The 372,675-nt window shown below is 63.7% G+C and carries 353 protein-coding genes, 2 tRNA genes, 5 pseudogenes and 1 riboswitch (1 of these 361 only partly in view); of the genes and pseudogenes, 166 read left to right on the top strand and 194 right to left on the bottom strand.

Features of this window, described 5'->3' with window-relative positions:
* The 5 genes in view from WN73_RS39010 to WN73_RS39030 are tightly spaced (at most 18 nt apart) and all read right to left on the bottom strand, a layout consistent with a single transcriptional unit that may run on beyond the window.
* On the bottom strand, positions 1 to 1,205 hold the 5' portion of the coding sequence (locus WN73_RS39010) for a b(o/a)3-type cytochrome-c oxidase subunit 1 (RefSeq protein ID WP_271557544.1). The gene continues 418 nt to the left of window position 1, outside the view; 1,205 of the gene's 1,623 nt are visible here — the first part of the coding sequence; its start codon is at positions 1,203 to 1,205; its stop codon lies off the left edge, out of view.
* On the bottom strand, positions 1,192 to 1,755 hold the full coding sequence (locus WN73_RS39015) for a cytochrome C oxidase subunit II (RefSeq protein WP_271557546.1): 564 nt from the start codon (positions 1,753 to 1,755) through the stop codon (positions 1,192 to 1,194). The genes WN73_RS39010 and WN73_RS39015 overlap by 14 nt, the downstream gene beginning before the upstream one ends.
* Positions 1,752 to 1,928 carry a hypothetical protein gene (locus WN73_RS39020; protein ID WP_271557548.1) on the bottom strand — a complete coding sequence of 59 codons (177 nt, stop codon included), beginning with the start codon at positions 1,926 to 1,928 and terminating at the stop codon, positions 1,752 to 1,754. Before WN73_RS39020 ends, WN73_RS39015 begins: the two co-directional genes overlap by 4 nt.
* Before the next feature lie 18 nt (positions 1,929 to 1,946).
* The gene (locus WN73_RS39025; protein ID WP_161534963.1) at positions 1,947 to 3,191 is read right to left on the bottom strand and encodes a cytochrome c; all 1,245 of its coding nucleotides are present in this window, start codon (positions 3,189 to 3,191) and stop codon (positions 1,947 to 1,949) included.
* A gap of 11 nt (positions 3,192 to 3,202) precedes the next feature.
* Positions 3,203 to 3,814: a c-type cytochrome gene (locus WN73_RS39030; protein ID WP_271557928.1), complete on the bottom strand. Its 612-nt coding sequence runs from the start codon at positions 3,812 to 3,814 to the stop codon at positions 3,203 to 3,205.
* Between the two features lie 189 nt (positions 3,815 to 4,003).
* Here WN73_RS39030 and WN73_RS39035 point away from each other — a divergent pair, with 189 nt between their 5' ends.
* A complete protein-coding gene (locus tag WN73_RS39035) occupies positions 4,004 to 4,204 on the top strand; it encodes a hypothetical protein (RefSeq protein WP_129557617.1) in 201 nt (66 codons plus the stop codon).
* A 134-nt stretch (positions 4,205 to 4,338) separates the two neighbouring features.
* Here WN73_RS39035 and WN73_RS39040 read toward each other — a convergent pair whose 3' ends face one another.
* Together WN73_RS39040 and WN73_RS39045 are read right to left on the bottom strand one after the other, a co-directional pair.
* Entirely contained in the window at positions 4,339 to 4,947 is a 609-nt protein-coding gene (locus WN73_RS39040) for a CinA family protein (protein WP_271557551.1), read from the bottom strand.
* Positions 4,948 to 4,950: 3 nt separating this feature from the next.
* The gene (locus tag WN73_RS39045) at positions 4,951 to 6,147 is read right to left on the bottom strand and encodes a bifunctional 2-C-methyl-D-erythritol 4-phosphate cytidylyltransferase/2-C-methyl-D-erythritol 2,4-cyclodiphosphate synthase (protein ID WP_271557552.1); all 1,197 of its coding nucleotides are present in this window, start codon (positions 6,145 to 6,147) and stop codon (positions 4,951 to 4,953) included.
* Positions 6,148 to 6,426: 279 nt separating this feature from the next.
* Between WN73_RS39045 and dusB the strand changes: the two genes are divergently transcribed.
* The 7 genes from dusB (at position 6,427) to hflX (ending at position 16,290) form a co-directional block, all read left to right on the top strand.
* Positions 6,427 to 7,428, top strand: coding sequence for a tRNA dihydrouridine synthase DusB (dusB, locus tag WN73_RS39050; protein WP_271557929.1), 1,002 nt, complete (start codon positions 6,427 to 6,429; stop codon positions 7,426 to 7,428).
* On the top strand, positions 7,425 to 8,600 hold the full coding sequence (locus WN73_RS39055) for a two-component system sensor histidine kinase NtrB (RefSeq protein WP_011087259.1): 1,176 nt from the start codon (positions 7,425 to 7,427) through the stop codon (positions 8,598 to 8,600). Before dusB ends, WN73_RS39055 begins: the two co-directional genes overlap by 4 nt.
* A 9-nt stretch (positions 8,601 to 8,609) precedes the next feature.
* On the top strand, positions 8,610 to 10,052 hold the full coding sequence (ntrC, locus tag WN73_RS39060; protein ID WP_028174062.1) for a nitrogen regulation protein NR(I): 1,443 nt from the start codon (positions 8,610 to 8,612) through the stop codon (positions 10,050 to 10,052).
* A gap of 491 nt (positions 10,053 to 10,543) precedes the next feature.
* Positions 10,544 to 12,970, top strand: coding sequence for a sensor histidine kinase NtrY-like (locus WN73_RS39065; RefSeq protein ID WP_271557554.1), 2,427 nt, complete (start codon positions 10,544 to 10,546; stop codon positions 12,968 to 12,970).
* A 17-nt stretch (positions 12,971 to 12,987) separates the two neighbouring features.
* The gene (ntrX, locus tag WN73_RS39070; RefSeq protein ID WP_011087262.1) at positions 12,988 to 14,358 is read left to right on the top strand and encodes a nitrogen assimilation response regulator NtrX; all 1,371 of its coding nucleotides are present in this window, start codon (positions 12,988 to 12,990) and stop codon (positions 14,356 to 14,358) included.
* A 289-nt stretch (positions 14,359 to 14,647) separates the two neighbouring features.
* The gene (hfq, locus tag WN73_RS39075) at positions 14,648 to 14,896 is read left to right on the top strand and encodes an RNA chaperone Hfq (RefSeq protein WP_007591126.1); all 249 of its coding nucleotides are present in this window, start codon (positions 14,648 to 14,650) and stop codon (positions 14,894 to 14,896) included.
* Positions 14,897 to 14,907: 11 nt separating this feature from the next.
* Positions 14,908 to 16,290, top strand: a complete 1,383-nt coding sequence (hflX, locus tag WN73_RS39080; RefSeq protein WP_271557556.1) for a GTPase HflX — start codon at positions 14,908 to 14,910, stop codon at positions 16,288 to 16,290.
* A 57-nt stretch (positions 16,291 to 16,347) separates the two neighbouring features.
* Here hflX and WN73_RS39085 read toward each other — a convergent pair whose 3' ends face one another.
* The gene (locus WN73_RS39085) at positions 16,348 to 16,806 is read right to left on the bottom strand and encodes a GNAT family N-acetyltransferase (protein WP_011087264.1); all 459 of its coding nucleotides are present in this window, start codon (positions 16,804 to 16,806) and stop codon (positions 16,348 to 16,350) included.
* A gap of 15 nt (positions 16,807 to 16,821) precedes the next feature.
* Positions 16,822 to 17,640, bottom strand: coding sequence for a nucleoside triphosphate pyrophosphohydrolase (mazG, locus tag WN73_RS39090; protein ID WP_271557559.1), 819 nt, complete (start codon positions 17,638 to 17,640; stop codon positions 16,822 to 16,824).
* Between the two features lie 128 nt (positions 17,641 to 17,768).
* Here mazG and queC point away from each other — a divergent pair, with 128 nt between their 5' ends.
* On the top strand, positions 17,769 to 18,482 hold the full coding sequence (gene queC / locus WN73_RS39095; protein WP_271557561.1) for a 7-cyano-7-deazaguanine synthase QueC: 714 nt from the start codon (positions 17,769 to 17,771) through the stop codon (positions 18,480 to 18,482).
* Between the two features lie 115 nt (positions 18,483 to 18,597).
* Here queC and WN73_RS39100 read toward each other — a convergent pair whose 3' ends face one another.
* Genes WN73_RS39100 through nthA form a run of 3 tightly spaced genes read right to left on the bottom strand, consistent with a single transcriptional unit; the run spans position 18,598 to position 20,257 of the window.
* On the bottom strand, positions 18,598 to 18,975 hold the full coding sequence (locus WN73_RS39100; RefSeq protein WP_161534959.1) for a nitrile hydratase accessory protein: 378 nt from the start codon (positions 18,973 to 18,975) through the stop codon (positions 18,598 to 18,600).
* Positions 18,975 to 19,634: a nitrile hydratase subunit beta gene (gene nthB, locus WN73_RS39105; protein WP_271557564.1), complete on the bottom strand. Its 660-nt coding sequence runs from the start codon at positions 19,632 to 19,634 to the stop codon at positions 18,975 to 18,977. Before nthB ends, WN73_RS39100 begins: the two co-directional genes overlap by 1 nt.
* A complete protein-coding gene (nthA, locus tag WN73_RS39110) occupies positions 19,631 to 20,257 on the bottom strand; it encodes a nitrile hydratase subunit alpha (protein ID WP_271557566.1) in 627 nt (208 codons plus the stop codon). The genes nthB and nthA overlap by 4 nt, the downstream gene beginning before the upstream one ends.
* A gap of 62 nt (positions 20,258 to 20,319) precedes the next feature.
* Here nthA and WN73_RS39115 point away from each other — a divergent pair, with 62 nt between their 5' ends.
* The 4 genes from WN73_RS39115 (at position 20,320) to WN73_RS39130 (ending at position 24,743) form a co-directional block, all read left to right on the top strand.
* Positions 20,320 to 21,078 carry a hypothetical protein gene (locus tag WN73_RS39115; RefSeq protein WP_271557568.1) on the top strand — a complete coding sequence of 253 codons (759 nt, stop codon included), beginning with the start codon at positions 20,320 to 20,322 and terminating at the stop codon, positions 21,076 to 21,078.
* A gap of 144 nt (positions 21,079 to 21,222) precedes the next feature.
* A complete protein-coding gene (locus WN73_RS39120; RefSeq protein ID WP_271557570.1) occupies positions 21,223 to 22,695 on the top strand; it encodes a DASS family sodium-coupled anion symporter in 1,473 nt (490 codons plus the stop codon).
* Positions 22,696 to 22,951: 256 nt separating this feature from the next.
* Entirely contained in the window at positions 22,952 to 24,088 is a 1,137-nt protein-coding gene (locus tag WN73_RS39125; RefSeq protein WP_211433385.1) for a methionine ABC transporter ATP-binding protein, read from the top strand.
* Positions 24,078 to 24,743: a methionine ABC transporter permease gene (locus WN73_RS39130; protein WP_011087273.1), complete on the top strand. Its 666-nt coding sequence runs from the start codon at positions 24,078 to 24,080 to the stop codon at positions 24,741 to 24,743. Before WN73_RS39125 ends, WN73_RS39130 begins: the two co-directional genes overlap by 11 nt.
* Before the next feature lie 92 nt (positions 24,744 to 24,835).
* Here WN73_RS39130 and WN73_RS39135 read toward each other — a convergent pair whose 3' ends face one another.
* Complete coding sequence (locus WN73_RS39135) at positions 24,836 to 25,393, bottom strand: helix-turn-helix domain-containing protein (protein ID WP_271557573.1); 558 nt, start codon at positions 25,391 to 25,393, stop codon at positions 24,836 to 24,838.
* A 694-nt stretch (positions 25,394 to 26,087) separates the two neighbouring features.
* Between WN73_RS39135 and WN73_RS39140 the strand changes: the two genes are divergently transcribed.
* From WN73_RS39140 to WN73_RS39165, 6 genes are all read left to right on the top strand, one after another.
* Positions 26,088 to 28,076 carry a TonB-dependent siderophore receptor gene (locus tag WN73_RS39140; RefSeq protein ID WP_271557930.1) on the top strand — a complete coding sequence of 663 codons (1,989 nt, stop codon included), beginning with the start codon at positions 26,088 to 26,090 and terminating at the stop codon, positions 28,074 to 28,076.
* Positions 28,077 to 28,132: 56 nt separating this feature from the next.
* Positions 28,133 to 29,422 (top strand): siderophore utilization protein FsrB, encoded by a 1,290-nt coding sequence (gene fsrB / locus WN73_RS39145; protein WP_011087276.1) that lies wholly within the window; start codon positions 28,133 to 28,135, stop codon positions 29,420 to 29,422.
* A gap of 200 nt (positions 29,423 to 29,622) precedes the next feature.
* Positions 29,623 to 29,841, top strand: coding sequence for a DUF6894 family protein (locus WN73_RS39150; protein WP_038967569.1), 219 nt, complete (start codon positions 29,623 to 29,625; stop codon positions 29,839 to 29,841).
* Positions 29,842 to 29,965: 124 nt separating this feature from the next.
* Positions 29,966 to 30,793: a hypothetical protein gene (locus WN73_RS39155; protein WP_271557576.1), complete on the top strand. Its 828-nt coding sequence runs from the start codon at positions 29,966 to 29,968 to the stop codon at positions 30,791 to 30,793.
* A gap of 179 nt (positions 30,794 to 30,972) precedes the next feature.
* A complete protein-coding gene (locus WN73_RS39160; RefSeq protein WP_271557577.1) occupies positions 30,973 to 31,437 on the top strand; it encodes a hypothetical protein in 465 nt (154 codons plus the stop codon).
* Between the two features lie 84 nt (positions 31,438 to 31,521).
* Positions 31,522 to 32,913 (top strand): Dyp-type peroxidase, encoded by a 1,392-nt coding sequence (locus WN73_RS39165; RefSeq protein WP_271557579.1) that lies wholly within the window; start codon positions 31,522 to 31,524, stop codon positions 32,911 to 32,913.
* A gap of 185 nt (positions 32,914 to 33,098) precedes the next feature.
* Here the strand turns inward: WN73_RS39165 and WN73_RS39170 are convergent, their stop codons facing one another.
* The 8 genes from WN73_RS39170 to WN73_RS39205 all read right to left on the bottom strand — a co-directional run bounded on the left by WN73_RS39170 (position 33,099) and on the right by WN73_RS39205 (position 41,502).
* On the bottom strand, positions 33,099 to 33,461 hold the full coding sequence (locus tag WN73_RS39170; RefSeq protein ID WP_231166479.1) for a hypothetical protein: 363 nt from the start codon (positions 33,459 to 33,461) through the stop codon (positions 33,099 to 33,101).
* A 206-nt stretch (positions 33,462 to 33,667) separates the two neighbouring features.
* Entirely contained in the window at positions 33,668 to 33,790 is a 123-nt protein-coding gene (locus tag WN73_RS39175) for a hypothetical protein (protein WP_256380385.1), read from the bottom strand.
* Positions 33,791 to 34,102: 312 nt separating this feature from the next.
* Positions 34,103 to 35,299 (bottom strand): M24 family metallopeptidase, encoded by a 1,197-nt coding sequence (locus WN73_RS39180; RefSeq protein WP_271557582.1) that lies wholly within the window; start codon positions 35,297 to 35,299, stop codon positions 34,103 to 34,105.
* 351 nt (positions 35,300 to 35,650) lie between these two features.
* Positions 35,651 to 36,541 (bottom strand): hypothetical protein, encoded by an 891-nt coding sequence (locus WN73_RS39185; protein WP_271557584.1) that lies wholly within the window; start codon positions 36,539 to 36,541, stop codon positions 35,651 to 35,653.
* Positions 36,538 to 37,431, bottom strand: a complete 894-nt coding sequence (locus WN73_RS39190) for a TniQ family protein (protein WP_271557587.1) — start codon at positions 37,429 to 37,431, stop codon at positions 36,538 to 36,540. The genes WN73_RS39185 and WN73_RS39190 overlap by 4 nt, the downstream gene beginning before the upstream one ends.
* On the bottom strand, positions 37,428 to 38,357 hold the full coding sequence (locus WN73_RS39195) for a TniB family NTP-binding protein (protein WP_271557589.1): 930 nt from the start codon (positions 38,355 to 38,357) through the stop codon (positions 37,428 to 37,430). The genes WN73_RS39190 and WN73_RS39195 overlap by 4 nt, the downstream gene beginning before the upstream one ends.
* Before the next feature lie 62 nt (positions 38,358 to 38,419).
* Complete coding sequence (locus WN73_RS39200) at positions 38,420 to 40,660, bottom strand: Mu transposase C-terminal domain-containing protein (RefSeq protein WP_271557591.1); 2,241 nt, start codon at positions 40,658 to 40,660, stop codon at positions 38,420 to 38,422.
* Positions 40,657 to 41,502 carry a hypothetical protein gene (locus WN73_RS39205; RefSeq protein ID WP_271557592.1) on the bottom strand — a complete coding sequence of 282 codons (846 nt, stop codon included), beginning with the start codon at positions 41,500 to 41,502 and terminating at the stop codon, positions 40,657 to 40,659. Before WN73_RS39205 ends, WN73_RS39200 begins: the two co-directional genes overlap by 4 nt.
* Positions 41,503 to 41,934: 432 nt before the next feature.
* Between WN73_RS39205 and WN73_RS39210 the strand changes: the two genes are divergently transcribed.
* On the top strand, positions 41,935 to 42,438 hold the full coding sequence (locus WN73_RS39210) for a tyrosine-type recombinase/integrase (protein WP_271557594.1): 504 nt from the start codon (positions 41,935 to 41,937) through the stop codon (positions 42,436 to 42,438).
* Here the strand turns inward: WN73_RS39210 and WN73_RS39215 are convergent.
* From WN73_RS39215 to WN73_RS39230, 4 genes are all read right to left on the bottom strand, one after another.
* Positions 42,435 to 43,292 carry a tyrosine-type recombinase/integrase gene (locus WN73_RS39215; RefSeq protein ID WP_271557596.1) on the bottom strand — a complete coding sequence of 286 codons (858 nt, stop codon included), beginning with the start codon at positions 43,290 to 43,292 and terminating at the stop codon, positions 42,435 to 42,437. The two genes, WN73_RS39210 and WN73_RS39215, sit on opposite strands and share 4 nt — an antisense overlap.
* A 166-nt stretch (positions 43,293 to 43,458) precedes the next feature.
* Positions 43,459 to 45,405: an AAA family ATPase gene (locus tag WN73_RS39220; RefSeq protein ID WP_271557598.1), complete on the bottom strand. Its 1,947-nt coding sequence runs from the start codon at positions 45,403 to 45,405 to the stop codon at positions 43,459 to 43,461.
* The gene (locus WN73_RS39225) at positions 45,402 to 45,998 is read right to left on the bottom strand and encodes a hypothetical protein (protein WP_271557600.1); all 597 of its coding nucleotides are present in this window, start codon (positions 45,996 to 45,998) and stop codon (positions 45,402 to 45,404) included. Before WN73_RS39225 ends, WN73_RS39220 begins: the two co-directional genes overlap by 4 nt.
* Before the next feature lie 569 nt (positions 45,999 to 46,567).
* Positions 46,568 to 47,233: a hypothetical protein gene (locus tag WN73_RS39230; RefSeq protein WP_271557602.1), complete on the bottom strand. Its 666-nt coding sequence runs from the start codon at positions 47,231 to 47,233 to the stop codon at positions 46,568 to 46,570.
* Positions 47,234 to 47,447: 214 nt separating this feature from the next.
* Here WN73_RS39230 and WN73_RS39235 point away from each other — a divergent pair, with 214 nt between their 5' ends.
* The 3 genes from WN73_RS39235 (at position 47,448) to WN73_RS39245 (ending at position 48,583) form a co-directional block, all read left to right on the top strand.
* The gene (locus WN73_RS39235; RefSeq protein ID WP_271557604.1) at positions 47,448 to 47,705 is read left to right on the top strand and encodes a hypothetical protein; all 258 of its coding nucleotides are present in this window, start codon (positions 47,448 to 47,450) and stop codon (positions 47,703 to 47,705) included.
* Between the two features lie 56 nt (positions 47,706 to 47,761).
* A complete protein-coding gene (locus WN73_RS39240) occupies positions 47,762 to 47,899 on the top strand; it encodes a hypothetical protein (RefSeq protein WP_271557605.1) in 138 nt (45 codons plus the stop codon).
* A gap of 66 nt (positions 47,900 to 47,965) precedes the next feature.
* The gene (locus WN73_RS39245; protein ID WP_271557606.1) at positions 47,966 to 48,583 is read left to right on the top strand and encodes a hypothetical protein; all 618 of its coding nucleotides are present in this window, start codon (positions 47,966 to 47,968) and stop codon (positions 48,581 to 48,583) included.
* Here WN73_RS39245 and WN73_RS39250 read toward each other — a convergent pair.
* From WN73_RS39250 to WN73_RS39260, 3 genes are all read right to left on the bottom strand, one after another.
* On the bottom strand, positions 48,490 to 48,702 hold the full coding sequence (locus WN73_RS39250; protein ID WP_271557607.1) for a hypothetical protein: 213 nt from the start codon (positions 48,700 to 48,702) through the stop codon (positions 48,490 to 48,492). The genes WN73_RS39245 and WN73_RS39250 overlap by 94 nt on opposite strands.
* 289 nt (positions 48,703 to 48,991) lie before the next feature.
* Positions 48,992 to 49,240: a hypothetical protein gene (locus WN73_RS39255; protein ID WP_271557609.1), complete on the bottom strand. Its 249-nt coding sequence runs from the start codon at positions 49,238 to 49,240 to the stop codon at positions 48,992 to 48,994.
* A gap of 3 nt (positions 49,241 to 49,243) precedes the next feature.
* Positions 49,244 to 49,462 carry a hypothetical protein gene (locus tag WN73_RS39260; RefSeq protein WP_271557611.1) on the bottom strand — a complete coding sequence of 73 codons (219 nt, stop codon included), beginning with the start codon at positions 49,460 to 49,462 and terminating at the stop codon, positions 49,244 to 49,246.
* Between the two features lie 164 nt (positions 49,463 to 49,626).
* On the opposite strand from WN73_RS39260, the pseudogene WN73_RS39265 reads away from it, so the two are divergent.
* Positions 49,627 to 49,884: pseudogene (locus WN73_RS39265) on the top strand (Ku protein); the annotation flags it as partial.
* 121 nt (positions 49,885 to 50,005) lie between these two features.
* Here the strand turns inward: WN73_RS39265 and WN73_RS39270 are convergent.
* Positions 50,006 to 50,282 (bottom strand): annotated as a pseudogene (locus WN73_RS39270) (hypothetical protein).
* A 182-nt stretch (positions 50,283 to 50,464) separates the two neighbouring features.
* Here WN73_RS39270 and WN73_RS39275 point away from each other — a divergent pair.
* The 3 genes from WN73_RS39275 to WN73_RS39285 all read left to right on the top strand — a co-directional run bounded on the left by WN73_RS39275 (position 50,465) and on the right by WN73_RS39285 (position 55,596).
* On the top strand, positions 50,465 to 50,968 hold the full coding sequence (locus WN73_RS39275; protein WP_271557612.1) for a hypothetical protein: 504 nt from the start codon (positions 50,465 to 50,467) through the stop codon (positions 50,966 to 50,968).
* Between the two features lie 330 nt (positions 50,969 to 51,298).
* On the top strand, positions 51,299 to 51,712 hold the full coding sequence (locus WN73_RS39280; RefSeq protein WP_271557614.1) for a hypothetical protein: 414 nt from the start codon (positions 51,299 to 51,301) through the stop codon (positions 51,710 to 51,712).
* 11 nt (positions 51,713 to 51,723) lie between these two features.
* Complete coding sequence (locus WN73_RS39285) at positions 51,724 to 55,596, top strand: NACHT and WD repeat domain-containing protein (protein ID WP_271557616.1); 3,873 nt, start codon at positions 51,724 to 51,726, stop codon at positions 55,594 to 55,596.
* A gap of 157 nt (positions 55,597 to 55,753) precedes the next feature.
* Here the strand turns inward: WN73_RS39285 and WN73_RS39290 are convergent, their stop codons facing one another.
* Positions 55,754 to 56,476 (bottom strand): SOS response-associated peptidase, encoded by a 723-nt coding sequence (locus WN73_RS39290; RefSeq protein ID WP_271557618.1) that lies wholly within the window; start codon positions 56,474 to 56,476, stop codon positions 55,754 to 55,756.
* 113 nt (positions 56,477 to 56,589) lie between these two features.
* Here WN73_RS39290 and WN73_RS39295 point away from each other — a divergent pair, with 113 nt between their 5' ends.
* Positions 56,590 to 56,772, top strand: coding sequence for a hypothetical protein (locus tag WN73_RS39295; RefSeq protein WP_271557620.1), 183 nt, complete (start codon positions 56,590 to 56,592; stop codon positions 56,770 to 56,772).
* A 29-nt stretch (positions 56,773 to 56,801) separates the two neighbouring features.
* Here WN73_RS39295 and WN73_RS39300 read toward each other — a convergent pair whose 3' ends face one another.
* Together WN73_RS39300 and WN73_RS39305 are read right to left on the bottom strand one after the other, a co-directional pair.
* Positions 56,802 to 57,491: a hypothetical protein gene (locus WN73_RS39300; protein ID WP_271557622.1), complete on the bottom strand. Its 690-nt coding sequence runs from the start codon at positions 57,489 to 57,491 to the stop codon at positions 56,802 to 56,804.
* Between the two features lie 146 nt (positions 57,492 to 57,637).
* Positions 57,638 to 58,061, bottom strand: a pseudogene (locus WN73_RS39305) (HAD-IC family P-type ATPase); the annotation flags it as partial.
* Positions 58,062 to 59,928: 1,867 nt separating this feature from the next.
* Between WN73_RS39305 and WN73_RS39310 the strand changes: the two are divergent.
* The 18 genes from WN73_RS39310 to brxL all read left to right on the top strand — a co-directional run bounded on the left by WN73_RS39310 (position 59,929) and on the right by brxL (position 87,932).
* Entirely contained in the window at positions 59,929 to 60,432 is a 504-nt protein-coding gene (locus WN73_RS39310; protein ID WP_271557623.1) for an RNA polymerase sigma factor, read from the top strand.
* Entirely contained in the window at positions 60,404 to 61,036 is a 633-nt protein-coding gene (locus WN73_RS39315; RefSeq protein WP_271557626.1) for a hypothetical protein, read from the top strand. Before WN73_RS39310 ends, WN73_RS39315 begins: the two co-directional genes overlap by 29 nt.
* 83 nt (positions 61,037 to 61,119) lie before the next feature.
* Positions 61,120 to 64,407, top strand: coding sequence for an ATP-dependent helicase (locus tag WN73_RS39320; protein WP_271557627.1), 3,288 nt, complete (start codon positions 61,120 to 61,122; stop codon positions 64,405 to 64,407).
* An 84-nt stretch (positions 64,408 to 64,491) separates the two neighbouring features.
* Positions 64,492 to 65,004, top strand: a complete 513-nt coding sequence (locus WN73_RS39325) for a hypothetical protein (protein WP_271557629.1) — start codon at positions 64,492 to 64,494, stop codon at positions 65,002 to 65,004.
* A 14-nt stretch (positions 65,005 to 65,018) separates the two neighbouring features.
* Positions 65,019 to 65,480 (top strand): DUF7665 family protein, encoded by a 462-nt coding sequence (locus tag WN73_RS39330; protein ID WP_271557631.1) that lies wholly within the window; start codon positions 65,019 to 65,021, stop codon positions 65,478 to 65,480.
* A complete protein-coding gene (locus WN73_RS39335) occupies positions 65,470 to 65,955 on the top strand; it encodes a hypothetical protein (protein ID WP_271557632.1) in 486 nt (161 codons plus the stop codon). The genes WN73_RS39330 and WN73_RS39335 overlap by 11 nt, the downstream gene beginning before the upstream one ends.
* Positions 65,955 to 67,310, top strand: a complete 1,356-nt coding sequence (locus tag WN73_RS39340; protein WP_271557633.1) for a hypothetical protein — start codon at positions 65,955 to 65,957, stop codon at positions 67,308 to 67,310. The genes WN73_RS39335 and WN73_RS39340 overlap by 1 nt, the downstream gene beginning before the upstream one ends.
* Positions 67,311 to 67,519: 209 nt before the next feature.
* Complete coding sequence (locus tag WN73_RS39345) at positions 67,520 to 68,803, top strand: DUF2130 domain-containing protein (protein ID WP_271557635.1); 1,284 nt, start codon at positions 67,520 to 67,522, stop codon at positions 68,801 to 68,803.
* Between the two features lie 211 nt (positions 68,804 to 69,014).
* Entirely contained in the window at positions 69,015 to 70,607 is a 1,593-nt protein-coding gene (locus tag WN73_RS39350) for a hypothetical protein (RefSeq protein ID WP_271557636.1), read from the top strand.
* On the top strand, positions 70,604 to 73,153 hold the full coding sequence (locus tag WN73_RS39355; protein ID WP_271557638.1) for a hypothetical protein: 2,550 nt from the start codon (positions 70,604 to 70,606) through the stop codon (positions 73,151 to 73,153). Before WN73_RS39350 ends, WN73_RS39355 begins: the two co-directional genes overlap by 4 nt.
* A 747-nt stretch (positions 73,154 to 73,900) precedes the next feature.
* The gene (locus WN73_RS39360; protein WP_271557639.1) at positions 73,901 to 74,482 is read left to right on the top strand and encodes a BrxE family protein; all 582 of its coding nucleotides are present in this window, start codon (positions 73,901 to 73,903) and stop codon (positions 74,480 to 74,482) included.
* A complete protein-coding gene (locus tag WN73_RS39365; protein WP_271557642.1) occupies positions 74,479 to 75,249 on the top strand; it encodes a BrxA family protein in 771 nt (256 codons plus the stop codon). The genes WN73_RS39360 and WN73_RS39365 overlap by 4 nt, the downstream gene beginning before the upstream one ends.
* Positions 75,246 to 75,821, top strand: a complete 576-nt coding sequence (locus tag WN73_RS39370; RefSeq protein WP_271557644.1) for a BREX protein BrxB domain-containing protein — start codon at positions 75,246 to 75,248, stop codon at positions 75,819 to 75,821. The genes WN73_RS39365 and WN73_RS39370 overlap by 4 nt, the downstream gene beginning before the upstream one ends.
* Before the next feature lie 12 nt (positions 75,822 to 75,833).
* Entirely contained in the window at positions 75,834 to 79,364 is a 3,531-nt protein-coding gene (gene brxC, locus WN73_RS39375; RefSeq protein ID WP_271557646.1) for a BREX system P-loop protein BrxC, read from the top strand.
* Between the two features lie 5 nt (positions 79,365 to 79,369).
* Positions 79,370 to 81,295 (top strand): Eco57I restriction-modification methylase domain-containing protein, encoded by a 1,926-nt coding sequence (locus WN73_RS39380; RefSeq protein WP_271557648.1) that lies wholly within the window; start codon positions 79,370 to 79,372, stop codon positions 81,293 to 81,295.
* Positions 81,292 to 83,313: a hypothetical protein gene (locus WN73_RS39385; protein ID WP_271557650.1), complete on the top strand. Its 2,022-nt coding sequence runs from the start codon at positions 81,292 to 81,294 to the stop codon at positions 83,311 to 83,313. The genes WN73_RS39380 and WN73_RS39385 overlap by 4 nt, the downstream gene beginning before the upstream one ends.
* Before the next feature lie 8 nt (positions 83,314 to 83,321).
* Entirely contained in the window at positions 83,322 to 85,892 is a 2,571-nt protein-coding gene (locus WN73_RS39390) for a PglZ domain-containing protein (RefSeq protein WP_271557652.1), read from the top strand.
* Positions 85,893 to 85,895: 3 nt separating this feature from the next.
* Entirely contained in the window at positions 85,896 to 87,932 is a 2,037-nt protein-coding gene (brxL, locus tag WN73_RS39395; protein WP_271557654.1) for a protease Lon-related BREX system protein BrxL, read from the top strand.
* 421 nt (positions 87,933 to 88,353) lie between these two features.
* Here the strand turns inward: brxL and WN73_RS39400 are convergent, their stop codons facing one another.
* The 4 genes from WN73_RS39400 to WN73_RS39415 form a co-directional block, all read right to left on the bottom strand.
* Positions 88,354 to 88,647: a hypothetical protein gene (locus WN73_RS39400; protein WP_271557656.1), complete on the bottom strand. Its 294-nt coding sequence runs from the start codon at positions 88,645 to 88,647 to the stop codon at positions 88,354 to 88,356.
* Between the two features lie 117 nt (positions 88,648 to 88,764).
* Positions 88,765 to 89,592, bottom strand: a complete 828-nt coding sequence (locus WN73_RS39405) for a hypothetical protein (protein WP_271557658.1) — start codon at positions 89,590 to 89,592, stop codon at positions 88,765 to 88,767.
* Between the two features lie 60 nt (positions 89,593 to 89,652).
* On the bottom strand, positions 89,653 to 90,357 hold the full coding sequence (locus WN73_RS39410; protein WP_271557660.1) for a hypothetical protein: 705 nt from the start codon (positions 90,355 to 90,357) through the stop codon (positions 89,653 to 89,655).
* A gap of 21 nt (positions 90,358 to 90,378) precedes the next feature.
* Positions 90,379 to 91,047, bottom strand: a complete 669-nt coding sequence (locus tag WN73_RS39415) for a hypothetical protein (protein WP_271557662.1) — start codon at positions 91,045 to 91,047, stop codon at positions 90,379 to 90,381.
* Between the two features lie 766 nt (positions 91,048 to 91,813).
* Here WN73_RS39415 and WN73_RS39420 point away from each other — a divergent pair.
* The 3 genes from WN73_RS39420 to WN73_RS39430 are packed head-to-tail and all read left to right on the top strand — an operon-like array spanning position 91,814 to position 96,420.
* A complete protein-coding gene (locus WN73_RS39420) occupies positions 91,814 to 92,833 on the top strand; it encodes a TRAP transporter substrate-binding protein (protein WP_011087282.1) in 1,020 nt (339 codons plus the stop codon).
* 15 nt (positions 92,834 to 92,848) lie between these two features.
* Positions 92,849 to 94,738 carry a TRAP transporter large permease gene (locus WN73_RS39425; RefSeq protein ID WP_271557664.1) on the top strand — a complete coding sequence of 630 codons (1,890 nt, stop codon included), beginning with the start codon at positions 92,849 to 92,851 and terminating at the stop codon, positions 94,736 to 94,738.
* A 20-nt stretch (positions 94,739 to 94,758) separates the two neighbouring features.
* Positions 94,759 to 96,420, top strand: coding sequence for an acyl-CoA synthetase (locus tag WN73_RS39430; protein WP_271557666.1), 1,662 nt, complete (start codon positions 94,759 to 94,761; stop codon positions 96,418 to 96,420).
* Positions 96,421 to 96,449: 29 nt separating this feature from the next.
* Here the strand turns inward: WN73_RS39430 and WN73_RS39435 are convergent, their stop codons facing one another.
* The 6 genes from WN73_RS39435 to WN73_RS39460 all read right to left on the bottom strand — a co-directional run bounded on the left by WN73_RS39435 (position 96,450) and on the right by WN73_RS39460 (position 103,130).
* A complete protein-coding gene (locus WN73_RS39435) occupies positions 96,450 to 97,247 on the bottom strand; it encodes an MBL fold metallo-hydrolase (RefSeq protein WP_028174040.1) in 798 nt (265 codons plus the stop codon).
* 13 nt (positions 97,248 to 97,260) lie between these two features.
* Positions 97,261 to 98,037 carry a TatD family hydrolase gene (locus WN73_RS39440; RefSeq protein ID WP_011087286.1) on the bottom strand — a complete coding sequence of 259 codons (777 nt, stop codon included), beginning with the start codon at positions 98,035 to 98,037 and terminating at the stop codon, positions 97,261 to 97,263.
* Positions 98,038 to 98,049: 12 nt separating this feature from the next.
* Positions 98,050 to 100,026, bottom strand: a complete 1,977-nt coding sequence (gene metG / locus WN73_RS39445) for a methionine--tRNA ligase (protein ID WP_271557669.1) — start codon at positions 100,024 to 100,026, stop codon at positions 98,050 to 98,052.
* A gap of 109 nt (positions 100,027 to 100,135) precedes the next feature.
* Positions 100,136 to 101,182, bottom strand: a complete 1,047-nt coding sequence (locus WN73_RS39450) for a DNA polymerase III subunit delta' (RefSeq protein ID WP_011087288.1) — start codon at positions 101,180 to 101,182, stop codon at positions 100,136 to 100,138.
* Positions 101,179 to 101,865 carry a dTMP kinase gene (gene tmk, locus WN73_RS39455; protein ID WP_028174037.1) on the bottom strand — a complete coding sequence of 229 codons (687 nt, stop codon included), beginning with the start codon at positions 101,863 to 101,865 and terminating at the stop codon, positions 101,179 to 101,181. The genes WN73_RS39450 and tmk overlap by 4 nt, the downstream gene beginning before the upstream one ends.
* A gap of 2 nt (positions 101,866 to 101,867) precedes the next feature.
* The gene (locus WN73_RS39460; RefSeq protein WP_038967564.1) at positions 101,868 to 103,130 is read right to left on the bottom strand and encodes a D-alanyl-D-alanine carboxypeptidase family protein; all 1,263 of its coding nucleotides are present in this window, start codon (positions 103,128 to 103,130) and stop codon (positions 101,868 to 101,870) included.
* A 153-nt stretch (positions 103,131 to 103,283) separates the two neighbouring features.
* On the opposite strand from WN73_RS39460, the gene WN73_RS39465 reads away from it, so the two are divergent.
* Positions 103,284 to 104,240: an alpha/beta fold hydrolase gene (locus tag WN73_RS39465; RefSeq protein WP_271557673.1), complete on the top strand. Its 957-nt coding sequence runs from the start codon at positions 103,284 to 103,286 to the stop codon at positions 104,238 to 104,240.
* A gap of 114 nt (positions 104,241 to 104,354) precedes the next feature.
* Here the strand turns inward: WN73_RS39465 and WN73_RS39470 are convergent, their stop codons facing one another.
* On the bottom strand, positions 104,355 to 105,290 hold the full coding sequence (locus WN73_RS39470; protein WP_271557675.1) for a septal ring lytic transglycosylase RlpA family protein: 936 nt from the start codon (positions 105,288 to 105,290) through the stop codon (positions 104,355 to 104,357).
* Between the two features lie 802 nt (positions 105,291 to 106,092).
* Between WN73_RS39470 and WN73_RS39475 the strand changes: the two genes are divergently transcribed.
* On the top strand, positions 106,093 to 106,221 hold the full coding sequence (locus tag WN73_RS39475; protein ID WP_256380384.1) for a hypothetical protein: 129 nt from the start codon (positions 106,093 to 106,095) through the stop codon (positions 106,219 to 106,221).
* Between the two features lie 33 nt (positions 106,222 to 106,254).
* Here WN73_RS39475 and WN73_RS39480 read toward each other — a convergent pair whose 3' ends face one another.
* The gene (locus WN73_RS39480; protein ID WP_085966842.1) at positions 106,255 to 106,485 is read right to left on the bottom strand and encodes a hypothetical protein; all 231 of its coding nucleotides are present in this window, start codon (positions 106,483 to 106,485) and stop codon (positions 106,255 to 106,257) included.
* A gap of 213 nt (positions 106,486 to 106,698) precedes the next feature.
* On the opposite strand from WN73_RS39480, the gene WN73_RS39485 reads away from it, so the two are divergent.
* On the top strand, positions 106,699 to 107,280 hold the full coding sequence (locus WN73_RS39485; RefSeq protein ID WP_011087294.1) for a TIGR00645 family protein: 582 nt from the start codon (positions 106,699 to 106,701) through the stop codon (positions 107,278 to 107,280).
* A 122-nt stretch (positions 107,281 to 107,402) separates the two neighbouring features.
* On the opposite strand, the gene WN73_RS39490 is transcribed toward WN73_RS39485, so the two are convergent.
* Positions 107,403 to 107,720 (bottom strand): DUF1476 domain-containing protein, encoded by a 318-nt coding sequence (locus WN73_RS39490; protein WP_271557680.1) that lies wholly within the window; start codon positions 107,718 to 107,720, stop codon positions 107,403 to 107,405.
* 252 nt (positions 107,721 to 107,972) lie between these two features.
* Between WN73_RS39490 and WN73_RS39495 the strand changes: the two genes are divergently transcribed.
* The gene (locus WN73_RS39495; RefSeq protein WP_028174032.1) at positions 107,973 to 108,188 is read left to right on the top strand and encodes a hypothetical protein; all 216 of its coding nucleotides are present in this window, start codon (positions 107,973 to 107,975) and stop codon (positions 108,186 to 108,188) included.
* A gap of 55 nt (positions 108,189 to 108,243) precedes the next feature.
* Here the strand turns inward: WN73_RS39495 and WN73_RS39500 are convergent, their stop codons facing one another.
* Entirely contained in the window at positions 108,244 to 108,435 is a 192-nt protein-coding gene (locus WN73_RS39500; protein WP_028174031.1) for a hypothetical protein, read from the bottom strand.
* 337 nt (positions 108,436 to 108,772) lie between these two features.
* The gene (locus tag WN73_RS39505; protein WP_060912231.1) at positions 108,773 to 109,516 is read right to left on the bottom strand and encodes a DUF7168 domain-containing protein; all 744 of its coding nucleotides are present in this window, start codon (positions 109,514 to 109,516) and stop codon (positions 108,773 to 108,775) included.
* A 122-nt stretch (positions 109,517 to 109,638) separates the two neighbouring features.
* On the opposite strand from WN73_RS39505, the gene WN73_RS39510 reads away from it, so the two are divergent.
* Positions 109,639 to 109,932, top strand: a complete 294-nt coding sequence (locus tag WN73_RS39510; RefSeq protein ID WP_271557684.1) for a hypothetical protein — start codon at positions 109,639 to 109,641, stop codon at positions 109,930 to 109,932.
* A gap of 71 nt (positions 109,933 to 110,003) precedes the next feature.
* Here the strand turns inward: WN73_RS39510 and WN73_RS39515 are convergent.
* The 4 genes from WN73_RS39515 to WN73_RS39530 form a co-directional block, all read right to left on the bottom strand.
* Positions 110,004 to 110,093: transfer RNA gene (locus tag WN73_RS39515), tRNA-Ser, on the bottom strand.
* 281 nt (positions 110,094 to 110,374) lie between these two features.
* Positions 110,375 to 110,698 carry a hypothetical protein gene (locus WN73_RS39520; protein ID WP_038967435.1) on the bottom strand — a complete coding sequence of 108 codons (324 nt, stop codon included), beginning with the start codon at positions 110,696 to 110,698 and terminating at the stop codon, positions 110,375 to 110,377.
* Between the two features lie 236 nt (positions 110,699 to 110,934).
* Positions 110,935 to 112,785 (bottom strand): dihydroxy-acid dehydratase, encoded by a 1,851-nt coding sequence (gene ilvD / locus WN73_RS39525; RefSeq protein WP_271557686.1) that lies wholly within the window; start codon positions 112,783 to 112,785, stop codon positions 110,935 to 110,937.
* Positions 112,786 to 112,982: 197 nt separating this feature from the next.
* Complete coding sequence (locus tag WN73_RS39530; RefSeq protein WP_231166481.1) at positions 112,983 to 113,852, bottom strand: VOC family protein; 870 nt, start codon at positions 113,850 to 113,852, stop codon at positions 112,983 to 112,985.
* A gap of 903 nt (positions 113,853 to 114,755) precedes the next feature.
* On the opposite strand from WN73_RS39530, the gene WN73_RS39535 reads away from it, so the two are divergent.
* Entirely contained in the window at positions 114,756 to 117,002 is a 2,247-nt protein-coding gene (locus WN73_RS39535) for a TOMM precursor leader peptide-binding protein (protein WP_028174013.1), read from the top strand.
* A gap of 95 nt (positions 117,003 to 117,097) precedes the next feature.
* Complete coding sequence (locus tag WN73_RS39540; protein WP_271557931.1) at positions 117,098 to 118,474, top strand: SagB/ThcOx family dehydrogenase; 1,377 nt, start codon at positions 117,098 to 117,100, stop codon at positions 118,472 to 118,474.
* A gap of 39 nt (positions 118,475 to 118,513) precedes the next feature.
* Here WN73_RS39540 and WN73_RS39545 read toward each other — a convergent pair whose 3' ends face one another.
* The 10 genes from WN73_RS39545 to pncA form a co-directional block, all read right to left on the bottom strand.
* A complete protein-coding gene (locus WN73_RS39545; protein WP_271557689.1) occupies positions 118,514 to 119,476 on the bottom strand; it encodes an ABC transporter permease in 963 nt (320 codons plus the stop codon).
* Positions 119,473 to 120,402 carry an ABC transporter permease gene (locus tag WN73_RS39550; protein WP_271557691.1) on the bottom strand — a complete coding sequence of 310 codons (930 nt, stop codon included), beginning with the start codon at positions 120,400 to 120,402 and terminating at the stop codon, positions 119,473 to 119,475. Before WN73_RS39550 ends, WN73_RS39545 begins: the two co-directional genes overlap by 4 nt.
* Entirely contained in the window at positions 120,402 to 121,394 is a 993-nt protein-coding gene (locus WN73_RS39555) for an ABC transporter ATP-binding protein (RefSeq protein WP_028174010.1), read from the bottom strand. Before WN73_RS39555 ends, WN73_RS39550 begins: the two co-directional genes overlap by 1 nt.
* A complete protein-coding gene (locus WN73_RS39560) occupies positions 121,391 to 122,374 on the bottom strand; it encodes an ABC transporter ATP-binding protein (protein ID WP_271557693.1) in 984 nt (327 codons plus the stop codon). The genes WN73_RS39555 and WN73_RS39560 overlap by 4 nt, the downstream gene beginning before the upstream one ends.
* Position 122,375: 1 nt before the next feature.
* Entirely contained in the window at positions 122,376 to 124,013 is a 1,638-nt protein-coding gene (locus WN73_RS39565) for an ABC transporter substrate-binding protein (RefSeq protein WP_271557695.1), read from the bottom strand.
* Between the two features lie 30 nt (positions 124,014 to 124,043).
* The gene (locus WN73_RS39570; RefSeq protein ID WP_271557697.1) at positions 124,044 to 124,859 is read right to left on the bottom strand and encodes a sugar phosphate isomerase/epimerase family protein; all 816 of its coding nucleotides are present in this window, start codon (positions 124,857 to 124,859) and stop codon (positions 124,044 to 124,046) included.
* A gap of 459 nt (positions 124,860 to 125,318) precedes the next feature.
* Complete coding sequence (locus WN73_RS39575) at positions 125,319 to 125,702, bottom strand: GrlR family regulatory protein (protein ID WP_038967432.1); 384 nt, start codon at positions 125,700 to 125,702, stop codon at positions 125,319 to 125,321.
* Between the two features lie 38 nt (positions 125,703 to 125,740).
* Positions 125,741 to 127,774: an NAD(+) synthase gene (locus WN73_RS39580; protein WP_028174005.1), complete on the bottom strand. Its 2,034-nt coding sequence runs from the start codon at positions 127,772 to 127,774 to the stop codon at positions 125,741 to 125,743.
* A 135-nt stretch (positions 127,775 to 127,909) separates the two neighbouring features.
* On the bottom strand, positions 127,910 to 129,025 hold the full coding sequence (locus WN73_RS39585) for an alpha/beta fold hydrolase (protein ID WP_011087319.1): 1,116 nt from the start codon (positions 129,023 to 129,025) through the stop codon (positions 127,910 to 127,912).
* A 16-nt stretch (positions 129,026 to 129,041) separates the two neighbouring features.
* Positions 129,042 to 129,686 carry a bifunctional nicotinamidase/pyrazinamidase gene (pncA, locus tag WN73_RS39590; RefSeq protein ID WP_271557701.1) on the bottom strand — a complete coding sequence of 215 codons (645 nt, stop codon included), beginning with the start codon at positions 129,684 to 129,686 and terminating at the stop codon, positions 129,042 to 129,044.
* A 252-nt stretch (positions 129,687 to 129,938) separates the two neighbouring features.
* On the opposite strand from pncA, the gene glk reads away from it, so the two are divergent.
* The 3 genes from glk (at position 129,939) to WN73_RS39605 (ending at position 131,578) form a co-directional block, all read left to right on the top strand.
* Entirely contained in the window at positions 129,939 to 130,925 is a 987-nt protein-coding gene (gene glk / locus WN73_RS39595) for a glucokinase (protein WP_028174004.1), read from the top strand.
* A 148-nt stretch (positions 130,926 to 131,073) separates the two neighbouring features.
* Positions 131,074 to 131,277, top strand: coding sequence for a hypothetical protein (locus WN73_RS39600; protein WP_028174003.1), 204 nt, complete (start codon positions 131,074 to 131,076; stop codon positions 131,275 to 131,277).
* Positions 131,278 to 131,422: 145 nt separating this feature from the next.
* Positions 131,423 to 131,578: a hypothetical protein gene (locus WN73_RS39605; protein WP_271557705.1), complete on the top strand. Its 156-nt coding sequence runs from the start codon at positions 131,423 to 131,425 to the stop codon at positions 131,576 to 131,578.
* Positions 131,579 to 131,689: 111 nt separating this feature from the next.
* On the opposite strand, the gene WN73_RS39610 is transcribed toward WN73_RS39605, so the two are convergent.
* A complete protein-coding gene (locus WN73_RS39610) occupies positions 131,690 to 132,067 on the bottom strand; it encodes a response regulator (protein WP_011087322.1) in 378 nt (125 codons plus the stop codon).
* 111 nt (positions 132,068 to 132,178) lie between these two features.
* Entirely contained in the window at positions 132,179 to 132,976 is a 798-nt protein-coding gene (locus tag WN73_RS39615; RefSeq protein WP_028174002.1) for a Spy/CpxP family protein refolding chaperone, read from the bottom strand.
* A gap of 515 nt (positions 132,977 to 133,491) precedes the next feature.
* On the opposite strand from WN73_RS39615, the gene WN73_RS39620 reads away from it, so the two are divergent.
* The 6 genes from WN73_RS39620 (at position 133,492) to WN73_RS39645 (ending at position 139,617) form a co-directional block, all read left to right on the top strand.
* Positions 133,492 to 134,832, top strand: coding sequence for an ABC transporter substrate-binding protein (locus WN73_RS39620; protein ID WP_011087324.1), 1,341 nt, complete (start codon positions 133,492 to 133,494; stop codon positions 134,830 to 134,832).
* A 146-nt stretch (positions 134,833 to 134,978) separates the two neighbouring features.
* A complete protein-coding gene (locus WN73_RS39625; RefSeq protein ID WP_028174000.1) occupies positions 134,979 to 135,920 on the top strand; it encodes a carbohydrate ABC transporter permease in 942 nt (313 codons plus the stop codon).
* Complete coding sequence (locus tag WN73_RS39630; protein ID WP_011087327.1) at positions 135,920 to 136,831, top strand: carbohydrate ABC transporter permease; 912 nt, start codon at positions 135,920 to 135,922, stop codon at positions 136,829 to 136,831. The genes WN73_RS39625 and WN73_RS39630 overlap by 1 nt, the downstream gene beginning before the upstream one ends.
* Positions 136,832 to 136,837: 6 nt before the next feature.
* Entirely contained in the window at positions 136,838 to 137,938 is a 1,101-nt protein-coding gene (locus tag WN73_RS39635) for an ABC transporter ATP-binding protein (protein WP_011087328.1), read from the top strand.
* Positions 137,939 to 137,972: 34 nt separating this feature from the next.
* Positions 137,973 to 138,962 (top strand): hydroxyacid dehydrogenase, encoded by a 990-nt coding sequence (locus tag WN73_RS39640; protein WP_271557709.1) that lies wholly within the window; start codon positions 137,973 to 137,975, stop codon positions 138,960 to 138,962.
* Between the two features lie 169 nt (positions 138,963 to 139,131).
* On the top strand, positions 139,132 to 139,617 hold the full coding sequence (locus tag WN73_RS39645) for a hypothetical protein (protein ID WP_028173998.1): 486 nt from the start codon (positions 139,132 to 139,134) through the stop codon (positions 139,615 to 139,617).
* An 8-nt stretch (positions 139,618 to 139,625) separates the two neighbouring features.
* On the opposite strand, the gene WN73_RS39650 is transcribed toward WN73_RS39645, so the two are convergent.
* The gene (locus WN73_RS39650) at positions 139,626 to 140,129 is read right to left on the bottom strand and encodes a DUF1993 domain-containing protein (RefSeq protein ID WP_038967429.1); all 504 of its coding nucleotides are present in this window, start codon (positions 140,127 to 140,129) and stop codon (positions 139,626 to 139,628) included.
* A gap of 114 nt (positions 140,130 to 140,243) precedes the next feature.
* Here WN73_RS39650 and WN73_RS39655 point away from each other — a divergent pair, with 114 nt between their 5' ends.
* The 3 genes from WN73_RS39655 to WN73_RS39665 all read left to right on the top strand — a co-directional run bounded on the left by WN73_RS39655 (position 140,244) and on the right by WN73_RS39665 (position 142,667).
* Positions 140,244 to 141,026, top strand: coding sequence for a transporter substrate-binding domain-containing protein (locus WN73_RS39655; protein ID WP_028173996.1), 783 nt, complete (start codon positions 140,244 to 140,246; stop codon positions 141,024 to 141,026).
* A 233-nt stretch (positions 141,027 to 141,259) separates the two neighbouring features.
* A complete protein-coding gene (locus tag WN73_RS39660; RefSeq protein ID WP_028173995.1) occupies positions 141,260 to 142,129 on the top strand; it encodes a DUF2147 domain-containing protein in 870 nt (289 codons plus the stop codon).
* Positions 142,130 to 142,310: 181 nt separating this feature from the next.
* Complete coding sequence (locus WN73_RS39665; RefSeq protein ID WP_028173994.1) at positions 142,311 to 142,667, top strand: hypothetical protein; 357 nt, start codon at positions 142,311 to 142,313, stop codon at positions 142,665 to 142,667.
* A 57-nt stretch (positions 142,668 to 142,724) separates the two neighbouring features.
* Here the strand turns inward: WN73_RS39665 and WN73_RS39670 are convergent, their stop codons facing one another.
* Both WN73_RS39670 and WN73_RS39675 read right to left on the bottom strand, forming a co-directional pair.
* A complete protein-coding gene (locus WN73_RS39670; RefSeq protein ID WP_028173993.1) occupies positions 142,725 to 143,129 on the bottom strand; it encodes a (R)-mandelonitrile lyase in 405 nt (134 codons plus the stop codon).
* A 16-nt stretch (positions 143,130 to 143,145) separates the two neighbouring features.
* Positions 143,146 to 143,844, bottom strand: coding sequence for a ribonuclease activity regulator RraA (locus WN73_RS39675; protein WP_271557712.1), 699 nt, complete (start codon positions 143,842 to 143,844; stop codon positions 143,146 to 143,148).
* 248 nt (positions 143,845 to 144,092) lie between these two features.
* Between WN73_RS39675 and pxpB the strand changes: the two genes are divergently transcribed.
* From pxpB to WN73_RS39690, 3 genes are read left to right on the top strand one after another with little or no spacing between them, the layout of a single operon-like run.
* Positions 144,093 to 144,824: a 5-oxoprolinase subunit PxpB gene (pxpB, locus tag WN73_RS39680; RefSeq protein WP_028173992.1), complete on the top strand. Its 732-nt coding sequence runs from the start codon at positions 144,093 to 144,095 to the stop codon at positions 144,822 to 144,824.
* Entirely contained in the window at positions 144,821 to 145,858 is a 1,038-nt protein-coding gene (locus WN73_RS39685; RefSeq protein WP_161534910.1) for a biotin-dependent carboxyltransferase family protein, read from the top strand. Before pxpB ends, WN73_RS39685 begins: the two co-directional genes overlap by 4 nt.
* A 30-nt stretch (positions 145,859 to 145,888) precedes the next feature.
* Positions 145,889 to 146,659 carry a LamB/YcsF family protein gene (locus WN73_RS39690; RefSeq protein WP_011087339.1) on the top strand — a complete coding sequence of 257 codons (771 nt, stop codon included), beginning with the start codon at positions 145,889 to 145,891 and terminating at the stop codon, positions 146,657 to 146,659.
* Here the strand turns inward: WN73_RS39690 and WN73_RS39695 are convergent, their stop codons facing one another.
* From WN73_RS39695 to WN73_RS39720, 6 genes are all read right to left on the bottom strand, one after another.
* Entirely contained in the window at positions 146,660 to 146,812 is a 153-nt protein-coding gene (locus tag WN73_RS39695; protein WP_014495196.1) for a hypothetical protein, read from the bottom strand.
* 331 nt (positions 146,813 to 147,143) lie between these two features.
* Positions 147,144 to 148,751 (bottom strand): sulfite reductase subunit alpha, encoded by a 1,608-nt coding sequence (locus WN73_RS39700; RefSeq protein WP_011087341.1) that lies wholly within the window; start codon positions 148,749 to 148,751, stop codon positions 147,144 to 147,146.
* Positions 148,748 to 150,529 carry a NirA family protein gene (locus tag WN73_RS39705; protein ID WP_271557721.1) on the bottom strand — a complete coding sequence of 594 codons (1,782 nt, stop codon included), beginning with the start codon at positions 150,527 to 150,529 and terminating at the stop codon, positions 148,748 to 148,750. The genes WN73_RS39700 and WN73_RS39705 overlap by 4 nt, the downstream gene beginning before the upstream one ends.
* Positions 150,530 to 150,863: 334 nt before the next feature.
* Complete coding sequence (locus WN73_RS39710) at positions 150,864 to 152,030, bottom strand: CmpA/NrtA family ABC transporter substrate-binding protein (protein WP_271557723.1); 1,167 nt, start codon at positions 152,028 to 152,030, stop codon at positions 150,864 to 150,866.
* Positions 152,027 to 152,617, bottom strand: a complete 591-nt coding sequence (locus tag WN73_RS39715; protein ID WP_011087344.1) for an ANTAR domain-containing response regulator — start codon at positions 152,615 to 152,617, stop codon at positions 152,027 to 152,029. The genes WN73_RS39710 and WN73_RS39715 overlap by 4 nt, the downstream gene beginning before the upstream one ends.
* A 239-nt stretch (positions 152,618 to 152,856) precedes the next feature.
* Entirely contained in the window at positions 152,857 to 153,420 is a 564-nt protein-coding gene (locus WN73_RS39720) for a hypothetical protein (RefSeq protein ID WP_028173987.1), read from the bottom strand.
* A 190-nt stretch (positions 153,421 to 153,610) separates the two neighbouring features.
* Here WN73_RS39720 and rimO point away from each other — a divergent pair, with 190 nt between their 5' ends.
* A complete protein-coding gene (rimO, locus tag WN73_RS39725) occupies positions 153,611 to 154,930 on the top strand; it encodes a 30S ribosomal protein S12 methylthiotransferase RimO (protein ID WP_011087346.1) in 1,320 nt (439 codons plus the stop codon).
* A gap of 19 nt (positions 154,931 to 154,949) precedes the next feature.
* On the opposite strand, the gene WN73_RS39730 is transcribed toward rimO, so the two are convergent.
* From WN73_RS39730 to WN73_RS39750, 5 genes and pseudogenes are all read right to left on the bottom strand, one after another.
* Positions 154,950 to 155,897 (bottom strand): hypothetical protein, encoded by a 948-nt coding sequence (locus tag WN73_RS39730; RefSeq protein WP_249163363.1) that lies wholly within the window; start codon positions 155,895 to 155,897, stop codon positions 154,950 to 154,952.
* 37 nt (positions 155,898 to 155,934) lie between these two features.
* Positions 155,935 to 156,066, bottom strand: a pseudogene (locus WN73_RS39735) (hypothetical protein); the annotation flags it as partial.
* Positions 156,063 to 156,482: a carboxymuconolactone decarboxylase family protein gene (locus WN73_RS39740; RefSeq protein ID WP_038967418.1), complete on the bottom strand. Its 420-nt coding sequence runs from the start codon at positions 156,480 to 156,482 to the stop codon at positions 156,063 to 156,065. The pseudogene WN73_RS39735 and the gene WN73_RS39740, both read right to left, overlap by 4 nt.
* Positions 156,415 to 156,846, bottom strand: coding sequence for a MerR family transcriptional regulator (locus WN73_RS39745; RefSeq protein WP_028173985.1), 432 nt, complete (start codon positions 156,844 to 156,846; stop codon positions 156,415 to 156,417). Before WN73_RS39745 ends, WN73_RS39740 begins: the two co-directional genes overlap by 68 nt.
* Before the next feature lie 157 nt (positions 156,847 to 157,003).
* A complete protein-coding gene (locus tag WN73_RS39750; protein WP_028173984.1) occupies positions 157,004 to 157,951 on the bottom strand; it encodes a hypothetical protein in 948 nt (315 codons plus the stop codon).
* A gap of 124 nt (positions 157,952 to 158,075) precedes the next feature.
* On the opposite strand from WN73_RS39750, the gene WN73_RS39755 reads away from it, so the two are divergent.
* The 3 genes from WN73_RS39755 to WN73_RS39765 all read left to right on the top strand — a co-directional run bounded on the left by WN73_RS39755 (position 158,076) and on the right by WN73_RS39765 (position 161,456).
* Positions 158,076 to 159,224 (top strand): tetratricopeptide repeat protein, encoded by a 1,149-nt coding sequence (locus WN73_RS39755; RefSeq protein ID WP_271557727.1) that lies wholly within the window; start codon positions 158,076 to 158,078, stop codon positions 159,222 to 159,224.
* 126 nt (positions 159,225 to 159,350) lie between these two features.
* A complete protein-coding gene (locus tag WN73_RS39760; RefSeq protein ID WP_271557933.1) occupies positions 159,351 to 159,992 on the top strand; it encodes a hypothetical protein in 642 nt (213 codons plus the stop codon).
* Between the two features lie 267 nt (positions 159,993 to 160,259).
* Positions 160,260 to 161,456: an acetylornithine transaminase gene (locus WN73_RS39765; protein ID WP_011087353.1), complete on the top strand. Its 1,197-nt coding sequence runs from the start codon at positions 160,260 to 160,262 to the stop codon at positions 161,454 to 161,456.
* A gap of 125 nt (positions 161,457 to 161,581) precedes the next feature.
* Here the strand turns inward: WN73_RS39765 and WN73_RS39770 are convergent, their stop codons facing one another.
* The 3 genes from WN73_RS39770 to pcsA all read right to left on the bottom strand — a co-directional run bounded on the left by WN73_RS39770 (position 161,582) and on the right by pcsA (position 164,138).
* Entirely contained in the window at positions 161,582 to 162,556 is a 975-nt protein-coding gene (locus tag WN73_RS39770) for a quinone oxidoreductase family protein (protein WP_028173980.1), read from the bottom strand.
* Positions 162,557 to 162,648: 92 nt separating this feature from the next.
* A complete protein-coding gene (locus WN73_RS39775; RefSeq protein ID WP_271557729.1) occupies positions 162,649 to 163,374 on the bottom strand; it encodes a TerC family protein in 726 nt (241 codons plus the stop codon).
* A complete protein-coding gene (gene pcsA / locus WN73_RS39780) occupies positions 163,371 to 164,138 on the bottom strand; it encodes a phosphatidylcholine synthase (protein WP_028173978.1) in 768 nt (255 codons plus the stop codon). The genes WN73_RS39775 and pcsA overlap by 4 nt, the downstream gene beginning before the upstream one ends.
* Before the next feature lie 87 nt (positions 164,139 to 164,225).
* On the opposite strand from pcsA, the gene WN73_RS39785 reads away from it, so the two are divergent.
* A complete protein-coding gene (locus WN73_RS39785; protein ID WP_271557731.1) occupies positions 164,226 to 165,410 on the top strand; it encodes a UbiH/UbiF family hydroxylase in 1,185 nt (394 codons plus the stop codon).
* A gap of 6 nt (positions 165,411 to 165,416) precedes the next feature.
* Here the strand turns inward: WN73_RS39785 and WN73_RS39790 are convergent, their stop codons facing one another.
* Positions 165,417 to 166,370, bottom strand: a complete 954-nt coding sequence (locus tag WN73_RS39790) for an AEC family transporter (protein ID WP_271557732.1) — start codon at positions 166,368 to 166,370, stop codon at positions 165,417 to 165,419.
* A gap of 106 nt (positions 166,371 to 166,476) precedes the next feature.
* On the opposite strand from WN73_RS39790, the gene hspQ reads away from it, so the two are divergent.
* Positions 166,477 to 166,809 carry a heat shock protein HspQ gene (hspQ, locus tag WN73_RS39795; protein ID WP_011087359.1) on the top strand — a complete coding sequence of 111 codons (333 nt, stop codon included), beginning with the start codon at positions 166,477 to 166,479 and terminating at the stop codon, positions 166,807 to 166,809.
* Between the two features lie 77 nt (positions 166,810 to 166,886).
* Here hspQ and WN73_RS39800 read toward each other — a convergent pair whose 3' ends face one another.
* Positions 166,887 to 167,711 (bottom strand): invasion associated locus B family protein, encoded by an 825-nt coding sequence (locus WN73_RS39800; protein WP_060912200.1) that lies wholly within the window; start codon positions 167,709 to 167,711, stop codon positions 166,887 to 166,889.
* Positions 167,712 to 167,971: 260 nt separating this feature from the next.
* Between WN73_RS39800 and WN73_RS39805 the strand changes: the two genes are divergently transcribed.
* The 3 genes from WN73_RS39805 (at position 167,972) to WN73_RS39815 (ending at position 172,641) form a co-directional block, all read left to right on the top strand.
* Entirely contained in the window at positions 167,972 to 169,810 is a 1,839-nt protein-coding gene (locus tag WN73_RS39805) for an extracellular solute-binding protein (RefSeq protein ID WP_271557733.1), read from the top strand.
* A 23-nt stretch (positions 169,811 to 169,833) separates the two neighbouring features.
* Positions 169,834 to 171,336 (top strand): class I adenylate-forming enzyme family protein, encoded by a 1,503-nt coding sequence (locus WN73_RS39810; RefSeq protein WP_271557734.1) that lies wholly within the window; start codon positions 169,834 to 169,836, stop codon positions 171,334 to 171,336.
* 84 nt (positions 171,337 to 171,420) lie between these two features.
* Positions 171,421 to 172,641, top strand: a complete 1,221-nt coding sequence (locus WN73_RS39815) for a GGDEF domain-containing protein (protein ID WP_271557735.1) — start codon at positions 171,421 to 171,423, stop codon at positions 172,639 to 172,641.
* Between the two features lie 62 nt (positions 172,642 to 172,703).
* Here the strand turns inward: WN73_RS39815 and WN73_RS39820 are convergent, their stop codons facing one another.
* The 6 genes from WN73_RS39820 to WN73_RS39845 form a co-directional block, all read right to left on the bottom strand.
* Positions 172,704 to 172,940 (bottom strand): hypothetical protein, encoded by a 237-nt coding sequence (locus WN73_RS39820; protein ID WP_271557736.1) that lies wholly within the window; start codon positions 172,938 to 172,940, stop codon positions 172,704 to 172,706.
* Between the two features lie 233 nt (positions 172,941 to 173,173).
* The gene (locus tag WN73_RS39825; protein WP_271557934.1) at positions 173,174 to 174,298 is read right to left on the bottom strand and encodes an acyl-CoA desaturase; all 1,125 of its coding nucleotides are present in this window, start codon (positions 174,296 to 174,298) and stop codon (positions 173,174 to 173,176) included.
* 202 nt (positions 174,299 to 174,500) lie between these two features.
* A complete protein-coding gene (locus WN73_RS39830) occupies positions 174,501 to 174,710 on the bottom strand; it encodes a cold-shock protein (RefSeq protein WP_028173969.1) in 210 nt (69 codons plus the stop codon).
* Between the two features lie 235 nt (positions 174,711 to 174,945).
* Positions 174,946 to 175,710: an SDR family NAD(P)-dependent oxidoreductase gene (locus WN73_RS39835; RefSeq protein ID WP_028173968.1), complete on the bottom strand. Its 765-nt coding sequence runs from the start codon at positions 175,708 to 175,710 to the stop codon at positions 174,946 to 174,948.
* Positions 175,711 to 175,752: 42 nt separating this feature from the next.
* Positions 175,753 to 176,748, bottom strand: a complete 996-nt coding sequence (locus WN73_RS39840; protein WP_028173967.1) for an aldo/keto reductase — start codon at positions 176,746 to 176,748, stop codon at positions 175,753 to 175,755.
* Positions 176,749 to 176,787: 39 nt separating this feature from the next.
* Positions 176,788 to 177,183, bottom strand: a complete 396-nt coding sequence (locus WN73_RS39845) for a (R)-mandelonitrile lyase (protein ID WP_028173966.1) — start codon at positions 177,181 to 177,183, stop codon at positions 176,788 to 176,790.
* A 283-nt stretch (positions 177,184 to 177,466) separates the two neighbouring features.
* Here WN73_RS39845 and WN73_RS39850 point away from each other — a divergent pair, with 283 nt between their 5' ends.
* On the top strand, positions 177,467 to 178,360 hold the full coding sequence (locus WN73_RS39850) for a LysR family transcriptional regulator (RefSeq protein WP_271557737.1): 894 nt from the start codon (positions 177,467 to 177,469) through the stop codon (positions 178,358 to 178,360).
* Between the two features lie 40 nt (positions 178,361 to 178,400).
* Here WN73_RS39850 and WN73_RS39855 read toward each other — a convergent pair whose 3' ends face one another.
* From WN73_RS39855 to WN73_RS39865, 3 genes are all read right to left on the bottom strand, one after another.
* Positions 178,401 to 179,189, bottom strand: a complete 789-nt coding sequence (locus WN73_RS39855; RefSeq protein WP_271557738.1) for a carboxymuconolactone decarboxylase family protein — start codon at positions 179,187 to 179,189, stop codon at positions 178,401 to 178,403.
* Positions 179,190 to 179,429: 240 nt separating this feature from the next.
* The gene (gene mfd, locus WN73_RS39860) at positions 179,430 to 182,948 is read right to left on the bottom strand and encodes a transcription-repair coupling factor (RefSeq protein WP_028173964.1); all 3,519 of its coding nucleotides are present in this window, start codon (positions 182,946 to 182,948) and stop codon (positions 179,430 to 179,432) included.
* Entirely contained in the window at positions 182,945 to 183,235 is a 291-nt protein-coding gene (locus tag WN73_RS39865) for an FAD assembly factor SdhE (protein WP_271557740.1), read from the bottom strand. The genes mfd and WN73_RS39865 overlap by 4 nt, the downstream gene beginning before the upstream one ends.
* 218 nt (positions 183,236 to 183,453) lie before the next feature.
* Between WN73_RS39865 and recG the strand changes: the two genes are divergently transcribed.
* Positions 183,454 to 185,562 carry an ATP-dependent DNA helicase RecG gene (gene recG / locus WN73_RS39870; protein WP_011087374.1) on the top strand — a complete coding sequence of 703 codons (2,109 nt, stop codon included), beginning with the start codon at positions 183,454 to 183,456 and terminating at the stop codon, positions 185,560 to 185,562.
* On the opposite strand, the gene panE is transcribed toward recG, so the two are convergent.
* The 4 genes from panE to glmS all read right to left on the bottom strand — a co-directional run bounded on the left by panE (position 185,559) and on the right by glmS (position 190,375).
* Positions 185,559 to 186,488 (bottom strand): 2-dehydropantoate 2-reductase, encoded by a 930-nt coding sequence (panE, locus tag WN73_RS39875; RefSeq protein WP_271557742.1) that lies wholly within the window; start codon positions 186,486 to 186,488, stop codon positions 185,559 to 185,561. The genes recG and panE overlap by 4 nt on opposite strands.
* A gap of 235 nt (positions 186,489 to 186,723) precedes the next feature.
* The gene (locus tag WN73_RS39880; RefSeq protein WP_028173962.1) at positions 186,724 to 187,593 is read right to left on the bottom strand and encodes an NAD(P)-dependent oxidoreductase; all 870 of its coding nucleotides are present in this window, start codon (positions 187,591 to 187,593) and stop codon (positions 186,724 to 186,726) included.
* Between the two features lie 105 nt (positions 187,594 to 187,698).
* Positions 187,699 to 188,469: a DUF502 domain-containing protein gene (locus WN73_RS39885; protein WP_011087377.1), complete on the bottom strand. Its 771-nt coding sequence runs from the start codon at positions 188,467 to 188,469 to the stop codon at positions 187,699 to 187,701.
* Between the two features lie 79 nt (positions 188,470 to 188,548).
* Positions 188,549 to 190,375: a glutamine--fructose-6-phosphate transaminase (isomerizing) gene (gene glmS, locus WN73_RS39890; protein WP_011087378.1), complete on the bottom strand. Its 1,827-nt coding sequence runs from the start codon at positions 190,373 to 190,375 to the stop codon at positions 188,549 to 188,551.
* A gap of 220 nt (positions 190,376 to 190,595) precedes the next feature.
* Between glmS and WN73_RS39895 the strand changes: the two genes are divergently transcribed.
* Complete coding sequence (locus WN73_RS39895; protein WP_028173960.1) at positions 190,596 to 190,814, top strand: hypothetical protein; 219 nt, start codon at positions 190,596 to 190,598, stop codon at positions 190,812 to 190,814.
* Between the two features lie 3 nt (positions 190,815 to 190,817).
* On the opposite strand, the gene glmU is transcribed toward WN73_RS39895, so the two are convergent.
* Complete coding sequence (gene glmU / locus WN73_RS39900) at positions 190,818 to 192,173, bottom strand: bifunctional UDP-N-acetylglucosamine diphosphorylase/glucosamine-1-phosphate N-acetyltransferase GlmU (RefSeq protein WP_028173959.1); 1,356 nt, start codon at positions 192,171 to 192,173, stop codon at positions 190,818 to 190,820.
* A gap of 173 nt (positions 192,174 to 192,346) precedes the next feature.
* Between glmU and WN73_RS39905 the strand changes: the two genes are divergently transcribed.
* Both WN73_RS39905 and WN73_RS39910 read left to right on the top strand, forming a co-directional pair.
* Positions 192,347 to 193,726, top strand: coding sequence for a hypothetical protein (locus WN73_RS39905; RefSeq protein WP_028173958.1), 1,380 nt, complete (start codon positions 192,347 to 192,349; stop codon positions 193,724 to 193,726).
* Between the two features lie 114 nt (positions 193,727 to 193,840).
* Positions 193,841 to 194,221, top strand: a complete 381-nt coding sequence (locus WN73_RS39910) for a hypothetical protein (RefSeq protein ID WP_011087382.1) — start codon at positions 193,841 to 193,843, stop codon at positions 194,219 to 194,221.
* Here the strand turns inward: WN73_RS39910 and WN73_RS39915 are convergent.
* Positions 194,181 to 195,845, bottom strand: coding sequence for a glycoside hydrolase family 17 protein (locus WN73_RS39915; RefSeq protein ID WP_011087383.1), 1,665 nt, complete (start codon positions 195,843 to 195,845; stop codon positions 194,181 to 194,183). The two genes, WN73_RS39910 and WN73_RS39915, sit on opposite strands and share 41 nt — an antisense overlap.
* 223 nt (positions 195,846 to 196,068) lie before the next feature.
* Here WN73_RS39915 and WN73_RS39920 point away from each other — a divergent pair, with 223 nt between their 5' ends.
* The 3 genes from WN73_RS39920 to WN73_RS39930 all read left to right on the top strand — a co-directional run bounded on the left by WN73_RS39920 (position 196,069) and on the right by WN73_RS39930 (position 199,957).
* Positions 196,069 to 196,665, top strand: coding sequence for a hypothetical protein (locus WN73_RS39920; protein ID WP_011087384.1), 597 nt, complete (start codon positions 196,069 to 196,071; stop codon positions 196,663 to 196,665).
* A 217-nt stretch (positions 196,666 to 196,882) separates the two neighbouring features.
* A complete protein-coding gene (locus WN73_RS39925) occupies positions 196,883 to 199,552 on the top strand; it encodes a glycosyltransferase (protein ID WP_028173956.1) in 2,670 nt (889 codons plus the stop codon).
* Positions 199,553 to 199,881: 329 nt separating this feature from the next.
* A tRNA-Lys gene (locus WN73_RS39930) sits at positions 199,882 to 199,957 on the top strand.
* A gap of 229 nt (positions 199,958 to 200,186) precedes the next feature.
* On the opposite strand, the gene WN73_RS39935 is transcribed toward WN73_RS39930, so the two are convergent.
* A complete protein-coding gene (locus tag WN73_RS39935; protein ID WP_271520387.1) occupies positions 200,187 to 200,357 on the bottom strand; it encodes a hypothetical protein in 171 nt (56 codons plus the stop codon).
* An 84-nt stretch (positions 200,358 to 200,441) separates the two neighbouring features.
* Here WN73_RS39935 and WN73_RS39940 point away from each other — a divergent pair, with 84 nt between their 5' ends.
* Positions 200,442 to 202,007 (top strand): anti-phage dCTP deaminase, encoded by a 1,566-nt coding sequence (locus WN73_RS39940; protein WP_271557751.1) that lies wholly within the window; start codon positions 200,442 to 200,444, stop codon positions 202,005 to 202,007.
* A 42-nt stretch (positions 202,008 to 202,049) separates the two neighbouring features.
* Here WN73_RS39940 and WN73_RS39945 read toward each other — a convergent pair whose 3' ends face one another.
* Positions 202,050 to 202,544: a hypothetical protein gene (locus WN73_RS39945; protein ID WP_271557753.1), complete on the bottom strand. Its 495-nt coding sequence runs from the start codon at positions 202,542 to 202,544 to the stop codon at positions 202,050 to 202,052.
* Positions 202,545 to 202,647: 103 nt separating this feature from the next.
* Here WN73_RS39945 and WN73_RS39950 point away from each other — a divergent pair, with 103 nt between their 5' ends.
* From WN73_RS39950 to WN73_RS39965, 4 genes are all read left to right on the top strand, one after another.
* Complete coding sequence (locus tag WN73_RS39950; RefSeq protein ID WP_271557754.1) at positions 202,648 to 203,253, top strand: hypothetical protein; 606 nt, start codon at positions 202,648 to 202,650, stop codon at positions 203,251 to 203,253.
* 219 nt (positions 203,254 to 203,472) lie between these two features.
* Complete coding sequence (locus WN73_RS39955) at positions 203,473 to 203,718, top strand: hypothetical protein (RefSeq protein ID WP_271557755.1); 246 nt, start codon at positions 203,473 to 203,475, stop codon at positions 203,716 to 203,718.
* 5 nt (positions 203,719 to 203,723) lie between these two features.
* Complete coding sequence (locus WN73_RS39960; RefSeq protein WP_271557757.1) at positions 203,724 to 204,017, top strand: hypothetical protein; 294 nt, start codon at positions 203,724 to 203,726, stop codon at positions 204,015 to 204,017.
* Positions 204,018 to 204,137: 120 nt separating this feature from the next.
* Entirely contained in the window at positions 204,138 to 205,613 is a 1,476-nt protein-coding gene (locus tag WN73_RS39965; RefSeq protein ID WP_271557759.1) for an exonuclease domain-containing protein, read from the top strand.
* An 11-nt stretch (positions 205,614 to 205,624) separates the two neighbouring features.
* On the opposite strand, the gene WN73_RS39970 is transcribed toward WN73_RS39965, so the two are convergent.
* Complete coding sequence (locus WN73_RS39970) at positions 205,625 to 205,831, bottom strand: hypothetical protein (RefSeq protein ID WP_271557761.1); 207 nt, start codon at positions 205,829 to 205,831, stop codon at positions 205,625 to 205,627.
* Positions 205,832 to 206,275: 444 nt separating this feature from the next.
* A complete protein-coding gene (locus WN73_RS39975; protein WP_271557763.1) occupies positions 206,276 to 207,694 on the bottom strand; it encodes a restriction endonuclease in 1,419 nt (472 codons plus the stop codon).
* A 246-nt stretch (positions 207,695 to 207,940) separates the two neighbouring features.
* Between WN73_RS39975 and WN73_RS39980 the strand changes: the two genes are divergently transcribed.
* The 3 genes from WN73_RS39980 (at position 207,941) to WN73_RS39990 (ending at position 211,636) form a co-directional block, all read left to right on the top strand.
* Positions 207,941 to 209,809: a recombinase family protein gene (locus tag WN73_RS39980; protein WP_271557764.1), complete on the top strand. Its 1,869-nt coding sequence runs from the start codon at positions 207,941 to 207,943 to the stop codon at positions 209,807 to 209,809.
* Between the two features lie 117 nt (positions 209,810 to 209,926).
* Positions 209,927 to 211,036: a hypothetical protein gene (locus WN73_RS39985; protein ID WP_271557766.1), complete on the top strand. Its 1,110-nt coding sequence runs from the start codon at positions 209,927 to 209,929 to the stop codon at positions 211,034 to 211,036.
* Positions 211,037 to 211,039: 3 nt separating this feature from the next.
* A complete protein-coding gene (locus WN73_RS39990) occupies positions 211,040 to 211,636 on the top strand; it encodes a hypothetical protein (RefSeq protein ID WP_271557769.1) in 597 nt (198 codons plus the stop codon).
* Here WN73_RS39990 and WN73_RS39995 read toward each other — a convergent pair.
* The 6 genes from WN73_RS39995 to WN73_RS40020 all read right to left on the bottom strand — a co-directional run bounded on the left by WN73_RS39995 (position 211,633) and on the right by WN73_RS40020 (position 214,216).
* Positions 211,633 to 211,965: a hypothetical protein gene (locus WN73_RS39995; protein WP_271557771.1), complete on the bottom strand. Its 333-nt coding sequence runs from the start codon at positions 211,963 to 211,965 to the stop codon at positions 211,633 to 211,635. The two genes, WN73_RS39990 and WN73_RS39995, sit on opposite strands and share 4 nt — an antisense overlap.
* Positions 211,962 to 212,459: a hypothetical protein gene (locus tag WN73_RS40000; RefSeq protein WP_271557772.1), complete on the bottom strand. Its 498-nt coding sequence runs from the start codon at positions 212,457 to 212,459 to the stop codon at positions 211,962 to 211,964. Before WN73_RS40000 ends, WN73_RS39995 begins: the two co-directional genes overlap by 4 nt.
* Before the next feature lie 3 nt (positions 212,460 to 212,462).
* Positions 212,463 to 212,867 carry a hypothetical protein gene (locus WN73_RS40005; protein WP_271557774.1) on the bottom strand — a complete coding sequence of 135 codons (405 nt, stop codon included), beginning with the start codon at positions 212,865 to 212,867 and terminating at the stop codon, positions 212,463 to 212,465.
* The gene (locus WN73_RS40010; protein ID WP_271557776.1) at positions 212,867 to 213,418 is read right to left on the bottom strand and encodes a hypothetical protein; all 552 of its coding nucleotides are present in this window, start codon (positions 213,416 to 213,418) and stop codon (positions 212,867 to 212,869) included. Before WN73_RS40010 ends, WN73_RS40005 begins: the two co-directional genes overlap by 1 nt.
* 148 nt (positions 213,419 to 213,566) lie before the next feature.
* Positions 213,567 to 213,881, bottom strand: coding sequence for a hypothetical protein (locus WN73_RS40015; RefSeq protein WP_271557778.1), 315 nt, complete (start codon positions 213,879 to 213,881; stop codon positions 213,567 to 213,569).
* An 11-nt stretch (positions 213,882 to 213,892) separates the two neighbouring features.
* A complete protein-coding gene (locus tag WN73_RS40020; protein ID WP_271557780.1) occupies positions 213,893 to 214,216 on the bottom strand; it encodes a hypothetical protein in 324 nt (107 codons plus the stop codon).
* A gap of 80 nt (positions 214,217 to 214,296) precedes the next feature.
* Here WN73_RS40020 and WN73_RS40025 point away from each other — a divergent pair, with 80 nt between their 5' ends.
* From WN73_RS40025 to WN73_RS40055, 7 genes are all read left to right on the top strand, one after another.
* A complete protein-coding gene (locus tag WN73_RS40025; RefSeq protein WP_271557782.1) occupies positions 214,297 to 214,533 on the top strand; it encodes a hypothetical protein in 237 nt (78 codons plus the stop codon).
* Positions 214,534 to 214,771: 238 nt separating this feature from the next.
* Positions 214,772 to 215,569 (top strand): hypothetical protein, encoded by a 798-nt coding sequence (locus WN73_RS40030; protein ID WP_271557784.1) that lies wholly within the window; start codon positions 214,772 to 214,774, stop codon positions 215,567 to 215,569.
* 11 nt (positions 215,570 to 215,580) lie between these two features.
* On the top strand, positions 215,581 to 217,293 hold the full coding sequence (locus WN73_RS40035) for a hypothetical protein (protein WP_271557786.1): 1,713 nt from the start codon (positions 215,581 to 215,583) through the stop codon (positions 217,291 to 217,293).
* On the top strand, positions 217,293 to 219,284 hold the full coding sequence (locus WN73_RS40040) for a hypothetical protein (protein ID WP_271557787.1): 1,992 nt from the start codon (positions 217,293 to 217,295) through the stop codon (positions 219,282 to 219,284). The genes WN73_RS40035 and WN73_RS40040 overlap by 1 nt, the downstream gene beginning before the upstream one ends.
* Before the next feature lie 270 nt (positions 219,285 to 219,554).
* Positions 219,555 to 219,881 carry a hypothetical protein gene (locus WN73_RS40045; RefSeq protein WP_271557789.1) on the top strand — a complete coding sequence of 109 codons (327 nt, stop codon included), beginning with the start codon at positions 219,555 to 219,557 and terminating at the stop codon, positions 219,879 to 219,881.
* Positions 219,878 to 220,318, top strand: coding sequence for a DUF5681 domain-containing protein (locus WN73_RS40050; RefSeq protein WP_271557791.1), 441 nt, complete (start codon positions 219,878 to 219,880; stop codon positions 220,316 to 220,318). Before WN73_RS40045 ends, WN73_RS40050 begins: the two co-directional genes overlap by 4 nt.
* A gap of 311 nt (positions 220,319 to 220,629) precedes the next feature.
* A complete protein-coding gene (locus WN73_RS40055) occupies positions 220,630 to 220,887 on the top strand; it encodes a hypothetical protein (protein WP_271557793.1) in 258 nt (85 codons plus the stop codon).
* Between the two features lie 260 nt (positions 220,888 to 221,147).
* On the opposite strand, the gene WN73_RS40060 is transcribed toward WN73_RS40055, so the two are convergent.
* A complete protein-coding gene (locus WN73_RS40060) occupies positions 221,148 to 221,870 on the bottom strand; it encodes a hypothetical protein (protein ID WP_271557795.1) in 723 nt (240 codons plus the stop codon).
* A 23-nt stretch (positions 221,871 to 221,893) separates the two neighbouring features.
* Here WN73_RS40060 and WN73_RS40065 point away from each other — a divergent pair, with 23 nt between their 5' ends.
* Positions 221,894 to 222,121 carry a hypothetical protein gene (locus WN73_RS40065; protein WP_271557797.1) on the top strand — a complete coding sequence of 76 codons (228 nt, stop codon included), beginning with the start codon at positions 221,894 to 221,896 and terminating at the stop codon, positions 222,119 to 222,121.
* Positions 222,122 to 222,258: 137 nt separating this feature from the next.
* On the opposite strand, the gene WN73_RS40070 is transcribed toward WN73_RS40065, so the two are convergent.
* The 3 genes from WN73_RS40070 to WN73_RS40080 form a co-directional block, all read right to left on the bottom strand.
* The gene (locus WN73_RS40070) at positions 222,259 to 223,974 is read right to left on the bottom strand and encodes a hypothetical protein (protein WP_271557799.1); all 1,716 of its coding nucleotides are present in this window, start codon (positions 223,972 to 223,974) and stop codon (positions 222,259 to 222,261) included.
* Entirely contained in the window at positions 223,964 to 224,251 is a 288-nt protein-coding gene (locus WN73_RS40075) for a hypothetical protein (protein WP_271557801.1), read from the bottom strand. Before WN73_RS40075 ends, WN73_RS40070 begins: the two co-directional genes overlap by 11 nt.
* A 376-nt stretch (positions 224,252 to 224,627) precedes the next feature.
* A complete protein-coding gene (locus WN73_RS40080) occupies positions 224,628 to 225,659 on the bottom strand; it encodes a site-specific integrase (protein WP_271557803.1) in 1,032 nt (343 codons plus the stop codon).
* Between the two features lie 129 nt (positions 225,660 to 225,788).
* On the opposite strand from WN73_RS40080, the gene WN73_RS40085 reads away from it, so the two are divergent.
* The 11 genes from WN73_RS40085 to WN73_RS40135 all read left to right on the top strand — a co-directional run bounded on the left by WN73_RS40085 (position 225,789) and on the right by WN73_RS40135 (position 232,868).
* The gene (locus WN73_RS40085) at positions 225,789 to 226,004 is read left to right on the top strand and encodes a ribbon-helix-helix domain-containing protein (protein WP_271557805.1); all 216 of its coding nucleotides are present in this window, start codon (positions 225,789 to 225,791) and stop codon (positions 226,002 to 226,004) included.
* A gap of 90 nt (positions 226,005 to 226,094) precedes the next feature.
* Positions 226,095 to 226,940, top strand: coding sequence for a hypothetical protein (locus WN73_RS40090; protein ID WP_271557807.1), 846 nt, complete (start codon positions 226,095 to 226,097; stop codon positions 226,938 to 226,940).
* 129 nt (positions 226,941 to 227,069) lie between these two features.
* Positions 227,070 to 227,312: a helix-turn-helix domain-containing protein gene (locus tag WN73_RS40095; RefSeq protein WP_271557809.1), complete on the top strand. Its 243-nt coding sequence runs from the start codon at positions 227,070 to 227,072 to the stop codon at positions 227,310 to 227,312.
* Between the two features lie 193 nt (positions 227,313 to 227,505).
* Positions 227,506 to 227,772, top strand: coding sequence for a hypothetical protein (locus WN73_RS40100; RefSeq protein WP_271557810.1), 267 nt, complete (start codon positions 227,506 to 227,508; stop codon positions 227,770 to 227,772).
* Positions 227,769 to 228,023, top strand: a complete 255-nt coding sequence (locus WN73_RS40105; RefSeq protein ID WP_271557811.1) for a hypothetical protein — start codon at positions 227,769 to 227,771, stop codon at positions 228,021 to 228,023. The genes WN73_RS40100 and WN73_RS40105 overlap by 4 nt, the downstream gene beginning before the upstream one ends.
* The gene (locus WN73_RS40110; protein WP_271557813.1) at positions 228,020 to 228,352 is read left to right on the top strand and encodes a hypothetical protein; all 333 of its coding nucleotides are present in this window, start codon (positions 228,020 to 228,022) and stop codon (positions 228,350 to 228,352) included. Before WN73_RS40105 ends, WN73_RS40110 begins: the two co-directional genes overlap by 4 nt.
* Entirely contained in the window at positions 228,349 to 228,549 is a 201-nt protein-coding gene (locus WN73_RS40115) for a hypothetical protein (protein ID WP_271557815.1), read from the top strand. Before WN73_RS40110 ends, WN73_RS40115 begins: the two co-directional genes overlap by 4 nt.
* Complete coding sequence (locus tag WN73_RS40120) at positions 228,550 to 230,790, top strand: AAA family ATPase (RefSeq protein WP_271557817.1); 2,241 nt, start codon at positions 228,550 to 228,552, stop codon at positions 230,788 to 230,790.
* A gap of 201 nt (positions 230,791 to 230,991) precedes the next feature.
* Entirely contained in the window at positions 230,992 to 231,309 is a 318-nt protein-coding gene (locus WN73_RS40125; protein ID WP_271557818.1) for a hypothetical protein, read from the top strand.
* Positions 231,302 to 232,540, top strand: a complete 1,239-nt coding sequence (locus WN73_RS40130; RefSeq protein WP_271557820.1) for an integrase — start codon at positions 231,302 to 231,304, stop codon at positions 232,538 to 232,540. The genes WN73_RS40125 and WN73_RS40130 overlap by 8 nt, the downstream gene beginning before the upstream one ends.
* A gap of 4 nt (positions 232,541 to 232,544) precedes the next feature.
* Complete coding sequence (locus WN73_RS40135; protein WP_271557822.1) at positions 232,545 to 232,868, top strand: hypothetical protein; 324 nt, start codon at positions 232,545 to 232,547, stop codon at positions 232,866 to 232,868.
* Positions 232,869 to 233,178: 310 nt separating this feature from the next.
* Here the strand turns inward: WN73_RS40135 and WN73_RS40140 are convergent, their stop codons facing one another.
* Positions 233,179 to 233,589: a hypothetical protein gene (locus WN73_RS40140; RefSeq protein WP_271557824.1), complete on the bottom strand. Its 411-nt coding sequence runs from the start codon at positions 233,587 to 233,589 to the stop codon at positions 233,179 to 233,181.
* A 407-nt stretch (positions 233,590 to 233,996) separates the two neighbouring features.
* Between WN73_RS40140 and WN73_RS40145 the strand changes: the two are divergent.
* Together WN73_RS40145 and WN73_RS40150 are read left to right on the top strand one after the other, a co-directional pair.
* Positions 233,997 to 234,242, top strand: a pseudogene (locus WN73_RS40145) (hypothetical protein); the annotation flags it as partial.
* Positions 234,243 to 234,968: 726 nt separating this feature from the next.
* Positions 234,969 to 235,181, top strand: coding sequence for a hypothetical protein (locus WN73_RS40150; RefSeq protein WP_028173955.1), 213 nt, complete (start codon positions 234,969 to 234,971; stop codon positions 235,179 to 235,181).
* Between the two features lie 333 nt (positions 235,182 to 235,514).
* Here WN73_RS40150 and WN73_RS40155 read toward each other — a convergent pair whose 3' ends face one another.
* Positions 235,515 to 236,183 carry a hypothetical protein gene (locus tag WN73_RS40155; RefSeq protein ID WP_028173954.1) on the bottom strand — a complete coding sequence of 223 codons (669 nt, stop codon included), beginning with the start codon at positions 236,181 to 236,183 and terminating at the stop codon, positions 235,515 to 235,517.
* 271 nt (positions 236,184 to 236,454) lie between these two features.
* On the opposite strand from WN73_RS40155, the gene WN73_RS40160 reads away from it, so the two are divergent.
* Both WN73_RS40160 and WN73_RS40165 read left to right on the top strand, forming a co-directional pair.
* Positions 236,455 to 236,625 carry a hypothetical protein gene (locus WN73_RS40160; RefSeq protein ID WP_165448161.1) on the top strand — a complete coding sequence of 57 codons (171 nt, stop codon included), beginning with the start codon at positions 236,455 to 236,457 and terminating at the stop codon, positions 236,623 to 236,625.
* Positions 236,626 to 237,326: 701 nt separating this feature from the next.
* A complete protein-coding gene (locus WN73_RS40165; RefSeq protein ID WP_011087435.1) occupies positions 237,327 to 237,569 on the top strand; it encodes a hypothetical protein in 243 nt (80 codons plus the stop codon).
* 63 nt (positions 237,570 to 237,632) lie between these two features.
* On the opposite strand, the gene WN73_RS40170 is transcribed toward WN73_RS40165, so the two are convergent.
* Positions 237,633 to 240,737, bottom strand: coding sequence for a DEAD/DEAH box helicase (locus tag WN73_RS40170; protein WP_039185169.1), 3,105 nt, complete (start codon positions 240,735 to 240,737; stop codon positions 237,633 to 237,635).
* A gap of 578 nt (positions 240,738 to 241,315) precedes the next feature.
* Here WN73_RS40170 and WN73_RS40175 point away from each other — a divergent pair.
* Together WN73_RS40175 and WN73_RS40180 are read left to right on the top strand one after the other, a co-directional pair.
* The gene (locus tag WN73_RS40175) at positions 241,316 to 241,555 is read left to right on the top strand and encodes a hypothetical protein (RefSeq protein ID WP_028173951.1); all 240 of its coding nucleotides are present in this window, start codon (positions 241,316 to 241,318) and stop codon (positions 241,553 to 241,555) included.
* Between the two features lie 223 nt (positions 241,556 to 241,778).
* On the top strand, positions 241,779 to 242,063 hold the full coding sequence (locus tag WN73_RS40180) for a hypothetical protein (protein WP_271557828.1): 285 nt from the start codon (positions 241,779 to 241,781) through the stop codon (positions 242,061 to 242,063).
* A gap of 100 nt (positions 242,064 to 242,163) precedes the next feature.
* Here the strand turns inward: WN73_RS40180 and WN73_RS40185 are convergent, their stop codons facing one another.
* The 3 genes from WN73_RS40185 to WN73_RS40195 form a co-directional block, all read right to left on the bottom strand.
* Positions 242,164 to 242,559 (bottom strand): NUDIX hydrolase, encoded by a 396-nt coding sequence (locus WN73_RS40185; protein ID WP_028173949.1) that lies wholly within the window; start codon positions 242,557 to 242,559, stop codon positions 242,164 to 242,166.
* Positions 242,560 to 242,704: 145 nt separating this feature from the next.
* Positions 242,705 to 243,802: an AI-2E family transporter gene (locus WN73_RS40190; RefSeq protein ID WP_011087439.1), complete on the bottom strand. Its 1,098-nt coding sequence runs from the start codon at positions 243,800 to 243,802 to the stop codon at positions 242,705 to 242,707.
* A 131-nt stretch (positions 243,803 to 243,933) separates the two neighbouring features.
* Complete coding sequence (locus WN73_RS40195) at positions 243,934 to 244,656, bottom strand: outer membrane protein (RefSeq protein WP_271557831.1); 723 nt, start codon at positions 244,654 to 244,656, stop codon at positions 243,934 to 243,936.
* 255 nt (positions 244,657 to 244,911) lie between these two features.
* Here WN73_RS40195 and WN73_RS40200 point away from each other — a divergent pair, with 255 nt between their 5' ends.
* On the top strand, positions 244,912 to 245,139 hold the full coding sequence (locus WN73_RS40200) for a hypothetical protein (RefSeq protein ID WP_271557833.1): 228 nt from the start codon (positions 244,912 to 244,914) through the stop codon (positions 245,137 to 245,139).
* Positions 245,140 to 245,191: 52 nt separating this feature from the next.
* On the opposite strand, the gene WN73_RS40205 is transcribed toward WN73_RS40200, so the two are convergent.
* Positions 245,192 to 245,995 (bottom strand): helix-turn-helix transcriptional regulator, encoded by an 804-nt coding sequence (locus WN73_RS40205; protein ID WP_271557835.1) that lies wholly within the window; start codon positions 245,993 to 245,995, stop codon positions 245,192 to 245,194.
* Positions 245,996 to 246,093: 98 nt separating this feature from the next.
* Here WN73_RS40205 and WN73_RS40210 point away from each other — a divergent pair, with 98 nt between their 5' ends.
* Positions 246,094 to 246,663, top strand: coding sequence for a pyridoxamine 5'-phosphate oxidase family protein (locus WN73_RS40210; RefSeq protein ID WP_028173945.1), 570 nt, complete (start codon positions 246,094 to 246,096; stop codon positions 246,661 to 246,663).
* 262 nt (positions 246,664 to 246,925) lie between these two features.
* A complete protein-coding gene (locus tag WN73_RS40215; RefSeq protein ID WP_271557838.1) occupies positions 246,926 to 248,974 on the top strand; it encodes an acetoacetate--CoA ligase in 2,049 nt (682 codons plus the stop codon).
* A gap of 6 nt (positions 248,975 to 248,980) precedes the next feature.
* Here the strand turns inward: WN73_RS40215 and WN73_RS40220 are convergent, their stop codons facing one another.
* On the bottom strand, positions 248,981 to 249,193 hold the full coding sequence (locus tag WN73_RS40220) for a hypothetical protein (protein WP_271557840.1): 213 nt from the start codon (positions 249,191 to 249,193) through the stop codon (positions 248,981 to 248,983).
* Between the two features lie 199 nt (positions 249,194 to 249,392).
* On the opposite strand from WN73_RS40220, the gene WN73_RS40225 reads away from it, so the two are divergent.
* Entirely contained in the window at positions 249,393 to 249,695 is a 303-nt protein-coding gene (locus WN73_RS40225) for a hypothetical protein (protein WP_028173942.1), read from the top strand.
* Positions 249,696 to 249,700: 5 nt separating this feature from the next.
* Here WN73_RS40225 and WN73_RS40230 read toward each other — a convergent pair whose 3' ends face one another.
* Together WN73_RS40230 and WN73_RS40235 are read right to left on the bottom strand one after the other, a co-directional pair.
* Complete coding sequence (locus tag WN73_RS40230; RefSeq protein WP_028173941.1) at positions 249,701 to 249,934, bottom strand: hypothetical protein; 234 nt, start codon at positions 249,932 to 249,934, stop codon at positions 249,701 to 249,703.
* Between the two features lie 334 nt (positions 249,935 to 250,268).
* The gene (locus tag WN73_RS40235; protein WP_271557843.1) at positions 250,269 to 250,553 is read right to left on the bottom strand and encodes a hypothetical protein; all 285 of its coding nucleotides are present in this window, start codon (positions 250,551 to 250,553) and stop codon (positions 250,269 to 250,271) included.
* A gap of 189 nt (positions 250,554 to 250,742) precedes the next feature.
* Here WN73_RS40235 and WN73_RS40240 point away from each other — a divergent pair, with 189 nt between their 5' ends.
* The 3 genes from WN73_RS40240 (at position 250,743) to WN73_RS40250 (ending at position 252,343) form a co-directional block, all read left to right on the top strand.
* Positions 250,743 to 251,330 carry a formyltransferase family protein gene (locus WN73_RS40240; protein WP_011087445.1) on the top strand — a complete coding sequence of 196 codons (588 nt, stop codon included), beginning with the start codon at positions 250,743 to 250,745 and terminating at the stop codon, positions 251,328 to 251,330.
* 172 nt (positions 251,331 to 251,502) lie between these two features.
* Positions 251,503 to 251,853 (top strand): hypothetical protein, encoded by a 351-nt coding sequence (locus WN73_RS40245; protein ID WP_038967470.1) that lies wholly within the window; start codon positions 251,503 to 251,505, stop codon positions 251,851 to 251,853.
* Positions 251,798 to 252,343 carry a hypothetical protein gene (locus WN73_RS40250; protein ID WP_028173939.1) on the top strand — a complete coding sequence of 182 codons (546 nt, stop codon included), beginning with the start codon at positions 251,798 to 251,800 and terminating at the stop codon, positions 252,341 to 252,343. Before WN73_RS40245 ends, WN73_RS40250 begins: the two co-directional genes overlap by 56 nt.
* Positions 252,344 to 252,395: 52 nt before the next feature.
* Here WN73_RS40250 and WN73_RS40255 read toward each other — a convergent pair whose 3' ends face one another.
* Complete coding sequence (locus WN73_RS40255; RefSeq protein ID WP_011087447.1) at positions 252,396 to 252,794, bottom strand: RidA family protein; 399 nt, start codon at positions 252,792 to 252,794, stop codon at positions 252,396 to 252,398.
* A 147-nt stretch (positions 252,795 to 252,941) separates the two neighbouring features.
* Between WN73_RS40255 and WN73_RS40260 the strand changes: the two genes are divergently transcribed.
* On the top strand, positions 252,942 to 253,817 hold the full coding sequence (locus tag WN73_RS40260) for a DMT family transporter (RefSeq protein ID WP_271557846.1): 876 nt from the start codon (positions 252,942 to 252,944) through the stop codon (positions 253,815 to 253,817).
* A gap of 201 nt (positions 253,818 to 254,018) precedes the next feature.
* Positions 254,019 to 255,446, top strand: coding sequence for a caspase family protein (locus WN73_RS40265; protein WP_028173937.1), 1,428 nt, complete (start codon positions 254,019 to 254,021; stop codon positions 255,444 to 255,446).
* Between the two features lie 77 nt (positions 255,447 to 255,523).
* Here WN73_RS40265 and WN73_RS40270 read toward each other — a convergent pair whose 3' ends face one another.
* The gene (locus WN73_RS40270; RefSeq protein ID WP_011087450.1) at positions 255,524 to 255,763 is read right to left on the bottom strand and encodes a BrnA antitoxin family protein; all 240 of its coding nucleotides are present in this window, start codon (positions 255,761 to 255,763) and stop codon (positions 255,524 to 255,526) included.
* A gap of 3 nt (positions 255,764 to 255,766) precedes the next feature.
* Positions 255,767 to 256,744 (bottom strand): cysteine synthase A, encoded by a 978-nt coding sequence (cysK, locus tag WN73_RS40275; protein ID WP_271557849.1) that lies wholly within the window; start codon positions 256,742 to 256,744, stop codon positions 255,767 to 255,769.
* Between the two features lie 223 nt (positions 256,745 to 256,967).
* Here cysK and WN73_RS40280 point away from each other — a divergent pair, with 223 nt between their 5' ends.
* A complete protein-coding gene (locus WN73_RS40280) occupies positions 256,968 to 257,186 on the top strand; it encodes a hypothetical protein (protein WP_028171894.1) in 219 nt (72 codons plus the stop codon).
* Between the two features lie 3 nt (positions 257,187 to 257,189).
* On the opposite strand, the gene tgt is transcribed toward WN73_RS40280, so the two are convergent.
* The gene (tgt, locus tag WN73_RS40285; protein WP_028171893.1) at positions 257,190 to 258,347 is read right to left on the bottom strand and encodes a tRNA guanosine(34) transglycosylase Tgt; all 1,158 of its coding nucleotides are present in this window, start codon (positions 258,345 to 258,347) and stop codon (positions 257,190 to 257,192) included.
* A gap of 190 nt (positions 258,348 to 258,537) precedes the next feature.
* Here tgt and WN73_RS40290 point away from each other — a divergent pair, with 190 nt between their 5' ends.
* The 4 genes from WN73_RS40290 to WN73_RS40305 all read left to right on the top strand — a co-directional run bounded on the left by WN73_RS40290 (position 258,538) and on the right by WN73_RS40305 (position 262,783).
* Positions 258,538 to 259,746, top strand: coding sequence for a patatin-like phospholipase family protein (locus tag WN73_RS40290; protein ID WP_271557853.1), 1,209 nt, complete (start codon positions 258,538 to 258,540; stop codon positions 259,744 to 259,746).
* A gap of 126 nt (positions 259,747 to 259,872) precedes the next feature.
* The gene (locus WN73_RS40295) at positions 259,873 to 260,619 is read left to right on the top strand and encodes a TetR/AcrR family transcriptional regulator (RefSeq protein ID WP_060912132.1); all 747 of its coding nucleotides are present in this window, start codon (positions 259,873 to 259,875) and stop codon (positions 260,617 to 260,619) included.
* Positions 260,620 to 260,859: 240 nt separating this feature from the next.
* Positions 260,860 to 261,462 carry a PepSY domain-containing protein gene (locus WN73_RS40300; RefSeq protein WP_028171890.1) on the top strand — a complete coding sequence of 201 codons (603 nt, stop codon included), beginning with the start codon at positions 260,860 to 260,862 and terminating at the stop codon, positions 261,460 to 261,462.
* Between the two features lie 283 nt (positions 261,463 to 261,745).
* On the top strand, positions 261,746 to 262,783 hold the full coding sequence (locus WN73_RS40305) for an aspartate-semialdehyde dehydrogenase (RefSeq protein WP_028171889.1): 1,038 nt from the start codon (positions 261,746 to 261,748) through the stop codon (positions 262,781 to 262,783).
* Between the two features lie 49 nt (positions 262,784 to 262,832).
* Here WN73_RS40305 and WN73_RS40310 read toward each other — a convergent pair whose 3' ends face one another.
* The 6 genes from WN73_RS40310 to coaD all read right to left on the bottom strand — a co-directional run bounded on the left by WN73_RS40310 (position 262,833) and on the right by coaD (position 267,410).
* Positions 262,833 to 263,963 (bottom strand): acyltransferase family protein, encoded by a 1,131-nt coding sequence (locus tag WN73_RS40310; RefSeq protein ID WP_271557856.1) that lies wholly within the window; start codon positions 263,961 to 263,963, stop codon positions 262,833 to 262,835.
* Between the two features lie 239 nt (positions 263,964 to 264,202).
* Positions 264,203 to 265,303 (bottom strand): tRNA preQ1(34) S-adenosylmethionine ribosyltransferase-isomerase QueA, encoded by a 1,101-nt coding sequence (queA, locus tag WN73_RS40315; protein WP_271557858.1) that lies wholly within the window; start codon positions 265,301 to 265,303, stop codon positions 264,203 to 264,205.
* 113 nt (positions 265,304 to 265,416) lie between these two features.
* Entirely contained in the window at positions 265,417 to 265,881 is a 465-nt protein-coding gene (locus WN73_RS40320; protein ID WP_011087459.1) for a peptidylprolyl isomerase, read from the bottom strand.
* On the bottom strand, positions 265,878 to 266,288 hold the full coding sequence (locus WN73_RS40325) for a hypothetical protein (RefSeq protein ID WP_271557862.1): 411 nt from the start codon (positions 266,286 to 266,288) through the stop codon (positions 265,878 to 265,880). Before WN73_RS40325 ends, WN73_RS40320 begins: the two co-directional genes overlap by 4 nt.
* A gap of 12 nt (positions 266,289 to 266,300) precedes the next feature.
* Complete coding sequence (locus tag WN73_RS40330) at positions 266,301 to 266,876, bottom strand: peptidylprolyl isomerase (RefSeq protein WP_028171884.1); 576 nt, start codon at positions 266,874 to 266,876, stop codon at positions 266,301 to 266,303.
* 36 nt (positions 266,877 to 266,912) lie between these two features.
* On the bottom strand, positions 266,913 to 267,410 hold the full coding sequence (coaD, locus tag WN73_RS40335) for a pantetheine-phosphate adenylyltransferase (RefSeq protein WP_028171883.1): 498 nt from the start codon (positions 267,408 to 267,410) through the stop codon (positions 266,913 to 266,915).
* Positions 267,411 to 267,667: 257 nt separating this feature from the next.
* Between coaD and WN73_RS40340 the strand changes: the two genes are divergently transcribed.
* On the top strand, positions 267,668 to 267,925 hold the full coding sequence (locus WN73_RS40340) for a hypothetical protein (protein WP_008131028.1): 258 nt from the start codon (positions 267,668 to 267,670) through the stop codon (positions 267,923 to 267,925).
* Positions 267,926 to 268,143: 218 nt separating this feature from the next.
* The gene (locus tag WN73_RS40345; RefSeq protein WP_271557939.1) at positions 268,144 to 269,997 is read left to right on the top strand and encodes a potassium transporter Kup; all 1,854 of its coding nucleotides are present in this window, start codon (positions 268,144 to 268,146) and stop codon (positions 269,995 to 269,997) included.
* A 123-nt stretch (positions 269,998 to 270,120) separates the two neighbouring features.
* Here WN73_RS40345 and gyrA read toward each other — a convergent pair whose 3' ends face one another.
* The 3 genes from gyrA to WN73_RS40360 all read right to left on the bottom strand — a co-directional run bounded on the left by gyrA (position 270,121) and on the right by WN73_RS40360 (position 274,115).
* Entirely contained in the window at positions 270,121 to 272,853 is a 2,733-nt protein-coding gene (gene gyrA / locus WN73_RS40350; RefSeq protein ID WP_028171882.1) for a DNA gyrase subunit A, read from the bottom strand.
* Positions 272,854 to 273,020: 167 nt separating this feature from the next.
* Positions 273,021 to 273,419: a DUF2306 domain-containing protein gene (locus WN73_RS40355; protein ID WP_271557864.1), complete on the bottom strand. Its 399-nt coding sequence runs from the start codon at positions 273,417 to 273,419 to the stop codon at positions 273,021 to 273,023.
* 201 nt (positions 273,420 to 273,620) lie between these two features.
* Entirely contained in the window at positions 273,621 to 274,115 is a 495-nt protein-coding gene (locus tag WN73_RS40360) for a single-stranded DNA-binding protein (RefSeq protein ID WP_011087466.1), read from the bottom strand.
* A 448-nt stretch (positions 274,116 to 274,563) separates the two neighbouring features.
* Between WN73_RS40360 and WN73_RS40365 the strand changes: the two genes are divergently transcribed.
* The 4 genes from WN73_RS40365 (at position 274,564) to uvrA (ending at position 280,519) form a co-directional block, all read left to right on the top strand.
* A complete protein-coding gene (locus WN73_RS40365) occupies positions 274,564 to 275,343 on the top strand; it encodes an outer membrane protein (protein WP_271557867.1) in 780 nt (259 codons plus the stop codon).
* A gap of 235 nt (positions 275,344 to 275,578) precedes the next feature.
* On the top strand, positions 275,579 to 276,268 hold the full coding sequence (locus tag WN73_RS40370) for an outer membrane protein (protein WP_271557869.1): 690 nt from the start codon (positions 275,579 to 275,581) through the stop codon (positions 276,266 to 276,268).
* A 223-nt stretch (positions 276,269 to 276,491) separates the two neighbouring features.
* On the top strand, positions 276,492 to 277,244 hold the full coding sequence (locus WN73_RS40375) for an outer membrane protein (protein WP_011087469.1): 753 nt from the start codon (positions 276,492 to 276,494) through the stop codon (positions 277,242 to 277,244).
* Positions 277,245 to 277,543: 299 nt separating this feature from the next.
* Positions 277,544 to 280,519 (top strand): excinuclease ABC subunit UvrA, encoded by a 2,976-nt coding sequence (gene uvrA, locus WN73_RS40380; protein WP_011087470.1) that lies wholly within the window; start codon positions 277,544 to 277,546, stop codon positions 280,517 to 280,519.
* 110 nt (positions 280,520 to 280,629) lie between these two features.
* Here uvrA and WN73_RS44770 read toward each other — a convergent pair whose 3' ends face one another.
* Both WN73_RS44770 and WN73_RS40385 read right to left on the bottom strand, forming a co-directional pair.
* On the bottom strand, positions 280,630 to 280,767 hold the full coding sequence (locus WN73_RS44770) for a DUF5615 family PIN-like protein (protein ID WP_157839442.1): 138 nt from the start codon (positions 280,765 to 280,767) through the stop codon (positions 280,630 to 280,632).
* Position 280,768: 1 nt separating this feature from the next.
* Positions 280,769 to 280,969 (bottom strand): DUF433 domain-containing protein, encoded by a 201-nt coding sequence (locus tag WN73_RS40385; protein WP_271557870.1) that lies wholly within the window; start codon positions 280,967 to 280,969, stop codon positions 280,769 to 280,771.
* Between the two features lie 92 nt (positions 280,970 to 281,061).
* Here WN73_RS40385 and WN73_RS40390 point away from each other — a divergent pair, with 92 nt between their 5' ends.
* Positions 281,062 to 281,703, top strand: coding sequence for an HAD-IA family hydrolase (locus WN73_RS40390; RefSeq protein WP_271557873.1), 642 nt, complete (start codon positions 281,062 to 281,064; stop codon positions 281,701 to 281,703).
* 35 nt (positions 281,704 to 281,738) lie between these two features.
* The gene (locus WN73_RS40395) at positions 281,739 to 282,665 is read left to right on the top strand and encodes a nucleoside hydrolase (RefSeq protein WP_271557874.1); all 927 of its coding nucleotides are present in this window, start codon (positions 281,739 to 281,741) and stop codon (positions 282,663 to 282,665) included.
* Between the two features lie 126 nt (positions 282,666 to 282,791).
* Here the strand turns inward: WN73_RS40395 and WN73_RS40400 are convergent, their stop codons facing one another.
* From WN73_RS40400 to WN73_RS40410, 3 genes are all read right to left on the bottom strand, one after another.
* Complete coding sequence (locus tag WN73_RS40400) at positions 282,792 to 283,739, bottom strand: YVTN family beta-propeller repeat protein (protein WP_271557876.1); 948 nt, start codon at positions 283,737 to 283,739, stop codon at positions 282,792 to 282,794.
* Between the two features lie 2 nt (positions 283,740 to 283,741).
* Entirely contained in the window at positions 283,742 to 284,308 is a 567-nt protein-coding gene (locus WN73_RS40405) for an SRPBCC family protein (protein WP_011087475.1), read from the bottom strand.
* A 791-nt stretch (positions 284,309 to 285,099) separates the two neighbouring features.
* Positions 285,100 to 285,867, bottom strand: coding sequence for an AAA family ATPase (locus WN73_RS40410; protein WP_271557878.1), 768 nt, complete (start codon positions 285,865 to 285,867; stop codon positions 285,100 to 285,102).
* Positions 285,868 to 286,134: 267 nt separating this feature from the next.
* Between WN73_RS40410 and WN73_RS40415 the strand changes: the two genes are divergently transcribed.
* Positions 286,135 to 288,198 carry a DUF1217 domain-containing protein gene (locus tag WN73_RS40415; protein ID WP_110116101.1) on the top strand — a complete coding sequence of 688 codons (2,064 nt, stop codon included), beginning with the start codon at positions 286,135 to 286,137 and terminating at the stop codon, positions 288,196 to 288,198.
* Positions 288,199 to 288,214: 16 nt separating this feature from the next.
* On the opposite strand, the gene WN73_RS40420 is transcribed toward WN73_RS40415, so the two are convergent.
* From WN73_RS40420 to WN73_RS40430, 3 genes are all read right to left on the bottom strand, one after another.
* Positions 288,215 to 289,075, bottom strand: a complete 861-nt coding sequence (locus tag WN73_RS40420; protein WP_271557881.1) for a PCC domain-containing protein — start codon at positions 289,073 to 289,075, stop codon at positions 288,215 to 288,217.
* 9 nt (positions 289,076 to 289,084) lie between these two features.
* On the bottom strand, positions 289,085 to 290,692 hold the full coding sequence (locus WN73_RS40425) for an acyl-CoA synthetase (RefSeq protein ID WP_271557883.1): 1,608 nt from the start codon (positions 290,690 to 290,692) through the stop codon (positions 289,085 to 289,087).
* 105 nt (positions 290,693 to 290,797) lie between these two features.
* Entirely contained in the window at positions 290,798 to 291,295 is a 498-nt protein-coding gene (locus WN73_RS40430; protein ID WP_028171868.1) for a hypothetical protein, read from the bottom strand.
* A gap of 94 nt (positions 291,296 to 291,389) precedes the next feature.
* Here WN73_RS40430 and WN73_RS40435 point away from each other — a divergent pair, with 94 nt between their 5' ends.
* The 5 genes from WN73_RS40435 to WN73_RS40455 all read left to right on the top strand — a co-directional run bounded on the left by WN73_RS40435 (position 291,390) and on the right by WN73_RS40455 (position 299,603).
* The gene (locus WN73_RS40435; protein WP_028171867.1) at positions 291,390 to 291,755 is read left to right on the top strand and encodes a hypothetical protein; all 366 of its coding nucleotides are present in this window, start codon (positions 291,390 to 291,392) and stop codon (positions 291,753 to 291,755) included.
* Positions 291,756 to 292,127: 372 nt separating this feature from the next.
* On the top strand, positions 292,128 to 297,704 hold the full coding sequence (locus tag WN73_RS40440; protein WP_053815132.1) for a tail fiber protein: 5,577 nt from the start codon (positions 292,128 to 292,130) through the stop codon (positions 297,702 to 297,704).
* 109 nt (positions 297,705 to 297,813) lie between these two features.
* Complete coding sequence (locus WN73_RS40445; RefSeq protein ID WP_011087483.1) at positions 297,814 to 298,665, top strand: outer membrane protein; 852 nt, start codon at positions 297,814 to 297,816, stop codon at positions 298,663 to 298,665.
* A gap of 135 nt (positions 298,666 to 298,800) precedes the next feature.
* Complete coding sequence (locus tag WN73_RS40450) at positions 298,801 to 299,316, top strand: DUF3828 domain-containing protein (protein WP_028171865.1); 516 nt, start codon at positions 298,801 to 298,803, stop codon at positions 299,314 to 299,316.
* Between the two features lie 11 nt (positions 299,317 to 299,327).
* Positions 299,328 to 299,603, top strand: coding sequence for a GNAT family N-acetyltransferase (locus WN73_RS40455; RefSeq protein WP_028171864.1), 276 nt, complete (start codon positions 299,328 to 299,330; stop codon positions 299,601 to 299,603).
* A 49-nt stretch (positions 299,604 to 299,652) separates the two neighbouring features.
* On the opposite strand, the gene WN73_RS40460 is transcribed toward WN73_RS40455, so the two are convergent.
* Positions 299,653 to 300,051 (bottom strand): SPW repeat protein, encoded by a 399-nt coding sequence (locus WN73_RS40460; RefSeq protein ID WP_038967269.1) that lies wholly within the window; start codon positions 300,049 to 300,051, stop codon positions 299,653 to 299,655.
* Between the two features lie 194 nt (positions 300,052 to 300,245).
* Positions 300,246 to 301,181, bottom strand: a complete 936-nt coding sequence (locus WN73_RS40465; RefSeq protein WP_028171862.1) for a tetratricopeptide repeat protein — start codon at positions 301,179 to 301,181, stop codon at positions 300,246 to 300,248.
* A gap of 104 nt (positions 301,182 to 301,285) precedes the next feature.
* Here WN73_RS40465 and WN73_RS40470 point away from each other — a divergent pair, with 104 nt between their 5' ends.
* Entirely contained in the window at positions 301,286 to 301,561 is a 276-nt protein-coding gene (locus WN73_RS40470) for a GNAT family N-acetyltransferase (protein ID WP_028171861.1), read from the top strand.
* Between the two features lie 52 nt (positions 301,562 to 301,613).
* On the opposite strand, the gene WN73_RS40475 is transcribed toward WN73_RS40470, so the two are convergent.
* Positions 301,614 to 302,015, bottom strand: a complete 402-nt coding sequence (locus WN73_RS40475; protein ID WP_028171860.1) for a DUF3597 domain-containing protein — start codon at positions 302,013 to 302,015, stop codon at positions 301,614 to 301,616.
* A 334-nt stretch (positions 302,016 to 302,349) separates the two neighbouring features.
* Between WN73_RS40475 and WN73_RS40480 the strand changes: the two genes are divergently transcribed.
* Positions 302,350 to 303,258 carry a DUF2189 domain-containing protein gene (locus tag WN73_RS40480; RefSeq protein WP_028171859.1) on the top strand — a complete coding sequence of 303 codons (909 nt, stop codon included), beginning with the start codon at positions 302,350 to 302,352 and terminating at the stop codon, positions 303,256 to 303,258.
* A 131-nt stretch (positions 303,259 to 303,389) separates the two neighbouring features.
* Complete coding sequence (locus tag WN73_RS40485) at positions 303,390 to 304,214, top strand: lytic murein transglycosylase (protein ID WP_011087492.1); 825 nt, start codon at positions 303,390 to 303,392, stop codon at positions 304,212 to 304,214.
* A 58-nt stretch (positions 304,215 to 304,272) separates the two neighbouring features.
* On the opposite strand, the gene WN73_RS40490 is transcribed toward WN73_RS40485, so the two are convergent.
* Positions 304,273 to 304,599, bottom strand: coding sequence for a hypothetical protein (locus WN73_RS40490; RefSeq protein ID WP_028171858.1), 327 nt, complete (start codon positions 304,597 to 304,599; stop codon positions 304,273 to 304,275).
* 666 nt (positions 304,600 to 305,265) lie between these two features.
* Between WN73_RS40490 and WN73_RS40495 the strand changes: the two genes are divergently transcribed.
* From WN73_RS40495 to WN73_RS40520, 6 genes are all read left to right on the top strand, one after another.
* Entirely contained in the window at positions 305,266 to 305,418 is a 153-nt protein-coding gene (locus WN73_RS40495; protein WP_007590701.1) for a DUF1127 domain-containing protein, read from the top strand.
* A gap of 126 nt (positions 305,419 to 305,544) precedes the next feature.
* Positions 305,545 to 306,972: a methylenetetrahydrofolate--tRNA-(uracil(54)-C(5))-methyltransferase (FADH(2)-oxidizing) TrmFO gene (gene trmFO, locus WN73_RS40500; protein ID WP_028171857.1), complete on the top strand. Its 1,428-nt coding sequence runs from the start codon at positions 305,545 to 305,547 to the stop codon at positions 306,970 to 306,972.
* A gap of 7 nt (positions 306,973 to 306,979) precedes the next feature.
* The gene (locus tag WN73_RS40505) at positions 306,980 to 308,074 is read left to right on the top strand and encodes a serine/threonine protein kinase (protein ID WP_028171856.1); all 1,095 of its coding nucleotides are present in this window, start codon (positions 306,980 to 306,982) and stop codon (positions 308,072 to 308,074) included.
* 73 nt (positions 308,075 to 308,147) lie between these two features.
* Positions 308,148 to 308,732, top strand: a complete 585-nt coding sequence (locus tag WN73_RS40510) for a CAP domain-containing protein (protein WP_028171855.1) — start codon at positions 308,148 to 308,150, stop codon at positions 308,730 to 308,732.
* Positions 308,733 to 308,823: 91 nt separating this feature from the next.
* Positions 308,824 to 309,237 (top strand): GFA family protein, encoded by a 414-nt coding sequence (locus WN73_RS40515; protein ID WP_027546610.1) that lies wholly within the window; start codon positions 308,824 to 308,826, stop codon positions 309,235 to 309,237.
* Between the two features lie 25 nt (positions 309,238 to 309,262).
* Positions 309,263 to 310,441, top strand: a complete 1,179-nt coding sequence (locus WN73_RS40520; RefSeq protein ID WP_028171854.1) for an aminotransferase class V-fold PLP-dependent enzyme — start codon at positions 309,263 to 309,265, stop codon at positions 310,439 to 310,441.
* A gap of 17 nt (positions 310,442 to 310,458) precedes the next feature.
* Here the strand turns inward: WN73_RS40520 and WN73_RS40525 are convergent, their stop codons facing one another.
* From WN73_RS40525 to yajC, 6 genes are read right to left on the bottom strand one after another with little or no spacing between them, the layout of a single operon-like run.
* Complete coding sequence (locus tag WN73_RS40525) at positions 310,459 to 311,703, bottom strand: threonine ammonia-lyase (RefSeq protein ID WP_271557897.1); 1,245 nt, start codon at positions 311,701 to 311,703, stop codon at positions 310,459 to 310,461.
* A 45-nt stretch (positions 311,704 to 311,748) separates the two neighbouring features.
* Positions 311,749 to 312,612, bottom strand: coding sequence for a phytoene/squalene synthase family protein (locus tag WN73_RS40530; protein WP_028171852.1), 864 nt, complete (start codon positions 312,610 to 312,612; stop codon positions 311,749 to 311,751).
* Complete coding sequence (locus WN73_RS40535; RefSeq protein ID WP_011087501.1) at positions 312,609 to 312,992, bottom strand: Mth938-like domain-containing protein; 384 nt, start codon at positions 312,990 to 312,992, stop codon at positions 312,609 to 312,611. The genes WN73_RS40530 and WN73_RS40535 overlap by 4 nt, the downstream gene beginning before the upstream one ends.
* Positions 312,993 to 313,052: 60 nt before the next feature.
* Positions 313,053 to 314,072, bottom strand: coding sequence for a protein translocase subunit SecF (gene secF / locus WN73_RS40540; RefSeq protein ID WP_011087502.1), 1,020 nt, complete (start codon positions 314,070 to 314,072; stop codon positions 313,053 to 313,055).
* Between the two features lie 10 nt (positions 314,073 to 314,082).
* A complete protein-coding gene (secD, locus tag WN73_RS40545) occupies positions 314,083 to 315,687 on the bottom strand; it encodes a protein translocase subunit SecD (RefSeq protein WP_011087503.1) in 1,605 nt (534 codons plus the stop codon).
* 47 nt (positions 315,688 to 315,734) lie between these two features.
* Positions 315,735 to 316,112, bottom strand: a complete 378-nt coding sequence (yajC, locus tag WN73_RS40550) for a preprotein translocase subunit YajC (protein ID WP_028171851.1) — start codon at positions 316,110 to 316,112, stop codon at positions 315,735 to 315,737.
* 181 nt (positions 316,113 to 316,293) lie between these two features.
* Between yajC and WN73_RS40555 the strand changes: the two genes are divergently transcribed.
* Complete coding sequence (locus WN73_RS40555) at positions 316,294 to 317,310, top strand: ATP-binding protein (RefSeq protein WP_271557898.1); 1,017 nt, start codon at positions 316,294 to 316,296, stop codon at positions 317,308 to 317,310.
* Between the two features lie 76 nt (positions 317,311 to 317,386).
* Here the strand turns inward: WN73_RS40555 and WN73_RS40560 are convergent, their stop codons facing one another.
* The 7 genes from WN73_RS40560 to WN73_RS40590 form a co-directional block, all read right to left on the bottom strand.
* Positions 317,387 to 318,850 (bottom strand): arylsulfatase, encoded by a 1,464-nt coding sequence (locus WN73_RS40560; protein WP_271557899.1) that lies wholly within the window; start codon positions 318,848 to 318,850, stop codon positions 317,387 to 317,389.
* Positions 318,851 to 318,955: 105 nt separating this feature from the next.
* Positions 318,956 to 320,023: a SphA family protein gene (locus tag WN73_RS40565; RefSeq protein WP_162494106.1), complete on the bottom strand. Its 1,068-nt coding sequence runs from the start codon at positions 320,021 to 320,023 to the stop codon at positions 318,956 to 318,958.
* Between the two features lie 284 nt (positions 320,024 to 320,307).
* A complete protein-coding gene (locus tag WN73_RS40570; protein WP_049832412.1) occupies positions 320,308 to 321,285 on the bottom strand; it encodes an HAD family hydrolase in 978 nt (325 codons plus the stop codon).
* Positions 321,286 to 321,660: 375 nt separating this feature from the next.
* A complete protein-coding gene (locus WN73_RS40575) occupies positions 321,661 to 323,331 on the bottom strand; it encodes an arylsulfatase (protein ID WP_271557942.1) in 1,671 nt (556 codons plus the stop codon).
* A gap of 109 nt (positions 323,332 to 323,440) precedes the next feature.
* Positions 323,441 to 324,433, bottom strand: coding sequence for a formylglycine-generating enzyme family protein (locus WN73_RS40580; RefSeq protein WP_271557900.1), 993 nt, complete (start codon positions 324,431 to 324,433; stop codon positions 323,441 to 323,443).
* Positions 324,434 to 325,055: 622 nt separating this feature from the next.
* The gene (locus WN73_RS40585) at positions 325,056 to 326,453 is read right to left on the bottom strand and encodes a LysM peptidoglycan-binding domain-containing M23 family metallopeptidase (RefSeq protein WP_271557901.1); all 1,398 of its coding nucleotides are present in this window, start codon (positions 326,451 to 326,453) and stop codon (positions 325,056 to 325,058) included.
* Positions 326,454 to 326,562: 109 nt separating this feature from the next.
* Entirely contained in the window at positions 326,563 to 327,213 is a 651-nt protein-coding gene (locus WN73_RS40590) for a protein-L-isoaspartate(D-aspartate) O-methyltransferase (RefSeq protein WP_011087512.1), read from the bottom strand.
* Positions 327,214 to 327,454: 241 nt separating this feature from the next.
* Between WN73_RS40590 and WN73_RS40595 the strand changes: the two genes are divergently transcribed.
* On the top strand, positions 327,455 to 327,826 hold the full coding sequence (locus tag WN73_RS40595; protein ID WP_011087513.1) for a response regulator: 372 nt from the start codon (positions 327,455 to 327,457) through the stop codon (positions 327,824 to 327,826).
* Between the two features lie 3 nt (positions 327,827 to 327,829).
* Here the strand turns inward: WN73_RS40595 and surE are convergent, their stop codons facing one another.
* The 12 genes from surE to WN73_RS40655 form a co-directional block, all read right to left on the bottom strand.
* On the bottom strand, positions 327,830 to 328,597 hold the full coding sequence (gene surE, locus WN73_RS40600; protein ID WP_028171844.1) for a 5'/3'-nucleotidase SurE: 768 nt from the start codon (positions 328,595 to 328,597) through the stop codon (positions 327,830 to 327,832).
* A 188-nt stretch (positions 328,598 to 328,785) separates the two neighbouring features.
* Positions 328,786 to 329,148, bottom strand: a complete 363-nt coding sequence (locus WN73_RS40605) for a hypothetical protein (protein ID WP_011087515.1) — start codon at positions 329,146 to 329,148, stop codon at positions 328,786 to 328,788.
* Positions 329,149 to 329,242: 94 nt separating this feature from the next.
* Positions 329,243 to 330,574 carry a serine--tRNA ligase gene (gene serS, locus WN73_RS40610; RefSeq protein ID WP_271557902.1) on the bottom strand — a complete coding sequence of 444 codons (1,332 nt, stop codon included), beginning with the start codon at positions 330,572 to 330,574 and terminating at the stop codon, positions 329,243 to 329,245.
* 210 nt (positions 330,575 to 330,784) lie between these two features.
* On the bottom strand, positions 330,785 to 331,597 hold the full coding sequence (gene tatC, locus WN73_RS40615) for a twin-arginine translocase subunit TatC (protein WP_027546595.1): 813 nt from the start codon (positions 331,595 to 331,597) through the stop codon (positions 330,785 to 330,787).
* Entirely contained in the window at positions 331,594 to 332,121 is a 528-nt protein-coding gene (tatB, locus tag WN73_RS40620) for a Sec-independent protein translocase protein TatB (protein ID WP_011087518.1), read from the bottom strand. Before tatB ends, tatC begins: the two co-directional genes overlap by 4 nt.
* Positions 332,122 to 332,210: 89 nt before the next feature.
* The gene (locus tag WN73_RS40625; RefSeq protein ID WP_011087519.1) at positions 332,211 to 332,444 is read right to left on the bottom strand and encodes a twin-arginine translocase TatA/TatE family subunit; all 234 of its coding nucleotides are present in this window, start codon (positions 332,442 to 332,444) and stop codon (positions 332,211 to 332,213) included.
* A 166-nt stretch (positions 332,445 to 332,610) separates the two neighbouring features.
* A complete protein-coding gene (scpB, locus tag WN73_RS40630; RefSeq protein WP_028171841.1) occupies positions 332,611 to 333,363 on the bottom strand; it encodes an SMC-Scp complex subunit ScpB in 753 nt (250 codons plus the stop codon).
* 21 nt (positions 333,364 to 333,384) lie between these two features.
* Positions 333,385 to 334,224: a segregation and condensation protein A gene (locus WN73_RS40635; protein ID WP_011087521.1), complete on the bottom strand. Its 840-nt coding sequence runs from the start codon at positions 334,222 to 334,224 to the stop codon at positions 333,385 to 333,387.
* Positions 334,221 to 335,249, bottom strand: a complete 1,029-nt coding sequence (nagZ, locus tag WN73_RS40640; protein ID WP_028171840.1) for a beta-N-acetylhexosaminidase — start codon at positions 335,247 to 335,249, stop codon at positions 334,221 to 334,223. Before nagZ ends, WN73_RS40635 begins: the two co-directional genes overlap by 4 nt.
* A gap of 46 nt (positions 335,250 to 335,295) precedes the next feature.
* On the bottom strand, positions 335,296 to 336,867 hold the full coding sequence (locus WN73_RS40645) for an SPOR domain-containing protein (protein WP_028171839.1): 1,572 nt from the start codon (positions 336,865 to 336,867) through the stop codon (positions 335,296 to 335,298).
* A 140-nt stretch (positions 336,868 to 337,007) separates the two neighbouring features.
* Positions 337,008 to 338,798: an arginine--tRNA ligase gene (gene argS / locus WN73_RS40650; protein WP_028171838.1), complete on the bottom strand. Its 1,791-nt coding sequence runs from the start codon at positions 338,796 to 338,798 to the stop codon at positions 337,008 to 337,010.
* A 9-nt stretch (positions 338,799 to 338,807) separates the two neighbouring features.
* Entirely contained in the window at positions 338,808 to 340,016 is a 1,209-nt protein-coding gene (locus WN73_RS40655; RefSeq protein ID WP_028171837.1) for a deoxyguanosinetriphosphate triphosphohydrolase, read from the bottom strand.
* Positions 340,017 to 340,140: 124 nt separating this feature from the next.
* Here WN73_RS40655 and erpA point away from each other — a divergent pair, with 124 nt between their 5' ends.
* A complete protein-coding gene (erpA, locus tag WN73_RS40660; protein WP_011087527.1) occupies positions 340,141 to 340,470 on the top strand; it encodes an iron-sulfur cluster insertion protein ErpA in 330 nt (109 codons plus the stop codon).
* A gap of 4 nt (positions 340,471 to 340,474) precedes the next feature.
* On the opposite strand, the gene WN73_RS40665 is transcribed toward erpA, so the two are convergent.
* Complete coding sequence (locus tag WN73_RS40665) at positions 340,475 to 342,802, bottom strand: ATP-binding protein (RefSeq protein WP_271557906.1); 2,328 nt, start codon at positions 342,800 to 342,802, stop codon at positions 340,475 to 340,477.
* 133 nt (positions 342,803 to 342,935) lie between these two features.
* Between WN73_RS40665 and xth the strand changes: the two genes are divergently transcribed.
* Complete coding sequence (xth, locus tag WN73_RS40670) at positions 342,936 to 343,733, top strand: exodeoxyribonuclease III (RefSeq protein ID WP_039185184.1); 798 nt, start codon at positions 342,936 to 342,938, stop codon at positions 343,731 to 343,733.
* Between the two features lie 16 nt (positions 343,734 to 343,749).
* Here xth and WN73_RS40675 read toward each other — a convergent pair whose 3' ends face one another.
* From WN73_RS40675 to WN73_RS40715, 9 genes are all read right to left on the bottom strand, one after another.
* Positions 343,750 to 344,571: a tetratricopeptide repeat protein gene (locus WN73_RS40675; protein WP_162603528.1), complete on the bottom strand. Its 822-nt coding sequence runs from the start codon at positions 344,569 to 344,571 to the stop codon at positions 343,750 to 343,752.
* The gene (gene ilvD / locus WN73_RS40680; protein ID WP_028171833.1) at positions 344,558 to 346,282 is read right to left on the bottom strand and encodes a dihydroxy-acid dehydratase; all 1,725 of its coding nucleotides are present in this window, start codon (positions 346,280 to 346,282) and stop codon (positions 344,558 to 344,560) included. The genes WN73_RS40675 and ilvD (WN73_RS40680) overlap by 14 nt, the downstream gene beginning before the upstream one ends.
* Positions 346,283 to 347,530: 1,248 nt before the next feature.
* On the bottom strand, positions 347,531 to 348,112 hold the full coding sequence (locus WN73_RS40685; protein WP_028171832.1) for a hypothetical protein: 582 nt from the start codon (positions 348,110 to 348,112) through the stop codon (positions 347,531 to 347,533).
* A 74-nt stretch (positions 348,113 to 348,186) separates the two neighbouring features.
* Positions 348,187 to 350,421 (bottom strand): TonB-dependent receptor, encoded by a 2,235-nt coding sequence (locus WN73_RS40690; RefSeq protein WP_271557911.1) that lies wholly within the window; start codon positions 350,419 to 350,421, stop codon positions 348,187 to 348,189.
* 114 nt (positions 350,422 to 350,535) lie between these two features.
* Positions 350,536 to 350,749: riboswitch (cobalamin riboswitch) on the bottom strand.
* A gap of 65 nt (positions 350,750 to 350,814) precedes the next feature.
* Positions 350,815 to 351,036, bottom strand: coding sequence for a hypothetical protein (locus WN73_RS40695; protein WP_028171830.1), 222 nt, complete (start codon positions 351,034 to 351,036; stop codon positions 350,815 to 350,817).
* Positions 351,037 to 351,123: 87 nt separating this feature from the next.
* Complete coding sequence (locus WN73_RS40700; RefSeq protein ID WP_028171829.1) at positions 351,124 to 351,381, bottom strand: hypothetical protein; 258 nt, start codon at positions 351,379 to 351,381, stop codon at positions 351,124 to 351,126.
* A 140-nt stretch (positions 351,382 to 351,521) separates the two neighbouring features.
* On the bottom strand, positions 351,522 to 351,734 hold the full coding sequence (locus WN73_RS40705; protein WP_027548279.1) for a hypothetical protein: 213 nt from the start codon (positions 351,732 to 351,734) through the stop codon (positions 351,522 to 351,524).
* Between the two features lie 155 nt (positions 351,735 to 351,889).
* Positions 351,890 to 352,066, bottom strand: coding sequence for a hypothetical protein (locus tag WN73_RS40710; protein ID WP_166466009.1), 177 nt, complete (start codon positions 352,064 to 352,066; stop codon positions 351,890 to 351,892).
* Between the two features lie 103 nt (positions 352,067 to 352,169).
* The gene (locus WN73_RS40715) at positions 352,170 to 353,906 is read right to left on the bottom strand and encodes an adenylate/guanylate cyclase domain-containing protein (RefSeq protein ID WP_271557917.1); all 1,737 of its coding nucleotides are present in this window, start codon (positions 353,904 to 353,906) and stop codon (positions 352,170 to 352,172) included.
* Between the two features lie 325 nt (positions 353,907 to 354,231).
* On the opposite strand from WN73_RS40715, the gene WN73_RS40720 reads away from it, so the two are divergent.
* Complete coding sequence (locus WN73_RS40720) at positions 354,232 to 356,418, top strand: lytic transglycosylase domain-containing protein (protein ID WP_271557918.1); 2,187 nt, start codon at positions 354,232 to 354,234, stop codon at positions 356,416 to 356,418.
* An 84-nt stretch (positions 356,419 to 356,502) separates the two neighbouring features.
* Here the strand turns inward: WN73_RS40720 and WN73_RS40725 are convergent, their stop codons facing one another.
* From WN73_RS40725 to WN73_RS40735, 3 genes are all read right to left on the bottom strand, one after another.
* Positions 356,503 to 356,667 (bottom strand): hypothetical protein, encoded by a 165-nt coding sequence (locus WN73_RS40725; RefSeq protein ID WP_271557920.1) that lies wholly within the window; start codon positions 356,665 to 356,667, stop codon positions 356,503 to 356,505.
* Between the two features lie 212 nt (positions 356,668 to 356,879).
* Entirely contained in the window at positions 356,880 to 357,068 is a 189-nt protein-coding gene (locus WN73_RS40730) for a hypothetical protein (RefSeq protein ID WP_060912348.1), read from the bottom strand.
* The gene (locus tag WN73_RS40735; protein ID WP_236842062.1) at positions 357,065 to 357,436 is read right to left on the bottom strand and encodes a hypothetical protein; all 372 of its coding nucleotides are present in this window, start codon (positions 357,434 to 357,436) and stop codon (positions 357,065 to 357,067) included. The genes WN73_RS40730 and WN73_RS40735 overlap by 4 nt, the downstream gene beginning before the upstream one ends.
* Positions 357,437 to 358,146: 710 nt before the next feature.
* Between WN73_RS40735 and WN73_RS40740 the strand changes: the two genes are divergently transcribed.
* From WN73_RS40740 to WN73_RS40750, 3 genes are all read left to right on the top strand, one after another.
* The gene (locus WN73_RS40740) at positions 358,147 to 360,585 is read left to right on the top strand and encodes a PAS domain S-box protein (protein ID WP_039184555.1); all 2,439 of its coding nucleotides are present in this window, start codon (positions 358,147 to 358,149) and stop codon (positions 360,583 to 360,585) included.
* The gene (locus tag WN73_RS40745; RefSeq protein ID WP_011087542.1) at positions 360,582 to 361,247 is read left to right on the top strand and encodes a response regulator transcription factor; all 666 of its coding nucleotides are present in this window, start codon (positions 360,582 to 360,584) and stop codon (positions 361,245 to 361,247) included. The genes WN73_RS40740 and WN73_RS40745 overlap by 4 nt, the downstream gene beginning before the upstream one ends.
* Before the next feature lie 86 nt (positions 361,248 to 361,333).
* Entirely contained in the window at positions 361,334 to 361,720 is a 387-nt protein-coding gene (locus tag WN73_RS40750; protein WP_028171823.1) for a response regulator transcription factor, read from the top strand.
* Between the two features lie 69 nt (positions 361,721 to 361,789).
* Here the strand turns inward: WN73_RS40750 and WN73_RS40755 are convergent, their stop codons facing one another.
* From WN73_RS40755 to adh, 10 genes are all read right to left on the bottom strand, one after another.
* Entirely contained in the window at positions 361,790 to 362,761 is a 972-nt protein-coding gene (locus WN73_RS40755) for a tripartite tricarboxylate transporter substrate binding protein BugD (RefSeq protein WP_028171822.1), read from the bottom strand.
* Between the two features lie 208 nt (positions 362,762 to 362,969).
* The gene (locus WN73_RS40760) at positions 362,970 to 364,211 is read right to left on the bottom strand and encodes a threonine synthase (protein WP_028171821.1); all 1,242 of its coding nucleotides are present in this window, start codon (positions 364,209 to 364,211) and stop codon (positions 362,970 to 362,972) included.
* 229 nt (positions 364,212 to 364,440) lie between these two features.
* Positions 364,441 to 365,862, bottom strand: a complete 1,422-nt coding sequence (lpdA, locus tag WN73_RS40765) for a dihydrolipoyl dehydrogenase (RefSeq protein WP_011087546.1) — start codon at positions 365,860 to 365,862, stop codon at positions 364,441 to 364,443.
* A gap of 17 nt (positions 365,863 to 365,879) precedes the next feature.
* Positions 365,880 to 366,113 (bottom strand): hypothetical protein, encoded by a 234-nt coding sequence (locus tag WN73_RS40770; RefSeq protein WP_028171820.1) that lies wholly within the window; start codon positions 366,111 to 366,113, stop codon positions 365,880 to 365,882.
* An 8-nt stretch (positions 366,114 to 366,121) separates the two neighbouring features.
* Positions 366,122 to 367,477 (bottom strand): pyruvate dehydrogenase complex dihydrolipoamide acetyltransferase, encoded by a 1,356-nt coding sequence (locus WN73_RS40775; RefSeq protein WP_011087547.1) that lies wholly within the window; start codon positions 367,475 to 367,477, stop codon positions 366,122 to 366,124.
* 62 nt (positions 367,478 to 367,539) lie between these two features.
* Positions 367,540 to 367,992, bottom strand: a complete 453-nt coding sequence (locus WN73_RS40780) for a nucleoside deaminase (RefSeq protein ID WP_027548267.1) — start codon at positions 367,990 to 367,992, stop codon at positions 367,540 to 367,542.
* Between the two features lie 2 nt (positions 367,993 to 367,994).
* Positions 367,995 to 368,297, bottom strand: a complete 303-nt coding sequence (locus WN73_RS40785; protein WP_008142223.1) for a DUF5076 domain-containing protein — start codon at positions 368,295 to 368,297, stop codon at positions 367,995 to 367,997.
* A gap of 3 nt (positions 368,298 to 368,300) precedes the next feature.
* The gene (locus WN73_RS40790; RefSeq protein ID WP_028171819.1) at positions 368,301 to 369,692 is read right to left on the bottom strand and encodes a pyruvate dehydrogenase complex E1 component subunit beta; all 1,392 of its coding nucleotides are present in this window, start codon (positions 369,690 to 369,692) and stop codon (positions 368,301 to 368,303) included.
* Positions 369,693 to 369,721: 29 nt separating this feature from the next.
* On the bottom strand, positions 369,722 to 370,744 hold the full coding sequence (pdhA, locus tag WN73_RS40795; RefSeq protein WP_011087551.1) for a pyruvate dehydrogenase (acetyl-transferring) E1 component subunit alpha: 1,023 nt from the start codon (positions 370,742 to 370,744) through the stop codon (positions 369,722 to 369,724).
* Positions 370,745 to 370,970: 226 nt separating this feature from the next.
* Positions 370,971 to 372,488: an aldehyde dehydrogenase gene (gene adh, locus WN73_RS40800; RefSeq protein WP_110116126.1), complete on the bottom strand. Its 1,518-nt coding sequence runs from the start codon at positions 372,486 to 372,488 to the stop codon at positions 370,971 to 370,973.
* Positions 372,489 to 372,675: the final 187 nt, after the last annotated feature.

Raw genomic sequence — 372,675 nt, forward strand, 5'->3', positions numbered from 1 at the left:
CGGATCAGGCGAAGGTCGGTCAGCTCGCGCCCGGTGAGATGCGGCCACAGATCATAGGCGATCGCGAAATACATGATCACGATGGCGCCGCCGAAGATCAGGTGGAAATGGCCGGTGATCCACTGCGTGTTGTGGATCGACGCGTCGAGCTGATAGCTCATGTTGATGAGGCCGCCGGCGCCGCCGAAGCCGAGCATGACGAACGAGAACGCGAGCGCCAGCATCATCGGATTGTCCCATGGCAGCGCCCGAATCCAGCCAAACAGGCCGCGGCCGCCGCGCAGGCGCGCGGCGATCTCGACCGAGGCGCAGATCGTGAACACGGTCAGCAGCGTCGGCAGTGCGACCAGTGCGGTGAAGGCCGAATGGATGAACTTGAAGCCGGCGCCGACCTGCGGATCGGCGAAGGTGTGGTGCATGCCGATCGGCATCGCCACCACCAGGAACAGGATGAAGGAGATCCGCGCCATGCTGTCGGAATAGACCCGGCCGCCGATCGCGCGCGGCACGATGGTGTAATAGGCGATGTAGGTCGGCATCAGCCAGAAATAGACGATGGCGTGCAGCGTCCAGGAGAAGAACACGCGGGCAAGACCGGCGTCGATCGTCGCCTTCAGCCCCGCCGCGACCGGAATGATCTGGAGCAACAGCTCGAGCGCGGCACCGACCGCGGTCCACGCCCACAGATAGGAGCCGGCGACATTGGCGAACATCGCGAGCGGCACCGGCGCGCCGGGATGGGCTTTTCGCCAGACGCGCAGATTGACCGACATCAGCGCGACCCAAATCCATGAGCCGACCACGACCAGCACGACACCGAGGTAGTAGAAGACGTTGCCGATCAGCGGCGGATAGAAGGTGTAGAGCACCGAGGCGCGCCCGAGCGCGATCGGGATCACGGCCATGATGCTGCCGGCAACGATCAGCCAGAAGCCGGCCCAGGCCCAGCGCACGCCGACCAGGCGCTGCTCCAGCGCGGACTCGCTGATGGCGTAGCCAAAACCCATCGCGACCAGGGTCGGGAACACGTAGCCCATCACCGTGCCGTGCGCCGTCAGAGAGCGGTAGTAGAGCTCGGGGTTGGAGAGCCAGGTGCCGATCGGGCTGCGGATGAACATCTGCCAGGCGCCGAGCGTCAGCGCGACGCCGAACAGCGCAAATGCAAACCAGAAATGGGCGAGGATGAGCTTCCTATTGGCCAACACAGCTCAGCCTCCCGCCGCCCTTCGCGCGATCGGCGAAGTCGGTCTTGTCGATCACCTCGACCTTGCCCCACATGCCCTCGTGGCCGAAGGAGCAAAACTCCTGGCAGGGCATCAGATAGTCGCCGGTCCTGGTAAAGCGCATCAGCTGCTCGGAGATGTAGCCCGGCACCAGCATGGTGTTGACATTGGTGCCCTGGATCAGGATGCCGTGCACGACGTCGGCGCTGGTGGCGCGGAGCGTGATCGGCGTGTCCACGGGCACCACGATGCAGGCCGGCGTGAAGGAATATTGCTGGCCGATCGCGCGCACCGTGACGTTGCCGTTGGCCTCCAGCACGCTGCCGAGATTGCTCTCGACGAATTCACCGGAAAGATGAATCCGCGAGGGATCGGTGGTCTCGACACGCGGTTGCGGCATGGTCGCGCGATGGATGCCGGCGAACGCCGCCAGCACCGCCATACCAACGATGATGATCACGGCGATGGTCGCCCAGCGCCGCTCGACGCGGGCCGCGACCTCGGCGCTGCCATGGGTGTCCTCTGCGCTCATTGCAGCGATCCGCGCGGCAGGAAGACGAACAGATAGAAGGCGAGCCAAATCGCGACCACGCAGGCCGTGGCGATACCGGCGAGCACGATCGCGCCGGACGGGCCTTGCGCGACGACCTCCTCGACAGCCTGGTCGGCGGCGGCTGGGCTGGTCGGCGGATCGGAATTGATCATGATGGATCTCTGGCGTCCTCAGTTCAGCGGTGCGGAGCGCAGCTCGTTGGCCTCGCGGGCCGAGACCGGCGTGCCGCGATTGCCCCAGGCGGTGCGGATGTAGGAGACGACGGCGGCGACCTCATTGTCGGAGAGCAGGCCCGCGAACGGCGGCATGCCGTATGGCATCGGATTGCCCTTGGTGCCCGGCGGATAGCCGCCGTTGAGCACCATGCGGATCGGGTTGACCGCCGACTGCATCTCGATCGACTGGTTGTTGGCGAGCGGCGGCCAGTGCGGCGGCTTGCCTTCGCCCTGCGTGCCATGACAGCTCGCGCAGTTCTTGTCATAGACGGTCTTGCCGAGGCTGATCAGCAGGCTGCTCTCGGTGGTCGGCAGCGCCGAGCTCGCCGGCGGCGGCGGGGAGGGCTCCGAGATGCCCTTGAGGTACACCGCCATCGCCTTGGTGTCCTCGTCGCTCAGATATTGCAGGCTGTTGTGCACGACTTCGGCCATCGGGCCGTAGACGACACCGCGCGCCGAAACGCCGGTCTGGAGCAGGTCGGTGATGTCCTTGATGCTCCAGTCGCCGAGGCCCGCCTCGCGGTTGGACGTGAGCGAGGGCGCGTACCAGTTCTGCATCGGGATCAGGCCGCCCTTGAAGGCGTCCGATTGCGAGGTGCCGCCGAGCGCGTTGATCGGTGAGTGACACATGCCGCAATGGCCGAGGCCCTCGACCAGATAGGCGCCGCGGTTCCACTCGGCAGATTTCGTCGGGTCCGGCTTGAACTCGCCCTCGCTGAAGAACAGCGTGCGCCAGCCGAGGATGAGCTGACGGTTGTCATAGGGAAAGCGCAGCTCGTGCGGCCTGTTCCTCTGGCTGACCGGCGGGATCGAGCGCAGGTAGGCGAAAATCGCGTCGCTGTCGGCGCGCGTCACCTTGGTGTAGGAGGCGAACGGCATCGCCGGATAGATCAGCCCGCCATCCGGAAAGCGGCCATTGTGCATCGTCCTGTAGAAATCGTCGGCGCTCCATTTGCCGATCCCGGTCTCCGGATCGGGCGTGATGTTGGAGGTGTAGAGCGTGCCGAACGGCGTCGGCATGGCGCGGCCGCCGGCGAACAGGCGGCCTTCCGGTGCGGTGTGGCAGGCGGTGCAATCGCCGGCGCGGGCGAGATATTCGCCGCGCGCGATGATATCGCCGGTCTTGTCTTTGTCCTGCGCCTGCGTGGCCGTCGTGAACGCGGCGAGAGCGAGGAGCGTGATCGACAGTCTTGAGCCCATCATCCGCCTCGTCAGTTGGGCTGGCTGCCGCAGCCAAAAGGCAGCGCGTAGGTGCCTTTCGGCACGGGAGCCGGGTTCGCGGGCGCCGGCCGCGTCGCGAGCCAGGCTGCAACGGCGGTGACGTCGGCCTCGGTCAAATGGCCGGCGACGAGCTGCATGCAGTCGGGCGATTTCGCCGTGCGGTTGCCGTAGCGCCAGGCGCCGAGTTGGGCGCTGATGTAAGGCGCGCGCAAGCCGAGCAGTCCGGGGATGCCGGGCTGCATGCCCGTGAGTCCGGGACCATGGCAGCTCACACAGGCCGGAATGTTGCGGCCCGCATCGCCGCTGGTCGCAAGCTGCTCGCCCTGCGCCAGCACGTCCTTGCCGACCTCGCTCGGCGCCGGTTGCGGCAGCGGCGGGTGCTCGGTGGCAAAATACTCCGCCATCGCCTCCAGATACGGATCCGGCAGGAATTCCAGCAGATAGTTCATCGGCGGATATTTGCGCCGGCCGCTGCGGAAGGCGAGGAGCTGGTTGTAGAGATAACCGGCGGGCTTGCCGGCGAGGCGCGGGAAATAGACGTCGCTGGTGCCTTCGCCCTTGTTGCCGTGACAGGGCGTGCAGGCCTCGACCCGCGCCGCCATCGTATCCGGCGGCTGGTTGGCCGTTTGTGCGGCTGCGCCGTCAAGGGCGGCCAAGATGGCAATGGCCAGAGCAGTGGTGCGAGCGAACAATTCGTCGCCCTCCAGAAGGCTGGGCCGGTTGATTCCGGACCACAACATAGAGCGGCATTATTGCGCCAATATGGTCGCGCGCAAGTTCGGATGGGGACGATGACGTTTGGTCGCGCTCTTGCACTGCATATAACGATCGGATTCGACAAGATTTGCGTGCTTTTTGAAAAGCAAGCGCGGCATCTCAGTCTCGCCGCGCGTCTTGCCCGAGCCTTGTTTCGTGCTTCCATTGACCTCGACACAAAACACAGCTGGGTTCAGAAGGCGGAAGATCGCTACGCTGAAGCTAACGGATGTTGAGTGGCCTACAGGGATTGACCGTGGACCACATTACTCTGACGATCTTCAAGGAAATCGCGGACACCGATCTGGCGACATGCGGGACTTCTGCTGCGGCGTCCCGGGTATCGCTTCGCTCACCCGGGCGACGGGACTCACCCCCGCGGTGACCGCAGCGGCCTGCGCTTCGCCGCATGCCGGCGCGGCGACCGCGTCACACGGGGGCGCAAGCGGCTCGCGGCGGCGCGTTGTGGCTTGGCCGTGACTTGCGGGCCGCGGGCGAGATCCATCAGCATGCGCAGTGCCTCGACGACGGAGCGCTGGCGGACCGCGGTACGGCCGATCGCGCCGAAACGGTGCTCGCGGTGGATGATGCGGCCGTCGCGTGCGGCGGCGGCGAAGTGCACGAGGCCGACCGGCTTGCCGGGCGTGGCGCCGCCAGGGCCGGCGATGCCGGTGATGGCGACCGCGAGGTCGACACCGGCACGCTCCAGCGCGCCGATCGCCATCGCGGTTGCGGTCTCCTTGCTGACGGCACCGAAATTGGCGAGCGTACCTGCTTCAACGCCGAGCATCGCGCGCTTGGCGTCGTTGGAATAGGTGACGAAGCCGCGGTCGATCACGTCGGAGGAGCCGGGGATGTCGGTCAGCGCGCCGGCAACGAGCCCGCCGGTGCAGGACTCCGCCGTGGCGATCGTCAGCTTGCGCATCCGGCACAAATCGAGCAGCGAGCGGGAGAGGGCGCGTGCGTCGCTGCCGGCCATGGCCTAGACGCTCCAGGTCTTCTCGTTAAACGGCAGGCGGATGGTGGCGCTCGCGGTGGCCGCGATGCCTTCCTCGCGGCCGGTGAAGCCGAGCCGCTCGCTGGTCGTCGCCTTCACCGCGACGCGCGAGATGTCGACGCCGGAGATCTCGGCGATGCGCGCGCGCATGGTGTCGCGCAGGGGGCCGATCTTTGGCCGCTCGCAGATCATCGTCACCTCGAGATTGGCAACGCGGCCGCCGCGCTGGGCGACGCGTTCGATGGCGTATTTCAGGAACTGGTCGGAGGAGGCGCCCTTCCACTTCGCATCGCTCGGCGGGAAGTGCGAGCCGATGTCGCCGTCGGCCAGCGCGCCGAGGATGGCATCCACCAGCGCATGCAGGCCGACATCGCCGTCGGAATGCGCGAGAAAACCCTTGCTGTGCGGCACGCGGACACCGCAGATCATGACGTGGTCGCCTTCGCCGAAGGCATGGACGTCGTAGCCCGTGCCGGTCCTGATATCGCCGAGCTGGGCGGCCAGGCGCGCTTCCTCGCGCACGAAGTCTTCGGGAGTGGTGAGCTTCATGTTGGCAACATCGCCTTCAAAGGTTGCAACCGTCAATCCCGCCCATTCGGCAATCGCGGCATCATCGGTGAAATCGCTGCGTCCGTCCTTCGCCGCGCGACGATGCGCCTCGAGGATGACGTCGAAACGAAAGGATTGCGGCGTCTGTGCGATCCGCAGGCGGGCCCGATCCGGCGTGTCCTCGACGTTGCCGCTCGCGCCGGTGAGCTTGATGGTGTCGGTGACGGGAACGACGGGGATCGCGGCGCCGGTGCGGCTCGCCGCATCGATCGCGCGCGAGATCACGCCTTCCGAGACGAAGGGACGCGCGGCGTCGTGGATCAGGACGATGTCGGGCTGGTGCTTTGCGAGCGCTTCGAGACCGGCAAGCACCGAGGCCTGGCGCGTGGCGCCGCCATTGGCCGGCGGCTCGTGCTTCAATCCTGCGACCGCTGCCGTGAACATGGCGCTGTCGTCGGGGTTGACCACGGGCTGCACTGCAAACACGTCGGGGTGGCGGCTGAAGGCTTCCATGGCGCGATAGATCACGGGCTGGCCGCCGATCTCGCGATATTGCTTCGGCCCGCCGGCGCCGGCGCGCAGGCCGCGACCTGCCGCGACAAGAACGACTGCGGTGCGCTGTGATTTCGCCATAGGACTCAAATACTCAGTTGCTAATGAAAGAGTCGGAAGTGGGTGATTGCCGGCATGCCTCTAGCACGGCAGGCCCGCAAAAAAAGGGGGTTTCCCTGGATTGTGGGAAACAGCAATTTGCTGCACTGCACTTGAAAGATTTGCAGAACTGTCTAAACTGTAGGCATGACGCTTGACTGCACAAGAATTGTGCGCAAGATAGGTCATGGCAGGTGCGATGAGGCCCTGCGAGTGAATGAGACCACTGTGACCGGCTCGGCAGGATCAGGCTCCAAGCCCTTGAAAATAGGCGATATTGAGGTCGCCACCCCGGTCTTCCTGGCGCCGATGTCGGGAGTGACTGACTCGCCCGTCCGGCGGTTGGTCGCCGAGCTTGGGGCAGGTCTGGTGGTGTCCGAAATGACCGCCAGCGATGAGCTCGCCAACGGCCACCGGATGTCCCGGTTGCGCTGCGAAGCGACCGGAATCGGTCCGCACGTGGTGCAGCTCGCCGGCTGCGAGGCGCACTGGATGGCCGAAGGCGCCCGGATCGCCGAAGCGGAAGGCGCCGATATCATCGACATCAATATGGGCTGTCCGGCCCGTCACGTTACCGGCGGCCAGTCCGGCTCGGCCCTGATGCGCGATCTCGACCACGCTGTGGGCCTGATCGATGCGACGATCGCGGCGGTGAAGGTGCCGGTGACGCTGAAGATGCGGCTCGGCTGGGACGACCGCAGCCGCAATGCGCCGGAACTGGCGCGGCGCGCGGAAGCCGCGGGCATCAAGCTCGTGACCGTGCATGGCCGCACCCGCTGCCAGTTCTACAAGGGCGAGGCCGATTGGGATGCGATCCGCGCCGTGCGCGAGGCGATCTCGATTCCGCTCATCGTCAACGGCGACATCACCTCGTACGAGAAGGCGCTCGCGGCGCTCGAATCCTCCGGCGCCGACGCCGTGATGATCGGCCGCGGCGCACAGGGCCAGCCCTGGCTGCCCGGCCAGATCGGCCGGCGCCTGAAGGGCGGGGCGGCGGAAGCCACGCCATCGCTCGCGACGCAACTCCATTATGTCCGCACGCTTTATGAAGGCGTGTGCGCGCTCTACGGCCTGCGCGTCGGTCTCAAGCATGCCCGCAAGCATCTCGGCTGGGCGCTCGACGTCGCCGCCGATGCGAGCCGCGCGCCGGTCGAGAAGCTGAAATCCTGGCGCCGGACAATTCTGACGTCCGAGGATCCCCGCATCGTCCACCAGTCACTGCAAGATGCCTTCGACGACTTCGCATGGAGCGCTGCTGCATGAGCTCAGCCGCTGAACAACGTCGGCCGCTACCGTCCGACAGCGATGCGATCCTGGACGCGCTTCCCAATCCCGTGCTCCTGATCGGGCCGGACGGCAAGATCGTCGCCGCCAACATCGCAACCGAAGCCTTCTTTGAGATCTCGACGCAATTCCTGAAGCGGCAGTCGCTGAAAGAGCTGGTGCCGTTCGGCAGCCCCTTGCTGGCGCTGATCGACCAGGTGCGCTCGTCGAACTCGCCGGTGAACGAATACAAGGTCGATTTGGGCACGCCCCGCATGGGCGGCGATCGCCAGGTCGATCTGCACGTCGCCCCGCTCACCGAGCGGCCCGGCCATATCGTGGTGATGCTTCAGGAGCGCACCATCGCCGACAAGATGGATCGGCAGCTCACCCATCGCAGCGCCGCGCGCTCGGTGATAGCGCTAGCAGCGATGCTCGCGCATGAGATCAAGAATCCGCTCTCCGGCATCCGCGGCGCGGCGCAGCTGCTGGAGCAGCAGGCCTCGTCCGAGGACCGCATGCTGACGCGGCTGATCTGCGACGAGGCCGACCGCATCGTGACGCTGGTCGACCGCATGGAGGTGTTCGGCGACGAGCGTCCCGTGGTGCGCGGGCCGGTCAATATCCATTCGGTGCTCGATCACGTGAAGCGGCTGGCGCAGTCGGGCTTTGCCCGCAACATCCGCTTCATCGAGGACTACGATCCCTCGCTGCCGCCGGTGCTGGCGAACCAGGATCAGCTGATCCAGGTGTTCCTCAATCTCGTGAAGAACGCCGCCGAAGCCTTGATCGACGTGCCCGATGCCGAGATCCAGCTCACCACCGCGTTCCGCCCCGGCGTGCGCCTGTCAGTCCCCGGTCAAAAATCCCGGGTATCCTTGCCGCTCGAATTCTGCGTGAGGGACAACGGACCAGGCGTGCCGGACGATCTTCTGCCCAACCTGTTCGATCCCTTCGTGACCACCAAGCAGACCGGCTCGGGTCTGGGCCTCGCCCTGGTCGCAAAGATCGTCGGCGATCACGGGGGCATCATCGAATGCGAATCTCAGCCGCGCAAGACCACCTTCCGCGTGCTGATGCCGATGTATTCCACATCGGTCAAACATGCCGATCACAGCAGTCGCGACGGCTCTGCCGGGAAGTCGTCGTCTGCATCACAGGGGGCAAAATGAGGATTAACAATGCCCGCAGGTAGCATTCTCGTTGCAGATGACGACACCGCCATCCGCACGGTTCTCAATCAGGCTCTGTCCCGCGCCGGCTATGAGGTCAGGCTCACCGGCAATGCCGCAACGCTATGGCGCTGGGTCAGCCAGGGGGAGGGCGATCTCGTCATCACCGACGTGGTGATGCCGGACGAAAACGCCTTCGACCTGCTGCCGCGGATCAAGAAGATGCGGCCGAATTTGCCCGTCATCGTCATGAGCGCGCAGAACACCTTCATGACGGCGATCCGCGCCTCCGAGCGCGGGGCGTACGAGTATCTGCCGAAGCCCTTCGACCTGAAGGAGCTGATCGCCATCGTCGGCCGTGCGCTCGCCGAGCCGAAGGAGCGAACCTCGACGCCGGACGAGGACGCCGAGATGGAGGCGATCCCGCTGGTCGGCCGTTCGCCGGCGATGCAGGAAATCTACCGCGTGCTGGCGCGCCTGATGCAGACCGACCTCACCGTGATGATCACGGGTGAGTCCGGAACCGGCAAGGAGCTGGTGGCGCGCGCGCTGCACGATTACGGCAAGCGCCGCAACGGCCCGTTCGTCGCCGTCAACATGGCGGCGATCCCGCGCGACCTGATCGAGTCCGAGCTGTTCGGCCATGAGCGCGGCGCCTTCACCGGCGCCAACACCCGCGCCTCGGGCCGGTTCGAGCAGGCCGAGGGCGGCACGCTGTTCCTCGACGAGATCGGCGACATGCCGATGGAGGCGCAGACCCGCCTGCTGCGCGTGCTCCAGCAGGGCGAATACACCACCGTCGGCGGCCGCACCCCGATCAAGACCGACGTGCGGATCGTTGCGGCCTCCAACAAGGATCTGCGCGTGCTGATCCAGCAGGGCCTGTTCCGCGAGGACCTGTTCTTCCGACTCAACGTCGTGCCGTTGCGGCTGCCTCCCTTGCGCGAGCGCATCGAGGATCTGCCGGATCTCGTGCGCCACTTCTTCGCGCTGGCCGAGAAGGACGGCCTGCCGCCGAAGAAGCTGGATGCGCTGGCGCTGGAGCGGCTGAAGCAGCACCGCTGGCCCGGCAACGTGCGCGAGCTCGAAAATCTCGCCCGGCGCCTCGCGGCGCTCTATCCGCAGGATGTGATCACGGCCTCCGTCATCGACGGCGAGCTTGCGCCGCCCTCGGTCAGCCCGGGTGCTGCGGTCCAGCAGGGCGTCGACAATCTCGGCGGCGCGGTGGAGGCGTATCTGTCCTCGCACTTCCAGGGCTTTCCGAACGGCGTGCCGCCGCCGGGCCTCTATCACCGCATCCTCAAGGAGATCGAGGTGCCGCTGCTCACGGCCGCGCTGGCGGCGACCCGCGGCAACCAGATCCGCGCCGCGGACCTGCTCGGCCTCAACCGCAACACCCTGCGCAAGAAGATCCGGGACCTCGACATCCAGGTCTATCGGAGCGGGGGCTAGTTCTAGCTCGCCGCCTCGGACGGTGGCTCAGCTCCCCCTACCAAGGCGGAGCTGAGCCTGTCCGGATCGCGCTGGCCTTGATGGCTGACGCGGTGAGCAGAAGTCCGAATCGGACTGAATTGTTCCGCCGGAACATTCAAATGAGTCATTCGACCGCGGGGTGCGGTCTCGCGCCTATCTGACCAGTCGGGCTGACGCCGGCAGCATGGCCACGTCAGCCGGTGCCTGTCTGCCGGGGCCGTTGACCAGCAGGTCGGAAGCCACGATCAGCAGCAGAACGGCCGCGACCATTATCGCGAGAAAGAACCTGTCCATCCCAGTCAAGCCGGAATGGACGGATTCCGTTCCCGCTGACCCGGCGTGCCCTGTGGATGCGCCGGTCCGTCGCGGCAGGGGCGCCGCGGAATTGTCGCAATTCGGCAACAATGTGGTACGAATACATCAGTATCCGCCGCCGCCGCGGACCCCTGTTTTCAGCACCCATTGCCGGAATGACCAGCGCAGACACCTCGGCCGCATCCTTTGACACGGCCCCAGCTGAAGAGCCCCGACGCTGGTCGCCGCGACGCTGGCTGGCGCCCTTTGCCGTGGCGCTGGCGCTGCTGTCGGGCCTGCTGACCTTCCTGGTCCTGACTGGCCTCACTAGGATCGATCCGACGCCGGAGGTGGTCCGCACGTTCTATCTGATGAATGCGGGCACGATCCTGCTCCTGGTCGGGATCATCGTCCGCGAGCTCTGGCAGCTCATCCTGGCGCGCCGGCGGGGCAGGGCGGCGGCACGTCTCCATGTCCAGATCGTCAGCCTCTTTTCGATCGTGGCGGTGCTGCCGGCCGTGCTGGTTTCCGTCGTCGCCAACGTCACCCTCGAGCGCGGCCTCGACCGGTTGTTCTCCGGGCCGACCAAGGAGGTCATCCAGAATTCGCTGAACATCGCGCGGGCCTATATGCAGGACCATGCGCAGCTGATCCGCGGCGACATTCTCGGCATGGCCAACGATATCGCGCACGCCCGGCCGCTCTACGACCAGGATCGGCGGTCGTTTCGCGAGCTGCTGACGGCCAGTGCCAGCTCCCGCAATCTGCCGGGCGCGATGATCATCGACAAGAACACCAACATCCTGGAATCCGCCGACACCGGCATGCGGCTGGCCTATTCGCCGCCGGCGCCGGACTTCCTCAGCAACGTCAACGAGTCCGAGCCCGAGATCGCGGTGCTGCCGGATGCGAGCTTCGTCGCCGCGGTGATCCGCCTGCGCGCCTTCAGCGACACCTTCCTCTATGTCGCGCGGCCGCTCGATCCGAACGTGGTCAACCAGCTCAAGCAGACCGAGGTCAGCGTCGCCGAATATGCCCAGATCGAGTCGCGGCGGCTCGGCATCCAGGTCGCCTTCGCGCTGATGTTCGCGGTGATCGCGCTGACCATCCTGATGGCTTCGGTGCTGATCGGGCTGAACTTCGCTAACTCGCTGGTCTCGCCGATCCGGCGGCTGATGAACGCGGCCCACACGGTCTCGACCGGCAACCTTCACGTGAAGGTGCCGGTGCACCAGTCGGAGGGCGATCTCGCCCAGCTCGGCGAAACCTTCAACAAGATGACGCAGGAATTGCGCAGCCAGCGCGACGAACTGGTCAACGCCAGCGACCTCATCGACAGCCGTCGCCGCTTCATCGAAGCGGTGCTGTCCTCGGCGAGCGCCGGCATCATCGGCGTCGATACTTCGGGCAGCGTCGGCATCCTCAACCGCTCCGCCGAGAAGCTGATCGGGCACTCCGAAGCGGAGACGCTCGGCCATGCGCTCTCCGACGTCCTGCCGGAGCTCGACGAGATGATGAAGACGGCGCGGGAAGGCACCCAGCGCCTGGTGCAGGGCCAGATCACGATCACCCGCGACGGACAGGAGCGCAACCTCTCGGTCCGCGTCAGCGCCGAGAAGAACCAGCCGCACGACAGCTACATCATCACGCTCGACGACATCACCGAGCTGGTGTCGGCACAGCGCACCTCGGCCTGGGGCGATGTGGCGCGCCGCATCGCCCATGAGATCAAGAACCCGCTGACGCCGATCCAGCTCTCGGCCGAGCGCATCCGCCGCAAGTTCGGCAAGGACATCACCGAGACCAAGGACAAGCAGATCTTCGAGCAGTGCACCGACACCATCGTGCGCCAGGTCGACGACATCAGGCGCATGGTCGACGAATTCTCGCGCTTCGCGCGGATGCCGAAACCGGTGATGGAGGGCGAGGACGTCGTCGACACCGTGCGGCAGGCGGTGTTCCTGATGAAGGTCGCCCACCCCGAGCTCGATATCGAGGCCGAGTTCAAGGAAGATCCGCTGCGCGCCCAGTTCGACCGGCGGCTGATTTCGCAGGCGGTCACCAACATCGTCAAGAACGCCACCGAGGCAATCGAGCAGGTCCCGCCGGAAGAGCTCGGCAAGGGCCGCATCGACGTCGTGGTGTCGCGCGAGGGCGAGGACGTGCTGATCGACGTCATCGACAATGGCATCGGCCTGCCCAAGGTGGCGCGCTCGCGACTGCTCGAGCCGTATGTGACGACGCGGGCCAAGGGCACCGGCCTTGGCCTTGCGATCGTCGGCCGCGTGCTGGAAGACCATGGCGGGCGCATCGAGTTGAAGGACGCCTCCGACTTCCGCGCAGGCCAGCGCGGCGCCTGGATGCGGATGCGCTTTGCGATCTCCGGCACGCCGGCGAAGACCGAAGGGACCGAGCGGGCGCCGGCCGTCAAGAATACGCGCGAGGAAGCGACCGCGGAAACGGTCAAGGATGCGGCGAAGGAAGCGGAAATCGCCAAGGAATCCGTCAAGGGCACGGAAACAAAAGGGCCGGCAGCCGAAACCAAAGAGCCGGCTGAAAAGACCAATGATTCAACGAAGATCGAAGCCTCAACAGGCAGCTGACAAGACAGGCGCGACCCATGGCAAGTGAAATTCTGATTGTCGATGATGAGGCCGATATTCGGGATCTCGTTGCGGGCATTCTCGAGGACGAGGGGTTCGTCACCCGGACTGCACGCGACAGCGACTCGGCCCTGGCCGAAATCGCCAACCGCAGGCCGCATCTGGTGTTCCTCGACATCTGGCTCCAGGGCTCCAAGCTCGACGGCTTGCAGCTCCTGGAGCAGGTCAAGAAGGACAATGCCGACCTGCCGGTCGTGATGATCTCCGGCCACGGCAACATCGAGACCGCGGTCGCCGCGATCAAGCGCGGCGCCTACGACTTCATCGAGAAGCCGTTCAAGGCGGACCGGCTGATCCTGGTCGCCAACCGCGCGCTGGAGAACTCGCGGCTCAAGCGCGAGGTCAAGGAGCTGAAGCAGCTCGCACCGAGTGCAAGCTCGCTGGTCGGCCGCTCGCCCAGCATGAACCAGCTGCGCCAGACCATCGAGCGCGCGGCCAAGGCCAACAGCCGCATCCTGATCGTCGGCCCCGCCGGCGCCGGCAAGGAGCTGACTGCGCGCACGCTGCACACGGCCTCGGGCCGCGCCGACGGTCCCTTCGTCGTCATCAACGCCGCCGCGATCACGCCCGAGCGCATGGAGCACGAGCTGTTCGGCGTCGAGCAGTCCAATGGCGAGCAGCCGCGCAAGCCGGGCGCGCTCGAAGAGGCGCATGGCGGCACGCTGTTCATCGACGAGATCGCGGACATGCCGCGCGAGACCCAGAACAAGATCTTGCGCGTGCTGGTCGAGCAGTCGTTCCAGCGCGTCGGCGGCACCGGCAAAGTGCAGGTCGACGTGCGCATCATCTCCTCGACGGCGCGCAACCTGGAGGAGGAGATCGCGGCCGGCCATTTCCGCGAGGACCTCTATCATCGCCTCTCGGTCGTGCCGATCCGCGTGCCCGCACTCTCGGAGCGGCGCGAGGATATTCCGGAGCTGATCGACTACTTCATGGAGCAGATCTCGGCCGGCAGCGGCCTGCCCAAGCGGCAGATCGGACAGGACGCGATGGCAGTGCTGCAATCGCATGTCTGGCCCGGCAATGTGCGCCAGCTCCGCAACAACGTTGAAAGAGTCATGATTCTGGCCGCGGGCGGACCGGAGGTCATCATCACCGCCGACATGCTGCCGCAGGACGTCGGCTCGATGGTGCCGGCGATGCCGACCAGCAACAATGGCGAGCACATCATGGGCCTGCCGTTGCGCGAAGCGCGCGAAGTGTTCGAGCGCGACTATTTGATTGCACAGATCAGCCGTTTTTCAGGAAATATTTCTCGCACGGCTGAGTTCGTTGGCATGGAACGGTCGGCACTGCATCGAAAGCTGAAGGCACTCGGCGTCGGTTAGAACGCTGCGAGCGAATTGGATACCGGTCCGCATACAGAAATCGCCGCGACGTCGTGGCGGCTCGTCAGGGATAAGCGAGGAAAATCATCGATTTCCGTAGTTTTTCGGGGCAATAGGGCATGGGCTGCCGCGTGAAGCGGCTTGCCTAATATCCCGACCTGTCCTCTAATCGAACCGCTGTTCCTCCGAGGGGGATCTCATGAGGAGCGGCAACCGGAAGAGGTCCCGAATTTCACAAAGAGGGCCGCAACCGGTGCAATAAAAAGAAACTCAAAGCGAGAAAAAAACAATGGCGGCAGACCGCGCACAAAACCTACAGGACACCTTCCTTAATCACGTTCGCAAAACCAAGACGCCACTGACGATCTTTCTGGTCAACGGAGTGAAGCTCCAGGGCATCGTGACCTGGTTCGACAATTTCTGTTTGCTGCTTCGGCGCGACGGTCACTCGCAGCTCGTCTACAAGCATGCGATCTCGACCATCATGCCGGGCGCTCCGATCCAGCTGTTCGAAGGCGGCGAGGATCAGCCGGCTTGAGAGTGACCTGATTGGAACCCCGGAATTTCGACGGGGATGCCGACCGTTCGCGGCCGGCAGGGGCTAAGCAAACGGGGCGGGTGCTTGTCATCGGCCCCTACTTGCGTGTGCGCGCGGGCGGTACCGACGCGCAATCGGAAAGCCATGTCGTGCGTGACGCCGAGGCCCGGCTCGATGAAGCCGCGGGCCTCGCGCGCGCGATCGATCTCGTCATCGCCGACGCCATCATCGCGCCGATCAGCCAGATCCGTCCCGCCACCTATATCGGCAAGGGCAAGGTCGAGGAGATCGCCGCGCTGGCCAAGAGCCTCGACGTCGAGCTCGTGGTGATGGATTGCGCGCTGGCGCCGATCCAGCAGCGCAACCTCGAGAAGGAGCTGCACGCCAAGGTGCTCGACCGCACCGGCCTGATCCTGGAAATCTTCGGCCGCCGCGCCAAGACCAAGGAAGGCTCGCTCCAGGTCGAGCTCGCGCATCTCAACTACCAGCGCTCGCGCCTTGTGCGATCCTGGACCCATCTGGAACGCCAGCGCGGCGGTTTCGGCTTCATGGGCGGTCCCGGCGAGACGCAGATCGAGGCCGACCGCCGCCTGATCCAGGAGCGCATCTCCAAGCTCGAGGGCGAACTGAAGAAGGTGCAGGCGACGCGGCGGCTGCATCGCGCCGGGCGCCAGCGCGTGCCGTATCGCGTCGTCGCATTGGTCGGCTACACCAATGCCGGCAAGTCGACGCTGTTCAACCGCCTGACGCGCGCCGACGTGCAGGCCGCCGACATGCTGTTTGCAACCCTCGATCCGACCCTGCGCGCGCTCACCCTGCCGCATGGCGGCAAGGCGATGCTGTCCGACACCGTCGGCTTCATCTCCAATCTGCCGACGCAGCTCGTCGCCGCCTTCCGCGCCACGCTGGAGGAGGTGCTGGAAGCCGACGTCATCCTGCATGTCCGCGATATCTCGCATGAGGACGCCGAGGCGCAGCAGAGCGACGTCGACGCGGTGCTGCGCCAGCTCGGCATCAATCCCGACGATTCCGGCCGCATCATCGAGGTCTGGAACAAGATCGACCGTTACGACGCCGAGCAGCGCGAAGAGCTCTTGAACATCGCCGCGCGCAGGCCGGAGGATCATCCGGCGATGCTGGTCTCGGCCGTGTCAGGCGAGGGGGTCGACGCGCTGCTCGCCGCGATCGAGGAGCGGCTTGCGGCCAAACGCACCACGCTCGATCTCTCGATCGACGCCGGCGACGGTGCCGGAATCAGCTGGCTGCACCGCAATTCCGAGGTGCTGACCAAGGAGCTGCACGACGGCCGCTTCGACATGACCGTGCGGGTGGACGAGACCAAGCGCGATATCGTGGTGAACCGGTTCGACGCCGTGCCGCGTCTGTCGGCGTAAGCCACGCTTCGCGTCCCGGATTGCGCTTCGCTCCGACCGGGCTACGAACCGAGAAGATCACTTGGACAGGTCGAGGCGCATGAACTGGTTGTGCGGGCTCGCCTGATAGTCAGCGAACGGCTCGCAGGATACGAAACCGGCGCTCCGGTACAGCGAGATGGCGGGAGCGTGCAGCGGCGCTGTGCCCGTCTCCAAACTGAGTTGCTGATATCCTCGCTTGCGGCCCTCGGCAATGATGTGGTGCAGCAGAGCGCGTCCGACCCCGCTACGCCGCGCAGTGGGCGCAGCGCGCATCGACTTCACTTCGCCGTGCGTCTCATCCAATTGCTTCAAAGCCCCGAATCCAGCCAGCACATCACCCTGCCAGGCCGTCCAGAACGTGACGCTCGCAGCCGAAAGACCGCTCGCGTCCAGCGCCTGCGCATGCTCGCCCATGACGCTGCGGAGCTCTTCCAGATGATGCGCCAACAAATAGGCGACATAGGGGGCCGTCGGATCGTCCTGCCTGATTTCCACGTCGCGCCCCCCGCATCAGATTGCCGTCTTCGCCGCATTCCACAGCGCGTCCATTTCCGCCAGCGACGCCTGCTCCAGCGTCCGGCCCTGCGCTTCCAGAGAGCGCTCGATATAGGCAAAGCGGCGCTCGAACTTTGCGTTGGTCGCGCGCAGCGCGGCTTCCGGATCGGCATCGACATGGCGGGCGAGGTTGACGAGGGCGAACATCAAATCGCCGGTCTCTTCGGCGATCTCCTGCTTGTCATTGCGATCCAGCGCGGCCTCGATCTCGTCGGCTTCTTCGCGGATCTTTTGCAGAACCGCGCGCGGGTCGTTCCAGTCGAAGCCGACGGTGGAGGCCTTGCGCTGCAGCTCCATGGCGCGGGTCAGCGCAGGCTGGCCGGCCTTCACGCCCGAGAGCAGGGATTTGTGCGACGGAGCTTCCTCCGGCGGCCGGCGCGCAGCGCGCTCGGCTTTCTCCTCGGCCTTGATGCGGTCCCAGACTTCCTTGACGTGGGAGGAGGCGAGATTGCCGTCCTTGTCGGCGAAGACATGGGGATGCCGCCGGATCATCTTGCGGGTGATGGCCTCGACCACGTCTCCAAAGGCGAACGCGTTCTGCTCCGAAGCCATCTGGGCGTGGAACACGACCTGGAGCAGGAGGTCGCCGAGCTCTTCGCGCAAATCGTCGAGATCGCCGCGGGTGATGGCGTCCACCACCTCATAGGCTTCCTCGATCGTGTAGGGCGCGATGGTCGCAAAATTCTGCTCGAGGTCCCAGGGACAGCCGGTCACCGGCGTGCGCAGCGCGGCCATGATCTCGATCAGGCGGGAAATGTCGCGGGAAGGGGTCATTGCGGGCCATTGCTCCTGGGTCTCCAGCCTTATGCCAAAAGCGGCCCGCCGATCCCAGCGCGGCGCGACGGAACGGGCCGATTTCCACCGATTGGCGGGCCCGTTCCGCAGTGCTAAAGCGCGGGGCCATGAGTGACGCATTTTCATCCGAAACCGCCCTGGTGCTGTTCTCCGGCGGGCAGGACTCCACCACCTGCCTTGCCTGGGCGCTCAGCCGCTTCGCGCGCGTCGAGACGCTGGGGTTCGACTACGGCCAGCGCCATGCTGTTGAGCTCGCTTGCCGTGATCGTCTGTTCGATGGCCTCAAGGGCCTGCGCGCGGATTGGGCGGACAAGCTCGGCGAGAGCCACACGCTGTCGATCCCGACCTTAGCCGCGATCTCGGACACGGCGCTGACGCGCGACGTCGCGATCGCGATGGGCACGGACGGCCTGCCCAACACCTTCGTGCCCGGCCGCAATCTGGTGTTCCTCACCTTTGCCGCGGCGCTGGCCTACCGGCGCGGCATCACCCACATCGTCGGCGGCATGTGCGAGACCGATTATTCCGGCTACCCCGATTGCCGCGACGAGACCGTCCGCGCCATGCAGGCCGCGCTCGCGCTCGGCATGGCCCGTAAATTCGAGCTGCATACGCCGCTGATGTGGATCGACAAGGCCGCGACGTGGAAGCTCGCGCATGACCTCGGCGGCGAGGGCCTCGTCGATCTCATCCGCGAACAGTCGCACACCTGCTATCTCGGCGAACGCGGCGCGCAGCATGAGTGGGGATACGGCTGCGGCGAGTGCCCGGCGTGCAGCCTGCGGGCGAAGGGGTGGAACGAGTACGTGGCGCACAGGTAGCGTCTCAAACTCCACCGTCATAGCGAGGAGCTCTTGCGACGAAGCAATCCAGAATCCCTCCGCGGAAAGATTCTGGATTGCTTCGCTGCGCTCGCAATGACGGGTGTGGTTCGACCTACCTAAAATCCTCCGGCTTCAGCTCAATCGGCTTGCCGTGCGGCGTCCTGTCGGCGGCGTGGTCCCAGGCGTCGCGGTAGCGGTGCAGCGTCTCCGTGGATGCGACACCCTTGCGTGCGACGAGCCCCTCCAGCGTGGCGAGCCAGTGCAGGTAGTAGGTTTCGCCCGTATCGGGGTCGCCGGCGGCCTGCGCGCGCTTGATCTCGGAGGCCAAGGCTGCGGCCCATTCCGGCCAGGTGAACACGCCGCGCTCGTGCAGGCTCAAGGCCATCGCGAACGCATGGGCCTCCCAGGGCGCGCGGAACACCGGGCCGTCGTCATCGCGCGGAATGCTCGGAATGGCCGCGGTCGCGGCGGCAGCAAGCGTGCTGCTCATCACGCCAGGTCCAGATACGGCTCGAACGCGTCGATCGAGACCTTCGAGGTCGGATCGCCATCCGCGCCCCAGAGATCGCTGCCCTCGAACACGACCGTGTAGAGCCATTGCGGATTTTCGCCGAGCTCCATCGCCGCCGAATCCGGAAAGACGTGGCAGCCATGGTTGAGCTCGACCACGCCGATATGGCCGCGGACATAGCGCGGCAGCCGCGTGTGCGTCGCCGGATGGATATTTTTCGCCCGCACGCGATCGCCGATGTTGAATTTCGCTGGCGCCGGGGCAGGGCGGGCGAACTTGCCGCGCACCATGACGCGCTCGACATTGGCGAGGTCGAACTTGCCATGCTTGAGCGCCTTCGCAGGCTGGATCGCGTGGCCGGCGGCGACCTCCTCGCGGGTGAGGTAGCCCTTCTCGATCAGCATCTCCTCGAGACCGAGAAACCATTTCTTGTAATAGGAGCTTGACAGGTACACGTGCGGTGGCAGCGTCTCGCGATAGAAGCGCGAGGTGTCGATGTTGAAGGCGCCGGCCGCGCCCATCGCGCGCACCATCGCGAGAACGCGGGATTCCCATTCCTCGTGAAACATCGGTTCGTTCGGCTCGGGCTCGACCTTGCCGAACCCGTCCATGCCGCCCATGTCGTGCACGCCGTTCATGACGGCGCTCCCGGGGTCTTGGGGAATCCGGTGCCGATCATGGAATCGCGCGTGACAAGCTCGGCGAGCTGCTCCTCGCTCCAGCCCTCCGTACCCCCGGGGCGCATCGGCAGCACCAGGAAGCGCGTCTCGGCGGTGGAATCCCAGACGCGAACTTCGATATCCCTGGGCAGCGCGACGCCGAAATCGGCGAGCACGCCGCGCGGGTCCTTCACCGCGCGCGAACGGTAGGGCGCGGCCTTGTACCAGACCGGCGGCAGCCCCAGCATTTCCCAGGGGTAGCAGGAGCACAGCGTGCACACGACCATATTGTGCCGCTGCGGCGTGTTCTCGACCACGACGAGATGGTCGCCGACGCGGCTGACATGGCCGAGCGTGCCGATCGCCTTCGAGCCATCCTCGAGCAGCGCCTGCTTGAAGGCCGGATCGGTCCAGGCCTTGGCGACGACGCGGGCACCGTTGTGCGGGCCGATCCTGGTCTCGTAGGCCTGGATGATGGCATCGAGCGCGGCCGGCTCGACATAGCCTTTTTCAGTCAGGATCGTCTCGAGCGCGCGCACGCGCAGCTCGGTCTCGGACAGTTCGGAATGGTCGTGATCGTGGTGATGATGATGGTCGCTCATGGACGGAAGATAGTCCCAGAATCCGGGCCTTGTCGAGGCGAAGACTCTGCTAACATCGGGCCATGGGATGGGCTGCACGAACCGGAATAACCGCCGCAATCGCGGCTCTTGTCGTATTCGCAGCGCAGGATGCGCGCGCCGCGAATGGCGCCTATGCGGTGGATGCCGCCGACATCTCCGAGGTCGGCTCCTGCAAGGTCGAAAGCTGGCTGTCGACGGCTTCAAACACCGATGTCGAGGCAGTCGCCAATCCCTCCTGCGTCGTCGATCCTTTCAGGCCGATCGAGCTGAGCATGCAGACCATCCGGGCCCGCAACGACGGCGACTGGAGCACGACGGTCGCTCCGAAAGCCAAGACGAATTTCGTCCCGACCGGCATCGGCCGGTGGGGATTGTCGGCTTATGGCGGCGGATCATTCGATGCGGCGACCGGCGAGGCGCTGTCCGCCTTTGCCGTCATCCCCGCGACCTTTCGCCTGTCCGAGACCATGCGCGTCAACGTCAACGGCGGCTGGCTCTGGGATCGCACGGTCGATCGCCACTATCTGACCTACGGCATCGGCTTCGACTGGAAGTTCACCGACACGTTGCAGTGGACGATCGAGGCCTTTGGCCAGGCCGGCGCGTCCGAAATCGCGAGCGCCGTGCAGCCGCGCTTTCAGACCGGCGTCCGCTACCGGCCGAACGAGATATTCTCCGTCGACGTGATCTACGGCCGCAACATCACCGGCGAGAACGCCAACTGGATCACCATCGGGACCACCATCCGGTTTCCGGTCCGCGGCAGCGAGCCGGAGCACCGGCGCACCGGGCATTTGTGACCGCGAGGGAAAATCAGGCGCCGGGCGGCAGAACCCGCGTCAAGCCATTGATCGCGCCGCGGACAGTCCTTATACGCCGCGCAGGGACAAAAGCGGCCCGGCCAACGGGCGGCACGACGCAACGACAATCGAGGGGGAGGGCCCATGGCCGCGAGCTCACAGGCACCTGAGGCGAAAGGGTTTCGCTGGAAACTGATCGCACCGCTCGTGGTGTGGCTGGCGATCTATCTGTGGCCGGTGCCATCAGGGCTCAACGTCAATCAATGGCACTACTTTGCGGTGTTCGCGGCCGTCATCACCGGGCTCATCCTGGAATCGATGCCGGTCGGCGCGGTCGGCCTGATCGGGCTGACGGTCGCCGGCGTCGGCGGCTATATCGATCCCGATCCGACCAAGTCGCTGCGCTGGATGCTGGCGGGCTTTGCCGAGAGCACGGTGTGGCTGATCGTCGGCGCCTTCGTGTTCTCGATCGGCTATCGCAAGAGCCAGCTCGGCCGGCGCATCGCGCTGGTGCTGGTGCAAAAGCTCGGCCGCAACACGCTCGGCCTCGGCTATGCGGTCGCGATGTCGGACTTCCTGCTCGCGCCGGCAACGCCCTCCAACACCGCGCGCAGCGGCGGCATCGTCTATCCCATCATCAGCAACATCCCGCGCATCTATGGCTCCGAGCCGGGATCGACCGCCGGCAGGATCGGTACCTATGTGATGTGGACCGCGTTCGCGGCGACCGCGGTCACCAGCTCGCTGTTCTTCACCGCGCTCGCGCCCAATGCGGCGGCGCTCGCCATCGCCAAGAAGACCGTCGGGGTCGAGGTGAGCTGGGGCCAGTGGTTCATCGGCTTTGCGCCGCTCGGCATCCTCCTGATGATCCTCGTCCCGCTGCTCAGCTATCTGGTGTGCCGGCCCGAAGTGAAGCGCAGCCCGGAAATCGCCGAATGGGCGGCAAAGGAGCTCAGCGAGATGGGCCCGATGTCGCGCAACGAATGGATCATGCTGGCGCTTATCGTGCTCGCGATGTTCCTGTGGATCGCGGGCTCCAGCCCGGACATCAACGTGCCGCTGCTCGGCTCGAACTTCGTCAACGCCACCACCGTCGTCTTCATCGTGATCTCGTTGATGCTGGTCACGGGCGTGATCGAGTTTGCCGACATCGTCAGCGAGAAGAGCGCCTGGGAGGTGTTCTTCTATTTCACCTCGCTGCTGACGCTGGCCTCGGGCCTCAACGAGATCGGCTTCATCAAATGGTTCGCGACCGAGTACGCAAAGCCGCTCGCCGGGCTGTCGCCGTCGACCGCGATGATCCTGCTGGTCGCGCTGTTCTTCTGGATCCACTATTTCTTCTCCAGCATCACCTCGCATGCCGCCGCCGTGCTGCCTGTCGTGCTCGCGGTCGGCTCGGGCATTCCCGGCCTGCCGGTCACGACGCTCGCCATGCTCTGCATGTATTCGCTCGGCCTGATGGGCGTGATCTCGCCTTACGCCACGGGGCCGGCGCCGATGTATTTCGGCAGCGGCTATATCGGGAAGGGCCAGTTCTGGGGTTTTGGCCTGGTCTTCGGGCTGCTCTATTTCGCAGGCCTTCTGCTGATCGTGCTGCCCTGGTTGCAGGTCCACTGAGCCGGGCGGCGCGACTGATGCCCCCGGCAGATGAATTTTCTTCGCCGGGGCGGGATTGGGAAAACTTCGTCCAACTCCCAGCAAATATCTGACATTGCAAGAAAGACCCGTTCGGGCGATGGTGCATGCTGCGGTGCAGCGCGCTCGACCCGGGCGCCCGGTCGCAGTTTCATTCCCCGTCGCGCGATGCGACCTGGTTCCCGTGCGCCCCCTGGGACACGCGGCAAGCGAACTATTGTACAAGAAGGCCGCCGCCATGAACGCCCACCAATCGCTCGCGATCGGACAGAGGATCGAAACGCGCGATGCGATTTCACCTGCCGCGACCGCGCCGGACGCGATGGTCCGTTTCGAAGGCATTTCGAAGACCTATCCGGCCTATCGCGGCAAGCCCGGCGTCAACGCCCTGCAGGACATCGACTTCGCGATCCCGCGCGGCTCGATCACCGGCGTGATCGGCCGCTCCGGCGCCGGCAAGTCGAGCCTGGTCCGGCTGATCAACGGGCTGGAGAAGCCGACCACGGGACGCGTGATCGTCGACAACAAGGATATCTCGGCGCTGGCGGGCCGCGAGTTGCGGCTGGCGCAGCGCTCGATCGGCATGATCTTCCAGCATTTCAACCTGCTGTCGTCGCGCACCGCGGCCGACAACATCGCGTTGCCGCTCGAGATCGCCGGCTGGGCCAGGGCGGATATCAAGGCCCGCGTCGCCGAGCTGCTGGCGCTGGTCGGCATCGCCGACAAGCACGACCGTTATCCCTCGGAACTGTCCGGCGGCCAGAAGCAGCGCGTCGGCATTGCGCGGGCGCTGGCGACACGGCCGAGCGTGCTGCTGTCGGACGAGGCGACGTCCGCGCTCGATCCGCAGACCACGCGCGCGATCCTCGATCTGCTTGCCAACATCAACCGCGAGCTTGGCGTGACCATCGTGCTGATCACCCACGAGATGTCCGTGGTGCGCCAGCTCGCCAGGGAAGTCGTGGTGCTCGATGCCGGCCATGTCGTCGAGAGCGGCCACGTCGCCGACATCTTCACCCGTCCCAAACATCCGATCACGCAGTCCTTCCTGGCCGAAGTGGTCGGCGACAGCCTGCCGGTGTCGCTGGCGAGCCGGATCGTGTCGGAGCCGTCTGCCGGCGGGCAGGCCGTGATCCGCGTCCAGGTGCGCGGGGCGGGGGCCGGCGACACGCTGGTGGCGCGGCTCGCGCGCGAGCTCGGCCTCGACGTTGCGCTGCTTGCGGCGCGTATCGACGAGATCGGCGGCCAGCATGTGGGCTCGCTCACCCTTGGTATCCCTCTCGGTATTTCCAGCGGCGAAGACGCGGTGACGCGGACGCTCGCCTGGCTCTCTCAATATCAATTCCCGGCGGAGCGTCTCGGCTATGTCGCCTGAACTCATCAATTTGATCATCCAGGCCACCTTCGAAAGCCTGTACATGGTCGGTATCGCAGCGCTGCTCGGTACCGCCTTCGGCCTGCCGCTCGGCGTGTTCCTGGCGACCAGCCGGAAAGGGGAGCTGTTCGCGGCCCCCGTCGTCAATCGCGTGCTCGGCATCGTCGTCAATGCGACGCGCTCGACGCCCTTCATCATCCTGGTCGTCGCCATCATCCCGTTCACGCGGCTCGTCGCCGGCACCTCGATCGGTTCGACCGCGGCGATCGTGCCGCTGACCATCGCCTCGACGCCGTTCATCGCGCGCCTCGTCGAAGCCGCGATCCGCGAGGTCGACGGCGGCCTGATCGAGACCGCGTCCTCGTTCGGGGCTTCCCCGATGCAGATCGTGTTCAAGGTGCTGATCCCCGAGGCATTGCCCGGCTTGTTGCTGGCCCTGACGCTCGCGGTGGTGAGCCTGCTCGGCTACTCCGCCATGGTCGGCGCCGTCGGAGGCGGGGGTCTGGGGGATCTCGGCATCCGTTACGGCTACCAGCGCTTCATGCCGGAGATGATGCTGGCCGTCGTCGTCGTGCTGATCGCACTGGTCCAGCTCGTCCAGAGCGCCGGCGACTATCTGGCGGGCCGGGTCAATCGCCGGCTGCGGCATCGCTGACACAAGCTTCTACACACCGGAGAGCTCAATGCGCTTTCCGGCAACGCTCGCGGCTGCAGCCAGCGAGTGATGTCGCCTTCGTCAGCGTGAATTCACTCCGCCGCCAGTTCGACCTCGCTCGCGGTGGGCAATCCGATCGACGGCGGGCCGGCAACCAGGCTGTCGAGGTCGACCAGCAACAGATCGGCAATGTGGGTGAGCTGGTGGAGCGGGATGCTGACCTCGCCGTTCTCGGCACGTGACACGTAATCGGGCGAGACGCCAATGAAGTTCGCAATCTGGAGCTCGGTATAGCCCCGTGCTTCGCGCGCGCCGCGCACCTGCGCACCAATATGCTGCCGGTGCAGAGCCTGCTCTGCTTCGGTCATCATGAGGGCCTGCTCGTCCAGGCTCGCAACACCGTCCGCGAATGCGACGCCGAGCAGTCTGCGCTTCTGCCATGCCACACGACAGGGTTTTCGCAGCCCGTCGGCAAAGATCAGCGTGGCCTCCTTCGGAAACGACAGCGACCAGTCGAGCTTCAGCCTTGCGCCCGTGCCTGATACGTCCGAGATCGTGCAGGGGATGCTGACGATGCCTCTGGCGCCGTCAAACTCGATGATCCCGGTCCTCGCGGTCGGTTGCCTGGTCGCAGCGCGCAATTCGCTCATGGACGTCGAACCCCGGGTGCCCAGCACGCGCTGGCGCAGAACGTTGCGGCGCGTTCCGCAAAATGAATGAAGTATCCCGCGGCTGAATCTACCTCCTGGGTTCCTCAGGCTCAATCGAGCCTGGCGGGCATGGTAAAGGATTCGTTCTCCGCGCTCGCCTTCGATGTCGGCGAATGTCCTGTCCGGTCGATCGACCGTGTTCGTCTAGAAGGATTCCAAATCCGGAGCACATGCACGTTGGGTCGCGCATGGGCGCATTCGCCGCAGTTGCTGCGCACAGCTCTGGAGAAATTCTAACGCTGTTCCTATCGCACTCCGAAATCGCCTGCGTTAGGGCGGGGCATCAAGAACGATACCGGCAAAGCCGGCAGTGCGTGGGGCCTCGCAAGACGTGACCAACTTCCAACTTCCTTCGCGTTCCCAAACGCGTCTTCGACAGCTTCAGGTGTTTTTCTTCGGCGCCGTCAGCACATTTTCTCTCGTCGCCCCCTTCGGTTCGGTGCAGGCGCAGACGCAAATTCCCGCTGTCTCCGTTGAAGCGCCGGCTCAGCGTGCCCGTCCCGCGGCGGTTGCTTCGTCGCGACGGTCGGCAACGACGCGCAGCTCCCGCACCAATCGTCACGCTCCCGCGCAGCAAGCCGCGCCAACCCGGTCGGCCTCGAACGGCGCCACCGGCGAACGCGCCAACGGTCCGGTGCGCGGGTTCGTCGCCACGCGCAGCGGCACCGCCACCAAGACCGATACGCCGCTGATCGAAACGCCGCAGTCGGTGTCCGTCGTCACCACCGACCAGGTCAGGAACCAGGGCGCGGTCTCGATCGGCGAGGCCCTGCGCTACACCGCCGGCGTCAGCGGCGACGTCAATGGCGGTTCGGACACCCGCTTCGGCGCCCTCCAGATCCGCGGCTTCGACACCACCATGTCGGGCCTCTACGTCGACGGCCTGCGAATCCCATCGAGCAACTACGTGCACTTCAACGGCCTCGATCCCTACGGCGCCGAGCGCCTCGAGGTCCTCAAGGGGCCGTCCTCGGCGATGTATGGCGGCAGCGGCACCGGCGGCATCCTCAACTACGTGACCAAGCTGCCGACCGCGCAGCAGTTCGGCGAGGTCTCGGTCTCCGGCGGCAGCTTCAACCGCTATCAGGGCCAGTTCGACATGGGCGGCCCCGCCAACAAGGACGGCACCGTGCTGTGGCGCCTGACCGGCGTGGTGCGTGACGGCGAGACCCAGGTCGACTTCACCAAGGACAACCGCGTCTTCATCGCGCCCGCAATCACCTTCACGCCGAACGAGGACACCACCATCACGATTCTGGCCAACTACCAATGGGACCGGGCAGGGTGGGGCCTCCAGTTCCTGCCCGCCTCAGGCACGGTGTGGCCGAACAACGGCCGCACCATCCCGGTCTCGTTCTTCGCGGGCGTGCCGAGCTTCAACGCGTTCAACACCGAGATCGCAACCGCCGGCTACCAGCTCTCGCACAATTTCACCGACAACATCACGTTCCGGCAGAACCTGCGCTACGCCTATCAGCACAACGAGGAAAAGGTGTTTTACGGCGGAGGCTATACCGACGAGGCCGCGGGGCAGCTCGCGCGTTTCGGCAGCTACAGCAACTCGTACATCAACTCCTTCGCGGTGGACAACCAGCTCCAGGGCAAGTTCACCACCGGCATCCTCAGCCACACCACGCTGGTCGGGATCGACTATCGCAACACCTCCTTCCGCGACACCGCCTTTGGCGTCACGACCTCGGCCCCCGAGATCAACGTGTTCAACCCGGTCTATAGCTACGACTGGACCATCGGCGCGATGAGCGACAACACCGGCGTCAAGCAGTCGCAGGTCGGCCTCTACGCGCAGGACCAGATCAGGCTCGGCCGGCTGTCATTCCAGCTCGGCGGCCGCCAGGATTTCGTCACCACGCAGGTCGACAGTGGTATCTTCGACACATCGGTCTCGAAGGATGCTTCGGCCTTCACTGGCCGCGCCGCCGTGATGTACAATTTCGACAACGGCATCGCGCCGTATTTCAGCTATTCCGAGTCGTTTCTGCCGGTGCTCGCGACCGGACCGCGCGGCCAGCTGCTCAACCCTGAAACCGGCGTGCAGTACGAGGTCGGCGTCAAGTACCAGCCGATCGGATGGAACGCGCTGTTCACCTTCGCCGCCTTCGACCTGACGCGCGACAACGTCGTCACCTACGCCCCTCCGCTGAACGTTGCTGAGCAGACCGGTCAGGTGAAATCGCGCGGCATCGAGCTCGAAGGTACCATGTCGCTCGCCGACGGCTGGAACCTGCGCGCCGCCTATGCCTATGTCGACGCCATGCTCACGCAGGATCCGGTGAATGTCGGCAAGGCGCCGGTCACCGTGCCGCTCAACCGTGCCTCGCTGTGGAGTGACTACACGCTTCAGAACGGGCCGCTCGCCGGCCTCCAGTTCGGCGGCGGCGTCCGCTATGTCGGCGCGACCTGGGGTGACGATGCCAACACGTTCAAGGTGGGAGCCTCGACCGTGCTGGATGCGCTTGTTGCCTACACCAGGGACAATTGGCGCCTGTCGCTGAACGTCACCAACCTTGCCGACACGCGCTATGTCGCCGCCTGCTACAGCCTATCGGGCTGCTTCTACGCGGAGGGACGCAAGGCCATCGGCAAGCTGACCTATCGCTGGTGAGTTCAAATTGAAAACGATCCGGCAAGCGGACCGGACCTGTTTGGTGAGAGACGACGATGAGAGCGATATTCGGCAGGCTGCATCGCTGGGCGGGACTGCTCACGGCCGGATTCCTGTTCTTCTCCGGCATCACCGGCGCGATCATTTCCTGGGATCACGAGATCGACGACGTCCTGAACAGCCACCTGTTCGACGTCACCAGCAAGGGACCGGCCATTCCCTCGATCGAGCTCGCCAAGCTGATCGAGCAGCGCGATCCCCGCGCGCGCGTCGTCTATCTCTTCATGACGCCGGAGGAGGGCCACTCGCTGTGGTTCTTCATCATGCCGCGGATCGATCCCGCGACCGGCAAGCGCTATGCCCTCGACTACAATCAGGTCTTCCTCGATCCCAACACCGGCGTCGAGCTGGGGCGGCGCTATTGGGGCGCGGTGTGGCCGGTGACGCGGGAGAACTTCGTCTCATTCCTCTACAAGCTGCACTACACGATGCACATCCCGGAGTTCTGGGGCAGCGACCGCTGGGGCATGCGCCTGCTCGGCATCATCGCCATCATCTGGACAATCGACTGCTTCGTCGGCTTCTACCTGACCCTGCCGTCACGGCGCAGCGCGAAGGCCGCGCGGGCGCCGCAAGTCACGCGCCAGCTCGAACGCGGCTTCTGGGCGCGCTGGGCGCCGGCCTGGACCATCAAGACGTCGGGCAGCGCCTACCGGATCAATTTCGACATCCACCGCGCCTTCAGCCTGTGGACCTGGGGCGTGCTGTTCGTCATCGCCTTCACGGCGTTCTCGCTGAACCTCTATTTCGAGGTGTTCTCGCCGCTGATGAAGATGGTGTCGAACTACACGCCGACGCCCTATGAGCAGCGGCCGTACCGCGATCTCGACAATCCGATCGAGCCCAAGGTGACATTTGCCGACATCGCCGCGCGCGCGGCGGCCGACGGCAAGGGGCGAGGGTGGTCCACTCCGGTCGGCGCGCTCAGCTACGGCCCAGCTCACGGGGTCTATGCCGCCGCCTACTTCCATCCCGGCGACGATCACGGCGCCGGCGGCGTCGGCCCGGCGCAGCTCTATTACGACAGCGAGGACGGCCGTCCGCTCGGCGCGCGTCTGCCCTGGGTCGGCACCGCCGCCGACATCTTCGTGCAGGCGCAGTTTCCGCTGCATTCAGGCCGCATCGTCGGACTGTTCGGCCGCATCCTGATCTCGATCATGGGGCTGGTGGTGGCCGCGCTCTCGGTCACCGGCGTCGTGATCTGGTGGCGCAAGCGCCGCGCCCGTGTCCGGGTGCGCGAGACCGCCGCGATGCGCCTGAGCCGGCAGCTCACGCCGGCGGAGTAGGGCGCTCACGCCCCCGCCGGTGATCGCAACGGCTTACGCGTTGATCGGAATCAAATCCACCCCTGGGAACCTTCGCTAGCTTCGCGGGGTGTTTAACCCGATTTGCAGTTGCGTCAGCCAGGGCTAGGAGGCCCATGTTTGCTTTCCTCTCCGATAGGTTGGCCAGGCACTCCAGGACAGGTGGACGCGAGAGGATTGTGATGCGCACTTACTATTTCGACATGAAGGATGGCGTTCCGGCTCGGGACAAGTCGGGTCTGGAGTTTGGAAGCGACGGCGCCGCCATTGCCCACAGCAAGAGCCTGGCGGAAGACGTTCGCACGAAGAGGCCGGGAGGACATCCAGATCTCCGGATCGTCGTCATCGATGAGAACGGCCGCGAAGTTCATCGCGAGCCGGTATATTCGAAGAACCGTTGACCATAGCGGTCCATTTACGCCGGCGCAGCAGGGCCCCACGACGGCGCGGTGACCACCACGGATGAACCTTCCCGCGAAACAGAGGCACCAAGACTGAAGACAGCTCTTACTTCGTGGGATCGATATGAAGTGCCTTGCCTTACTCTGCCTGCTCGTCCTAGCTGCGCCTGCCCATGCGGCCACTCCCGAGCAGCGCTATCTCGAGCTGCGCGATCGCTACATCGCAAAGTTCTCGAAGGCTGCGGAAAACGACGAGACCTCCAGGCAGCACGATGCGGCGCTCAACGAGCTGACAGGCGTGCTGCGCGGCTTGGTGGGACCGGTCGCGATCAAGGGGCTGCCGGCAGAGGGCAAGTCGAACGCCGATACGCTTTTCAAGGGTGACTCAGGCTTCGGCCATCTCGACGGGCTCGGTTTTGCTTCGGAAGGCGACCAGTTGCAAGCCGTGGTGACGACCACGGCGCTGCTCAGGCACTGGCTGCGCGAGCATCGCGAGGATGGCATGCCGCAGGAGACCGGCGCCGCATTCAAGTCGGATCGCTTCTACTATCAAGCGATCCAGGACTCGGCGTTCGCCAAATATGCCGAGCTGCCGGTCACCAAGCCCGCATCCACGAGCGCCGCAGTCGCCGTTCTCGGCGTGCGCGGCAATGGCGATCTGAAGGGGCCGCCGCATGAAATCGACGTCGTCGCGATCCAGGGCGAGAAGGTCTTCTTTCTCGCCTCATCGGACGCCGTGAAGACGACGCCGATCCCGGCCTGCGAGAAGGTCTGGAAGCAGATGATGGCGAGGCCCATCGACAAGAAGGATCCGCGCGGCGACATGACCCGCGAAGATAACGCGATGACGGCCTTCACGGCGTGCTTCGCCAAGGAAGCGCCAAGCCAGAGCTGGTTCGCGGCCGCCGTCAAGAAGGCGCAAAGCCAGTTGGACCTGCTGCCGCTGCGTTAGTCTTGCTGAATCGCCACGACCTTGGCCGGCCGGTGCCTTTGCACGTCAAAGGATAGCCAAAAATGTCAGCACAGGCGCCACAATGACGCGGGCGCATCCGAACTCGGCGAAAAGATTCGCTTTCAATTCCTTGCTGCAATGATAACATCCCAGAGTTGTATTTTTTAAGGACATTTCCCATGACCCATGCGCTCAATCTCACGCTGAAGATCAAACAGGATGCCGCGACACAGGCGCAATTTAAGAACCTCGAGGCGATCTTCGCCGACAAGGTTCAGCCATTGATCGAAGCGGCGCTGAAGAAATCCAGGATCGTTCATTTCGCGCGCGTCGTCGTCATCGGCAACGAGTACATCCAGGTCATCACCGAATATGAGGGCTCGCATCAGGAATACACCGAATTCTTCCGGCGCGAGCTCACCCCGGTCTTTGCGGCGATATTTTCGCTGGCAGATATGGGCGACAAGGAGCTGGACGTCACCAACCCCAATGCATTTTTCGAATTCTCCAAGAATCGCAACGAGCGTTCGCTGGGCAAGGCGACCGATGGCTCGACGGACATCAACGGCAATCCGTCCGGCTGGCTGTTCTCGGCTTATGACCACATGACGGTCGAGGAGATCCTGACAAAGCTCGGGAAATAGCATTGCGGGCACATTCGCTCGCCTGTTGAGCGACGTGCCCGGCTCTGTGGCTGGCTATTGAGCGTTCCCACAAGGACAGACGCGATGGTGGATCTTGCCAATTTGCAGGCGATCATTGCCCGAAGCTCCACCAAGCCGCTGCTCGCGGTGCTGCTGTTCAAGTTCGGCGACGCCGGCCGTGCCAGGGCGTTCCTGCAGCAATGGATACCGCGGACTGCGGCGGGAAGGGCGCCGGACCCCGCTGGGCCGGCCTTCCACTTCATGTTCAGTTGGAAAGGTATAGAGGCGCTGATGGCGGGGCGTCCCGGCTTCGACGTGGCGCAGGGCCGTCGGGAGTTCGACGTCTTTTTCGTGGATCCGGCGCAGGCGCCGGACGGCGGCGTCGCGGAGCAACTCGGTTTCTCCGGAACCAGCGCTCCAGCTGCGTGGTGGGATGGCAATTTCAAGTCGGGTGATGTCGATCTCGCCATCCACATCGGGTTCGACACAGCCGAGCAGAAATCCGATTGCCTCGCAGAATTGCGACAGTCGGCGGCAAGCTTCGGTGTGCAGGAATTAACGCTCGAAGGTTGGGACGACAGCGCGCTGTCCGGCAGCCTGCCGGCCGACGGCCGCCTGCATTTCGGCTACCGGGATGGAATCACCGCCCCCAACATCGACTGGCAGGACGCTGGCACGCCCGGCATGGTCAACTGTCGCGAGATCGTCGTCGGCTATCCGAACGAAGACTTTCCAACGGCGCCACACAATCCGGGCCCATGGCAGGACTTTGCGCGGGATGGCTCCTTTGTCGGCTTGTCGTGGGTGTATCAGGACGTCGCGGGCTTCAACAAATTCCTCCAGGACAACGCGCCGCTGGCGGCGCCGCATGCCGGCCCGGAACTGGCCGAGGAGTGGATCGCCGCAAAGCTCATGGGACGCTGGCGGCATGGATCGCCGCTGTCCAGGTTTCCGGACGCACCGCCGTCGACCCCGCAATTGGATGATTCATTCGGCTATGGCGACGATCCGGATGGCGTCAAATGCCCGCTCGGGGCCCACATTCGAATTGCCAATTGCCGCGATCAGCCGATGAAATATGCCAATCACGTTCGCTTTCCGAAAGGGCCGCCGCGCGTCATCCGACGCGGATTCTCCTATGGGCCCCGCCTGGACAGCGTGCAGGACGATGGCAAAGACCGCGGCATCGTCGGGCTCTTCTACTTCGCCAGGATCAACGAGCAATTCTATACGATCCTGAGATGGATGCAGAAGACGGAGTTCGCCGATGCCTACAAGAAGCTCCCGAACGGATACAACGCCCAGGATGCCCTGACCGGGAATCGCCGATATCCGAAGGCTGAAACCCAGTTCGGTGTCCCTCTGAAGGACAACGCCTCCGTGACCTTTCGGTTGGAGGAATTCATCCGTTTCAAGGGGGTTGCGGTCCTGTTTGCGCCGAGCATGAGAGCGCTCAATACGATGATTTCAGCCTAGCGCGCAGTGCCGCCGCGATTCCAGCCGCGGCCGCCCTCAGCCGCTGATCGTCCCCTCACGCGAGTATCTGGCATTACGGTTCAGCACGTAGCCGCAACGGGTGATCAAGCGCGCGCTCGATGGCACGCTGATTGGGAAGGGTCAGTGACAGAGACTGCCGCGCCCAAACAGCGTCATTCGTGCCCTCAGTACGGGGAGTAGTATTGGCGGCGATAGGGATAGGCGTCGCCGTAGTACCCTGGCGCAGCGTACCTTGGCTCGTAGTACCCGGGCCCGTAATTGCTGGACCCGTAGGCCCCATAGGCGGCGGCTCCAGCCGCGGCGCCCAAGATGCCGAGCCCGATTGCGGCCCCGGGAGCGCCGTAGTAGCCGCGACCGCGGTAGTGGCGTCTGTAGTAGACCTCTGTCACTGCGGACGAAGAAACCGCTTGCTTCAGGAGACTCGTGCTCGGCGAGATCGGAGCTGCCCCTGACGGGAGCACCGAGCCGAGGATCGCCGCGCCGAAGAACGAGACGGCAACCACGCATTTCATTGTCTGCTGGTTCATGATCGTATCCTTTCGAATTTGGAGCATCTCAAGCGGCAAGTCACTTGCGTGCCACTGGCCGAGAAAGAAGCTCGACGCGGGGCACTCTTGAGGGGCGCTGGTGGCGGCGGATTTGAGGATTCGTGGTTCTAACGAACTCACAGACCCGCCTCCGTACTCACGCTCCGACTTAGCCGATTACTTGGCGCAAGTTACTTGGCACAAGTTTACTTGGCGCAAGTCTTGTCCGCCTTCATAGCTGCTTCTGCCGAAGCCTTTGTCGTGTGAGCGGCGCCGACAACCTTCATGGTGCCGCCGGCAGGCTGGCTCTCGACGATCTGACACTTCATGGTCGCGGTATCCTGAGCCAGGTAGAACGAGGAGGGCGATTGGCCAACGGTCTTGCCCGTCTCAGCTGCGACTGACGGAGAAGCGAATGCGAGAACGGCGACTGCCGCCAATAAAATTCTTTTCATAGTATCCACCAATTGTTACGCGTCCGGATCGGACAAAGAATGAACAGGGCGGGCCGACAAGGGTTCCCGCGATGGCCGATTTGTTTTTTGCGCGTGCACTGATGGAACGAAAAACAATGCGCTTGGGCGGAAGCCGTGCGCAAGAAATCACGCAGAGTGCCTCAGCCGGCGTGCGACCCAGTCAGATCAAAGCGCACTCCCACCGCGATTCCAGCCGCGGCCGCCTTCGCCAAAAATTTCGTGGCCCGTCGCCGTCACCACCACCGTGTCCTCGAGCTTGATGAAGCCGCGCTTCGGATGCTTCATCGTGGTCTCGATCGACACCACCATGCCTGTTTCGAGCGGCAGCCGCGCGTCCGTGTCGTCATAGGGAACCGGACCCGTGGCGGTCAGGTGAGGGGCCTCGTGGCTGACGAGGCCCATGCCGTGGGCCAGAAATTCGGTGCAATCGCGCTGTGTGATCTGGGCGAGCTGCCGCTCGGCCGCGACGTAGATGTCGCCGCCCATGGCGCCCGGCCGGACGGCGGCGAAGGCGGCGCGCTGCACTGCCTCGATCTCGGCCAGGCAGTCCCTCAACTCGCCGTCGGGCTCGCCCAGCACCGCCATGCGGGCGAGGTCGCCGATATAGCCGTGAAAATTGCCGCCGGAGTCGAGCGACAGCACCTCGCCTTGCTCCCAGCGCTGCGCCGACGGCGCGCGGTTGTGGCTGTTGCCGCAGGCCAGCAGGCAGTATTCGAAGGTGAGCCCGCGGTTGACCTCGGCGACGCGCAGTGCGTCCGACAATTGCTGCTTGGTCGTGCCGGGACCGTGCCCGGCGATCACCTCCAGCATCGCGGCGATCACCAGTTCAGACGCCGTCTTCAGCCTGGCCAGTTCGTCCGCAGACTTGACCGCGCGCAGACGCTCCAGGACGAGGAGGGCGTCCTTGAGCGCCGCGTCGGGCAGGGCGTCGGCAAGCGCTTGGCCCGCATCCATCGGCAGGAATGCCAACTCGACCCCGACCCGCTTCATCGGCACACCGGCGTCCTTCAAGGCCGCAACGGCCCGCGTGATCGCATCGACCGAGCCGCTGGACTCGGTCCGGACCTGCGGCACCCAGGGCGGCGCCACGGCGCGCTGATGGGTCTCCAGCCGGTGGCCGACATAGACGGACTTTTCCGGCGCGCCCTTGGGATAGACCAGGACGGGCAGATAGCGGCTGACGCCCATGGCATCCATGTAGTCGAAGAAGATCGCGCGCTCGGCCCCGAGCAGGTATTGTACGTTGTGCTTGGAGGTCGCGATGAGTACGTCGAGGCCGGCTGCTTCCATCAGGCGGTCGAGCTTGGCGGCATCGAATGGAATGGCGCGCGAGCCGGTCGCGCCGGCGACGTTCAGCTCCATGATGGACCTCCCAATAGGCGACGGTTTGGACCGCCTGTGTTCTTGCCTGCGACCATCCGAGCGACCGTCGGATCGTCGCAGCGCGCCGCGATTGTCCGCCGGGAGCGGGGTTCTGGATAGCTGCGGATTTGGCTGGCTGCAAAATCCAATCAGATTTGCTCCGACAATAGCGAAAACATCAATGATTTCAGCAATCTTTGTCAAACTTAAATTGCTTTGCCCGACCTCGCTGTCCACTCAAATCTGCTTTTCGTTTTGGATCTGTCTAACAGATTCTGCTTCCCGTTGTTGAATGCCCTTAGGCTGGCTGACGGGGACGCCGGCCGGCCGATCATTGGTATTCAATGCTTGTTACAAAATTTCGAGCGGATGGCAGCGCATGACCGTTTGTTCCATCTCTTCAAGAGATGGAACATATTTGGTCCTCGGTATGCGCAAATAAGAAGATGGCTGCCTCGCCGCGTCCCATCCGAGCCCCTTCTCGAGAAGGCTCTTTGCAGCAGCTCGATGGAGCTTCGCAGGAGTCAGGCCTCGTCCCTCAAGCCCTGCACGAAGGACGGCTCTCTGCAACAAGCCCCATGCAGTTTTCGTATTAGGCCTAGTACCATAGCCAATCAGGAAAAGGGGCGCCTCCGGTGCCGGCGGCAAAGGTCGTGACGAGTGTGCGGCAGCCCGGATGGTTTTGAGGGCCTGATCGGATGGCCAAATCGGACGTTCACGCGGTGTGTGTCGTCCGACGATGATACAACCGCCGCTTAGGTCGCGAACGGTCAAGCCTTCCAGTTCCGCGATAAGTGCTCCGCCAGCGACCAACTGCAGGGTGGCAAGAGTGGCGCGCTCCCGATGTGCGGTCGCTGAAGCGCGAAGTTCGCAGTGGTGCACAACTGATTCTTGAAACGCCAAAAGACGTTCGACGTCCTCCAGCGAGACATCGAAGTCGGTTTGCTTATCAACGATCGTCGGTCGCTCGACATCTATTGCGGGGTTCTCTCCTATGATCTTCCATTCGACCAGTATGGAATAGATCAGCCGTAGAGTGTTCAGACGCCGCGCAATGGTCGTGTGAGCGCGATAGCGAGCGTACAGGAATTCAGAGAGCTGCTCCGACGTTGCGCCGAGGAGGGCTGCAATATTGCCAGCGAAGTACCCAATCAGTAGTCCAAGTACGATATTCGCTTCCCGCGCTTCGCCTGCGCCGATCATGCTCCGGATGTGTTCCACGATTCTTTCGCGCCAGTTCATGATCGGCTCATCAGCAATTGGATCAGGAATTCAGCGACCGGAGGCGGGGCGCTCCGCAGGGCGGCCATCCTTGCGGCCGCGGCGACGGTGACAGCGGTGCTCTGGGTGGCAAGCGCGGCCGATCTGATGGGCAGGTCCATCGCTTGCTTGATCGATGATCCCGCCTCGATGACGGCGGGCTCAATGGTAACCGCGCTCTTCGGCGACGAAGAGAGTAAGTGCTGGACCCGCTGCAGAGAATACAAGAGGTCGATAAGATCGCCTTCGGCCCATCCTCCGAGGGGCGGCACGAAACTGGACCGCAGCTCCGAGCGCACGGTCGCATCTGGATGGAAAAGATCGCGGACGAACTGATCGAACCGCGTCATCGGATCTTCCGGACTCCTCGCTCGCCAAAGCTGCCGGCCGCAACGGCCGCAGCAAGCGGGATCAACGCAATTCTGCCAAGTTAGGGTCGCGCCGCAATGGTCACAGGCCGAGATCAGGGGCGAACCGGTCTCCGGATCGCGACGCAAGTCACGCACCGACCAGAGGATGCGGTGATAGGGCGGAATTGACGCCTCGAGGTCGCGCGCAAGGACCGTGGGGCTGACGCGGCGAGTGGTTTGATCCAGGTGGTGCTCCGAGATCCTGAACTGCAGCACGAAACGTTCGTTCGGCGGTCCGGGCGAACGTTGCGCGAAGGCGAAGGCAAGATGTTCGGAGGGGAGACCGCTTGCATCGCACAGGAACTGTAGTTTATCGCTGCGATGGATCGCCCAAGCCAAGTTGCGCGGATCTCCAAGTGCGGACCTCAGAAACTTGTCCGGCTTCACCGTCAAGAAATTTGCTAGGCGCAGGACGAACGAGCTCGCGCTCTCTCCTGGCATCAAGAGAAAAGCGCCGGTCATCGGCCGATCTCCGTGATCGTCGAAGCATCGATCTGCGGACCCCGGGCGATGTCATCTTCAAGGACTGCCGCTTCGTGGCCCTTGTCAAAAGGGTTGTTCCTTTCGTCGGGCGCCAGTTCCGAGTACGCGTGGTGAAAATCCTCGAGCCTGATCATGTCGTTAGCGTTACGATTCCTGAGGCGATTTCGGGCAGCCTCGATAGTCAACTTTCCGAAACGCGGCAGCTTTCCCCAACAGGCGAGGTAGAGCCGCGCCGGCATCGTCGAGGCCGTCAAGCTTCCGGCGTTGAAGGGCATCTTGGCTTCGAAATCGTGGAGCGCCTGTATCCACTCGGGCCCGTATGCGAATGGCGCGAGACGCCAAAAGAAGAATCTTTCCGAAAGGTCAGTCGTTCGCTTGATCCGGTCCTCGAGGGTCTTGGGGCCGATCAGCACGACCAGCACTTCTCCTTTGTCCATGATGCCGGTAAGAAACGGTACGGCATCCGCCGCCACCGCGAACTTGCCGCAGAAATACATCGCACGATCAAAAGCAAGGACTCTTATGCCGTTTGCCTCGCAGATCCTGTTGACCTGGAAAGCAGGACCTGCGCCGGGTAGGAGGCGCTCCCCGCGATATCGCCAGCTCGTCGCGAGTTCGATTGCCTCAGTGAGCCCGCTCGGATCCGGGCGAGCAATGGGAGGCACGACCACGATGCTGCGGCGGGCGATCGTATCCGTCGGAACCGGCGGATTTTCCTGAGCGAGATGCTCGATGAAAGAATGCTTTCCAATGTGCGCCGGGCCGGTGAGAAGAATTCCGGCGTTGCCGCTGGCAGCCGGGCCGTTGCCGCGCACCCGCGCGTTAAGGCGCGTCAGATATCTACTCGCGTCAGGCGCGAACACCCGGATCGTCCGGACGGCTTCGAGCCGATCGGCGGGAGTCATTTCCTTCCACGCATCCGAGGACGACATCGCACGCCGACCGACAGGTGCGGGCAAGTTCCTGGTCATACGGACGCGCCCCCGTCGTCGCGGAGGAGCGGGCTCTCCGTCATGTCGGTCACAGCGTCTTCGTCGTCTTCGGTCTCCCAGTAGGTGGGTTCAGGCACGCTGCTTGCGGGCTTTTCAATCTGGACGGGCATCATCAGCCCTTTTTTCTCAGCGAGCTTGAATGTCTTTTCCATGCCCGGAGGAATCCGGCCTTCGCGCATGTCGACGGCCGCAGCGCGCGTGGAGAGAAGCGCGAAATCGAGGTGCCCAACGGGCATTGTACGCTTCCAGAGCCGATTGTTCCGCGCTTGGTCGCGTTTGAGCACGAAAGATTTTCCGGCAAGCTCGAACAGACGCCGCAGGCCCTCGGCCTTGTTGGCCATGTACTTGCGCGCAAAGTCGACGGAAACGCTGCTCCCGTCCTTGGTCAAGGAGCGCTCATACTTCAGCACACGCGCACGGACGAACTGATGTTCGGTCCAGGGTAATCCCACCATGTAGAAGGGCCATGAGCCATGTGCCGGAAACCAGATCTTGTCGTCTAAATCATAGACCCAGATGTCCGAGACGTCCCGCGGGGGGATGCGGAGCTCGACCCTGTGACCGATGCGATCCTTCAGTGCATCACAATTCCATTCGAGGTACTGGTAGCGCACGCCGTAGTCCCGGACGATCACGATCGCGCGGATGGAGAATGCGCGATCGATATCGTCAAGGCCCTTTTCCATGATCGGGCGGAATGGAAGAGGCTTACCCTTTCGCCGTTCATCCTTGATCTTCTCGACCAGGCGCCGCATCGCTTCGTTGGGCGAGATATAGCCAAGCCGTTTCTGCGGAGTGTTGTTGTGTTCGGCCACGAAACGGGCCGACTCCAGCCGGATGTCTTCCATGTCCAGCGGTATGACCGGCTGCTTGCGCGGTCGTTTGCCGCGAGTGAGATCTTCCGCCCTCGGAACGGCGCCGGGAAATTTGCGCCAATGCTTCTTGATCTTCCTGTTCCAGCGTTCCACGGCCTCCTTGTGCTTGCCTTTGTAGGCACCCGCATAACCATTTTCGACGTCGAAATCCCTCATCGCCGCGTCCTGGTCTTTGCCATGGTTGTCGGCTTGGTTGTCCAGGAAGATCATCTCCGGAATGACCGTTGGATCGTATTGGCCGGTCAGTCCCATGCGCTTGAAATACTCGTCCTTGGGGCACATAGCCGTGCGACAGACTTCCATGCTGCGGGCGGTGGAGGGGGCATCCACGCCGATGCCGAGAGGAAAAACATAGTCGGTTTTCACATCGACGATGGCGGTCATCCAGACCCCGCCCATGCGAACGTTGTGGACGTTTCCATTCTGGTCAACGATGGATGTGCAGACCTCGATCGGGAGGACCGCATGATCGCCCTGCCATTCCTGAAAAGGATAGTTTAGCCGCGGCTTGCGGCCTCGCGTCGCGTGCTCGTCGTCCGCCTCATCGATGCCTTCGCGGATCCGCGTTTTCTCCCAAGAGCTCAGTTTCTTGATGTAGTTGTAGATCGTCTGCCTGCAGGGAGCGAAGACAAGCGGCTCGCCCTTGTCGTCCTTCGCGGGCACCTCATCATCATCATCCAATTGCGCCTGCTCGATTTCATTCAGGATGATCCCGAGGATTTCCGGTACCTCGAGTTCCTTGTACGGTACGTAAAACTGTTCGATCACGGCCTCGATGATGTGACGAACAGGCTCGAGCGTGCTTTCGTGCGTTCCGTTGGCGTTACCGTGCGACAAGGCTTCGATGCAGCGGCCACCTGCGATCCAATCATCATAAGCGCGCACCACGCTCCACTTGGACAGACGTTCGTCGGCGGTGTGCGGCACCGGAGGCGGATCGATGCCTTTCAGCCAGTTCGCGACGCTATTGGGACCTCTGGTGACCTTGCCCGGGAAATCCCTGTGGAATTCCTTCGCGTAGTATTCACGGATCCGCATGCGCCGCTGCTGCTCGTCAGTGTAGTGGTCGAACGGGACCTGGATGTTCCGCAGCACCGACTCCTTGGGGGGCCTCTTGCTGGGCGGCAGAACCGTCAACCTCTTGGCTTCCCAGAAAGCATTCAGCTCGGTGGGATGGTAGGGTTGGTGCCTCTTTAGCGCGCGGCTGTAGAATTCCTGGAGACCGTCTGCGCTCCAGCCCACGAATTGCCACCGCTCGCCGTCGAGCTTCATGAACTGTCCGGGTTCCATGAGAACCGCGCCATTGGTCTGCTGCGCTACGACGGGCACCGGCGAACTCATCCCTTGCTCCAGAACGGCGGCTTCGGCGGAGACACGCGCGAATCGCGGTCGATAGGACGCTCGAAATCGATTTCGAGAACACCGTTGCCCATCGCGGCGCAGACCCATTCCTCTGGGCAATCGCTGCGGCCGGCGAACTCGCGCGCGCATTCCCCAACCGTAAGGTCGCCGCACGCCAACAAGCGCTCCATGGCCAGACGCTCGCTGGATCCGAACGGAAGCTTTTTGGTCGCCGAAAGAACCGCGCGGATGTTCGCGACGTGGATCGGGTGTGCGGACCAAGCCTGGTCGAAGACTTCGTAGACGACACCCGCGCGTCCCAAGGCATCTTGGATCCGAATGAGCGCGTTCTGCGTCTTGTCCGGCAAGCCGCGTTTCAGGCGCTTGGTCCCGTTCGGCAAATGCTCCCAGACGAGGGCGGTCTTTCCTTCGCAAATCGCAAACGTCCCGTCGATGCCCTCGAGGAAGCTGTCCGGCACCGCCCAGCATCCGCCTTCCGCGTCGTTGACTTCCACTATGAATCTTTGATCCAGGTGACGACGGATCGAAGGATCCACTTCGAACCAGGCGTTCCGCCAGCGCTCACCGACGAAGGACTCATTCATGATGACCCGGCGAGCCGGGTCCTTCCGCGTATGGAATTTTCCTGTCTTGTGTCCGCGCTTGCCGTCGACGGGCTTGCGGACCCTCTCGAAGTCGCGACGCCTATGCAACTTCACTTCGCTGGATAGCGGGATCGTGAGGAAATTCTTCATGCCGCCCGCGGCATCAATCATCGCGCGCGGCACGATGCGGCCGATGTCCGGCGGGAAGCGATCCGAGCTATCGATGACGTGGTACATTCGGCCTCGTTGGGGCGGCCGACATCAACGCCGGAAAATTCGCTTGACGGGGATTCCGCCCGTGTGCGAATCTTTCGATGCTCTCGATGACGACTGCTGGTGTGGTCGTTTGGTCGGTGGGTTCTGACGACGCGGTCGGTAGCTTTGCTGGCGATTCCGCGGCCGCGTCGTCTTCCCCACCATTCGGTGGTGCTACTTCATTCGGCATTCTCCTCGCGACAACTTTACCGAGTCAGATGCCGGCTCGGCAAGTATTTGTATTCTTTGAGCTATCTGTTGCGATTTGCCCTTGCCGGTTCTGGCTTTGTCAACAAATTTGGCCCGCAATCTAAGAAAGCGCTCGTGGTGTAAACAACCGCAGCGGGACGAATCGCTACATCCAGCGCGCGACTGCCCATCGATTCTTGCCGAGCCACTGTGTATGGGCGGGTTATGCCCCGGCTCATTCCTTCCCCCGAACAGTGCGTCGCGATCTTCTCGTTCGACGATTGTCCGGATGCGGATCTGTACAACGCGGCGCTTGCCTTGCTGTACGGCTGCGGGCCCTCCATGAGCGAAGTACTCAAGCTCCGCCGATGCGACATTTTAATCGGCGAGCGGATGCGCCTCTCGATCGCTGGTTCTTCAAGTCGCGTGTTGCCGGTCCCTAAAGGTTCTGCCGACAGGGTGCTTCGCGCGATGAACCGCCCCGTTGGACATTCCGATGACGAATTCCTCTTCCTCCGCGGAGGTAGACGTATCAGGGATCTGGGTCCGGTGTTGACGAGAAGGTCGAAGATGCTTGGGTTTGCCGAACCGCTCTCGACGACCGATCTGAGGCATGCCTTCGCGCTGCACATGATGGAGCGAAACGCACCCTTCGAGATCGTAGCCGCGATGATGGGGTACCGCGACCCCAATTGGCTGCATCGTGCGCTCACCGGGTCGTTCTCCTAAAGCTTGCGGCCAAAATACCGGCCCGCGGTGGTGTCTAGAATGCCGAGGGCGGACGCGACGACGTCGGGCGGGTTGCCGTCGCCGACCAAGCGGGCGGCGGCGGAGTGGCGCAGGCCCATCAACGTCGCCTGCGGCGAGATGCCGAGACGTATACGGCGTCGCCGAAAAGAAATCTGCGCGGTCCGGACGTGCAGCCTGGTTCGCCTGGAGGTCACGAATAGCGGATCCGTTGGCGCAAGCTCGAAGGGAAGGGCGCCTAGATACTCCTTCAAAAGGTCTCGCGACCGATCTGAGAATCCGGCGATCCGCGCCTCAAGGTGAGTGTCGAGGACGCGGACTAGGCGGCTTTTCAGGTCAACGCTTTCCACGTCCAGCCCGACTGTTTCCGCCGGCGTCAGGCCAGCATCGGCCTGGATGGCGAACACAGCGCTGTCGCGCGCATTCCGCCAACCTTCGTCCAAGTTTTCGGACAACAACAAGTCGATCGCCGGCTCCTCGACGGGCGGTCTCATTCCCTTCGGATGCGTCGGGAAATCGGCGGACAGCAGCGCACTTAGATTGATCCCGTGTTCGCGGACCAGGTAGGCCGCGAAGCCGCGCAAGGCGGAAAAGCGCCTCACGATAGTGCCCTCACATATACCGTTCCGTCGCCATGCCGCTGCGATCGTATCAATCGCAGCCTGATTCAAGGTCGAGAGCTGCGTCGTTTCCGACAAGCCGGACGCGGACGCCACGTCGCGGATGTCGCGTGCGTAGCAATCCAGAGTGCTTTCAGATCTGCCGGCTGTCTTTAGGCTCGCGAGCCAGCGCTCTCCGGCGGGCGCGAAGGGCATCGATTGCTTCCTTTCAGTCATATATTCTCCCTTGTCGGATTATGCCCGACTAACCACGCCGGTCTTCCTTCTGCGCGCTGGGCCGCCAGTGACGACATCAAGTCGAAATCCGGACGCGCTTCGCCGGCAGGCATCCAGCGGCGTGTCAGTTCAAGATGGAAGTCGGAGATCATCCAGAGGCGCACGTTTAGTCCTTGTCACTGCTGTCGCAGACGTTAGGCGAACGCGGTAAAGCGCTGTTCACAATCTGGAGGACCGCTTCACCTGAGAGATATCGGCTCTGAGCGAGCGAGTCGGCAACCGCCAGGATTGCACGCCGATTGCGCTTGACGAGACGCTCGGCTTTCTTCTCCAAGCGGACGAGGTCGGCCTCGACGTGCCGGCGCAGCGACTTGTCGCGCGAAACGGCCCTGAGCACGTCGTTATAATCAGATGTAAAAGCGAGCTTCCCTCCCAAGCCCGTCGACGCATGAAGTGATGCGATCAATTTCGTCGCGGTCGCGATGTCGCTTCGCTCATCGAGACCGCTTCCCACGGAGACTTCCCCCAGGAACAAACGCTCGGCGACGCGGCCGCACAAGGTTGCGACTACGCGGGCTTCGAAGTCACGCTTCGTCGGAAGATCTGCATCAGCGTGGACCGACATCGTCCGTCCCGCGGCGCCATCACGCGACTGAACGACGATGCCCCGGAGGATACCGCAACGTAGGACCAGGATGCCGATCGCATGCGCGGCCTCATGCACGCAGATTCGGCGCAAGCGCCCAGGTGGAATATCCTTATCGGACATAGCGGCGGCGCGCACATCCTCGACGCGGAGCACGCGCTCTTCACGGCGCGCGATGCGCCGGGCATCGCGCGCGATCATCATGAGTTCGGCACCGGTCGACCCCTCAAGCAGCCGTCCGAGTTCGGCGCGCTCACCGCCTTGGATCTCAGGCAGATAGTGGCCAAGAATATTGATGGTACCGGCGAGATTTGGACGTCGGACCTCGATCGCCCTTTCGTAGCGGCCCGGCCGCATGAGTGCGGCATCGATACGTTCGATGTAGTTCGTGCATGCGACAAACACGACCATATGGCCGTGGCCGCTGCCGGAGCGCGCAAAGGCAAGATCCTGCTTCAACATGAAGTTTGTCAGTACAGGTAGCCACCAGTCGCGCCCTCTATCAGAGATAGTAGCTCGATCTGGTAGCGCGTCCAGTTCATCAAGTAGAAAAACACAACTTTGAGATGTTGCCATCTCGAACATCGCGTTGGTAGCTTGCACGACTCCGCCGAGCGCTCCGTCGGACCGGGCGAAAAGATCCGCAACAGAAAACGCGAGCAGCGGAAGATTCAAGTGCGCCGCGACCAATTTCGCGAGGGTGGTCTTACCAGTTCCACTCTCGCCGTACAGAATCACAGAACGGCTCAGTTGGCTGAAAGGGACGCCATCTTTTAGATCGGTTGCGAGGTCTAAAAAAAATTGGCGAGAGTCTCCGTATTCGATCGCGGTCTCGAGTAAAGGCAATTGATCGTTGCTTTCGGAGCCGATCCGCCGTTGCGTGGCTCGCTCCATCCGCGCGACAATCTGGCGCGATGTCGATCGAGGACGAAACGCCGCTGCTAGGTCGTAGATGTCCAATGCGGTGCCGACCTGCGCAGGCACAGGGGCTGCAACGGGACGTCCGAAATGCTTTTCCAAAACCTGGCGAAGCACGTCGCCAGACGGAGACGACAGGTGAAACGTGTGATCTGCGCCAACCGCGAGGGTCGACGGTAGAATATCGATCGAGGTGGCGATGCCCACTACCGATTGCCCGGCCGCGAGCGCCTTAGATACCGTCTGGTTTCCCACCGTAGGTTTGTGTTCGGAGCGGCTCGCTCCATCCCGACCGAGGATATGCCAGCGATTGCCGAAGCGACGTTCCCAGAACGCTTTGCAGGGTGCGACCCATGCCGCTGTCGGAACGATCACGATGATTGCATGCGCGGCCTCACCCGAGAGCGAGCGCTCAAGGGCCGGACTTGAAGCCCTACCAAAGGCAACTTCGAGGATCGCATCGACCGGAGACCGTTTATTGGCGGTAGGCATCTCGGTACTTTCTAGGATTTCAGCTTCTCCGGTGGGGCGCAGATCTCGAAAACTCACTGGCGCAGCCTCGTCACAGTGAGCGGCCCCAGCGGCGTCGAGATAAGGTCGAGTTCGATGAGGTCGCTACAAGCCAGGGACATCACACCGGTGACCGGATCGCGGTGGCTCCGCAGGCGGCTCAGAAGCTCGCCGAGCGGCATCGCACCGTCTTCGGTGAGCGCGCCCAAGATTTGCAAGCGCAGCCCGACGTCTACGGGCCGACTGGCGTACTCGAAAACCGTCCTAGCGTTGGTGCAGCGAGGCTCGCGCATGACGTCGGACTCCGTCCGAACCAATGGACGAAGGCCCAGATCGAGCAACGCCTGCGCAATCATGAGACGCTGAGCTATTGAACGGGCCGGCCTGGCCTCGACGATGTCCAGATAGTAGCGGCAATCGTCGCGTTCGACGACGATGGCGTCGACGTCCCATGTCGGAGGCGCGGCAGGAATGGTCGGCAGATACTCGATGGATCGGACCGTCGGGTCGAGCGCAGCTTGCAGCAGCGCATCCCTCATCAGCGGATGCCGCACCGGGACAGATCCACCGCACTTCACAGATACGAACTGACCCACTTGGGGCAGGCGCTCGCTGTTCTTTTTGATAGCCATGTTCAGTCCTCTCTGCGCACTCTACGATTCACAATCATCCGGAAGGCGCTTTGGCCTCGGATCCGCCGAGGTCGGCAGATCGAGGAAAGCATCCGATTCCCAGTCGTATCGGGAACAAACGAGAACAGGGCGCTGCCTCACGACGCCTCGCCGGAGATAGACGTCGCGATCCGCGACTATGGGAACGGGCGTGCCTCGCTGGTGGAGCCTGCAGAGCGGTGCGAGTACGAAGTCAGTAGCGAACAATCGACCCTCAGCACCGCAATCGATGCACGCGCTTGCGGAGCGAGCCTCGGCGAGGCCAATCGCTTCCTCGATTTTGAGAGCCAGTCGTTGCGGAAGTTCGGACCTGCTATTCCAATGGGTGCGCAATACACCGTTTTCGCAGACCATCTGTGTGAAGTAGACAGAGCCGTCGTTCGCTGCAGCTGCCACTCGATCGACAAGGCGCGTGACGACGTGCTGCCAACCCGGGGCGCAGCGGGGATATCCCGGTGCGAACGCCACTCCCCGGAAGGGCCGGACGAAAAGTGTAGGATATTTCTGGATAAGCGCCCCTTGCCACGTCGTCATGTCGCACCTCCCGTTTTTGGTTTCATCAATCCCGCAGTCTTGTGGCTCAGCAAGGAGCTTGCGATGGCGCCATCAGAGCGACGAGCCACCCAGGCGTCTAGATCGAGCGAGGTCGAAAGATCGCAGTAGAGAACGCGTTTGCAGATTAGATTGCAGACAATCGGCACGATGTTCCGTTCACCGACGGCATGACCCAATTCGCGAGCGCTAAGACGGTCTCTTCCAACAGCCCGTTCAATCCGCGCGCGGAGGCGGCGACCGACATTGAGCGCGTGGTATTCCCAAATGCGCTCGCAGTGCCGGGCGAAGGGTTGCGCACAGATCGAAGGGGCGTCCATTGCGCGTAGCGTGATGTGGTGCTGATCAAGCGCAATCAGCAGCAGCCCCTCAGTATCAATGTCGCGGTCATCGCGCTCGTCCACGATGTCATATGCGACTAGGCCATCGTCGTGCTCAGCGACCAACATCCGGACGTCGATGTCTTCGCCGGCGAGGGGGAGAGAGGCGACAAAGCGCAAGGACCGGACCCCCGGGTCCAATAGCAGTTGGACCGCCAGTCTCCGGCAGTTTGATTCATTGCCGTCGCCGAGTAGCGCGCGGCCGGCGACCGAAAGCAGATCGATCGATCGAGAAGGACGAGAGCTCGGTTTTGCCTGCGTCACAAATCGTCTCCGATTGTACCGGGAGAGATCCGTAGGCAGGCCTCCACCCGGTCCGCGCGTCCAAACAGAGCAGGTGACAATCCAGGAGTCAAGATAGTTAGCTATCTAGAATGGTGTGTAGCCGGTCGGGACAGGTGATTGGGGTGTGGATATCTTGGGTTTTTCCGAAAATCAGCACTTCCGCAGGACTTTTCTCGATGGTAGAGAAGTCTAGATGGTCAGCTATCTGGCCGCGGAGGGCCAAGAGGTGCGCGAGCCGAAAAAGAGGGCGTCAAAGGCGCGGGCAAGAGCGGACAAGCGGAGCCAACTCTTGATCTATATGCACCCGAACATAATCCGACGGCTTAAGCTTGCAGCGCTCGCGATGGAGCAGCCGGCATACGAACTCGCGGAAAGGGCGATCGACGAATGGCTGAAGAGCCATCAGCACGAGATTCGGCAGGGGACGGCGAAGATCTCACGCAGTGAGTAGCGGCGAGGCCGCTGGGCGCCATCCCCGTGCTGCGCGACCGCCTTTGCGAGAACGAGGTGGGACGATGGGCTTCCGAGTGGTGGGATGACTTCGCGCGCATGGACCGTCCGGACGGCGATGCCAGGGCTGCCGAATTGAAGCGGATGCTCGCCGCGCTGCGCGAGGTCGTCGCGCCGGGGGCTGGCTCGTCGTAGCCGCCCCTTCGACGACGCGGCCGACTCGGATAGCCTGGTCCGGATCAGGAAGCCCGGGTCAAGCGGATGGCCGCCGAACCGAAGCCTTCGAGGCGCGTGAAGGGGAAGCGGCGGCGCAAGCCGCGCGAGGAGATCGTCGATTACGTCGTCGAGATCGACGGCTGGGACTGGGGCTATGCGTTTTCGCTCAACATGGAGCGGCTGCCGATCGATCCTTACCACGAATTCCGCCACCTGCAGATCAAGGGTCGGCTGCTGGCGCCAACTGAACCGAAGACCGACAGGGTGGAGATCTCTCTATTGCCCTCGCCCGAGCTGGTGGAGGAGAAGCGCAAGGAGTTGACGCCGATTGCGCTAGGCTCGCTCAGTCTCGGCCCGGACGGCGTGCTGGGGAACATCGGCATTCCGTGGGATGCCCTGACGCCGATCCTGCAGATGCTGATCGCCGGCCGCTTCAAGTTCGTCCTGATGCGCGGCACGCGGTTTCGGCCCAGGAGCGCGAAGCTCAACAGCCTGCGGCTCGAGACCAAGCTGACCGAGGACGATCCGTTGCCCGAAGAGGGAGTGGGCGGCGACCCTGCTGCGGGGCTTCAGGCTTCGCCTGGTCCGGAGAAGATCGATGCCGGTGTCGTCGTGCGCGGTGTAGGCAAGGGACGCTCGGCCGCAGCGGGGTGGGAGGTCTGACCGCCCTTTGCATCGTATCGTTTGGCGAGGTCGAGCAGGCGCCGCCTGGTGAACGGGTCGGCCTTCTCTGCAAGGGTCCGCACCCGATGGGCGAGGCCCAGATAGAATTCCTGCTCCATGGTGCGACCCCTCAGCACGCTGAACGGTCGCAGTTGAGTATTTCGCGCCCGGCAAGTCAAGGTGAGGGCGATCGCCTACCGGCTCCTCGGCGGGTTGGCGTCAGGCGAACGACGCCCTCCGGAGCGTCCCGTTCGCGGCAAAGGTCATCGACCTTCGCCCGCATCCGCGTGAGCAGGAGCTCGGCCGAGGCGGTCGCGACGCCGGCCCGCTGCAGCATAAGGATCTCGCGCTCCTGAGCGCGTACCTGTCCCCGCATGCGGGCGATCTCGTTGCGGACCCAGTCGAGCTTCATAGGGCGCTGAGATCATCTGGCACATCGCCGAACTTCCGGATCAGCTTGGCGTCGCTGAAGTCGCCACTGGAGGGATCTCCCGTCCGCGAGAACGCGATAGCGCCGGCGTGGCCGGGCTTCCGGGACAGCGCCTCGGCCCGCATGACCGCGGCGTTGGCGCTCAGGCATTCCGCCGGCTCGCCGGCAGCCACGCCGTCGTCGGATAAAACGAACGGCAGAGCGACGTAGTAGGTCACTTCCGACATCTGTCACTCCTTGTGATCGCGCTGCGCGACGTGGCGCCCGCGCGAGTATCCTTTCGAGACCGCCGCCTTGAGCTCCGCGATCTCGTTCTCGAGAAACTCGCTCGCGACGAGCAGCGCCTTCACCGCCTCCCGGGCGTCCCCGCCGCAGGCTTCGATGGCCTGGTCAGCGGCGGCTTCCAGCCCGTCGCGAGCCGGATTGGTCTGCTCGGGCGTCGCGTACATACGGGCATGCTCCTGTTTTGTTCTATCGAGTCGAGAGCCTCCCTCCGAATTCCCAGGCGCGGCAGCCGGCGCCGGAGGAATCTGGGAGATTGGCGGCCGGCATGTCGGAACCGGCTCCGCTCGTTCGTCTTGAATCCAGGCCGCCCAAACGGAGTTCGGCGTACATGGCCCCCCGAGCCAACTGGAAAGGCTTTCTGCGTCTGTCCCTGGTGACATGTCCGGTCGCGCTCTATCCGGCCACGTCCGAGAGCCAGAAGATCAGCTTCAACCAGCTCAACCGGCAGACCGGCCACCGCATCAAGTATCTGAAGGTCGACGCCGACACCGGCGACGAGGTGCCGAACGAGGATATCGTCAAGGGCTACCAGCTCGAAAAGGACCAGTTCATCGAGGTCACGAAGGAGGAGCTCGAGTCGTTTGCATGAAGCTCGCCGCGGAAGCCGATGGAGCCGAACGGCAGAGATGGATCAACGCCGCGTTGGCGTGGATCGAACTCACTAGCCTGCGGGTGCCGTCGGGCCGCGAGTCGAGAGAAGGGACGGCCTAGTCGTCGGAGAGGCACTCCGGGCAAGTTTCGCCGATCGAATCCAGTACGTCCCGAAGTTCTGCGACGCCATCGTCCGGAGAGATGCCAGACGGTGCCAGACGGTGGATCCTGGCGGGCGAGGTCGAAGGCTCGCTCGCGAGCGTGCGGGTCGGCGCGGTCCTGCATCCACCCGTGCTCCTCGCACTCGCGGATGGCGCCGGCTTCCTGCAACACCGAGATCGCCCACTCGCGCAGCGTCCGGATCGCTGGCCGTCGTTCCTTGAACATCAACATCGAAACGCTCCTTGCCTTCGACGAATCTTGTCGACCGCCGTGCGTTCCGCGCTGCTATCACAGCCCAGGGATTCGGAATGACTGGGGCTGCGTTTTTCCACGTGTTCCCCGCTGTACAGACAGAAGAACAAGGAGTTCGTGCGCCATTGAATTGACGAGTGCGAGTTGCGTGGAGGTGGCCGATGTCCGCGGAAAAGCAGGTGATGGAAGCCGTCGAGCGGTCCCAGGCCATCCTGGCGCGCTACGTGGAACCGGGCGAGCGGGAATGCGAGCGTACGGTCAACGGCCTTCTCGACGTTCTCGATCGCGACGAAGTCGTCGCTGCAGTGGAGGAGCTCGAACGGCGCGGCGAGGCCGTCGAAGAGCTTAGGCACCTTCTCGATCGAGGTCATCCTTCTTGGAGCTCTCCGCCCCGGAAAGCGGCCGATCTCAACCTGCCACCGATGCTGCCCGAGCAGCGGCCGCAGGGTCCAAGCATGGACGGCAGCGACATGCGCCTCGAGGGCTACCGCGTGGAGACGCGAGAGCACGCCGGCGAGTATCCCGACACGATGCCGCGGGTCATCGAAGTCAGCGACGCCGAGGGCAGGAAGGCGGCATACGTGCCGCTCAGCCGCGACGGCAAGGTCGTCGATACTTCGGCGGTCGTGAACAAGCTCAAGCAGTGCGAAGACAGCGAGAGCTAATTGATCTTGGGGGTAGCGCTCTCGATTGCAAGGCTCATCGACTTCAATTGTCGCGCCAATCCCGACGCCCGAAAGGGCGGAACGCGCCCAATAGGACGTGCGGCCACCGGTCGTGTCGAATGCGTGGACGCGGACTTTGTGCTACACTCGCTCTGCTTGTATGGCGACATGGGCGCGCTTCCCTTTTCGGTCTTATCGGTCGCCTTACCCCGTCGCAGGCCTGAGTGGCTGTGTCTTGCTATCATTCTGTAACCAACGTCAATTCTATGGAGCATCGCAATGGAACCATCCGTCATCGCGGCCAGCGTCGTCGCGTTGCTGACGCCTTACTTGAAGAAAGCTGCCGAGGAGTTCGCCGGCGAAGCCGGGAAGGGTGCGGCGACGTTCGTGCAGGAAAAGGCCAAGGCGATCTGGGAACGCCTGCGCAAGGCCTTCAGTGCCGACCCGTCGGCAACGGCTGCGCTGAACCGCTTCGAAGCCGACCCTAATGCCGCCAAGGATGAAGCCGAAGCGCAGATCGCAAGCCAAATCGCCCGAGACAATGGCCTGCAGACGGAGCTCGCGGCGGCTATTGCCGAGGTCAAGCGGGCGGCGCCGCAGATCCGCGTGGTCCAGAACATGAAGGAGGCTGAGGAAGTCGTTGGGCTGAAGGCGAAGCGGATGACCCGGGGGAGCGCCGAGGTGTCGCAGCACATGGACAAGGCAAAGAAGGTGACGGGAGCCGATTTCGACGAGATTGGCTGAGGCTCCCCTCAGTGCCCGACGCGGAGATCGCGGACCTATTCTTCCACGGCGTGACGCAAGCCTACATCGGGGCGCCGCGCTTCGTGCGGAGGGAATGGCTCGAGGACGAGTTGCGAGAGCAGCTGGACCGGCCGGATTGCCGCTTTGTGCTCGTCGTTGCCGAACCCGGCTCTGGCAAGTCCAGCTTTATTGCCCAGCTCGCCAACAACAACACCGACTGGCCCGTGTTCTACATTCGGCGCGATCAAACGACGTCGATCGGCGAGACCAGTGCGCGTTCCTTCTTGCTGCGTATCGGCTGGCAGCTGGCCGCACTTCGACCAGAGCTCTTCGACCTGGACTCGGTTGAGGTCGATGTCACACAATCTGTCGGCGATATCCCGGAGGGTGCCGACGTGATCGGCGCGCGCGTCGAGCGACTACGCGCCTCGCCATTCCACCAAGCCGCCATCCGTATCTCGCAGACCGTGGAGCGCGCAGCCGGCAAGCTAATTGGCTTGAGTGTCGGCGAATGGATCACCGATCCACGCCTACTTGCCGTGGACGATCTGCAGGAGATGGGTCTATTCGCCCCGGCGCGCCGCCTCGCAAGGGTCGAGCCTTCTGCCCAGCTAGTCATCCTAGTGGACGCGGTGGACGAGCTGGCTTTCGGCGAGGCCGAGGGCAATTTGCTCGAATGGTTGGCGAACGGGCCTGACCTCCCCAACAACGTCAGAATCGTCGTGTCCTGCCGTCCCGCCTATCGTCAACTCGACCTGTTCACGGAGCGGCGGAAGGGACCGCTCCGCCTTCTGCCGCTCGACGCGCATGACCCGCGTGTCCAAGAGGATGTCTCGCGCTATGCCGAGCTGCTGGTGCGGCAGGCCGCCGTCGCCGCGGCAGTCGAGCAAGCCGGCCGATCCTCGCGAGCCTTCGTCTCGGAATTGACACTGCGGGCGGATGGCAACATCGGTTATGCGGCCGCCATCGGCCGCGCGTTCGACCAGGCGTTGGCCCGTCCCGAGCAGAAGGTTCTGATCGAGCGCCTCCTCCGCCTCGATTCTCTCCCCGAGGACCTCGGCGCGCTCTTCGCCTTTTTTTTGAAACTCATCCGGGGCGGGCCCGGCCGGAGCCGCATCAAGGTGATCGACACGGTCACGGGCGAGAGCGCGCTCCTAGAGTCCTGGTCAGAACTCTATCAACCCATCCTCGCACTGCTCTCTATTGCCCAGCAGCCCCTCACCCTCGACCAGGTGCAGGGGATTAGCGGGACCGCAGCCGGCCGCGCCCAAGTGGCTCAGGCGCTGGGCTGGCTGGAACAATTCCTCAGCCGGATCGGCGACGCTTATCAACTCTATCATGCCGCCTTTGCCGACTTCATGACTGCGCAGACGACGCTCGACTCTCCGTCAACCGCCGACCTTTGGGTCGACGCCCGGCTGGAACATCGCAGGCTTGCGCGCGCCGTGGCCGAGGTATCGGCCCCAGACGTTGTTTTTGACGATACCCCTGAGCTCCACCGGCGGGGCCGCCGAGCCTATGCAAGACTCCACTACGTCACGCACCTTTGCCTGGGCGGGGATTTTGAAGGGGCAGCGAGCGTACTGACGCAGATCACGTGGCTGCGGAAGAAGACGGCGCGATGTGGGATTGAGGCAACGCTTGGCGATTTCAGGGTTTACGCGTCGACCGCCGAGGTGATCAGCGACGAGGTGGGGAGGACGGCAGACCTATTGACCGCCGCGGCCCGCATTCTCCGGGACGACCCTGGGCAGTTTGATCTTCAGGTCAAGCTGCGATCGCCGCCGGACCTCAAATCAAAACTCGCTTTCGAGTCCGCGGCGCTTCCCGGATTGGTGCCCGTTCGATCGGGCGACTACGCGAAGCCTAACGCCGTCCTCAGCCTCCGCAGGGTGCCGAGCGCTGTTACGTGCGCAGCCGTGCTCGCCATAGCACAAAGCGTGCTCGGTCTCTATGGGACGGCCAGCGGTGAAATTGTGGCTATAGATGTTCCGTCAGGGAAGATTAAATACAGCATCAGGGCACACGACGATGATCTGCGTTGCCTAGCGTTGTCCCCGCAGGCAGGCCTTCTCGCCAGCGGCTCGGGTCACTGGCTGGACGCCCATTTTGACGTGTCGATCAAGCTTTGGGATATGGCCACTGGCAAGTTCATTCGCACCCTCATGAGCAATGAAATGGGAGACTCCACCGAAGGCGCACATGCGCAGCCGGTTGGAGCACTCGCCTTCGCGCAGGACGGTGACGTGCTCATATCCGCTGGCTGGGACCGCGTAGTCAAGGTCTGGGACCCAGCGGCCGCGAAGCTGCTGTTGACGCTGGAAGGTCATACGGAAGGGATCAACGCTGTCGCAGTCAGCACCGATCAGTCCAAGATCATCTCGGGCTCAACCGATCAAACTGTTAAATTCTGGAGCCTGGATACGGGGGAACATTTGCGCTCGGCGGACCTCAAGCTCGGCTCTGTGCTTGCCTTGGTCCCGCTGCGTGACCCGAGGTGGGTCGTCGCCCTGGCGGAATACGGCGCGATTAGGATTGACATCGAGGACGGTGCGCTCAAGCCGATCTACCTAGACGAGGACCGCATCCTTTGCCTCGACGAGCAGGACGACGGACACCTGAGAGCAATTTGTGAGTCAGGGCGACGGCTTTTCATCGACGCCCAAGATCCAGACGGGCCGATCTGCTATCCGCTTCGTCAACCTATGACGGTCGCCGCATGCGATCGCGACCTGCCTTGGGCGGTGGGCGCCTTTAACCGACAGGTCGTGGCCGTGGATGTGCGCGAGACGACGCACGCGGACGATGACACCGAAGGCCACGTTGGACGTGTCGCTATGATCGCCGGCTCGCGCTCAGGCGCGGTGGCTGCGACAGTTGGCCTGGATGGCGTGATTTGCTGTTGGAAGTCGCCGGAATGGCGGCAAACGAACTCTCATGCGCACGGGGAGAACCTGATTTGCGCTTCCGGCATCGATCGAGGAAGATTCCTCACCCTCGGACGCGACGTCGGCAAGATCTGGCGCGTCGAGGACGACGATCTTCGATGTGAGCGGCAGTGGAAAATCCCGAGGCAAGACGTACCGATACTCGGCCAACGATTTAAGCCGCACTGGTCTGACGCCGCCGCGACCGAGCGATTTTGCTTTCTGATCCAGTATGACATGCTTTGCCCCTTCATGATTTTCGATACTCGGACGTCCGAAGTCTTGGACAGCGGCGCACTGGGAAGGCCACGGGGGTTCCACGCCTTCATGGGAGACGCGGCGGGCGCGCCGATGCACGCATCGGGATATTTTGGATATTTGGCTGCGGATTACGCGCGCGACATCGTTATTCTGGATTTGAATATGGAACCTGACCTTTTCATATTAGATCTGTTTGAACCGAAAATGCGACGCTTTCCTCGGCACAGGCTCTATGGGGGGCTCGAGGCTCTCGAAATCCTTCCATCGCTTCACTGCGCTATAGAATTGTCTGAAGGGGTCGTTGCGGCGCTCGACTACTTGAACCACCGCGTCATGTGGCAAAGGGCCTGTGGAGCCGTCAGCATCTTCGTCGACGACGAAGGCGGCTGTCTGTATAGCCTCGCTGGCGACGGCAACATCTTGCGCTTCGATGTCAAAACTGGCCGCCAGAAGACCTATAGTTTCAACCTTCGGAAGAGCCGAACGCACATATTAACGGTGCTTGATGGTGACATCGTTGTGCTGTCCGACTGGGACAACTTCTTGACGTTCTGCAAGTTGAGTGCAGAAAGTATAGTCGGAGTGGTTGGGCTGGACTCGAAGGCTGTGGGTTGCGCTCTGTCCCGTTCTGCCCAGCAAATTCTCATAGTGGAAGATGTCGGCCGATCCACAACGTTTCAATTTCTGGACCCGTAGAAGAGCCTTGAAAGCCGGATCGCGCCTTGAGCGCGGTTGAAGCGTTTATCGCGGCCGATTAGGCACTCGCTGTGTTGGGTTTATGAGAACGATCCTGACCGCGCTTGGAGCGAGGAGGGCGCTTGTCAGTGTGGCGCCGGAACCGCGCCGATCAATCTTAGGCCGCGGCAGGCTGATCTTCCTTCACGCCGCGGGCGACGATCCGCAGTGTCCCGTCGGGGAGGAGCCGCTGCAGCTTCAGGGCCTCGTCGACCGGTGCGGTCATCCAGGTCTCGACCTCTTCGGACGTCGTCAGGATCACCGGCATCGCTTTCGGATGGATAGTGCCGACCTCGACGTTGGCCTCCGTCGTCAGGAACGCATAGAGGTCGTTGGTGGTCTCGCCTTCTTTGACCTTCCGGACGGACGTCCAGTTGGTCCAGATACCGGCGAAGCAGGCGAGCGGTCGGGATTCGTCGAGGGCGAACCAGATGTCGCCGCCTTCGGCCTTGTTGAACTCGCTGAACGAGTTGAACGGCACCACGCAGCGGTGCTCCGGCCCCAGCCAGCGCGTCCAGTGTTTGCTCTTCACGTTGCGGATGTTGGTCGTGCCGCCGTCGGGCTCCATCCGGAGCAACTCCTTGAAATCGACCTCCTTGCCCTTGGCTTGCAGCTTCTCGGCCCGCTTCTTCGTCGCGTCCATGAGGGCTTTCGATGACGAGGGCATGCCCCAGCGCGCGCTCGCGAGCTCGCGGCCGTCGACTCCGGTCCGGACGATCGGCGCCTTGTAGTCGGGGAAGACGCCGGGCATCGGCGCAAGGTTGCCGACGTACCGGTTGACGACACGGAACAGCGCGCTGATAGCGGCCTGGTTGGTGGTGATTGAATACAGGTTGCACATCGTCAGGACTCCGGAACCGCCTGGCGAGGGCGCTGCGCCAATTGTAGCAGAGTGGCCGCCGGGCGGCGATCGGCCTTAGCGCATTTGCTGCAGCGAAGTCGGCTCGCCAAGTCATGGACGAACGTGGTCGGTGGGTGCCCGTCGTTCTCGCCGACAATGTTGAGACCAAGTTCAACTGCGTGCCTTTGGACGACGTCAGGCCGCCGGCCTGGAAAATCGAAGGAGGCGCGGATGAAATGCCCTTCCTCGCCATGCCGCCGGCCGGTGAGCTGCGCCAGGATTACCCCAATTCGTAAAACGGCATCGCGATAGGAATGCGCAGACCCTACTCATTCCCCACGATGGCGCCGTACTCTACCGGTCTCCATTCGTTGGTAGTGCGGTCAAATTCAACGAACTGCTGGTTCTCGACCGAGAAAACCCTCAACCCAGGAAACGGGGCAATAGCGCCCTGAACGGCGATTGGCCTCTCAGGCGAGCCTGGTGGAGCTATGTGGACGAAGGTCGGCCGGAACAGGAAAAGCCCTATGGTCCGAAAGTTCTTCACGACCCATTCGTTATTCCCACTGCGGCGGTCGATGCTCCTCGCGCAGAACTCCGCCGTTGGCTCGTCGCCGTCGTATTCGAGATTTCCGTCGGCATCCCGATAGGTTCCGCAATCTGACGGGTGAACGGCGCAGACCGAACCTGCATCGTCGACGTCGAGAATTATGCCGATGCACCCAACGGCGTTCGCCTCGGCGTAGTCGATGTTGGGCTCCCCGGGCCCGACGTCGGTAGGCAGAATGGTCGAGCAGCACAGGCCCTTTTCGCTCAATGCTTGGGCCCGAAGCAGATCGTCAGGAAATCGCAAGGCATCGTCTCGCCTCATGGGCGTCGAAAAATGGACGACGAGAGCTCCACGTTCGGCGAGGAAGCTGCGGACCGAAAACGTCGCCGGCGCTTCATCCGAGGCTCGGTTGACCTGCGCGGGGGGCGCGGGCGGAACGCCACCGTCGTCGTCTTTTTCGGCCATGCTAGGTCATCTCCGCGCGGTGCATACTCCTGAAGATCGACTCAGGCTTCAAAAATCCTGTCAAGCTGAATCGGCCTCCCTCGATCCCCATCCCGCATGAAGAATGCACGCCGCAAGGGCCTCGCGGAAGTGGCCACCGCAGCAGGTCATGTTGCCGTAAGCATCGCCGCCCGCGATTTCGTCGGCGATATGAGAAGACCGAACGTGGATAGAGCACTCCTGCAGCGATCGGAATTCCGGCAGCGTTGTAGGCGAAGGCGAAGAACAGGTTCAGTCGGATGTTGTTCATGGTCGCGCGCGAAAGCCGTCGGGCGCGAACGATGCGGGTGAGGTCGGCCTTCAGCAGAGTGACGCCGGCGCTCTCCATGGCGACCTCCGTGCCCGTACCCATGGCGTTCCCGACCTCGGCTGCGGCCAGCGCCGCCGCGTCGTTCACGCCATCGCCTGCCATGGCGACGATGCGCCCCTGTTTCTGCAGTTTGGCGAACACGGCGCCCTCTGATCAGGCAGAACCTCGGCCTCCACGTCAGCAATTCCTAGCCGGCGGGCCACCGCCTGCGCCGTGGTCCGGCGCGAAGGTCCAGGTCGACCTGCGGCGCGCGGTGCGTACCAGCCTGGCCGCACGGTTGATGAACCCCGCCAACTTGGCGGCCCCGGCCGAGGCGACATGCTGCGTGCGGGTACTGGCGCCGGCGAGCGGTCGGGTGCTAATGATCATCCAGCATAGCGAGGCAACTCTCCCGCCGGGACGCTGCTAGTCGACATCGGTAATCCGCTCGATCTGGAGGTCCCGACCTGCTCTCGACCGACGCGGTCCAGGTCAAAGCCGGGGCCGCCGTCCGGATCGACGGCTGGGGCGGACAGTCCATCAAAGGACGGTCGTCCGCGTTCACCCCCGCCGGCTTCCTGAACGTCTCGGCGCTCGGCATCGATGAGCAGCGGGTCCGGGTGACGATCAACTTCGCGGATCCGCCCGAGGTGTCGGCCTCGCTTGGTCACGACTACCGGGTCGTCGTCCACGTGACCACCTGGAGCGCTCCGGACGCCCTGACCGCGCCGGTGAGCGCCTTATTCCGAAAAGGCGACCAGTGGGCCGTTTTTGCCGACGAGAACGGCCGTGCCAAAACCGTCCCAGTCCAAATCGGACACCGGAATAACCGGTCCGCCGAAGGTCTCTCCGGGCTCGCAGCGGGAGACCAAGTCGTACTGCACCCTAGCGATCGGATTTGCCGATGGAAGCACCATCGATCAGAGGGCAGGGCGCTGACGGGCTATCCCTAGGTACCCAGAAGGCGCTGCGGGTTGCCGGGATGGTGCCCGAGACTCCGATCTTCCATTGGTCGGACATCGACGGCCACGGCACTAGGATCTTCCGGCCATCGAGCGCTCTATCGCAGAATGGCGGGGGCAAGTCCCCCCCGAGCGGCCTTCGCCCGCGCGATCCTCCCGATTCCGGCACGACCTTGCCACCCATCTCGCAGGCGAGGACGCCAAACTTCTGGAGCAGGAGGAGCTCGATCCGGTGCTTCCGGACCTCGCGGCGCTTGACCGAGGTGCCTTGGTGCCCTGAGAGCGAGGTCGTCGGGTCGCCACACGACCCCGTTCTCGTCGGAGAAAACGGGGCTCTGAGAGGCAATCGGATGCCCCCACGGGTGATTGATCATCTCGGCGCGGGCGGATCGGCTCCAAGGTCGCTCCGGTTGACTTCGTCCGACGAACCCAACGGAGCAGCGAACGCGCCTTAGCTTCCCATAGCTTCCGGGTGACGAAAATGCGGGTCCCCCGGGGGGCTCCCCCGGTGTAGACGTCGCGCGCAGGCCGAGCCACGAGGGCCGACTTTTAGTCGTAGGCGGCTTGCGCCTGAAGACCGCTCCTGAAGTGGTTTTTGCCGACGAGAGGGGGGCGTGTGGGACAGGGCCTCCGTACGAAGCCCGCGGGGCAGGTATTGCCCGCCAGTCAGATTGCCAGCAGTAAGAAAATCCACGCCTGCCCACCGGATAGAGGGCCGGGTCGAAATGGCTAGAGATGCCGTCCATAGCGAGGCGGATGCCCGCGTTGTTTGCTCAATCCTCCCCACGCCCGTTATAGTTGCCGAAAAAGGTAGGAAGGACCACCCGATTCTCGGAATTCGTCGCGACTAGTCCTTCATACATCACCAGTCGGGGTTTCAGGGATGGAAGAGCCGCGAGAACTAGAGGAAGCCGAGGAGGCGACTGATCCGGAGTCCGATCAGGCCCCCGGTGGCATGCCTGACCGGCGCATACCTGCGACCCGCAAGCATCTTGCTGAAGTCGACTCCCAGACGGAGTTCCTAGGCAAACTTGCTCCGACCGAGCTCAGGAGTGCTCTTCGGGAAGTAGTCGCGGGTTCGAGGGCTGTCCTTCCAGAATCCCTGGTTCGGCTGGCAGTCACAGCGCACCATGCCCGAGATCGACGCTTGCTCAGCCTGTCCTTTGAAGCGCTAACCAAGACGGTGACGCCTCTGCTTGCCAATCAGGCGTGGGACCTAACCGGGGAGGACATCAAGGATCAAGTTCAAGAGATTCTCGAACAGCTTTTCGAAGGCATCCGGGCAGGCAAGAGCGGCATGGCAGGACGCGTCTTCGCAGCCTGGGCGAAACGACGTTCGATTGATCTCTACCGCAAACGCGCTGCGCGCTTTGAAGGCGCATTCGCTCGGAAAGAGCCTGCCCTGGATTTCGACCCGTTGGATGACGTTCCCGACGGGATTCCGAGCCAGGAAGCTCGGGCGATGTTGGAACGGCACATCCGAAAACTGCCGACCATACACGCCCTGGCCTTCATTCGCGTCCACGTCTTCGGGATGACGCGGGCGGAGGTCGCAAAACAGATGGATGTAGACGTCCGGACCCTGCACGATTGGCTCAAGAAGTCCGCCGAGGTCCTTGGGCATGATGGAGAAGACGATGAAACCGACTAGCAAAGCCGATCTCGACACCGTGCTCGACGAGTTCGCCAGTCTGTCGGGGCCTCCGGACTCTGCAACGCTGCGTTCCTTCGTCAACAATTATCCTGAGTTCGAGCGCGAACTGATCGAGTTCGCAACGGATTGGATTGCGACAGACGCCTTGCGGAGCAAGCAGCCGATTACGGCGGAAACCGTTGGCAGCATCGTCAACCGGACCATGAGCCGGGTTCAGGCAATCATGGATGCAGAGGAGCGCCCGAAGCAGCTCGTCGACCTAGCCGCAGATATCCGTGCGGCTGGATACGACTTCCAGTCGTTCCAGCGAACGGTCAACATCGACCGCTCCATCCTGGACTGCTTGATCGACCGTCTCATCAATCCGGCCACGCTCCCTGCAAGGTTGGTCGCGGTCGTATCGGACGCCTTGAAGAGGACGGCAGACGAATTTCGGGACTACGTCCGGCTCCCACCGGCGCTTGCGTCGGCCAATAAATCGCGAGGTCGCCCCCGTGCGGTGCAGGTCGACTTTTCGATGCTGGTTCGGGATTCGGACCTGCCAGATACCGACAAGACGCGTTGGCTCGCCGAAGAGCCCGACCCGAAACTCGCGGCATAGCTATGGACAGCTTCGGGGCCGTAAGAAAGCTGGCGCGTGAGAAGCACGCAGCGATGAGGTCTTCCGGGTCGGGAGGGACCGCAATGGAGCTGCTCGCCGCGGCACGCCGAGAGACCGGCATCGTCGTTCGATCGATAGCTCCGGAGCATCCATTGCTGGGCGGCGGTGACGGCGCGCTTCGCCGCAAGGGCGACAAGCCGTCGATCTATCTTTCGTCCGCTCTTGCGCCCGACGTGGCTGCCTACGTGGAGGCGCACGAATTCGGTCACTTCTGGATCGAAACCCCGGACGAGCCTGCCGTAACACCCCGGAACTCGGACCCTGGAGCTCCGGAGGAGGGGACACCGCTCGGACTGCGGCGGGTCGAGGCGTATAGCCCGCAGGAATTGCGAGAGAGGTACGCGAACGTCTTTGCGCGAGAGTTTCTTCTGCCTGGTCCGGGGGCCGCTGCCCGCTTCGAGGCAGGTGCGTCCGGATCGACGATCGCAGCAGACCTCGGTGTGCCGATCGGCCTGGTAAACCAGCAACTCGCTGTTGCGTTCCTTCTTCCCGACGTTCCTATCCAAGCGAAGCCGGCGGATCGGGAGCGGCCGGGCCTCGACGATTCCCAGAAGGTGGCGGCCGAGTTCGAAGGAGCACCGCTGCTGGTGGAGGCCGGGCCCGGCACTGGTAAGACCCGCACGTTAATCGCCCGGATCGAGTATCTCCTGGCGAAGGGCGTTCCAGCACCATGTATCTTGGCGCTCACGTTTTCGAACAAGGCGGCTAGGGAGATAAGGGAGCGGGTCGCAGCCGCAGCGCCAGAGGCCGCGGCGGAGATATGGGCGGGGACCTTCCATGCCTTCGGGCTGGAGCTTCTCCGCAAATACGGCGCCCTCGAAGGCATCAAGGAGCCCGTCAAGCTTCTCGACCAGGCAGACCAACTCGCCTTCCTCGAACGAGATCTTCCACAACTCGGGCTCGACCATTATCTGCGGCTGCACGAACCGCTGTTTGAGCTCCGCAATATCACCAGCGCGATCTCGCGCGCCAAGGACGAGGTATTCTCCCCGGCCGAGTACGCGGCGGCGGCGGCGCGCATGCGCTCGAGGGCGGGCTCCGACGACGATGCCATCCTGCGTGCCGACAAGGCTGCGGAGGTCGCGCGGGTCTATGCCCATTACGAAACGCGTCTACGCGCAGACGGAAATGTGGATTTCGCCGATCTGATCAACAGGTCGATCGAGATACTGAAGAAGCATCCGGACGTCCGCGACGAGCTACATCGGCAGTACGTTCATGTCCTGGTAGACGAATATCAGGACGTTAATCGCGCCAGCGCCCTTCTTCTGAAGGAGCTCGCAGGCGATGGCGAACGACTTTGGGTCGTGGGTGACGCGCGGCAATCGATCTATCGCTTTCGGGGCGCGGCGCCGTCGAACACCACCGAGTTCGAGAAGGACTATCCGAACGGCAAGCGCCTCGCGCTGGCAGTCAACTACCGCTCGCGGAAGCAGATCGTCGAGACCTTCGGCGGTTACGCCCGTCGGATGACCGTGGGCGGCGGACGGAACAGCTCGCTGCGGTCCAGTCGCGGTCCCGGCGCCGATCCGATTGATTTCAACGTCGCGGCCGACAGGAGTTCAGAGATCGCGGGCATCGCCGCGGCGATCGAGCGATATCGCAAAGCGGGCTGTCCGTACCGGGACCAAGCGGTTCTCTGCCGATCGCATTCGAACCTTCAGAAGATCGCGGAAGGTCTCGAGGCATCCGGGATTCCGGTCCTCTACCTTGGTGACCTGTTCGAACGGCCGGAGATCCGCGATCTTCTTTCGATCCTTTCCTTCGTGTCCGAACGTCGGCGCGGCGGCCTGATGAGAGTGGCGACGCTTCCGCGCTGGCGCATGAAGTTGAGCGACGTCCGGGCGTTCCTGGCATTCGCCGAGCAGACCGACAAGACGCCGTTTGCGGCGCTCGCCGATATCGCTCGCCTCGAGGGCCTCTCGGCGGAAGGCAGGTCCGTCCTCGCGCGCCTCGGGTCGGACTTTGATGAAATCGGCTTCAAGACCGGCCCTGGACAGTTGTTGACCCATCTTCTGTTCGAGCGCGGCCTGATACGCGATTACCTTCCGGGAAATTCCGCGGCCGATCAGCAGCGGCGCCTCGCGATTCATCAGTTCCTGCAGTTCGCGATCGAGAACGACTGGTCGGACGAGGGCGATCCCAAGCGCCGGCTGCTCGGCTGGATCCGCAGGCTCGAGGCCTTCGGCGATGAGCGGGCGCTGCGCGAGATGCCCGCCGCGATCGAGGGGATCGACGCCGTCCGGCTCATGACCGTTCACGCGAGCAAGGGTCTGGAGTTCGCCGTCGTCCACCTGCCGGTGCTCGGCAGCGGAATTTTTCCGTTGAGGCGCATCGGGACCACGTGCCCGGCCCCGGCGGGCATGTTGCCCTCGACGGCCGAGGAATCTCACGCGGAGGAAGAGCAATGCCTCTTTTTCGTCGCTCTGTCCCGCGCCCGCGACCATCTGTCTCTGTCGCGCGCCTGTCGCTACTCCGACAGTCAGAGATCCAACCCGTCCCCCGCGCTGGATGCCATCGCGGAATTCTTGCCTCGCGAGCCGGACGCCGACCCGAATTGGACGAGAAGGCCGCCGGCGCGCGCCGTCGGAGGCGACCGGTCCGATCTCGCACGCGCAGCGCGCGAGCACGACGGCCGGGACATCGAGCTCTACCTGGGATGCCCGCGCCGCTACCTCTATCAGGTCATTTTGGGTCTCAGCGGTTCGCGGGAGGACAACGGCTATGTCCGATTTCACCGCACGGTCTATCGCGTGCTCGGCTGGATGGCCGCTCAGCCCGGGAAGGTGACGGCGGACGCTCTCAAGGCGGAGACAGAAGCGCGCTGGGCCGAGTCGGGACCGACGGACCATCCGCTGCAACCGTTGTATCGCGCATCGGCCCAAAGAATACTGGATCAAGCGAACGCCAGGCCGCGCAATGGGGTTCGCTTCGGGGAAACCCTTACCGCCGACATCGACGGCCACAACATCGCACTGAACGTGGACGAGATCGAACGGGACGGCCGCGGCTTCGTGCTGCGCCGGCTGCGCACGGGCAGATCGCCGAAGAATAGGCCCGATCACCGCGCGCTCCACGCTTTGATGGCGGAAGCAGGTCGACAAGAGCTCGGCAACGGCGGCAGGTTCGAGATCCGTTATCTATCCTCCGACGACGTCGTTCCGGTCTCCTTCGCTCGCGTCATGGCGGACAGGATCGACGAGGTCCGCGCCGTCGTGACGGGTTTGGCGAACGGCAGCTATCCCGCGGTCCAGTCGGAGGACTGCCCCCGCTGTCCGCACTATTTCATCTGCCAAGCCGTTCCCGACTGACTTCCGGTTTTGCCGTTCCGACGCGACTGATCCCTTAGAGCAGATCGACCGATCCTCGGTCGGCCGAACGAAAGGGCTTCAGAAATGCGTCCCATCGAAATCTTCATCCAAGGCGCCCGCGTCCCCGAGATATTGGTGGCGACCGCCGCGCCGGTCGACACCGTGGCAGGGGTGCTCGCGGGTCTCGATCATCCAATCCAGATTCGCGAAGAAACGCTGGTCTTCGTCGAGGATGTGCATGGACCGCTCGATCCGGAAACGTCCATCGAGGAGTTGCTGCCTCTGCGCTTCGACGAGGAGGCCATCGTGGCTCCGCTGCGTCTCCACGTCACGAAATGCCGGCATGTAGCGGTGTCGGTCCGCTTCAACGGCGAGAGCGAAAATCGTCGTTTTGCTCCGGGGTCGACCATCGGACGGGTGCATCACTGGGCAGCCCGCCGTGCATTTGGCCTCTCACCGCGCGACGCAGCCGAGCATGTTTTGCAGATCACCGGTACGGACAAGCGACCCGACCGGGACGTCCATATCGGCACGCTCACCGGCGACACCTGCGCCGTCGAGTTCGACCTCGTTCCGCGAAAGCGAGTGGAGGGCTGACGATGAATTGCTCGATGCGCCCGGACGAAGCCGTCTTCCGCCGGCACCTGGCCGGCGGGAGCTTCCGCACGGGCGTCGCCTCAGGCCGGTGGTGCACGGTCAGCGTGTCCTGGCCCTACGCCATCTTCAGCGTGCGCGCCGTCGACGGCATCGAATACGGTCTGCGGTTCGATTGCCAGGATTATCCCAGGACCCCGCCGACGGCGCGACCATGGGACATCGAACGTGACGCGCCGCTCGCTCCGGAGCGTTGGCCGACCGGTGCGAACCGGGTGTCCTTGGCCTTCAATCCCGGCTGGAAGAATGGCTCCTGCCTTTATGTGCCTTGCGACCGGCAGTCGATCGAGGGACACGCGAACTGGCTCAACGAGCATCCCAGTCTCATTTGGGATCCAGAGGTCGGCATCGTGCACTATCTCCGCATTGTGCACGATCTCCTCAATTCAGGTGATTACGGAGGCCGGCGTGTCCCATGAGCCTTGTCTCCGCGTCGCGCGACCGTTGTGGAATGAACTCGTCACCGAACTGCGCCGGCGCACAGAGGAGCGCCATGAGTCCGGCGCGTTTCTTCTCGGCCACAAGGGTGAGCTCGGGCGGATTGCGTCCGCCGTTGTGTACTATGACGAGCTCGACCCCCACGCCTACGACACCGGCGTTTGCGTTCTCCATGCCGACGCGTTCGCGAGGCTTTGGGACCATTGCGCCAGGCTCGGGCTTGCGGTGGTCGCCGATGCGCACGTCCATCCGTTTGGAGCGCAACAGAGCCTTTCCGACAGGCAGAACCCCATGATCGCGCGCGCCGGCCACATCGCGATCATCCTACCCCGCATGGCCAGCCCTCCCGTGCGGCGATGGTCGGTCGGCATCTACGAATATCTCGGCGACCATCGTTGGCGCGCACACGGCGGTTGTCGGCGCGGGCGCGTTCTCAAGATCGAGGATTCTCAGTGATGAATGACATCGACTTGCTGACCGACAGCCTGAACCGGCTTGTCAAACTGGCTCTCGATTCCGGGGAGGCGTCGAGCGTGGAAGAGGCCGGGCGCATCTTTGCCAGCTATCGCATGCAGATCGTGGTCGGACCCGATGTTGCGAAAAGCGCTGTGCTGCAGGCCGCCCTGCTTACGGCCGTCAATTGCGCGTCGCGCTGCATGCTCGGCGGCGTGACCGTGGTCGGCGCATGTGGATCGCTCCTAGTGGCTCTTCCGTCCTTCGGAGGGCTGCCGGACGCCATGCGCGGCTTGGGCGCACGGATGGCCGACGCGCCGGACCCGGCGGTCCCGACATTGGTGATTGGTGATGTCATGCCCGAAGGGATCGAGCGTCTCGCGATTCGTGCGACTTTCGCGCATTGGTGTGGCGGCGTCGTTCCGCTCGCGAGCGGCTTGAGGCTCGGGGAGAACGGCTCGTTCACGCCGGCGGGCGTTCTCGCTGGCGCCATTGGCGTCGCGGAGATTTTCCAGCGTCTTCGCGGCGGACTGCCCATGGCGTGCCGTCGTGCAGCGGGGCTTGATCTCTGGGACTACAGTCGCGACTGGATGCGTGGGACAGAGGCTCCGAGTGCGAGCCGTCTTCCGTCTTCGGCCTGGATTATCGGCCTTGGCAATCTCGGTCAGGCATATCTGTGGACGCTCGCGCTGCTTCCGTACGGCGGGGAGGCCGCGGAGTTGGTGATGCAGGACGTGGACGTGCTCGCCCCATCCAACGTCAGCACATCGCTTCTGACTTTCCTTGACATGATGCGGCGGAAGAAGACCAGAGCGCTCGCCGACTGGGCCGACGCTCGCGGGTTCAAGACAAGGATCATAGAACGTCCCTTTGCGGCGGACTTCCGGATCGGCGCGCGCGAGCCGTCGGTCGCGCTCGTCGGCGTGGATAACGCGTTGGCGCGGCAGGCTGTCGAGGATGTGGGTTTCGCGCGCGTGATCGAGGCGGGCCTAGGTCGTGGCCCGCAGGACTATCTCGGCATCGACCTGCATACCTTTCCGGCGTCGAAGCCCGCGCGGGAGGTCTGGGCGGACATCTCACCATCCGATCCCGAAATCTCACAGCCGGCATACCGCGCGATGCTTGAAGCTTCTGGCGACCGCTGCGGCATCGTGCGTCTCGCTGGCCGCTCGATCGGCGCGCCCTTCGTCGGCGCCGTTGCTGGCTCCATGGTCGTCAGCGAGCTGGTGAGGTTGTCGCTCGGCGGGCCCAGACACGAACTCGGGTCCTGCCATCTCCGCGATCTCCAAGGCAGAACGATCGTAATGGGAAGGCCGTGGGAAGCCTTCAATCCCGGAAGTGTCGGGATCGCCGCATGACGAGTGCACCGGCAAGCACAGCGATCCCGCCTTTGGCAGGTCTTCTCGCTTGTTGGGTATGGATCTGTCCGCGAACTGGTCTGCAGGACCAGAAACGCAAACAGCCTCCTCGACGGCGTACAATCTGGATTGATTCCCTTGGACATGTGTCGCCCTAGGAGGCACTCAGCCAGCTCCGATGTGAAAAGAACGATCAATTCGAGGTCCAAATGCTCGACAAGCGTACCAGCGAACCACACGTCATCTGCCCGAGGTGCAGCCACCAGATTCCACTAACCGAATCGCTTGCCGCGCCGCTACTCGAGGCTGAGCGGGAAATCCATCGGCGCGAATTGGACGCCAAGGAGGGTGACTACCGCCAAAGGATGGATGACGTCTGTCGTAAGGAGGAAGAGCTTGCCCAAGCGCGGGCGGCGATTGCCGACGAGATTGCACAGCGGCTTCAGGAGAAAACCGATCAGATCAGGATAGAGGAGCAGAAGAAAGCTAAGGAAGCGGCTGCCGCCGAACTGCAACTTTCGAGAACCCAGCTTGCCGAGATGCAGGATACTCTCACGCGATACGATGCCAAGCTCGGCGAAGCGCAGCAGGCACAGGCGGAGGTGCTTCGCAAACAGCGTGAACTTGACGAACAGAAGCGCGAACTCGACCTAATTGTCGAGAAGCGCGTCAACGCCAGCCAGACAGAGATCCACGTCAAGGCTCGCCGGGAGGCTGAAGACGAGCTCAAGGCACAGGTCTCGCAGAAGGACGCCCAGATCGAGTCCATGGGGCGGACTATCGAGGAGCTAAAGAGAAAGGCAGCCCAGGGATCGCAGCAGACCCAGGGAGAGGCACTCGAGCTTGAGCTTGAGGCTCTTCTCCGGACCAATTTTCCGCTCGATCAGGTCGACCCGGTCGGGAAGGGCGAGTCGGGCGGGGACATCCTCCAAAGAGTGAATGGCCAAATCGGGCCGCCGGCGGGCACGATCCTTTGGGAGCTCAAGTCGACCAAGCATTGGAACGAGGGGTGGCTCTCGAAGCTGCGCGAAGACCAGCGGGGCGTGAAGGCTGAGGTCGCGCTCATCGTTTCCCAGGCGCTGCCGAAGGAAGTAGAGACCTTCGGCCTGATCGATGGCGTCTGGATCGCGCATCCTCGCTGCGCCATTCCAGTCGCGATCGCGCTCCGGCACTCTCTCGTCGAACTAGCGGCGCTGCGCGGCGCGCAGGCAGGTCAGCAAACGAAGATGGAGCAGATCTATCAGTACCTGATCGGGCCCCGCTTCCGTCAACGTGTTGAGGGCATCATCGAGAAATTCGAAGAGCTGAAGAGCGACTTGGACAAGGAGCGCAAGTTCATGACCCGGGTCTGGGCCAAGCGCGAGGGTCAGATTCAGGGCGTCATAGAGACCACCGTCGGCATGTACGGTGATTTGCAGGGTATCGCCGGCAAGGCGTTGCCTGAGATCCCCAGCCTGGACATTCCGCTGCTTGAGGGACCCGAGAATGAGTAGGGGTCGGTTCACCATTTATCAGGATGCTCAGCCCCCGAGGGCCAGCAGCACGCTTCATTGAATCTTGAGCATTGTCGCTACCCGCTCAAATTGGTTCTTGTGGCTGTGGAACGCATACTCAACCATCACGGCTGAGCTTGGTTCTGATTCTCCCACGTGGGACTTTTCCTTCCGCCGATTAACCTCCGACACGTAGGAGTGAGGTGCTGCGATGAACGACCTTATGGCCGTGCCCGAATGGACGCAGGTGCGTCAAAAGAGCGGCCTTGATCCGCTTGGCCTACAGGCGGCAAGCGTACGGCTTTATCAAGCTCTGCTTCCTGGGATCAGCAACGTGACGCTGCGGACCAGGTACTACGGACTATATGCTTGGCTGAGCGAGCAGTACGCGAAGCGAAACCACGATGCCGATTCCGAGGCCTGGAAGAGGACCGTGCGGCGTGCGGAAGCGTTGTACGCCCTAACTGCCGCGAGAGCGAATCTCGAAGGAGAGCACCAGGAGACCGGAGTTGCTGGGGTTCTGTGGGCGCAGAGGAGGCTCGCGCAGCATGAGGGCGGTGCAATAGATTTTGCAGCGCATGCCGATCCGGGTGCGGACTCAACTCCGTACCTGCAACAGGCATGGGGAGCCTTCGGCGCGGCCTACGAAAGTCAGCTCAGGGAGGCTGGAGTGCTGGGAGACGCCGAGGCTCACTCACTCTCGGTGCCGACGGAAATCATCGGTGATGATTTTTCCGGGGTTTTTGCCAGAGCTGCCGGCGAGGCGGGTGAAAAGTTCCTGAAGATCGTAAAGGCGGGGAGGGTATCGCTCAACACGCTCGACGAGCTCGCGCCAATTCTCCCGTCGCGTATCCACCCGCAGAGCCATGAGCGCGACGCCTACGAACGCATGCTTTTTGCCGGATACCCGGACGCCACCGAGAATGACCACGCGCGGAGGAAGACACTCACGCTCGTTCTTCGAGTAATCCAGCTCCTGGGCGAAGATGTCGAAGCCGGTGACATGCGATGGCTGCTCTATGCGGGGCACGACTGGGAGGGCAAATCTATCGAGATCCCCGAGCCGGAACTAGAAACGCAACGTCGAGGCTGGTGGGCGTATCAGGCCGGCGATCTGGGGCGCATGGCCTATGAGGCGCTGCTGAAGTGGCTACTTGATACGTTGGAATCCTATCAGTCCGGACTGACGACGGACCAGTTGATCGACGCAGCGCTCGACAGGCTCGAGGTCACGCAAGCTGGGTGGCCGAAGACCTGGTCGGATCTCGTTGCCGCATTGCCGAAGGCCGGTCATTGCTTGGCGTCCGACGAGCCCACGTCGGAGTTGGCGCTGAGTTGGGATGTTCTCGAGGCGGGAACGGACGAGCGCCAAGCTCCGGTGCGCAGCGCGCAGGCGGCTATCGAGCTCATGGCAGTGCTCACCAGACAGTGTGCCGACCACAGGCAGTTCTTCGCGAACCAGCATGGTGGCGATCATCCCGATGCGCCAGGTCGGTCTTTTGCCAACGAACTCAGCTTCCTCGATGGCCAGGCCGGGACACCTATCCCCGACCTGCTCAGGTTGATCTTCAAAAAACGAATCTTGCAACGCCACCTTTGGGTCGCGATGCGCAAGCTACAGTATCAGCGTGACTACACGTTCTTGGTCGAGACCCACGACGGCCGGCTTCGTCTGCGTGCAAAAGACGGACCCGTCGCCACCAATCCTCGCCTTGGACCCGCGCTGACCTTCCTCAAAGACATCCACCTCGTGGACGAAAACGGGCTCACGAAGCGTGGTAACCGCCTGGCGAGCGCCGCATGAAACTGTACGAGGCCTTTCAGGATACCGGTTTCCATACCACAATCATGACGACGTTTTGCGTCGAGTTTGACGCTTTCGAGTCGATCGCACTAAGTCGCCTTCGGGGTGCCGGATGTCGTAATGTGATGCTCGTCTGCGACGCGGACATGTTGGGTCTCGCTCTCGCCGAGGCGGCAAGCGCGCCAAAACTCGCCGGGACAAATTATCTGGTGGCCAAGGCCCGAGCCGATGGCGTCTTCCATCCTAAGGTGATTGTGCAGATCGGCAAGAACCGGGGCAGGCTGATCGTGGCCTCCGCGAACGCCACCGCCTCCGGACTTGCCGGTAATCTTGAACTAGCCGCGGCCATCGAGTGCAGCGCGCAGGAAAGCCCGGCGCGCGGTCTGGTGCTTGCAGGGTGGCGTTATGCGCTGCAGTTCCTCGATCCCAGACAAAAGGCGGTCGAAGACAAGCTACGCTGGGCGCGCGACCGCAGTGCATGGCTAAGCGAACAATCCTATCCCGACGCTGTTGTCGAGCTTGCGGACGGGACGAAGGCAGGCTTCCTGGCATCCGACGGGGCGGCGGGGTTGTCCGCACGTTTTACCGACCTAATCGGGGCGCAGCGTGCGGTGGATAGACTGACTGTCCTGTCACCGTACTGGGATGACAATCTCGCCGCCCTCGACAACCTGCGGACCACGCTCCGACCAAAGAAGACCGTGCTTCTGATCGATGCCGAACAAAGAGCATTTCCGGCGGAGGCTCTGCCGCGAAAGGCTCCTATCCAGGTGTCCGATTTGCGCGGCTTCAGCCCGACACATCTCCCAGAAAAGAATAGCCGCTTCATCCACGCCAAGATGATCGTCGCAACGATTGGAGGAGTGGATCATGTCTTGGCCGGCAGCGCGAACTGCACGCTCGCCGCCTTGGGCACCGCAAGCCGCCCTGGCATCAACCAGGAGGCCTGCCTTTACCGTCGGCTGCCCGCGGGTGCGCTATTCAATCGCCTCGGGCTCACGCCCCTGCTCGATGCGGATCGGGCGATGAGGCTGGAAGAAATCCCCAAGATGCAGCCGCAGGAGAAATTGCCATTGGATGAGATGGAGGCTCGCGATCCCGGAACGTTCGAGCTGATCTACGAAACGATCCACTGGTGGCCTTCAACCGTAGCTATGGCGTCTGCTCACGATCGCGGCCACTGCACACTGGAATTGCTCGACGCCAATTGCCGGCCTCTCGGATTGAAGGCAGAGCCCTTGCCGCATTCAGGCGCGGACCGGAAGTTCAGGATCGAGCAGTCCGGGCGGCCGCCAGTCTTCGCGAGATTCCGCCATCGTGACGGTACGAACTCCTGCACCGCCGTAATCGCGCGCGTCCAGGATCTGCAAACGCAGACCAGAGATCCGTTGACCGTCGGCACCGAACGGGCAATCCGCGAGCTCGAAATGGACGACGACGAGGGGCTGTGGCTGCTGGACGTGATCCAGACCCTGTCAGCCCCGCCGGGAGAGAAGCCAGCAACGGCGCAGGCGCGCGTAGGAAAGACGAACAAGGCCGACGACGAGAAACCTCCAGGGCAACTCGACTACGAAGCCTTCATGCGAGGGCGACGCCGCGAGATCAAGGGTTCGGAGGCAGAAAGAAGCGCACTAAGCGGTAGCCATGCATCATTCGTGCGCGCCGCGCTGAACCGGCTGATTGGATTGAAGTCGGCAGCGCTCCAAGGCGCTGGCGACATCAGCCAAGAAGAGGCTGCCACCGCGCTGGACACCGGCGACGAGACGGCTGGCACGAACGATGCGCTTGAGCAGGGCTTCAACCCGCGTGATCCAAAGCAATCCCCGAAAGTGGCGGTGGAGTTGTCCAGAAAGCGACGGCAGGCGGACATCGCCGCCATCGTAGCGGCTGTGGACGATTACACCGAGGACCTGCGTCAGCCAAACCGCATGCTCGATGAAATCGACATCCTCCGGCTACGGGCAATGCTCATGATCATAACGGTCGCCGGGTGGCCTGGAGTGGTCAAGGGGTCGTATAAGCCTTCGCAGGTCCAGGTACTGCCTTGCTACGATCCGACCCACACGGAAACTTGGCCGCGGCTAATCGGCCGCGTACTGGCCGTCGTTTTCAGCGGACCCAGTCCCGCTCTTCGGCGTCTGTTGCTCGATCGTAGCCACGACAGACTTCCGGACGACCTGCTCGAAACGCTGGCTTGCTGTGCTTGGTCGGCAAATGCCGCTGCGACAGCGACCAGAATAAATCCAGCTTGTGCGAAACTCGCTCCGTTTCTGAACACCCTTGCCACCGCTGTTATGGCGTTCATGAAACTGTCCCGCGAGGAAATGGCGGCGCCGTCCTTTGCGGCTGTGCTAGAAAACCTAGACCAACGCTTCGGAAAGCGGCTTCAACTTCCACCGCTGGCCGGCATTCTCGTCAAACCACAAAAGGATTCCGCCCTTACCTGTGGGGTAGCCCCTGCAGACGTACTAAGAGATCAAGATGCCTTGGTTGGTTCTCCCGGCTGGCCGATGACCCCTGAATGGCAGGTTGGCGGGCGACGGTGATTCTGATTCTGCGGACCCCGCTTGAACAGGGATTGCACACCCTCCGGAATTTGGTGGGCGCGCAGCGCGAGTTGCAGCAACGCCGCCGATGTTCGTCTCCGGTCCGTGCGTACTTCCGGTACTCTGAATTCGCCACGACTAGTCGTGCGGGCATCACCAGTCGAGAAACTTCGAATCCGGCTGGGCGCGAAAGCGGTTGAAATCACGGCGGCCGTGACGAGGGATGTAACGTGTCGACGACCTGTCGGCACGACGGTAGGGGGGCATTGCTCTTCCGAGATCTCCCAGCAGCAGCCGCTGCAGCGTGCGGATCTCGCCTCCGGGAGCCGCGCCTAGGCGGCCAGCCACAGGCAGCCGGTTCTTCCAAGATAGGTGGCCGCGTCGACGGAATTTGCAGACATTTCAGTGAGATGCTACTTCATGAGAGCAAAGAATCGCCGTCGATTGCAGGGGAAAAGTCTCGTCGGCGGCCCCGATCGCTTGCCGCCGCGTGCAACCCATGGGACGGTTTTCGGGATTGCACAACGCAGGGAAGGGCGATGGCGACCTAGATTCCGTTTCCAAGCCGACGGACGACGGCCTCCCAAAAGGGAGAAAAGAGCGGTTCCTTGTGAATTCCACGGGCTTGGAGCTCATCAAGCAGGCCGCAATCGGACTGGACAAGACCGCATCCGAAGTCACGGAGGAGGCGGCCAACGACTGGCGCGAGCTTCAACGCGCTGGAGACAGGGAGCTGTAGCGAATTCGATGGCGGGGGCAGCCGATACTTACAACGATATCGATCTCGCTTGGCTGATGCGGCTGAGGACAGTCGTGGCACGCCTGGGCGAAATGGACTGCGCCCGCTGGTGGAATTCGCAAGGGCAGCTCGGGCGCCAGGGCGTAAACGTGCTGCGGCGGGGCTTTCCGCGAACCCACTACTTCGCCCAGGCGAAGTCAGTGCAGATGATCGCGGCCGCGCGTTGCGCGGAGATCTTCGACCCGCCGGGATCGATCAACCTCTGGCGCCTTCCGGACGATCTGGAAGACCGCCTGGATTCGATCTGGGAGGGCTGGCTGGACGCCGCCGGCGACTGGCAGCCGTTCTTCGAGCGCGTGGCCAGCCTGAAGGCGGCCGACGTCGCGGCCACGCTCAAGGAGTTCGAACTGGTCACGGACGCGGAGGTCGAGGCCTTCGCCAAGGTCAAGAAGTCCTCCGACGGGCGGTCCATCCAGATGCCGGAGAAATTCGACGGTCGGCGGCGTGTCGTCGCCTTGCTGGCACTTTCCTTCTCTGGGAGCTTGCCGGGCAATCTGGTCGTTCCCTACGCGCGGATGGCCGACGCATGAAGATCCGCCCCGAATGGTCGCAGCGCCTCCTGCGCAAAGGTGTGCTGGTCCAAGAGACCTATGAGCTCTTTTCCGCTTGGGACGACGGGTTGTCGCTCGCGGACAACCTGAAGGCCGCTCTCGCCGGCAAGCACAAGACTGCGGGCTGGGAGCGGGAGGTCAATGCCACCCTGAAGCGTCGACTGCGCGACATCGATCAGGTGCGCCCTCTGATCGCCCTCGCCAAGAGAGGAATGCCCCTCGTCGACTGGCGGGACTGCCTGCGCCTGTGGATCGGGGCCACGGAGCAGCCGTTCCACGACTTCGCGATGGGTTGGCTGTTCAATGAGCATGAGAAGGGGCGTTACCAGATCCGCTCCGAGGATGTGCGGCCGGTCTTCGAAAAGGCCGCCCTCGCCAGGGGCTCGAAGGCGAAGTCCTTTTCCGAGTACGGCCAGCTTCGGAGTGCGCGCGATCTGTTGAGGATGGCCGTCGATCTCGGCATGCTGGCAGGCGAGGGCCCCGCCAAGACCTTCGCCTCGATCGCCATGAGCGACGACGTGACCATGTTCTACGCCCACATGATCAGCGAGATCGAGGGCAACACCACCAAGATGCTCTCCAGCCGCCTTTGGCGCTTGGCCTACATGGCGCCGACCGACGTCCATGTCGCGCTTCTGCGCCTCCACCAGTACAAGCGGCTCAACTACGAGGTGGCCGGGAATATCGCCCAGGTGGGCCTCCCGTTTAAGAGCGCATTGGAATGCGCCGAGAGGGTTGCGGCATGAGCGATTTCGAGAAGCGCCTGCGCAATGATCTGGAGCCGCATCTGGCGGCCGCGGATCCGCGCGCCAAGATCAGCGCCTATCATGACATGCCCTACGCGCTCTTCCGGTACGATCCGGAGCAGGAGTACCCGCTGCGGCGGGAGCTGACGATGCTGACCACGCGCCTGACCCAGAAAGGCAAGCGTGTCACCCGCATCTCGCTGGCGGATTGCCTCTCGGAGGCCATGACCTCGCAGCGTCCTCTCGAGGATTGGTACGACGCCGAGCGATCGGGGACGGTCGAGGAGACGATCCAGACCATCACCAACATCCTCGAGGAATATGCGCCCTTGGTGGACCTCGTCGCGGCCCGCATGCCGACCGAGCCGGATCCCAAAAAGGATGTCGTGCTGATCTCGCGCACCGGCGCCCTGTTCCCCGTTTATCGCACCTTCTCCTTGCTGGAGCAGCTCAAGGGGCGAGTCCATGTCCCGACGATCCTGTTCTATCCGGGCGATCTCGACGGAGCTTCGGGCCTTCGCTTTATGGGCGAACTCGACGCCGAGCACAATTATCGACCGAAGATCTTCTGAGGAATGACCAACGTGGCCAAGATCGCATCACTGTTCGCCAGCGACATCACTCGGCAGATCGAGGAAGTCATCAAGGTCGACCAGACGTCGTCGGAGATCATCGCCTCCGAAATCGACGAGTACGTCGTCACGGACGCGATCAAGAAGCACTACGTCCACGTCCTGGAGCGCTACCAAGAGACCCCTCAGAAGCCCCATGAAGGCGTCGCCATCTGGATCTCCGGCTTCTTTGGCTCCGGCAAGTCGAGCTTCGCCAAGGTGTTGGGTCTCGCGATCGAGGATCGCGACATCCTCGGGGTGCCCGCCGCGGAGCGCTTTGCCGCGCGCGCCGGCGACCCGAAGCTCTCGGTCGTCCTCAAGACCATCAACGAGAAGATCCCCACGCACACCGTCATTTTCGACGTTTCGACGGACAGGGGCATCCGGTCCGGCAATCAGATGCTGACCGAAATCATGTACCGGCTTTTCCTTGCGAGCCTGGGCTACGCCAAGGAGATCGATCCCGCCGAGCTGGAAATCGCCCTTGAGACCGAGGGGCGCCTCGAGGAGTTCAAGAAGGTCTTCCAGGAACTGCACGGAAAGTCCTGGGACACCCAGAAGAACTTGCCGATTTTCGCGCTCAACCAGGCGAGCGCCGTCCTCCACAAGCTCGAGCCGGCCACGTACCCGATGGCGGACTCCTGGTCGAAGGGGCGCCCGAAGATCGACATCACGCCGGGCCGTCTGGCCGACCGGATCGTGGAGTTGATGAAGCGCCGCAAGCCGGGGCACTCGCTGATCTTCGTCGTCGACGAAGTCGGCCAGTTCGTGGCCCGGGACACCCAGAAGATGCTGGACCTGCAGGCCATCGTGCAGCAGCTCGGCGTCAAGGGCCGCGGCAAGTATTGGATCGCGGTCACCTCGCAGGAACGCCTGAGCGAGGTCGTGAGCGGCCTCGACGACCGCCGGATCGAGCTGCCGAAGCTGATGGATCGCTTCCCGCTCCAGGTCCACCTGGAGCCGTCCGACATCTCCGAGGTCACCAGCCGCCGCGTCTTGGCGAAGAACGCCGCCGCGGAGACCGCCCTCGGCAAGCTCTACGACGACAACCGTGCCCGCCTCGATCTGAATTCCAAGCTGACGGCCGACGTCTCCTTGCCGACGCTGTCCAGGGAGCGGTTCGTCGACCTCTATCCGCTGCTCCCCTATCAGATCGATCTGATCATCGACATCGTCTCGGGCCTCCGCATGCAGGGCGGCGCCAGCAAGCATGTCGGCGGCGCCAACCGCACCATCATCAAGCTCGCCCAGCAGCTCCTGATCAACCCGGCCACCAAGATCGCCGACGCCCCCGTCGGCGCGCTGGTGCGCCTCGACCAGGTCTATGATCTCGTCGAAGGCAACATCAATTCCGACATCCGCGCCAAGATCATCTCCATTCCGGCCAAGCTTCAGCATCCCATGGCGCAGGCCGTGGCGAAGGTCGTGTGCCTGCTGCAGTTCGTCCGGACGGTCCATCGGACGCCCGAAAACATCGCGGCCGCCCTGGTAGATCGGGTGGATGCCGAGTCCAAGCTCACCGAAGTGCGCGAAGCGCTGACTGAGCTCGAAGCCAAGCACATGGTCCGCCAGGGTGATGGCGGCTACCGCATCCCGACGCCGGCCGAAGACGACTGGGATCAGACGCGGGCATCGATCGATCCCAAGCGGGCCGACGAACGGCGCCTTTACGCCTCGGTGCTGGCCGGGTTCTGGGCCCCGCAGCCCGGCTTCACGTTGGGCGACGCCAAGACGTTCAAGGCAGGCCTGATGGTCGGCGGCAACGAAGAGGTCGCCGGCGACGTCGCGTTCCATCTCGATCTCGCCGACACCGCCGACCAGGCGCTGGTCGAAGCGGAAACTCTGCGCAAGCGCAGCCAGATGGATCAGAAGGACGTCTTCTGGAGCATCGCTCTCGACCAGGACATCAAGCGCGAGATGCGCGAGGCCTTCCGCTCGGACGAGATGATCAAGCGAAAGGGGCGCGGCGCGCCGACCGCCGACGAGACCGCGCTCATCGCCGAGGAGAAGGTCCGGCAGCGCAACCACATGCAGGAGCTCGGCCGGCGCCTGAAGGCGGCTTGCCTCGCAGGCAAGGTGTACTTCCGCGGCAACGACCGCAGCCCCGCCGGCACCGTCACCGAGGTCGGGAAGGCGGTCACGGGCGTGCTGCAGCAGGTGCTTCCCGACGTCTACAACCGTTTCTCCGAAGCCTCCGCCAAGAAGAACGACGTCACCAAGGGCATCGATGCCCTGCTCACGGCGGAGAACCTCTCGGGCCTGCCCAACGTGTTCTCGCATCTCGAGCTGCTGCGGGACGAGCAGAACAAGAGGGTGTTCCGGACCGATGTCGTGCCGCTGTCGGAGATTCTCACGAAGATCGAAGAGCGCGCCGCCTACGGCGAGCAGGTGACCGGCAAGTACCTCGAAGACGAGTTCCTGAAGCCGCCCTTCGGCTGGGACTTCGACGTCGTGCGGCTTCTGACCCTGTCTCTGCTCAGGGCAGGAAAGATCGAGGCAACCTCGAAGGGGCAGGTGATCGACCAGGCCACCACCACCGTGGCCAAGGACTGCTTCTCCGGCAACAACATGTTCCGCGCCGCCAGCTTCCGGCCGAAGAAGGGGATCGACTTCGCAGTCCTGGCGGAAGCCGGCGAGAACTACCGGGACACGTTCGGCGACGAGGTCAAGGAGCTGGCGCCGGGCCCGATCGCGGCCGAGATCCGTGCCGCGATCGAGCGCCACGAAGAGGGCCTCGATGGCGTTCTCGGCACCATGCGCTCGGCCCAGCTTCCGGGTGCCGACGTCCTCGAAAGCGCCGTCAACCAGATGCGGGCGATCCGCCGCGGCAACGAAGAGAACGCCATCCTCACCTTCAACGCCTCGCACAAGAGCCTGAAGGACGCGATCAAGCGGGGCTCGGATCTGGCCGCGGTCCTCAACGACGCGGCGTTGAAGACGATTACGGATGCCCGCGCCGCCGCCAAGCTCGTCCCCGTCTTGGAGGAGGAGCCGGAGCTCGACAGCGTCTATCCGGAGCAGGGCAAGCTTCTCGGCGACCTTCTCGGACGGGAAACGTTCTTCAGGGAGATCGGGGCGATCTCGAAGGCCGCCGCCTCCATCCAGGCCGAGTACAAGCGTCGCTACGACGCGGCTTTGGACGGCCGGGTCAATGCCTATCTGGACGCGCTCGAGGTGCTGACGAAGACGCCTGGCTGGGAGCGGCTCGACGATGCGCAGCGGGACGAAGTCTCGCGCCACCTCCGCCAGTGCGCCGACAAGAACTGGAACAACCAGACGATCCGCCATCTCCGGTCGGAAGCAGAGCTGGCGGACAGCCGCCTGGCCACCGCCACGGCCAAGATGCACCAGATACTCGAAGGCGAGCGCCTGGCGACGGTGTCGGTCGGTCAGTTCTTCTCGGGCGGCATCGAGACCGAGGAGCAGTTGGATCAGGCACTGGAGGGGATCAGGGATGAATTCTCGCGGCTCATCGGCGAGGGCAAGAAAGTGATCGTCAGGTAGGGCTGATGGACAAGGACACCCGAAACGCGATCGAACGCGCGACGCAGCGGATCCGGCGCCTCCTTCAGGAGGACTTCGCCGAGCAGCTCGATGCCGTGTTCGACGTGCGCCTGGACGGCCGTGTTGCTGAAAAGGGCGGCCGCCATCTGTCTGGCCGCCAGCTCATCCTGCGGGACCGGATCGTGGCTACCATCGAGCACAAGCGGCGTGCCGGCATGCAGCAGGCCGACTCCGTGCGCGATTACGTTCGGGACGCGGCCTTTACCACGCTGAATCGCTTCGCCGCCCTCAAGATGCTCGAGCCGCGCGGGCTGGTCCAGGAATGCATCAGCAGGGGTGAAAATTCGATCGGTTTCCAGGAATTCTGCGGCCTCGCCCCGGCTCTGAAGACCGCCGATGGTGCCGGCTACCGGTTCTACATCGAAAGCATTTTCGACGAACTGTCCACCGAGGTGAAGGTCCTGTTCGATCGTCGCGACCCGGCGTCGGTCCTCTGGCCCAAGAAGGCGACCTTCGACGAGATCCTCGAGATCCTGAACCACGCCGATCTCAAGGGGATCTGGAAGGAGGACGAGACGATCGGCTGGATCTACCAGTTCTTCAACTCCGGCGAAGAGCGTCGCCAGATGCGCGACGAGAGCGCGGCGCCGCGCAACAGCCGCGAGCTCGCGATCCGCAATCAGTTCTTCACCCCGTCGTACGTCGTGCAGTTTCTGACCGACAACACGCTCGGACGCATCTGGCACAAGATGCGCGATGGCCGTACCGGCCTGACCGAGAAGTGCGAGTACATGGTGAAGGCGTCGGACGACGCCGAGGAGTCGTCCAGTCCGGCCAAAAAGGACCCTCGTGATCTGCGCATCCTGGACCCGGCCTGCGGCTCGGGCCACTTTCTGCTCTACTGCTTCGCGCTGCTGCTGCTGATCTACGAAGAGGCCTGGAACGACGAAACCTCGCCGGCCTCCGGCGTGACGGGCAGGACGCTTCGGCAGGACTACGCCACGCTCGACGACCTCAAGAAGGCGGCGCCGGCGCTGATCCTTCAGCACAACCTCCACGGCGTCGACATCGATCCCCGCTGCGCCCAGATTGCGCAGCTCGCCCTTTGGATGCGTGCCCAGCGGGCCTTCGCGGACAACAAGGTCTCGCGCGGTGAACGCCCCGTCATCCGACGTGCGAACGTCGTCATCGCGGAGCCGATGCCGGGCGACCCGAAGCTGGTGGAGGATTTCTCAGCGAGCTTGCGTCCCGCGATGATCGGCGGCTTGTTCAATGAGATCGTAACCGAGATGCGTTTGGCCGGCGAAATGGGTTCGCTGCTGCCGATCGATCGCACCCTGGCCCGATCGATCGACCGTGCGCGCGCGGCCTTCAATGAGGAGCAGTCGCGGACCGACCAATTTCTGCCGGGGTTGGCGCCGACGAAGCGCCAGGGCGAATTCGACCTGTCCGGCATCAGCAACTCAGTCTTCTTCGAGAGGATCGAGGAAAATATCTTCTCGGCGTTGAAGGCGTTCGTCAGCGACGCGGTCAACGGGAAGGGCACTCGGCGTCGCCTCTTTGCCGATGACGCTGAGCAGGGGCTCGCCTTCGTGGAGCTGTTCGGCCGCAAATTTGATGTGGTTCTTATGAACCCGCCTTTCGGCGCCTGCAGCATCACAGCGAAGAAAGTGCTCGACGCTAACTACCCAAAGACGAAGAACGACCTCTATGCAGCGTTCGTTGAGCGTGGCGTACAGATTCTGTGCGCGGGTGGCTGCCTTGGAGCAATAACGTCGAGAACGGGATTCTTCCTTCAAAGCTTTCAAAAATGGCGTGAAGACGTATTGCTTGCAAAAGCTCCGCCATATGTGGTGGCGGATCTTGGGGCGGGCGTTCTCGATGGCGCAATGGTGGAGACCGCCGCTTACTGCTTGGAGAACTCGCAATGACTACGTTCATCCGTGCAGTCGCCGCCGCCGACAAGGCTAGTGCCATCAAGCGAGCGATCAAGGGCGAAACACCTGACAAGTTCGAGCCGACCCTAAACCAGTTCAGGGAACTGCCTGGCACACCTTTCGCTTACTGGCTTGGTCAGGGAGTCAGGGCGGCCTTCAAGAACTTTCCTCCCGTGGAGGGACAAGGCAGGGCCGTAAGGGTTGGTCTGAACACGGCCGACGACTTTCGCTTCCTGCGAGCGCATTGGGAGATCAGTCCGCATGCGCGTGACAAGAAATGGTTCCCGTTAGCAAAAGGAGGTGAGCTATCGCCGTTTTATGCTCCCCTTCCTCTAGTGATAAATTGGGAGGGCGAGGGACGAGAGCTGAAGGCGTGGGTAGTGTCAAATCCTGCGGACCCTCGAACCACGCATTGGTCACGAAGGATCGCAAGCTCAGAGTATTATCTCAAGGCGGGCATGACCTGGCCACTGAGGGCAAGTCGCTTCGCCCCTCAGCCGCTCCCTTCTGGCTGTATATTTTCAGTCCGTGGCTATTCCGTATTTCTTCCGGAGCAAAGCTTGCTGCCTGGTCTCGCGATTTTCAACAGCAAGCCGTTCGACTACTTTTTCAAGGCCCTTCTAGGACGCTTCGGATATCCAGAGTTTGTCGTCGGAGCTCTTCAGAAACTTCCGTGGGCAGAACCCTCTGCGGAACAAGCTGCTGCCCTCTCGGCTCTGGCTATGGAGGCATGGAGGCTCGCCAGAAACGCCGATACCGCCGTCGAGACGTCTCTCGCATTCGTGCTGCCAAAAGCTCTGAACTCTGCGGCGAAGGGAAGCTCCGCACAGGAGATGAACGCCGTGCAGACGAAGATCGACGAGATTGTGTTTGAGCTCTTTGGTCTTAGTGCATCGGACAAGTCGGAGATCGAAGCAGCTTCCGTGTTTGCGATGGCGGAAGCTGCTCAACCGGGGGAAGCCGACGAAGAAGGCCGTGCAGTTAGGGCCCGCAAAGAATCTGACGAAGACCAACTTAGCCTTTTGTCGTGGGCAGTTGGGGTTGCGTTCGGCCGATTTGATGTCCGACTCGCAACAGGCGAGCGAGTAAGTCCCCTTGAACCAGGGCCCTTTGACCCGCTTCCGGCGCTGAGTCCGGGAACGGTGCCGACGAGTGCCGCAGCCGCTCAGCAGTCAATTAAGGTGAACGAAGCGGGGCATCCTCATGATCTAGCAACCCAGATCAGCGAAATATACGAAACGATTGGGCTTTCGATGATGCCGGACATCGACAGCCTTCGTCAGATATTGACGCAAAAGTTTTTCGCGTCGCACATAAAAATGTACGCAAACGCTGGTCGGAAAGCGCCTGTCTATTGGCAGCTATCCACGGCGAGCGCGAGTTATTCGATCTGGCTTTACCTTCACGGTCTCGACAAAGATACGTTCATTCGTCTGGAAGTCGAATTCTTACGGCCGAAAGTCTCAAGAGAGCAACGCGAGCTTGATCAGCTTCGACAAGAGGCGGGGCGGCAGCCGACGGATAAACAACGGAAGGCCATCGAGGCACAGGAAAATCTTGTTGAGGAGCTGCAAGCGTTTTTGCAGGAAGTGAAGCGCGTTGCACCACTTTGGAATCCTCGAATTGATGACGGGGTAGTGCTGCTCATGGCTCCTCTCTGGAGGCTCGTGACTAACCAAAAGGCTTGGCAACGCGAGCTAAAGGTCAAGTGGGATGAACTTTCGTCTGGGAAGTACGACTGGTCACACGTCGCAATGCATCTGTGGCCCGAACGCGTGATTCCGAAGTGCGTTACGAACCGCGATATCGCAATAGCTCATGGACTCGAAGATAATTTTTGGTTCGAGGACGACGACGGCGAGCAAAAGCCCTACGATAATCCAAAAATATCGGTGTCTCAGCTGATCGCAGAAAGAACTTCCGCGAACGTCAAAGCTGCGCTTAAGAGCCTGATGGAGGCGCCTGACATCACCAGCGCCCCAAAACGCGTTCGCAAAGCAAAGGTTGGTTGAGGAAAGTCATGCACCCGCTCCACGACTACATCGCCAACCAGATCGGCGACCGCATCAAGGATCGTCGTGTAGTCGTCATGTACGACAGACGCGAAGAGTTGCGGTCGTTTTTCGCAGAGGTCGCCGACGGGTGGAAGGTCAGCGACGGCCCCGTGGCGGTTAGCTTCGGCCGGCGGAAAGCCAATCTCTACGTCTTCGACGGCTCCTTCTTGAAGGCGCGTTTTGCCGTCGAGGACCTGACGAGCGGCGATCAGCCTGAAGACGTTGTTATCTATATCCCAGGGCTCGACCGCGACCCTAAAGGCTCTCTGCTGATGGAATTGGAGAAGGCGGGCACCTTCTATCAGCAGCCGGCGCTCAAGCAGTTCGCCCGGCTCGTCCTCCGAAAGCGGTTCACCGACGTCGCCATCGACGAGATGCTGAAATCTGACGCGCTGACCTATACCGATTTGGCCGGTATGGCGCAGGAAGACCGAGGGGGAGGCCAAGGGGCGTCGTTGCTGAAGAGCGTCTTCGGCACCACGGACACTGTCGCCATCGTCACAGATTGGCTGGGCGGCGCCTCCTTTGACGCCGACATCCAGGCCAAGGCGGCCTTCGGAGAGCTTCGGGACGCCGCTCTTGGGAGGATGGGTCTCGCCCTGCCTGCGGATGCGACGTTGGGTCGAGCGCGCCAGATCGCCCTCCGGTACGTGCTGGTAAACGAGTTTCGATCCGATTTGGGGCCGAATGCGGATCTTCGAGGGCAGGTGGCGACGGCCATCAAGAACGTGCCAGAGGCCAAGACCAGCGACCACCATAAGGCCGTCCGGGAGGTCGCCAAGCGCCTCCGCGAGCGCCATTCGGCTGCCTACGTCGAGGCGGCTGACAAGATCGAGGTGGAACTCGGCCTGTCAGCCGAGACGGTAAACGGTATGTGGCTCGGCTCCATCGATACCTTCAGGTTTGAGGAGGCCGCCGTGGTGACGGCGTGTTTCGATCTCATCGCCTCGGAGAAATTCGAAGAAGCCAACGCCCTGATGGGGGCCCGCGAGAGCAGCTTCTGGGTCAGTCGCGAGCTTTCGCGAAAGTCGGTCTGGGCGGTCTGCAAGCTGATGGTCGACCTCGGCCTCGTTTCCGCCGCGGTAGACGGGACGATCGCGAAGGCCAACGGCAACCCCACCACCTGGGTCGATCGGTACGTGTCCGAAAAGGACGGGTGGTACGCGCTTGACCAGGCGCAGCGGCGACTGGAGGCATTTCTCTCCTCGTTGGACGAGGAGATCGACGAGAAGGCCAAGGCAAAGATCCGGGACCTTTACGAAAATACTGTCCGCCGCATGAGCGAAGGCTTCCTGAAGGCCCTCCAAAAGGCCGACTGGACGGTCCCGGGCGTTCTCCAGCAGACCCGTATCTGGTCGGACGCGGTGGCGAGCCGGCCGGTGCCCGTCGCCTACGTCATGGTCGACGCCATGCGGTTCGAGATGGGGCACGAACTCATCGGCCGCCTCACGCGAGCCTCCGAGGTGCAGATGCGTCCCGCGTTGGCTGCGCTTCCTTCCATCACGCCCGTCGGCATGGCTGCGCTGCTTCCTGGGGCCGCCGCGACTTTCTCGGTCGTTTCGAACAAGGATAAGCTCGGCGCGTCGATCGACGGCACCTTCCTTCCGGATCTTTCGGCTCGCCAGAAGTTTCTGAAGTCGCGCATTCCCGACTTGGTCGACCTCACGCTCGACGAGGTAATCTCGATGAGCACGAAGGCGCTGCAGAAGAAGATCGGTAACTCGAAGGTCATCATCATCCGCTCCACGGAAATCGATGCTGCCGGCGAAAACGCCACAACGACCACGTATGCCCGCCGGGTCATGGACAACGTCGTCGAAGACCTCGCCCGGTGCCTCGGCCGGCTGGCGGCCATCGGGATCGGGGAGGCCGTCGTGACGGCCGATCACGGCCATCTCTTCTTCGCCGCCGATCGCGATCCCTCCATGCGCCTCGACACGCCCGGCGGCGACTCGATCGATCTGCATCGTCGCTGCTGGGTTGGCCGCGGCGGGTCCACGCCGCCCGGTACGGTGAGGGTCCCGGGGGCGAAGCTCGGCTACGTGACGGATCTCGACTTCGCGTTCCCCGCCAGCACCTCCGTCTTCAAGAGCGGCGGCGATCTCGCCTACCACCACGGCGGAACCTCGCTGCAGGAAATGGTCATTCCGGTCATCGCCGTGAAGCTGAAGGTCGACGGCAGCGCCAAGGCCGAAAAGGACGCCGTAGTCCTCACCCACGACTTCGACGCGGTTACGAACCGGATCTTCACGGTCCATATCGAGCTGGGGGCGGCGTCCAAGGACCTCTTCGCCGGCGCCCGCAAGGTTCGGCCGATCGTCGTATCCGACGATCGGCCGGTCGCTCGCGCAGCCATCGCGACCGGCGCTGACCTGGCGGAGGGTGTTCTGACCTTGCCGCCCGCCGTCAAGGCGAACGTCGGCTTCATGTTGACCGACGACACGGTCAAACACGTCCGCATCCAGGTTTTGGACGCCGAGACCGACGCCGTCCTGTACCTTTCGAAGAAAGACATCCCCGTTCGTTTGGGAGTTTAGGTGATGAGTAACGTTCCCGCACGCGACGCTCTCGACGACAAGGTCAATCGCACCTTCGCCGGTAAGGTGGTCCGCAAGGACCTCGTCCGGAAGGTGAAGGTCGGCGCCAACGTACCGGTCTTCGTCCTGGAATTCCTGCTCGGGAAATACTGCGCCTCGTCCGATGAGATGGCCATCCAGATGGGCCTCCAGGTCGTCAACGATACGCTGGCCAACAACTACATCCGCTCCGACGAGTCGATGAAGGCTCAGAGCAAGGTCAAGGAGAAGGGTAGCTGGACCTTCATCGACAAGGTCAAGGTCCGCCTGGTCGACTCCGACTATTGGGCGGAGCTGAGCAACTTCGGGAACAAGTTCGTTCATATCCAGAACCAGTATGTCAGGGACTACGAACGGCTGCTGACCGGCGGCATCTGGGCCCAGGTCGACATGCGCTTCGAATACGACGAGGAGGGCAAGGGAAAGAACCCCTTCTGGATCGAAAAATTGACGCCGATCCAGATCGCGGCCTTCGATCTCGCCGACTATCAGCGCCTCAGAGCCGAATTCACGACGGACGAGTGGATCGACCTGATCCTCCGCAGCATGGGCTATGAGCCGGGCGAGATGTCGAAGCGTCTGAAGCTGCTATTTCTGACCCGGCTGATCCCGTTGTGCGAGCGCAACTACAACTTGGTCGAGCTGGGCCCGCGCGGCACCGGCAAGAGCTACGTAATCCAAGAGGTGTCTCCCTACGCCGCGCTCATGACCGGTCCGACCACGGTGGCCAACCTGTTCGGGCACATGGGCGGCCGGGCGAAGGGACTCGTTCAGATCTGGGACGTCGTCGGGTTCGACGAGGTCGCGGATCTCGAGAAGATGCCGAAGGAAGTCATCACCACGATGAAGACCTACTGCGAGTCGGGGTCATTCCAGCGTGGCCAGGAGGCCGCATCCGGAGAGGCGGGCATCGCCCTGTTCGGCAACACGCAGCAGCCGATCGACGTCATGGTCCAAACCGGGCACCTGTTCGAGCCGATGCCCGAGGTGATCCGAGACGACATGGCGTTCATCGACCGCCTGCATTTTTATCTCCCTGGCTGGGAGGTCCCGAAGATGCGCAACGACCTCTTTACGGACCACTACGGCTTCGTCGTGGACTTCCTCGCGGAGGCCCTACGCGAGCTGCGCCGCCACAATTTCACGGAGATCTGCGACCGCCACTTCACGATGGGATCGCACCTGATCACGCGTGACCGGAAGGCGGTCAAGAAGTCGGTCTCGGGCTTGATGAAGATCATCCATCCGAGCGGCGAAGCAACCCAGGAGGAGATTGCCGAACTTCTGGAGTTTGCGATGGAAGGCCGGCGCCGGGTGAAGGAGCAGCTCAAGAAGATGGGCTCCTTCGAATACTACCACACCTCCTTCAGCTACACGGTGAACGACACCGGCGAGGAGCGGTTCGTGGGCGTTCCGGAGCAGGGCGGCCGTAACATGATCTCGGCTGATCCTCTCCCGCCTGGGAGCGTGTACACAGCGGCCGTGGCTCCAGATGGCACCGTCGGCATGTACCGCGTCGAGGTCTCAGTCTCGTCTGGATCCGGAAAGCTAAAGACGGCCGGCGGCGTCAACGGCGTCACCAAGGAATCGATCAACCGGGCGTTCAGCTACATGCTGGCCAAGAAGGGCGACCTTTCCATCGCCCGCGAGCTCGACGTTTCCGACCTCCACGTGGAGGTCATCGATCTCATGAACAACCGGGTCGAGGGCGAGATCGGGCTAGGCTTCTTCATCGCGGCGTTCTCCGCGCTCAAGAAAGCCCCACCGGCGCCAGCGATGCTGGTCGTGGGCGATCTCAGCGTTCAGGGCAACATCAAGGGCCTGCGGTCGCTGGCGGAGCCGTTGCAGCTCGCCATGGACAACGGGGCCAAGCGTGCCCTCATTCCGATCGAGAACAAGCGGAGCTTCCTGGAGGTGACAGGGGACGTCGTGGAACATGTCGACCCCATCTTCTACGGAGACCCGAAGACGGCGGCCTTTAAGGCGCTCGGGATCAACTGAGGGGTCTGTTGTCGGCGGAAACGGGGCAAGGAAGCGAATGAGTCGGAAAGGGCACTACAACGGGGGAAGCACGATCATTCGCCCTTGGAATTCGGCGTGGTTTGGGAAGAAGGTGCCTAAATGGGCCAAACGAAAGCAGACTGGTAGCGTTTCTAAGCCGCCGCTTTCGCTGGTGTAGAAGGCTGCCCTTAGGACCCTCAAACAAGAACGCGACTCCGGCAGCAGGATAGTCCGGAAGGGAACGAACCAAGCATTGCCCAAACCCAATGCTACCGCTTCAAAGCCGTCAGTCATCAAGCCAGCGGAGGCGCGGCCTACTCGCGGAGTGACTGAAGTCCATCAAGCGCAGCGTAAGGGGCGATTGAGAAAGGTCGTCGTCGAGTTCGCGCCGAAAAACCGCCTAAAACTACGCTGAACCCGATCAGTCCATGGCGATCTCCGAGCATCTCTGGCGAGCGTAGTCCCACGCCGGAAACTTGACGTGCGCGTCTTCGGGGCCTTCGGTAGCGATGAAGGGGTCTTCGTCGAACAATGTGTAGCTCTCGAAGAGGGCGTCGGCCGTCATGCCGGGCCTGAAGGTGTCGGTCAGGTACCCGTCTACGATCGAACGACAGGCGGCGACTGCCTCCTCCGACGTCGCGAAGACACCATGCTTCACGCGCTCGGATTCGTCCTGATAATGAAAATTGTCGTCGATCAGAACCTGATAGCCCATCCTCGCCCCATTGCCGCAACACTAGAACATCAACGTTCGCGCGTCTCTGTGAGTGAGAGTACCAGCAGAGTCAGGAAGTTGTACACTGCACCCGAAGAGAAGGGGCGCCGGAGCGCATCATCTCGCCAACTGAGCGAGAATTGCTTCCGCAATCTCGGGGCAGGCCTCTTTGAAGTAAGCGACTATCGCATAACAGTTCTTAATCCGAAGCCATCTTTTTCCTTCCGAGGCGCTACTTTGCAACCCAACAAATCGAGTGCCAGACTGGGGTGTCCAAACAGGAGGAGCTAGGTCTGCAACACGAAATGCTGGACCGCCACTGACGCCTCCGACCCATGGCGACACGACTGTTTCATTGTTGTTGTAAAAATCTGCGCCGGTCTGGTCGTATTTGCAGAAGAGATCAAATTTCGGGTCGTGCCGATCAAGACCGTCGGGGACCGACTCTGCCTGCTTTGTCGCCAAGGTCATGAGCGCCGCCCCGATAATTTCTCCGGATTTGCGCTCTTTCTCCTTTGGAAATCCGGCGATGAAATAAACGGCCTCCGGGTTCGGCGGTGCGAAGTCATCGATCGTGATGAACGACCAGGTATGCTTGATCAACCCGACCATCTCAGGGTCAAGTAGCTCAATCGCGATGACGTCGAGAAAATCAGCGTCATCACCCTTCGGCTCCAAGACTTCAATCTTCCCCAGTCCGCGCGGGACGCCCTGTGCGCGAGTTGTTGGGCCGACAAGGCCATCATAGGGAAATCGTTCGCCCGCGTGATGCTGGAAGAGGTGTTTCGCAGTAAGCAGAAAATGGCGGTCTCTGTACCGGAAGAGGACCGCAGTACCTAGGGTGATGATTTTGTTGCCGTCAGTCCAGATGACCGGGTAGGCCACCGTCGACGTGTACCGATTGATCGCGTCTCGGGCCTGCTTTTCCGTCTCGCTCACGTCCATTCCATTGATCCTAATGCTGCCCGAGGGAAGGCACCCGCACGTTGCCCAACCTAAGTCAACTCAAGAAGGTATTTTTTGGCGCGCTAATCGCTCGAAGTTGTTTGCCGTAGTCACAACGCCTTTTGCGAGTGTATTCATTTGTTCAATAGCCTCACGCGTGCCGGGTTGAATGCCTAAACGCAGATCTACGTCGGTCAGCGGTGAGCCGATGGCAGGGTTATTGCGGTCCAAGAATATGCGGTTGGCAACGACGCCGCAAAGTCCACGTGCTGCTCCAATAACATTGGATAGCGACTGCTTGAGCTCCAAATCCAAAAACTCATGGTGTGCTCCGCGCCATTCGTAGGCGAGAACTTCCAGAGGGTTCAGTGTGTCCACACGGTAAGGAAGCCTGAAAGTGTGTTCGGTCAAGAATTGGATGAGCTGCGGCGTTATCAACTCACGGTAGTTGGCCAACAGCCTTACGTCATGGGGGTTTGGCGGTTGAACGGCCTGGCTCTGTTCGGACCAATCGGGAAGGAGCCGCGAAAGGATCAAAAGCAAAATACCAAGACAGATGAGAGTAAAGCTCACCCCTATTGGCGTTTCCGGGATTGTGACCGTGATTCCAATGACTTTAGCGAGAGGCGGAACTAGATACTGAAGGATACTGTTAATAGATAAGACGCCGCCGACGATCAACGCCAGAGCGCCTTTGCCCCAGGCTGTGCCGATCCAAACCTTAAAGAGGCGTTCGGCAAACTCAAGAATCTGCGTGAGGCTCACTGCACCCATCTGCCTAACACACTATTTGGTGGAAGTGACGTCTAGCGCGACGCCGTTGGGAACGCCGAGCGAGGCCATGGCATTCACCAGACCGCGAGCGACTGGTTCTAGTGGGTTTCTGCCAATTTTTCTGTCGCCCTGCTCACATCTCAGGCCGTTCGCTATGAGGCCGCCGATGGATTGTGGCTGGTAAGTGGAGCCTCTGATAACGGGATCCGATGATTTAGGGGCGGGGACACAAATCACGCCATTATCCTCAAAAACCCACAGGTAGGAGTCTGTGAGGGATCTACGTCGCATACGCGCGGATTGATTTCGCAAACGCCTTCGCTCGTCCGATCTGCTTAGGGCCTCTCTTCGCTTCGACTGAACTAGCATTCCCTTGCTGGTGGGAAAGTCGTGATCTCGACGTACGATAGAAACATAGAGGTCGGCACCGCTAACGCTTTCCGCCAGTGGCTCAAACTCCTCGACATGAACCTCTACTTTAAGCCCCTCGATCGCGATTGGCTGATCGGCAATGGTAGCGGATATCATTCCAGCCAATCGCGAAGTGGTGTGGTCCTCACGCTTGTGCATGTCGTGGGAATGTGCGGCAACTTGTGAAACCACGCTATCGATACGGTTCTGTAGAGCTTCCAGCAGTTCTTCTATTGGCGGTCCTTCTTCGCCGTCATGCGTTACAGTCATCAGAAATATCAGCCCCCGGTGAACACAATTTCTAATAGCATGATTCACCTGCTGGGTAGGCACCGATCAGCCTTGATACCGGAAAGCAGTCGCGCCTCGGGAGGGCGAGGGCACCTCAAACCTGACAGCAGAGCGCTGAAGGCCCACCAGATCGGCGATCGTGGCGGGCTCACCCCAGAGCGCTCGATCGCTGAGGAAAACTTCGTTAGCCGCTGTCTCTCAGTGGTCAGCGCAAGGCTCCTGGAAGGCCCGCGAACAGCGCCAGAAATCGCTCCCACAGGCCTGGTCGGCCGCACGGCCAGCTTGAATGTCGGGACCGAGCGAGCTGTGCCTTTGGTCGGCGCAGCGGCCGTCCGAATTAGCCTCTTGGTGAAGGCGCAAATTCAGGTGGACGAGGCGCAAATTCAATTGGATTACGCACTGGCCTGACCTGCACGACCATATCCATGATTCGCATAAGGTATATTATGGAATATATTTATATACAATCAGATCAAATATTTAGACGGAATTCCTGCCATCCCAGCTTCGCTCCGGCGCGACTTTCGGCTCGGCCCTCGAACGTCGTCCCAACTCTTGACGGCTACTGTGCATGGGGTTGTTTTTCGCTTTTTGAACCCGGCTCCATGTGCCGAAAGCGATATTGCGGTGACGTGGTCCGGCTGCAATAAGCGAGGCTTCGCGAGATCGCAGATGACCTTCTGACTTTCCATCCGTATAGGTTTGCGTCTCAGAACAACAACAAACCTTCCGAGGAAGCAGACCGATGAGCTTTTCCCGACGCACGCTTCTCAAGGCCTCCGCCGCGACCGCGGTCCTGGGCGGCCTCAGCGCGCCCCACGTGGCCCGCGCCCAGAGCGCCGAGTTCAGCTACAAATACGCCAATAACCTGCCGGACACCCATCCGCTGAACGTGCGCGCCAGGGAGATGGCGGCGGCGATCAAGAGCGAGACGAACGGCAAGTTCGACCTTCAGATCTTTCCGAACAACCAGCTCGGCTCCGACACCGACATGCTGAGCCAGATCCGCTCCGGCGGCGTCGAGTTCTTCACGCTGTCGGGCCTGATCCTGTCGACCCTGGTTCCGGCCGCGTCCATCAACGGCATCGGCTTCGCGTTCCCGGACTACGACACGGTCTGGAAGGCCATGGACGGCGATCTCGGCGCCCATGTCCGCGGCGAGATCAAGAAGGCCGGCCTCGAGGTCATGGACAAGATCTGGGACAACGGCTTCCGCCAGACCACGTCCTCGACCAGGCCGATCACCGGTCCCGACGACCTCAAGGGCTTCAAGATCCGCGTGCCGGTGTCGCCGCTGTGGACCTCGATGTTCAAGGCGTTCGATGCAGCGCCCGCCTCAATCAATTTCAGCGAGGTCTATTCCGCGCTCCAGACCAAGATCGTCGAGGGCCAGGAGAACCCGCTGGCGATCATCTCGACCGCAAAGCTCTACGAGGTGCAGAAATACTGCTCGCTGACCAACCACATGTGGGACGGCTTCTGGTTCCTGGCCAACCGCCGCGCCTGGAGCGCGCTGCCGGAGGACGTCCGCACGATCGTCGCCAAGAACATCAACGCCGCCGCGGTCAAGGAGCGCGAGGATACCGCCAAGCTGAATGCCAATCTCCAGCAGGAGCTCGCGGCCAAGGGCCTGACCTTCAACCAGCCCGCGGTCGCGCCGTTCCGCGACAAGCTGCGGACCGCCGGCTTCTATGCCGAGTGGAAAGGCAAATATGGCGATCAGGCCTGGGACCTCTTGGAGAAGGCCGTCGGCAAGCTCTCGTAACGCGTTGGGGCCGTCATGGCTCATGTCGAGGTTGAGGTGACCGAAGCGGCGGGCGAGGTGGCTGTTCAGTCCCCTCGCCGAGCCTCTCTGCTGGCTTCGCTCGAACGCCTCCTCGGCCTCGCCGTCGAGATCCCCGCGGCGACCCTGGTCGTCGCCGAGATCGCGATCCTGTTTGCCGGCGTGGTCGCGCGCTACGGCCTGCACCGACCGCTGATCTGGTCGGACGAGCTCGCCTCGATCCTGTTCCTGTGGCTGGCCATGCTGGGCGCGGCGGTCGCATTCCGCCGCTCCGAGCACATGCGCATGACCGCCGTGGTCGCAAGCGCCGGACCCGCGATGCGGGCCTATCTCGACCTGGTCGCGACCGCTGCGGCGCTGGCGTTTCTGGCGCTGATCGTGTGGCCGTCCTGGGACTACGCCTACGAAGAAAGCTTCATCACCACGCCGGCGCTCCAGATCCCGAACATCTGGCGGGCCGCCGCGCTGCCGGCCGGCATCTGCCTGATGGCGGCGTTCGCGCTGCTGCGGCTGCTGCGCGCCGCCGATGTCCGCATGGTGCTGACGGCCGTGATCTCCGTTGCCGTCGTCGTCGGTCTGTTCTGGCTGGCGCAGCCATATCTGCGGCCGCTCGGCAATCTCAACCTTGTCATCTTCTTCGTCGGCGTCGCCGGATTCTGCGTCTTTGCCGGCGTTCCCATTGCGTTCGGCTTTGGCCTCGCGATCTTCGGCTATCTGGCGCTGACCACGCGCACGCCCGTCATGGTGCTGATCGGGCGGATGGACGAGGGTATGAGCCATCTCATCCTGCTCTCGGTGCCGCTGTTCGTGTTCCTTGGGCTCCTGATCGAAATGACCGGCATGGCGCGGGCCATGGTGGCGTTCCTGGCGAGCCTGCTGGGACATGTCCGCGGCGGCCTGCATTACGTGCTGGTCGGCGCCATGTACCTGGTCTCCGGCATCTCCGGCGCCAAGGCCGCCGACATGGCGGCGGTCGCGCCCGTGCTGTTCCCGGAGATGAAGCAGCGTGGCGCCCGTCCCGGCGATCTCGTCGCGCTGCTTGCGGCGACGGGGGCCCAGACCGAGACCATTCCGCCGAGCCTCGTGCTGATCACGATCGGCTCGGTCACCGGCGTCTCGATCGCGGCGCTGTTCACCGGCGGCCTGCTGCCCGGCGTCGTGCTCGCGATCACGCTCTGCATGCTGGTGTGGTGGCGCTACCGCCACGAGGACATGAGCCATGTCCGCCGTGCCACGGGGGGCGAGATCGGCAGGACCTTCATCGTCGCCCTGCCCGCGCTCGCGCTGCCCTTCGTGATCCGCTACGCCGTGGTGGAGGGCATCGCCACCGCCACCGAAGTCTCCACCATCGGCATCGTCTATGGCGTCCTGGTCGGCCTCCTGGTCTATCGCCGCTTCGACTGGCGGCGGCTGTTTCCGATGCTGGTCGAGACCGCGGCGCTGTCGGGCGCGATCCTCCTGATCATCGGCACGGCCACCGGCATGGCCTGGGGCCTGACGCAATCAGGCTTCTCGCGCTCGCTGGCGGCGGCCATGACGGGATTGCCGGGGGGCGCGGCGACCTTCATCGCCGTGTCCATCCTGGCCTTCACCATCCTCGGCAGCGTGCTGGAGGGCATCCCGGCGATCGTGCTGTTCGGACCGCTGCTGTTCCCGATCGCCCGCGCCGTCGGCGTGCACGAAGTGCACTATGCGATGGTGATCATTCTGGCCATGGGTATCGGGCTATTCGCCCCGCCCTTCGGCGTCGGCTATTATGCCGCCTGCGCCATCGGACGCGTTGACCCGGCCGAAGGCATCAGGCCGATCTGGGGCTATCTGCTGGCGCTACTGGTGGGGCTGATCATCGTCGCGATCTTCCCCTGGATCTCGATCGGATTTCTTTGAAGCGCTTTGAGGAGGTGTCGATGAGCGAACGGCAGAACCCGTACAATATCGGCCTCGACAAGACGCCCGCCAACTACGTGCCGCTGAGCCCGCTGAGCTTTCTCGCGCGCAGCGCCGCGGTCTATCCCGATCACGTCAGCACGGTCTATGAAGGCCGCAGCTTCACCTGGGCGCAGACCTATGAGCGCTGCCGGCGCTTTGCGTCGTATCTCGCCGGCAAGGGCATCGGCGTCGGCGACACCGTGGCGGCGATGCTGCCGAACATCCCGGCGATGAACGAGGTACACTTCGCGGTGCCGATGACGGGCGCTGTGCTCAATGCGCTCAACATCCGCCTCGATGCACCGTCGATCGCGTTTCAGCTCGATCATGGCGGGGCCAGGATCATCCTGGTCGATCCCGAGTTCTCTAGCGTCATCACCGACGCACTCGCGCAGATGAGCGGACCGAAGCCGTTCGTGATCGACGTCGACGATGCCGCCTTCAAGGGGGGCAAGCGCATCGGCGAGATCGAATATGAGGCCGCCGTCGCGCAAGGCGATCCTGATTTCACCGCGATCCCGCCGAAGGACGAATGGGACGCGATCGCGCTGAGCTACACCTCGGGCACGACCGGTAATCCCAAGGGCGTCGTCACGCATCATCGCGGCGCTTATCTCAACGCCGTCAGCAACATCCTTGCCGGCAATCTCGGCCAGCATCCGGTGTATCTCTGGACGCTGCCGATGTTCCATTGCAACGGCTGGTGCTTCCCCTGGACCATCGCGGCCTCAGCCGGCATCAATGTCTGCCTGCGCAAGGTCGAGCCGACCAAGATCTTCGAGTTGATCAAGCAGCACGGCGTCACCCACATGTGCGGCGCGCCGATCGTCTACAACACGCTGATCAACGCCCCCGACGCGCCCAAGGAAACGTCAACGGGCAATGCCGCCCGCCGCGTCGTCGGCCTGATCGCCGGCGCCGCGCCTCCGGTTGCGGTGCTGGAGGGCGCGGAAAACATCGGCATTAAGCTCACCCACGTCTATGGCCTGACCGAGGTCTACGGCCCCGCCTCCGTCTGCGCCGAGCAGCCCGGCTGGGACGAGCTTCCGCCGGCCGAGCGCGCGCGGATGAAGCGCAGGCAGGGCGTGCCCTACCCGCTCGAGGAAGGCGTCACCGTCATCAACCCGCAGACCATGCAGGAGGTGCCGCGCGACGGCGAGACCATCGGCGAGGTCATGTTCCGCGGCAACATCGTCATGAAGGGTTACCTCAAGAACGAGAAGGCGACGAAGGAGGCCTTCGAGGGCGGCTGGTTTCACACCGGCGATCTCGGCGTGCTCGACGAGCACGGCTACGTCATCATCAAGGACCGCTCCAAGGACATCATCATCTCGGGCGGCGAGAACATTTCCTCGGTCGAAGTCGAGGACATCCTCTACAAGCACCCGGCGGTGCTGTTCGCCGCCGTGGTCGCCAAGCCCGATCCGAAATGGGGCGAAGTGCCGTGCGCCTTCGTCGAGTTGAAGGACGGCGCCAGCGCGACCGAGGCCGAGATCATCGCCTTCTGCCGTTCGCACATGAGCGGCTTCAAGACGCCGAAGGCAATCGTGTTCGGGCCGATCCCGAAGACGTCCACGGGCAAGATCCAGAAATTCCTGCTGCGCAACGAGGTGGGATCGGCGAAGGCAATAACCGCCTGAGCTGATCTCCCGTTTCAAGGCTGCTGCGCTCAGTGTGTCTCCAGCCGCAGGCCGTCGTACGCCGGCACCACGCCCGGCGGCAGCGACTGCCGGATGACTTCGTAATCGACGTCGGCCGTCATGTTGGTGATGACGGCGCGCTTCGGCTTGAAACGTTCGATCCAGGACAGCGCGTCGTTGATGCTGAAATGGCTGACATGGCTGGTGTAGCGCAGCCCGTCGACGATCCAGAGGTCGAGGTTTTCCAGCGCGCCCCAGCTCTCGCGCGGGATGTCGTTGAGATCGGGCGTGTAGGCGGCGTCCCCGATGCGATAGCCGAGCGCGGGAATGTTGCCGTGCTGCACCAGGAAGGCCGTCATCGTCACGGCGCCGCCCTTCCCCAGAATGGTCTGGTTTTCGCCCGCCTCGATCGAATGCCGCGTCAGGATCGGCGGGTAGTCGCTGCCCTCCGGCGCGATGAAGCAATAGGAGAACCGCGACAGGATGTCCTTGGCGGTCGACTGGTTGAAGTAGGTCGGGATACGCCGGCGCATGTGCATGACGACCGAGCGCAGATCGTCCATGCCGTGGGTCTGGTCGGCGTGCTCGTGGGTCAGAAACACCGCGTCGATGTGGTCGACATTGGTCGAGAGCAATTGCTCGCGCAGATCCGGCGAGGTGTCGATCACGATCCGCGTGGTGCCGTGCTCGGACGCCCGTTCGACCAGCAGCGAGCAGCGGCGGCGGCGGTTCTTCGGATTGCTCGGGTCGCAGGCGCCCCAGCCGAGCGCCGGGCGCGGCACGCCGGCGGAGGAGCCGCAGCCCAGGATCGTCAGCGTCAGCGTCATGCGGCTCCCGGAATCAAGCTGTCACCTTGGAGAACAGGCGGAAGAAGTTTTCGGTGGTCTGGCGCGAGATCTCATCAAACGAAACGCCACGCGCTTCAGCCAGCACTTTTGCGACCTCGACCACATAGGCCGGCTCGTTGCGCTTGCCCCGGAACTTGCCGGGCGCAAGGTAGGGCGAGTCTGTTTCAACCAGAATACGGTCAGCCGGCAACTCGGCCGCGAGCGCGCGCAGCGCCTCCGACTTCTTGAAGGTCAGGATGCCCGTGAAGCCGATGTACAGGCCGAGCGATACCGCCTTCAGCGCCAGCTCGCGCCCGCCGGTGTAGCAATGCAGCACGGCGCGAAACGATCCGCGTGCTACCTCCTCTTCCAGGATGCGGCCGCAATCCTCGTCCGCCTCGCGGGTGTGGATCACCAGCGGCAGGCCGGTCGCGCGCGCGGCCGCGATGTGGGCGCGAAAGCCCCTCGCCTGCGCTTCCGGCGAGCCGTTGTCGTAGAAATAGTCGAGCCCGGCCTCGCCGAGCGCCACGACCTTGGGATGCTGCGTCAACGCGATCAGCTCGTCCGGCGAGATGCCGTCCTCCTCATCCGCGTTGTGCGGATGGGTGCCGACCGAGCAGTAGACGTCGTCGTAGCGCTCGGCGATGGCCAGAAGCTGGTTCAACTTTCGCACCCGCGTCGAGATCGTGACCATGCGGCCGATGCCGGCCGCTCGCGCACGTGACACGATCCCGTCGAGATCTTCCGCAAAATCGGGAAAATCCAGGTGGCAATGACTGTCGACAAGCATCGCGCGAACGCCTTAGGCCGCCGGCTCGATGTAGCGCGGGAAGGCCGGTGTCGGCGCGGGCAGCGTCGAGCCGGGCGCGATGCGCTTGGCGCCGCCGAGCGCCGCAAAATTGCGCTCGCCCCCGGGGACACCGAGGCTATCGAGCAGCAATCCCGAGGCAGTCGGCATCGCCGGCTGGGCCAGGATCGCAATCTGGCGCACGACCTCGGCGGTGACATAGAGCACCGTCTTCTGCCTGGCAGGATCGGTCTTGGCGAGCGCCCACGGCGCCTCGCCCGCGAAATAGCGGTTGGCTTCCGCGACCACGGCCCATACGGCGTTGAGCCAGTGATGGATCTGCTGCGTCGCCATCGCCTCGCGGCTTGCTGCGATCATGCCGTCGGCCATCGCCAGGATGGCCTTGTCGTTGTCGCTGAACTCACCCGGCTCCGGCAGCACGCCGCCGAGTTGCTTGGCGATCATCGACAGCGAGCGCTGTGCAAGGTTGCCGAGATCGTTGGCGAGATCGGCATTGATGCGCGCGACGATGGCCTCGTGGTTGTAGTTGCCATCCTGGCCGAACGGCACCTCGCGCAGGAAGAAATAGCGCATCTGGTCGACGCCATACTGGTCGGCGAGGTTGAAGGGATCGACGACATTGCCGACCGACTTCGACATCTTCTCGCCCCTGTTAAACAGGAAGCCGTGGGCATAGACCCGCTTCTGCACGGGAATGCCGGCCGACATCAGGAACGCCGGCCAGTACACCGCATGGAAGCGGATGATGTCCTTGCCGATGATGTGCACATCGGCCGGCCAGTAGCGCCAGTTCTTGTCGCTTTCGTCGGGGAAGCCTACCCCGGTGATGTAGTTGGTGAGCGCGTCGACCCAGACATACATCACGTGCTCTTCGTCGCCGGGCACCTTGACGCCCCAGTCGAAGGTGGTGCGCGAGATCGAGAGATCGCGCAGTCCGCCCTTGACGAAGCTCACCACCTCGTTGCGGCGCGAGTCCGGGCCGATGAAATCGGGATTATCGGTGTACAGCTTGAGCAGATTCTCCTGATAGGCGGACAGGCGGAAGAAGTAGCTCTTCTCCTCGACCCATTCGACCGGCGTGCCTTGCGGCCCGAGGCGCACGCCGTCGTCGTTCAGGCGCGTCTCGTCTTCGGCGTAGTAGGCTTCGTCGCGCACCGAGTACCAGCCCGCATAGGTGTCGGCATAGATGTCGCCGTTCGCTTCCATGCGCCGCCAGATCTCCTGGGTGGAGCGGTGGTGCTGCTCTTCGGTGGTGCGGATGAAACGGTCGAACGACACGTTGAGCCGCTCGTCCATCGCCTTGAAGCGGGCCGCGTTGCGGGCCGCGAGCGCGGACGGGGTCAGGCCCTCGTTCTGCGCGGTCTGAATCATCTTCAGGCCGTGCTCGTCGGTGCCGGTCAGGAAGAACACGTCCTTGCCGTCGAGCCGCGCAAAGCGTGCCAGCGTGTCGGTGGCGATCGCCTCATAGGCGTGGCCGATATGCGGGTTGCCGTTGGGATAGGCGATCGCGGTCGTGATGTAGAAGACGTTGTCGCGCGCGGGTGCCGCTGCGGGCACAGCGGCTTGCGCAGCTGCGACGGGCTTCGGCGCGCGGGGCGCCTTGGGTTTCGACACATTGGGCTTCACAGCCTTCGGCGGCGTGGCGACAGGCGTCGGTGCGGCGGTCACGGCAGCCGCAGTCACCTTTGCCTTCTTCGCAGGAGCCTTCTTTGTAGGAGACTTGGCCGGCTGTTTGGCCGCTTTCTTCACCGCCTTCTTGGCGCCGACCTGCTTCTTCGCAGCCTTCTTGCCGGCCTTCCTTGCCGTCTTCGCAGCGCTCTTCTTCACGCCCTTCTTGGCGGCAGCCTTCTTGGTCTTCTTGACCTTCTTGGCAGCTTTGCGCGCAAGCGCCTTCACGGCCTTTTTGGTGGCCTTCTTCGCAGCTTTCTTGCCGCTCTTGCGCTTGACGGATTTTTTAGCTCGCGTTGCCACGACGAATTCCTTTACCGGCTTCTCAAAATTTGGAAGCGAACCTGCGTTAGGTTATTGTTTTGAGCATGATCCTCTCGGAAAACCGCTACACACTTTTCCGGATCATGCTCTAGCGCGTTGCGTCCGCCAGCCAGCCGAACACCGAGAAAACCAAGGGCTTTCGCTCCAGATTGTAGGTTTCGGTGTCGCGCGCGGCGCGGACGATCTTTTCCCATACCTCAGCTAGGCGCGCAAGGCGCGGCAGGTTCTGGTTGGCATTGGCCTCATCCGCATGCAGCCGTTCCGCGATCCAGCGGTCGATGCCGTCGATGAAGGCCGCAAGCGCGACGCGGTCGCTGGTGCCGAGCGAATCGCCGAGCGTGTGCAATTCGCGCGGATCGACCTGTGGCAATCGCGCAAGCAGTGCCGCCGTGCGCTGCTGGAGTTTCAGCGCATCGCCGCCGAGCAGCGTCAGCGCCCGCGCGACGCTGCCCTCCGAAGCCTCCGCCGCCTCGCGCAACGCCAGGTCGGTCGGAGCGAGGCCGGCCGCTTCCGCGGCGGCACTGATCACCTCGTCCGTTCCGAGCGGCCGCAGGCGCAGCTTGCGACAGCGTGACTGAATTGTGGCGAGCACGCGCGCGGGCGCGTGGCTCACCAGCAGGAACAGCGATTGCTGCGGCGGTTCCTCCAAGATCTTCAGAAGCGCGTTAGCCGCATTCGGATTGAGCTCGTCGACCGTATCGACGATGCAGACGCGCCAGCCTTCGGCTGCTGCCGTCGAGCCGAAGAACGAGATCGTCTCGCGCGTCTCGTCCACGGTGATCACGGTGCGCATCACGCCGCGGTCGTTCGCCGTGCGCTCCAGTGTCAGCAGCCCGCCATGGGACTCTGCGGCGACCTGGCGCGCCACGGCGTCATCAGGGTCGACTGCCAGGCTCTCGGCGCGCTGCACGACGTCCGCCAGCGGCTGGCCGTGCGCCAGCACGAAGCGCGCCATGCGGTAGGCCAGCGTCGCCTTGCCGATCCCCTGCGGCCCGCCGATCAGCCAGGCATGCGGGATGCGCCCGCTGCGATAGGCCGACAGCAGCGCCGTCTCGGCCTCGCGATGGCCGAACAGACGGCTGGTCTCGCGCGGATGCGGAATGGCGCTCTCGCGCTCTGCCTGACGCGGGCTCATACCGACACCACCGAGGCCGGCGTCGGAAGGAGACGATCGCGCAGTGCGTTCCAGACGCGGCCTGCGACCGTATCCGGATCGGAATTGGCGTCGATCAACACGCAGCGCGCGGGCTCGTCCGCGGCGATCTTGCGATAGGCCTCGCGCAGGCCCTGGTGGAAGCTGAGCTGCTCGCCCTCGAACCTGTCAGGCGTGCCACTGCCGCGACGGGCGGCGGCGCGCTGGAGGCCGATCTCGACCGGCAGGTCGAGGATGATGGTGAGGTCCGGCTTGAGATCGCCGATCGTAACGCGCTGCATCGCGTTGATCAGACCGGGAGAAACGCTGCCGAGGCTGCCCTGATAGGCGCGCGTCGAGTCGGCGAAGCGGTCGCACAGCACCCAAATGCCCTGCTTGAGCGCGGGCTCGATCACGGTGTGGACATGGTCATCGCGCGCGGCCGCGAACAGCAGCGTCTCGGCTTCGGGGCCGAGCAGCTTGCCCATGCCCGACAGCACCAGATGGCGCATGATCTCGGCACCCGGCGAGCCGCCCGGCTCGCGCGTCACAAGGGTGCGCATCCTTGCTGCCTTGAGGCGGTCGGCGAGCTTCTTGATCTGGGTGGACTTGCCAGTCCCCTCGCCGCCCTCAAAGGTGATGAAGCGTCCGCGTCCGGACGGCCGCTGTACCGCACTGTCACTCATGGTCAGAGCTTCTCGGCGCCTGCGCGGAACATGCCGATCACGAGCTCGCTGGCGCCGTCGATGGCGCGGCGCATCGTCGAGCCCGTGCCGATCGCTTCAGCCGCATAGACCGGCGTCTCCACCGCGATGTTGCCGCTGCGCCAGACCTTCACCACACCGACCTTCTGGCCGGCTTCGACCGGGGCCCGCACCGGGCCACTATAGACGACGCGCGCGATCAGCTTGTCGCTGCCGTTCTTGTGCACCATCACCTTCACGGGCGTCTTGGCGATCAGCTTCACCGAGCGGCTCTCGCCGCCGAACACCTTGGCGTAGCCGACAGGCTGGTCGGCCGCGATCAGCGTGCGGGTCTCGAAATTGCGAAAGCCCCATTCCAGCATCTTCTTGGCTTCCGTGGCGCGATCCTCGGGGTCTTCCAGCCCGTTGACAACGACGATCAGCCGCGTGCCATTCTGCACGGCCGAGCCGACCATTCCATAGCCGCCCTCCTTGGTGTAGCCGGTCTTGAGGCCGTCGGCGCCTTCCATCGAGTTGAGCAGCGGATTGCGGTTGGGCTGCCGGATCTTGTTCCAGGTGTACTCTTTCTCGCCGAACAGTTTGTAGAACTCCGGAAAGTCCAGGATGATGTGGCGGGCGAGGATGCCGAGCTCGCGCACCGTCATCTTGTTGCCGGGGTCTGGCAGACCGTTGGAGTTGCCGAAGGTCGACTTGGTCATGCCGAGCTCGCGGGCTCGCTTGGTCATGAAGTCGGCGGCAAAGATGCGCTCATTGCCCGCCATGGCTTCGGCCAGCGCAATGCAGGCGTCGTTGCCGCTCTGGATGATCGCGCCATGCAGGAGATCGTCGACCGAGACCTTGCTGTTGATGGCGGCGAACATGGTCGAGCCGCCCGACGGCGCCCCGCCCTTGCGCCAGGCGTTCTCGCTGATCCGATATTCGTCGGTCAGCTTGATGTCGCCCTTCTGGATGGCGTTGAAGACGACCTCCGCCGTCATCAGCTTCATCATGCTGGACGGCGCGCGCAGCTCGTCGGCGTTCTTCTCGAACAGCACGCTGCCGCTGGAGGCCTCGATCAGGATCGCGGTGGGGGCATCGCCGTCGAAGCCAGTATCTTCCGCCTTCTTGGCGCCCTGGATGCTTTGGTTGGCGGCGTAGAGCACGCCGCACCAGCCGAGGCTCGCGAGCAGCAGCCCGGCGACAAGCGCGCGCACCAGCATGCCGGAGGTGAAGCGGCTGCGACGGAGCGAAATGAAACGAAATGCCATGGCCAAGCCCTGAGAGCGGCGTTCTAACAGTTGGAACCGGCGCGAACAACATGAGGCTGGTCGCCGGAACCCGAGATTGCACGATTCCCGTCACGCCCCTATCGTGCCACCTTATATTTCTCGACCAAACCCCTGAAACAAGGCGGAAAAGCGATGTCTTCCACCCGCGTGATCAAGGCCAACGGGATCGATCTGTTCATCCGCGAGGCCGGCCAGGGACCGCTGGTGATGCTGTGCCATGGCTGGCCGGAATTGTCCTACTCCTGGCGCCACCAGATCCCGGCGCTGGCGACCGCCGGGTTTCGCGTCGTCGCCCCCGACATGCGCGGCTACGGCCAGAGCGCGGCGCCGACCGACGTGAGCGCCTATTCGATCTTCGACACGGTCGGTGACATCGTCGGTCTCGTGCAGGCGCTTGGCGAAAGCAAGGCCATGGTAGTCGGCCACGATTGGGGGGCGCCGGTCGCCTGGCACGCGGCGCTGTTCCGCCCCGACATCTTCACGGCGGTGGCCGGCCTGAGCGTGCCGCCGCCATTCCGCGGCCGCGGCAAGCCGCTCGAGCTGCTGCGTCAGGGCGGCGTGACCAACTTCTACTGGCAGTATTTCCAGGTGCCCGGCGTCGCCGAAGTCGAGCTCGAGCGCGACGTCGCCCGCACCATGCGCATCGTGCTCGGCGGACGCGGCCTCGCCGATCCCTCCGCGGCCATGTTCGTGCAGGAGGGCAAGGGCTTTCTCGGCCACGCGACTGCCGATGAGCCGCTACCGGACTGGCTGAGCGAGGCCGACCTCGCCTACTTCACCGAGACATTCCGCAAATCCGGCTTCCGCGGCGGGCTGAACTGGTATCGCAACCTCGACCGCAACTGGGAGCTGACGGCGCCCTGGCAGGATGCGCAGATCCACCAGCCGTCCCTCTTCATTGCCGGTTCGAAAGACGCCGTCATCACAGGCCTGATCGGCGCTAAGCGCGTCAACGAACTCGAGCGCGTGCTGCCAAATCTCACACGAAAACTGATCATCGAAGGCGCCGGCCATTGGGTGCAGCAGGAGCGGCCCGACGAGGTCAACGCTGCGCTCGTGAAATTCCTGCGCGAAGCGTCGGCGCGCTAGCCGATGTCCTTCTTCATTGCGATGTGAGCGGCGCCCGCCTGCTCCGTCTCGGCGAACCCGCGCCGTTCTAGGCGTTAGCCAGCAACGTCAAAACCGCTCGGTGATTGTTCGGGTTTAGTAGAGGCCGCGGCCGCTCAGGATGCTGCGGGCCTCGGCGGCGCCGTCGGAGGCATAGGCGGCCGAGGGCGCGCTCTCGGTGGCGTAGCGGCCGTCCTCGTCATAGGACACGGCGCGCGCGTTCTGGAGCGCCCGGCCCCGGCTGCGGCTCGAGGCCGACATTTCCGAGGTCGCATTGAGTGAGGCCATGTCGGCCGAGGTATTGCCGAGACTGTAGGGCCGCCCCTCCGGCATCGGAACCTCGCCGCGGATGGCGCCACGGTTCGACGAGGGCAGCTCCGGCACGAATGGCCTTGCCGAGGCGACCCGGACCATCGAAGGCGACGGCGCCGGGATCCCGGTGCGCAGGGTCGCCATCAGCTGGCGGTCGTCGGAACCTTCCAGCGGCGCCCGGCCGACATATTCGACGCGGACCTTGGCGACGCCATTGCCTTTGAATTCAAGGAGTTCGGCGGCTTTGTTCGAGACGTCGATGAGCCGGTTGCCGTGATAGGGACCGCGGTCATTGACGCGGACGATCAGTGACTTGCCGTTCGAGATGTTGGTCACCCGGGCATAGGACGGCATCGGCAGGGTCGGATGCGCCGCCGTCAGCGAGGCCATGTCGAACACCTCGCCATTGGCGGTCAGGCGGCCATGGAAATCGTCGCCGTACCAGGACGCCATGCCCTCGGCACGATAGTTGACGTCCTCCTCCGGCACATAGGTCCGGCCGGCGACGACGTAGGGCTTGCCGACGCGGTAGGTGCCGCCGCCCTTGGGGACCGGATCACCCAAAGCCACGACCCGGGGGCTCGAGGACACGCCATATTTCGGATCGACGCGGCTGGCGAATTTGTTGGAGGACGCGCAATTGGCGAGCGCGAGGCAGGTCGCGGCCGCCGCAACACCACGCGCGGCCCGCAATACCGAATCTGACCGTCGGATCCCCATTCGCCCCAAATACCATTTCGCCGGAGGCGTACCCACCCCGCTTCGACGGGGAGCGCTGTCCGGTCCTTTGCTCCGAGGCGGCCCACCACCGCTTCGGACGTCGTGACGATATCGCAACCCGAACACGGCGGAAATGGGGAGCCCGCGGCGATCGCGCGGAGATGGTAAACGGCGCGTTCGCTTTCCCCCGTTCATCTACGGAGCACAGGCACCTGCTCTGTGCCACTCCTGGACATTCTGTTGCGCCAAATCCTCACTCCACCCCCATTGTCGCGCCACTCACTGGAATTCTTTTGACTGTGCAAGGCCGCACGCGTTCTCTCGCATGCAAGGGCGGGATTTGGAATTTAACGATGATCGAGACGGTTTCGGCACTGATGGGTCTGGTAAGCGCGGGGATCTTCCTGGCCCATGCGTTTGAAGGTTACCGTACGAGGGCCTGAGGCACTCGCGCGGGCGGCAAGCATCACCTCTTTCAAGACGGCACGTTCGGGCAATTTCAAGCGATCCGATCGAGCATCGCAGACGAGAGCGGCAGGTGTCCAATGCGTAACCATGACCTCGTATCCGATGGCTTCCTGGCATTGACCGCAGGCGGTCTGGTGCTGTTGTGCTCGAGCCTGGTGGCGTTGGCCTTCGGCTGATCACAGCCCCCCCTTTCCCGGCGTTTCCGACCACGACCGTACGGCCCCGCAACACGGGTGTTTGTCCCGGAATTGTCCCGCTCCCGTTTAGTTGATTGAATTTCCGCGTTCGGCGCCTCGACTCATTTCAAGAGGCCATCACCAACGAAGGTGACGCAATGCTTGCCGAGAAATTCTTCCTGGTCCTGGAATCGCTGATCCGCGGCGGCCGGACTTATCCGGACGGAAGTCCAAGGGTCATCAGCACCTCCCCGCATATCCCGGTGAAGCTGCCCGACCGGAAATAGGCCGGATCGTTTTCGCGCTCCGTCGCGCGCCGCTCAGCGCAGGCCGAGCAGCGAGCGACGATAGAAGCTGTCGCGGGCCTCGCCGAGGCAAACGAAGCTGCCGTCAAAACCCTGGCCATATCGCTTCTGGCCCCTGGCGTAGTAGACGCCCTTCCTGAAATCCAGCCAGACCACCTTGTCATGCGGACAATGGCGCTGCGCTTGCGCCTCGTAGCGAAACGGCGTCAACGGCGTAGCCGACACCTCGCCCCCGCCAAGCATCATTATCGCCGCAACAAGCGCGATCCTCCCGGGCCCACTGCTAAAGCCGCTCCGCACGTCCCGCCTCCCGCGATCCAGGCCGTCGCGACGGCCGCCCGGCACGGTAGCACGAAACGGCACGATCCCTGGAAGGCTGCAAGCGCACCGCGCGTCTTCCGCCGACCATCTTGTCGGGCTACATGAAAGCGATCATCTCGATGCGAGGATGCTGCCTGAATGTCGGTTGAGCCTGCCCCCACGACCGAAGCCCGCCCGCCCTCGCCGCGCCTCGGCCTGCTGCCGATGATCATCTTCGGCTCGCGCTGGCTGCAACTGCCGCTCTATCTCGGACTGATCGTGGCGCAATGCGTCTACATCGCGCTGTTCCTCAAGGAGCTCTGGCATCTGTCCTGGCACGCCCTCGATCTCACCGAACAGCAGATCATGATGAGCGTGCTGGCGCTGATCGACGTCGTGATGATCTCCAATCTGCTGGTGATGGTCATCGTCGGCGGCTACGAGACGTTCGTTTCGCGGCTCGATCTCCAGGGCCATCCCGACGAGCCGGAATGGCTCGGCCACGTCAATGCGAGCGTGCTGAAGATCAAGCTTGCCATGGCCATCATCGGCATCTCCTCGATCGCGCTGCTGCGCACCTTCATCGAGGCCGGCAATCTCGGCTCGAACCGCGCCGGCTTCACCGAGACCGGCGTGATGTGGCAGGTGCTGATCCACATCACCTTCATCGTCTCGGCGCTAGGCATCGCCTACGTCGACAAGCTCAGCGATTCCGGAATGCGCAACAAGCATGCCGAGTAGGACCAACCCGCTCACCTTGCGTCCCACCGCCTGGCAGAGGGCAGTTCTCTCACGGCCTCGGCGGCGAGCCCATCGAGATCGCCCACATGGTGCTGTGCTGTGAGCGCCTAACTGCGCGGCGCTTACTCTTTGGCTTCGAGTTGTTGAAGGGCCTGATGCAGGCATTCCTGGAACTTCGCGGCGACCTGCTCGCGCGCCACCCCCTTGGCGGCGAGATCGCCTGACACCTTGTCCAGGACCTCGTCCATCGTCCGGCTCTCCAGATGGTCCGTCGCCAGCGCCGTGGAATAGCTCTTGGCGGCATCGCCGCTGAGCCCGAGCTGGCCGGCGGCCCAGAGCCCGAGCAGCTTGTTCGACCGGGCCGTGGCCTTGAATATGAGCTCCTCGTCGTGGGCGAATTTGGCTTCAAAGCCCTGCTCGCGCTTGTCGAACGTGGTCATGGTCAGCTCCATTTCGTTTTCGCTGCTGCGGATCGGACTGGCTGGGAGCGAACGTCTCCGTCTTTCACGTCAGTTGAGGATCATTTGAATCTTCCGGCGGAAGCCAAACGCCGTCAAGCCCGCCGCTCGCGGCAGGCCCGGCCATCACGGCAGCCGCCAGCTCCGCGCCAGCCAGACCAGCTACGGGAAAGCGTTTACTCTTTGTTAAGTGGACTCAGCGCCGCATAGCCCGGGGACATCGAGAGCTGACGCATGAACAGAGAGCTGCGGGAGTTTCGACGGCTTGAACGGGTCTGCCTGGAGCAGGCCGCCCTCTCCACCATGGACCTTGCACGACACGGACTGCTCAAGGTCGCCGACGATTGCCGCATCGCAGCCGAAGCGATCGAGGCCCAATCGCCCCGCGGGGCATTAGCAGGCGCCGTCCAGGCGCTCAAGCTCGCCTTCAGCACGACGCAACGGCACTAGGTCCGGCCCGGCTGGAATATCCATCCGGAGGTTCTGGCGCGGCGACCGCGTTCGGTCAGTCCTTTGCCGTCGCTGCTTCGCGTGCGAGCCGCTCGGCCCGCAGCCGTTCCTTGTTGGCGTAGAACTGCTTCTGCGCCTCCTCGTGGTCGCGCATGGCCTTTTCAGCCTCGATCCGGCGTGCCGCATCGCGCGCCTGACGCTGTTCGGGGGTCAAGGGTTTGCGTCGGAAGGAAAGATCTTCGGTCATGGCAAGACAACGCGGACGCAGCGAAAGAGTTCCCCGAACCGAACCGGAAGCCCTGCCGCAACCGAATAAAGAGACGAAATATCAGACAGTTAGAGGCGCCACCGAGAGCCGGCTCGACCTATTTCTTTGCGCGCGCCGGCTTGACGCCGACGAGCGGGCATTTCGGCGCGGCCCGCTGGAATTTTCGAAAACAACCCCATGCACAGTAGCCAATGCGTTTGGGATCAACAGCTTGGGCGTCCCACCCCCGCAAGGCCCTTTGGCACGTCGGGCAAAACAGGAGTATACTGCTATTATTCCGAAATACATCGGCGCATCGTCCCTTGCCCCGATGCGTTCAGCTTCCTTTGGGAGCGGTCCGTGACTGCGACTCGCCAAGGCCGGGATTGATGGCCAGCGACCCGCCCGCGGCGCCGCCGGCTTCATAGGCCGCCATCGACACCATCCGGCCGGTGCTGCGCTGGGTCCGGAGCTTGAGGTCGAGCTTGTCGAATTCCGCATCGACCACCGAGGTCTTGAGCACGACCAGCCCGCGACCGGTGCTTTCGTTGACCTGATCGCGACCGGCCTTGATCGCCTGCAGCCTGTCCGCGATTGACGCCACCATGCCGAGCGCGAAGGAGGCATTGGCCAGATGCCGCTCCTGGTGCCGGAACCTGCTGTAGTCGACCGAGGTCTTGAAGCGACCAAGCTCGGCACGCACGGCGCCGTCGATCAATTCGGCCAGATAATGCGCGACCTCGACATCCGCGCCGAGACCAAAGAACACATAGCTGCTCTCGCCGGCCGCATTCTTCTCGCGCCAGACCCGACAATCGCAGAAATGAGCGATCGCGCCGATGCAATCGTCCAGAGGAATTCGCTTCTTGCGATGGGTCTCAAAGACCCTCCGTTCGCACGGCGACGCCCGCAGGTCGACGTCGGAGAGCGACAAATCGTGGCGATCCAGCAGCTCGGCGACCTTGGCGGCGGCCGACAGCGCCTCTTCCTCGCTGCAGCCGTTGGCGATCGTCTTGGCGCGCAACGCCTGGATGCGAAGCTTGAGCTTGTCGAGCGCGGCCGGATTGGACGTCTGGTTCACCGATTACCTGCCCGGGAAAGCCCGACCGATCGTATGGCGGAAGGGGTGTCTGTCAAACCGCGCCCATTGATGCCGCAATCGGCGCGGATGTTATGCTCGTCGCAGAACCGGGGGTTTTCTCGATGCGCAAAATCGCCGTCGCTGTCATGTTTGCTCTGATCGCACCGACCGCATTGGCGCAGGACCATGTTCCAATGTATGGCGAACAGTCCCAGGACAAGACGGAGACGCAGAAGGCGGACGACATTCGGGCTGAGCGCGCCTATCAACGCTCCCTCGGCAACGTTCCTGACCAAAAGGCCGTAGATCCGTGGGGAGCTGCCCGCGGCGACGAAGCGTCGAAGAAGCGGGCCGCACCGCCTAAATCAGTAGTGAAACATTCGTCCAAGGCCAAGAGCGGCAGCACCCCCAACTAACGAATTTTAAAGGAGGCCCGCCGGCGTGAACCGGCCGCCCGAAGTTCGGCCCTACACATTTCGGTCGAAACTGGCGGAAGGGGTGGGATTCGAACCCACGGTACCCTTGCAGGCACGCCGGTTTTCAAGACCGGTGCCTTAAACCACTCGGCCACCCTTCCAAACCCGGAATGGCTGTCGCTTAACGTAGTCGACGGCGCAAGGCAACGCGAAGTTGGCCCCTCGTCCCCCTCGGCCGCCCTGATCTGTCAGGCGAGCGTCAGCCTGTTCCCTTAGCCTGGGTTTCTCAGCAATCCCGGACACTGGCGACATCTCCCAGGGCGTCGCTGGTTGCGAGGCCCGGTTTGGAGTCGCCTCCGTTTCCGGGCCTCGTTTGCTGCCCCCAAAGCAAAACGGCGCCCCGTGAGGAGCGCCGCATGGAATTGTTCGTCGCTGCCTTGGCTCAGTAGCCGCAGGACGCGCAGCCCATCTGCACCGGGGCGTAATAGGAATAGCCGGGCGAGACCATCTCGACGCGCTGGCGCGTTGCGTATTGCGGCGGGATGCGCTCGTACTGGACGCCGGGCGGGGCGACCATCACAGTCTGCGGCACCATCACGGTGCGGTACTGCGCGGGCGTGCGGTGCGCGACGGTTGCGCCGGGCGACACCATCACGGTCTCGTCGACGGTGCGGTATTGCGGCGCGACGTATTGCTGCTGGTAGCAGGTCTGGCACGGCGGCGGCGCGTAGCAATTATAGCAGCCCGCGGAGGCTGCGCCCGTCATGGAAAGCGCGGCCACGGCTGTTGAGAAAACGACAGCAAGAGTACGAGACATTGTGGTGGTGCCCCAGTTGCCCGAAATGGATTTGCGAAGGTCGCAGCAGTATACGCGGCAAAATCCTAAGCTGCCGAACTTCGTTGAGGCATCCTTAATGCGAACGGCCGGCTTTCGCCGGCCATTCAGGACTTGTTGACCATGCGCGACCGCGGCACTCGCGATCACGCGCGCGAAAGCCGCGCTCAGTTCGAGCGCCGCTTCACTTCGCGCACCGCGCCGCGCGCGGCGCTGGTGGTGAGCGCAGCGTAAGCCTGGAGCGCGGTGGAGACGTTGCGCTTGCGGCCCGTCGCCTGCCAGGCGGCGTCCCCCTTCGCCTCTTCCGCCGCGCGGCGCTTGGCGAGCTCCTCGTCGGAAACCTCCAGCGTGATGCTGCGGTTCGGAATGTCGATCGCGATAAGGTCGCCGGTCCGCACCAGGCCGATGTTGCCGCCCTCGGCGGCTTCCGGCGACAAATGTCCGATCGACAGGCCGGACGAGCCGCCCGAGAAGCGTCCGTCGGTGACGAGCGCGCAGGCTTTGCCGAGGCCCATCGATTTCAGATAGCTGGTCGGATACAGCATTTCCTGCATGCCGGGGCCGCCGCGCGGGCCTTCGTAGATGATGACCACGACTTCACCGGCGACGACCTTGCCGCCCAAAATGCCTTCGACCGCGGCGTCCTGGCTTTCGAACACGCGCGCGGGGCCGGAGAATTTCAGGATCGAGGCGTCGACGCCGGCAGTCTTCACGATGCAGCCGTCCTGTGCGAGGTTGCCGTAGAGCACGGCGAGACCGCCATCCTTGCTGAAGGCGTGTTCGAGATCGCGCACGACGCCCTTCTCGCGATCGGCATCGAGCTCGTCGTAGCGACGCTCCTGGCTGAATGCGACTTGCGTCGGGATGCCGCCGGGCGAGGCACGATAGAAGGTGCGCACCGCCTCGCTCTTGGAGCGCTTGATGTCCCAACGCTCCAGCGCGTCAGCCATGGTCGGCGCATGCACGGTCGAGACCGACGTATCGATCAGGCCGGCGCGATCGAGCTCGCCGAGAATGCCCATGATGCCGCCGGCGCGGTGCACGTCCTCGACATGGACGTCGGCAACCGACGGCGCGACCTTGCAGAGCACGGGCACGCGGCGCGACAGCCGGTCGATATCCTTCATGGTGAACGCGACCTGCCCTTCGTGAGCCGCCGCAAGCAGATGCAGCACGGTGTTGGTCGAGCCGCCCATCGCGATGTCGAGCGTCATCGCGTTCTCGAACGCCTTGAAGTTCGCGACGTTGCGCGGCAGCACCGAGGCATCGTCCTGCTCGTAGTAGCGGCGGACGAGATCGACGATGGTATGGCCGGCCTCGACGAACAGCCGCTTGCGGTCGGCATGGGTCGCGACCACCGAGCCGTTGCCGGGCAGCGCAAGTCCGAGCGCTTCGGTCAGGCAGTTCATCGAATTCGCAGTGAACATGCCCGAGCAGGAGCCGCAGGTCGGGCACGCCGAGCGCTCGATCACCTTGACGTCTTCGTCGCTGACCTTGGAGTCCGCCGCGGCAACCATGGCGTCGATGAGGTCGACGGCCTTGGTCTTGCCCTGGAGCTTGACCTTGCCGGCCTCCATCGGCCCGCCCGAGACGAACACGGCCGGGATGTTGAGCCGCAGCGCCGCCATCAGCATGCCGGGCGTGATCTTGTCGCAATTGGAGATGCAGACGAGGCCGTCGGCGCAATGGGCGTTGGCCATGTATTCGACGCTGTCGGCGATCAGCTCGCGCGACGGCAGGCTGTAGAGCATGCCGTCATGGCCCATGGCGATACCGTCATCGACCGCGATGGTGTTGAATTCCTTGGCGACGCCGCCGGCCTGCTCGATCTCGCGGGCGACGAGCTGGCCGAGGTCCTTGAGATGGACATGGCCAGGCACGAACTGGGTGAAGGAGTTGACGACCGCGATGATCGGCTTGCCGAAGTCCGCATCCTTCATGCCGGTCGCGCGCCAGAGGCCGCGGGCACCCGCCATGTTGCGGCCGTGGGTGGTGGTGCGGGAGCGATAGGCTGGCATGGCGGTTTCCGTCCTCGGTTTGGCTGGCCGGCGGGAAAATGGAAGCCGCCTCAGGCCTTTCCGGCCGGATAGCGCACGGGGTCGGCTGGCGCAACGGGAACTTGGGCCGGACAGGGCCGGATCGGTCTTTCGCAGGCCTCCCCTGCTCCCGGCGCGGCCTATTGGAAGGACGCGCCGGCGCCGGGCAGACGCTGTAGCTAGCGCTTCGGCTTGGGCAGCACAATTCTCCCCTGTGAGGCAACGTCGCCCCACTTGGCGGACCACCCGACTTCCGAGGCCGAGGATGGCTCGATGCCCGCCTGACCTCGGGCCCCCTGCAGTGCAAACAGGGCGCCCTGGGGATCGACACATCGTGCGATCCAGCAGCCATCGGGCAATTCGATCGGACCTTGGAGGATCCGGCCTCCACCGGCATTCACCTGCTTAGTCGCAGCGCCGATGTCGTCGACATTGAAGTAATGCAGCCAGCATGGCTGCGCTACGCTCGGAAGTTTCGTCAGCATGCCGCCGACCGTTTGTCCGTCCGCCGAAAACAATTGATACCAGTCCGCTGGATCGGCTTGAGCGTCGGCCTTCTGCCAACCAAATAATGCTCTGTAGAAATCGAAGATCACGGTCCGGTCGCCGGCCAATAGCTCGTGCCAACCGACGCGCCCCGGCTCGTCCAGCCCGCCCGGCTTCGATCGGCCATGTGTCGGTTCCTCGATCAGACCGAACGTCGCCTTCTGCGGATCGGCAACGACTGCTATTCGGCCAATGTTGGTGTCGGTCGGCGGCACAAAGATCGTGCCTCCGAGACGCCTGATCTGTGCGGCGGTCCCGTCCAGGTCATCGACGGCGACGTAACCCATCCATCTCGGCGTTGCCCCCAATCTCCGCCCCTCGTCCGGGATATCCAAAAGTCCGCCGACCGGAACGCTGCCGCTGCGAACCACCGTGTAAGCCAGCTTCGGAGTCGACTCATCCTTCAAACCCCAGCCGACCGCCTTGCGATAAAATGCGCCTGCTGCCGCGACATCCGTGGTCAGGAGTTCGTACCAAGCGAAACGTCCGAGTTGATCTGCCACGCCGATCTCTCCGTTCAAGCCTGGATGCGATTGCGGCACCGCACCAAGCTGCACTCCGTGCGCGCCCGCCATGTACGTGGATCGGTGATGCCCTGTGTCAACGGGTCGGGCCGATGCTGTTCATGAAGATGAATACACTCTGAACGTGCGGCGCCACGCTTTTGGGCGCGCAATTGTTGCCTGCCCTATTTTCCGGGCGTAGAGTTAGCGCGGCTGGGATGCTTCTTGCAATGCACGGAGGTTCGACCATGCGGCAGGCGAAGCGATCTTCTAAAACGAAGAAGCGAGTAACCAAAGTCGCCGTGCCTGCGTTCGGGGCGGCAGGCCTGACTTTTTCGCTAGCGGGAGGCGCATCGGCATCGGCCGTGCCGGCACCCGACGTACAGCATATGCCGAACCTTGTACCGGGTCAGGCAATCACGCTCGATGAAGAGGAAATGGCCGACGTCAGCCTCGCCACCTTCCATCTCTTCGACAAGGAAAACGTCGGTAGCCGCGTGCAGTTGGCATGGCGCGGATGCGGTGGTTGCCGCGGCTGCAGAGGCTGTCGAGGTTGCCGCGGTTGCCGATGTGGCGTCGGTTGCCGGTGTGCTGGATGTGCTGTTGGTGTTGTAGGGTGCGCCGTATCATGCGCGGGTTGCTGCGCATCGTGGGGGCGCTGCCGCTGGTGCTAGGCCTCGGCGCGTTCCGAATTGCCTGTCCACAAGCCGACATATCTCATTGGCCGGCCCCTTTGTCACGGCCGGCCAAATGCTTGGTTTCTCTACGGCGCTTGCATCGATGGCTTGCCGGTGACGGGCGAATTTGTTTCAACTCTCTGGGAAAATACCAGCGCGCGGGCACGAAGATCCATCTTGCGCCGGCGATCTGACGTAACGGCAACCGGATCGGCGTGCTGACGCAATGAATGCCAATAGCAAGACCCGCGTCCCGCGGCAGACCCGCAAAGACCTCCTCCGATTTGCACCGAACTTCACCGCCTACTTACTGCCTCCCGATGCGGTTTGCCTCTATTCCGAGGATCGCAAGTTCTTCCTGCACGGCGAACTCTACTGCGCCTTGGCCACCGCGATCGGAGAACATGGCAACGCCAGGCCGGCGATCATTCGCCAGCTTTCGAAGCGCTTCCCGGCCGACAAGATCGAGGAGGCGATCAAGCGGCTCCTCGAGCGCCGATATGTCGTTGCGCGGGTATCGCCAGCATTCGACGAAGCCGTCGGCGGTTTTTGGGCAAGCCTCGGCCTGTCTCCGGAAGTCGCGGAGCAAAATCTTCGCAGTTGCTCCGTGCGGATCGAGTCGATTGACGTCAAAGGCGCCAAGGAGCTGACCGCGTCCTTGAGTAAGCTCGGCGTTCAAATCGCCAAGCGCTCGCCGAAGCTCACGATCACGCTGGTGAACGATTATCTTGACCGCCGGCTCGCCGAACTGAACCAGGAACGCGTAGCCGGCAAGACGCATTGGCTGTTGGTGCAGCCGTCCGGCGCGTTTCCGCTGGTCGGGCCCATGTTCAAACCGGGCGAAAGCTCGTGCTGGACTTGCCTGTTCGATCGCATGATCCGCAACAGGGAGATCAAGGGGTTTCTTGACCGGGGACCGGCGCGTGCGGTCGCCATATCGCCGCTCGTCAACCATCCCGTCGGACGGACCGCAATCCATTTCGCAGCCGTCGAGATCGCCAAGGCAATCGCCTCGGGCTTTCGCACTGATCTGCGCGATCACATCGCAAGCTTCGACCTGGCCGGCGCCGTCATCGCAAAGCACTATGTCGCGCGACGCCCGCAATGCCCAACCTGCGGCAGCAAGAAGCTGCACAACCCGCGCCGATCCCCGGCCCTGGTCGAGATCGCCGAAGGCAAGAAGCTCGTCATGACCAGCGGTGGATATCGCACCATGACGTCGCGGGCCACGGTGTCGCGCTTCCGCAAGCATGTGAGCCCGCTGACCGGCGTGGTCACGCGGCTTGAGCGGATCGAGGCCGATCTGCCGATGAACACCAATTACTTCGCCCAGCATAATTTCTCCGCGCCGGCCCACAGCATCGACCAGCTCAGGTCCGGACTGAGCGGGGGCAGCTTTGGCAAGGGCTCGACTGCCGAGCAGGGCGAGGCCAGCGCGCTGATGGAATCGATCGAACGCTATTCGGGCATTTTCCAAGGCGATGAGATCAGGACGACGCGCCGCTTTGTCGATTTCGCGCCCGGCGACGCGCTTCTTCCCAACGACGTCCAGCTCTTCAGCGAAACGCAGTTCAAGAACAGGTTTCTCCAGCAGCCGGACGATCCCCATCCGGTTCCCGAGCCGTTCGATCCCTCGACGAGGACCGAGTGGTCGCCGGTCTCATCGTTGCGCGACAAACGCTTCAAATATCTGCCGACCGGCCTGCTGTACTTCTTCTATGGCGGCTTTCATACCGATTCCAACGGCTGCGCGGCCGGCAATACCCGCGACGAAGCCATCGTTCAGGGCTTCCTGGAACTGATCGAGCGCGATGCCTACGCGATCTGGTGGTATAATCAGGTGCAGCGCGCCGCGGTCGATCTCGAGCAATTCGACGATTTCTATGTCCGGGATCTCCAGGCTCAATTTGTGGAAGCCGGGCGCAAGCTCTGGGTGCTCGATGTCACCACCGACCTCGGCATTCCGACTTACGTGGCTATCATGCACTGGATGCAGAATGGACACGAAAATATCGAGTTCGGTTCCGGCGCGCATTTCGACCGCCACATAGCCCTGTTGCGCTCCCTCACCGAACTGACCCAATTTATGTCCGTCGGCATGATGGGCGGCGCAAGCGGCGAGAAGCCGACACTTGACGGTGTCACGCCGCTGCGCCTGGAAAACTACCCGTTCCTGACACCGAGCGACCGCCCGATCGTCCCACCGGCGCCGAGCCTCAAGCTCCACGACAATACGCGTGACCAGGTCATTGCCTGCGTCGAGATCGCCGCCCGTGCGGGCTACGATTTCCTCGTCCTCGACCAGACACGTCCCGACGTCGAGGTTCCGGTCGTCAGAGTGCTCGTTCCCGGCTTGCGTCATTTCTATCGCCGCTTCGCACCGGGCCGCCTTTACGATGTGCCGGTGAAGCTCGGATTGTTGGACCGGCCGCGACTGGAAAGCGATCTGATTTCATTCCTTCCGCACACCTGAAGGGTTGCTCTTTCGTGCGCACCAACAGGAAAAAACCGACCGGAAAGATCGCGCCAGACATTGCGGCCCGATTGAGCCATCGCTTCTCCCTCCAGATGCAGCCGGACGGAAACCTCGTCGCCTTTCTGGGCGACTATTCCGTCAACCTCGGACAATTCAGTAAGGCCGCGATAGACCGCGCGCGACATCTGAGCACCGGCCTTCCGCTCGCGTCCTTTGCAGGCAAGAGCGCCGTCGCGAGAGACGTCGACGCCCTGGTACACCGCTTGGCCCGGCAGGGGCTTCTGGAATACCGCCTCTCCTCCTCGCGCGACGAGCGGGACCTCGTGGTCATCGAGCCTCAAGTCCCCGAATACTGGCCGCGACGCGCGAAGCTGGGCAGCCGTGATACCATTGTGTTGTCACGCTTTGCCTATCTGCGCCGGCGCGGCAATGAGATGGTTCTGGAATCGCCACGCGCCGGCGCGCTGTTCCGGATTGGCGATCCCGCCGTCGCCGCCACCCTTTCTGCGCTGTCGCAGCCTCAGAAGATCGGCAAGCTCAACCTGAAGGCAGCCACTTTCAATCTCTGTCTGCTCGAACTGTTGGTGGAAAGCCGGATCCTGCTCAAGCTCGATGCGAAAGACGGACAAGGCCTGCGAGTGAATGAAGGCGACGGCAATCTCGTTCTCTGGGATTTCCATGACCTGGTGTTTCACACGCGGAGCACGGAGGGGCGGCAAGCCAATCCGGTCGGCGCCGCTTTCACCTATGCGAGCATCGTTCCGCCGCTGCCTGCGGTGCGCCCGCCCTGGCCCGGCAGCAAGATCGACCTACGCAAATTCTCCTCCCCGGAGCCGAACTCCCGCTTCTCGAAGCTGTTGCGCGAACGCCATTCAACACGAGATTTCGACGACAAGAATCCTGTCACGCTCGGCGAACTCGCACAGTTTCTCGACACCACCGCGCGCGTCGTGTCCGAATGGAAGAGCGGCCCGTATTTTAACGGCGGTCCCGACGTCACCTACAGCACGAGGCCATATCCGTCGGCGGGCAGCGCCTACGAGCTGGAATTGTACCTGACGGTCTCGAACTGCGAAGGGCTTGCGCGCGGACTCTACCACTACGATGCAGGGAGCCACGCGCTGGTGGCGATCAGCGCCTCCACCCAACAACTCCAGGCGCACGCGGTGGCAGCCCAGTTCGCCATGGACGCGCCGGGTCAGCCACAAATCCTGATCACGATCGCGGCGCGCTTTGGGCGGGTCTCCTGGAAATACAGCTCAATCGCATATTCGTTGATCCTGAAGGATGTCGGCAGCCTGATCCAGACGTTTTACCTGGCCGCGACCGATATGGACCTCGGCGGCTGCGCCATCGGGAGCACCAACATCGACCTGTTCGCGACAATGACGGAGCTGGAATTCCATATAGAAGGCCCGGTCGGTCAATTCGCGCTCGGGCGCGGCAGGAAGCTCGATATCCCGAGCTAGAAGCTCGGGTAGTTCGGCGCTCGCCTCTCGCCAGTCGCGCTATTGCAGAGTGGGATCGAGCCGGTCGCGCAGCCAGTCGCCGATCACGGAGACCGCCAGCGTGGTGACGACGATGGTGGTCGCCGGCGCCAGCATGATCCAGGGCGCCCGGGTAAGGTATTCGCGGCCGTAGCCGACCATGTTGCCGAGGCTGGTCATCGGCGGCTGCACGCCGAGGCCGAGGAAGGACAGGCCCGACTCCATCAGGATCACCTCGGGGAAGACCAGCGTCGTCGACACGATCAGGGTCGAGGCGATGTTGGGCAGGATGTGCCGGAGGTAAATCCGCGACGGCGTCGCGCCGAGCTGACGGACCGCGGCGGCATAGCCTTGGGCGTTGGCGGAGATGGCCAGTCCCCGCGCGATGCGGGCGTAGCGCTCCCAGCCGAACAGGCCCATCAGGCCGATCAGCAGCGGCAGCGAATTGCCGAAGAAGGCGAGCACGGCCAGCGCCATGATCAGGAAGGGCATGCTGGCCTGGAAATCGGTCAGCATCAGCACGAGCTGCTCGACGGTCCCGCGGAAATGCGCGGCGAAAAAGCCGAGCGTGGTGCCGACAATCGCCGAGATCGCGGTGGCGCCGAAGGCGATCAGGAGCGAGATGCGGATCGAGACGAGGAGGCGCGACAGCACGTCGCGGCCAAGCTCGTCGGTGCCGAGCCAGTGCGCGACATTGCCGGGCGACGCCAGACGATTGCGCAGGTCGAGCTGGGTGTAGCCATAGGGCGCGATCTTCTCGGCGAAGGCCGCAATCACCAGCATCGCGACGATCCAAGTGACCGCAAGCGCGACAGACACCGGGATCGCCGGCAGGCTGATGCGGCGGCGGACGCTAGAGCCCTTTCCGTTCCGATGAAATCGGAACGGGGCTCTAGATTCCAGTTTTGACGCGTTTTCTCTACGCGAACCGGTGTCCACTTCGCTTGAAAGCGCTTCGGTGTCCTTCAGCGTCGCGTCGGTCATGCATGCGCTCCCTTGGCGCGCAGCCGCGGATCGAGGAAGCCGTAGAGGAAGTCGACGACCAGGTTCGACGTGACCATGGTCAACGCAACCAGCAGCAGGATGCATTGCACGACCGCGAGGTCGCGGTTGGCGACGGCGACGACAAGCAGGCGCCCTACCCCCGGCCACGAAAACACGCTCTCGACCACGACGGCGCCCGCGATCAGCGTTCCCACCATGAAGCCGAGAATGGTGACGGTCGGGATCGCCGCATTTGGCAGCGCATGCGAGGTCACCACCCTGCGCCACGGCACACCCTTGGCGGAAGCCGTACGGATATAGGGCTGGCCCAGCACCTCCAGCATCGCGCTGCGGGTGAAGCGCGCCAGCACCGCTGCGCCGCCAAGGCTCAGCGTCGCGATCGGCAGGATCGCGTGACGCCAGCTGTCCTGCCCGCCCGACGGCAGCCAGCCCAATTGCACGGCGAAGACGAGAACCAGCAGCAGCGCAAGGACAAAACTCGGCACGGTGAACCCGGCGACCGCCGTCATCATCACGGCACGGTCGATCGCAGAGCCGCGATGCAGCGCGGCGTAGATGCCGGCGGGGATGCCGAGTGCCACCTTGAAGACGAAGGCCGGCAGCGTCAGCGCCAGCGTTGCCGGGATGCGCTCCAGCACGAGCTCGATCGCGGGGCGGCCGTCGCGCATGGAGCGGCCGAGCTCGCCTTTGGCGATGGCGCTGAAGTAATCGAGATACTGAAACCAGATGGGATCATCGAGGCCCCAGGCTTTGCGGAAGGCCGCGATGACCTCCGGTGGCGCTTCCGGTCCCAGGATCATCAACGCAGGATCGCCCGATAGCCGCAGCACGACGAAAGCGAAGGTGACGACCAGGACGATCGTCAGAGCCGCGCGCCCGATCCGAATGGCAAGATAACGCCCCATCACGCGGCGTCCCGCGTTTCGACCTGCGGACCGGTCACCAGATGGCACGCGACCTGCCTGTCGCCGCCGACGACCGAGAGAACCGGCACTTCGCTCGCGCAGCGCGCGATCGCGCGCGGGCAACGCGGATGGAAGGCGCAGCCTTGGGGACGCGCGGCCGGGTTCGGCGGATCGCCCGCCAGTACGATGCGGCCCGCGCTGCGGCGGCCGGGCGCCGGCGAGGCCGAGACCAGTGCCTGCGTATAGGGATGCTCCGGCCGGGCGAACAGATCGTCGGCGCTGCCGATCTCGACGATGCGGCCGAGATACATCACGACGACGATATTGCTGATCTGGCGGACGACGCGCAGGTCGTGGCTGATGAAGAGCAGCGTGAGACCAAGCTGAGCCTGAAGATCGGCGAGCAAATTCACCACCTGCGCCTGGATCGAGACATCGAGCGCGCTGACCGGCTCGTCGCAGACGAGGAAATCAGGTTTTGTCGCTAACGCCCGCGCCAGCACGATGCGCTGGCGTTGTCCGCCCGAGAGTGCGCCGGGATAGCGCGCGCCATGCGCAGGCGTCAGTTCGACCGCCTGCAGCAATTCGCGCACCCGCTCATCGCGTTCGCCCGGCGTACCGAGGCCATGAATGTCCAAGGGCTCGCGGATCTGTGTCGCGACCGGCAAGCGCCGGTCCAGCGCTCCCAATGGATCCTGGAAGATCATCTGCATGCGCGCCCGCTGCGCGCGCCACGCCTGCGTGCCAGGCGCTGCCATGGGCTTGCCGTCAAACCGCACCTCGCCGCGATCGGGCGGCTCGAGGCCGAGCACGATGCGACCCGTGGTGGATTTACCCGAGCCGGACTCGCCGACGAGGCCCAGCGTTTCGCCCTTGGGAATCGTGAGCGAGACGCCATCGACCGCATGGACGGCCGTGCTCCGGCCGAACATCCCGGAGCGCATGCTGTAGCTGCGCGCGATCGCGGACACTTCGACGAGCGGCGCGCTCATTCGGCGGCGATCCCAAGCAGTGCGCGGCGCGAGGCCTCGGCCCGGATGCACGCGACCGCGCGGTCGTTCGTGATCGGTGCCAGGCTCGGCGCGGCGAGGCCGCACGGCCCGGCCGCCAACGCGCAGCGCGGCGCGAACGCACAGCCATCAGGCATACTCGCGGGATCGGGCACCGTGCCGGGAATGGCGGTGAGGCGCCGGCGCGGACCGTCGAGCGGCGGCAGCGCGCCGATCAGGCCCTGTGCGTAGGGATGCACGGGATCGGCGAAGAGCTGGTTGGCCGGCGCCTCCTCGATGATGCGGCCGGCATACATCACCGCGACGCGGTCGCAATTCTCGGCGACGACGCCGAGGTCGTGGCTAATCAGGACCATCGCCATGCTCATCTCGCGGCGGATCGACGAGAGCAGCTCCAGGATCTGGGCCTGAATGGTGGCGTCGAGCGCGGTGGTCGGCTCGTCCGCAATCAGCAGGTCGGGATTTCCGGCGAGCGCCATCGCGATCATGATGCGCTGGACCTGACCGCCGGAGAATTCGTGCGGATAGGCGGACAGCCGCCGGCCTGCGTCGGGAATGCCGACGAGATCGAGCAGCCGCCGCGCTTCGGCCCTCACTGCCTCACCGGAGAGACCGCGATGCAGCGCCAGGGCCTCGCAGAGCTGCTTGCGGATGGTCAGCACCGGGTTGAGCGCGCTCGCCGGATCCTGGAAGATCATGGCGACCCGCCCGCCCCGGACCCGATCGAGTTCAACCGCGGGCGCGCCCAGGAGCTCGTGCCCGTCGAGCCGCACCGAGCCCAGGACCCGCGCATGCCGCGGCAGCAGGCCCAGCGCGGCAAGCCACGTCACCGACTTGCCGGAGCCGGATTCGCCGACGAGGCCGAGGGCCTCGCCCTTGCGCAGGGCGAGATCGACGCCACGCAGCACCGGCACGCCGTTGAAGGCGACGCTCAGGTCCTCAATGCTGACCAGCGGCGACACCTCAGGCCTCGAAATTGCCGGCGCGGAAATCCATCGCGAAGGCGGGCGATGCCTTCCACTTGATCGATTTCGGCTTGGCCGTGAAGGTCGCATTCTGATGCAGCACCGTGTAGGCGGGGTCCTCGCGCTCGGCGATCTCCAGCATGCGGTGGAACGCCTTCTTGCGCGCCGCGCGGTCGGTCGAGGTTTCCAAGAACTCCGAAAGCGTGTTCAGCTCGGCGTTGGTCCACTCGCCGATCTGTTGCTGCTGGCCGTTCGGCCCGTGCTGGGCGACCAGCGAGGAGACGGGATCGTTGAAGGCGGCCGAGTTCGACCAGTCGCGCACGGCGCGCGTGGGCGCACGTTCCATGATCTGCGACCAGTTCTCCTTGGTCTCGATCTGCACGTTGAGGCCGACCGACTTCCACATCTCGACCAGGACCTGCGCGGTCGCGACCTGGTTGGTGTAGTAGTTGTTGAGCAGGCGATACGGGATCGGATCGCCCTTGTAGTTGGCCTGCTTCAGCAGGTCCTGCGCGAGCTTCGGATCATAGGCAGGCACGTTCCAGTCGGCGTTGAACATGTCGCCGTAGAATTCCCACTGCAGGCCCTTCGGCACGCGGGTGCGGCCGGCCCACAGGCTGTCGACGATGGCCTGGCGGTCGATCGCGTGGGTAAAGGCGCGCCGCACCAGCGGATTGGCGAGCTGGGCGTGGTTCTTGTCGAACACGGTCAGGCGGTGATTGAGGATGGTGCCGCCCTGCACTTCGAACGCCGCATTCTTCTCGATGCCGGCGATCTGGTCCGGCGGGATGTCGCAAGCGAACTGGTACTCGCCCGAGAGCAGCCCGTTGATGCGGCTCGCGACTTCAGGGACTTCGAGGAAGCGGATGCGCTTGAGCGGCGGACGGCCGCCCCAATATTCATCGTGTGCTTCCAGCGTCAGCGAGACGTCGGGCTTGAGCTCGACGACCCGGTAGGGCCCGGTGGTAACAGGCTTGCGCGCCCAGTCGAGATAGCTTGCGGACTCGTCCCAGGCCCGGCGGTTCATGATGTCGGAGCCGTAGCGCGACAGCCGGCCTTCGATGGTGACGTCGGGCGTCGCGTTGTAGAAGCGCACGGTGTATTTGTCGACGGCGTCGACGCGCACGAGGTCCGGCCAGATCCGGCGCGCGACGGCGGGCACATCGGGCGGCAGTTCCTTGCCCGGACGCGGCGTCGGGATCTTCTCGAAGGCCTGGATGGTGGAGCGGCTCTTGGCCTCGGTCTCGCCGAACATGCGGTCGCGGCTGAAGGAGAAGACCACGTCCTCCGCCGTCAGCTCGTCGCCATTGTGGAACTTGACGCCCTGGCGCAGCTTCACCTCGACAGTCTGGTCGTCGATGCGGCGCCACTCGGTCGCAAGGCCCGGCACGGCCTCGAGGCTGCCGCGCCAGTTCTTGGAAATCAGGCCCTCCCAGATCGAGGAGAAAAACACGCGCTCGCCGACATTGGACTGCTCGCGCAGCACGTCCAGCACGTTCGCGTTGGTCACCTTCTGCACGGCGATCGTCACCGACGGACGATTGTCGCCTTGCGCGATAGCAAAGCGCGGCAGCAGCAGCGTGCCCGCAGCCGCGGTGCCGGATTTCAGGATGGTGCGACGGGTGAGTTTGCTCATGACGATAGGCCCTGCCCTTGATGAGGTCGGTTATTCTGCGAGGCCAAGCGCGGCGAGATGGGCTGCGCCGGCGCGGACGTCGTCGTGGTTGCGGAGTTCGAGGATCAGCCGCGGGTTCGAGGTCAGCCGGCCCAGCGCGCGGAACACCGCGACCCACGGGATGTTGCCTTCGCCCGGCGCCCAGTGCCGGTCGGCAAAGCCGTCGGTGTCCTGGAGATGCACATGCGTCAGCATGTCGCCGGCGGCCTCGACATAGTAGTCGACCGGCGGCGCGCCGGTGGAGATGTGCGCGTAGTTGGCGTGGCCGGTGTCGAGCGAGACGCGGACCTTGCCGCTCTCCAGCGCCTTGGCGAGGCGCACGCGGTCGCGCGGATCCTTGTCCTCGATGTTCTCGATGACGATCTCGCAGCCGGTCGTCTCGGCACGCGCGATCACTTCGGCGAGGGTCGCCCTGACCCGTTCGACCAGATTGCCGCGATTGTCCGGATAGAGATCGAGATTGTTGTGGTCCCAGGTCGTGAACGGCGAATGGATCACCATCTGCGTCGCACCGAGAAACTCTGCGGCCTCCAGCCCCTGGAGCAGACGCTTGGTCACCGCCTGCCGGATCATGGGATCGTGGCTGTCGATCTTGAAGCCCCAGAACGGTCCGTGAATGCCGAGACGGCCCGTATAGCCCGCGAGCATCTGCTTGATGTCGCCGGCGGTCGCACGCCAGTCGCTATCGAGGAGATCGGCGCGGAAGAAATCCTGGATCTCGAGATCGCGCTGCCGTTCCAGAAGCCAGTCGCGATGCGCGGGGATCGATTTGATGGACAGTGCGGCGCCCAACACCGGCTTCGACATGGCTTGCTCCTTTGACCGTCAGCAATGACGGGAGCAGCGCTAGACCAGTTCAATGACAGGCCCGTGAAACCGATGTTCCGCAGCGTCGAGCAGATGTGGACATCCCGCGCGTCGCCCGCATCGATGTTGTGCAGCGGCGCTGGCGTCGATGCAGGCACGTGCAGTCTGCCGCAGAAGCAAGCTGAATCGTGTCCGTAGTGCTCCGGAATGGAATCCTATTCCGATGTCGCGTACATCGCGCGACATCGATCGGCGGCCACTTCCAAGGGCATCACCCTCTGATCGCGCACCACGGGGTTGGGGGACCACATGGGGCGGGGGATCGAAGGCTGGGGCAAGGTGACGAGGTCCGGACTCCTAGGCACTCCGGACCTCGCGCTTTCCTTCAGCGCGAGCCTGCCAGCATATCGCTAGGCCCACATAGACCCACTCCACAGCAGCTCCGGCTGGCGCCTCAGCTCACATCGCATCCTTCAGCGTCAGCCGCGCCGTGAACGTCACGCTGATCTTGCCGACCAGCGCCATTCCCTCGACTTCCGCGCCGCCGGGGAAATAATCGCCGGAAAAGCCGCAAGTGACCTCCCTGCCTCCGAAGACGAGAGACCGGCCGACCGCTTCGGTGTGCTGATTGACGATCATGTCGCCACGCCATTTCCCGTTCCGGAACGTGTAGCTCCCGGTGTAGTAGAAATAGCTGTCGCCGCCCATGATACGCCCGTCGCAGAGCACGACCACGCCCCTCGCCTGCCCGCGCTTGCCGTCACGCATTTCGATGTCGAAGATGTAGAGGCCGTTGACGACGCTGGCCTCTTCACCCGTTTCTGAGCCTTCCCCGGCCGACATCAGATCGTCTCCCCAGCAATGTCGATCCGCCGCGTCATTCAGTTCGGTACGTTCCGCTCGAGATCCTCGAGCCATGCCGCTGCGCTCGAATCCGACGGTGCACGCCAGTCGCCGCGCGGCGACAGCGAGCCGCCGGCCGAAACCTTCGGGCCGTTCGGCATGGCCGAGCGCTTGAACTGGCTGAAGGCGAAGAAGCGGCGCAGGAACACTTCGAGCCAGCGGCGGATCTCGGGAAGCTCGTAGGCCTTGCGCCGATCGTTCGGGAACGCTGGCGGCCATTCGCCCTTGGCGACATCCTTCCATGCCTGGAGCGCCATGAAAGCGATCTTGGACGGCCGCATGCCGAAGCGGAGCGTATAGAACAGGTTGAAATCCTGGAGCTCGTAGGGGCCGACGGAGGCTTCGGTGCTTTGCGGTTTCTCGCCGGGCTTGACCGGAACCAGCTCGGGCGAGATTTCGGCCGACAGGATCGAGGCAAGCGTCCGGTTGACGTCATCGCTGAACTGCTGCGAGGCGATCACCCAGCGGATCAGATGCTGGATCAGCGTCTTCGGCACGCCGGCATTGACATTGTAGTGCGCCATCTGGTCGCCGACGCCATAGGTGCACCAGCCCAGCGCGAGCTCGGAGAGATCGCCGGTTCCGATGACGATGCCGCCGTGGTGGTTGGCGAGGCGGAACAGATAGTCCGTGCGCAGACCCGCCTGCACGTTCTCGAAGGTGACGTCGTAGACCTTCTCGCCCTTGCCGAAGGGATGGCCGATATCCTTCAGCATCTGGGTTGCAGTGGTGCGGATGTCGAGTTCCTGCCAATTCGTCTGCAAGGACTTCATCAGCGCCAGCGCATTGGTCTTGCTCTCGCTGCCGGTGGCAAATCCCGGCATCGTGTAGGCGAGGATGTTTTCACGCGGCAGGCCGAGCAGGTCGACGGCCTTGGCGGCGACGATCAGCGCGTGGGTGGAATCGAGCCCGCCCGAGACGCCGATGACGACGCGTTTGGTGCCGGTCGCGCGCATGCGCTGCACGAGGCCGGCGACCTGGATGTTGTAGGCCTCGTAGCAGTCCTGCTCGAGCAGGCTCTCGTCGCTCGGCACGAACGGAAAGCGCTCGACCTTGCGCAGGAAGCCGATATCGGAGGCCGGCGGCTTCAACGCGAACGTCACCTGGCGGAAGAACGCCTCGCGCTGCCGGCGGTTGTCGTCGAACGTCCCCATCAAGGCGCGTTCCTGCCTGAGCAGGTCGAGATCGACGTCGGCGAACGTGATCTGGCCGCCCTGGCGGAACCGCTCGCCCTCGGCCAGCAGCACGCCGTTCTCGTAGATCGAGGTCTGGCCATCCCAGGCCAGATCAGTGGTCGATTCCCCTGCCCCTGCGGCGGAATAGACGTAGGCCGCGAGGCAGCGCGCCGAGGTCGATTGGCACAGCAGTGCGCGCGAGCGCGCCCGGCCGATCGTGATCGGGCTGCCCGAGAGGTTGATCAGCACGCTGGCGCCTGCGAGCGCGAGCTCCGAGGCCGGGGTCACCGGGATCCACATGTCCTCGCAGATCTCGACGCCGATGGTGAGGCCCGGCACGTCCTCGGCCGCGAACAGCAGATCGACGCCGAACGGTGCATGCAGCCCGCCGAAGGCGATCGTCTCTCCGGCGATGCCGGCGCCGGAGGCGAAATGCCGCCCCTCGTAGAACTCACGGTAGGTCGGCAGGTAACTCTTCGGCACCACGCCGAGGACGTTGCCGCGATGAATGACGACGGCGCAATTGTAGATGCGATGACCAAAGCGCAGCGGCGCGCCGACGATCAGGACGGTCATCAATGCATCGGAGGCCTCGACGATGGCCGCGAGACCGCGCTCGACGGCGTCGAGCAGCGGATCCTGCTTGACCAGGTCTTCGATCGCATAGCCGGACAGGCACAGCTCGGGAAACACGGCAACCGCCGCCGACTGTTCGTGGCAGGCATTGGCGGCCGCCAGGATGGCCTTGGCATTGGCCGAGGGATCGGCGACGTGGGAGGTGGTCACGCAGGCCGCCACGCGCGCAAATCCGTGGGCGTAGATCGAGTGGAAAGTCATCGAGCGCAGTACCTTTAATCTCTTTCCGGCCGGCCGCAGCCGTCAGCTCCAGCCTATGTAGCTCATCGATCCGGCTCCGGGCAGGCCATTCGCCATCATGCATAACGGATTTGCGCCTCGCTCTGGCCGGCGAGCTCAGGCGCTGCGGGCCAGGACGCCGGTCAGATCGTCGCGCAGCCACTGGGCGATCCGGGGCCAGGCATGCGCGTGGGTCCGCGCACCCATGAACAGGCCGAGGTGATTGCTCGGCTCGGAGGCCGCCGCAATGAAGGCTGGCGGCGTGCCGACAAGGCCGGCGGTGGCGAGCGCCTGCGTCACCGGCACCACTTCGTCGTCGAGCCCGGCCAGCAGGAAGATCGGCGCCTTGACGTCCTTCAGATCAATCGCGCGGCCGAGCGCCACGAAGTTGCCGCCGGCAATCTGGTTCTCCCGGAAAATCCGGTTGACGATCTCGAGATAGTAAGTGCCCGGCAGATCGAGCGTCTCCACGTTCCACTGGTCGAAACGCGCGAGCAGTGCCCCGCCTTCCTCGTCGGATAGGCCCACTTGCAAGGCGGCTGCGATATCCTCGCGGCTTGGCGTCCTGGACCAGAAGCGCAGCATCTCCTCGCCACTGACATTGCCTCCGCCACGCGCGACGAGCTGGTCGTAGACCATCTCCGGCGCGTTGCGGGCGAGCCTGGATAGCGAGGAATCGATCGACAGGTCGACCGGAGCGCCGACCAGGACCAACCGCCGCACCTTGGCCGGAAAGCGCGCCGCATAGAGCAGCGACAGCCAGCCACCCTGGCACAGGCCGACGAGATCGACCGGGACGCCGATCTCGTCGATGGCGACGTTGAGATCGGCAAGATAGCTGTCGATCGAGAGATAGCGCATGTCAGGGGTGGCCGAGCGCCAGTCGGTGAGATAGACTCGGTCGATGCCGCCATTCTGCAGCGACTGCACCACGCTGTGGCCGGGCGCGAAGTCGGCGATCAGGGCCCGATGCAGCGCATAGGGTGCGCAGACCAGCGCCGGCTGGCCGGACCGGTCCTTCGTGCAATCGCGCAGGTGCATGGTCGCAAGCTCCAGCGCGACCGTGTTGGGCGTCGTCCACGGCAGGCTGCTGTCGGCAGGCTCGTCCGGCCCGCGCTCCATCCATCCGAACCAGGCGTCCATGGCGAGCCGCGCCGCCGCAAACGGCCACAGCAGCGGATCGCCAGGGACATGGTCCGGCCCGCCCGGCTGTTTGCCTGTCTTCGCCGCCATGGCTATCTCGCGATTCTCACAGGAATGCCTCGAAGCTGATCACGGAAATGCTGAGGTCGACAAAACTCCGATGGGCTGCAGCCACAGAACCGTCGAGGTCGATGCCACGGCAGGCATCCTCGATCACCACGACCTCGCACCCGGCCTTGCGGGCGTCCTCTGCCGAAAAGCGGACGCAGAAGTCGAGCGCGAGCCCCGCGACGAAGACGGTCTCCAACTCGCGCTCGCGCAAATACCCGAGCAGGCCCGTCGGCGTCCTGTGGTCGTTCTCGAACAGCGCAGAATAGGAATCGATGCCGCGCCGAAAACCCTTGCGCACCACCAGGCTCGCCCGGGTGACGTCCAGCTCCCCATGGAATTCGGCGCCCGCCGTGCCCTGCACGCAATGCGTCGGCCAGAGCACCTGGCTGCCGTAGTCCAGCTCGATGGTCTGGAACGGCTGCTTGCCCGCATGATTCACCGCGAAGGAGACGTGGTCGCTCGGATGCCAGTCCTGGGTCAGCACCACATTGGCGAATTTTTGGGCGATACGGTTGATGGCTGGCACGACTTTCTCGCCGCCGGGCACGGCCAGTGCCCCGCCGGTGCAGAAGTCGTTCTGCACGTCGATCACCAGCAGCACGTCGCGGTCGGAAATCTTCATCGCAAGGCCCCATTCCATTTGCCGGCTTCGCCGGCGCCGAACGCTCCCTCCAATGTCGATCTTCCGGTGCGGCTTCGCAACCGCCGATCGCGTGTGGCCATATCGCGCTGGTGGCCAAGGATCGTCTCCAGGATGCAACGGTTTGGCCTCGTCCGTGTTGACTAGGCACAATCAAGCGAGGATTCTCAAACCGTCCGCAAACTGCGGATCGGATCAGGAGCGGAGGCAAAGGTTCCCGAAGGCCGGCAAGGCCGCGGCGACCAAAGGGTCATGAGTATCGGCAAGACAGGAAAAATTCTTCTCGCCGATATCGGCGGCACAAATGCGCGCTTTGCGCTGAGCCAGAGCGAACCGGGCAACGGCGACCAGACCGGACCGATCGACTATGTGAAGGTCGCCGACTTCCCGACCGTCCAGGAAGCCATTGTCGACGTGCTGGCGCGCCGGGCCGGCGGCGAACCGCCCCAACGAGCCGTGCTGGCCGTCGCAGGCCCCGTCACCAACAACCGCTGCGTCATGACCAACAGCCCCTGGGTCATCGACGGCAACGAGCTCCAGCCAACGCTCGGCTTCAACAGCGTCCATGTGCTCAACGATTTCGAGGTGGTCGCCTGGTCCCTGCCCGCCTTGCGGCCCGCCGATCTGATCCCGCTCGGCGGACAAGATGGCCTCCCCGGAGAACCGTTGCTGGTGGTCGGACCCGGAACCGGCTTTGGCGTCTCCTGTCTGGTCGAGCGCCATGGGGCGCGGCTGGCCGTCGTCACCGAGGCGGGCCACGCGACGCTGCCGGCAGAGAACGAGCGCGAGGAACGCGTGATCGCGTCCTTGCGCCGACGTTTCGGCCATGTCTCCATCGAGCGCGGTGCGCTGTCGGGCTCCGGCTTGCAAAGCCTCTACGAGGCACTCGCGGAGATCGACGGCGTCCAGGTGCCGCACCGCGACGCGGCCGCCATCACCAAGGCCGCCCTGGATGGCAGCTGCTCGGTCAGCCGCGCGACGCTGGAGATGTTCTGCGCCACCCTGGGCTCGGTCGCGGGCAACCTCGCGGTGACCTTCGGTGCCCGCGGCGGCGTCTATATCGCCGGCGGGATCGTGCCGCGCTTCCCGGAGTTCCTCGCGGCCTCCGCGTTCCGCGCGCGCTTCGAAGCCAAGGGGCGCTTCCAGGACTATTTGCGCAACATCCCGATCCGGCTGGTCACGAAGCCTGATGCGAGCTTCCTCGGCCTCAAGATGTTCGCCGACCACAATCCTGATTGAAGTGCGGCCGGCCGAGACCGTCCGGTCCGTTAACTAATTCACAGCTGATTGCATCCAAAGCGGGGTTCCACGCAGGATCGTGCTTGCCCGATTGTTTCCCATGGGAAACAATCCCCCCGAGTGTGTGGCGTAGTTGCGGGGGCGTGACATGCGTAAACCGGATCTGGGCTTCGACTATCACCGTTATCACCGCCTGCTGACCGAGGCGGATGATGACGACAAACGGCTGGCGCTGATCGAGCTCCTGATCGAGGAAAAGGCGCGAGACCGGCTGGCCGCCCAGCGCGCCTCGGATCGGGCCGCCATGACCGCCCATACCATCGCCACGGTGCTGAGGAACGGTCGCGGCTGAGACTTGCAGTCCCGCGCCGGGAGGCGCGAATCCGCGAGCCGATTGCGATTCCGTTAACGATCCCTCGCAATCTCGCGTCAAACTTTTTGCTCTAAGAGTTCCCTCACCTGATGCAATTCAGGGGTCAACACAGGGGGGAATGAACATGAGCATGATTTCGCTCGCCGCGATGCCGGCCGCCGTCGAAACGCGTTTCGCCGATTCTTCGTTTAAGACCATCTTGCTGTTCTGCTGCACGTGCCTCGTCGCCTCGTTCGGCCTGATGGCGCACGGCATCGACCTCACCGCCGGCCTGATCTGAGAACCCGACGAATTCCTTCGTCAAATGGCCGCCCCCGACGGGCGGCCATTTTCGTTGGCGATCCCTGCGCGGCGCCTGCTCCGTCGGTCAGCGCGGTACCTTCACCGTCGCTCAGTGCGGCGCCTTCGCCGTGGTTTCCGGAAACATCGAATCGATCATCGCCTTGAGCTGGTCGATCGAAATCGGCTTGCGCAGGATGGGCCTGCGGCGGAGCAGCGACGGCAGGAGTTCCGGCCCGTAGCCGGTGGCGAACAGAAACGGCTTGCCGCGGCGCTCGATCAGGTCGGCGACGGGATCGACGTAGAGCCCCATGAGGTTGATGTCGAGGATCGCGAGATCGTATTGCGCGGTCATCGCAAAGGCGCTCGCGTCCCGGACATTGTCCGCTTCCGCGACGACATGGTGGCCGAGCTCCTCCACCATGTCGGCCATCATCATCCGGATCAACGCCTCGTCTTCGACCAGGAAAACGGAGAGTCCGTCCGCCATATCAACCCCGCAGTCAACTTGCGAAGCTAATCATACCCGAATTGCGGAAAGGATTCACGAATTCGTGGCGGGCGCCGTTAATTCGTACGCTGGCGATCCGATTCAACTTGATCAATCCAGCCCGCGCTCGTGGCTGAGGCGTACCATCTCCTGGATGAAGACCTGCTTCTGCTTGTCGTCGAGGCTCGAATAGAGCGGTTCGGCGGCGTCGGCGACATTGCGCTGGTCGGCCGCCCGGTCGATCAGGAACTGCGCCTCGTTGCGCATCTGCTCGATGATGTCGTCGGGCGGATCCCGCTTGGCGCGCGCAACCCGCAAGTTGAGCCGCTCCGCACCATTATGCCCAAGGTAGTGCATGGCGCTGGAGAACCCGTACCAGTGCTTCTCCTGATCTGGGGTGAGATTCAGTTCGGTCTTGATCCGCTCGATGTAGGAATCGCTGTTGGCGACGATCTGTTCAGCCGACTGTTGCGGCGCGCCGCTCTGGGTGAGGACCGTGACATCCTTGTTGTCCTTGGTGTCCTGCGGCGCGTTCTTGGCTTCCTTGCTCGCCTTGGCCCCCTTGCCCGCCTTGGCGCTCTTGGCATCCTTGTCCTTGCCGGCGCCTTGCTGCTGCTTGGCATCCTTGGCCGCGTCCTTGTTAGCGTCCTTGGCGGCCGGCGCCTGGTTGCCATTGTTGCCGACGCCGAGCACGCCGGTGAAAACGCCAACCACGCCGCCGATCGCACCGCCGAGCACGCCACCGACCGGACCGGCCGCCTTGTTCCCGGCTGCCGCCCCCTCCTGAACGCCTTTGACCAATCCTTGAGCGTTCGCGACTGCGGCTGCGCCGAGCAGCAGCGCGAGCACGGACCCCAGCGCGAGCCATCGTCGCAGGTAAAGCCGCGCTGGCGGCGCCGGGTTGATCATTCTCGTCTCCATCGTCGAACTGATTGGCGTGTCCGGGTGGGAGCCACCCGCTGGTTGCAACACTATCGTTTCCGCCGCTTCCAGGTCCAGACGCAGCCAATTGCTGTCCACGCCCGAAAAGTCTTTCACGCGAAGCGGTTATGCAGGCTTATTCGAAACTGCGGCGTAATTGCGCACGGATCGTTCCAGGCCGGTTCGCGCACCGTGTGCGTCGCAAAAGGAGCAGCCACGGCGCAGGTCCGGCTCACCGCACCGCGGGCGCCGCCGCGCCGTCGGGCACAACGTTAGTTCTAGACGATCGCCGTTCGGCCTTTCTCGACAGACGCGATCAATCATGATCTGATCGCGCTACCAATTTGCCGCGCCTCGCGTGATTGCAATCGGAGCTGACGGCACCAACAAGAAACGTTCAACGAGAATTCCAACAAGAAACGCCAACAAGAAAATCAAGAGCAAAACTCGGAAGAGTTAAGAGGAAACGCCAGAACAATAAAACATCCAAGCGAGGAAACGAGATGTCACGCAAGACACTGACGCGACGTCAATTTGTGGCTGCCACTGCAATGTCCTCCGCGGCGCTGATCACGGCGCCCTATGTCAGAGGCGCTTATGCCGCCGGCAAGCTCTCGATCGGCTTCTGGGACCATTGGGTGCCCGGCGCCAACGACGCCTCCACGGCTCTCGTCAATGAATGGGCCGCGAAGGAGAAGGTCGAGGTCTCGATCGACTACATCACCAGCAACAACAAGAAGATCGAGTTGACTGCGGCGGCCGAAGCCCAGGCCAAGTCCGGTCACGACATACTTCAGATGCCGAGCTGGTGGCCGCACGCCTATTCGGAGAATCTCGAGCCGCTCAACGACGTCATGGAGCCGCTCATCAAGCAGAATGGCGAGGTGAACGGCACCGTCAAATATCTGGGCCAGTCGGGCGGCAAATGGCTCGCGATCCCAGCGACACCGGGCAGCCAGATCAAGGGCCCTTGCTCGCGCATCGACCTGATGAAGAAGCATGCGGGCATCGACGTGCAGGAAATGTACCCGGCAGGCAGTCCGCCGAAGGCCGACAACTGGACGATGGAGACGTTCCTGAAGGCTGCGGAAGCTTGCCAGAAGGCCGGCTTCCCGTTCGGCATCGGTCTCGGCGAGACCACCGACAGCGTCGATACAGCCGGCGCGATCTTCCAGTCCTTTGGCGCCGAGCTCGTCAATGCCAAGGGCGATGTCACGGTCAAGACCGACGCGGTGCGGCAGGCGCTCGAATTCTACAAGAAGCTGATCGCCGTGCTGCCGACGGACGCGCCCTCCTGGGATGATGCGTCCAACAACAAATGGCTGATCTCGGGCCGCGGGGCGATGATCCTGAACCCGCCGAGCGCCTGGGCGGTCGCCAAGCGCGACGCACCGCAAGTCGCCGAGCAGTGCTGGACGCACGGCTTCCCGGCCGGCCCGAAAGGACGCTTTGCCCCGTACCTACCCTATTTCTGGGGCGTCTGGAGCTTCGGCAAGAACAAGGAGGCGGCCAAGAGTCTGCTTACCCATCTGTCCTCACCCGCGGCGATCGAAAAGTTCGTCGTGGCGAGCGGCGGCTATGACCTGCCGGCCTACGCCAACATGACGACGTTCAAGACCTGGGCCGAGGTCGGACCGCCGAAGGGCACGCTCTATCACTACCCGAACCCGTACAACCACCAGACACTGTCAATCGCCGCATCGCCGGCGCCGCCGAAGATCGCGCAGCAGATCTACTTCCAGGCGACGCTGACCAAGATGGCGCTGCGCTTTGCGCAAGGAGAGAAGTTGGAAACGGCGCTCGCCTGGGCCGAGGGCGAGTGCGAGGGCTTCATGCGGACCTGAGCCGGGTGTGTGCCATGGCGGTTCATGCCTTCGGGTGTGAGCCGCCGGGGCGCGCTCTCGCTACCTCCGCAAGCCAATGAAGCCGACCGGTCGCCGGCTTCACCGTTGAACCTTTCGCAGGAAAGCTTGACCAGAAAGTTTGACCCATGGCCGATGTCGTCGTTGAGCAAGGTCGCCTCGCTCGTGCCGGGAGCCCGCGCAAAAAGAACGCGAGCCTGCGCAACGTAATGGGTCGGAAATCGACCGTGGCGTTCTTCCTGACGCTGCCGCTGATCCTTCTGATCGCACTGTTCGTGCTCTACCCCGCCTTCTATTCGCTCTACCTGGCGACGCTGAACAAGGCGATGACGAAATTCGTAGGCCTCAGCAATTTCACCTTCCTGTTCAAGCGCGAGACGTTCTGGATGGTGGTGAAGCAGTCCTGCATCTTTGCGATTACCGCCGTGATCTTCAAGGCGCTGATCGGCTTCATCGTCGCGCATTTTGTCCACAACATTCCGGGCAAGAAGCAGCGCAAATGGCGCGGCATGCTGCTGGTGCCCTGGGTCATCCCGCCGGCAATGAGCACGCTGGCCTGGCTCTGGCTGTTCGATCCCTCCTACAGCGCCTTCAACTACACACTGTCCTTCTTCGGCGTCGGTCCGATCCCCTGGCTCGGTGACGCCTTCTGGGCGCGCTTCTCCGTCATCCTCGTCAACGTCTGGTACGGCGCGCCGTTCTTCCTGATCATGTACCTCGCCGCGCTGAAATCGGTCCCCGACCAGCTCTACGAGGCCGCTGCCATCGACGGCGCGAACTGGTGGCAGCGCATCTGGTTCATCACGCTGCCGATGATGCGCAACATCATCGCGATCACGACGCTGTTCTCGCTGATCGTCACCTTCGCCAATTTCGACATCGTGCGCATCCTCACCTCCGGCGGCCCGCTCGATCAGACGCATCTGTTCGCCACCTGGGCGTTCCAGGTCGGCATCCAGAGCAGCGACATTCCGCTCGGCGCCTGCGTCTCGTTGTTCATGGTGCCGATCCTCGCCGTCGCAGCGGTCTTCATCCTGCGCGATGTCTCCAAACGCGGGAACGAAGCCTGATGAGCACGCTGGCAATCGACAAGGCCGGACCGAGCCGCAAGGTCAAACTCGGAAGCATGAGCCGGGACCGCACCTGGGCGCTACGCTGGTCCTACTTCTTCCTGGTGCTGTTTGCGATCTTCTTCCTGACGCCGCCGGTCTACATGCTGATCACCTCCCTCAAGAGCAGCGCGGAGATCTCGGCGGCAACCAATCCCTGGTGGGTCTTTCACCCGACATTGGCGAACTATGTCGAGCTCCTGACCTCGAACCAGTTCCTGCGCTTCTTCTGGAACTCGTCGATCATCTCGATCGTGGTCGTGATCGTCACGATGCTGATCAGCATCCCGGCGGCGTTCGCGCTCGCGCGGATGAAGTTCTGGGGCTCGGCGACACTCGCGACCGGTGTGTTCCTCACCTATCTCATCCCGGACAGCCTTCTGTTCATCCCCCTGTTCAAGATGCTCGCGGTGGTCCAGGAGTTCACCGGCATCCCCCTGCTCAACCGATGGTACGTGCTGGTGTTCATCTATCCGACACTGACCGTGCCGTTCTGCACCTGGATCATGATCGGCTATTTCGCCTCGATCCCGAAGGAGCTCGATGAGGCCGCCCTCATCGACGGCGCCTCCTGGCTCCAGACCCTGACACGGATATTCATTCCCGTGGCCCTGCCCGGGCTGATCGCCGCCACGATCTTCGCCTTCACGGTGTCCTGGGCGCAGTTCCTCTATCCCCTGGTGTTCACCACGTCGATCGATCAGCTCGTGCTGCCGGTCGGCATCACCACCACGCTGATCAAGGGCGACGTCTTCAACTGGGGGCAGATCATGACCGGCGCGCTGCTCGGTGCAGCGCCGCCGCTGGTCATCTACGCCTTCCTGATGGACTACTACATTGCCGGCCTGACCGCCGGCGCGACAAAGGGTTGATGTCTCATGGCTGACGTTGCATTGCGTAAGGTCGTCAAGCGTTACGATGATGTCGAAGCCGTGCGCGGCATCGACCTCGATATCGCCGACCATGAGTTCATCGTGCTGGTGGGCCCCTCGGGCTGCGGCAAGTCGACGACGCTGCGCATGATCGCAGGTCTCGAGGACATCAGCGACGGCGACATCATGATCGGCGGCGACGTCGTCAACGACGTGCCGCCGAAGGACCGCGACATCGCGATGGTGTTCCAGAACTATGCGCTCTACCCGCACATGACGGTCGCCGAGAACATGTCGTTCGGGCTGCGCCTGAAGCACTATCCCAAGGCCGAGATCAAGGCGCGGGTGACGGAAGCCGCACGGCTCCTCGACATCACCGACCTGATCGACCGCAAGCCGAAGCAGCTCTCCGGCGGCCAGCGCCAGCGCGTCGCGATGGGGCGCGCCATCGTGCGCAATCCAAAGGTCTTCCTGTTCGACGAGCCGCTGTCCAACCTCGATGCCAAGCTGCGCGTGCAGATGCGGATCGAGATCAAGAAGGTGCACCAGAAGGTGCGCACCACCACGGTCTACGTCACCCACGACCAGGTCGAGGCGATGACGCTGGCCGATCGCGTGGTGGTGATGAACAAGGGGCGCATCGAGCAGATCGGCACGCCGAACGAGCTCTACCACAAGCCGGCGACACGCTTCGTCGCGGGCTTCATCGGCTCGCCGGCGATGAACTTCATCCCGTGCCGGCTGGAGGACGTGGGCGGCACGCTCCAGATCCGCCTCACCGATCGCATCGCCTTTGCGCTGCCGCCGGCCCGCGCCGCGCGCTACAACGCGCTGCCGCGCACCGACAAGCTGCTGCTCGGCCTCCGGCCCGAGCACCTCACCGAGGCGCATGCGCATCTGGGGCCGGGCGTTGAGAGCTTCGACACCGTGCTCGACGTCACCGAGCCGATGGGGATGGAGACCCTGGTCTATTTCGGCCTCGAGGGCACGCCGGTCTGCGGCCGCGTCGATCCCAATGCCGGCGCCAAGGACGGGGCACCCATGCGTTTGGCGATGGACCTCAACAATATGCACCTGCTAAACGAGGACACCGGCGTCGTGTTGTGACGCAGGTCCAAGAAATGCGAGCAGGCAGGGAGCGATGGCGACCAACAAGAAGAAGATTTTCGTTAGACAAACTTTGTCGCAAGGGGCCCGCGCCCTCCTCACTCAGCGAGACGATATCGAGCTCGTCGAATTTGCGAACCTGATCTCAGCGAAGGATTTTGAGGTCCTGTTGAAGAGCCATGCCCCGGTCCATGGCGTGGCGCTCGGCGCCACAGCGTTCGGCGAGACCGAGCTTGAGGCCTCGAAGGACATGAAGGTGGTGACACGGATCGGCGTCGGCTACGACGCGGTTGACGTGCCCGCCCTCTCCCGCCGCAAGGTGCCGCTGATGGTCGCCGGCAGCGCGAATTCGCCCTCGGTCGCCGAGCAGGCGCTGTTCATGATGCTGACACTGGCAAAACGCGCGCAGGAGATGCATTCCTGCGTCAAGGACGGCAAGTGGGCCGACCGTCTCGGCATGCTGCCGTTCGATCTCTACGGCAAGACCGTCCTGGTGATCGGCTTCGGCCGCATCGGCACCCGCACCGCCAAGCGCTGCCTCGCGATGGAAATGAAGGTCCAGGTCTACGATCCCTACAAGCCCGCCGCCGAGATCAAGGCCGCCGGCTACGAGCCCGTCGCCGATCTCGACGCTGCGTTGCCCCATGCCGACTTCGTCACCATCCATTGTCCGAAGACGCCGGAAACGGTCGGCCTGTTTGACGCGGCCCGGATCGGCCGGATGAAGCCGAAATCCTATCTCATCAATACCGCACGCGGCGGCATCGTGAAGGAAGCGGCGCTGTACGACGCGCTCACGTCCGGAAAGCTCGCCGGCGCCGGCATCGACGTGTTCGAGGTGGAGCCGCCGCCGGTCAGCAACGCGCTGTTCGCGCTGCCCAACGTCATCATGGCCCCGCATGTCGCGGGCGTCACGGTCGAGGCGGTGAGCCGCATGAGCGAACAGACCGCGCGCAACATCCTGAGCGTGCTGGACGGCGATCCTATCCGGCAGAACATCATCAATCAGGACGTGCTGGGCTGACCAAACCGCAAGGCGGGCGGCAAATCCGCCCGCCTTCGGAACGCCAGAATGCGTCCCATTTTGGTGCAGATCGAGCCCCAACTCAGCCTTAATCAAACCCGCGTAATATGCCGAGCCGCGGCGGCAGTGGGACAGACTTGCCGGCCACGTCGAGCTGGAGGATGGACCCTTGGCAGAAATCGACCCGACCGACCACGCGCTGGCGACCATCGCCAGCATCCTGGAGCACCCCGAGCCCGTCCTCGTCGTCCGCGACGCCGAAACGGAAACGGCGGCTGCCGATGAGCATTCGGTCGTCGACGAGCATGCGGTCGTCGACGAGCATCCGGTTGCCGATGAGCATCCGGTGGTCGAGGAGCAGCCGCTGGTGCCGGAGCACACCGATGCCGACGGCTACAGCAAGGTCGGTCCCGGGCCGATGGTTGCGATCCGCCTCAAATGGACGGTCCATCGCGGCGATGACGACCAGTACTACGTCCACGAGACCATCGGCGAGCAGTCCGCGCCGGTCATCAGCGGCCCCATGACGAGCGACGCCGCCGTGCATTTCGTCGACACGCACGAGGACGAGGCGCACAGGCGTTTCGAGCTGCTGCGCAGCGAGATCGCCGGCCGCAGCTCGCTCGCCGAGTTCGAACGCAAGGGCGAAGCCTAAAGCGCGATCTAGCGCTCGCGGGGCCCGAGAAAATCCCGCTTCACGAGCTCGACGCCTGCGTGCCGCAACAGGTCGTAGGCCGTCGTGACGTGAAAGAAGAACTGCGGGACGCTGAACGTCAGCAGCAGCGTCCGCCCGGTGAAGGGCAGCTCGGTTCCGTTCTTCAGCCTGAAGAAGACATTCAGCTCCGCCGCCGCGTCGATCTCGGCCCGCGGCAGGCCCTCGATGAACTCGATTGACGTTGCGATACGCGCCTGAAGCCCGGCCATGTCGTGCTCCAGCGCCGGCAGCGTCACCGGCTCGCGCTGCGCCAGCAAGGCCGGAGCGACCGTTGCATGGCGGCAGGCTTCACCGACCTGCTGCGCCAGGTCGTACATGTTGGGTGCGAGGCGCATGCCGAGCAGGACCGCCGGGTTGAATTTGCGGGTCTCGGCGTAGGCCACGCCCTTGTCGAGCAGCGCGGACAGGTTGCGTAAGTACGGCACAAAGAGGCCGACCGAGGCCTCGTACATCGAGATCGTCACCTCGGGATTCCTTTCAATTCTGCCTCGCCAGCGACGGGCATCTGGTCTAAATCCACGTCTGAAGAGCTGCACAATGACAGCTTGGGCTTGGGTGGAGAAGAGATGACCGTTCGATTCCTGTCGGCTTTGGCCGTGGCGCTGCTGATGAACCTTTCGGCCCACGCACAGCAGGCGGCGCCGTCGCGCCTCGACGAGATCATGAAGCGCGGCACATTACGTGTCGGGATGACCGGCGACTACAAGCCCTTCACCTATCTGGACAAGGCCACGCAGCAGTTCAGCGGCTTCGACGTCGACATGGCGGAGGCGCTCGGCAAGGCGCTCGGCGTCAAGGTCGAGTTCGTGCCGACGGCCTGGCCGAAGCTGATGAAGGATTTCGAGGCCGACCAGTTCGACATCGCCATGGGCGGCGTCTCGGTGACGCTCGACCGGCAGAGGAAAGGCTTCTTCTCGATGCCGATCATGCGCGAAGGCAAGACGCCGATCGCGCGCTGCGCCGATGTCGGCAAGTACCAGACGCTCCCTGATATCGACAAGAAGGGCACCCGCGTCATCGTCAATCCCGGCGGCACCAACGAGCGCTTTGCGCGTGCCAACATCAAGGACGCCGACATCACCGTCTTCGCCGACAACACCGTGATCTTCGACGAGATCGCCAAGGGCAATGCCGATTTGATGATGACGGACGCTTCCGAGACGCGCTACCAGCAGAAGCAGCATGCCGGCGTGCTGTGCGCGGTGCATCCGGAAAAACCGTTCGACTTCTCCGAGAAGGCCTATTGGCTCCAGCGCGACATGGCGCTGAAGGCCTTCGTCGACCAGTGGCTGCACATTTCCATGGAGGACGGCAGCTACAGGAAGATCTACGCCGCCTGGTTCGACTAGAGCGTCTTCGAGCGAAATGGGTATCGGTTCGCGCGTTCCGATTCCATCGGAACGGGCTCTGGACCGTGTCCTCCTGTTGCTTGCTACGGCCAAATTGTGGACGGGTTCCGGGCGTATTGAACCCGAACCTGCCGGAGCACGACTCATACGGATGAAAGTGATCTAGATCACTTTTTGCGATCGAGCCGGGGCGTATGCGTCGGTCCGGGGACCATCTGTTCAGGAGATGCGAAATGAGGAAGCTGTTGGCCACGGCCGCATTCCTTTTGGCGAGCACCGCTGCGCAAGCGCAGTACACCTTCGAATATGGCGGGCGCACCATCCGCATCGATCCCGACCGGGGCACGGTGTCGATCCCCGGCGTCTATGACAACACCGGCCAAGGCAAGGCCAAGAAGGCCAAGAAGAACGAGACAAGTCCGGGCCAGCAGGCGCCGCAAGAGGCCAAGGCCGATCCGCAAGCCCCGGCTGCTCCGGCGCCTCCACCGGCTGCCGCCACAGCGCCGCCTGCAGCCGTGCAGGCTCCCGCGCCCGTCGTGGCCGCGCCACCTGCTCCACCGCCGTCGGCGACCGCCAATGCTGCACCGGCTGATACGGCCGTCGTGCCTCCGCCCGCACCGCCTCCGGCCCCTGCTCCCGTCGAGCAGCAGGCAGCTCCCGTGGCGCCGCCCCCGCCGGCTCCGGCCGTGGCTGCCGCACCCCCGGCGCCACCTCCGCCGCCCGCGCCGGCGCCTGCCCCCGCACCCGTTCAGTCGGCCGCTGTCGCGCCGCCGGCTCCCGCTGCCGCACCGACGCGCGACCTCAATTCGCCGCTCGGCATCTGGCTCACCGAGGAGAAGGAAGGCAAGGTCCGCATCGAGCAATGCGGCAACAACCTCTGTGGCTATTCGGTCGACAGCAAGTCGAACCAGAACGGCGAGCAGGTCCTGATCAACATGAAGCCCGGCAAGGACCAGAAATGGTCCGGCCGCATCCTCGATCCCAACACCGGCTCGACCTACGATTCGACGATCGCCATGAAGGGTACGGATCGCCTGCGCGTGCAGGGCTGCGCCTTCGGCGGCATGTTCTGCGGCGGCCAGACCTGGACGCGGGTGAACTAAGCTCGGCTTCGACACTTTGACGGAGACAAGGGGCCCGTGATCCGGGCCCCTTTGCTTTTGCCCGCGGTGTCATCGCGAGGTGCGCCACCTCACAGAGCCTGCTGCGCGCGTGACAACCCTCACATCGCCGGTTCCGCAACCCGTGCCACGGTCGCCGCATGGTCAACCCCAGGGGCGTGTCATGAACGGTTTTCGCAAAGGTCTGTTCGCCACGATTGTCGCCATCGCCTTCCCGCTCACGCAGGCAGGCGCAACGACAAGCACTTTTGACGGGACATGGAACGTCCGCATCTCGTCATCGAGCGAGACCTGCGGCAACGGCGCGACCGTCGCGATCGGCATCAACAACGGTCAGATCGCCTCGAGCAGCGCTGCGGTGTCCGCATCCGGCCGCGTCGCCGATGCCGGCAGCATCAACGTCACCTTGAGCACCGGCATCAAGCGTGCAGTCGGCTTCGGCCGGCTGAGCGGCACGTCCGGCTCCGGCACATGGCGCGGGGCCCTTTGCACCGGCACGTGGACGGCGGAGCGGATTTAGGCTCCGGATCGCCGACGCATCGCCATGGGGCGATGCGTCTTGTCCGGGGCGCGAGCGCTAACCCAGCGCTGCGCCATACTCCGCGTCGGTGACCGGCTCCAGCCAGGTCGAGTAGACGCCGTCGAGCGCTTCCTGCATGGCGATGTGGCACATGCCGTTGGTCGGCGATGCTCCGTGCCAGTGCAGCTCGCCCGGCGGAATCCAGACGGTGTCGCCGGGGCGGATCTCGCGGATCGGCCCGCCCTTGGTCTGAACGCGCCCGACGCCGGAGATGACGTAGAGCGTCTGCCCGAGCGGATGGTGATGCCAGTTGGTGCGCGCACCGGGCTCGAACGCGACGCGCGAGCAGTTCAGCCGTGCCGGCGCGGGCGCCATGATCACGGGATCCTGCCACACGGTGCCGGTGAAGTTTTCCTTGGGCGCGCGGCGGGTCGGCCGCGTGCCTGCGACGGTGATATCCATAGTGTCCTCGCTTCTGTTACTTCTTGCTGGCGGCGTAACGCGCTTTGGTCTCGGCGTTCATGGGATAGAGGCCCGGCAACAGCGCGCCGTTGTTCACCTCGTTGACGATCCAGGCTTCCATCCGCTCCTGCTCGACGCCCTCGTTGAGCACGTGATCGAGCATCGCCTGCGGTATCAGCACGCAGCCGTCCTGGTCGGCGACGACGATGTCGTTCGGGAACACGGCGACGCCGCCGCAGCCGATCGGCTCACCCCAGCCAACGAAGGTCAGGCCCGCCACCGACGGCGGCGCGGCATAGCCGTCGCACCAGACCGGAAGATTGGTGCCGAGCACGCCCTCGACGTCACGCACGACGCCGTCGGTGACGAGCGCGGTGACGCCGCGCTTCATCATGCGCGCGCAGAGGATGTCGCCGAAGATGCCGGCATCGGTGATGCCCATGGCATCGACCACGGCGATGCAGCCCTCCGGCATCGCCTCGATCGCGGTGCGGGTCGAGATCGGCGACGACCAGGATTCCGGCGTCGCCAGATCCTCGCGCGCCGGCACGAAGCGCAGCGTGAAGGCAGGTCCCACCAGCCGCGGCAGGCCCGGGCGCAGCGGGCGCGCACCGCGCATCCACACGTTACGCAGGCCCTTCTTCAGCAGGACCGTGGTGATGGTGGCAGTGGTGATGCCGGCGAGGGTCTTGCGGGCTTCGGGGGACAGCGACATGGAAACAGACGAGCTCCGGATGGGCGGGAAAGAACGCGCGCATCTTGCGAGCCGGGCGCTTTCCGTCAAGGGCCAAGAACGCAGGGCCGTAGAGCGGTTATGCGACGCGATAACAAGGCTTTATCGCTTCCCCTTGCATTAATTTATTGGACTTGCGGGCGCATTTACGCGAAGCAGGGATCAGCGGAACTCAAGGCTGAGCCCGCGTTTCCTGAGAAGCCCGATTTCGACAGCGCTTTGACAGTTCAATGGCCGCGACGCTTCCCCCGCCCCGCCTTCTGCCCAGTGGCGACAGCGCCGTCACGGTCGAGTTCAGCCGCACCATCGACGATGCCGCCAACCAGCGCGTGCTGGCACTCGACAAGGCGCTCGCGGCAAGCCCCATCGACGGCATCACCGAGACCGTGCCGACCTATCGCTCGCTGCTGGTGCATTACGATCCCGGCAAGATCGGCTTCGACGCGCTCGGCGAAAAGCTCCTCCCGATCGCGACCCAGCCGCTGCCGCCGGCCACCAGGACGCGCCGCTGGCGCATCCCCGTCGCCTATGGCGGCGAGCATGGCATCGACCTCGAGGATGTCGCCAAGGCGCTGAACACAACGCCTGACGACATCGTCGCCCGGCATGTCGCCGGCGACTACAAGGTTGCCATGATCGGCTTCACGCCGGGCTGGTCCTATCTCAGCGGCCTGGACAAATCCCTGCACATGTCGCGGCGGCAGAACCCGCGGCTGCTGACGCCGGCCGGCACGATCTCGATCGGCGGCATCCAGGCCGGAATCCAGTGCCTGGCCGCCCCGAGCGGCTGGCACCTGCTCGGCCGCACGCCGGTGCGGACCTATCAGCTCCACCGCAATCCGACCTTCCTGACCGAACCCGGTGATCGCGTGACGTTTTTCGCCATCGACCACAAGACGTTCGAGGAACAGGACCGCGCCGCCGAGGCCGGCGAGATCATCGCCGAGCAGGTGGTCGCATGAGCCGGCTCATCGTCGCCAGCATCGGCCCTGCAAGCTCCGTCCAGGATGGCGGACGGCACGGTGCGCAGCGCTACGGCTTGACCGTGAGCGGGGCGATGGACCGTCTGTCGCTCGCGGCCGCGAATACGCTGGTCGGCAACGAGCCGTTCGCGGCCAGTGTCGAGATCGGCCCGTTCGGCGCCACCTTCACCGCCCGTGACGGCGCCGTGCGCGTGGCGATTGCCGGCGCGCCGCGCAATGCCGACGTCGCGGGGCGACCGGTCGCCATGGACACATCGGTGACGCTGAAGGACGGCGAGACGCTGACGCTCGGTTTCGCCCGCGGTGGCGCCTTCACCTATCTCGCGATCGAAGGCGGGATCAAGGGCGAGCCCGTGTTCGGCAGCCTCGCGGTCAATGCCCGCGCCGGCCTCGGCAGCCCCTACCCGCGCCCGCTCCAGGCCGGTGATGAATTCAGCGTCGATGCCGCGAGCGGCGCGCCCGAACTGCGCATCGAGCTGCCGAAGCCCGCGAGCGGTCCGATCCGCGTCGTGCTGGGCCCGCAGGACGACGAGTTCGACGACGCCAACAAGGCGCTGTTCCTGGACAGCGAATGGAAGATCTCGGCGACCTCCGACCGCATGGGCTACCGGCTCGAAGGCCCCGCGATCAAGCATCTGCACGGCCACAACATCGTCTCCGACGGCACCGTCAACGGCAGCATCCAGGTGCCCGGCAACGGCTCGCCGATCGCGCTGATGATGGACCGCGGCACCTCCGGCGGCTATCCGAAGATCGCAACCGTGATCACGGCCGATGTCGGCCGTCTGGCGCAGACCTCGGCGGGGACCGCCTTCCGCTTCAAGGCTGTCAGCATGGCGGAGGCACAGGACGAGGCGCGCAAATTCGCGCAAGCCATCCGCAGCCTGCCCGATCGCCTCCGCTCCGCCGACACCGTCGCGCTCAACATCGAAGCGCTCAGCGATGCTAACGTCGCGGGCTATGCGGTCAGCGCGGTGGATGCCGGAACGTGGCAGGTCACGGCGGAGCCGTAACGACAAGACGACCAGAGGCGGAGAGCAACCATGAAGACGATCGATCTCAATTGCGACCTCGGCGAAGGTTTTGGCGCGTGGGAGATGGGCAACGACGCCGCGATGATCGAGCTGGCGAGCTCGGTCAACGTCGCCTGCGGCTTCCATGCCGGCGATCCCGACATCATGCGCAGGACGGTCGAGCTGGCGAAAGCACGCGGCGTTTCGGTCGGCGCGCACCCCGGATATCGCGACCTCCACGGCTTCGGCCGGCATCCGATCGCGGGCCTGAAGGCCTCCGAGATCGAGAACCTCGTCGCCTACCAGATCGGCGCGCTGCAGGCGATCGCGACCGCGGCCGGCCACAAGGTCACGCATGTGAAGGCGCATGGCGCGCTCTCCAACGTCGCCTGCGAGGACGACATGACGGCGAAGGCGATTGCCGCCGGCATCAAGGCGGTCGATCCCAGCCTGATCTTCGTCGTGCTCGCCAATTCGAAGCTGGTGAAGGCCGGCGAAGCGGCCAATCTGCCGATGGTGCACGAGGTGTTCGCCGACCGCGCCTATGAGGACGACGGCAATCTCGTCTCGCGCAAGAAGCCCGGCGCGGTGCTGCACGATGCCAAGGCGATTGCCGACCGCGTGGTGCGCATGGTGCAGGACGGCGCGGTGGTGTCCGTGACGGGCAAGGTGATCAAGATGCGGACGGATACGGTCTGCATCCACGGCGATACGCATGGCGCGGTCGAGATCGCGCGGACCTTGCGTCAGGCGTTGAAGGATGCGGGGATCGAAGTCGCGCCGTTCAAGCGCGGGGCGTGATCAGAACGGGTGCACCGACAGCGTGCCGAACACGATCGCGGCGATGACCGCGAAGGCGCTGTAGAGCCCGACGTGGTGCATGCTCGCCCCGGTCCGGCGCGAGAGCGAGCGCGCGTAGAAGTGCAGCCTGGCTTCCGCCGATAGTTCGCGCATGGTCGATCTCCAACGCCCCATTTGCGCGAGTATGAAGGATCAACCCTGGCGGGAGGCAAGATGGCGGCGAAAATAGCGATGGTGATTCTCTGAAGGCGCCCCGTCGCAGATGCAAATTCTCTCCACACGCGGGTTCCGAGAATCTTATTCGTTAAGATCCGAGCCAGTTGGAACCGGCCGGGATGACGGTGGGATGACAGCCGGACTTTAGACCCTGGACCCGGTCCAAACAAAAATGGCGAAAACAACCCCATGCACAGTAGAAGCGCGCGCTCGGCGTGACGCCCGGCGCTTGCTCCGCCGGAACGATTCACGCTGATCTTGTCGCGCCTTAGTAGACGTCAGCCTGGAAGCGGCCGGTCTTCTTGAGCTCGGCGACAAAACTGACGGCTTCGTCGGTCGAGCGCGCCCCGAACTGGGCGACGATGTCGACCAGCGCGCGCTCGACGTCCTTGGCCATGCGCTTGGCATCGCCGCAGATGTAGAGATGGGCGCCCTCGGCGAGCCAGGTCCACAGCTCGCGGCCGACCTCGCGCATGCGATCCTGCACGTAGAACTTCTTCTCGCCGTCGCGCGACCAGGCCAGCGACATGCGCGTGAGCAGGCCCGAGGTCTTCATCGCGTTGAGCTCTTCCTGGTAGAAGAAGTCGCAATCGCTGCGCTGGTGGCCGAAGAACAGCCAGTTCTTGCCCGGCGCGCCGGTCGCCTTGCGGTCGAGCAGGAAGGCGCGGAACGGCGCGATGCCGGTGCCGGGGCCGATCATGATAACCGGCGTCTTCGGGTCCTGCGGCAGGCCGAAACCATGCGCCTTCTGCACATAGACCTTGAGCTTCTCGCCCTCAGCGATGCGCTCGCCGAGGAAGGTCGAGGCAACGCCGATGCGTTTGCGCTTGCCGATCACATAGCGCACGGAATCGACCGTCAGCGAAAGTTTTCCCGGCGTCGCATTGTGCGAGGACGAGATCGAATAGAGCCGCGGCTGGAGCGGCTCCAGCGCCTCGACGAAGGCTTCGGGATGCGGCCGTATGCCGGAAAACTTCTGGAGCGCCGCCATCACGTCCAGCGTGGCGGCGTCGCCATCGGGATCCTCGCCCTGCGCCAGCGCCCGCGCCTTCTCGCGCTGCGCACCCCCGGTGATGAAGGAGATCAGTTCGAACAGCGAGTCCGGCGCCGGCGACAGCGAGACGTCGTCGATCAGCACCTCGCGCAGCGTCTTGCCGTTCACCTTGGTGGTGTGGGAAGCGCCGAGCAGTGCGATGATCTGGTCGACGAGGCCGACATCGTTGCGCGCGAACACGCCAAAGCTGTCGCCGACGATGTAGTCGAGCTTGCTCGCGGAGAGATCGAACTCGACGTGATAGGTCTCCTTCTCCGACTTCCCCTTGTTGAGGAGGCGCCGCGACAGGAAGGTCGCCTCGGTCGGATTGTCGCGCGAGCGGCCCGGCTCTGCGATCGTCACGGTCACGGCCGGCGCTGCCACCGCATCCGCTTTTTCGGGCGCTTTCGCCGCCGGCGCCTTGTCCAACTCCTCGTACAGCGACTTCAGCATCCGCGCGGTTTCCTTGCCGCCGGGAACGCACAGGTTGAGCCGCGCTTCGCTGCGGGTGGCGATCGCCTCCGAATAATCGTGGCAATTGTAGCCGCACTGGCCGCAATCCTGCTGCGCCATCGCCGCCATCATCTTGCGGCGGACGGGACGCCCCTCTGCAAGCTTCATCCGGTCGGCGATCGGCATGGTCTGGTCGTGCCACGGCGCTTCGCCATCGTCGCCGTCGCCGGCTTGCATGACGGCGGCGCCCTGCTCCGCCGACAGGGGCGTAGCCACATCAGGCGATAGCAACCCGGCAAAGAATCCGTTCAGCCAGGAGCGCTGCGCGTCGGAGAACGGAGCGCTGGCGGGAATGATATCGAGTTTCGGCGGAGGGGTGATCTGGTTCATGCGGACACCTGTGCATCGGCAAGCTTGCGCAGCGTCTCGCCGTCATGGCGGCGCGCAAAGGAGAGGAAGGTTTCGTCGGGCGAGGCGCGATGGGCGATATAGGCCTTGAGCAGCGCTTCGACCGTCTTCGGCGCGTCCTCGGCCTTGAGGTCGTGATAGACCTCCTGCCCGACGTCGGCATCGGGCCCGAACCCGCCGCCGGTGAAGAGGTGATAGCCCTCGACCGTGTCATCCTCGTTCACCGGCACCCGCGCTCCGATCAGGCCGATGTCGCTGATGTAGTGCTGCGCGCAGGAATGGTGACAGCCGGTGACGTGGATGTTGACCGGCTTGTCCATCTCGACGCGCGGCTCGCACCAGTCGCCGATCTCGGCGGCGTGGCGTTTGGTGTTGGAGGCGGCGAAGCGGCAGCCGGCATTGCCGGTGCAGGCGATCAGGCCGGCGCGGATATGCGAGGCCTCGACCGCGAGCCCGATCTGCTTGATCGCGGCAATCGCAAGCTCGACGTTCTCGTCGCGCACGCCCGGGATCAGCAGGTTCTGCCAGACCGTCAGGCGGATCTCCCCGTCGCCGAGGTCACGCGCGACCTTGGCAAGGCCCCGCATCTGATCACAGGTGAGCTTGCCGAGCGTCAGCGAAACGCCGATCCAGTTGAGGCCGTCCTGCTTCTGCTTGTGCACGCCGATATGAGCCATGCGGTCAGCCGCAGGCCGCGGCGCAAACGCCTCTTCCGGCACGCGCGTGAATGGCGTCTTCAGCCGTTCTTCGACGAGCTTCAGGAAGCCGTCATGGCCCATGGCGTCGAGCACATACTTCAGCCGCGCCTTGTTGCGATTGGTGCGGTCGCCGTGGTCGATGAACACGCGCACGATGGCATCGGCGACAGCGGTCGCCTGCTCCGGCTTGACGATGATGCCGGAATACTTTGCAAAATCCTTGTGGCCGGTGATGCCGCCGAGGCCGAGCCGGAACCAGACCCCGGGCTCGACGCCGAACCCGTCCTTCACCTCGAACGCCGTGAAGGCGATGTCGTTGGTCTCTTCCAGCACCGCGATCCTGCCGGCGCCGTCGAAGGCGACGTTGAACTTGCGCGGCAGGCCGTAGAGCGAGCGGTCGTTGAGGATGTGGTAGTGCCACTCGCGCGCAAACGGCCGCGTGTCGATGATTTCCTGCGGATCGATGCCGGCGGTCGGCGTCCCGGTCACGTTGCGGATGTTGTCGGCGCCGGAGCCGCGCGAGCACAGGCCGAGATCCTGGATGCCCTCGATCAGCTTCACGGCGTGCTTCGGCGGGATCTCGCGAAGCTGGAGGTTGGCGCGCGTCGTGACATGGCTGTACGGCCCGCAGAGATCGTCGGCGAGATCGGCAAGGCCCGACAACTGCCAGTGCTTCATGATGCCGTTCGGGATGCGCAGGCGGCACATGTAGGAGTCCTGCGTCGGCGCGACATAGAAGATGCCGTAGTAGCGCCAGCGGAAATTGTCCGCCGGGCTCGGCGGCGCATTGTCGAGCGCCTGCTGGCGCAGCCGCGGATAGGCGTCGAAAGGATGCTCGTCGCGCTTGAACTTCTCCTGGTCGGCGAGCTTCTTGCCCGAGGCGATGACCTTGTCCTGCGCCTTGATGTGCACGGCATCCGGACCGGTCGGCTCGGCATTCGCCTTGCCGGAGCCGCCACCAAGACCGCGACCGACCCGGCTGATCTGCAGACCGGTCGTGAAGCCTTCGAGATAGCGCTTCTGCTCGTCGGTAAAGTCGACTGAGACTGTTTCGAGTTTCATGGTCAGTAACGAAGCTCCTGCGGCCACCGGGGTGGTATCGACGGAAAATTGCGCGACCCGCGAGGCACTCGGCTGGCTCAAGAGCCTGCTCTGCACCCAACGGTCCGATCAGCTTCGTTGCTGCGGGACTCGGCTCAGCAGGCGTCTGTGACAAGCTGGCCGCAGTGCAACATACAAGTTGCGTGCCATCTTCATCGAAATGAGAATTGCTGCAATTTCAGATCATTAGGAGTGCCCCCGGGAACTCCCAGGCGGGGAACTCTCACGAAATTCGAGCAGCCAGCCCAAAATATAGACGAAGAGCCCAGGCGCCTAAAAACGATGCAGGCTCGAATCAGGCCTTCCAGCGACCGACTTCGAAGGCCTCGAGATGCCCCCTGATATTGTCGGGATCGAAGACGGGGCCGGCGAACGCCCCGAACGCCGCGGGAGCCTCACTGGGCGCCGCTCGGCTGCCCAGGGCGGCATCATAAAGATCCGGCCTGAACACGGCCATCGCCGTCTTGACGCCGTCCGGCGTCAGCGCCGTCTGTCCCCAGCGCACCATCTGGGCGTAGAGCCAGGCGGCCTGGACCGGATCCGGGCGCCCTGCCCCTTCGCGTCCGACCAGGAGGTAACGGCCGCTCTCGCGGAAGGTGCCGTCGGGCGAGATCTTCAGGCGTCCCGTGAGCGTGCGCTGGATCACCTCGGCATCGACGCCGATCCGCTCCGGCTGCGCCAGGATGCGCGCGGCCTCGATGCGGTTCTCCGGATGCTCGATGAACTCGGCGGCCTTCACGGCCGCGCGCACGAGGCTGGCGACCACGTCCGGATTCTTGTCTGCCCAGGTCTGGCGGACCGCCAGCACCTTCTCCGCCGCGTGGACGAGGATGTCCGAGACGAAATGCAGGATGTGGCCGATGCCGAGATCGACCGCGATCGAATTCCAGGGCGCGCCGACGCAGAACGCATCGACATGGCCGTTCGCGAGGCTGTCCACCATGTAGGGCGGCGGCAACACCACCAGCCGCACGTCCTCGTCGGGATCGACGCCGGCCGCCGCCATCCAGAACCGCAATTGGTAATTGTGGGTCGAGAACGGAAAGGTCATGCCGAAGGTCAGCGGATCGGCACCCAGCTTGCGCCGCCTGGCGACCACCCGAGCCAGCGCTTTCGCCGTAACGAGCGGATCGAAGCGGTCGCCGTCGATCTCCTCCATCAGCGCGGCATGGAGCGTCGGCGACACCGTGATCGCGTTGCCGTTGATGCCGAGATTGAAGGGCGCGGCGATCGGCACCTTGACGTGGCCGAGCCCGAGTGAGGACGCGATCGCCACGGGCGCCAGCAGATGGGCGGCGTCGAACAGGCCGATATTGAGCTTGTCGCGGACGTTGGACCAGGAGACCTCGCGCACCAGTTCGACGTCGAGGCCTTCGGCGGCGGTAAAGCCCTTGTCGACGGCAACGATCAGCGCGGCGGCATCGACCAGCGGAATGAACCCGATGCGAAGCGGTCCGGTCATTTCAGCATCTCCGACGCGGTGATGATCGACTGGGCGATCTCGCCGATTTTCTTCTTCTCGCGCATCGCGGTGGAGCGCAGCAGCACATAGGCCTCGTCCTCGGTGAGGCCCTTCACCTTCATCAAGATGCCCTTGGCGCGCTCGATGATCTTGCGGTCCTCGAGCTGCGACTTGGTGCGCTCGAGTTCCTCCTGAAGCTTGGCGAAGGCGTTGAAGCGGGACACGCAGAGGTCGAGGATCGGCTTGATGCGCTCCTTCTTCAGCCCGTCGACGATGTAGGCGGATACTCCGGCCTCGACCGAGGCCTGGATCGAGGCTGAATCGCTCTGGTCGACGAACATCGCGATCGGCCGGCGCACGGCGCGGCTGACCTGGAACATCGCCTCCAGCACGTCGCGGCTGGGGTTTTCCAGATCGATCAGGATGATGTCGGGATCGACCGCATAAATACGGGCCAGCAGGCTCTGCATCTCGCGGATATGGGCGACCTGCGTGAATCCGGCCTCCCGCAACCCCTCCTCGAGGATCGCGGCCCGGATCGGGCTTTCGTCGACGATCACGATTTTGGGCGACTGTTCGGCGCTCATGGCTCACTCACGTCAGGTGATTCATCCATAGCACGCCGGAACGCCCTGCAAAGGGTTGTAATTGACCGCATTTAGGACTAGCTGCTGCCGATCAATCAGGCAGATCAAGAGATATGCAAGAGACGGCTGCGCCCAAGGTCAGCTTCGTGTTCCTCGGATACTCCTGAGACAACGAATGTAAACTTTCAAAGCCGCCCACTCCCGCCCGACGGCAGCTGCCATCTGGTGGGCTTACGCTCCTACGGAATCCTCGCGCCAGCGATCATTTTATCGAGGAGTGGCACGGCGGCCAACACCGCACCTTCGTTCTTGCCGGAGACCGCCAGCCGCACGACATAGGAGTTGCCGTCCTTGTCGACATCAACGTAATGCGCGATCACTTCGACCGGTTGGTCCTTCAGGGACGGATTGTCGTACCGGTTGATGATGACACCGGGGCTGGCCGAGGGAAGCGAGGTGATCTTGGCATTCTTGCCGGACGTCGCCGCCCAATCCTGATCGCTCGTTGCCACCCATTGAACCAGTTCGGTTCGATCCTTGTTGTAGCGGCCTTCGGCATAGATGATTGCTTCGGCGTTACCGAATCCCTTCCCCCTGGGCACGAACATTGAGGCGCCGTATTTGAGGCTTGCGGCCTCGTCCTTCGCCCACCCATCGGGCGCCTTCACGCGCGGCCTGAATTCCGGACACAGGCCTTTTTGTCCGTCGCAAACACGTAAGATCTTGTCGACTTCAGCGCGCGCCGGAAACATCGCACTCCAGGAAATGACGGCGAAAACCATGCCGAGGATGAAATGGCGCATCGCAGTTTAGCTCCGTGGAAATACGCAAGAACAGAATAACAACGGGAACGTGCACGTTGGAGGATTCATCTCGGCCCCTCCAGTCACACAATCGGAACCGGTCCATAGGTTAGTTATTGAATTTCGCCATCGGTTCAATTACTTGGATCGCTAAATCCGGACAATTCAGATCTAGGCTCCAGGCGATACAATGGACAGAGCGCCCCGCATTTCATTCACGTCACTCGGTTGTCCCAAGGCATTGGTGGATTCCGAGCGCATCATCACGCGCCTGCGCGCCGAGGGCTACGAGCTCGCCCGCAAGCATGACGGGGCCGACATCGTCATCGTCAACACCTGCGGCTTCCTCGACAGCGCCAAGCAGGAATCGCTCTCGGCGATCGGCGAGGCCATGGCCGAGAACGGCAAGGTGATCGTGACCGGCTGCATGGGCGCGGAACCCGAGCAGATCGAGCAGGCCTATCCCGGCGTGCTCTCCATCACCGGCCCGCAGCAATATGAGAGCGTGCTGGACGCGGTCCACCGCGCGCTGCCGCCCGCCCACAATCCGCATCTCGACCTGGTGCCGCCGCAGGGCATCAAGCTGACGCCGCGGCACTACGCCTATTTGAAGATCTCCGAGGGCTGCAACAACCGCTGCACCTTCTGCATCATCCCGAAGCTGCGCGGCGATCTGGTCTCGCGCCCGGCCAATGACGTGCTGCGCGAGGCCGAGCGGCTGGTCGGCGCCGGCGTCAAGGAGCTGCTGGTGATCTCGCAGGACACCTCGGCCTATGGCGTCGACCTGAAATACGCCGAGAGCCCGTGGAAGGACCGCCAGGTCCGCGCCAAATTCCTCGACCTCGCGCGCGAGCTCGGCGAGCTCGGGGCCTGGGTCCGGCTGCAATATGTCTACCCCTACCCGCATGTCGACGAGGTCATCGCGCTGATGACGCAAGGCACGGTGCTGCCCTATCTCGACATCCCGTTCCAGCATGCGAGCCCCGAGGTGCTGAAGGCGATGAAGCGCCCGGCGGCGCAGGACAAGACGCTGGCGCGGATCAAGCGCTGGCGCGAGGAATGCCCTGATCTTGCCCTGCGCTCGACCTTCATCGTCGGCTTCCCCGGCGAGACCGACGCGGACTTTGCCTATCTGCTCGACTGGCTCGACGAAGCCGAGATCGACCGCCTCGGCTGCTTCAAATACGAGCCGGTTGCCGGTGCGACGTCGAATGCGATCGCCAATCCCGTGCCGGAAGAGGTCAAGCAGGAGCGCTACAACGCGCTGATGGCGCGCCAGCAGAAGATCTCGGCGCGCAGGCTGAAGCGCAAGGTCGGCACGCGCCAGCAGATCATCATCGACGAGGTCGGCCCGACCGTTGCCCGGGGCCGGTCGAAGGCCGATGCGCCCGAGATCGACGGCGCGGTCTACCTGTCGAGCCGCCGCCCCTTGCGCGTCGGCGAGATCGTCACGGCAAAGATCGAGCGCGCCGACCAATACGACCTGCACGGCAGCGTCGCGGGGTTCTGAGAGCACTCCGTCAACGGGCTCAACCCAGCGTCGCCCGGTAAATCCCGTCCTCGCCGAAGTGATAGAGATGCCTGCCGCGGCCCTGCAAACGGCCGCGCGGTCGCGCTGAGCCGTCGGGCATGAACAGGTATGCCCGCCTCACAAGAATCATGCCCTCTCGATCCGATCGTCCGATGTAGGCCACATTGGGTGGATCGTCGTATTGGCCCGAGAACAGAATCTCCGTCTCGGACATTGCGAACGCGTGGCAGCCTCGAAGCTTCGTTTGCTTCCAGGTCAATTCGAAGTCTGCGCCAATCCGATAGAGCGGGAAATCCGAGTAGAAGAAAATGGCGGCCTCTGGGCCCGCCACATTGAGCGCGTAGCAGTCGTCAATCGTGTGGTCTGCATCTGCTGGAAATTCCCAGACCTTCTCTCCCAAAGTCGAGAAGCAAACCAAGCCGGCCTGCCCGACCGAACTGCCAAAAACACCCTCGTCGAAATACCCAATCCAGATCCGTCCGAGGTCATCGATCTGGAGATCGCTGATGGCATCGCCGAGGCCGACGCGGTCTGCTCGTCCGGTCCGGGGATCAAAGATGACTCCGTTCAGGTCGTGGTCGGTCTCGGCCCGCCAGTTGTGTCTGCGGCTCGCCAGCAAGACCCGCCCGTCGGGAAAGAGGTCGACATGAGAATGGCCGAGCTCAAGCGGAGGCAGATCGATCCATAGCTCCGATCCGGCAGCCGACTTGTGCAGACCGTAACGCTTCAACCTTTCCATCTTCGGATGCGGCAATACGCCAGAAGCGCGCAACGCGGCTGCAGTCGATGCGCTGTCTCCCGAGGACTCGAACAGGAAAAGTAGCGACTGATCGCCCGCAACCCCGCTCGCAACGAGCGAAAATCCGAGACGCGTCGGCGCCGTGCCAATCTTTTCGAACTGTATCGATCTAATCAAACGAGCCCCCGATGCTGCCTGAGGCAGCATCACCAAGCGCGCGCCGGGCGCAAGTGCGAAGTCGCGATCAGGCTTCGGCCAGCCATTTCGGCACCCAGCGCTCCGGACGCGGCGCGCGGGCGAGGTCGGCCTGTGCCTCGGCTAATTTTGCCGGCTCGCCCCCGATCGTCGGGCGCACATCGTGTTCGAAGTTCGTCATGTCGCTTCTCCCGACCCCTGCCGTCCATCATGCGCGGAAAACACCTCCTTGGCTGCGAACAGCCCGTTCACCGCCGCCGGGAAGCCCGCATAGACGGCCATCTGCATGATGATCTCCACGATCTCGTCGCGAGACAGCCCGACGTTCAGACCCGCCTCGATATGCACTTTGAGCTGAGGCGCGGCATTTCCGAGCGCCGTCAGCGCGGCGATCGTCGCGATCTCTCGATCGCGCAGGCCGAGATCCGGGCGGCTGTAAATGTCGCCGAAGGGAAACTCGATCACGTATCGTGCGAAATCCGGAGCGATGTCGGCGAGTGAGGCGACGACCTTTTCGCCGGCTCTGCCGTCAATGCGTGACAGGGCCCGCTGGCCGCGATCGAAGCGGCTTTCGGCTTGTGTTTGGGCGTGCGTCATTTTCCTTCGTCCTCTGTTCGCCGCCGGCATAGCCGGCGATCTTGGTATCAAGGACGAGCAGGCATTCCTGGAGTTCGGCAATCTCCGTGCGAACCTGTTCCCGGTGGATTTCCAGCATCTGCCGCCGGGCTGGCCCGGTGGCTTCGCCTTCATCACGAAGCGCCGCATAGCGCAACATGTCCCGGATCGGCATTCCCGTGGTCTTGAGCCGACCGAGGAATTCGATCCATGTGAGGATCGATGCGTCAAAGTCACGCTGGCCGGAACGATCCCGGTCTGCGTATGGCAGCAGCCCGATGCGCTCATAATAACGCAACGTGTGAGTCGACAAGCCGGTTCGTTTTGCGAGGTCGCCGATCTTCATGTGTGCCCGTTCTCGTACTGACGCACGTACAGATACCCCCTCGAGCGCACTCTAAGTCAAGGGGGATCGAAGGTGCCGTTCCCGCGAGGTCAAGATGGCACGACAGCAGAAGATTTCGGCGCGCCGGCTGGGCGGCAGCATCGCGGGATTCCGAGCTTCAGGATGCCGCCAGCCATTTCGGCACCCAGCGCTCCGGGCGCGGAGCGCGGACGAGATCGGCCTTCGCCTCGGATAGCAGCGCAGGCTCGCCGTCGATGGTCGGGCGCAGATCGTATTCGAAGTTCGGCATGACGCGGCCGTCGGCGTAGAGCCCGAAACTCATCGCGTACCACAACCCGAGCTCGGGCTGTGCGCGGCGCATCTCTTCGCGCAGGTCGCGTAGCAGGGATTCGATCGAAGAAGCTTCCTCGAACGGCTGCGGTCCACGCGTGAGGACGCGCGCCTGATACTGCGCGCCCGATATCGCGACCTCGAAGTTCGTCTTGTCCCAGGGCTTCTTCCCCTTCGGCAGATGCGCAGCCAACCGCCAGCCCAACTCGGCCATCAGGCGGTGATTGGCCCAATAGTCCTCGCGATCCCGGCTCCATTTTTCCACGAAGCCGCGAAAGTCGGGAAGCTCCGACGATGCGTCGTCCGGCGTCATCGGCTCGCCAGCCGGCCGCCCGGCGAGCCACCGCGCGAGCTCGACCGTCTGACACTCGACCTCGTCATGCGGCAGCAGGTCGCTCCAGGCGTTACCGAATTGCTGAGACGTCAGTTTTGCGAGCAGACCGTCAAGGCTCGGCGCCAGCAGCTCGTAGTCGCCCTCCGACCCCAGACCGACGATCGGCGGATTGTCCCGGTCGAGACCGGCACCGTACCACCCGCCGACGGCCGAGCCGTCCGGAAGTCGCATGAACAACGAAAACCTGTCGCGCAGGGGACTACCGTCGACGATCGGCGCATGATCGGAGAACTGGCCTTGCAGGGAGAAGCGGCCGACGCTGCCCCACGGGCGCCCGTTCAGCCAATCGGCGAATTCGACAAGCAGGGATGGCGCTTCGATGCCCGGCGGAAATGCGCCGCGAATGCTGTCGAGGTCGATCGGGTAAGGCGTATCGGACAAGGCTGAATACTGTCTGGTTGGTCACGCCAGTGTTGGTCTCAACGGACCAGCGTCCGGTTCGAACCAATTCGCGTCCTTCGATCACAAACGCGCCAGAGGCTCAATGGTTTCTGCGCGGCTATCGATGAAATACAATCACGAGGTTGGTATCCGGGCCGGGCTGTGCGCGATTGGCACAGCATTGATCCTGCTTGCACTTCCCGCCGCTGCACAATCGCCATCACCCGCCCAGGCGCGGCAATGGTGTTTCGGCACCGACAAGGTCGGCGACGACCGGCGCCTCGCCGGCTGCTCGGCGGTGCTGCAAGCCAATCCCTCCAATCCGCTGGCGCTTGCCAACCGCGGCGAGATCTTCCGGCGCAAGGGCGACGCCGAGCGTGCGCTCGCCGATCTCAACCGCGCCATCGATCTCGATCCGAACGACGCCATCGCCTGGTACAATCGCGGCATTGCCTATGACGATCTCGGCGATCGCGACCACGCCATCGCCGACTATACGCGCGCGATCCGGCTCAAGCCAAATGACGCGCTCTACTACAACAACCGCGGCAATTCCTACATCGGCAAGAACGACTACGCCCATGCGCTCGCCGACTACGATCAGGCCATCAAGCTCGATCGGACATTCGCGCTCGCCTATTTCAATCGCGGCACGGCCTATCGCGAGCACGGCGAGGCCGATCGCGCGCTCGCCGATCTCGACATGGCGATCAGGCTCGATCCCAACTATGGCCCGGCCTACGGCAACCGTGCACGCATCCTCCGCGACAAGGGCGAGCGGGCCCGGGCGCTGGCCGATTTCGGCAAGTCGCTTCAGCTCATGCCGAACAACGACCGCGACGCCTATGCGCGCGCGAACATGTATTTCGACGACCACGATTACCCGCGGGCGCTGGAAGACTACGACCGCGCGATCAAGGCCAATGCGAGCTATGCCGGCGTGTTCAATGCCCGCTGCATGACGCGCGCGATCCTGGGGCAATTGCAGGAGGCGCTGGCCGATTGCGAGCAGTCGCTTCGGATGCGCCCGGGCGATCCCTACACGCTGGACAGCCGCGCCCTCACCTACCTCAAGCTCGGCAATCTCGACGCGGCGATTGCGGACTACGACGCGGCGCTGAGCGCAAAGCCGGAGCTCGACAGCGCGCTCTACGGCCGCGGCCTTGCGAAACGCAGGACGGGTGACGCCGACGGCGCGGAGCGCGACATCGCCGCGGCCAGGGCGATCAATGCCGGCATCGCCGACGTGTTCGCCCGTTACGGCGTGCAGTAATTTCTCTGCGCAACCATCGTGCCGCGTACGACCGCACGCCGGAATGTGACACTATAGTGCATTCACGCGGAGGTCACGGACTCGTCCTAACTCTGCCCGCGCTTTCAACGCGAGCGAGGATTGATGATGAGCCGCCTCTCGGACATGCTGCGCACGCAGCGCTTCGACGATTACCGCTTCTACCACCAGAGCACCGTCAACCAGACGCTGCACCTCTTCAGCGCCGTGATCTTCCTCGCCTGCTATGCGCTGCTGTTCAAAGATCCGGCGCTCGCGGGACTCGTCGGCTGGCTTGCGATGCTGACGCGGCAGACCGGGCATTTCTTCTTCGAGCCGAGCGGCTATGACGCCGTCAACGACGTCAGCAACGCGTACAAGGAAGCGGTCAAGGTCGGTTACAACCAGACCCGCAAGATCATCCTGCTCCTGGTCTGGGGCAGCGCGCCGCTCGCGCTGTACGTGTTCCCCACTCTGTTCGGACTGTTCGATCCACCCGCCACGCGTCTCGACTTCATCCGCCATGTCGGCGCGCTCTGGCTCGCGATCGGCGTCGGTGGCGGACTTGCGCGCATGATCCAGCTCTTCGTCGCGCGCGATGTCACAACCGGACTGGTATGGGTGTTCAAGGTGCTGACCGATCCCTTCCATAACATCGCACTGTACTGGACATCCCCGCTCAAGCTGGTGCGCGGCGAGCTCATCGACAGCGCGATTGCGGCTGCGGATTGGGGGGCGGAGGACGCCGAAGAAGCTGCGCATCCGACCTGACCGATGCACGCTCGGCGGGCATCTCGCGAAACGCCCGCTTGACAAGCCCTGCCCTTCGGCTGTAGGGACGCGGCCCATGATCAATTCTCGGACCAACCGCCGCGCAGCTTTCCGTCGTCGCACCCGCGACGATGATGGGTTGCGCCATGTCCGACGACGCCGCTGAAGCACTGAATTCAGCCAGTTTTCGAGAAGGCCGCACCCGCAAAGTGCGGCCTTCTTGCTTTTTGCGTCCATTTTCCACCCGCCCCTCCTGAGGAGTTCGACATGACCACCGCCACCCATCCGTATGATGCGCTGATGGACATCACCGCACGGCCCAAGGCCGTGTTCGTCCGCGGCGCCGGCTCCTACCTCTGGGACGACAGCCGCAAGCGCTATCTCGATTTCGTGCAGGGCTGGGCCGTGAACTGCCTCGGTCACTCGCCATCGGCGATCGCCGACGCGCTTGCCGCGCAGGCCAAGCGGCTGCTGACGCCAAGCCCGGCCTTCTACAACGAGCCGAGCCTCAAGCTCGCGCAGGCGCTGGTCGCAAACAGTGCCTTCGACCAGGTGTTCTTCGCCAACTCCGGCGCGGAGGCCAATGAGGGCGCGATCAAGCTCGCGCGCAAATACGGCAGCCTGCACAAGGGCGGCGCATTCGAGATCATCAGCTTCGAAGGCGGCTTCCACGGCCGGACACTGGCGACGATGTCGGCCTCAGGCAAGAAGGCGTTCGAGCCCTTGTTCGAGCCGAAGGTCGCCGGCTTCAAGAAGGCGAAGCTCAACGACATCGCCTCGGTCGAGAAGCTGATCAACGACAACACCGTCGCGGTCATGCTCGAGCCGATCCAGGGCGAGTCCGGCGTATGGCCTGCGACCGATCAGTTCCTGCAGGAGCTGCGCGCGCTGACAAAGGCGCACGGTCTGCTGCTCATTCTTGACGAGATCCAGACCGGCATGGGCCGGACCGGAAAGCTCTTTCACTACGAGCACACTGGCATCGCGCCCGACATCATGACGCTCGGCAAGGGCATCGGCGGCGGCGTGCCGCTCGCCGCGCTGCTTGCGACCGAACGGGCGGCCTGCTTCGAGCACGGCGACCAGGGCGGCACCTTCAACGGCAACCCGATCATGTGCGCGGCGGGCCTTGCGGTGCTGGACGAGGTCGGCAAGCCGGACTTCCTGAAGTCGGTCACCGAGACCGGCCTGTTGCTCGAAAGCGAGTTGCAGAAGGTCTCGGCCCGGCATGGCCTCGGCGGCGTGCGCGGCCGCGGCCTGCTGCTCGCGCTCGACCTCAAGCTGCCGATCGCGCCCGGCATCGTCGCGCAGGCGTTCGAAGCCGGCGTGCTGCTGAATGCACCGCAGGTCGACACGCTGCGCTTCATGCCGGCGCTGAACGTGACGCGGGCGGAGATCGCCGAGATGATCGATTGCCTCGACGCGATCTTGACCAAGGCCGGCGCGGCGAGGCGCGTGGCGTAGCGGCGCATACACAAGCTCGTCATTCCGGGGCAATGCGAAGCATCGAACTACGGTGCGCAATTGCGCGCCTGAGAATCTCGAGATTCCGGGTTCGGCTCTTCGAGCCGCCCCGGAACGACGGTTAGCTACGGCTTCAAAATCGACGCGCCCGTGGTCTTGCGGCTTTCGAGATCGATATGCGCCTTGGCGGCATCCTTCAGCGCGTAGGCGTGGTTGATCGGCACGTGCAGCTTGCCGTTGATGACGGCGGAAAACAGCGTGTCGGCGCCTTCCAGCAATTCCTTGCGCGTGCCGACGTAATCGTTGAGCTTCGGCCGGGTCGCGAACAGCGAGCCGTGGTTGTTGAGCTCGGCGATCGAGAACGGCGGCACCGGACCCGAGGCATTGCCGAACGAGACGAACATGCCGCGCGGCTTCAGGCAGGACAGCGAGCCCGGGAAAGTCGCCTTGCCGACGCCGTCATAGACGACATCGCAGCCCTCGTTGCGGCTGATTTGTTTGACGCGCGCGACGAAGTCCTCCTCGTTGTAGAGGATGACGTGGTCGCAGCCATTGGCTTCCGCAAGCTCGGCCTTCTCGCGCGAGCCGACCGTGCCGATGACGTGGGCGCCGAGCGCCCTCGCCCATTGGCAGGCGAGCAGGCCGATGCCGCCGGCGGCGGCGTGGATCAGCACGCGATGGTGCGGCTCGACCTTGAAGGTCTTGTGCAGAAGATACCAGACCGTGAGCCCCTTGAGCATCAGCACGGCGCCCTGCTCGTGGGTGATGTGGTCGGGCAGCTTGACCAGCTTCTCCCAGGGGATATTGCGCTCGCCGGTATAGGCGCCGAGATTGTGGTAGTAGGCGACGCGGTCGCCAGGATGGAAATTCGTGACGCCCGGCCCGACCGCGATGACCTCGCCCGAGGCCTCGTTGCCGGCGATGAAAGGCAGCTCCGGCGCCTTGTAGAGGCCGGTGCGATAATAGACGTCGATGAAGTTCAGCCCCACCGCATGCTGGCGGATGCGCACCTCGCCGGGGCCGGGCGCCGGCACGTCGACGCTCTCATAGACCAGGGCTTCGGGGCCTCCGACCTTGTGCACACGGACGGCTTTGGTCATTGACTGACCTCCTCTCGGTCGTCGTGGCGGCAAGCCAAAGACATCACGACCACCTTGTCAACTCGACTTGGAATGGAACGGACCAAACGCGACTATTTGCCGGCTTTCCTGCGGTTGCGCTTGGCCAGCACGTTGAAGAACTCCACCGCGGCCGAGAACGCAATTGCGAAATAGATGTAGCCGCGCGGGATGTGGAATTGGAATCCATCCGCAACCAGCGCGACGCCGATCAACACCAGGAAGGCCAGCGCCAGCATCTTCGTGGTCGGATGCTCCGCGACGAATCGCGACACCGGCCCCGACGAAAGGTACATGATCAGGCAGGCGATCACGACGGCCGCGATCATGATCTCGATGTCCTGCGCCATGCCGATCGCGGTGATGATCGAGTCCAGCGAGAACACGATGTCGATGACGATGATCTGGACGATCACCCAGAAGAAGGCGTTGCGGCCGGAAGCCCTGTCGCCCTCCCCCTCATCGGCTTCGACCTCGGCGTGAATCTCGTGCGTCGCCTTCGCGATCAGGAACAGGCCGCCGCCGATCAGGATGAGGTCGCGCCAGGAGAAATCGTAACCCGCAAACGAGAACACCGGCGCGGTCAGGCCGATCAGCCAGACCAGAACGCTGAGCAGGATGATGCGGAACACCAGCGCCAGCGCGAGCCCGATCTGGCGGGCGCGCTGCGCCTGCTTCTCCGGGATGCGCGAGACGATCACCGACAGGAAGATCACGTTGTCGATGCCGAGCACGATCTCGAGCGACGTCAAGGTGAGTAGCGCGGCCCAGGCTTCGGGGCTGGCGAGGAGATGCATCATGCGAAGGATCTTGCGAAGCGGATCAATGCGTCGCTGAAGCTGATCCAGAGCGCGATGGCGCACAGCGCGAGCGTCACGCCGGGACCGACGCGAAAGTCCATGTCCAGCGTGTAAAGGGAGAGCACCGCCCAGATCCCGATCAGCGACATCGTCAGCCAGCGCAGCCGCACGACGCGGACCGGATGCAGCACGTGGAACGGCACGAAGGTCAGCACCACGAGGGCCGCGACCAGCAGCGTCGACCACAGCGGCGGCCAGTGCAGCAGGAACAGATAGAACGCAGCCGCGTTCCACAGCGCCGGGAAGCCGCGGAAATGATTGTCGTCGGCCTTCATGCGCAGATCAGCGAAATATAATGCGCTGGTGACGATGATGGCGACGCCGAGCAAGGGAGCCGCGACCGGCAGCAGCAGGCCGCTCGCCACGATCGCGTAGGCCGGCACGAACACATAGGTGACGAAGTCGACCACGAGATCGAGCACGTCGCCCGACCAGTTCGGCTGCACGTTCTTGACGTCAAGCCGGCGCGCGATCGGACCGTCGATCGCGTCGATGATCAGAGCGACGCCCAGCCATTGAAACATCGCCGCCCAGTGCTCGCGCACGGCCTCCAGCATCGCCAGCAGCGCAATGGCCGCGCCGAAGGCGGTGAAGACGTGCACCGAGAAGGCCGCGGCGCGCATCGCCGGTCTCGGCTTCAGGGAATCCTGCTGGGTATCCATGGCTTCTGCTATCAGAACGAGGCCGGTTTGCACATAAGCCATTGCGGCGCCCGGTCGCACAATTCGCCACAAAATCACGGAAAAATAGGTGGGCTTGAATTTGCCGCCGGGCGTGTCAAATGTCGTTCCATGACAGACGCATCGACACTCTTTGACGCAGCCGTGATCGGCGGCGGACCGGCGGGACTTAGCGCGGCCATCGCGCTGGCGCAGGCGGGTGCACGGACCGCGCTGGTGGCGCGCCGCCTGCCCTATGCCGACAACCGCACCACGGCGCTGCTAGGCGCCTCCGTCGAGCTGCTGGAGAGCCTCGACGTCTGGCCGCGCTGCAAGGACAAGGCGGCCGCGCTCGAAATCATGCGCCTCGTCGACGACACCGGCCGGCTGTTCCGGGCGCCGGAGGTCCGCTTCTCCTGTCACGAGATCGGGCTCGACGCCTTCGGCTACAACATCGACAACCGCTCGCTGATGCTGGCGCTGGAAGAGCGCGCGGCCGAACTGCCCGGGATCGTCCGTTTCGACGACGAGGCCGAAAGCGTCGTCATTGAAGCCGACGATGTCGCGATCCGCACGGCCTCCGCGCAATTCCTCGCAGCCCGCCTCGTGGTCGGCGCCGACGGCCGGCATTCGCTGTGCCGGGAGGCTGCCGGCATCGCGGTGACGCGGCGCGACCTGACGCAGACCGCGCTCACCTTCAACGTCGGCCATGCGCGGCCGCATCGCAATGTCTCGACCGAGTTCCACACGCCCCACGGGCCCTGCGTGTTCGTGCCCCTGCCCGGCAACCGCTCCAGCATCGTCTGGGTCGCGGCTCCCGCGGAAGCGGAACGCCTCCGCGGCTTAAGCGACGACGAGCTGTCCGCCGCGATCGAGAAGCAGTCGCATTCCATCCTGGGACGCATGACGGTCGAGCCCGGCCGCAACCTGTTTCCGCTCGCGATCGAACGTCCGAAATCCTTCGGCCGCGACCGCATCGCGCTGGTCGGCGAAGCCGCCCATGTGGTTCCCCCGATCGGCGCCCAGGGCCTCAACCTTGGCCTGCGCGATGCCGCCGACATTGCCAGGCTTGCGGGCGATGCCATCGCCTCGGGCGAGGATCCCGGCGCGCCCGACGTGCTCAAGCGCTACGACCGCGCCCGGCGGCCCGACATCCTGAGCCGGACCTTTGCGATCGACATCGCCAACCGCTCCCTGCTCAACGATTTCCTGCCGCTCCAGCCGGTCCGCGCCGTCGGCATGCACCTGCTCGGCGCCATCGGCCCGCTCCGGCGCTTCGCCATGCGGGAGGGGCTGACGCCGACCTGGCGGCGGTAAGCTCGCTCACGGAAACGCCAGCCGGCCGGTCTGGATCGCCCACATCACGCTGGTCAGCGTGACCACCGACGCGAAGGTCCCGAGCAGCACGGCGACGGAGGCGGATTCGATCCAGGCATCATTTTGCCGGGCGATCACGAACACGTTGAGCGCCGGCGGCAGCGAGGCCATCAGCACGGCGGTCGCGGCCCAGGGCTGCGCGAACGGGCCGAACGCCAGCATCAGGCCGAACGCTGCGAGCGGATGGACCAGGAGCTTAACCGCAATCACGCCGGGCACCTCCCACGGCACCCGGTCGAACGGGCGGAGCGCCACGGTCACGCCGAGCACGAACAGCGCGGTCGGGGCTGCAGCGTTCTGGAGGAATGTGATGGTGCGGTCGAGCGCGACCGGCAGCTCGATATGCAGCGCTGCCACCGCCGCGCCAAAACAGGCCGACATGATCAGCGGGTTGAGCACGATCTGCTTCAGCACCACGCCGAAGGCATGGACGATCGAGGGATGATCGCGGTCGGACAGCTCGATCAGGAGCGGCACGATCGTGAACAGGAAGATGCTGTCGCAGCAAAAGATCAGCGCGGTCGGCGCCGAAGCCTTCGCCCCGAGCACGGCGAGCGCCAGCCCCGGCCCCATATAGCCGATGTTGCCGTAGCCGCCGGAGAGCCCTGCGAGCGTCGCCTCGCGCAGGGTCAGGCGGCCGAGAACCTTGCCGACGACGAGCGCCAGCGTGAACGCCGTAACCGTCGACAGCGTGGTTGCGACCAGGAACGGCGGGTTGTTCAGCTCCGCAAACGGCGTCTTCGACATGATCGCGAACAGCAGCGCCGGCAGCGACACGTAGAGCAGGAAGAAGTTCATCCAGGCCAGGCCCGATTCCGGCAGGGATTTGATCTTGCCGCAGGCAAACCCGACGAAGATCAAGCCGAAATACGGTAGCGCCAGATTGAGGATATCGACCATTTCTCAAGTTTCTTCTGAAGACTTGGGAGCTATCTGCCCCTTAAGCGGACGTTAATTCGAAGTTAGGCCACTAGCATCGGCCACAATCCTGGTCTATCGACGGGGAATGATAAAAGCGCGGACCGCGAAATTTCAGATCGGACAGGTCGTTCGCCACCGGATCTTCTCGTTCCGGGGCGTGATCTTCGACATCGATCCGGAATTCAACAACACCGAGGAGTGGTGGCTGTCGATCCCCGAGGAGGTGCGGCCCCACAAGGACCAGCCGTTCTACCATCTGCTCGCGGAGAACGCGGAATCCGAATACGTCGCCTACGTGTCCGAGCAGAACCTGTTGCCCGACGAATCCGGCGAGCCGATCCGCCATTCGCAGGTCGCCGAGATCTTCATCAAGGACAAGGGCGGCGGCTACCGCCCGCGCAATCCGTCGCTGAACTGAGTTAAGCCGCCGGCAAGCAGCCAATAAAAAAGGCGCTCGGAGTGAGCGCCTTTTTCATGTCAGGGATCTGGTCCCGATTATTTCTGGCCGGCCGGAGCCGCGCCGGGCGCAGCACCGCTCTGCTCGAGCTTCTTGCGCTGCTCGTCCGCCTTCTTCTGAAGCTCTTCCTGAAGCTTCTTCTGGGTTTCCTCGAACACCTTCGGATCGGTCGGCGGACCGTCATAGGCCTTCTGGAATTCGCCGGCGAGCGGCAGCGGCAGCGTCAGCGGCGCGCCGTTGGCGTTGATCGCCTGGACAACGAGATTCTGGCCCTTCTTCATGTTGGCGATGAGCTCGGGCGTCGCTTCGTAGTCCGACATGCAGCCGTTCTGAAAGCAGATCACGTACGGGCTCTGCAACGGCGCATTGCTGTCCACGATGATGCGGGTGCCGTGCACGAGCTGCATGCCGAGCGGCAACGTCACGCGCAGGATCTTCTTCGGCTCGCCTTCCGGCTCGATGATGACGGCGGCGATGACCGGCTGGCCCGACTCGATGCGGCCGTCCTTGCCGGTGAAGCAGACCTGCTTGGCGTTGGCGTCCTGGCCCTTGAGGCAGAACTTGGTCCAGGGGGCGTAGATCAGCTGGATCTGCTGGTCTGCCGGCTGGGCTGCGCCCTGCTGCGCCGGCGCGCCCGCGGCGGGAGGAGCCTGCTGGGCGGGCGCCTGAGCGGCCGGTGCCGGAGCCTTCGGCGCAGCCTTGGGAGCAGCTTTCGGGGCCGCCTTGGGCGCGGCGGGCGCACCGGGGGCCGGCGCCGGGGTCTGGGCCTCGGCGGCAAACGGAACGGCCAACGCCGTCGCCGTCAACAAGGCGAGAAGTCGCCCGCGCGGCCGGACGGACGCGGCCAAGTAACGGAAATTCATTGCAGAAAACCCTTTCTGAACGGGAAGTGCCCGAACCGCTCCGAAGCGCCGAACCAAGCCGCCTTGGGCGCGGCTCTCTCCCCGTCAAATGAGGCGGATAAGTGACGGGCTCGGCGCTCTTGCGCGATTGCCCGCCTTCTTAACGTGGCCGACGAAAAGATCAATGCCGACAAGCGTCTTTGGTCACTCTGGCGCCAGCGCCCCACCAAATTCCCTGTGATAGGATTCAGGTCCGCCGGTCCTCGAATCAACGTGTGCCGATGTTCATGTTCCAACGCCTTCTCGAGGGCCCCGGCATCCGCCATCGCATCATCCTCGCCTCGGCCCTCGTTATGGCCCTCGGCGCCGGGTTGCCGGCCAGCGCACGGGCCGAGGAGGCCCATGCCATCGCCATGCACGGCAAGCCGGCTATGCCCGCCGATTTCACCCACATGCCCTACGCCAATCCCGATGCGCCCAAGGGCGGCCGGCTGACCTGGGGCATGCTCGGCACCTTCGACAGCCTCAATCCGTTCATCGTGAAGGGATTGGCGGTGCAGCCGATCCGTGGCTACGTGGTCGAAAGCCTGCTTGCGCGTGGCCAGGATGAGTCGTTCACGCTCTACGGCCTGCTCGCCAGATCGGTCGAGACCGACGACGAGCGGAGCTACGTCACGTTCCGCCTCGATCCCCGCGCCCGGTTCTCCGACGGCAAGCCGGTACTCGCCGAGGACGTGCTGTTCTCCTGGCAGCTGTTGCGCGACCACGGCCGACCGAACCTTCGGCAATACTATGCCAAGGTCGCCAGGGCCGAGGCGACCGATCCTCTCACCGCCCGCTTCGACCTCACCGGCGCCAACGACCGGGAATTGCCGCTGATCCTCGGCCTGATGCCGATCCTGCCGAAGCACGCGGTCGATGTCGCGACCTTCGAGGAGACGACGCTGACCGGGCCGGTCGGCTCCGGCCCGTATCGCGTCACCGCGGTGCGGCCCGGCGCCAGCGTGACGCTCAAGCGCAATCCCGACTATTGGGGCCGCGACCTCGCCATCAATCGCGGCCTCTACAATTTCGACGAGATCAGGCTCGACTTTTTCCGCGAGGCCAACGGCCAGTTCGAGGCCTTCAAGCGCGGCCTCTACGATTTCCGCGTCGAGAACGAGCCGCTGCGCTGGCACGACGGCTATGATTTTCCGGCCGTCAAAAGCGGCGAGGTGATCCGCGACACCGTCAAGCCCGGCGTGCCGCAGCCCTCGGAATTCCTGGTCTTCAACACCCGCCGTCCGATGTTCGCCGACATCCGCGTGCGAAAGGCGCTGACGCTGCTGTTCGATTTCGAGCTGGTCAACCGCAACTACTTCTTCTCGCTCTACTCGCGCGTCGCCGGCTATTTCGCCGGCTCGGACCTGTCGGCCTATGGCAGGCCTGCGGACGCGCGCGAGCGCGAGCTGCTCAAGCCGTTCGCCGCACAGATTCCGCCCGATGTCATGGACGGCAGCTACCGCCTGCCGGTGACCGATGGCTCCGGCCGCGACCGGGCCACGCTGCGCGCCGCGCTGAAACTGTTGTCGGAGGCCGGCTACGATCTCGACGGCACCGTGCTGCGCAACCGCACGACCAAGGCGCCCTTCACGTTCGAGATCCTGGTCACGACCCGCGACCAGGAACGCATCGCGCTCGCCTTCCAGCGCGACCTCAGGCGCGCCGGCATCGAGCCGAGCGTACGGTCTGTCGATCCCGTGCAATTCGACCAGCGCCGGCTCGCTTACGAGTTCGACATGATCCAGAACCGCTGGGACCAGTCGCTGTCGCCCGGCAACGAGCAGTATTTCTATTGGGGCAGCGCCGCCGCCGACAATCCGGGCACCCGCAACTACATGGGCGCCAGGGATCCGGCGGTCGACGCCATGATCGCCGCCCTGCTGGAGGCCCGTGAACATACGGCCTTCGTCTCGGCGGTGCGCGCGCTGGACCGCGCCCTGATCGCGGGCTTCTACACAATCCCCCTGTTTAACGTATCCGAGCAATGGATCGCGCGCTGGAATCGGATAGAACGGCCAAAGGCCACTGCGCTGTCCGGCTACCTGCCGGAGACCTGGTGGTCGAAGGGTGAGCCTTAGGGCCAGTCAAGCGAAGTGACGCCGTGAACCAGCCAGCCGTATCGCCGACGCTCGACACGCTGTTCCAGCGCACGCTGATGCGGCAGCCGCACGCGACCGCCCTGCTCGACCCCCTCAACAAGGCGCGCGTGACCGGGCACCAGCCGCGGCGGCTGAGCTATGCCGAGGCCGATACCGCCATCGAGGCGCTGTCGGCCTATTTCGTCGAATCGGGCCTGCCGGCCAATTCCGTCATCGCAATCCAGCTGCCGAACACGGTCGAGTTCGTGCTGACGGTGCTCGCCGCCCATCGCGCCGGTCTCGTCGTCGCCGTGCTGCCGCTGCTCTGGCGCCACGCGGAACTGACCGCTGCGCTCAACCGCACCGCCGCGCGCGCCATCGTCACCATGAGCAAGGTCGACGGCGTCAGCTATGCCGACCTCGCGATGCACGCTGCGGCCGAGGCGTTCTCGATCCGCCATGTCTGCGGCTTCGGCACCGACCTGCCCGAAGGCATGGCCTCGCTCGACGAGGTCCTGGCCCGCCCGCCCGGCACCACGCGCGCCGTGATCCAGGACGGCCGCAAGGCGGCGATGATCTCCTTCGACGTCACGGCGGAAGGCTTTCGCCCGGTGCCGCGGCCGCATTTCAGCCTGATCGCCGGGGGCCTTGCGATGTCGCTGGAGGCCGACATCAAGCAGGGCGCAACCGTGATGGCGGCGTTCACGCCGATGTCGTTCGCCGGCCTCGCCTCCTCGCTCGCGGTGTGGCTGCTCTCGGGCGGCGCGCTGGCGCTGCATCATCCGTTCGAGAACGACGTGCTGGAGCAGCAGATCAACGAGCATGAATGCGAGGTGCTGATCGCGCCCGCGCAGCTCGCGCTGCGGCTCGGCGATTCCGACCTGGCGGCGCGGATGCCTACCTTACGCAACGTTATCGGCCTGTGGCGCGCGCCCGAACAGGTGGCGGCAAGCGATGCCTGGATCGCGCCGCATGCGCCGCTGACCGACGTCTATCTGTTCGGCGAGGCCGGATTGTTCGGCGTCCGCCGCGGCGAGGACGGCATGCCTGTTGCGGTGATGCCGGGGCCGCACGGCGCCCCGCGCGAACAGTCCGGCTCCTCCATCGCCGGCGAGATCCTGCTGACGCCGAAGGGCACACTCGGCCTGCGCGGGGCGATGGTGCCGATCGCGGCCTATGCCCCGCCGCAGCCGGTCGGCGAGACGCTGATCGCGCAGCCGCCGCGCGACTATGTCGACACCGGCTATGCGGCGCGGCTCGACCGTCCGAGCGGTGCGATCTGCATCACCGCGCCGCCCTCGGGCATCATGGCCGTCGGCGGCTACCGCTTCCTCTCCAACGACCTCCAGGAATGGGCGCGCCGGCTCGGCCAGGGCGCCCTGCTCACCGCGCTGCCCGACCGCCTTTCCGGTCACCGGCTGGCGGGCCGGGCCCAGGACAATGCCCGCGCCCGCGAGGCGCTCAACGAACTTGGGCTTAACCCCCTGATGGTTGAGGCATTTCGCGACCGCTCCGGGGCGGCCTAGGCGCACTTTCGACCCATTCGTTGACGCTGCATTAAGGCGGCCAAACTAGATTGCGCAGCATCTGTCGCGTGATCAGAGTTTGCGATGTCCCAGGCGGGCCCGATCCTTTTTGTGTCCAATGCCGAGCGCCCCGCCTTCGTTGCGGCGCTGGACGAGGCCCGTCTCTTCCCCGTGGTCGACACCGACTGGGCCAGCGCGGTGCGCGCGGTCGAGCAGGTGCAGCCGGCCGCGGTTCTCGCCGCAATGAACAGCGGATATGAGCCGTATCTGGCGCTGCTCGCCAGGAAGATCGCCGACCAATCGCTTTACCTGCCCTTCGTGGCCCTGGACGCGGCGGGCACGCTGCCTCACAACGCCCTGCCTTTCTCCTCGCGCGGCAATCCCGACCGCCTGAGCGCGCGGCTGCGCGCCGCGCTGCGCGTGCGTACCCTTCATGCCACCGTGCTGCGCCGGCTGCCGGAGGCGAAGGTCGCGCTGCCGGAGAGCGACCCGTCGCGCGATGCCACCGTGCTCCTGATCGGCCGCGGCGCGGCCTATCCCGCACTCTCCGTCGCGCTTGGTGAGCGCGTCGGTGTCATCGGCGCGCTCTCGATCGAGGCCGCAGCCAAGCATCTCAACACTCGCGATATCGATGGCGTCGTGCTCGCGGAAGGTTTTACCGCGCGCGTCATCGACGCCTTCCTCACGGTGCTCGCCGAAGACACCCGCTTCCGCAGCCTGCCCGTGGTCGTGACCGCACACCAGCTCGTGCAGACGTACGACCTGCCCAATCTCGAGCTTATTCCGGGCGAGCCGGCGAAGGTCGCCGCCAACGCGCTGCCGCTGATCCGCCAGCACGCGATGGAAGCGCAACTGAGCCGCACGCTGCGCTCGATCGACGCCGGCGGCTGGCTCGATCCGCGCAGCGGCCTGCTCACGACGGAAGCCTTTGCCCGCGATTTCTCCAGGGCGGTCGAGCAGACGCTCGCCCGCGGCGGCGGCCTGTCGGTGGCGCGCTTCGCCTTCGATCCCTCAAATCCCCGCGCACAACTGGATGCTGCGCGCATCCTGAGCCGCCTGATGCGGCAGATGGATTTCGGCGCGGCGCAGAAGGACGGCTCGGTCATCGTCGTGTTCGCCGAGACCGACTTCCGCACCGCCCACATGATCGCCCGCCGTCTCTCCGCGGTGATGCGGCACACCTCCAACGGCAAGCACGAGATGCGCAGCGATCCCGTGGTCAGCGTGGACTCGCTGTCGTCGTCGGATACGGCCAGGTCGTTGCTGGCGCGGCTGTCCGCCGACGCCTCGCGCGCGGCGTCGTAGTCATTCGCCAGCGTTCAATAATCCAATACGCGTCTTGATGTCCGCCGTCGGGCCTCGGACGCTCACGTCATCATGAGCTTGATCTGGCCGTCCTCAACGGCTCCCATCGCGAGAGCGTCGCGAGCCATCTTTTCGACGGTCGGCCAATTCGCGAGAAGGTATTTTTGCGCCTGCGCCTTGGTTGGGAGCGTGGTTTGCAAAATACAGGTTTGCCGCGCGTTCCCGTTCGCGATCTGAAAGGACACGGCTTGGGGCCCTTCTTTGAGCTCTTGCTCGGTGGGCTTGGGAAACTTGCGCATGCAGCTCCTTCTCGGGGCTCAGCGAACGGGTGCGGTGACCGCGGACGCTTGATCGGCGCGGGCCATCCCGGCCGCGATCTTCCTGGCTTTCGCTGGGCGATTCGACTCGCGGCTGGGCTGCGTGTTGCGGACTGCCTCAGTCAGCATCTCGCGAAGCTCAGCCTTCGTCTTGGGTGGTTGCCGTGGACTCGACTTCTGCCAATTGGTCATACCCCTATATGGGGATGCTCGCGCTAAATGCCACTCTTCGCGTTCGTCTTGGCCGATAGAGCGGGCGTGGCCAGGAGAAAACCGACAGAATCGTGCAGGAGTTCGTAGGCGCGGTCGACAATATCGTCGAGGGATATGGTCTTGGCGAACATGCGTTGCGCCTCAGCCAGCAACTGCTCGCGGGTCGGCATGCTGGACAGGCGCAAGTCGGCACGGTGCTGCAGCAGACTGAGCGCGTCCCGGACCGATAATTCAGTCTCGTGGATCGACGTTCTGATCGCCAGCGCGATGTGCTCGGGATCAAAGCGAGCGGCGAGCTGCTCGGCCGCTTGCTTGACCACGCGCGATCCCAAACGATGCTCATTGCGCAGAACCTGCCTGGGCGGCAACTTCAGATCCCAGACGATCCCGAGCCAGGACAAGGCGACCAGGGCATAGTAGGTTAGATCGACCTCATACCAGTAGAAGCCCTGCCGGGCGCTGGCCTGATAGGCGTGATGGTTGTTGTGCCACCCCTCACCCATGGTCAGCAGGGCGAGCAGCCAGTTGTTGCGGGAATCGTCGCCGGTCACATACCGCCTGCGTCCGTGAACATGTGCGAGGGAGTTGATGCAGAACGTCGCGTGATACAGAACCACGGTGCTCCACATAAATCCGACCACGAGCCCCGACCACCCGGCAATCAGGAAGCACAGACCCGCGAGCACGACCGCCGGCAACAGCTCCAGCCGGTGCAGCCACATCAACTCGGGATACGACGCCAGATCCGATACCTTCACGAGGTCGGTCGCATCGTGCTGCCGGTAAAAGATCCAGCCGAGATGACTGTACACGAAGCCCTTGTGCCGGGGCGAATGCACATCCTGCGCCGTATCCGAGTGAAGATGATGATGGCGGTGCTTGGCAGCCCACCAAAGCACGCTTTTCTGGGCGCTGCTCTGGGCAAGGAAGGCAAGGATGAACTGGAACGCCCGGCTTGTGGCGTAAGCCCGATGCGAGAAGTACCGGTGATATCCGGCAGTGATGCCGAACATGCGCAGCCAATACAGGGCAACGCAGATTGCAACGGCTTGCCACGAGACGCCCGACCAGATCGCCGCGAGGCATCCCGCGTGGATCAATACAAACGGCAGGACCTGCGGATACATGACGTCGTCGTGTTCCTGATCTGAGTCCTGGCCTGAATCGATATTGATAGACACGCTCGCGACCTCAGCTGTTTCGATGGGCGGGCCGACCCGCAACCGATGTAAAAAAACCCGCGGCCGGTAAACCAGTCGCGGGTCGAGAGAACCAGAAGCTCTGCCAGTACATCCGTGGTCAAAGCAACATAGTACCGATTGCGGTAGCCTAGACGGCGCGCAGATTTTCCGCAGCAGACTTGCCGGTCCGGCGGTCCGCGACGATTTCGAAGGAAACCTTCTGGCCCTCGTTGAGGGTGCTCATGCCGGCGCGTTCAACTGCGCTGATATGAACGAAAACATCCTGGCCGCCCTGGTCCGGCTGAATGAAGCCGAAACCCTTTTGGCCGTTAAACCACTTCACAGTTCCCGTATTCATGGGGTCGTCCTTTAACATAGATAAGTCTTTGGAACCGCGCTCAAGAGCACAGTTAGCGAATTCGAGATCTGGAGGGAGGGTCGTCAGTCAGGCACGCTTATCAGCGGCGAGGCCAAGTCGTTCGGCCGAAACTCGATGGATTGAGTATGGCTATTGTTCGGGCATTCCGCAAGGGGCCATATGTCGCTGTTTTCGGACCTATATGTCCGGTTGGCGGCCTCCGGGTTCGCTGTATTCACCGCATGATGAACCCGCCGTCGACCGAGATGGACTGGCCGGTCACATAGCTGGCGGCGTCGCTGCAGAGCCATAACACCGCGCTCGCAATTTCCTCGGGACGGCCGACCCGTCCCATCGGCACGCTCTTCTCCAAGGCCTTGAGCGCATCGCCCTGGCCTGCGGCAACCATCTGGTCGGCCATCGGTGTCCAGATCAGCCCGGGGCAGATGGCGTTGATACGGATGCCGCGTGCCGCATATTCGAGCGCCGCGCTCTTGGTGAAGCCAAGGACGCCGTGCTTGGCGGCGTGATAGATGCCGCGCTCGGCGCCTCCCACAAGTCCCCCGAGAGACGAGCAATTGACGATCGCGCCGCTGCCCTGCTTGCGCATCTGTTGCAGCTCGAATTTCATGCAGCTCCATTCGCCGCGGAGATTGATCCCCATGACGCGGTCGTAGTCCTCACGGGTCGTGTCCGCGGTCTCTGCGAGGACATTCTGGACGCCCGCATTGTTGTAGGCGGCATCGAGCCTGCCGAAGACGGAAACGGTCTGCGCCACCATGGCCTCGACCTGCGCGTCATTGGAGACGTCGCAGCGGATGGCGATGGCCTTGTGACCCCGGGTGACCAGCTCGCCTGCCGCGGCGCGCACCGCGTCCTCGTTCCAGTCCGCCAGTGCAACGGACGCCCCGGATTCCGCGAAAGCCTTTGCCGTGGCGAGGCCCAGCCCGGATGCAGCGCCGGTCACCAGCGCAACCTGTCCCTCGAATGAAATGTTCATGGATATCTCTCCTGTCGATCTGTCGGGTCGTCGTACGTGCCGTCAGCGCTGCGTACGTGCAGCTTCCGCCTGCGGGTAGCGGTCGCCTGTGATGGTGATCTGCGCGACCGCGGCGTCGATGTGCCTGATATCGTCGGGTGTCAGCGCGACCGCGGCCGCAGCGATGTTTTCGTCGAGACGGCCGAGCTTGGTCGTGCCGGGTATCGGGACGATCCACGGCTTCTGCGCCAGCAGCCAGGCCAATGCGATCTGCGCCGGCGTGGCACGTTTCTGGGCACCGATCTGAGCCAGCAGGTCGACGACCGGCCGGTTCGCCTTGCGGGCCTCGGGCGTAAAGCGCGGCAAGCCGGCGCGGTTGTCATTGCCGCCGAAGCTGGTGGTCTCGTCGATCTTGCCGGTGAGGAAGCCCCTGCCCAGTGGACTAAAGGGAACGAAGCCGATCCCCAGCTCCTCGCAAGCCGGCAACACCTCCGTCTCGGGCTGACGCCACCAGAGGGAATATTCGCTCTGGATCGCCGCGACCGGCTGGACCGCGTGCGCACGGCGGATGGTAGAGGCGCCGGCCTCGCTGAGGCCGAAATGCCTGACCTTGCCCTCGGCGATCAGATCCTTGACCGCACCGGCGACGTCCTCGATCGGGACATTGGGATCGACGCGGTGCTGATAGAACAGGTCGATGGTCTCGATCCGCAGCCGCTTCAACGAGCCTTCGGCCGCCTGCCGGATGCGTTCGGGGCGGCTGTTGAGCCCGCCAGAACGCCGCGCGTCGGCGGGACCGAGATCGTGGCCGAACTTGGTCGCGATGACGACGTCTTTCCGGACCGGCTGCAGCGCCTCGCCCACGAGTTCCTCGTTGGTAAACGGGCCGTAGACCTCGGCAGTGTCGAAGAAGGTGACACCGCGCTCCACCGCCGCCCGGACCAGCACGATCATCTCGTGACGTTCCGGCGCCGGGCCACGATGATAGTTCAGGCCCATGCAGCCGAGGCCGATGGCCGAAACCGCAAGGCCGCTATCGCCAAGCTCGCGCATCTGCATGTTCAATCTCCTCGGCGTGCCGCTCGCACCAGCACGCAATCACTTGCGATACTGTTCGTCGCTGACCCGCTCCATCCAGTCGACATTCTTGCCGTTGAGCGATTCCGTGATGGCGATATGCGTCATCGCGGTTGTCGCGGTGGCGCCGTGCCAGTGTTTCTCGCCGGGCGGAAACCAGACGACGTCGCCGGGGCGGATTTCCTCGATCGGTCCCCCCTCGCTTTGCACCCAGCCCAGGCCGGACGTGACGATCAGGGTTTGGCCGAGCGGATGGGTGTGCCACATGGTTCGGGCACCGGGTTCGAAAGTTACTTGACCGCCGCTCAGACGTATCGGGTCACCCAGCTGAAAGAGCGGATCGACACGGACCGTGCCGGAGAACCATGCTTCGGGGCCCTTGCCGGAGGGGCGTGAGCCGTTGCGTTTGATATCCATAGTTGCTTGCCTTCCCGTTGTCGGGCCAGTCTCGTCCGAGGCCCTCGCAAAGCCCGCGTGCGACGATGCCAGCATGGCCAATCCGGCAGCGCCTGACAGCATGCTCCGTCGCGTCAGCGCGCTCGGGGCGTCCGCAGCGCTGCTCTCGCATTGCCGGAAGGGAATGTCCGATCGATCCATATGCCGAACTCGCCTCACCTCGCGGGACTGCGCCATATCTAATGCGTGCGGCTATGCGGACTAGCCACTATGATCGGCATGGACTTATAAGGAGGATCGATAAATGCAGCGCGGAAATCTCGACGACCTCGCGGCCTTCCTGATCGTCGCCCGCGAAGGCAGCTTTACGAGAGCCGCCGCGAAGCTCGGCATTTCGCAGTCCGCGCTCAGCTACACCATCAAGGAGCTCGAGGCGCGACTGAAACTGCGCCTGTTGACGCGCACCACGCGCAGCGTGTCGCCGACGGCCGCGGGTGAACGTCTGTTGCGCAACGTGGGGCCACGGATCGCGGAGATCGAGACCGAACTCGTCGCCTTGACCGAGCTCCGGGAAAAGCCCTCCGGTACCATTCGCATTACGGCGACCGAATATGCCACCGACGCCGTCCTTCTGCCGAAGCTAGCGAAGCTGTTACGCGAATATCCCGACATCAAGCTCGAGATCGTCAGCGACTACGGACTGACGGATATCGTCGCGCAACGTTTCGATGCCGGCGTGCGGGATGGCGAGCAAGTCGCGAGGGACATGATTGCTGTGCGAATCGGCCCCGACGCGCGCATGGCCGTCGTCGGCGCTCCGTCCTATTTCCGGAGCCGGTCGGAGCCGAAGAAGCCTTCGCAACTGCTCGAGCACAATTGCATCAATCTGCGCTTGCCGACCCATGGCGGATTGTACTCCTGGGAGTTCGAAAAGGGCTCTCGCGAGTTGAAGGTTCGGGTCGACGGCCAATTGGTCTTCAACACCACCACCCAGATGCTCCAGGCGGCGCTTGCGGGCCTGGGGCTGGCTTATCTGCCGGAGGGCCTGGTGCGGTCCCACATCAACAAGGGGCGCCTCAAGAGGGTGCTGGAGGACTGGTGCCCTCCCTATCCCGGCTACCACCTCTACTACCCAAGCCGGCGCCAGCCCTCAGCCGCCTTTGCACTCCTTGTCGAGGCGCTCCGCCACCGGGACTGAGATGTCACCTCGGCCGAGCGCCAATGGCGGTGAGATAAGGCTAATGCGGCCGCTTCGCGAACACATCCTTGGCGACGGGCATTGCCGAAAACACGTTGGGCCAACCGACATAGAACGCCAGCTGCGTGATGGCTTCCGAAGCCTCCGTCTGGGTCAGGCCGTTGTCCATCGCCCTGTTGAGATGCGGCGTGAGCTGCGCCATCTGCCCGTTGGCGATCAACGCGCTGACAGTGACGAGACTGCGGTCCCTGGGCGCGAGGTCCGGGCGCAGCCAAAGATCACGAAACAGCACGTCGGTGGTGTACTGCACGACGCCCCGAAACGACGCGCCGAACTGGTCCTGAACGAACGCGGCGCGTTGCGCCTCGCCAGCCTCGTCGAGCGGCAACGGCGTCACCGAGACGACCGGAAGCTGCGCGGCGCCGACGTCGCGGGCGGCAAAAACGTCCTTGGCGACAGCGACGGCCGACATCGCATTTGCCCAGCCGGCGTAGAAGGCGAGATGCGTGATGATCTCCGAAATCTCGCGCGGCTTGACACCGTTATCGAGCGCAAGATTGAAATGATATGGCATCTCGATCGTCTGATTTCGCGCGATCAGTGCAGCCAACGTGACGATGCTGCGGTCGCGCGGCGCAAGGCCGGGCCGTTTCCAGACATCGCCGAGGAGACGGTTCTGCGTGTACGCCTCCAGTGCCGGGGCGACTTTCCGAACATCCTCATACGTTAGCACGGGGCTTGATCTGGTCATGGCGGCAGTCTCCTCCGTGCGGGCCGATGGCATGGCCGTCAGCGCAAGCAATGCGACGACCGCGGCTTGCAGTTTCATGATGGATTTCCTGTACACCGCAGCTGCTTCCCGGACGCACGCGCGCCGGCGGGGCGTGATCGCCCTCTGCAAGCTTGTTATAGGCGATGGGCCGCCGTGCGATTAGATGACGTAGTTCGCATGGACTTATCGACCAGGCTTATGAATTGGTCCGTGCCCCGCGCCAAACTTGAATGATGGCCGGCCGGGAAAGAACTGGGTCCCGGCTCTGCGCTCCGCTTGTCCGGGACACGATGACCGCTAGGCCGCCTTCTTGGCCTGCGCGAGTTGTGCGAGCTGCCGCATGATCTCGGTGGTGCCGGCGAGCCGATCTTCCGGCGTTTCCCAGTCTTGCAGGAACACCACCTTCATGTCGGGCCGCACCTTCGCAGCCTGGCCGTGGCTGCGGATGAACGTCACCAGGCGATCGGGATAGGCGAACGAATTGTCGCGGAAGGCGATGACGGCGCCCTTCGGGCCGGCGTCGATCTTCTCGACATTGGCCCTGCGGCAGAACGCCTTGATCGCGGCGACCTTGAAGAGATAGCGCACCTCGTCGGGCAACACGCCAAAGCGGTCGCGCATCTCGGCACCAAAATTCTCGATCTCCTCCTCGGTGTCGAGATCGGCCAGGCGCCGGTAGAGCGACAGACGGACCGAGAGATCGCTGACGTAATCCTCCGGGATGAGCACGGGCATGCCGATCGTGATCGACGGCGACCAGCGGTCGGCGGCGGGCTCGGAGACGCCGGCCTTGAGGTTGACGATCGCCTCCTCCAGCATCGATTGGTAGAGCTCGAAGCCGACCTCCTTGATATGACCGGACTGCTCCTCGCCGAGAAGATTGCCGGCGCCGCGGATGTCGAGGTCGTGCGAGGCGAGCTGGAAGCCCGCGCCCAGCGTCTCCAGCGATTGCAGCACGGTGAGCCGGCGTTCGGCCTGCGTCGTGATCTTCTGCTGCGCCGGCAGCGTGAACAGCGCATACGCCCGGAGCTTCGAGCGGCCGACGCGGCCGCGGAGCTGATAGAGCTGGGCAAGGCCGAACATGTCGGCGCGGTGCACGATCAGCGTGTTGGCGTTGGGAATGTCGAGGCCGGATTCGACGATCGTGGTCGACAGCAGGATGTCGAACTTGCCGTCGTAGAACGCGGTCATGATGTCCTCGATCACCGCGGGCGGCATCTGCCCGTGCGCGACCGCGACCTTCATCTCCGGCACGTTCTTGTCGAGGAAGTCCTTGACCTCGGCGAGGTCGTCGATGCGCGGCACCACGTAGAACGCCTGGCCGCCGCGATAGCGCTCGCGCAAGAGCGCCTCGCGGATCATCAAGGGATCGTGCGGGGCGACGAAGGTGCGCACCGCAAGGCGGTCGACCGGAGGCGAGGCAATGATCGAGAGTTCGCGGACGCCGGTGAGCGCGAGCTGCAGCGTGCGCGGGATCGGCGTTGCCGACAGCGTCAGCACGTGCACCTCGGAGCGAAGCGCCTTCAGCCGTTCCTTGTGAGTGACGCCAAAATGCTGCTCCTCGTCGACGATGACGAGGCCGAGATCGCGGAACTTGATCGCCTTGCCGAGCAACGCGTGGGTGCCGACGACGATGTCGACGGAGCCGTCCGCAATGCCCTTTTTGACCTGGTTCAGCTCCTTGGTCGGGATCAGGCGCGAGGCCTGGGCCACGTTCACCGGAAAGCCCTTGAAACGCTCGGTGAAGGTTCTTGCGTGCTGGCGCGCCAGCAGCGTGGTCGGCACCACGACAGCGACCTGCTTGCCTTCGAGCGCCACGGCAAAGGCCGCGCGCAAGGCCACCTCGGTCTTGCCAAAGCCGACGTCGCCGCAGATCAACCGGTCCATGGGACGGCCGAGTTCGAGATCCTTCAGGGTCGATTCGATCGCCCCTAGCTGGTCCTCGGTCTCGTCATAGGGGAAGCGCGCACAGAACTCGTCATAGAGGCCCGGCTGCACCGGCAGCTTGGGCGCCTCGTGCAGATGGCGCGCGGCGGCGATCTTGATCAGCTCGCCCGCGATCTCGCGGATGCGGTTCTTGAGTTTCGCCTTGCGGGTCTGCCAGCCGCTGCCGCCAAGACGATCGAGCTCGACCGTGGTCTGGTCGGAGCCGTAGCGCGACAGCAGCTCGATGTTCTCGACGGGGAGGAACAGTTTCGTTTCGGCGGCATAGTGCAGCTCGAGACAATCATGCGGCGCGCCGGCGACGTCCAGCGTTTGCAGGCCGACGAACCGGCCGATGCCGTGATCGACATGGACAACGATGTCGCCCGCGGCAAGGCTCGTCACCTCCGAGATGAAATTGTCGAGCTTGCGGCTCGCCCTGCGCGGCCGCACCAGGCGGTCGCCGAGAATGTCCTGCTCGCTGATGAGCGCAATCTCGTCGGTCTCGAAGCCGCTGTCGAGGCCGAGCACGGCGAGCATGGTCTCGTTGCGCGGGGTCGCCTGCACCGTGCGCCAGCTGTTGACGCTGGTGGTGTGGGCCAGCTTGTGGTCGCGCAGCATCGAGGTCATGCGGTCGCGCGAGCCTTCGCTCCACAGCGTGATCACGACCTTCTTGCGCTGCGCCTGCAAGGCCATCACGTGGCTGACCACGGATTCGAACACGTTGACGGTGGTGTCGTTGCGTTCGGGTGCGAAGTCGCGGCCCTTGCGCGCGCCGGCATCGACGACACCAGTGCCATCCGCCGGCACGGAGAATTGAGTCAGGCGCGCCAGCGGGACGTCGCCGAGGCGCCTGGTCCACTCCTCTTCGGTGAAATACAGCCGGTCCGGCGGCAGCGGCTTGTAGATGGCGCCGCCGCCGGGATGCTCCATGGCCTCGCGGCGGGCCTGGTAATAGTCGAGGATCTGCTTGAAGCGCTCGCGGACGGCGTCCTCGGCCTGCGGCTCGATCGCGATCGCTGCGCCTTGCAGATAGTCGAACAGCGTATCCATCCGGTCCTGGAACAGCGGCAGCCAGTGCTCCATGCCGGGATGGCGGCGGCCTTCGCTGACGGCCTCGTACAGCGCATCGTCGCGCTCGGGCGCGCCGAACTCGGCGACATAGCCCATGCGGAAGCGGCGGATGGTGTCGGTGACGAGCTGGAATTCCGAGACCGGCACGAGGTCGAGCGAGCGCATGTCGAGCAGCGTGCGCTGGGTCTCGGCGTCGAAGGAGCGGATCGATTCCAGGCTGTCGCCGAAGAAGTCGAAGCGCACGGGCTGGTCGAGACCGGCCGGAAACAGGTCCAGAATGCCGCCGCGCACGGCGTATTCGCCGGGCTCGCGCACGGTCGAGGAGCGGTTGTAGCCGTTGTGCTCGAGCCAGGCGATGATGGTGTCCATCGGCACGACATTGCCGGGGGCGACCGACAGCGCCTGCGCCGCGACGAGCTCGCGCGCGGGCACGCGCTGCACGATTGCGTTGACCGTGGTCAGCACGATCAACGGCTTGTCGCTGCCGGTCAGCGGCGCAAGCCGCGCCAGCGTGGTCAGGCGCTGGGCCAAAATGCCACCATGCGGCGAGACGCGGTCATAGGGCTGGCAGTCCCAGGCCGGGAAGGTCAGCACCGGCAGATCGGGCGCGAAGAATTGCAGCGCGCGTTCGAGCTGCTGCATCCGCGCGCCGTCGCGGCAGACCACCGCAAGGCTGACGGCCGGCTTCTTCGGCCGCGCCGCGATGGCGCGCGCCAGATCCGAGATGACGAGGCCTTCGGCACCTTCCGCGACATTGGCAAGCGTCAGGGCGCGGCCGGGCGTGAGCAGCTCGGCCGGCGACTTCATCCCCTGCTTCATAAATCGCCGTCCGTAATCGGGAACGCCTTGATACGGGCAAATAGCGCGCCTGTGACATCGGCCGGCAGCACCTCGTTGCCGGTGATGGCGGCATAGAGGTCGGGATCGTTGACCTCGAGCAGGTGCTCGAGCTCGTCGAGCTCGGCATCGGACAGATTGCCGATCTCGGCGTCCGCGAAGCGGCCGAGGATCAGGTCCATCTCGCGCGTGCCGCGGTGCCAGCAGCGGAACAGCAGCCGCTTGCGGCGGTCGTCCAGCCCGTTGCTCGATCGTGTCGTTCCCGTCATGTCTCAATTCCAGTCAAACGCCGAAAGCCCGGACGTGCCGGGCGGGCGTGATATAGCTACTTGGGGGGCCGGTGTCAGCTCTTTGTTGTGGCACTGCCGTCTGCCAATTCGTCATGGCCGGGCTTTATCCCGGCCATCCCCGCAGAGCCGTGAAAAAAGACGTGGATGCACGGCATAAAGCCGGGCATGACGGGCCGAAACGATCCTAGATTCCCCCGATGCGCCCCAGCCTGCTCAATCCGCTGTTTGCTCCCGTGACCAGCCTGCCCGGCGTCGGTCCGAAGCAGGACAAGCTGCTGCAGTACCTGCTCAGCCGCAACGAGACGCCGCGGCTGGTCGATCTGTTGCTGCACCTGCCGAGCCAGGTCATCGACCGCCGCGCCCGGCCGAAGATTCGCGACGCCGTGCAGGGAACCATGGTGACGCTGGAGGTGACCGTCGACCGCCACCGCCCGCCCCCGCCGCGCAACGCGCGGGCGCCGTATCTGGTCTACGCCAGCGACGAGACCGGCGACGTCGTGCTGACCTTCTTCCGCGCCAAGCCCGGCTATGTCGAAAAGCTGCTGCCTGTGGGCGAGAAGCGCTACGTCTCCGGCACGCTCCAGATGTATGACGGCATCCCCCAGATCGTGCATCCCGACCGCGTGCTGGACGAGGAGGCGATTTCAAAACTCTCAGGGATCGACCCGGTCTATCCGCTGACGGAGGGCCTCGCGCTCGGCTCACTGCGCCGCGCAATCGCGCAAGCGCTTCAGAAATTGCCCGCCTTGCCGGAATGGATCAGCCCGGAGGTGATGCGCCGCTGCCACTTCCCGCCAATCGCGGAAGCCCTCACCCGCGTGCATCAGCCGGTCGAGCTCACGGACATTTTGCCCGATCGGCCGTTCTGGTCGCGCCTCGCCTTCGACGAACTGCTGGCCGGCCAGCTCGCGCTGGCCCTGATCCGCGCGCAATTGCGCCGCCCGGCAGGCATACGCAATGCCGGCGACGGGCATCTGCGCAACAAGATCATCGACGCCCTGCCCTATGCGTTGACGCTGTCCCAGCGCGACGCCGCCGCGGCGATCGCGAGCGATCTGCAACAGCCGGTGCGCATGCTGCGGCTGCTCCAGGGCGACGTCGGCTCCGGCAAGACCGTGGTCGCGCTGCTGGCGGCCGCAGCGGTGGCCGAAGTCGGCAAGCAGGCCGCGCTGATGGCGCCGACGGAAATTTTGGCGCGCCAGCACATCAAGACCATCGCGCCGCTCGCCGAGCGCGCGGGCTTACGGGTCGCGATCCTCACCGGCCGAGAAAAAGGCAAAGAACGGCGCGAGATCATCGCCCAGCTTGCCGAGGGCGAGATCGACCTGCTCGTCGGCACCCATGCGCTGATCCAGGACGACGTGATCTTCCGGGACCTCGCGCTCGCCGTGGTCGACGAGCAGCACCGCTTTGGCGTGCGCGAACGGCTCGCGCTGACCTCGAAGGGCGAAGCCGTTGACGTGCTGGTGCTGAGCGCAACCCCGATCCCGCGCACGCTGGTGCTGACTTATTTCGGCGACATGGACATCAGCGAGCTGCGCGAAAAACCCGCCGGCCGCCAGCCGATCGAGACCCGCACCATCTCGATGAGCCGCCTCAACGAGGTCACGGATAGCATCGGCCGCGCACTCCAGGCTGGCAAGCTGGTCTACTGGATCTGCCCGCTGGTCGAGGAATCCGAGGCCGAGGGCACCGAGCACCTCACCAATGCGACCAAACGTTTCGAGAATTTGCAGAAGCGTTTCGGCGACCGGGTCGGCCTCGTCCACGGCCAGATGAAGGGAACCGAGAAAGACCGCGTCATGGGCCAGTTCGCCGCCCACGAGATCGGGCTGCTGGTCGCGACCACCGTGGTCGAGGTCGGCGTCGACGTGCCGGCGGCCACCATCATGGTGATCGAGAACGCCGAACGCTTCGGCCTCGCCCAGCTCCACCAGCTGCGCGGCCGCATCGGACGCGGCTCGGAGGCCTCGACCTGCCTGCTGCTCTACTCGGAGCCACTCGGCGAGATGTCGAAGGCGCGGCTGAAGGTGATCCGCGAGACCACCGACGGTTTTCGTATCGCCGAGGAGGACCTCAAGCTGCGCGGCGAAGGCGACGTGCTGGGCGTGCGTCAGAGCGGCCTGCCCGGCTACCGCATCGCGCGCTCGGAGGTGCACGGCCAGCTCATCACCCAGGCCCGCGACGAGGCGCTACGCATCCTCAAGGACGATCCGAAGCTGAAGGGCGAGCGCGGCGAAGCGCTCAGGTGCCTGCTCTACCTCTATGAGCGCGATGAGGCGATCCCGCTGATCGGGGCGGGCTAGCCTGCTGCTCTTCGGCGCCCCACTTCGTAGGCCGCCACATGCGCGCGGGCGAGATCCAGCAGCGGTGTGTCGATGTCCAGCGCACGGGCACGATTGGCCATATCGCCGAGGATGTGCTCCGCCTCGGTGATCGAGCCGCGCTCGATATCGCGCAGCATCGAGGCCTTGAGCGGCGAGTCCAGGGTCGTGAAGAGTTTTCGGTCAAACTCGATGAACGGGGCGCGCGGCTCGAACCCCGAAGCCGTCGCAACGGTGCAGCATTCCGCGAATAACCGAAAGATAGACTGTTCGCCGTTCGGCACAGCCAGGATGTCTCCGATGCTTGCGCGCATCAGGCAGGTGATGCCGGCCAGCGTGCTGAGCTGGACGAATTTCTCCCACATGTCCTGCATGATCGCTTCGCTGGCGCGCACGTCGATGCCGGGGACCTGGAGCTGTGCCTCCAGCGCGAGCGCACGCTCGCTCAACGAACCCTTGATCTCGCCAAACACAATCGTCTGATTGGCCATGAACTGAACGACACGGCCATCCGCATCGAGGCCGGCACTGACATTCGCCAACCCGCCGAGGACACGCGCCGCGCCGAACCGCGCAGTCAGAGCGTCGATATGTTTCAACCCGTTGAGTATCGGCAGAATCATCGTGTTGGCGCCGACTGCCGGGGCAAACTGGGCCATCGCATCGTCGAGCGAATAGGATTTCACCCCGACGAGCACAACGTCGAACGGCTCCTTGAGATCGCTTGCCAGGATGATCTTCGGCTGCACGGCAAAGTCGCCGTGCGGGCTCACGACCTGCAATCCATCCCGCCGCAACTGCTCGGCCCGCGCGGGCCGCACCAGAAAGGTCACGTCGCCGCCGGACCGGGCCAGGCAAGCTCCGTAATAACCTCCGAGCGCTCCTGCGCCGATCACCAGCACTCTCATTCGAACTCCCGTTGCAGAAGAACTGCTTCCGCAGAGACAATAACAGATGAGCCTCGCAATGACGCCGTGGATAGAGCCGTTTCAGAAGACTTGCCCTTTCGCCGCGGCCGACTTCATGCAACCTTCCCGCCATGCGCTGACGTCCCGGTCGTGCGCCTGAAACGCGACCGGGACGTCCAGGGATTTTTGGATTCCGCGCCAATGGACGGCAAGTCAACGACGTGAGACCGGACGACTAGGCCTTCTTCTGCGCGATGCTCGCGGCGAACGCCTTCATCAGCCCGGCATCCACCGCCTCGCCTTTCGCGTCCTCGGCGAGGTGCTCGAACCAGCGCGCAAAGCCCTCGTAGATCTGGCTGGCCGGATGATCGGCGCCGAGGAAGCCGGAAATCTCCCGCATCTCCGCAACCCAACGATAGGCCTTCGGGATCATGTCCGGCAGCGCGACTTCGAGCCGGGCCAGGACCGCGGGCTGGCTCAGTGCGAGCTCGTCGCGCAGCGCATCCGCGGCGCCTGCTTTCGTTGCCGCGATCACCATGGCCGAGCCGATGCCGGCCAGGCCCTTGACGATGCCGGCGTAGGACATCTTGAGCGCGGAAGCCGCGCCGACCGGGCCTTCGACGATCCGCATGTCGAGGCCGAGCTCCTTCAGAACGGCCACATCGCCGGCGTGCTCGCCGGACATGTAGAAGGCCGGGCTCTTGCCGCCGGGCTGCGGCGGGAAGCCGATGATGCCGGCATCGACGAACGGCGCCTGCGCCGAGCCGATGATCTCCTCGATCCTAAGCACGGTGTCGACATTGACGGCGTTGCAATCGACCACGACGGGCTTCTTCGCGCGCCGGACGATCAGCGCGGCGAGGCGCTCGGCGAGTGCAACGGCCTCGCCCGGCGGCACGATCGAGAGGATGATGTCGGCCTCGGCGATCGCCTCGTCGTCCGCGCCGATCATGCCGGCATCCGCCGCGCGTTTTTGCGTCGCTTCGCTTCGCCCCTTCAACGACGTCAGCACGCGCGCTCCGTTTTCGCTGAGGCGGCGGGCCACGGCGCTGCCCATGGCACCGGGCGCGAGGATCGCAATGGTCTTTGACGTCGTCTTGGACATCGTGCACTCCAGGTCGAACACCGAGCGATGCGCCCGATTCAACCGGAAGACTAGCAGACGATGCGAGGCCTGGCGTGATCGCGGCCATCCCGCAGGGGAATGGCCCTACTCCACCTTCGCAGGCTGGGGCTGGAGTGCCGACGCATTGGCGATGCGCGCGGCATTCGCCATGCCCGCGAGCGCCGCGGCCTTCTTCGGGTCGGGTGCCGCGCCCGGCTGCACCACGCCGGCCGACATGATCAGGGTCGCGGCATCCTCGGTGCTCATGTCGACCTCGACGATCTTGCTCTTGGGCACGTAGAAGAAGAAGCCCGTGGTCGGGTTCGGCGAGCACGGCAGGAACACCGAGACGTGCTCCTCCTGCCCGGGCAGGCTGCGCGCGACCTCTTCATTCGGCGACTGCGAGATCAGCACGATCGACCACATGCCCGGCGACGGAAACTCGACCAGGCCGACTTTGCGGAAGCTCGAGCCCTTGCCCGAGAACAGCGTCTCGAACACCTGCTTCAGACCGCGGTAGATGGCGCGCACCGCCGGGATGCGGCCGAGGAAGGTCTCGCCGACATCGACCAGCGTCCGGCCGATCAGGTTGGCCGCGAGGAAGCCGACCAGCGTCAGCGTGAAGAATGCGACAATCAGTCCCCAGCCGGGGACGACATACGGCAGATAGGTTTCCGGACGATAGGCCAGCGGCACGAACGGCCGCACCACGCCGTCGACCCAGGTGACGAACCACCAGACCAGATAGAGAGTGATTGCGATCGGCCCCGTCACCACGAGGCCGGTCAGGAAGTAGTTGCGGATGCGGCCCATCAGGCCGGTATGCGGTTCCGGGATGGGATCAAGCGGCGCAGGCGCGTCGTCGCGGGTGGTCATTCGGGTTCCAGGTCAGTCGCTGCACTCAAGCTAGGGTCTTCTAGCAGGTTTTGGAAGAGCGCAGCCTGATCCCTTCTGCCTATTCCACGGTCACCGATTTCGCGAGATTGCGCGGCTGGTCGACGTCGGTGCCCATGATGACGGCCGTATGATAGGCGAGCAGCTGCACCGGGACGGCATAGACCATCGGCGTGAACGCCGCCGCCATGTCGGGCATGACGATGGTGACGAGCGACTCGACGGTCGCCTCCTCCGCGCCCTTCGCGTCGGTCATCAGGATGATCTTGCCGCCGCGGGCGGCGACCTCCTGCATGTTCGACACCGTCTTCTCGAACACCCGGTCGTAGGGTGCGATGACGACGACCGGCATGGTCTCGTCGATCAGCGCGATCGGGCCGTGCTTCAGCTCGCCGGCGGCGTAGCCCTCGGCGTGGATGTAGGAGATCTCCTTCAGCTTCAGCGCGCCTTCGAGCGCGAGCGGGAAGCTGGTGCCGCGGCCGAGATAGAGCACGTCGCGCGATTTCGCGATCTCGCGCGCCAGCTTCTCGATCTGGAGCTCGGTAGTGAGCGCATCCGACATCAGGCGCGGGATCTCGACGAGGCCGTGAACGAGCTTGGTCTCGTCCTCGTCGGACAATTCGCCTCTAGCCTTGCCGGCCGCGATCGCAAGGTTTGCGAGCACCATCAGCTGGCAGGTGAAGGCCTTGGTCGAGGCGACCCCGATCTCGGGTCCGGCCAGCGTCGGCAGCACCGTCTCGCTCTCGCGCGCAATCGTCGAGGTCGGCACGTTGACGACGGCCACCGTGTGCACGCCCTCGGCCTTGGCATAGCGCAGTGCGGCCAGCGTATCGGCGGTCTCGCCCGATTGCGAGATGAAGATGGCGAGATCGCCCTTGCGCAAGGGCGCCTCCCGGTAGCGGAATTCGGAGGCGACGTCGACCTCGACCGGCAGGCGCGCGAAGCGCTCGAACCAGTATTTGGCGACGAAGCCGGCATAGCTCGCGGTGCCGCAGGCGGTGATGTTGATGCGCTGGATGTTCTTGAAGTCGAACGGCAGCTTGACCGGCAGCGAGACGCGCTCGGTCGCCATGTCGACGTAGCGCGCCAGCGTGTGGCCGACCACTTCCGGCTGCTCGTGGATCTCCTTGGCCATGAAGTGGCGGTAATTGGCCTTGTCCACCAGCGAGGTCGAGGCGGCGTGCTTGATCTTCTCGCGCTGGACCGCGTGGCCGTCCTTGTCGAAAATCGTGGCGCTATTGCGGGTCAGCACCACCCAGTCGCCGTCCTCGAGATAGCTGATCGTGTCGGTAAACGGGCCGAGCGCGATGGCGTCGGAGCCGAGATACATCTCGCCGTCGCCATAGCCGATCGCGAGCGGCGGGCCGTTGCGGGCGCCGATCATCAGATCGTTGTCGCCGGCGAAGATGAAGCCGAGCGCAAACGCGCCGCGCAGCCGCGCCAGCGCCAGCTTCACCGCCTCGACCGGCTTGTTGCCGCGCGTGAGCAGGTCGTCGACGAGATGCAGTACGATCTCGGTGTCGGTCTCGGTGTGAAACACCGTGCCGTTCTTCTCGAGCTCCTCGCGCAGCTCGCGGAAATTCTCGATGATGCCGTTGTGGACCACGGCGACGCGCTCGGTCGCATGCGGATGGGCGTTGTTGACGGTCGGTTTGCCGTGGGTGGCCCAGCGGGTGTGACCGATGCCGGTCGTGCCCTTCAGCGGCTCGGCTTCCAGGCGCTTCTCCAGATTCTTCAGCTTGCCCTCGGCGCGGCGGCGCTCGAGATGCCTGCCTTCGAGCGTGGCGACGCCCGCGGAATCGTAGCCGCGATATTCAAGACGTTTGAGCGAATCCACCAATTGCTCTGCAACCGGTTCGCGCCCGAGAATGCCGACAATCCCGCACATGCGGATCAATATCCCCCAAATCGTCGAAAAATCGCCAAAACGACGCGCTCAGTTTTTAGCGAAGTTCCTAAGGAACCAGATACTCAATAATTATTGCTGATTGAGACAGCATTCGCCGGCGCCATTGCCCGGTCTGCGTCGATGTGGCCGGCCTTTAACCTCGCACGTTAACTTGTTGTCAACAAGTTTGACCAACGATTCCGGTCAGGAGAACAAGGCCATGAAAGGCTCATCCGACCGCAAAGGTCTGTCGTCGTTGTATCTGCGTGCCAGCGAGACCACGGGCACGCACCTCGCCCATTGGCCGCCGCCCCAGCGCGGCAAGGAAAGCAAGCCCGTCTTCACCAAGCACCCGCAGGGCGAGCCGGCCAAGCGCGCCAAGCCACGCGGCTGGCGCCTGACCCGCGCGATCTTCTCCGAATTCGCCGACGACGAATAGCGCTCACTTCTCCGGCTTCTTGCCGCGCGTCTTCATCTCGCGATAGCGCGCCGCGCCGCCTTCCCTGATGGTCTGCTGGTTGCGCTCGAGCGCCATCGCGTCGTCGGGCACGTCGCGCGTGATCACCGAGCCGGAGCCGATATAGGCGCCGTTGCCGATCTTCACCGGAGCCACCAGCGAGGAGTTGGTGCCGACGAAGGCGCCTTGCCCGATGATGGTCTTGTGCTTCTTGAAGCCGTCGTAGTTGCAGGTGATGGTGCCGGCGCCGATGTTGGAATTGGCGCCGACGGTGGCGTCCCCAATGTAGGAGAGATGGTTGACCTTGACGCCGGCCTCCAGCGTCGCCGCCTTGGTCTCCACGAAATTGCCGATCCGCGCACCGTCGCCGAGCGAGGTGCCGGGCCTGAGCCGCGCATAGGGTCCGATCGAGACGTTCCTGCCGAGCGTGGTCTCGACGATGTGCGAGAAGGAGTGGATCACCGTGCCGTCGGCGATCGAGACGCCCGGGCCGATCACCACGAACGGCTCGATAGTGACGTCCTTGCCGAACACGGTGTCGGCGGACAGATAAACGGTCTCGGGCGCAATCAGCGTCACGCCGGCCTCCATCGCCGCCTTGCGCAAGCGCGCCTGCATCACGCTTTCGGCTTCGGCGAGCTGCGCCTTGGTGTTGATGCCGCGCACCTCGTCCTCGCTGGTCTCGATCACCACGGACTCCCATCCCTGTTCGCGGACGATCTCGACCGCATCCGTCAGATAATATTCGCCCTTGGAATTCGCATTGCCGATTTTATCCAGGATCGCGAGCGCGCGGCGCCCGTCGATCGCCATCACGCCGGCGTTGCACAGATCGATCTTGCGCTCGTCCGCGCTGGCATCGGCCTGCTCGCGGATCGCGACCAGGCGGTCGCCCTCGACGATGAAGCGGCCATAGCCGGCGGGGTCGGCGGCGCGGAAGCCGAGCGCGGCGAGCGCGGCGCCGTTGGCCAGCGGCGCGCGCAGACGCGCAAAGGTCTCGGCCGAAATCAGCGGCGTGTCGCCGAAGGCAATCAGCAGATCGTCCACGCCGCGCGCGATCGCCTCGCGCGCCGCCAGCACCGCATGCGCGGTGCCGAGCCGTTCGGCTTGCACGAAAGTGAGCGCGTCGGGGCGGATGCGCCTCGCCTCATCGGCCACCGCCTGATGATCCGGGCCGATCACGACGGCGAGCGAGGTGCCGGTTCCCTTGGGGGCGGCGGTGAGCACATGGGCGAGCAGCGTCTGGTGAGCGACGGGATGCAGCACTTTCGGCAGGTGTGAGCGCATGCGCGTGCCTTCGCCGGCGGCGAGCACGATCGTGAGGCTGGAGCGGGCGGTCATCGAGATCCTGTCAGATACGGCCGAATCAACTGGCGCGGCAGGCGGCAGGCCGCCCCTATGCTGCCCGCCTTGCTACCCCCGCAAACGCCCGGAATTCAAGTGCGACACGCTTTTCCTGTTAATGTTCCCTGATTGATTCGGGGAAGCTGAACGGGGCTGGGCACTTAACGTTCATGGCAAAGGATTCCGACCCACTGGCGGATGCCTTCGGCACCAAGGAGACTGGCGGGCTATTCTCCGGACTTCTGGCCGAGGAAAGCGCGTTCGACCGCCGCATGATGTGGCGGCTGGGCTCCTGGGGCGTTGCGGCCGTCGGCGCCGTCGTCATCGCGGTGATGGCCAACCAGGCCCAGCTCGGCTGGCGGCGCGACCAGGTGGCGTCCGCCGATCTCGTGCGCCAGGCCGACCGGCTCCAGCTACTGACCAGGGAAAGCCAGAACGAGGCGCGCCGCCTCGCCGCCGCCGTCGAGACACTGAACGCTGATCGCGACCGGCTCTATTCGCGCGTCACCGTGCTCGAGCAGGGGCTCGATTCCGTCACCGGCGCCATCGCCAGGCAGAGCGCGAAGCCGCAGGACACGCCGGCGCCCGACGCACAGCCTGCGGCGCCCAGCGTCGCGCCGGTCGTCTCGATGCCATCTCCATCCAGCGACAAGCCGCGCGCGGCAGCCGCAAAGGAACAGGCGAAGGAGCCGACCAAAGACACCGTGAAGGAGGCTGCAAAGGAGCCGTCGAGCCCGCCGCCGCAGAGCGCGGCCGCAGCCTCCCTCGTGCAGCAGTCGCCGGCGACGACATCGGCGCTGCCGATGCTTCCGCTGGTGCCCTCCAAGTCGATCATGGCACCGCCTGATCCCGCCGCGTCGAAATTGACTCAGCCCGAGACGACTGAAAAGACAACCGAGAAGACCGCCGAGAAGAAGCCCGAGCCGACACCCGCCCCGACCGAAATCGCAGCCGCATCAGCCAAGCCGCCGGAGGCAACCGAAAGCGAGGCTCCCGCGATCGCGGTTCAGCAAACGCGCTTTGCGATCGATCTCGGCGGCGCCAACTCGATCGATGGCCTGCGCGCGCTCTGGCGCGGCGTGACCAAATCGAATCCGGAAGTTGCCACGCTGCGGCCGATCATCATGATCAAGGAAGGCACCACCGGCCTCGGCATGCAGCTGCGACTGGGCGCCGGCCCGCTGATCAACGCGGCCGCCGCAGCAAAGCTCTGCGCGGGTCTCGCCGAGAACGACCGTCACTGCGAGACCACCGTGTTCGACGGCCAGCGGCTATCGATGCGCGGCGGTTCGGAAAAGGGACAAGAAAAGTCTCAGGACCGGATTCAGGAAAAGAACGCCGAGAAGAATCCGGATGCGGCGCCGCAAGCCGAGACCGCACCTGCGCCCGCCCCCACAGCCAAGCCGGACAAGCGCCGCCGCAGCTATTCCTCAAAGCGCTCGTCGAAGCGCGAGGAGCCCGCGCCTGCACCTGCGGCGCAGCCGGCAGCACCGGCCAAGCCGGAGACGGCCTCGGCGGGATCGACGTTGTCGTCGTTCTTCAGGCGGTAGGGAATGGTCGTGCCGATTGGATCGGGTAGCTAACCAGTAACGGCTTGCGAGCGACGGACAGAAAAGTTGGTCGCCCCTGTTGCCCCCTCCCGTCATCCCGACCATATTGCGCGCATGACAAAAAAGCCCTTCCGCCTCACGCCCTACCAGGTGCAGTTCCTGATCGTCGTCGGCTTCGTAGCCGTCGGTTATGCGATCTATCTGCGCTATCTCGGCATCGAGAACTCGAACGTCGGACTCGCCTGCGACGCCGGCTTGCAGACCCTGATGTGCAAGGCGCGTTCGGTCTCGACCGTACTGTTCAAGAATTCGGTGTTCGGCATCGTCGCGCTGGTGGTGGCGACGCTGAACCTGATGCGGCCGTCGATCGTGCTGCTCACCGTCGGCGTTGTCGCCGCCGGCCTCGGCATCGTGCTCTACAATGTCGTGCTGTCGGGCCTCGCGATCGGCCTGCTCATTCTTGGCTTTGCTCGGCCCGCGCCCGCCACAGCGTGAGCGCGAACAAGAGATACATCGCGCAGGTCCACAGCGACTGCCAGTTGTCGCGGCCTTCGTTGAAGAGCACATAGGCGGCCGACAGCGCGAGCACGCCTGCGAACACCGCTTCCGCGATCGGACGCACGCCGATCTGCGGCCGGTTCAGCATCAGGATCGCGAACGGCACCACCGCCATCGTCAGCGCGGCGTAGGGGAAGTCGTGGTAGCGCGGGTCGAACACGAAGGCGAGCGCGGTCTGTGCCGCGATCACCGCCGTCACCGCCAGCGTGAGGCCGAGCACGGCGGTGAGCTTTGACCATTTCCGCCCCTCGCTCGGGCCGAGCAGATCAAGGAAGGTCGGCAGGCTGCGGCCGATCACCAGCGCCTGCGCGCAGAAGATCGGCGACAGGATGCCGGCGGCGAGCAGCGCACCCCAGTGCAGCCAGCCGCCCCAGCCGTAGCTCTCATAGTACACCTTGTCGGCGCCGACCCCGAGCAGGACGCCTGCCGTGGTCGCCGAGATGGCGACGCCGAGCCAGGTCGAGAAGCGCGGCGTCCAGGGCCGCCGGCGCAGCGTGATGATAGCGACCGCGAACACCAGCGCGCAAAGGCCCATACCCGCGCCCATGTACCATTTCCAGTACGGGAAATTGCTGATCGGCTCGCCCGGCGGATATTTCAGGTTCCGGCGCACGGAGTCATAGAGACCCCAATAGCCGCCCGCGGTACCTTCCAGCTTGCGCTTCCACGGCTGGTCGTAGGACTCGATCAGGTTGACGCGGAACTTCTGCGCCTTCGCAAGGCTCAGGATTTCAGAGACCACGCGCGCTTGGTTGGTGCGCGACGGCAGCGCGCCCTCGCGCATGCGCCCTTCGCTCGGCCAGCCGGTTTCGCCGATCAGGATTTCCTTGCCCGGAAACGCCACCGCCATGCGCTCGCGGATCTGTTCGACATGGGCAGCCGCGAATTTCGCGCGCACCGGAACGTCTTCCCAATAGGGCAGGATGTGGATCGTCACGAAGTCGACGGCCTCGTAGACTTCGCGATTCCTCAGCCAGAACTCCCAGACATCGGCATAGGTGACGGGCACGCGAACCTGCACCTTCACCGCGCGGATGAAGGAGACGAGGTCGGCCGTCGTCATCTCGCCGCGCAGCAGCACCTCGTTGCCAACGATGACCGAGGTGATGATGTCGGGGTATTCCTTCGTGAGGCGAACGGCGAGCGCGACCTGCTCAAAATTCTTGGCGCGGTTGCTGGAGAGCCAGATCCCCTGGAGCACCTTGAGCCCGCCGACCTTGGCGGCGATCGCCGGAACCTGGTCGAGCCCGTTCTCCATCGAATAGGTGCGGACGCAGTCGGTGATCTCCTTGAGCTGGCGCAGGTCCTGCTCGATCTGGTCGGCCTCGATATGGGTCCATGCGTTCAGCGGCGACTGCTCGCCGCGGAACGGCGCGTAGGAGACGCACTGAACCTTGTCGGCGGGGTCGATCGGGGCGCGCGCGAGCGTGATTGGCGTGGCCAGCCACCACCACACGGCAGCAATCGCACCCAGTGAAACGAGCAGAAGCGCCAGTGGCGTACGAAGTGAAATCGGTTCCGTCCTCCGCGAAGCGCCGTCGATTACCTGCTCGCGCGCCATCTGCCAAGGGGGTGGTTCGGAGCGGATCCCTCCCTCCCCCAAGGAATTTACCTGCGGCCGTTCGACAGAGGCCTAGGATCGTGACTTTGCTGGACAAAATTCGAAATACAGGTCATGCAACTGGCCGGGAATTTTCCGCCGCATTGGAGACCCATTTGGACGCCATCACCGACGCGTCCGCGGGATCCTGACGCGGGCGGTCAGCGGAGAAGTTGGGGAATTCATGCGGCAACGGGTGCGTCAGTCACGAAATGCGGTCCTGCGGCAGTTCGCCGCCACCTTGGCCGTCTCCTCTCTTCTGGCCTTGGCTGGTCTCGCTGGCGCCTCCGCCCAGAGCGGCACGCCCGCCCCCGATCAGGGCAAAGCCGCCGCCCAGCCCGCCGACGCCGCCGCCAAGGATGCCGCCCAGAACCAGCGCCGCACCGACGAGTTCGCCGAAGCCGCCCAGGTCATCAACGGCCCGGCCGGCAACCCCGAATGCGTCTGGCTCGGCCGGCGCGTGGTGCGGCTAATGTGGCGGGATGACCTCGATACCGCGTTCCGCCATCTCGACCTCTACGACCGCTTCGGCTGCCCCGGCGGCCACATCCAGGCCGCCTTCCGCTGCCTGACCCGCTTCGGCGGCCAGATCGATCCCAAGGTCGCCGAGACCCTGGACAGCCGTGTGCACGCCTGCTGGATCAATCCGGCCTCCCAGCCGCAGCAGGCGGCGGCCGCGGCATCCCAGCCGGCAGCGCCGACATCGGGCAACGCGCAGGCCCCGCAGCCCGCCGCGAGCCCCGCGCCTGCGGCAAGCCCGACACCGGCGCCCCAGAAATAGCAGCGGGTCGCTTCAGCCTCCGTTCATGAACGACCGGCCATAGAAACGATTGGCACTGCGACGCGTTCTTCGAAAAAGGACATGCCCTCATAAGGACATGAGGCCATGACAGTTGTGAACCGCGCGGCAGAGATATGCTCCATTTGCCGCGGACTCGGTCGGATCTCGGGGTCAGATCCGCTTCCCTGCCACCCCAGCCCCTTTTGGTTTAGCCGCGATGCGCGTTGTCGCCGCCGTTCTGTTGCTTGTGTCCGCACTTCACGCTGGGCTGTGGGGAGTCTTGCGCGACAAGGAACCCGCGCCCGACTTCAGGAGTCTGCTCCCCAGCGTCTCCTACGCGCCGTTCGAAGGCTCGGCCCATCCCGACATCGACAACATCCCGACCGTCGAGAAAATCCGCGCCGACCTGAAGACGCTGTCGACGATGACGCGCGCGATCCGCCTCTATTCGTCCACCGGCGGCGTGGAGCTGGTGCCGGCGATCGCGGCCGAGTTCGGTCTCAAGGTCACCGTCGGCGCCTGGATCGACAAGGACAAGGATCGCAACGAGCGCGAGATCAAGGCCGCCATCGAGCTTGCCCGCAAGAACAGCAACGTCGTCGGCGTCGTTGTCGGCAACGAGGTGATCTACCGCGGCGAGCAGAAGGTCGAAGACCTCATCGACATGATCAAGAAGGTCAAGGGCGCGGTCCGCGTGCCCGTCACGACCGGCGAGATATGGAACATCTGGCGCGACAATCCGGACCTTGCCTCCAACGTCGATTTCATCGCCGCGCACGTGCTGCCCTATTGGGAAAACTTCCGCTCGGACCAGGCGGTCGACCAGGCCGTCGACCGCTACAACCTGTTGCGGAACCTGTTCCCCGGCAAACGCATCGTGATCGCCGAGTTCGGCTGGCCGAGCCAGGGCTACAACTTGCGCAACGCCGACCCCGGTCCGTTCCAGCAGGCGCTGACCTTGCGCAACTTCGTCAGCCGCGCCGAAGCCATCGGCATGGAATACAACATCGTCGAAGCGATCGATCAGCCCTGGAAGTTCTTCGAAGGCGGCGTCGGTCCGTACTGGGGCATCCTCAACGCCAGCCGCGAGCCGAAATTCGCCTGGACCGGCCCGGTGGAGAACCCTGATTACTGGAAGCTGATGACGATCGCGCTGCTGGTCGGCGTCCTCTTGTCGCTTCCGATCCTGCGGCTGCAGCAGCCGACCGCCAGGCAGGCGTTCCTGCTGTCGGCGACCGCCAACGGCGTCGGCGCCTGGGCCGCCACCGTGTTCGCGTTCTGGAACGGGCACTATTTCATCTTCGGCTCGGCCTTCGCGCTGACGCTCGGCATGATCCTGCTTGTTCCGCTGGTGCTGATCGCGATGGCACGCATCGACGAGATCGCGGCCGTCGCCTTCGGCCGGCCGCCGCAGCGGCTGCTCGCCAAGAGCAAGCCGGTCGAGAACGTTCCCGAAAATTACTACCCGAAGGTCTCGATCCACATCCCGGCCTACTTCGAGCCGGTCGAGATGCTCAAGCAGACGCTCGATGCGCTGTCGCGGCTGAACTACCCGAACTACGAATGCGTGGTCATCATCAACAACACGCCGGATCCCGCCTTCTGGCAGCCGATCCAGGACCACTGCCGCGCGCTTGGCGAACGCTTCAAGTTCATCAACGCCGAGAAGGTGCAGGGCTTCAAGGCCGGCGCGCTGCGCATCGCGATGGACCGCACCGCCGTCGATGCCGAGATCATCGGCATCCTCGATGCCGACTATGTCGTCGATCCCGATTGGCTGAAGGACCTCGTGCCGGCTTTCGCCGACCCGCGCGTCGGCCTCGTGCAGGCGCCGCAGGAACATCGCGACGGCGACCTGTCGATCATGCACTACATCATGAACGGCGAATATGCCGGCTTCTTCGACATCGGCATGGTCCAGCGCAACGAGGCCAACGCCATCATCGTGCACGGCACGATGTGCCTGATCCGCCGCGCCGCGATGGACATGGCCGGCGGCTGGTCAAGCGACACGATCTGCGAGGATAGCGATCTCGGCCTTGCGATCCAGGAGCTCGGCTGGGTCACGCATTACACCAACCACCGCTACGGCCAGGGCCTCTTGCCCGACACCTACGAGGCCTTCAAGAAGCAGCGTCACCGCTGGGCCTATGGCGGCCTCCAGATCGTGAAGAAGCACTGGCGGCACTTCCTGCCCGGCCGGAGCCGGCTGACGCCGGACCAGAAGCGCGAATACGGCCTCGGCTGGCTGAACTGGCTGGGAGCCGAAAGCCTCGGCGTGGTCGTGGCGCTGCTCAACCTCGTCTGGGTGCCGATCGTTGCCTTTGCCGACATCGCCATCCCCGACAAGATCCTGACGCTGCCGATCATCGGCGCCTTCGTCGTCTCGCTGGCGCATTTCCTGTCGATGTACCGGGCGCGCGTCGCGATCAAACCCGGCCAGATGCTGGGCGCGATGATCGCGGCGATGAGCGTGCAGTGGACGGTGTCGCGCGCGGTCGCGCAGGGACTGATCACCGAGCACATCGCCTTCGCGCGCACCTCCAAGGGCGGCCTGTCCAGGATGTCGATCGAGTTCCAGGCGTTCTGGGAGGCCGTGATCGGCGCCCTGCTCCTGATCGGCGCCGGCGTGCTGATCGCCTCCAACAGTTTCCGGCAGATCACCGAGATCTACATCTTCGCCGGCGTGCTGGTGCTGCAAAGCCTGCCGTTCCTGGCCGCGGTCGCGATCGCGATCCTCGAGCTCAGCCGCATCAACTCGTTCCAGTTCTGGCGCGACAGCGCAATCCGCACCGCCGAGCTGATTGGCCTGCGCCCGGTCGCGCTGCCGACCCCCGCCGGCACGCCGCAAGCCGTGTCGAACGAGGTGCGGCGCGAGGCGAACTGACGGCCGGGTGGCCTCTCGGCGCGGGTGAAACCTCCGCGCCGGCAAGCCACAGGCAGCGTTCGGAGTGGATAGCGGGCCGCCAATCGGGTTGAAAATTCCGGCTTAAGCTGCGGACACCGCGAGCAAATCCCCGCTCCTGCCAAGAGTTGCGGCAGCCACCCGCGCTATTGACCTCAGCAGCCACTCACCCTACACAGCGCGGGCCGAAAGCATGATCCGGAAACAGCCGGTTTTTCCCCGCGACGCGAGCTTCAGCGCAGCGGTAAGACATGCTTCTCGAATGTCCGAAGACGATGGCGATCGATCTTGAAAGCCATCCGCGGCCATGGGAGCGCGTAGCTCAGCCGGTAGAGCACGTGACTTTTAATCACGGGGTCCTGGGTTCGAGCCCCAGCGCGCTCACCATATAACCGTCGGAAAATCCTGCGCTTTTCGTTTCTCTGGCGGCCCACAGCGGATGGAGAGGGTACAATCTCCACGCACTTGGGTACAAACTCAGGTTCTTTTGCTGTTCTCTAAGTGGAAAGCTGAGCCACGTCGGGAAGCAATCCCTGCTGGTGATTGGGCTGCTTACGCGCGTTAAAAGCACCGCGGCACCGGACGCCGCAGTCGCGTCGGAATGTGAGCAAGATAATTAGGCCGACTTCTTAGCCTTGTCGCGCTGCTCGCCAGCAGCAAGAAAATTCTGTGTCTTTGTATCGTCAACCACAAATTGAGCGTTTACACGACTCGCCATCTCTCTGATGGCAGATGTAAGCTGTTCCAATTCCCCTGACGTCTGATTTCTTCTTACATCGGCGGACATTTGAATTTCCTCGCCATTGACCAGAATCGATCCCGGTAAATCTTCGTAACACGCTAGGTAGCGTGGGTTAAGGGTCTGTAAACCATGACTGCGTCGGAAGAGCAGCCGTCTTCGTTGGATTATCCAGAACTTGTCGTCGGCATCGCTGCCCCCATCGGGGTGGATATGGACCAAATCACGCAAAGCCTGACGGCCGCCTTCCACGCGATGAACTACACCAGTTCACTGATCAAGCTTACCTCGGAGATTGTGCGCTATCCAATTACCGATCAAGAGTCGCTGAAGGAAATCGGAAAGTGGACCGGAAGCGATACGCACAATGTCTATATGCGCAAGATGAGCGAGGCCAACGCTCTCAGAAAGCAGTATGCCGACCCAGAAGTGCTTGCGCGAATTGCCGTAGATGCAATCCGCGCTGATCGACAAACAAAAACAGGCGGGTTCGACAAGGTTCGAGCAAGCCACGTTTATATCGTGCGGCAGTTGAAGCGCCCAGAGGAAGTAGCTCTTCTCAGAAAGGTTTACGGCCGACAGTTCATTCTAGCGTCCGCTTATGCACCGGAAGACGAGCGTAAGGAGCAGCTTTGTCAGAGACTGAGAGGCGAACTCTCGACTTCGCTCACGCCTGCAAATATCGGATACTTAGCCGAACAACTCATCGAACGCGATGCCGCTGAGGACGAAGATCTGTTCGGGCAGCAGTTGAGCGAGACGTTTCATCTTGCCGACGTGTTTATCGACGGCCTGAACAAGGCCAAGATGGACGACAAGCTCGAACGCTTTGTTGCTGCATTGTTCGGTCGAAACGATATCGCTCCGTCAAAGGATGAGTATGGAATGTACGCCGCTAAGTCGGCGGCTCTCCGCTCCTCCGACCTCTCGCGCCAGGTCGGCGCTGCAGTGTTTAGTGATGACGGCGAGCTTGTTACTCAGGGCTGCAATGAAGTGCCGAAGGCACTTGGGGGCACCTATTGGGACCTTGAGCTCCCAGATCATCGAGATATCAAAAAAGGCTATGACCCAAACGATCGTCAGAAGAAGGAGATTGTTCGGGACCTTGTGGAGCGATTGAGAAAGAAGGGCTTTCTGAGCGCAGCACTTCTGGACATCGGAAACGATGCACAAATTGTGGACCATTTGATCAGCAAGCAGGATCCCCCGCTGCAGCATGGCGCTTTAGTCGGATCGCGCGTCATGGATTTAACAGAATATGGTCGTGTGGTGCATGCGGAGATGTTGGCGATTTGCGACGCAGCGAGACTCGGACGAAGCGTGAAAGGTGCAACGCTATATTGCACCACCTTCCCTTGCCATAATTGCACCAAGCATATTTTGGCGAGCGGAGTGAAGCGCGTAGTGTATATGGAACCTTACCCTAAAAGCCGAGCGAAGGAATTGCATCCGGACGAGATCGAAATTGAGGCAGAGTCACAAAAGAAGGTCGCGTTCGTACCATTCATGGGAATTTCACCGTTCCGCTACCGAGACCTTTTCCAAAAGGGCAAACGAAAAAACGCAGACGGTAAAGCGCGGGATTGGTATCAGAAAAACAAGATGCGCCCAATGGTCGATATGGTCGTTCCGTCTTATACGGAAAATGAAAAGTGGGCTTTGGCAAAACTCCTCGGCGAAGTGAAGCCCGCGACTTAAGCAACTACCTTCTGAAATTACTCCAGCCTGTCCCACTAACCTTCAATAGCCATAAGTTCCTCGCATGCTTGAGCCAATGAAGCCTGCGGCTCCATAGAACATCCCATAGCTAATCCAGAACCAGAGATAGTATCCAATACCGAGCAACGTTTTTCTAAATCCTCCCCACTCTGACCAGAACGTCGTATCCCGCACATAAGTGTTGACGTCTTCGGTCGCAGCTCGCGTGCCCTCCTTCGTGATTTGTTGAAAATCGATGTGCTCACGGTCGCGGAAGCGATCGAGCAACTTTTCAAAGATCATTCGATCGGCCAGCGTGCTGTGCCACTGTTGGTTTGACGATGCTGCGACGACCGTCACCATTACCTCGCTGAGGTTCCACGACACGACGTCGATTAGAAAGACGAGCGTCGCCAGGATCGTCCCTGTTTTTTCGTCTCGCTGGGCGAAAGCCGCTATGGCGACAAAGAAGAACACAGTCCAGCGGAAGGCTCCTACGGCTGACGCCCTGTGAAGTGCGATTGGTGTAACGCTCATGCGATCTTGCCCCCTGTAGGTCGGTGGATAAGAAAAGTCGGCCCTGTCAACCGATCTTGACAAGCGGCAGCATAACCTATCCCCAGATTCGGATCTGACTGCGATGCCGGCGAGCAGAAGTGCAACTAAAGACGACATTGTGCGAAAGGCGAAGCAACTCGACGACCTTCACCACGAAACCAGCCTTGTGATCACGATCCTAAGGTTTGCGCGGAGTGGACACGCCACGGACGTGATGGTTGAACAGGCGATTGCGCTGGTCGAGCGGCACATCGGCGTCGCCCGCGACCAGGGGGACAACGGCATGCTCAGGTCGGCGGTGAATCTCAAGGCAGGTCTTGAGGAAGCGCTCAAAAATGGCGTCGAGTCGTTGCGATCGAAGTTGGGTCCCACCAACGAAGCACTCAAGGTTGAGGAGCCGTTGGCGCGTGCACGGCGGGCGCTCGGACATGAAATACGCCGCCAGCACAGGTGTGCTGGTGGGATTGTCGATATCTTCGATCTGACGGCGGATGAGCTGATCGAGTGCAAGCTCCGAGGGTCGAGCGCAGCCCTCGGTGAAGCGGCAGGACAGCTAAAGCGCTACTCGAAATCGTTTCCGGGAACGTCTTTGAGCATTGCTGTCCGCAGCATCGAACCTGAGGCGAGTTGGCTTGCCGATGTTCTGCGCCGTCAGGGCATTGTCATCATCGAAATCGAGCCTGGCTGAAGAGCCAGCGGGTGACGAACCGTGATTGGGGCCGGTCTTTCGACGAACCAATCAAGGTGCCGGGCGGCAGGCTGATGACGCTCCGGGACGAAGGCTGACTACCCGTAAGTTTCCCAAGTCTGGCGTGAGCCGGCGCGTCCTCATACATTGGTCGGACTCGACACCGCGGGGCGGCCCATGGTTGCATTCGACGTTGCATAAAACCATTGGGGGGACCAAATGAGAATTATCGTACTTACTTTCGCACTTGCACTCGCTGCGACCGCGGCTCAGGCGCAATACAACAGCGGCACCGGCTCCAATCCAAACAGCCACACCACTTCGGGCTACACCAGGAGCAACGGCACTTACGTGCAACCCTACACGGCCACGAACCCGAACGGCACCCAGAGGGACAATTACGGCACGTCGGGCAACTACAATCCAAACAACGGCACGTTCGGCACACGCACGCCGCGGTATTGACCCCGATGTCCGTGTACCGGCTGGCGCCCATCGACATCAGAGCAAACGATGAAAAATGGGCAGCCTCCAACCTCAAGGAAGCAGTCTGGGTCGAAGCGGCAGACGAGATGGCCGCACGCCACCTCGTCGAGAACGCCACTTTGAGGATGGTTGATTTCAGGCCGGGGCGACCATTGATCTTCTCGCCCTGGCTCGATGATGTTGTGACGTCGTGTCACCGCGATCTGGAGGCCGAGGCTGTCCCACCAGGACATCTTCGCACCCAGGCCGGGAAGCTGGTCGCCCTTCCCGCGGCCTGACTTACGATAATGGGTATTATTGAGAGTTATCCTCGGGGAAACGCCGGTCGATTTTTGCCTCTTTAGGCCGCCGCATGGCTCCGATTCGATTTTGATAAAGGCCAAGTTTGGGGAGTTGAGATGGGGATTTGTACGATCTGCGGTCAGCCAGCGGGCTTTTTGCGGTCGAACCATCCGGATTGTGAGAGATCTAAAGTTTTCGCGAGGCTATCGGTCGACGCTATCCAAGAACGACCGGCCGATGACTTCGGACAATCGATTTACAAAAGCCTCAGCGAGAAACTCGGCCGTCCCTATGAACTAGAGTCAGGTCGCATCGAAGCCGTCGTCAATGATGTTCAGCGGCTCAAGCGAGAAGGAAAGCTTGAAGAGGCAATCCAGGTTCTGCTGCCTCAACTGGACCTTTGGGAGCGAGATGCCGCGGCAGGCGCAGGCGGTGTAGCGCCTTGGTACTATGAACAGGCTGCTATCGTGTACCGAAAGCTTAAGCGATTTGACGATGAGATTGCGGTACTGGAGCGGTTTGCTGCCCAACAACATGCTCCGGGTGCATCCCCGCCGCAACTTCTTAAGCGTCTGGCGATGGCAAAGTGGTACGCGCTACAGCGGAGTGGAGTAGATGCACCTCGACCGGTTTTTGAGGACGTCGAAGCCGACGCCTCCGCACCGGTTACATCTGTCCCCTATGCGAAACCGCCCCCAATCAAATTGGCAGCCGACCAGCAGCCCATTTACGATTTCATAGCTCTAGACGTGGAGACAGCCAACGCTGACTTGGCAAGTATATGCTCGATCGGGCTCGCTCATTTCAAGTCCGGTGAGTTGTTCAAGAAGCTGACCATTTTGGTTGATCCCGAAGACGATTTTGATCCAATAAATATTTCCATCCACGGCATTACTGCTGAGGCTGTTGTGGGCAAGCCAAATATGGGGCGGGTCTTTCCGGTGATTGCTGCTGCGCTCTCAGATGTTGTAGTTGTACATCACAGTCACTTCGATAAGACGGCCCTCAACCGCGCAGCCATTAAACACGGCGCAGGTTTCCTTCCGTGCGTATGGCTAGATACATTGCGTGTAGCGCGTCGGGCTTGGCCCAGCCTCGCCAATGATGGGCGTGGTTATGGGATTGCGAGATTAGCAGACGAGTTTTCCATAGAGTTTCAGCATCACGACGCTGCCGAAGATGCGAGGGCCGCTGGTCTCGTATTGCTACGGGCGATGAATGACAGCGGGTTGGATCTGGTCCAATGGATTCGACGCGTTGAGGAGCCGATCGATGGTAGGGAGGCAGGGAAACATGCCCGAGATGGGTCAGGATCAGGCCCGCTGCTTGGCGAAGTAATCGTTTTTACTGGCAAGCTCGAAATATCGAGAGAAGCGGCGGCCCAGATCGCTTCTGCCGCTGGGTGCGAGGTTTCCGATACCGTCAATCAACGCACGACAATTCTTGTCGTGGGAGATCAAGATCTGCGGGCCACCAAAGGCCAAGAAAAGAGTTCGAAACATCGCAAGGCGGGGGCATTGATCGCGAAAGGCTGCGCGATCAAAATCGTAGGCGAGAGCGATTTTCGACGGCTAACGAACGTCACTGGCTAGTTGCGCCGACTTCATTTTTTCTTTGTGCCGTACGGACTTTGGTTTGTCGGGGCCAGCGAAATGCCCTCCTCCGACGCTTTCTTGTAAACGGCGGCTTCAGTTCGCCCTAATTTGAGCCCGGCAACCCGTGTCGGGGTGTTCCCCTTTGCCAAATCCTTCAATTGCTTGACGTCGGCTGGCGTCCAAGGCTTACCGGTATTTCGTGTTGATTTGGCCATCTGATCCTCCCCAGGTTGTGGCGATCGATCGTCGCAGCCTGCCTCCCAAGAGTCTAGAGGGTAATGCCGGGGCTAGTTTCGAAATGAGCGTGGCGCAATAACCTGATCGGCCCAAGCCAACGTGTCACCCCCGCAATATTTCCTGAGCACCCCGGGTTCAGGATAAGTGACTTGCCAGTTGAAATTGTGCGTTGATGGGTTCTTTCCACGGTCATTTAGAAAGCTACGAACGATTGTGAGCGGTTCATTGTTCTCAAACTTTAAGACCAGCGTCTGAAGCAGATATTGAAGCGAATTTTCAGACAGCCGGTGCTTAGGGACGTGCAAATGATATTTTCGCTCGACCGTCCCTTCGCGGTATTGTTCGACGACAAGGCAAATTTCCTTAGGCCTCAACTCAGGGCAGAGCTTGTGATTTTCGTACATCGGCTGCCTTTTGCGGGATCATGGCCTCTCGATTGAGCGGGCTTCCGCGAGATTGATCCGATAGTTGCGTCCATGTCGCCGTAGCATCGCCACTAGGTTGGGGCCATCGACCAAGGAAAGAGGCTTATCCTTTGCAAAGTCATATGAATCCGGGCCGAACCCGCTGGTGGTCACCAATATCCCGCGGTTGGCCCCTTCGTTTACCACCGTGCCATAAAGGTCGCGAACAGCGGCGACGTCCACCGTTCGGGTATAGCGCTTGGCCTGCAGCACGTACTTGCCGCCCCGAAGGGGATCGGGATCGAACATAATGGCATCAACGCCACGGTCCCGCGATGCCCGCGTCACTTTCACCTCAACACCGTCGCGACCGAACTCCCACTCGAACAATTGACGGACCAAGTGCTCGAAGTCTTCCCAAGGAATCGAGGCTAGGTTTTCCTCCGCTGCAAGAGACGCGTCCACATCGCGATTGATGACGATGCGGTGATCCTTCTTGTCGAGAACGAAAATAGGCCGGATCGGTGCGACGTGCGTCACTGAAGGGGTGCTAATGCCTTTCAGGTGGGCGAAGCACGACTTGGCGTCAAGGCGCCCAGGCTGAAGGGCCAGCAACTCTTCTTTGCGAGCCTGTAAGGATGCAATGGTGCCGGACTTAGGGACTCCTGTAGCTGGGTCAAACCAGTTTTGAAGTGCATTTACGGCGATCGTGTCGATAAAGTTGCCGAAGTCTGACTGGGCCGTCAAATATGCCGCCCTAATGCACAGCGCGAAGACGAGAGTTTCGCAGAGGCGTTTCTTTTCGGCTGTCGAGACGTCGACCCAGTCTGAATAGGACTTGCCCCTTAACTTAGTAATCCTGAGCGCGGCGAAATCGGGGATCTCGATCTCGCAAAGCAATATGCGCGCGCTGGCCTCATAGTGGCATTCAGATGGCTTTTGGAGTGCGACGCTCAAGAAGTGCCGCTTGAGCGACAGCCCCGCAAGAAAGCCGACGTACTTCTCGTTGCCCTTCGCATAGCCTGACGCGAGGGACTCGAGCATCGCGTGGTCCTTTCGCTCGATCCCCATGAACTCCTCATGGATGCTTCTCGCTTTCGCCGCGGCCCGATAACGGCGCTGAACGTAATGATTGGTCTCGTCGTTAGGTAGACGTGGCGCTTCCGGCATGTACGGAAAATCAGGTATCGCGGCGGGCTTTAGAAGCTCGGCACCGTGCGGGTCACCTAAGTTGCTTTCACTCAGAACCGACTGAACGCCAAAGGTGGAAACAGCATTTGGGGCACTAGCCCGCAGCGTAAAAAATCCAGCCGTAAGTGGGGCCTGAGGCTCAGTTATGGGTTCAAAAACGCTTTGATACCTCAATTGCTTAAGCGCATTTTCGAACTTATCGAGACTATAGCCAAATTTTCGCCAATCGTCGTTTCCATGCCGCATTGCAATACCGCGTGCAAATCATCATTCGGAGGCCGAGTAGACCAAAATGCTTGAAGCGGGTCTACGCGCGTCGGACCCATCCGGGTCACTTCAGATATCGTTGAAGGCGCTATTCGTTCGCCGCCCAGCAGCCGCCCTGAGCGCCAGTCTAGACGCCTGAGGAAGTCGGCACTATTGTTCGACTGCAGATTGATTCTGCAATTGATTGCACGTACGGGGCCGCTGCATGATTAGCGTTCTCGCGCCATGAACCTAGCCGAGAATAGCAATTCCGTACGGGCGGCGCAGTACCTGCGCATGTCGTCCGAGAACCAACGCTACTCCACCCAAAATCAGCAGAGTGCTATTGCAGAGTATGCAGAGCAGCATGGATACCAGGTAGTCGCTTCGTACGTGGACGCCGGTAAAAGCGGTCTCTCGCTCAAGGGCAGAGATGCTCTCAAGCAACTCCTCAGCGACGCCCTTGCTACGCCCCGAACCTTTGATGCCGTCCTGGTGTTCGATGTCAGCCGGTGGGGACGGTTTCAAAATCCGGACCAGGCCGCGCATTATGAATTTCTTTGCCGGCAGGCCGGTGTGCGTGTCGTCTACGTGACCGAGCCCTTTGGGGAGGATGTCGCCCCCATTACAACAATCGTCAAGCATTTGAAGCGGGTGATGGCGAGCGAATATAGCCGCGAGCTCTCCGCAAAGGTGGTGCGCGCCAAACGCCAGCAGGCCGGGCTCGGCTTTCGCCAGGGTGGATCTGTAATCTATGGCTTTCGCCGGATGCTCGTCGATCCCTCGCGGAACCCGAGACAGATACTGAGAGCGGGCGAAGCCAAAGCATTGGACGTTGATAAAGTAATCGCCGTGCCAGGCCCGCCAGAAGAACTGGCTGTTATACGCCGCATATTTAGGCTTTACGTGAACGATCACCTTACCTTCAAAGAGATAGCGAAGCGGCTTTCCGAGTCGGGCGTCAAAGGTTATGGAGAAAAGCCGCTTTCGATCGGGACTATACGCAATATAGTTTCTAATGGGCTCTGCATCGGACAGATGACCTACAACATGACCACTGTCAGGCTGCAGGGGCGGCCCGAGAAAAATGCCGAGGAAACCTGGACGCGCTATCCAGCCTTCGAGCCCATCGTTCCTCTGTCGCAATTTCGAAAAGCCCAAGAGCTCCGCTCACGCTGCAAGAAGGGCTATTGGAGTGATGAGAGGATCATCAAATCATTGCGGACCCTGCTCGCGGAAAAAGGACGACTCTCGCAGATATTGATCAATGGCCAGAAGGGCGGTCCATCGGCTGACACGGTCGTCAATCACTTTGGCTCGCTCTCAGCAGGTTACAAGCTCGCTGGCTATGTTCCTCCGGACAGGCCTCCCTTCGGCATGAACGGTAGGCACTGGAGCGAGAAAGCTCTTCTGAAGGGTTTGCAGGAGGTTCATGCCAAGTGGGGTTTTGTTTCCATTCGCCTTATCGATGGAGATCCCCGCCTGCCGGCCGCCGCATATATCCGCAGATATTTCGGGTCGCTGGCCGAGGCGGCTAGGCGAGCGGGCCTACCGGTTCACGACCATAGCGAGCAGCTTCGCCGCGCTTGGAGAGGTCGCAAGGCAGCCGGCGCGGACAATTATTTCGCGGGCGTCTCCTGGACGGATGCCGAACTCCTTGAAGCGTTGCGCAACCTGCACAAGCAGCACGGCTATACCACCGCCAATCTTGTTGATCAGAACGGTGCCACACCAAGCGCTTATTATTACACAAAGCGGTTCGGCTCGTTGACCAAAGCAAGAGAGTTGGCCCGGCTGCCGTCCCTGACGAAGTCACAAATGGTCAGTGAAGGACGCAAGCGGGGCAAGGAAGGGACGTTGATCACGCGAGGTCAGCGTCACGCCGGACAGAAGCCTAACTTGGGATACCGCTCAGATGAGATCCTGCGCGGAATCAAGGGGCTCGCAGAGAAATGGGGCGTCATCTCGTCCCGGCTGATCAACGAAGATCCCGACTTGCCCAATGCGGCGACTGTAGCCCATCACTTTGGAAAACTCTCTACTGCCTACGAACTCGCAGGAATCGTCCGGCTGGAAGGGAAGCCGGTCCGGTTTGGCCTTCCGGGCATCAAGTAGATCTTACCTATCCCTCCCCCTAGCGGACTCGCGTGTCTTCAAAGCTGACTTTCGATAATCGGAGTTATTGAAGGTCAGAGACTGGAGCCGCCGAGCGCACCTTGTACCGAGACAGACATGCAGATTTCTCGCGCTGCACTCTACGACCTCGTCTGGAAATCGCCGTTGAGTAAGACCGCACCAGAGTTTGGTGTAACTGCAACGTCCTTGGCCGCGATATGTAGGGCGAACAACGTCCCCTATCCCGGCTCGCTTTACTGGACGATGAAGTCGTTGGGGCGCCCCGTCGAAATTCAGGCCCTGCCTGGATCTTCCGAAGAGGCGCTGAAGCAGATCGTCATCGAACCAGCTAAGCCAAAGGAAACTCGGTTTGATAAGCGATCTGAAGAGCCACAAAGCTCCGGCGCTCGAAACGACGCGATTGCGCTCATAGATCGTCCAGTGAAAGAGCATCCGATCATCACGAAGCGGATTGAGGAGCGCGAAAGGCAACGTCGAGAGGCGCTCGCGACCCGCAATGAATGGGCCATCAAAGCAGCTCCGAGCCCCATGACGGATGTAGACAGGAGGCGGTATTCGCTCCTGAGCAAACTTCTCCGCGCGATCGAAGCGAAGGGAGGCCTTGTCTCCAATGCGGAAAAGGGCAATTTTCAAGCCAGAATAGACGGCGAAGCAATTGAATTTCAGATCAGGGAAAAGCAGCGGCAAACTAGGATCACGGAGACCTACGGCAGTCATTCGTTCTCTAAGCAAAAGCTTGTCGGCACGGGAAAGCTGGCGTTCTCCGTCTTAACCTATTGGCCGGGGCATAACAGTACGGAATGGAAGGAGACTGATTCAGTCACGCTGGATTCCAAGTTACCAAATATGGTTGAGCGCATATTCGACGGTGCACAGGCGGTGAAGGCATGGAACACCCGTGTTCGAGAGGAGGAGGAGCAACGTCGCAAGGCCGCTGCCAACAGAGCGGAAAGGCAACGACAAGCCGAACTTGAGCGGCATCGCCGGCAGAAGTTCGTTGATCTGGCGACCGATTGGCAGGCAGCAACCATCGTCCGCGACCTCGTCGCAGCGCTGAGATTAAAGGAAGCCGATCAAAATCAGGACGTATCGGGCAAGACCGTAGCGGAATGGCTCGCATGGGCCGACGAAGTTGCCAACGATCTGGATGCAACACGAAACGGAGTCGCGGCTTTCTTCTCGACTATCAAACCGTCAGGATCTTGATGCATGAGCCGTCGATCGACGAAGTTCACGCAGACTGACATCGTGCGCTGCATTCGTGCGGCACAGCAATGTGGCGCCGGCCGCGTAACGATACGCCCCGATGGGACTATCGAAATTGAGATGCGGCCCAGAACAGATCTTGGGGTAGACCGCCCCTCCGACAACAACCCGCGCCGCCGTCGATTTGGGGAGCGATTGAGCGATACTCCTCACAAAGCCGCGTCGTGGGATGATCTGGATGCAGATCAAGCGAAGGACCCATTGACCCAAGCATTCGAGCAATGGCGCCGGGGCGAGATCAAGCTCGACGAGTTGCCGCCAGGTCGTTATCCAAACGGCCTGCGTGTCTACGCGGATGGCGAGTGGGAACAACTTATTCGTAGCAAACCGTTAGGTAAGAGGGAGGTCATCGTTTTGAAGACGTACTTCGAAGCTGATGGCGCCCCCGATCATTACGTCGGCGGCTATGACACGAACTGCCGCCTCGAGGTCCGCGGCCTAATCGAATCGAGTTCCGGCCATAATGATCATAAGGCCTTTCGAATTACGGACGCCGGCAAGGCCGAGTGGCTCAAGCGGTCAGAGCCAAGCAATTCCTAGCTGGCCGTGATCAACGTCAGACAGCGGCTCATGCCACGCAACCATTGCTCCCGCGTGCTATCTGCGCCCTTGCCCGGCCACTCCCATGCCTCGATCGGCAGCGCCGAGGCATAGTCGAGTTGCCGGCGGATATCGCCGGCCGTCGGAGTAGCGGCAAACAGCACCGCTTGCAGCGCAAAGCGAGCGACCGCGCCGCCCTCCCCGTTACTTGAGCGCTCCGTCGTTTTGGTTGCCGTACGATGAAGTTCGATAGCTACGTCGAGCGGAAGATTGACCGGCACAAAGGCCGCGCAGGCCTTGAGAAGGTCAGGAATAGAGGAGTGCGTCATTTCGCATCTCCGCGGCTCACTTTTCGGGCCGGATGCGACGCCAAAAATTCTTGGTCCTGGTCGATCGCGTATTGCAGCCGCTGAGCGCTCAAGCCTGAGGGCTTAAATTTGCCATTGCCCAGCAATCGCCGTTTCCATTCTACGGCGGCCGTGCTGTGTGCTGGGGTCAGCAGCTTCCGCGCAAGCGCCTCATCCCGCCTTTGCTGCAAAGCGTGACGCTCGCTGTAATGCACTTCCGGATGCAGATCGCCTTCCGGCACGTCCCTCATCTGAGCACAACGGATAGCGCTCCACAGCTCTAGGCGGGCGTCCCAATAGGCCAGTTGTCTATCGGCGTCTACCCAGGCATCAAACCGTCGGGCACGAAGATTCTGATTTTGGGCGGTCGCGGTTTGCGCGCGCTTTTCTCTCCTTAAGAATATTCTCCTTACGTTGGGCTCAGGAGGCGTGTCGTTGGAGCGCGGGCGCGGTGCAAACTTGATAATGGTTGCCATTGCTCAAGCCCTCCTCGACGCTGAAGCCGCGCTGAAAAAATCCTCGACCTCGCCCAGGACAAAGCGAAGATAAATTAGCTCGTCACTCTCAAGCTCTTCGCCAGACTGAAAACCGTAAAGTGCTCTTGCTACTGCCACCTTGGCTCTTAATTCGTGCTCGCTGAGGGGCGCGGCGCACGGGACGGCATGGGGGCTCAAGCCGACAAGCTTGATAAGCGAACGCTTGGCCTTGCCGATGTGGTTGCCGACCGAGGCAAATACGGAGTCTCCGGTCGGATCAGCCTTGAAGCCGGCTTCGTTAGCGGCCAACAGTTGAAGGTACTTCACCGAAAGCCGGATGATCTGAGCTTCTCGGTCGGGTCGCTCACAGGCGAGTGCTTCGTCAGCCTTCCTTTGCTTCTTTCCCATTACGTCCTCACCATCATGGCCGGCAGAATTTCAGCGAGCGACGCCAGTAGGAATTGCTGCCACGAACCGCGGTTGTCATCGTCTCCGCCGCAGAGGTCGGATGGCCAGCCTTCGCCGTCCATATCTGCCTCGACGGCGTAGGAGAGGAGAGCAAGCACTCCCGCCGGGGTGGTTGGCATGATGTTGAGAATGTCGCACGCGGCGTCCGTCTCGACGTCGAAAGCTCGCGACATGGCATCTTCGCTGGCTTCAATGCGTTGATCGTTCGCGCGCGCCTCGCTGAGCCGGATGCCGGCGCCGACAATCTCCCGCTCCAGAAGGCAATGGGAATCTGCGGCGGCCTTCACGCCTTCCCGCGCTCGTTTGTGAGCCTCAATGGCTTGAAATACTGGGTCGGGCTCGCTGGCCAATGTGCCGACCGCCTTGGCTGACGTCGCGCAGCTTGCCGCCGCTATTCCCGCAGTTGCCAAGAATGTGCGCCTGCTCGGGGTAGACTTGCCGTCCGGATGGGCGTGCGTCATCGCCGCGCCTGAAGATACCGCGTTGCTCATGTTGTCTCTCAAATGTGAGTGGGGGTTAAAGTTTGCTGTCGATTGAGCGGATGGTTCCGCCCTCGCTCATTCGCTTCGCAAGCCGGCAAGCTGCTGTCTGCTTCACCTCCCTTCGAGTTTGCCGCCGATGTCAGGCGTCCGGGGTGGTTTAGTTTGCTCTCCAGCCGTACAGATCAGCCCAGAGCGGCTCACTCTTGTCGTAGAACTCCGTGAGAGCTGCGCTCTCAAGAGTCTCGATCGTGCGGACCTCGTTTGTTGTGAAATCGCTGTGCTCGAAATTGAGACGGTTGCCGACCGCAGCGAGCTGAACTGCGAGCTCTCCGATGAACGCCTGTTGCGCTGGTGACAGACGAGCCCATGCCGATGCAGCATCGAAGGTGGTCACGTCCACAAACGTTGGCATGCGGTCATCTGGCGAAATGGCTGCGAAAGAAGCCGGATGCGCGTTGTTCAGTGATGTCATTGTCTTGCTCCTCAGAAGATTGACCGGCGAACGCCTTGCTGCGTGTTGCCGTAAGCAGAAACTAGAGAGGTCTCGACAGTCAGACCATTGCGCTGGCGCCACGCAAGACGCTGTTGGGAAACGTGGTCGCGGTAGAGCTTCGCGGCTTGGCGGATGTAGCGCGGAGCGGTCGACCCGAACGTGCGCATTGCCTCGCGGCGCACCAGTCTTTGGTACACATCACGGTTGAGCAGGCCCGTATGCGGATTGGTAAGATTTGCTATGGTGATGATCGCCGAGCTAGTTGCCATCGCCGCTTCCATGTGGTTAATACCCATCTCGATAGGTACAAACACTAATTGGCCGCCTTGGCGATGTCAACTAGTTTATTGGGTATAATACCCATCTTCTTGAGTTCAGTGCACAGGGGAATTGAATGCTCTCGACCGGAAATCAGCTAAGGGCCGCGCGTGCGCTGGTGGACATGGATCAAGGCGCCCTGGCCGAGGCGGCCAGCGTCAACGTGAATACGATCCGCAATATGGAAGCTTCCAAGGACGAGACGATCAAAGCGAACAATCAGACGGTCGTCGCCGTACAGAAGGCTTTGGAGCAAGCCGGCATTGAGTTTCTGAACCACGGGCAGCCAGGCGTGAGATTAAAGGCCAAGTAGCCCTGCCTTGCTGAATGTCGAAGACGCCGAGCCCCTTCCCTTTGAGGGCCTTCTTGGCCCCTCGCCGAGCCACTGTTACTTCTGTTGGCGGAGCCATCACGGCCATTGAAAGCCGTGCTCTTTCCAATTAGATTCACACTACTCGCCGATTTGGTCGGACCATTAGATCTAGACCTTCGTGCAGTCTTACCCCTCATGCGGCTTGGGCACCGCAGGTACGACAGCACGGATCGGTCTGATGGGTCTATTCTCGATCTTCAGTAACGACGACGCGGAAGAGGCTGCGAAACAGCGCAATGCCGGTCTGCAGACTGGCTACGATCAGCTTTCAAACCTCTACGGCCAGGGCCGCGACGCTCTCAGCACAAACTACGGCAATGCAAGCAACCTTTACGCGCCTCTTGTCGCTTCGACCGGCGCTGGTGCGAAGGCCTACGGTGATGCGTCCGGTGCAAACGGCGTTGCTGGCTTGCAGAGCGCCATGGATACTTTCAAGAACTCGGGGCAGTACGGGAATTATGGCTTTGCGCTGACTCAAGGTCTCCAAGCTCTCGATCGAACTCATGCGGCTGCGGGTAACCTCAGCAGCGGCAATGCAGATACCGACACTCTCGGATATGCAACAAACCTCGCGAACAACACCTACTCCAACTACCTCAGCGGTCTTTCGCCGTATCTTTCTGCGAACAACAGCGCGGTGAGCGGCGCAGCGGGAATCGATACCGGGCTCGGAAATGCGTTGAATGCCTCGTACACCGGCCAGGGCAATGCGGCGAACACGACGCAGACGGCAATCGGTAATTCGAACGCCGCGGCGACGCTTAATAACTACAACACAAGCGCCAATCTCTGGAACGGATTGATGGGCGCTGCCGGAGCGGCGTCGGGTGCTTTTGGAGGAGGCCTCGGAAGCAGTTTGTTCGGAGCGTTCAGTGGGAGCGCTGATGGCGGAACTGCCTCCAACCCACTTCCTGGATTGTCGAAGGATGATTATGGCGCGGGCGCCGGACTGTTTGTTCGCTTCGGTCTGTCTTAGAGGAGCGTCGAATGGCCGAGAACCAAACTTCCATCGAAGCCCTGATTGCTAATAGCGGCAAGACGAACGCCAATTTCGATTTTGGCGGTCTTTTCGAAAACTATCGGAAGGGAAAGGACTACGCCTACCAGCAAAGGCTCCGGGACGCCTTTGGCGAAGATAACGGCGGTCTTCCCCGAGACGAAAAAGGCAACTTCGATGCTGGTAAGGCATGGGAGCGCTTGATGCAGCTCGGCGGCGCGCCCGCAGTTGATGCTGCCGCGAAGCTTGCAGAGACTGGCTTTCAGCAAGAGCGGTATCGGAACGCACCCGCGGTTCAGGAGATCCTGCAACCTCCATCGCAGCCCACGCAGAATTTTCCACCCTCTGCATCACGCAACGCGCCCGCCGTTGTTGCGCCTCCACTCGCGCGCGGCGGCGTAGTGCCTTCTTCCGGACCTGCAGCGCCTCAGGGCGCTCCGACCCCCGTCTCCACCCCGTCAGGACCTGTTGCGGCGGCGCCTGATGGATCTTGGCGTGGTGGCGATGCCAAGGGATCGCTGATCGGGTTCTTGTCGGCTAACGGCGTGCCCGAACAAGATCAGGGATCGGCCGCGAACATCCTTGGCGGTCAACTCGCTGCCGTAACCGGCCGGCGTATCGACCCGAATGCACCACTGGATATGAACAACATGCAGGTGCGGCAGGTGCTTGCCAATTTCAGGCGTGGAGGGCTGCAACAGAATGCTGCTCCCGCTGCGGCGGCACCGGCGGCGCAGCCGCAGATGGCACAAGCTGCGACGCTGGCCCCTATGCCAGCAGCAAGCGTTCCCCAACCCCAGATGCCCGCAAGGCCAGCCATCGCGCCGAGCGCGGGCCCGACCCAGCCAACCCAGCCTGCCGACCCGACCTTAGGCGGATTGATCCCGGCCGGCTATCCCGACCCCGCAGCGTACGTACAGCGATTGGAAGCTGTGGCAGGTAGCGGCCGCGTATTGCCCGACCAGCTCAAGGTATTGGAAGGCCGCATCCAAGCCATTCACAAGGCCATGGAGCCCACTCCGGATATGAAGAACGCGCGCGCGGCCGGCATGAGCGTGCGCGAATATATCGATCGCAACGACAACGCCAACACTGAGCGAGCGGTTCTTAGCGGTAGCATTTTGCCGAAGCTCGATAAGTCCCAGGATACTGCATCAGCCGCGAGGGATGAAATCTTGGCTATCCATCGGTCGCGAGAACAGCTCGACGCGCCTGGGGGCATCTTCTCGGGCACGGCCGCCGATACGCGCCTGAAATTGGCAAAGGTCGCAGAGTTCATGGGCGTTCCGAACGCGGACAAAATCGCGAACACGGAAGCGTTCGGCAGCGCGATCGGTTCCCGGACGCTCTCTCTGGTGAAGGGCCTGGGCGCTGGCGCGGGCATCTCCAATGCTGACCGTGACTTCGCCGCGGCAATGGCGGGCGGGAACATCAAGTTGGACGAAAAGTCGATCCGCCGCATTCTTGATATCGGCGAGCGGGCCGCTCGAACTCGAATTGACCAGCATAACAATCTTGCTGAGCGCACGTTGAAGTCGTCCGACTCTCTGAAGGACTACGGGACGGTTTATCGCGTCGAACCGCCCGATCAGTACCAGCCCCGGCAGCAGGCCATGCCCATGCCGCAGGCTGGGACCGTATTCAACGGCTTCAAATATCTCGGCGGCGATCCGAAAGACCAGCGGTCATGGGGGCGCATCTGATGGCAAATCCCTGGGAAATGAACTGGGCGCCCTCCGCGGCTCCGGAAATGCCATCCTCGTCGGCAGGAAAGCTGCCATGGGAGATGAATTGGTCAGCGCCCGAGGAACAGCGCGCGTCGAAGACCAGCACTGGTGACGCCGTGCTGGAAGGTGCCCTTACGGGCGCCGGGGCGGGCTGGCGCGATGAAATCTATGGAGCATCGAAAGCGTCGGGGCTGCCGGAATGGATGGGAGGCTTCCGCGCACCTTTTGGCGCGGCGAGGCTCGCCGGGGAGCACTTCAGTGGAGAACCCGGCGAAGCGACCAAAACCTATGACGACGCCGTGGCCAACATTCGCGAGCGCCAGAAGGAAGTCGCCGAAGATCATCCGGTTGCTTACAACGCGTCGCAAATTGGGGGATCATTCCTGCCGGCAAGCAAGGTCGTAAAAGGCGTCGGCACGGGCGCGTCGCTTGCTGGAGCGGTCGTTCGTTCTGCCGCAGCCGGCGGAATCCTGGGCGGGATAACCGGCGCCGGCGACGCCAACGGGGATCTCAACGACCGGGCCATCGGGGCCGCCGAGGGCGCGCCGGTTGGTGTCGTGATCGGAGGTGCCGCTCCGGTCGTCGGGCATGCCGTCGGCAAGGGCGTGAGCGCCATTTTGAACCGCGAGGGCACCGCCGGTACCGGCGCCGGAAAGGTCCTGAACGCGCTGGAACGTGACGGCGTGACGCCGGCAACGCTGCAGAACCGGCTCGATGCGATCGGCCCCCAGGCGATGATTGCGGACGTTGGCCCTAACACGACGCAGCAGGCGGCCGTCATTGCGGCCTCTCCTGGAGCCGGCCAACAGACCATCCGCTCCGCCATTGAGGCCCGCAATGCCGGTGCGTCAGGACGCGTGACGAACGCAGTCAATGGAGCGATGGGAGGGCCCGTCAACTACGGACAAATCGAAAGCGCCATCATCCAAAGGCGCAGCAATGCGGCCCGGCCCCTTTACGACCAGGCGTATCAGACGCCCCTGCCCCCGATCCCGGAGGTCCGAGAGGTTCTGAACACGCCTACTGGTCGCGCCGCGGCCGCGCGTGCGGCCCGCCTGTCGAGGGATGAAGGCATCCCCTTTGATCCCAATTCTGTACGGGGCGTTGATCTCATAAAGCGAACTCTGGATGACGTCGTTTCGATGGGCCAGCGGAATGGTCGCAACAACGAGGCTCGCATCATCGCAAATCTGCGAGATCGGCTCGTCAATGCGGTCGACGACCACGTCCCTGAATACGCCATGGCTCGCGACGCGTTTGCTGGTGAAAGCGCCATCCGGGACGCCCTACAGGCTGGCCGCGGCCTTTTCAGTGACAATATCTCGCCGCAGCAAATCGGCGATCAGCTCGTTGCTATGACCGCCAGCGAACGGGATGCGTTTCTTCAAGGTGCCCGTGCTCAGGTTCAGACCATCATGGGCACCGCGCGAAATGATGCGTCACGGGTGCGACAGTTGCTTCAAAAGGGCTTCAACCAGGAAAAGCTCGAGATGGTGCTGGGCCCACAGGCTGCCAACGATCTCATGCGGCAAGTTGGCTTTGAGACGACCGCGGCGAATACCTCGCACCGTGTGATCGGCAACAGTGAGACCGCGGCGCGCGCAGCCGGTCGTGAAGATCTCACTCCTGGTAGTTCCGGCTTGGGTATCCGAGACAGCTTCGCTGCCGGCGGCATGATGGGAGCTGCGCGCGGTGTTGGGCTTAAGCTTCTTGATCGGGCCATCGAGGCCGTACAATCCGGCCGGCAGAAAGCCATCGAGGGTGCCATGGCAGATGTCCTCACGTTGCAAGGACCGGATCGACAGCGGGCGGTCGACGCCGTTATCCGCGCGGCCCAGCAGCGCGATCGTTCCGGGGCGCTTGCCCGGCAGGTTCGTAACCTAGCATCGGGCGCGGCTCTGTCTGGAAGCGCTCCGTATGATCGGCCTGTGGGTGCCGCTGCGCTTGATCTGATCGGGGTCCGGTGAGCCGATGAACGCCATAGTACCATTCGGCATAGAACAGACCAGCGATGAAGCCTGCCGGAAGGCAAACCATCGCCACGTATGGGTCCCAATGCAGATAGAGGCTGCCTGCGAGGCAGGCCGCCAAGAATAGCAGGCCGGTAACGCGCAAAATCGTGCCGCCAGTCTTTGAGGCGAACAGCCAGATTACGATCGCCCAGAATACGACCGTGAAGGCAATTCCAACCGCAAGTGTCGTGTTTTCGGTCAATTCACACAGCCGAGCTGGTTCAAATGACACATACTCTAGCCGAAGCTCATGCCATCGAACAGACCGAAGAGGCGGCTCCCCCGTTCATGAGAGTGTTGGAGAGCGGCTGGACCGACTTCTGGGCACCCCCTAAGTCGCAGGACAATTATGCCGCAAACGTCGGGCTGGGCGAGTTGTACGCAGAAATGGCCGTGATGCACGCCCGGGCTCGAAACGATCCCTTGGTGCTGGAGCTGATTGTCAGCACGATCATGTCCAAGGCCGCGAGCGGAAAGATCGCTATTGGGCCGATTGAGCTCGGCTTCTTTCACAAGCTATCGTCGCTCGCTTACGTGGGGTCATTGAATTGACGGGTAGCCCTACCCCAAAAGGTCGCTCCACCCGGTTCAAGCCTGGCCAGAGTGGGAATCCAGCCGGCAAGCCGAAAGGCACGCGGAATGCGACGACCGTTGCATTGGAGACGCTGCTTGATGGCCAAGCGCAGGCATTAACGCAAAAGGCCATCGACCTTGCGCTGGCAGGTGACCTCCCCGCACTGCGCATTTGTCTTGATCGCATCATGCCACCCCGGAAGGATCGCCCAGTGACGTTCGAGCTCCCGCCGATCAACAGTGCACAGGATGCGGCCAAGGTGTCTTCCGCCGTGCTGGCGGCAGTATCCGCGGGCGAGCTCACTCCATCGGAGGCTGGTGAAATTAGCAAGCTGATCGATACGTGGGTGAAAGCTTATGAGACCGCCGAACTGACCGAGCGTCTGGAGCGCCTGGAAAGGATGAATGGCCAATGATCGGGCGAAATCTGAAATCGCGGATTGGCAAGCTCGAGGATCGCCAGGGTGCCAAGATCCGACCACCCTACGTTTATCACGTCAGTGACCCGCCGACCGCGGGAGAGTTATCCGCGATTGAGGCGGCGAAAACTGCTGGTCATCACTTCATGATAGGGCCGTGGCCTTGCGCAACGGTCGAAGAATGGATTGCAATACACGGTCGCCCAGAGGCCCTACAATGACAGTCCGAAATCTCGAATCCAGGATTGTCAAACTGGAATCTCGCGTTAGGCACGCCGACGAGATGCTGTTGATCTGGTGCAGACCGGATGAAGCATTCGGAGCTGCGCTCGACAGACACCGCCACCTCTTCGATTCTCTCGATCGTGTCGCTGTCGCGCGTTGGCTTTATGCCGACGAACCTCCCGCCCCCGCTTGGCATCGCGATTTTCCTCACGGGACGTCTGAACCGGAGCGGGCTGCGCTCGATGACGTTCTCCGAGAGACGGCGCGCCAAGCCTCAGATCAACCGCAAGACAAGCGATTGTCAGAACGGAGTGACGCAGACCTTTGGTATGAGGTGCTGAGAGCAGATCGGAGGGCCGGCTATGAGATCCGCCATTAAGCGCCGCCTCATTGCGATCGAGCGCCAGCGAAACGATACCCGTCGGCGGGTCCACATCCTCAAGGTATCGAGCCAGGATGACGGACCACGCCAGATCGCCGTCATGCTGGCCTCGGGCGCCGCAGAGGTCGGTGATGGATTCCTGTGCCTCTCAGGTCACCAGTTGGCAACAGCGACTGGCGCCCAAGTTTGATGTTCAGCGCGGCAGAGCAGCGCTATTGGTTAGAGGACGGCCCCGTCTGGAGGCGGAATATTGGGCCACCGCTCCGCGATCGACTGGCAGGCCGCCTTCATATTCGCGAACATGCTCACCGCCGCACCCAGCGCAGGGTAGGTCTCGCCGGTGTGGCAATCGATCGTGACGCAGAGCGCCTTTTCAGGCTCAGCGCCGTCTTCGTCCGTGTGCTCACCAAGCATGCCGAGGATAGCAGCCGATTGCCATCCCGCTGTCGCTTCACTGAGCCCCTTGCCCTTTGCATACCGAAGCATCACCGCGCCGCGCTTCAGCTTGTTGGTCTTGGTTTTGCGGCGCAGCAACAGGTCCGGCGAGAATCTGATATTGACGCCATTCACCGGGATCACCGGGAAACTTTTGCCCGGCAAAATCTCCGCCTCCGGCAATTCGACCTTCGCCAAAACAGAACTGAACTGCTTCACGTAGTCGGCGTTTGTCTCGTTCGTCAACGCGTCAAAGTCGTCCGTAGCGATCTTGTTTCGGATCGATTCAGCTTTGTCCTGAAGGACTTGCGGGTCTGTCTCATGCTTGCGCAGAGCGCTTGCGACGGTGATCCGAGCCTCCCGGTGCTGGAGCAACCGGGCGATGGGCCGAAACTTGCAACCCTCAATAATCGAACGGCGCTTCCGCTCGGAAGCAGCCATGTAGTCGGCAAGATTCCGGACGTCAATTTCCGGTGCCTTGACCTCAACGTGAGTCTTTTTGGTCACGATCCCCTCCGTGGAGAATAAGCATGTCGGATTTCTATTTCAGCGCAGACATCGGGAACGACACCACCCTCTGCATCGCACCGATTACCGATCGGCGGCTTGAGCTTTCCGGAGAGACCGTCGACGACAAGAGCGGCTACTTTCTCTTCGAGACGAAAGGCGGTGCAGAACCCAGCGAGGTTCAGATTCTTGCCCGCGTCACCTCTGAGGAAGCGGCTCTGCGGCTCAAGCGAATGCTTTCGCTCGAATGATCCATTTCGCAATCATTTGACTTGGTGGCTGGCCGCAACTTGGCAAGGAAGTTGCGGCCAAAATTTTTGCACGTATACCCTGTGTGGGATGCAATTTTTCTGTTGCACTTCCACGAATCGTTTGCCGCAGAGCCCGGCTATTTGGGGCCCTGCGGCCTGAAAATGTCGCCGGGATCAGTAGGTGGATCGTTCGAGCCTGCTGGCTCGCGCGGGAGGCCGAGCGCATAGAGAGCTCGCGGGCCAAAGCGCGCCGCCGCGGGATCCGACACCATAAATCGCCGGATACGCTCCGCGATCGACAACCAGGTGCGCGCAAGGAAATCGTGGCGGCTCTCCCATGTCCGCATCCTGTCGTCAAACGCCTTCTCGAACGGCGTGGCCGCCGCGCAGTGATCCTGCAACTCACGCTCGATGCGCTTAATTTCCGCCGTCAGGTTCTCATATTTCTTCGTGGCCTCATTGAGCTCGCTCTGACGGCTCCTCTCGCCAGGCTTCGACGACCGCGGAGCACGCATTAACCGGCTGATAAGCGAACCAGATTCGAGAATTGCGACCCTCGCAACTCCGAGCCGGGCTTCGATCTCGGCCCCCCGCTCTTGGAGCGAGGCCAGCGTAACATCCGGTTCAGGCGGCTTGTGGCTTGTCTGGCGCTTCTCCAGCCAACAACGTGCGCGATATTCGAGCCCGCGGCAGTACTCAAGCACGCGTGCCATAGCACTTTGAGCTAATGCGGACGCCCGCGAGAGGAGGTCATCGAGGGCGTCCGGTTCAGCATCGTTCAGCGCTGCGACGAAAACTTGCGCAGCTCGGCGGTCGTGGTCGCCGACGGGGAGATCTGATGCGCGATCATCGTCTCCATCATGTTGCGCATGTACGTCAGGCTCTCCAGGATCGCGCGCAGCGTTGCGAGCAACTTCTGCACGTTGTCCATGGCCTTCTCCTCGTCCGTCATGGTTGGGTTCTCCGATCTTGGTGTGGATGTTAACGCGTGTTACGCCCGGCAGGCACTTGCTCAACAAGTTGATAAAGACGCCATCGGGATCGGTGATAACCCATGCGGGTTTTTCACGATTGGAGATCGCGAGCTTGAGAAAATTGTCCTCAAGTTCATCGATAAATTCGGTTCGGTTGGTCGAGCGATGCCAGCAGCCGCGAACGGCGGCCATCGCATCGCGGAGCTCGATGCCCGCGATCTTGGCCGCCTGCTCGATCGCCAGGGCCGGGGTGCGGTGTTCGGGCGCGGTGCCGGCCGGGTGCGCCCTCTCGATCTTGTCGGCGACGGCGTCCAGACCTTCCGTGCGGAGCTGTCGTATGACAGCGGCTTGGTGGCGGCCCAGGAGAATGTTGTCGGGTTCGAAGCGGGCTTCCAATTCTCGGCCGATGCGCTCACATTTTGCATGCGACCACTTCCAGCCGGGATTGACCCGGTTCGTAATCGGATCCGTGTAGCTCACGCAAACGTGCCAGTGACGCTTGCTGGCATTGCCGTTCTGTCGCGGCTTGATGTGCTCGAAAACTACAGCCTGGAATGCCTGAAAGCCGAAGACAGCCGCCAACAGCGGTAGCACGCACTGGAAGAACTGGTCGCGAGTCAGCTCCAAGTAAGGGGCTACGATGAATTGCATCATCGCGTGCTTCTTGCCGTGCCGCTTCGCGGCCGCTAACATATCCAAGAGGTCTTTGGGACTGCCCTGGATGCATTCCGCGGCCTCGTTCTCGTCCGCATTGAGAAGATGCTGCACGGAATGATTGGCCCCCGTCAGCGTCTGGGCCAGCTTGTTTCCAATGATCATGCTAAGCGCACCATCATAGGCATCTTCGATGTAGTCGCCGTCGATGAGCCTAGCGAACATCGATGGCCTCGATCGCTTTGTTGAGGAGGCGGAGCCCTTCCTCGATACGCTGGTTCTTTTGTTCGTCGGTGCGAACGTGCCGCGCGGCGTTGAAGTACATCCGGATCTCGAACAGTTTCGTCTTCCAATCGGAAGTGGTGACGAGCTCGGCGACGGCGGCATGAGTAGCAGCCCGCACGAAAGCAGAAAGGGTTTCGCCGCGCTTCTTTGCAGCGCGCTGCCAGACCAGCACGTGGTGGCCATCGACACGGAAACGGACCGTCTGCGACTGCGGCATCTGTTGTTGCTTTCTCGGGGGACCGGGGGTGACCTTCACCGCCCGTGGCAATGTAGCCATGTGGCTACGATTGCCATGCCTTGAGCCCTCTCTTCCTTTCTTCTGTCGCTATGCTCGCCTAAAACCGCCCTGTTGGAAAATCGCGCGCAGCCGCGTTGATCGCGACTATCTCGCGCCGAACGCGATCCTTGGCCAGCAAGGGACTGTCAACAGATGTTGCAGCGCTGCGGCGTCAACAGATTTTGCTTGTCGAGAAATAGAGACGAGCGGGTGCGCAGAAATTCTTCTGCAGGCTCACTAAGTTGCCAGTATAGCTGCCGCGATATGGTGGCAACGGTTGTCGGCTGAGGTTAAACAAAGCCTTATTTTAAAGGCTTCACAGCCCAACAAGGCCTGCAGCGTTCTCCTGGAGGAGCTGGGCTTCCTGGATGTAGCCGGCGGTGGTGTCGTACTTCTTATGGCGCAGTTGCTGCTGTATCAGGTGCGCTGCCACCTTGTTCCGGGCGGCGGACGTTGCCAAGCCACGGCGGAGCGAGTGACCGCCATAGCTTTTCGCCATCAATGCGGCCTCTTCTGTCGACGCGCCATTAGCAATGGCGCCGGCCGAAATGGTTCGCTTAATGATCAACGCAACTGAGTGATCACACATAGCCTCCTCACCCAGATGCCCGTGCCGACTGACGGCGCGGAAGGCAGGTCCTTCCGTGATACCCGCCACTTGGAGCCAAGCCCGCCAGGCGCGAACCGGACAGGTTTTCAGGTTCGAACCATAGGGGATCCCGATCCGTTGGCCCACGCCCTCTTGATCGCCCTTGGATCGAGCGAGGTAGACCGTCAAGCCATCCTCCCCCTCTTCGACCCATGCCGCGGCACTGGGCCGCGACGACACCTCGATAGCCGCCAGCTCGGTCCGCCGGAGGGCGCCCGCAAAGCCCAGTAGCAACAGCGCCCGATCGCGGGTGCCAGCAAGCGTGTCCGGCAACGCCTCAATGGCGTGCCTGAGCGCCGCTGTCATCAGCGCTGACTTCTTTGTGGGCGGCCGACCATGAACACGCCGGATCCCGGACCAAACTTCTCGGAACGGGCCTCCGCTGAGGTCCAGGTGGTGGCCGGCGCGCTTGTGCGCGTCCTGTATAGCCGAGAGCCGTCGGCGCTGCGTGGTCACGGCAACAACCCCGGCTGTGGCTACCAGGAAAGCGGCCACCGTTGCCGGCGTCGTCGGCATTGCGACAGCCCCCTGAAGGTCACACCAAGCCTGAAAGGTCCGCCAGTCGGAGCTGTAGGCCAACTGGGTGTTGGTTGCTTGGGAGGCCGCGGCGTAGGCCTTTGCCTGCTCGGCTATTTCGGCCGGGTCAACGGGCACGCCTACCGGGACGGCAGGGACGGGAAGCTGGGGACCGTCGGTCATGACCTAGCTTTCAATAAATACCATTATCATAAGCTTGATAGACGAATCAGGAAATGGGTGCAAGGGTGCATTTACTCAAACACCCGTTCCGTGCTTTATTGAGCCGGCTGGTCCGGCATGGGGCATGCCATGGCGAAGAAGACCAACACGAAATCGGGCGGCAAGAGCAGCACCGGCATGAAATATGTTCAGACCCGTCTCACAGAGGACTCCTGGCGCGACCTGCAGACGTTGCGCATTGAAAAAGGCGAGTCGTTGCAGAGTCTTATCGTCGAAGCTTTGAATGACCTCATGGCCAAAAACGGAAGAAAGCGCACCATCATCGGCGCCAACGACGAGGCTTAGTAGTTCGGTACGGCTAGGGTAGCTCCCGAAAAGCTGGTCCGCGCCAGCCTGCCGTACCGTCACCCTGCGGATGCACCGTGCGGAGGTGCCATGACTGACGACGACAACGAGCCGGATGAGATCGGCTCTGGCGAAATTGAATCCTCCTTGAAAAATCTCATCAAGGAACTTCCCGCCCCACCTGGAGGGTCATTGCTGAAGACCATTCTTGAGCGCCGCGGGATTCGCGGTGCGATCCGCCGTGTCTATAACGATCCGCTCGAGAACTACGCCCAGCAGCACATATTCCCGGACACCCCCACAGACACTTACTGGGAGCTTTTCAGAGCTGCCAATCGCCATCTGCGAGCCAAAGGCCAAATGGATTTTTTCCAAGTAACCGAGACGGCCGCGGAAATTGCAGAGGCCGAGGGAAAAGACACGCAGGAAACAACGTCCCGTCATTTCGCGTTGTGGGCTGACAAGATGAAGGCGACGACGGGTTCGTTCTCGATTGAGACGGCAGCCGCTCGCTTCATCGAGTCCGCCGATCGCCTTATGATGATCCTGAACGAAAATCAGGAAATGCAAACCGCTGCACATGCCTACGCAGAGGCATGGCATTGGTTTCATATGGAGCTCTACGGCGAGCACGAACTCGCCGCTAAGGGCAATGAGGCTTTGCAAAGCCTTGAGGCCGGCCGGCAAGCCCGAAAGGATCAAGGCGCCTTAAAATTCGGGATAATCGCACGCGCTTATGCTGATTTCGCGAGCGGCGAACCTAACGAAGTAAAACGAAACAGTGCAAAGCACGCGGCGTCGGCCATCATCGAGACCGTGAACAAGGCTTTTGTTGAACCTCCCCACGAATTTAAGGAAATTGCGCTCGGCACCCTGACAAACAAGATGCCAGAGATCATCAGAGACTATTTGGCGCAGAAGAGCGCACACAAATAGGCCTATTCGTTTGACGCGGTGGCCACAGATTGGCCAATCTGTTTTTCGCAGCCTTTGAGGTCAAGGAGCAAAACATCGAAAATTCACCCTCGTAAACCGGGCTTTACCCGGCTTCACCATGGGTGACAAATGACCACCACTTGCTTCCTCAGCCGCCCCGACGCGGCGGCCTACCTCCTGAAGGTGCACGGCCTTAAGCGCTCTCCAAAGACCCTCGCGAAGATGGCTTCCCAGGGCACGGGCCCGGCCTTCCACAAGGCCGGCCGCGATGTGCTCTACGCGCCCGACGACCTCAATGCCTGGGCCAAGAAGACCATCGGCGTCGGCGCCTTCTCGGCGATCGAGCACAAACTGGCGGCGATCGCTGCGTGAGGATCGCTGCAGCACGAAGCCCGCGCACGGTTGCAGCCGGTACGCGGGCGGGTCGCAATATTCAGGTCGGTCAGTACGAAGACGATACCGAAGCGCTGGCGCTCCGGCAAGCGATGCTGCTGCGTCGCCACTATCCCATATCGTTGGACATGGCGCTGACCATCGCCCGGATGGCTTACACGCGGAGGCCGTCATGACCCCCGCAACCGAGTATCCCTTGAACAGGCATGAACTGTTCCGGGCCGAGATCACCGAGCGCGGTGCTGGTGTGCAGGTCGTGAGCATCGGCCGCTGGAAGGTGGCGGCGGACGGAACCCGCCGCCGTGCCGGCCCGGCGCTCGAGGTCGGTTGCCACCGGCTCGCCGGTCTCGTCCGCCTTGTCGCCGATCTGCAGCGTCTCGTCGAGGAGCATCAGAAAGAGATCGACGACGCGTCGGCTGCACGGAGGGCGTCGGCATGACCTACTGTCCCGACGAGAAGAATGGCTACTGCACGCTCTCGGAGACCTACGACGAGATCCAGCTCGGCGGAAGCGTGCACATCAAGCCCGTAGGCTGGATGTGGGTTCACTGGCTCCCCGGCGTCAGCATTAATGGCGCGTACGTGGATAGCTTGGCCGCTGCGCAAGCCCAAGCTCAGGCGGAGGCGCACCGACTGAACGCGGTGTATGTCCCCCATTGGTCCGACGTGAAAATGGGGCCGCGCGAATGAAAGCCTCGTCAGACATCGGCTACCCCGACGCACCGGGCTTCAAAGCGCATGGCCCCTCCGAGGACGCCGCGACCATGATGGCCGCGACCGCCCGGAGCTTGCGCGAGCGGGTGCTCGCCACCATCGCGGCGTCGGCGGCGGGGCTCACCGCCGACGAGGTGGCAGCGCAGCTGAACAAATCGATCCTCAGCGTCCGCCCCCGGGTCGCAGAACTGCATCGTCAAGGTGAGATCCGGCCGGCCGTGAATCGCGGCACGAATGCGTCCGGCATGACGGCGAGCATCTGGGTCGTGAGCCCGCCCCTGCCGGCGTCGGAGGGACAGTCTTGAAGCCGATGCAGCCGACCGCGCACGCAATTATCGGTCAGATCCGGGCAATCACCCGCTTCATCGAAGCGTCTAACTCCGAGCTCCACCGCCATGAACTGATGGAGATCGGACGCGCTCTCAGCGACGCGTCCGAGACCGTCGTGGAACAGACGATGTCGCCCGACACCATCGGGCCGGATAGCGGAAGGGCGGCGTAGATGGGAGCCGTACTCAACAGCTTCGATGGGCACGTGGATTTCGCCGCCATCAAGGCCGCTTCCCTAGGATCGATCGAGACGTTAGCCAGCAGGTGGTTGCCTCACGGCAAGCGCCTCGGCAACGAATGGGTCGCCACCAATCCGACGCGCAATGACGGGCGGCCGGGCTCGTTCAAGGTCAACGTCGTTACTGGCGTCTGGTCCGATTTCGCTACCGGAGAATCTGGCGGCGACATGATGGACCTCTGGGGCTATCTTTTTGGCGGCGATCCGCTCGACGCCGCAAAGGAAGTTGGCGATTTGCTCGGCGTGCCCCGCACGTCGAACATCGCGCGCCTGCATCTCGGTCCGCGCGCCAGCATCGTGCCGGCGGTGACCACGTCGGCCGCGGGCGTGTTGCCCCCCGGTCAAAGCCTCCGTGATCCGTCTAACTTCCCGCCCAGGACGCCGCCGAATGCCCATGGGAAGCCTCGGTTCGTGATCGCCGGCGCCGAGGGGCCGCAGGTCTACGGCGATGAGAAGCGCCGCCACGTCTATAAGTGCGGAACGGTGCCGATCAAGATCAAGGTGATGCGGAAAGCAGGCGATGCGCTGATCTGGTATCGCGTCTCCGACGGCGACGTTCTCGGCTGGCAGCTTCAGAAGCCGGCAGGCTTCAAGGAAGTCGTGTACTTCGGCAGCCTGGATTGGAGCGATGCCGACCGGCTCGAGGACTTCCTGTTCTGGCCGGAGGGCGAGAAGGATGCCGAAAGCGTCACGGCCCGTGGCGAACTCGCCGTGACCTTCGGCGGCGTCGGAGACGGCCTTCCCAAAGGATGCGAAGAGTATATCCGCGGTCGACATGTTGTCGTCCTGGTGGACAACGATGCCCCTGGCCGTGACCACGCCGCCAAGAAGGCGGCCCTCGCCTACCCCATCGCGGCCTCAGTCCGCGTCGTGCACTTCACCGAGGTCCCGCACAAAGGCGATGTGTCGGACTATTTCCAGATGGGCAACACCATCGGCGCGTTGTTGCAGATATCCAAGATGGAGGAAACGTATAAGCCGCGTGTCTCGCCCGAAGTCAGTTCGCTGGCCTCCGCGGAGGCACTCACTAAGGCCTCTGTTCTGAAGGCAACGCCCTACACCTGGATCGATCCGACCGCCATCCCGCGCCGAGACTTTGTGTACGGCCGGCATTTGATCCGGAAATTCGTGAGCGCCACGATCGCCCCCGGTGGTGTCGGAAAATCGAGCCTGATCGTTTCGGAAGCTTTGTCGATGGTTTCGGGGAAGGCCCTGCTCGGGGTGCAGCCGACGTCTCGCCTCCGCGTCTGGCTCTGGAATCTCGAGGACCCGCAAGAGGAGATCGCCCGACATGTCCAGGCGACGGCGCAGCACTTTGAATTGAGCGTCGGCGACATCGAAGGTCATCTGTTTGTCGATAGCGGCCGCGACCAAAGACTGGTCATCACGATCACCGATCGCGCCGGCTCCAGGATCTTGGAGCCGGTTGTCGATGCCTTAGTCGCCGAACTCCTCGCCCGCCAGATCGATCATCTCGTCGTCGACCCGTTCGTCTCGTCCCATGACGCCTCGGAGAACGACAACTCGGCCATGGACTGCATTGTCAAGGCTTGGGGCCGCGTGGCGCAGCGAGCGAATTGCAGCATCGAACTCGTCCACCATAGCCGCAAATCGGCGGCGGGCGAGACCGAGACCACGGCCGAGTCTGCCCGCGGAGGCAAGGCGCTGACCGACGGCTGCCGTAGCGTCAGGGTGCTCAACCGTATGACGACCGACGAGGCCGAAAAGGCCGGCGTGGATGCACCTCGCAGCTACTTCCGCGTCTTCGTTGACAAGGCCAACCTCGCTCCGCCGGCCGAGACGTCAGACTGGTTCCACCTGAAGAGCATCGACCTCGGCAACAGCCCGAGCGGTGGCTACGGCGACTCGGTCGGCGTCGTGGTCCCGTGGGCTTGGCCCGACCTCATGTCGGACGTCACCGTCTCGCATCTTCGCCAGGTCCAGGCCATCGTGTCCAAGCGCCCCTACCGGGAAAACCATCAGGCTCAGGACTGGGTCGGCAAGGCCGTTGCCGAGGCTCTGGGCCTCGACCTCGACCAGCCCAAGAACAAGCGCAAGATCATGGGCCTTCTCAAGGTCTGGCTGAAGTCCGGCGCACTAAAGAAGGTCGAAGACAACGACGTCAAGGGCAATCCGCGGTACTTCGTTCAGGTCGGGGTTCCGGCCAATGACTAGTTTCCCCACCACCATCGCAGGTGGGGTGTGGCCGGTGAGGAATCAGGTCCACAACCTTCACCCCCACCACACCCAGCTATGGGGTGTGGGGGTGTGGTGGGGTGGCGTCTGTGTGAAAATCGCAGGTGGGGATTCCGAACCCGCCAATCAGAGCTGCGACCTGAAAATTCAGGCCCGGTGCAGGCCCGCTGGGAGGTCATCATGACCGCCCCGATCCCGTCCGTGGTGCGCTTCAAGGTCGAACCTGGCGACGTCCCGCCGGAGAAGGCCGCTCGTCGACTTCACCTCACCTTGGTGGAGTTCAACGCAGTCCTCCCCCGCTTGCTGGCCCGAGGATTTCCGCCGGCCGATCTGGACACGGGTATGTACGACTTGGAAGCGATTGACCAGTGGCGCCGCCTCCGGTCGGCGGCCTTGTTCGGGTTGACCCCGCCCCCCGCCACCGAGCAATCTGCGGCGGCGTCATCGAGCGGCATGGGGGACAGATTTGCGGCCAAGAAGCGGGGTGGGCATGGTTGAGCTGCCGCGCTACGTCCACGCCAAGCGCCGTCGTGGCGGCCTGGAGTTGTCGTTCCAGAAGTACCGCGGAACGGACAGCGCCTGGCCCCGGGTGAAACTTCCCAGCAATCCGCTCTCGGCTGAGTTCGTGAAGAAAATTGCACTTTGCGCCCGGCTCGAGGCTACCAAAACGCCCGGCGGCTGGACCTGGGTGTTCATCGACGAGATGGACCGTCGCCACGACCTCCCTGCCCCGCAGCCGGACTCTGAGGCCTTCTGGAGGGCAGTTGAGCGCGCCGAGGCCGTGGGCAAGGAGCTGTTGGCGGGCGTCAGGAAGACTTTCTCGGCCCTGATCGCCGAGTTTAAGGCCAGCGCAGCCTATCAACTGAACATCGACGAGGACGGCAAGTCGCGCCCTGGGCTCGCCGAGTCAACGCGCGACCAGTACGAACGAAACCTCGACGACATCGAGGAAGCCTGGGGATCGGATCCCGTCGCCGAGCTCACGCCGGTAGATGTGCAGAAGGCGATCGACGCGTTCCGCGACACGCCGTCGGCGGGCCGAGTTTTCCGCTCCGTACTCAGCCGCCTTTGCTCATGGGGGATACCGCGCGGGTACGGCACCTCCAACCCGGTCGAGCACACCGAGACCAGCGAGAACGCCGGCACCTACGACCCGTGGACGCCGGCCGCTTTCGAGCATTTTTTTCAGCATGCTCGGATCGGGCTGCATTTGCCCGTCTACAGCGGCCTTTTCACGGGTCAGCGCCTCAGTGACGTAATCGAGATGCGCCGGCCGCGTGAAGGCGTCACAGAGATGCCTCTCGTCGCCCAAAAAACGGGTGAATTGGTGCCGGTGCAGATCCACTCCGAGTACCGTGCCATCATCCAGGCCCAGAAATCAGACCACGCGATGCTGCATCTCCGCGAAGATGGGGAGCCGTGGACGTACTATGGATTCAAGACCGCGTGGCAGCGCGAAATGAATCGTCCGGAGTTCGAGGTTTTCCGGAAGCACCGCTGGGTTTTCCATGGCACGCGCAAAAACTCGGTCAACAACCTGCTGGAGGTGGGCTGCTCTGAGGCCCGCGTCGCCGCGATCGTGAACATGAGCCCGGCGATGGTTCACCACTACAGCAAGAAGGTTTCGCAGTTCCGTCTGGCGCGAGCCGCCATGGAGCAGTTCGAGGAGGGTTGGGCGAAGTTGCGCCCTAGCGTCCTCGGCAACGTCAAGATTGTTGGTAAGGAGTAGCCTGATGTCGTTTGAAAAACTGCCCGAAACCCAAGGTCCGTGGAGCCGCGAACTGGTCAAGGAGATTGCCATGGACATCGGCAAGGAGGTCGTGAGCCACATCGAAATCATGTATCCGGCCGCCATCGCGGCGACGCCAGGGACATTCAAGACGTCCGTGAGGAACGCCGTCTATAACCAGATCATGGCCGCGATCGAAGTGAACGATGCCGGCGAGATCGCGGCCCGCCTCAAGGACCGCAAGCGCGCTAGGACCAAGCTGACGGCGGCTTATCGAAAGATGCGGGCGGTCAATCCGGATTCGAAGCCGCCAACTGAGGCGGCCTAATTCGCTCGCTGGCGGCGTTCCTCATCTGCAATGATTGAGAGCAATTCATACTGACTTGCTAGGCCGCCGAGGCTTCGGGCGATGTTATTAAGCACCGTCGCCGTTCGAGGCGAAACACCGGATTGGCCAGCCTGATTTCGATACTGCGTAGCCAGCTTTCTGCATTCATCTGCTGTGCGCATTACCCCTCCCTTGTGCAACGGAAGTACAGCACAGCTTTGTTGACCGGCAAAGTTAGGCCGGCTGAGATGGCCTCACTTTTTCCGATCGTTTGAGGTCGGGGCCGGCCTTTGAATTTAATCAAAATCAATCAACTGATGCGGCCAATCCGACCGCCAAAAAGGGGGTACAAAGGCCCCTCTTTCGCACCCATTATCGCGCGTTGGTCCCACTGGGTTTGTACCCGTCGCCGTTGATATTTCGGGCGAATTTTCCAGACCACTTTTCTTTTAATCACGGGGTCCTGGGTTCGAGCCCCAGCGCGCTCACCAAGCAAATTCAATAGCTTACGGCAGACCATCAACCGATTGAAAAAGCCCCGTGTGGGCACTGTGCTGACAATTCGATTGCTGCTCTCCCGGTCGGAGATCTCGGCCCTGTAATTGTTCGCCGTAACAAGCAGGCCGGCGCGCTCCTCAGCCGTGGTCGCCTGCCCTGCCAATTCCAGGCAGATGCGCTCCATGCGCGCGAGTTCGTCGATGTCGTGTTGATATTGCCCCATGCGGCTGATCAGACTCCGGCGCCCCGCTCAGGACAAGGACGGGCCGCGTAAGGAGCCTTCGACCGCGACACGCGTTAAGGACCAGAGCAGGAGGACGGAGGCGGGTTATGAGTACCATCCCCCTAGACCTTCAACGAAGGTTCGAACAGCGCTGGGCCGCCCGATTTCCGCCGTCGGGGGGAGCGGTTGCAACTCGATGGGATCGGCCTGAAAAGCATGATCGACAGCTGGCCACGCCCAGAAAGGGCAAAAGAAAAAATCGCCAAGCGAACCTAGCTCGTTCAAGTTCAGCGCCGACGGCGTGAGCGCGGGACCGAAGCCCCCACGACGCGCAGTAGCTCGCGCGCGTTCCGAGACCCAAGGGATTGATAATTTGACTCTGGCCTGCGCCGCGTTTCGATGGCGGCATGCCCCGCCCTGCCCGCCGCCACACGCCCACGCACGTTGACGGCCGCCCCGTCAAGATCACCTTCGGCGAGATGCGGGAGATGGGCTTGCGCGGCGTCCTCGTCTATTGCCATTGCGGCCATCATATCGCTCTGAGCGCCGATCGCTGGCCTGACGATGTTCGCCTCTCTGGTATCGAGCCGCGCTTCGTCTGTGCCGGTTGCGGCCGCCGCGGAGCTGAGGTCAGGCCAGATTTCGAGAGCGGCATGCCGCCGCAGTTCGCGAGCTCGAACGCACGTGAGACCGCTGCAAAAAGGCCATATTTCGCGTGCGAGTTGATGAAGCGGGAACTTTCGGCAATTGGATACATTGCCGGTCTCGCCGCTTATCGCGTCCCTCGGGCCTGAGGAGCAGTCGTTGAACCGGGAATTAAAGGAATTCCGCAGGCTCGAACGCGCTTGCAGAGAGCACGCAGCCATCGCTTCCCTCGATCTTGAGCGTGAGGGTCTTCTCAAGGTGGCGGAGTATTATCGGAAAGCTATCGAAGCTTGCAACGCCACCCCACAGCGGACAGCCACCCGTAAATTTCCCAAGGAAGGCCCGCCAGCGTGAACCGTGGCGCTGCCTTTCCACGTCCCCACACGCAGCGACCCCGCCTCGCTGATAGCGTGGAAGGGCCGCCTGCCTTTCCTTGCTGGGGCTGGAAGGGGCAAAGCCAGCACGGTCGGCAAGTTCAATTTACGCCGGTGAAGTGGCGAAATGAACTGCCCAAAAGGGGCACTCCGTCGGAGGCGGAGGGTCTGCGAAAACCACACGGACCCGCTGAACAGACATCACGTCGCCGAGCTCAGTCCCAAGGGCAAGGAACCGCATTGGGGACGACGCAAGCTGAAGCGGGATCAATGATCGTCTTCTCTCGGGAGACGCCACACGATTTTCATTTTTAGTCGGAATCAAATTGAGCCGTTGCTTCAATTATAAGGACGTCATTCATGACCAAGGAAAATTGCCTGATCGTCTACGTTGCTGGAAGACAGTTGGATCTGCTGCGAGGAGAAGCCTCCCGCATTGCAAAGGACAGTAAACTTGATTGGTGGATCGATCATGCCGATGTCGGCACGCGCTTCTGCTTTGAAGATGCGAAGGCGAAAGAAACCTTCGCTCTCACCTGCGACAACTTCGGCGTTCCGTGCCGCGACGGCTAGGAACTAAGCCCAACGGGAAAAGCCGCAGGGTGGTTCCAGCCCCCACTGCGGCATTCCCGGACAACTAGAAATTGGCTGGTACTCAAATCTCGCCGGTGTTCTCACAGTAGAACACCCCGTTCCGAAAATGGACTCCGTACAACTACCGGAGTTCGACGTCTCACGGATTGCAGCTTAAGAGCGAGCGTGGCACGGCTTGCATTCCAGCCCCCAAGGCTCCCGGCTGCCGATTCAATTGCGGATCAGAGCGCCGGGAGCGCCGAGGCCCGCCAGCGTGAACCAGCGGGCCAGTTCAGTGCGGGCACAGTCCCAAGCGTTTCGTTCGACCTATCTTCAGCTTTCCGGCGCCGCAACTGCAGCCGGCATGCTCAGCGGCGCTCCACCAACCGAAACAGGCCCCACCGACTTCGACTGCCGGACCATCCGTTTGCGCATCGCCGCGGACAGTCCATAGCGAGCATTCGCTCTTCGAATGGAGGACGTGACGTCCGACATCATTGCGCCTTGCAGCGAGTCCACCTTCGCGATCAGCGTGGACAGCTGCGAAGATATCTTCCTCACGTCGAAGCGTTCGTCCGTGATGCTCTGGCGCAGGGACAGCAGCACCATTGTGTCCTGCTGCAGCAGGGCGGCATTTTGCTGCAATGCTTGGTTGTTCTCCTGCAGCGAAGCCGTGTGCTGCTGCTGGGCCGACTGGATATCCTTCAAGGCGGCGACGACCGGATCCGGTTTCGGTGCGGGTGCGTCCCGGCGCGGAAGCAGTTCGGCCAGACTGCCGATATTCAACGACGAGAAATCGGCCGGCGATGTATAGATGGCCGCCGAGCCGTTGATGGCCAGGGCACACACCGACAGCGCCAGGACCGATTTCCGGCTGGAGCGCTTGATCGGAACTGGAGCTTCCGGTGCGGCGGGTTCGGGCGCTGCGGCTGCGAGCGCGAGCGCTGCCGGGTCGAGTTGTTCGACGAGGCCTTGCGCTTCCAAAGTCGTGGTCATCTGCATTGACCTCATGAGCGAGCAAAAGGAAGCCGACGCCGGAACGTCCTCGCGACGGCTCCTCTACGCAGCACCCACCTACAACTGTCTAAAATTGTAGGCTTTTCGGCTTAATTTCACGTTAGCGGCCGGGCCGCCCGGCAGGCCCGGCCGCCCCGGCCGATTGCGGGGCCCAGGCGATGGAATGAGCAATGGGGCAGCCTGCTCCGAAGCGCGACAAAGCCGCGAGACAACGCCCTCAAAAGGTGTAAGATTCAGCAAAACAGGAGGGAGCGGCATGTTTGAAATCAACGGTTTCGACACGGCAGGCGTCGTCAGCCTCAAGCGGCTGTCACTCGAGGCCGCCCTCAAGAAGGCCAGAGAGCTCGTCGCGGACGGGTGCTGGGACGTTCAGATCGTTGATCCAACCGGCCGGATATACACCTCGTTCGAGGAGCAGGCCGCGTAGCCGCCCCGCCTTCCCTTTTCAGAAATCACCCAGCCGTCGGATCGCGCTTCGCGAACTCCTGGCGTTGCCGTGATCCAAATGAAAACCCCAGCGCCTGGTGGGAAGCGCTGGGGCGTTTTCAAAATATCAATCGGTAAAGCAATGCGGCCTTCATAGCAGCGGCCTCGGAGACCGACTGTGAGCCGGTTCACAGCACGTCGCCGATTTTTCCATATCTGCGACGGTCGCCAGCGCTGGCCGACAACGTAACCGATCCGCTATCCGCCTCGACCGACATTGGACGAGGCGCTGTTCAGCCACCGCTGCGTTGCTTCATCGCTCCAGCCGGGGACCGCGAAGCGCGCCCGCGGATTCACGTCCGCGCCGGAACGATCGACCGCGGGAGAGCGCGGATGATGTGCGCGGGAGCGTTGCGCCGTCGCCGCGTTTGCGGCGGTGCACAGGACGATCAACAGACCCATGGCCAGAACAGAGCGCATCGTATCGGTTCCAATCGAGTAACCCGCTCGGGCTGATGTGATGCGCCAACCGTCCCGCCGCAATCTGACGCGGCATCACAGCTAAGCGATAGATACGCGAGCGCAACGCCCTTGCGGTGGCACGAACCGCCGCTCAACGCCCGCGCGCCGCGCCGTTGCCAATCAACTCATTTGGGAGCACGCTCTCTCCAGGCGCTCAAGACGCCACACAGGGAGAGACACATGAAGGAATCGGGCCTGGATGGCCGCCATCGGGACAAGGATGGCGGGATCAGCAAGAAGCACGGCAACACGCTGGTTGGCACGTTGCGCAAGATCTACGGAAAGGGTTTTGCGGCCGGCTACCCCGATGCGACCCAGCTCAGCGAGGTCCTGGCTCAGCTGAACGAGACGTCGCTGAGCCAGTTGCGCCGCGATCACGACACCGGGCATTTGGGGCACAAGATCGACCACGCCTCGAAGTGACTGATGTCACCTGTCTGATTGACCCGGCTGGATGAAGACGGCGCCAGATCGGCGCATCCGTCCTCACCCCTCGTCCAGCACCTCGAACAACTCTTCAACCCGCTCGAACGGCGCGTCGCGCATCTGGCTGTGATAGACGACGCGATCGCCGTCGCGCTGCAGTGACTTCCCTCTCGACTTCCGCAACCGTCCGGGCAGGAACGTTGCGGCCACCGCCCCGAGGCCGACGTCGAGCCGGATGATGCCCCTTCGCTTGCATTCGAGCCTGAGCTTCGCGGCGGCAAAGAAGTCGCGCGCGACTTTCGGCAGCGGGCCGAAGCGGCGGGAGGTTTCCTCCTCGAGGTCGACGAGGTCGTCCTCGCTGCTGCATCTTGCGGCGCGCGCATAGAGTTCGAGCCGCACGGGCTCGGAATGCACATAGGTCTCGGGCAGCATGTCCGCGACCGGCAGGTTCAGGTCGGGCACCCACACCGCGGCCCGTTCCTCGTCGACCTTCTCCGAAGCCATTTTCAGCAGGTGGCTGTAGAGCACGGGCCCGAACACCTGGACATGGCCGGATTGCTGCTCCGAAAACAGGTCGCCCGCACCTCTGAGATCGAGATCGCGCTCGCTGATGGCAAAGCCGGCGCCCGGCCGGCTGAACTCCTCGAGCACGGCCAGCCGCTTCTCCGACTGCCCGGAATTCGTCTCGGTCAGCAGATGGGCGAACGCGCGGATGCCGCTGCGTCCGACCCGTCCGCGCAGCTGATGCAACTGGGCAAGGCCGAACTTTTCGGGCCAGCAGACCACGATGGTGTTCGCACGCGGAATGTCGAGGCCGCTCTCCACGATGTTGGTCGCGAGCAGGACGTCGGCCCTGCCCTCGACGAAGCTCATCATCCGGTCGTCGATCTCGTCGGCAGCCAATCTGCCGTGCAGACACACGATGCGAAGATCACCGGCCACCGCCTGCACCCGCGCCAGCATCGGATCCAGATCCTGGATGCGCGGACAGATCAGAAAACTCTGGCCATGGCGCCGCTGCTCGCGCAGCAACGCCGACGCAATGGCCGCATCCGACAGCGGCGCAATCCTGGTTGCGACCGGAAGCCGGTGAACCGGCGGCGAGGCGATCACGCTGAGGTCGCGGAATCCGGCAAGGCCCGCGGCGAGCGTGCGCGGGATCGGCGTGGCGCTCATCATCAGCACATGGACATTTTTGGCGAGACTGGAAAGCCTGGCCTTCTCCGCCGCGCCAAAATGCTGCTCCTCGTCGATGATGACGAGGCCGAGATCGTCGAACTTCACGTCCTTGCCGCCGAGCGCCTGCGTTCCGACCACGACCTTGATCCGGCCGCTGCGCAGTCCCTCCCTGGTCGCCCGCAGCTCGGCGCCGGATGTCGCCCGCGACAGGTTCCCCACCTCGATGTCGAACGGGGCGAAGCGCTTCTGGAACGTTGCGACATGCTGCCGAGCCAGCACCGTCGTCGGCACCGCGATCGCCACCTGCTTGCCCGACAGCACCACAGCGGCAGCCGCCCGCAGCGCCACCTCGGTCTTGCCAAATCCCACGTCGCCACAGATCACCCGGTCCATCGGATGGCCGGATGCGAGATCCTCCAGCACGTCGCGGATCGCCTTCGCCTGGTCGACCGTCGTGAAATAAGGAAAGCGCGCGACGAATTTCTCATAGGCCGATCCCGGCGGAACCAGCTTGTCGGCGCGCCGCCTGCGGCGCTGGCTGATGTGCTTGGCCAGCACCTTGCCGGCGATCTGGATTTCGCGCTCGGCCTCGGTGCGGCGGGCCCACCATGAGCTGCCGTCCGCCTTGTCGAGCGCCAGCTTGCCGGGCTCGGTTGCGTAAGGCCACATCAGCGCCAGATCGGGCGGCGGCACGAGAACCGCATTGTCGCCTGCGAACACCAGGCGGATCATCTCGCGCAGTGCGCCGCCGCCCGTGTTCACGGTCTGCAGGCCATCGAGCACGGCAAGGCCGCGCTGGAGATGCACGACCACCGTGCCCTGCTCGGGCACGTCGGCATGGTCGAAGGCCGCGCTCCAGGCCCGCGCCATCGGCTGCGCATGATGCGCCCGGCTGCCGAGCACGTCGGGCGCCGTCACGACAACGAGCGACTTTTTCCCCGGGACGACGAAGCCCGCATCGAGATCGGCCAGAAGCGCCGCCTCGCCGCTCCGCCCGCGCGCAGCCTCGTCCCAATCCTCGCAGCGCTGCGCCTTGACGCCGCCCATCCGCTCCATCACGCGCAGGTCGTCCTCCTGCGCCGCGACCAGGATCAGCCGCGAGCCGGCCCGGCGCGTCTCCTCGACAAAGGCACGCAGCGCCTTCCTGGAGGAGGTCAGCTTCGAAAACTCCGGGATGGGCTGGAACGACGCTGTCCGCGGCAACACCTTCATGCCCCTGGAGAGCTGCTTCCAGTCGCGCCGTCCGATGTATTCGCGTTCTCTCTCCGCGCGAGGCGCGGCCTCCTCGATCGTGCTGAGCCAGCCGTCGACATGCAACGGGACCCCTGCATCGGCGATCCATTTGGCGCGCCCGCAATAGTCGAACAGCGTCGCGCGCTTGCCGCGTTTGCCGGCGAAGGCCAGCCGCTCCGACATGGGATCGACCAGAAGCTCGCTGGTCTCGAAGATGATGTCGTGCTCTTTCGGATCGAACGCCACGATCCGGCTGATGGCGCGGCCTGAATGCTCGATCCGGAACGGCCCCAGCGCGCCCGCGGGAAATATCTCGAAGGTCTGTCCGTGAAACAGGGCTCCGCCCGGATAATCCGGCTCGTCCTCGAGATCGTATCCCAGCTCTTCGAGGCGCCCGCGCAGGTCCCGCTCGGAAAACGCGCCGCCCACCTTCAGGCTCACGCTCAGGCGCGACAGGCTCGCAGGCGGCGGCAGGCGCTCCATCACGGCTTCCGCCGTCGAGACCAGAAAGAGCGGCTTCCTGGATTTCGCGAGGCGTCGCAGCACCGAGGCTCTGCGCCCTGCCAGTTCGTGCGACGGCTCGAGCTGATCGAACGGCAAAGTGTTCAATCGCGGAAACACCAGGACCTCGCAGGCGGGATCGAGCGCGTGAATGACGCTACCGAGCCGCTCCGCCCTGTTCTCGCTCTCGGCGAGAAAAACGATGCCGCTGCGTCCGGACTGCTTCCATTGTGCAAGCAGATGCAGAGCCATCGAACCGAGGGGCGATGAAGACGAGATCGTGGCGCGCTGCGATCCTTTGCCCTTCTTTGGCGATGTCTTGGTCGCCTTCGCCTTTTTGGAAAGCCTCACTTGAATCCGTCTCTGGTCGTAAACTGTCACCCACCGAACACGAGCCGCCTCATTGTCGATTCGGCGGTTCGCCGCCATCCATATGGGATTTGCCCTGCCAACGCACGCCTCGTGGCAACGTTCGGAGCGCCATCGCGCTCCCGAAATCTTTGGCTGTGGATCGGAACTCGCCGCTTCCGAAGCATTCAACGCGGCGTGGGACCTGCTTCTCTGGATGCACGGGCTGCTGCGATCGAGGACGCGCTGCTCGCATGTCCAGCACGAAAAACCCCAGCGCTTGGACGCTGGGGCGTTTCGTTCAAAATGAAATGGTCAAGCAATACGCTTTCATAGCAGCGAATGTGTCGCGTGCTTGTGAACTGGTTCACACGCGCTGTTGGTTGTTGGCGCGGCCCGATCATGCCGGAACGGGGTACCGCACCTCCGGTTTGAGCCTGCGCGCGCCGCGGGCTAGGATGCCTTCTTTTACGGAGGCTCATTTGAAACCATTCATTTTCGTCGCCGCCATTGCACTCCTTGCGGCGTCCCCTGCCCGCTCGCAGCCGCTGGTCGATCCCAACAAGGTTGCTCCCGAATTCCGCGAGGCAGCCGAGAAGCGCCGGGCCGAGCAGTTGCGGCAGCGTGAATGCGCGCTGAAGGCCGATCTCGACAAGGTGCTGCCCAGGGATCGCACCGCGTATCTGAACCATTGCCTCGACACGCTCGCAGCCAGGCAATAGCGGCTGGTCGGGCAGCTCTAACGACCTGAGCCTGTTGACGACCTCTGCCTGCCGCCAGTCGCGGCGGGCCGATGACGCCCGGCCGCATCTTGCGAGCATCGCCGTCGTGCGCACGACATCGGCTGCGACAAGACCTCCGGTGAATTCACCAAGGCCTTCAGGCTTTCTTCAGACATTTGGGATCACCTGACGATCCATTCCCATCGGTCATTGTCGGTCGCGCATGAGTTTCGTCCAGATTCAGTGCACGCGCTGCAAGTCCGTGTTCCGCGATCGCGCCGGACGGTTGCAGGACGGCTATTCCAGGCAATGTCCGAGTTGCGAGGTGGTGCTGTTCTTCGCCGAGGATTCGCAGCACCCCTTCGTCAAGCGCGCGATGCGCAACGCGCGCAAGGCGCGCAAGGAGCAGCGCGAGGCCGAGGCGGTAAGGCGCGTCGCGCCGGAGCCGCGCGCGGCGCGCTCGAGGTCATTCGCCGGGCGGGACCGTTCGGTGGATCGGGAAGACTAGAGCCGTTGTCCGTTCCGATAGAATCGGAACGGGGCCCTGGATTCCTATTTTGACGCATTGTCTTGACGCCAACCGGTATCCACTTCGCGAGAACGCGAACTCAGCCGCGCCGCCGCGGCTTCCTCGGAAACAGGCGGTCGCGGATATAGCGCGAGGTCGGGGTCAGGCGGATGCCGCGCGGCTTCTGCCAGGCGGCGCGGTCGATCTCCTTCTTGTCGCCGATCGCGAGCCTGCCCTTGGCGCCCTTGGCGATGAAGATCGCATCGCTCATCTTGCGACCGGAGCGCTTGTTCCTGGCCTTCACTTCCTTCCAGAGGCTGATCCGGCCGAGCTTCAGCTTGGGCAGCTCCTCCTTGATCTCGCGCCGCAGGCAGTCCTTCTCGGACTCGCGCGCGCGCTTGCGGCCGCCCGGGAACATCCACAGGCCGTCCGACCGGCGTCTGACCAACAATACCTTGCCGCGCTTGGCGGCAACCAGCTTGGAAGACTTCGCCATTGCTGCCGTAATCGAAAATAGAATCGTCCCAATCGTAACTTGTCTAGTCGGATAGACAAGTTCGGGACGCGCCTTGATCACAGGCCGCGGGCCTTCAGGCCAGCTGCGACACGGCGTTCAGATCGCGCCGTTCGAGGACGCAAGATCAGCCTTCGCTCGCCTTCGCGCCCGCCCCCGCCCGGTCCTCCGTCCTGATCCAGGCCATCATCATCTCCCAGGCCACCGACAGGATGATCGGCCCGATGAACAGGCCGACGATACCATGGGCGAGCGTGCCGCCGATCACGCCGACGAAGATCACGATGGTCGGCGTGGTCAGGCCGCGCCCCATCACGAGCGGCTTCAACATGGTGTCGATGAAACCGACCAGGACGAGAAACACCGTGAGCAGCAGCGCCGTGGTGACGTCCTTGGCGGTCCAGATCCAGATGATCACCGGCAGCAGCACGAGGAAGGCGCCGATCTGCACGATCGAGAGCAGCAGCACGATGAAGGCGAGAAGGCCGGCGCTCGGAACGGCTGCGAGCTTGAAGCCGATGCCGGCGAGCAGTGCCTGCACGATCGCGACGCCGATCACCCCTTGCGCCACGGCGCGGATGGTCGCGCCGGCAAGCCCCAGGAAATGCTCGCTCTGCTCGGGCACGATGCGAAACAGGAAGCCGCGGCTGGCCGCGACCAGCCTCGGCCCATGCGGGAACAGGAAGCCCGCGACGAACACCGAGACCAGAAACTGGAGCGTGCCGACGCCGGCATCGCCCGCGAACGACAGCAGCGGTCCTGCCAGCGGCTGGAGATAGGGCGCCACTTCGCGCAACACCGCGCGGATGTTGGTGTAGGCCTGGTCCCAGAGGTCGTAGAGCCACGGGCCGACGAGCGGCCACGACTTGAGCTGCTCCGGCGCCGACTGGAGCGCGAGATCGCCGGTGCCGAGTTGGTGCGCCAGCTCGCGCACGCCGTCCACCGCGCTGATACCGAGCCAGGTTGCAGGGCCGATGACGATGCCGAGCGTGATCAAGGTGAGGATCGCTGCGGCGGTCTTGGGCCGACCGCCGAGGATCTTGGCGACCCAGCTGAAGGCCGGATAGAACGCGACCGCGAGCACGCCGCTCCAGGCCAGGATCGGCACGAACGGGCGGATGATCAGGAAGGTCCAGATGATCAGCAGGGCGAGCAGGCCGAGCCGGATCACGAGCTGGATGATGTCCTCTCCCGTCAGGAGCTGACGGAGGCTTTTCACGGGCACGACTTTCTTTGCGGCATCGACGCTGGTTCCGGCACATGCACGGGCAAGCCGTTATTGCCAGCCCCGCATCCGGCGTCAAGACGAGGCGGGCTCCCGCTCCGGCTTGACCGGACCGAGGGCTGATCCTGCGGCTAGAAGTGGTAGTTCACGCCGACCGTTCCGGTCTGGATGTTCAGCTTCACATTGGCCGGCGTGGCCGCCAGGTTGCCTGATGTCACCGGCTGCTCGGTGATCGCGGCGAAGCCCATGTAGTTGTACTCGGCCCTCACCGACCAGTTCGGCATGAACATCCATTCGACGCCGCCGCCGGCGAGCCAGCCGGTGCGGTTGAAGCTGCCCGAGGCAGAACCGGCGAGCGCGCCGGCAAGGCCATTATTGGCATTGTACTTGTCGCGGGTGAAGGCCGCACCGCCCTTGGCGTAGAGCAGCACGCGGTCGAAGGCGACGCCGAACCGGCCGGCGACCGTGGCGATGTAGTCGTTCTTGAGCGACAAGGTGAAGCCGGCGCCGCCGCCGAACGGACCGCCGGCGTTCAGCGTGACGCTGGACCAGGCGCCCGTGCCCTCGAGGCCCACCACGACATTGCCGATCTGGTAGTTGCCGCCGATCTGGCCGCCGACGATGCCGCCGCTGGCGGTGACGGAGGTCCAGACCGCGGTCGGATCGGTCGGGTCGATGCCTGTCCACTTGCTCCAGGCGCCGCCGCCGTGGGCGCCGATATAGAAGCCGGTCCAGGTGAAGATCGCAGCCCGCACCGGCGCCTTCACCGGCGCAGGCGCGATGATATCCGCAGCGAATGCCGGCGTTGCCAGCGACAGCAGCGCGGCCGTCAAAACGAGCTTTGTCCCCATCATCTCACCCCCGCTTGCGCGCCTCCCGACCGAGGCGACTGGGTGAAATCTAGCTGCCGGACCAGGCGCGCGCTTGGACCTGTCGGCGGCGCGATTTGGACTGACCGGCGCTCCGAACACCCGGAACATCCTGCACTGGCTCGGAGCGGAGCCCGGTTTGGCTAACGGCGATTAACCGGATTTCGTTGCCCCAGTTTACGCCGATGCAAAGACCCGCTCCTACCGTGCACCGAGGTCCCAAGAAAACATTCCGTGCAAATGGCCAACAGCATCTGGACGATCGAAGAATTCACCTGCACCGGTTGCAGCATGAACTACACCGCGACCAGGGAAGAGCACAGCGAAGCGCATTCCGGCAGCTTCAAATGCAAAATCTGCAGCGGCGTGGTGCACGCATGGTCCGGCAAGCATCACTTCTTCGGCTGGCAAGCCGTGAAGTCGAAGCCGCCGGTATTCGGCCGGCGCTGGGCGGGCGTAGGTTGGTAGACGGACGCTGACGAGCGAGCGGGCCGCGCGGCGGGTTTGGCCGCGATACCGGTCATCGATTGCGTATGGTTGGCGCAGAGAGAAGCATCGTCAGTCGATAGTCGGGCCAGCCCGCAAGAGACAGCGACACCTGCTGATAGCGCAGCAGTCCCATGGTCGGATGATCGAACGCACGTTCGCCCCCTTCGCGTGCCAAAACCCCCTGCGTCTCCCAGCAGCGCTCGAAGTCCGAGCTTCCAATTCTCAGTTCGTCTACGAGCCGGCGAATATCCGGATCGTCGGCGTTGCCCATCACCGCGGCGCGGAACTCTGCGACGACGCGATGCGCACGGGACGTCCAGTCCAGGATCAGAGTTCGCGCCTCAGGCCGGAGGAAGATGTAGCGCAGAAGGTTTTTTTCGCCGTTAGCATCGAGCCATCCCGCAAACAGTCGGGACGCTTTCGCGTTCCAACGGCGCGCGCTCCATGTGCGATCGAGGATGTAGGCGGGACCATCGATCGCATCGACGCAGGCCAGTACCCCCTCAGGTGGATCATCCCTGTTGCCCGGCCGTTCGGGATCGCGCTTGCCCGCGAGCTCGAACAGATAGCCGCGCTCGGCTCGTGACAGTCGCAATCCGCGTGCGAGGCGCGCAAGTGTCGAAGCAGAGACGGACACATCGCGCCCCTGCTCGATCCATGTGTACCAGGTGGCGCTCAATCCGCAGAGCTGAGCGACCTCCTCGCGCCGGAGGCCGGGCGTGCGCCGTCGTGGTCCGGCGGCGAGACCGAATTCCGCCGGAGACTGGCGCTCCCGGAGCGCCCGCAAGAACGCGCTGAGCGAGAGTGCCGGAGCGATCGGATCCTGTCCTTTCATGGTGGTCTTTATACCAGGATAAAGTGCATCCTTAAACCGGTACATTCGACATGTTAGTTTCGGCCTCGGCTTCGTCGCTACGCAAAGGACGGACGGGAATGGGCAAGCAATTCGCAAGGATCGAGCCAGAGCACAGGGCTTTCATCGAGCGGCAGAAGATCTTCTTCGTCGCCAGCGCCCCGCCGAAGGGACGCATCAACGTCTCGCCCAAGGGCCTGTCCTCATTCCGGGTGCTCGGAGAAACTGACGTCGCCTACCTCGATTGCACTGGCAGCGGCAGCGAGACCCGCGCGCACTTGGTCGCCTCGAACGACAAGCGGCTAACCATCATGTTTTGCGCCTTCGATGGCGATCCGATGATCCTGCGGCTCTATGGTCAGGGTCGATCGCTGATGCGCGGCACGCCGGAGTACGCCGATCTCGTTCCGAAGTTCGAGGAAGTTGCAGGCGCCCGCCAAATCGTACGCCTCTCGATTGACCTCGTGCAGACGTCGTGCGGTCTGGGCGTGCCGCTGTTCGACTACAAGCAAGAGCGTGGCAACCTCGTGCGCTACTGGACGGCGCAGGGCGTCAACAATCTGCGAAAATACTGGGGCCTGAAGAACATGAAGAGCATCGACGGCCTGCCGACCGACTTTGCCCCCGACAGCATGGCTCCGCCACGCTGACAGACCAAGATTGCGTTCCCCCACACCTCCGTCATTGCGAGCGCAGCGAAGCAATCCAGAATCGTTCCGCGCGTGACAGCCTGGATTGTTTCGCTGCGCTCGCAATGACGAGTCTGTTGAAGCATGGTTGCGATCTCTGCCACGTCGCCCTGGCGAAGGCCGGGCCCATTACCCCGGTCAAGGCCGCCTGCCAGAACAGCGGCTTCTGCTCAGCTGCGACACGGCTTAAACTCCCCTTCCCCGCAACTGAAGCCGCCACGCAATGACCGCACCTTTCGTTCCCCAGATCGCCCTCTATCGCAACTGGCTCGCCGAGCAGCGCGGCCTCACCTTCGGCAGCTACGAAGACATGCGGCAATGGTCGGTGCGCGATCTCGACGGCTTCTGGCGCAGCATCTGGGACTATTATGATCTGCAATCGCCGACGCCGTTCGCTGCCGTGATCACCGAGCGCAAGATGCCCGGCGCGGTCTGGTTTCCAGGCGCGCAGGTGAACTACGCGCGTCAGGTATTCCGGCATGTCGAAGCCGCCGACGCCGCCGGCCTGCCCGCGATCGTCAGCGGCGGCGAGGACGGCAAGCTGAGGGAAACGAGCTGGCCGGAGCTGCGGCGCAAGGCGGCCGCGCTCGCGCTGCATCTGAAGGATAACGGTATCAAGCCCGGCGACCGCGTCGCGGCCTATCTGCCCAACATTCCCGAGACCATCATCGCGTTCCTCGCGACCGCCAGCATCGGCGCGGTCTGGAGCGTCTGCGCACCCGACATGGCCGCGCCCGCCGTGATCGACCGCTTCAAGCAGATCGAACCCAAAGTGCTGATCGCCTGCGACGCCGTCACCTATGCCGGCCGGCGGCACGACCGGCGCGACGTCGTCGCCGAACTGCGGCGATCGCTGCCCACGGTCGCGCATGTCATCCTGCACAGCGAGGCCGGTGCGCCTGCCGCGCCGGATGCCCTGCTCTCCGATATTGTCGCCAGGACAAGCGCCGCGATTGACACGTTCGAGCCGGCCTGGCTGCCGTTCGATCATCCGCTCTGGATCGTCTATTCCAGCGGCACCACCGGCCTGCCCAAGCCGATCGTGCACGGCCATGGCGGCATCGTCATCGTGGTGCTGGCGCTGCTCGGCCTGCACAACGACATCGGCTGCTCCTATCACCAAAATTCTTTCGGCGAGCGCTATCACTGGTACTCTTCGACCGGCTGGATCATGTGGAATTCGCAAGTCGGCGGCCTGCTCGGCGGCGCCACCTGCTGCATCTTCGACGGCAGCCCCGGCGGCGCCAAGGACAAGCCGGACTGGACCACGCTGTGGCGCTTCGTGGCGCAATCGAAAGCGACCTTCTTCGGCGCGGGCGCGGCGTTCTTCGCCAACTGCGCCAAGGCCGAAATCGATCTTGCCGCCGCGGGCGATCTGTCGCGGCTGCGCTGCCTCGGCTCGACCGGATCGCCGCTCAGCGCCGACACGCAAGCCTGGTTCAACGACCGCTTCGCCGCACTGTCGAAGACCAATGGCAGCAAGGCGCAGGCCGACATCTGGTGGGCGAACATTTCCGGCGGCACCGATTTCGCCGGCGCCTTCATCGGCGGCAACCGCGAATTGCCACAAACGCCCGGCGCGATGCAGTGTCGCCTGCTCGGCGCCGCCGTCGAAGCCTTCAGCGAACAGGGCCGCGCCGTCACGGACGAGGTCGGCGAGCTCGTCTGCACCGAGCCGATGCCGTCGATGCCGCTCTACTTCTGGAACGACAAGGACGGCGTGCGTTACCGCTCCAGCTATTTCGAGACCTATCCGGACAATTTCGACGGCAGCGGCCGCGGCCCCGTGTGGCGGCACGGCGACTGGCTCAAGATCAATCCGGACGGCTCCTGCATCATCTACGGCCGCAGCGATGCCACCATCAACCGGCACGGCCTGCGCATGGGCACGAGCGAACTCTATTCCGCGATCGAAGCCTTGCCGGAGGTGCTGGACTCCCTCGTCGTCGACCTCGAATATCTCGGCCGCGACAGCTACATGCCGCTGTTCGTGGTGCTTCGCGAAGGCGTCGCGCTCGACGCCGCGATGCAGGAGAAGATCAACAAGGCGATCGAGGCCGGTCTCTCCCGGCGCTTCCTGCCGAACGAGATCTTCGCCGTCGCCGAGATCCCGCGCACGCTGTCGGGCAAGAAGCAGGAGCTGCCGATCAAGAAGCTGCTGCTCGGCCAGCCCGTCGAGAAGGTCATCAACAAGGAGGCGATGGCCAACCCTGGCTGCCTCGACTGGTATCTCGCCTTCGCGCGCGACTACCTGGCGCGAAGCGCTGCGTAGCTGCGATCAGCCTCCGCCGAAATTGGAGGGATCGAGATTCCTGTTCTCCGACGGCGGGATCGGCGGCCACCCGGGAAATTTGTACCAGCCGGGCGGCACCGGCGCGTCCTCGGCCGGACGGACGACCACGGGGTGGTGCGGGCGGGCGTGGTGAGCCGGCGCGGCGGCGGCAGCCGAACATGCCGACATCAAGAGGATCACAACCGGGATAAACCGCATCGCATGGGCTCCAAACGTCCACCCGGGCTGACATGTGGTGCGGGAACCATGCTGTGCCCACGCATAAGCGACGTCACGACCGGTCACAACGGCGGCACCGCGACATACGGACGATCAGCCCAATTGCGCCGATGCCGTTTGCACTCCGTTCACCGATCGCCGCTAGATCAGGACGAATCCACAGCGACGAACCGCGGAAATGGCCGACCTCAACGCCGTCCTCACCAGGCTCAACGATCGTCTGCTCCGCCTCGAGGGCGAGCTGTTCGTGCTGCGCTCGCTGGCGCGCGCAACCCTGACGGCCGGCGACGACCATGCGGCGCGGATGCGCAAGCTGGTCGAGGCGGCCAAGGTCGCGCTCGACGACGAGGCGAAGCGAGAGCTCGACAAGCCAACGCGAAAATATGTCGATGCGGCCACCGCACTCGTGGAGGAATTGCTGGCGGAGCCGACCCCGGCGCGGCCATTGTTCACCGTCATCGACGGCGGCCGGCGCGACTGAGCGCGTCAGATCAAACGTGTCGTATCGGCATCGTTGGAGCCAGCCTTCAGCCGGCTGAGACCTGCCTCGATGATCGCGATCTCCTCGTCGATCTGACCGATCGGCAGGCTGAAATCATAGCCCGACCTGCTCTTCAGATCGACCGCGAGCCGCTGCCTGTGCATCATCAGCTCGTCGAGGCCGCGCCTGTTCTTCAGTCGGACATAGATGTCGACGATCTGCTCAATCGCGCTCGGCATGAAATCGGTCCCGGCGAAAAAGGCCCGCGCGGCGCACCCACGCCGGCGGGACATTTTCGGTGTCGCGGTACGCATTACAAATCCGCGACGGATTCGTCGATACGCCAGGCAGGTTGAGAACGCGTTACCGTCAGATGATTTTGCGACGCGCGGCATGAAAAGGCCGCTGGCGATCAGGCCAGCGGCCAAAGCCGGGTTCGAAAATGGATCCGGATCAAATGTCGCCAGCCCCGGTATCGCCATTCTAACGGCGGGATGGATTCTTTCTGTTCGAAATGAAACACAGGAACCGTCACATCATCATTTGCCGCTCGACCGTGGCCGTGCGGCAACGCTAGTCGGTGACGCAGAAGTACGTCCGCGGCAGTCGGCGATAGGCGCTGTAGCGATAATGCGGCCGGTAGGCGTAGCCGCGATAGAGCGCCGGCGGTTCCTCGCCGTAATAGGCGCCATCATAGAAATTATAGACCGGTCCCCCCGCGCAACGATAAGCGTCCCAGGTCGGCCCGATGAACGGCGCGACGCCGATCTCGGGCGGGACCGCCGGGTACGGCCCGCCGGCATGGCCCGGGGTGACCGCAATCAGTGTCGCAAGAAGGATGAACCAGGCGCTGCGCATGCGCTCGCTCCGAGCCGGTGCAATGCGCGCATGCAAGCACCGGAACGGCCGGCCGCGCAATCGCGGAATTCACCGTCTCCTGCGCCCGGCGCATTGTTGATAACCGGCAGAAACGGCCCGCAGATGGTGACACGGCGCCCGGACGTGTTATCGGGGGTATGACGCAGTTGCGAGACGGATCGGACACACATGCGCATTACCCTCGTCGGCTCCCGCCATTTCGGCGTGACCACCCTGAACATGCTCCGGGAGCACAGCGTGTCGATCGCGCGGGTCGTGGTGGCCGATGCCGAGGACCGCCTTGCTGCGACCGCCAGGGCGGCCGGCATCGAGGTGGTGGTGCAGGCCAATCCGAAGCTGGTGGTTGCCTCCGAGATCGCGCCCGACACCGATTTGATCATCACCGCGCACAGCCATGCCCGGATCGGGAAGGACGCGCTCGCCGCGGCCCGGTTCGGCGGGATCGGCTATCACCCCTCGCTGCTGCCGCGCCACCGCGGCAAGGCCGCCGTGGAATGGACCATCAAGGAAGGCGATCCGATCGCCGGCGGCACGATCTATCATCTCGCCGATCGCATGGATGCCGGCGCCATCGCCGCGCAGGACTGGTGCTTCGTCAAGAAGGGCGAGACCGCCCGCGAGCTCTGGGAGCGCGCGCTCGCCCCGCTCGGGCTCAAACTGCTGGCCGACGTGATCGATTACGTCAAAGTCCACAAGGCACTGCCGGCCAAGGTTCAGGACGAGCAGTTCGCGACTTCCGCGCCGAGTCTGTCCTGACGTTTACCCTTAACGTGAAGCCGCATTGATTCTGCTTGAAAAATCGGAGCCAAAAACACAAATAAACCATTGTTTCCACAGGAACAATTTTCGATTTGGCATTGCAACAAATTTCCGTCACATTTCGTCCGAATAAGCGTCAGGATATCAGACAAATTCAAGGACGGAATTCATGCGTTTTGGTCGCATCGCGGCGTTCTGTGCCGCTTCAGTTTTCGCCGGCACCCTCGCCGCCACCGCCTTCGCCCAGACCCCCTATGACGGCAACTGGCAGGTCACCATCGTGACCAAGTCCGGTTCCTGCGAGCCGACCGCAAGCTCCATGCTGACAGTCGCCGACGGCAAGATCACCGCGCCCGGCGCTAACGTTTCCGGCACCATCGGCAGCGGGGGACTTGTGAAAGTTTCGATCAATGGTGCATATGCCAACGGTCAACTCAGCGGCAACGCCGGATCGGGGAAGTGGAATGGAGCATCTGCAGGCATACCGTGCAGCGGGCGGTGGGAAGCATCGCGCCAATAAACCAATCGAGACTCGCGCCGGAGGCCGGCGGCTGCTGATCGCGGCCGCCGTTTTGCTTGCGGCAGCGTTCGCGAACACTGAAAGCAAGGCCCAGTCCGGCCCGTTTGCCCCGCTCGCGGGCAGCTGGAGCGGCGGCGGGATCGTCACCCTGGATGACGGCTCCACCGAACGCATCCGTTGCCGGGCCAAATATGCTCCGATCGGGCCCACCATGGAGATGTCGCTGACCTGTGCCAGCGACGCCTACAAGTTCAACCTCGCCGCCAACGTCCGGTCCGAAGGCAGCGCCATTACCGGCGGTTGGAGCGAGGCCAGCCGTAACATCAGCGGCTCGCTCCAGGGCCGCGGTGGCGGTGGAAGTTTCGAGGTGGTCGCCAGCGCCGCTGGTTTCAACGCAAACATCTCGCTGCGGACCTCCGGCAACAAGCAGACGGTCACGATGCGCGCGGACAGCCAGTTCCGCGGCGCCAACATCTCGATGTCGCGCTAAGCCAGTACGACGACACGACAATCGATCCGGCGCCCGCGCCGGATCGATTTTTTTATGCGCTGGGAACGAACGCCGTCACCTCGATCTCGACCTTGGCCCGGTCGTCGACGAGGCCTCCGATGTAGAGCAGCGTCGAAGGCGGGAAATTGCGGCCCAGCGTCTCCTTCCAGGCCGCGCCGATGCCGGCGCCTGCGGCCTCATATTCGCTGCGGCTGGTCAGGTACCAGGTTAGGCGGACGATGTGCTCGGGGCCGGCGCCGGCCTCGCCCAGCAGCTTGATGATCCGCTTCAGCGCGGTTGCGACCTGGCCCGCCATGTCAGGGGCGTATTCGCCCGCCTCGTCGCCGCCGGTCTGCCCGGCCAGCACCACCCAGCGGCCCGGCCCCTCGACCACGACGCCATGGGAAAAGCCGCGCGGTTTCTTCCACTCGGCCGGCTGCAGGATACGCATGAGCTGTTTCTCCCATTTCGCTCGTTGGCCCTCCCTTAGCACGCACCCGTGCATCGCTGCATCCGCAGTTTTGGCCGTTGTAAACCGTATTGATGTCGCGGATACCAGCCTGCCCTCCAACGCCCTTTCCTTCCGCATCGCGCGCCAATGACCACTCCTCCGTCCAAAACGATGGCTGCATTGTGGATGGCCGGGTGGCTGTCGCTGACCCTGGTGATGGCGGTCGCGGGACGCGAGGCCGTGCGCGAGATGAACGTCTTCCAGGTGATGGAGGTTCGCTCGCTGCTCGGCCTCTGCATGCTGTATCCGATGATCCGGCGCGCCGGCGGATTCGGGACGCTCAGGACGAGGCGCCTGCCGCAGCACATCGCGCGCAATCTGATCCACTACGTCTCGCAGCTCGGCTGGTTCTTCGCGCTGACGCTGATTCCGATCGGCCAGGTGGTGGCAATCGAGTTCACGATGCCGATCTGGACGGCGATCCTCGCCGCGAGCTTTCTGTCGGAGCGCATGACCTCGTGGAAGATCGCTGCGATCGTGCTCGGCCTCGTCGGCGTGATCGTCATCGTGCGGCCCGCGACCGGCGAGATCAATCAGGGCCAGTTGATCGCGCTCGGCGCCGCGGTCGGGTTCGGCGTGTCCATGGCGTTGGTGAAATCGCTCACCCGGACCGAGAGCGCGCTGGCGGTCCTGTTCTGGATGCTGGTCGTGCAGTCGGTCGCAGGCTTCCTGCCGACGCTCTATGTCTGGGCCTGGCCGCCCACTTATGTCTGGGGTTGGGTGGCGGTGATCTCGGTCTGCGGCACGTTCGCGCATTATTGCCTCGCCAGCGCCATGCGCTACGCGGACGCGACGGTGGTGGTTCCGATGGACTTCCTGCGGGTTCCTCTCACCGCGACGGCCGGCTGGCTGCTGTATTCAGAACGGCTCGACGGCTGGACCGTGCTCGGGGCGGCGCTGATCCTGTTCGGCAACCTCCTGAATCTGAAGCCGGCGGCCCAGATTCCGGCCCGCGCGCAGTGAACCGGCGCGCGGCCTCGCGCGACAAAAACAAAGTGGTCGAACGTGATCTGGATCACGTTAGAAGGGGCATTCCATCGTGCACATTCGGCCGCGAAGCAGTGGGTTGGGCGAACCGTCGTTTCGCTAGCGCGAAGCCGGGCATTTTCGTGTAGGTTCGTCGCCAATTTGTTGCTGCCTGCAATTCGATTCTGGGGATTTCAGATGCGCTATCTCACCCTCATCGCCTCGCTGATGTGCATGGCACTGTCGGTCAGTGCCGCGAAGGCGGACCGCCGTGTTGCTTTCGTCGTCGGCAACGGTTCCTACAAGAACGTCGCGCAATTGCCGAACCCGCCGATCGACGCCAAGGCGATGGCGGCGACGCTGCGCAATGTCGGCTTCGACGTGATCGAAGGGTCCAATCTCAGCCGCGACCAGATGACGGAAAAGCTGCTCGACTTCGGCCGCAAGGCGCAGGGCTCCGACATCGCATTGTTCTACTATGCCGGTCACGGCATCGCCGTCGGCGGCACCAACTACCTGCTGCCGGTTGACGCCGACATCAAGTCGGAGATGGACGTCAAGCTGGGCGCTGCGATCAACATCGACCTGACACTCGAGCAGACCATGGGCGATGCCAAGGTCAAGCTCGTCTTCCTCGATGCCTGCCGCGACAATCCGTTCGCCGCCAAGATCAAGTCGAACTCCGCGACCCGCAGCGTCAACGTGCAGAGCGGCCTTGCCGAGATGAAGTCCGGCGAAGGCACGCTGATCGCGTTCGCAACCGGCCCCGGCCAGACCGCGCTCGACGGCCAGGAGGGCAACAACAGCCCGTTCACCCGCGCGCTGATCGACAACATCACCAAGCCCGGCATCGAGATCCAGCAGGCGATGACGTCGGTGCGCGCCCAGGTCAACGAAGAGACCCACAAGGGCCAGCTTCCCTGGGGCCACACCAACCTGATCGGCGCCGTCTATCTCAACCAGGCCCCGACCACCCAGGTTGCCAACGCGGCGCCGACGGCGGCTGGCAGCGTGCCGGCGGCGACTGGCGGCTCGGACGGCGTCGAACTCGAATACTGGCGCTCGGTGAAGGAGTCCAACAAGCCGGAAGAGCTCAACGCCTACCTCTCGGCCTATCCGAACGGCCAGTTCAAGGCCCTGGCGTTGGCGCGGCTTGCCGCGATCAAGAGCGGCCCCTCGACCGCGACGCGCACCCTCAACGCCGGCGTCGATCCTGCGACCTTCACCGATGAGGCCACTCAGATTACCGAGGACCAGATCGGCCTCGACAAGAACCAGCGCCGCGACGTGCAGCGTCGCCTCACCGGCCTCGGCTTCGACACCAAGCAGACTGGCGTGTTCAGCGACGAGACCCGGACCGTGCTCAAGCGCTGGCAGGCCGCGCGCGGCTATCCTTCGTCAGGTTACCTCAACAAGCTCCAGCACAAGGCGCTGCTCTCGGAGGTCGTGGCCGCTCCGCCGACTGCGAGCGACAACAGCCAGAAGGCGGCCCGGCGCGCCAGCGCCCCCGCGGCCAGCAGCGCACCGGCGCCGGCTCCCCAACGCAGCAACCCCGGCGATGCGGCCGGCGCGGCCTTCGTCGGCGGCGTCGTCGGCGGCATGATGGGCGGCATGTTCCGCCGCTGAGGCCAGATCAAACCCCAAACACAAAAGCCCGGCTCGCGCCGGGCTTTTTCGTTGGGGCAACCTGGAAAGACTACGCGCTACTTCCCCGCCGCCTTCCGCAGCGCCTCGTTGATGCGGTCCTGCCAGCCCGGACCGCCCTCCTGGAAGAACTCCAGCACGTCCTGGTCGATGCGCAGCGTGACCTGCTCCTTGATCCCAGGTGCCACGTTCTGCTTCGGCGGCGCCGCGGCGACCTTGGCCGTCACCTTCTTGAACGCCGCCTCGGCCTCGGTCCTGGCATCGCCAAGCGTGCGCGGCCGCCTCGGTAGATCCGCCATGTCCTAGATTCCCTCAAACAGAGCCGTCGAAAGATACCGCTCGGAGAAGGACGGTACCACCGCCAGGATGGTTTTTCCCGCAGCTTCCGGCCGCTTGCCGATCTGGAGCGCCGCGGCGATCGCAGCACCCGAGGAGATACCGCCCGGAATGCCCTCGTGCCGCGCCAATGCGCGCGAGGTCTCGATCGCCGTGGTCGAGTTGATTTTGACGATCTCGTCGATCACGGAGCGATCGAGGATATCAGGGACGAAGCCCGCGCCGATGCCCTGGATCTTGTGCGGCGTATGCTGTCCCCCTGATAGCACCGGGCTCTCCTCCGGCTCGACCGCCACCACCCGCAACGAGGCCTTGCGCGGCTTGAGCACCTGGCCGACGCCGGTGATCGTGCCGCCGGTGCCGACGCCTGCAACGAAGAAATCGATGTTGCCGCCGGTGTCGTTCCAGATCTCCTCCGCGGTGGTGCGGCGGTGCACCTCGGGATTGGCGAGGTTCTTGAACTGCTGCGGCATCACCGAGTTCGGCGTCGTCTTCACCAGCTCCTCGGCGGCGGCGATCGCGCCCTTCATGCCTTGTGCGGCCGGCGTCAGCACCAGCTCCGCGCCGAGAAAGGCCAGCATCTTGCGCCGTTCGATCGACATCGATTCCGGCATCACGAGCTTGAGCCGGTAGCCGCGCGAGGCGGCGACGAAGGCGAGCGCGATGCCGGTATTGCCGGAGGTCGGTTCGATCAGCACGGTATCCGGCTTGACGATACCGGCCTTCTCCATGGCGATGATCATGGCAGCGCCGATGCGGTCCTTCACGCTCGCGGCCGGATTGAAATATTCAAGTTTTGCCAAAATCGTCGCGTTCACACCGTGCATGCCCGGCAGCCGTCGCAATCGCACGATCGGCGTGTCGCCAAAAGCTTCGACAATCGAGTCATAGATCCGGCCGCGGCCGGGTTGATGCGCTGCACGCGTGGCGGACGATGCGTCCATGATGAACTCCCTGTAGCGACAATTTGCGCTTCTGCCGTGGCTCTTGCGCAGTTACAGACAGCTTGCGGCGACACGCAAGCGACAATGCGGCACATGTTAAATACGCTGCATCGCAAAATCACGTGAGCTACAAATATCAGAAAACCAACGCTTTTGTGTTGCGACCTCGTCAAGTGATTCTGCTTATGTTAGACTTACGTCTTAAAGCAGGGAGGTCACCACGATGTCAGCAGTTGCTGAAGTGTTGTCGACCGTCGCGCTGAACCGCGATCCGCGTTGTAGCGAGTTGCCCACCTGTCCGGTCTGCGCCGACTCCATGGTCGCCGCCGAAGCATCCGCCTACGTCTCGGACCACATGATCAGCTATCTCTGGACCTGCGACAATTGCGGTTACGGCTTCGTGACCAAGCATGCCGTCAGGCAGCGGATCGTGTGCAACTGACCCTCAGTCGCCCTGGCGCGGGGCGATGTCGCCCCTCGCCCAGTCCTCGCGTGTACGCTGGTAGAACTCGTCGAACGTTCCGTGTGCGATCGCATCCCTGATGCCCTGCATCAGGGACTGATAGTAAGCGATATTGATCTCGGACAGCAGCATTGCCCCCAGCGTCTCGCCCGCCTTGACGAGATGATGCAGGTAGGCGCGCGCGTAGCTGCGCGTCGACGGCCATGTGCTTTCTTCGTCGAGCGGACGCGGATCGTCCGCATGACGCGCATTGCGCAGATTCACCTGACCGAAGCGGGTGAACGCGACGCCGTGGCGGCCATTGCGTGTCGGCATCACGCAATCGAACATGTCGATGCCGCGCTTCACGGCTTCGAGGATGTCGTCGGGCGTGCCGACACCCATCAGATAGCGCGGCCGCTCTTTCGGCAGCATCGGTGCGGTCTCGTCGATCATCGCCAGCATCACCGCCTGCGGTTCGCCGACCGCGAGGCCGCCGATCGCATAGCCGTGGAAGCCGATCGCGACGAGCCCTTCCGCGCTCGCATGACGAAGCTGGGGCACGTCGCCGCCCTGCACGATGCCGAACAGCATGTAACCGTCCGGCGCGCTCTCGAAGGCGCGCTTGCTGCGCTCGGCCCAGCGCAGCGACAATTGCATCGCGCGCTCGATATCGGCGTGCTCGGCGGGCAGCCGCACGCATTCGTCCATCTGCATGGCGATGTCGGAGCCGAGGAAACGCTGCACCTCGATCGAGCGCTCCGGCGACAGCTCGACCTTGGCGCCGTCGATATGCGAACGGAAGGTGACGGCGTGCTCGCTGACCTTGCGCAGGTCAGCAAGCGACATCACCTGGAAGCCGCCGGAATCCGTCAGCATCGGCCCGTTCCAGCCGGTGAACCGCTGCAAGCCGCCGAGCGCCGCAATCCGCTCGGCGCCGGGGCGCAGCATCAGATGATAGGTGTTGCCGAGCACGATGTCGGCGCCGGCATCGCGCACCTCGCGCCAGTGCATGCCCTTCATGGCCCCGGCGGTCCCGACCGGCATGAAGGCCGGCGTGCGCACCACGCCATGCGGCGTGGTCAGGCGCCCGGTGCGCGCGGTGCCATCGGTGGCGAGCAGTTCGAAATGATTGGGGAGAGCTGCGTCAGGACGATTCATGGCGGTGCTTATTGCGTGTCGGAGAAGGCCGATCAACCCGCGGGACCGCACTTCGGCCACCCCGTGCCTCAGACTGGGACACAAATGGCCCCGGATATGGTCCCCGCCACCTTGTTAAACAAAACGATACCGTGTAGTTTTACGGTGGGGGCTGGACGAAAAGCCGCGGCGAGTTTGCCGGCGGCGGTAGATGCGTGATCGCCAGCCACCGACGATGCCCTTCGCTTCACATTCGACTGACGTGCCCGTCCCTTCACATGGCCGGGACAGGCAGACAGGCGCCCGCCTGATCGGGTTCCTGGTCCTGGCGTGCAGCCTGGCGCTCGGCGCCTGCACCTCCCTGCCCCGCGCGCCCTACACCGCCGCCGAGGCCAGCACCTCGCGCGTGCTCGATATCGATGGCCTCAGGCGCTACGCCGACGACCCCGTCACGAAGTTCAGCTTCGAGAAGGACAACAGCAACGCGTCAAAGTCCTATCTGGCGCTCTCCGGGGGCGGTGCGGACGGTGCCTACGGCGTCGGCGTGCTCAACGGCTGGACCGCGGCCAGAACCCGCCCCACCTTCTCGGTCGTCTCCGGCGTGAGCACCGGCGGACTGATCGCGCCCTTTGCGTTTCTCGGCCCGCAATATGACGACACGTTGAAGGAGGTCTACACCAGCGGCATCGCGGAAAGCCTCCTGAACGACCCCAGCATCATCCGCGTGCTGTTCGGATCCGGCCTGTTCGGCAACACAAGGCTGCGCGAACTGGTCGCCCGCTATGTCGGGCTCGAGATCATGGCGCAAGTCGCGCGCGAGAATGCCAAGGGCCGAAGGCTATTGGTGGTGACGACCGATCTCGACACCCAGCGCACCGCGATCTGGAACATGGGCAAGATCGCCGAGATCGGCACGCCCGAGGCGCTCAAACTGTTTCGCGACGTGATGGCGGCCTCCGCCAGCATTCCCCTGGTGTTTCCACCGATCATGATCGACGCCGAAGGCCAGGGCCGCAGGTTTCAGGAGATGCACGTCGACGGCGGCGTGACGGCCCCGGTGCTGACGCTGCCGGAAGCCTTGCTCTTCCAGGGCAGCCGCCTGCCGGGCAGTGCGAAGATGGACATCTACATCCTCGTCAACAAGAAGATCGAACGCAACTTCGAGCTCGTGTCCAACAGCACCGTCGATGTCGCCTCACGCAGCCTGTCGTCGATCACCCAGTCGCAGACGCGCTCGATCATCTTCTCGACCTACGATTTCGCCAGGCGCAACCATTTGGGCTTCCATCTCTCCTACATCGCGCGCGACTACCCCGCACCGCCCTCGGAAGGATTCGACACCGCCTATATGCGGGCGCTGTATCAGTACGGATATGAGAAGGCGGCCGCGGGCCAGGCCTGGACTTCGGCGCTGCCATGAGACCTCCGTGCCGGAACGAGGTCGTATCGAGACCGTTGACGATACGGCCAATTCGGCCAGATTCGCGATGACGCCCCGGTTGCTGCGCGTTATAGAGCAGTGACGACCGCGCAGGAATCATTGGGCATGGGATTGACTGCGACCAAGACAAGACCGGCAGCAGCACGGCGCGAGGTGCCGAAATCGCGCGGCGGCCGGCCGACCAAGACCGCCGCGATCGAGCGCGATCAGCGGCTGATCGAGGTCGCCACCCGCCTGTTCCTGGATCGCGGCTTCGACGCCACCTCGCTCGATGCGGTTGCGGAAGCGGCACGGGTGAGCAAGCCGACCGTCTATTCCCGTTACGGCGACAAGCGTGGCCTGTTCGCCGCCGTGCTGAGGCGCGAGATCGCGCGCTGGCTGGCGCCGCTGTCGGCGGCCGCCGAGACGCAGCTCAGCAGCGCCTCGGACATCCCCGTCGAGCAGCGGCTGGTCGAGATCGGGCGCGAGATGCTGAGCTTCACCTGCGGGCCCGATGCCGTCGCCTTCAGCCGCATGATGACGTCACAGGCCATCAACTTCCCCGATGTCGCCAAGCTCGGTATGGAGGAAGGCTGGCTCAAGGCTGTCGCCACGACGGCGCGCTTCTTCGACCATCTGGTGGCGCAAGGCGCGCTCGACCTCGACGACACCACCATCGCAGCGGAAGTGTTTCTCGACGTCGTCGTCGGTCATACCCACCGCATGGCGACATTCGGAACGGCACTGGAGTTGAAGTCCGCGGAAAAGCGGATGCGTACTGCGATCAAGCTGTTCCTGGCCGGCGCGCTGGGGCCGGCCGACCGCGTCCAGGACGCCACCAAGGGCACGCCGCGGCGACGCCCATCCCGCTGACAATTCCGTGAGGTTGCGATCTATCCACGCCCTCGCCATTGACCAAAATAAAACGATACGGTATGGTTTAGTTAAGTCGGTACGGGCCGCTTTTTTCACCAGCCCCAAAAGAGGTCCGGACCGCTTCGATCGCCGCGGCGGGTACAGCTCGCCGCGGCGCTCCGCGGCCGGCCGATGCCCAAGGCCGGCCGCGAATTCTTTACGATCATCCGGCACACTCGCTGGCCGAGGGTTTCGAGCATGACGACAGCCAAACGATGGACCTCACGACTGCTTGCGATCGCCTTGCCCGCGCTGCTTCTCGCAGCGCCCGCGCGGGCAATCGTGACCGCAGGCACACCGACCGCGCTTCACAGCGACACAGATGGTGACGCTGAGGCGGATCGCCAAGCGGTCAGCCGCGAGATCGAGCGCTTCCGCGGTTCGTCGATCTCGATCAGCCAGGCCATGGCTCTCGCAGAGTCCCGCCACGCCGGCGCCACCACGGCGGACGTGAGTTTCGACGGCGCCTCCGGCGTGCCGGTCTACCGGGTGAAGACGCTGCACAACGACCGGATCTGGCGCCACACCATCAATGCCGCGACCGGCGAGTTCGTCGGCGGAGAGGCCGCCCTGCCCCTTGCCGAGCTCGACCGCGACGATCGCAGCAACCTCGCAGCACTCGGCGCGATCCGGCACCGCCTTGCGGATGCCGTGCGCGTCGCCGAGCAGGCAGCGTCCGGCAAGGCGATCAGCGGCGGCCTCGTGCGCGAACGTGGCCGGCTCAATTTCGCGATCGTCGTGATCAGCGGCGACGACCTCAAGGAGGTCATCCTCGAGCCGCCGGGCGCCCGAACGAAGTAGAGACGGCTCCCGGCCGGCGGCCACAATCCCGCCGAAAAGCCATTGACGGACGCAAGACTCTCCCCCATAAGTCGCCGCCATGTTCACGACCACCAAACGCACGACCAAAACCACCACGGCCTTCGGGGCCCGGGGAGGCGTGCGCGCGTAGTCGTCGACTGAAACGCATCAGCTCTACCGAAGCCCCGCCCTCGATGGTCCGGGGCTTTTTTGTTGTCTAAAGCTCACAGCATGATCCGGAAAAGTGGAATCCGGTTTTCCGACGAGATCATGCTCAACTTGAATGGAGGAGAATGTGAGTAACGATCCCGTCGTCGCGATTGTCGGCGTCACCGGTGCGGTGGGCGCCGAATTCATCGCCACCATGGACAAGCGTGGTTTCCGCGTCGGCAAGCTCAAGGCGCTGGCCAGCGCCCGCTCGGCCGGCAAGACGGTGTCGTTCCGCGGGCAAAACGTGGTCATCGAGGAACTGACCGAGCGCGCCTTCGAGGGTGTCGATATCGCCCTGTTCTCCGCCGGCGGCAGCATCTCGAAGAAGTATGCGCCGCTCGCGGTCAAGGCCGGCGCGGTCGTGGTCGACAACTCCTCCGCCTTCCGGATGGATCCGAACGTGCCGCTGGTGATCCCCGAGATCAACGCGAACCGCATCCGCGACCACAAGGGCATCATCGCCAACCCGAACTGCGCCGCGATCACCGCGCTGGTGCCGCTCTGGCCGATCCACCAGAAGAACCGCATCAAGCGCGTGATCATCTCGACCTACCAGGCGGCCTCCGGCGCCGGCGCCGCCGCGATGGAGGAGCTCGTCGAGTCCACCCGCGCCAATCTCAACGGGCAGGTCTATACGCCCAAGGTGATGCCGCACCCCTACGCCTTCAATCTCTTCAACCACAACACCGCGGTTGACCCTGAGACCGGGTACAACGACGAAGAGACCAAGGTCATCAAGGAAACCCGCAAGATCTTCGAGGATGAGACCATCGCCGTCGGCGTCACCTGCGTCCGCGTGCCGGTGCTGCGCGCCCATTGCGAGGCCATCACGTTCGAATGCGAGAAGCCGATCAGCGAGGATCAGGTCCGCGCCATCATGGCGCAGGCGCCCGGCGTGAAGATCGTCGACGACCGCGTGAAGAACCACTTCCCGATGCCGATCGACGCCTCGGGCCAGGATGACGTCCTGGTCGGCCGCATCCGCAAGGATCTCAGCGATCCCACGGGGCATTCGATCTCGATGTTCGTCGCGGCGGATCAGCTGCTCAAGGGTGCCGCGCTGAACGCGGTGCAGATCGCGGAGCTTTTGCCGCAGCGCGTGATGGCGTAAGCCGACCAGCGGGACAGGCGGCGTCAAGCGTCCGCCTGTCTCGCGTCTCCTACGCCAGCCCCTTCAACGCCTGTTTCATCGTAAGCCTGACAGGAACATCGACGAAGACGGTGGCCGCGTACGCCACCGCTGCAACAACCGGTATCGCGACAAGCCCGACAAGGGCGGATTGAACCTCAATATGTCGCGCGCAGGCCTCCACGGCGTGGAACGTCACGACCTGGAGAACATAGATCCCGTAGGAAAGCAGTCCGAGGGTCTGCATCGTGTTTGCCAATGCGCCCCGCGGCGGATCGAAACGCGCGCAGATCGTGATGGCCAGCGGAAATACGACGATGACGGAGAACAGGCTCAGCGCGAGATCGAGACTGCTCGGAAAATCCATCGCAAGGATGGCGGTGACGAGAGCAAACGCGCTGATCGCGAATCCGGGGCGCGCCGCCGGCAATCGGGCCGTTTCGTAGAAGCGGTAGACCAGGACGCCCGCAAAGAACGAGAACCCGACCCGGATCACGCCGGCGCCGAAAGTTTCCCAAGTCGGTCCGCCCCCCAGGACACCTCGCTTGTCGGCTTCGATGCCGAACCCAAGCCACCCCATCGTGGCGCAGACCACGAGCGCGAGCGCGAAGCCGCCGACGAGCCAGATCACGGATTTCGTATCGAGCCGCTTTCCGAGAGCCGCAAATAGCAGATTTGCCGCAACTTCAAAGAACAGCGACCAGGCGGCGAAGTTGAACGGGTACAGATCGGCATCGAGATGGGCGGGATTAGGGGTCGGCAGCATCAGCGCGCTGCAAAGGAGGCCGAGGATCGTTTGCGCCCGGTCCGGCGCTCCAGCGGCAAGCTGCCCGAGGAGAAACGGCAATGAGAGGATGAATGCCAGGGCGTACAACGGGTATAGCCGCTGGAGTCTCGCGAGCATGAAGGAGCGAACCGACAATCCCTGGCGGAAGCGTCTTCGATAGGCGTGCTCCAGCACGAAGCCCGACAGAACGAAGAACAGGTCGACAGCCAGGTAGCTATTCCCCATCCACCCGGTCGACGCAGCCGGGCCTTCCCAGAGGAAAGGAGCATGTCGCAGCGCAACCATGATCGCCGCGACGCCGCGCAATCCGTCAAGCGCAACGAACGTTCGTTCCGTGAGCAGGGCCGTTTCGGTGCGCGCTGCCGGAGCCAGCAAGTTTACGGTTCCTCAACTGATCGACGCCGTCGATTGGCGGGCCCTCCCCGCGCAGCAAGACGTCCGCATCAGGCGGGCAGGCGTCTCCACCGCTCATCAAACGGCATGACGGTAGGCTCAATTGCTTGCGAAACAGCAAAGATGGATCGAGATTCCGGGGGAAACGGTGCGCAGACGCCCTGCCAGCCAACCTTCGGAAATCATTGCGGAAGCGGTGGGCGCGCCTCGCTTTGCCCGCGCTACGGCGGCGACGGGTCGTGGACTTCGGTCCCCCCTGCGCGAAACAGCAGGCAGGCGTCGCCGTATGAATAGAACCGATAGCCCTGCGCAATCGCGTGCGCATAGGCCCGCCGCATCGTCTCCAGCCCTGAGAATGCCGACACCAGCATGAACAGCGTCGACTTCGGCAAGTGGAAATTGGTCAGCAGGATATCGACGGCGCGGAAGCGATAGCCGGGCGTGATGAAGATCGACGTCTCGGCCGCAAACGGCTGGATGGTGCCGTCCTCGCTCGCGGCGCTTTCAAGCAGCCGCAGCGACGTGGTGCCGACCGCGATGATGCGCCCGCCGTTGTGCCGCGCAATGTTCAGTCGCTCCGCCGTCTCGGCCGAGATCGTGCCCCACTCGGCATGCATCTTGTGGCCTGCGGTGTCCTCTACCTTCACCGGCAGGAACGTCCCTGCCCCGACATGCAGCGTGACGCGGTTGAGGCCGATGCCGCGCTCGCGCAGCGCCTGCTCCAGCGCGGGCGTGAAATGCAGCCCTGCGGTGGGCGCTGCGACAGCGCCCTCGTTGGCCGCGAACATCGTCTGGTAGTCGGCGAAGTCCTGATCGTCAGGCGTGCGCTTGGAGGCGATGTAGGGCGGCAGCGGCGGGCTGCCGAGATCGGCGATCGCCTGGTCCAGCGCCGGGCCGTGGAACGAGAACGACAGCGTCACCTCGCCTTCGCTGCCCTTGGCCTCGACCTCGGCATCGAGATGGCCGAGCAGGCAGACCTTGCCCTCGTTGCCGAAACGGATGCGATCGCCGGCAATGAGCTTCTTGGCAGGCTTCACCAGCGCCTGCCAGCGCGAGCCGTCGAGTCGCTTGATCAGCGTCGCCTCGATCTTCGGCTCGGTCTCGCGGCCGATGCGGCGGCCCTTGAGCTGCGCCGCGATCACCTTGGTGTCGTTGACGACGAGCTGGTCGCCGCGCTTCAGCCATTGCGGCAGCTCGGAGATGGTCCGGTCGCGCAGCGTCCCATCCTCCACGACCAGCATCTTCGCGGAGTCGCGCGGGCTCGCCGGGCGCAACGCGATGCGCTCGGGCGGCAGGTCGAAATCGAAGAGATCGGTGCGCATGAGCGCCGTTGCGCCTTAGTTCGTGTCATTCCGGGGCGATGCGCAGCATCGAACCCGGAATCTCGAGATTCCGGGTTCGCGCTAACGCGCGCCCCGGAATGACCGCTACGCGGTCATTCCGCGTCCGCCGCCATCCGCGCCTTGACGATCTTGTCCGGGTTCTGCACCGGCTCGCCGCGCTTGATCTTGTCGACGTTCTCCATGCCCTCGGTGACCTTGCCCCACACCGTGTACTGGTTGTCGAGGAAGCGGGCGTCGTCGAAGCAGATGAAGAACTGGCTGTCGCCGGAATCGGGGCTCGCTGCGCGCGCCATCGAGGTGGTGCCGCGCACATGCGGCTCCTTGTTGAACTCGGCCTTCAGCTTCTTGCCGGAGCCGCCGGTGCCGGTGCCCTGCGGGCAGCCGGTCTGGGCCATGAAGCCCTCGATCACGCGGTGGAACACGATGCCGTCGTAGAAGCCTTCGCGGACCAGCTCCTTGATGCGCGCGACATGGCCGGGTGCGAGGTCGGGCCGCATCTCGATGGTGACGGGGCCCTGTGTGGTCTCGAGGATCAATGTGTTTTCGGTGACGCTCATGCTCGTCTCTCTTGCGTTGGAGGTGAAGTCTTACGGCTGCGGAACTGGATCGCGAATGGACGCCCCGCGGCGGCGCCGGCCATTGCATCGGTAAATGGCATCGGCGTGCAGCGTTGCAACGCCTCCATCACCGCGATCCGGTATTGCAGCCGGTCATCGTCGGAGGCATCCGCGGATTCATAGGTAATCCTCGGACGGCCCAGAATGTTTCCGGACCGGTTAAAGCTCACGACGACGGTGATGTCGAGTGGGCGAGCCTTGGCGGCCGGAGGTGGTTTCCAGCAGGTGCGCAGATGCCGGAAGACGTCCTGGATGGTGTTGACCTGCGCGTCCTCGGCGGCCGCGCCGGAGATGCCGGCAAGCAGCACTGCGGCAGCCAGCAGAAGCCTGTTGCCGCAGCGCGCCATCGCCTTCTCCCATTATTTGATGTCGGAGGCGACCTGCACCTTCACCATCTTGTCGGGATCGGTGACGGTGCCGCTCGGCGAACCGGCCGGTGCCTTCTTCAGCTTGTCGACGACGTCCATGCCCTGCACGACCTCGCCGATCACGGTGTAATTGTTGTCGAGGCTGCCGCCGTCGGCGAACATGATGAAGAACTGCGAGTTGGCGGTGTCGACGCTGTCGCCGCGCCGGGCCATGCCGACGATGCCGCGTGCGAAGTGCACCTTGGAGAATTCCTGCTTCAGGTTCGGATATTTCGAGCCGCCCGTGCCGTTGAAGTTCTGGCCGTCGCCGGTCTGCGCCATGAAGCCGTCCATGACGCGGTGGAACGGCACGTTGTTGTAGAAGCCCTCGCGCGCGAGCTGCTTGATGCGCTCGGCGTGCTGGGGCGCAAGATCGGTCCTGAGCTTGATGACGATGCGGCCCTTGGTGGTGTCGATGACGACCGCGTTGGCCTTGTCGAGGCCGGCCGGCAGGGTCTGTGCGCCCGCCGGGACCGCGCCAACGAGCGCGGCAAAGATCGTGGCAAGAATTGCGAGACGACGGATCATGAAAACTCCGGATCAGGTGAGATGAAGAGCGCGCCGTTATCCGGCGAATTTGGCCTTGAGCAGACTGGCTACGAGCGGCGGCACGAAGGTCGAAACATCTCCGCCCATGCCCGCGATCTGGCGCACCAAAGTGGCGGTGATCGGGCGGACCATGGGAGAGGCCGGCAGAAACACCGTATGGACCTCCGGCGCCATGGCCTCGTTCATCCCGGCAAGCTGCATTTCGTAGTCGAGGTCGGTGCCGTCGCGCAGACCGCGAATCATGATGGTCGCGCCGTGCTTGCGCGCGGCGGTCACCGACAGATCGTCAAACGTCACGGCTTCGAGCACACAGCCGGCCTGGGTTGCCACCGGCCCGCAGACGTCCTCGAGCATCTTCAGACGCTCCTCGGTGGAGAACAGCGGCTTCTTGCCGGGATGGACGCCGATCGCGACCACCAGCCGGTCGCACAGCGGAACGGCATGCCGGACCACGTCCAGATGGCCGTTGGTGATGGGGTCGAAGGAACCTGGGTAGAAGGCAATGCGCGGCATGGCCCCGTCCTACCGCGCCCGGCCCGGCCCGGCAAGCCGGGCTGGTTCCCCGCCGTTTCCCGGAAAATGTCCCCCTTTCGTGTCGGCGACGGCCGCTTTGTTTCGTCCTCGGGACGGCCACGAAACAAAACGGAGCGCGAACGAAACCATTTCCCGCGTCCGCGAAGACGTCCGGAAACTGGCCATGGTTACTAATCCAGCCAACGAATGACGGGCCGCACACTGGGCGTAGGCGGCCGCATCACAGGGGACAGTCAATGATCAAGGCTCTTTCAGCGATCGCTATCTCTGCGTGTGTTGCCGCAGCCCTCACCCTCCTGCCCGGCTTTGCCCCGACCGTCGAAGCCAGCGTGCCGCAGCCGCTGGCCAAGAGCGACCGGCTCGATATCCGCAGCATCGGCCGCGACTGCTCGCAGCAAGCCTGGCCGAACTTTGAGGCGTCGTGCCTGCGCCGTGCCGGCACCAAGGCCGACGTCCGCGTCGCTCGCCTCGTGACGGCCGACCGCACCCCGTAGCCCGGTCTGTCAGCTTCGCGTCAGGTAAGCCTTCGAGATCGACGACAAGATAAACCCCAAAGATAAACCCCATGGATATTTGCGACGTCTCGTCGCAGACTGCGTGATGCTCGCGCCCGTCGGAATGCCCCGCCGGGCGCGAACCCATCGAGGGGTCGCCATTGTCCAGTACGCCCGCAGTCGCTTCCGGCCATCATCCTGATCCACTGCCGCTTGCAATGACCATGGGCGCCCTCGGGGTGGTCTATGGCGATATCGGCACCAGCCCGCTCTACGCCCTGAAGGAAGCCGCCAAGGCGGCCGCCCACGGCGCGACAGTGACCCCCGACGCTGTCCTGGGGGTTGCCTCGCTGATCCTCTGGGCGCTGCTGCTGATCATCTCGCTGAAATATGCGCTCTTGATCCTGCGCGCGGACAACCGCGGCGAAGGCGGCATCGTCGCCCTGTTGGCCCTGCTCCACGCCCGCAACGCCCAGCCCGGCACCTGGCGCTCGCATCTGCTGGTGGTCGGCCTCGTCGGCGCCGCCCTGCTCTACGGTGACGGCGCGATCACGCCGGCGATCTCCGTGCTGAGCGCCATCGAAGGCCTCAAGGTGGACGCGCCCTCGCTCGCGCCAGCCGTCGTGCCCGTCACCGTCGTCATCCTGGTCGGCCTGTTCATGATGCAGAAACAGGGCACCGGCTTCATCGGCCGCATCTTCGGACCGGTGATGCTGGCCTGGTTCGCCGTGCTCGCCGCGCTCGGCATCCACGGCATCGTCAAGGCGCCGGCCGTGCTGGCGGCGCTCAGCCCGCTCTACGCCGTCGAATTCCTGATCCACCAGGATTTTCACGTCTCCTTCGCGATCCTCGGCGCAGCCTTCCTCGCGGTCACCGGGGGCGAAGCCATGTATGCCGACATGGGCCATTTCGGCCGCCTGCCGATCCGGCTCGCCTGGTTCGCGATCTGCCTGCCCGCGCTGGTGCTGAACTATTTCGGCCAGGCCGCGCTGCTGATCACCGATCCCGCGATGATCGAGAACCCGTTCTTTCAGCTCTGCCCCGACGCCCTGCACTATCCGCTGGTCGCCTTCTCGGCGGTCGCGACCGTGATCGCCTCCCAGGCGATCATCTCCGGCGTGTTCTCGCTGACCCAGCAGTCGATCCAGCTCGGCTTTTTGCCGCGCATGCAGATCCGCCACACCACCAGCGACGCGATCGGCCAGATCTATGTGCCGCTGGTGAACTGGCTGCTCGCCGCCGCAACGCTCGGGGCGGTCCTGAGCTTCGGCAGCTCGGATGCACTCGCCGGCGCCTACGGCATCGCGGTCTCGCTGCTGATGGCGATCACGACGCTGCTGGCTGCGCTGGTTGCGATCCAGTGGGGTTATTCGCCCTGGCTCGTGGTCGCCGTGAACGGCGCCTTCTTCGTCATCGACGTGATCTTCTTCTCGGCCAATTCGATCAAGCTGTTCGAGGGCGGCTGGTTTCCGCTGCTGCTCGCGGCCCTCGTCGCCTTCATGATGCTGACGTGGCGCAGCGGCGTGAAGCTGGTCGAGGCGGCGCGCGCGAAGCTGCGCCAGCCCGAGGAGGACCTGATCGAGACCGCCGTCAACAAGTGCAGCGCCAGACTGCCCGGAACCGCCGTGTTCCTGGCGTCCGCTCCGCGCGGCGTGCCGCTCGCGCTGACCCAGTTCGTCAAGCACAACCGCGTGCTGCACGAACGCGTGCTGCTGGTCACCGTGCTGATCGAGGAATCCCCGCACATTCCCGACGAGGAACGCGCGGAGGTGATCGAGATCATTCCCGGCATCACCCGCGTGATCCTGCATTACGGCTTCATGCAGAACCCGACGATCTATGACGGGCTGACGCTGACCTGCCGGCAGGGCATGCTGCCTGGCATCGACCTCTCCGACATCACCTATTACGTCGGCCGCGAGACCATCATCCCGCGCGAGGACGTCCCGGGCATGTGGGTCTGGCGCGAAGGCCTGTTCGCCTTCCTCCAGCGCAACGCCGAACGCTCCGCCGCATTCTTCGGCGTGCCGACCAAGCAGGTCGTGGAGTTCGGCACGGAGCTGGAGATCTAGGGAAGTTCGTAGCCCGGATGGAGCGCAAGCGTAATCCGGGATTCTTGCCAGGCGCACAGAGGTCCCGGATTGCGCCGTCGGTCGGCGCTTCGCACCGACCTCCTGCGCCATCCGGGCTACACGTTATTCCCCGTTCGCGCCATTCCCGCTCTCGGCCTCTTCCGTGATGTGCTCGACCGAGACGACATGCTCGTCCTCGGCGGTGTCGAACACGATCACGCCCTGCGTCGAGCGGCCGGCGATGCGGATGCCTTCGACCGGGCAGCGGATCAGCTGGCCCTTGTCGGTGACCAGCATGATTTGATCCGCGTCTTCCACCGGGAACGAGGCCACGAGGTTACCGTTGCGGTTGTTGACGCTCATGGCGACGATGCCTTTGCCGCCGCGCCCCGTGGTGCGGTACTCGTAGGACGAGGTCCGCTTGCCATAGCCGTTGACGGAGACGGTGAGCACGACCTGCTCGGCCGCCGACATCTCGACATAGCGTTCCTGGGCGAGCTGGAAGCTGCCGGAGGTCTCCTCGGCTTCGGCGTCCGCTGCCGGCTCCTCGGCCGTGGCTTCGCCGGCCACCGCGCGGCGCATCTTCAAATAGGCCGAGCGTTCGTCGGACGTGGTCTCGACGTGGCGCAGGATCGCGAGCGAGATCACCTTGTCGCCCTCACCAAGCGCAATGCCTCGCACGCCCATCGAAGTACGCCCGGTGAACACGCGCACATCGGTGACGGGGAAGCGGATGCACTGGCCGCCGGCGCCGGTCAGCAGCACGTCGTCGCGCTCGGTGCAGATCTGCACGTCGACGATCGCTTCATTCTCGTCGAGCTTCATCGCGATGATGCCGGAGCGGCGGACATCGACGAAGTCGGACAGCTTGTTGCGCCGGACGTTGCCGCCTGTGGTCGCGAACATCACGTCGAGGTTGCCCCAGGTCGATTCATCCTCGGGCAGCGGCATGATGGTGGTGATGCGCTCGCCCTGCTCCAGCGGCAGGATGTTGATCAGCGCCTTGCCGCGCGCGTTCGGCGCGGCCATGGGCAGGCGCCAGACCTTCTCCTTGTAGACCTGGCCGCGTGACGAGAAGAACAGCACCGGCGTGTGCGTGGAGGCGACGAACAGGCGCGAGACAAAATCCTCGTCGCGGGTCTGCATGCCGGCGCGGCCCTTGCCGCCGCGGCGCTGCGCCCGGTAGGCCGACAGCGGCACCCGCTTGACATAGCCGGCGTGCGAGACGGTGACGACCATGTCCTCGCGCTGAATCAGGTCCTCGTCCTCGACCTCGCCCTCCTGCTCCATGATCACGGTGCGGCGCGGGGTGGCGAACTCGGCCTTCACCTCGGCGAGCTCGGTCTTGATGATGCCCAGCACGCGCTCGCGCGAGCGCAGGATGTCGAGATAATCGGCAATCTCGCCGGCGAGCTTGTCGAGCTCGTCGCGGATTTCGTCACGGCCGAGCGCGGTGAGGCGTTGCAGGCGCAGGTCGAGAATCGCCCTCGCCTGTTCCATCGACAGCCGGATCGTGCCGTCCGGGCTGATGCGGTGACGCGGATCGTCGATCAGCGTCAGCATGTCCTCGACGTCCCGGGCCGGCCAGTCGCGCGACATCAGGGTGTCGCGGGCGGTGGTCGGGTCGGGCGAGGTCCGGATGACGCGGATCATCTCGTCGATATTGGCGACCGCGATCGCGAGACCAACCAGGATATGCGCGCGATCACGCGCCTTGGCGAGCAGGAACTTGGTGCGCCGCGTGACGACCCGCTCACGGAAGTCGACGAAGATGGCCAGCAGGTCCTTCAGATGCATGATCCGCGGACGGCCGCTGTCGAGCGCCACCATGTTGACGCCGAAGCTCGTCTGCAGCGGCGTGAATCTGTAAAGCTGATTCAGCACCACGTCCGCCACGGCGTCGCGCTTCAATTCGATGACGACGCGGTAGCCGTCGCGGTCGGATTCATCGCGCAGGTCGCCGATGCCCTCGATCTTCTTTTCCTTGACCAGCTCGGCGATGCGCTCGACCATCGTCGCCTTGTTCACCTGGTAGGGGATCTCGGTGATGATGAGCGCCTCGCGCTCCTTGCGGATGGTCTCGATCGCGACCTTGCCGCGCATGACGATCGAGCCGCGGCCGAGATGATAGGCGGCGCGGATGCCCGCGCGTCCGAGAATGACGCCGCCGGTCGGGAAATCAGGTCCCGGCACGATGTTGATGAGCTCGTCGATGGTGAGCGCAGGGTTGTCGATCAGCGCGACGCAGGCGTCGATGACCTCGCCGAGATTGTGCGGCGGGATGTTGGTCGCCATGCCGACCGCGATGCCGCCGGCGCCGTTGACGAGAAGGTTCGGGAACTTGGCCGGCAGGACCGACGGTTCGGTCTCGTTGTTGTCGTAGTTCGGCTGGAAGTCGACGGTATCCTTGTCGATGTCGGCCAGCAGAGCCAGCGCCGCCTTCGTCAGGCGCGCTTCGGTGTAACGATAGGCGGCCGGGGGATCGCCGTCGACCGAGCCGAAATTGCCCTGGCCGTCGATCAGCGGCACGCGCATCGAGAAGTCCTGCGCCATGCGGACCATGGCGTCGTAGATCGACTGGTCGCCGTGCGGATGATACTTACCGATGACGTCACCGACCACGCGGGCGGACTTGACGTATTTCTTGTCGGGTGTGTGCCCCTGCTCGTTCATCGAGTACAGGATGCGGCGATGCACCGGCTTCAGACCGTCGCGCGCATCGGGCAACGCACGCGCCACGATCACGCTCATGGCGTAGTCGAGATAGGACTTCTTCATCTCCTCGAAGATGGAGACGGGGCGAATATCCGAGGGTTGCGCCGGCTGGTCGCCGGGCTTGTCGTCGTCGTCAGCCAAGGGGAAATCCGGTGAGGTTTATCTGGGAATCATATAGCGCATCGAGCCCCTGATAACCACCCTTGCCGGGGTAAAGGAAGCGCTTTTTCCGACTGTTTTTCCAGAGACTTACGCCCTCCCCGGCACCGCCCTGGGCTGGGCCCGGACGAGCCGCCCGAAACCGCCCCTTAGGCCCCGAAAACCACGCGGTGCATGATGCGCCCGGGCAGCAGTGTGAACAGGCCCGCCACCACCAGCGCGCCGGCGAAGATGAAGATCATCATCAGCCGGTGATCGGCGGCGCGATGGGCGTGCGCCCGCCATACCGCGAGCGGCAGCACCACCAGCGTGAAGATCGACAGGACATGGATCGGGCTGAACGGCCCGATCAGGCGGCTCTGGTGGATCCAGAACGAGGAGGCGGCCACGACCACCATCAGCACCACCCAGATCCAGCCGATCGTCCGGTGTGGCAGCGTGCCTTTGGGAGCGGCAAACTGGACCAGGCCGAGCACGAAGGCGGCCATGGCGGCAAAGGCATGCAGCGGGATCGCCGGAGCAGCCGTAAGCAGTGGCGCGAGGCTCATGCGGGGCTTCCTCCGATCGGCGGGTGATCCATGTGAATAGGATTAACATCAAGTTAATACCATTCACATGATGGCCCCGTCAAAGGCTTGAAGCAGCGCATGAGGCCAGCTCGGAAAAACCGAGCCCTGCCCGCCAATTGGTAAGAATTCCTGCGGCTCTACGCGAGCACGACAACATTCGGGGCGAAGCGCCCGCCCGCCTCAGAACGGGATGTCGTCGTCCATGTCGCTGTTGCGGCCACCGCCACCGGCGGCGACGGCGCGGCGCGGCGCGCTGCTGACGGGACCGGAGGAGCCGAAATCGCCGCCCGGCTCCTCGCCGAAGCTGCCGCCTCCCCCGCCGCCGCGGCCGTCGAGCATCGTGAGCGTCGAGTTGAACCCCTGGAGCACGACTTCGGTGGAGTACTTCTCAACGCCACTCTGGTCGGTCCATTTGCGGGTCTGGAGCGCGCCCTCGATATAAACCTTGGCGCCCTTCTTCAGGTACTGCTCGGCGACCTTGCAGAGGCCTTCATTGAAGATCACGACGCGATGCCACTCGGTCTTTTCCTTGCGCTCGCCGCTGTTCTTGTCGCGCCAGGTCTCCGAGGTCGCGATGCTCAAATTCGCGATCGGCCGCCCGTCCTGGGTACGGCGGATTTCAGGATCCTTGCCGAGATTTCCAACCAGAATGACCTTGTTGACGCTTCCCGCCATCGCCGCTCTCCACTCCGAATGCCACTGAATTGATAAGGCCCGACCGCGCCCCGCGGTCCTCTGCAACCTATTAAGGCGACCCTATACGCTTGCGCGGACCGATCAGCCCACCAGCCCTCAGGTTATCCCCACATATAGCATCGGCCGTCGGCTCGTTCCAGATTTGTTCCTGTTCGAGCAAGCGCGAAATGTATGGCCCGGGCGGTGCCCGCGAACTGCTCAAATGGCTGGCGCCAGATGGAACCTTTTCAGGTTCCCGTGAACGACAAAAAGCACTTAACATTCATTAAGTTACATACGCCGCACTTATCGCGCGACTGTTGTATTTCGGCGACGGACTCTGCTCACCCGTTAGGCTACGTTTGCCTCGGAATTGATTTCATATGGGCGTCGCGCCTGCTTGGCCGCTTCTGGGATTTCAAGAAGCGGCGGAATTGGGGAGACTGCAATGAATAAGATTTTGATTGGTGCAATCAGTGCAGTGGCGTTGAGCCTGTCGGCTCCTGCAAGCGCGGCGGATCTGGCGGCGCGTCCCTACACGAAGGCTCCGCCGCCAATGGTCGCGGCCATCTACGACTGGAGCGGCTTCTACATCGGCATCAACGGCGGCGGCGGCTCGGCCCACAAATGCTGGGATTTTGTAACTCCCGTCACCGGCGTTCTGATTGGCGAAGGTTGTCACAACGCGACCGGCGGCACGGTCGGCGGCCAGGTCGGCTATCGCTGGCAGTCGGCCAATTGGGTGTTCGGGCTCGAAGGCCAGGGCAACTGGGCCGACTTCTCCGGAGACAACGTCAGCACGACGTTCATCGGCACGGGTCTTCGCGACCGCTCCAAGATCAACGCGTTCGGTTTGTTCACAGGCCAAGTCGGCTATGCCTGGAATAACGTTCTGTTCTACGTGAAGGGCGGCGGCGCCGTCGTCAGCGATCGCTACCGCGGCTACGATGTCATCACCGGCCTCGAATTCGATCGGGCCAACGAGACCCGCTGGGGCGGCACCGTGGGTGCCGGCCTCGAGTTCGGATTCGCGCCAAACTGGACGGTCGGCGTCGAGTACGATCACATCTTCATGGGCAATCGCACCATCGGCTTCGCCGGCTCCGGCAACTTCATTGTGGCTCCGGCCGGCGCTTTCACACGCTCGGAACGCATCGGTCAGGACGTCGATATCGGCCTGGTCCGCGTGAACTATCGCTGGGGTGGCCCGGTCATCGCGAAGTACTGATATCTCTTTGATATCACTTGAAGATTGAAGGCCGGCCCCGTGCCGGCCTTTTTTTGTGCGACATGCCGGCGGCTATAAGTCAGCAACCATTACGTTTTGTGACTGTTGTGGCTTTTGAGAGACACAACTTGCGGCTTTGCTGGTGTAAGCACGACGTCAGTTGGACCACAGCGTCCGATGCCCTTCCCGATCGTGGAAGGCACAACAGAAACTGGGACTGGGATTTAGGTTGAAAATGAAGAAGGTTTTGTTGGCTTCGGCCTGTTTGTTCGCTTTTGCGGCCCCCGCGTCGGCTGCTGATCTCGCGGCTCGCCCGTACACGAAGGCTCCGGTGGCCGTGGCCTCGGTCTACAACTGGACCGGCTTCTACCTCGGTATCGTCGGTGGCGGCGCCTGGGAAAACGGCTCGGGCGACCCGAAGATGAAGGGTGGCTTCGTCGGCGGCACCGCCGGCTACAACTGGCAGACCGGCAACGTCGTGTTCGGTGTCGAAGCCGATGGCACCTGGGCTGACGTCAGCGCCTCGGCGACCGGCGCGACCGTTGTCCCCGGCTTCGGCGTTGCGACCGCGACCGTGAGCTCGAAGACCGACGCGATGGGCACCGTGCGCGGCCGCATCGGCTACGCCGTCAACAACGTCCTGTTCTACGGCACGGGCGGCTACGCCTGGATCGACAACAAGATCACCCTCTCCGCACTCGGCGTGTCCGTCTCGGACAGCAAGTTCCACTCCGGCTGGACCGTCGGCGCGGGCGTCGAAGCGTTCTTCGCGCCGCAGTGGTCGGTCAAGGGCGAGTACCTCTATCGCAGCCTCGGCGGCGAGACCTACTTCTCGGGCGTCCTGCCCACCGGCACGCTCAACTTCCACACCGTGCAGGTCGGCGTGAACTATCACTTCGGCGGCCCGATCGTCGCGAAGTACTGATCTTCGCCACCGACGCACATCGTCACGAAAGGCCGGCCTCGCGCCGGCCTTTTTGTTTTTCGCGCCCAAGTATCCAATCCAGCCGCTCGCTAGCGTTTTCGGAGAGGTGTGGCACATCGGTGACACAACCTTTGGCTTTAATAATGTATAGTAATGACATCAGTCGGGTCGTTGGGTCCGCTGCTTTTCGCCGACGAAGAGAAACGAAACTGGGGAATTTGAAATGAAGAGAATTGTGCTGGCTTCGGCCAGTCTGCTCGTGCTCAGCGCGTTGGCTCCTGCCTCGGCGGCTGACCTGGCGGCCCGCCCTTACACCAAGGCGCCCGTGGCCGTGGCCTCGATCTACAACTGGAGCGGGTTCTACATCGGCGGCAACGCCGGTGGCGGCTCGAGCCATAATTGCTGGGATCTCACCGCCGTCGGAGTCGCCGCAATTCCGGTCACGGCTGAAGGCTGTCACAATGCGACCGGCGCTCTCGTCGGCGGCCAGATCGGCTATCGCTGGCAGTCCAGCAGCTGGGTGTTCGGCCTTGAAGCCCAGGGCGATTGGGCTGACCTGAAGGGCTCGAACGTCAGCGCTCCCGCCGCTCTCTTCCCGCTGGTGAACAATACCAAGATCGACGCCATCGGCCTCTTCACCGGCCAAGTCGGCTATGCCTGGAACAACGTGCTCTGGTACGTGAAGGGCGGCGCGGCCGTCACCCACAACAAGTTCAGCGGCACTCTGGCTGGCATTACGCTCGACACCGCGAACGAAACGCGCTGGGGCGGGACCGTCGGCACCGGCATCGAATTCGGCTTCGCTCCGAACTGGTCGGTCGCGGTCGAATACAACCACTTGTTCATGGGCAAGCACACCGACACTTTCACCTTCCTCGGCGTGGCCACCCGCAGCGACAGCATCAAGCAGGACGTCGACATGGGCACCGTCCGCCTCAACTACACCTTCGGCGGCCCCGTCGTCGCGAAGTACTGAGCTTCGCCTCCATCGCGATCGCGTTACGAAAGGCCGGCCTTGTGCCGGCCTTTTTGTTTTCGCGGACAGCCGAGCCGTCAGGGAATCGTGGGGCGAGAGGCCGTTCCGGTGCTCCGCTGCTGCCAGATGCCGCCAGCACGCCAACAATCCGTTGACGATTCGCAAGTCCCACTGGAAATCCGCCGCTGTTCTTCCTACGTTCGCTGACAACCCCATCGGCGCCGATCCCGGTTCCGGGCAAAGCGCGCCTTCACCATTGGCGCGGCCGCGCGTCTTTGGGATTCCCTGAGGACACCGGGATGGATGAAGTGATCAAGGCGAAGCGCCAACAACAGAACGCGGGCTCGAGCCTGCGCGCAATTACGATCCGTGGCGCGCGCGAGCATAACCTCAAGAACATCGACGTCGAGATTCCCCGCGACAAGCTCGTGGTGTTCACCGGCCTCTCCGGCTCCGGCAAATCCTCGCTCGCCTTCGACACCATCTATGCCGAGGGCCAGCGCCGCTACGTCGAATCGCTGTCGGCCTATGCGCGCCAGTTCCTGGAGATGATGCAGAAGCCTGACGTGGACCAGATCGACGGCCTGTCGCCGGCGATCTCGATCGAGCAGAAGACGACCTCGAAGAACCCGCGCTCCACCGTCGGTACCGTCACCGAGATCTACGACTACATGCGCCTGCTCTGGGCGCGCGTCGGCGTGCCCTATTCGCCCGCCACCGGCCTGCCGATCGAGAGCCAGACCGTCTCGCAGATGGTGGACCGCGTGCTGGCGCTGCCCGAGGGCACCCGCCTCTATCTGCTCGCGCCGGTCGTGCGCGGCCGCAAGGGCGAGTACCGCAAGGAGCTCGCCGAATGGCTCAAGAAGGGCTTTCAGCGCGTCAAGATCGACGGCACCTTCCATGAGCTCGCGGAAGCGCCGACGCTCGACAAGAAGTTTCCGCACGACATCGACGTCGTCGTCGACCGCATCGTGGTGCGCGCCGACATCGGCCAGCGTCTCGCCGAAAGCTTCGAGACCGCGCTGAAGCTCGCCGAGGGCCTTGCCGTCGTCGAGTTCGCCGATGCGCCCGCAGCCGCGCCGGCCGAGGAAAAGAAGAAGACCGCGAAGATCCACGACAAGAGCGGACCCGAGCGCATCCTGTTCTCGGAAAAGTTCGCCTGCCCCGTCTCCGGCTTCACGATTCCCGAGATCGAGCCGCGCCTGTTCTCGTTCAACAACCCCTACGGCGCCTGCCCCGCTTGCGGCGGCCTCGGCGTCGAGCAGCATGTCGACGAGGACCTCGTCATCCCCGACAAGGAGCTCGCCATCGGCAAGGGCGCGATCGCGCCCTGGGCGAAATCGTCATCACCCTATTACGTGCAGACGCTGACGGCGCTCGGCAAGCACTACAAGTTCACGCTGACCACCAAGTGGAAGGATCTGCCCAAGAAGACGAGAGACGCGATCCTCCATGGCTCCGGCGAGGACGAGATCAAGTTCTCCTATGAGGACGGGGTGCGCTCCTACGACACCAAGAAACCGTTCGAGGGCGTCATCACCAACATCAACCGCCGCTATCGCGAGACCGAGAGCGAGTGGGCGCGCGAGGAGCTGGCAAAGTATTTCCACGACGTGCCCTGCGGCGCCTGCAACGGTTTTCGGCTCAAGCCCGAGGCGCTCTGCGTCAAGGTCGGCACCAAGCACATCGGCGAGATCTCCGAACTGTCGGTCAAGAAGGCCGGCGAGTGGTTCGAGACCGTGCCGGAGGCGCTGAACAAGCAGCAGAACGAGATCGCCGGCCGCATCCTCAAGGAGATCCGCGAGCGCCTCACCTTCCTGCTCGACGTCGGCCTCAACTATCTCACCCTCTCCCGCTCCTCCGGCACGCTGTCCGGCGGCGAGAGCCAGCGCATCCGCCTGGCCTCGCAGATCGGCTCGGGGCTAACCGGCGTGCTCTACGTGCTGGACGAGCCCTCGATCGGCCTGCACCAGCGCGACAACGCCCGCCTGCTCGACACGCTCAAGCGCCTACGCGACCTCGGCAACACCGTGGTCGTGGTCGAGCATGACGAGGACGCCATTCGTCTCGCCGACTACGTGCTCGACATCGGCCCCGGCGCCGGCATGCATGGCGGCCACATCGTCGCCGAAGGCACGCCCGCCGAGATCATGCGCAACCCGAAATCGCTCACCGGAAAATACCTGACCGGCGAACTCGAGGTCGAGGTGCCGGAGCGGCGCCCGCCGAACCATCGCCGCACCATCAAGGTGGTCAACGCGCGCGGCAATAACCTCAAGAACGTCACCGCCGAGATTCCGCTCGGCCTGTTCACCTGCGTCACCGGTGTTTCCGGCGGCGGCAAGTCGACGCTGCTGATCGACACGCTCTACCGCGCCATCGCCCGCAAGCTGAACAATGCCAGCGAAGGCGCCGCCCCGCACGACCGCATCGAGGGCCTGGAGCATATCGACAAGATCATCGACATCGACCAGTCGCCGATCGGCCGTACCCCGCGCTCGAATCCCGCGACCTATACCGGCGCCTTCACGCCGATCCGCGAATGGTTCGCCGGCCTGCCCGAAGCGAAGGCGCGCGGCTACGAGCCCGGCCGCTTCTCATTCAACGTCAAGGGCGGCCGCTGCGAGGCCTGCCAGGGCGATGGCGTCATCAAGATCGAGATGCACTTCCTGCCCGACGTCTACGTCACCTGCGACGTCTGCAAGGGCAAGCGCTACAACCGCGAGACGCTGGAGGTCCTGTTCAAGGGCAAGAGCATCGCCGATGTGCTCGACATGACCGTCGAGGAAGCCGCCGACTTCTTCAAGGCGGTGCCGCGCGTGCGCGAGACCTTCCAGACCCTGCACCGCGTCGGCCTCGACTACATCCACGTGGGTCAGCAGGCCACCACGCTGTCAGGCGGCGAAGCCCAGCGCGTCAAGCTCGCCAAGGAGCTGTCCAAGCGCGCCACCGGCCGCACGCTCTACATCCTGGACGAGCCCACCACCGGCCTGCACTTCCACGACGTCAAGAAGCTCCTGGAGGTGCTGCACGAGCTGGTCGCGCAGGGCAACACGGTCGTCGTCATCGAGCACAATCTCGAAGTCATCAAGACCGCCGACTGGGTCATCGACCTCGGCCCCGAAGGCGGCGACGGCGGCGGCGAGATCGTCGCCTGGGGCCCGCCGGAAGACATCGCGAAGGCGCCAAGGAGCTATACCGGCAAGTTTCTGGAGCCGGTGCTGAAGAAGGCAAGGAAGCCGAAGCGGCGGAGCACGAGCGAGGCGGCGGAGTAGCGCAGCCTCGCCGCTACTGTGGTTCGGTCCCGCTTGCCATGACTAACCACCGACGAACTCGATGACGGCCTCGCCCCGCGCGACGGCTTCGACAATTTGCGGCATGGCGCTCAGAAACTGTCGCACCAGCGCGCGATTGTCGATGTTGCCGCCATTCCGAACTCGACCACATGAGCCGCATCGTATCCAGCACGACGTAAGGCTTCCGCGAGTGCAGGGGGAAGCTGAGCGTCGATCAGGTAAAGCAAGCTATTTGGCCGCTATGATCGGGTGGTCAACCTGACGCGCGGCATAGGTGAGCACTGCGTCGATATCCGCCTCTTCCAGATACGGATAGTCCTCGAGAATGCTGTCGCGCGACTGTCCGGCGGATAGCAGTCCCAAGACGTCGGCGACCGTGATGCGCAGATCGCGACCGCAATCCTTGCCAGTAGGTCCGACATCTGTCACCTCTGAAGCCTAATCTAGCATCTCCGATGGCATCTGTCAGCGCGTCGCCAGCGGACCGGATGCGCAGGTCCGCCCGACACTTCCACTCCCCCATGCCCTACTCCCTCGCCATCTTCGACCTCGACGGCACGCTGGCCGACAGCTTCCCCTGGTTCCTGCGCACCATCAACGACGTCGCCGACCGCTTCGGCTTTCGGCGTGTCGCCGATGAGGACATCGAAGGGCTGCGGCATGCCTCGTCGCGCGAGATCCTCAGCCGGCTCGAGGTGCCGTTGTGGAAGCTGCCGGCGATCGCGCGGCATGCGCGGCGGCTGAAGGCCGAGGCAGCTGGCGAGATTTCACTGTTTGCCGGCGTCGAGACGATGCTGCGGACGCTGGCCGGGAACGGTGTGCAGCTCGCGCTGGTGACCTCCGACAGCGAAGCCAATGCGCGCGAGAAGCTCGGCGAGGCCGCGGCGCTGTTCGCGCATTTCGACTGCTCTGCGTCGATCTTCGGCAAGCCCGCGAAATTCCGCCGCGTCATCCGGCGCGCCAGCGTGGAGCTCGACCGTGTCATCGCGATCGGCGACGAAGTGCGCGACATCGAGGCGGCGCGCGCGGTCGGCATCGCCTGCGGCGCGGTCAGCTGGGGCTATGCGGCCCCAGCGGCGTTGCGGGCGCTTGCGCCGGATCACATGTTCGCGCAGATGGAGGACATTGCCGAAGTGGTCTGCCGGATTCCGCAGAGAGCCTGATCCGCAATCGCCACGCACGGCCCAGGGAGACGGCGATGACACTCACGGACGCAGTGCGCCTCAAGCTCCTGGAACCGCCGGTCGGCCGGTTGCGGGTCGTGCTCGACACCGACACCTACAACGAGATCGACGACCAGTTCGCGCTGGTGCAGATGCTGCTGTCGCCGGAACGCTTCGACGTCGAGGCGATCTACGCCGCGCCGTTCTTCAATGCGCGCGCGGACAGTCCCGGCCACGGCATGGAGCTGAGCTATCAGGAAATCCTTCGCCTGCTGGAGCGCCTGAGCGTCGCGCCGGAAGGCCTGGTTCATCGCGGCGTCACCGACTATGTCGGTCCGGCTAAGACGGCGCAGGCGGCACCCGCCGTCGACGACCTCGTGGCCCGGGCACGCGCGGGTACGCAGGACAATCCGCTCTACGTCATCGCCATCGGCGCTATCAGCAACGTCGCCTCCGCCCTTCTGAAGGCACCCGACATCATCGACCGTATCGTCGTGGTCTGGCTCGGCGGCCATGCGCTGGAATGGCCCGACACCATCGAATTCAACCTCAAGCAGGATGTCGGCGGTGCGCAGGTGCTGCTCGACAGCGGCGTGCCGCTCGTGCTGGTGCCGTGCAGGGGCGTCACCTCGCGCCTCCACAGCACGGTGCCGGAGATCGAGCGCTACGTCGAACCGCATGGCAGCATCGGCGCATTCCTCGCGATGCGGTTCAAGGAGTATTCGTCCGATCACATGGGCTGGGCCAAGGAGATCTGGGACATGGCGCCGGTCGGCTGGCTGCTGAACCCCATGTGGGCGCCGAGCGTGATCATCCCCGCTCCGATCCTCACGGACCAGATGACGTGGAGCATCGACCGCAGGCGGCATCCGATCCGCTACGTGACCTACGTGGATCGCAACCCGATCCTGAAGGACTTCTTCCTGAAGCTGCGGGATTTCACCGCGTCGAAAGTGCCGTAGGGTGGGCAAAGCGACTTGTCCGCCGTAGCTCGAAGAGCGAAGGCGGAAGCGTGCCCACCATAGCGTGCCGAGACGGCGGAGAGATGGTGGGCACGGCGCGCTGCGCCTTTGCCCACCCTACCCGCCCTACTCCGTCCTCCGCAAAAACGCCCCGAACGCGCGCGGGCCGTCGCCGGTCTTGACTTCGCCGATCACCTTCAGCTCCGCGGCGTCGATGATATCAAGCGTGTTGCTCTCCCAGCAGGCGACGATGATGCGCTTGCCGTCGACCGTTGCATTGATGCCTTCGGGGTAGTCGCCGACATTGATGCGCTTCACCGGCTTCAGCGTCGCCAGATCGAACACACTGACGGTGCCGCCATACTGGTCCGTGACGAAGCCGCGCCCCTGCGCCAGCGCCACCGCATAGGGCCGCATCCCGACCGGCACGCGGCCGATCTCGGACCCAGTGGCGATGTCGATCACGGAGACGTCGTTGGAGCCGACATTGGCGGTGTAGGCGCGTTTTCCATCGGTATCGATGGTGACGCCGAACGGGCGCGTGCCGACCTTGATGACCGCCTTGCGCGCGCGCGTCGCCGTGTCCACCACCGAGACGCTGTCGTCGTCGCGGTCCGCCGAGAGCAGCAGCTTGCCGTCAGGCGTTACCGCAAGGCCCGATGGCGAGGCGCCCACCACGATGCTGGCCGTGACGCTGCGGCTCGCCGCGTCGATCACCCGCACCGCCGCGGCGTACCAGTCGGCGACATAGACGGTGCGGCCGTCGGGCGCCACGGCAATACCGAGCGGGCCGCCGCCGACCTCGATCCGCCCCGTCACCTGCCGCGTTGCCGCGTCCACCACCGTCACCGCCTTGGCATCCGGGCTGGTGACATAGGCAAAGCGGCCGTCGCCGCTGACGGCGATACCCGCTGGCTTGCCGCCGATCGGGATGGTTGCCACCGCACGTGCGGTGGCAAGGTCGACGACCATCAGATCGTCGCTGAGCTGGTTGGTGACGAAGGCCTCCTCGGCGGACGCGCTGCCGAGGCAGGCAAGGCTGGCGGCGATCGCCGCCAGGACCAGCACGCGCACGGTCAGCTTCCGCTCTCGATCTTCTTCTTCAGTGCCTCGAGGCCGGCCTTGTAGAGCCCGCTCACCGCAGTCTTGGCGGCCTCGTCGCTCAGCTCCGGCGGCGGATCGTTGTTGGGAAACCCGCGGTAGAACGCGCCGGCCCACTCCAGCGTCGCGCCCTTGCCGTCGGCGCTCGGCGTCACCGTCAGCGTCGAGGAATAGTTGGTGACCGGCAGCACCTTCACGTCCACGGCGGTGATCCGGTAGGAATAGGTCATCGCGGCCGCGTCGAACTTGTAGAGCTCCTCGTCCACGGTCGCCCCGCCGGTCAGGGTCAGCCGCCGCGTCGCGCCGATCTCGTTGCCCTTCTCGCCCTCGGTCTTGGTGACGGGCGGGAGCCAGCTCATGTCCTGGAAATTGCCGATCACCGCCCACACCTTGGCCGGGGCTGCGTTGATCTCGATGGATTCGCGCACCTTCTGCCGGGTCGGCCCGTGTGCCCAAACCGGCTCAAATGCGGCCGTCAGAGCCATCCCCGCCACCGCCAGCGCCGCCACCCCGGCGACCGCCGTTCCGCTTCTCATCCTCATACCGTTTCCTCACTCCTGGAGCTGCGCGACTTGAGGCGCGCTGCGATCATCGTAGCGCATTTTCGGGCCGTGGGGAGACCGGTTCGTGGCACGGCTGTGGCGGGGATCGCTCCCGCATCCACGCCATCCCTTGCGTTGCCCGACGGGCAAAACACACAAGGCCGGGGTCAATCCGTTCCGATCAAAATAATTCGCTTTACGCGAATTCGGAAATGTCGCATGTTTCGGCCATCCTAGCCCGGTCCGAGGGGCGTATCGCGATCGTCACGACACGCGGGATGGGACGTGGTGGACGCAGGCGGCGTCGGCGCGAAGGTGGTTTGCAGGGCGGCTCGCGCCGTGAGCAACGACCCGCGCGCACACGACCGGTGCAGCCTGCGTACGGCAAAATCGTGTGGTCCTGGCATCCGGGGTCTGTGTGCCAAGTCTTGCGGTGACACGTGCTGCCCGACCGAGCGGGCGCGTCAGCCATCCGCAAGGCGACGGGGGCAATAGTGCATCGCTCCCCGGGGAGATCACGACATAAGCCGTAAAACCACTGCGCAGGGAAGGCCGGATGTTCGGCTTCACCTGTATGCCGCTGTGCATCTGCTTCCAGCGCATTTCGCGCACAGCGGACCGCGGGTGCCAGCCGGCACCCGGCCTTCCCTGCGCCCTCGGCACTTTCGAGGGCGGTGACGACAGCAAGGCCCGGGCAGTTCATGCCGCGGGGCCGCGAAGGTGTGTTCGCGATTCAGATGCGAGTGGAAAAACAATGCGCGTGCCTCATTGAAGCGGCAGACGTCCCCCAATCATTCCGCCAGCGTCGCCTCCACGAAGCCCCGCGGGTCGTCACAAAACTCCCGCATCAACCGGTAATGGTCGGTCTCCTCCACCGTCACCGGCTCCAGCCCGTATTTCCCGAGCCGCAGCAGCTTCGCATTGGGATAGGCCATCAGCATCGGCGAATGGGTCGCCATGATGACCTGGCAGATGCGGGAGTCGTCCATGCGTCGCAAGAGCTTCAGGAATTCGATCTGACGCCCCGGCGACAGCGCCGATTCCGGCTCGTCGAAGATGAAGATGCCCTGGCGCTGGCAGCGCTCTTCGAAGAAGCGCAGAAAACCTTCGCCATGGGAATGCGACAGAAAATCGGGTCCGACCTGGCCGGCATCACGTGCGGCCTTGTCGAGATATCGCGCCACCGAGAAAAAACTCTCGGCGCGGAAAAACCAGCCGTTGGTGATCTTCGGCAGCCAGCTTGCGCGCAACGCCTTGGAAAGCTGGCCACCCATCTTCTCCCGCGCGTCGGAATGATCGACCGGCATGTAGCCCTTGCCGCCACCGGCATCGTCATAGCCGGCAAGCGCCGCGATACCCTCGAGGATCGTCGACTTCCCGGTGCCATTCTCTCCGACGATGATCGTGATGGCGGCGTCGAAGCTAAGCTCGAAATCATCCGGGAAGATGGGCAGGCAAAACGGATAAGCCTCGCGATCGCGAACTTGAGACGAATCGAGCCAGATCCGCTTCAGATACGGCGCCGGCAGGTTGATCATGCGATTGCTTCTTCGGCTCATGTCCGGCTTCCAACCCACTCCGGTCGATATTTCGGCCGGAACATATCAGGAACACAATCTTCGCGAAAGCTGCATCTGAGAAACATACAGCAACAAAACTCGGCACGCGTCACTTGGACGCAAACTAAAACTTAAGATTGTACTCTAGAATCGCCTTAAGAAGACGTTGCTGTGAGACAATCTGTTGGCATGAGGCCAGCCCCCACCTCGCGACCCGGCAATGATTGACGGACGTCCAGGACCGTAAGAAGCCGCGAGGAATGCGCGATGGTATCAACGTATTTCAGCTACAACTACATTTCGCACCATCTCAAGCAATCCCTGACGCGGGTCGAACAGCAGACCGACGTCGCGCGAGAGGCCGCCTATTACAAGGCCAACATCGGCAAGGTGAAGACCGTCGATGATCTCATGAAGGATTATCGCCTGTATCATTACGCACTGAAGGCGTATGGCCTGGAAGACATGGCCTACGCCAAGGCTTTCATGAGAAAGGTGCTGGAGAGCGACCTCTCCGACGCAAAGAGCTTTGTCAACAAGCTGGTCGACAAGCGTTACCGGGAGTTTGCCGCGGCATTTTCCTTCAACGGCACTGCGACGCCGGTTGCGCAATCGGAGAACCAGACCGACGAGACGATCGGTCTGTACACGGCGACCAAGAAGAGCCAGGTCGACGCACTTGCGGACGATACGAAATACTACAGCGCCCAGATCGGCAGCATCAGCAGTGCTGATCAGCTGCTGAACAACGATCGTCTCCGCAACTATGTCTATTCGGCATTCGGGATCGATCAAAGCAAGTGGCCGCCCGACACGATAAGCCAGGTCCTGCGCAGCGACCCATCCGATCCGAACAGCTACGTCAACACCGCCTTCGCGTCTCAGTTGACCGGCCTCAACGCCCAGCTCGCTCAAGCCAAATCGGACGTGAGCGCCACCAATACGAAGATCGCCGACTACACGGCCCAACTCTCGCAACCGGGCGCCGACGTGGCTCAGTTGAACGTCCAGATCCTGGTCGAAAAATATCACCTGGAGTCGTACACGAAGAGCATTTCCAGCCTCAACGACCAGATCGCGACGATAGGTGGCTTTGTAGACTTGGCCGGCGCGTTCGAGTTTTCGGCTGACGGGTCGCTGCCGTCGGGTGTGCCCGCGCAGACTGCTGCAAACGTCACGCTCACGACAAAGCGGTTCGACGACAGCAAGTCCGACGTCTATGCGGCGGCAAGTCCCCTGAATGAGGCCTTCGCAACCGTTCAATTCAGAAACGCGATCGGCAAGATCGATTCAGTCCAGGCGTTCGTATCGACTCCAGCCGTGTATGATTTTGCGCTGGGCGCCGTCGGCCTCGATCCTGCAGAGGTCTCGCAGGCCACCGTCAAGGCGGCCCTCGAAAGCGATCTCAGCGATCCCAAGAGCTTCGTCTATACGCTCAAGGACAACCGATACGTCGAGCTCGCGCGCGCCTTCAACTTCGACGCAAAGGGCAATCTGACGACCCCCTTGGTGGCTCAGGACTCGGCAAAAGTCCTCCAGACCGCGAAGGACTACGTCATTGCAGTGCTGAAACAGGCAAGCCCTGAGCAGCAGAAAGCGGTTCGGGAACAGGCCCAGAAAGACGCGACGTCCTATCAGGAGGCCATCGCAGGCATCGACAGCGTTTCTGAGCTGCTTGCGAACCGGAAGATGGTCGATTTCATTCTCGTCGCCAAGGGCCTGGACCCCAAGAAGGTCAGCACCGAATATCTGAAGAAGATATTCGCGTCCGATCTGAACAATCCAAAGAGCTTCGCGAACACCGAGAGCGATCATCGCTTTGCCGAGATCGCGGCGTCGTTCAATTTCGACAGCAAGGGCAATGTCGCGCGCCTTGCGATGGTTGGTCCTCAGAAGCAAGTCCAGCTGCGGGAAACACAGGCGAACTATCTCCAGCAAAGCCTCGAGCAGCAGCAGGGGGATACGAATCCCGGCGTGCGCCTAGCGCTCTATTTCCAGCGAAAGGCGGGGGAGATCACGTCCGCATACGACATCCTTGCCGACAAGGCTCTTTCGGAGGTGTTCAGGACCACCTTCAATTTGCCTGACTCGATGGCGGCGATGCCAATCGACCAGCAGGCCAAGTTCGTGGACAAATTCATGAAGATCAAAGATCTTTCCGATCCCGCGAAGGTCGAAAAGCTGCTGGGCCGTTTCTCCGCCATGTATGACGTCAAAAACGGCCAGAGCATCGGTCAGGGACAATCCCCCTTGCTCAATCTCTTTCAGGGATCCGGCTCGGGGCTAAGTGACTCTACGTACTTGGCCATTGCCAAGCTACGTTCTCACTGACGATCGCTCGCCGAGATTAGCTCAACACCTCGAGCACCAATTCCATGGTCATCAGCACGGGATTGTCGCCACGGATCAGGCGGCCTTCCGCGATACCGCCGGTGTAGTCGATCAGCGCGACATCGAGCGCCGCTTCGAGTGCGCCCGAAGGGCCCGGTGCGATCGCCCCCGCAGTCACCGCAAGCTCCGTCGCAAACGGCTCGGTCACGCCGCCATGGGTGAAGCGCGCGCCGACGGTCGAGCCGACGCCGCCATGAATCTTCGCGCGCGCAATGCCGTGCGCGCGGCAAAAGCCTTCGAGGCAGAAAGCGAAGTCCTGGTTGGGGCGCAGCCGCAGCGCGAAGGCGCGACTCGTCGCGCGCGCACCAGTGCTCGCAGCCGCAACCGGTCCGAACAGCTTGAAATTGGTCTCGGGATCGGGCTCGGCCGTGAACATCGCGCCGTCGAGGCCGAAGGCCTCGACCTCGAACGGCTCAGTCACCATCGTCTCGTCCGGCAGCATATGGCCGCCACTTGCCTTGCCGTCTGCCTCGGTCCACAGCCCATGGCAATGAAAGAACGGCGCGCCGTCCCGCGTGCCGAGCGTCATGCGGCCGAGCTTCGTGCGCGTCACGCCCTCGGGCCGGAACGTCTCGCTGTAGAAAGCGGCGTTCTCGCCGGTCTTCGACAGCGCCGGCATCACATAGGCAAACGGCCCGAGCGTGCCGCGGCCGAAGTTCAGCACGCCGCCGGCAAAACCCTCCCCCGCAAAGCCGCGGCGTGCGGCTTCCAGCAGCGGCACGCCTGCCTCAAGCATGAACGTGAAAGCGCGTCCCCTCGCCTCCACCCATTGGATGCGTTCCGCGCCAGGTGCGCCCGGCTGCTTGATGCTGCGCATGACCCTCGCTCAGCCTGTTTTCGTCTTGTCGAGGTCGAGCAATCCGCGCGCCTCGAGCTCGTCACGCACCATGCGCTTCGGCACCTTGCCATAACCGGACTTCGGCAGCGCCTCCCAGAAGAAGAACCGCTTCGGCATCTTGTAGCGCGGCACTTTTGGCGACAGGAACGCCGCCATCTCCGCTTCAGTCACGGCCGTCGCACCCTCGCGCGCAACACAGACGGCCACGCCGACCTCGCCCCAGGTCGCATCGGGCACGCCGAGCACGGCAACCTCGCCGACCGCGGGATGCGTCAATATCTTCTCCTCGATCTCGCGCGGATAGATGTTGGAGCCGCCGGAGATGTACATGTCGGAAGCACGGCCGGTGATGTAGACGAACCCCTCCTCGTCCATGTGGCCGAGATCGCCTGTGCGGAACCAGCCGTTGCGGAACGCCTTCGCATTGGCCTCGGGGTTGTCGTAATAGCCGGCGAGCACCGCAGGACCGATCACGCAGATCTCGCCGCTCTGGTTCGACCCGAGCTCGCGGCCCTCGTCGTCCTGGATCGAGACCTGCATACCGGTGCGCTCGAAGCCGCAAGTGCCGATCTTCGCATGCGGGCCGTCCTCGGGGTCGTGCAGCGCCGCCGGCAGCACGGTGATGTTGCCGGTGACCTCGCCCAGTCCAAAATACTGCACGATGACCTTGCCGAGCTTCTTCAGCGCGGCCTTCTGGTCCTCGCGATACATCGGCGCGCCGGCATAGATCACGTGACGCAGCGAGGAGTGATCGTATTTGTCGGCGGCGGGATGCTCGACCATCATCTTCAGAATGGTTGGCACGGTGAAGAGATTGCTGACCCGATGCTTTTCGATCAGGCGGAACGCCTCGTCGATGTCGAATTTCTCGGTCGGCAGCAGCACGGTGCGTACACCTCGCGCGGTCTGCACCAGCTGATGCACGCCGGCGCCATGCGAGAGCGGCGCCACCACCAGCGAGGCGTCGTCCTCGGTGACCCCAGGCGTCAGGTCGGCGAGATGGTTGGTGACGACAAAGCCCATCTGGCCGTGGGTCAGCACCGCGGCCTTGGAGCGGCCCGTGGTGCCGGAGGTGAAGAAGAACCAGCAGGGATCGTCGTGCTCGACAGCGACGTTCTCGACCACGTGCCCCGCATGCGATGCGATGGCATCTGCAACCGACGTCTCACCGAACGCGCCCTTGCCGTCAATGCTCCAGGTAAACGCAAGCGCGCCGCCGCTCACGGCCGCCGCGTGCTCGGGAAAATCGACGTGGCACAGAAACGCCTTCGCGCCGGAGGCCTGGGCCAGGTAGGAGACCTCGTCCGGCATCAGGCGGAAATTGGTGGGCACCCAGACCGCACCGAGCCTGAACGCCGCGAACATCGAGAAGAACATCTCGTCGCCATTCTTGGAATGGACGAGGATGCGGTCGCCCTTCGCGATGCCGCGCGCGGCGAGCGCCGCCGCCAGTGCCGAGACCTGGGCGTCGATCTCGCGCCAGGTCCAGGACCTGTCACCCCAGACGAAACCGGGACGCGATCCATGCCGCCGCGCATTCTGGGTCAGCATGTGAGCGAGATTCATGACGCGGCGGGACATGCGCAGGGGCTGCATGGGGCTTCCTCTTCGACTGCGGACGGCGCGCAAGCCGCCCGCTCCTTGCTGCCCATTTATCGCCAACGCCCGCACCCCCGCAAGGCCGCCGGCCGCGCACCTGCTCTACGGCTGCTTGAACGCGAACGGCGTCGCCGTGATCGTCTTCTCCTTGACGCAGGCCTGCGCGCCAAAACCACCGCAATAGCTGCCATGCAGATCGAACCGGATGGTGCGCGCGGCGCCGCGCTTCACCGGCGACGTCACGATCTTGTAGCTGCGGACATAGCCGTCGAACACGGGGCGCACGCTGCCGTCCGGCAGCGTCACCAGGATGTCCATGACGCAGCCGCCGGTTCCGCAATAAGTGGTCTCGCGCTCCCCGCATTTTGTGTCGCGGAAATCGACGATGTAGTCGTCGCGGCCGTCACCGGTCAGGTCGATCCGGCGCACCGTGTCCGGCGCAAAGGTTACCGCGCCACCGTCCTGGCTGTCGCATTCCTCGTTGGCGTAGCGCAGCGCCTTCTGCACACCGGCTGGATAGTCGGCCGGGTTGAATGGTCTTGCGTCGTCGGCGCGCGCAGCGGTGACGAGCAGAGCGAGCAGGAGGATGAAACAGCGCATGCGCATTGGTCGTCGGCGATGCCGCAGGCGTTCAGGGATTTTTAAACATGATCGGCGCAACCTCAGCCAGTTCTCGCGTACAGAGTGCCGCATCATGGTCAAAGCGCCCGCCTTCCTCCTGTTGTCGCTGGCGCTTGCCGGATGTGCCGTCGCGCCGCAGGCGCATCTCGCTTCCGATCCGGCCTTCAAGCCTGCCCGCTTTGCCTGGGATGGTGCGGGCGAAGATCCCAATCAGCAGCGCCCCGCCTCGGGGCCATCGCGAACAACGCGATCCGCCGCGGTATCCGAGCGCAACAGTTCGCAAGCCGGACTTCAGCCCTATTCGAAGGAATGGTGGCAGGCGCAGGACGGTATCGAGGCCGAGCAGGACGCCAGGGTCAACCGCGCCCTCGTCATCTGCCAGGGCTGCGTCCGCCAACAGCCGAGCGAGGACACGCGCGTGGCCAAGGCCGCGGACTGAAACACACCGGATTGAAGCGGCCGAGCCAGGCCGGGAGACCGCCGCGCCGGAGCCGGTGGGCAACGAGCCGGTCACGCGCGCCGACACGGATCGGTGCGATCGTGCGCGCAATGATCAACCGCCATTGATCTACGGCGAAGCGCTGCGCCCTGCGCGATGTCTCGTTTTCAAACAACTATCGCCAAAAAACGCGGAAAAACGCGACATTTGCCTCGCAGGACGGCGGTCGCGCTCCGGTTGCATGTGCCGCGCGCAGGCTTGTTCCGGCGCAAGCTTCACGCTAGTTAATCGCTGCTTAATGCATTTGTTTGGCTGGCCCGGCGGCTGGCTCCCGGGTGGATATGCGCCGTTTCGGCGTGGAATGTGGTGAGTATGGGAAGAGTTGTTTTCATTGATTCCCGCGTTTCCGACATCGATGCCTTGCTGGACGGGCTGGCCCCGGACGAACAGGCCTTTGTCCTCAACGGCGCCAGCGACGGCTTCGCCCAGATCGCAACCATCCTCAAGAACAACGGCCTGACCGGGCTCGCGTCGATCTCGATCGTCGGTCACGGCGCTCCGGGCGAGATTGAGATCGGCTCATCCGTCATCCACGACGCGGACCTCGCGAACGATGCCGCCGTACTCTCCGCGATCGGCGCCTCGCTCGCATCCGACGGAGCTCTCGCCCTCTATGCCTGCGACACGGCCGCGGGCGCGACCGGAAGCCAGTTCATCGCCGACCTCTCCGCCTATGCCGGCGGCGTCACCGTCGACGGGGCGACGCATGTGATCGGCAATGCCGATCCCGCAAGCTGGACGCTCGACGTCTCGACCACCCCGGCAGCGGCTGCCGTTAGCGCGCCCTTCGCGGAGCAGGCGCTTGCAAATTTCAGCACGACGCTCGGCATCATCGGCCTGACCCCCGGCACGTCAGCGACGTTCCACGGCGGTGGCGCCGCCGTGTCCATCGCACCGAACCTGATCGTAACGGACAGCGCCTCCTCAACACTCTCATCGGCCGTGGTGAGTCTCGTCGGCTTCGTCGCGGGCGACACGCTGAACTTCACGGACCAGAACAACATTCACGGCAGCTACGACGCCGCGCACGGCATCCTCACCCTGAGCGGGAGCGATACGGTCGCCGACTATCAGGATGCGCTGCGCTCGATCACCTACAGTTTTTCGGGGAACGGCGATCCGACCGACGGCGGCACGCACCAGGTTCGCGATATTACCTGGCAGGTGTCGGACGGGACGAACACGAACATCACGGCATCCCCGATCAACAACGATCAGCCCTCACTCGGGCTGACCCAGCTGATCCCGCTTCAAGGCACCTATCCCTCGCATGGAGACGGCACGTCCGATCCCGGCACCATCGATCTCGGGTCCATCAGGACCTTCGCCGGAAGCCTTGCTCCCAACCACACGGCGCTTGCCAGCGGGCAGCTGCTGTCGATCGCCCAGAACACCGCCCTGTTCTCGCTGTTCGGCACGACCTATGGCGGCAACGGACAGACGACCTTCGAGCTACCCAACCTCCAGGCCAAGCTCACGGTCGGCTCCGAGAACAGCGCGAATCTTTCGCTCGGAGCCAATTACGGCACGGACACGGTCACGCTGGGGACCCAGAACTTGCCCTCGGGCTTCGGCGCGGGGCAGGCTTTCACCAACGACCAGCCTTCGCTGACCATCAACTATCTCATCAACACCGGCGGACCGGGCGCGAGCTCAGCCTCGAACTGGCTCGACGTAGCCGGCGAAATTGTCCCGTTTCTCAGCAATTTTGCGCCGACAGGATATCTGCTGGCGGCTGGCCAGGTGCTGAACATCGCCGACTATCCGAACCTCTATAACGCCATCGGCACGACGTATGGCGGCGATGGTGTCACGACGTTCGCGCTGCCGGACCTCACCGGCCGCACCATCATCGGGGTCGGAACGAACTCGATCGGCGATTTCCAACTTGGCACGGTCATCGGCCAGGACACGACCACGCTCTCGACGTTGAACCTGCCCCATCCAGTCGGGGCTTCAGCCGACTTCAGCAACTACCAGCCTTCCATCGCTCTGCACTGTCTGATCTCTCTCGAAGGAATATTTCCCTCCCAGAGCGGCTCGTACTCGGACTCCGCTCCATGGGTCGGCGAGATCATTTCCTACGCCGGAAACGGCACGGACCTCGACTATATGCTGGCGCACGGCTGGGCCGAGTGCCAGGGCCAGCTACTGTCGATCTCACAGAACCAGGTCCTGTTTGCGCTCATCGGAACGACCTATGGCGGCGACGGCCAGTCCACCTTCGCCCTCCCGGACCTGACCGGTCGCGCCGTCGCGAGCGTGGGCACGAACTCCCAGGGCAATCAGGTCGAGCTCGGCGAGCAATACGGCACCGCCTCCACAACGCTCATCTCGAGCGAGGTGCCTCTGACGGCGAGCGTGCTCGGCGTCGTCCATACCGCGCCGACCGTCACCGCAGGTGCCAGCCTGAACTATCCGGTCGGCAGTGTGGCAGCCCTGCTCGACAGCACGTTGATCGTCGCCGACCCCGACAGTGGCGGCAATCTGACCGGCGCGACCATCAAGATTGCCAGCGGCTTCGTCAGCGGCGATGCGTTGAGCTTCATCAGCCAGAACAACATCACCGGCAGTTACAACGCCGCTACCGGCCTGCTCACGCTGAGCGGCACCGACACGCTCGATCATTACCAGACCGTGCTGGAATCGATCGCGTTCAGCGCCCCCGGATCGACCGCGCCCGGCTCCCGGACCATCGAATGGACCGTGACCGACGGCTCCTCCAGCAACGGGACCAGCAACACCGCGACCAGCACGGTCAATCTGCTCCACGTTCCGCTCGTCAGCTCGGTCACGGCGGCGACGACGGGCAATGCGACCGATCTCAATGCCGGCAAGGTCGTCACCATTACGGTGGCCTTCACCGACCCGGTGAATGTCACCGGCGCGCCAGAGCTCCAGCTCAGCGACAATGTGATCGCGACCTATCAAGGCGGCAGCGGCGGCACCGCGCTGACGTTCAGCTACACGGTGCAGGCCGGCGACAGCAGCAGTGATCTGCAGGTGCAGAACCTTCTCCTGAACGGCGGCACCATCAAGGACGGCTCGGGCAACGATGCCGTGCTGGCCGGCACAGCCACCGACCTGCACCTGACGATCGACACCGCCGCACCTGTGGTCTCGTCGATCAATACCGCCGGCAGCAATCCGAGCAACGCGACCAGCGATACCTTCACCGTCACCTTCTCCGAAATCGTGAGCGCGGTCGACGCGAGTGACTTCACTATCGTCACCGGCGGGTCCGTCTCATATGGCGGGATGGTCGTGCTGCCCTTCAGCGGCAGCGTCTATACGGTGACGGTCACCGGCGTCACGGGCGATGGCACGCTAGGCCTCAAGCTCAACGCGTCCGGCACCGGCATCGCCGATCGCGCCGGCAATGCCATATTTGCCGGCTTCACCGGACAGACCTACACGATCGATCACACCGCTCCGACCGTGACGTCGATTGCCGCGTCGGGCGCCAGCCCGAACAACGCCGGCACCGAACAGTTCACGGTGACCTTCTCGGAGAGCGTCAGCGGCCTGACCGCCACCGATTTCACCCTGACCACGACCAACACACCGGGTGGTATCGCCCTCTCCACCACCGGCATCAGCCAGATCACCTCCGCCGACGGGAAGACCTACACGGTGACTGTCGGCGGCGTCACCGGCGACGGCACCGTGCGCCTCGATTTCAAGAGCGGCTCGAGCGGCGTCACCGACACTGCCGGCAATGGCGCCAGCGCGGGCTTCTCGAGCGGCGACGTCTACACCATTCGACATACCGCTCCGAGCGTTTCGTCGATCGTCGCGAACGGCTCGAACCCGAACAATGCCGGAAGCGATCAGTTCACGGTGACGTTCTCGGAAGACGTCACCGGCGTCGATGCGAGCGACTTCACGGCGACCCGCACCGGCAGTGTCACCGACACCGGCATCGTCGTGACGCCCGTCAGCGGCAACGTCTATACCGTGACCGTCAACGGCGTGACCGGCGACGGCACGCTGCGCCTCGACCTGAACGCTTCAGGCACCGGCATTGCCGATGCCGCCGGCAACGCCGTGGCGAACGGATTCACCGGTGGCGACGTCTACACCGTTCAGCATACGGCCCCGGCCGTGACGTCGGTGAGCGTGCCCGCGAACGGTACCTACGTCGCCGGTCAGAATCTCGACTTCACGGTCAATTTCAGCGAGGCGGTGTCGGTGACGGGCACCCCGGAAGTCGCGATCATGCTCGACACCGGTGGCCTCGTCGAAGCCCAATATGTCGGCCAAGGCAGCGCCTCCTCGCTGACCTTCCGCTACACGGTGGCTGCCGGCGAGAGCGATGCCAATGGCGTCGCGCTCGGCAGTGCGATCGTTCTCAATGGCGGCACGATCAAGGACGCGGTCGGCAACGCCGCCGTGCTCACGCTGAACAATGTCGGCTCGACCGCCGGCGTTCGGGTGGATTCGATCGCGCCGACGGTGATGTCGATCGCGACCTCGGGCGCGGGCATCGTCGCAGGCAGCGGCGATCTCAACGCCGGCCATAGCGTCATCCTGACGCTCAATCTCAGCGAAGCGGTCAACGTCGATCTGACCGGCGGCACGCCGACCATGCAGCTCAACGATGGCGGCGTCGCGACCTATGCGGGCGGCAGCGGCAGCAGCGTGCTGACCTTCAGCTATCTCGTGGCTGCGGGTGAGAACACGAGCGATCTTTCGGTCAACCAGATCCTGCTCAATGCAGGGACCATCCGCGACCTCGCCGGAAACGATCTCACCTTGCCGGGCGGCACCGTCAACCCCGCCGGGATCTTGCAGATCGACACGCACGCGCCGGATATCGTCGCCGTCAGCGCATCGCCCGCGAGCGGCGCGGTCGGAGCCGGCCAGTCTGTCACGATCACGGTCGCTCTCGCCGAAGCCGTGACCTTGTCGGGCGGTGCGCCCACCCTCTCGCTCAACGATAACGGCATCGCCACCTTCGATGCGGCTGCGACCGCGGCCTTGCATGATTCCAGCAAGCTCGTGTTCAACTACACGGTGGGAGCCGGCGACACGCTCACATCTGCGCTGGCGGTCACGGGCATAGATCTGCACGGCGGAGCGATCGGCGACCTCGCCGGCAACGCCGCCAATCTCGGCAATATCGCCACGACATTCACCGGACTTGCCGTGATCGATTCACTCGTCACGGCGCACGCAGACAGCAACCGTGTCGTCGCCGGCCAGACCGTCACCGCCGATGCCGCGCACGGCCTGCTCGCCAACGACACCGACACCAACCCCGCCGATCACGTCGTGGTCAGCGCCGTCAACGGGCTCGCCGGCGCCGTCGATCACAGCATCGCAGGCGCCTATGGCAGCCTCACGGTGCATGCCGACGGCAGCTATTCCTACGCTGCCAGCGGCGGCGTCACCGGCGTCGCCTACGACAACTTCACCTACACCGCGAGCAACGGCCATGCGGCGCCCTCGACATCGACGCTGACCGTCCAGGTGATCGGCGGCAACCAGAACTTCGTGCTCGTTCCCGCCGGCGGATCCGCCACCACCGGTTATGGCAATACCGTCCTCGACGGCAGCGCTGGCGGCGCCACCATCACGGCCGCCTCGACCTTCAACGCCCACGAGATCCTGATCGGCGGCCCCGGCGACACGCTGATTGCCGGCAATTACGGCCGGGATACGTTCGTGTTCGCCGGCGATTTCGGTCACAACACCATCAACAACTTCCATACGGCCCTGAACGACATTCAGCTGCAGGCGTCGCAGTTCGGAAGTCTCGCCAACGTCTTCGCGGACCTGCATCAGGTTGGGGCGGACACCGTGCTCACGCTCGACGCTACTCACGTGGTCACCATCACCAACACCGCGTTGGCAAGCCTGACCTCGGCCAATTTCCATCTGGTTTGAGTGCGATCCAGCCTGAAGGCGCTCCGATCCCGACCCGGAGTTGCCAATTGGTCACAGCGTTCAGCCGCCATGTAGCGTAAAACCACGTCGGAATCGGGGAATTGGGCCAATGAAAAATTTCGAGAAACTTGTGCTTGCGGGCGTCGTGGCTGTCGGGGCGGCTTGGGGGACGGCACATGCCGCGGATCTTGCCCCGACCTATAAAATGCCGGTGAAGGCGATCGCCCCGGTTCAGACCTGGAATGGCTTCTATGTCGGCGGCAATGTCGGCTACGACTGGAGCACGGGCTCCACGGGTATTTCCGTCCTGTCGACCGATCCGGCACTGGCGGCCCCGCTCGCCGCGCTGGTTGCGGCCGGTTCATTTCCGACCGCGCTGTCGCCGTCGGCGAAAGGCGTGATCGGCGGCGTCCAGGCCGGCTACAACTGGCAGGTCGCCCCGCAATGGCTGGTCGGCCTCGAGGCCGACTTCCAGGGCGCGGACGTCAAGGGCACGACCACCCAGGCGCTCGCACCGGTCGGCTTCGATGCCACCTCGACGACGGTCAGCAAGGGCATCGACTGGTTCGGCACCGTGCGTGGCCGGGTCGGCGTGCTGGTAGCGCCGCAATGGCTGCTCTACGGCACCGGCGGCTTCGCCTATGGCCGCACCAAATCCTCGTTCAGCACCACCGACGTGACCGGCGGATGCATCGTGGGCGCGACCATCTGCGCCAGCGGCGCCTCCTCGGGGACGAGCACCGGCTGGACCGCCGGCGCCGGCACCGAAGTGATGTTCGCGCCGAACTGGAGCTTCAAGGCCGAGTACCTTTACGTCGACCTTGGCCGGCGGACGCTGAACGTCGCCTCCTCCACCGTTCCGGCCATCGTGTTCACGACATCGACCCCGTTCCGCGAGCAGATCGCCCGGGTCGGCGTCAACTATCATTTCTCGGCCGGCCCCGTCGTCGCCAAATACTGATCAAGACGCCCTGGGTCCGCCGACCCGTGCACGCATGGCCGAGGCCGATCAGAGCCGCTCTGATCGGCCTTCGCGTTTGAACCTGCCGGGCGCAATCAAGCTCTACTGACGTGCGCACCCCAACCAGGACACTCCATGCTCACCCGTCGCAGCCTCATCGCTACTGTCCTCCTCGCCGGCGTCGGCCCCGCCCTCGCCCAGGCTCCCGCAACCAGTGAACCGCTCGCTATTCTGACTGCGATCTACACCCGCGCCGCCAAGGGCAAGGGCGATGGCGGCGGTGCCTTCATCATCGAGAACAAGGCGGCCAAGGCCAAATATCTCTCCAAGGCCCTGGTCGCGCTGTGGGCCAAGGCCGATGCGCATACGCGCAAGGGCGACGTCGGACCGGTCGATTTCGATCCCGTCACCAACTCGCAGGAACCGGACGTGAAGTCGTTCAAGGTTGACGCCGAGAAGATGGAGGCCGACAAGGCGATACTTGCGGTGACCATCACTGGGCACCGCAACGACCGCAAACCCGCCGACCTGATCGTGCGTTACGACTTCGTGCGCGAGGCTGGGAGCTGGCGGATCGACGACATCAAGGGCTCCTCCGACGGCGAAGCCTGGTCGATCCGCAAGATGCTGACGGACTCGCTGAAGAGCTGACCGGAGACGACATGAGCGACGTCATCGACAACAAGGCCCATCACCGTTTCGAGCTGGAGGTGGAGGGATATCTTGCGACCGAACATTACAAGCTCGACGGCAACGTCATCACGTTCGAGCACACGGACGTACCGAAGGAGCTCGGCGGCAAGGGCGTCGGCTCGAAACTAGTGCAAGGCGCGCTCGATCAGGTCCGCGCCGCCGGCTTGAAGCTGATCCCGCAATGCCCGTTCGTGAAGGCGTGGATCGAGAAGCACCCGGACTATGCGGATCTGGTGAAGAGATGAGCGAGCGCAGGCCCACCGATCGCGCGGCGGGCCTGCCGAAATCCGCAGCCTATTGCCCATGCTTCAGTAAATCCTGGTCACTCATGTCCCAGTCCTGCCACAACTGGAGTACGCCCAGGATCACCGCCACTGCGCCCAGACTGGTGTGGTAGATCCGGAGAAAACCTTCGCCGGAATAGCCAAGCACCAGGGGCGAGACAATGAGCCACAGCCCGACCAGGATGGTCGCCACCTCCTGCCAGCGCTGCAAGGCGACATATTCGAGCTGGCTGAGGCCAAATACGACGAGGCCGACTGCGACCGTGTTCAGGACCATCGTGTCGTGTCCGGCAATCCCCGAGCTATCCTGGATTGGGAACCACGGCGACGCAGCAATCAGCGCACCGAGCAGCATCCCGCACCAGTCTTCCCATGTTCGATGAGTATTCAAGAAACCAAAGTCCGACATCGTAACCTCCTGCAAAAGAGGCATACGTCTGCGGCTGGCGATCACGACACTCCGAATGTCTAGCGACCGTGCCGGCCGCATTCGGGCGTATGTCCTCTCAAGGACGTGGGAACCGCGGTGGAACTTGCAAGAGCGACACTGAGGATTTTTTGCGGTCGCCACGTGACGTCCAACGGGTCAAGAATTCACACCGGCTACAGCGCCCCAAGCTTTCGCAGTGCATCATGCGCGACGGGCAGTCCGGGCCGCAACTCCAGCGCCTTCCGGAAATCTGCAATCGCGCCCTGCTTGTCGCCGAGCCGCAAGCGGGCCTGCCCGCGGTTGCTCCATGAGAACACGTCGGACGGATCGTATTGCAGCGCCTTGTCGTAGTCGGCGAGGCCGCCCTTGTTGTCGCCCTGGAAGAGACGGATCATGCCGCGATTGCGCCAGCCGCGCGCATCTGTCGGTGCGATGCGGATCGCCTCGCCATAGTCGGCGGCGGCGCGGTCGAGCTGCTCGTTGTCGCGATACACGTTGCCGCGGTCGATATAGGCGAGCAGATCGGGCGCAAGCTTGATCCGCATGGTGTAGTCGGCGAGCGCATGCGCCGTGTCGTGCTTGCGGGCGTAGACGAAGCCCCGATTGGCGTAGGCGGTGGCATAGTTGGGATCGCGCTTGATCGCCGCGTCAAAATCCGCAATGGCACCGTCGAGGTCGCCCTTGTTGAAGCGCGACTCGCCGCGATTGCTGTAGGCGAGCGCCAGCGACGGATCGAGCTTGATAGCCTCGTCGTAATCGGCGATGGCGCGATCATAGTCGCGCTTGAAGCTGTAGACGCGGCCGCGGTTGTTGTAGGCGCAGGCGTAGGCCGGATCGAGCCTGACCGCCTCGTCGAGATCGGACAGCGCGGCATCGAGCTCGCGTTTCTCGGTGAGGCCATGGCCGCGGTTGCAATAGGCGCCGGCGAGCCTGCGGCCGGTCTCGCTCTTCGTGTCAATGACGCTCGAGCAGGCCGCGACCCGTTCGTCCGGCGTGCTCGTCAATCCGACGCAGGCGTCCCAGGCCGGACCGCCTTCGGCCGACGCCGGCGCTGGCGCCGTCGAGGCGAGCGCAGCGAGCAACGCCATGATGCTGAGCGGGACGCGCATTTTTCGGGTATCTCCCCTGCGGCAACCTCCCTTGGTCGCACCTTGGCAAGGGCGGGTTCAGGCGCCTAGATCAGAGCGCAGACATCGCTTCGGAAGGATTACGCATGGCGGCATCGGTACGCGACAACAAAGACAGGAGCCGCTTCGAGCTCGATGTCGGCAGTGACATCGCCTTCGCCAATTACCGGCTGACGCCGTCGGCGGTGATCATCACCCATACCGAGACGCCGCGCGCGCTGCGCGGCCGCGGCATAGCCTCCGAGCTGGTCAAGGGCGCGCTGGAGCTGATCCGCCGCGACGGCAGGAAGGTGATCGCCGGCTGCGGCTTCGTCGTCGACTATCTCGACAAGCATCCGGAGGACGCGGACCTCGTTGCCTGAACGCAAATGGGCCCGCGATCTCGCGGGCCCTTGGCTGCGTCCGAGCGATCGGTCAGTGCTTGATCTCAGGCGGCAGCTTGCCGCCATTGGCAGCGAGCTTGGACATCACCTGCTTGTGCAGCCAGACGTTCATGCTCGCGGAATCGTTGGTGTCGCCGCTGTAGCCGAGCTCCCGGGCGAGATCCTTGCGCGCGGCGAGGCTCGAGTCGATGTCGAGCGCCTTCATGAGATCGACGATCGAGGTGCGCCATTCCAGCTTCTCGCCCTTGTGCGCGGCGACCGCCTTGTCGACGATGGCGGCGACGTCGACGGACGCCATGGGCGCGGCTGCCGGCGCCGATGCGCCCGGCGCGGCCCCTGCGGGGGCACCGGCCGGCGCTGCGCCACCGGCAGGCGCGGCGGAAGCCGGTTGGCTACCGAAGATCGCGCTCATGATTTTCCCGAAAATGCTCATGTCTTCTCCCCGAAAAGGATCCGTTGGAAGGGCCTTGAGTGGCACTTATAGACGAAGTTTCTGCGTTGCGCCCGCGGATCATGCGAACCGACAACCAGCATCAGCTTATCTGCGGCGAAATGACGGCCGAATGACATCGTCGAGGTTGCGGTGCGGCATCGAATCTCACCCAAGCGTGAGGGACAGGACTCGGAATTGAGAGTACGGTTTCTATTCAGCTCGCGATGCCTTCCGGAATTCGCGCCTGGTTGGGATCGCGATCATCCAAGAAGAGCGGCCGCTTGCGCCGTTTGCCGGCGCTGGATGCGGCCGCATGGCAAGGGAGCTAGCGACCATGGCCACACTCTACCAGGGCAATGTGCCCACAATGGCCCCGCCCGCTGATGCGGCGGGACCAACCATCCGGACCATCCAGCTATCCGACCTGCATGACGCGCTGAGGCGCGGCTGGGAGGATTTCAAGGCGGTTCCGAGCCACGCCATTATCCTCTGCGTGATCTATCCGGTGCTGGGCCTCGTGCTCGCCCGCGTGGTGATGGGCTATTCGGTGCTGCCGCTGTTGTTTCCGCTGGCTGCGGGCTTCGCGTTGATCGGGCCCTTCGCTGCCTTGGGTCTCTACGAGCTCTCGAGCCGTCGCGAACGCCATGAAGAGGCCAGCGCCTGGGATGCCATGGAGGTGCTGCGCTCGCCCTCGTTCGGTGCCATGCTCGGTCTCGGCACATTGCTGCTCGCCCTGTTCGTGACCTGGGTTGCAACCGCACAGGCGATTTATGTCGCAGCCTTCGGCTATGAGGGCGTGACCGGGATCTCGGATTTCGTTACGCGCGTGCTGACGACCCGGCAGGGCTGGTGGCTGATCGTGGTCGGCTGCGGCACCGGATTCCTGTTCGCGCTCGCCGCGCTCTGCATCAGCGCCGTGTCGTTCCCCTTGATGCTCGACCGCCATGCCGGCGCGTTCGAGGCCATGGTCACCTCACTGCGCGTTGTCGCAAAAAACCCGGTGCCGATGGCGGCCTGGGGCCTGATCGTGGCGGTGTTGTTGGCGCTCGGCACGATCCCGGCGTTCCTGGGGCTCGCCGTGGTGATCCCCCTGCTCGGCCATGCCACCTGGCATCTCTACCGCAAGGTGATCGTGTCCGATCCCGGTGCCCGGCCTGTGCCGCCTCCGCCGCATCGTCCGCGCAAGCCCGCCGCCGACTTCCCCGCCAACCTCTTCCCGTGGCGGAATCGGACAGACGCCTAACGATCTCGTGACATCCGGTCCTGCCCGGCTCCGGGCGGGACCGGCCCCCGTCATGCGCCTTGCTTTGGCCGCGGTTCCGACCGAGATTGCACCTCGCCGGTCAGATCACTTCACGGAATCCATTTCATCTGATGACCCCGACGATTTCTCGTCTCGCTCTCGCAGCCTTAGCCCTCACCACGTCAATCCTCTCCGCCCAGCCAGCGCTCGCCGCCGTTGCCTGCGGCTCGGGCAATTTCGACGCATGGCTTGCTGACTTCAAGACCGACGCCGCGGCCAAAGGCATCTCACAGCAGGCCATTGCTGCCGGGCTCGCCGGCGTGACGCTCGATCAGAGCGTGCTCAACCGCGACCGCTCGCAAAAGGTCTTCACCCAGACCTTCGAGGAGTTTTCCGGCCGCATGGTGCCGCCGCGCATGACGCGCGGTTCCAACATGATGAAGCAATACGGCTCGGTGCTGTCCCGCATCGAGCAGACCTACGGCGTCCCAGGCGAGGTGCTCGTCGCGATCTGGGGCCTGGAAACCGATTTCGGCGTCAACACCGGCAAGTTCGCAACCATCCGCTCGCTGGCGACGCTGGCCTATGACTGCCGGCGCGCCGAGCAGTTCCGCGGCGAACTGATGGATGCGCTGCGCATCGTCCAGCGCGGCGATCTCGCACCCGCCGACATGAAGGGCGCCTGGGCGGGCGAGCTCGGCCAGACCCAGTTCATGCCCTCGTCCTGGATGAAATACGCCGTCGATTTCGACGGCAACGGCAAGCGCGATCTCCTGCACAACGCGCCCGACGTGCTCGCCTCCACCGCCAATTACCTCGCCGGCTATGGCTGGCAGCGTGGCAAGGATTGGCAGCCGGGAAGCCCGAATTTCGCGGTGCTACAGCAGTGGAACAAGAGCGAGGTCTATTCCAAGACCGTCGCCTATTTCGCCACCCAGCTCGCGCGCGCCCCTTAAGATCCCCTGATAAAAGCGTAGGGCCGATCGCCCGGCGACCGGCCCTCTCTTGAAGCGTTTACTTGCCCATGGTGGCGTGCATCGCCTTGTTCAGATGCGCGCCGCACGCACCCATTTTGCCGTTGAGCAGCGAGTCCTGCGCCGCCGCGATCTCCTTCTGCGCGACGAACTTGCTGTCGCCGTCGGCCATGTTCTCGATCGCGGTCTCCGTCTTCTCCAGATTGGATCCGCTGCAGCCGCCCATGGCGTGCTTGGCGGCCTGGGCCGGCGCGACGGCGAACGCGACGGCAGCAATGGCGATAACCCCGAGTAACTTCGTCATGATGTTACTTTCCTTCTCTTCTTCTTGGGACAGACCCAGCGACATTGCCGGAATCTGCGACACGACTTTGCTGCCGACGCGGCAACTTGCCGCAATAAATTCCCCGCGAGAATTGCGTGATGTTGCGCGCGGCGCAGAGCCGCATGCGGAAATTCTGATTTTCATTACAACCTTGTAATCAAGCGCTCACACCCTTGGCGTGTGTGCACCGCATCAACGACGAACGCGCTCGGCTCCCGGGCGACCGGCGCTCGATATCCGGCTTCGCCGCAAGCCGTTCGGCGGCCCCAGTGGCAGGATCGAGCAAATCGCCGCTCCCATCCCCCGGCGTCGGCGGACTCCGTCAGGCCGGCGTAATCCACAAATGATATGAATATTTATTCATTTCTACATCATCTCGCTTCATGCGATTCGCGCATGCGAGACTTGGGCTTACAAGCTGCCACATCGCCTTGCAGGTCACCGGAATGCAACATATTTCCATCGTCACGGGAACCGCATTGGTCGGCATAAACCCGTGATCTCACGGAGATTTATTGCAATCTACAACGGCTGGCGCCCAGCTCTTGGGCGGGACTGCCAAGAGGTTAATCGCCCCTTACCGATGCCATGCGTCCTTCGCTTAGCTGCATCGCAACATTGGAACTTTCGCAGTGCACCACTCTCACCTATATTCATTTCAACGATGACGCCCGGGCAAGGGCTGAATCGAACTACAGGAGACTACCAATGCTGCTCTCGCTCATCCGCATGATCCAGGCTTTCCGGGACTATCAGCGCAATGTTGCCGAGCTGTCCCAGCTCAGCGATCGCGAACTGGCCGACATCGGCCTTGATCGCTCGGACATCCCGCGCGTTGCCGCCGGTCAGTATCAGGGCTGATATCGTTCAGCCCTTCACCGGACGAACCGATAGCGCCCGCCTCGTGCGGGCGTTGTCGTTTCTGAAGGCAGAAAACTCGATCTCGGCGATTCCACTGACCGCCGAAAAGCGCTACCTGTCCGCCCCATGACAGGACCCCATTCCAATATTGTGCACGTGATCGGCGCGGGCCTTGCTGGCTCAGAAGCCGCCTGGCAGGTCGCCAAAGCCGGCGTGCCCGTGGTGCTTCACGAGATGCGGCCGGACCGCATGACCGAGGCGCACCGCACCGACGGACTCGCCGAGCTCGTCTGCTCCAATTCGTTCCGCTCGGACGACGCCGCCAACAACGCCGTCGGCCTGCTCCATGCGGAGATGCGCCGCCTCGGTTCGCTGATCATGCGCGCGGCCGATGCCAACCAGGTTCCCGCCGGCGGTGCGCTGGCGGTCGATCGCGACGGTTTTTCGGCGGCCGTCACCAAGGCGCTGAACGACCACCCCCTGATCGAGATCGCCCGTGGCGAGATCGCAGGCCTTCCGCCGGCCGACTGGGGCAACGTCATCGTTGCGACCGGGCCCCTCACCTCCGCACCGCTGGCCGACGCCATCCGCGAACTGACCGACGAGAACGCGCTCGCCTTCTTCGACGCGATCGCGCCGATCGTGCACCGCGAATCCATCGACATGTCGGTGGCCTGGTTCCAGTCTCGCTATGACAAGGTCGGCCCCGGCGGCAACGGCGCCGACTACATCAACTGCCCGATGACCAAGGAGCAGTATGAGGGCTTCGTCGCCGCGCTGATCGCCGGCGAGAAGACCGAGTTCAAGGAGTGGGAGACCAACACGCCCTATTTCGACGGCTGCCTGCCGATCGAGGTGATGGCGGAACGCGGCCCCGAGACGCTGCGCCATGGCCCGATGAAGCCGGTCGGCCTCACCAATCCGCACGATCCGACAACGAAGGCCTACGCGATCGTGCAGCTGCGCCAGGACAACAAGCTCGGCACGCTCTACAACATCGTCGGCTTCCAGACGAAGCTGAAATACGGCGAACAGCAGCGCATCTTCCGCACCATCCCCGGGCTGGAGAAGGCCGAGTTCGCCCGCCTCGGCGGCCTGCATCGCAACACCTTCCTCAACTCGCCAAAGCTGCTCGACGGCCAGCTGCGGCTGCGTGTGCAACCGCGGCTGCGCTTTGCTGGACAGATGACGGGCTGCGAGGGCTATGTGGAATCCGCCAGCGTCGGCCTGATCGCCGGCCTTTACGCAGCAGCCGATGCCCGCGGCGAGACGCTGGCGAGCCCGCCTGCTACGACCGCGCTGGGATCGCTGCTCGGCCACATCACCGGCGGCCATATCGAGACCATCGAGCCCGGCACGCGCTCGTTCCAGCCGATGAACATCAATTTCGGCCTGTTCCCGCCGCTTGCGAGCGCCCCGACGAAGAAGCCCGACGGCACGCGCCTGCGCGGTAACGAGAAGACGGTGGCCAAGAAGCAGGCGATGAGCGCACTGGCGCTTGCCGATCTCGATCGCTGGATCGCCGATCACCTGCGCATCGCCGCAGCAGCGTGAGTTGTCGATGAGCCTTCCCAAAGACGACGCCGCAACGCTCTCGGCGCGCTGGACCGAGGGCGTGCTGCTCAAGCGCGACGTGTTCTCGACCGTCGAGCGCGGCCGCTTTCGTGCCGACACCGGCGAGGTCGATGCGGTGCTGCGCCGGCTCGACGAGGTGCCGTGGTGGTCGTTCCTGCTGGCCCGCCATCTGTTCGCGCGCGAGAAGCATGCGCTCGCCCTCGCCAAGGGCCTGAACGTCGGTCCCGAGCTGCTGTGGGCCGGACGCCGGGCGCTGGTGCGCGGCTTCGTCGACGGCGTCGCGCTGCATCTGGCAAAACCGCATGGCGACCTCGCCTATTTCCGCTCGGCCAAGGCGGCGCTGCGCCGGCTGCGCCGCGCCGGCATCTGCCACAACGATCTTGCCAAGGAGCAGAACTGGCTGGTCGGCCGCGACGGCCGCGCCTATGTGACCGACTTCCAGCTCGCCGCCTGCTTTGCGCGCCGCGGCCGGCTGTATCGCATCCTCGCTTATGAAGACCTCCGGCACCTGCTCAAGCACAAGCGCTCCTACGCGCCCGAGGCGCTGACGCCGCGCGAGCGCAAGATCCTGGCGAAGAAATCATTTGCCGCGAGCCTGTGGCTCGCCACCGGCAAGAAGGTCTACCGGGCGATCACGCGCGGCCTGTTCAATTTCACCGATCGCGAGGGCGGTGGGCGCCGCCTCGTCAACGACGCGCCGGTGCTGGCGGAGCTGATCCGCAAGAATCCCGCCGTGCGCGACACCGCCATCGTCGCCTTTGCCGACCGCCGTTCCGGCGTCGGGCTCTATGCCTTCGTCGAAGCCGATCAGGCCACGCTCGAAGGCCAGCTCCGCAGCGAGCTCACGGCCGCCAAAGGGCCGAAACCGCCGGAACACATCCAGGTGGTGCATGCACTGCCGCGCGACACCAGTGGCAAGCCGCGCACCGAGATCCTGCAACTGGTCGCCATGAACCAGCTCGACCTGATCGAGCCGATGATGAAGAACGACCAGGACCGCGCTTTCCTCAAGGACATTCTGGAGCAGCGCAAGAACCTGCGCGACCGCTTCAATTTCGAGGCGGACCTGCCCGCGGGCTGACGGAAGCAATGCGCCTTGAAGCGTCCACATTGGCGATAGAGAAGCAGTCGGATAACGCAGGCGTGGCGGGGTCATGAGCACTCGGGGGACGATGAGGCATCGCGTGGTCGGCGGCATGATCGCCGGCCTTCTGCTGTTGGCAGCGACGCCCGCAATGGCCGAAACCCCGGCCGAGCTGATCTCCAGCTTCCGCCTCAAGCACGGTGAAGTTCGCGTCCTCCGCGATTCAACCCTCGACCGCATCGCCATGGACCAGGCGCGCGCGATGGCGGCGAAGGACGACCTCAGCCACGACGCTCTCGGACCGTTCAACCGCCGCGTCGCACCGGCCGGCGCGGGGCGCGCCGCCGAGAACATCGCCTATGGCTACGACAATTTCGAGAAGACGCTCGGACAGTGGATCGACTCGTCCGGACACCGCAAGAACCTGTTGCTGCACAACGCCTCCCGCGTCGGCATCGCCAGCGCCAAGAATGCCAGCGGCAAGCGAACCTATTGGGCCATGGTGATCGCAGGCGACTACGAGCCGAAGGGCAAAGGCAAAGGCAAAGGCAAGAAGGACGGGGAGCCGCTGGTTGCCGTGAAGCGCGAGGCCGCGCCCGCGAAGAAGCCAAAATCCAGCGAGTGCCACATCAAGCTGCTCAGCCTCTGCATCTGAGACGACACGCTGCGCGGCAACCACTGTTGCGTGCGCTCCCCCGGCCGGCCAATATGCCATGCCGCTGTCTTGGACCAATTCGAGGCGATCAATGGCCAAAAAATACACCGCTCAATGCGCCTGTGGCGCCATCAAGTTCGAATTCGACACCGATCCGTCCTTCATCGCCAATTGTCATTGCAACGACTGCAAGCGCGCCTCGGGCGGCGAGATGGCAACTTTCTTTGCCGTGCCGGAGGATGACTTCACGCTGCTCAGCGGCAAGCCGAAGGCCTTTCACTACGTCGCGAACTCCGGCAAAGGCCTCGACCGCAACTTCTGCCCCGAATGCGGCTCGCGGGTGTTCAGCTCGAACCTCGACAGTTTCCCCAAAACGGTCTTCGTTCAGTTGGGAAGCCTCGACCGGCCCGACCTGGTCGCACCGAAGCTCGAGATGTTCACCAAACGTCGCCTGCCGTGGAATACGCCGCTCCACCTGCCGCAGTTCGAAGAGATGCCGCATTGACGCGGCCAAAGCGCGAGAGCCCCGTTTGATCGACATCGACCAAATACGCATCGACACACCGGCCGCTGAGCGGATCGCCTATCTGCACAACGCAGGCGCGGCGCTCATGCCGGCGCCCGTCGTCGCGGCGATGAAGGAGCATATCGACCTCGAGAGCGAGATCGGGGGCTATGCCGCCGCCGACCGCGAGGCGCGCCGGCTTGATTCAGTCTACAGCTCGGTAGGCCGGCTGCTGAATGCCGCGCCCAACGAGATCGCGCTTCTGGAGAACGCGACAGTTGCCTGGCAGATGGCATTCTATGCGCTTTCGTTTCGCAAGGGCGATCGAATCCTGACCGCCGAGGCGGAATACGCCGCCAACTATGTTGCGTTTCTTCAAGTCGCAAAGCGCACGGGCGCGATCATCGAGGTCGTGCCGAGCAATGCCAGCGGCGAGCTCGACATCCACGCGCTCGAACGCATGATCGACGAGCGCGTGAAGCTCATCGCCATCACCTGGATTCCGACCAATGGCGGGCTGGTCAATCCCGCAGCGGCCGTCGGCAAGATCGCACGGGCGCACGGCATTCCCTATCTGCTCGACGCCTGCCAGGCGGTCGGCCAGATGGCCGTCGACGTCGAAGCCATCGGCTGTGACATGCTGTCGGCCACGGGCCGCAAATTCCTGCGTGGCCCGCGCGGCACCGGCTTTCTCTACGTTCGCCGAGCTCTGCTGCAACGGCTCGAGCCGCCGATGATCGATCACTTCGCGGCGCCCTGGGTCTCGCGCAATCAATATCGGCTCCGTGACGATGCGCGCCGTTTCGAGACCTGGGAGAACAACTACGCAGCGCGGCTCGGGCTCGGCGCTGCCGTCGACTACGCGCTCGCTATCGGCATGAGTCCTATCGAGCAGCGCTGCCGCCTGCTGGCGGACCGCCTGCGGGGCGGCCTCGCTTCCGTTCGCGGCATCACCATTCGCGACCTCGGACGCAAACCAGGCGCCATCGTCAGCTTCACGATGGACGGGTATGAGGCGGACGCGATTGTCAGTGGTGCCGCTGCCGCCGGCATCACCATCGGTGCTTCACATCCGTCGAGCACCCGCATCGACGCCGAGATCCGGGCGTTGCCACCGCTCGTGCGCGCCTCCCCGCATTACTACAACACCGAAGCCGAGATCGACCGGCTGATCGGCCACCTCGCAGGCCTGACGCCGCGATAGCGGGACGGCCGCGCCGCTCAGGTACAGCGCGCGCTCAATCCGGATGCACTAAGCCTCGCCATGACCTCGTCGAGATGGGCGCTGTCGCGGGTCTCGATCACGAGTTGCAGCAGCGTCGCCTTGGCCGGCAGGTCGGAGAAGGTCCGCTGATGCGAGACCTCGATGATGTTGGCGCCAGCCTCGGCCAGCAGCGCAGCCACCGCCGCCAGCTGCCCGGGCCGGTCAGGAATGTCGAGGGACAACCGGGTCAGCCGTCCCTCGCGCGCCAGTTCGCGGGTCAGGACGGAGGCGATCAGCCGCGTATCGATATTGCCGCCGCTCAGCACCAGGCCGACCTTCTGGCCGGCAAAGCGGGACGGGTCGGACATCAGCGCGGCAAGGCCGGCGGCGCCGGCGCCCTCGACGACCGTCTTCTCGATCGAGATCAGGGTCGCGACCGCGCGCTCGAGCTCGGCCTCGTTGACCAGCGCGATGTCGTCGACGAGGCGCCGGACGATTTCAGTCGTGATCTTGCCGGGCGACTTCACCGCGATGCCCTCGGCGAGCGTATCGCCGCGCGCCGGCAGATTGCCGTCATGGATGGCGTTGTACATCGAGGGATAGAGCCAGGCCTCGACGCCAAGAATCCGCAGCGATGGCTTGATCGATTTCGCGGCAATGCCGATCCCGCTGATCAGGCCGCCGCCGCCGATCGGGACAACCAGCGTGTCGAGCTCCGGCACCGCCTTCAACATCTCCAGCCCGACGGTGCCCTGCCCCGCGATCACAAGCGGATCGTCGTAAGGGTGGACGAAGATCATGCCGTGAGCTTCACCGTGGCTGCGCGCAAACGCGGCCGCCTCCTCCAGCGTCGCGCCCGTCACCACCACCTCCGCGCCGTGGTGCTTCGTGTTCTCGACCTTCACCATGGGCGTGCCGACCGGCATCACGATGGTGGCGGGAATGCCGAGCCGCCTGGCGTGATAGGCGACGCCCTGCGCGTGGTTACCCGCCGACATGGCGATGACGCCGCGCATACGCTCCTCCGGCGTCAGCGCGGTGAGGCGGTTGAGCGCGCCGCGCTCCTTGAACGAGGAGGTGAACTGGAGGTTCTCGAATTTGAGCCAGATGTCACAGCCGCAGATGTTGCTCAGCGTGCGGCTGTAGCTGCAGGGCGTCTCGACGACGGCACCGCGGATGGTCTCGGCGGCTGCCTGAATGTCACCAGGCGCGACCGGAAGGCCGCTGAGATCGGAGGACGTGGTTTGGGACAAGTCAGCCATGGGACAGCATAGAGCATTTGCCCGGCTCGGGCGACAAGCCAACCGCTATTTGGTAAATTCCCGGGAACGTGAAGCCCGCCATAGCGTCCACAGCGTGCGCAGCCGCGACGAAGGCTGCGGCGTGAACGGATTGCGTCCCGGACGCGACAGGCGCTTGAGGTCGGCCTGCGCCTGGCTCAGCGGCAGGAACGCCGGCCGCACCGACGACGGCACCTGCGCCAGCAGCGACGAGGCCGTCGTCACATGCTGCCGGGCTTCACCCGCAAGCTGCTCGAGCACCGCATGGAGGTTGGGCGTCTGCCTGCTGGCGAACACATCCTCCATGTTGCAATTGTGGCTCGTCAGCACCTGCTGCGGCAGGAACAATTGCCGGTGCGCGGCATCGCGCGGCAGGTTGACGATGACCTGCACGATGCCCTGCGCCAGCCCGGCATGACGGGCAAGGTGCTCGACCGCCTCCGACGGCGGCCCCATGATCCGTCCCGCGAGCATGAACAGCGCCGATGAGGTCGCGGCCAGATAGCCTTCCAGCGCCGCCATGGTCGGCATCGGATCGTTGTAGAGATCGAACTGATGCTCGTCGGCGAGCAGCGACAACGGCTCGACCGGCAGGTCGAAATCGCGGATCGCGCGCAGCAGCTCGGCCGCCACCGGATTGCCCTCGGCGCTGCCATGGACATGGCCGGCAAGCATGTCGGTCCACCATTGCAGGCGGATCTCGCCGGGCAAGGGCTGGCTCACCTGGTCGCGGACCCGGACGATCTCGACATTGAAGGCATAGAGCGCGAGCAGCGCACGGCGCTCGGCGGCGGGCGCGAACAGGGTCGCGACATAGCGCGGAAAATCGTGGCTGCGCACGAGATCGGCGCAGAAGGCGACGGAATCGGGCGAAGGTGCAGCGCTGCTCATGGCACGGCGATCAGCGCGGCCGCAACGCGGCGCCGTTCGCCGATCATGATGTTGTAGGTGCGCACGGCCGGGCCGGTCTGCATCGTGTCCAGCACCACCCTCACCGCCTTCAGGGCCTGCCGCAGCGCCGGCGGCGGCAGCCAGACCCCGGTTCCGGTGCCAATCAGGAGCGTATCGATGCTGTTGGCGGCCGCGAAGACCCGATCCAGCGAATAGCGGTCGATCTTCGCGGGGTCCGTCACATCCCAGGCCCAGATCGCGTCAGGCAGGCAGAGCAGCGATCCCCGATGCGACATGCCGGCAAAGGCGAAGCCGCCCTTGCCATAGGCCTCGATCGGCGCCGAGCGCGGGAAATGCGGTGCGTTGGGATCGCCGGCCATGAGGTTCGTCCGAATGGGCTTACTGCCCTCGCAAACGCGTGCGAGGGCGTGCGGTTCGGATCATGCCTTGTTTTTCTTCGCCGGCGTAGCCGTATCCGGCGCATCTTCGCGATGCTCGCCGACGCCGAGATAGATCAGGATCGGCGCCGCGATGAAGATCGAGGTGTAGGTGCCGACCAGCACCACGCCGAACATCATCACCGCGGTGAAGCTGTGGATGGCGTGACCGCCGAACAGCAGCAGCGCGAGCAGCGCCAGCGTCACCGTGACGTGGGTGATGATCGAGCGCGACAGCGTCGAGTTGATGGACTCGTTGAGCAGCTGCGGCATCGGCATCTTCTTGTAGCGCCGCAGCATTTCACGGATACGGTCGTAGATGACGACCGTGTCGTTGAGCGAATAGCCCAGAATGGTCAGAAGCGCGGCGATGCTGGTCAGGTCGAAATCGACCTGACTGATCGACATGAAGCCGATCGTCAGCACGATGTCGTGCACGTTGGCGATCATGGCGCCCAGCGCGAACTGCCATTCGAAGCGGAACCAGAGATAGATCAGGATCGCGACGATCGCGAGCATCAGGCCGAGCATGCCGTAGGCCAAGAGCTCACCGGCGACGCGCGGACCGAGCACCTCGACGCGGCGGTACTCGATGGAATCGCCGAGCGCGGTACGGACCTTCTGCACGGCCTCCTGCTGGGCGGTATCGCCGCCCGGCTGCTCCGCGACGCGGATCAGGACGTTCTCGGGCCCGCCGAACTGCTGGAGCTGGACTTCGCCCAGACGCAAGCCATCCAGCGTCGTGCGCATCGCCGCGATGTCGGCGGCGCCGGACTTGGCCCGCACCTCCAGCAACGTGCCGCCCTTGAAGTCGATACCGAGGTTCAGGCCGTGGGTGAAGAACAGCGTGATGGCGACGATCGACAGCGCCGCCGAGATCGGGAAGCTGATGCGGCGGAATCGCGTGAAGTCGAAATGCGTGTTGTCCGGGACGATGCGCAACGACGGCAGCAAGCCGAGGGCCGCGACCACGGTGAGAATAGTGATGAGGACGCCGAGCCCGATGAGAACGGTGTGATTCACAATCAGGCTCCTAGATCGGCACGCTCTGCGGCCGCTTCCACCGCACCCACCCGGCGACGATCAGCCGGGTCAGGGTGAAGGCGGTGAACACCGTGGTGATGATGCCGATACCGAGCGTCACGGCGAAGCCGCGCACCGGGCCGGTGCCGATGTAGAACAGCACCGCGGCGGCAATGAAGGTGGTGATGTTGGAATCGAGGATGGTCGCGAGCGCCCGCTTGAAGCCGGCGTCGATCGCCGAGATCGCGTTACGGCCGCCGCGCAGCTCCTCGCGGATGCGCTCGTAGATCAGCACGTTGGAGTCCACGGCGATGCCGACGGTGAGCACGATGCCGGCGATGCCGGGCAGCGTCAGCGTGGCGTTGAGCAGCGACAGCAGGCCGAAGATCATGGCGACGTTGATGGCCACCGCGATGTTGGCGAACACCCCGAACAGCCGATAGGTCACGAGCATGAAGATGATGACCAGGATCGAGCCGACGTAAGCCGCAAGCTCGCCCTTCTCGATCGAGTCCTGGCCGAGGCCCGGACCGACGGTGCGCTCCTCGACCACGGTGAGCGGCGCCGGCAGCGCGCCGGCGCGCAGGAGGATCGCGAGATCGTTGGCCGATTGCACGGTGAAATTGCCGGAGATCTGGCCCTGACCGCCGGTGATCGGCTCGCGGATGACGGGCGCCGAGATCACCTTGTTGTCGAGGACGATCGCAAACGGCAGCCCCACGTTTTCCTGCGTGGCCTGCGAGAACTTGCGCGCGCCCGACGTGTTGAACTTGAAGCTGACGACCGGCTCACCCGTGCGCTGGTCGAAGCTCGCCTGGGCATCGGTCAGGTCGCCGCCGGCGACCAGCACCTGCTTCTTGACCACGTAAGGTGTGGGCGGTGGCGAGGCGCTCATCAGCAGATCGGATTCCGGCGGCAACCTGCCCTGCTGCGCCTGATCCGGCGGCACGGAGGTGTCGACCATGCGGAATTCCATCTTCGCGGTCTTGCCCAGCAGTTCCTTCAGGCGGGTCGGGTCCTGAAGACCGGGGACCTGCACCAGGATGCGGTCGTTGCCCTGGCGCTGGATGACGGGCTCGACGGTGCCGAGCTCGTTGACGCGGCGCTCGACGATCTGGATCGATTGCTCGATGGTCTTGCGCATGCGGTCGAGCATCGCGGCCTGCGGGATGCTCAGGCGGATCACGCCGCCACCGGCATCGGTCACTTCAAGGTCGCGTTGACCGCTGGAGCCCATCAGACCGCCGAGCGGCTGGGCCAATTCGCGCAGCTTGGCGAGCGCCGGCTGCACATCGGTTTCCTTGGTGATGCGAACCTCGGCCGCGTCGTTGCGCACGGTGACGCCGCCGGTGAAGCCGATCTTGGCATCGCGCAGCGTCCGGCGAACGTCGTCGCGGACCTGGTCCAGCCTCTCCTTCTTCACATAGTTGGAATCGACCTCGAGCAGCAGATAGGAGCCGCCCTGGAGGTCGAGGCCGAGCACGAGCCGGCGCTGCGCCCAGGCGGGCCAGGTCTTGACCTGTGCCTCGGGGAAGAAGTTCGGGACCGCGCAGAGGCACACGATCAGCGCCGTCAGGATAATCCCCAGCGCCCTCCACCGCGTGAAATACAACATCGACTGGACCTGTCAGATCAGGAGACTTGAGATGCTCGCGGAAGCGTTCACTTCGACGCGGCGTCGTCCTTGGCGGTTTCCTTCGCACTATCCTTGGATTCCTTCGCCGGCTCGCCCTTGGCGCGCACGCCCGAGATCATCTGGCGCATCTGCCGGACGCGGACGCCGTCGGAAATCTCGAACTCGATCTGGTCGTCGTCGACGACCTTGGTGACCTTGCCGACGAGGCCGCCCGAGGTCACGACGGTGTCGCCGCGACGGATGTTCTTCACGAGGTCGGCGTGGTCACGGACCTTCTTCTGCTGCGGACGCAGAATCAGGAAGTACATGATCACGAAGATCAGGGCGAACGGCAGCAGCGACATCAACATGCTGTTGGTGTCGCCGGCGCCCGCGGCCTGGGCATACGCAGGGGTAATCAGCATTCGGACGATCCTCGTGACAACGGGGGAAAGCCGGTCAGGCCCTCAAAGGCGACCGGCTCGGTCAAATTCGCGCGGACTATAGCGGCCACCGCCCCAATTGCAACGCTGCCAGACCGTCCTTTTGGTCACCTTGCGGCGCGCCGTCAGGCCCGATAAGGCTGCATTCTCAGGAACTTCGGACATGCCCAAAAAACCAAGCAAAAGCCCGGCCGGCAAAGGCCCCCATATCCCTGCCAGGAAGCCTGCCCGCGTCGCGGCAAAACGCCCCACGGCAGCCCCCAAGGCGACCTCCAAGCCAATCTCCAAGGCGATCTCCAAGGCAGCCCCTGACCTCAACCAGGAGCGGATCGTCCTCGCCCTCGAGACCATTGCGGCGCACCTCTCCGCCCAGGGCAAGCCGGCCGCCGAACCCGAGTCATTCGGCCGGGCGGATGCCTATGTCTGGCATCCGGATGGCCGCCTCTCGGCGGTGCCGCGGGTCAGCCGCGTCGAGCTGTTCCTCCTCAAGGGCGTCGACCGGATGCGCGACATCCTGATGGAGAACACCGAGCGCTTCGCAGGCGGCCTGCCCGCCAACAACGCCCTGCTCTGGGGCGCGCGCGGCATGGGCAAGTCGTCGCTGGTCAAGGCCGCGCATGCCAGCATCAATGCGGACCGCAAACCGGCCGACAAGCTGAAGCTGATCGAGATTCACCGCGAGGACATCGAGACTTTGCCCGCGCTGATGGAGCAGCTGCGCGCCTCGTCCTTCCGCTTCATCGTGTTCTGCGACGACCTCTCCTTCGACGGCAATGACGCCTCGTACAAGTCGCTCAAGGCCGTGCTCGAAGGCGGCATCGAGGGCCGGCCCGAGAACGTCATCCTCTACGCCACCTCCAACCGCCGCCATCTGCTCGCGCGCGAGATGATCGAGAACGAGCGCTCGACCGCGATCAATCCCGGCGAAGCGGTCGAGGAGAAGGTGTCGCTGTCGGATCGCTTCGGCCTCTGGCTCGGCTTCCACCGATGCAGCCAGGACGAATATCTCGCCATGGTGCGCGGCTATTGCAGCCATTTCGGCATCAAGGTCGATGATGACGCGCTGGAGCGCGAGGCGCTGGAATGGTCGACCACGCGCGGCTCGCGCTCGGGCCGTGTCGCCTGGCAGTTCGTGCAGGAGCTTGCGGGACGACTGGGCGTGAAGCTCACGGCGCAGTAGCGGTCGGATCGCAACCCACTTACGGCTGTCTTTCCCCGAAGGCGGGGAATCAAGGGCGCGTGCGCATAAAAACCGGTTATGGCGGCGTGTAGGGATCTGGGGTGCCAAGTTTGATCGGAGGGTACTTCTTGAAGCTCGCTTCCAGTTCTCCGATGATTCTCACTGCGGGATCGGCGACCCAGGAGTTTTGCGCGGCAACATCGCGCTCCTCCTTCCGGTCGGTCAGTAGATTGATGACTCTCGGCAAGGGCAATTTCTGCGGCGTGGCGTACATAGTTTCCTGCCAGATCAAATGGACTTTCCAGTTTCGCCATTTGACGGCTGACAGCCGGTCGGCCACATAGGCGGGGAAGCCTTCGCGGTTAGAGGTCTCCTGCTTGCCCAAAAAGAAATCTAGCTGATCCACGCCGTCAATCGCGCGATCCGTAGGGACCTCTGCGCCCCCGACCCGCGCAAGCGTCGTGAAGAGGTCGACGATGTGAACGATTTCGTTGCTGACGCGGCCCGCCGGCACCTTGCCGGCCCAGCGAATGATGAACGGTGCCCGCAGTGAACCTTCCATCGCCGTGAAGTAAGTTCCGCGCCAAGGTCCGTTGTCACCCTCCCAGGGGTTGGTTGCCTCCGGGCCATTGTCGCTGGCGAATATCACAAGCGTGTCGTTTTCGATTCCTGCTTGCTTGATGGCATCGAGGATTTGCCCGGTGCGGTAGTCCATTTCGGCCAGGCAATCGGCCCAATCGCCGTTGCCGGTTCTACCCGCGAACTCAAGATTTGGAAGCGTCGGCATGTGAACGTGCGCGAACGGGACGTAGGCATAGAACGGCTTGCCTGAGCTCGCGTTGCGCTTGATGAACTCCACCGCACGGCTGGTGATTTCCGCGTCCATGGTGCGGCGGTGATCCACATCCAGCACGGCGACCTGTCGAGGTTTATCGCCCTTGCGTGCTTCATAGATATGTTGAGGGTGAACGACTTTCGCATTCCAACCCTGCCTGTTTCCGACCGACGGCCACATGCTTCGTGTCTCGTCCAGGGACGGCCACATCGCCTCGTCATACGTGCGCGGGATGCCATACCACTCGTCGAAGCCCTGATTGGTAGGCATCCGGTCTTCGGCGCTGCCGAGATGCCATTTGCCCCACATCCCGGTCGCGTAGCCCTGCCCCGACAACAGCTCCGCGGTCGTGATCTCCCACTGTGTTAATCCGTCGGGGATGCCGCCGATCGGAACTTCGTACGTTCCGGAGCGGATGGCAAAGCGTCCTGTAAGCAGGGCCGATCGGGACGGCGTACACTGCGCTTCAACATTGAAGTTGAGGAGGCGGGTGCCCTCACCGGCGAGCGCGTCAATACGTGGCGTGGGCGCGCCGCGGAGGATACCGCCGCCATATACGCCCAACTCGCCGTAGCCCAGATTATCCGCGAGGATGACGACAATATTGGGATTCTTAGGTTGCTGCGCTGCGGCAGGCGCGCTCGCAATCGCTATGGCGGCCACTGATGCCAACGAACCGAGCCAGATGGTTTTGCTCTTCAGCATTTTTTGCCCTCAGATCAATAGGCCACCTTCCGACCAAGCTCGGCACCAATTCCCTACGTGCCGCTAGAGCGGGTTGCCGGTTTGTGCCTTTCTCCAGTTGATCCCCTACTTCGTCACCCTGTGCCGGGTCGGCGCAACGGTGCTTTCAGGTGCGGCGGGCGAAATCGCAAAGGTCAGCCAGGTATTCCAGCCCGACGGCCGGTTCGCCGCCTCGAATTCGCCATATCCCTTTATGTTCAGATATCCCTGCATGCCGCCGATCGGAAAAAGATAGCCGAACTGCGGACCGATGCCGAAAACTCGCGACCTGAATCCGCCAAGGGCCGGCAGTCCGCCGGTATCGTTGGAGACCTGCTGATAGGCATAGCCGACCAGACCTACGAAGGCCTGCTTTGAGAGAAATTTCGACGCGCCCCAATCGAAGTGGAAATCGACGCCGCTCTGAACCAGCGTGTCCGGGTTCTTGAAGTTGTATGTGAAGCCGCCGACGCCGGAGAATTCATATCCCGTCATCGGGTTGAGGTAAGTGTAACCCCCGCCTGCGTCGATGGCGCCATGACCGATACCGATGTTGGAGAGGCGGCTGGGTTCATAGGCGCCGACTGGAATGTCGCCGGTCACATAGGTCATGTAGTTGTGGACGCCGTCGTGCCACTTCATCGAGACCATGGGATAGAGGTCGCCGAACCCGGTGAGCGAGTCCGATATGCTTCCCGTGCGGGTCGCCGAAATCGGACCGAACCCGGTCGTCAGCGTGCCATCAAGGGTCGTGCTGTTTCGGCCGTAAACGCCCATGACACCGACGGACAATTGCCCGCCGAGGACCGGCGTCGCGAACGTATACGTCGGAGCCAGAAACAGCAGGTCTGGCGGCGCTTTGAGATTTACGTTCAAGTTGACATTGACGTTCGGAGAGAAGCGGCCAATCTGAACTTCTCGGGCCGCTGCGGCAGCACCGGAGGCGGACACACTGGTGTGGTAATAGATCGTCCCGAGGGACCAGCCTGGGGCGGTGGGTGCCGCTGCCAGACTGCCGAACAGCCCCGGGACCCAGAACGAGATGCCGCTCTCGTCGGCGCTCGCGATTTGCGGCGAAAACGTGAGAGCTGCAACCACAACCGCGCTGAGCAGGGTCGGTTGAGAGGCACCCGCAAATTCCAACGTGGGCTTCATCTGCAATCTCCTAGCGGTTCGACGGATGCATCGAGATTTGGCGGTCGCGAACCCACCTTCCGTTTTAAGACCTGGTCCCGTCATCAGGCCTAAGCCTATCTCGAGACCGAAGGAATCGGAGTTTCGTCTACGGGCTGTAAGTAAGGCATGCTCCAGACCCGATGTCCGTTGTGAATTGGCCACATCTAAAAATATAGTCGGGTGCTATGCCCAACGGCGTGCATTGAGCTCAATGGCTGGCTGCGCACTGCATTCGCGCAGCCGTGGATCTTACGATTTCACCTCTAATCAAACGAAAAGATACTCTTCCAGTCGTTCTTCATGTCCACAACGGTCCACCTGTTCAGCGCTGCAGCATCGAGAGCGACATCGAGCTTGCCGAAATGTGATTGGCGATCGTAGGCATATTCGCGTTCCGCATCGGTATGGTGGACGATCAGGCCGAACCGCGCGCCACTGGTACCGAGCGTCGCCCATTGCAGCATTTCGAGGTCGCCATCGGAGTTGCCGAAGGCGGCGATCGGACGCCGGCCGATGTGGCTATTGATCCCGATCGGTTTGCCGGCCTTGTCGTCGATGAAATCGATATCCGGCAAGCGAAATAGAACCGGCGTGCTGTCGCGCATCTCATACCGGGTCTTGATTGACGATCCGACGACCTGCTCGGGAGGCACGCCATAAATCGCCTCGGTCCATGGTCGCATGAATTCGACGCCGCCACCTGACACGATGAAGGTCTTGAAGCCGTTGGTGCGGAGGTAAGCGAGCAGTTCGAGCATAGGCTGATAGACAAGTTCGGTATACGGACGCTTGAAACGGCCATCACGCGCGGTCGCAAGCCAGTCTGTGACGATCTTCTCAAACTCCGCCGTCGTCATGCCGGCGTGAGTTACCGCCAGCAGCTCGGCCACGCCCTTCTCCCCGAAAGCTGCGAGCGCCTTCAAGTCGCCATTCAGCACTGCCGCGAAGGGCTGCTTGTCCTTCCATTCCGGATGCATAGGCGCAAGGACCTTCACGCGATCCAGCGCAAACGCCAGTTGCACATACATCGGCTGTTCGATCCAAAGCGTGCCGTCGTTGTCGAAGGTTGCGATGCGTTGGTCGGGGGGCACGAAATAGGGTCCACCGTTCTCCGTGACCCGTGCGACGAAGTCGACGATCGAGGCTTTCGTCGGGCCCTCGTTCCAGGACGGCAGAGGACCGGCTTGCGTCTGGGCCATGGCGGACGTGGAACGCAGAGCGGCAGATAGAAACGGAAGCATCGCCAGAGACGAGAGCAGTGCGCGCCGGTCAAGGCGTGATCGCGTGATCTGTTTCATTGTCGATCCGTTTCGATCGTGCGGTCCCTACTGGCCAACATTGAAGCGGCCACAAGCGAACTTCCGCTCAGCAGCAGATCGCGGCGTTTCATTCCGCCGTCCGATTACGGCGGAACGTCGTGGGATTCTTCTGGGGGACGCTTGTTACTCATGACGTGCTCCTCCTGTTGTTATGCAATTGGCTCTGTTCGCTTGATGCATCGGAAGCGGACGTGGCTTGTGGAGGTGCCGACCGGTCCGGCGCGGCCTCCTTGATCACTTTGCTCGCGATTCCGTTGGCGGGCGCCCTATGTCGGGCGCCCGCATCAAGCATCCGAGCTACTGGCTCGGGTGCCCCTGACCCTTCTTGAGCTGTTCCATGACCTGATCCAGGTTGTAGCTCGCGGGATCCTGAAGGGGTGGGAACTCCTTGTAAGATTCCAGCTCCTTCAGCCACAGCACCTGCCCGATGGGCAGCAGGTTCCAGTCGTATATGTAAGCCGTGACCGGCCCGGCGAGCGCGCCGCTGAACCAGAAACTCGCCTTTTTCTCATCGCCCCACGACGTCTCGAATGGATCGCGCTTGAGGTTAACCATGCCGGCTGCGAACTGGGTCTGGACTCCCGGCGAGAGGAAGCCCGTCGCGGTTTCGGGCGCGATCGCGAAATACATCTTCCAATTCTTGTAGCGCACTGCCGACGGGTGGCTGCTGGAATAGTAGAAGAAGGTATCGCGCGCCGACTTCTCCGAACGTCCCGAGAGGTACTCGGTCTGATCGACGCCATCGAGCTTGGTCTTGACGATGCCCGGATAGGCACCGGCCATTATCCGCTTGTTCAGCGCATCGCCCTTGGCTCCGCCGGCGATGTCGACAAGCGTGGGCAGCCAGTCGAGCGACGCGAAGATGTCGTTCTTGACCGTTCCAGGCTTGATGACGCCCGGCCAGCGAATGACACACGGAGCGCGCATGCCGCCTTCCCAGGTGTTCATCTTCGAGCCCTTGAACGGGGTGACGCCGCCGTCGGGGAAGGTGAAGGTTTCGGCGCCGTTGTCGGTGGTGAACACCACGATCGTATTGTCGAGCTGGCCCATGTCCTGGAGCTTCTTCAGCACATAGCCGATGTTGTCATCCATCTGCTTCATGCCGGCTTCGTTGACGCCCCAGTCCTTGCCGCCCGGCTCGCCGACCATTGCCATGTACTTGTCGTTCAGCACGGTCGTGACGTGCATGCGCGCAGGGTTGTACCAGACGAAGAAAGGCTTGCCCGTCGTCTTCGGGTCGTTGCGATCGATGAAGTCGATGACCTTGGCCGAGATTTCCTCGTCGACACCCTTCGATCGCTCGAGCGTCAGCGGGCCCTGGTCGACACACTGCTGAGTCCTGGATGTACCGTCCGACTTGCACGCCAGCACGTTGCGCGGAGGCGTCAGGCAAACCGTCGTCTGCGGATCGACCGCGCCCGGTACCTCCGGGATACCGGGGATCGGCGTATTCTTGCATGGCGGAACAACCGTCTGCTGGGTCGGGGTCTTGTTGATGTCCGGGAAGCTCACGCCCTGCATCGCATCGAGATGATACAGATAACCCCAGAACTCCTGGAAGCCGTGCGCGGTCGGCAGCGCGTCGGTGTGGTCGCCGAGATGGTTCTTGCCGAACTCGCCGGTGTTGTAGCCGAGATCGAGCAGGAACTTGGCGAGCGATGGAGTGCCGGGCCGCAGATAGGACGGGCTGCCGGGCAGTTGCGGAGGAATCATCCCGGTGCGCAGCGGATTCATGCCGGTGAGAAAGGCATTGCGGCCGGCCGTGCAGCTCTGCTCGGCGTAATAGTGCATGAAGATCGCGCCTTCGTTGCCGATGCGATCGATGTTGGGCGTTTCCCCGACCATCAGGCCGCGGTGGTAGATGCTCGGCTGCATCCAGCCGATGTCGTCGCCCATGATGAAGAGGATATTGGGTTTCTGTGCCGGCTGTGCGGTCGCCGGCGTGCTGGCTGCCCCGGACAGCGACATCAACATCGTCGCGCCAAGCAGCGATGCGCAGGACCGCTTGTGCCAACCAGGTGTCTTGCGTGACTTGTCGGGCAATATAGTACTCAACATGGTTACGCTCTCCTGTTTATTATGCGTCAGAGGCTCCTCGCCTGACGCACCGAAAGCCGAGATGACTCGTGGAAGTATCGATCGGCTCCGCATGCCGCGCAGCCGGCCGGTAGCGTCGGCAGTAATTCGGCGCGCACAAATGCGAGCCGCCTTTGATGACCTTCCGTGGAATCTTCACGTTGGTCGTTCTTGGGTCGTAGCTATCGGCCTCGCGGCCGCCGCGCGGGTTCTCTGGAATGCAACAGGCTTTTGCTGCGTCGGCCACATGCCGAGGCGAATACCAGTCTGACGTCCATTCCCAGACGTTGCCGATCATATCGTGCAGCCCGTGTCCGTTCGGCGGGAATGCGGTGACCGGCGAAGTCCGTTCGTATCCATCGTCCCTGGTGTTTTGGCGCGGAAATTCGCCCTGCCAGGTGTTGGCCATGTGTCGGCCGTCCGGCGCAAAAACATCTCCCCACGCGAACTCGGCGCCATCCAGCCCGCCGCGCGCCGCAAATTCCCATTCCGCTTCGGTCGGCAAATCCTTGTCGGCCCATTTTGCGTAGGCGAGCGCATCGCTGAAGGCCACATGCACCACGGGATGATCGTCCAGCCCACGGATGTCGCTGCCCGGCCCGTAGGGATGTCGCCAGTCCGCGCCCTTGGCGAAGGTCCACCACTGGCTGAAGTCCCGGAGACTGACCGGGTGCGCGGGCGGAGAGAACACCAGCGAGCCCGCGTAGATCATATGCGGGAGCATTCCGGGATAGTCCTTTGGATCGGGCGTGATCTCGGCAACGGTGACGTGGCCGGTAGCCTTGGCGAACGCCTTGAATTGCCGGTTCGTCACTGGATGGCAATCCATCCAGAACGCATCCACGGTGACGCGGTGAACCGGCGCTTCCTCCGGATAGTGCCGATCCGAACCCATGCGAAACGTGCCGCCCGGCACGTACAGCATCCCCTCACCTGCTGGTTGCTGGTACGATTGTCCGGAATCAGGCGACGATTTCGTATCAGCCAGCTTCATGCCGGTCTCCGCCCCGTGTGTCGTTGGCCTGCGCTGCTACGGACACGGAACGCCAGACTTCCAGGTTGATCTAGATCAAAGGAGCCCGGTCGGGTCATTCACGACAGCGCTGGATCGCCAGCAAGCCCTGCCATGTCCGCTGCGCCATCAAAACCGAAGCAGATTCAGAACATTAGGACATCGCACCGGCAGCCATCGGCTACTTTGTATGGGGTTGTTCTTCGATAATTTGATCGTCCGGTCACAAAAGCCTCAGGCCGAACCTGATCTCATTCTCTTTAGCGGTCTCGCGACCAACGCGTTCCAGGCTCCGACACCGGACCCTCGAATCGTACGCGACGAACTCAGCGATTTTGAATGGTTCGGGATTCAGAGAGCTTGCCGGAAAAGAAGGAGCAAGCACAAACATTCCGCCGGAGCGAAATCGCATGAACGCGATCTGCTTCCGGCATTCGCCAAACTTTTATTAATCCGAATTTTGCTGCGTGCTGATCTACGCCACAGTTCACGGCAGCGTCTCGGCCTAGCGACTGCTGTCTATGCAATACTGGATCGCCCGCTTTCGCGGGCGATGGCAGTTTCCTTGTGGCGATGGCCTGCCCTACTCCTCAGGCCCTACGCCTCACGCCCCGTTCAGGAATTGAAGCGGGTCAACCGGACTCGATCCCTTGCGGATCTCGAAGTGGAGCTGCGGCGACGCCACCTCTCCGGATTGACCCGACTTGGCAATGACCTGACCGCGCTTGATGGTATCGCCGCGCTTCACCAACAGCTCACTCGCATGGGCATATGCGGTGACGTAGCCGTTGGAGTGCCGAACCAGGACCAGATTGCCGTAACCTTTCAGCTCGTTGCCGGAATAGGCGACGACGCCGTCTTCAGCCGCCTTGACCGGCGTACCCTCGGGCACAGCGAGATTGATGCCGTCGTTGGACTTGCCGTTGGTCTTGGCGCCGTAGGTCGTGACCACCTTGCCGCGCACCGGCCAGCGGAAAGTCGGCAGCGCGCTGGTGGTCTCCGCAGCTTTCGCAGGTGCCTCGACAGCCTTCTCTTCGACATTGGCGGTGGCCTGGGCCAGGCGCGCGCTCTGCACCGGCGCGGCGACAGCGGCCATCTTGGTGGCAGGCGCCGGAGCGGCCGCAACCGGCTGGAGTGTACCGGCGACCGGGGCTGCCCCGACTGGCGCAGCAACAGGTGCAGCGACGGCGGCGGTCTTCGCGCCGGGAACGGTCAGCTTGGCGCCGAGCTTGAGCTTCGCCGACGGATCGAGGCCGTTGGCGCGGGCCAGTTCAGCCGCCGAGATGTGATTCTTGCGGGCGATGCTGGCGAGCGTGTCGCCGCGGTTGACGAAGTGCATGCTCGGCGGCGCGGCGAGGGCCGCAACCGGCTTCGCCGCCGGCGCCATCGCCGGAGCCGCGGCGACGGGAGCCATCGCCGGCGCGGGTGCAGCCGCGGTCGCGCCCGGATGCGGGATGATCAGCTGCTGGCCGGGCGAGAGCGCACGCGGCCCCTTGTAGCCATTGGCGGCGAGGATCGCCTGCGGCGTGACGTGATAACGCTTGGCCAGCACGTCGAGCGTGTCGCTGGTGCCGACGATGATCTTGGTCCCGCCGGCCGGCTGGGCGGCCGCGACCGAGCGCGACGGCACGGTGGCCGTGGTCTCCAGATGCGGCTGCGCCGGAGGCGCGTAGGAGCCGACGCCCCGCCCGCCACCAGACATCCCGCCGCCTGCCGCAACCGGATAGGATTGCGGCGCGGACACCGCCGGCGGCGGCAAGGGCTGCGACTGGTAATAACCGGGCTGCGTCTGCGGCCGCGAATATTGCGGCAACTCACGCTGCGGCGGCGGTGCCTGCTGCACCGAACCGGTCTGATCGGAGGCAAAAGGATTGGAGAAGTTCGACTGGGACAGCCGCGACGACATGTCGGCGCTGCACCCAGCGAAGCTGAAGGAGATCAGCGCCAGCACCGCGACCTGCGGTACGCGGCGCGAGTAAAGCAACTCGGCGACGACAGACATGGTTACTCACTCGTACGCAACAGAACTGGTCTTTTAAGTAAACACGCGCCGAGTAAATAACGGCTTAACCCTCCCAATAAGATGTTGGCCGCACAGCCAATCCGGAAATCTACAGCTCCCGCGCCACGCCGGGCAGTGCCGGCACGAAACGGACCTCGACGAGTTCCTTGCGGTCGATCCCGGTCGCGCTGCGGGTCAGACGGATCAGCGTCTGCACCCCCTGATGCGGGCCGACGGGCGCGATCAGGATGCCGCCCACCTCGAGCCGATCGACCAGGTTCTCCGGAATCTGCTCCATGGCGGCGGTGACGATGATGCGGTCGAACGGGCCGATATTGGCAGGCAGGTTGAGACCGTCGCCCAGCATCACCTCGACATTGTGATAGTCGAGCTTCTCAAGCCTGGCGCGTGCTGCGTCCGCGAGTTTGCGGTAGCGCTCGACCGTCAGCACCTGGCCTGCGAGCCGCGACAGCACGGCGGCCTGATAGCCGGAGCCCGTGCCGATCTCGAGCACGCGGTGCTGCTTCTGGAGCTGGAGCTGCTCGGTCATGTAGGCGACGACGAAGGGCTGGCTGATGGTCTGCCCGCACGCGATCGGCAGCGCGCTATCGCGATAGGCCACGTCGCGATCGGCCTCGTCGACGAACAGCTCGCGCGGCACCTCCTCCATGGTTCGCAGCACCGCCTGATCGCTGATGCCCCGACGCCTCAGCGTGAGCTGAAACATCATCTTTTCCGGCGGGTGCTGATGGGAGGTCATTGCTGCCAGTGTTGTCTCGTCAGGGTCCGGATCATCGCTTGCGGAGCTCAAGGGCTGGGGCAAGAATCCTGTTCCGGCTCAGGAACTCATGATAGCCTTTCGCCGAGGCATTTGACCACAAATTGGCTTGCAGCGGACTGGCTACGAAGGCCATTTTCAGGTGTCCGTTGGCCGAAACGCGCATTGCGTCGATTCGCGTTATCTGCGAACGTTTTCTTGATTGGGCAAGGACTCACCGACAATGACCGCGACAGGGCTTTCCGGCCGCTCTGTATTTCTCGTCGAAGACGAGGTGATGATCAGGATGATGGTCGCGGACATGCTGGAAGAGCTCGGCTACAAGGTCGCAGCTGAAGCCGGCGATATCCCCGAAGCAATGCGGCTCGCCGAAGCCACCCAGTTCGACATCGCTATCCTCGACGTCAACGTCAACGGCAAGGTGATCTCCCCGGTCGCCGACCTGATCAAGGCGAAGGGCTGCCCGTTCATCTTCGCCACCGGCTACGGCTCCTCCGGCCTGCCCGAGCAGTATCGCGACCGGCCCGCGCTCCAGAAGCCGTTCCAGCTCGATGCGCTCGGCAGGACCATCGAGGCCGCCCTTCGCGGCGACTAGCCGCTACTTCAGGGCCGCACCCAGTGCTTCGGAAAACGCTTCGTTGGTGCGGTCGAGCCTGAGCGGCGTGACCGAGACATAGCGCTCGCGCAGCGCCGCCAGATCAGTGCCCTCGGCGGGCGTATCCATCATCGCCGCGCGCTCGAATCCGATCCAGAAATAGGGATTGTTGCGGCCGTCCCTGCGCTCGTCGATCCTGAGGAAGCCGAGATTGCGCTTGCCCTGGCGGGTGACGCGAATGCCGAGCACATCCTCAGGCGCGCAGGACGGGAAGTTGACGTTGATGACGGTCTCCTTCGGGATGCCGGCGGCCATCACCTTGCGCAGGATGTCGGGGCCGAACGTGCGCGCGGTGTCCCACGGCGGCCGCTCGCGGGTCTCGACGCTGAACTCCTGCGACAGCGCGAACGACGGCAGCCCCAGGATGGTGCCCTCCAGCGCGCCGGCGATGGTGCCGGAATAGACCACGTCCTCGGCGACGTTGCGGCCCTTGTTGACGCCCGACAGCACGAGATCGGGCGGCTTGGTGCCCAGGATATGGCGCGCGCCCATGATGACGCAGTCGGTCGGGGTGCCGCGCACGGCGAAGTGCCGCGGCCCGACCTCGCGCAGGCGCAAGGGATCGTTCAGCGACAGCGAATGCGACACGCCGGACTGGTCGAGCTCGGGCGCCACCACCCAGACGTCGTCGGACAATGCCCGCGCGATCTCCTCCACGACCTTGAGGCCGGGAGCGTGAATGCCGTCGTCATTGGTACAGAGAATGCGCATGCGAAAGGTCGATTCCTGAAGGGGTCTGAGCCGTCTTATCCGGCTGGGACCGATCAGGCAAACCGGCCACCGCGCAGATCTCATCTGTGATCCCGCTTATTGCCGCAGCGCAGCACGCGGCCGGCTTCGGTTCCCGACGCTTGCTTCCGGATGCCGCCCACCTGTTCGAGCCCGGTGCCCGTACAAGGCTAGCGGCGGATGCGCCATTGCGGCAGGAAACGTGCGAGCCTGCCTTCGGCATACAACTTCATCGCCGGTACGACCGGACTGACAACCGGAGTCTCAATCACGCCGAGCGCCTCCAGCTCTGCAACGATCGGATCCGGCGCCGGCGTCTGCGGAAAACGCTCGCGTGCCACTGTCAGCGCCTTGTCGAAATCCGCAGCATTGACGCCGGGCTTGGCTCGCCGGCTCTGCACGAGATCCTCGTCCCAGAGCCGCGCGATCTCGATGTCGAGCACACCGCGCAGGCGCTGATCGACGGCCTGGATGCCGCAACCCGTCACCGCCCATTGTCTGCCAACCCAGAAGATGTCGCGGTGCAAGGCCATGAACGGTGGGTTCGCATTGACGGGTGGCCGTCAGGATAACCGCCCGCCTGATCTTCGCAACCAAACGTTTCTGCGTTTCAGCGAGCAATACGCCTCAGTCGCGCGAGATCACCTTCAATCCACCCATGTACGGCTGGAGCACGCTGGGGACCGCAATCGAGCCGTCCTCCTGCTGATAAGTCTCCATCACGGCGATCAGCGCGCGGCCGACCGCAGTGCCGGAGCCGTTCAGCGTATGCACGAAGCGCGGCTTGCCGTCCGGCCCGCGCGAGCGCGCGTCCATGCGGCGCGCCTGGAAGTCGCCGCAGACCGAGCAGCTCGAGATCTCGCGGAACATGCCGCCGTCGCCCTGCCCGGGCATCCAGACCTCGATGTCATAGGTTTTTTGCGACGAAAAGCCCATGTCTCCTGCGCAGAGCGTCATCACGCGATAATGCAGGTCGAGCTTCTGCAACACCTGCTCGGCGCAGGACAGCATCCGCTCCAGCTCGTCCTTGCTCGTTTCCGGCGTCGTGATCGAGACCAGCTCGACCTTGGTGAATTGATGCTGGCGGATCATGCCGCGGGTGTCGCGCCCGGCAGCGCCCGCCTCGGCACGGAAACACGGCGTCAGCGCGGTGAGCCGCATCGGCAATTGCTTCTCGTCGAGGATGGATTCACGCGCGAGGTTGGTCAGCGAGACTTCCGCGGTCGGAATGAGACCGAGGCGCTCTGTCTTGAGCCGCTCATGGTCGGGTGAGGCGAGCAGTTCGCCCTTGATCGCCCAGAACTGGTCGTCCTCGAACTTCGGCAGCTGTCCGGTGCCGAACATCACCTCGTTGCGCACCAGCAGCGGCGGGTTGATCTCGGTGTAGCCGTGCTCGGTCGTGTGCAGGTCGAGCATGAACTGGCCGATCGCGCGCTCGAGGCGCGCCAGTCCCTTCTTCAGCACGACGAAGCGCGCGCCGGAGAGTTTTGCCGCCGCCTCGAAATCCATGTAGCCGAGCGCGTTGCCGAGATCGTCATGCAGCTTCGGCGCGAAGCCGTAGTTGCGCTTGTTGCCGAACACATGGTGCTGCACGTTGCCGTGCTCGTCGACACCGTCAGGCACTTCATCGAACGGAATGTTCGGGATCGCGGACAGCTCTTTCGTCAATTCTTCGTCGGCAGCCTTCGCGGCCGCCTCGAGCTGCGGCATCGTGGTCTTGAGCTCGGCGACTTCGGCCATCAGCGTGGCCGCGCGCGCCTCGTCCTTGGCCTTCTTGGCGTCGCCGATTTCCTTGGAGGCCGCATTGCGCCGTGCCTGCGCCTGCTCGGAGGCCAGGATCGCTGCGCGCCGCCTCTCGTCGATCGCGAGCAGCGCGGCCGACAACGGCTTCAGGCCACGCCGGGCGAGACCGGCGTCGAAGGCTTGCGGATTGTCGCGGATCGATTTGATGTCGTGCATGGCCGTGGTCCTGGATCAGCGCGTAAACCTACAACGGCAAACGTTGCAAGTTTGCATTGGCGCGCTTCCCCCTAGCACAGCTGTCATCGCCCGCGAAAGCGGGCGATCCAGTATTCCAGAGCCGACCGTGATTCCTCGACAGGCCGCGGCGTACTGGATTCCCCGCTCCAGTGCGCAATTGCGCACAAGGCGGGGAATGACACCGCGTCCCTACTCTGCCGGATTGGCCGGCGTCGACACGTCGGTTCCGGTCGCGGCCTGCGCGGCCGCCGCCTTCTTCTCCACCATCGCCACCGCGATGATCGAGCCCTCGTAGAGCGCCAGCAAGGGGATCGCGAGCGAGCACTGGCTCAGCACGTCCGGCGGGGTCAGCACGGCCGCGATCACGAAGGCGATCACGATGAAATAGCGGCGCTTCTCGCGCAGCATCTTCGAGGTGACGATGCCGATGCGACCGAGCAGCGTCAGGATCACCGGAAGCTGGAAGGCGATGCCGAAGGCGAAGATCAGCGACATCATCAGCGACAGATATTCGCCGACCTTGGGCAGCAGCTGGATCTGGGCGGTCTCGTCGCTGCCGGCCTGCTGCATGCCAAGCGAGAAGCGGACCAGCATCGGCAGCACGACGAAATAAACCAGCGCCGCCCCCAGCACGAAGAAGAACGGGGTCGCGACCAGATAGGGCAAGAAGGCCTGCTTCTCGTGCTTGTAGAGCCCGGGCGCGACGAACTTGTAGATCTGCGTTGCCACGATCGGGAACGAGATGAAGCCGGCGCCGAACAGCGCGAGCTTGAGCTGCGTGATGAAATATTCCAGCAGCGCCGTGTAGATGAATTTCGAGTTCTCGGGTCCTGCGACCCACACGAAGGGCCAGACCAGCACGTTGTAGATCTGCTTGGCGAAGAAGAAGCAGAAGATGAAGGCCACGCCAAAGCCGAGCAGCGCCTTGATCAGCCGCGAGCGCAGCTCGATCAAATGGTCCATCAGCGGGGCTTTGCTGGCCTCGATATCGGCGTCGCTCATGACGCTTTGGCGTCCTTGATCGCTTCGGATGGCGCGGTGTCTTGCGCAACGACCGGCGCCTGCTCGACCTCACGGGTGATGGCGAGCGGCTCGTTCACCGCGGCATGGGCTTCCGCTTCCACGAAGGTTTCCGGCGTTGGGGCTTCCGGGGTTGTTGGAGTCGTCAGCGCCTCACTTGAGGTCGCCGGCGCTTCGATGGCAGTTGTTGAGGACGTCTCGGCTGGCTTGTCGAGCGCATCGACGCGAAGCGCGTCGCTGACGTCCTTCTGGAGCGAGGTCATCAGATTGTTTCCGGCAAAGCCGGAGGCGGCTTCCTTGACCTCGTCGAAGCTCTTCTTGAGGTCGGCCATCTCGGCCTCGCGCATCGCCTCCTGGAATTGGCCCTGGAATTCGGCGGCCATCTTGCGGGCCTTGCCCATCCACTGCCCGACCATGCGCAGAACGCCCGGCAGCTCTTTCGGGCCGATGGCGATCAAGGCCACGACCCCGATCAGGACCAGTTCACTCCACCCGATGTCGAACATGAGGTCTTCCGTTCACGCCAGCAGCAAGCCGGCCCAATCCCTCGCGCGCAGGATCGGGGCCGCTACCCGCGTCTCGCGTGCTCTCTGGCTCAGACGGCCTTGCTGCCGACGTCGGAGCGTGCCGCGGTCGGCGCGGCATTGTGCTCGATGGACTTGGCCGGCTCAGGCTTGTCAGCGGGCTTGTCGTCGTCCTGCATGCCCTTCTTGAACGCCTTGATGCCCTGCGCCACGTCGCCCATCAGATCCGAAATCTTCCCGCGGCCGAACAGCAGCAGGACCACTGCGATCACCAAGATCCAGTGCCAAATGCTGAGTGAACCCATCCTGCAACCCTCCAAACGCGCATGGCCGGGGACCCGGCCGATCTTCACCGGAACGTAGGCTCCGCAGGCCTCAAAAACAAGGACCAGCCGGCGCCAATTCGCTGTTGGCGCTACGTAATCTTGCTAGTGTTAACCGGTCGCAGGGGGCCCGTAATTGGCCGGGAGGTTAGTCCTCGCTGCCGCCCTCGCCGCCCTCATTGCCACCTTCCGGCGGGCTCTCGGGCTCAACCGCAGGTGCCAGCGCGAGATCGAGGTCCTCGCCCGGTTCCAGCGGATCCTCGTCTTCGCGCAATTGCGGGTCATCGGACGGCGTCGGCACGCTGAATCCGGTCGGCAGGCGCGAATCCAGCAGGCCCGTGCCCTTCAGCTCTTCCAGGCCCGGCAGATCGCCCAGCTGTTCCAGGGTGAACTGCGACAGGAAGTCCTCGGTGGTTCCGAAGGTCAAGGGACGGCCCGGCGTCTTGCGCCGGCCGCGCGGCTTGATCCAGCCGGTCTCCAGCAGCACGTCGAGCGTGCCCTTCGAGGTGACGACACCGCGGATCTCCTCGATCTCGGCGCGCGTCACAGGCTGGTGATAGGCGATGATCGCCAGCACCTCGATCGCCGCGCGCGACAGGCGGCGGGTCTCGGTGCTCTCCCGCGTCATCAGCCAGGCGAGATCGCCGGCGGTGCGGAAGGTCCATTTGTTGGCGACGCGCACAAGGTTCACGCCACGCGAGGCATAATCGGCCTGCAGCTGCTCGAGCGCGGCCTTGACGTCCACGCCGTCAGGCATGCGCTTGGCCAGTGTCGCGGTATCCAGCGGTTCACTCGACGCAAACAGCAGCGCTTCCAGCAGCCGCAATTCTTCAGGACGTGCCTGGGATTCGTTCTCCATCGGCTCGGCCTCGTCTACCCGCACTTCAGCCAGGCTTGCCATGGCAGATTCTCCTTCTTGCACTTAAGCGACCGGCGCATCGGGCGCGGGAGCTGCGTCAGGGACCGGTTTGGGACGCCCCTTCCGGAAATAGATCGGCGCAAACGCCTCTTTCTGGTTCAGCTCGAGCTGACCTTCGCGCACCAGCTCCAGCGCGGCGGCGAAGCTCGAGGCGAACACCGTGGCACGCTGCGTCGGATCGGCGACGTGCCGGATCAGGAAGTCGTCGAGCACGCCCCAGTCATCCTGTTCGCTGATGCTGCCGACCAGCCGCTCCAGCGTGGCGCGCGCCTCGGCGAGCGACCACACCGTACGCTTGGCCAGATGCACGCTCGCCAACACGCGCGACTGGCGCTGCGAGGCATAGGCGGTGAGCAGGTCGTACAGCGTCGCGGTGTATTTCGGATGCTTGATCTCGGCGATCTGTTCGGGCTCGCCGCGCGGGAAGATATCGCGCTGCAATTGCGGCCGGTTCATCAGCCGGTTGGCCGCTTCGCGAATGGCTTCCAGCCGGCGCAGGCGGTTGGCAAGCGCGGTCGCCATCTCCTCGGCGCTCGGCCCTTCCGCGCTCGGCGGCTCCGGCAGCAGCAGGCGCGACTTCAGGAAGGCGAGCCACGCGGCCATCACGAGGTAGTCGGCGGCGAGCTCGAGCCGGATCTTTCGCGCGGCTTCGATGAAGTGGAGATACTGGTCGGCCAGCGCCAGGATCGAGATCTTGGCGAGATCGACCTTCTGCTGCCGCGCCAACGCGAGCAGGAGGTCGAGCGGGCCTTCATAGCCCTCGACGTCCACCACCAACGCCGGCTCACCCTCGGCGAGCTCTGCAGGCCGCCCGGTTTCAAACGATAGGATTTCTGCGGTCATGCGGATGCCGTGTTTGCCCGTACGATCAATGCGTCCAGTTCGGCGCGTGCGGCCGCCCGGTCGAATGGCTGCGGCGCCTTGCGCGCCGCGAGCGCGGCTGTCGCCCGCTCCAGCGCCTTGCCGGACAGTTCAGGCGTCTGGCCGGCGACCTCACGCATCTCCTCGATGTTGCCGTTGCAATGCAGAGCCATGTCGCAGCCGGCCGCGAAGATGGCGCGGGTCCGATCGGCGATGCTTCCCTCCAGCGCGTTCATCGACACGTCATCACTCATTAACAAACCCTGGAACCCGATTGCGCCGCGAATCACCTGAGCAATCATTGTCGCAGATGTCGTCGCCGGATGGGCGGGGTCGACCGCGCTAAACACAACATGTGCAGTCATGGCCATCGGCAGGTCCGCCAGCGGCTTGAACGCCGCGAAGTCGGTCCGCTCCAGCTCGTCCCTGGGCGTGTCGACGGTCGGCAGCTTGAAATGGGTATCGGCGGTGGCGCGGCCGTGGCCGGGAATGTGCTTGAGGACTGGCAGCACGCCACCCTGCTCCAGGCCCTTGGTCACCGCGCGCGCGATCGCAGCGACCTTGCGAGGTTCGGTGCCGTAGGCCCGGTTCCCGATGACGGCATCCGCGCCCTGAACCGGCACGTCAGCCAGCGGCAAGCAATCCACGGTAATGCCGAGATCGGCGAGGTCGGCCGCGATCAGCCGCGCGCTGAGGCGTGCCGCGGTGAGCCCAAGCGCCGAATCACTGTCGTACAGATTCGCGAATACGGCGCCCGGCGGATAGACGGGCCAGTGCGGCGGACCCAGCCGCTGCACCCGTCCACCCTCCTGATCGATCAGGACGGGGGCGTCGGGCGCGTTCGCAACCGCGCGCAATTCTGCAACCAATGCAGCAACTTGAGCCGGCGTGGCGATATTGCGCTTGAAGAGGATGAAGCCCCATGGGCGCTCCGCACGGATAAACTCCCGCTCGGCGGCGGTCAGTTCCGTTCCGGATACGCCGGTAATGAAGGCCCGCGTGCTCATAAGGGCCGATTAACCCTGCCCCGCGAGGGGGTCAAGGAAACGGCCGTTAATTCCTCTGGACGAAGCAGGCGGACAGGCCTGCGGACTTCAGGCTGTTGCAGGCCTGCGTCGCCTCCTCGGCCGAGCCATAGGGACCGGCGAAGGCGCGATAGACGATGCCCTTGCCCTTGTCGGTGAGATCGACCCGCTTGATCACCGGCGAGCGCGATCCGAGCACGCTGCCGTACTTGCTCTGAAGCACCCGGTACGACGCGGCGGCGCTGTCCTCGCTCTGCTGCGAGGAGACCTGCACAATGTAGCCACCGCCGCCACTGCTGGCGGGCGCGATCTGCGTCGGATTGGTCGCAGCCATCCGCTGCGGCGGCTCGGCTGCGGGCGTCGATTGCGGTGCCAGCGAGAGCGGCTGGTTGGCGCTGGCATTGGCCGAGGTCGGCGGCGTGCGCGGCGCGGGCGGCGCAGCGACCGGCTTCGGCGGAGTAGCCGACTTGGCAGCAGCGGCCGATTGCGGCGTGGCGCTATCGGTCTGATCGCCCCTCACGGCCACGGTCCGGATCGTGCGCGGCGAATTGTTCGGCAGCGTACCGTTGCTCGGAATCGGACCCGCGCTCGGCGGCGGGATCGTGGACGGCGACACGCTCGCCACCGGCGGCGGGTTCGCATTCGGGTTCAGCGGCGGGAACACCACGCGGGGACCGCCCGCCTTGGCGTTGACGTCAACAGGCGCTTCCTCGCGCGGCACGATCTTCTCGGTGCCATCGCCGCTGACCATGCGATCGGGCACCTTGGCCGAGGAATCCGTCGGCGCGGGCACGATCTTGGTGGGCGTGTTGTCGGCCTTGATGATCGGCGGCTCGCCGCTGCGGGGCGAGCCGACATAGGTCTTGTAGGCGAAGGCCGCGCCAGTGCCGACCACGGCAAGCGCCAGGATCGCCGCGACCGTCATCATCCCGCCGCGCTGCTTCTTCGGCTCGTCGAGATCGGCCTCGGGATAGTCGCTCTGGAATGCGTAGGGATCGTCCGGATAGGCCGGATCGCGCTGATAGTCCTGCTCACCCGCCTCCAGCTTGCCGTAGAGCGCATCGTCATAGCGCGACGGATCGGGCTGCGCGTACGGCTCCTGGTAGGCCTGCTCCTGCTGATAGGCTTGATCCTGCTGATAAGCCGGAGCCTGATGAGGCTGATCTTGATAAGCGTGATCCTGATAGGCCTGCGGCTGATGGAAATCAGGCTCGGCCGCGGTCGGCTGGGCTGAATAGCGATGCAACGGATGAACCGGGTTCACGGAGACGGGGTAGTCAGGCTCCGGCGCGGGTGCCGGCTGCGGCTGCACGTTGGCGCGCCGCATCCATGAGGGCGGCCCGGGCGGAGCCGACGGCGCCTGCGCGGCATAGTCCTGCTGGTCATCGTCCTGACGATAGTCGTCTTCCTGATAGCTCTGGGCGGGCGCCGGTGCGGCCGGCGGGCGCGCGGTGGGCCGCCCCTGCGCTGCAAATGGATCGGTCTGTCCGATCAGACGGGCGAGCTCGGCCAAGGGATCATTTTCCGCCTTCCCATGCTGATCGCCGCCGCGACCATAGTCATCGGAAGGAAACGGTCTGTCCTGATATCGTTCGGCCATCGTGATGATGCGTCCCTTCGGGAAAGCCGCGCGCCCCTCGACCAAGGCACGGCCTTCGACCCACAAGGCTTTCAACCAAGTCTAAGCGGTCCGGCTTCTGCCGGTTACCCCCTAATTCCCCTTAAGTAGTTCGCCCCAAACTACCGCATCTCGTCCGGGGCATGGACGCCGAGGATGGCGAGGCCCGATGCCAGGACCGAGACGACGCCCTGGACCATGGCCAGTCGCGCCTTTGTAAGATCTGCATCATTATTGATAATGAAGCGTAAATAGGGCAAATCGCGCCCCTTCGTCCAAAGTGCGTGAAATTCGCTCGCTAAGTCATAGAGATAAAAGGCAATCCGGTGCGGCTCATGGGCCGCGGCGGCGGCTTCCAGCATCCGCGGATAAATTGCGAGACGCTTGAGAAGGTCGAGCTCCACCGGGTCCGACAGCCGCTCCACCGCCGACTCACTGAGCCAGGCGATGCGCTTGGCGGTATCATCCGGCAGGTCCGGGAACACCTCGGCCCGCGCGTTGCGGAAGATCGAGTGACCGCGGGCGTGGCCGTACTGGACGTAGAACACCGGGTTGTCGCGCGACTGTTCCATGACCTTGGCGAGGTCGAAGTCGAGCACCGCGTCGTTCTTGCGATACAACATCATGAAGCGGACGGCGTCCTGGCCGACTTCATCCACCACCTCACGCAAGGTGACGAAGTCCCCGCTCCGCTTCGACATTTTCACCGGCTCGCCGTTGCGCAGCAGCTTCACGAGCTGGACGATCTTGACGTCGAGCGCGCCCTTGCCGGAGGTCGTCGCCTTCACTGCCGCCTGCATGCGCTTGATGTAGCCACCATGGTCGGCGCCCCAGACGTCGATCATCTCCGCAAAACCACGGTCGAACTTGTTCTTGTGGTAGGCGATGTCGGAGGCGAAGTAGGTATAGGAATTGTCCGACTTGATCAGCGGACGATCGACGTCGTCGCCATAGGCGGTCGCCTTGAACAGCAGCTGCTCGCGGTCTTCCCAATCCTCGACCGGCGCGCCCTTCGGCGGCGGCAGGCGCCCCTCGTAGATGTCGCCCTTGGCCTTCAGGAAATCGATGGTCTCGGCAACCTTGTTGTTGCCGCTCTCGATCAGCGAGCGCTCCGAGAAGAACACGTCGTGGCGGATGTTGAGGGCGGCGAGATCGTCCTTGATCTCGTCAATCATCATCGCGATCGCCTTGGCGCGCACGGTCGGCAGCCATTCGGCTTTGCTCATCGTCCGCAGCTTGTCGCCATGCTCCTTCGCCAGCGCCTGCCCAACCGGCTTCAAATAGTCACCGGGATAGAGGCCCTCCGGAATCGCGCCGATATCCTCGCCCAGCGCCTCGCGATACCTGAGGAAAGCGGAGCGCGCGAGCACGTCGACCTGCGCGCCGGCATCGTTGATGTAATATTCGCGCGTGACGTCGTGGCCGCCGAACTGGAGCAGGCTTGCCAGCGCGTCGCCGAACACGGCGCCGCGGCAATGACCGACATGCATCGGTCCGGTCGGATTGGCCGAGACGTATTCGACGTTGACCTTCGAGCCGCCGCGGACGCGGCCGTAATCGGCGCCCTCGCGCAGCACGGTGCGCAGCGCTTCCGCCCAGGCAGCCGGCTTCAGCGTCAGATTGATGAAGCCGGGACCGGCGACATCGACCTTGGCGATCAGCGCGTCGGCACGCAGCCGCTCGGCGATCTGCTCGGCGAGATCGCGGGGCTTCGCCTTTGCCTCTTTCGCAAGCACCATCGCGGCGTTGGTCGCCATGTCGCCATGGGAGACATCGCGCGGCGGCTCGACCACCACGCGCGAGAAATCGATGCCCTCGGGCCAGCTGGCATCCGCCGCGAGCGCGCGGCAGGCGGCGTGCACGCGTGCGAGCACGTCAGCGAACAGGTGCAGGGATGAGGATGTGTCGGGCATGGCCGCCGCCTAACGCAAATCCGGGGTCGAGTCAAAGAGCCGCTGGTGCTCGGTCAGGGCGAAACGGTCGGTCATTCCGGCAATGAAATTGCCGATCCGCCGGGCCCGGTCGCCCTCATTGTCCGCCTCCGCCCCCGTGAGCCATTCCGGCGGCAGCTCGGCCGGCGATTTCAGGTATTTCGCGAACAGGTCGAACAGGATCTGTTCGGCCTCCCCCATCACCCGCATCACCCGCTTGTGACGGTACATGTGCTGGTAGAGGAAGCGCTTGATGGCGGCCTCCTCCTCGGCGACGTCAGCGGGGAACGCGATCAGCGCCCGGCTCTGTTGGCGCACGTCCTGGGCCGATTGCGGCTTGGTGGCGGCAAGGTTCTTCTGCGCCTCCGCAAACACCGCACCGATCAGATGCGAGATCAGCTCGCGCACCAGCTCGGCGCCGCGCCTGACATCTTCGAGATCGGGATAATGCGCTGAGGTTTCGGCGATGATCGCAGCTGTGAGCGGCATCGCCTTGAGATCGTCGAGGTCGAACAGGCCGGCACGCAGGCCGTCGTCGATGTCGTGGGCGTCATAGGCGATGTCGTCGGCGATCGCGGCGACCTGCGCCTCCAGCGAGGCGAAGCTCCACAATTCGAGATCGTAGACCTTGATGTAGTCGGCGATGCCGACGGGAATGCCATGCTCGCGATAGTGTCCGACCGGCGCACCGCTGCGATCGGTCAGCGGGCCGTTGTGCTTGACGATGCCCTCCAGCGATTCCCAGGTCAGGTTCAGCCCGTCGAATTCGGGGTAGCGGTGCTCCAGCGCCGCGACGACGCGCAAGGCCTGGGCATTATGGTCGAAGCCGCCAAATTCCTTCAGGCACGCATCCAGCGCCCGCTCCCCGGCGTGCCCGAACGGCGGATGGCCGAGATCGTGTGCGAGCGCCAGGGTTTCGGTGAGGTCCTCGTCGAGCCCGAGCTGCCGGGCCAGGGCGCGAGCGATCTGCGCCACCTCCAGCGAATGGGTCAGCCGGGTGCGGTAGTGGTCGCCCTCGTGGAACACGAAGACCTGGGTCTTGTACTTCAGGCGGCGGAACGCTGTGGAGTGGATCACCCGGTCGCAATCCCGGCGGAACGGGCTGCGGGTCCGGCTCGGGGGCTCGGCGACCAGCCGGCCGCGGCTGCGATCGGGGTCGCAGGCATAGGGCGCGTGGGGGGCTGCCATTCCGACGGACACGGCGAATTTAGTCCCTATCCATTTGATTCTGCGTATGGTGGCACTTAACTATGCCGGACGCGGGATACCAAATGAATTGGGCGAGTAACCTTGGTATGACGCCACCGACGATCGGAGACCTGAGATGACGACTGCCGTGACCATCAGTGACCGGGCCGCACGCCGGATTGGGGAGATCCTCAAGGGCGAAGGGTCAGGCGCGATGCTGCGCATCTCGGTCGAGGGCGGCGGCTGTTCCGGCTTTCAGTACAAGTTCGACATCGACCGCGACCGCACCGACGACGATCTCGTGATCGAGCAGGACAATGCGGTGGTGCTGGTCGATTCCGCCTCCCAGCCTTTCCTGGCGGGATCGCAGGTCGATTTCGTGGACGACCTGATCGGCGCCTCGTTCCGCGTCAACAATCCCAACGCGACGGCGTCCTGCGGCTGCGGGACCAGCTTCTCGATCTGAGCGCTTACGCGCCGGTGATCTGCCTTTCTTCCTCTGTCCACTCGACCTCGACCGGCATCAGCTCCGGCTGAAGCGGCGCGTCGTCCGATGCCACGTGGTTCAGCGCCCGCAGCAACGCCGCGACCAGCGCGGGCTTGCGCAGCGGCTTTGCCAAAAAGTCCGACATGCCCGCCTCGCGGCAGATCTTGACGTCTTCGGGGAAGGCGTTGGCGGTGAGCGCGATGATCGGCAGGGCCTCGAAGCGGCCGCCTTGCGCGCGGATCGCCCGGGTTGCGGCAAGGCCGTCCATGTCGGGCATGCGCACGTCCATCAGAACGACATCGTAGTCCCCCTCCGAGGCCGCCGCGACGGCCTCGACGCCGTCGGTGACGACGCGCAGCTCGACATCGAAGGCACCGAGCATCTTGCTCACGACCAGGCGGTTGACGGCATCGTCCTCGGCGACCAGTACCTTCAGTGGCCGGTCGAGCTCGGCGATATGCGCCTTGAGCTCGTCGGCCTCGTCGCGGCCGGCCGCCTGGTCGGATGCCGGCGCCTGGCTCCAGGGCAGCACCAGCGTGAAGCGGAAGGTTGAGCCCTCGCCCGGCGTCGAGGTGACGCCGATCGTGCCGCCCATCTGCTCGATGATGCGCCGGGAGATCGCAAGGCCAAGCCCGGTGCCGCCGAAGCGGCGGCTGATCGAGGCGTCGGCCTGGGCGAAATCGCTGAAGAGCAGGCCGAGTTTTTCGGGCGCGATGCCGATGCCGCTGTCCTTGACGGTCCATTCGACGGTCGCCAGAAGGTCGCGCCGCGTCTGGCAGGTGGCCGAGATCGTCACCTCGCCGTCGTCGGTGAACTTCACCGCGTTGGACGCGAGGTTGAACAGCACCTGCCGGATGCGCGCGACGTCGCCGCGCAGCGTCGGCGGCAGGTTCGGATCGAGCTCGACCTTGACCGTGAGCCCCTTGCTCTTTGCGCTCGCGCGCACGACGGTCGCGACCGTCTCGACCAGCGCCTGCGGTGCGAAGTCGATCGCCTCGAATGCGAAGCGGCCGGCCTCCAGCTTGGACAGATCGAGGATGTCGTTGAGGATGCGCTGCAGGTTGTCGCCGGACTCGCGGATCGTGGCGACGGCCTCGCGCTGCTCCGGATCGAGCTTGGTCTCGAGCAGCATGCTGGCGAGCCCGAGCACGCCGTTCATGGGCGTACGGATCTCATGGCTCATCACGGCGAGGAAGTCGGACTTGGCGCGGCTCTCGGCCTCGGCCTTTTCCGCGCGCCAGCGCTCGGTCACGTCGCGGCCGAAGCCGCGATAGCCGAGGAACTGGCCGTCGCGGTCGTAGGCCGGCTTCGCCGTCAGCGACCACAGCCGCGCCTCGCCGCCGGCAACGACCTTGAGGTTCATTTCGTGCAGCGGCTCGGCATGTTCCATCAGGCCGACGATGTTGTAGGCCGCGCTCTTGTCCTCGGGGCAGAGCATGTCGAGCACGTCAGCGAAATGCGAGCCCTTCAGCAGCGGAAGCGGCAGCTGCGCCACATCGGCGAAGCGCTCGGGCACGTCAACCAGGTGTCCCTCGGCGTCGGTCTGCCACAGCCAGTCGCTGGCGTTCTCCTGGAAATCCTTCAGCAGCAGCGAGATGATCTCGGTCTGACGCTCGAGCTCGAGCTGGGCCTTGAGATTGCCGAGGAACAGGTTGCCTTGCGAGACGATGTTGCGCGCCATGAAGAACGCGAACAGCAGCAGGAACCCCGCGGTCACCAGATACGGCCCGGCGCCGCACAAAAGCAGCGCGCCGGCGCAGCCGACCGTCATGGTGGCGAGATAGACGAGGCCGGCGCGCGGGAAGGTCGAGAGCGTGAAGGCGCCGCCGGACATCACGCCGACCATCAGGCAGGCCAGGATCAGCTGACTGGTCGGCTCGATGTGGCTGAACACCGCGAGTGGCAGCGTGCCCCAGATCGCGGCGAGGAAGAAGGCCTGCCGCAGCATGTGCCGTGCGGCGCGGGGCGAAGCCTCCTGCGGCGGGTTCCGATGCGACCGCCGCCACGAACGTACCGCGAGCGAGGCGGTGGCGGCCAGCGTCAGGCCCCAGATCGCGAGGAAGCCGTTCCAGCCCCTGCCCCAGAACAGGATCAGCACAATGGCGACGTTGAGCATGGTGACGGCCATCGTCACCGGGATCAGCTGCGTCACCGCGTCGATCTGCTTGGCGCGGATTCGGCCGAACTCACGCTCGCTGAGATCGGCGGTCAGGCCGTCCTCGATCTCGAAGCCGCCGAGCCAATACAGGAACGCGCCGACCAGTCCGTCGCGCGGTTCAGCCTGTTGTGAAGTTTCGACCCGCCATCCCATCCGTGGAACCTTTTCCGTATCAATGGCCTGCGGTCCGCTTAAGCCGGGTTAATTTTGTGGGAGATTTTGCGGCGTCCTTGACGGGGGCGTTTGCATTTTGTTCTAACGGGTGCCCCTGCCCGGAGCCGTCGAAATGCCCATCAGAGTAGCCACCTGGAACGTCAACTCGGTCCGGCAGCGGATCGACCTGCTCCTGACCTGGCTGAAGGAGTGCCAGCCGGACATCGTCTGCCTCCAGGAGATCAAATGCGTCGATGAGGCCTTCCCGCGCCTGGAGATCGAGGCGCTCGGCTACAACGTGGTCACGCACGGGCAGAAGACGTTCAACGGCGTCGCCCTGCTCTCGAAGCTCCGCTTCGACGAGACCAAGTCGGGGCTGGCCGGCGACGACGAGGACAGCCATGCCCGCTTCCTCGAGGGCGTGGTGACGCTCAAGCACGGGGTGCTGCGCATAGCCTGCCTCTATCTGCCCAACGGCAACCCGGTCGGGACCGAGAAATATCCCTATAAGCTCAAATGGATGTCGCGACTTCTTGAATATTCGAAGGAGCGCCTCAAGACCGAGGAGCCGCTGATCCTCGCAGGCGACTTCAACGTCATCCCGCATGCCCGCGACGTCCACAATCCGGCGGCATGGACCGAGGACGCCCTGTTCAAGACGGAGACGCGGGAGAGCTTTCAGTCCCTGCTCGGCCTCGGCCTGACCGATGCCTTGCGGGCCGTCACCGACGAGCCGGGCCTCTACACCTTCTGGGACTACCAGGCCGGCGCCTGGCAGAAGAACCATGGCCTGCGCATCGACCACCTGCTGCTGTCGCCGCAGGCCAGCGACCGGCTCGCCAATGTCGGCATCGACAGCTATGTGCGGGCTTGGGAGAAGCCGTCGGACCACGTGCCGGTATGGGCGGATCTGGATCTCGAGGCGGCGTAACGCCGCCTCTTCGGGATCACTCCCGGCGGCCCTGCACCCACTGTTCCAGCATTTGCAGGCACATGGCGCGGTCGTCGTCCGAGGCCTTCGCGAAGGCGCGATTGTAGCTTTCCTTGATCCAGGTCTCTTCGCTGCCGGCGCTGTCGCGCGCCAGCGTCAGCCACATCAGGCCGCGGGCGGCCTGCCGCGGCAGGCGGTCGCCGTTGAACAGCATCTGGCCGAGCAGCGCCTGTGCCTCGTGCTGGCCCTTCTGCGCGGCGAGCCCGAGCCAGCGCGCGCCATAGCGGAAATCCTCGCGCGAGGCGTCCGGCGTCTTCAGATACAGCCGGGCAAGATCGTACTGCGCGTCCGCATTGCCGAAATAGGAGGCGGCATAGGAGAACATCTCCCGCGCCCGGTCCTGGTCCGGCTTGATCTTCGAATTCGGGATGCCGCTGAGGTAGTAGCGGCCGAGCGCGACGAAGGCATTGGCCACGATCTGCGCCTGAGGCGCCGAGGGACTGTCCTCCGCATGCGCGTTGGCGATCCGGCTGAAATATTCGAAGGCGCGCACGTCGTCCTGGGCCACGCCGTCGCCATTGGCGTACATGCGGCCAAGTTTCCACTGCGCGATCGGATGGCCGCCCTCGGCAGCATATTGCAGGGCGCTGAGCGAGGTTTCCTGGGTCGCTGGCGGCACCTTGCTGCGCACCGCACCCGCGGCCCCCGGCAAGGTGGTCACGACCGGGATGGTCGCGTCCTTCTGGTTGACCGGCGCGCCGTCGAAGGCGAGCGCCGGCACGGCCAGCGCACTGACCCCCAACACAAACGCAACAATGGCACGCCTAGATGTCCGCATAGCACTGTTTCTCGTGCGCACCGCCCGGATGGGTGACCGCCCCCCCGACCGCTGGTCCAACCTGCTGAGCATATTTCCAGAGCGCGCCCGTCGTGTGGTTAGTCGCGCGAGCGCTCCATTTGGTCTTGCGCTGGGCAAGCTCCTGGTCGCTCAATTTTACGTTAAGGGTGCCGGCGACCGCGTCGATCTCGATGATGTCGCCATCCTCGAGCAGCCCGATCGGGCCGCCGATGGCGGCTTCCGGCCCGACATGGCCGATGCAGAAGCCGCGGGTGGCGCCGGAGAAGCGGCCGTCAGTGATGAGCGCGATCTTGCCGCCCATGCCCTGCCCGGTCAGCGCCGCGGTGGTCTGGAGCATTTCCCGCATGCCGGGGCCGCCCTTGGGGCCCTCGTAGCGGATCACGATGACTTCGCCTTCGCGGTATGTGCGGTTCTGGACGGCCTCGAAGGCGTCCTCTTCCCGGTCGAAGCAGCGTGCCGGACCGGTAAACCTCAGGTTGGACATTCCCGCGACTTTCACGATCGCACCTTCTGGCGCCAAATTGCCCTTCAGACCCACCACACCACCGGTGACGGTGATCGGCTTGTCTGCCGGGTGCACCACATCCTGGTGCGGATTCCACTTCACGCTCTTGAGGTTTTCGGCGATCGTTCGACCGGTGACCGTAATGCAGTCGCCGTGGAGAAATCCGTTGTCGAGCAGCGTCTTCATCAGAAGCGGGATGCCACCTACTTCAAACATGTCTTTGGCGACATAACGGCCGCCCGGCTTCAAATCCGCGACATAAGGTGTCTTTTTGAAGATTTCGGCGACGTCAAACAGATCGAACTTGATGCCGCACTCGTGCGCGATCGCCGGCAGGTGCAGCGCAGCATTGGTCGAGCCGCCGGAAGCCGCGACAACGGCTGCGGCATTCTCCAGCGCCTTGCGGGTGACGATGTCGCGCGGCCGGATGTTCTGGGCGATCAGCTCCATCACCTTCTCGCCCGCGGTCATGCAGAAGGCGTCGCGGATTTCATACGGTGCCGGAGCACCGGCCGAGTAAGGCAGCGCAAGGCCGATGGCTTCCGAGACGGTCGCCATGGTGTTGGCCGTGAACTGCGCGCCGCAGGCACCCGCCGAGGGGCACGCCACGCGCTCGATCTCGTCGAGATCCTCGTCCGACATGGCGCCGACCGAGTGCTTGCCGACGGCCTCGAACATGTCCTGCACGGTGACCTGCTGCCCGCGGAAGTTGCCGGGCAGGATCGAGCCGCCATAGATGAAGATCGAGGGCACGTTGAGGCGAACCATCGCCATCATCATGCCCGGCAGCGACTTGTCGCAGCCGGCAAGGCCGACGAGGGCGTCATAGGCATGGCCGCGGACGGTCAGCTCGACGGAATCGGCGATGCATTCGCGCGACGGCAGCGAGGAGCGCATGCCGTCATGGCCCATGGCGATGCCGTCGGTCACGGTGATGGTGCAGAATTCGCGGGGTGTGCCGCCGGCATGCGCGACGCCCTTCTTCACCGCCTGCGCCTGGCGCATCAAAGCGATGTTGCAGGGCGCGGCCTCGTTCCAGCAGGAGGCGACGCCGACGAAGGGCTGGTGGATCTGCTCCGTCGTCAGACCCATGGCGTAGAAGTAGGACCGATGGGGCGCGCGCGCAGGGCCTTCCGTCACGTGACGGCTCGGCAGCCTCTGCTTGATGTTGGTCTTTGCGTTCATCGCAAACCAGTTTCCCCGGCCAACCCTTTCAGACCCGAAAAATCAGACCCAAGATTTGAATCGACCTTGGGATTTCCCGTTCGCCTCGAGGACCGCCGCTGCCCCTAAAACATTCGAGCAATTTTATTCATGTTCGGGTGTGGCTAAAAAGCGGCGGTGATGCGAACGGCTGACGATGAGGGCTTAATCCGGAAGGAGTGTTGCGTGGATGGCACATTCGTTACCGGGAAGACACGGATCGGCCTACTGGGATACCCCCGCGAAGATGACAATCCACAACCTGAGATTTCCAGGCGGGTACGACGCGCCCGATCACGCACCACACCTTGGAGTGAGTCGCTGTCGACATCACCAAGCCCGCCATCCCCGGCAGTGGACACGCACTCTCCACATGGTCGTGGCGAGCGCAGCGAAGCAGTCCAGAGTCTTTCCGCTGACGGATTCTGGATTGCCTCGCTGCGCTCGCAATGACGGAGCGAGATGCATCGGCGTCATCCTCCAACTCGCATCGTAAATCGCAGACACGCCTTCGCATCCTCGCGGCGGATTTCGCCCGAGCTTTGCTTGATCGCTCCACACTCCCAATCGAGAGGGCGCAGGGAAGGCCGGGTGCCCGACGGCACCCGCGGTCTGCTGCGCGAAAGCAAGCGCAGAGAAACCGCACAGCAGCATACAGGTGTAGCCAATCCCTCGGCCTTCCCTGCGCAGTGGTTGGACGGCTTATGCCGTGCTCTCCCGGGAGCCGAGTTCGTTCTGGCCTCCCTCACTCTCGCGAAAGTCGCCGGCACCGCGCCGGTTGACGCGACTGCCGCATCCGCAAGAGCTTGACCGTAGCAACGCCGGCCAGGACCCCACGGTTTTGCCGTACGCACGGCCCGCCATTTCGCCGCAGTTTTCCCAGCCCTGTCGACGGAGCCGGAAACTTACAGGCGAGACGAACCTGACAGCGTCGCTCATCCAGCACGAAGTCCTGGGCTCACGGAGAGCAATCCGCCCTGCCCTTGGCCTCTCGTACCCGACGCTGCCGCGTCCACCGCAAGCCCGGCTCGCGACACGTGACGACACAAGATCGCCCCTCAAGATCAAGCCGGGATGGGCAACACATACGGCAAATCAGAATTTCGGCAAAGTGGAATATTTTTGCGCAAGCGGATTGACCGACCGCGGGGGTGTTTTGCCCGTCGGGCAACGCAAGATCTCGTAGCCCGGATTTCACTGCGCTCCCATCCGGGGCTTTCAGAGGGCCGCTCAGGCCGACATCGCGCCCTTGCGCCCGAACGGATCGACCAGGCGGACGATCTCGCAGGCGGCGACGAGGCCGGCGAGCCAGACGGCGCCGGTCAGTCCAATCCGCGCCACGATGGCCGCGGTGAAGGCGCCCTCTCCGCCGAGGACCGGCGTCGCAGCGAGCAGCACGAGCTCATAGGCCGCGTAGGCGAGGACGAATGTGATCGCCAGCATCAGGGGCGTGCGGCCATGCGCCAGCGCACGGAGCGCGGCGGAGGAGGCCGCGGTCGCGACGAGTGCAGCAGCGCCAATGACAATGCCCCAGGCGATCGTGCTGCCGGCAACGGGATAGTGCAGCACGCCGAAGCCGATGCTCTGGTTCACGAGCCACGCGCCGCTGACGACGAGCAGTGCCGGCCGCAGCGGCAACATCGCGGCCGCGACGACCGCGAAGGCCGCAAAGGGCGTTGCGCAGGCGAGCGCAAGACTTGCGAGCGCGCATGACACCGCCAGCAGCGCAAAGCAGAACATCGATGCAAGGCGCGGCGCGACCGGATGGAGCCGGAAACGGTCGGCGTAAGGCGGCAGGGTGCTGAGAGCCATGAGTGATCTCCTTCTTTTCGAATTCTAGTCCATTCGGGGGCCTATGACAGCCCCCGTCGCGGTCAGAGCCTTGATCAGAAATTGGCGCCGGCCTTGAGCAGATAGGTGCGGCCGGGCAGCGGATAGGCACTGAAGCGGCCGTCCGTGAAGGTGCTTGCGATCGCATAGTCGTAGTAGAGCGCGTTCAGCACGTTGTTGACGCTCAAAGACCAGAAGTAGCGCTCGTACTGACCGCTGAGCTTGAGGTCGATCGTGCCATTGGCTGGGATCGGCCGCTGTGTTCCCGCCTGGTCATTGTCCATGCGCCGCTCGCTCCAGAAGCGCGCGGTGGCGTCGAGCACCACATAGTTCTGCCAGATGTTCCAAGTGACGCCTGCACTCGCGGTGTAGCGCGACACCAGCGGCACGTCGTTGCCGGCCCAGACGCCCTCGCGAAACACGGCCCTTGTATAGGCCATGCCGGAGCGCAGGAGCAGAGAGCCGTTGACGCGATAGGACAGGCTGGTCTCCGAGCCGTAACGACGGGTCGGATCGAGGTTGGTGTTGTAGAACAGGATCGGACTGAAGTGGATCTCGTTGGCGAGGTCCATCAGATAGAGGCTGCTCTGCAATTGCAGCCCGCCTCCCTTGATGCGCAGCCCGCCCTCAACATCCTGCGAGGTCTGGGTCTTGAGCTGGAAGGTTTGCGGGATCGGCGCGAAGGTAAAGGGATCGAAGGACGGCCCCGACGACACACGCTCATCGACATCCGGCGTGCGGAATGCGCGCGCAGCGCGGCCGAACAGCGAGACCATGTCATTGAGGCGATGCTCGGCACCGAGATGCAGCGCATATTGGGTCTCGTCGCTCCTGAGCGGGAGCGCGCCGATGTCGGTGTTGAACGGAGCTGCGGCGTCAAAATGATCGCGCGCCGAGAGACTGACGCTCTGCACCCGCACGCCATAGGAGACGTCCGTCGTCGGCGCCACACCCAATGTGTGCTGAAAATAGCCCGCAACCGTCTGCTGCCTGAGATCGTAATTGTGCCAGGGCGCAAGCCCCTGGCCGGCGCCGCGGTTCTGCTGAAAGCTCGCATCGTAATAATCGAGGCCGGTCAGCAGTTGCGACGGCATCCCCAGCAGCAAGCCCTTCACGCTGAGCCGCGGCGTGATCGACCATGTCGTCAGATCGGCATCGACATAGGTGGACGTGAACAACGCGGGAACCGGCGCTGGGCCGGAGAAGAACGCGCTCTGCTGCTTCTTGTCGCGCACACCGCCGTCCACGATGAGATCGATGCCGTTGGCCAGGGTGTTCGTGAAGCCGGCCGTCGCGCCAAAGCCCTGCTGGTTGGCGTAGTTGAAGGGTGTGCTGGTGCCCCGTCGGTTGGTCGCGAGCTCGTCGACGCCGATGGACGGATCGACGGTGCGGCCGCCCGGCAATCGCAGCTCCTGATTGTCGCCGGTAACGGTGACGAAAGCAGTCAGGTCTGATGTCGTGTAGTTCAGGTTGCCGACGCCATTCTCCTGGACAAGGCGATTGTTGTCGCGGTAGCCGTCTGTCTTGACGGCATTGCCGTAGAACGAGGTCGACCACGGACCGGAATTGAGCGACGTCGAGACATTGCCAAGCCTGGTGTCGAACGAGCCGAAGCCGGCCTCGATGCGCGCGGCAACGGGCGGCCCGCCGACGCCGTTCCTGGTGATGATGTTGATCACGCCGCCGACCGCATTGTCCCCATAGAGCACCGCGCCGGCATTGCCGCGCGTGATCTCGATACGCTCAATGGAATTGAGCGGGACAGTGGAGAGGTCCACCTGCGCGATGTCGATGTCGTTCAGCCGCCGCCCGTTGATCAGCACCAGCGAATTGGCAGTGGCAAACGCGCCGAAGCCGCGCAGGTCGACGCTGGTCTTCGCGCCGATCTGGCCGCCATAGAGCGTCGTGATCTGGGCACCCGGGACTTGCGTCGCGATGATCTCGGCAAGCGTCTGCGAGGGCGCATGTGCGATATCCGCGGCCGTGATGACGGTCGCGGCGGCCCCGACGATGCCTCCGTTGCCGGCGACCGCCTCGTCGCCGGAGCCGGACGAGCCGGCGCCATTGCCTGCCGGCGCTCCGCTCGGGGCTCGCAGCCTCGCCGTGTCGCCATCGCCGATCGCCCTGGCGCGTGTGCGGTTCTGATCGTCGGGCCTGGTCACTTCGACCGGCGGCAGCTGCTCGGCGGCGGCTTGCTGCGCGAAAGCTGTGGGGAGATCGATCGCATGGAGGAAAACGGCAGCAACGATGCCGGCGCGAAGGCGCCTGGCGGCAGAGACAATACGGGACACAGTTGTAACCTCGGCATGACGTCAGTGGCACGTCACAGCGAACGAGGCTTTACGGCGGAGCAATCGATTGCTCCGGTGAAGCTAATGCCTGTACTCCCCGACCGACATCTTCGCGTGTGACCACGGCTGACGGCAGGTCTCCTGGCTCGCGGGTCGTTACCTTACGTCGCCTTCCCAGGACCGAGATTCCCAGTGGCATATGACGAAAGATTCACCGCTTACAGTTGCGGGGGCAGCCGTGGCGTTGGGACAATCCCGGCGTTGGGACAATCTCGCACCACGTTCCCTTTTGATCTCCGTGCGGAGAACCGTCACCGATCAATCTACGAGGCGGCCGTACGGAGAGTCAATCGACCGGTTGAACGATGAGCTGCAAACGCGAGGCAAACACAATCAGTCAGGCTTCGGCACCGCGCGCGTCGTGACCACCGCCCGCTCACCGGCATCGACAAGCTGACCGATGCCGGTTCGGCCCGCGAGCGCGCAGCGGACGATGTTCTCGGCGACCGACCTGCGGAACCCATGATCCTCGCCCCTGGGCCGATTGCGGCAAATCCGATCCAGCGCCAGCTTCATGTTGATCCGTGTACGGGTGTCGAAATGCGCGCTGATCATTCGCCCGGCCTCGATACGTGATGTTGGGGCGGAAACGCCCGACGATCGCCCGTGTTCCGACACGGGATCGCGCAATAGAGCGGCCGCCTACGCCCGCCCTCTCTGGCGCTGTGCCTGAGCCCAGGCCACCGTGACGTCGCGCGGCGGGATGTCGATGCGCCGGATCGGCGTCAATTCGCCCGAAGCGGAGATGATCGCGGTCTCCTCGCGGCGACAGCGCGGACACACGAAGCGGACCTCGCTCGGGGACGTCGACCAGCTCGAGCGTTTGACGTTGGCCGCCATCGGCCACGCGTCGCACTGCGAGCACGACACCAGAAACCGGCCGGGATCGAGCATACCCATTCCATCCGACTCCGCGTCCTGCCTGCTCCTACCAATGATTATGTCAGGTGAATCGTTCCGGTGCCCCGACACCGTCAACCCCTCAATGCCCAAGAGGGCCGGCGATCCCGGCCCCCAAGCTTCTGCAAACCGCTGGCCGCTCAGTGCGCGCCCTTGAGCGTGCAGGACGTGGTGCAGGTGACCGTGTTGCCATGGTCGCATGCCTTGCAGGCGGCCACGCACTGGTTCATGTCGCGGGGGTTGTAGGAGCTGTAGTTCCGCACGGGGCAGGCTGCGGTCGAGCCGGTGATGTCCTGCTCCTGGTTGCAGGCCGCTGTCATGAGCGCGAGGATGAGGACCGCAAGCAGACGCATGGGATTGCCCCGAAAAAGCACCGGCAAAGCAACATCAGCGAGACACGTTGCATTGCAGCGAGTCCCGGCATTCCCACTGCGAGCCATCGCGAATCGCGACGCTCGCTCCCGTCAAAGGATGCGTGCCAAATGTTAAGAACGGATTGCAGCCGCCTTCAGGCCGCAGCGCTGGTCGCGACCGCAGCCCGCGTCTCGCGCGCAAGCTGATAATAGTGCTCGGCGAGCTTGAGATAGAATTCGCGCTTGGTGCTGTCGGTGGCGAGCTTGGCGATCAGCTCGCATTCGGCCGTGAGCGTCTCGAACCGTTCCAGCCTGTCCTCAAGTTCTGTCATCGGCGTGTCCCCATCAAACGCCTCAAGGACGATCAACCTAAGCCTGGGAAATAGGTCACGGCGAACATCGTTATCGAGTAGAAACAATTTTTCCCGCGGCGGCTTACTTCTGCTCCAGCCGCCAGGCACCGTCCCACCTCTCGTCCGGCGGATTGACCTCGAACTGCGCGATGCGGGCGAGCAGCGCGCGCGAGGGACCGTCGCCGGGGACGGCTTCGAGCGCCGCGTTGAAGGCGGCGCGGGCCTCGTCGAAGCGGCGGGCGCGATAGGCGGCAAGACCTTCGGCATAGAGCGTGCGCAAGCCGTCCTGCGCGGCGGTGAGCACGCCGGCCCTCGCCATCACCTCGAAGATCGCCTGGGGCGCGCTCTGGCCGGCGACCGCTAGACGATCGATCTCGCGCAATTCGAGGCGCTCACCGACCGCATCCGCCGTCGTCTGCGAGATCAGGATGCGGGTGCCGTAGACCTTGTTGACGGCCTCGAGCCGCGAAGCGAGGTTCACGGCATCGCCCATCACGGTGAAGCTCATCATCAGCTCGGAGCCGATGCTGCCGGTGAGGACCTCGCCGGTGGCGATGCCGATGCGCAGGTCGCAGGGCACGGGCATGGCGCGGATGCCGAGCAGATCGGGCAATTGCTTCTGCAGCGCGGGCACCTGGTCGGCCATGTCGATGGCGGCACAGCCGGCAAGGAGTGCCGGCTCATCCTCCTCGATGAAGGGCGGGCCCCAATAGGCCATGATGGCATCGCCGATATATTTGTCGATGACGCCGCGATTGCTCCTGATCGGGGCCGACATCACCGTAAAATAGTGGTTCATCACTTTTACGAGGCCGCGCGGGGTCATGCCCTCACTCATCGAGGTGAAGCCACTCATGTCGCAGAACATGATGGTCATCACCCGGCGCTGGCCGTCGATGGCGACCTCGGGCCGTTCGATCAGGCCCTGCACCACCTTGGGATCGATGTAGCGGCCAAACGTCTCGCGGATGCGCTCGTTGTGGCGCAACTGCTCGATCATGCGGTTGAAGGCGGCCGCGAGCTCGCCGATCTCGTCCTGGGTCGAGACGGCGATGGTCTTGTCGAACCGCCCCGCCTCGACCTCGCGGGTGCCGGCCAGCAACAGCCGCACCGGCCGCGTGATGCCGCCGGACACCAGCAGAGCGAAGGCAAATCCGACGATCGCGGCGAGCAGGGTCACGATGCCCGACACGATGATGGCCTGGCGCTGGTGGCTCATCACCTGCGATGTCGAAGCGAAGACCTGTGTCAGCATGTCGGCACGGATCGCATCGAACTTCCGATTGAACTGGTCGCGGATGGCGTCGATATGCTCCAGCGTACTGCGGGCTTCTGCCATCTGCTTGGCGTCGACCTGCTTGAGCAGCTTTGCGTGGTCCTCGTTCAGGTCGCGGCGCAGCTCGGTGACGGCAGTCTCGATGCGGATCTCGATCCGCGCCAGCGCGGCATTGTCGGACGGCGTCCTCGGGTCGTCGATGATCGCGTTGATGAGCTTGCGTGCGCCCTCGGCCTCCTCCTCGATCTTGCGGTCCGCTTCCTCGAACTCGCGCAGGCGCGCCGCATAGGCCTCCTCGTCCGAGGACGCCTGCATCTTCATCATGACCATGCGCCGCAGCGCCACCGACCGCTCCAACGAGCGGATATTGGCGCGCGCCAGATCGCCATAGGCCGGGATGTAGCGGTTGGTCAGCTCGTCCAGGAGGACGCCGACCTGGCTCGACATCACCATCGACAGGATCGAGGTGACCAGCATCAGGACGATCAATCCGAGGGCGATGCCGACGATCTTGCGCCGGATCGACTGGTTGAAAATCGGCATAGGTGCGGGGCAAAGGCTGAAAGGACGGGTCAGGGAACTCAATACACCGGATTTCAGCCCGGGAATACGCGCAATCTGGCCCTTCACGGCGCCCTGGACGGTGCGCAACCGTCGCCGGAGCCTTATTCGTTAACAAAGGTTAAAGGGCCTATTCTATTCACCGTTGCAAGAGTTCCCGCCTTCCATCCGTATTTTGCCGCATTGTTGCGACAGCGTGACAAATGCGAAACGATGCCGTGGCATCGTTTTCGGCGTCACTTTGATTCTCGAGCCGCATGTCGTCGCGGACTTTGGTTTGTACTGGTTTCGCAGGGGGGACCACGGAATGAACCAGTGCCTACGCTCGCTCGCGTGTGTCGTTGCCGTGGCCGCCTTGGCTCTCCTTCCGACGGAGCTGGCGGCGAAAAGCAGTCACAAACCGTCCGCGTCGAAGAAGACGCATGAGGCGAAAGCCGGCAAGCAGCGCCACGCCGCGGCGAAATCGCGCCATGGCAAGCACGCCGAGGCGAAGCGCAAGCCGAAGAAGCAGGACGACGAGCCGTCAGACAAGCCGGCAGCGCCGCCGCTGACCGGCGACCTCGCCGCGCTGAAGGACGCGATCGATCTCGCGCGCAAGGGCAAGACCGATGACGCGAGCGCGGCGCGCGACCGCATCGCGGATCCCGCCGGGCAGAAGCTCGCCGACTGGTTCATGCTGCGCCATTCCGAGAGTACCGCGAATTTCAAGCGCTATGCCGCCTTCCTCGCCGCCAATCCTGACTGGCCGAGCAGCGCGCTTTTGCGCCGGCGCGCCGAGGCGCGGCTGTGGCAGGAGAAGACCGACGCGGCCACCGTGCACAAATTCACCATGGACCGCCCGAGCAGCGCCAAGGGCAAGTTCGCGCTCGCCCGCGTGCTGCTCACTGAGGGCGACAGCGACAGGGCCACGCGGCTCGTCCGCGAGGCCTGGCGCACGGACGAATTGTCGGAGCGCAGCGAGGAAGATTCCTACGAGGCGTTCCGCGATCTCCTCACCGCCGACGACCACCGCGCCCGCATGGACAAGCGGCTCGGCGCCAAGGACTATGCCGGCGCAAGGCGCGCGGCAAAACGGCTCGGCGAGGATGCGCTCGCGATCGTCAAGGCCTGCGCCGCCGTCACCGGCAAGGCCAACAAGGCCAAGGACTATCTCGATGACGTTTCGACCGAGGCGCGCCGCGATCTCGGCTATGTGCTGTGCCGCGCGCAATGGCATCTCCAGAAGGACCGCATCGACGATGCGGCCGAGGTGATTTTGGCCGCCGCACCCGACGCCATGGCGGCGCAGGACACCGACGCCTGGTGGCGCGAGCGCCGTTTGCTCGCGCGAAAACTGCTCGACCAAGGCAAGTTCAAGACCGCTTACGACGTGGTGCGCGCTGCGGCCGTGCCGGCGATGGAGGTCTACCGCGTCGACTACCACTTCATGTGCGGCTGGATCGCGCTGCGCTATCTCGACGATCCCAGGACGGCGATGATGCACTTCGCCGCGATCGACGAAGGCTCGGCCAATCCACTCGCGCTGTCGCGCGCCCATTACTGGCGCGGCCGTGCCGCGGAAGCGATGGGGGCGCCGGCCGATGCGCGCCAGAGCTATCAAGCGGCGGCGCGCTACCCGACCGCCTATTACGGTCAGCTCGCCCGCGCCAAGCTCGGCCTCGACCGCATCGAGCTGCGCCCGCCCTCGCCCGTGCTGGCCGCAGCCGACCCGCAAGCCCTGGACGAGCGCGTGCGCGCAGCCGACATGCTCTATGGCATCGGCGAGCGCGACACGGTGTTCTACTACGCCGAGGATCTTGCCAAGGAGAGCACCGACGTCGCCGCGCTCGAAGGCCTCGGCGAGCTGGCCGGACAGCGCAACGATGCCCGCGTGATGCTGGAGGTGGGCAAGTCGGCGCTGGCGCGCGGGCTCGCGCTCGACCATTACGCCTTCCCGACCATCGGCATCCCAGAGCACAAGCAGGTCGCACCCGCGATCGAGACCAGCGTGATCTATTCGGTGGCGCGCACCGAGAGCTCGTTCGACCAGCGCGACAGGTCGGCTGCCAACGCGGTCGGGCTGATGCAGGTGACGCCGGAAGCGGGCCGCGACACCGCAAAGCGCTTCGGCCTGACCTATGACTGGGACAGGATGGTTTCCGATCCCGTCTACAACACGCAGATGGGGGCGGCCGAGCTCAGCGCGCTGCTGTCGGAATATCGCGGCAACCAGATCATGACGTTCGCCGGCTACAATGCCGGCCGCGGCCGCGTGCGCGAATGGGTGCAGGCGCGCGGCGACCCCAGGGATCCCAAGGTCGATCCGGTCGACTGGGTCGAGCGCATCCCGCTGTCGGAGACGCGCAATTACGTCCAGCGTGTGATCGAGAACGTGCTGGTCTACCGCGCGCGGTTCGAGAGCAGCGGCATGGTCGCCGCGAAATCCGAGCAGCGCGTCACGACGCAGGAAGTGAGCGCGGCACCAACGGTATCGGCCGCAGCCCCCTCGCCCTAGCCTCGCGACCGCCGGGGCTGGACGCGGCGCGGGGCTTGACGCGGTGACTGCGGCCGACGACTCTGCGCGGCCTGCGTCGTTCAGCTAGCCGTCACCTCCTTCCGTGGTCAGAAGGTCGTGGGCGCGCAGATATGCCTCGGTCAGCGAGCGCGAGAGCGCGCCCATCTGTATCATCCAGCTCCAGCTCGAGATCGCCGCCAGCACCGCGATCACCTCGAGCGAGCTGCGGTAGGGCCACAGCAGTTCCATGGCGGTCTGCTGATCTCGACGGTAGCAATCCTGGTCGCAATAACGCTCTTGCTTGGACACGTGCCGGACGTAGCTCGAACCCAGCGGCCGGGCGCACGCGCTGCAGACGGCGCCGTGGCAGGGACGTTCCTGATTGACGAGCATGAATCGCAATGCCGTGTCCTCTCCTGCCGGCAGGCCTACCCGCCGATGCGTCTCGTTCGCCTGTCTGCTCAAGACGCCGCGCGCGTACGTTCCTCGATCAACGGTGCCCTTTCGTGCTGAAGCGCGTAGCATTCGTAGCCGCAGTAGGGCAGCAGCGTCCTGACATCGCGCAAGTAGCTGCCGCTGATCTCCTCGCAGCACCATAGGCAGAACGTCTTGCGGAAAGGGGTTCGGCCGTTCACCAGTATGAACCTCACGTGGCACCTCCGAGCGCGAAGCAGTAGACCGTGTCGACCAGAGAGGCGGACGGCGGCGGGGCGCAAAGATGGTTGCGGCCGTCGGGATTATCCCTGTTTCGTTCCACCTTCTGGGACGGAATGAGGATGTACTTCCCGTCTTCCCGGCGCCGTGCGTAGATCCTGCCTTCGACGTACCGTACCTCTGTCGGATAGCAATCCGCGCTGTTGCAGCAACTCAGCACCGGATTGTCGGGCATGTGCCAGTTCGAATAGAACTTCTCGTGCAGGAGCTGATCCTGGGGCGGATGATGACGATGCGCACCATCCTGTCCAAACTCCTCGGCCTCCACGCCGGTCATCGACGGAAGCGACAGCGCGATCGTCAAGAGGAGCTTGCAAGCACGGTTCAGCACACAGCCTCCCGTTCAGAATTGCGGAATTCACGCCGCCTGAAATCGAAACAACCATCGGCGGTCGCGCTCGCGGCGCGCCCTGAAGCGATCGAGACACTTTCTGGAGCACAGCGGCGTTCGCCAGGAATAATATCGGATCAGGCCAAACTTGCCGTTGCAGACAGCGCAGCCCTTTACATCATGACCGCGCTCGGAGTGTTCAGGCCTATCGCACATCATGCTCTCCTCCTGTCTCTCATGATCGTGGCTGCGCTCGTACGCTGGTGCACGGCCATCCACGCTCGTTTTTTGAAAATGCGGCCTCTCAATCACGACCCGCCAATCATGCGGCAACTCGGGGCAACGGACGCAGAGCTTGGTTCTATGAGCAGCACATCGCGCAAATCGCTGGCTTGTGCCTTGCACATCGCGTCCCCTCGATTGGTCGTGAGACTAGTCCGCACGCAACGGACCGCTCAATTGTACGGAGGTAAATGTGCGCTATGATTAGGAATGCGCGAGCTATACGTAGGTTTGTCCCGTAGTTTTCCGGCCCTTCGCCTTCAATTAGACGAGGCAAAGCCTGCTGGCTGCACGGCAACCGCGAGTTTCGGCGGGCGGATTCCACTTTAGTCGGAAGGAATTGCTCCCCTTGTTGCAAAGTGCTCTACTTGCTTTGGCCTCAGCGAGCCGGGACGCCTGCGATGATGCCTGGCCAGATCGCGAAATTTGGGAATTCGGCAGCACAACTCCTGCTCGGCGGCCTTGCCGCGCTTCGATCGTTCGGCAACGGCGAGAAGGACGCGTCCGCGGTCGCAGATGACTCGCAGCAAGACACCGCCGATCTACGCGACGCCGTGAAGCAGTGGCGTGAGGTATTCGAGCACAATCCGGTCATGTATTTCATGGTCGATCCGGCCGGAACAGTGCTCAACGTCAATACGTTCGGCGCCGCACAACTGGGCTACACGCCGGCCGAGCTGATTGGCCAGTCCGTGCTCAACGTCTTCTTCGAGGAGGACCACGACGCCGTCCGTCGATGCGTAGCGTTGTGCCTGGAAACCCTGGACCAGTCGCATACCTGGGAGATTCGCAAGTTCCGGAAGGACGGCTCAGTCCTTTGGGTCCGTGAGAACGCCAAGGCGATGCTGCGCGGCGATGGAACGCCGATCGTGCTGGTCGCCTGCGAAAATATCACCCAGCGCAAGGAAGCGGAGGATGCGCTGCGGCAGAGCGAAGCCTACCTCGCAGAGGCGCAGGAACTGAGCCGCACCGGCAGCTTCGGCCTGGACGTCGCGACAGGCGCGATCGTCTGGTCAAGGCAAACCTTTCGCATCTTCCAGTGCGACCCGGCGGTGAAGCCGACCTTGGATTTCGTCTTCCAGCGCATCCATCCGGAAGATCGCGATGCGGTCAGCAGGACGCTCGATCGGGCCGCCCGACGAGCAGAAGATTTCGACCATGAGTATCGCCTGCTGATGCCGGATGGATCAATCAAATATCTCCATTCCGTGGCGCGCGCGCTGAGACACGGATCCGGGTGCATCGAGCTTGTCGGGGGCGTCACTGATGTCACGGTTGCAAAGGAGGCCGAACAGCGGCTGCGTCGCAGCGAGGCCTATCTGGCCGAGGCCCAGCGGCTCAGCCATACAAGCAGCTGGGCCTGGGATGTGCGCCGTCAGGAGTTTGCATACCGTTCGGCTGAACTCTACCGCCTGTTCGGATTTGAGCCGAACCAGATCGATGTACCGGCACGGGCTTTCCAGGAACGCATCCTCCCCGAGGATTTCCAGCGGATCATCGAGGTGGAACGTCAGGCCCTCCGGCGAAGGAAGCCCTTCGAAATTGACTTTCGCATTGCGCGCCCGGACGGCTCGATACGACGAGTTCATACCGAGGGACATCCCGTCGTCGGCAGCGACGGCGAAGTGACGGAAATTATCGGTACCCACGTGGACGTCACCGAGCAGGTCGCCGCAAAAGAAGCACTTCAAAGGGCATTTGACGAGCTCAAGGCATCCGAGCAGCGATTCCGCGACTATGCTGAAACCGCATCGGACTGGTTTTGGGAGACCGGGCCGGATCACCGTATCACGAAGATATCGGAACACTCCGATCCGGCCAGTGCTGCGCCGACGGCCTTGATCGGCCTGACGCGGTGGGACATTCCGCCCGATGCCGAGCTCGAGCCCGGAAAGTGGGAGCAGCATCGCGCGACGCTCGACGCCCACCTCCCGTTCCGCGATCTGGTTTACCGCGGCAGGGATCGCAACGGCTCTCCAATTTACGTGCGCACCAGCGGCAAGCCCTTGCATGACGCGGACGGTCATTTTCTCGGCTATCGAGGCGTCAGCAGCGATGTAACGGCGGCGATCCGCGCGGAGCAGGCTGAAGATGCGCTGCGCAAGGCACAAGCCGAGCTCGCCCATGTCACGCGCGTCACGACGCTTGGCGAACTTACCGCCTCGATTGCCCACGAAATCACCCAGCCTCTTGCCGCCGTGATCTCCAATGCGGACGCCTGCATCGCTTGGCTCGATCGCGAACCCGCCGACTTGAAGGCCGCGCGCCGTTCCGCAGAATGGATTGTCGAGGACGCCAATCGGGCCAGCGAGGTGATCCGCCGGATCAGGGCGCTCGCGAAGAAAACCGAGATCGAAGTGGTTTCACTCGACATCAACCAAGTCGTCCGGGAGGCGGTGGCGCTCGTTCGGCGCGAGCTCGCGACCCATGGGGTGTCGGTGCGGATGGAGTTGGCGTCCGACCTGCCGAGGATTTGCGGCGACCGGATCCAGCTCCAGCAGGTGCTGATCAACCTGGTGATGAACGGCATCGAAGCCATGCAAGCCAATGTTGACCACCCGCGCGAACTGGCGATCCGCTCGAGCCTGACGGACGACGACGACGATGACGACCGCCTGCTCCTCACCGTGACGGATCGCGGTGTCGGCCTCGGCAAAGACGTAAAGGAGCGCATCTTCACCCCCTTCTTCACGACGAAGTCGGGCGGTCTGGGGATGGGACTCTCGATCTGCCGATCGATCATCGAGGCTCACGCGGGCCGGCTTTCGGCCTTTCAAAATGAGGGGAGCGGTGCAACATTCCAGATCGCCCTGCCCTTGCCGCACAAGGACACGTCGTGACCGACAATGCCAAGCAGGCCCAGGCGAGCGCAGGTGACCCGATCGTCCGGATCGTCGATGATGATCCGTCGATGCGCCGCGCGCTGACCAATCTCTTTCAATCGGTCGGCCTTAAGGTCGAGGCCTTCAGTTCGGCGGCGGAGATCATGGAAGCCCAACCGCCTGCGGTCCCCAGTTGCCTCGTGCTCGACATCCGTCTGCCAGGATCGAGCGGCCTCGACCTCCAGGCGGACCTCGCCAAGGCCAATATTCACACGCCCATTATCTTCATCACCGGTCATGGCGATATTCCCATGACCGTGAGAGCCATGAAGAGCGGTGCCGTCGATTTTCTGACCAAGCCGGTGCGCGACCAGGACATGCTGGATGCGGTGCAGGCAGCGATCGAACGGGATCGCAGGCGGCGCGATGCCGAGAAGTCGATCTCGGGCGTGCGATCCCGTTTCGAGGGGCTGACAGCGCGCGAGCGCGACGTGCTCGCCCTGGTTGCATCCGGCCTGATGAACAAACAGGTCGCCGCCGAACTTGGATTGGCCGAGATCACCGTGAAGATCTATCGCGGGCAGATCATGCGGAAAATGGGGGCGAAGTCATTGGCCGATCTCGTCAGAATGACCGACGCGCTCGGAATCCCGCGCAACAGGGGTCACCTGCAAACCTAAGTATGCTTTCCAATCCCGCTCCGGGGGCCCACTTTCCGTAAGCGGCTGAACCGTGCCCGGCGGCTCCCCGTTCAGGAGCGATCATATTGTCAGTGCCCTCGATCATTTCCGTCATTGATGATGATCCCTCCGTTCGCCTTGCGACGAACAACCTCCTGACGTCGCGCGGATACACGGTCCACACCTTTGGTTCCGCTCACGAATTTCTTCAATCCGCCGAACTGGACACGACCTCCTGCGTAATCGCCGACGTGCAGATGTTGGCCATGAGCGGTGTCGAGCTGTTGACGCATATGCGCAGCCTCGGGCGCATCACGCCCTTCATCTTCATGACGGCTTTTCCCGACGAGGCCGTGCGCGACCGCGCGCTGAAGGCCGGCGCGACCTGCTTTCTCGCGAAGCCGTTTTCCACGCCGAAGCTGCTTCAATGTCTGGAGGCGGCCCTGACGGGGGCGGATGAAGCCAAGTTGTAACGCGGCCGCGCCTGCCCCTCAGGCCGCGGCTACTCGTCGTCGTGGCGACATACGAAGCGGCAAGGTGCTCTAATCCACCTTGATATTCGCCGCCTTGATGATTGGCCACCATTTTGCGATCTCCGCCTTCTGGCGGGTGCCGAGGGCTTCAGGGGTGAGCTGATCCTGCGGCGTCATCTCCAGGCCCTGGCTTTCGAGCTGCTTCTTCACGGCGGGATCGTTCAGGGCCTCCACGGCGGCGGCGTTGAGCTTGGTCACGATCTCCTTCGGCGTGCCCTTCGGCACCCACATCCCCGACCACAGCGTCATGTGGAAGCCTTTCAGGCCCGCCTCCTCCGCGGTCGGGACGTCCGGCGCCGAGGACAGGCGCTTGTCGTCGGTGACGGCGTAGGCACGGATGGTGCCGGCGCGGACCTGGTTGATGGAGTTGGAGGTCTGGTCGACGATGACGTCGATCTGGCCCGCGATGAGATCGTTCAGCGCGGGCGCAGTGCCGCGATACGGCACGTATTGCAGCTTGATGCCGCTGACACTCTCAAAATAGACCCCGGCGATGTGGCTGCCGGAGCCCGCACCGGCCGTGCCGGCGGTTGCCGCCGACGGCCGCGACTTGAGCCAGTCCAAAAGCTCTTTCAGCGACGTCGCCGGGACCGCGTTCTTGCTGACGACGATCATCGGGTTACTCGGCAACAACACCACCGGTTCGAGATCGGCGACGAGATCGTAGTTGAGCTTGTAGACGGCGCCGTTGGCCACATGGGTGCCGAGATGGCCAAACGAGATGGTGTAGCCGTCTGCCGGCGAATGCACGGCGCGACCGACGCCGATCGAACCGCCGGCGCCGGTGACGTTCTCGATCACCAGGGGCTGGCCGAGCGTCGTCCGCATCCGTTCGGCGAGCACGCGCGCCATCGCATCCGACGGGCCGCCGGCCGCGAAGGGAACGATGATGGTGATAGGATGCGAGGGATAGTCGTCGGCGCGCGCAGCGCCGGTGAGAGCGAGAATACCGATCAGCCCGGCCCAGACGGCCTTCGTCATTGTGTTCTCCCCAGCAATGTCATTGTTGTTTTTCTTTACCTCGCCCCGCTTGCGGGGAGAGGTCGAATTGCGAAGCAAATGGGTCAGCGGGAGCCTCCGCGAGCCCATCTGCCACCGTGTTCGCGCGGAAGCAGGCCTCTCACCCCAACCCTCCCAGCGCGAGCGAAGCTCGTCGCGCCCCCGTAAGAACGGGGAGAGGGAGAGATTTCTAGAACTGCGAGAAGTCGATCGGCTTGTGACGATCGAGCGTGCGGGTGACCGGCGGCAGCGGGTATTTCAGGCCGGTCGCGCAGTTGAACAACATCACGCGGTCGGTCTTGCTGACGCGGCCGTCGGCCAGGCTTTCCTTGTAAGCGGCGTAGGTCGCGGCGCCCTCGGGGCACAGCAAAAGCCCCTCCTCGCGCGCGACCTCGTTCAGCGCCGCCGAGATCTTGTCGTCGTCGACCGCGATGGCAAAGCCCTTGCTCTCGCGCACCGCGCGCAGGATCAGGAAATCGCCGATCGCCTGCGGCACGCGGATGCCGGACGCGATGGTGTGGGCGTCCTCCCAGCGCGTCGCATGCTCGGTGCCGGCATCGAAGGCGCGCACCATCGGCGCGCACCCGGAGGCTTGCACCGCGACCATGCGCGGGCGCTTCGAACCGATGAAGCCGATCTTCTCGAGCTCGTCAAAGGCCTTCCACATGCCGATCAGGCCAGTGCCGCCGCCAGTCGGATAGAAGATCACGTCGGGCACGTCCCAGCCGAGCTGCTCGGCGAGTTCGAGGCCCATCGTCTTCTTGCCTTCGATGCGGTACGGCTCCTTCAGCGTGGAGGTGTCGAACCAGCCGACCTTCGCCTTGCCCTCGCCGACGATCTTGCCGCAATCGTCGATATAGCCGTTGACGCGGTAGACGGTCGCACCCTGGAGCTCGATCTCGCTGACGTTCACTTCCGGCGTATCGGCCGGGCAGAAGATCGTGGTCTTGATGCCGCAGGAGGTCGCGTAAGCCGCGAGCGCCGCACCGGCATTGCCGTTGGTCGGCATCGCCATGTGCTTGATGCCGAGCGCCTTGCCCATCGACACCGCCATCACCAGACCGCGCGCCTTGAACGAGCCGGTCGGCAGGCGTCCCTCATCCTTCACGATGATCTCACCGCCGCCCAGCTTTTTTCCGAGCTTCGGCAGCCGGATCAGCGGCGTCGTCACCTCGCCGAGCGAGACGATGTCCTTGCATTTGCGCACCGGCAGCAGCTCGCGATAGCGCCACATGTCAGCGGGGCGTTCCTTGAGCGCATCCTTGGTCAGCGCCTTCTTCACGCCCGCGAGGTCGTAGCGCACCAGCAGCGGCTTGCCGGCTTTCGAGAGGTTGTGGACCTGGTCGGCCGCGTAGTGATCGCCTTCCATCGCGCATTCGAGATGGGTGACGAAGGTCGGGCGTTCGATGGTGAGGTTGTCGTTGTCGTGCATGGGTTGGCCCTCTTCTTGTTCTGTTCCGTTCATTACGTGATCCGTCACCTTGAGGCGCGAGCCATGCGGCGCATCGCGCCGTATGGTGAGCCTCGAAGGGCGACGAGACCGGCTGCATCTCGGCCGCTCATCCTTCGAGGCTCGGCCAACGGTGCTCCGCACCGCCGGCCTCACACCTCAGGATGACGGGACTGCTCAGAGCGCCCCCGACGCCGCAGTCCCCCTTCCCTCAAATATTCAACACTCGCCCATAAGCATCCAGCACGGCTTCCTTCATCATCTCCGACAGCGTCGGATGCGGGAACACGGTGTGCATCAGCTCTTCTTCCGTCGTCTCCAGATTCATGGCGACGACATAGCCCTGGATCAGCTCGGTGACCTCCGCGCCGACCATGTGGGCGCCGAGGAGCTGACCGGTCTTCTTGTCGAAGATCACCTTGACCAGGCCCTGGTCCTCGCCCAGCGCAATCGCCTTGCCGTTGCCGACGAAGGGGAAGCGGCCGACGCGGATCTCGCGGCCGTTCTCCTTGGCCTTGGCTTCGGTGAGGCCGACCGAGGCGACCTGCGGCTGGCAATAGGTGCAGCCCGGGATCAGGTTCTTGTCCATGGGATGCGGATGCAGGCCCTTGATCGCCTCGACGCAGATCACGCCTTCATGCTCGGCCTTGTGCGCCAGCATCGGGGGGCCCGCGACGTCGCCAATGGCGTAGATGCCGGGGACGTTGGTCTTGCCGTAACCGTCGATCACGATGCAGCCGCGATCGGTTTTGACACCGAGCTTTTCGAGGCCGAGGCTCTCGATGTTGCCAACGACGCCGACCGCCGAGATCACGCGCTCGAACTCGGTGGTCACAGGCTTGCCCTTGCCGTCGTCGATGGTGGCGACGACGCTGTCGGCCTTCTTCTCGAGCTTCGTCACCTTGGTCGAGGACAGGATCTTGATGCCCTGCTTTTCGAAACGCTTGCGCGCAAGGCCGGCGATCTCGGCGTCCTCGACCGGCAGGATCTGCGGCAGCACCTCGACCACGGTGACGTCAGAGCCCATGGTGTGGAAGAACGAGGCGAATTCGATGCCGATCGCGCCGGAGCCGACGACCAGCAGCGACTTCGGCATCCGCTCCGGCACCATCGCCTCGAAATAGGTCCAGATCAGCTTCTTGTCGGGCTCGAGCCCCGGCAGCACGCGCGGCCGCGCGCCGGTCGCGACGATGATGTGCTTGGCCTGGTAGGTCCCCTCGCCCAGCGCGCCCTTCGGCGCTTCGACGTCGGACTTCTTCACGGTGACCTTGCCGGGCGCGTCGATCGAGGCAGCGCCCCAGATTACGGTCACCTTGTTCTTCTTCATCAGGAAGCCGACGCCGTCATTCAGCCGCTTCGAGACGCCACGCGAACGCTGCACCACAGCCTTCGGGTCGAACGAGACCTTCTCGGCCGACAGGCCGTAATCCTTGGCGTGCTGCATGTAGTGATAGATCTCGGCGGAGCGCAGCAGCGCCTTGGTCGGGATGCAGCCCCAGTTCAGGCAGATGCCGCCGAGGTAGGACTTTTCGACGATCGCGACCTTGAAGCCGAGCTGGGCGGCGCGGATCGCGGTGACATAGCCGCCGGGACCGGAGCCGATGATGATGATGTCGAAGGATGTATCGGCCATGGCGGCTCCCGTTCAACTCAAGCGGTCGTTGCGCCGCGGGCGCGGCGATTGAGGATGTAAGTTCTGATCAGCCATTCCGCGAGGATGACCGCCGCCATGACGGCGATGATCACCAGCGCAATGGGTCTCCAGATGTCGCGCGACAGTCTCTCTCCGGCAAAGAAGGCAGATTCAATGATGTCGCGGCCGATCGGGCTGAGCGTCAACACCAGCGAGATCACCATTGAGATCCAGGGCCAGCGCGTCCGCATGCGCCATCTCAGACCATCATCATGACCGGATTTTCGATGAGCTGCTTGAACGCGCCGATCAGCTCGGCGCCGAGCGCGCCGTCGATGGCGCGGTGATCGCACGACAAGGTCACGCTCATCATGTGCGCGATCTCGATCTTGCCATTCCGCACCACGGGCCGTTCTTCGCTGGTGCCGACCGCGAGGATGGTGGCATGCGGCGGGTTGATCACGGCGGTGAAGTGGCTGATGCCGTACATGCCGAGGTTGGACACGGCGGTGGTGCCGCCCTGGTATTCCTCGGGCTTGAGCTTGCGCGAGCGGGCGCGCGCGGCAAAGTCCTTCATCTCGTTGGAGATGGTGGAGAGCGTCTTGGTCTCCGCTTTCCGGATGATCGGCGTGATCAGGCCACCGGGCATCGCCACGGCAACGCCGACGTCGGAATGGTGATGCTTGACCATGCCGCTTTCGGTCCAGCTCACATTGCAGTTCGGGATCTTCTGGAGCGCGACCGCCATCGCCTTGATGACGAAGTCGTTGACCGAGATCTTGTAGAGCGGCTTCTTCTCCTTGTCCTTGGGAGCCGCCGCATTGATCTCCTCGCGCGCGGCGAGCAGCTTGCCGATGTCGCAGTCGATGGTGAGGTAGAAATGCGGGACGTTCTGGATCGACGCAGTCAGGCGCTGCGCGATCGTGCGGCGCATGCCGTCGTGCGGGACGATGTCGTAGGAGCCGGGCTCGAACAGCGACAGGATCTGCTTGTCCGACATGGTCGGCGCGATCGAGGGCGCGGATGACGGCGCCGCGGCGGGCGCCTTGAGGCCCTTGCCGGACTTGGCCTGCTCGACGTCGCGGGCGACGACGCGGCCGTGCGGGCCGGTGCCTGTCACCATCGACACGTCGATGCCGGCGTCCTTGGCCAGACGTCGCGCCAGCGGCGATGAGAACACGCGGCCGCCATGGCCGTTGCTCTGAGCAGCCGGTGCGGCAGCCTGCGGCGCGGGTGCGGCGGCGGGCGGCGGTGCAGCCTTGGGCGCAGCAGGTGCTGTCGCGGGAGCTGGCGCAGCAGCGGGAGCATCCGTGGCTTTCGGCGGCGCGGCGGAGGCGCTGGGCTTGGCGGCACCAGCGGCCTTCACATCCTCGCCCTCACCGGCCAGCACGGCGATGACGTCGTTGACCGGGACGTCCTGCGTGCCTTCGGGCACCAGGATCTTGGCGATCGTGCCCTCGTCGATGGCCTCGACCTCCATGGTCGCCTTGTCGGTCTCGATCTCGGCGATGACATCGCCGGATTTGACCTTGTCGCCTTCCTTCTTCAGCCACTTGGCGAGGTTGCCCTTCTCCATCGTCGGCGAGAGAGCGGGCATCAGGATGTTGATGGGCATGCTGACCTCAAGAAGAACTTTGCAAAACGTCGTCTCCGACAGCGAAGACGAACAGACCAGGTTTAGTTGCCGATGTCGCCCTGCCAGAGGCGCTCATTGGCAGGGATGGAACGCCAATTCTTCATCATGGTGATGGAGCGGTCGTCGGCAAGGTCGATCCAGGGGATGCCGAACTTGTCGAGGATGTCCTTGGAGCCCGGAAAGGTGACGGATTCCCCGATCACCACCAGCTTCACCTTGAACAATGCGAGCGCGCCGGCACACATCGAGCATGGCGACAGCGTGGTGTACATGACGGTGTCGTGGAATGTGATCGCGCCGGCCTCGCGCAGGCAGCTCATCTCGCCGTGCAGGATCACGTTGTTCTCCTGCACGCGGTTGTTGTGACCGCGGGCGATGATCTGGTTGTCGCGCGTCAGCACGGCGCCGATCGGCAGGCCGCCCTGCGCGATCGAGGCCTCCGCCTCGCGGATCGCCTCCAGCATGAAATCGAAGTGATAGGATTCGATCGCCACTGTCAGTGCCCCTTCCCGCGCGGCGTCGTGGTGCCGGTGTCCGTGGGGCGCTCGATCTCGGCCTGGAACATCTCGAGGATCCGGCTCAACGCGTCCTCCTCGGTATATTCGCTCTCGCGCGCATAGGCGCGCGCGGCGTGACGGGCAAGATCGACGAGCAAGAGGCCCCACATGTCGGGTTCCTCGAAGGCGCGCTGGAACGCCATCGACAGCCCGCCGTCCAGCACGAACACGCGCAGGATCTCGACCGCGTCCTCGCGGGTCATGACGTCGGGTGGCAGTGGCTGCTCCTTCGGGCCCGCCATGGTCTACCTGTAGCAGACGGCTTTGGCGGCCTCGACGACTTCCGCCGCCGACGGCAGCGCGAGCTTCTCCAGATTCGCGGCATAGGGCATCGGCACGTCCTTGCCGGAGACGCGCGCAACGGGCGCGTCCAGATAGTCGAAGGCGTTCTCCATGATCCGTGCGGCGATCTCGGCGCCGACGCCGCTCTGGGCCCAGCCCTCTTCCACCGTGACGGCGCGCCCCGTCTTCTTGACCGAGTTGACGATGGTCTCGGTGTCCATCGGGCGCAGCGTGCGCAGGTCGATCACCTCGGCCTCGATGCCGTCCTTGGCGAGCTCGTCGGCGGCCTTGAGCGCATAGGTCATGCCGTTCGACCAGGAGATGATTGTGACGTGGCTGCCGGAGCGCACGATGCGCGCCTTGCCGATCGGGATCACGAAGTCGTCGAGCTTTGGCACTTCGCCGGTGTGGCCGTAGAGCACCTCGTTCTCGAGGAAGATCACCGGATTGGGATCGCGGATCGCGGCCTTGAGCAGGCCCTTGTAATCCGCGGCCGAGAACGGCGCGACGACCTTGAGACCCGGAACGTTCGAATACCAGGATGAATAGTCCTGGCTGTGCTGCGCGGCGACGCGCGCGGCGGCGCCGTTCGGGCCGCGGAACACGATCGAGCACCCCATCTGGCCGCCGGACATATAGAGCGTCTTGGCGGCGGAGTTGATGATCTGGTCGATCGCCTGCATCGCGAAGTTGAAGGTCATGAACTCGACGACCGGCTTCAGCCCGGTCATCGCGGCGCCGACGCCGATGCCGGCAAAGCCGTGCTCGGTGATCGGCGTGTCGATCACGCGCTTGGCGCCGAATTCCTGGAGCAGGCCCTGGGTGACCTTGTAGGCGCCCTGATACTCGGCAACCTCTTCGCCCATCACGAAGACGTCGGCGTCGCGGCGCATCTCTTCGGCCATGGCATCGCGCAGCGCTTCGCGGATGGTCTGCGTCACCATCTCGGTGCCGGCGGGCACTTCCGGATCGGGCTCGGCGACGGCTTGCGGTGCGGACGGCGCAGCCCTGGGCGCGGGTGCCTCGGCCTTTGCGGCGGCAGGGGCTGCGGATTCGGCGGCCTTCGGCTGCGGGGCCGGCGCGGGCGCCTTTGCGAGATCAGCGGCGCTCTCACCGTCGGCAAGAATCGTCGCGATCGGCGTGTTGACGGCGACGTCGGCGGTGCCTTCGGGGATCAGGATCTTGCCGAGCGTGCCCTCGTCGGTCGCCTCGACCTCCATGGTCGCCTTGTCGGTCTCGATCTCGGCGATGACATCGCCGGACTTGATGGCCTCACCCTCTTTTTTCAGCCATTTGGCGAGGTTGCCCTTTTCCATCGTGGGCGACAACGCGGGCATCAGCACTTGAATTGGCATATCGGCTCCAAAAGAAAGCTTGCGCGCGTTCAGCGGTAAACGTCGGTCCAGAGCTCGGCGGCATCCGGCTCGGGATCATGCTGGGCAAAGTCGGCAGACGCGTTGACGATATCGCGCACCTCGGCGTCGATCGCCTTGAGATCGGCCTCGCTGACCTTGGCGGTCAACAGGCGGTTGCGCACCTGCTCGATCGGGTCCTGATCGTGGCGGACCTTCTCGACCTCCTCGCGCGTGCGGTATTTTGCAGGGTCGGACATCGAGTGGCCGCGATAGCGGTAGGTCTGCATTTCCAGGATCATCGGCCCCTTGCCGGCGCGGCACCAGGCGGCGGCCTCGTCGCCCGCAGCCTTCACCGCACGGACGTCCATGCCGTCGACTTGCAGGCCGGGGATGTTGAAGGACGCGCCGCGCTTGGAGAAGTCCTGCTGCGCGGAAGCGCGCGAGACCGCGGTGCCCATGGCGTAGCGGTTGTTCTCGATGACATAGATCACCGGCAGCTTCCAGAGCTCCGCCATGTTGAAGCTCTCATAGACCTGGCCCTGGTTGGCCGCGCCGTCGCCGAAATAGGTGACGCTGACATTGCCGTTGCCGCGATAGTTGTTGGCGAAGGCCAGACCCGTGCCGAGCGAGACCTGGGCACCGACGATGCCGTGGCCGCCGTAAAAGTGCTTCTCCTTGCTGAACATGTGCATGGAGCCGCCCTTGCCCTTGGAATAGCCGCCGCGGCGTCCCGTGAGCTCGGCCATGACGCCGTTGGCGTCCATGCCGGTCGCGAGCATGTGACCGTGGTCGCGATAGCCGGTGATGACCTGATCGCCCTCCTTGAGAGCCATCTGCATGCCGACCACCACGGCCTCCTGGCCGATATAGAGGTGGCAGAAGCCGCCGATCGCGCCCATGCCGTAGAGCTGGCCGGCCTTTTCCTCGAACCTGCGGATCAGGAGCATGTCGCGGAGCGCCTTGAGCTCCTGCTCCCTGGTGAATTCCGGGGGCGAACCGCCGTTGGTCTTGTCCTGTGGAGCGCTTGCGGCGGCTTTCTTGGGTGCGGCCATGGGAATTCCGGGTCAGAGAAAACTTTCGTCCTCTCTAACCCAAGTCAAACACCCTTGGAAAGCACCGCGGCGGCATGACACGACATTCATTATGCCGCACTGCAACGTGATCGAAATATTGGAAAATCTTTGGCGCTGATCAGGCAACAAATCTAACGCCGTGCGGGCCAGGTCCCGTTTACCGGAACGAGCGGCGCCAGAACGGCGCCGCCCGCTCCTGTTCCGATCAGAAGAAGCCGAGCTTCTTCGGGCTGTAGCTGACCAGGAGATTCTTGGTCTGCTGGTAGTGATCGAGCATCATCTTGTGGGTCTCGCGACCGACGCCCGACTGCTTGTAGCCACCGAACGCCGCATGCGCGGGATAGGCATGGTAGCAATTGGTCCAGACCCGGCCGGCCTGGATCGCCCGGCCGAAGCGGTAGCAGCGGTTGGCATCGCGGCTCCAGACACCGGCGCCGAGACCGTAGAGCGTGTCGTTGGCGATCGCGAGCGCCTCCTCGTCGGTCTTGAAGGTCGTGACCGAGACGACGGGACCAAAGATCTCCTCCTGGAAGATTCGCATCTTGTTGTGGCCCTCGAACACCGTCGGCTGGACGTAGAAGCCGCCCGAAAGATCGCCGCCGAGCTCGGCACGACCACCGCCCGCCAGCACCTTGGCGCCCTCCTGCTTGCCGATGTCGATATAGGAGAGGATCTTGGCGAGCTGCTCACCCGAGGCCTGTGCACCGATCATGGTGTCGGCCGCACGCGGGTCGCCCTGCTTGATCGCGGCGACGCGCTTCAGCGCCCGCTCCATGAAGCGGTCATAGATGTCGGCGTGGACCAGCGCCCGGCTCGGGCAGGTGCAGACCTCGCCCTGGTTCAGCGCGAACATGACGAAGCCTTCGATCGCCTTGTCGAAGAAGTCGTCGTCCTCGGCGGTGACGTCCTTGAAGAAGATGTTCGGCGACTTGCCGCCGAGCTCCAGCGTGACCGGGATCAGGTTCTGGCTGGCATATTGCATGATCAGCCGGCCCGTCGAGGTCTCGCCGGTGAAGGCGATCTTGGCAATGCGCGGGCTCGAGGCCAGCGGCTTGCCGGCTTCGAGGCCAAAGCCGTTGACGATGTTGAGGACGCCGGGCGGCAGCAGGTCGCCGATGATCTCGGCCCAGACCATGATCGAGGCCGGGGTCTGCTCGGCGGGCTTGAGCACGACGCAATTGCCGGCGGCGAGCGCCGGGGCGAGTTTCCAGCAGGCCATCAGCAGCGGGAAGTTCCAGGGGATGATCTGGCCGACCACACCGAGCGGCTCGTGGAAATGATAGGCGATGGTATCGTGGTCGATCTCGCCGATCGAGCCTTCCTGGGCGCGGACGACGCCGGCGAAATAGCGGAAGTGGTCGATGGCGAGCGGGATGTCGGCGGCGCGAGTCTCGCGGATCGGCTTGCCGTTGTCCCAGGTCTCGGCGATCGCGAGGCGCTCGAGATTCTCTTCCATGCGGTCGGCGATCTTGTTCAGGATCGCGGCGCGCTCGGCGACGCTGGTGCTCCCCCAACCGGCCTTGGCGGCATGCGCCGCGTCGAGCGCAGCTTCGACGTCCTGCGCGTCGGAGCGTGCGATCTTGCAGACGATCTGTCCGTTCACCGGCGAGGCATTGTCGAAATATTTGCCCGAGATCGGCGCGACGAACTTGCCGCCGATGAAGTTGTCGTAGCGTTCGGCGAAGGGAACTTTGGTGACGCTGAGGAATTCCACCTTGTTCATTGATCACTCCCGATGTTTGCTGTTTGCGCAATTCGTCGCTGGTCGCGACTTGCGCCGACGATGATGCGGGAGGCGTTTCCTGTCAGCCCTGATAGGAGCGATGGCGGAGCGGACCTGTCGCAGTTCTGCGACAGGTCCGGGGTGAGGCAGGTGCAAGATCGAGGGCTCGCGGCTTCCACATCGTCAC

This window comes from Bradyrhizobium sp. CCBAU 45394, assembly GCF_028128655.1.
GTDB classification, from domain to species: Bacteria; Pseudomonadota; Alphaproteobacteria; order Rhizobiales; family Xanthobacteraceae; genus Bradyrhizobium; species Bradyrhizobium diazoefficiens.

Bases quoted from the DNA above. Each gene is read 5' to 3' on its own strand.
- WN73_RS39015 (WP_271557546.1), bottom strand. From the start codon at position 1,755: ATGAGCGCAGAGGACACCCATGGCAGCGCCGAGGTCGCGGCCCGCGTC.
- WN73_RS39020 (WP_271557548.1), bottom strand. From the start codon at position 1,928: ATGATCAATTCCGATCCGCCGACCAGCCCAGCCGCCGCCGACCAGGCT.
- WN73_RS39025 (WP_161534963.1), bottom strand. From the start codon at position 3,191: ATGGGCTCAAGACTGTCGATCACGCTCCTCGCTCTCGCCGCGTTCACG.
- WN73_RS39030 (WP_271557928.1), bottom strand. From the start codon at position 3,814: ATGGCGGCGCGGGTCGAGGCCTGCACGCCCTGTCACGGCAACAAGGGC.
- WN73_RS39035 (WP_129557617.1), top strand. From the start codon at position 4,004: ATGACGTTTGGTCGCGCTCTTGCACTGCATATAACGATCGGATTCGAC.
- WN73_RS39040 (WP_271557551.1), bottom strand. From the start codon at position 4,947: ATGGCCGGCAGCGACGCACGCGCCCTCTCCCGCTCGCTGCTCGATTTG.
- WN73_RS39045 (WP_271557552.1), bottom strand. From the start codon at position 6,147: ATGGCGAAATCACAGCGCACCGCAGTCGTTCTTGTCGCGGCAGGTCGC.
- WN73_RS39055 (WP_011087259.1), top strand. From the start codon at position 7,425: ATGAGCTCAGCCGCTGAACAACGTCGGCCGCTACCGTCCGACAGCGAT.
- ntrC (WP_028174062.1), top strand. From the start codon at position 8,610: ATGCCCGCAGGTAGCATTCTCGTTGCAGATGACGACACCGCCATCCGC.
- WN73_RS39065 (WP_271557554.1), top strand. From the start codon at position 10,544: ATGACCAGCGCAGACACCTCGGCCGCATCCTTTGACACGGCCCCAGCT.
- ntrX (WP_011087262.1), top strand. From the start codon at position 12,988: ATGGCAAGTGAAATTCTGATTGTCGATGATGAGGCCGATATTCGGGAT.
- hfq (WP_007591126.1), top strand. From the start codon at position 14,648: ATGGCGGCAGACCGCGCACAAAACCTACAGGACACCTTCCTTAATCAC.
- mazG (WP_271557559.1), bottom strand. From the start codon at position 17,640: ATGACCCCTTCCCGCGACATTTCCCGCCTGATCGAGATCATGGCCGCG.
- queC (WP_271557561.1), top strand. From the start codon at position 17,769: ATGAGTGACGCATTTTCATCCGAAACCGCCCTGGTGCTGTTCTCCGGC.
- WN73_RS39100 (WP_161534959.1), bottom strand. From the start codon at position 18,975: ATGAGCAGCACGCTTGCTGCCGCCGCGACCGCGGCCATTCCGAGCATT.
- nthB (WP_271557564.1), bottom strand. From the start codon at position 19,634: ATGAACGGCGTGCACGACATGGGCGGCATGGACGGGTTCGGCAAGGTC.
- nthA (WP_271557566.1), bottom strand. From the start codon at position 20,257: ATGAGCGACCATCATCATCACCACGATCACGACCATTCCGAACTGTCC.
- WN73_RS39115 (WP_271557568.1), top strand. From the start codon at position 20,320: ATGGGATGGGCTGCACGAACCGGAATAACCGCCGCAATCGCGGCTCTT.
- WN73_RS39120 (WP_271557570.1), top strand. From the start codon at position 21,223: ATGGCCGCGAGCTCACAGGCACCTGAGGCGAAAGGGTTTCGCTGGAAA.
- WN73_RS39125 (WP_211433385.1), top strand. From the start codon at position 22,952: ATGAACGCCCACCAATCGCTCGCGATCGGACAGAGGATCGAAACGCGC.
- WN73_RS39130 (WP_011087273.1), top strand. From the start codon at position 24,078: ATGTCGCCTGAACTCATCAATTTGATCATCCAGGCCACCTTCGAAAGC.
- WN73_RS39135 (WP_271557573.1), bottom strand. From the start codon at position 25,393: ATGAGCGAATTGCGCGCTGCGACCAGGCAACCGACCGCGAGGACCGGG.
- fsrB (WP_011087276.1), top strand. From the start codon at position 28,133: ATGAGAGCGATATTCGGCAGGCTGCATCGCTGGGCGGGACTGCTCACG.
- WN73_RS39150 (WP_038967569.1), top strand. From the start codon at position 29,623: ATGCGCACTTACTATTTCGACATGAAGGATGGCGTTCCGGCTCGGGAC.
- WN73_RS39155 (WP_271557576.1), top strand. From the start codon at position 29,966: ATGAAGTGCCTTGCCTTACTCTGCCTGCTCGTCCTAGCTGCGCCTGCC.
- WN73_RS39160 (WP_271557577.1), top strand. From the start codon at position 30,973: ATGACCCATGCGCTCAATCTCACGCTGAAGATCAAACAGGATGCCGCG.
- WN73_RS39165 (WP_271557579.1), top strand. From the start codon at position 31,522: ATGGTGGATCTTGCCAATTTGCAGGCGATCATTGCCCGAAGCTCCACC.
- WN73_RS39170 (WP_231166479.1), bottom strand. From the start codon at position 33,461: ATGAACCAGCAGACAATGAAATGCGTGGTTGCCGTCTCGTTCTTCGGC.
- WN73_RS39175 (WP_256380385.1), bottom strand. From the start codon at position 33,790: ATGAAGTGTCAGATCGTCGAGAGCCAGCCTGCCGGCGGCACCATGAAG.
- WN73_RS39180 (WP_271557582.1), bottom strand. From the start codon at position 35,299: ATGGAGCTGAACGTCGCCGGCGCGACCGGCTCGCGCGCCATTCCATTC.
- WN73_RS39185 (WP_271557584.1), bottom strand. From the start codon at position 36,541: ATGAACTGGCGCGAAAGAATCGTGGAACACATCCGGAGCATGATCGGC.
- WN73_RS39190 (WP_271557587.1), bottom strand. From the start codon at position 37,431: ATGACCGGCGCTTTTCTCTTGATGCCAGGAGAGAGCGCGAGCTCGTTC.
- WN73_RS39195 (WP_271557589.1), bottom strand. From the start codon at position 38,357: ATGACTCCCGCCGATCGGCTCGAAGCCGTCCGGACGATCCGGGTGTTC.
- WN73_RS39200 (WP_271557591.1), bottom strand. From the start codon at position 40,660: ATGAGTTCGCCGGTGCCCGTCGTAGCGCAGCAGACCAATGGCGCGGTT.
- WN73_RS39205 (WP_271557592.1), bottom strand. From the start codon at position 41,502: ATGTACCACGTCATCGATAGCTCGGATCGCTTCCCGCCGGACATCGGC.
- WN73_RS39210 (WP_271557594.1), top strand. From the start codon at position 41,935: ATGCCCCGGCTCATTCCTTCCCCCGAACAGTGCGTCGCGATCTTCTCG.
- WN73_RS39215 (WP_271557596.1), bottom strand. From the start codon at position 43,292: ATGACTGAAAGGAAGCAATCGATGCCCTTCGCGCCCGCCGGAGAGCGC.
- WN73_RS39225 (WP_271557600.1), bottom strand. From the start codon at position 45,998: ATGGCTATCAAAAAGAACAGCGAGCGCCTGCCCCAAGTGGGTCAGTTC.
- WN73_RS39235 (WP_271557604.1), top strand. From the start codon at position 47,448: ATGGTCAGCTATCTGGCCGCGGAGGGCCAAGAGGTGCGCGAGCCGAAA.
- WN73_RS39245 (WP_271557606.1), top strand. From the start codon at position 47,966: ATGGCCGCCGAACCGAAGCCTTCGAGGCGCGTGAAGGGGAAGCGGCGG.
- WN73_RS39250 (WP_271557607.1), bottom strand. From the start codon at position 48,702: ATGGAGCAGGAATTCTATCTGGGCCTCGCCCATCGGGTGCGGACCCTT.
- WN73_RS39255 (WP_271557609.1), bottom strand. From the start codon at position 49,240: ATGTCGGAAGTGACCTACTACGTCGCTCTGCCGTTCGTTTTATCCGAC.
- WN73_RS39260 (WP_271557611.1), bottom strand. From the start codon at position 49,462: ATGTACGCGACGCCCGAGCAGACCAATCCGGCTCGCGACGGGCTGGAA.
- WN73_RS39275 (WP_271557612.1), top strand. From the start codon at position 50,465: ATGTCCGCGGAAAAGCAGGTGATGGAAGCCGTCGAGCGGTCCCAGGCC.
- WN73_RS39290 (WP_271557618.1), bottom strand. From the start codon at position 56,476: ATGTGCAACCTGTATTCAATCACCACCAACCAGGCCGCTATCAGCGCG.
- WN73_RS39295 (WP_271557620.1), top strand. From the start codon at position 56,590: ATGGACGAACGTGGTCGGTGGGTGCCCGTCGTTCTCGCCGACAATGTT.
- WN73_RS39300 (WP_271557622.1), bottom strand. From the start codon at position 57,491: ATGGCCGAAAAAGACGACGACGGTGGCGTTCCGCCCGCGCCCCCCGCG.
- WN73_RS39315 (WP_271557626.1), top strand. From the start codon at position 60,404: ATGATGGAGAAGACGATGAAACCGACTAGCAAAGCCGATCTCGACACC.
- WN73_RS39320 (WP_271557627.1), top strand. From the start codon at position 61,120: ATGGAGCTGCTCGCCGCGGCACGCCGAGAGACCGGCATCGTCGTTCGA.
- WN73_RS39325 (WP_271557629.1), top strand. From the start codon at position 64,492: ATGCGTCCCATCGAAATCTTCATCCAAGGCGCCCGCGTCCCCGAGATA.
- WN73_RS39330 (WP_271557631.1), top strand. From the start codon at position 65,019: ATGCGCCCGGACGAAGCCGTCTTCCGCCGGCACCTGGCCGGCGGGAGC.
- WN73_RS39340 (WP_271557633.1), top strand. From the start codon at position 65,955: ATGAATGACATCGACTTGCTGACCGACAGCCTGAACCGGCTTGTCAAA.
- WN73_RS39345 (WP_271557635.1), top strand. From the start codon at position 67,520: ATGCTCGACAAGCGTACCAGCGAACCACACGTCATCTGCCCGAGGTGC.
- WN73_RS39350 (WP_271557636.1), top strand. From the start codon at position 69,015: ATGAACGACCTTATGGCCGTGCCCGAATGGACGCAGGTGCGTCAAAAG.
- WN73_RS39355 (WP_271557638.1), top strand. From the start codon at position 70,604: ATGAAACTGTACGAGGCCTTTCAGGATACCGGTTTCCATACCACAATC.
- WN73_RS39360 (WP_271557639.1), top strand. From the start codon at position 73,901: ATGGCGGGGGCAGCCGATACTTACAACGATATCGATCTCGCTTGGCTG.
- WN73_RS39365 (WP_271557642.1), top strand. From the start codon at position 74,479: ATGAAGATCCGCCCCGAATGGTCGCAGCGCCTCCTGCGCAAAGGTGTG.
- WN73_RS39370 (WP_271557644.1), top strand. From the start codon at position 75,246: ATGAGCGATTTCGAGAAGCGCCTGCGCAATGATCTGGAGCCGCATCTG.
- WN73_RS39380 (WP_271557648.1), top strand. From the start codon at position 79,370: ATGGACAAGGACACCCGAAACGCGATCGAACGCGCGACGCAGCGGATC.
- WN73_RS39385 (WP_271557650.1), top strand. From the start codon at position 81,292: ATGACTACGTTCATCCGTGCAGTCGCCGCCGCCGACAAGGCTAGTGCC.
- WN73_RS39390 (WP_271557652.1), top strand. From the start codon at position 83,322: ATGCACCCGCTCCACGACTACATCGCCAACCAGATCGGCGACCGCATC.
- brxL (WP_271557654.1), top strand. From the start codon at position 85,896: ATGAGTAACGTTCCCGCACGCGACGCTCTCGACGACAAGGTCAATCGC.
- WN73_RS39400 (WP_271557656.1), bottom strand. From the start codon at position 88,647: ATGGGCTATCAGGTTCTGATCGACGACAATTTTCATTATCAGGACGAA.
- WN73_RS39405 (WP_271557658.1), bottom strand. From the start codon at position 89,592: ATGGACGTGAGCGAGACGGAAAAGCAGGCCCGAGACGCGATCAATCGG.
- WN73_RS39415 (WP_271557662.1), bottom strand. From the start codon at position 91,047: ATGACTGTAACGCATGACGGCGAAGAAGGACCGCCAATAGAAGAACTG.
- WN73_RS39420 (WP_011087282.1), top strand. From the start codon at position 91,814: ATGAGCTTTTCCCGACGCACGCTTCTCAAGGCCTCCGCCGCGACCGCG.
- WN73_RS39425 (WP_271557664.1), top strand. From the start codon at position 92,849: ATGGCTCATGTCGAGGTTGAGGTGACCGAAGCGGCGGGCGAGGTGGCT.
- WN73_RS39430 (WP_271557666.1), top strand. From the start codon at position 94,759: ATGAGCGAACGGCAGAACCCGTACAATATCGGCCTCGACAAGACGCCC.
- WN73_RS39435 (WP_028174040.1), bottom strand. From the start codon at position 97,247: ATGACGCTGACGCTGACGATCCTGGGCTGCGGCTCCTCCGCCGGCGTG.
- WN73_RS39440 (WP_011087286.1), bottom strand. From the start codon at position 98,037: ATGCTTGTCGACAGTCATTGCCACCTGGATTTTCCCGATTTTGCGGAA.
- WN73_RS39450 (WP_011087288.1), bottom strand. From the start codon at position 101,182: ATGAGCCCGCGTCAGGCAGAGCGCGAGAGCGCCATTCCGCATCCGCGC.
- tmk (WP_028174037.1), bottom strand. From the start codon at position 101,865: ATGAGTGACAGTGCGGTACAGCGGCCGTCCGGACGCGGACGCTTCATC.
- WN73_RS39460 (WP_038967564.1), bottom strand. From the start codon at position 103,130: ATGGCATTTCGTTTCATTTCGCTCCGTCGCAGCCGCTTCACCTCCGGC.
- WN73_RS39465 (WP_271557673.1), top strand. From the start codon at position 103,284: ATGTCTTCCACCCGCGTGATCAAGGCCAACGGGATCGATCTGTTCATC.
- WN73_RS39470 (WP_271557675.1), bottom strand. From the start codon at position 105,290: ATGGGGATCCGACGGTCAGATTCGGTATTGCGGGCCGCGCGTGGTGTT.
- WN73_RS39475 (WP_256380384.1), top strand. From the start codon at position 106,093: ATGCTTGCCGAGAAATTCTTCCTGGTCCTGGAATCGCTGATCCGCGGC.
- WN73_RS39480 (WP_085966842.1), bottom strand. From the start codon at position 106,485: ATGATGCTTGGCGGGGGCGAGGTGTCGGCTACGCCGTTGACGCCGTTT.
- WN73_RS39485 (WP_011087294.1), top strand. From the start codon at position 106,699: ATGTCGGTTGAGCCTGCCCCCACGACCGAAGCCCGCCCGCCCTCGCCG.
- WN73_RS39490 (WP_271557680.1), bottom strand. From the start codon at position 107,720: ATGACCACGTTCGACAAGCGCGAGCAGGGCTTTGAAGCCAAATTCGCC.
- WN73_RS39495 (WP_028174032.1), top strand. From the start codon at position 107,973: ATGAACAGAGAGCTGCGGGAGTTTCGACGGCTTGAACGGGTCTGCCTG.
- WN73_RS39500 (WP_028174031.1), bottom strand. From the start codon at position 108,435: ATGACCGAAGATCTTTCCTTCCGACGCAAACCCTTGACCCCCGAACAG.
- WN73_RS39510 (WP_271557684.1), top strand. From the start codon at position 109,639: ATGCGCAAAATCGCCGTCGCTGTCATGTTTGCTCTGATCGCACCGACC.
- WN73_RS39520 (WP_038967435.1), bottom strand. From the start codon at position 110,698: ATGACGGGCGCAGCCTCCGCGGGCTGCTATAATTGCTACGCGCCGCCG.
- ilvD (WP_271557686.1), bottom strand. From the start codon at position 112,785: ATGCCAGCCTATCGCTCCCGCACCACCACCCACGGCCGCAACATGGCG.
- WN73_RS39535 (WP_028174013.1), top strand. From the start codon at position 114,756: ATGAATGCCAATAGCAAGACCCGCGTCCCGCGGCAGACCCGCAAAGAC.
- WN73_RS39540 (WP_271557931.1), top strand. From the start codon at position 117,098: ATGCAGCCGGACGGAAACCTCGTCGCCTTTCTGGGCGACTATTCCGTC.
- WN73_RS39545 (WP_271557689.1), bottom strand. From the start codon at position 119,476: ATGACCGACGCGACGCTGAAGGACACCGAAGCGCTTTCAAGCGAAGTG.
- WN73_RS39550 (WP_271557691.1), bottom strand. From the start codon at position 120,402: ATGGGGCGTTATCTTGCCATTCGGATCGGGCGCGCGGCTCTGACGATC.
- WN73_RS39555 (WP_028174010.1), bottom strand. From the start codon at position 121,394: ATGAGCGCGCCGCTCGTCGAAGTGTCCGCGATCGCGCGCAGCTACAGC.
- WN73_RS39565 (WP_271557695.1), bottom strand. From the start codon at position 124,013: ATGAGCAAACTCACCCGTCGCACCATCCTGAAATCCGGCACCGCGGCT.
- WN73_RS39570 (WP_271557697.1), bottom strand. From the start codon at position 124,859: ATGTCGAAGCCGGTGTTGGGCGCCGCACTGTCCATCAAATCGATCCCC.
- WN73_RS39575 (WP_038967432.1), bottom strand. From the start codon at position 125,702: ATGTCGGCCGGGGAAGGCTCAGAAACGGGTGAAGAGGCCAGCGTCGTC.
- WN73_RS39580 (WP_028174005.1), bottom strand. From the start codon at position 127,774: ATGACTTTCCACTCGATCTACGCCCACGGATTTGCGCGCGTGGCGGCC.
- WN73_RS39585 (WP_011087319.1), bottom strand. From the start codon at position 129,025: ATGGCGGCGAAGACAGGCAAACAGCCGGGCGGGCCGGACCATGTCCCT.
- pncA (WP_271557701.1), bottom strand. From the start codon at position 129,686: ATGGAATGGGGCCTTGCGATGAAGATTTCCGACCGCGACGTGCTGCTG.
- glk (WP_028174004.1), top strand. From the start codon at position 129,939: ATGAGTATCGGCAAGACAGGAAAAATTCTTCTCGCCGATATCGGCGGC.
- WN73_RS39600 (WP_028174003.1), top strand. From the start codon at position 131,074: ATGCGTAAACCGGATCTGGGCTTCGACTATCACCGTTATCACCGCCTG.
- WN73_RS39605 (WP_271557705.1), top strand. From the start codon at position 131,423: ATGAGCATGATTTCGCTCGCCGCGATGCCGGCCGCCGTCGAAACGCGT.
- WN73_RS39610 (WP_011087322.1), bottom strand. From the start codon at position 132,067: ATGGCGGACGGACTCTCCGTTTTCCTGGTCGAAGACGAGGCGTTGATC.
- WN73_RS39615 (WP_028174002.1), bottom strand. From the start codon at position 132,976: ATGATCAACCCGGCGCCGCCAGCGCGGCTTTACCTGCGACGATGGCTC.
- WN73_RS39620 (WP_011087324.1), top strand. From the start codon at position 133,492: ATGTCACGCAAGACACTGACGCGACGTCAATTTGTGGCTGCCACTGCA.
- WN73_RS39625 (WP_028174000.1), top strand. From the start codon at position 134,979: ATGGCCGATGTCGTCGTTGAGCAAGGTCGCCTCGCTCGTGCCGGGAGC.
- WN73_RS39630 (WP_011087327.1), top strand. From the start codon at position 135,920: ATGAGCACGCTGGCAATCGACAAGGCCGGACCGAGCCGCAAGGTCAAA.
- WN73_RS39635 (WP_011087328.1), top strand. From the start codon at position 136,838: ATGGCTGACGTTGCATTGCGTAAGGTCGTCAAGCGTTACGATGATGTC.
- WN73_RS39640 (WP_271557709.1), top strand. From the start codon at position 137,973: ATGGCGACCAACAAGAAGAAGATTTTCGTTAGACAAACTTTGTCGCAA.
- WN73_RS39650 (WP_038967429.1), bottom strand. From the start codon at position 140,129: ATGTACGAGGCCTCGGTCGGCCTCTTTGTGCCGTACTTACGCAACCTG.
- WN73_RS39655 (WP_028173996.1), top strand. From the start codon at position 140,244: ATGACCGTTCGATTCCTGTCGGCTTTGGCCGTGGCGCTGCTGATGAAC.
- WN73_RS39660 (WP_028173995.1), top strand. From the start codon at position 141,260: ATGAGGAAGCTGTTGGCCACGGCCGCATTCCTTTTGGCGAGCACCGCT.
- WN73_RS39665 (WP_028173994.1), top strand. From the start codon at position 142,311: ATGAACGGTTTTCGCAAAGGTCTGTTCGCCACGATTGTCGCCATCGCC.
- WN73_RS39670 (WP_028173993.1), bottom strand. From the start codon at position 143,129: ATGGATATCACCGTCGCAGGCACGCGGCCGACCCGCCGCGCGCCCAAG.
- WN73_RS39675 (WP_271557712.1), bottom strand. From the start codon at position 143,844: ATGTCGCTGTCCCCCGAAGCCCGCAAGACCCTCGCCGGCATCACCACT.
- pxpB (WP_028173992.1), top strand. From the start codon at position 144,093: ATGGCCGCGACGCTTCCCCCGCCCCGCCTTCTGCCCAGTGGCGACAGC.
- WN73_RS39685 (WP_161534910.1), top strand. From the start codon at position 144,821: ATGAGCCGGCTCATCGTCGCCAGCATCGGCCCTGCAAGCTCCGTCCAG.
- WN73_RS39690 (WP_011087339.1), top strand. From the start codon at position 145,889: ATGAAGACGATCGATCTCAATTGCGACCTCGGCGAAGGTTTTGGCGCG.
- WN73_RS39695 (WP_014495196.1), bottom strand. From the start codon at position 146,812: ATGCGCGAACTATCGGCGGAAGCCAGGCTGCACTTCTACGCGCGCTCG.
- WN73_RS39700 (WP_011087341.1), bottom strand. From the start codon at position 148,751: ATGAACCAGATCACCCCTCCGCCGAAACTCGATATCATTCCCGCCAGC.
- WN73_RS39705 (WP_271557721.1), bottom strand. From the start codon at position 150,529: ATGAAACTCGAAACAGTCTCAGTCGACTTTACCGACGAGCAGAAGCGC.
- WN73_RS39710 (WP_271557723.1), bottom strand. From the start codon at position 152,030: ATGACCGGACCGCTTCGCATCGGGTTCATTCCGCTGGTCGATGCCGCC.
- WN73_RS39715 (WP_011087344.1), bottom strand. From the start codon at position 152,617: ATGAGCGCCGAACAGTCGCCCAAAATCGTGATCGTCGACGAAAGCCCG.
- WN73_RS39720 (WP_028173987.1), bottom strand. From the start codon at position 153,420: ATGCGCCATTTCATCCTCGGCATGGTTTTCGCCGTCATTTCCTGGAGT.
- rimO (WP_011087346.1), top strand. From the start codon at position 153,611: ATGGACAGAGCGCCCCGCATTTCATTCACGTCACTCGGTTGTCCCAAG.
- WN73_RS39730 (WP_249163363.1), bottom strand. From the start codon at position 155,897: ATGCTGCCTCAGGCAGCATCGGGGGCTCGTTTGATTAGATCGATACAG.
- WN73_RS39740 (WP_038967418.1), bottom strand. From the start codon at position 156,482: ATGACGCACGCCCAAACACAAGCCGAAAGCCGCTTCGATCGCGGCCAG.
- WN73_RS39745 (WP_028173985.1), bottom strand. From the start codon at position 156,846: ATGAAGATCGGCGACCTCGCAAAACGAACCGGCTTGTCGACTCACACG.
- WN73_RS39755 (WP_271557727.1), top strand. From the start codon at position 158,076: ATGAAATACAATCACGAGGTTGGTATCCGGGCCGGGCTGTGCGCGATT.
- WN73_RS39760 (WP_271557933.1), top strand. From the start codon at position 159,351: ATGAGCCGCCTCTCGGACATGCTGCGCACGCAGCGCTTCGACGATTAC.
- WN73_RS39765 (WP_011087353.1), top strand. From the start codon at position 160,260: ATGACCACCGCCACCCATCCGTATGATGCGCTGATGGACATCACCGCA.
- WN73_RS39770 (WP_028173980.1), bottom strand. From the start codon at position 162,556: ATGACCAAAGCCGTCCGTGTGCACAAGGTCGGAGGCCCCGAAGCCCTG.
- WN73_RS39775 (WP_271557729.1), bottom strand. From the start codon at position 163,374: ATGATGCATCTCCTCGCCAGCCCCGAAGCCTGGGCCGCGCTACTCACC.
- pcsA (WP_028173978.1), bottom strand. From the start codon at position 164,138: ATGGCTTATGTGCAAACCGGCCTCGTTCTGATAGCAGAAGCCATGGAT.
- WN73_RS39785 (WP_271557731.1), top strand. From the start codon at position 164,226: ATGACAGACGCATCGACACTCTTTGACGCAGCCGTGATCGGCGGCGGA.
- WN73_RS39790 (WP_271557732.1), bottom strand. From the start codon at position 166,370: ATGGTCGATATCCTCAATCTGGCGCTACCGTATTTCGGCTTGATCTTC.
- hspQ (WP_011087359.1), top strand. From the start codon at position 166,477: ATGATAAAAGCGCGGACCGCGAAATTTCAGATCGGACAGGTCGTTCGC.
- WN73_RS39800 (WP_060912200.1), bottom strand. From the start codon at position 167,711: ATGAATTTCCGTTACTTGGCCGCGTCCGTCCGGCCGCGCGGGCGACTT.
- WN73_RS39805 (WP_271557733.1), top strand. From the start codon at position 167,972: ATGTTCATGTTCCAACGCCTTCTCGAGGGCCCCGGCATCCGCCATCGC.
- WN73_RS39815 (WP_271557735.1), top strand. From the start codon at position 171,421: ATGTCCCAGGCGGGCCCGATCCTTTTTGTGTCCAATGCCGAGCGCCCC.
- WN73_RS39820 (WP_271557736.1), bottom strand. From the start codon at position 172,940: ATGCGCAAGTTTCCCAAGCCCACCGAGCAAGAGCTCAAAGAAGGGCCC.
- WN73_RS39825 (WP_271557934.1), bottom strand. From the start codon at position 174,298: ATGTATCCGCAGGTCCTGCCGTTTGTATTGATCCACGCGGGATGCCTC.
- WN73_RS39830 (WP_028173969.1), bottom strand. From the start codon at position 174,710: ATGAATACGGGAACTGTGAAGTGGTTTAACGGCCAAAAGGGTTTCGGC.
- WN73_RS39835 (WP_028173968.1), bottom strand. From the start codon at position 175,710: ATGAACATTTCATTCGAGGGACAGGTTGCGCTGGTGACCGGCGCTGCA.
- WN73_RS39840 (WP_028173967.1), bottom strand. From the start codon at position 176,748: ATGCAGATGCGCGAGCTTGGCGATAGCGGCCTTGCGGTTTCGGCCATC.
- WN73_RS39845 (WP_028173966.1), bottom strand. From the start codon at position 177,183: ATGGATATCAAACGCAACGGCTCACGCCCCTCCGGCAAGGGCCCCGAA.
- WN73_RS39850 (WP_271557737.1), top strand. From the start codon at position 177,467: ATGCAGCGCGGAAATCTCGACGACCTCGCGGCCTTCCTGATCGTCGCC.
- WN73_RS39855 (WP_271557738.1), bottom strand. From the start codon at position 179,189: ATGAAACTGCAAGCCGCGGTCGTCGCATTGCTTGCGCTGACGGCCATG.
- mfd (WP_028173964.1), bottom strand. From the start codon at position 182,948: ATGAAGCAGGGGATGAAGTCGCCGGCCGAGCTGCTCACGCCCGGCCGC.
- WN73_RS39865 (WP_271557740.1), bottom strand. From the start codon at position 183,235: ATGACGGGAACGACACGATCGAGCAACGGGCTGGACGACCGCCGCAAG.
- recG (WP_011087374.1), top strand. From the start codon at position 183,454: ATGCGCCCCAGCCTGCTCAATCCGCTGTTTGCTCCCGTGACCAGCCTG.
- panE (WP_271557742.1), bottom strand. From the start codon at position 186,488: ATGAGAGTGCTGGTGATCGGCGCAGGAGCGCTCGGAGGTTATTACGGA.
- WN73_RS39880 (WP_028173962.1), bottom strand. From the start codon at position 187,593: ATGTCCAAGACGACGTCAAAGACCATTGCGATCCTCGCGCCCGGTGCC.
- WN73_RS39885 (WP_011087377.1), bottom strand. From the start codon at position 188,469: ATGACCACCCGCGACGACGCGCCTGCGCCGCTTGATCCCATCCCGGAA.
- glmS (WP_011087378.1), bottom strand. From the start codon at position 190,375: ATGTGCGGGATTGTCGGCATTCTCGGGCGCGAACCGGTTGCAGAGCAA.
- WN73_RS39895 (WP_028173960.1), top strand. From the start codon at position 190,596: ATGAAAGGCTCATCCGACCGCAAAGGTCTGTCGTCGTTGTATCTGCGT.
- glmU (WP_028173959.1), bottom strand. From the start codon at position 192,173: ATGACCGCCCGCTCCAGCCTCACGATCGTGCTCGCCGCCGGCGAAGGC.
- WN73_RS39905 (WP_028173958.1), top strand. From the start codon at position 192,347: ATGGCAAAGGATTCCGACCCACTGGCGGATGCCTTCGGCACCAAGGAG.
- WN73_RS39910 (WP_011087382.1), top strand. From the start codon at position 193,841: ATGACAAAAAAGCCCTTCCGCCTCACGCCCTACCAGGTGCAGTTCCTG.
- WN73_RS39915 (WP_011087383.1), bottom strand. From the start codon at position 195,845: ATGGCGCGCGAGCAGGTAATCGACGGCGCTTCGCGGAGGACGGAACCG.
- WN73_RS39920 (WP_011087384.1), top strand. From the start codon at position 196,069: ATGCGGCAACGGGTGCGTCAGTCACGAAATGCGGTCCTGCGGCAGTTC.
- WN73_RS39925 (WP_028173956.1), top strand. From the start codon at position 196,883: ATGCGCGTTGTCGCCGCCGTTCTGTTGCTTGTGTCCGCACTTCACGCT.
- WN73_RS39935 (WP_271520387.1), bottom strand. From the start codon at position 200,357: ATGTCCGCCGATGTAAGAAGAAATCAGACGTCAGGGGAATTGGAACAG.
- WN73_RS39940 (WP_271557751.1), top strand. From the start codon at position 200,442: ATGACTGCGTCGGAAGAGCAGCCGTCTTCGTTGGATTATCCAGAACTT.
- WN73_RS39945 (WP_271557753.1), bottom strand. From the start codon at position 202,544: ATGAGCGTTACACCAATCGCACTTCACAGGGCGTCAGCCGTAGGAGCC.
- WN73_RS39950 (WP_271557754.1), top strand. From the start codon at position 202,648: ATGCCGGCGAGCAGAAGTGCAACTAAAGACGACATTGTGCGAAAGGCG.
- WN73_RS39955 (WP_271557755.1), top strand. From the start codon at position 203,473: ATGAGAATTATCGTACTTACTTTCGCACTTGCACTCGCTGCGACCGCG.
- WN73_RS39960 (WP_271557757.1), top strand. From the start codon at position 203,724: ATGTCCGTGTACCGGCTGGCGCCCATCGACATCAGAGCAAACGATGAA.
- WN73_RS39965 (WP_271557759.1), top strand. From the start codon at position 204,138: ATGGGGATTTGTACGATCTGCGGTCAGCCAGCGGGCTTTTTGCGGTCG.
- WN73_RS39970 (WP_271557761.1), bottom strand. From the start codon at position 205,831: ATGGCCAAATCAACACGAAATACCGGTAAGCCTTGGACGCCAGCCGAC.
- WN73_RS39975 (WP_271557763.1), bottom strand. From the start codon at position 207,694: ATGCGGCATGGAAACGACGATTGGCGAAAATTTGGCTATAGTCTCGAT.
- WN73_RS39980 (WP_271557764.1), top strand. From the start codon at position 207,941: ATGAACCTAGCCGAGAATAGCAATTCCGTACGGGCGGCGCAGTACCTG.
- WN73_RS39985 (WP_271557766.1), top strand. From the start codon at position 209,927: ATGCAGATTTCTCGCGCTGCACTCTACGACCTCGTCTGGAAATCGCCG.
- WN73_RS39990 (WP_271557769.1), top strand. From the start codon at position 211,040: ATGAGCCGTCGATCGACGAAGTTCACGCAGACTGACATCGTGCGCTGC.
- WN73_RS39995 (WP_271557771.1), bottom strand. From the start codon at position 211,965: ATGACGCACTCCTCTATTCCTGACCTTCTCAAGGCCTGCGCGGCCTTT.
- WN73_RS40000 (WP_271557772.1), bottom strand. From the start codon at position 212,459: ATGGCAACCATTATCAAGTTTGCACCGCGCCCGCGCTCCAACGACACG.
- WN73_RS40005 (WP_271557774.1), bottom strand. From the start codon at position 212,867: ATGGGAAAGAAGCAAAGGAAGGCTGACGAAGCACTCGCCTGTGAGCGA.
- WN73_RS40010 (WP_271557776.1), bottom strand. From the start codon at position 213,418: ATGAGCAACGCGGTATCTTCAGGCGCGGCGATGACGCACGCCCATCCG.
- WN73_RS40015 (WP_271557778.1), bottom strand. From the start codon at position 213,881: ATGACATCACTGAACAACGCGCATCCGGCTTCTTTCGCAGCCATTTCG.
- WN73_RS40025 (WP_271557782.1), top strand. From the start codon at position 214,297: ATGCTCTCGACCGGAAATCAGCTAAGGGCCGCGCGTGCGCTGGTGGAC.
- WN73_RS40030 (WP_271557784.1), top strand. From the start codon at position 214,772: ATGGGTCTATTCTCGATCTTCAGTAACGACGACGCGGAAGAGGCTGCG.
- WN73_RS40035 (WP_271557786.1), top strand. From the start codon at position 215,581: ATGGCCGAGAACCAAACTTCCATCGAAGCCCTGATTGCTAATAGCGGC.
- WN73_RS40040 (WP_271557787.1), top strand. From the start codon at position 217,293: ATGGCAAATCCCTGGGAAATGAACTGGGCGCCCTCCGCGGCTCCGGAA.
- WN73_RS40045 (WP_271557789.1), top strand. From the start codon at position 219,555: ATGACACATACTCTAGCCGAAGCTCATGCCATCGAACAGACCGAAGAG.
- WN73_RS40055 (WP_271557793.1), top strand. From the start codon at position 220,630: ATGAAGCATTCGGAGCTGCGCTCGACAGACACCGCCACCTCTTCGATT.
- WN73_RS40065 (WP_271557797.1), top strand. From the start codon at position 221,894: ATGTCGGATTTCTATTTCAGCGCAGACATCGGGAACGACACCACCCTC.
- WN73_RS40070 (WP_271557799.1), bottom strand. From the start codon at position 223,974: ATGTTCGCTAGGCTCATCGACGGCGACTACATCGAAGATGCCTATGAT.
- WN73_RS40075 (WP_271557801.1), bottom strand. From the start codon at position 224,251: ATGCCGCAGTCGCAGACGGTCCGTTTCCGTGTCGATGGCCACCACGTG.
- WN73_RS40080 (WP_271557803.1), bottom strand. From the start codon at position 225,659: ATGACCGACGGTCCCCAGCTTCCCGTCCCTGCCGTCCCGGTAGGCGTG.
- WN73_RS40085 (WP_271557805.1), top strand. From the start codon at position 225,789: ATGGCGAAGAAGACCAACACGAAATCGGGCGGCAAGAGCAGCACCGGC.
- WN73_RS40090 (WP_271557807.1), top strand. From the start codon at position 226,095: ATGACTGACGACGACAACGAGCCGGATGAGATCGGCTCTGGCGAAATT.
- WN73_RS40095 (WP_271557809.1), top strand. From the start codon at position 227,070: ATGACCACCACTTGCTTCCTCAGCCGCCCCGACGCGGCGGCCTACCTC.
- WN73_RS40100 (WP_271557810.1), top strand. From the start codon at position 227,506: ATGACCCCCGCAACCGAGTATCCCTTGAACAGGCATGAACTGTTCCGG.
- WN73_RS40105 (WP_271557811.1), top strand. From the start codon at position 227,769: ATGACCTACTGTCCCGACGAGAAGAATGGCTACTGCACGCTCTCGGAG.
- WN73_RS40110 (WP_271557813.1), top strand. From the start codon at position 228,020: ATGAAAGCCTCGTCAGACATCGGCTACCCCGACGCACCGGGCTTCAAA.
- WN73_RS40120 (WP_271557817.1), top strand. From the start codon at position 228,550: ATGGGAGCCGTACTCAACAGCTTCGATGGGCACGTGGATTTCGCCGCC.
- WN73_RS40125 (WP_271557818.1), top strand. From the start codon at position 230,992: ATGACCGCCCCGATCCCGTCCGTGGTGCGCTTCAAGGTCGAACCTGGC.
- WN73_RS40130 (WP_271557820.1), top strand. From the start codon at position 231,302: ATGGTTGAGCTGCCGCGCTACGTCCACGCCAAGCGCCGTCGTGGCGGC.
- WN73_RS40135 (WP_271557822.1), top strand. From the start codon at position 232,545: ATGTCGTTTGAAAAACTGCCCGAAACCCAAGGTCCGTGGAGCCGCGAA.
- WN73_RS40140 (WP_271557824.1), bottom strand. From the start codon at position 233,589: ATGGGGCAATATCAACACGACATCGACGAACTCGCGCGCATGGAGCGC.
- WN73_RS40150 (WP_028173955.1), top strand. From the start codon at position 234,969: ATGACCAAGGAAAATTGCCTGATCGTCTACGTTGCTGGAAGACAGTTG.
- WN73_RS40155 (WP_028173954.1), bottom strand. From the start codon at position 236,183: ATGCAGATGACCACGACTTTGGAAGCGCAAGGCCTCGTCGAACAACTC.
- WN73_RS40160 (WP_165448161.1), top strand. From the start codon at position 236,455: ATGTTTGAAATCAACGGTTTCGACACGGCAGGCGTCGTCAGCCTCAAG.
- WN73_RS40165 (WP_011087435.1), top strand. From the start codon at position 237,327: ATGAAGGAATCGGGCCTGGATGGCCGCCATCGGGACAAGGATGGCGGG.
- WN73_RS40170 (WP_039185169.1), bottom strand. From the start codon at position 240,737: ATGGCTCTGCATCTGCTTGCACAATGGAAGCAGTCCGGACGCAGCGGC.
- WN73_RS40180 (WP_271557828.1), top strand. From the start codon at position 241,779: ATGAGTTTCGTCCAGATTCAGTGCACGCGCTGCAAGTCCGTGTTCCGC.
- WN73_RS40185 (WP_028173949.1), bottom strand. From the start codon at position 242,559: ATGGCGAAGTCTTCCAAGCTGGTTGCCGCCAAGCGCGGCAAGGTATTG.
- WN73_RS40195 (WP_271557831.1), bottom strand. From the start codon at position 244,656: ATGATGGGGACAAAGCTCGTTTTGACGGCCGCGCTGCTGTCGCTGGCA.
- WN73_RS40200 (WP_271557833.1), top strand. From the start codon at position 244,912: ATGGCCAACAGCATCTGGACGATCGAAGAATTCACCTGCACCGGTTGC.
- WN73_RS40205 (WP_271557835.1), bottom strand. From the start codon at position 245,995: ATGAAAGGACAGGATCCGATCGCTCCGGCACTCTCGCTCAGCGCGTTC.
- WN73_RS40210 (WP_028173945.1), top strand. From the start codon at position 246,094: ATGGGCAAGCAATTCGCAAGGATCGAGCCAGAGCACAGGGCTTTCATC.
- WN73_RS40215 (WP_271557838.1), top strand. From the start codon at position 246,926: ATGACCGCACCTTTCGTTCCCCAGATCGCCCTCTATCGCAACTGGCTC.
- WN73_RS40220 (WP_271557840.1), bottom strand. From the start codon at position 249,193: ATGCGGTTTATCCCGGTTGTGATCCTCTTGATGTCGGCATGTTCGGCT.
- WN73_RS40225 (WP_028173942.1), top strand. From the start codon at position 249,393: ATGGCCGACCTCAACGCCGTCCTCACCAGGCTCAACGATCGTCTGCTC.
- WN73_RS40230 (WP_028173941.1), bottom strand. From the start codon at position 249,934: ATGCCGAGCGCGATTGAGCAGATCGTCGACATCTATGTCCGACTGAAG.
- WN73_RS40235 (WP_271557843.1), bottom strand. From the start codon at position 250,553: ATGCGCAGCGCCTGGTTCATCCTTCTTGCGACACTGATTGCGGTCACC.
- WN73_RS40240 (WP_011087445.1), top strand. From the start codon at position 250,743: ATGCGCATTACCCTCGTCGGCTCCCGCCATTTCGGCGTGACCACCCTG.
- WN73_RS40245 (WP_038967470.1), top strand. From the start codon at position 251,503: ATGCGTTTTGGTCGCATCGCGGCGTTCTGTGCCGCTTCAGTTTTCGCC.
- WN73_RS40250 (WP_028173939.1), top strand. From the start codon at position 251,798: ATGGAGCATCTGCAGGCATACCGTGCAGCGGGCGGTGGGAAGCATCGC.
- WN73_RS40255 (WP_011087447.1), bottom strand. From the start codon at position 252,794: ATGCGTATCCTGCAGCCGGCCGAGTGGAAGAAACCGCGCGGCTTTTCC.
- WN73_RS40260 (WP_271557846.1), top strand. From the start codon at position 252,942: ATGACCACTCCTCCGTCCAAAACGATGGCTGCATTGTGGATGGCCGGG.
- WN73_RS40265 (WP_028173937.1), top strand. From the start codon at position 254,019: ATGCGCTATCTCACCCTCATCGCCTCGCTGATGTGCATGGCACTGTCG.
- WN73_RS40270 (WP_011087450.1), bottom strand. From the start codon at position 255,763: ATGGCGGATCTACCGAGGCGGCCGCGCACGCTTGGCGATGCCAGGACC.
- cysK (WP_271557849.1), bottom strand. From the start codon at position 256,744: ATGGACGCATCGTCCGCCACGCGTGCAGCGCATCAACCCGGCCGCGGC.
- WN73_RS40280 (WP_028171894.1), top strand. From the start codon at position 256,968: ATGTCAGCAGTTGCTGAAGTGTTGTCGACCGTCGCGCTGAACCGCGAT.
- tgt (WP_028171893.1), bottom strand. From the start codon at position 258,347: ATGAATCGTCCTGACGCAGCTCTCCCCAATCATTTCGAACTGCTCGCC.
- WN73_RS40290 (WP_271557853.1), top strand. From the start codon at position 258,538: ATGCGTGATCGCCAGCCACCGACGATGCCCTTCGCTTCACATTCGACT.
- WN73_RS40295 (WP_060912132.1), top strand. From the start codon at position 259,873: ATGGGATTGACTGCGACCAAGACAAGACCGGCAGCAGCACGGCGCGAG.
- WN73_RS40300 (WP_028171890.1), top strand. From the start codon at position 260,860: ATGACGACAGCCAAACGATGGACCTCACGACTGCTTGCGATCGCCTTG.
- WN73_RS40305 (WP_028171889.1), top strand. From the start codon at position 261,746: ATGGAGGAGAATGTGAGTAACGATCCCGTCGTCGCGATTGTCGGCGTC.
- queA (WP_271557858.1), bottom strand. From the start codon at position 265,303: ATGCGCACCGATCTCTTCGATTTCGACCTGCCGCCCGAGCGCATCGCG.
- WN73_RS40320 (WP_011087459.1), bottom strand. From the start codon at position 265,881: ATGAGCGTCACCGAAAACACATTGATCCTCGAGACCACACAGGGCCCC.
- WN73_RS40325 (WP_271557862.1), bottom strand. From the start codon at position 266,288: ATGGCGCGCTGCGGCAACAGGCTTCTGCTGGCTGCCGCAGTGCTGCTT.
- WN73_RS40330 (WP_028171884.1), bottom strand. From the start codon at position 266,876: ATGATCCGTCGTCTCGCAATTCTTGCCACGATCTTTGCCGCGCTCGTT.
- coaD (WP_028171883.1), bottom strand. From the start codon at position 267,410: ATGCCGCGCATTGCCTTCTACCCAGGTTCCTTCGACCCCATCACCAAC.
- WN73_RS40340 (WP_008131028.1), top strand. From the start codon at position 267,668: ATGATCAAGGCTCTTTCAGCGATCGCTATCTCTGCGTGTGTTGCCGCA.
- WN73_RS40345 (WP_271557939.1), top strand. From the start codon at position 268,144: ATGACCATGGGCGCCCTCGGGGTGGTCTATGGCGATATCGGCACCAGC.
- WN73_RS40355 (WP_271557864.1), bottom strand. From the start codon at position 273,419: ATGAGCCTCGCGCCACTGCTTACGGCTGCTCCGGCGATCCCGCTGCAT.
- WN73_RS40360 (WP_011087466.1), bottom strand. From the start codon at position 274,115: ATGGCGGGAAGCGTCAACAAGGTCATTCTGGTTGGAAATCTCGGCAAG.
- WN73_RS40365 (WP_271557867.1), top strand. From the start codon at position 274,564: ATGAATAAGATTTTGATTGGTGCAATCAGTGCAGTGGCGTTGAGCCTG.
- WN73_RS40370 (WP_271557869.1), top strand. From the start codon at position 275,579: ATGAAGAAGGTTTTGTTGGCTTCGGCCTGTTTGTTCGCTTTTGCGGCC.
- WN73_RS40375 (WP_011087469.1), top strand. From the start codon at position 276,492: ATGAAGAGAATTGTGCTGGCTTCGGCCAGTCTGCTCGTGCTCAGCGCG.
- uvrA (WP_011087470.1), top strand. From the start codon at position 277,544: ATGGATGAAGTGATCAAGGCGAAGCGCCAACAACAGAACGCGGGCTCG.
- WN73_RS40390 (WP_271557873.1), top strand. From the start codon at position 281,062: ATGCCCTACTCCCTCGCCATCTTCGACCTCGACGGCACGCTGGCCGAC.
- WN73_RS40395 (WP_271557874.1), top strand. From the start codon at position 281,739: ATGACACTCACGGACGCAGTGCGCCTCAAGCTCCTGGAACCGCCGGTC.
- WN73_RS40405 (WP_011087475.1), bottom strand. From the start codon at position 284,308: ATGAGGATGAGAAGCGGAACGGCGGTCGCCGGGGTGGCGGCGCTGGCG.
- WN73_RS40410 (WP_271557878.1), bottom strand. From the start codon at position 285,867: ATGAGCCGAAGAAGCAATCGCATGATCAACCTGCCGGCGCCGTATCTG.
- WN73_RS40415 (WP_110116101.1), top strand. From the start codon at position 286,135: ATGGTATCAACGTATTTCAGCTACAACTACATTTCGCACCATCTCAAG.
- WN73_RS40420 (WP_271557881.1), bottom strand. From the start codon at position 289,075: ATGCGCAGCATCAAGCAGCCGGGCGCACCTGGCGCGGAACGCATCCAA.
- WN73_RS40425 (WP_271557883.1), bottom strand. From the start codon at position 290,692: ATGCAGCCCCTGCGCATGTCCCGCCGCGTCATGAATCTCGCTCACATG.
- WN73_RS40430 (WP_028171868.1), bottom strand. From the start codon at position 291,295: ATGCGCTGTTTCATCCTCCTGCTCGCTCTGCTCGTCACCGCTGCGCGC.
- WN73_RS40435 (WP_028171867.1), top strand. From the start codon at position 291,390: ATGGTCAAAGCGCCCGCCTTCCTCCTGTTGTCGCTGGCGCTTGCCGGA.
- WN73_RS40440 (WP_053815132.1), top strand. From the start codon at position 292,128: ATGGGAAGAGTTGTTTTCATTGATTCCCGCGTTTCCGACATCGATGCC.
- WN73_RS40445 (WP_011087483.1), top strand. From the start codon at position 297,814: ATGAAAAATTTCGAGAAACTTGTGCTTGCGGGCGTCGTGGCTGTCGGG.
- WN73_RS40450 (WP_028171865.1), top strand. From the start codon at position 298,801: ATGCTCACCCGTCGCAGCCTCATCGCTACTGTCCTCCTCGCCGGCGTC.
- WN73_RS40455 (WP_028171864.1), top strand. From the start codon at position 299,328: ATGAGCGACGTCATCGACAACAAGGCCCATCACCGTTTCGAGCTGGAG.
- WN73_RS40460 (WP_038967269.1), bottom strand. From the start codon at position 300,051: ATGTCGGACTTTGGTTTCTTGAATACTCATCGAACATGGGAAGACTGG.
- WN73_RS40465 (WP_028171862.1), bottom strand. From the start codon at position 301,181: ATGCGCGTCCCGCTCAGCATCATGGCGTTGCTCGCTGCGCTCGCCTCG.
- WN73_RS40470 (WP_028171861.1), top strand. From the start codon at position 301,286: ATGGCGGCATCGGTACGCGACAACAAAGACAGGAGCCGCTTCGAGCTC.
- WN73_RS40475 (WP_028171860.1), bottom strand. From the start codon at position 302,015: ATGAGCATTTTCGGGAAAATCATGAGCGCGATCTTCGGTAGCCAACCG.
- WN73_RS40480 (WP_028171859.1), top strand. From the start codon at position 302,350: ATGGCCACACTCTACCAGGGCAATGTGCCCACAATGGCCCCGCCCGCT.
- WN73_RS40485 (WP_011087492.1), top strand. From the start codon at position 303,390: ATGACCCCGACGATTTCTCGTCTCGCTCTCGCAGCCTTAGCCCTCACC.
- WN73_RS40495 (WP_007590701.1), top strand. From the start codon at position 305,266: ATGCTGCTCTCGCTCATCCGCATGATCCAGGCTTTCCGGGACTATCAG.
- trmFO (WP_028171857.1), top strand. From the start codon at position 305,545: ATGACAGGACCCCATTCCAATATTGTGCACGTGATCGGCGCGGGCCTT.
- WN73_RS40505 (WP_028171856.1), top strand. From the start codon at position 306,980: ATGAGCCTTCCCAAAGACGACGCCGCAACGCTCTCGGCGCGCTGGACC.
- WN73_RS40510 (WP_028171855.1), top strand. From the start codon at position 308,148: ATGAGCACTCGGGGGACGATGAGGCATCGCGTGGTCGGCGGCATGATC.
- WN73_RS40515 (WP_027546610.1), top strand. From the start codon at position 308,824: ATGGCCAAAAAATACACCGCTCAATGCGCCTGTGGCGCCATCAAGTTC.
- WN73_RS40525 (WP_271557897.1), bottom strand. From the start codon at position 311,703: ATGGCTGACTTGTCCCAAACCACGTCCTCCGATCTCAGCGGCCTTCCG.
- WN73_RS40530 (WP_028171852.1), bottom strand. From the start codon at position 312,612: ATGAGCAGCGCTGCACCTTCGCCCGATTCCGTCGCCTTCTGCGCCGAT.
- WN73_RS40535 (WP_011087501.1), bottom strand. From the start codon at position 312,992: ATGGCCGGCGATCCCAACGCACCGCATTTCCCGCGCTCGGCGCCGATC.
- secD (WP_011087503.1), bottom strand. From the start codon at position 315,687: ATGTTGTATTTCACGCGGTGGAGGGCGCTGGGGATTATCCTGACGGCG.
- yajC (WP_028171851.1), bottom strand. From the start codon at position 316,112: ATGCTGATTACCCCTGCGTATGCCCAGGCCGCGGGCGCCGGCGACACC.
- WN73_RS40555 (WP_271557898.1), top strand. From the start codon at position 316,294: ATGCCCAAAAAACCAAGCAAAAGCCCGGCCGGCAAAGGCCCCCATATC.
- WN73_RS40560 (WP_271557899.1), bottom strand. From the start codon at position 318,850: ATGCTGAAGAGCAAAACCATCTGGCTCGGTTCGTTGGCATCAGTGGCC.
- WN73_RS40565 (WP_162494106.1), bottom strand. From the start codon at position 320,023: ATGAAGCCCACGTTGGAATTTGCGGGTGCCTCTCAACCGACCCTGCTC.
- WN73_RS40570 (WP_049832412.1), bottom strand. From the start codon at position 321,285: ATGCTTCCGTTTCTATCTGCCGCTCTGCGTTCCACGTCCGCCATGGCC.
- WN73_RS40575 (WP_271557942.1), bottom strand. From the start codon at position 323,331: ATGTCGCTGTCCGGGGCAGCCAGCACGCCGGCGACCGCACAGCCGGCA.
- WN73_RS40580 (WP_271557900.1), bottom strand. From the start codon at position 324,433: ATGAAGCTGGCTGATACGAAATCGTCGCCTGATTCCGGACAATCGTAC.
- WN73_RS40585 (WP_271557901.1), bottom strand. From the start codon at position 326,453: ATGTCTGTCGTCGCCGAGTTGCTTTACTCGCGCCGCGTACCGCAGGTC.
- WN73_RS40590 (WP_011087512.1), bottom strand. From the start codon at position 327,213: ATGACCTCCCATCAGCACCCGCCGGAAAAGATGATGTTTCAGCTCACG.
- WN73_RS40595 (WP_011087513.1), top strand. From the start codon at position 327,455: ATGACCGCGACAGGGCTTTCCGGCCGCTCTGTATTTCTCGTCGAAGAC.
- surE (WP_028171844.1), bottom strand. From the start codon at position 328,597: ATGCGCATTCTCTGTACCAATGACGACGGCATTCACGCTCCCGGCCTC.
- WN73_RS40605 (WP_011087515.1), bottom strand. From the start codon at position 329,148: ATGGCCTTGCACCGCGACATCTTCTGGGTTGGCAGACAATGGGCGGTG.
- serS (WP_271557902.1), bottom strand. From the start codon at position 330,574: ATGCACGACATCAAATCGATCCGCGACAATCCGCAAGCCTTCGACGCC.
- tatC (WP_027546595.1), bottom strand. From the start codon at position 331,597: ATGAGCGACGCCGATATCGAGGCCAGCAAAGCCCCGCTGATGGACCAT.
- tatB (WP_011087518.1), bottom strand. From the start codon at position 332,121: ATGTTCGACATCGGGTGGAGTGAACTGGTCCTGATCGGGGTCGTGGCC.
- WN73_RS40625 (WP_011087519.1), bottom strand. From the start codon at position 332,444: ATGGGTTCACTCAGCATTTGGCACTGGATCTTGGTGATCGCAGTGGTC.
- scpB (WP_028171841.1), bottom strand. From the start codon at position 333,363: ATGGCAAGCCTGGCTGAAGTGCGGGTAGACGAGGCCGAGCCGATGGAG.
- WN73_RS40635 (WP_011087521.1), bottom strand. From the start codon at position 334,224: ATGACCGCAGAAATCCTATCGTTTGAAACCGGGCGGCCTGCAGAGCTC.
- nagZ (WP_028171840.1), bottom strand. From the start codon at position 335,249: ATGAGCACGCGGGCCTTCATTACCGGCGTATCCGGAACGGAACTGACC.
- WN73_RS40645 (WP_028171839.1), bottom strand. From the start codon at position 336,867: ATGGCCGAACGATATCAGGACAGACCGTTTCCTTCCGATGACTATGGT.
- argS (WP_028171838.1), bottom strand. From the start codon at position 338,798: ATGCCCGACACATCCTCATCCCTGCACCTGTTCGCTGACGTGCTCGCA.
- erpA (WP_011087527.1), top strand. From the start codon at position 340,141: ATGACGACTGCCGTGACCATCAGTGACCGGGCCGCACGCCGGATTGGG.
- WN73_RS40665 (WP_271557906.1), bottom strand. From the start codon at position 342,802: ATGGGATGGCGGGTCGAAACTTCACAACAGGCTGAACCGCGCGACGGA.
- xth (WP_039185184.1), top strand. From the start codon at position 342,936: ATGCCCATCAGAGTAGCCACCTGGAACGTCAACTCGGTCCGGCAGCGG.
- WN73_RS40675 (WP_162603528.1), bottom strand. From the start codon at position 344,571: ATGCGGACATCTAGGCGTGCCATTGTTGCGTTTGTGTTGGGGGTCAGT.
- ilvD (WP_028171833.1), bottom strand. From the start codon at position 346,282: ATGAACGCAAAGACCAACATCAAGCAGAGGCTGCCGAGCCGTCACGTG.
- WN73_RS40685 (WP_028171832.1), bottom strand. From the start codon at position 348,112: ATGGCTCTCAGCACCCTGCCGCCTTACGCCGACCGTTTCCGGCTCCAT.
- WN73_RS40695 (WP_028171830.1), bottom strand. From the start codon at position 351,036: ATGATCAGCGCGCATTTCGACACCCGTACACGGATCAACATGAAGCTG.
- WN73_RS40700 (WP_028171829.1), bottom strand. From the start codon at position 351,381: ATGGGTATGCTCGATCCCGGCCGGTTTCTGGTGTCGTGCTCGCAGTGC.
- WN73_RS40705 (WP_027548279.1), bottom strand. From the start codon at position 351,734: ATGCGTCTGCTTGCGGTCCTCATCCTCGCGCTCATGACAGCGGCCTGC.
- WN73_RS40710 (WP_166466009.1), bottom strand. From the start codon at position 352,066: ATGACAGAACTTGAGGACAGGCTGGAACGGTTCGAGACGCTCACGGCC.
- WN73_RS40715 (WP_271557917.1), bottom strand. From the start codon at position 353,906: ATGCCGATTTTCAACCAGTCGATCCGGCGCAAGATCGTCGGCATCGCC.
- WN73_RS40720 (WP_271557918.1), top strand. From the start codon at position 354,232: ATGAACCAGTGCCTACGCTCGCTCGCGTGTGTCGTTGCCGTGGCCGCC.
- WN73_RS40725 (WP_271557920.1), bottom strand. From the start codon at position 356,667: ATGGAACTGCTGTGGCCCTACCGCAGCTCGCTCGAGGTGATCGCGGTG.
- WN73_RS40740 (WP_039184555.1), top strand. From the start codon at position 358,147: ATGATGCCTGGCCAGATCGCGAAATTTGGGAATTCGGCAGCACAACTC.
- WN73_RS40755 (WP_028171822.1), bottom strand. From the start codon at position 362,761: ATGACGAAGGCCGTCTGGGCCGGGCTGATCGGTATTCTCGCTCTCACC.
- WN73_RS40760 (WP_028171821.1), bottom strand. From the start codon at position 364,211: ATGCACGACAACGACAACCTCACCATCGAACGCCCGACCTTCGTCACC.
- lpdA (WP_011087546.1), bottom strand. From the start codon at position 365,862: ATGGCCGATACATCCTTCGACATCATCATCATCGGCTCCGGTCCCGGC.
- WN73_RS40770 (WP_028171820.1), bottom strand. From the start codon at position 366,113: ATGCGGACGCGCTGGCCCTGGATCTCAATGGTGATCTCGCTGGTGTTG.
- WN73_RS40775 (WP_011087547.1), bottom strand. From the start codon at position 367,477: ATGCCCATCAACATCCTGATGCCCGCTCTCTCGCCGACGATGGAGAAG.
- WN73_RS40785 (WP_008142223.1), bottom strand. From the start codon at position 368,297: ATGGCGGGCCCGAAGGAGCAGCCACTGCCACCCGACGTCATGACCCGC.
- WN73_RS40790 (WP_028171819.1), bottom strand. From the start codon at position 369,692: ATGCCAATTCAAGTGCTGATGCCCGCGTTGTCGCCCACGATGGAAAAG.
- pdhA (WP_011087551.1), bottom strand. From the start codon at position 370,744: ATGGCCGCACCCAAGAAAGCCGCCGCAAGCGCTCCACAGGACAAGACC.
- adh (WP_110116126.1), bottom strand. From the start codon at position 372,488: ATGAACAAGGTGGAATTCCTCAGCGTCACCAAAGTTCCCTTCGCCGAA.